The organism is Parabacteroides sp. APC149_11_2_Y6 (genome assembly GCF_054506995.1).
On the sequence record NZ_CP173709.1, the window covers coordinates 2,592,935 to 3,054,307 of the forward strand.

381 protein-coding genes, 12 tRNA genes, 3 rRNA genes, 6 pseudogenes and 3 riboswitches (1 of these 405 running past the window's edge) are annotated in these 461,373 nt (G+C 41.2%); of the genes and pseudogenes, 133 read left to right on the forward strand and 269 right to left on the reverse strand.

All coding sequences use genetic code 11. The features are described 5' to 3' along the window. Positions 1 to 67: 67 nt before the first annotated feature. From ACGE0T_RS10660 to ACGE0T_RS10690, 7 genes are all read right to left on the reverse strand, one after another. The gene (locus ACGE0T_RS10660; protein WP_070752026.1) at positions 68 to 775 is read right to left on the reverse strand and encodes a hypothetical protein; all 708 of its coding nucleotides are present in this window, start codon (positions 773 to 775) and stop codon (positions 68 to 70) included. 68 nt (positions 776 to 843) lie between these two features. Continuing rightward, complete coding sequence (locus ACGE0T_RS10665) at positions 844 to 1,407, reverse strand: hypothetical protein (RefSeq protein WP_004295267.1); 564 nt, start codon at positions 1,405 to 1,407, stop codon at positions 844 to 846. Positions 1,408 to 1,487: 80 nt separating this feature from the next. Further along, positions 1,488 to 1,925: a hypothetical protein gene (locus ACGE0T_RS10670; protein ID WP_016212890.1), complete on the reverse strand. Its 438-nt coding sequence runs from the start codon at positions 1,923 to 1,925 to the stop codon at positions 1,488 to 1,490. A gap of 55 nt (positions 1,926 to 1,980) precedes the next feature. Next, positions 1,981 to 2,592: a hypothetical protein gene (locus ACGE0T_RS10675; RefSeq protein WP_004319185.1), complete on the reverse strand. Its 612-nt coding sequence runs from the start codon at positions 2,590 to 2,592 to the stop codon at positions 1,981 to 1,983. 72 nt (positions 2,593 to 2,664) lie between these two features. Next, on the reverse strand, positions 2,665 to 3,558 hold the full coding sequence (locus ACGE0T_RS10680; RefSeq protein WP_004319190.1) for an immunity 22 family protein: 894 nt from the start codon (positions 3,556 to 3,558) through the stop codon (positions 2,665 to 2,667). Between the two features lie 91 nt (positions 3,559 to 3,649). After that, positions 3,650 to 4,141 carry a YfbM family protein gene (locus ACGE0T_RS10685; protein ID WP_127074895.1) on the reverse strand — a complete coding sequence of 164 codons (492 nt, stop codon included), beginning with the start codon at positions 4,139 to 4,141 and terminating at the stop codon, positions 3,650 to 3,652. 75 nt (positions 4,142 to 4,216) lie between these two features. Continuing rightward, positions 4,217 to 5,335 (reverse strand): tyrosine-type recombinase/integrase, encoded by a 1,119-nt coding sequence (locus ACGE0T_RS10690; protein WP_004319196.1) that lies wholly within the window; start codon positions 5,333 to 5,335, stop codon positions 4,217 to 4,219. A gap of 313 nt (positions 5,336 to 5,648) precedes the next feature. On the opposite strand from ACGE0T_RS10690, the gene ACGE0T_RS10695 reads away from it, so the two are divergent. The 5 genes from ACGE0T_RS10695 (at position 5,649) to ACGE0T_RS10715 (ending at position 16,142) form a co-directional block, all read left to right on the forward strand. Beyond that, positions 5,649 to 7,106, forward strand: coding sequence for a DUF3945 domain-containing protein (locus ACGE0T_RS10695; RefSeq protein WP_005681362.1), 1,458 nt, complete (start codon positions 5,649 to 5,651; stop codon positions 7,104 to 7,106). A 3-nt stretch (positions 7,107 to 7,109) separates the two neighbouring features. After that, positions 7,110 to 7,325, forward strand: coding sequence for a hypothetical protein (locus tag ACGE0T_RS10700; RefSeq protein ID WP_459186652.1), 216 nt, complete (start codon positions 7,110 to 7,112; stop codon positions 7,323 to 7,325). 15 nt (positions 7,326 to 7,340) lie between these two features. Next, entirely contained in the window at positions 7,341 to 9,440 is a 2,100-nt protein-coding gene (locus tag ACGE0T_RS10705) for a type IA DNA topoisomerase (protein WP_005681364.1), read from the forward strand. A 143-nt stretch (positions 9,441 to 9,583) separates the two neighbouring features. Next, the gene (locus ACGE0T_RS10710) at positions 9,584 to 10,033 is read left to right on the forward strand and encodes a DUF1896 family protein (protein ID WP_004295482.1); all 450 of its coding nucleotides are present in this window, start codon (positions 9,584 to 9,586) and stop codon (positions 10,031 to 10,033) included. Continuing rightward, complete coding sequence (locus ACGE0T_RS10715) at positions 10,020 to 16,142, forward strand: helicase-related protein (RefSeq protein ID WP_459186653.1); 6,123 nt, start codon at positions 10,020 to 10,022, stop codon at positions 16,140 to 16,142. The genes ACGE0T_RS10710 and ACGE0T_RS10715 overlap by 14 nt, the downstream gene beginning before the upstream one ends. Before the next feature lie 63 nt (positions 16,143 to 16,205). On the opposite strand, the gene ACGE0T_RS10720 is transcribed toward ACGE0T_RS10715, so the two are convergent. The 20 genes from ACGE0T_RS10720 to ACGE0T_RS10815 form a co-directional block, all read right to left on the reverse strand. Continuing rightward, positions 16,206 to 17,219: a PDDEXK nuclease domain-containing protein gene (locus tag ACGE0T_RS10720; RefSeq protein WP_004295486.1), complete on the reverse strand. Its 1,014-nt coding sequence runs from the start codon at positions 17,217 to 17,219 to the stop codon at positions 16,206 to 16,208. Positions 17,220 to 17,355: 136 nt separating this feature from the next. Continuing rightward, on the reverse strand, positions 17,356 to 17,682 hold the full coding sequence (locus tag ACGE0T_RS10725) for a helix-turn-helix domain-containing protein (RefSeq protein WP_004295487.1): 327 nt from the start codon (positions 17,680 to 17,682) through the stop codon (positions 17,356 to 17,358). A gap of 3 nt (positions 17,683 to 17,685) precedes the next feature. Then, complete coding sequence (locus tag ACGE0T_RS10730; RefSeq protein ID WP_004295488.1) at positions 17,686 to 17,997, reverse strand: helix-turn-helix domain-containing protein; 312 nt, start codon at positions 17,995 to 17,997, stop codon at positions 17,686 to 17,688. A 398-nt stretch (positions 17,998 to 18,395) separates the two neighbouring features. Continuing rightward, positions 18,396 to 19,256: an RteC domain-containing protein gene (locus ACGE0T_RS10735; RefSeq protein WP_004303821.1), complete on the reverse strand. Its 861-nt coding sequence runs from the start codon at positions 19,254 to 19,256 to the stop codon at positions 18,396 to 18,398. 105 nt (positions 19,257 to 19,361) lie between these two features. Next, positions 19,362 to 20,219, reverse strand: coding sequence for a helix-turn-helix transcriptional regulator (locus tag ACGE0T_RS10740; RefSeq protein WP_005681366.1), 858 nt, complete (start codon positions 20,217 to 20,219; stop codon positions 19,362 to 19,364). Between the two features lie 390 nt (positions 20,220 to 20,609). Then, entirely contained in the window at positions 20,610 to 20,858 is a 249-nt protein-coding gene (locus tag ACGE0T_RS10745; RefSeq protein ID WP_459186654.1) for a hypothetical protein, read from the reverse strand. A 218-nt stretch (positions 20,859 to 21,076) separates the two neighbouring features. Then, a complete protein-coding gene (locus ACGE0T_RS10750) occupies positions 21,077 to 21,478 on the reverse strand; it encodes a type II toxin-antitoxin system HicB family antitoxin (RefSeq protein WP_459186655.1) in 402 nt (133 codons plus the stop codon). 30 nt (positions 21,479 to 21,508) lie between these two features. Then, positions 21,509 to 21,700 carry a type II toxin-antitoxin system HicA family toxin gene (locus ACGE0T_RS10755; protein ID WP_459186656.1) on the reverse strand — a complete coding sequence of 64 codons (192 nt, stop codon included), beginning with the start codon at positions 21,698 to 21,700 and terminating at the stop codon, positions 21,509 to 21,511. Positions 21,701 to 22,167: 467 nt separating this feature from the next. Next, the gene (locus ACGE0T_RS10760) at positions 22,168 to 22,458 is read right to left on the reverse strand and encodes an HU family DNA-binding protein (protein ID WP_459186657.1); all 291 of its coding nucleotides are present in this window, start codon (positions 22,456 to 22,458) and stop codon (positions 22,168 to 22,170) included. A gap of 112 nt (positions 22,459 to 22,570) precedes the next feature. Then, complete coding sequence (locus tag ACGE0T_RS10765) at positions 22,571 to 24,448, reverse strand: InlB B-repeat-containing protein (protein ID WP_459186658.1); 1,878 nt, start codon at positions 24,446 to 24,448, stop codon at positions 22,571 to 22,573. 724 nt (positions 24,449 to 25,172) lie between these two features. Then, positions 25,173 to 25,640 (reverse strand): hypothetical protein, encoded by a 468-nt coding sequence (locus ACGE0T_RS10770; RefSeq protein WP_459186659.1) that lies wholly within the window; start codon positions 25,638 to 25,640, stop codon positions 25,173 to 25,175. Beyond that, on the reverse strand, positions 25,640 to 26,041 hold the full coding sequence (locus ACGE0T_RS10775) for a D-Ala-D-Ala carboxypeptidase family metallohydrolase (protein ID WP_459186660.1): 402 nt from the start codon (positions 26,039 to 26,041) through the stop codon (positions 25,640 to 25,642). The genes ACGE0T_RS10770 and ACGE0T_RS10775 overlap by 1 nt, the downstream gene beginning before the upstream one ends. A 12-nt stretch (positions 26,042 to 26,053) precedes the next feature. After that, positions 26,054 to 26,659, reverse strand: a complete 606-nt coding sequence (locus tag ACGE0T_RS10780; RefSeq protein WP_459186661.1) for a hypothetical protein — start codon at positions 26,657 to 26,659, stop codon at positions 26,054 to 26,056. A 368-nt stretch (positions 26,660 to 27,027) separates the two neighbouring features. Continuing rightward, positions 27,028 to 29,703, reverse strand: a complete 2,676-nt coding sequence (locus tag ACGE0T_RS10785) for a hypothetical protein (RefSeq protein WP_459186662.1) — start codon at positions 29,701 to 29,703, stop codon at positions 27,028 to 27,030. A gap of 18 nt (positions 29,704 to 29,721) precedes the next feature. Then, positions 29,722 to 29,982, reverse strand: a complete 261-nt coding sequence (locus ACGE0T_RS10790) for a hypothetical protein (protein WP_459186663.1) — start codon at positions 29,980 to 29,982, stop codon at positions 29,722 to 29,724. A 12-nt stretch (positions 29,983 to 29,994) separates the two neighbouring features. After that, the gene (locus ACGE0T_RS10795; RefSeq protein WP_459186664.1) at positions 29,995 to 30,585 is read right to left on the reverse strand and encodes a hypothetical protein; all 591 of its coding nucleotides are present in this window, start codon (positions 30,583 to 30,585) and stop codon (positions 29,995 to 29,997) included. A 15-nt stretch (positions 30,586 to 30,600) separates the two neighbouring features. Further along, positions 30,601 to 32,577, reverse strand: coding sequence for a phage baseplate protein (locus ACGE0T_RS10800; protein ID WP_459186665.1), 1,977 nt, complete (start codon positions 32,575 to 32,577; stop codon positions 30,601 to 30,603). A gap of 4 nt (positions 32,578 to 32,581) precedes the next feature. Beyond that, positions 32,582 to 33,502 (reverse strand): hypothetical protein, encoded by a 921-nt coding sequence (locus ACGE0T_RS10805; protein WP_459186666.1) that lies wholly within the window; start codon positions 33,500 to 33,502, stop codon positions 32,582 to 32,584. Further along, entirely contained in the window at positions 33,499 to 33,921 is a 423-nt protein-coding gene (locus tag ACGE0T_RS10810; protein ID WP_459186667.1) for a hypothetical protein, read from the reverse strand. The genes ACGE0T_RS10805 and ACGE0T_RS10810 overlap by 4 nt, the downstream gene beginning before the upstream one ends. Positions 33,922 to 33,925: 4 nt before the next feature. Continuing rightward, complete coding sequence (locus tag ACGE0T_RS10815) at positions 33,926 to 38,371, reverse strand: phage tail tape measure protein (RefSeq protein WP_459186668.1); 4,446 nt, start codon at positions 38,369 to 38,371, stop codon at positions 33,926 to 33,928. Positions 38,372 to 38,603: 232 nt separating this feature from the next. Here ACGE0T_RS10815 and ACGE0T_RS10820 point away from each other — a divergent pair, with 232 nt between their 5' ends. The 3 genes from ACGE0T_RS10820 to ACGE0T_RS10830 all read left to right on the forward strand — a co-directional run bounded on the left by ACGE0T_RS10820 (position 38,604) and on the right by ACGE0T_RS10830 (position 40,589). Then, positions 38,604 to 39,143 carry a zinc-ribbon domain-containing protein gene (locus ACGE0T_RS10820; protein WP_459186669.1) on the forward strand — a complete coding sequence of 180 codons (540 nt, stop codon included), beginning with the start codon at positions 38,604 to 38,606 and terminating at the stop codon, positions 39,141 to 39,143. 223 nt (positions 39,144 to 39,366) lie between these two features. Next, a complete protein-coding gene (locus ACGE0T_RS10825) occupies positions 39,367 to 40,059 on the forward strand; it encodes a hypothetical protein (RefSeq protein ID WP_459186670.1) in 693 nt (230 codons plus the stop codon). A gap of 2 nt (positions 40,060 to 40,061) precedes the next feature. Further along, the gene (locus ACGE0T_RS10830) at positions 40,062 to 40,589 is read left to right on the forward strand and encodes a zinc-ribbon domain-containing protein (protein ID WP_459186671.1); all 528 of its coding nucleotides are present in this window, start codon (positions 40,062 to 40,064) and stop codon (positions 40,587 to 40,589) included. A gap of 74 nt (positions 40,590 to 40,663) precedes the next feature. Here ACGE0T_RS10830 and ACGE0T_RS10835 read toward each other — a convergent pair whose 3' ends face one another. From ACGE0T_RS10835 to ACGE0T_RS10900, 14 genes are all read right to left on the reverse strand, one after another. Beyond that, complete coding sequence (locus tag ACGE0T_RS10835; RefSeq protein WP_459190530.1) at positions 40,664 to 40,918, reverse strand: hypothetical protein; 255 nt, start codon at positions 40,916 to 40,918, stop codon at positions 40,664 to 40,666. Continuing rightward, complete coding sequence (locus ACGE0T_RS10840; RefSeq protein WP_459186672.1) at positions 40,867 to 41,280, reverse strand: hypothetical protein; 414 nt, start codon at positions 41,278 to 41,280, stop codon at positions 40,867 to 40,869. Before ACGE0T_RS10840 ends, ACGE0T_RS10835 begins: the two co-directional genes overlap by 52 nt. A 52-nt stretch (positions 41,281 to 41,332) precedes the next feature. Then, complete coding sequence (locus ACGE0T_RS10845; RefSeq protein WP_459186673.1) at positions 41,333 to 41,857, reverse strand: hypothetical protein; 525 nt, start codon at positions 41,855 to 41,857, stop codon at positions 41,333 to 41,335. Positions 41,858 to 41,859: 2 nt separating this feature from the next. Next, positions 41,860 to 42,243, reverse strand: a complete 384-nt coding sequence (locus tag ACGE0T_RS10850; protein WP_459186674.1) for a hypothetical protein — start codon at positions 42,241 to 42,243, stop codon at positions 41,860 to 41,862. Continuing rightward, complete coding sequence (locus tag ACGE0T_RS10855; RefSeq protein WP_459186675.1) at positions 42,240 to 42,536, reverse strand: HK97 gp10 family phage protein; 297 nt, start codon at positions 42,534 to 42,536, stop codon at positions 42,240 to 42,242. The genes ACGE0T_RS10850 and ACGE0T_RS10855 overlap by 4 nt, the downstream gene beginning before the upstream one ends. Next, positions 42,527 to 42,778 carry a hypothetical protein gene (locus tag ACGE0T_RS10860; protein ID WP_459186676.1) on the reverse strand — a complete coding sequence of 84 codons (252 nt, stop codon included), beginning with the start codon at positions 42,776 to 42,778 and terminating at the stop codon, positions 42,527 to 42,529. The genes ACGE0T_RS10855 and ACGE0T_RS10860 overlap by 10 nt, the downstream gene beginning before the upstream one ends. A 59-nt stretch (positions 42,779 to 42,837) precedes the next feature. After that, positions 42,838 to 43,155, reverse strand: coding sequence for a DUF6706 family protein (locus ACGE0T_RS10865; protein ID WP_459186677.1), 318 nt, complete (start codon positions 43,153 to 43,155; stop codon positions 42,838 to 42,840). Further along, positions 43,155 to 43,478 carry a hypothetical protein gene (locus ACGE0T_RS10870; RefSeq protein WP_459186678.1) on the reverse strand — a complete coding sequence of 108 codons (324 nt, stop codon included), beginning with the start codon at positions 43,476 to 43,478 and terminating at the stop codon, positions 43,155 to 43,157. Before ACGE0T_RS10870 ends, ACGE0T_RS10865 begins: the two co-directional genes overlap by 1 nt. A gap of 10 nt (positions 43,479 to 43,488) precedes the next feature. Next, positions 43,489 to 44,580 carry a hypothetical protein gene (locus ACGE0T_RS10875; RefSeq protein WP_459186679.1) on the reverse strand — a complete coding sequence of 364 codons (1,092 nt, stop codon included), beginning with the start codon at positions 44,578 to 44,580 and terminating at the stop codon, positions 43,489 to 43,491. Between the two features lie 112 nt (positions 44,581 to 44,692). Then, positions 44,693 to 45,196, reverse strand: a complete 504-nt coding sequence (locus ACGE0T_RS10880) for a head fiber protein (RefSeq protein ID WP_459186680.1) — start codon at positions 45,194 to 45,196, stop codon at positions 44,693 to 44,695. Positions 45,197 to 45,201: 5 nt separating this feature from the next. Beyond that, positions 45,202 to 45,813, reverse strand: a complete 612-nt coding sequence (locus ACGE0T_RS10885; protein WP_459186681.1) for a hypothetical protein — start codon at positions 45,811 to 45,813, stop codon at positions 45,202 to 45,204. 132 nt (positions 45,814 to 45,945) lie between these two features. Further along, positions 45,946 to 46,362: a hypothetical protein gene (locus tag ACGE0T_RS10890; RefSeq protein WP_459186682.1), complete on the reverse strand. Its 417-nt coding sequence runs from the start codon at positions 46,360 to 46,362 to the stop codon at positions 45,946 to 45,948. A gap of 89 nt (positions 46,363 to 46,451) precedes the next feature. After that, a complete protein-coding gene (locus ACGE0T_RS10895) occupies positions 46,452 to 47,129 on the reverse strand; it encodes a hypothetical protein (protein WP_459186683.1) in 678 nt (225 codons plus the stop codon). Next, positions 47,126 to 47,953 carry a DNA adenine methylase gene (locus ACGE0T_RS10900; RefSeq protein WP_459186684.1) on the reverse strand — a complete coding sequence of 276 codons (828 nt, stop codon included), beginning with the start codon at positions 47,951 to 47,953 and terminating at the stop codon, positions 47,126 to 47,128. The genes ACGE0T_RS10895 and ACGE0T_RS10900 overlap by 4 nt, the downstream gene beginning before the upstream one ends. Before the next feature lie 61 nt (positions 47,954 to 48,014). Between ACGE0T_RS10900 and ACGE0T_RS10905 the strand changes: the two genes are divergently transcribed. Continuing rightward, positions 48,015 to 48,791, forward strand: a complete 777-nt coding sequence (locus tag ACGE0T_RS10905; protein WP_459186685.1) for an HNH endonuclease — start codon at positions 48,015 to 48,017, stop codon at positions 48,789 to 48,791. Here ACGE0T_RS10905 and ACGE0T_RS10910 read toward each other — a convergent pair whose 3' ends face one another. From ACGE0T_RS10910 to ACGE0T_RS10950, 9 genes and pseudogenes are all read right to left on the reverse strand, one after another. Beyond that, positions 48,792 to 49,004: a hypothetical protein gene (locus ACGE0T_RS10910; protein WP_459186686.1), complete on the reverse strand. Its 213-nt coding sequence runs from the start codon at positions 49,002 to 49,004 to the stop codon at positions 48,792 to 48,794. It abuts the gene before it with no gap. Then, the gene (locus ACGE0T_RS10915; protein ID WP_459186687.1) at positions 49,001 to 49,678 is read right to left on the reverse strand and encodes a hypothetical protein; all 678 of its coding nucleotides are present in this window, start codon (positions 49,676 to 49,678) and stop codon (positions 49,001 to 49,003) included. The genes ACGE0T_RS10910 and ACGE0T_RS10915 overlap by 4 nt, the downstream gene beginning before the upstream one ends. Then, entirely contained in the window at positions 49,671 to 50,453 is a 783-nt protein-coding gene (locus tag ACGE0T_RS10920) for a DUF7833 domain-containing protein (RefSeq protein WP_459186688.1), read from the reverse strand. The genes ACGE0T_RS10915 and ACGE0T_RS10920 overlap by 8 nt, the downstream gene beginning before the upstream one ends. Before the next feature lie 219 nt (positions 50,454 to 50,672). After that, entirely contained in the window at positions 50,673 to 51,092 is a 420-nt protein-coding gene (locus tag ACGE0T_RS10925) for a recombination protein NinG (protein ID WP_459186689.1), read from the reverse strand. Further along, complete coding sequence (locus tag ACGE0T_RS10930) at positions 51,089 to 51,454, reverse strand: RusA family crossover junction endodeoxyribonuclease (RefSeq protein ID WP_459186690.1); 366 nt, start codon at positions 51,452 to 51,454, stop codon at positions 51,089 to 51,091. The genes ACGE0T_RS10925 and ACGE0T_RS10930 overlap by 4 nt, the downstream gene beginning before the upstream one ends. A gap of 115 nt (positions 51,455 to 51,569) precedes the next feature. Next, a complete protein-coding gene (locus ACGE0T_RS10935) occupies positions 51,570 to 52,337 on the reverse strand; it encodes a phage antirepressor (protein WP_459186691.1) in 768 nt (255 codons plus the stop codon). 423 nt (positions 52,338 to 52,760) lie between these two features. Beyond that, positions 52,761 to 53,210 (reverse strand): annotated as a pseudogene (locus tag ACGE0T_RS10940) (DUF4494 domain-containing protein); the annotation flags it as partial. Between the two features lie 31 nt (positions 53,211 to 53,241). Further along, entirely contained in the window at positions 53,242 to 53,529 is a 288-nt protein-coding gene (locus ACGE0T_RS10945; protein WP_459186692.1) for a hypothetical protein, read from the reverse strand. Between the two features lie 617 nt (positions 53,530 to 54,146). Next, positions 54,147 to 54,359: a hypothetical protein gene (locus ACGE0T_RS10950; protein ID WP_459186693.1), complete on the reverse strand. Its 213-nt coding sequence runs from the start codon at positions 54,357 to 54,359 to the stop codon at positions 54,147 to 54,149. Positions 54,360 to 54,508: 149 nt separating this feature from the next. Between ACGE0T_RS10950 and ACGE0T_RS10955 the strand changes: the two genes are divergently transcribed. Continuing rightward, the gene (locus ACGE0T_RS10955; protein ID WP_459186694.1) at positions 54,509 to 54,787 is read left to right on the forward strand and encodes a hypothetical protein; all 279 of its coding nucleotides are present in this window, start codon (positions 54,509 to 54,511) and stop codon (positions 54,785 to 54,787) included. On the opposite strand, the gene ACGE0T_RS10960 is transcribed toward ACGE0T_RS10955, so the two are convergent. Then, entirely contained in the window at positions 54,784 to 55,062 is a 279-nt protein-coding gene (locus tag ACGE0T_RS10960) for a hypothetical protein (RefSeq protein WP_459186695.1), read from the reverse strand. The genes ACGE0T_RS10955 and ACGE0T_RS10960 overlap by 4 nt on opposite strands. 96 nt (positions 55,063 to 55,158) lie before the next feature. On the opposite strand from ACGE0T_RS10960, the gene ACGE0T_RS10965 reads away from it, so the two are divergent. Then, on the forward strand, positions 55,159 to 55,341 hold the full coding sequence (locus tag ACGE0T_RS10965; RefSeq protein ID WP_459186696.1) for a hypothetical protein: 183 nt from the start codon (positions 55,159 to 55,161) through the stop codon (positions 55,339 to 55,341). Between the two features lie 51 nt (positions 55,342 to 55,392). Here the strand turns inward: ACGE0T_RS10965 and ACGE0T_RS10970 are convergent, their stop codons facing one another. The 12 genes from ACGE0T_RS10970 to ACGE0T_RS11025 all read right to left on the reverse strand — a co-directional run bounded on the left by ACGE0T_RS10970 (position 55,393) and on the right by ACGE0T_RS11025 (position 61,278). Beyond that, on the reverse strand, positions 55,393 to 55,575 hold the full coding sequence (locus ACGE0T_RS10970) for a hypothetical protein (protein ID WP_459186697.1): 183 nt from the start codon (positions 55,573 to 55,575) through the stop codon (positions 55,393 to 55,395). Between the two features lie 24 nt (positions 55,576 to 55,599). Further along, positions 55,600 to 56,037: a hypothetical protein gene (locus ACGE0T_RS10975; RefSeq protein WP_459186698.1), complete on the reverse strand. Its 438-nt coding sequence runs from the start codon at positions 56,035 to 56,037 to the stop codon at positions 55,600 to 55,602. 59 nt (positions 56,038 to 56,096) lie between these two features. Further along, on the reverse strand, positions 56,097 to 57,053 hold the full coding sequence (locus ACGE0T_RS10980) for a phage integrase SAM-like domain-containing protein (RefSeq protein ID WP_459186699.1): 957 nt from the start codon (positions 57,051 to 57,053) through the stop codon (positions 56,097 to 56,099). Between the two features lie 150 nt (positions 57,054 to 57,203). Then, a complete protein-coding gene (locus ACGE0T_RS10985) occupies positions 57,204 to 58,412 on the reverse strand; it encodes a PD-(D/E)XK nuclease-like domain-containing protein (protein WP_459186700.1) in 1,209 nt (402 codons plus the stop codon). Then, positions 58,412 to 58,804 (reverse strand): hypothetical protein, encoded by a 393-nt coding sequence (locus ACGE0T_RS10990; protein WP_459186701.1) that lies wholly within the window; start codon positions 58,802 to 58,804, stop codon positions 58,412 to 58,414. The genes ACGE0T_RS10985 and ACGE0T_RS10990 overlap by 1 nt, the downstream gene beginning before the upstream one ends. A 143-nt stretch (positions 58,805 to 58,947) precedes the next feature. Then, positions 58,948 to 59,223, reverse strand: a complete 276-nt coding sequence (locus ACGE0T_RS10995; RefSeq protein ID WP_459186702.1) for a hypothetical protein — start codon at positions 59,221 to 59,223, stop codon at positions 58,948 to 58,950. 393 nt (positions 59,224 to 59,616) lie between these two features. After that, the gene (locus ACGE0T_RS11000) at positions 59,617 to 59,859 is read right to left on the reverse strand and encodes a hypothetical protein (protein WP_459186703.1); all 243 of its coding nucleotides are present in this window, start codon (positions 59,857 to 59,859) and stop codon (positions 59,617 to 59,619) included. Positions 59,860 to 59,884: 25 nt separating this feature from the next. Beyond that, positions 59,885 to 59,965, reverse strand: a tRNA-OTHER gene (locus ACGE0T_RS11005). 55 nt (positions 59,966 to 60,020) lie between these two features. After that, on the reverse strand, positions 60,021 to 60,212 hold the full coding sequence (locus ACGE0T_RS11010; RefSeq protein WP_459186704.1) for a hypothetical protein: 192 nt from the start codon (positions 60,210 to 60,212) through the stop codon (positions 60,021 to 60,023). Between the two features lie 7 nt (positions 60,213 to 60,219). After that, positions 60,220 to 60,366 (reverse strand): hypothetical protein, encoded by a 147-nt coding sequence (locus tag ACGE0T_RS11015; RefSeq protein ID WP_459186705.1) that lies wholly within the window; start codon positions 60,364 to 60,366, stop codon positions 60,220 to 60,222. A gap of 323 nt (positions 60,367 to 60,689) precedes the next feature. Next, complete coding sequence (locus tag ACGE0T_RS11020) at positions 60,690 to 61,004, reverse strand: SH3 beta-barrel fold-containing protein (protein WP_459186706.1); 315 nt, start codon at positions 61,002 to 61,004, stop codon at positions 60,690 to 60,692. 19 nt (positions 61,005 to 61,023) lie between these two features. Then, complete coding sequence (locus tag ACGE0T_RS11025; protein WP_459186707.1) at positions 61,024 to 61,278, reverse strand: hypothetical protein; 255 nt, start codon at positions 61,276 to 61,278, stop codon at positions 61,024 to 61,026. A gap of 180 nt (positions 61,279 to 61,458) precedes the next feature. Between ACGE0T_RS11025 and ACGE0T_RS11030 the strand changes: the two genes are divergently transcribed. The 3 genes from ACGE0T_RS11030 (at position 61,459) to ACGE0T_RS11040 (ending at position 64,574) form a co-directional block, all read left to right on the forward strand. Continuing rightward, positions 61,459 to 62,160, forward strand: a complete 702-nt coding sequence (locus tag ACGE0T_RS11030; RefSeq protein ID WP_459186708.1) for a S24 family peptidase — start codon at positions 61,459 to 61,461, stop codon at positions 62,158 to 62,160. A gap of 59 nt (positions 62,161 to 62,219) precedes the next feature. Beyond that, a complete protein-coding gene (locus ACGE0T_RS11035; RefSeq protein ID WP_459186709.1) occupies positions 62,220 to 63,296 on the forward strand; it encodes a type I restriction endonuclease in 1,077 nt (358 codons plus the stop codon). Positions 63,297 to 63,428: 132 nt separating this feature from the next. Next, complete coding sequence (locus ACGE0T_RS11040; RefSeq protein WP_459186710.1) at positions 63,429 to 64,574, forward strand: sugar-transfer associated ATP-grasp domain-containing protein; 1,146 nt, start codon at positions 63,429 to 63,431, stop codon at positions 64,572 to 64,574. A 202-nt stretch (positions 64,575 to 64,776) separates the two neighbouring features. Here ACGE0T_RS11040 and ACGE0T_RS11045 read toward each other — a convergent pair whose 3' ends face one another. From ACGE0T_RS11045 to ACGE0T_RS11070, 6 genes are all read right to left on the reverse strand, one after another. Beyond that, positions 64,777 to 66,081, reverse strand: coding sequence for a phage integrase SAM-like domain-containing protein (locus ACGE0T_RS11045; RefSeq protein ID WP_459186711.1), 1,305 nt, complete (start codon positions 66,079 to 66,081; stop codon positions 64,777 to 64,779). A gap of 215 nt (positions 66,082 to 66,296) precedes the next feature. Further along, positions 66,297 to 66,369 (reverse strand) — tRNA-Lys (locus ACGE0T_RS11050). Positions 66,370 to 66,391: 22 nt separating this feature from the next. Beyond that, positions 66,392 to 66,464: transfer RNA gene (locus ACGE0T_RS11055), tRNA-Lys, on the reverse strand. Between the two features lie 92 nt (positions 66,465 to 66,556). Next, positions 66,557 to 67,360: an MBL fold metallo-hydrolase gene (locus ACGE0T_RS11060; RefSeq protein WP_459186712.1), complete on the reverse strand. Its 804-nt coding sequence runs from the start codon at positions 67,358 to 67,360 to the stop codon at positions 66,557 to 66,559. A gap of 29 nt (positions 67,361 to 67,389) precedes the next feature. Next, positions 67,390 to 68,460, reverse strand: coding sequence for an asparaginase (locus tag ACGE0T_RS11065; protein ID WP_459186713.1), 1,071 nt, complete (start codon positions 68,458 to 68,460; stop codon positions 67,390 to 67,392). A gap of 21 nt (positions 68,461 to 68,481) precedes the next feature. Further along, the gene (locus ACGE0T_RS11070) at positions 68,482 to 69,093 is read right to left on the reverse strand and encodes a trimeric intracellular cation channel family protein (RefSeq protein WP_459186714.1); all 612 of its coding nucleotides are present in this window, start codon (positions 69,091 to 69,093) and stop codon (positions 68,482 to 68,484) included. Positions 69,094 to 69,250: 157 nt separating this feature from the next. On the opposite strand from ACGE0T_RS11070, the gene ACGE0T_RS11075 reads away from it, so the two are divergent. Then, positions 69,251 to 70,729: a DUF3943 domain-containing protein gene (locus ACGE0T_RS11075; RefSeq protein ID WP_459186715.1), complete on the forward strand. Its 1,479-nt coding sequence runs from the start codon at positions 69,251 to 69,253 to the stop codon at positions 70,727 to 70,729. On the opposite strand, the gene ACGE0T_RS11080 is transcribed toward ACGE0T_RS11075, so the two are convergent. After that, positions 70,726 to 72,363 carry an ABC-F family ATP-binding cassette domain-containing protein gene (locus ACGE0T_RS11080; protein ID WP_459186716.1) on the reverse strand — a complete coding sequence of 546 codons (1,638 nt, stop codon included), beginning with the start codon at positions 72,361 to 72,363 and terminating at the stop codon, positions 70,726 to 70,728. The genes ACGE0T_RS11075 and ACGE0T_RS11080 overlap by 4 nt on opposite strands. Positions 72,364 to 72,508: 145 nt before the next feature. Here ACGE0T_RS11080 and ACGE0T_RS11085 point away from each other — a divergent pair, with 145 nt between their 5' ends. Next, the gene (locus ACGE0T_RS11085; RefSeq protein ID WP_459186717.1) at positions 72,509 to 73,051 is read left to right on the forward strand and encodes a 30S ribosomal protein S16; all 543 of its coding nucleotides are present in this window, start codon (positions 72,509 to 72,511) and stop codon (positions 73,049 to 73,051) included. A 163-nt stretch (positions 73,052 to 73,214) separates the two neighbouring features. Here ACGE0T_RS11085 and ACGE0T_RS11090 read toward each other — a convergent pair whose 3' ends face one another. Then, complete coding sequence (locus ACGE0T_RS11090) at positions 73,215 to 73,613, reverse strand: lipocalin-like domain-containing protein (protein ID WP_459186718.1); 399 nt, start codon at positions 73,611 to 73,613, stop codon at positions 73,215 to 73,217. A gap of 374 nt (positions 73,614 to 73,987) precedes the next feature. Here ACGE0T_RS11090 and htpG point away from each other — a divergent pair, with 374 nt between their 5' ends. The 9 genes from htpG (at position 73,988) to ACGE0T_RS11135 (ending at position 81,694) form a co-directional block, all read left to right on the forward strand. Beyond that, the gene (gene htpG / locus ACGE0T_RS11095; RefSeq protein WP_459186719.1) at positions 73,988 to 76,039 is read left to right on the forward strand and encodes a molecular chaperone HtpG; all 2,052 of its coding nucleotides are present in this window, start codon (positions 73,988 to 73,990) and stop codon (positions 76,037 to 76,039) included. Positions 76,040 to 76,276: 237 nt separating this feature from the next. After that, positions 76,277 to 78,598, forward strand: a complete 2,322-nt coding sequence (locus ACGE0T_RS11100) for a patatin-like phospholipase family protein (protein WP_459186720.1) — start codon at positions 76,277 to 76,279, stop codon at positions 78,596 to 78,598. Between the two features lie 75 nt (positions 78,599 to 78,673). After that, positions 78,674 to 78,747, forward strand: a tRNA-Arg gene (locus ACGE0T_RS11105). Between the two features lie 36 nt (positions 78,748 to 78,783). Continuing rightward, a tRNA-Arg gene (locus ACGE0T_RS11110) sits at positions 78,784 to 78,857 on the forward strand. Between the two features lie 36 nt (positions 78,858 to 78,893). Beyond that, positions 78,894 to 78,967, forward strand: a tRNA-Arg gene (locus ACGE0T_RS11115). A 343-nt stretch (positions 78,968 to 79,310) separates the two neighbouring features. Then, positions 79,311 to 79,565: a GlsB/YeaQ/YmgE family stress response membrane protein gene (locus ACGE0T_RS11120; protein ID WP_459186721.1), complete on the forward strand. Its 255-nt coding sequence runs from the start codon at positions 79,311 to 79,313 to the stop codon at positions 79,563 to 79,565. Positions 79,566 to 79,601: 36 nt separating this feature from the next. Further along, positions 79,602 to 79,898 carry a YtxH domain-containing protein gene (locus tag ACGE0T_RS11125; RefSeq protein ID WP_459186722.1) on the forward strand — a complete coding sequence of 99 codons (297 nt, stop codon included), beginning with the start codon at positions 79,602 to 79,604 and terminating at the stop codon, positions 79,896 to 79,898. Between the two features lie 497 nt (positions 79,899 to 80,395). Then, complete coding sequence (locus tag ACGE0T_RS11130) at positions 80,396 to 81,169, forward strand: class I SAM-dependent methyltransferase (protein ID WP_459186723.1); 774 nt, start codon at positions 80,396 to 80,398, stop codon at positions 81,167 to 81,169. 222 nt (positions 81,170 to 81,391) lie between these two features. Then, the gene (locus tag ACGE0T_RS11135; RefSeq protein WP_459186724.1) at positions 81,392 to 81,694 is read left to right on the forward strand and encodes a hypothetical protein; all 303 of its coding nucleotides are present in this window, start codon (positions 81,392 to 81,394) and stop codon (positions 81,692 to 81,694) included. Here the strand turns inward: ACGE0T_RS11135 and ACGE0T_RS11140 are convergent. Next, complete coding sequence (locus tag ACGE0T_RS11140; RefSeq protein WP_459186725.1) at positions 81,652 to 81,939, reverse strand: Arm DNA-binding domain-containing protein; 288 nt, start codon at positions 81,937 to 81,939, stop codon at positions 81,652 to 81,654. The two genes, ACGE0T_RS11135 and ACGE0T_RS11140, sit on opposite strands and share 43 nt — an antisense overlap. A 244-nt stretch (positions 81,940 to 82,183) precedes the next feature. Between ACGE0T_RS11140 and ACGE0T_RS11145 the strand changes: the two genes are divergently transcribed. Continuing rightward, a complete protein-coding gene (locus tag ACGE0T_RS11145) occupies positions 82,184 to 83,425 on the forward strand; it encodes a site-specific integrase (protein ID WP_459186726.1) in 1,242 nt (413 codons plus the stop codon). Between the two features lie 14 nt (positions 83,426 to 83,439). Then, positions 83,440 to 84,672 (forward strand): site-specific integrase, encoded by a 1,233-nt coding sequence (locus ACGE0T_RS11150; RefSeq protein ID WP_459186727.1) that lies wholly within the window; start codon positions 83,440 to 83,442, stop codon positions 84,670 to 84,672. A gap of 239 nt (positions 84,673 to 84,911) precedes the next feature. Here ACGE0T_RS11150 and ACGE0T_RS11155 read toward each other — a convergent pair whose 3' ends face one another. The 22 genes from ACGE0T_RS11155 to ACGE0T_RS11260 form a co-directional block, all read right to left on the reverse strand. Continuing rightward, positions 84,912 to 85,481, reverse strand: a complete 570-nt coding sequence (locus ACGE0T_RS11155; RefSeq protein ID WP_459186728.1) for a hypothetical protein — start codon at positions 85,479 to 85,481, stop codon at positions 84,912 to 84,914. A 131-nt stretch (positions 85,482 to 85,612) separates the two neighbouring features. After that, positions 85,613 to 86,551, reverse strand: a complete 939-nt coding sequence (locus ACGE0T_RS11160; protein WP_459186729.1) for a DUF5712 family protein — start codon at positions 86,549 to 86,551, stop codon at positions 85,613 to 85,615. Positions 86,552 to 86,555: 4 nt separating this feature from the next. Next, a complete protein-coding gene (locus tag ACGE0T_RS11165; protein ID WP_459186730.1) occupies positions 86,556 to 87,140 on the reverse strand; it encodes a BfmA/BtgA family mobilization protein in 585 nt (194 codons plus the stop codon). A gap of 254 nt (positions 87,141 to 87,394) precedes the next feature. Further along, on the reverse strand, positions 87,395 to 87,745 hold the full coding sequence (locus tag ACGE0T_RS11170; RefSeq protein ID WP_122268187.1) for a helix-turn-helix domain-containing protein: 351 nt from the start codon (positions 87,743 to 87,745) through the stop codon (positions 87,395 to 87,397). 147 nt (positions 87,746 to 87,892) lie between these two features. After that, positions 87,893 to 88,162 (reverse strand): hypothetical protein, encoded by a 270-nt coding sequence (locus ACGE0T_RS11175; protein ID WP_459186731.1) that lies wholly within the window; start codon positions 88,160 to 88,162, stop codon positions 87,893 to 87,895. A gap of 154 nt (positions 88,163 to 88,316) precedes the next feature. Beyond that, positions 88,317 to 88,544, reverse strand: a complete 228-nt coding sequence (locus tag ACGE0T_RS11180) for a hypothetical protein (protein ID WP_122268188.1) — start codon at positions 88,542 to 88,544, stop codon at positions 88,317 to 88,319. A 64-nt stretch (positions 88,545 to 88,608) separates the two neighbouring features. After that, complete coding sequence (locus tag ACGE0T_RS11185; protein ID WP_459186732.1) at positions 88,609 to 89,385, reverse strand: GNAT family N-acetyltransferase; 777 nt, start codon at positions 89,383 to 89,385, stop codon at positions 88,609 to 88,611. Between the two features lie 3 nt (positions 89,386 to 89,388). After that, on the reverse strand, positions 89,389 to 90,258 hold the full coding sequence (locus tag ACGE0T_RS11190) for an SPL family radical SAM protein (protein ID WP_122296720.1): 870 nt from the start codon (positions 90,256 to 90,258) through the stop codon (positions 89,389 to 89,391). 7 nt (positions 90,259 to 90,265) lie between these two features. Then, positions 90,266 to 90,541, reverse strand: coding sequence for a zinc ribbon domain-containing protein (locus ACGE0T_RS11195; protein ID WP_459186733.1), 276 nt, complete (start codon positions 90,539 to 90,541; stop codon positions 90,266 to 90,268). 7 nt (positions 90,542 to 90,548) lie between these two features. Continuing rightward, positions 90,549 to 91,391 carry an AraC family transcriptional regulator gene (locus ACGE0T_RS11200; RefSeq protein ID WP_234058166.1) on the reverse strand — a complete coding sequence of 281 codons (843 nt, stop codon included), beginning with the start codon at positions 91,389 to 91,391 and terminating at the stop codon, positions 90,549 to 90,551. A 580-nt stretch (positions 91,392 to 91,971) separates the two neighbouring features. Next, complete coding sequence (locus ACGE0T_RS11205) at positions 91,972 to 93,603, reverse strand: IS1182 family transposase (protein WP_459186734.1); 1,632 nt, start codon at positions 93,601 to 93,603, stop codon at positions 91,972 to 91,974. Between the two features lie 454 nt (positions 93,604 to 94,057). After that, the gene (locus tag ACGE0T_RS11210) at positions 94,058 to 95,017 is read right to left on the reverse strand and encodes a CfrBI family restriction endonuclease (protein ID WP_459186735.1); all 960 of its coding nucleotides are present in this window, start codon (positions 95,015 to 95,017) and stop codon (positions 94,058 to 94,060) included. Between the two features lie 5 nt (positions 95,018 to 95,022). Beyond that, positions 95,023 to 96,174 (reverse strand): DNA-methyltransferase, encoded by a 1,152-nt coding sequence (locus ACGE0T_RS11215; RefSeq protein ID WP_459186736.1) that lies wholly within the window; start codon positions 96,172 to 96,174, stop codon positions 95,023 to 95,025. Between the two features lie 299 nt (positions 96,175 to 96,473). After that, positions 96,474 to 97,424, reverse strand: coding sequence for a DUF5712 family protein (locus ACGE0T_RS11220; RefSeq protein ID WP_459186737.1), 951 nt, complete (start codon positions 97,422 to 97,424; stop codon positions 96,474 to 96,476). 4 nt (positions 97,425 to 97,428) lie between these two features. Next, entirely contained in the window at positions 97,429 to 98,013 is a 585-nt protein-coding gene (locus ACGE0T_RS11225) for a BfmA/BtgA family mobilization protein (RefSeq protein ID WP_459186738.1), read from the reverse strand. 272 nt (positions 98,014 to 98,285) lie between these two features. Further along, complete coding sequence (locus tag ACGE0T_RS11230) at positions 98,286 to 98,618, reverse strand: helix-turn-helix domain-containing protein (RefSeq protein WP_459186739.1); 333 nt, start codon at positions 98,616 to 98,618, stop codon at positions 98,286 to 98,288. A 146-nt stretch (positions 98,619 to 98,764) separates the two neighbouring features. After that, positions 98,765 to 99,208 (reverse strand): hypothetical protein, encoded by a 444-nt coding sequence (locus ACGE0T_RS11235; protein ID WP_055230066.1) that lies wholly within the window; start codon positions 99,206 to 99,208, stop codon positions 98,765 to 98,767. Beyond that, on the reverse strand, positions 99,177 to 99,410 hold the full coding sequence (locus ACGE0T_RS11240) for a hypothetical protein (protein ID WP_459186740.1): 234 nt from the start codon (positions 99,408 to 99,410) through the stop codon (positions 99,177 to 99,179). The genes ACGE0T_RS11235 and ACGE0T_RS11240 overlap by 32 nt, the downstream gene beginning before the upstream one ends. Before the next feature lie 138 nt (positions 99,411 to 99,548). Then, a complete protein-coding gene (locus ACGE0T_RS11245) occupies positions 99,549 to 100,388 on the reverse strand; it encodes a DUF6597 domain-containing transcriptional factor (protein WP_459186741.1) in 840 nt (279 codons plus the stop codon). A gap of 307 nt (positions 100,389 to 100,695) precedes the next feature. After that, entirely contained in the window at positions 100,696 to 101,166 is a 471-nt protein-coding gene (locus ACGE0T_RS11250) for a GNAT family N-acetyltransferase (protein ID WP_302436773.1), read from the reverse strand. Positions 101,167 to 101,232: 66 nt separating this feature from the next. Further along, a complete protein-coding gene (locus ACGE0T_RS11255; RefSeq protein ID WP_081030166.1) occupies positions 101,233 to 101,784 on the reverse strand; it encodes a GNAT family N-acetyltransferase in 552 nt (183 codons plus the stop codon). A 108-nt stretch (positions 101,785 to 101,892) separates the two neighbouring features. Beyond that, the gene (locus ACGE0T_RS11260; RefSeq protein WP_459186742.1) at positions 101,893 to 102,771 is read right to left on the reverse strand and encodes a PhzF family phenazine biosynthesis protein; all 879 of its coding nucleotides are present in this window, start codon (positions 102,769 to 102,771) and stop codon (positions 101,893 to 101,895) included. Positions 102,772 to 103,104: 333 nt separating this feature from the next. Here ACGE0T_RS11260 and ACGE0T_RS11265 point away from each other — a divergent pair. Then, a pseudogene (locus ACGE0T_RS11265) lies at positions 103,105 to 103,239 on the forward strand (helix-turn-helix domain-containing protein); the annotation flags it as partial. Here ACGE0T_RS11265 and ACGE0T_RS11270 read toward each other — a convergent pair. The 6 genes and pseudogenes from ACGE0T_RS11270 to ACGE0T_RS11295 form a co-directional block, all read right to left on the reverse strand. Then, positions 103,230 to 103,808, reverse strand: a complete 579-nt coding sequence (locus ACGE0T_RS11270; RefSeq protein ID WP_459186743.1) for a hypothetical protein — start codon at positions 103,806 to 103,808, stop codon at positions 103,230 to 103,232. The pseudogene ACGE0T_RS11265 and the gene ACGE0T_RS11270 overlap by 10 nt on opposite strands. Before the next feature lie 36 nt (positions 103,809 to 103,844). Continuing rightward, positions 103,845 to 104,305: pseudogene (locus tag ACGE0T_RS11275) on the reverse strand (GNAT family N-acetyltransferase). 23 nt (positions 104,306 to 104,328) lie between these two features. Then, positions 104,329 to 104,775, reverse strand: coding sequence for a DUF3592 domain-containing protein (locus ACGE0T_RS11280; protein ID WP_302436776.1), 447 nt, complete (start codon positions 104,773 to 104,775; stop codon positions 104,329 to 104,331). A 2-nt stretch (positions 104,776 to 104,777) separates the two neighbouring features. Next, on the reverse strand, positions 104,778 to 105,308 hold the full coding sequence (locus ACGE0T_RS11285; protein WP_459190457.1) for a CDP-alcohol phosphatidyltransferase family protein: 531 nt from the start codon (positions 105,306 to 105,308) through the stop codon (positions 104,778 to 104,780). 273 nt (positions 105,309 to 105,581) lie between these two features. Next, positions 105,582 to 106,154, reverse strand: a complete 573-nt coding sequence (locus tag ACGE0T_RS11290) for a hypothetical protein (protein WP_459186744.1) — start codon at positions 106,152 to 106,154, stop codon at positions 105,582 to 105,584. Between the two features lie 69 nt (positions 106,155 to 106,223). After that, positions 106,224 to 107,024, reverse strand: a complete 801-nt coding sequence (locus ACGE0T_RS11295; RefSeq protein ID WP_055230086.1) for a helix-turn-helix domain-containing protein — start codon at positions 107,022 to 107,024, stop codon at positions 106,224 to 106,226. A gap of 259 nt (positions 107,025 to 107,283) precedes the next feature. Between ACGE0T_RS11295 and ACGE0T_RS11300 the strand changes: the two genes are divergently transcribed. The 3 genes and pseudogenes from ACGE0T_RS11300 to ACGE0T_RS11310 all read left to right on the forward strand — a co-directional run bounded on the left by ACGE0T_RS11300 (position 107,284) and on the right by ACGE0T_RS11310 (position 108,200). Further along, positions 107,284 to 107,598: a helix-turn-helix domain-containing protein gene (locus ACGE0T_RS11300; protein WP_055230088.1), complete on the forward strand. Its 315-nt coding sequence runs from the start codon at positions 107,284 to 107,286 to the stop codon at positions 107,596 to 107,598. Then, positions 107,585 to 107,865, forward strand: a pseudogene (locus ACGE0T_RS11305) (DUF3876 domain-containing protein). Before ACGE0T_RS11300 ends, ACGE0T_RS11305 begins: the two are co-directional and overlap by 14 nt. Positions 107,866 to 107,906: 41 nt before the next feature. Continuing rightward, positions 107,907 to 108,200, forward strand: coding sequence for a helix-turn-helix domain-containing protein (locus ACGE0T_RS11310; protein ID WP_055230092.1), 294 nt, complete (start codon positions 107,907 to 107,909; stop codon positions 108,198 to 108,200). Positions 108,201 to 108,500: 300 nt separating this feature from the next. Here the strand turns inward: ACGE0T_RS11310 and ACGE0T_RS11315 are convergent, their stop codons facing one another. After that, positions 108,501 to 109,721, reverse strand: a complete 1,221-nt coding sequence (locus tag ACGE0T_RS11315) for a site-specific integrase (RefSeq protein WP_459186745.1) — start codon at positions 109,719 to 109,721, stop codon at positions 108,501 to 108,503. A 242-nt stretch (positions 109,722 to 109,963) separates the two neighbouring features. Beyond that, positions 109,964 to 110,036, reverse strand: a tRNA-Lys gene (locus ACGE0T_RS11320). Between the two features lie 255 nt (positions 110,037 to 110,291). Here ACGE0T_RS11320 and ettA point away from each other — a divergent pair. The 3 genes from ettA to ACGE0T_RS11335 all read left to right on the forward strand — a co-directional run bounded on the left by ettA (position 110,292) and on the right by ACGE0T_RS11335 (position 115,345). After that, positions 110,292 to 111,980 carry an energy-dependent translational throttle protein EttA gene (ettA, locus tag ACGE0T_RS11325; RefSeq protein ID WP_459186746.1) on the forward strand — a complete coding sequence of 563 codons (1,689 nt, stop codon included), beginning with the start codon at positions 110,292 to 110,294 and terminating at the stop codon, positions 111,978 to 111,980. Between the two features lie 22 nt (positions 111,981 to 112,002). Then, entirely contained in the window at positions 112,003 to 112,656 is a 654-nt protein-coding gene (locus tag ACGE0T_RS11330) for a 3-keto-disaccharide hydrolase (RefSeq protein ID WP_459186747.1), read from the forward strand. Positions 112,657 to 112,987: 331 nt separating this feature from the next. Further along, a complete protein-coding gene (locus ACGE0T_RS11335) occupies positions 112,988 to 115,345 on the forward strand; it encodes an ABC transporter permease (protein ID WP_459186748.1) in 2,358 nt (785 codons plus the stop codon). Positions 115,346 to 115,352: 7 nt separating this feature from the next. On the opposite strand, the gene dnaB is transcribed toward ACGE0T_RS11335, so the two are convergent. Beyond that, complete coding sequence (gene dnaB, locus ACGE0T_RS11340; RefSeq protein ID WP_459186749.1) at positions 115,353 to 116,876, reverse strand: replicative DNA helicase; 1,524 nt, start codon at positions 116,874 to 116,876, stop codon at positions 115,353 to 115,355. A 204-nt stretch (positions 116,877 to 117,080) separates the two neighbouring features. Between dnaB and ACGE0T_RS11345 the strand changes: the two genes are divergently transcribed. Beyond that, a complete protein-coding gene (locus ACGE0T_RS11345; RefSeq protein ID WP_459186750.1) occupies positions 117,081 to 118,007 on the forward strand; it encodes a magnesium transporter CorA family protein in 927 nt (308 codons plus the stop codon). Between the two features lie 424 nt (positions 118,008 to 118,431). On the opposite strand, the gene ACGE0T_RS11350 is transcribed toward ACGE0T_RS11345, so the two are convergent. The 11 genes from ACGE0T_RS11350 to ACGE0T_RS11400 form a co-directional block, all read right to left on the reverse strand. Further along, positions 118,432 to 119,316 (reverse strand): beta-propeller domain-containing protein, encoded by an 885-nt coding sequence (locus ACGE0T_RS11350; protein WP_459186751.1) that lies wholly within the window; start codon positions 119,314 to 119,316, stop codon positions 118,432 to 118,434. A gap of 6 nt (positions 119,317 to 119,322) precedes the next feature. Next, positions 119,323 to 120,195 carry a 3-hydroxy-5-phosphonooxypentane-2,4-dione thiolase gene (gene lsrF, locus ACGE0T_RS11355; protein ID WP_459186752.1) on the reverse strand — a complete coding sequence of 291 codons (873 nt, stop codon included), beginning with the start codon at positions 120,193 to 120,195 and terminating at the stop codon, positions 119,323 to 119,325. 67 nt (positions 120,196 to 120,262) lie between these two features. Then, positions 120,263 to 120,877, reverse strand: coding sequence for a DAK2 domain-containing protein (locus ACGE0T_RS11360; RefSeq protein WP_459186753.1), 615 nt, complete (start codon positions 120,875 to 120,877; stop codon positions 120,263 to 120,265). 9 nt (positions 120,878 to 120,886) lie between these two features. Next, on the reverse strand, positions 120,887 to 121,903 hold the full coding sequence (locus tag ACGE0T_RS11365) for a dihydroxyacetone kinase subunit DhaK (protein WP_459186754.1): 1,017 nt from the start codon (positions 121,901 to 121,903) through the stop codon (positions 120,887 to 120,889). Between the two features lie 32 nt (positions 121,904 to 121,935). Next, a complete protein-coding gene (locus ACGE0T_RS11370) occupies positions 121,936 to 122,250 on the reverse strand; it encodes a hypothetical protein (protein ID WP_459186755.1) in 315 nt (104 codons plus the stop codon). A 163-nt stretch (positions 122,251 to 122,413) separates the two neighbouring features. Beyond that, on the reverse strand, positions 122,414 to 124,855 hold the full coding sequence (locus tag ACGE0T_RS11375; protein ID WP_459186756.1) for a cytochrome c biogenesis protein: 2,442 nt from the start codon (positions 124,853 to 124,855) through the stop codon (positions 122,414 to 122,416). Between the two features lie 136 nt (positions 124,856 to 124,991). Next, a complete protein-coding gene (locus ACGE0T_RS11380; protein ID WP_459186757.1) occupies positions 124,992 to 128,984 on the reverse strand; it encodes an SUMF1/EgtB/PvdO family nonheme iron enzyme in 3,993 nt (1,330 codons plus the stop codon). A 27-nt stretch (positions 128,985 to 129,011) separates the two neighbouring features. Beyond that, positions 129,012 to 129,776, reverse strand: coding sequence for a cupin domain-containing protein (locus ACGE0T_RS11385; protein WP_459186758.1), 765 nt, complete (start codon positions 129,774 to 129,776; stop codon positions 129,012 to 129,014). 58 nt (positions 129,777 to 129,834) lie between these two features. Next, positions 129,835 to 130,929: a chorismate transformation enzyme, FkbO/Hyg5 family gene (locus ACGE0T_RS11390; RefSeq protein ID WP_459186759.1), complete on the reverse strand. Its 1,095-nt coding sequence runs from the start codon at positions 130,927 to 130,929 to the stop codon at positions 129,835 to 129,837. Beyond that, the gene (locus ACGE0T_RS11395) at positions 130,926 to 132,701 is read right to left on the reverse strand and encodes a YVTN family beta-propeller repeat-containing protein (protein WP_459186760.1); all 1,776 of its coding nucleotides are present in this window, start codon (positions 132,699 to 132,701) and stop codon (positions 130,926 to 130,928) included. Before ACGE0T_RS11395 ends, ACGE0T_RS11390 begins: the two co-directional genes overlap by 4 nt. Positions 132,702 to 132,714: 13 nt before the next feature. Next, a complete protein-coding gene (locus ACGE0T_RS11400; RefSeq protein ID WP_459186761.1) occupies positions 132,715 to 133,524 on the reverse strand; it encodes an IclR family transcriptional regulator in 810 nt (269 codons plus the stop codon). 1,058 nt (positions 133,525 to 134,582) lie between these two features. Here ACGE0T_RS11400 and ACGE0T_RS11405 point away from each other — a divergent pair. From ACGE0T_RS11405 to ACGE0T_RS11440, 8 genes are all read left to right on the forward strand, one after another. Continuing rightward, positions 134,583 to 134,810, forward strand: a complete 228-nt coding sequence (locus tag ACGE0T_RS11405; protein ID WP_459186762.1) for a 4Fe-4S dicluster domain-containing protein — start codon at positions 134,583 to 134,585, stop codon at positions 134,808 to 134,810. Positions 134,811 to 134,878: 68 nt separating this feature from the next. Continuing rightward, positions 134,879 to 135,958: a 3-methyl-2-oxobutanoate dehydrogenase subunit VorB gene (locus ACGE0T_RS11410; RefSeq protein WP_459186763.1), complete on the forward strand. Its 1,080-nt coding sequence runs from the start codon at positions 134,879 to 134,881 to the stop codon at positions 135,956 to 135,958. A 4-nt stretch (positions 135,959 to 135,962) separates the two neighbouring features. After that, the gene (locus tag ACGE0T_RS11415) at positions 135,963 to 136,133 is read left to right on the forward strand and encodes a hypothetical protein (RefSeq protein ID WP_459186764.1); all 171 of its coding nucleotides are present in this window, start codon (positions 135,963 to 135,965) and stop codon (positions 136,131 to 136,133) included. An 80-nt stretch (positions 136,134 to 136,213) separates the two neighbouring features. Beyond that, positions 136,214 to 136,978 carry a thiamine pyrophosphate-dependent enzyme gene (locus ACGE0T_RS11420; protein WP_459186765.1) on the forward strand — a complete coding sequence of 255 codons (765 nt, stop codon included), beginning with the start codon at positions 136,214 to 136,216 and terminating at the stop codon, positions 136,976 to 136,978. A gap of 111 nt (positions 136,979 to 137,089) precedes the next feature. After that, on the forward strand, positions 137,090 to 137,635 hold the full coding sequence (locus tag ACGE0T_RS11425) for a 2-oxoacid:acceptor oxidoreductase family protein (protein ID WP_459186766.1): 546 nt from the start codon (positions 137,090 to 137,092) through the stop codon (positions 137,633 to 137,635). A 142-nt stretch (positions 137,636 to 137,777) separates the two neighbouring features. Continuing rightward, positions 137,778 to 139,880, forward strand: a complete 2,103-nt coding sequence (locus tag ACGE0T_RS11430; RefSeq protein ID WP_459186767.1) for a putative porin — start codon at positions 137,778 to 137,780, stop codon at positions 139,878 to 139,880. Positions 139,881 to 139,892: 12 nt separating this feature from the next. Further along, positions 139,893 to 140,723 carry a transporter substrate-binding domain-containing protein gene (locus ACGE0T_RS11435; RefSeq protein WP_459186768.1) on the forward strand — a complete coding sequence of 277 codons (831 nt, stop codon included), beginning with the start codon at positions 139,893 to 139,895 and terminating at the stop codon, positions 140,721 to 140,723. 298 nt (positions 140,724 to 141,021) lie between these two features. Beyond that, a complete protein-coding gene (locus tag ACGE0T_RS11440) occupies positions 141,022 to 142,281 on the forward strand; it encodes a DEAD/DEAH box helicase (RefSeq protein ID WP_459186769.1) in 1,260 nt (419 codons plus the stop codon). A 92-nt stretch (positions 142,282 to 142,373) separates the two neighbouring features. Here the strand turns inward: ACGE0T_RS11440 and rho are convergent, their stop codons facing one another. From rho to ACGE0T_RS11480, 8 genes are all read right to left on the reverse strand, one after another. Further along, entirely contained in the window at positions 142,374 to 144,449 is a 2,076-nt protein-coding gene (gene rho / locus ACGE0T_RS11445) for a transcription termination factor Rho (protein WP_459186770.1), read from the reverse strand. Positions 144,450 to 144,637: 188 nt separating this feature from the next. Next, positions 144,638 to 145,969 (reverse strand): tRNA lysidine(34) synthetase TilS, encoded by a 1,332-nt coding sequence (gene tilS, locus ACGE0T_RS11450; RefSeq protein WP_459190458.1) that lies wholly within the window; start codon positions 145,967 to 145,969, stop codon positions 144,638 to 144,640. Between the two features lie 4 nt (positions 145,970 to 145,973). Then, positions 145,974 to 146,738, reverse strand: a complete 765-nt coding sequence (locus ACGE0T_RS11455; RefSeq protein WP_459186771.1) for a zinc ribbon domain-containing protein — start codon at positions 146,736 to 146,738, stop codon at positions 145,974 to 145,976. Between the two features lies 1 nt (position 146,739). Beyond that, on the reverse strand, positions 146,740 to 147,837 hold the full coding sequence (locus ACGE0T_RS11460; protein WP_459186772.1) for a Nif3-like dinuclear metal center hexameric protein: 1,098 nt from the start codon (positions 147,835 to 147,837) through the stop codon (positions 146,740 to 146,742). A 135-nt stretch (positions 147,838 to 147,972) separates the two neighbouring features. Beyond that, a complete protein-coding gene (gene aspS, locus ACGE0T_RS11465; protein ID WP_459186773.1) occupies positions 147,973 to 149,730 on the reverse strand; it encodes an aspartate--tRNA ligase in 1,758 nt (585 codons plus the stop codon). Between the two features lie 670 nt (positions 149,731 to 150,400). Further along, the gene (locus tag ACGE0T_RS11470; RefSeq protein WP_459186774.1) at positions 150,401 to 151,636 is read right to left on the reverse strand and encodes a 6-bladed beta-propeller; all 1,236 of its coding nucleotides are present in this window, start codon (positions 151,634 to 151,636) and stop codon (positions 150,401 to 150,403) included. 225 nt (positions 151,637 to 151,861) lie between these two features. Continuing rightward, the gene (locus ACGE0T_RS11475; RefSeq protein WP_459186775.1) at positions 151,862 to 154,105 is read right to left on the reverse strand and encodes a GH92 family glycosyl hydrolase; all 2,244 of its coding nucleotides are present in this window, start codon (positions 154,103 to 154,105) and stop codon (positions 151,862 to 151,864) included. A 135-nt stretch (positions 154,106 to 154,240) separates the two neighbouring features. After that, positions 154,241 to 156,418, reverse strand: coding sequence for a glycoside hydrolase family 20 protein (locus tag ACGE0T_RS11480; RefSeq protein WP_459186776.1), 2,178 nt, complete (start codon positions 156,416 to 156,418; stop codon positions 154,241 to 154,243). Between the two features lie 136 nt (positions 156,419 to 156,554). On the opposite strand from ACGE0T_RS11480, the gene ACGE0T_RS11485 reads away from it, so the two are divergent. Both ACGE0T_RS11485 and ACGE0T_RS11490 read left to right on the forward strand, forming a co-directional pair. Further along, positions 156,555 to 156,896: an ISAon1 family transposase N-terminal region protein gene (locus tag ACGE0T_RS11485; RefSeq protein WP_459186777.1), complete on the forward strand. Its 342-nt coding sequence runs from the start codon at positions 156,555 to 156,557 to the stop codon at positions 156,894 to 156,896. Positions 156,897 to 156,918: 22 nt separating this feature from the next. Then, positions 156,919 to 157,872, forward strand: a complete 954-nt coding sequence (locus ACGE0T_RS11490) for an ISAon1 family transposase (RefSeq protein ID WP_459186778.1) — start codon at positions 156,919 to 156,921, stop codon at positions 157,870 to 157,872. A 386-nt stretch (positions 157,873 to 158,258) separates the two neighbouring features. Here the strand turns inward: ACGE0T_RS11490 and rplT are convergent, their stop codons facing one another. The 13 genes from rplT to rfbA all read right to left on the reverse strand — a co-directional run bounded on the left by rplT (position 158,259) and on the right by rfbA (position 171,674). Continuing rightward, a complete protein-coding gene (gene rplT, locus ACGE0T_RS11495; protein WP_022455800.1) occupies positions 158,259 to 158,603 on the reverse strand; it encodes a 50S ribosomal protein L20 in 345 nt (114 codons plus the stop codon). Between the two features lie 104 nt (positions 158,604 to 158,707). After that, positions 158,708 to 158,905 carry a 50S ribosomal protein L35 gene (gene rpmI / locus ACGE0T_RS11500; RefSeq protein ID WP_459186779.1) on the reverse strand — a complete coding sequence of 66 codons (198 nt, stop codon included), beginning with the start codon at positions 158,903 to 158,905 and terminating at the stop codon, positions 158,708 to 158,710. A 53-nt stretch (positions 158,906 to 158,958) separates the two neighbouring features. Continuing rightward, positions 158,959 to 159,591: a translation initiation factor IF-3 gene (gene infC, locus ACGE0T_RS11505; protein ID WP_459186780.1), complete on the reverse strand. Its 633-nt coding sequence runs from the start codon at positions 159,589 to 159,591 to the stop codon at positions 158,959 to 158,961. Positions 159,592 to 159,628: 37 nt separating this feature from the next. Continuing rightward, positions 159,629 to 161,581 (reverse strand): threonine--tRNA ligase, encoded by a 1,953-nt coding sequence (gene thrS, locus ACGE0T_RS11510; RefSeq protein ID WP_459186781.1) that lies wholly within the window; start codon positions 161,579 to 161,581, stop codon positions 159,629 to 159,631. 197 nt (positions 161,582 to 161,778) lie between these two features. Further along, positions 161,779 to 163,890, reverse strand: coding sequence for a tetratricopeptide repeat protein (locus ACGE0T_RS11515; RefSeq protein WP_459186782.1), 2,112 nt, complete (start codon positions 163,888 to 163,890; stop codon positions 161,779 to 161,781). 216 nt (positions 163,891 to 164,106) lie between these two features. Then, the gene (locus tag ACGE0T_RS11520) at positions 164,107 to 164,439 is read right to left on the reverse strand and encodes an acyl-CoA carboxylase biotin carboxyl carrier protein subunit (RefSeq protein WP_459186783.1); all 333 of its coding nucleotides are present in this window, start codon (positions 164,437 to 164,439) and stop codon (positions 164,107 to 164,109) included. Between the two features lie 23 nt (positions 164,440 to 164,462). Next, on the reverse strand, positions 164,463 to 166,010 hold the full coding sequence (locus tag ACGE0T_RS11525; protein WP_459186784.1) for an acyl-CoA carboxylase subunit beta: 1,548 nt from the start codon (positions 166,008 to 166,010) through the stop codon (positions 164,463 to 164,465). A 25-nt stretch (positions 166,011 to 166,035) separates the two neighbouring features. Further along, a complete protein-coding gene (gene def, locus ACGE0T_RS11530; protein ID WP_459186785.1) occupies positions 166,036 to 166,593 on the reverse strand; it encodes a peptide deformylase in 558 nt (185 codons plus the stop codon). Between the two features lie 4 nt (positions 166,594 to 166,597). Next, the gene (gene ruvX, locus ACGE0T_RS11535) at positions 166,598 to 167,020 is read right to left on the reverse strand and encodes a Holliday junction resolvase RuvX (RefSeq protein ID WP_459186786.1); all 423 of its coding nucleotides are present in this window, start codon (positions 167,018 to 167,020) and stop codon (positions 166,598 to 166,600) included. Positions 167,021 to 167,183: 163 nt separating this feature from the next. Next, positions 167,184 to 168,335: an OmpA family protein gene (locus ACGE0T_RS11540; protein WP_459186787.1), complete on the reverse strand. Its 1,152-nt coding sequence runs from the start codon at positions 168,333 to 168,335 to the stop codon at positions 167,184 to 167,186. Between the two features lie 113 nt (positions 168,336 to 168,448). Continuing rightward, positions 168,449 to 169,600, reverse strand: coding sequence for a GDP-mannose 4,6-dehydratase (gene gmd / locus ACGE0T_RS11545; RefSeq protein WP_459186788.1), 1,152 nt, complete (start codon positions 169,598 to 169,600; stop codon positions 168,449 to 168,451). Positions 169,601 to 169,658: 58 nt separating this feature from the next. Then, positions 169,659 to 170,735, reverse strand: coding sequence for a GDP-L-fucose synthase family protein (locus tag ACGE0T_RS11550; protein WP_459186789.1), 1,077 nt, complete (start codon positions 170,733 to 170,735; stop codon positions 169,659 to 169,661). Between the two features lie 54 nt (positions 170,736 to 170,789). After that, on the reverse strand, positions 170,790 to 171,674 hold the full coding sequence (rfbA, locus tag ACGE0T_RS11555; protein WP_459186790.1) for a glucose-1-phosphate thymidylyltransferase RfbA: 885 nt from the start codon (positions 171,672 to 171,674) through the stop codon (positions 170,790 to 170,792). A 142-nt stretch (positions 171,675 to 171,816) separates the two neighbouring features. Here rfbA and ACGE0T_RS11560 point away from each other — a divergent pair, with 142 nt between their 5' ends. Beyond that, on the forward strand, positions 171,817 to 172,401 hold the full coding sequence (locus tag ACGE0T_RS11560; protein WP_459186791.1) for an HdeD family acid-resistance protein: 585 nt from the start codon (positions 171,817 to 171,819) through the stop codon (positions 172,399 to 172,401). Positions 172,402 to 172,482: 81 nt separating this feature from the next. Here the strand turns inward: ACGE0T_RS11560 and ACGE0T_RS11565 are convergent, their stop codons facing one another. Next, a complete protein-coding gene (locus ACGE0T_RS11565; protein WP_459186792.1) occupies positions 172,483 to 173,094 on the reverse strand; it encodes a nitroreductase family protein in 612 nt (203 codons plus the stop codon). A 129-nt stretch (positions 173,095 to 173,223) separates the two neighbouring features. On the opposite strand from ACGE0T_RS11565, the gene ACGE0T_RS11570 reads away from it, so the two are divergent. Then, the gene (locus ACGE0T_RS11570) at positions 173,224 to 174,384 is read left to right on the forward strand and encodes an acyltransferase (protein ID WP_459186793.1); all 1,161 of its coding nucleotides are present in this window, start codon (positions 173,224 to 173,226) and stop codon (positions 174,382 to 174,384) included. A gap of 122 nt (positions 174,385 to 174,506) precedes the next feature. On the opposite strand, the gene ACGE0T_RS11575 is transcribed toward ACGE0T_RS11570, so the two are convergent. After that, complete coding sequence (locus ACGE0T_RS11575) at positions 174,507 to 174,896, reverse strand: helix-turn-helix domain-containing protein (RefSeq protein WP_459186794.1); 390 nt, start codon at positions 174,894 to 174,896, stop codon at positions 174,507 to 174,509. A gap of 138 nt (positions 174,897 to 175,034) precedes the next feature. Here ACGE0T_RS11575 and ACGE0T_RS11580 point away from each other — a divergent pair, with 138 nt between their 5' ends. Together ACGE0T_RS11580 and ACGE0T_RS11585 are read left to right on the forward strand one after the other, a co-directional pair. Next, positions 175,035 to 175,868, forward strand: coding sequence for a lipocalin family protein (locus ACGE0T_RS11580; RefSeq protein WP_459186795.1), 834 nt, complete (start codon positions 175,035 to 175,037; stop codon positions 175,866 to 175,868). Between the two features lie 47 nt (positions 175,869 to 175,915). After that, positions 175,916 to 176,536, forward strand: a complete 621-nt coding sequence (locus ACGE0T_RS11585; protein WP_459186796.1) for an outer membrane beta-barrel protein — start codon at positions 175,916 to 175,918, stop codon at positions 176,534 to 176,536. 81 nt (positions 176,537 to 176,617) lie between these two features. On the opposite strand, the gene ACGE0T_RS11590 is transcribed toward ACGE0T_RS11585, so the two are convergent. The 3 genes from ACGE0T_RS11590 to ACGE0T_RS11600 are packed head-to-tail and all read right to left on the reverse strand — an operon-like array spanning position 176,618 to position 183,325. Beyond that, positions 176,618 to 177,970: an SWIM zinc finger family protein gene (locus ACGE0T_RS11590; RefSeq protein ID WP_459186797.1), complete on the reverse strand. Its 1,353-nt coding sequence runs from the start codon at positions 177,968 to 177,970 to the stop codon at positions 176,618 to 176,620. A 10-nt stretch (positions 177,971 to 177,980) separates the two neighbouring features. Next, a complete protein-coding gene (locus ACGE0T_RS11595) occupies positions 177,981 to 180,680 on the reverse strand; it encodes a DUF6493 family protein (RefSeq protein ID WP_459186798.1) in 2,700 nt (899 codons plus the stop codon). Beyond that, entirely contained in the window at positions 180,677 to 183,325 is a 2,649-nt protein-coding gene (locus ACGE0T_RS11600; protein WP_459186799.1) for a DUF6493 family protein, read from the reverse strand. Before ACGE0T_RS11600 ends, ACGE0T_RS11595 begins: the two co-directional genes overlap by 4 nt. Before the next feature lie 85 nt (positions 183,326 to 183,410). On the opposite strand from ACGE0T_RS11600, the gene ACGE0T_RS11605 reads away from it, so the two are divergent. From ACGE0T_RS11605 to ACGE0T_RS11620, 4 genes are all read left to right on the forward strand, one after another. After that, positions 183,411 to 184,607, forward strand: a complete 1,197-nt coding sequence (locus ACGE0T_RS11605) for a DUF4272 domain-containing protein (protein WP_459186800.1) — start codon at positions 183,411 to 183,413, stop codon at positions 184,605 to 184,607. A 24-nt stretch (positions 184,608 to 184,631) separates the two neighbouring features. Further along, entirely contained in the window at positions 184,632 to 185,915 is a 1,284-nt protein-coding gene (locus tag ACGE0T_RS11610; RefSeq protein WP_459186801.1) for a hypothetical protein, read from the forward strand. A gap of 81 nt (positions 185,916 to 185,996) precedes the next feature. Next, the gene (locus ACGE0T_RS11615) at positions 185,997 to 187,175 is read left to right on the forward strand and encodes a BamA/TamA family outer membrane protein (RefSeq protein ID WP_459186802.1); all 1,179 of its coding nucleotides are present in this window, start codon (positions 185,997 to 185,999) and stop codon (positions 187,173 to 187,175) included. Then, the gene (locus ACGE0T_RS11620) at positions 187,162 to 188,877 is read left to right on the forward strand and encodes a phosphoethanolamine transferase (RefSeq protein WP_459186803.1); all 1,716 of its coding nucleotides are present in this window, start codon (positions 187,162 to 187,164) and stop codon (positions 188,875 to 188,877) included. The genes ACGE0T_RS11615 and ACGE0T_RS11620 overlap by 14 nt, the downstream gene beginning before the upstream one ends. A gap of 149 nt (positions 188,878 to 189,026) precedes the next feature. Here the strand turns inward: ACGE0T_RS11620 and ACGE0T_RS11625 are convergent, their stop codons facing one another. The 9 genes from ACGE0T_RS11625 to ACGE0T_RS11665 form a co-directional block, all read right to left on the reverse strand. After that, positions 189,027 to 191,978 carry a hypothetical protein gene (locus ACGE0T_RS11625; RefSeq protein WP_459186804.1) on the reverse strand — a complete coding sequence of 984 codons (2,952 nt, stop codon included), beginning with the start codon at positions 191,976 to 191,978 and terminating at the stop codon, positions 189,027 to 189,029. 943 nt (positions 191,979 to 192,921) lie between these two features. Continuing rightward, positions 192,922 to 193,998: a CRISPR-associated protein Cas7 gene (locus ACGE0T_RS11630; protein WP_459186805.1), complete on the reverse strand. Its 1,077-nt coding sequence runs from the start codon at positions 193,996 to 193,998 to the stop codon at positions 192,922 to 192,924. A gap of 19 nt (positions 193,999 to 194,017) precedes the next feature. Next, the gene (locus ACGE0T_RS11635; RefSeq protein ID WP_459186806.1) at positions 194,018 to 195,337 is read right to left on the reverse strand and encodes a hypothetical protein; all 1,320 of its coding nucleotides are present in this window, start codon (positions 195,335 to 195,337) and stop codon (positions 194,018 to 194,020) included. After that, positions 195,319 to 197,499 carry a CRISPR-associated helicase Cas3' gene (gene cas3, locus ACGE0T_RS11640; RefSeq protein WP_459186807.1) on the reverse strand — a complete coding sequence of 727 codons (2,181 nt, stop codon included), beginning with the start codon at positions 197,497 to 197,499 and terminating at the stop codon, positions 195,319 to 195,321. The genes ACGE0T_RS11635 and cas3 overlap by 19 nt, the downstream gene beginning before the upstream one ends. Further along, complete coding sequence (locus tag ACGE0T_RS11645) at positions 197,496 to 198,092, reverse strand: hypothetical protein (RefSeq protein WP_459186808.1); 597 nt, start codon at positions 198,090 to 198,092, stop codon at positions 197,496 to 197,498. The genes cas3 and ACGE0T_RS11645 overlap by 4 nt, the downstream gene beginning before the upstream one ends. Positions 198,093 to 198,109: 17 nt before the next feature. Further along, on the reverse strand, positions 198,110 to 198,772 hold the full coding sequence (gene cas6 / locus ACGE0T_RS11650; protein WP_459186809.1) for a CRISPR-associated endoribonuclease Cas6: 663 nt from the start codon (positions 198,770 to 198,772) through the stop codon (positions 198,110 to 198,112). A 190-nt stretch (positions 198,773 to 198,962) separates the two neighbouring features. Beyond that, complete coding sequence (locus ACGE0T_RS11655; protein ID WP_459186810.1) at positions 198,963 to 200,306, reverse strand: citrate/2-methylcitrate synthase; 1,344 nt, start codon at positions 200,304 to 200,306, stop codon at positions 198,963 to 198,965. 46 nt (positions 200,307 to 200,352) lie between these two features. Next, entirely contained in the window at positions 200,353 to 201,612 is a 1,260-nt protein-coding gene (gene icd, locus ACGE0T_RS11660) for an NADP-dependent isocitrate dehydrogenase (RefSeq protein ID WP_459186811.1), read from the reverse strand. Positions 201,613 to 201,721: 109 nt separating this feature from the next. Then, a complete protein-coding gene (locus ACGE0T_RS11665; protein WP_459186812.1) occupies positions 201,722 to 203,968 on the reverse strand; it encodes an aconitate hydratase in 2,247 nt (748 codons plus the stop codon). A gap of 245 nt (positions 203,969 to 204,213) precedes the next feature. Continuing rightward, positions 204,214 to 204,410: riboswitch (cobalamin riboswitch) on the forward strand. A 275-nt stretch (positions 204,411 to 204,685) separates the two neighbouring features. Here ACGE0T_RS11665 and ACGE0T_RS11670 point away from each other — a divergent pair. The 7 genes from ACGE0T_RS11670 to cbiD are packed head-to-tail and all read left to right on the forward strand — an operon-like array spanning position 204,686 to position 215,837. Continuing rightward, positions 204,686 to 205,621 (forward strand): sirohydrochlorin cobaltochelatase, encoded by a 936-nt coding sequence (locus ACGE0T_RS11670; RefSeq protein WP_459186813.1) that lies wholly within the window; start codon positions 204,686 to 204,688, stop codon positions 205,619 to 205,621. Between the two features lie 19 nt (positions 205,622 to 205,640). Continuing rightward, positions 205,641 to 207,950: a TonB-dependent receptor gene (locus ACGE0T_RS11675; RefSeq protein WP_459186814.1), complete on the forward strand. Its 2,310-nt coding sequence runs from the start codon at positions 205,641 to 205,643 to the stop codon at positions 207,948 to 207,950. Between the two features lie 4 nt (positions 207,951 to 207,954). Beyond that, on the forward strand, positions 207,955 to 209,430 hold the full coding sequence (locus ACGE0T_RS11680) for a PepSY domain-containing protein (protein ID WP_459186815.1): 1,476 nt from the start codon (positions 207,955 to 207,957) through the stop codon (positions 209,428 to 209,430). Positions 209,431 to 209,460: 30 nt separating this feature from the next. Continuing rightward, complete coding sequence (gene cobJ / locus ACGE0T_RS11685) at positions 209,461 to 210,879, forward strand: precorrin-3B C(17)-methyltransferase (protein ID WP_459186816.1); 1,419 nt, start codon at positions 209,461 to 209,463, stop codon at positions 210,877 to 210,879. Next, positions 210,876 to 212,087, forward strand: a complete 1,212-nt coding sequence (cbiE, locus tag ACGE0T_RS11690) for a precorrin-6y C5,15-methyltransferase (decarboxylating) subunit CbiE (protein ID WP_459186817.1) — start codon at positions 210,876 to 210,878, stop codon at positions 212,085 to 212,087. Before cobJ ends, cbiE begins: the two co-directional genes overlap by 4 nt. Then, the gene (gene cobM, locus ACGE0T_RS11695; protein ID WP_459186818.1) at positions 212,084 to 213,979 is read left to right on the forward strand and encodes a precorrin-4 C(11)-methyltransferase; all 1,896 of its coding nucleotides are present in this window, start codon (positions 212,084 to 212,086) and stop codon (positions 213,977 to 213,979) included. Before cbiE ends, cobM begins: the two co-directional genes overlap by 4 nt. A 1-nt stretch (position 213,980) precedes the next feature. After that, on the forward strand, positions 213,981 to 215,837 hold the full coding sequence (gene cbiD, locus ACGE0T_RS11700) for a cobalt-precorrin-5B (C(1))-methyltransferase CbiD (protein ID WP_459186819.1): 1,857 nt from the start codon (positions 213,981 to 213,983) through the stop codon (positions 215,835 to 215,837). Positions 215,838 to 215,885: 48 nt separating this feature from the next. On the opposite strand, the gene ACGE0T_RS11705 is transcribed toward cbiD, so the two are convergent. Together ACGE0T_RS11705 and ACGE0T_RS11710 are read right to left on the reverse strand one after the other, a co-directional pair. Continuing rightward, a complete protein-coding gene (locus ACGE0T_RS11705; protein WP_459186820.1) occupies positions 215,886 to 216,557 on the reverse strand; it encodes a hypothetical protein in 672 nt (223 codons plus the stop codon). 333 nt (positions 216,558 to 216,890) lie between these two features. Then, positions 216,891 to 217,565: a hypothetical protein gene (locus ACGE0T_RS11710; RefSeq protein ID WP_459186821.1), complete on the reverse strand. Its 675-nt coding sequence runs from the start codon at positions 217,563 to 217,565 to the stop codon at positions 216,891 to 216,893. Between the two features lie 337 nt (positions 217,566 to 217,902). Here ACGE0T_RS11710 and ACGE0T_RS11715 point away from each other — a divergent pair, with 337 nt between their 5' ends. Beyond that, positions 217,903 to 218,898: a hypothetical protein gene (locus ACGE0T_RS11715; RefSeq protein ID WP_459186822.1), complete on the forward strand. Its 996-nt coding sequence runs from the start codon at positions 217,903 to 217,905 to the stop codon at positions 218,896 to 218,898. 95 nt (positions 218,899 to 218,993) lie between these two features. Here the strand turns inward: ACGE0T_RS11715 and ACGE0T_RS11720 are convergent, their stop codons facing one another. The 5 genes from ACGE0T_RS11720 to ACGE0T_RS11740 form a co-directional block, all read right to left on the reverse strand. Then, a complete protein-coding gene (locus ACGE0T_RS11720) occupies positions 218,994 to 219,719 on the reverse strand; it encodes a tyrosine-protein phosphatase (RefSeq protein ID WP_459186823.1) in 726 nt (241 codons plus the stop codon). Between the two features lie 131 nt (positions 219,720 to 219,850). Further along, complete coding sequence (locus ACGE0T_RS11725; protein WP_459190459.1) at positions 219,851 to 222,268, reverse strand: GumC family protein; 2,418 nt, start codon at positions 222,266 to 222,268, stop codon at positions 219,851 to 219,853. Between the two features lie 202 nt (positions 222,269 to 222,470). Further along, positions 222,471 to 223,262: a polysaccharide biosynthesis/export family protein gene (locus ACGE0T_RS11730; protein WP_459186824.1), complete on the reverse strand. Its 792-nt coding sequence runs from the start codon at positions 223,260 to 223,262 to the stop codon at positions 222,471 to 222,473. A gap of 33 nt (positions 223,263 to 223,295) precedes the next feature. Continuing rightward, on the reverse strand, positions 223,296 to 223,535 hold the full coding sequence (locus tag ACGE0T_RS11735; protein WP_459186825.1) for a DUF4248 domain-containing protein: 240 nt from the start codon (positions 223,533 to 223,535) through the stop codon (positions 223,296 to 223,298). Then, on the reverse strand, positions 223,532 to 224,278 hold the full coding sequence (locus tag ACGE0T_RS11740; protein ID WP_459186826.1) for a toprim domain-containing protein: 747 nt from the start codon (positions 224,276 to 224,278) through the stop codon (positions 223,532 to 223,534). Before ACGE0T_RS11740 ends, ACGE0T_RS11735 begins: the two co-directional genes overlap by 4 nt. A 208-nt stretch (positions 224,279 to 224,486) precedes the next feature. Between ACGE0T_RS11740 and ACGE0T_RS11745 the strand changes: the two genes are divergently transcribed. Continuing rightward, positions 224,487 to 224,852 (forward strand): hypothetical protein, encoded by a 366-nt coding sequence (locus ACGE0T_RS11745; RefSeq protein ID WP_459186827.1) that lies wholly within the window; start codon positions 224,487 to 224,489, stop codon positions 224,850 to 224,852. A 153-nt stretch (positions 224,853 to 225,005) separates the two neighbouring features. Here ACGE0T_RS11745 and ACGE0T_RS11750 read toward each other — a convergent pair whose 3' ends face one another. From ACGE0T_RS11750 to ACGE0T_RS11845, 20 genes are all read right to left on the reverse strand, one after another. Next, positions 225,006 to 225,593: a sugar transferase gene (locus ACGE0T_RS11750; protein WP_459186828.1), complete on the reverse strand. Its 588-nt coding sequence runs from the start codon at positions 225,591 to 225,593 to the stop codon at positions 225,006 to 225,008. Next, complete coding sequence (locus ACGE0T_RS11755; protein WP_459186829.1) at positions 225,590 to 226,807, reverse strand: DegT/DnrJ/EryC1/StrS family aminotransferase; 1,218 nt, start codon at positions 226,805 to 226,807, stop codon at positions 225,590 to 225,592. Before ACGE0T_RS11755 ends, ACGE0T_RS11750 begins: the two co-directional genes overlap by 4 nt. Positions 226,808 to 226,852: 45 nt before the next feature. Then, positions 226,853 to 227,836, reverse strand: a complete 984-nt coding sequence (locus ACGE0T_RS11760) for a glycosyltransferase family 2 protein (RefSeq protein ID WP_459186830.1) — start codon at positions 227,834 to 227,836, stop codon at positions 226,853 to 226,855. 44 nt (positions 227,837 to 227,880) lie between these two features. Beyond that, positions 227,881 to 228,978 (reverse strand): glycosyltransferase family 4 protein, encoded by a 1,098-nt coding sequence (locus tag ACGE0T_RS11765; protein WP_459186831.1) that lies wholly within the window; start codon positions 228,976 to 228,978, stop codon positions 227,881 to 227,883. Beyond that, a complete protein-coding gene (locus ACGE0T_RS11770) occupies positions 228,975 to 230,090 on the reverse strand; it encodes a glycosyltransferase family 4 protein (protein WP_459186832.1) in 1,116 nt (371 codons plus the stop codon). The genes ACGE0T_RS11765 and ACGE0T_RS11770 overlap by 4 nt, the downstream gene beginning before the upstream one ends. A 7-nt stretch (positions 230,091 to 230,097) precedes the next feature. After that, on the reverse strand, positions 230,098 to 230,622 hold the full coding sequence (locus ACGE0T_RS11775) for an acyltransferase (RefSeq protein WP_459186833.1): 525 nt from the start codon (positions 230,620 to 230,622) through the stop codon (positions 230,098 to 230,100). Beyond that, positions 230,619 to 231,683 carry a glycosyltransferase family 4 protein gene (locus ACGE0T_RS11780; RefSeq protein ID WP_459186834.1) on the reverse strand — a complete coding sequence of 355 codons (1,065 nt, stop codon included), beginning with the start codon at positions 231,681 to 231,683 and terminating at the stop codon, positions 230,619 to 230,621. The genes ACGE0T_RS11775 and ACGE0T_RS11780 overlap by 4 nt, the downstream gene beginning before the upstream one ends. 2 nt (positions 231,684 to 231,685) lie before the next feature. After that, on the reverse strand, positions 231,686 to 233,134 hold the full coding sequence (locus tag ACGE0T_RS11785; protein WP_459186835.1) for an O-antigen polymerase: 1,449 nt from the start codon (positions 233,132 to 233,134) through the stop codon (positions 231,686 to 231,688). 6 nt (positions 233,135 to 233,140) lie between these two features. Continuing rightward, positions 233,141 to 234,121, reverse strand: coding sequence for a hypothetical protein (locus tag ACGE0T_RS11790; RefSeq protein ID WP_459186836.1), 981 nt, complete (start codon positions 234,119 to 234,121; stop codon positions 233,141 to 233,143). A gap of 7 nt (positions 234,122 to 234,128) precedes the next feature. Beyond that, positions 234,129 to 235,346 carry an oligosaccharide flippase family protein gene (locus ACGE0T_RS11795; RefSeq protein ID WP_459186837.1) on the reverse strand — a complete coding sequence of 406 codons (1,218 nt, stop codon included), beginning with the start codon at positions 235,344 to 235,346 and terminating at the stop codon, positions 234,129 to 234,131. A gap of 47 nt (positions 235,347 to 235,393) precedes the next feature. Next, complete coding sequence (locus ACGE0T_RS11800; protein ID WP_459186838.1) at positions 235,394 to 236,206, reverse strand: acyltransferase family protein; 813 nt, start codon at positions 236,204 to 236,206, stop codon at positions 235,394 to 235,396. After that, positions 236,193 to 236,459: a hypothetical protein gene (locus ACGE0T_RS11805; protein WP_459186839.1), complete on the reverse strand. Its 267-nt coding sequence runs from the start codon at positions 236,457 to 236,459 to the stop codon at positions 236,193 to 236,195. Before ACGE0T_RS11805 ends, ACGE0T_RS11800 begins: the two co-directional genes overlap by 14 nt. Positions 236,460 to 236,486: 27 nt before the next feature. Next, positions 236,487 to 237,755, reverse strand: coding sequence for a nucleotide sugar dehydrogenase (locus ACGE0T_RS11810; protein WP_459186840.1), 1,269 nt, complete (start codon positions 237,753 to 237,755; stop codon positions 236,487 to 236,489). Positions 237,756 to 237,777: 22 nt separating this feature from the next. After that, positions 237,778 to 238,746: an SDR family oxidoreductase gene (locus ACGE0T_RS11815; protein ID WP_459186841.1), complete on the reverse strand. Its 969-nt coding sequence runs from the start codon at positions 238,744 to 238,746 to the stop codon at positions 237,778 to 237,780. A gap of 7 nt (positions 238,747 to 238,753) precedes the next feature. Further along, positions 238,754 to 240,676, reverse strand: coding sequence for a UDP-N-acetylglucosamine 4,6-dehydratase family protein (locus ACGE0T_RS11820; protein WP_459186842.1), 1,923 nt, complete (start codon positions 240,674 to 240,676; stop codon positions 238,754 to 238,756). Between the two features lie 517 nt (positions 240,677 to 241,193). Beyond that, a complete protein-coding gene (locus ACGE0T_RS11825; protein ID WP_459186843.1) occupies positions 241,194 to 241,721 on the reverse strand; it encodes a nucleotidyl transferase AbiEii/AbiGii toxin family protein in 528 nt (175 codons plus the stop codon). Then, on the reverse strand, positions 241,718 to 242,050 hold the full coding sequence (locus ACGE0T_RS11830) for a DUF6922 domain-containing protein (protein ID WP_459186844.1): 333 nt from the start codon (positions 242,048 to 242,050) through the stop codon (positions 241,718 to 241,720). The genes ACGE0T_RS11825 and ACGE0T_RS11830 overlap by 4 nt, the downstream gene beginning before the upstream one ends. 116 nt (positions 242,051 to 242,166) lie before the next feature. Further along, positions 242,167 to 243,168, reverse strand: a complete 1,002-nt coding sequence (locus tag ACGE0T_RS11835; protein WP_459186845.1) for an ABC transporter ATP-binding protein — start codon at positions 243,166 to 243,168, stop codon at positions 242,167 to 242,169. Between the two features lie 2 nt (positions 243,169 to 243,170). Further along, on the reverse strand, positions 243,171 to 244,208 hold the full coding sequence (locus ACGE0T_RS11840) for an iron chelate uptake ABC transporter family permease subunit (RefSeq protein WP_459186846.1): 1,038 nt from the start codon (positions 244,206 to 244,208) through the stop codon (positions 243,171 to 243,173). Between the two features lie 8 nt (positions 244,209 to 244,216). After that, positions 244,217 to 245,374 carry an ABC transporter substrate-binding protein gene (locus ACGE0T_RS11845; RefSeq protein WP_459186847.1) on the reverse strand — a complete coding sequence of 386 codons (1,158 nt, stop codon included), beginning with the start codon at positions 245,372 to 245,374 and terminating at the stop codon, positions 244,217 to 244,219. A 45-nt stretch (positions 245,375 to 245,419) separates the two neighbouring features. Next, a riboswitch (cobalamin riboswitch) is annotated at positions 245,420 to 245,619 on the reverse strand. An 89-nt stretch (positions 245,620 to 245,708) separates the two neighbouring features. Between ACGE0T_RS11845 and ACGE0T_RS11850 the strand changes: the two genes are divergently transcribed. Further along, positions 245,709 to 246,407: a precorrin-2 C(20)-methyltransferase gene (locus ACGE0T_RS11850; protein ID WP_459186848.1), complete on the forward strand. Its 699-nt coding sequence runs from the start codon at positions 245,709 to 245,711 to the stop codon at positions 246,405 to 246,407. An 86-nt stretch (positions 246,408 to 246,493) separates the two neighbouring features. On the opposite strand, the gene ACGE0T_RS11855 is transcribed toward ACGE0T_RS11850, so the two are convergent. Continuing rightward, positions 246,494 to 247,000 (reverse strand): glutamine synthetase, encoded by a 507-nt coding sequence (locus ACGE0T_RS11855; protein ID WP_459186849.1) that lies wholly within the window; start codon positions 246,998 to 247,000, stop codon positions 246,494 to 246,496. 392 nt (positions 247,001 to 247,392) lie between these two features. Between ACGE0T_RS11855 and ACGE0T_RS11860 the strand changes: the two genes are divergently transcribed. Next, positions 247,393 to 249,060, forward strand: coding sequence for a formate--tetrahydrofolate ligase (locus ACGE0T_RS11860; RefSeq protein WP_459186850.1), 1,668 nt, complete (start codon positions 247,393 to 247,395; stop codon positions 249,058 to 249,060). 181 nt (positions 249,061 to 249,241) lie between these two features. Here ACGE0T_RS11860 and ACGE0T_RS11865 read toward each other — a convergent pair whose 3' ends face one another. The 4 genes from ACGE0T_RS11865 to ACGE0T_RS11880 all read right to left on the reverse strand — a co-directional run bounded on the left by ACGE0T_RS11865 (position 249,242) and on the right by ACGE0T_RS11880 (position 253,806). Further along, positions 249,242 to 250,051, reverse strand: coding sequence for an alpha/beta hydrolase (locus ACGE0T_RS11865; protein WP_459186851.1), 810 nt, complete (start codon positions 250,049 to 250,051; stop codon positions 249,242 to 249,244). An 84-nt stretch (positions 250,052 to 250,135) separates the two neighbouring features. Next, complete coding sequence (locus tag ACGE0T_RS11870; protein ID WP_459186852.1) at positions 250,136 to 251,875, reverse strand: thiamine pyrophosphate-dependent enzyme; 1,740 nt, start codon at positions 251,873 to 251,875, stop codon at positions 250,136 to 250,138. 66 nt (positions 251,876 to 251,941) lie between these two features. After that, positions 251,942 to 253,048, reverse strand: a complete 1,107-nt coding sequence (locus ACGE0T_RS11875; protein ID WP_459186853.1) for a cytochrome-c peroxidase — start codon at positions 253,046 to 253,048, stop codon at positions 251,942 to 251,944. After that, positions 253,048 to 253,806, reverse strand: coding sequence for a polyprenol monophosphomannose synthase (locus ACGE0T_RS11880; protein WP_459186854.1), 759 nt, complete (start codon positions 253,804 to 253,806; stop codon positions 253,048 to 253,050). The genes ACGE0T_RS11875 and ACGE0T_RS11880 overlap by 1 nt, the downstream gene beginning before the upstream one ends. Positions 253,807 to 254,033: 227 nt before the next feature. Here ACGE0T_RS11880 and mfd point away from each other — a divergent pair, with 227 nt between their 5' ends. The 4 genes from mfd (at position 254,034) to ACGE0T_RS11900 (ending at position 263,570) form a co-directional block, all read left to right on the forward strand. Further along, positions 254,034 to 257,399 carry a transcription-repair coupling factor gene (gene mfd / locus ACGE0T_RS11885; protein ID WP_459186855.1) on the forward strand — a complete coding sequence of 1,122 codons (3,366 nt, stop codon included), beginning with the start codon at positions 254,034 to 254,036 and terminating at the stop codon, positions 257,397 to 257,399. Then, entirely contained in the window at positions 257,396 to 259,300 is a 1,905-nt protein-coding gene (locus tag ACGE0T_RS11890) for an AMP-dependent synthetase/ligase (protein ID WP_459186856.1), read from the forward strand. The genes mfd and ACGE0T_RS11890 overlap by 4 nt, the downstream gene beginning before the upstream one ends. A 327-nt stretch (positions 259,301 to 259,627) precedes the next feature. Further along, entirely contained in the window at positions 259,628 to 262,219 is a 2,592-nt protein-coding gene (locus ACGE0T_RS11895; protein WP_459186857.1) for a DUF5686 and carboxypeptidase-like regulatory domain-containing protein, read from the forward strand. A gap of 25 nt (positions 262,220 to 262,244) precedes the next feature. Next, on the forward strand, positions 262,245 to 263,570 hold the full coding sequence (locus ACGE0T_RS11900; protein WP_459186858.1) for a Na+/H+ antiporter NhaC family protein: 1,326 nt from the start codon (positions 262,245 to 262,247) through the stop codon (positions 263,568 to 263,570). 4 nt (positions 263,571 to 263,574) lie between these two features. Here ACGE0T_RS11900 and hcp read toward each other — a convergent pair whose 3' ends face one another. Beyond that, positions 263,575 to 265,224: a hydroxylamine reductase gene (gene hcp / locus ACGE0T_RS11905; RefSeq protein ID WP_459186859.1), complete on the reverse strand. Its 1,650-nt coding sequence runs from the start codon at positions 265,222 to 265,224 to the stop codon at positions 263,575 to 263,577. Positions 265,225 to 265,337: 113 nt separating this feature from the next. Here hcp and ACGE0T_RS11910 point away from each other — a divergent pair, with 113 nt between their 5' ends. The 5 genes from ACGE0T_RS11910 to ACGE0T_RS11930 all read left to right on the forward strand — a co-directional run bounded on the left by ACGE0T_RS11910 (position 265,338) and on the right by ACGE0T_RS11930 (position 269,321). Then, positions 265,338 to 265,928: a Crp/Fnr family transcriptional regulator gene (locus ACGE0T_RS11910; protein WP_459186860.1), complete on the forward strand. Its 591-nt coding sequence runs from the start codon at positions 265,338 to 265,340 to the stop codon at positions 265,926 to 265,928. A gap of 177 nt (positions 265,929 to 266,105) precedes the next feature. Continuing rightward, a complete protein-coding gene (locus ACGE0T_RS11915; protein WP_459186861.1) occupies positions 266,106 to 266,831 on the forward strand; it encodes a hypothetical protein in 726 nt (241 codons plus the stop codon). A 447-nt stretch (positions 266,832 to 267,278) separates the two neighbouring features. Further along, positions 267,279 to 267,689, forward strand: coding sequence for a cupin domain-containing protein (locus ACGE0T_RS11920; RefSeq protein WP_459186862.1), 411 nt, complete (start codon positions 267,279 to 267,281; stop codon positions 267,687 to 267,689). A gap of 12 nt (positions 267,690 to 267,701) precedes the next feature. Continuing rightward, complete coding sequence (locus ACGE0T_RS11925) at positions 267,702 to 268,862, forward strand: carboxymuconolactone decarboxylase family protein (protein ID WP_459186863.1); 1,161 nt, start codon at positions 267,702 to 267,704, stop codon at positions 268,860 to 268,862. Continuing rightward, entirely contained in the window at positions 268,863 to 269,321 is a 459-nt protein-coding gene (locus ACGE0T_RS11930) for an NADAR family protein (RefSeq protein WP_459190460.1), read from the forward strand. 61 nt (positions 269,322 to 269,382) lie between these two features. On the opposite strand, the gene ACGE0T_RS11935 is transcribed toward ACGE0T_RS11930, so the two are convergent. From ACGE0T_RS11935 to ACGE0T_RS11955, 5 genes are all read right to left on the reverse strand, one after another. Further along, positions 269,383 to 270,825, reverse strand: a complete 1,443-nt coding sequence (locus ACGE0T_RS11935; RefSeq protein WP_459186864.1) for an alpha-amylase — start codon at positions 270,823 to 270,825, stop codon at positions 269,383 to 269,385. Between the two features lie 71 nt (positions 270,826 to 270,896). Continuing rightward, positions 270,897 to 272,069 carry a BPL-N domain-containing protein gene (locus tag ACGE0T_RS11940; RefSeq protein ID WP_459186865.1) on the reverse strand — a complete coding sequence of 391 codons (1,173 nt, stop codon included), beginning with the start codon at positions 272,067 to 272,069 and terminating at the stop codon, positions 270,897 to 270,899. Positions 272,070 to 272,128: 59 nt separating this feature from the next. Next, on the reverse strand, positions 272,129 to 273,025 hold the full coding sequence (locus ACGE0T_RS11945) for a helix-turn-helix domain-containing protein (RefSeq protein WP_459186866.1): 897 nt from the start codon (positions 273,023 to 273,025) through the stop codon (positions 272,129 to 272,131). A gap of 12 nt (positions 273,026 to 273,037) precedes the next feature. Further along, positions 273,038 to 273,946, reverse strand: coding sequence for a helix-turn-helix domain-containing protein (locus ACGE0T_RS11950; protein ID WP_459186867.1), 909 nt, complete (start codon positions 273,944 to 273,946; stop codon positions 273,038 to 273,040). 31 nt (positions 273,947 to 273,977) lie between these two features. Beyond that, positions 273,978 to 274,892, reverse strand: coding sequence for a helix-turn-helix domain-containing protein (locus ACGE0T_RS11955; RefSeq protein WP_459186868.1), 915 nt, complete (start codon positions 274,890 to 274,892; stop codon positions 273,978 to 273,980). A 253-nt stretch (positions 274,893 to 275,145) separates the two neighbouring features. Here ACGE0T_RS11955 and ACGE0T_RS11960 point away from each other — a divergent pair, with 253 nt between their 5' ends. The 5 genes from ACGE0T_RS11960 (at position 275,146) to ACGE0T_RS11980 (ending at position 280,174) form a co-directional block, all read left to right on the forward strand. Then, the gene (locus ACGE0T_RS11960) at positions 275,146 to 276,321 is read left to right on the forward strand and encodes an iron-containing alcohol dehydrogenase (protein WP_459186869.1); all 1,176 of its coding nucleotides are present in this window, start codon (positions 275,146 to 275,148) and stop codon (positions 276,319 to 276,321) included. A 246-nt stretch (positions 276,322 to 276,567) separates the two neighbouring features. After that, on the forward strand, positions 276,568 to 277,593 hold the full coding sequence (locus ACGE0T_RS11965; RefSeq protein WP_459186870.1) for an alpha/beta hydrolase: 1,026 nt from the start codon (positions 276,568 to 276,570) through the stop codon (positions 277,591 to 277,593). A 14-nt stretch (positions 277,594 to 277,607) separates the two neighbouring features. After that, complete coding sequence (locus ACGE0T_RS11970; RefSeq protein WP_459186871.1) at positions 277,608 to 278,111, forward strand: cyclophilin-like fold protein; 504 nt, start codon at positions 277,608 to 277,610, stop codon at positions 278,109 to 278,111. Positions 278,112 to 278,150: 39 nt separating this feature from the next. After that, positions 278,151 to 279,017: a DUF3737 family protein gene (locus ACGE0T_RS11975; protein ID WP_459186872.1), complete on the forward strand. Its 867-nt coding sequence runs from the start codon at positions 278,151 to 278,153 to the stop codon at positions 279,015 to 279,017. Next, on the forward strand, positions 279,014 to 280,174 hold the full coding sequence (locus ACGE0T_RS11980; protein WP_459186873.1) for a MalY/PatB family protein: 1,161 nt from the start codon (positions 279,014 to 279,016) through the stop codon (positions 280,172 to 280,174). The genes ACGE0T_RS11975 and ACGE0T_RS11980 overlap by 4 nt, the downstream gene beginning before the upstream one ends. Positions 280,175 to 280,772: 598 nt before the next feature. Here the strand turns inward: ACGE0T_RS11980 and ACGE0T_RS11985 are convergent. Then, complete coding sequence (locus ACGE0T_RS11985) at positions 280,773 to 281,033, reverse strand: hypothetical protein (protein ID WP_459186874.1); 261 nt, start codon at positions 281,031 to 281,033, stop codon at positions 280,773 to 280,775. 559 nt (positions 281,034 to 281,592) lie between these two features. Here ACGE0T_RS11985 and ACGE0T_RS11990 point away from each other — a divergent pair. From ACGE0T_RS11990 to ACGE0T_RS12000, 3 genes are read left to right on the forward strand one after another with little or no spacing between them, the layout of a single operon-like run. Further along, a complete protein-coding gene (locus ACGE0T_RS11990; protein ID WP_459186875.1) occupies positions 281,593 to 283,044 on the forward strand; it encodes a flippase in 1,452 nt (483 codons plus the stop codon). Continuing rightward, positions 283,041 to 284,144, forward strand: coding sequence for a UDP-galactopyranose mutase (gene glf / locus ACGE0T_RS11995; RefSeq protein ID WP_459186876.1), 1,104 nt, complete (start codon positions 283,041 to 283,043; stop codon positions 284,142 to 284,144). The genes ACGE0T_RS11990 and glf overlap by 4 nt, the downstream gene beginning before the upstream one ends. A gap of 3 nt (positions 284,145 to 284,147) precedes the next feature. Beyond that, positions 284,148 to 285,203, forward strand: coding sequence for a hypothetical protein (locus ACGE0T_RS12000; protein WP_459186877.1), 1,056 nt, complete (start codon positions 284,148 to 284,150; stop codon positions 285,201 to 285,203). 331 nt (positions 285,204 to 285,534) lie between these two features. On the opposite strand, the gene ACGE0T_RS12005 is transcribed toward ACGE0T_RS12000, so the two are convergent. Next, a tRNA-Asp gene (locus ACGE0T_RS12005) sits at positions 285,535 to 285,608 on the reverse strand. Positions 285,609 to 285,750: 142 nt separating this feature from the next. Here ACGE0T_RS12005 and ACGE0T_RS12010 point away from each other — a divergent pair. Both ACGE0T_RS12010 and ACGE0T_RS12015 read left to right on the forward strand, forming a co-directional pair. Next, positions 285,751 to 287,064 (forward strand): aminotransferase class I/II-fold pyridoxal phosphate-dependent enzyme, encoded by a 1,314-nt coding sequence (locus ACGE0T_RS12010; RefSeq protein WP_459186878.1) that lies wholly within the window; start codon positions 285,751 to 285,753, stop codon positions 287,062 to 287,064. A 118-nt stretch (positions 287,065 to 287,182) separates the two neighbouring features. After that, positions 287,183 to 287,779 carry a YqgE/AlgH family protein gene (locus tag ACGE0T_RS12015; RefSeq protein ID WP_459186879.1) on the forward strand — a complete coding sequence of 199 codons (597 nt, stop codon included), beginning with the start codon at positions 287,183 to 287,185 and terminating at the stop codon, positions 287,777 to 287,779. 18 nt (positions 287,780 to 287,797) lie between these two features. Here ACGE0T_RS12015 and ACGE0T_RS12020 read toward each other — a convergent pair whose 3' ends face one another. From ACGE0T_RS12020 to recR, 3 genes are read right to left on the reverse strand one after another with little or no spacing between them, the layout of a single operon-like run. Beyond that, positions 287,798 to 288,325 carry a GNAT family N-acetyltransferase gene (locus tag ACGE0T_RS12020; RefSeq protein WP_459186880.1) on the reverse strand — a complete coding sequence of 176 codons (528 nt, stop codon included), beginning with the start codon at positions 288,323 to 288,325 and terminating at the stop codon, positions 287,798 to 287,800. Between the two features lie 10 nt (positions 288,326 to 288,335). Continuing rightward, on the reverse strand, positions 288,336 to 289,274 hold the full coding sequence (locus ACGE0T_RS12025) for a glycosyltransferase (protein WP_459186881.1): 939 nt from the start codon (positions 289,272 to 289,274) through the stop codon (positions 288,336 to 288,338). After that, positions 289,271 to 289,894: a recombination mediator RecR gene (recR, locus tag ACGE0T_RS12030; RefSeq protein WP_459186882.1), complete on the reverse strand. Its 624-nt coding sequence runs from the start codon at positions 289,892 to 289,894 to the stop codon at positions 289,271 to 289,273. The genes ACGE0T_RS12025 and recR overlap by 4 nt, the downstream gene beginning before the upstream one ends. Positions 289,895 to 290,135: 241 nt before the next feature. On the opposite strand from recR, the gene ACGE0T_RS12035 reads away from it, so the two are divergent. From ACGE0T_RS12035 to ACGE0T_RS12065, 7 genes are all read left to right on the forward strand, one after another. After that, entirely contained in the window at positions 290,136 to 292,136 is a 2,001-nt protein-coding gene (locus ACGE0T_RS12035; protein ID WP_459186883.1) for an OPT family oligopeptide transporter, read from the forward strand. 75 nt (positions 292,137 to 292,211) lie between these two features. After that, positions 292,212 to 293,525 carry a SpoIID/LytB domain-containing protein gene (locus ACGE0T_RS12040; RefSeq protein ID WP_459186884.1) on the forward strand — a complete coding sequence of 438 codons (1,314 nt, stop codon included), beginning with the start codon at positions 292,212 to 292,214 and terminating at the stop codon, positions 293,523 to 293,525. A 273-nt stretch (positions 293,526 to 293,798) separates the two neighbouring features. Next, positions 293,799 to 295,262 carry a sodium:solute symporter gene (locus ACGE0T_RS12045; protein ID WP_459186885.1) on the forward strand — a complete coding sequence of 488 codons (1,464 nt, stop codon included), beginning with the start codon at positions 293,799 to 293,801 and terminating at the stop codon, positions 295,260 to 295,262. 1 nt (position 295,263) lies between these two features. Next, positions 295,264 to 295,860 (forward strand): ribosome biogenesis GTP-binding protein YihA/YsxC, encoded by a 597-nt coding sequence (gene yihA / locus ACGE0T_RS12050; protein ID WP_459186886.1) that lies wholly within the window; start codon positions 295,264 to 295,266, stop codon positions 295,858 to 295,860. Between the two features lie 184 nt (positions 295,861 to 296,044). Next, positions 296,045 to 296,248: riboswitch (cobalamin riboswitch) on the forward strand. A 138-nt stretch (positions 296,249 to 296,386) separates the two neighbouring features. After that, the gene (locus tag ACGE0T_RS12055; RefSeq protein WP_459186887.1) at positions 296,387 to 298,750 is read left to right on the forward strand and encodes a TonB-dependent receptor; all 2,364 of its coding nucleotides are present in this window, start codon (positions 296,387 to 296,389) and stop codon (positions 298,748 to 298,750) included. A gap of 12 nt (positions 298,751 to 298,762) precedes the next feature. Continuing rightward, positions 298,763 to 300,043, forward strand: a complete 1,281-nt coding sequence (locus ACGE0T_RS12060; protein WP_459186888.1) for a hypothetical protein — start codon at positions 298,763 to 298,765, stop codon at positions 300,041 to 300,043. A gap of 12 nt (positions 300,044 to 300,055) precedes the next feature. Then, entirely contained in the window at positions 300,056 to 301,534 is a 1,479-nt protein-coding gene (locus tag ACGE0T_RS12065; protein WP_459186889.1) for a PepSY domain-containing protein, read from the forward strand. 91 nt (positions 301,535 to 301,625) lie between these two features. Here the strand turns inward: ACGE0T_RS12065 and ACGE0T_RS12070 are convergent, their stop codons facing one another. From ACGE0T_RS12070 to ACGE0T_RS12090, 5 genes are all read right to left on the reverse strand, one after another. Next, complete coding sequence (locus tag ACGE0T_RS12070; protein ID WP_459186890.1) at positions 301,626 to 302,471, reverse strand: ankyrin repeat domain-containing protein; 846 nt, start codon at positions 302,469 to 302,471, stop codon at positions 301,626 to 301,628. 117 nt (positions 302,472 to 302,588) lie between these two features. Continuing rightward, positions 302,589 to 303,698 (reverse strand): hypothetical protein, encoded by a 1,110-nt coding sequence (locus tag ACGE0T_RS12075; RefSeq protein ID WP_459186891.1) that lies wholly within the window; start codon positions 303,696 to 303,698, stop codon positions 302,589 to 302,591. Positions 303,699 to 304,069: 371 nt separating this feature from the next. After that, positions 304,070 to 306,370 (reverse strand): TonB-dependent receptor, encoded by a 2,301-nt coding sequence (locus ACGE0T_RS12080; RefSeq protein WP_459186892.1) that lies wholly within the window; start codon positions 306,368 to 306,370, stop codon positions 304,070 to 304,072. A 159-nt stretch (positions 306,371 to 306,529) separates the two neighbouring features. Next, entirely contained in the window at positions 306,530 to 306,886 is a 357-nt protein-coding gene (locus ACGE0T_RS12085) for a hypothetical protein (RefSeq protein WP_459186893.1), read from the reverse strand. Between the two features lie 58 nt (positions 306,887 to 306,944). Continuing rightward, on the reverse strand, positions 306,945 to 307,841 hold the full coding sequence (locus tag ACGE0T_RS12090; RefSeq protein ID WP_459186894.1) for a D-isomer specific 2-hydroxyacid dehydrogenase family protein: 897 nt from the start codon (positions 307,839 to 307,841) through the stop codon (positions 306,945 to 306,947). Positions 307,842 to 307,982: 141 nt separating this feature from the next. On the opposite strand from ACGE0T_RS12090, the gene ACGE0T_RS12095 reads away from it, so the two are divergent. Further along, on the forward strand, positions 307,983 to 310,283 hold the full coding sequence (locus ACGE0T_RS12095; protein WP_459186895.1) for an NADP-dependent malic enzyme: 2,301 nt from the start codon (positions 307,983 to 307,985) through the stop codon (positions 310,281 to 310,283). Positions 310,284 to 310,526: 243 nt separating this feature from the next. Here ACGE0T_RS12095 and ACGE0T_RS12100 read toward each other — a convergent pair whose 3' ends face one another. The 4 genes from ACGE0T_RS12100 to ACGE0T_RS12115 form a co-directional block, all read right to left on the reverse strand. After that, positions 310,527 to 311,717, reverse strand: a complete 1,191-nt coding sequence (locus ACGE0T_RS12100; RefSeq protein WP_459186896.1) for a DUF418 domain-containing protein — start codon at positions 311,715 to 311,717, stop codon at positions 310,527 to 310,529. Positions 311,718 to 312,060: 343 nt separating this feature from the next. Next, the gene (locus ACGE0T_RS12105) at positions 312,061 to 312,525 is read right to left on the reverse strand and encodes a DUF5024 domain-containing protein (protein ID WP_459186897.1); all 465 of its coding nucleotides are present in this window, start codon (positions 312,523 to 312,525) and stop codon (positions 312,061 to 312,063) included. A 4-nt stretch (positions 312,526 to 312,529) separates the two neighbouring features. Further along, entirely contained in the window at positions 312,530 to 313,099 is a 570-nt protein-coding gene (locus ACGE0T_RS12110; RefSeq protein ID WP_459186898.1) for a hypothetical protein, read from the reverse strand. A 1-nt stretch (position 313,100) separates the two neighbouring features. Further along, positions 313,101 to 313,592: an RNA polymerase sigma factor gene (locus ACGE0T_RS12115; RefSeq protein ID WP_459186899.1), complete on the reverse strand. Its 492-nt coding sequence runs from the start codon at positions 313,590 to 313,592 to the stop codon at positions 313,101 to 313,103. A 192-nt stretch (positions 313,593 to 313,784) separates the two neighbouring features. Here ACGE0T_RS12115 and ACGE0T_RS12120 point away from each other — a divergent pair, with 192 nt between their 5' ends. Next, positions 313,785 to 315,143: an MATE family efflux transporter gene (locus ACGE0T_RS12120; protein WP_459186900.1), complete on the forward strand. Its 1,359-nt coding sequence runs from the start codon at positions 313,785 to 313,787 to the stop codon at positions 315,141 to 315,143. 12 nt (positions 315,144 to 315,155) lie between these two features. On the opposite strand, the gene ACGE0T_RS12125 is transcribed toward ACGE0T_RS12120, so the two are convergent. Continuing rightward, entirely contained in the window at positions 315,156 to 315,557 is a 402-nt protein-coding gene (locus tag ACGE0T_RS12125) for an FKBP-type peptidyl-prolyl cis-trans isomerase (RefSeq protein WP_459186901.1), read from the reverse strand. A gap of 108 nt (positions 315,558 to 315,665) precedes the next feature. Here ACGE0T_RS12125 and ACGE0T_RS12130 point away from each other — a divergent pair, with 108 nt between their 5' ends. The 4 genes from ACGE0T_RS12130 (at position 315,666) to ACGE0T_RS12145 (ending at position 322,967) form a co-directional block, all read left to right on the forward strand. Beyond that, the gene (locus ACGE0T_RS12130; protein ID WP_459186902.1) at positions 315,666 to 317,090 is read left to right on the forward strand and encodes an efflux transporter outer membrane subunit; all 1,425 of its coding nucleotides are present in this window, start codon (positions 315,666 to 315,668) and stop codon (positions 317,088 to 317,090) included. Positions 317,091 to 317,118: 28 nt separating this feature from the next. Continuing rightward, on the forward strand, positions 317,119 to 318,240 hold the full coding sequence (locus ACGE0T_RS12135; protein WP_459186903.1) for an efflux RND transporter periplasmic adaptor subunit: 1,122 nt from the start codon (positions 317,119 to 317,121) through the stop codon (positions 318,238 to 318,240). Between the two features lie 8 nt (positions 318,241 to 318,248). Next, the gene (locus tag ACGE0T_RS12140; protein WP_459186904.1) at positions 318,249 to 321,386 is read left to right on the forward strand and encodes an efflux RND transporter permease subunit; all 3,138 of its coding nucleotides are present in this window, start codon (positions 318,249 to 318,251) and stop codon (positions 321,384 to 321,386) included. Between the two features lie 114 nt (positions 321,387 to 321,500). Continuing rightward, on the forward strand, positions 321,501 to 322,967 hold the full coding sequence (locus tag ACGE0T_RS12145) for a catalase (protein WP_459186905.1): 1,467 nt from the start codon (positions 321,501 to 321,503) through the stop codon (positions 322,965 to 322,967). A 176-nt stretch (positions 322,968 to 323,143) separates the two neighbouring features. Here the strand turns inward: ACGE0T_RS12145 and ACGE0T_RS12150 are convergent, their stop codons facing one another. The 5 genes from ACGE0T_RS12150 to ACGE0T_RS12170 all read right to left on the reverse strand — a co-directional run bounded on the left by ACGE0T_RS12150 (position 323,144) and on the right by ACGE0T_RS12170 (position 331,140). Next, the gene (locus tag ACGE0T_RS12150) at positions 323,144 to 324,124 is read right to left on the reverse strand and encodes a fimbrillin family protein (RefSeq protein WP_459186906.1); all 981 of its coding nucleotides are present in this window, start codon (positions 324,122 to 324,124) and stop codon (positions 323,144 to 323,146) included. A gap of 51 nt (positions 324,125 to 324,175) precedes the next feature. Continuing rightward, positions 324,176 to 325,171, reverse strand: a complete 996-nt coding sequence (locus tag ACGE0T_RS12155) for a fimbrillin family protein (protein WP_459186907.1) — start codon at positions 325,169 to 325,171, stop codon at positions 324,176 to 324,178. Positions 325,172 to 325,349: 178 nt separating this feature from the next. Continuing rightward, positions 325,350 to 326,147 carry a DUF6261 family protein gene (locus tag ACGE0T_RS12160; RefSeq protein WP_459186908.1) on the reverse strand — a complete coding sequence of 266 codons (798 nt, stop codon included), beginning with the start codon at positions 326,145 to 326,147 and terminating at the stop codon, positions 325,350 to 325,352. 418 nt (positions 326,148 to 326,565) lie between these two features. Further along, on the reverse strand, positions 326,566 to 329,781 hold the full coding sequence (locus ACGE0T_RS12165; RefSeq protein ID WP_459186909.1) for a fibrobacter succinogenes major paralogous domain-containing protein: 3,216 nt from the start codon (positions 329,779 to 329,781) through the stop codon (positions 326,566 to 326,568). Between the two features lie 474 nt (positions 329,782 to 330,255). Continuing rightward, positions 330,256 to 331,140 carry a LysR substrate-binding domain-containing protein gene (locus ACGE0T_RS12170; protein WP_459186910.1) on the reverse strand — a complete coding sequence of 295 codons (885 nt, stop codon included), beginning with the start codon at positions 331,138 to 331,140 and terminating at the stop codon, positions 330,256 to 330,258. Positions 331,141 to 331,241: 101 nt separating this feature from the next. Between ACGE0T_RS12170 and ACGE0T_RS12175 the strand changes: the two genes are divergently transcribed. After that, positions 331,242 to 334,559, forward strand: coding sequence for an AsmA-like C-terminal region-containing protein (locus ACGE0T_RS12175; RefSeq protein WP_459186911.1), 3,318 nt, complete (start codon positions 331,242 to 331,244; stop codon positions 334,557 to 334,559). Here the strand turns inward: ACGE0T_RS12175 and rfbB are convergent. Both rfbB and rfbC read right to left on the reverse strand, forming a co-directional pair. Further along, positions 334,554 to 335,699 (reverse strand): dTDP-glucose 4,6-dehydratase, encoded by a 1,146-nt coding sequence (gene rfbB, locus ACGE0T_RS12180; protein WP_459186912.1) that lies wholly within the window; start codon positions 335,697 to 335,699, stop codon positions 334,554 to 334,556. The genes ACGE0T_RS12175 and rfbB overlap by 6 nt on opposite strands. Positions 335,700 to 335,724: 25 nt before the next feature. Next, positions 335,725 to 336,282, reverse strand: coding sequence for a dTDP-4-dehydrorhamnose 3,5-epimerase (rfbC, locus tag ACGE0T_RS12185; protein WP_459186913.1), 558 nt, complete (start codon positions 336,280 to 336,282; stop codon positions 335,725 to 335,727). Positions 336,283 to 336,439: 157 nt separating this feature from the next. Here rfbC and ACGE0T_RS12190 point away from each other — a divergent pair. After that, positions 336,440 to 336,511: transfer RNA gene (locus ACGE0T_RS12190), tRNA-Cys, on the forward strand. A gap of 64 nt (positions 336,512 to 336,575) precedes the next feature. Next, a tRNA-Cys gene (locus ACGE0T_RS12195) sits at positions 336,576 to 336,647 on the forward strand. A gap of 104 nt (positions 336,648 to 336,751) precedes the next feature. Here ACGE0T_RS12195 and ACGE0T_RS12200 read toward each other — a convergent pair. The 7 genes from ACGE0T_RS12200 to ACGE0T_RS12230 all read right to left on the reverse strand — a co-directional run bounded on the left by ACGE0T_RS12200 (position 336,752) and on the right by ACGE0T_RS12230 (position 344,375). Then, the gene (locus tag ACGE0T_RS12200) at positions 336,752 to 337,687 is read right to left on the reverse strand and encodes an ISAon1 family transposase (RefSeq protein WP_459186914.1); all 936 of its coding nucleotides are present in this window, start codon (positions 337,685 to 337,687) and stop codon (positions 336,752 to 336,754) included. A gap of 22 nt (positions 337,688 to 337,709) precedes the next feature. Continuing rightward, on the reverse strand, positions 337,710 to 338,075 hold the full coding sequence (locus ACGE0T_RS12205; protein WP_459186915.1) for an ISAon1 family transposase N-terminal region protein: 366 nt from the start codon (positions 338,073 to 338,075) through the stop codon (positions 337,710 to 337,712). 83 nt (positions 338,076 to 338,158) lie between these two features. Beyond that, positions 338,159 to 339,733: a reverse transcriptase domain-containing protein gene (locus ACGE0T_RS12210; RefSeq protein ID WP_459186916.1), complete on the reverse strand. Its 1,575-nt coding sequence runs from the start codon at positions 339,731 to 339,733 to the stop codon at positions 338,159 to 338,161. 512 nt (positions 339,734 to 340,245) lie between these two features. Then, positions 340,246 to 341,322: a phage/plasmid replication domain-containing protein gene (locus ACGE0T_RS12215; RefSeq protein WP_459186917.1), complete on the reverse strand. Its 1,077-nt coding sequence runs from the start codon at positions 341,320 to 341,322 to the stop codon at positions 340,246 to 340,248. After that, positions 341,319 to 341,657, reverse strand: coding sequence for a helix-turn-helix transcriptional regulator (locus ACGE0T_RS12220; RefSeq protein WP_459186918.1), 339 nt, complete (start codon positions 341,655 to 341,657; stop codon positions 341,319 to 341,321). The genes ACGE0T_RS12215 and ACGE0T_RS12220 overlap by 4 nt, the downstream gene beginning before the upstream one ends. Positions 341,658 to 342,043: 386 nt before the next feature. Then, entirely contained in the window at positions 342,044 to 342,811 is a 768-nt protein-coding gene (locus tag ACGE0T_RS12225) for a hypothetical protein (protein WP_459186919.1), read from the reverse strand. Between the two features lie 388 nt (positions 342,812 to 343,199). Next, on the reverse strand, positions 343,200 to 344,375 hold the full coding sequence (locus ACGE0T_RS12230) for a site-specific integrase (protein WP_459186920.1): 1,176 nt from the start codon (positions 344,373 to 344,375) through the stop codon (positions 343,200 to 343,202). Between the two features lie 132 nt (positions 344,376 to 344,507). Between ACGE0T_RS12230 and ACGE0T_RS12235 the strand changes: the two genes are divergently transcribed. From ACGE0T_RS12235 to kdsR, 4 genes are all read left to right on the forward strand, one after another. Further along, positions 344,508 to 345,959, forward strand: a complete 1,452-nt coding sequence (locus ACGE0T_RS12235; protein ID WP_459186921.1) for a P-loop ATPase, Sll1717 family — start codon at positions 344,508 to 344,510, stop codon at positions 345,957 to 345,959. 926 nt (positions 345,960 to 346,885) lie between these two features. Next, entirely contained in the window at positions 346,886 to 347,812 is a 927-nt protein-coding gene (locus ACGE0T_RS12240; RefSeq protein WP_459186922.1) for a ketopantoate reductase family protein, read from the forward strand. A 31-nt stretch (positions 347,813 to 347,843) separates the two neighbouring features. After that, on the forward strand, positions 347,844 to 348,704 hold the full coding sequence (locus tag ACGE0T_RS12245) for an alpha/beta hydrolase (RefSeq protein WP_459186923.1): 861 nt from the start codon (positions 347,844 to 347,846) through the stop codon (positions 348,702 to 348,704). 22 nt (positions 348,705 to 348,726) lie between these two features. Then, a complete protein-coding gene (gene kdsR, locus ACGE0T_RS12250) occupies positions 348,727 to 349,548 on the forward strand; it encodes a 3-ketodihydrosphingosine reductase (protein ID WP_459186924.1) in 822 nt (273 codons plus the stop codon). Between the two features lie 347 nt (positions 349,549 to 349,895). Here kdsR and ACGE0T_RS12255 read toward each other — a convergent pair whose 3' ends face one another. The 10 genes from ACGE0T_RS12255 to tatA all read right to left on the reverse strand — a co-directional run bounded on the left by ACGE0T_RS12255 (position 349,896) and on the right by tatA (position 367,491). Continuing rightward, positions 349,896 to 350,888: an isoaspartyl peptidase/L-asparaginase family protein gene (locus tag ACGE0T_RS12255; protein WP_459186925.1), complete on the reverse strand. Its 993-nt coding sequence runs from the start codon at positions 350,886 to 350,888 to the stop codon at positions 349,896 to 349,898. Positions 350,889 to 350,969: 81 nt separating this feature from the next. Further along, complete coding sequence (locus ACGE0T_RS12260) at positions 350,970 to 353,171, reverse strand: GH92 family glycosyl hydrolase (protein ID WP_459186926.1); 2,202 nt, start codon at positions 353,169 to 353,171, stop codon at positions 350,970 to 350,972. Positions 353,172 to 353,270: 99 nt separating this feature from the next. Further along, complete coding sequence (locus ACGE0T_RS12265; protein WP_459186927.1) at positions 353,271 to 355,163, reverse strand: RagB/SusD family nutrient uptake outer membrane protein; 1,893 nt, start codon at positions 355,161 to 355,163, stop codon at positions 353,271 to 353,273. Between the two features lie 21 nt (positions 355,164 to 355,184). Continuing rightward, positions 355,185 to 358,715, reverse strand: coding sequence for a TonB-dependent receptor (locus tag ACGE0T_RS12270; protein WP_459186928.1), 3,531 nt, complete (start codon positions 358,713 to 358,715; stop codon positions 355,185 to 355,187). A gap of 39 nt (positions 358,716 to 358,754) precedes the next feature. Continuing rightward, positions 358,755 to 359,843: a FecR family protein gene (locus tag ACGE0T_RS12275; protein ID WP_459186929.1), complete on the reverse strand. Its 1,089-nt coding sequence runs from the start codon at positions 359,841 to 359,843 to the stop codon at positions 358,755 to 358,757. A 73-nt stretch (positions 359,844 to 359,916) separates the two neighbouring features. Continuing rightward, the gene (locus ACGE0T_RS12280) at positions 359,917 to 360,501 is read right to left on the reverse strand and encodes an RNA polymerase sigma-70 factor (RefSeq protein WP_459186930.1); all 585 of its coding nucleotides are present in this window, start codon (positions 360,499 to 360,501) and stop codon (positions 359,917 to 359,919) included. A 465-nt stretch (positions 360,502 to 360,966) separates the two neighbouring features. Next, positions 360,967 to 364,578 carry a glycoside hydrolase family 38 N-terminal domain-containing protein gene (locus ACGE0T_RS12285; RefSeq protein ID WP_459186931.1) on the reverse strand — a complete coding sequence of 1,204 codons (3,612 nt, stop codon included), beginning with the start codon at positions 364,576 to 364,578 and terminating at the stop codon, positions 360,967 to 360,969. 238 nt (positions 364,579 to 364,816) lie between these two features. Then, positions 364,817 to 366,247 carry a sulfatase family protein gene (locus ACGE0T_RS12290; protein WP_459186932.1) on the reverse strand — a complete coding sequence of 477 codons (1,431 nt, stop codon included), beginning with the start codon at positions 366,245 to 366,247 and terminating at the stop codon, positions 364,817 to 364,819. Positions 366,248 to 366,403: 156 nt separating this feature from the next. After that, positions 366,404 to 367,291, reverse strand: a complete 888-nt coding sequence (tatC, locus tag ACGE0T_RS12295) for a twin-arginine translocase subunit TatC (RefSeq protein ID WP_459186933.1) — start codon at positions 367,289 to 367,291, stop codon at positions 366,404 to 366,406. A gap of 5 nt (positions 367,292 to 367,296) precedes the next feature. Next, on the reverse strand, positions 367,297 to 367,491 hold the full coding sequence (gene tatA / locus ACGE0T_RS12300; RefSeq protein ID WP_459186934.1) for a twin-arginine translocase TatA/TatE family subunit: 195 nt from the start codon (positions 367,489 to 367,491) through the stop codon (positions 367,297 to 367,299). Between the two features lie 140 nt (positions 367,492 to 367,631). Between tatA and fabD the strand changes: the two genes are divergently transcribed. Then, positions 367,632 to 368,513: an ACP S-malonyltransferase gene (fabD, locus tag ACGE0T_RS12305; protein WP_459186935.1), complete on the forward strand. Its 882-nt coding sequence runs from the start codon at positions 367,632 to 367,634 to the stop codon at positions 368,511 to 368,513. Positions 368,514 to 368,611: 98 nt separating this feature from the next. Here fabD and ACGE0T_RS12310 read toward each other — a convergent pair whose 3' ends face one another. Then, complete coding sequence (locus ACGE0T_RS12310; protein WP_459186936.1) at positions 368,612 to 369,391, reverse strand: hypothetical protein; 780 nt, start codon at positions 369,389 to 369,391, stop codon at positions 368,612 to 368,614. A gap of 165 nt (positions 369,392 to 369,556) precedes the next feature. Here ACGE0T_RS12310 and ACGE0T_RS12315 point away from each other — a divergent pair, with 165 nt between their 5' ends. Continuing rightward, positions 369,557 to 370,390: an endonuclease VIII gene (locus ACGE0T_RS12315; RefSeq protein WP_459186937.1), complete on the forward strand. Its 834-nt coding sequence runs from the start codon at positions 369,557 to 369,559 to the stop codon at positions 370,388 to 370,390. A gap of 71 nt (positions 370,391 to 370,461) precedes the next feature. Here the strand turns inward: ACGE0T_RS12315 and ACGE0T_RS12320 are convergent, their stop codons facing one another. From ACGE0T_RS12320 to ACGE0T_RS12335, 4 genes are all read right to left on the reverse strand, one after another. After that, positions 370,462 to 372,381: a SusD/RagB family nutrient-binding outer membrane lipoprotein gene (locus ACGE0T_RS12320; RefSeq protein ID WP_459186938.1), complete on the reverse strand. Its 1,920-nt coding sequence runs from the start codon at positions 372,379 to 372,381 to the stop codon at positions 370,462 to 370,464. 39 nt (positions 372,382 to 372,420) lie between these two features. After that, positions 372,421 to 375,594, reverse strand: coding sequence for a SusC/RagA family TonB-linked outer membrane protein (locus ACGE0T_RS12325; RefSeq protein ID WP_459186939.1), 3,174 nt, complete (start codon positions 375,592 to 375,594; stop codon positions 372,421 to 372,423). 377 nt (positions 375,595 to 375,971) lie between these two features. After that, positions 375,972 to 377,900, reverse strand: a complete 1,929-nt coding sequence (locus ACGE0T_RS12330; protein WP_459186940.1) for a SusD/RagB family nutrient-binding outer membrane lipoprotein — start codon at positions 377,898 to 377,900, stop codon at positions 375,972 to 375,974. 20 nt (positions 377,901 to 377,920) lie between these two features. Then, the gene (locus ACGE0T_RS12335) at positions 377,921 to 381,085 is read right to left on the reverse strand and encodes a SusC/RagA family TonB-linked outer membrane protein (RefSeq protein ID WP_459186941.1); all 3,165 of its coding nucleotides are present in this window, start codon (positions 381,083 to 381,085) and stop codon (positions 377,921 to 377,923) included. A 660-nt stretch (positions 381,086 to 381,745) separates the two neighbouring features. Between ACGE0T_RS12335 and ACGE0T_RS12340 the strand changes: the two genes are divergently transcribed. The 3 genes from ACGE0T_RS12340 (at position 381,746) to ACGE0T_RS12350 (ending at position 387,748) form a co-directional block, all read left to right on the forward strand. Beyond that, positions 381,746 to 385,159 carry a SusC/RagA family TonB-linked outer membrane protein gene (locus tag ACGE0T_RS12340; RefSeq protein WP_459186942.1) on the forward strand — a complete coding sequence of 1,138 codons (3,414 nt, stop codon included), beginning with the start codon at positions 381,746 to 381,748 and terminating at the stop codon, positions 385,157 to 385,159. Positions 385,160 to 385,179: 20 nt separating this feature from the next. Further along, positions 385,180 to 387,045, forward strand: a complete 1,866-nt coding sequence (locus ACGE0T_RS12345; RefSeq protein WP_459186943.1) for a SusD/RagB family nutrient-binding outer membrane lipoprotein — start codon at positions 385,180 to 385,182, stop codon at positions 387,043 to 387,045. A gap of 70 nt (positions 387,046 to 387,115) precedes the next feature. Next, complete coding sequence (locus tag ACGE0T_RS12350) at positions 387,116 to 387,748, forward strand: hypothetical protein (RefSeq protein ID WP_459186944.1); 633 nt, start codon at positions 387,116 to 387,118, stop codon at positions 387,746 to 387,748. A 178-nt stretch (positions 387,749 to 387,926) separates the two neighbouring features. Here ACGE0T_RS12350 and ACGE0T_RS12355 read toward each other — a convergent pair whose 3' ends face one another. From ACGE0T_RS12355 to ACGE0T_RS12370, 4 genes are all read right to left on the reverse strand, one after another. Beyond that, positions 387,927 to 388,925 carry a M28 family metallopeptidase gene (locus ACGE0T_RS12355; protein WP_459186945.1) on the reverse strand — a complete coding sequence of 333 codons (999 nt, stop codon included), beginning with the start codon at positions 388,923 to 388,925 and terminating at the stop codon, positions 387,927 to 387,929. Positions 388,926 to 389,146: 221 nt separating this feature from the next. Further along, on the reverse strand, positions 389,147 to 389,311 hold the full coding sequence (locus tag ACGE0T_RS12360; RefSeq protein ID WP_459186946.1) for a hypothetical protein: 165 nt from the start codon (positions 389,309 to 389,311) through the stop codon (positions 389,147 to 389,149). Positions 389,312 to 389,495: 184 nt separating this feature from the next. Then, a complete protein-coding gene (locus ACGE0T_RS12365) occupies positions 389,496 to 390,038 on the reverse strand; it encodes a beta-class carbonic anhydrase (RefSeq protein WP_459190461.1) in 543 nt (180 codons plus the stop codon). A 34-nt stretch (positions 390,039 to 390,072) separates the two neighbouring features. Further along, positions 390,073 to 390,846: a Cof-type HAD-IIB family hydrolase gene (locus ACGE0T_RS12370; protein WP_459186947.1), complete on the reverse strand. Its 774-nt coding sequence runs from the start codon at positions 390,844 to 390,846 to the stop codon at positions 390,073 to 390,075. A 106-nt stretch (positions 390,847 to 390,952) separates the two neighbouring features. Here ACGE0T_RS12370 and ACGE0T_RS12375 point away from each other — a divergent pair, with 106 nt between their 5' ends. The 3 genes from ACGE0T_RS12375 (at position 390,953) to ACGE0T_RS12385 (ending at position 397,672) form a co-directional block, all read left to right on the forward strand. Further along, on the forward strand, positions 390,953 to 392,125 hold the full coding sequence (locus ACGE0T_RS12375) for a porin (protein ID WP_459186948.1): 1,173 nt from the start codon (positions 390,953 to 390,955) through the stop codon (positions 392,123 to 392,125). A gap of 384 nt (positions 392,126 to 392,509) precedes the next feature. Further along, positions 392,510 to 395,737, forward strand: a complete 3,228-nt coding sequence (locus ACGE0T_RS12380; RefSeq protein ID WP_459186949.1) for a TonB-dependent receptor — start codon at positions 392,510 to 392,512, stop codon at positions 395,735 to 395,737. A gap of 21 nt (positions 395,738 to 395,758) precedes the next feature. Next, positions 395,759 to 397,672, forward strand: a complete 1,914-nt coding sequence (locus ACGE0T_RS12385; protein WP_459186950.1) for a RagB/SusD family nutrient uptake outer membrane protein — start codon at positions 395,759 to 395,761, stop codon at positions 397,670 to 397,672. A 423-nt stretch (positions 397,673 to 398,095) separates the two neighbouring features. Here ACGE0T_RS12385 and ACGE0T_RS12390 read toward each other — a convergent pair whose 3' ends face one another. From ACGE0T_RS12390 to ACGE0T_RS12430, 9 genes are all read right to left on the reverse strand, one after another. Further along, a complete protein-coding gene (locus ACGE0T_RS12390; protein WP_459186951.1) occupies positions 398,096 to 398,758 on the reverse strand; it encodes an HD domain-containing protein in 663 nt (220 codons plus the stop codon). Between the two features lie 102 nt (positions 398,759 to 398,860). Then, positions 398,861 to 399,634 (reverse strand): LytR/AlgR family response regulator transcription factor, encoded by a 774-nt coding sequence (locus ACGE0T_RS12395; protein WP_459186952.1) that lies wholly within the window; start codon positions 399,632 to 399,634, stop codon positions 398,861 to 398,863. Next, entirely contained in the window at positions 399,627 to 400,652 is a 1,026-nt protein-coding gene (locus tag ACGE0T_RS12400; RefSeq protein WP_459190462.1) for a sensor histidine kinase, read from the reverse strand. The genes ACGE0T_RS12395 and ACGE0T_RS12400 overlap by 8 nt, the downstream gene beginning before the upstream one ends. Before the next feature lie 35 nt (positions 400,653 to 400,687). Beyond that, positions 400,688 to 401,986, reverse strand: a complete 1,299-nt coding sequence (locus ACGE0T_RS12405; RefSeq protein WP_459186953.1) for a TolC family protein — start codon at positions 401,984 to 401,986, stop codon at positions 400,688 to 400,690. A gap of 1 nt (position 401,987) precedes the next feature. After that, a complete protein-coding gene (locus ACGE0T_RS12410) occupies positions 401,988 to 405,020 on the reverse strand; it encodes an efflux RND transporter permease subunit (RefSeq protein WP_459186954.1) in 3,033 nt (1,010 codons plus the stop codon). Continuing rightward, complete coding sequence (locus tag ACGE0T_RS12415; protein WP_459186955.1) at positions 405,017 to 406,072, reverse strand: efflux RND transporter periplasmic adaptor subunit; 1,056 nt, start codon at positions 406,070 to 406,072, stop codon at positions 405,017 to 405,019. The genes ACGE0T_RS12410 and ACGE0T_RS12415 overlap by 4 nt, the downstream gene beginning before the upstream one ends. 217 nt (positions 406,073 to 406,289) lie before the next feature. Continuing rightward, positions 406,290 to 409,841, reverse strand: a complete 3,552-nt coding sequence (gene nifJ, locus ACGE0T_RS12420) for a pyruvate:ferredoxin (flavodoxin) oxidoreductase (protein WP_459186956.1) — start codon at positions 409,839 to 409,841, stop codon at positions 406,290 to 406,292. A 30-nt stretch (positions 409,842 to 409,871) separates the two neighbouring features. Then, positions 409,872 to 411,050 carry an ATP-binding protein gene (locus ACGE0T_RS12425; RefSeq protein ID WP_459186957.1) on the reverse strand — a complete coding sequence of 393 codons (1,179 nt, stop codon included), beginning with the start codon at positions 411,048 to 411,050 and terminating at the stop codon, positions 409,872 to 409,874. Between the two features lie 269 nt (positions 411,051 to 411,319). Further along, positions 411,320 to 412,339 (reverse strand): branched-chain amino acid aminotransferase, encoded by a 1,020-nt coding sequence (locus tag ACGE0T_RS12430; RefSeq protein WP_459186958.1) that lies wholly within the window; start codon positions 412,337 to 412,339, stop codon positions 411,320 to 411,322. A gap of 190 nt (positions 412,340 to 412,529) precedes the next feature. Between ACGE0T_RS12430 and metF the strand changes: the two genes are divergently transcribed. The 3 genes from metF to ACGE0T_RS12445 all read left to right on the forward strand — a co-directional run bounded on the left by metF (position 412,530) and on the right by ACGE0T_RS12445 (position 414,288). Beyond that, on the forward strand, positions 412,530 to 413,480 hold the full coding sequence (gene metF, locus ACGE0T_RS12435; RefSeq protein WP_459186959.1) for a methylenetetrahydrofolate reductase [NAD(P)H]: 951 nt from the start codon (positions 412,530 to 412,532) through the stop codon (positions 413,478 to 413,480). A 110-nt stretch (positions 413,481 to 413,590) separates the two neighbouring features. Further along, a tRNA-Ser gene (locus ACGE0T_RS12440) sits at positions 413,591 to 413,677 on the forward strand. A 20-nt stretch (positions 413,678 to 413,697) separates the two neighbouring features. Further along, complete coding sequence (locus ACGE0T_RS12445) at positions 413,698 to 414,288, forward strand: hypothetical protein (RefSeq protein WP_459186960.1); 591 nt, start codon at positions 413,698 to 413,700, stop codon at positions 414,286 to 414,288. Positions 414,289 to 414,319: 31 nt separating this feature from the next. Here ACGE0T_RS12445 and ACGE0T_RS12450 read toward each other — a convergent pair whose 3' ends face one another. From ACGE0T_RS12450 to ACGE0T_RS12530, 17 genes are all read right to left on the reverse strand, one after another. Further along, positions 414,320 to 416,155 (reverse strand): peptidase U32 family protein, encoded by a 1,836-nt coding sequence (locus ACGE0T_RS12450; protein WP_459186961.1) that lies wholly within the window; start codon positions 416,153 to 416,155, stop codon positions 414,320 to 414,322. An 11-nt stretch (positions 416,156 to 416,166) separates the two neighbouring features. Next, positions 416,167 to 417,099, reverse strand: coding sequence for a homoserine O-acetyltransferase MetA (gene metA / locus ACGE0T_RS12455; RefSeq protein WP_459186962.1), 933 nt, complete (start codon positions 417,097 to 417,099; stop codon positions 416,167 to 416,169). A 46-nt stretch (positions 417,100 to 417,145) separates the two neighbouring features. Further along, on the reverse strand, positions 417,146 to 418,528 hold the full coding sequence (locus ACGE0T_RS12460; RefSeq protein ID WP_459186963.1) for an efflux transporter outer membrane subunit: 1,383 nt from the start codon (positions 418,526 to 418,528) through the stop codon (positions 417,146 to 417,148). Positions 418,529 to 418,551: 23 nt separating this feature from the next. Beyond that, positions 418,552 to 421,683 (reverse strand): efflux RND transporter permease subunit, encoded by a 3,132-nt coding sequence (locus ACGE0T_RS12465; protein WP_459186964.1) that lies wholly within the window; start codon positions 421,681 to 421,683, stop codon positions 418,552 to 418,554. Continuing rightward, complete coding sequence (locus ACGE0T_RS12470) at positions 421,680 to 422,846, reverse strand: efflux RND transporter periplasmic adaptor subunit (RefSeq protein ID WP_459186965.1); 1,167 nt, start codon at positions 422,844 to 422,846, stop codon at positions 421,680 to 421,682. The genes ACGE0T_RS12465 and ACGE0T_RS12470 overlap by 4 nt, the downstream gene beginning before the upstream one ends. Positions 422,847 to 423,273: 427 nt before the next feature. Further along, a 5S ribosomal RNA gene (gene rrf, locus ACGE0T_RS12475) occupies positions 423,274 to 423,384 on the reverse strand. 100 nt (positions 423,385 to 423,484) lie between these two features. Further along, positions 423,485 to 426,362 (reverse strand): 23S ribosomal RNA (locus ACGE0T_RS12480). A 163-nt stretch (positions 426,363 to 426,525) separates the two neighbouring features. Further along, positions 426,526 to 426,599: transfer RNA gene (locus ACGE0T_RS12485), tRNA-Ala, on the reverse strand. A 91-nt stretch (positions 426,600 to 426,690) separates the two neighbouring features. Continuing rightward, positions 426,691 to 428,217: ribosomal RNA gene (locus tag ACGE0T_RS12490) — 16S ribosomal RNA — on the reverse strand. Together the 16S, 23S and 5S rRNA genes with 1 tRNA gene alongside form the textbook arrangement of a ribosomal RNA operon. A gap of 459 nt (positions 428,218 to 428,676) precedes the next feature. Further along, positions 428,677 to 428,895: a hypothetical protein gene (locus ACGE0T_RS12495; protein WP_459186966.1), complete on the reverse strand. Its 219-nt coding sequence runs from the start codon at positions 428,893 to 428,895 to the stop codon at positions 428,677 to 428,679. A 22-nt stretch (positions 428,896 to 428,917) separates the two neighbouring features. After that, positions 428,918 to 429,361 carry an HU family DNA-binding protein gene (locus ACGE0T_RS12500; RefSeq protein ID WP_459186967.1) on the reverse strand — a complete coding sequence of 148 codons (444 nt, stop codon included), beginning with the start codon at positions 429,359 to 429,361 and terminating at the stop codon, positions 428,918 to 428,920. A 185-nt stretch (positions 429,362 to 429,546) separates the two neighbouring features. After that, positions 429,547 to 430,035, reverse strand: a complete 489-nt coding sequence (locus ACGE0T_RS12505) for a hypothetical protein (protein ID WP_459186968.1) — start codon at positions 430,033 to 430,035, stop codon at positions 429,547 to 429,549. Positions 430,036 to 430,120: 85 nt separating this feature from the next. Beyond that, positions 430,121 to 431,332 (reverse strand): reverse transcriptase domain-containing protein, encoded by a 1,212-nt coding sequence (locus ACGE0T_RS12510; RefSeq protein ID WP_459186969.1) that lies wholly within the window; start codon positions 431,330 to 431,332, stop codon positions 430,121 to 430,123. Positions 431,333 to 431,341: 9 nt separating this feature from the next. Further along, entirely contained in the window at positions 431,342 to 431,575 is a 234-nt protein-coding gene (locus ACGE0T_RS12515) for a hypothetical protein (protein ID WP_459186970.1), read from the reverse strand. A gap of 181 nt (positions 431,576 to 431,756) precedes the next feature. Then, entirely contained in the window at positions 431,757 to 432,101 is a 345-nt protein-coding gene (locus ACGE0T_RS12520; RefSeq protein ID WP_459186971.1) for a four helix bundle protein, read from the reverse strand. Beyond that, positions 432,098 to 432,592 (reverse strand): hypothetical protein, encoded by a 495-nt coding sequence (locus ACGE0T_RS12525; protein WP_459186972.1) that lies wholly within the window; start codon positions 432,590 to 432,592, stop codon positions 432,098 to 432,100. The genes ACGE0T_RS12520 and ACGE0T_RS12525 overlap by 4 nt, the downstream gene beginning before the upstream one ends. 124 nt (positions 432,593 to 432,716) lie before the next feature. Then, a complete protein-coding gene (locus ACGE0T_RS12530) occupies positions 432,717 to 435,794 on the reverse strand; it encodes an FISUMP domain-containing protein (RefSeq protein WP_459186973.1) in 3,078 nt (1,025 codons plus the stop codon). 569 nt (positions 435,795 to 436,363) lie between these two features. On the opposite strand from ACGE0T_RS12530, the gene ACGE0T_RS12535 reads away from it, so the two are divergent. Genes ACGE0T_RS12535 through ACGE0T_RS12545 form a run of 3 tightly spaced genes read left to right on the forward strand, consistent with a single transcriptional unit; the run spans position 436,364 to position 437,896 of the window. Beyond that, complete coding sequence (locus tag ACGE0T_RS12535; protein WP_459186974.1) at positions 436,364 to 436,585, forward strand: helix-turn-helix domain-containing protein; 222 nt, start codon at positions 436,364 to 436,366, stop codon at positions 436,583 to 436,585. Beyond that, positions 436,572 to 436,898, forward strand: a complete 327-nt coding sequence (locus ACGE0T_RS12540) for a HipA N-terminal domain-containing protein (protein WP_459186975.1) — start codon at positions 436,572 to 436,574, stop codon at positions 436,896 to 436,898. Before ACGE0T_RS12535 ends, ACGE0T_RS12540 begins: the two co-directional genes overlap by 14 nt. Then, positions 436,895 to 437,896: a HipA domain-containing protein gene (locus ACGE0T_RS12545; RefSeq protein WP_459186976.1), complete on the forward strand. Its 1,002-nt coding sequence runs from the start codon at positions 436,895 to 436,897 to the stop codon at positions 437,894 to 437,896. The genes ACGE0T_RS12540 and ACGE0T_RS12545 overlap by 4 nt, the downstream gene beginning before the upstream one ends. Before the next feature lie 103 nt (positions 437,897 to 437,999). On the opposite strand, the gene ACGE0T_RS12550 is transcribed toward ACGE0T_RS12545, so the two are convergent. Then, complete coding sequence (locus tag ACGE0T_RS12550; protein WP_459186977.1) at positions 438,000 to 439,229, reverse strand: S41 family peptidase; 1,230 nt, start codon at positions 439,227 to 439,229, stop codon at positions 438,000 to 438,002. A 38-nt stretch (positions 439,230 to 439,267) separates the two neighbouring features. Continuing rightward, on the reverse strand, positions 439,268 to 439,987 hold the full coding sequence (locus ACGE0T_RS12555; RefSeq protein ID WP_459186978.1) for a porin family protein: 720 nt from the start codon (positions 439,985 to 439,987) through the stop codon (positions 439,268 to 439,270). A 212-nt stretch (positions 439,988 to 440,199) separates the two neighbouring features. Between ACGE0T_RS12555 and ACGE0T_RS12560 the strand changes: the two are divergent. After that, positions 440,200 to 440,463 (forward strand): annotated as a pseudogene (locus ACGE0T_RS12560) (hypothetical protein); the annotation flags it as partial. A gap of 13 nt (positions 440,464 to 440,476) precedes the next feature. On the opposite strand, the gene ACGE0T_RS12565 reads toward ACGE0T_RS12560, so the two are convergent. From ACGE0T_RS12565 to ACGE0T_RS12575, 3 genes are all read right to left on the reverse strand, one after another. Then, positions 440,477 to 442,363, reverse strand: coding sequence for a BACON domain-containing protein (locus ACGE0T_RS12565; protein WP_459186979.1), 1,887 nt, complete (start codon positions 442,361 to 442,363; stop codon positions 440,477 to 440,479). Positions 442,364 to 442,617: 254 nt separating this feature from the next. Then, a complete protein-coding gene (locus ACGE0T_RS12570; protein ID WP_459186980.1) occupies positions 442,618 to 442,905 on the reverse strand; it encodes an HU family DNA-binding protein in 288 nt (95 codons plus the stop codon). Between the two features lie 15 nt (positions 442,906 to 442,920). After that, a complete protein-coding gene (locus tag ACGE0T_RS12575) occupies positions 442,921 to 444,783 on the reverse strand; it encodes an InlB B-repeat-containing protein (RefSeq protein WP_459186981.1) in 1,863 nt (620 codons plus the stop codon). Positions 444,784 to 445,362: 579 nt separating this feature from the next. Here ACGE0T_RS12575 and ACGE0T_RS12580 point away from each other — a divergent pair. The 6 genes from ACGE0T_RS12580 (at position 445,363) to ACGE0T_RS12605 (ending at position 449,227) form a co-directional block, all read left to right on the forward strand. Beyond that, positions 445,363 to 445,593 carry a hypothetical protein gene (locus tag ACGE0T_RS12580; protein WP_459186982.1) on the forward strand — a complete coding sequence of 77 codons (231 nt, stop codon included), beginning with the start codon at positions 445,363 to 445,365 and terminating at the stop codon, positions 445,591 to 445,593. A gap of 283 nt (positions 445,594 to 445,876) precedes the next feature. Then, positions 445,877 to 446,218 carry a hypothetical protein gene (locus tag ACGE0T_RS12585; RefSeq protein WP_459186983.1) on the forward strand — a complete coding sequence of 114 codons (342 nt, stop codon included), beginning with the start codon at positions 445,877 to 445,879 and terminating at the stop codon, positions 446,216 to 446,218. A gap of 11 nt (positions 446,219 to 446,229) precedes the next feature. Then, entirely contained in the window at positions 446,230 to 446,481 is a 252-nt protein-coding gene (locus ACGE0T_RS12590) for a DUF7660 family protein (RefSeq protein WP_459186984.1), read from the forward strand. Between the two features lie 605 nt (positions 446,482 to 447,086). Next, the gene (locus ACGE0T_RS12595) at positions 447,087 to 447,227 is read left to right on the forward strand and encodes a hypothetical protein (protein ID WP_459186985.1); all 141 of its coding nucleotides are present in this window, start codon (positions 447,087 to 447,089) and stop codon (positions 447,225 to 447,227) included. A 127-nt stretch (positions 447,228 to 447,354) separates the two neighbouring features. After that, entirely contained in the window at positions 447,355 to 447,675 is a 321-nt protein-coding gene (locus tag ACGE0T_RS12600; RefSeq protein WP_459186986.1) for a helix-turn-helix transcriptional regulator, read from the forward strand. Then, positions 447,665 to 449,227, forward strand: coding sequence for a type II toxin-antitoxin system HipA family toxin (locus ACGE0T_RS12605; RefSeq protein WP_459186987.1), 1,563 nt, complete (start codon positions 447,665 to 447,667; stop codon positions 449,225 to 449,227). The genes ACGE0T_RS12600 and ACGE0T_RS12605 overlap by 11 nt, the downstream gene beginning before the upstream one ends. 14 nt (positions 449,228 to 449,241) lie before the next feature. On the opposite strand, the gene ACGE0T_RS12610 is transcribed toward ACGE0T_RS12605, so the two are convergent. After that, positions 449,242 to 450,048: a hypothetical protein gene (locus ACGE0T_RS12610; protein WP_459186988.1), complete on the reverse strand. Its 807-nt coding sequence runs from the start codon at positions 450,046 to 450,048 to the stop codon at positions 449,242 to 449,244. A 624-nt stretch (positions 450,049 to 450,672) separates the two neighbouring features. Beyond that, positions 450,673 to 450,888 carry a hypothetical protein gene (locus ACGE0T_RS12615; RefSeq protein WP_459186989.1) on the reverse strand — a complete coding sequence of 72 codons (216 nt, stop codon included), beginning with the start codon at positions 450,886 to 450,888 and terminating at the stop codon, positions 450,673 to 450,675. A 152-nt stretch (positions 450,889 to 451,040) separates the two neighbouring features. On the opposite strand from ACGE0T_RS12615, the gene ACGE0T_RS12620 reads away from it, so the two are divergent. The 3 genes from ACGE0T_RS12620 to ACGE0T_RS12630 all read left to right on the forward strand — a co-directional run bounded on the left by ACGE0T_RS12620 (position 451,041) and on the right by ACGE0T_RS12630 (position 453,559). Continuing rightward, positions 451,041 to 451,625: an ORF6N domain-containing protein gene (locus ACGE0T_RS12620; protein ID WP_459186990.1), complete on the forward strand. Its 585-nt coding sequence runs from the start codon at positions 451,041 to 451,043 to the stop codon at positions 451,623 to 451,625. 11 nt (positions 451,626 to 451,636) lie between these two features. Beyond that, the gene (locus ACGE0T_RS12625) at positions 451,637 to 451,795 is read left to right on the forward strand and encodes a hypothetical protein (protein ID WP_459186991.1); all 159 of its coding nucleotides are present in this window, start codon (positions 451,637 to 451,639) and stop codon (positions 451,793 to 451,795) included. 636 nt (positions 451,796 to 452,431) lie between these two features. Then, the gene (locus ACGE0T_RS12630; protein ID WP_459186992.1) at positions 452,432 to 453,559 is read left to right on the forward strand and encodes an RNA-guided endonuclease InsQ/TnpB family protein; all 1,128 of its coding nucleotides are present in this window, start codon (positions 452,432 to 452,434) and stop codon (positions 453,557 to 453,559) included. A gap of 51 nt (positions 453,560 to 453,610) precedes the next feature. Here ACGE0T_RS12630 and ACGE0T_RS12635 read toward each other — a convergent pair whose 3' ends face one another. Continuing rightward, positions 453,611 to 454,201: a recombinase family protein gene (locus ACGE0T_RS12635; RefSeq protein ID WP_459186993.1), complete on the reverse strand. Its 591-nt coding sequence runs from the start codon at positions 454,199 to 454,201 to the stop codon at positions 453,611 to 453,613. A gap of 287 nt (positions 454,202 to 454,488) precedes the next feature. Here ACGE0T_RS12635 and ACGE0T_RS12640 point away from each other — a divergent pair. From ACGE0T_RS12640 to ACGE0T_RS12665, 6 genes and pseudogenes are all read left to right on the forward strand, one after another. Continuing rightward, positions 454,489 to 454,680: pseudogene (locus tag ACGE0T_RS12640) on the forward strand (PcfK-like family protein); the annotation flags it as partial. Between the two features lie 215 nt (positions 454,681 to 454,895). Then, positions 454,896 to 456,161: an eCIS core domain-containing protein gene (locus ACGE0T_RS12645; RefSeq protein WP_459186994.1), complete on the forward strand. Its 1,266-nt coding sequence runs from the start codon at positions 454,896 to 454,898 to the stop codon at positions 456,159 to 456,161. A gap of 476 nt (positions 456,162 to 456,637) precedes the next feature. After that, entirely contained in the window at positions 456,638 to 457,879 is a 1,242-nt protein-coding gene (locus tag ACGE0T_RS12650; protein WP_459186995.1) for an AAA family ATPase, read from the forward strand. After that, entirely contained in the window at positions 457,866 to 458,981 is a 1,116-nt protein-coding gene (locus ACGE0T_RS12655; RefSeq protein ID WP_459186996.1) for an RloB family protein, read from the forward strand. Before ACGE0T_RS12650 ends, ACGE0T_RS12655 begins: the two co-directional genes overlap by 14 nt. Before the next feature lie 308 nt (positions 458,982 to 459,289). Next, positions 459,290 to 459,895: a hypothetical protein gene (locus ACGE0T_RS12660; protein ID WP_459186997.1), complete on the forward strand. Its 606-nt coding sequence runs from the start codon at positions 459,290 to 459,292 to the stop codon at positions 459,893 to 459,895. Positions 459,896 to 459,994: 99 nt separating this feature from the next. Continuing rightward, positions 459,995 to 461,373, forward strand: partial view of an eCIS core domain-containing protein gene (locus tag ACGE0T_RS12665; RefSeq protein WP_459186998.1) — the 5' portion only. Its footprint extends 682 nt past the window's final position; the window shows 1,379 of its 2,061 coding nt (coding positions 1-1,379); it begins with the start codon at positions 459,995 to 459,997; the stop codon falls past the right edge of the window.

The following is a 461,373-nucleotide window of genomic DNA, read 5'->3' on the forward strand; positions in this document are numbered from 1 at the left end:
TTATTTCGTTTTTGACCGCAACTAATGGTTGGTAGATAACCGACCTTTGGGGCGGTTGAGCCGCTTGTTAGACACCTTTATTCATTAATAATTTATAGAAATACTCTATGCTTTCTGTGTTATTCCCATATTTCCTCTTTTTTTCAAGTAACGAATTGTACTTATTTTCAACTTCTTCAACTCGCCCCATTTGCTTTAATAGGAACAGTCCTTGATATTCTGTATTGTTTATAATCCAGTTTATATCTTCTGTTTTCTTGAAAAATTTCAAAGACAGATTTATGCTGGTCAAACATTGCTCTTGCCATGTGGGACTTCCTTCTTTTTCCAAAATGTTATTCAAATCCTTCAAATCTTCAAAATAAGGGGGTGACCAGAGGCGAAATCTGGCATTGAAACTTTCCAGCGATTCATTTTCCTCTTTAAGTTCTCTCCAATCCCCAAGTCCGCATAAAGTTACATACTTTTGTTTCAATACCATTTTTATACATTCATCCCGAAAATTATCTTCAAAATTCCGGTATCCAAAGATTAAGGTTTCTCTGTATAAAACATCAAAATCTTTTAATAGCACTTTATTTTGAACAATAAGCTCGATTGACATAAGAAAACAGCCGTATTTCTTCCTGAAAGTTATATGATATTGCTGTTCTGTGTTTCCATCAGATAGCTTTCGTACAAAGCGACCACCTCGTACATATCGAAAACCATGTGTAACGAAAGGTTTTTCCAACACATTCACTATTTGATTCAATATTTCTTTTTTATCAACCATATAATTTTATTTAGAGGTGTCTAATGTTTGGTGGCTAACTAACCTTTATAGGAATGTTCAGCCGCTTGTTATAATAAGTTTCCAATATCAAAGCCTAATTCTTTTAATACATTTGTTTGTTCTTTTTGGTATTCCAAAGTTCCACTATGGATAAAATCTTTATTTACAATATAGCTATTGGGGAAATCCTTGTAATACCTCATTAGAAAGTCTGGTATAATTTCATAAGTATTAAAACAAAATAAAATCTTACCGGATTTTACTAATCTAATAAACTCCTCTTTACTTTCACATTGATAAAGGTTCCCATCTTCATGAAAAACTCTACATTGATCAAGAAATAATTTCATGTTGAAATTAGCAAAATTAGCTAAATATTGAGGGCGTTGCCACCGTGCAATATCTGTACAGTTTGGAGATGATACGACTTTTTCCCATATACCTCGTTTTATAGGAAAAGAGTTACAGCTAAAATAGAGACGATAATGGGTTTGAGCAAATGTCTCTTCATTCAGTTCGCCTTCTAATGATGAAAAAACGCCATAACAGTCGTTTGTCAAAAGTCTTACATAATACAATTCACCACTTCGACCATTAATTTTATAAATTGCCCCCAACTCATATTTTGCCATAATGCTTTGATTTTTATTTATTATAATGTCCGGTGGCTAACCGACCATTAAGGGAGGTTTAGCCGATTGTTATCGTTCTGTTATCTTGTTTCTATTAATTGCCCTATTTCTCCTGTTTTTACATTAATTGAAAAGCGAAAATCGCAATTTGATATATTGATGAAAAAGTATAAAATTCCATTTTCAACTCTCACATCAACGAAATGTAGTGCTCTACCATAATATAGATTCCCGTAAGTAGCAATAAACAAATCAGACACATTCCAAACTACCTGATTTGCTCCGTTCAATACATAAGCTAAATTGAATCCACCTGTATATGGATTCTCAACAACACCGACTACATTATCATGTTCTAATAAAATAGCGCACAAACCACCTTTTTCTTGTTTCCGATTATACACCTTTCCATTACATTCCCATAAAATTTCAATAGGAAGAATATCTCCAACAGAGTAACATGATGTTGTACCCGGAGAAATTGGGCGAATATATTTAAATGACTCTATTTTATTCATTCCATTTATTTTTTATGAACGGTAATGTTCGGCGGATAATCTCTCTTACGGAGATTTATCCATTTGTTACCGATGTGCCATTTATTTCTATTTCTTTAAATTTTAAAAACTCATTTGCCTTATACAAATGAAGTAATTGCATTTTCATATTTTCATTGACAATGTTTTTATAAAAACCGTATTTATTCCACCCTTTTAAAAAGAACCCATCTACAGATGAAGGTATTTTAGACATATCTAACACAAGTGTACTCATGCATTCAAATTCTTCTCGTTTGGAATGAATATTGTCAACACAATCAATTACTTCATTAAAAATAATTGCCATATAATCAAGTGGGAAATCTCCATATACTGAAACCCTTTTTAAAGAAATTCCTTTTATGGAGGACAATTCGTTTATATTCAATATATCTTCTCTGACAAGAAACAAATGGCTGACTTCAGCAAATTCTGGCATTCTTATTTGCCCAAATCCAGATATACTTTTAGCGATTAGCCCCTTACCTTTGATAAGAGCTTTTATCTGATACCTTTCCGATGAAGATGAATCTATAATTCTTTGAAAATTAATTTCTTTATCTTCATATATAAACTCCCACGAATATGTAATACATTTCTTCCATATTCGATTTTCTCCATTCAAGTATATTTTATACCATTTCATATTGTCATTGTTAATCGGTAATGTCCAGTGGATAATCGACCTTTAAGGGAAATTATCCGTTTGTTAGTCGCTTTATTCTGCAATATAAGTTTCCAAATATTGAATACCGTTGTAACTGTCTAATTCATCCACAAATTTTTTAGGTGTTTCATATGAATCATAATTTTTCTTCTTAATAAAGATTTTCTGATTCCTTTTGTTGTCCTTGAAACCATTGGGTATATAGCACACAATACAATTTGATGGCTTTATGTGGTATTCATCAATATCGGACTCAATATACCAGTCAAGGACAAGTTTGTTATCAATCATCATTCTAACAAGATTAAAAGGATTTTCGGGTTCATCCTTAATTTCCACAGTTAGAAATTCTGGATAGTAATACTTTATATTAATGTCTTTACAGAACTGACAGCGATGTTCCGGATTTGGGCGTTTCTTTGTACGACTTTCTTTGTAATCTCGTATTTCTTTCATGTATTCATCTTGATTGAAATACTCCATAAATTCTTCCCGACTTTTATCGGTTGTGCCAATCCAAATCATATATTCTAATCCAGCATTAGACCCTTGTACACCTTCAGGCGACAGTTCAAACTCAAACGTACCAAGATAAGTCATGGTTGTGGCATTCTCTGCCTTCTTAGGAGATATACCCTCACGACAATTATAGCAGATAACAGCATTTGCCATTGTAATATTTTTATCAGCCATCGACAGACTTATCTTTTGGGTATCAGCAGGAATAAGGTTAAGTAATCCTGCCAAGCCGTCAGATGTGAATTTCATAATAAGAAAATCCTCATCATAGTTCATTACACCAAGCTCCTTACAGAACTGGCAACGAAGTTCCTTATTGTCTTCATCATAATCTTTCCACCATTGACGGAAAGCCGATTGATCCATATATTTCTCAACGTCAGCTTCGGAATCGAATTGACCGACCCATATCATTATCTTACTCATTTTCTTTTTTTATTTTTCAAGCGACTAATGGGATGCAGCTTGCCGCCGTTTAGGCGGAATAGGTGCTTGTTATCAATATTTTCTGTTTTTGTTACAAATCAACCGTAAAGATAACTGAACAACCTTCTTTTTGAGCATTCTCATAAAACGATTGAATATCTCCACTCCAACCTAAAAGATAATTCAAGGTATCATCATTTTTAGGCAATGAATATTCTTGTTCATTTATCAATGGAAAATTCTTTCGTATAATTTCTTGCAGATTATTTTGATGTAAATAAACAACTATTTGTTTTACCTCTGAATGAGTTTTCAGAGTAATGATTTCATCTTCTGTTTCAACTAAAAACTCTCCACCGAACACAATGTTTGTCGGAACAGAATTTTCCTCATCCCACTCGCCACCACCAAGACAATATTGGATACCTTCCCATGCTTTATCCAACTCACAACCACGAGGCGTTTCCAATAAAGTTTCCTCTATTTCCTCTAACATATAGTCATATCGTTCGTCATGTGGTAAGGAACGAAGTTTGTTCAGTTCATCTTCTTTCAAAGCATATAAAACACCTAATCTTGACATAATTAATTCTCCTATTGTTTAATTTATTGATAATGTTATACTATCAGCCGATTTGGCTGTTATTTTCTTTAAGTATCAGACCTCGTCTTCCTCCATCAACAGATCGTCCAACGGGCTTTTGATATTGCTTTTGAAAGTGTCGGCTATGTGGACATACCTTTCTGTCGTCTTGATATTGTTATGTCCCATAAGCTCTTTCACTATCTTGATGTCGGTTCCCTGCTCCAGCAGGTGAGTGGCGAACGAATGGCGCAGCAGGTGCGGATAAATCCGTTTCGTGATTCCCGCTTCCCGGGCCGCTGCCTTCAGCCGTTTCGACACGATACTCTCGGTGAAAGGTTCTCCCGGTCTGTGTTCAAAAAGCCACACTTTCGGTTTGTATAGTCTGTTATATTCCGTCAGCTTTTTCATCAACGGTCTTGACAGCAGGGTGTAGCGGTCTTTTTTCCCTTTACCCTGCCGCACCCGTATCAGGGAGCGGGATTCGTTGATGTCGCCGGGTTTCAGTTCCAGCAGTTCGCTGATGCGCAACCCTGCGGAATAGAGTATGGAGAACATACAGAAGAAACGCAGGTCTGTCACCGTCACGTCGAGTATTTTCTTTATTTCCTCCTTGCTCAACACGTCGGGCAGCGTCTTCTCCCGTTTGGCACGGTTCACCTTGTAACACCGCCGTTCCTGACCGAGAACTTTCTCGTAATAGAACTTGATGGCGTTGATACGCTGGTTTTGCTGGCAGGAGGATATGTTTTTCTCGTGGATGAGATACAGCAGGTAGTCGTTTATCTCGCCGGGAGTAACCGTTTCAATCTTACGCCCCTCGAAATGCTGTTGGAAATCGCGGAAATAGGAGGTATATACCCTTACGGTATGGTCACTGTAACGCACTTGCTGAAGTTTTTCCAGATAGCCTTCCGGCAGTGGCGGCCGTTTGTCTTCCTCTTTACGGGGTGCGGTTTCCTTGATGGCAGAATAGTCTATAAACGCCATTTTTACATAGCGGTCGAAGAACTCGGCAAGCACGAAATCTTCTGCCGGCAGATAAGCCCTGCCGCCGACAAGCAGTACGTTTTCTTCCTTCGACAGCGACAAGCGGATGTCATTGTCATTACCGAAAGTCACTTCGACAAATTCTCTCCCGTTTCTTATCACCGGAGAAAGTTTGATCTTGGTTTTTGGGGTATATATTTCCATGCCTCACGTTTTGTCGGATATTGAAACCCGTTTTCGCAAATTTATAAAAAAACACGGGTTATCCATGCGCTTTATTGACATTTAACAATAGATCCCGACTACCTGACAAATAAGGTGAGGAGCCACGAAAATACCCTCTGCCAAATCCGTCCTTCCCGGCACTCCGTTTCTCCGATTTCCTCTGCCCTGCGCCACAAGCGGCCACTTCTGTGCCCGATGCTTCCATAGCCTTTCCAACTCTTTTACGTTCAGCCGGTTCCCCTTACTTTCGTTCCCGCATCGCTATTGGTGCTAACTAAAAACACTCGTAATTATGGACGAAAACGTAAAGAACGACGCTAAACAAGTCATGCTCGTTCAGAATGCCGACGACGGACGACTACAAGCCGTTACCGGCGTGGATCAGGACGGCAATATCCAGACCGCCGACCCCACGGATCAGAACGTGGCGAGCCTGCTGAACGTGAACACGCAGGATTCAGCCCTCGAAGCCTTCTTCAAAAAGTTCATGGAACAGGCCCAGAACCCCGTCCACACGGGTATCTTCGTCATGACGGAGAATGCCCTGAACAAACTTATCCGCATCGACTTCGACCCGGAGATTCTGGAAAATTACCGTATCGACCCCTCCGAACGGCTCCAGACGCAGGAGCAGCGGCAGTTCGAGCCGCTGGACGTCACGAAGATAGACCTGGCGGATATGGAGAAGAAAGGTATCCGCATGGAGGACATCGAGCCGCACCTGAAAGCCATGTCTTACGGACATAAATCCAACGGGCTGGTGGAGATGAACCCCGAACTGGAGAACGGGATGCGTGTTTCCACCAAAGGGCGCGTGTCGCTCGAAGAGCAGGCGGACGGCTCGCTGCGCGTCGTGCCGCATTACTGGCAGGAACGACCCGACCTCGACGCCCCCTTCCACGGGGTGCTGCTCGATGAGGAGGCGAAAACGAACCTGATGAACACCCGTCATGCCGGGAAAGTGATCGACCTGGAGCTGGAGCCGGGCAAGCTCACGCCCTGCTACGTGTCGATAGACAAATGGACGAACACGCTGGAACCCATGCCCGTTTCGTTACTCGAAAAACGTGCCCGCATCAAGGAGGCCGACCTCTCGGAAGGCAAGCAGATGGATTTCTACGGCGGCGGCAAGGTGTTGCTCGAAGGATATACCACCCGCGCGGGTTATAAGCGGGATGCCTATATCCAAATCGACGCGGCCGAACGTAACTATTCCTTTACCTACGACGGTTTGGATCGCAACCGCTACGCCCAGGAGAACAAGGAGATTTACCGCCAGAAGGCCGCCGAGAAAAACGGACGGCAGGAAACTACGGCCTCCGAACGACAGCCCACGCTCACGATTCACCGGACAATCCTCAAAGCCTCCGTGCCCAAAGAGGCTTATGACCAGTGGACGGAAGCGGTGAATGATCCCTCCAAGCGGGCGGATGTCAAGGCTTTCTACATCAAGGGCATGGTCAAGGACGGGCAGGGTGAGCCGTTCAACGCCTGGGTCAAGCCCAACTTCGAGCGTAACAAGATGGACTTCTTCCGCTGGAATCCCGACCGTGCGAAACGGCAGGGGGCGGAGGTCAAACCCGCCGTTGAAAGCCGTACCCAGGTCGCCGTCAATTCCGAGGGCAAGACCGTCGAAGCGGTCAAAGGTGTGAAAGAGCCGCTCAAGCAGGGACAGCAGGAGGCCACCCCGGCGCAGAAGAAAAATTACCGCAGCAGCAAAAAGAGCAACTCCAAAGGTGCCAAGGTATAACGTATGAAATGGTTCTACATGCAGGCCGGAGCCATGCCGCTCCTGATCGCGGCGCTGGCTGCCTTGTACCTCCGGCCGGGTAAACGCAGCCCCCCGGAGAAGGCGGACGACGGACGGCTGTATTACGACGGGAACGGCAACTATGTCTATTACGACCGCCGGCTGATCGCCCGTCCGGAAAAAGAGAAAGAAGAAGAACAACAAGAAAACAACCACTGAAAAATCCGAATCATCATGCAAGTAATTATCGCAGAAAAGCCCTCGGTGGCGCGTGAGATCGCCGCCATCGTGGGAGCCACGAACCGTAAAGACGGTTTTATCGAGGGAAACGGCTACGCCGTAACCTGGGCCTTCGGCCACCTGGTCGGGCTGGCAATGCCCCAACAGTATGGCATCGCGGGTTTCCGCCGGGAAAACCTGCCTATCCTGCCATCATCGTTCATCCTCCTGCCCCGGCAGGTTCGGGAGGGTAAAGAGTATAAGGCCGACCCGGGTGTCGTGAAGCAGCTCGGTATTCTCCGGGAATTGTTCGGCATGGCCGAGCGCATCATCGTCGCGACCGACGCGGGGCGTGAAGGGGAGCTGATCTTCCGCTACATCTACTCTTACCTGGAATGCCGCACCCCTTTCGTGCGGTTATGGATCAGCAGCCTGACCGACCGGGCCATTCGCGAGGGGTTACAACACCTCCGCCCCGGCAACGAATACGACAACCTCTACCTCTCGGCCAAAGCCCGCAGCGAAGCCGACTGGATCGTCGGTATCAACGCCTCGCAAGCGCTTGCCGTGGCTGCCGGGCGGGGTGTCTGGTCGCTCGGACGGGTGCAGACCCCCACGCTGGCGATCATCTGCTCCCGTTACCTGGAGAACAAGGCGTTCAAGCCCGCCGCCTATTTCCGGCTGAAGCTCTCCACGGCAAAGGAGGGCACGGAGTTCACCGTCCTCTCCACGGAGAAATTCGACGGCAGGGAGAAGGCGGAAGCAGCCCGCGCCGAGGTTATCGGCGCCCGAACGGTACGCGTCGTGAACGTGGAGCGCAAGGAGGCCAGGGAACAGCCGCCTCTCTTGTACGACCTGACGACACTCCAGAAAGAGGCCAACAGTCGGTATGGTTTTTCGGCAGAAAAAACGCTCGACATCGCCCAGTCGCTTTACGAGAAGAAGTTCATCACTTATCCCCGTACCGGCTCACGCTATATATCGGAAGATGTGGCCGAGGAGATTCCGGCACTCATCGGGAACATGACACGCTATCCCCGTTTCGCGGAATACGCGGGCAGGATGGATACCGCATCTCTCTCCCGCCGAAGCGTGGACAACGAAAAGATCGCCGACCACCACGCGCTGCTTCCCACCGAGAACCTCCCTTCCGAACTGGATGCCGACCACCGCATCGTCTATGAGATGGTCGCGGGGCGGATGCTCGAAACCTTTTCCGGGGCCTGCGTGAAAGAAAACACTTCCCTTACCCTGCAAAGCGCGGGACATGATTTCACGGCCCGCGGCAGTATCATGGTCGAGACGGGCTGGCGGGCCGTCCTGAATGAACCTGTCGAGGAGAAAGAGGAGGACATGACCCTCCTTCCCGACATCGTGCAAGGCGACGAGCTGCCCGTCAAGGGATGCGTCACGGAACAGAAACAGACCCGGCCGCGCCCCCTTCACACGGAATCGAGCCTGCTGGCGGCGATGGAAACCGCCGGACGCGAACTGTCCGACGAGGCCGAACGCGAGGCGATGAAGGATGCCGGCATCGGCACGCCCGCCACCCGTGCCGCCATCATCGAAACGCTCTTTGCCCGCGAGTATGTCAGGCGAGAGAAAAAGTCGCTTGTACCCACGGACAAGGGACTGGCCGTGTATGCCGTGGTCAGGGACAAGAAGATCGCCGATGTCGCCATGACGGGCGGCTGGGAACTGGCCCTCTCGAAGATCGCCACCGGGGAGATGGACGCCCCGACGTTCCATCGCGGTATCGAGGTCTTCGCCTCGCAAATCGCCAAAGAACTGCTGGAAGCAAGAATCGACGGCGCGGAGAGTGACACAGCCTGCCCGCGTTGCGGCAGGCCCGTGGTGTTCTATCCCAAACTCGCCAAGTGTCAGAATCCCGATTGCGGCCTGACCGTATGGAGAACCGTGGCCCGCAAGGAGCTGACCGACAAGCAGCTCGCGGAACTGCTGACCAAAGGCAAAACCGGCACGATCCGGGGATTCGTCAAAAACGGCGGCGGGACGTTCGACGCGGCCCTCACGCTCGATGACCAGTTCAAGACCTCGTTCGTTTTCGAACCGCGCGATACTCCCAGGCAGGGAAAGAGGAACAAACGGAAATAATCGTTACCTTTGCCACTGGAAAAGACCTGTCATAACGAGATACGCTTGTTTGATAAGGATTTTTTCAGTGGTCGGCGCTTCGGGTGGGAACCCGGGGCGCCTTTCTCTTCCCCGATTATCAACGACCACTAAAAATTCTTATCATGCCAGACAAGCAACACCATACCCCCACGGGGGAATTGTCCTATTACGGACTTTCGTTACTATCCTACCTCAAGGACAGCCACCCGGAACTCATCGCCGAAAGTGAGTTCATCGCCGAGCGGGCCGACAGCGCCGCCCAAGCGTACAGCGAGGCGATCCGTTCGGGCTGCAACCACATCGAGGCCGAAGAAATTGCCCGCGAGGAACTCTGCCGCGGACTGCACTTTTCACCCTACAACACGCTGGTAAACATCCTCTGGAGGGAATTCGAGGCGGAGATTCCCGAGGATACCGCCCGGCAGGCGGCTCTACGCCTGCTGCCCCTCTGCCGCGGGGTGCTGGAGAAGTACGACCTCACGGACGACTTCGCCGACACGCCCGACTATGAACTGTTCTATACCGAACTGACGGGAACCGTCCAAATACTTCTCGAAGATGGCATTCAATAAGAAAACCCACCTCCGCCAGAATATCGACGCGCTGAAGACGGCCTTCACGCTCGACAGGGAACGGCGGGCGCCGACTCCCGAAGAAGAAAGGACACTCGGCGCATACAGCGGCTTCGGCGCCATCAAGGAAGTGCTGGAAAACCCCACCGGGAAACCGGACAAGGACGGCATGGCAACGCTCGTGGCCGAGTTGCAAGAGGTCATCAGGGCGAACACCCCCGACGAACGGGAATACAAGCGCTACATGGACGGGATCAAGAACTCCGTCCTGACGGCTTTTTACACGCCCCCGAAAGTGGCAGACGCCATCGTGGAGGCGATATGGGATACGCGGATCGCCCCCCAACGTATTCTTGACCCCAGCGCGGGAACGGGGGTTTTCGTCAATGCCGTGGATTTCCACGACCCCTACGCGGAGATCACCTGCTTCGAGAAAGACCCCGCCACGGGGTTGATCCTGAAGCACCTGCACCCCGAAAAACGGGTGCGGGTACAGGGATTCGAACGTATCGAACCCAAATACGCCGGTTACTACGACGTGGCCGTGAGCAACATCCCTTTCGGGGACGTGGCGCTCTTCGACCCGTTCTTCTCCACCCATACCGACCCCGTGCGGCGGCAAGGCACACGGGCGCTGCACAACTATTTTTTCATGAAGTCCGTCGATATGGTACGCGAGGGCGGCCTGGTGGCATTCATCACCTCGCAGGGAGTATTGAACGCCGAGCAGGGACGCCCCGTGCGCGAGTGGCTGATGAACCGCTGCGAGCCCGTATCGGCCATCCGGCTGCCGAACAACCTCTTTACAGAACACGCGGGGACGGAGGTCGGCAGCGACCTGGTTATCCTGCAAAAGAAAGCCGCCACGGGGGAACTGTCCGAACGGCAGCGGGATTTCATCGAATCCCGCAAGCTGTCGAACGGCATCCGGATAAACAACCTTTTCCAGTCGTTCGACAGGGTGATCCATACCGAGGCCAAAGTAGGCAAAGACCCCTACGGCAAACCGGCGATGGAGTTCACCCACGCGGAGGGCGTGGACGGCATCGACCGGGAGATGCGGCGTATGCTCTCAGAGGATTTCAACCGGCATTTCAACGAGAGTTATTGCCTGGAACATGCTCCGGAACAGACACCCGGTACACCGGAGCGGGAATTGTCCCGTCCCCGTCAGGCGGAACGCCAGCGTGCCGAAAGACACGAGCCCCGCCTTGCCGGAGAAATCGTCAAGGAGATTATAGCCGACGCCCGTAACCTTCAGCAGCAGCGGGAAGAGGAGGAAAAACGCCGCGTCGTCGCCGAAATGGCGGCGCAGGGCTACCATGTCGATACCGAAACCGGGGAGATTACCCGAATCGAAAACAAACCCGGACAAGCGTTACCGGATTCTGCCGCCACTCCCGCCGGAGAACCGACCGGAGAGGATCTGGCCGACTTCGGGGCCTGGTCGAAAGAGCGGGAGAATCGCTTGTGGGAGCAGCACCCGCCGAAACCCGAAGATTTCGGCATGGCAGATACTCCCGTGCAGCACGTGGGCGGAACAACGGAACCGAAACCGCAGGAGGGCTTCGCCGGGTCGCTTTTCGACACGGTGGAAACGGCGGCTCCCGTACCTGCCACCCAAGCTGCCGAACCGGTAAACGTGCAGCAGGAACCGTTGCTGACGCTCTACGATCTGTTCGGCTTCAGCGCCGAGGAGCGGCGGCAGGCAGAACTCGGTATATCCAAGAAAAGGAACAGCCGCCGGGGAGCAAAGCGGAAGACGCCCCGGCAACCCTCGTTATTCGCCCCGGCCTCCTCTCCGGAGGAACAGAAGAGCGAAATGCCGAAAACGACGCCACCGGAGCGTGATCCCGAAGACTTGTATGCCTCCCTGAACTGGGAGGACAACCCGCCGATCAACGGCTTTTACGAGATGATGATGTCGCTTACCCCGGAACGGAGGGCGGAATTGCGCCGGCAAAACGCCCGGCAGCAGGAAACCCCGGAACAGCGGGAACGGCAGGCGGTACGCCCCCCGACGGAAGCCCCGAAAGACAGACGGAAACAAGCCGCCGGTACGCCGAGAACGGGCAGCCTGTTCGACACGCCGGACAATCCGGAGGAGGAAGAACCCGGTAAAGAAATGCCGCAGATACGGGAGGCGGATATGAAACCCCGCCCGTTCGAGGGTGAGGTCGCCCCCTATTTCCGCGAAGGGACACTCGTCACGGACGGACAAAACCGGGTCGGCTACCTGCGGGGGATTGAATCCCTGCAACCCATGTTCCACCCGCTGGAACTCACGCCTGCACAACGGACGAAAGCCTCCTTGTATATCGAGATACGCGATGCCTATTACCACCTTTATAACAACGAGGCGGAAACGCTGACGGCGAACCCCGCCCTGCGGGAGATGCTCAACCGGCTTTACGACAATTTCACCGAACGCTTCGGACGGCTCAATGACAAACGCAACCTCGACCTGATCAAGATGGACGCGCGGGGGACGGAGATTCTATCGCTGGAGCGTTACATCGACGGCAAGGCACGCAAAGCCGACATCTTCGAGCGTCCCGTGGCCTTCAATCCCGATGAGATCACGCACGCCGACGACGCTTCGGAGGCCCTTGTGGCCAGCCTGAACAAGTACGGCCGGGTGGAACCGCACTACATGGCCTCGCTCACGGGAACTACCGTGGAGGGAATACTCGGGGAACTGAAAGGACGTATCTATTACAACCCGGAAACGGACGGCTACGAGGTTGCCGACAAGTTCATCGCCGGCAATGTCATCGGGAAAGCCGAACGGATCGAGGCGTTCCTGCGGGAGAATCCCGACCACGCCCCGGCCCGGGAATCGCTGGAGGCTCTGCGCGAGGCGACGCCCAAACCCATCGCTTTCGACGACCTGGACTTCAACCTGGGCGAACGGTGGATTCCAAAAGGTGTTTACGAGCGTTTCGCCTCCTCGCTCTTCGATACGGAGGTGAAGATCACCTTCGCCTCCAACCTGGACGAGTACGGCGTGAAGGCGGAAGCGACGAACGTGAAGATCACGGAGCAGTATGCCGTCAGCGCGCAGACCCGTAAGTACAACGGCCTGCACCTTTTGAAACACGCCCTGCAAAACACTTCGCCCGACATCACCAAGACCGTCCTCAAATGGGTGGACGGCGAACGGCGGGAGGTCAAAGTGCGTGACGGGGAGGCCATACAGCTCGCCAACAGCAAGATAGACGAGATCCGGGGTGCTTTCCCCGAATGGCTGCGCGAGCAGTCGTCCGACTTCAAAGACCGCCTGACAGACCTCTATAACCGTACTTTCAACTGTTACGTGCGCCCGAAGTACGACGGGACGCACCAGGAATTCCCCGACCTCGACCTCAAGGGGCTGGGAATAGACAATCTGTATGACAGCCAGAAGGACGCGATATGGATGGACAAACTGCTCGGCGGCGGGATAATCGACCACGAGGTGGGCGGCGGAAAGACCCTCATCATGTGCTGCGGGGCCTACGAGAAGAAACGCCTCGGGCTGGCCAATAAACCCATGATTATCGGGCTGAAAGCCAACATCCATGAAATAGCCCGGACGTTCTGTACCGCTTACCCGATGGCCAAAGTCCTCTACCCGGGCAAGGAGGATTTCACGCCCCGGAAGCGTGAGCGCATCTTCCGGGAGATACGCAACAACGACTGGGACGCCGTGATCCTCTCGCACGAACAGTTCGGCATGATACCCCAGTCTCCGGAGATACAGCAGGAGATATTGCAGGCCGAGCTGGACTGTGTGGAGGAGAACCTCGAAGTGCTCAAAGCACAAGGCAGGGACGTTTCCCGCGCCATGATGAAAGGGTGTCAGAAACGCAAGGCCAACCTGGAAGCCAAGTTGCAGAAGGTGGCGCACGCGCTGGAAACACGCAAGGACGACGCCGTGGACTTCCGCCTCATGGGTATCGACCACCTCTACGTGGACGAGAGCCATAAATTCAAGAACCTGACTTTCACGACCCGGCATGACCGGGTGGCGGGCCTCGGAAATCCCGAGGGGTCGCAGCGGGCGCTCAACATGCTTTTCGCGCTGCGTACCATACAGCAGCGCACGGGCCGCGACCTGGGGGCGACGTTCCTCTCGGGAACGACCATCTCCAACTCGCTCACGGAACTGTACCTGCTTTTCAAGTACCTGCGCCCGAAGGAGCTGGAGCGTCAGAATATCCGCACCTTCGATGCCTGGGCGGCCATATTTGCCAAGAAAACCATCGACTACGAGTTTTCCGTGACCAACGAGGTCGTGCAGAAAGAACGGTTCCGATATTTCATCAAGGTTCCCGAACTGGCCATGTTCTACTCCGAGATTACAGATTACCGCTCGGCGGAGGATATAGGGATCGACCGACCGCAAAAGAACGAGATATTGCACAATATCCCGCCGACACCCCAGCAGACGGAGTTCATAGAACGACTGGTGCAGTTCGCCAAATCGGGCGATGCCACGCTCCTGGGCCGCCTGCCGCTCTCGGAGCGGGAGGAAAAGGCGAAAATGCTCATTGCCACAGACTACGCCCGCAAGATGTCGCTCGATATGCGTATGATAGACCCCGAACTATACAGCGACCACGTGGACAACAAGGCGAGCCACTGCGCCCGTATGATTGCCGGTTACTACCGCCGTTTCGAGGCGTACAAAGGTACGCAGTTCGTATTCTCCGACCTGGGAACCTACAAACCCGGAGCGGGGTGGAACGTCTATTCCGAGATACGGCGTAAACTCGCGGAGGATTACGGCATACCCCAAAGCGAGGTGCGGTTCATCCAGGAGGCGACCTCGGAAAAAGCGCGCAAGGAGATGATCGCCGGTATGAACACCGGAAAAATCCGCGTACTCTTCGGATCGACCGAGATGCTCGGGACGGGAGTGAACGCGCAGAAACGCTGCGTGGCGATACACCACCTGGACTGCCCCTGGCGTCCCAGCGACCTGGAGCAGCGCGACGGGCGGGGAATACGCACCGGGAACGAGATCGCCAAACTCCATGCCGACAACAAGGTGGACGTGATATTATACGCCGTCGAGAAGTCGCTCGACGCCTACAAGTTCGGGCTGTTGCACAACAAGCAACTGTTCATCCGCCAGCTCAAGACCAACAACATGGGAAGCCGTACCATCGACGAGGGGGCCATCGACGAAAAGAGCGGCATGAATTTTTCCGAGTATGTCGCCGTCCTCTCGGGAAATACAGACCTGCTGGACAAAGCCCGCCTGGAGAAGAAGATTGCCACGCTCGAAAGCGAACGCCAGGCATTCGTGCGCGGCAAATCATCGAGCCGCTACAAGCTGGAGCAGATCACGGAGAAGATAGAGAAGAACAACGACCTGATACGGCGTATCGGCAAGGATCTGGAACACTTCAAGGCCCGCGTCGAGTTCAACGAGGACGGCTCGTACCGCAATCCCGTGAAACTGAACGGGCTGGAAACCTCCGACCCCAAGCTCATCGGGAAACAGCTCAACCATATCGCCGAAACGGCACGCACGCTCGACAGGCTCGAACCCATCGGGAGCCTCTACGGGTTCGAGCTGCTCGTCCAGAGCGAAACGACCGGGAAAGACGGGCTCGACCTGGTGCAGAACCGTTTTTATGTCCGGGGTGAAGGGGATTATCTATACCAGTATAACTACGGGAATATCGCCTCCGACCCGCGACTGGCGGCGATGAACTTCATCCACGCGCTCGCGACCATCGAGCCGACACTGGAGAAATTCCGGAAAAAGAATGAGGAACTGGAGAAAGATATTCCCGTCCTGCGGGAAGTGGTGGAAAGTTCCTGGCGCAAGGAGCCCGAACTGACGGCCCTAAAAGCTGACCTGACGGAAATAGACCGCAGGATACAGCAAAGCCTCAAACCGATAGAAGAGAGCGAGGGAAAGGAGGCGGAGGAGGATAACGACGTGTGCCGGGAACGGCATGACACGGCGGAAGAGCTCCCGAAGGAAGACAACACGGCGGCCCGTATTCCTTCCCGGCTGCGGCAGATTGCCGACGCCTCCGGGGGGCGCATCGTGATCGCGGGCGTGGGCAGCCCGCCGGAGAACGGCCCTGCGAAGAAAGGGATCAAGATGTAAACGAAAAGCCGACGGAAGTACAGATTTCCATCGGCTTTTTTCATATGTCCGTGAGCGTTGTCGTCACACTTCCTGCAAGAGTGTTTGCAGCTCCTCCTGCGTGGGAAGATAGGTCATGTACTGGGCGGCGAAGACCTGCTTTTCATCTTCGGGCAGCGTATAACGGACGACCGCGTCGTTTTTCTCCGCGCAGAGGACGATACCCACCGGAGGGTTATCCCCGGGATTCATCAACTCACGGGTGTAGTAATTGACATACATCTGCATCTGCCCCAAATCCTGATGGGTCAGCTCCCCGGATTTAAGGTCTATTAAAACGAAACAACGGGCCAGGTAATTGTAAAAGACCAGGTCGATGTAGAAATGCTTGTCATCGAAGGAGATACGCTTCTGTCGCGCGACGAAGGCGAAGCCTTTCCCGAGTTCGAGCATCAAGCGCTGCAAGCGGCTGATGAGCAGTTGCTCCAGATCGGTTTCCAGAAAATGCTCTCCCTGCGGGATACCGAGAAACTCCAGGATATACGGGTCGCGGATGATCTCTTTGGGTTCGACACGTCCGGGTTCGGTACGGGAAATCTCCTCTTTCACAGCTTTCTTGTCTCGGCTGGCCAGCAGGCGGTCATAGAAAAGCGTGTTGATTTGGCGGTCGAGCTGCCGGACACTCCAGTTTTCCTTGACGCACTCGTGCAGGTAAAAATCACGGGCGGCATCGCCCGACACCTTGAGAAGCGTGCGGCAATGCGACCAGCTCAATTTATCACACAGCGTGTGATATTTCGGGTAGCACTGGTAAAACTGCCTCATGTACCGCAGGTTGGTGGCCGTGAACCCGTTTCCGAACTCCGCCACGAGCCGCCTGGAAAGGGTGTTGATGACAGCCTTGCCATATCCGGCACGGTCGGTTCCCTGCTGCTCGTACTCCACTATGTATTTCCCTACCTGCCAGTAAGCCCTCACGAGGGTCGAATTGACATGATGTATCACCTTCGCGCGCGCTTCCTGCAAGATATGGCGCACATTATGCAGCAGCTCTTCCTCCCCTTTGTCGGCAGGATATATTTTATCAGTTTCTTTCATTGCTTCATTATTATATAGGCTTCATTCAGCAAACATACTGATTTTACGGCAAATATCGAGCGGTTGTACCGCCTTGTCGTGCCTTATTCCATGTATCTCCGCGTTTTTCCATGACGCCGGACTCTCGGGACAGGGCCTAACCGGAACCGGCAGGACGATCCTTTTTCAGCTTGCGGAAATTACTGAAGTTACGCTCGATGAACCGCAGGACGTCCGATTCCCGGTAGAAGGTCTTGTGATAGATCATCTCGTAAGGCAGCTCTCCCGAGGTGCGGTAACGCTGGAGTGTGCGCTTGCTGATATTGAGCATACGGCACAGGTCGTAATTGTCCAGAAGACGCTCCCCGTCAGGCAGGATGGAAAGCGGTTGCTCCACGTCCCCCGCGCACAGCTTCTCGATACGTTCCAGCCGTTCCGAGAGCCGCTGCATCCATCCGTCGAAATATTCCTTGTCCAGAAACATGGCCTACTCCTTTGGTTGGTTCTTGCGCCGCACGGAACGCTCCTTCAGCACACGGCGGATTTCCGTGAGGGAATAATACAGCTTCCGGTTGATGGCCGAATAGGTGATCACGTGATCCGAGCGGAGGCGTTGAAGGGTACGCCCGCTGATACCCAGGTAACGGCAGACCTGCTCGCCGTCCATCCATTCGTCGTTTATATACTCCTTATTCCATGCACGCCCCTTTTCAGGGAGAGAGGCGATTGCAGCCTCTATTTTCTCTATACGCCCGACAAGCTCGTTATAGGCTCGCGAACCGATCACTATGATTTTCATACTCCTTTGTTTTTTAGTCTGTTACAAAGGTCGGGCTTATATGGACAGCTTAAAACGAGGTCGGTACGACTTTTTTTTGATAATTTGCAGTGAACTGATTCTCAACGGTTCATGCGGTGAAGAAGGCAGTGTTTTTTACCGAAATCCGCGGCCCGTACTCGGTATTTTTATGGGCAGAAATGCGATAGAATACTGTGATTCAACGCTTAACGGTGTTCTAATCCGGACGGGGCTACAACGGAACACCCGTATCGGCTCCTTATACGGGTGCAAATACGGGCGTTCGGGAAAGTTCCTTTCGAGAGTTACGGGGGAAAACCGACCTCGGTTCTTTTGTTATATACAACGCTGATTATCAGTGTTTCTATAAGGAATAGAGTGCTTTACCGGTTCATATTCTACTCGGAATTGCCGTTTTTCTTGTTTCGCTTCCACGTCTGCATACGTTTAAGCAGGGCCTCTTTCGCCTTGTCAAGCCACGGTGTCGGGTTGTTTCGGATTTTCATATCGCAGAATGTCCTCGAAAGGTTCATGTCGAGGTGTACGTTGAAAGCGTTGGAAATGTAGCTGGCAAGTTGCGTGAGTGGCACATTGCCGAAACAGCCTTTACTGTCGAGCAGGTAAATAAGTTCCGTCAGATCCGTCTTCGAGTCCTGCCATGTCGGACGCACGTCAGACAATGGCAGAACCATGTTCCGGAGGTTCGTGCTCTCCAGTGATTCCAATTCGCCCATAAGATAAACCGACAACATATCGTTGGCCAGGATTTTCGCCACCTTGAAATCCGCGTTTGTCGAAAACTGCGGGTCGAGTTCATAGTAGAAGGTTTCCAGGTATTGCTCCGTGTCGGTCTGCCCGCGCAGGAAATAGAGGCTGTCCAGGTGTGTAGCGCCGCTGCGGAAATAGCGGATAAAGTCAAGGCGTTTCTGCGTGTACGCGTTGATGGCCCGAACATGGGCGTCCAGGTACTCCCGTTGTGCCTCGATACTTCCTACCGGACGGTTCATCTCGATATTGTAGAGCTTGCGGTAATAGATCAGACGGCAAAAAAGACGGGGTTTGATTTCTTTGAAGAACTTTATTTCCTCGTCATCGTTTTGAAAACGGTAGCCGATGATATATTGTTTCAAACGGTCGAACGCTTCTCCCAGGACACGTGACGCTTCAAGCGACTTTTTCAACACGTCGGTATCCCGCGATTCGATACGTTCGATACTCCGCAGGACTTCGCTGTTTAATTTTTCTATAAATGCAATCATAATCCGTCTTGTTACTTTCGCGTATAAAGTTAGCGAATCGAAAAACCGGCGGATTACGATTTTTATCTTTCTCTTCGTTTTTTTATCACGAGGCCGATTTTAATGTCAGATCCGGCCTTCCTGGCGGATGGAAGTGGGATTGCTCCCCATATTCCGCTTGCAAAAGTCCGTAAAGTGGGATTGGGCGGAGAAACCGCACATGTAGGCTATTTCCTGCAACGTGTAGTGTGTCGTCCGCAGCAACTCCCCGATACGTTCGATACGGCGCTGACGTAACCACGAGGAGGCCGAGCAGCCGAAAACCCGCTGGAAACGCCGGCGGAAGGTAATCGTGCTGGAATACCCGCAAACCCCGGCGAGTTCCGTGACGTTATCCGAGGCAAGATAATTCGATTTGACACGGGAGATGAACTCGTAATCGTCCCCCAGGTGCAACAGCTCCTCGAACTCCCCGACATCGGCGGGAGTGAGATGTTCATAAGAGGCGTCGAGCATTTTCAGCATGACAGCAGCGTTACATTCAACGGGCATACCCAATGTCTTACGGGCTTCACGCAGGTAATTCTTAAACCGCAGCCGCAGCGTGTCGTGATGCGGGTAGGAACACTGGAACAGAATGGTGCAGACCGTCCGCAGTTCATCGACACAACAGTAGCCGAAATACCACGTTACAAGACGCTCGACGTAATGGACGGCATGAAACTCCTCCGAAAGCATCAGAAGAAGCAGGAACGGGGTGAAATCCTGGTATTCCCCCGTTATGGGACGGGGTGCTTCGTCAAGCAAGGAGGCAATGTCCCGCATCAGAAGAGAATCTCCCGAGTACGCTTTTATTTGTTCGGAACTGCGGGCATAATCCCGGTAACGCGATATGACCGCCGACAAAGCATTGAACTTCACGGCGTGAACGCCTTCTATAAAGGAAGGGCGAAGACTGTTGTAAATGGATAAGTCGGTTTGCATAAGTCATTTCTATAAAACGGAGCCGCATCCCCTTGTTGCCAAAGCTCCGCAAGTCGTTACTTATGAACCGCTTGGAACACGGTACGAATCCTAATTACAAATATATCGCATCCGACAATCCGGAACAAATATCAGCAGGCAAAAATGAAAATAAACCTCGTTATTTTTGATTTTTACCTGCAATAATATTATATTTGCAAACAAATAAGAGTTGTTTGACAGCATGAGAAATATAGTGTATCAAAGCACTTTACCAATTTCTTATCCGTTGCCTATTCTCATGCGAGTTTCTTTTAATCTATTTGTAGTCAATTAAATACCTTCAGACTACATCAAATATATAAAAAAAAGAACGTCCGGAGCAGCGCTACTCTGGACGTTCAAACTAAACTAATAAGTATTTGAACGAGGTCTACTAGACTGGGGGATTTCCTGGGCAAAAAATCCAATACTATCACTGCCTAAAGCTTCTTGGATTTTTTCAAACTCACACTTACTACATGTAATATCAATAATATTAGAAGCAGATGTGGGGTTTATTCTTACACTATATCCCGTAATAATTTTTTTTGCTCTTGCGACATGACCGCCCGGAGGATCCGGAAAATCTGGAGATACATTTATTCTATAATTTGGCATATATTATATCAATAAGTCCTACTCTTTTTAAAATTCGGATTTTCGGGTTCTCCGTTGTAAGCTTACAACACAAAGATAGAATAGGGCTCCAGAGGTGGGGAATTTATTATCTGGATGGTACTATATTTCTTGTGGATGACTTAATCGGTAGTACGGAATGCAAAAACCCCGAACCTATAAAGGAACGGGGCTGTCAAATGAATACGCACTATTGTTAATCAAACGAAATTCACATGACTTAATTCATTTCCGAAATTCTGCAGAGCATTCTGTATCTTTTCTATTGTTTTCTTGCTTGGGCGCCGATGTCCTGTAACGTAATGACTTAATTGTCCTTGCGCTACCCCCGTAATACGCTCAAGCCCGGCGAGAGAGAGCTTATCGCTATAATAGGCAAGAAACGATGATACATCATAGCTAAACTCAAAGTCTATATCAGGAAATTCTTTACCTTCTTCAAGAAAGAACTCTTTCATTTCATTCTTGGCTAATAGAAAATCATCCATAGCCTCCTGCGCTGTCTTACCTTCGCCAATCAGTCCAAAAGGTAAATTATTCTCATCCGGCATATAGGCACTATACCCACCCGCGCTACGTTCTATAAAAACTCTTACTTTCATAACTGTATATCTCTTTTTTAAGGGAGGGGATTAAAAATTAATCCCCGAATCCCTCTTGATTGATTTTAATGTTCCTGTTGCTACTTCTTGCGTTCCATGATTGCTCGTCGTGAAGAATTTTCCGGTAATGGGACTGTACCATAAAGGATGTCCAGCCCTTTGTTTCTTCGTCTTTACGCATCCGCCATTGGCGAGTAGCTTTTCTAATTCTTTATACTTCATATTTCTTTCGCTTGATTAACAACACAAAGATAATGGTATTAATTTTAATATCAAACAAAAACAAGCGATAAATGATATTAGATTTAATATCATTAACAAAAAGCCGCCCCACCTTCACAGACCGAGCGGCTTACTAACCTAAAAAACTAATACCATGAAAACACTATTTCTTTCGCTTTATCGATCACAACACCAATAGAACTATTGTTTCTACACAATCTTAAAAAGTAAAACGTATAAAGAGTCCTCCTCTACAAACATAAAATGGCAACCACCCCTACAGGTCGCTGCCATTTAACACTGATTGTAAGAATACGGAAATACCCGGACTTCACAGCCGGGGCACTTCCATTTTATTTGATAATGTGATATCGCTAAAGTTTCGGTTAACTTTTATCTACAAACTATATATCTAAATTGAAATACCAGAATTTTATATAAATTCTTCCCAATACAATAGATATTCTTTATTTAGAACTTTTGTCCTGATTCAGTTTCCCAAGAAGATTCTTCCCCGGCCGGAACTTGATACTCATTTTTGATGGTATCATACATTTCTCCCCGGTCTTAGGATTGTGTCCTTTCCGCTCTGTCCGTTTATATAGATAATAGGAGCCGAAACCTTGCATAATCAAGCGGTCGTCTTCCTTGAACACATTAGCAAGTTCCTCGTTAAACGCATTGAGGAAACAGGAAATCGTATGGGGAGGAAGAGACATACGCTTTGACATCCGTTTTATGAATTCTGTTTTGTTCATATAGATTTTTACTATTAAATCTCCACCTTCCTATAATAGTAAGAAAGGTGGAGTATATTAAATCAACTGGTCGGCAATCGAAGAACAACCTTAGTTAATTCGCCGACCTTTTTTATTCTTGGACACAACGTACCGCGAATCCGTTGCCACGGCTGCTCGTGTTCGTGCCCAGCGTGGCACTTTTGAAGGTTATGTTATAGATGTAGATTTTGCCTGCCGGAATCGACGATGACCAGTAGAAGCCGGTGCCACCCTGACCGCTGGAAGTGGAATTGTAGGAACGGGCGCCCCCAGTAGGCAAAATGAGCTTCTGTTCACCTTCCTCATCTGCACCGAGGATAGACATTAATTTCTTGGTATCATCCCATTCTTTAGTTACAGCAGTATTTCCAGCACCGATAGCCTTCCACTCAGAGAATGTCGGAACACGCCAACCTTCAGGACAAGGATCGGTCTCCGTTTTAACAGGATTTGCCTCAGTGCCAATATTCCATAACTTATTATACCAAGCATCGGCTTTCATATCCGCTCCTTCTGGATTGTCTTTCCCTGATTCAAATAGCAGCCAATTACTTTGGAGATTAGGATCCGAAGTACTAGTTACAATAAACTTACCATCCCACCAATCCATACTGCTTAAATAACCTTCACCTGTAGGGAAAACATTTCCTGTATAATTCTCACTATCTAATGTCTCCTGTTTGTTGGTTGCCGTCACACCTGATTTACGTCCCCACTGGAATAACTGACCGCAAGACTCTGTGACATCAGTATCTGCTGTATTTGTTACTGATTCCGGCATTTTAGTCGCACCCACATTTATTGGAGCCCAAAAGACTGTTTTACCATCAGTCGTCTTCATCATTACAGGTTTGTACTCTGTATTATAATAGTTCGGACGGCTCTTGATAGTTATTACTTCTGCATCTTCAGGATTGCTGATATCGCTAATGCTCACATAAATATCCAAGGGTACATTCAGAGTCTGAACAGGAATCTTGACTTCCACGCCCATTTTATTATCTACAGCAGCACCCGCTACCAGGATTTCATTCAGTTTATCTTTGCCACCAATGGATTTAGCATGTTTGTCGTATGCTGCTACCACACTGTTGGGGGTTATGGTATTTACACCTAATACGTCAAATGAAATAGTACCACTCTTTTTTGCTTCCGTAATGTCCAATGTTTTAGTTTCAGGATACCATATAACGCCGGTTCCTGCCAATGCTGATGTATTGAAGTTCTCCAAAGCAATTTCAGACTTCATCCATTTCACATAAAGGGTTATATCACTGGTTACAGGTGCATTAAAATCGTAAACTGTAACTTTTTCCGGATCGGAATACCACCCCCTGAATTTAAAGCCTAATTTTTGTGGATTGGCAGGCATTGTCAATTTCTCATTGGCTTTAACAGAGGCAGGTTCCATTGAATCACCTCCATCCGTATCGAATGTTACGGTATATACAGCATCACCGGGATTAGACCAACGGGCGTATAAGGTTATATCTTCATTTACAACGTCTGTTGAAAATTCCCATGCGCTTGTATAAGCAGCATCTTTATACCAACCTAAGAAACTACAATCTTCCTTGGTCGGGTCAGTCGGTTTTACCAGCTTTTCGCCCTTATTGACGGTCAAGGGAGCTACCTCGCTTCCTCCCTGTGAATCGAATGTTACAGTACAAGCCTGAGCAGCTTCAACCCATTTCGCATACAGCGTTACATTACTCATTACCGTTTCTTTGTCAAAATCCCAAGCCGTTGTACATCCGGCTTCCTTGAACCAACCGGAGAATATGTAATTCTCTTTTGTCGGGTCCTGAGGTTTCGTTACTTTCTGTCCTTCCACAACCTTCAAGGCATCAATATTACTTCCTCCCTGTGTGTTGAATGTTACAATGTACTCTGAGATGACCAGGTCATCCTTTTTACAGCCTACGACGATTACCATCATAAGCAACATCAATGAAATTAATTTTCTCATGATTTTAATAACTTAGTTTGTTAATTAAGAATATAAAGTATACATAATACAATCGCATTTTTAATTATTCATTGTATAGGTACATGAATAACACTTCTTCAATCAGGATACAACACAGCTTTTACATATAGTATAAAAAAACACATACGTAGTATAGAGTTTGCTATTTAATATCCCTTACTCCATTTAGTTTGTTACTATAATATTTATAAATTCCCTTTAGTTAATACAAGTTATTAAAACGACTTAGTCCTATCAGAACTTTTATTAAACAAAACTATTATCATTGATTATCAATATAAATAGATATGTAAATAGAATTAAATATTTGATATTACAGTATAAATAAACTTCTTATACATATCATAATACTGGTTAATACGAAATATTGAACACAAAATAGATGGTAAATAAAACTATTAAATTGTTTGTATTTAAAAAATATCATATATCTTTGCAGCATGAATTAACAAGTAGGAGATTAGTTCTGATAGAACTATGGAAAAATCATCTTGAATTATACTTCCTTTTTAATATTAAATATTTTGATTTTCAAAAGTAATAGATAAAATATATTTGCTTCCTTTGAATGGATTATTTATTTAAAAATCTCATATATGCATTGCTTTTCATAAGACAGGAAAGATTGTTTGTGTAAAAAAGCCGCTTGACCTTCACCAGGACAGAGCGGCTTACTAACCTATAAACTAATACCATGAAAATACTATTTCTTTCTCTGTGCGTACCAAGTCAGTAAGGCTGATATAACGCCTCCTATTATCAGAAACCACCACACCCACACCGGAACCGAGCGGTTATCCTTCTTCACATTCTCTTTTACCTTTTCTTCTGCCTGATTGGATAAATTCTGTTTCTTAACCTGTAACCCCTCAGAACCAGAGACAGACTGTTTATCTGACTGTTCAGATTCTTGACTGTTCAACTCTATTTCTGTTGTTTTGACAGGGTATTGTTTACCGGAACCATCCGGCCGAGAAAACTCTGTTACTATAATATATGCCTGCAGGTTCTTATTTGACAATAGCCGCTGGGCGCTCATAGAACTATCTTTCCGGCAAATACAATCAGATAGGTTTATGTCAGTAGATACGTGCCTCTCTATATCTGTAGAACGCTTAGAAGTGCCACAGGAACAGAGAAGGCAAAGTGTTAGGGGTAATAACAGCTTCATTAGTACCTCCCTTTTAAGTATTGCCTTCTATTAGAACCTGATAGCTTCAAAGACAAATGAACAAATGAACTATACTGAATACACTGGTCAAAGTCTAGACCGGAACGCCTGAGACATTCAACCAACTCAGCCGGATGCTCACATGCGACATCGGCAGCCTCGCCTTTTGTATATTGGCTTGTGGGTACTCCACCAACGGCTTTATTCAATTCCGAGCACCGATAGCCTGAGTTGATGCGCATCGGCTTGTTATATAATTCCCGGAGCGGTTGTAGTAACTTCGTTACAAGGTTCTCTATCGCTTTAACTTCATTGATACCCGGATTATTTGCTATACCTTTTAGCTTTGCAGTACTGCTCTCTGTAAACTCTTTCAATTCAAAATTTTCACTGATTTTCATTTCACTTCCTCCCTACTTGTTTAAGTTATGATAAAACTCTAATCGTATGTTTGCATAGGCAGATTCAACATTTGTATATGCCCTGCCATTATTCTCCCCTGCCTCATTATAGATTTCAAACTCAATGACAGATGCTACCTGTTCTATCCAAGCTGTATTGGTATATGCGGACAGTTTCCGTCCCCTATACGTGAAGCAATCGAACTTACTGTTGCGGTCTTCATGTAGATTTGTGAGCAATGTCCTTATCTTAACCCCTGTGCTCTGTTTGTCAGCGATATGGTTTTCGGTTCGAACCTTCTTGATTATCCGGCATACCTTTTCAACAGATAAGTCAAATGCCATGTTGGAAATAGTTTTAACTCGCATCTGAGTTTCAGGGATAAGACCTTCCGAAATGTCATTTAACCGGTCATTCTGTGTTCTCGTTTCATCAAGTAACTGTTTCATCGTGTCCTTTTGCGCTACAAGCATATCGTTTATCATCTTCATAAACCACCGGAAGCAGGCAATCATCATCAGGGCTGATAACACAAGAAAAAAGCCTGCCGTTATTGCCATCATTCCAAACTCACTTATGCCCTTGCCTGTTTCAAGAGCCGCATGTATTGTATTCATATCTGCCATTTCATTTAATATATAAGTTTACTACAATTGTCTATATCAGTTTAAACCATGCGTATCGCTTGCGCTTTGTTAAATACTCAACATCCTCCTGATTGGAATAAGCCTCCCTCTCAAAACTGATATTTGAATAGGCATCTTTATACATGAAAAGCTTAATTACCCATTCTAAAAAGTAGAATATGTAAAACCCTATGTACAATAATTTGCGTATCTGGATTGTATGAATAGCCTCATGTACCCTTTGCTCCTCTGATAAGGAAGAACCTTTCCGAGCAAATACTACCCCGAAGATGTTTATCGCTTTGAATCCAGGAAAGGGAATGATGTTGTTGTATATCACTTTCATGATTGTCTCAATATTAAAATTCTCCTAATTCGTGTTTTAACGCAAGCCAATAAGTTTTGCCATTGTAATCCTTATATCCAATAAGGTCACCTGAGGTTCCTCCGATGTCAAAAGAGAAGGAAGTTGTTGACGAAAAGTAATCTCCATTAGGCAATATCAACACATTACTATTCTCTGCGACAAATTTAGTAGGCATAGGCATTTTAGTGACCAGCGGAGCAGCCCAACGAACAACGCGTGAAAATCCATCTTCTATTTCTGGAAGGATATAATCTCCAGCTCCTAATATCAGTGCCCCATCATTTATTGTTCCATTATCGGGTATTGTTTTTAAATACTGAACAGTTGCGCATATTTCTCCTGAAAAGTCACCAGTACCACCTTTTATATGCTTAACATAGAGACTGTCCACGTCTATTAAATGTGTTTTTATCTTATCTCCATTTATTATTGTACCATCCAAATCAGCCAAGGAAACTTTATCATTTCCAGCCAAATCTCCAATATCCTTTACTGTATCATCAGAAGATATAAATTTGATACGTCCTGATATGATGCCGTTTACCAAATCAAAATAAGTTTTTCCGTCTGTCGAAACTATCTTATCTGTTGTAATACGTCCTGGCAATATCTCCGTGGACCCATAAAGGGATACATAACTTCTTTCACCGTCGTATTCACTATTCAATGCACCAACAAGGAAATGGTAATAGCCGGCTTCTCCTTCGAGTGCTATGGCTTTATCACTTACCTGGAATGTTCCGGTTTCGTTATCCTTGCTACATTTTGCATACAGGTAATACTTCTTTTCCACATCAACGAGAGGCGGTGAAGCATAGGAACCCATACTCCAAAACTTATATTTATGCACAGGTGAAATATCTTTAATACCTAATGTCATGTGTTGCAATATTCCTGCCGGAACAGACAGTATCTTTGAATCTTTATTGTATGTAACATTCAGATTCACTACTGTAAGGTTCGTCTTTGAGTTTACGAACCGGAACTGTAAACTCTCATCACCGACAAGCATCTGCATTGTAGCAACGGCAATAGGATTGATTGACTCTGAGAAGTTTGTAAGCAAAGCATCAGCCAACATGGTCATCGTTTCCTGAGCATCACGGAACCTACGTTTTGTGTATTGGATAGACTGCTTATGCTTGTCTGCATCTGTAACTTCGTTGGCGTCAATTTTGCCTAAGTCGGAAGAGACTAAACCGGACACCGGAGTGTTAGACAACTCCAATTCAGGGCTATACGGCTTATTGATATAGTCTTTTACACCTGTTATACGGATATTGATACCTTCAGGTTGAAATTGCTCATCGCTGAATAAAACATAGCCTCCAGGAACCAGCTTACCACCAATTTCAAGCCAGTTCTTTTTTGCATGAATACCATCCAAATCACCTTTAAACGTAAAAGGGTTATCCTCATTTTCATACATGTATTGAGCAGCTTCGCGGAACATATCCCAGCTTGCACCAGACTTGGTCACATTATCACAAACATATGCTTCCGGCAGAGATATATTGAATACTGCATATTTATCGCCTACAGACGGGCAAAGGTGTTCATTCGGCAAGTTCATGCCGTCTTCCTGCATGGAGACAAGTTTGAATGTCCGCGTTGCATGGTCATAGCCGGTCAAATCATCTTTTGACTGCATGATGTCGAACTCACGTCCTGCCAGCTTGCCGCTTTGGAAGATAATTGTTGCTGTATTACCATCAAGGCGGCAATCGCGGAAATTAAGGGCATCCGGTATCGTCGTATCGATGATATTATAGAAGGTGACGGGTTTACCTTCTGAATCCGTGCTCGCTTCTGTTTCAACTCCAGTCACTTCACCAACTCTGCTTGGATAAATATTTGATGCGTCGTAACTGTCCTCGTTAAAAGTCACAAGGTCCTTATCCGCACGGGTGATATACATACCATCCGGGTCCGTCTTGTAACGTCTACCTTGATATTCCAACTCCTGTCCTTTAGGTAAAAGTAAGGTTGGGCTATTGTATTTAGTCCTATCAATGTTACGTTCACCGCCTTGGACATATAATAAAGTCACTGGAGACTTATCACCCTGATTGGTCCTGCCGACACCGGATTTAAAGCCCTTCCCACGGCCGTAACTGAGCGGTATCGGACTGTCTTTAAACTTCTCAACTTTGCAGAAATGGACAGTCTTTCCTTCAAATTCAAACTCTGTATTGAACTCATCACAAAAACGATTAAGGACAGACATACAATCCTCATGAGAGAAAGACAACAGTTTTTCTGTAGCTTCGATACAGGTCCCAAGTTTCCAGCCCGAATCGTGCAAATTCAAGTTGTCAATCAGTAACTGCATGAAGGTTTTAGGGGTTGCAGTCAATGAGAATTTTAACTTGTGAGGCTTCTCAGAAAGTAGCTTGTATTTTGTTCTGTACAGTAACTCCCACCATCCCCAAAATTCGACAGAGTATTCTATATTCCGGCTGTAGTGCTTTGTTAAGTTCTCCGGCTTAGCAAGGATATAACGCTGTCCCTGATAGTCAATATAGGCACCTAAAGGTATTTCTACATGTTCAGTCAGGGAGAAATAAAGATAAACCTTATCCCCCTGTTTAATTGCACGATACCGGTAGCTGCTATCGTCTACCTGTATGTCGAGTATTTGTTTACCTGTTTTATCGTAGATTATCATTTGAGTTCAATTTATCTGTTATGCAAATCTTGTTCCTTCCAATGAGCCACCTCTTGAAACTTCATTTTTGCATCTTGCACGTTCGGATTGAGAAATATCCTTGATACTATTTGCAGTAGCTCCTGTTGTTAGGAGCTCAGATATATTTGTGCCACCTGTCCCTGTTGTGGTTATAGTTTCAATCCTACCCGGAACACAATGCAAGCACATTGGAGTTGTAGGAGAATATATTCTACTGCACTTTGGACATTCCCAACCTTGATTGATTAATTTTTCCATTTCAAAGTTTAATTAAGAATTAAAATAACTAATAAAATCAGGCACAGCTGGATATAAATTTTCTATAGGTATTGTAATGTCTATATATTGAGATGGTAGATCCAGCCAGCTTTGACGGAATGTGTCTCTCTGTTCTTTTTGCTCGGCAGATTCATTTATGTCCCCTCGCAATACTGCTTTATCATATAAATCAAGTGCCTTTAAATATATTTTACGAATATTTCTTGCTTTCGTCTTTTCGGAATCGTAAGAAATAATATTTTCATGAATCAGTTGTTCCCTTGTTTTTTCTACAACCTTGTTTCCCTTTATTACTTGGGTTAACGGGTCAAAAAGAATTATTTTACCATCTATGAAAGCTTCTCCCGGTGCGAGTTCTATCAACCCGTTTTGATATTGTTCCTCACGTGTAGCCTCCCGAACGTATTCTACATCATCCGTTTTTACATAAGTAATATAATGAGGTAAGTCTTCCCCTATAAACTCGATAGCTTTATTATCAAACATCTTTTGATAATCTTCAATTCGTTGTTCACAAGCTGCAAAAACAAGGGAAACTCCTTTTTTTGCGTGTTCTCTATCCAAATAAATGTACTTTTCCATATATATTTTAATTAATTATGATTGTCTTTCCCACATATGAACTTTAATATAAGAAGGCAATATGCTAAATGCATTTCCTGAACCAGTATTGGAGCATGAACTGGAAGCAGAATGAGAGTGATCTCCTCCACTATTAACTGTCACGGCTGATGTATTTGTATAAGGAGCTGCACTACCAGTATTAGAACCATCATTAGCACTACTCATTCCCACCGAAGCCATATTTGTTCCTTGTCTCATTGCATAATTCTCACTCCAGTCACTCGTAAGAGCTTGTGCAGCAACATAACTAGCAGAACCTAAATTATGAGAAGTTCCTGCAGAAGTAGCATTAGATGAAAATATATGATGATAATGGGGATATACTGTATGACTATGTGATACAGTTGAGTGAGAGTGTGCATTAGTACTATGAGAGTGATTACCTCCAGAAGATATAGATGTTGATACACTGTGATTATGAGCTGGCAAATTCGCAGTAGACAAAGCCACTTCCGTTGCTCCTCCAGTACCACCAGAAGCCTCGCTTCCAGATGTTCCAAATAAAAATCTACCTTCTAATTTTTTCCATGTTGTTCCAGGCCAAGCCGTAGCTGGATTTGCAGAACTTTTAGTAATAAATATATCACCAACGCTATAAGGACAAAGAGCGCTACTCTCATTAGCCCAAACAGCAGTACCATCTGCTGACCATTTAAGAATTTGACCGGATTTTCCTCCAGCTGGGATGTGTTTATTCCCAGGAGTTACAGGATGCGTATAAACCGTATCCTGAGCAGGAATGCCTAAACCTGTGATATCAGCTTTTACCACTTTGATTGCAGATGCAACATGCCCTTGATTGTTTGTTGTAATTTTATACAGCCCAGAGGCGTATGCTGTTGCAGAAGGATGTGTATAATTATTCGCATTTGCAGCTATTCCAGACAGCTTCGTTTTTTCTGCTGTCGTATAGTCATTCGTAGAAAGTCCTTTACCTGAAACTTTATCTACTTTTTTATCTAAAGCAGCAGAAATACCATCTGCAGCTTTATTGGCTTTATCCGCTGCGTCATTTGCATTCTTTGTTGCAGCTTCGGCATTTTGCTTTATAGTTGCAAACTCTGTAACACGGGTAGTTTCTGCACCCACCCTTTCCGTCTCGGCTGTTACGCGAGTCTTTTCTGCATTCACACGCCCCGTTTCTGCCATAACCCTACCCTTTTCTGCATTTACACGGGAAGATTCTGCCGTAACTCGTTTACCTTCTTCTGTTACTCGTATAGACTCTGCATTTACCCTTTCTGTTTCTGCTGTTACACGTTTTTTCTCGGCTTCAACACGCCCCGTTTCTGCCGTTTTGCGAGCATTCTCCTGACTAACGCGGGTGTTTTCTGCTGACACTCGATTATTCTCGGCAGTCACACGGGAACTTTCAGCAGTCACGCGTTTTCCTTCCGCAGTAACGCGAGCAGACTCAGCATTCACACGTCCTGTCTCAGAAGCAACCCGTTTACCCTCTTCCGTTACGCGACTCTTTTCGGCTTCAACACGTCCTGTTTCTGCCGTTTTGCGGGCATTCTCCTGACTAACGCGGGTGTTTTCTGCTGACACTCGATTATTCTCAGCAGTCACACGGGAACTTTCAGCAGTCACGCGTTTTCCTTCCTCAGTAACGCGAGCAGACTCAGCATTCACACGTCCTGTCTCGGCATTTTTTCTTGCAGTTTCGGCGGTACCTCTTGCTGTCTCTGCTGTTTGCCGAGATTGTTCAGACGCTTTGCGTTGGCCTTCGGCAGTTTCACGCTCTTCTTCATTTTCTTCAACTGTCGCTTCTAAACCCCGCAAGTCTTTTATTGCTTGCAACATATCAAGGTAAGTAGCATAGATATAGCCAAGCCCATACTTAACGCTTTTTTTTGCTCCGTTTAATATCCGGTAACCTATCGTAAAAAAGCCGGTCAAATCCTTAGCTTCTTCCAGTTCTGATATTTTTCTTCTTTTAATCGGCATATCTTTATTCCTTTAAGTCTATATAATATTCTCCGTCCTCTGTCACTATTAATTCATCGTCCTCTGTTGCAAGAAGGAAATCCTGTTCATTCACCCGGTAAACCGTAAATGCAAGGGTTAAATTAAATTCAACGATAAACCGACCGGTCAGGCTTGCGATATTAAAGCCAGAGCATTTCTTGTAGTAGCAGGGGTATTCTTCATAACTCCAATCGCAAAACAACACTCGTTCACCATGTTGAATAAGCGAATGAAAGAATGCGTCGTAACACTTCCAGAAACGTTCTATAGAATTAGCTATCATTACGCATTTGAGGGTTACATCCTTGCTTTGAAAGACTAAATGTTCAGCGTCGTACAAACGGCCGTCACTACCGGTAAACGTTTTTGCAAGATTTTGCTTTACGGTCGGTGACTTAAGTATCTCATCCAAGCCTTCTTCTACTACCACGCCATATTTATCAAGTGAAACACCGTCTATTTCATACATTGACTTTGGTATGAGGACGCCACATCCTGCCGGCTCGATGCTTGCCGGGCGAACAGGCAGGTCTTCAGAAAACTTCAACGTAAGTGATGTCAATGTATCCCAATCCTCATTCGTTGGATGTGAAAGTAGGCGGAACCGCCATTCCCGATTCAGTGAAGGAATGCGGAACGTGTGATATCCCGGTTCCGACAACTTATAAATGAAATCATAAGCGGACCGGAAGGGAACAGAAGAAACAAACGTTATCGATACCTCTTTGTATTTCAGAACAGGGTCTTCAAGGTCCACCTCTACACCGTCCTCTTCCGGCCAGTCGTTTTTCTCCGGATCGGATAGGTCTGGGAAAGACAGCAGGTCATTATACCCGCCCTCAGTAATCCATATCCCATACTGGACGTAAGCATCAATATCATCTATGTAAAGTCTTCCTTTCATAAAATCGCTACCGTATTGTCTTTTTCGATTTCTACTTCACAGTTACCGATGTTTACAAGCAGGATAACGGCATAATTACTCGCTTTTATCTTAGCTTTTGCACCGTGCATAAGAATCACCTTGTGAACCTTTGTATTGTCGTTTACTGTGATTACAGCATGAGTATTGCCTATAATTCCTATATTTCCGGGATTAGACTTTTCTATCTTTCCGGCATCAACATATACACCATGGGGCTTCACATGTTCAGCCATACCACGGAACATAAGAAGTGACGGGAAATTACGTTCTTGGCAAAATTCACGCCCCTGCGGAGAAAAGAACAACCATACAAGGCTTTTCCAATCCGTCACACCATTTGATTTATTGCAAGCACCTAATTGAAGTGCTGATTTCATTATATCGTTTACTGTTTCCATATATCTATCTTCTTAACATTACTCCACTATCTTTCATATCTTGTATCCCTCTCGCTGCATTGGACATATTAGCCTCTATCTTTTCTGAAGCGTCTGCAATCCTACTCGAAAGTTCTGCAATCCTATTTGTGTTATCCGATACTTTACCGGATAATTCCCGAATAACCCGTACATCTTCCCAACCTCTTACTTGTAACTCACGGATGAATGACATCTGTTCACGAATTCCTGTAACTTCTAATAGCGTTTTATCTAAAAATATAAGCTGACTGGACATTTTACCATCAATTGCATTTGCAGAATCCTGAGAAATAGATGCAATACCTTTTGTAGTCGCTTCGCGGGATGCAGAGTCTGGCTCATCTCCATTCAAATATTTATCTGCCCAGGAATATTTTGAATCCATATTAGATGTTGCCTGTTCAATCAACCGGTCCAGTTCGCTTTGCTCGTAGTCGGAAATAATACCATCCAACAGAGCAGATTCTATTTTATCCCGCAAGGCTTGTACTGTCGGTGCCAAGTCTGCTTTCATCATTTCAACGATAACACCCTTAATTATTTTCTTGACAGTGTCCTTCATCGATTTAGCGCGATCTTCACCCGCTCCCCAAGCATCAACATAAGCATTTGCAAAATCGTCGATAGCCGACTTGACATCAGCACCGAAGATGGCGTCTTGAGCTTTTGCTTTATTATCCTCAATCGTTTCGTTAATTTCGTCAAGTTGGTCCTGCCATTCTTTGATACGGTCATCATCGGTATGCTTCTTATCCTCTTCTTCAGCAATTTGTTGTTGAATTAGAAGTTTTTGTTGTTCCAGCATTTTATTTTGCTGGTCAATGAGATTAGAGGCGTCTGTAGAATAAGCATTTTCAACTGAGCGCCCTAACTTCTCGTATGATTTATCTAAAACTTCAATCTGATCTTGTAAACGTTGAATCCGTTTTTCATTTCTAGCATCATGAATCTTGGCAAAAGAGGATACCAGTGAAGTTACTGCACCTACAGCAGCACCAGCTGCCGCTCCTATAGGCCCAAACATTGCACCAGCTTTTGCTCCATCCATTGCAGAACTCATTGCATCCATCGCCACATTAAGACCTTCAGCAACGCCTTTTAAGGCAGGGCTATCGAATGAATCCCCCAACTTGGAGAACGCATCTGAAAGGAATTGACCAGACTGCATGATTTCATTCATACCAGCCTCTATCTCGGCTAATCCTTCTTTCAGCTTTATGGAATCATTATCAGCCGAAAACACTTTTTTGAGCCCATTAGAGACCTTATTAAAAGAAGTATCACACTGATCTGCCTCATTTCGAATGCCAACAATAGCGTTAGCAATAGCATCTAATTCCTCCGGAGAATCCTTCAAAGTTTTGAACGTTTCTTCAGATATCCCAAGCCTTACACCTGCAGTCGCATCCCATTGTCCGTTTTGTAGGAATTCAAGAGCTTTCTCTCCCTCATCGGCAATAGTTCGCATATCAGCTACCGTCTTGTGACTCATGTCATCAAACAAATGGCTGATAGCAGATGTGGTCTTGTTGGCTTCTATATCAAGGTCAGACAAGGCTCTGATCATATCTTTGTCTAAAGATTTTTTCTCGCCCTCAGTAGTAGCTTTTGCAATCAAATCTTTATATTTTCGGGTTATAGCAAGACGTTTATCTTGATATTCACCATATTTAATAAGGTACTCATCCATAGCCTTATTTTCAGCATCGCGTTGTTCATTATCAACGGCAGCCACTCCCTTCTCCTTCTTAACCCAAGCATTAGTCAAAGCCCCGCGTATCTCTTTAATCTGAACTCCTGTCAACTCGCCGTCTTGTGCGTCTTTCCATTCTTTTTCTTTTGTAAAAATGGCGGCAATTTCATTGTCATAATCAAATTCTATCTGGGCGATCTTCTTCTCTGAGCCTTCTGCCATAAGGTCGATCTCGGCTTGCTGATTCTGGCGACGAAGGTCTAACAATTGCTCATTGATGGCTTTCTGTTTTTCGATTTGCTTCTTACGTTCGTCCTCGGCTTTTTTGGCGGCATCCTTGTCCCTGCCTGTCAACGTTTCCAACGCTTTTTCGGCATTACTTAACTCTGAGATCTTGGCATTGATCGTCTCCTCAACTGTCTTTCCCTCATCTACCTTACCTTTGCCGTTACGAAGATCTTTGATCTGTTGGTTAAGGTCAGCTATTTTCTTGGTGGTATCGGCGATTTCCTGGGTTATGTTGGGGGAGATAGTAGTTTTTGTATTATTACCAGAATTATTATTCGAATTTTCCCCTTTTCCTATACCAAACTTATTACGCGCTTTTTCATCAAATTCATCTGTAACAGCTTGGGCATCCCTTATATTTCTTATATATGAATCCACACGAGAATCAGCAAGGATCGTTCCTTTATTTTGAACTTCATTAAGTGTAGATTTAATTTCATCGTCCAATTCTTTCCTTTCCAGAAGGGCATTTCTAATCTTGGTATAAACCCTTGCACCCTCTTCATCTCCAAGATCTTTATATAATCTATCCTGTATTTTCCCTAAATTCTTAGCCATCACCTCGTCAAGCGCAGCCCCTTGTTCTTGCTTAAACTTCTCATATTGACGAGCTCCAAATGATTGTTGAATGGATTCAGTCAAACTCTGATAAGTCGTATCCAAAAGCCCAACATTGTCGATCTCCTCTTTTAATCCAGCATTGTACTTTCCATATTTTGACACAATCTCATCCCGGACTTTATTATACTCATCAGAGCCTTTCACTGTAGCAGCTAATTCCCCTTTTAGCCTTGCTAATTCCCTTTGTTCAGACAATACGCTTTTTTCGGACTCCTCAACTGCATCATTGTAGCGTTTTTGAGCACCTGTAGCCTCATTTGTCTTTTTCGCATACATATAGACTGCGGCTCCCAAGCCTACAACAAGGGAAATTAGGGCTGGCCAAACCATCGCCTTTGAAGAAAGATTAAAGGCTTTTTGGGCGGCGATAGCGATATTAGCATTTCGCGCATATTGCAAAAAATCTTTAGCCTTTTTCTGAATTTTAGAAGCCTCCTGAACCGCATTTACGACTAGAACCGCAGCTCTATAGCTCCCATAAGCGGTTACCACTCCGCCAATTACAGGAATAAGACTATCCAAATTTTTAGTTATAGCAGCGGTAGCATTTATTCCTAATGACAGTTCAGAATTAAATGTCTCACCAAAAAGTCTAAATTGATTTACCAATTCATCTTGAATATTGGATAATCTCCCGGCAAACGTTGCCGCTATTTTCTCATTAGCACCGACTACACCTTCTAAATTTCCTAAAGAGAGAATATACTCACGAATAGCTGAAGCCGTGTTTTTTACTGTGGTTTGCTGTTCTTTAAAGGAAAATGTTACTTCATCTCCATTTTTAGATGTTTTAATACCAAATTCTTTTAGTCTCTCAAATTCTCCAGTTTGAGCATCGAGAATAGCCTCTGACAACTGATCAAAAGATTTACCCGTAGAACTCGCCAAATCCCCCAATTTGCGCATTTCTTCCGCTGTCGGTGTAAATCCTTGGTTAGCTAATTTTACGTATGAGTTTGTCAACTCGTCAACCTGAAAAGGGGTAGTTGCCCCAAAATCAGCCAACATATCCATAGCTTCTTTTGCCTTAGACGAACTTCCAAGAGTGTTTGTTAAAACGGCTTCCATCTTCTGAAAATCACCTGCAACACTCAAGACATTCGAAATAAAATCCTTGATAGCACCCGCACCAGCAACAGTTAAAATCATGTGCTTTAATGACCCTGTTATATCTTCGTTTGCAGATGTAACCTTTCCAGAGTTATTACCATATAAAGCATATTCATTCTTCAAATCCTGAACTGATAAACGCGCTCTGGCTTGCTCTTGAGTCAATTCAAACAAAGCCGCACGTTCTTCCTCTAACGATCGTTTTGCTGCATTATATTCAGAAAGCTTACTTGTCGCTGACATTGGCGCATTTTTCGCCGCATCCTTATAAGCATCTCCCAATCGCCTAACATCAACCTCAATCTCTTTTATCGTACCCTTTTGATTGATTATATCCTCCGTAAATTTATTGACTGCCTGTGAAGCATCAAAAATCCTCTTCTTGAAATTTTGATCAATCGTGTTGGCGGTATTGGCGGCTTCTTGCGCTAAAGCATAATACTCATTCTTTGCCGTATTTAATTGCCAAACTAGATTATCCAGCCCCTTCCTATCACCCACATTATTAAAAGAGGCAATTTTAGCTTTTAACATCTCTATTTCATCCGCTTTTTCTTTTAACTCACGTTTGAACCTTTCATACTGTTTGTTCCAATTCTCAAGCCCTAAATCAGTTTTCCCCAAACCTTTAACCTGTTTCTCTAATCTATCAATAGATTTATATAAATCATCAACAGGCTGTCGATTCGCAGTTACTTTAAATTCAAGTTTTGCCATATACCTTTTTATTTAATTCATCAAAATTACCTTCGCCATTGGTGATAGTCTTATTTTTCTTCCTGTAATTTGCCACAACCATGAGATTGTGGCAAGATTGATGTAAAACTACCTACATGAAAGGTATAATGGTAATTTTTTAGAAGCAGATTCGTGACAATTGCGTTATTGTCATGAATTTGTTTGGAGAAATTGATTTTTAAGGTATTTTTGTAAGAAAAACAAAATGATTATGGCACTAATAAACTGTTCTGAATGTGGTAAAGAAATAAGTGACAAAGCGGCAAGTTGTCCTCATTGCGGCAATCCAATGAATCAGCCTGTACCTAAAGAGGAAGAATATCTTTGCTGTCCTAAATGCCATTCACGCGAACTTCATGCCGAACAAAAAGGGTTCAGCGGAGGGAAAGCATTTGCCGGAGCTCTTCTCGTTGGTAACATTGGGCTACTTGCTGGTACAGACGGAAGTAAAGAGGTTAGAATTACTTGCCTAAAATGTGGTAATAACTTCAAGGCCGGACAAGCTCTAATAGAAATTGGAGAAAATGCGAAAAAGGAGTTAGAGAAAGACGTTGCTGATTTACTACGAAATAATCAATTCGAAAAGGCATTTGATTTATGTAAAACCAAGACTAATCATGAGTTTGAAAACATTATGGATTATCTTAACGAAATCTCCCGAAAATATAATATTGAAATCAAACAAAACAAAGGCTGTTCCGTTCTACTACTTATTTTAATAGGCTTCGGTAGCCTTATGTTTATTTTATAAGTTATTACCCTTTTATACTAAATTAGAAACAATAAAACTACTGTAACAGCTCCCCCTGCAGTACTAAACTCGAACTAAAGCAAAAAGAGGGCTAAAATTGAGCACAAAGGGATAGTTTACACAATAAAATCACGCTCTGACTTAGAAAATCTTCTGAAAATAGTTGATTAGTTAAAGGTAGTATATATATTTGTATATTGTTTAATATTAAAAAATACACTTTATGGGGTGGATTCTTTTTTTTATATTTCTATGTATCATATCTTTTGTGCTTGGATGGACTATTTTAGGATGGATTTTAGTAGCATTTTTTGTTACTGCTGTAGTTGCCCTTATATGGATAAATAATGAAAGTCAAAAGACACAAGAAAAATTAAAAAAAATCAATGAAGAAAGAGCCGAACGCAGAAAAGCTGAAATAGCAGCCAAAGAATCTATTTATAACTCTACCCTCTATGAATTAACATCAAAATACGGAGAACCCGCCAAAGTAATCAAACTTGGGGATTTAAACCTCGATAAAGAAATAATAGCTTTTGAACAAGCAAATCGTATTTGGATTTGCGGAAAAGACTTATCAATGAATGATATTCTTAGCTGCACTTTTAGTGACTCCCCTAAAGTCATAAAAGGAAAAGTTACTCAAGAGACTAAGACAAATAGTGGTAATATGGTTAAACGTGCAGTAGTTGGAGATGTTCTCTTAGGTGGTGCAGGGGCTGTTATTGGTGGTAGCACTGCTTCAAAAACTACTACAACAATCCAAGAAGCAGACAAGACTTATCATAATTACACTGTTATTATCAATATAAATAATTTATCTGAACCCATTATGAGAATTGAGCTTGGTGAAGATGGTAAAACAGTTAATGAAATCGTCGGTCTTATGAATGTTATTATAAATAGAAACCGTTAATTATGGCACTAATAAACTGTCCCGAATGTGGTAAAGAAATAAGTGATAAGGCAGCAAGCTGTCCACATTGTGGCAATCCGATAAATCAGCCCGCGCCTAAAAAAGAAGAGTACCTTTGCTGCCCTAAATGCCATTCACGGGAAATACACGCTGAGCAAAAAGGGTTTAGCGGCGGAAAAGCTTTTGCCGGAGCTGTTGTAGCTGGTGGAATTGGCTTGCTGGCAGGTACTCTTGGTAGTAAGGATGTGCAGATCACTTGTCTAAAATGTGGAAATAAATTCAAAGCGGGTGAAGCTTATATTGATAGTGAGAATCAAACTGAAGATGATATAATTCTAAATATCATTAGAACACAAGGCAAATTACAAGCCGTCAAATACTACAAAGAGGCCAAAAATATAGGATTAAAAGAAGCAAAGGATTATGTCGATAAATTGAATGGAAACATTCCAAGTACAAATAATGGAGGTTGCGCAAGCGTTATCCTTCTCTTTATTTTATTAAGTAGTGCCTTATTTATGTTCGCTTAATGGTATCTTTCTAAACATACGAACAAAAAGATCTAAAGGAAAAGCCCAGTCACTTCATTGTACCGGGCTTTTAGTTATCCTCTTTTCTGTTTTAACAGCTCTTTTCCTGACATCTTCTTAACCTCAGTCTTTTCTCCATCCCCATAAACCGTTCTCGGCTTATCAGCCATCATCAATACAAGTAATAAATAAGGTAATTCTTCATAAACTTCTTTGTAGGAAAGATTCAGATTTTCTATAAATGAAGCTATCTGTCCTGTGATGGTCTCCCCGCCTACTATCTTGTTTTTGCTATCATCTTTGCCAGCTCCATCACTGAGCCGGCACACTGAAAAAAATCTCGTCCAGCTATCAACTCAAAAGCGGCGAGAAAAGCAGAACATAATTCTTCATGTGTTCCTAAAAGTATTTGTCGGAATACCTTTTCTGATTCATCCTCATAATCTTTCACATCACCGACTATCAGATAAGAGAGTCCTTTTGCAATGTTTTTAGAGTGCTCTGAGACTATTTTCATCATTTCCGGGACTGTGATGCCATCTGGGATATCAACGAGGCTTAAATATCTTGTTGCCCTGGTTATTACTTTAATGCTTGGAGCTTTCATCACATAAGCCCTTCCGCCTATGACGATAATCTTGCTGTAGGTCCCGAAAAGTAATTCTGATATATTTTTAGCTGCTTCATTCATAGATTAAAAATTAGAGGGTGATTGCTCACCCTCGTTTTATAACATACAATTCTTAACCCTGTGGAGTGGTATCTTCTCCGTCTTCCCAGCGTTCGATAGGAACTCCCGTTTTAGTAGGCTTCAACGCTGTAAATACTAATGATAAGCCAATTGCTTTTTCATTTTCCTTACCAGATGCCCTAACGTCTGCACGAGGGAAAATAATATGTACACCATCTTCTGTTGTTGCCCGAACTGTGAACTCTTTTGACTCAACATGTTCTGCCCTCTCCCATGTACCAGGCTTACCTTCTGCGCCCGGTGTATACTTACCTCCTTGGAACTTTGCTTTAGTTTCCAAGTCATACCGTCCAATTGAAGCATTAACCCGAACAGCACCAGGCTTCTTGGTTGTATAATAAATAACACCATTCACATCTTTGTAGTCCTTCACTTCTGGGTCTTCATCTTCATAAGTAAAAGTGTCTTCATGTACTACTGGAACTTCTTCAAAAGTTGTTCCTTCTGCACCATCTGCTCCAATAGGAGCCACCTCCAATTTAATGAGGTTCACTACTACGATTTGCTTTCCTGCCATAATCATCTTACATTTAAAATTTCAAACATTATTTTTACATTCACAAAATGACACTCTAACTGAGTATCTTTCTCTTGATTTGTCGAATAAACTTTATAACGATAGGTAAAACCTTCAAAAAAGGAGACAGAACGTAAATCTGCAGCTTGCCGCTCTAATTCGGTCAATCTCTTTTTATCTGCCATACCGTTAATATCAGGAACACAGAAATTCACATCCACAAAGCCCTTCACCCAGAATTTACTAGGCTTAAACTCTTTTGGAATAATGTCTATCCTTTCTTCTGTTACTTTACCTTCCAAAATAGCATCCTTCTTATACGTAGGGATGCCAAACAGTTTCAAGTCCCGAACCAGAATAGTTTCTATGTCACCTGTTGTTATCATTCAAATTTCTCTTTTAAAAGCCTCTCCGCTTCTAAAGCGGTACCACTTAAAACTTCAAATCCTTTAGCTTCCACGTAGGATGCGTATTCCGTCTCATTCTTCAGCGTCAATCCCGTTTCGTCAACCTCGTATTCGTTAGATTTTCGAAGAGTTCCTGTGCGATCCTGATAGTCTCCGTTATCCTTAGCATATTGAACGGCTTCCTCTCCCACCTCAGTCATAGCGCTTTTGACTTCCCTTTTGAACTCATCAAAGACCGCATCAACATCTGAAAAGTCAAAATCTACAGCCATATTTCCGCATACTTGAAATAGTTAGACTTACCGGACTTGATAACCTTTCCTTCAGCTCTCACGCTTTCTCCGTCCAGGATTCTCACCTCGATACCTGCATTTATCCTCTCGCCCTCATAGACCACATGATAATTATAGTCATACATTACCCCGTTTACGGAGATTTGCTTCATCACGCCATTATCATCGCACCGGCAGGAACCGAAATCAGCCCAATCCTCTTTCGGGGAAATTGGGTTCATATCCTCGTCAAATGACGGACCGGACACGACCTTGACTATTAATCTATGTGGGGCGAATATCATAAGAACTTGACTTTGGGTTTATCGGTATTGAGTTCATCTTTCAATCCGTACTTTTTGCACAAGAAAGAATAATAGTCTTTAATACCTTGGATGTTCCAAGACATAGAAAAACCGCTTTCCCCGATTGAGGTTGCACGAAGTAATAGAGAGGGGATGAACTTCGCCATCGCTACAGAGACACGATTGTAGCAATCCTCGTTCATCTCATCCTCTCCGCTTATTTTCAAGGTAAGACACATATCCAAAAGGTCAGCCTCCGACAATTGAATGCCAAAAGTCTGGAACTTTTGTTGTATGTAGTCGTTTACCATCATCACTCGATACCTAATGCTTCTTTCAAAGCGGAAGTCTTTTCTTCGTCTAATTCACTAGCTTTAGAAAGAAGTGTTCCCTCTCTCATATTTGCAGTTACAGAGACACCTATAGACTTCAATGCTTCTACAACGTCTTTTTTTTCAAACTCCTGTTCGAAGAGAATAATTCCCTTAGAGGCTTTCTTCTCTTCAATGACTTCAACAAGCTTACGTCCCGACAGGTCTTTTACGCGGATTTCGTCTTCAAAATCAAGAACTGTACCCGGATTGTACACTTCGCCTGTAAACTTGTCGCGGAAAATATCAATCACTTTAATCTTCATAGAATCCTCCTTATCCCTCTGGGATAGCGTTCATGGTTGACAAATCGATATTCACAATCTTGTTCGGAGTTGTAAATTCAGGAATCCACTCTGCTGTGTACTCCATATATCTACCCTCTTCGTCACGATAGTTACATACGGACATCTGACCTTCTGCTGTATTATAAGAACGTCCCGGTACGGGGTCAGTCATTACATACGGCTTATGGTGGCGCATTTTCATCACCTTATCAGTCTGCAACAACGTAATACGGTTATCCGTATAAATCTGTACGTTCTCTCCGTTCTGATTTTCTACATAATCTTCCTTGATTTCGATTGCAGGAAGACCAATACCCGTAAATACGCTGGATGCCATTTGGTCAGTTACCAATCCCGCGTTAACCATGAACTCGCGTTCACCAAGAATCATCTTGAACTTATCCCCGAACTCGGAAGCACCTACAATGTTCTTCATAAATGTACCACGAGACATTATCATCTTGGAGAACACACCATATTTAGCTTTCAGCTTTTGAATCTCCTGCTGTAAGTAGGAAATAAACGCATTCTTTACTGAAGCATCAGGAGTAAGAAAATGGAACGGTAACTCAATATTAAGCAGTTCGATATTTTCCTTGTTATCCGCCATATAAACGACAGACTTCCCAGTCATCAGCAATTCAGGAACAACGATATCCATACGCTTATGTGGAGCAAGAAGAATCTGGCGGTAGTCATCAACGATGAAGTCTATGATTTCCTGCAAGATTGTACGCTGATCGGCAGTGTTGGCAGCATTGAACTTGTCAATGATATCCTGCAACTGTGATAAGCGTTCTATATCCATCTGATAGCGGTCGCCCAAGTAAGCAATCTCCGTGTAGCCACTTCCAAGGTTACGTCTTTCACGAATAGGTTTCTGGTCGTTCTTGCCAAGAATGGAGCCAGCGACAACACCCGTAACAGTACCCAAATAAGTTTTGAAAACACGGGTTTTGGTTTCCAAGAAATCACCGTACTGCTTCCAGTAGATTGTATCCAATCTCAGTTGGAGCACACGGTCAATCACCGCTTTTACAATCTGCGGATCTGTAAATAAAGTTTGTATGGTCAAATTCATATCTAAACTTTTTAGGATTAATACTCAAACTGGAAACGGCTAGTCAATCCTACCTTATCCAACTCGTGGATCGGGAGAATCAGTTTGCTTTCCTTCACTTCATACGCCTGCATCAGAAGAGTACAGAGGACAGCCCCATCGCTTTCAACTTTCTTCGCATCATAAAGAACGAAATTTGCTGTATTCTTTTTCTTTGTTCCATCCACTGCGATAGCTTCAAAAGAACTTCATCTTTTGCAATATCCTCGCCAAAAGCAGCCTCTATTGTCAGGACATCATAGTCCTTATTAGCCTTATCTATAGCGGTTACCTTCGCTCCCTTCTTACCGCTTCCAATAAACATGCCGACATAAGCCAGCGATTTCTTTGCAATCTTGATGGATAAAGCATCAGCCCCGGTTGTATAAGCTTCTACAACTTTTACGTTACGAACGGGAACCAGCGTATGCCTCACCAAATCGACTTGAACCGGAGTGAACACAGGCAAGAAAGAACCTACCACAAGGTTGGCAATATCCAACTTATACGGTCCGGACTTTCTCACGCCAGATTCGACACGGTAAAACTCCTGCGGTTCATACTGCGGAGTCAAGTCATAATGTGTACCTGCTGCCATTTAATTTACTTTTTAGATTCAACAATTTCTTTTGTACCCTCTGAAATCATGCTGGCGATAGCTTCGGTTTCAGTCTTGGTATCGCCACCGGTTTCAGGGCTTTTTACACTTGCAAGACCTGCGTCTACAAGTTCCTGTTTAGCATCCTTGAAATAAGCGTCCAAGTCTGCATCATCAGGAATACCGTAACGCTTTGCTTGTGATTCGGGAATGCCATACTCCTTTGCCTTTGCCAAAATCTGTTCTTGCCGGCTTGCTTGAATCTTCTCCGTTTCAATCTGGGTAAGTTTATCAGAAAGAGGCTTCACCGCCGCACTAATAGCATTGGCGATAATAGTCGCCATATCCGGTTTTTCTTCTGGGTCTGGATTTGGATTCCCTGTTTTTGCTTTCAGTTCATCAAGTTCCTTTTGTAGACCCGATTTCTCGTTTCTTACAGTGTCAATGTCTCCCTGAAAAGCTTTCAAAAGCCCTTCGACCCCACCTATAGCGGTTTCTATATGACTTTCTTCTGTAACGGTTTTAGATAAGTAGTCAGCCACCCCGTCAAACGCTTTATCACCAAACCCAAAGGTCTTATACTTCGTTTTCAGTGCTACTAAAATTTTTTCTTTCATACTGTATGAATTTTTCGTTTAAATTCTTTGATGTAAAAGTATATAGCCTATAAATGGGGAGAAAAAAATAAACCTATGAAATAGCCACAACCGAGAGATTGTGGTAAAAAAAATAAAAAGACGAGAAAAATCTTAGAGGAGCTTTAGCTTGGTTATCATCTCACCATAAATCCAATCAACATCTTGCCGGAAATATTTATCATACTGATGGCGAAAGGCAACTACTTTTACATTACGAGATATAAACGCTTTATCTTTCAACTGAACTGCTTCTGCTATAGCATCTCTTAAACCGACCAACATTTTCCCACCAGCCAATGTACTTGGTGAATAAAGATAAAGCACAATAAAAATAAACTTCTTCCTCTGTGTCACACTATCTACCCTGCCCGGACAATTCCGGCTTACTAATATCTCCTTAAACCATTCATATAGCTGCCCTATCATATTGAGATCGGTAAGCATTGGCTCTGTTAGCTCTTTCTCTCTTTCTGAAAGTCTTGATTTCTGTTCTCTGATGGATTTTATTTCTGCTATTTCACTAAACATGGCACGATTATTTAAAAAGTTAATAGTATATTTGTATCATAATCGTGTATGGGAGGCGGCGTTACTGGTGATTCGGGGCGTTGCCTCTTTTAATTATATTTCTCTGCTATCCTTTCAAATCTATCAGGGTCTATCAGCTTTGTTACAAATACATTGAATGCCTCTGTAGCTCTTTTTGAATTACCAGAAGAACTATCCGATTTACCGGATATGGAAGCAGCTAATTTCTCTGTGTATCTTTCTGTCACAGGAAGCAGAAGAAAGTCCATTTTATCAGAATATATACCGAATACCTCATAGGCATCTTCCCTGTAGAACTTAACCAATACCCTGCTGCTTTGGCAAAGAATATTGATTAACATGGCAAGGCTAGCAATCCTGTTATCGGTTCCGCTGATATGATGAACCAACATAATTTGGCTGATTGAGTATTTTAAGACATCAATATCTTTCATAAAGCAATCTTCCATATCCTGAAGGACAGAAGCTAATATTTCAGGAGAGGTATTAACGTGTGAACGCATATCCAGGTTGTACTTTGCAATTTCATATTCCGCCTTTTGGAAATCCCGTTTAGCAGAGAATCTGAATAATCCTGCTGTTTTAAGTTCTTCTTTTAGCATCAGGAGATGGTTGTATACCTGGTCATTAATAAATAACCCGGAGTAATGTAAGGTATGTTCCTTTGTTACTCCGGGTAGTGGGTTGATATGTTCTTTTTTGAAGTCGGCTATGGCTTGGATATAGCCGCAATAGTTGATGTTCATGAGTTACTATGTTGAAATAATGTTTTTTCTATATCATAATTATAAGCTAATATCTCAATACGTTTCTTAACCTTCTGCCCATTACCCTGTTGATTCACTTTCAAGTCCATTTCTATTGATTTGATATTCCAACCATATCTAGCTACGAAATATCGGAACGTTTGACACCAGTAGTTCGATAGGATGAACCTTCCTTTGATAGTGGAAAGAAGCAATAACAACTCGTAAAAGTTCTTATGTGTGTATCCGTAATAATGACCTTGGACACAACCAGGATAAGGAGGATCAAGATAAAAGAAAGTATCCTTTGAGTCTCTCTCTTTAATTACTCTTAAAGCATCTCGACTGGAAATTTGCACTTGATCCAGTCTATTCTTTAGTTGCTCTGAGAAATTGATTCGTTTGCTTTTGAGCATCACGGCAGAATGAGATCCTGAAGTTCCATTACACCATTTCCAACCACCGTGCATAGAACCAGCAAAAGACCCATTTGTTATCATCCATACCGCCCACGCCTTCTCAATATCAGAAGCCTCACACCGGCCGTTCCAAACATCTTTAGCATAGTAGTACATCGTTTCCGAGTGCAAGGTATTCCAAATCCTTTCTCGTAACTGAGGAAAATCATTCTGGACCGTCAGATAGAAGTTTATCAACATATCGTTATGATCGTTGATTACCTCTAAACCAGCTTTTGGTTTCCGGAAGAAGACCGCTCCACCTCCGAAGAACGGCTCACAATACAACTTATGCGCTGGCATCATAGAGATAATAATATCGGCCATGCGTTGCTTGCCTCCATAATATGTTATTGGGGTTTTCATTTAATTTAATTTTCTATTTGATTTTACTATATTTACCAAGTCAATCAATAATTTTCAAAAGATGAATTATGCTATAATCACAGAAAACGATGAATCAAATTGGTCAGACAAGACTGGCGAATTTTATCACCATCCTAAACGTTATTTGAAATACATTACAACGGGAACTAAAGTTATTTATTATAAAGGACGAATAACTAATAATGAATACAGAGACCGACGTTTAACAGATCAACCTCACTATTTTGGTGTGGCAACTATAGGTAAACAATATCTAGACTCTAAATCAGACAAAGAAGATTATTTTTCTGAAATTATAGATTTTAAAAGATTTGAATATCCTGTTTTTATAAAAATCAATGATATATATTTAGAAGACATTCCAGATAATCTAAAAGCAAATTATTGGAGAAATGCTGTTCGTCCTATAGAAAAGGAGATTTATGATCATATTCTATCTTTAGCAGATATCAACGAAGAAAGTATTTCTTATGTTGCTGATAATTATACAACAGAAATAAAAGAAGGTACTAAAAAGTTGGTTTATACAACTAAATATGAAAGAAATCCAAAATTAAGACAACAAGCAATAACCTTACATGGTTTGTCTTGTATGGTTTGCGATTTTAATTTCTTAAAAGTCTTTGGCGAGTTAGGAAGAGGCTTTATTCATGTTCATCATATAAATCCTCTTTCTAATTCAGGAGAACAGTTTGTTAATCCAGAAACAGATTTAGTTGTTTTATGTCCCAATTGCCATTCGATGATTCATCGCCAAAAAAATAAAGTTATGACAGTAGAAGAACTAAAAGAATTAATCATGAAGTACAAAAAGTAATTATTCTTTCCTGCAAGTACACTTCTTGCATCTTTGGTAAATACTTACCCGGTCTTTTTCCGACCGAAATAAAAAAGGGCAACCGAATTGTTTATCGAGTGCCCCATGGTAACCGCAATTATCCGGTTTATCAAAAGTCTTTTGAAATACCCGGTTAGGAAGTTTCAAGGCTTCTTCTGCCTGTTCTTTGCTTAATTGGTGGTAATACGTCATAACATCACATCTTTTAATTCCATATCCATTTCAATTAACTCTTGGAAAAAGGCTTTCAGGCATATTTCAACAGCCTCACACTTAATTCTATTTTCCAATATTTCATCAGGAAATTTCAATGCACCTTTTCCTTTCTTTGAATTTCTAACCTTTTCCATCACTGATAATTTATACTCCTTGCTCTGGTTGATAACCTTTTCTTTTTGCAGGAATTGGTACACTGTAACACAAGCAAAGCCAGGATTCCCCGTTTTTTTATAACTGTCAAAATAACGGAGACACATTTCTTTCATTTTCTGATTATTGTAAGCCTCCCCAGGGGCTGGTAAGGCGTTCTTTGCACGGTTCAAACTTTTCACTGCTTTATACCGTTCTTCACTCTGTTTATAGGCTTTCAACCAGTTATTGAAAGTAACTATGCTTAAACCATAGAATGTTCCATAATCCCCACGTACGCCATTCTCAAAAGCCACACGAACCTCTTGCATGGTTAATGAAGAATATCGGGCTTGTATATCCCTAAATAAGGCATTTGCCATAGTTGCAAGTTCATTTGGTAGAATTGTCTGTCCGGCTTGTGCGTATATTCCGCCAATTATGACAATGACATCCTGAACTGTATTTTTTCCGGCAGATATACGCTCCTGCCTGATTGCTAAATCGTATTTATCCATTTTGTGAGAGTTTTAACGCTTCTTCTACTGAAGCTTGCATTGTTGATATTTTACCGGATGGAGATTCTTTTATAGTTTTTTTCTGTAATTCAATAGAAAGCCAGCGGGCAAAGTGTGATTTTGCATCTTTCACCATCTTGGTTTGCTCTCCTTCGTTTTGCAGTTTACGGAAAAACTCTTGTAGTTTACCAGTAAACTGCTCAATCGTGATATGATTATTCATACACAGAGGTTCCCACCACACAGGGTCTGATATCAGGGTATTGTAACAATCCATGAGATTGAACTCGGAAACTTTACTCTCACGCGTATGCGCGTATTGAGAGAATATATTATTATTTATTTCTTTATATTCTTTTATATTGTTTCCTTGCTGTTTCCCTACTGTTTCCCCTGTGTTTCCTGTCTGTTTCTTTTGCTGTTTCTCATTTTCTGAACAAAAGTTGTATTTGTCGTAATTACAGATAGTTATAACGGTCTGTCCTGTTTCCTTTGGTGTTTCTTTTGTAATCATTTTAGCTGAAACGAGCATATCAAGAAATGAGTTAACCTTTTTAGTTGACCATTTCCAGCGATTACCAAGATACCGCAATGAAGCAGGGATTTGTCCTCTCATAACTGTTATAAGCCTATTTCCAATAAGTTCCTCCGTGTCTTCAAATCTTGTATCTTGTAATAAATCAATCCAAGCTTCAAACCTCGAATATACGCGCTCTTCGCACCAAAATGGGTGCTCAAATAGTCGCCTGCTAATAGGTATATAACCTTCTTTCATTACTCTATCTACTTTTGTTTAAAGTGCAAACACATTCTTATACCTGTAGCCCTGCCATGACCGGCAATAGGACAGTAACAGATATGGTTGATTACGGGTCCGGCTAACTTGCAATCTCTACAATTACATTTTACCGGACCAGTTTTAAGGATTGTCTTCTTTGACATGATATATTTTATTCTTATGATTTTAGGTGAAATCTAAAAAGAAAACAGTGTCTTAGAGTTTTTCTTTCTTCAATCTTTTGACCTCATTCTTGTAGTATTCAATTTTCTCCATATAGTCGGAGGTGGTCCACTTCTCTATAGTTCTTTTTGCTGAATCCAATTCTTCCAGGACTGAGACACCATACATTTGTATGATGGCGCGTTTGTATTTTTCTATATTACCACGGAGTCTGATATTGCAAATACTACACTGACTGTGGCAGTTTCTTTCATCATACCGTGTTTTGATATGCCGGCGGTCTATAAAATGCCCGTTCTGTATAAGTTGCCAGCGCCATATGGAACCACAAGTAATACATTTGCAGAAACCATTATCATTTGCGTCACGAAGACGGATATACTCTGAGAATACGCTGTCCAATCTCTTTTGTAGGATAGGGATGGTCAGGCGTTTGGATTTTGTTTCATTCATACTTCTATCAGTTTAAATTCGATTCTTGGATTTTTCTTATCCACAAACTTTTCAGCTATAATCTTTACACATTGCCGGTCATTTTCTATCGCTTTACAGGATTGTAGGCAATCGAGGATTATTTTCAACGCATTATCTAAATCGGGACGTTGGCTTGAGTTGAAAACATGGAGGTGTAGCTCAAATAACCCTTTGATGTTCTTGTTCCTATAATGGGAGCATTGTAGGTAAAAAGATTTTTCATAAGAATCCAGGGCTTCTGTTTTAGCTAAAGAGCTATGTTTACCATTTATCCCGGAGACAGATATTATTTTGTAACTGTTGCTTTTGCTTGGAACCTGTCCGAATATTCTTTCTACCATTCCCTGTTCTTCTTTTGATTGATTAAACACAGACCAATCCAAATGAGAGCCATGATACCCAGAATCAACATAACAAGGAAAAGAGCTTGTGACCAGTTGTTTAATGTTTCTATGTTCATTTGTTCTTAAGGAATTTATTAACAAAATACACTTGCCCCTTACCTGTTATCTTCACTGTCTTTGACACAGTTGTATGACCATCGGAATGGGCAATAACAGTTTCTTTAATTTCCATCAATCCTTGTTCCATGCTTCTTTGTGTAGGCATATTATAGCTTTCCCCGGTTTGTCTTATCAAATACCCATTGCATCTCATCCATTCAAACAAACGTCGTTGCCCTGTTTCTATACCGTTCTGTCGGATTAATTTTGCAAGGTCGCCTATCAAAATTGAAGAGCAGGAAGAAGATACGGCATTGGCAAAAAGGACTTTGGGAGCTTGTTTTATATTCTCTTCTTCTAGCTGCAAAATCTTCCGTTTATTTTTTTCTATTGTAGACTGTGCTATCAAAAGGGCTTTTGCCATAATATCGGACTCTGAGTCATCGCTATTAGATACGATATAGCCACCGTCTTTTCGGATGGAGGGGAGAACCTCGGAAGTTACCCATCGTTTTATCTGTTTTGCTCCAGGTAACTTGGAGGACAACACTAAAGAGTAAAAGCCCGATTCGTTAATAACGGTAACATTTCTGTTCTGGCTGCCGTCGTAAATCGCGACGGTAGCTTTATCCTCTTCATCTATATGCTTGGAAATGGCATCCCTTGTATTTTGGTATCCCAACATTCCTGCAACATCTGATCCTACAAACATAGGATTCCCATGCAATTCAACCACTCTTGCTTCGCCGAATTGCTTATTTTTGAAAACCTGAATATTCATAATTGTTAATTTTTCTGAGATGGATTGTGAATAATAGATTTAATACGCGAGATGAATCGTATATTATCTTCGGCTTCCCTAAGTTTTTAAAAACGGAATTCCGTTCTTTAAGTTTTCCCTGAAATCATACGGTTTTAGCACCCGCTTTCATATCTCTAACCCTTCAATCAGGAGTTGTCCGCATCCCATAAACCAGACCTGTGCAGCCTGTGTACGTTGTAAAAGCGCCATTTCGATAGCCGACTCTTTGAACCGGCTTTCGTCATATCCCGCCTTCTGACGAATAAAGGATTGGGTCCGTGAAATCAAATCCCCGTCACCGGATTTAGGGTCACGGGTGATAACCTCTTTAGCCTCCCTCATTTTTTCTTCGATGGATTTGCTTTCACCTGTAATAGCTTTTTCAATCTCCTGCTTGTCCATATCGCTGGTGCGTTTGTCCACTTCTGCGTTAAAAGGGAAAACATCCATGATAGCTGTTTCGGTAACGGAAGCAACCGTATAGTCTGCCATTGTCCCTTTCATTCCCTCTTCCAATACGGCGATTGCTTCTTTTAATGTTGAAGCCTGAGCTAACATAGAAGCGGCAGTTTTCTTTTCGACTCCGCTCTTTTCATCCAAAGTGATAAAATATACCTTGAACTTATAGAAACGGTCCCCATTCTCATTAAAGAACAATTCCGACAGGCGGGCACGTTTAATGTCTGTTACTGTAAACTCTCCGGTTATGAAGGGGCGGATTTCTTCGATGATACGGGCTTCTGCTTCTGTAAAAGAAAGGGCGTCCACAAGGTAGGGTTCCGTTACTTTTTTCTGCATCCCGTTTTCTAATATCTTTTCGTAAGATATTTTACATTCAAACCAGTTGTGCATCATAATTTGTCATTTTGTTAGTAGTAAAAAACTAATCTTTTATCAAAGATTCCCTAACAGGCCTTTTATCTAAAATACAAACTGGATGGATGTCAAGAAAATCAAATTTATCATATAAAGCATCCAGTATTTCCCCCTTTTTTAATTTTCTTGAATGAAGACCTTTTGATGTATAAGTACAAAATAAATTTCCAATGAGTCGAATTTCAATGGGAGTTCCTAAATGGTTGTATTTATAATCTCCATTGTTACCAAAATACGCAAGAATAAGTTTTCCTTCTACTAATGCCTGACAAGCATCATCTTTTTTCAATTTCATAATTTTATTTCGTTTTAAATGTTGATTTATTAAAAGAGTCTGTATTCTCTATTAATTTGGTTTGCCTTTCTTTCCGTTTCAACCCTATAACTTGTACTGTTAACGAGAATAGATGGTATCTAAACGTTTATCGGCGCTGATTATCTGTTTCATTCCGAACTTATTGATTACTATATGGTATTTACGGACTGCTTTTATTCTTCATTTTGTTATTTATATAAATAAATTTTGTACATATACCAATATAATCGATAATCTAGTTTAATATTAATACGTTCTTATTCATAACTATTGTTTATTATTAAAAATCAATGCCGCAATATATAGTTTAAATAAATAGTATAATCTCTTAATAACAAAATTTACACAATAGATATAAAATAGAATTTTGAGCTCTAAAAAAGTTAAAAAAGCACTTTGAGAAAAATGGTTCTTTTCTAAAACGACAACTATTAAACATAATATTTACATTTTATTCGTTTTATAATAAAAACACAAGACTAAAAATAGAAAATGAAATACAAAAGTTAACAAATACTTAACATTATATAGATCTTGAAATGTTAAATCATGTATTTGTTCTATCTACTAAAATTCTTGACTTTTTAAGTTATTAATCAATGTTGAATTATATAATCTCCGTAATCTTCAATATACTTAATGCCAGCACGGCAAAGCGTCTCCTCTACGTCCACTTGACATAAACATGCATCTGGTATTATGTCATTATATCCTTCTGCATGGACAATGTCCGTTATCTGCGGGAAATGTTCCTCTAATTGTTTTGGGGATTGTATTTCCACATCCCCATCGTAAATGAGTATGCACATCTTATTAAGTTTTGAATTTTATCGGGTTCCACTTCGTACCTGTTCCAAACTGCTCCGGACGGAAACCTTTAATCCGGAGCCAGTATTTAAATTGTTGTTTATCCATTTTTTTGTATATTGCCTTAGTTTGTATTATTAAAACGTTACATATGGGTACTTTAGGCTGCATAAATGATATGTTGCAACGGGATAAAGAAAACCGTGAGCTTCGCAAATTGAATAGGGAACGGATGAAAGAACGTCAAAACCGCCTTATGGAAAATGGGAAAAGCATTGATATGTCTAATATTACTATTGAAAAAATGGAAGAAATTCAGAAAAAAACCATAGAAAAAAAGGATTTAGACAATACTTATTTATCTAAAGTAAAAATAGCCTTCGCTGTATGTGCGTTGCTCATTATTCTTTTAGGCTGGCTTATTTCTTAAATTTTCTCCATTAAATTCTTCATATACTGACAATTCATGTCACATACTTTAGTTTTCCATTCCAGTCTATGTGTATAGTTACCACATTCATACCGGGGGGAAATTTTATAAGAGGAACAAATATTCCGATAAGCCTCTATCGCTTTTAACCTTTCCCATTCGGCTCCGGCAATAAAAGCAGTTTCATAAACAGCCTGCCCAACAGCATCCGCAGCTATATTGGGGTTATATCCTGCTCTTATAGAGCTTTCTTTTGCAGCATCTTTTACATTCATGATTCAGTTCTTTCGTGAGATTTGAAATACCCATTAATCTATTTAGTCCTTAGGATTGTTATATATTTGCATCAAATTAAACTTCAATAATTTTTTATGAAAACAAAATATTTACTCGCTATTTTCATTGTCATTATAGGAATTAGTTTCTCATCTTGTGCAACTCATGCTCACATGCACCATAAACCCAATAAGGTAAAAACGATTCCTCCGGGACAAGCTAAAAAGATCACAGGTGAAAAATCCGCTAAGCGACATGCTCCAGGACATAACAAATAATCTTTAGTAGAGCTATCTGAAAACAACAGATAGCTTCTTTTCTTTAGATTGTTAGTCAATTTCACAGTAATAACCATTCTCACGCATATATTCCGCAATAGCCTTTTCTCCTATACTATCAAGAATATTGTCGATATCACGAGCGTCAATGTCTGCCATGAGGTTAACACATTCAACTCCAGCAGGATCAATTTGAACATTTGTTGCTTTTACATCTATTGATATTGTTACCATAGCTCGTTATTTTTTAGTTTGGAATTAATAACATTTTTCACAAAATACTCCTCTGGGGGTATTATACACTCCTTCACCCGGTTTAATAACCTTTCCGCATTTCTTACATTTAAGTCTTGTGTCTAAAGGTTTAATAGCATCGAAGTATGGAAGACGTATTGTGTTAGGTATTCCATCTACAGCCACGTCGTGCAGAGCTATCCCTTTCTCTTTAGCCATCTTGGCACCAGCAGCGATAACATCCTGCCAAGAATTAAAAGCAGCAACTGCATCCCCTTCTTCATAACAGTAAAACCTGTCATGAAGCTTTTCTAATTCTTCCTTGGTGATAGGTCTTTTCAGCTCAAAGGATTCAAATCCGACCATCTCTCTTAGCTTCCCGTAAAAATGCCTTGCATCGCTACTTATTCCTCTAAAGGAAGTTATTTCTATTATCGCCTTCGGATGATTTATTCTTTCCATGATTCATTTATTCTTAGATTAGAGCCACCCCGAGAATAAATCAGGGTGGCTAATTGTTTTTAAATTAAATATCCATTCCCTGCAAGAGAACGGGCGTTTTCCTGCAAAGTCATTTGATTATACCGCGACAGGCATTCACTTGATTTATGCCCGGTACAACTCTTTATCCTGTTTTCCGGGATATTGTCAATTATACAGTTTGTTATAAATCTCCTCCGGGCTGTATGGGATGTTATCAGCTTATATTTAGGGATAGACCTTGTAACGATTTCCCCGCCAACTTCCCTTTCATAAGTTACTAGTTCAGTCAAACCTACTTTCTTGCAAATATCTTTGACTACTTTATTGAAATACTGTATACAACAGGCTTTAGGAAGACAATTATTGTATTTAGCGAATATTTCTTTCACATACCGGGTAACCGGTATACAAACCTTTGTCTTTTTCGTCAACATCTGGATATTATCCCCAACAATGTTGCGAATAGAAAGATGGGAATAATCAGAGAATCTTAACCCTATCATACAGCCCAGAAGAAACAGGTCCTTCAATTCATCCTCGCGCTTTGTCAAATCGTTGAAATAATAAATGCGGGCAATCTCCCTTTCTGTGAGATAGACAAAGAACAGGTCTTCGTTCCTTATCCTGACATCCGAATAAGAGGTATCCACCGCCCAGCCATTTGCATGAGCTTTCTTCAAATAGTATTTCATGCGCTGGATAATGCCTTTAATGGTGTTTACCTTCAACTTCCTGTCAATATGAAGAAAGCCGGCATAATCATCCAACAGTTCTTTCCCTATCTCATCGGTGTTATATGTTTCATCATATTTGTCTTGAAAACGGATGAAGTTCAAGAGTGCGGCTTTTAGTGACAGAAGGCACTTTGCACGCGGGTTCCTTTGCAAGAAGATGGTTGCAAACTGTACAAAACTACAAACAGGAAGGTTACGTAAATATTCACTTTGTAATGACATTCCTGTGTAAGCTGAAAAATCAATTTTTAGTGCTGACATAACCATAATATTTTGAATTGTAATTAATAAGCACTATATTTGTGTAGTGCTTTTGGGATTGATAGCCTGTAAAGCCATTAAGAGATTACAAAACCCGGATAGCTCCAACTGTCCGGGTTTGCTTTTCCATACCAAACCTATAAATCACACTCAATTCTCAATATCCACCGGATGAAGCTCCTTTGTATTCCATTCCGGTTGTTTCATCGCAATCAATCCTAAGTTACCGCTTTCCGCGTAAGCATCATAACCGGGGTATTTGCCGGACTCTTTACACTCTACAACCGTTTGTAGGGCTTGCCGGTACTTGTATTTCCCCACTTCGAGGTCTTCCGGGTCCCAGACAAAAGCCGCCAGTCCGAAAGGTGGGATAGTTTGTGCCATAACCATGATTGTGCTCCTGAAATCCCGCCCCGTTACCGCACTGGCGACGTCCAGGTACATACCTTCGGATAGTTCATAACAGAGCTTGGCTGTCTGGTAGGTGAAATGACCGATACTTTCCGCGCGGGTAGACTTTACAGAAATAATGGTGTCGGCACCTATATTCTCCGAAAACTGCATGGCATCCGGCCGGATACGCAGTGGTACCCCATAAACCGGTTCCTGATAATAAAGGGAAGTTTCCCTTTTACTGTGTTTGAACAGTTCAAAGAATACACCGTCGCCATAACGTTTATAGTTGGAATAGATGATACTTACGATAAGGTAGTTCGTTTCATCTATTGCCTGAAAACCGGATGTGGTCCTGAGTACCGCATAATATTGCCTTAGGCCATCCATTTTATCAAGGTCGAATCCGGCTTTTACGATAGTGTCTTTAATCTCCTCCCTGTTCCGGGTCCCATCCTCCTCGTTTGATTCGGATAGCTTGTCCTCCCAGAATGAAATAAGGGCTTTCACCCCGTCTTTGGTATTCAATTTGTAACCCGGTTCAATAACGACACGTTTGAATTTGCGAGGTTCAAGGATTGCCTGATGGATAAATTCGCCTAACACAAAATAATTCTTTGCCTTCTGGTATGCCTCCAACTGGTCTTTCCAACCGGATTCCAGAGCGTAATACAAGTGAAGCGGTGATTTTAAGGCTTCTTTCAAAGCACCGGAGTTCAGGAAATCTTTTGCCGCCAGGTATTTTTCCATCGACTCCTTTATGACAAAGCCGTTCTTTCTAAGGCTGTCCGAGTAGATGTGGCAGGACTGTTCCCTTTCCCGGATAAAAGTCGCTATCTCATGCGGGGTGGCATAGTCTTTCAAAGAGCGGGTGTAGTCTATGCTTTTTGATGCACTGCCCTTTTCAGACAAAAAAGAGAGGGATTGCATGTCCAACCCCTCTGCCAGATAACTTAGGTCTTCCATCACCCTAACATTACAACGTCGAAAATCATCGTACTGCCTTCGGTAGACTTGTTTGTTTTCTTACCCTTATAGACAATCAGAAGAGGCGTCTGTTCCGGCAAAGCCCTTACCGCATCGACAAGCACTTTCTGCCCGGAAAGGAATATTTCTTTTGGAGAAACAAAGATGCCGCATGTTATGGCTTCCCCCTGGTCGTTCGGGACATCTTTCAATCCCATATAATAACACCGTACCGGTTTATCTTTCAATGCCGCCCAATCATCAGCAGAACGGTATTTGGTAGTAAGGGTAAACTTACTTTCCATTGTTTCCAACTTCCCGATAGACTCTGTATCCGGGATAAATAATGTTACCTGCTGTCCGGCAACCTGACTTAATGATGTTGATTCCATGATAAATGTTTTTTGAGTGTTGATACTAAATATTGTCAGCCTCCAGGAATCGAACCCAGTCCAGTCTCGCTTGACAAGGAGAAAACATTCAGGCTGCCCCGGTCACCCGGTTAAGCAACTTATTAATAAACAGCCTTCACAGGTTAGTTAAATTCATTCTCTTTCAACCATGACTCAAAGTCATCACGGTTGATGATTACGTTTCGTCCTTTCTTGACACAACGAAGAGAACCATCACGAAGAGCATTAGCAACTTTCCGGCGGGAACCAGCTTCACGTTCTGCCTCCGACCGATTCATTGTAGGTTTAAGTACGCCTATCATTCTAAGAGTAGAACGAACCGTTTCAGTGATAAGTCTTTTTGATTTACTCTCTGCGTATTGTTCTGCAATATCCAATACCTCTAAAGGAGAGTACATTCTATTTTCAAGTGTCATATGACTAATGGCATATTGCGCCCTCTCGCTCTTGTACGGGTACGGGCGACAAGTTCAACATTTGTATTTGTACGGGTTCGGATTCTTTGCCGACGCATCTCGAAATGACTGTCAAGACAAAGAATAAAAAGAAGAATACAAGCAATAGAGGATTTAAGAACCCTTTCGTAATATAATGACGCTAATTCCCGTCCATTTCTTACTTTGAGTATGCTCATTGCTTTCTGTATCTGATTACTTATAGTACTTATAGCTCTACATTTCATATCTGCAATCTCTTTTTTCTCACTTCCTTTTAGATATAAAACGGCAGTTCTTTCGCATTCAAGACTAAGCTCTGTCAATACTCTTTCCACAATCGTATATATTTCTTAATTACTTCAAACGTATTATCGAAGTAAATCCAGGATACTCAGTTTCCGATATGCGAAATTTAATATCCATCCTACCCTTCAATTCTTTAGTAAGCCGTGCCTCTTTATTTCTTCTGGCAGCCTCAGACTTAATACCAGTATGACGACTTTTATCAAATGGGACTTTGAATATATCCCCTACTTTTATGTTATCAAACAATCTGGTTGTCTGATAATTTTCATCTATCGTTATTTCTTTTTCCATAAGTAAAATTGATTTTTAATTAATGTGGACGGTGCCGGAGTCGAACCGGCCTCATGGATTATTGGTGCACCTCTCCATAGTTTCAGCCCACGAAACACAACCGCCCATGTACCGGGACTTTCACCCGGCAGTTTTTTTAAGACAACCTAAACATAAACGAACTAAACAACTTCAAAAAAAGCCTTTGCAGCTAAGATTTTCTTTTCTGCTAACAACCGACCTGCCTCTTCTCTGTTTTTCCATTCACGATAAAGGGAGACATCCTTTTGAGTATTTTCCAATTCTTTATTAAGAGAACCTATTAATTCTATCAGTTCTTCTTTTGTCATTTCCTCTATTCCTTTTGCTTCCATATATTTATTATTTTAAGTCTGTTATTAAATCAAGTTTATAGGCAGAATAAGCAAAAACAACGATACCTATGAGATTTGGTATAAATGTCATTGATTCGGATACCATAAGGATAAAACCCATAAATAGAGCTATCCCATAAATTGTCTTTTTCATAAGCGTTAGAATTTATTTGTGCCCGCCAACCTTTTAGACGGTTGTACCCAGAATCGAGACTGGACGGGCTATATGTATATGTATCTTGTTGAATTTCTACTTAAAGAAAATTTAAAAGCCATGCTTACAACTTTCGATTATTTACCTTAGCCTTGTGAACGTGTCGGTGGTTACTGCCTGTAGCCGATTAACTTCGCGTCCGCTATATTGCGGGTAAGCGCACGGTAAAACCGCGTTATATACATTGTGAACGTCAAGGAGTCGAACCTTGTCTGAATCTCTATCCATCACCAGTCGAACTCTTTCGACTTACGCCCTATATTTTAATATGTGGTTATGAAATTTTCTACCTTGAAACTTCTGAAGCCGTTTGCGTCTATATCGAAATAGCGAACCGTTTTGTGGTTTTCAGAACCTGCGCCTTTAATAAGGTTCTGAACGTCTTTGAGAGTACCTTTTGCTTTTCTAAGGCTACCGTCACTTTTCTCATAAGCAAAAGCTACTATACCTTTGTGCATCTGCTTTGTCAGCCGGTATAAAGCCCAAGCACGAGAAAGACATACGGCGAATGCTTTACCGGTAGCTGTCATTAGCTCGTAAGCCATGCAAAAAACTTTGTGTCTGAAATTCGTTTTCATAATCGTGTATGTTTATGTATTAGTATAAAAATGAGTTCATTGCTTCATAGCTACCAAAGATTTCAATAGCAGAATCATATAGGTTATCCGGCATGAGATATTCGGATTCTCTTTCAAGTGCAGTGATTCCTTCATTGATTATTTCGATTGCTTCATCTCTGCTATCTACATCATATTTATAGCAGACCTCTTTTTCTGACATTGCCTCTACTTCTACAAGTTCTTGTCTTGCATTTTCAAGTTCTAATTGTACTGTTTCGTATAAGCGTGCCATAATCGTGTATTTTAATATGTTTATACTATTGTCCGTTATTTCGATATGCTTTATCTTTGTTGCGTATCGTGATAGCGTTATCATGATGCAAATATACTAGAAGTTCTATATCTAGCATAGTATTTCTAGTTAATATATGTTATTATGCTAGACTTTCTATAATAAAATTAGAATATCCATATGACACTAAAAGAAAGAATGTTTTATCTTATTGAAAAAGAAGGTCTTAATCCCAATCAATTTTATACTGTATCAGGTTTAGGAAATGGATACCTTGATAAAATAGGTGAGTCTTTTAGAAAACCCACAATAGAGAAAATTCAAAAAACTTTTCCACGCTGGAATATGGATTGGATTCTCTATGAAAAAGGAGAGCCTTTTGTAGAAGTTCTAGAAAAAGTATTCATTTCCAATGCGCATGCCATTGAGAACATATCCTATATGGAAGTACCTATCGTGCACGTTCATGCAAAATGTGGTTACCTGTCAGGATATGGAGACAAAGAATACATTAATAAACTACCTACAATGCCGGTCATTGTAGACAAAACTTACCTGGGCAAATACATGATTTTTGAAGCTGAAGGAGATAGCATGGATGACGATAGCCGTCGTGCGATTTGCGATGGTGATAAAGTTCTTGGCAGAGAGGTCAAACGTGAACTGTGGCGATCCAAATTACATTATAATGATTGGTACTTCGTTATTGTACACAAAACAGATGGAATATCAATAAAAAAAATCATAGATCACGATGTGGAGAATGGTATAATTACATGTCATCCATTAAATTCACTATTCCACGACTACAAAATCTGCCTTGATGAAGTAGCCGAGCTTTATAACATCATAAAAATAGTGGAAAGGAATGCACGGCTATAAAAATTATTCTATTGAAAACATTTATTTTTTTAATATACAAACTCTAAATATTTAATATCATGGATTTTAAAGACATACTTAAACAGCTATCAGATCGAGTTATTAAATTAAAGGATAACATTCAAACAGAAGAAGCCACAAAAAATGCATTTATCATGCCTTTTATTAATGCGTTAGGCTATGATGTTTTTGATCCTATGGAAGTTGTACCTGAGATGACTTGCGATATAGCAATGAAAAAGGGTGAAAAAATAGATTATGCTATTATGAAAGATGGAGAACCCATTATTCTAGTAGAGTGCAAACATTGGGCTCAAGATTTAAATCTACACGACAATCAACTTATCCGGTATTTTAATGTATCTAAAGCTAAGTTTGGAGTTTTAACGAATGGCATTATCTACCGCTTCTACACAGATCTTATTGAACCTAATAAGATGGATACTAAACCTTTCCTCGAAATTGACATTACAGACATAAAGGATGTTCAAGTCGAAGAATTGAAAAAATTCCACAAATCATATTTTGATATTGAAAATGTACTAAGTTCTGCTAGCGAATTAAAATATACAGGAGAACTAAAAGTGATTATCAATAAAGAGTTTATTAATCCTTCTCCTGAATTTGTAAAATATTTCGCAAAGCAAGTTTATGATGGAATGATAACGCCTAAAATATTAGAACAATTTACATCACTAACAAAAAAATCCATAAATGGATATATTAATGACCTCATTTCGGAACGTCTCAAATCCGCATTAAAATCAGAAGAAAGCGTAAATATTGAAGATGATATATCTTCAAATAACAATTCATCTGAAGAACAAATAGATAAAGACAACAAAATCATAACCACAGAAGAAGAAATCGAGAGCTATTTATTAGTAAAAGCAATTCTCCGTAACCATGTAGATATATCACGGGTTGTATATCGCGATGCTCAAACCTATTTTGCCATATTATTTGATGATAATAATAGAAAACCTATATGCAGGATGTACTTTAATTCATCTAAAAAATATATTGCAACATTCGATGAAAATAAAAAAGAGACTAAACATTATATAGAAACACTTGATGATATATATTCTTATTCAGAAGAACTAATTAAAATTATTGAGTTCTATCAAAAATAATCTCACAATTAAAGCATATAGCTTGACTATTTATATCGAGCTATATGTATTCATTTGATTAATAAACAATATAAAATTCAATCAATACGCCTAGAATCTATACAAACAGTCTTACATAAACAACAAAACATTATGTCATTCATAAAAAAGCAATTGTATTTTTTTATTAAGAAATTATCTGAAATAGACCACAAGAGATTTTACCGAAAAAAAAATCAATTTTATATCAACAGATACCATGTCTGCGAACAAAAGAAACCAGCTCAAATCATTCGAAAAGAAATGAACATATTGAAAAAATACTGGAAAACATATCCTTTCCAGTATTTTCGATACAATATGTACCGTTCTGATTGCTGTTTTTCTATAGATGAGATGAAATGTTACATACCTGATTATTTTGCCTACTATTTACTATACCCTAAATCCTTTTTATCAAGAAACTTACTCTGCGAAGATAAATTTCTTTTTTATGCTATTTGTGAAGGGTTTCAGATTACCCAAGCACAAACTATTCTTCTTTCAAAAGAAAAACATTTTTACACTCATAGACAGAACCCTATAGATAAAGAAGATGCTTTTGACATAATAATAGAATCTGATTCCACTAAAATATTTTGCAAACCTAGATATGGTATTGGTGGTGGAGGTATAATTGTCTTGCAAAAAGAAAAAGAACAGTATATAAATAAAGAATCTTCTACTATTGTTACCCCTGATTTTCTAAACAACCTTCTTTTACAAGATTATATTATTCAAAAAGGAATCGTACAACATGCTGTCATGAATAATATTTATCCTAACTCCGTAAATACATTTCGAATCATAACAGAATATAAAGGGAATGCAGAAATTGCAATCTTATTCACTTTACTTCGAATGGGGAATAAGGGAATGGATGTTGACAATGCAAGCTCCGGTGGTATATACATTGGAGTGAATGTAGCTACGGGAGAACTCCAAAAGTACGCAATATCAAATCAACAAGAAATATTCGAATATCATCCTTATTCAGGATTTAAGTTTGAAAGCTTTTTCATTCCTTTCTGGCAAGAAATAGTTACATTTATCAAAAACGTTGCATTTAAGTTTTCAGAGATAAGATACATAGGATGGGATGTTGCTTATTCAGTAGATGGCCCAGTTATTATTGAAGCAAACAATGGCCCAGATATATCAATCATACAAGATTGTTTTGGTGGAGTAAAAAAACAATTTCACATAAATTGTCCGGATGATTTTTGGTTTTCAAATAAATTCAGTATAAAAGATTTATAATATTAAGCTATTTACGCATCCTCATGAAACAATTTAAAGATGGATAGTTTTGACCGAAACAGGTATGTAAAATATTATTAGGGAGAATTAGAAAACCCTGATAAATTCAACGAATTAAAAAACAAACTAAATCATAAATAGGCCGGGGCAATCATTCCCCGGCCTTTTTAAGCTATTCTAGATATCACTATCCAGACTTCTTTTATAGAGCTATTTTATTTTCACACCTCTTCTCTTCCTTATTTAGCTCATCAATAAAAAGTCTGTTAGCAATATCAGCTTTCCGATAATCCTCATTGATATATATACCCGTGGTAATAAGATTATGTTCTGGCTCCCGGTGTCCTAAGCAGATCGAAATATCATCTTTGCTTATACCTATATCTCGCATAAGAGTGGCAAATGAGTGACGACTAAAATAGGTTGTAAGATTTCCGTCCGTTTCGATATCTAATAAGTCGGCTATCTTTCGAAGCTGTTGATTTAGCATCTTATTAAATGCTTCTGAATTAGCATACTGAAATTCCGATCTACGAGTATGAGGGGTATAATTCAGGTCCCTTTCATCAAGGCAGTAATCCGCGAACCACAAAAGATATTTTTGCCCTTCGTATTTTCCCAAGATAGCCTCTGCTTCCGGTTCTATCTTCATATTATAGAATCGATCCGTTTTATGGCGATTAAACTGCAAACGGCCATTCTTTATACTCTCTTTCTTCATATAGAATAAATCTTTCGTATTTATGCCCATGAGGTACATTTGAAGCATGAAAATATCCCTTGCTATTTCCATCTTTGATGTAGGAAGTTTGGCATCCCTAATCTTTCGGATTGTCTCGATTGATAAATTCCGGTTCTTTGTTGGCTCGTTCTCAATCTTTAATCGGCGAAAAGGATAATTCGTTATTACCGGATCTGCAGGATTGGAATTATACTCGTCGATGGCAGAATTAAACATAGACCTGATGTATCGGAGGTAAAGAGCTATTGTGTTTTTCTTCTTTCCTTTCTTGTGCTGATCGGCAATAAACTTTTCCAAAAAAGACACTGTAATATCAGAGAAATCCAAAGGCTTGTGATGATACTCCTGTAACCGATGCAAAGTGTTAGTTAATGGAACCACAGTTCCATTTTTCCCCATTTCTTCCAGATCTTTGATTCTTCTCTTTGTATATTCAAAGAAATCAGTTACACAAAAAACCTCACTTCGGGACAAAAGAAAGTTCTTTATGACCTTTACATCTAAAGAGTTTGCTTTTTCTCCCAGATTAAGTAATTTTCTTTCGTACTTGGTTACAATCTCGTTAAGTTGAATATTCTTCATACTTGCATTCGCATCACCACCTTTACCACCATACACACGAGTAGCTTTAAAGTTTTGAGGAAGGACATAGATACCGGTAGATATCCATTCCGCACTACCCCGATGAGTGATTTGAGCGTAAATAACGCATTCACCATTTTCTTTTGTTTGGCCTTTTCTGATGACTAGTTTCAAGTTTGCCATATAACCTCCATTTTCAAATTAGTTTCAAACGATTTTCAAATTAGTTTCAAAACCTGTTTCAAATTAGTTTCAAATCTTTTGTGTGAAGGTGTGCGTATAAACTTCGCACATTTGGCAGTTTTTAGTTAATTTACCCGATAAAAAAGGTTTATAAACAAAAACAGCACTTCACAGATTAAACTGTAAAATGCTGTTTATTAACTTGTTGCTTTAAGTGACCTGGGAGGGGCTCGAACCCTCGACCCAATGATTAAGAGTCATTTGCTCTACCAACTGAGCTACCAAGTCATCATGTATTATTTCTTTTGAGTGACCTGGGAGGGGCTCGAACCCTCGACCCAATGATTAAGAGTCATTTGCTCTACCAGCTGAGCTACCAAGTCATTCATGCAATCTTTGTTTCTCGATTGCGGGTGCAAAGATAGAGGTTTAATTTTTCTTTGCAAACTTTTCAGGGCTTTTTTTACCCGGAAAATTATTCAAATTCATAAATATCAGAAGGCGTAGTCCGCTTCAATGCTACTAAAGAGACATCCTTCCCTACCCGTATTCCTTCTTGGAACAGACGGATATCCACCGTTTTATATGCTAATTCGGGATGATTATTATCGCGGCTTAAATGGCACAACCAGATATCCTTTAATTTCGGGTCATAATGAGTAGCCAGGAACTCTGCCGCCTCACGATTGCTCAAATGGCCGGTCGGACTTGCCACCCGCTCTTTCAGAAAAGCAGGATACGTTCCGAATTGAAGCATTTCCTCATCATAATTAGCTTCTATAATCAGATGGTTTGCCATGCTCATATATTTGCTTACGATGTCTGTTATATGACCGACATCCGTTGCAAAAGTAAATTTATGTTCGCCGTATTCTATCAGATATCCTACACTATCGGTACTGTCGTGAGGTACTTCAAATGCCGTAATACGGAAATCCCGGATAGTAAAAGGAACTTCCTTCTCTATAATCCTGCGGGAACTGTTCAAAGTTTCTTCCACGTAACGGCTCTTATCGATTCCACGGTGTACTGCTTCTGTTGTATATACGGGAATACAAAATTTCTCTCCCAAACAGCCTACTGTTTTAATATGGTCCGCATGATCGTGCGTAATCAGAACAGCTACAATTTTAGAGAAATCTATAGAATTATCCTTCAATACCTTTCTTATCGTACGGATGCCTATACCAGCATCAACCAACACCCCATATTCAGGGGTACCCAGATAATAGCAGTTTCCACTGCTTCCACTTGCTAAACTTAAAAATGACAGTTTCATTTTCCTTAATCATTAACATCCGGCTTAAATTATGGACGGAATGTATCTGGGATTGTCACCTCCCCGATAAGCGAACAGTTCATATGCTCTTTCACCTCATCCGGTGTCAGGCCATGACCAAAAAGGAACATCAGTTTTGTAACCGCGCTTTCTGTTGTACTGTCAAAACCACTTATCACACCCGCTTCCAACAATTTATGCCCTGTTTCATACCGGTGCATTTCCACACTTCCGGCACTACATTGGGTTACATTCACAATAACAATCCCACGGTCTACTGCTTCTTTCAGCATCTTTAGGAACCAATCGTAACACGGAGCATTACCACTTCCGAAGGTTTCCATCACAACGCCTTTCAGGTCCGGAATATTTAAAATACTCTCTACTACTTGCGGAGAAATGCCGGGAAACAATTTTAGTACGGCAATATTCCGATCCAGTAAATAATGGGGTTTCAATGGCTTCCGAGACACAGAATGATAAATCTGCTGCGTATCATACTTTATATAAATACCGGCATGAGCAAGCGCCGGATAATTATACGAACGGAAAGCATTGAAGTTGTCAGCATTAATCTTACTGGTACGGTTTCCTCTCAGCAGGTCATTTTCAAAAAAGATACAAACTTCCGGAACAATAGGGACACCATTTTCTTTTGCAGCAGCTATCTCTATTGCTGTAATCAGATTTTCCTTACCATCCGTCCTCAACATGCCTATAGGCAATTGCGAACCGGTAAAGATGACCGGCTTACTTAGGTTTTCAAGCATGAAACTCAGAGCTGAAGCAGTAAACGACATTGTATCCGTACCATGCAACACTACAAATCCATCATACGACTGGTAGTTGTCTGCTATGATCTTTACAATCTTCATCCACGATTCCGGTCCCATTTCAGAAGAATCCATAGCCGGGTCGAACTGAATAGTAGATACAGCATATCCCAATTTTTTTAATTCCGGCATATTATCCTTAAGATGTTGGAAATTAAAAGATTCAAGGACGCCAGTCTCCGGATTTTCAATCATACCGATAGTTCCCCCTGTATAAATAAGCAGGATAGAAGCTTTCTCACACTGAGTATTCATATTTATCGCCATATAACTGCAAAGGTAATAATTTTATTCTTCTCCTTTCAACACTGGCACACTTATATGATATTTCACTGCAAGGATACGGGATATAAAAATACTTGCAGCCGAAATAAATTGAGTCAGCAAAGGACTCACTCCTATCGACAAACAAATACAATATACAATACCACCGAACACACATGCCAAAGCATAAATATCTTTTCTGAATATAAGAGGCACTTCATTTATCAATATATCACGAATCATTCCCCCAAATGCACCCGTGATGGTTCCCATTACAATCGCCACCCACATAGGGAAGCCGAATGCAAGTGCCTTCTCTACTCCAACAACACCAAAAAGCCCTAAGCCAATCGCGTCAAAAATAAAGAAGGTATTTTTCAGACTAATGACATATTTTCTAAAAATTATCACAAAAAGCAAAGCCAGAGCAGATATAATCAGATAAGACGCCTGTTCCATCCAAAAAGGCGTAGCGTTTAATAAAATATCGCGGATCGTTCCTCCGCCAACGGCTGTTACAACTCCGACAACATAAGCTCCAAACCAGTCGAACTGTTTGGCGGAAGCAAGTCGGATACCACTAATTGCAAATGCGAATGTCCCTGTGTAATCGCAAAAGGTGATAAAATCTATCATTGTGTTTTTTCTGCAAAATTAATAAAAAGCTCACTATATTCTGTATTTATATAGAAATGACCTGAGAATAATTTAAACCAAACAAATAAATTTTTGTTTATAATAAATATGTTTGTAGCCGATTATGCGTTGATGATTTTACCAAACAAACAGCAAAATGAGAAAAATAATATTTGGTACACTCTTGTATTTGCTCTATCCGTTGACAACCTGGAGCCAGGGATATTTCCCTCAAAGAGCGACCCGACAATATACCAGCGATAGCATCAAAATAAATCCTCCCCGCCCATGGAAGGCTGCATTGGAGGTCTTTAGTTTGAATATGGGAGTTTGGGTTTTTGACCGTTATGTTGTAAATGAAGATTTTGCCCGTATAAACTGGGGTACTATTAAGAATAATTTTAAAACAGGTCCGGTATGGGATACGGATAAATTCTCGACAAACCTGTTTGCCCACCCTTATCACGGCTCACTTTATTTTAATGCTGCCCGTAGCAACGGGTTGAATTTCTGGCAATCCATCCCTTATACTGCCGGAGGTAGCCTGATGTGGGAGTTCTTCATGGAGACGGAACCCCCTTCTATCAATGATATGCTTGCCACTACATTCGGAGGCATCGAGTTGGGAGAAATCACTTACCGCCTGTCGGATTTGTTCATCGACAACCGTAGCCATGGAGCCGAACGGGTAGGACGTGAAATATTAGCGGGTATCATCTCTCCCATGCGAGGGATAAACCGTTTGATTTCCGGTGATGCCTGGAAACACAGGACAAATAAAGGAAGGCATTTCCCCTCCGTACCGGTCAACTTCATTATTACTACCGGTCCTCGCTACCTATCCGAACTAAAACTGGATCAAAGCAAAGAAAGGGAAAGTTCCGTCAGTATGAATATCTCTTTCCATCTGGACTATGGGGACCCGTTTTATGATGAATTTTATTCACCATACGAATGGTTCCGTTTTCATATGGGCATAGACTTATTCTCTTCACAGCCGCTTATCACCCAAGTAAATGCTATCGGTGCTTTATGGGGAAAAAGGGTTTGGGAAAAAGGTCCGCGAACCCTGACAGCCGGTGTATTCCAGCATTTCGACTATTACGATTCCGGACTCAAATCGCATACACCTTACCGCATATCGGAAGCAGCAGCAGCCGGGGGAGGTCTTATCTATTATAAGCGGGCAAACAATAAGGATGATAAAACTGATATCTTCGCCGAGTTTTACCTGAACGGAGTAGCTTTGGGTGCAAGTATCTCCGATTATCTGAAATTAGGAGACCGGGATTATAATCTGGGAAGCGGTTTCAGCGGTAAATTATTAACAGGCGCCATCTACAACAAACGCCTGGCATTCCTCATCAACATGGAGAACTACCAGATATTTACATGGAAAGGGTACAATCCGGATAGCTTCTGGGATCCGGAACAATTGAATGATACAAACATCCAGGGAAACATAGGCAATGCGCGATTGACTATGTTTTCCGTAAGATTGGGATATTTGCTGAAGGATAAATTCAACATCTCCGTTTCGAACCGATATTTCACCCGACGGACAGAATATAAATACTATCCGACGGTGAACAGTTCCACTTATGATGTTATGCTGAGCTTAGGAATAAGGCTTTAATTTTTCCTTTCCAGTTCGTTCAGATTCTCCATCTTTTTACGCTGCATAAATTCGTAGATACCTTCCAAGTGTTCGGTTACTTTTTTGTGACCGAACTCATATACTTTGGATACAAGTCCATCCAGGAAATCACGGTCATGAGATACGACAATCAACGTTCCGTCGAAATCAATCAACGCTTGCTTCAGAATATCCTTGGTTTTCATATCCAAATGGTTGGTAGGTTCATCGAGAATCAGCAGGTTGACAGGTTCCAGCAAGAGCTTAATCATAGCCAGACGAGTACGCTCGCCACCAGAAAGGACTTTCACCTTCTTTGTCGAGTTCTCGCCACCAAACATGAAAGCACCAAGCAGGTCCTTTATTTTATTACGGATATCCCCTTTTGCCACATCATCGATAGTCTGAAAAACTGTCAGGTTTTCATCCAGCAAGGATGCCTGGTTCTGAGCAAAATAACCAATCATCACATTATGACCGAGTGTAAGCGTTCCTTCATGCTCAATCTCTTTCATAATACATTTTACTAATGTAGATTTACCTTCACCATTCTTCCCTACAAAAGCTATCTTATCTCCACGTTCTATAGTCAGGTTCGCATTTTTGAAAACGACATGGTCACCATAAGTCTTCCCTACATTTTCAATCATAACGGGATAAGAGCCGGAACGCGGAGCCGGTGGAAATTTCAAACGCAAAGCAGAAGTATCTTCTTCATCCACCTCCAGTATTTCCAGCTTCTCAAGCATTTTCACACGGCTCTGTACTTGCAGGGTCTTTGAATAGGTTCCTTTGAAACGTTCGATAAACTCTTTTGTCTCAGCTATAAATTTTTGCTGTTCGTCAAAAGCTTTTTGTTGTTGTTCGCGGCGTTCCTTACGAAGTTGAAGGTAGGAACTGTAGTTTACCTTATAATCATAAATACGTCCCATAGTTACTTCTATGGTACGGGTAGTTATATGGTCTACGAAAGCACGGTCGTGACTGATTACAATCACAGCTTGTCCGTTATCAATCAGGAAATCTTCCAACCATTGGATAGACTCGATGTCCAGATGGTTAGTCGGCTCGTCGAGCAGCAATACATCCGGTTTCTTTAGCAATAGCTTAGCTAACTCGATACGCATGCGCCATCCGCCACTAAACTCACTGGTCTGGCGTGTAAAGTCTTCACGCGTAAATCCTAACCCCAGCAATGTTTTCTCTATATCCGCATCATAATTGATTTCTTCAATCGAGTAGAATTTCTCGCTCAATGTAGAGACACGTTCTATCAATTCATAATAACTATCAGAATCATAATCCGTACGGGTTTCCAACTCTTTGTTGATAGCGGCAATCTCCGCCTCCATCTCATGCAGATGGGCGAATGCCTGGGCTGTTTCTTCAAAAACCGTCCTGCCGTCTTCTGTCATTAAATGCTGGGGCAGATAGGCTATAACCGTATCTTTCGGTGCAGACACTTTGCCACGTGTCGGTTCACGTACTCCTGCCAATATCTTCAATAATGTAGATTTACCGGCTCCATTTTTCCCCATCAGGGCAATCCGGTCTTTTTCATTAATAACAAACGATACATCCGAGAAAAGAGCAGCCCCACCAAATTCAACAGTTAATCCGTCTACTGAAATCATATGTATTATAACTTTATTAATTGAAGGCACAAAGGTAGGGAAATTTCCCTGACTGAAAATTCAGGCGGGGAAATATTTGTTTTATATACAAAAAGCCCTATCTTTGCACCCGCTAATACAAACAGCTTAAATTAATTATTCAAACATGGCAACAAAAATTAGATTGCAAAGACACGGTCGTAAAAGCTATGCTTTTTACCAGATTGTAGTCGCAGACAGCAGGGCTCCACGTGATGGAAAGTTTATTGAAAGGATAGGTTCTTATAATCCGAACACTAATCCTGCTACAGTAGATTTGAACTTCGAAAGAGCTTTGTATTGGTTACAGGTAGGTGCACAACCTACAGACACTACTCGTAACATCCTTTCCCGTGAAGGTGTTTGCATGAAAAAACACTTATTGGAAGGTGTTAAGAAAGGTGCTTTCGACGAAGCTACAGCAGAAGCTAAATTCGAAGCTTGGTTGAAAGGAAAACAAGCATCTTTACAGGCTGTAAAAGAAAAAGACAGTGAAGCTGCAAAAGCTGCTGCCAAAGCTCTTTTAGAAGCTGAAAAAGAAGCAAACAAGGCAAAAGCAGAAATCGTAGCTAAAAAGAAAGCAGAATTGGCAGCCGCTGAAGCTGCTAAGCAGGCCGAAGAAGCAGCTCCTACAGAAGAAGCAGCTCCGGCAACTGAAAGCGCTGAATAATTCTCGCAATGCCAAAATAGAAGGCCGTCTCTTTTCAGGGGCGGCCTTGTTATTTTAAAACATAGGTGTTTTGCATTCAAAACATATATGTTTTAAAATCAAAGCATATATGTTTTGAATCTATGCCTAACTACCTTCATAATCGAAGCCACTATCTCTTTTTTCATTTAGCCCGGATTAAGGAAATTACAATCATCTCCCCGTCTCCATCCCTGTCATATTCAAATACCAGCTTCTCCGTATTCTGTTGCAAGACATAAATAATCCATGCCTTCCCTCCCTCTTCATTTTTAGCATACATAATCATATCTTTCCCATTATAGGTATAAGAACAATAATTTAAACCGGACTGGGCTGTTTTCGCATCTCCGAAAAAGAAATGAGTTTCCGTTGCTATAAAATAAGGCGACTTATTAAAGTCCGTAACCTGTTTTTCCTTATAAACCACCCCTTCCACATGCCAGATTCCTGCAATCTTTGCATTGTCATTCTGCTTTTTGCCACATGCCATAAAACTCAGTCCCACCACAATCATCAATAAAATCTTACCCAATGTTCTCATATCGGACAATACTTTTGCTAACCGTTTCCTTCAGAAAGCAGATTATACATTAAATAAAAGAAAAGCGAGGAAACTACACGATACAATTGAGAATATATCTAAAAAACACTCTTCTGTCACACACACTTTATAAGGATGTAAATCTAAATAAAAAACATTCAACCCCGACAAACAATCGATAAAATCCGCTTGGCAAAAGAGTTTTTTAACCTTCTGACGGGAAATGACAATGTGTCTCCACTCTGTAATATTGTCATAAAAACAAGGTTGTTTAATTACCCGATTCCAATATGGCACTTATTTTGCATAACTTGTTATGATTGCAAACAGAAATAGATTTTATCGATTAACTATAAAAATATAAATATTTGATTATGAGCAAGCAAGGAAACATTGGTGTTACCAGTGAGAACATCTTCCCGATTATCAAGAAATTTTTGTACAGTGACCACGAAATTTTCCTTCGTGAATTAGTGTCCAATGCCGTAGATGCCACACAGAAATTAAAGACATTGGCATCAGTCGGTGAATTTAAAGGAGAACTGGGAGACCTGACAGTTCGTGTCAGCTTCGATGACAAAATAATCAAAATATCCGATCGCGGTATTGGTATGACTGCCGAAGAAATCGACAAGTATATTAACCAGATCGCTTTCTCCGGTGCTGAAGAATTTGTTCAGAAGTATAAGAACGATGCTGCAGCTATTATCGGCCACTTCGGACTTGGTTTCTATTCTTCTTTCATGGTATCAAAGAAGGTTGAAATCGTTACCAAATCTTATAAAGAAGGAGCTGTTCCTATGAAATGGAGTTGTGATGGTACTCCTGAATACACTTTGGAAGAAACTGACAAAGCAGACCGTGGAACAGACATCATTCTTTACATCGATGATGAAAACAAAGACTTCCTGAATAAGGACAAACTGAACGGGCTGCTGACTAAATATTGCCGCTACTTGCCTGTTCCTATCGCTTTCGGGAAAAAACAGGAATGGAAAGATGGCAAATATGTAGACACTGACGAAGATAATATCATCAACGACGTACAACCGGCATGGGTTCGTAAACCTGCCGATATGAAAGATGAAGATTATAAGAAGTTCTACCGCGAGCTGTATCCAATGGCAGAAGAACCGTTGTTCTGGATTCACCTGAATGTAGACTATCCGTTCCATTTGACCGGTATTTTATATTTCCCGCGCATCAAGAGCAACATGGACTTGCATCGTAACAAAATCCAGTTATATAGCAACCAGGTATTCGTTACCGATTCTGTAGAAGGCATCGTTCCGGAATTCCTGACATTGCTGCATGGCGTACTCGATTCTCCGGATATTCCTTTGAACGTATCCCGTTCATATCTGCAAAGCGACCAGAATGTGAAGAAGATTTCCAACCATATCACTAAGAAGGTTGCCGACAGATTGGAAGAAATCTTTAAATCAGACCGTTCTCAGTTCGAAGAAAAATGGGATAGCCTGAAACTTTTCATCCAGTATGGCATGTTGAGCGAAGAGAAATTCTACGACCGTGCTGCCAAATTCGCTTTATTGAAAGATGTTGACAATAAATACTACACACTGGAAGAATACAAAACGCTGACAGAAACCAACCAGACGGACAAAGATGGTAATCTGATTTACTTATATACAACCAATGCAAACGACCAGTACAGCTATATTCAGGCTGCTAAAGACAAAGCCTATAGTGTTCTGATTATGGATGGGCAGTTGGATGTACATGCTATCAGCCAGTTCGAACAGAAATTTGAGAAAACTCGTTTTGTTCGTGTAGACAGCGATACTATCGATAACCTGATACGTAAGAGCGATGCCGGTCAGGTAACACTGGATGAAGATCAGAAGACTGCTTTACAGGAAATATTCAAGAGCCAGTTGCCGAAAATAGAAAAAACTGATTTCTATGTAACTTTTGAAGCTCTTGGAGCAAGCTCTAATCCGGTTATGCTGACACAAAGCGAATACATGCGCCGTATGCGTGAAATGTCTGCCATGCAACCAGGCATGTCTTTCTATGGTGAAATGCCGGACAACTACAACCTGGTACTGAACACAGACCACGAACTGGTTAAACAAGTGCTTGCCGATGAAGAAAAGACCTGTACAGAAAAACTGAAACCCATCCTGGATGACCTGAAAGGATGGAAAACTCGTCAGAGCGACTTGCGTGAGGCCCAGGGAAAGAAGAAGGAAGAAGAAATTACTTCTGCTGAAAAAGAAGATATGACCAATACGAATAAAAAGGTAGACGAACTGGCAGCTCAACGCGATGCGATCCTTGCTGAATATGCAAGCGGCAACAAAGTAATCAGCCAGCTTATAGACCTTGCCTTACTGGCTAACGGTATGTTGAAAGGAGAAGCTTTAAGCCAATTCATCAAACGCAGTGTACAGATGATCGGTTAATCTCCCGATAGATTAAAGCATATCTACAACTTAAATATACAGAGCGAAACGAACCTTACCGGTTCATTTCGCTCTGTTTTTTATTTCTATATCACAAAAGCCGTAAAGCAGTCATCTTTTGAACCAATTTACCCAAAAGAAGATTGTCTGCTTTTATTCTATATTTAACACTCACAAAATCAAATAGACTGAAAAATATATTTATTTTTGAATTTAAATAAGAGAATCAAAATTATTATGAGGAAAATAGCTGTATTTACAGTCTTGTTTTTTATCTGTTTACATAGTATACATGCTCAAAAAGTAGGCCTGGTATTAAGCGGAGGCGGCGCAAAGGGAGCTGCACACATCGGAGTAATCAAAGCATTGGAAGACAATAATATTCCCATCGATTATATAACAGGGACCTCGGCCGGGGCCATTGTAGGCAGTTTATATGCCATGGGGTATACACCCGAAGAAATGTTAGAACTGATGCTTTCGGAAGAATTTGGCTACTGGCAGACGGGAACTGTAGAGAATGAATATAAATATTACTTTAAAAGACCCGACCCAACTCCGGAGTTCGGCCACTTCTCTATAGATATGACGGATTCTCTGCAAGTGAAAGCGAACTTCCTACCTCAGAGTCTGATTAATCCTATTCAGATGAATCAGGCATTTATGGCTCTTTATTCGCAGGCGACAGCAAAAGCCGGATGGAATTTCGATAATCTGTTTGTTCCTTTCCGTAGTGTAGCTTCCGATATTTATAGTAAAAAAGCTATCATATTCAAGAATGGAGATTTAGGGGATGCCGTACGTGCATCCATGACTTTCCCTTTCTTCTTCCAGCCTATATGGAAAGACAGTATACCCTTGTTTGATGGAGGTATTTATGACAACTTCCCGGTAGGGCCGATGAAAGATGCGTTTCATCCTGACTTTATTTTTGGTTCCGCTGTTGCAGGAGGTAATCAAAAACCGTCTTCCAGTCCGTATAACCAGCTTGAAACCATGATTATGCAGAAAACTGAATACGATGTTCCTGAAGATGAAGGAATGATGATAAAGTTCAAGTTTTCCAATGTCTCTTTACTGGATTTCCAGAAAGCACGTGAACTGATGGATATCGGATACAAACGGACTATGGCTATGATGGATTCCATTAAGTCGCGTATTCCACGCCGGGTCGAACTCAGTGAAGTTAGCAAACGCCGGGAAAATTACAAAAAAGGTTTGCCTCCTCTGATATTCCAAAACATCTATGTAACAGGGGTTAGTGAATCGCAACGTAAATATATCGAGTCGCAGCTCCACCGCGACATCAACCATGAGTTTACAATGGAAGACTTTAAGCGGGCCTATTTCAAAATGCTGACTTATTCGAAAATCAAAGAAATTATGCCTCACGCTGTATACAACCGGAAAGAAAAGAAATTCGACCTCTATCTGGATGTTAAGATGCGGGAAGAAATAAAGGTTTCATTCGGAGGTAATGTGTCTTCCTACCAGGCAAATCAGTTATTCATAGGATTAGGCTACCAATATTTGGGACGCTTTGCGGCTGATGTAAATTCAGACTTTCAGGTCGGTAATGCTTTTAGCGGGGTTATGCTAAACGGGCGTCTTTACCTGCAAACTAAAATACCTACTTATCTGAATTGGCAAGGGGTATTCTCCGACAGGAAATTTTCGGAAAGCCAATCCTTATTTTACGAAGATGTATTACCTGCTTTTATTAAGCAAAAAGAGTTATATACAAAATTTAAACTGGGTTTTCCTTTCCTGAATCGTGCAAAAGCGGAAATCGGGTTTGCTTACGGACGTTTGAACGACTATTATCTACAGACATCTAATTTGCCTTTTCAGAATGTAACGTTCGACCATAGCTGGTACGACTTGTTCAGCGGCTCACTTAGCATAGAACAAAACTCACTGAACTATAAACAATTCCCTACTGCCGGAAAAAAACAATTCCTGATAGCACAGTATGTCACTGGGATAGAAGAATACTCCCCTTCCCCTACCAGTAATCCTGACGGAAAAGAATATGGGAAAACGACCCATAGCTGGCTACAGATGAAAGGGGTATGGGAACAATACAAATCATTCACCCCACGGCTAAGTCTGGGTATAACCGGGGAATTTGTTATCTCCAGCAAAAACCTGATGAATAACTATACGGCATCGGTCCTGCAGGCTCCGGCATTTACCCCCACGCCACACAGCCAAATTATATTTAATGAGGCATTCCGGGCGAACCAGTATGTAGCTGCAGGTATAACTCCTATTTGGAAATTCAGCAAGTTGCTTCATTTACGGCTGGGATTATATGGTTTTGCTCCATTATATGAGATAAAGAAGGAAGAATATATAACAGATAATTCCTATATGGCTCTCCCCTATTATGGAAAATTCCTGAAATCATTCCAATACATGGGAGAAGCAGCATTAGTTTTACACCTTCCGTTTGCTTCCATCAGTTTATATGCAAACGGATACAGTTATCCATCCAAAAATTTTAATTTCGGCTTAAATATTGGTTATCTGATCTTTAATCCTAAAATGTTAGATTAAGCTAAAAAAAGAGAACGGAAAGGCTTGTATGTTTTAAAAAATATACTACCTTTGCACTCGCAATCAAGAAATAATGGCCGCGTAGCTCAACTGAATAGAGTAGCTGACTACGGATCAGCCGGTTACAGGTTTGAATCCTGTCGCGGTCACAATTTCAAGAATGCGTTTAAACAAAATATTAGATTGGCCGCGTAGCTCAACTGAATAGAGTAGCTGACTACGGATCAGCCGGTTACAGGTTTGAATCCTGTCGCGGTCACAATCCAAAATAACGTTTAAACAAAATATTAAGATTGGCCGCGTAGCTCAACTGAATAGAGTAGCTGACTACGGATCAGCCGGTTACAGGTTTGAATCCTGTCGCGGTCACAAAAGAGAGACAGATATATCTTTATGATTTATCTGCTTCTCTTTTTTAGTTGAATCATATTATAATATATAGAAAGTCCGGAATCTCCCCAAAAAACTTAAGCTCACCCCCTAAAAAGAGCAAAAGGAGAAACCAGCCTCAGCGTGTGTGATACATCAATCGATTTATTTATAAGTGATATAGAAGCTTTACTCATCATTAAAAATGCAATAGTTGTTAATCAGCTATCTATCCCCGAACTAATTTTTATCAGATTCTGTTGTTTCTAATAGAGGCATTCAAGCAATATATACCTCATTCCCTAAATTTGGTGAGATAATTATAAGTCTAAAAAATAACGATATGAGCTTTATTTGGTATATTGTCATAGGAATCATAGCCGGATTTACAGCCGGTAAGATTATGAGAGGAGGCGGATTCGGGCTTCTTGTCAATTTAATAGTGGGCATCATTGGTGGTGTTTTAGGCGGTTGGGTTTTCGGCTTGTTGGGAATTGCTGCAACAGGAATCATCGGAAGCCTTATCACTTCCGTAATTGGAGCCATACTACTGTTATGGTTGGTTTCATTACTCAAACACCCAACAAGAAGTGAATAATATTTTAATTAATAATCAAATAAATAGAAATGAATTATGGAATGCAAAAATTCTAATTTCTGGATTGGATTCGGAATCGGTTCAATTATCGGAGTACTCGTTTATCGTTTCTCCAGTTCTGTAGAAGGACAACAGTTAAGAGACAAAGCATGTCAAGCCTTCCACAAAGTAGGCGAACATGCCGAAGAAATACTGGATACTGCCAAAGATAAAGTATTGGATACCGGAACAAAAATGGCAGACAAAGTAGCCGATGGCACTTTCGAAGTTGCTAAAAAGGCAAATGATTTAAAGAAAAAGGTACATACACTGGCTGATGAAGCAAGGAAATAAGTAAACCTTATCATTATAAATAAGATATTGTTCATTATTTATATTATAGAAAACTACAGACCATACGATCTGTAGTTTTTTTATTCACCTGCCAAAAATAGTTTCATTAGTATGAAACTAAAAGTTTCAGCCGTTGAAACAAAAAGTTCCAAGGCATGAAATTTTCTGAAACTACTTTAGTAATATGTTAAGGACAAGCCTTCTCTTCATATAATAAATCTGTCACTTCTGGCAAAATAAACTTTTTAATGCTTCAGATAGTTGCTGAAATAAAAAATACTTCTATCTTTATTCCCAATAAAAAAAGTTGCATGTTTAAATTTAAGAAGGATTCCGTGAAGTAAATAACCTTCAAGCTCTCTGCTTAGGGTTATCCTTATATTGGCACTCAGGCATATTCTTGCCAGAGTTATTTTTATATCAATATATTAACAAAGTTGTGATGCAATAGGCCTATTCTCTCCTATTCTGTAATCACAATATTAAATTTAAATAGTATGAGCAACGAAAATAAATCAATTCACGAATTCGATTTTCAATTAATCTGCGAATATTTTGCAAACATAGAACGACAAGGTCCCGGTAGCCCGGAAACAACAATTAAGGCACTTGGTTTCATCGATAATCTAACGAAACATTCTCTCATTGCCGATATTGGATGCGGCACAGGAGGACAGACTATGACATTAGCCCAATATGCTCCGGGACATATCACTGGCTTGGATTTGTTTCCCGATTTTATCAATATATTCAACCAGAATGCTAAAAAACTTAACCTGCAAAAACGGGTCGAAGGAATCATTGGTTCAATGGATAACCTCCCTTTCAAGAAGGAAGAATTAGATTTGATATGGTCGGAAGGCGCTATATATAATATTGGTTTCCAAAAAGGATTAAACGAGTGGCGGAAATATTTGAAAACCGGTGGCTATATCGCCGTTTCAGAAGTATCATGGTTTACCGATGAACGCCCTAACGAAATCAATGACTTTTGGATGGATGCTTATCCCGAAATAAACACGATTCCAAATAAGATTTTACAGATGCAAAAAGCCGGTTACATTCCTGTCGCCTGCTTTATTCTACCGGAAAATTGCTGGACGGAAAATTTCTATGCCCCGCAAGTAGAAGCACAGAAAGACTTTCTGAAAAAGCATGCCGGCAACAAAGTTGCAGAAGAATTTATAGCTAACCAACGTTATGAAACACGGTTATACTACAAGTATAAAGAGTTTTATGGCTATGTGTTCTATATAGGGAAGAAAATCTAAATGATTATAGATAGAGTAAAACAGAATTCTGCTATTTTTTGTAGCAAAATTCCACTCTCCAAAGAATAGAAGTTCCCCATACCACAGATTATGGGCAACTTTAGCTTACAGGGACGCGCTCATTGTGCAAATAATAAAAAGATAGAAAAATGGCTGAAATAACAAACTTGTTGGCTGAATTTATATCTCGCCTCAACCTGTCGGAAGAGATAGCACAAACGTTTGCGGAAGGCGGACGTGTTGCTACCATTCGGGGGCGAATCCGTGGTAAAACAAGGGGAGTTGTCCCGTTATGTAATTGCCATACTGGAGGGTACTTTTGAGGCAATTGACTGTCGTCCGGACGGACAACAACGACTTCTCGGATTCGGTTTTGCCAATGAATCTGTAACCGATTACCCAACATTCTTAGTACAATCGGCAGCTCGCTACACCATACAGGCAATCACAGAAGTAGCAGATGAGTGTTTTCTCCTTTTCCTTCAATCCCAGGAATGCGTTCCTGATTTTTCCGGCAGTGCGTAACCGTCCACGTTCATCATACGTGTATAGTGCATGGTGATGGCCGAACGTATCTCGTCCAGTGTCTTGTTAAGTGAGGAGACCCTGAAGTTTTCTTTCTTGTCCGCACTCTGTTTGTTGATGACGGCTCTTCCCGCTTTCGTGTCCCAATTGTCGGGGTGTATGTCCAGCTTGCTGTTGAATTGCACCTGATCACCGTCCACCGTGATACGAACTCTACACAGTAAAAGCAAGAAAGAGAAAAGCAAGGTAATTAACTGATAGATAGAAATGTAAGTCTTTTAGTGTCTTATGGTGTCCGATAGTGAATTTGCAGGAAAAAGCGGATTAGAGCATACTTTCCGTCTCTTATCCGTTACCCATTTTCACTTGTGAAAAACAAGGCAAAGCAATGACCTTGAACGGCGGGATATAGCACTGTTTGTCTGTGGTTTACATTGTTCAGATAACTCACATAGAAAGTAATTTTACAAACTTAAAAATGTGAGCGTTATGAGCAACGAACTAAAGGTATCTTTCTACCTCAAACGAGAGGGGAACAGTGAAAAGGCAGAAGTAAATCCCTATGCTGTTTATCCGATAATTGGAAAAATCATAATTGGCAACTCCATCGCTCAATTCAGTTCAAAACTTAAAATTGAAGAACGACTTTGGAGTGTAAAATCAGGTCGGGCAATCGGCAAAAGCCGTGTAGCCGTTGAACTCAACAGGGAGATTAATAAAATTAATCTCTCCATACATAACCATTATAAAGATATTTTAGACAGGACTGGGAAAGTAACCGCTACCGATGTAAAAAATGCATTTCAAGGCATTGCAACCGAACAGGAAACTTTACTCAGATTCTTTAACGAACTCGTTAGGGAGTTTCATTTGAGGGTAGGTATAGACAGGGCGCATACGACTTATCTGAAATACCTGAACGCCCAAATGCACTTAGAACGGTTTATAAGAGCCAAATATAAAGTTCAGGATATACCCCTGACACAATTGGATTTACCCTTTATCGAAGGTTTCGCCCTATACTTACGTGTGGAACGGAAAATGCAACCCGAAACTGTAAACGGACGAATTATACTACTTCAAAAAGCGGTTAGAGTGGCTTTACATCGGGGGTTGATAAGCCGTCCGCCATTTTTCGGCTATAAAGCTGAAAAGTGTAAAGTCAAAATCAAATCGCTTACCGCTGACGAACTTGAACGGCTTTTGACAACTCCGATTGAGCGACCAACCTTGGTGTTTGCCCGTGATATGTTTGTATTTTCTTCGTTTACAGGCATGTGCTATTCCGATGTCCGAAAATTTGCATGGAAAGATTTGACAAAAGATGAGGACGGTAGCCTGTGGATAAACATGTTTCGGCAAAAAACGAACGTCCCTTTCAGTGTTAAGTTATTGGATATTCCCATACAGATTATAGAGAAGTATCGAGGTATGGGAAAAGAAGATAAGGTATTCCCGATGATTGCATTGAGCAATATTGATGTACGGCTAAAAATCATTGCCAAATTATGCGGTATAAACAAGCCTCTTGCCTACCATATGAGCCGTCATACTTTCGGAAGTCAGGTTTGTCTATCTCAAGGCGTTCCGATAGAGAGCGTTAGCCGAATGATGGGACACACGGATATTCACACCACACAACGATATGCTCGTGTCAATAATGATAAAATAGCCAATGACATGAAAAAGCTATCGCTACGTATAGCCGACAAATACACTTATGTAGAATAATTAAAGAACAAAATATGAAAAAGAATAGAAGCACTTTCGCCATATTATTTTATCTCAATACAAGTAAAACGAAAAAGTCGGGTAAATGTCCGATAGTCAGCAGAATTAGTATTGATGGAAAAAGCACCACGTTTAGCACGGGATTAGAAATATTGCCTGAACAGTGGGATGCCAAATCTGGATTGGCAACCGGAAAATCTAAAGATGTCAATGATATTAACCGACAAATTGAGAATTATAGAATTGAGATTGCCAATCATTATAAGGAAATGGTAAATAACAATGGCTATGTTACAGCCGAATATCTTAAAAATGCACTTCGGGGAATTGGAACTCGACACAACACCTTGTTAGAAGAGTTTTCCGAATATCTGGAAGATTGCAGGAAGGGTATCAGTATAAATATGGTATATTCTACTTACCATATGTACCGTGTCGCCTATAATCATATCCGAGAATTTATATTATTCAAATACGGTATGGAAGATATTGCTTTCGGGCAAATTGATTATAACTTTGTTGAATCGTATGACTATTATCTAAAAATAGATAAGGGAATGACCCCTCGTACCGTAGAAGGAAATATTCTCGTATTCCGTAGGGTTGTCAGGCGTGCCCTTAATAAAGGAATGATTCGTCAAGACCCATTTTTCAATTATGTACCTACACGGGTACGCCCTAAACGTCGGTGGCTTTCCAATGAGGAAATTGAGAGGATTATGAAAACACCTATCGCCCACAAAAGCACAAATTTCGTTCGTGATATGTTTATCCTGTCTTCGTTCACTGGTTTGGCGTATGTGGACGTTAAGAATTTACAGGAGTCTAATATCAAAGAAATGGATGATGGCAGTAAATGGATTGTTATAAATCGCCAAAAAACGGGAACGCCCTCTTATATCCCATTATTGGATATTCCGATGCGTATTATTGAGAAATACAGGGGAACGGGCAAGAACGGGAAATTATTCAACTTGATGAACAGCCCAGAAGTAAATCTTTACTTGAAAAAGATTGCCAAAGCTGCCGGCATAGAGAAGCGATTAACCTATCATATGAGCCGATTCACGTTCGCCACTACCATATGCCTGACACAAGGTGTTCCAATTGAGAGCCTTAGCCAAATGATGGGGCACACCAATATTAAGACTACTCAAATTTACGCAGAGGTTACTAAGACAAAAATCAATGAGGACATGACGAACCTTGCAGAACGGATTGAGGGTAAATATGAGTTGGCAAAGTAAGCACCTCACAACCAACATGTTTTTTCCTTTTTTTCTCTGATAAGCATTAACTATATGGAAAGAATAAATAAGGCAGCACTTTTGATAAATTTACTCTTTTTCGTCCCGAAAAAGGAAGAAATTTATCAAAACCCGTAGGGCTTGGTGTTGCCGTTTTATTTTTGGAATATACCTTTGTGTTCAGAGAAATAAAGGATTAATTAATTCACTTTACTTTTTACCAAATTTTATATTTTCGTTTATATCAGAATTGTATATAAAGCTATTAACATTCCAATTATTCCCGCAATCCAAGATGCTATCTCTATCCAAGATTTTTTCTTTTCTTTCTCGTTACCATCAGAAATATTTTGTTTTCCTCTATTAGAATTTTCATTATAAATTATATTCCCTTGAAAACTTTTATTGTTTTCTATCTTTAATTGTTTACCTTCATTTTCATCAATTAATAATACAGCTTCATTTTTTAATATCTTTATCAAACTTTTTAAGTCAAACATTCCTTTTTTCCATTCACGCTTAATATGTTCCCTATCGGTAGTTATAATTTTAATATCTCCTATTTTTGTATCAAAATCTATTTTATTCCACGCTCTAACATGCCGTTCACAATTAGGAAACTTAATATTTATAAATGCTGCTACCTCTTTTAAAATATCATCTAATTTCTGATAAGTGTCTAATAGTAAAGCTTTATCATTTTCTGTTAATTTATAGCCAATTTCGGCAGCTCTTAGATAGAGAATATCTGGCAAGTTCTCGGTTCTGTCTAAAAGGTCATCTAATATTGTTAAATCTTTTGAAGTCATTTTTGATTGAATTGGGTAAAATGTCAATTACTTTACTTATAATTAGCAAAAGTAGTAAATATCTAATAAACAGCCAATAATATGCTCCAAATTTCTCTGATGCTATATAGATAATATAGTAATGATATAATTTACAGACTACGCCCCTTTTTTTTCTTCTTGCGCTTCTGCGCCTGTAAATCTTCTGCCTGTGTTGCATAGTAATTGTTGCCTTCTCCCAATGAAAAGATAGATAACAGAGAATCACTGCCACTATTATTTTGCTGATTGTAAGCGTTTTTATTCTCTTGTTTGCTATCAAGATTGCAAGAAATCATGTTTTCTTTTTCACTGGATTGGAATGTTTCTTTTTTATTTTCGCCAGTAAAATATTGTTTTGGTTCTTGTAATTTCTGTTCCAGCATTTTCAGTTTATTGTCTATACTGCCGTTCTTCATCGTGTTGCGGTAATCAAACGATTCTGATAATTGACGGTTGTAACCGAACAACTTATCAAAGCCCTGCTCTGCTTGTTGAAAGAGGTTTACACGGTCAAAACCGCCTGTTACCGTCCCTTTCTTGGTATTCTTGTGGTTAGTGAGCGGTGATAGCTTCTTTTTGTTGGATTCGTCTTTTCGGCTCACTATCAAATGGCAGTGCATATTTAGTTCGTTGTCGGAACGGCTACGGTCGAAATGAATCTTCCCGTAAAATTTTATATCCGCTTCGGATAGCCCTTTGTTGAAGTTTTTGGCATATTCGGGAATAAATACCTCCCGGATATACCGTTTCATGGCTTCCGCTTTCTCCTGCTCGCTATCCCCCATTGCCCGAAGTTCGCTTTCTGATGGGCTGACGTGGATAGCGAAAAACTTAGCATCCGTTTTCAGCAGTTGCCCGATATTGCTATCTATATCCTTAATAACATTTGATTTGTAGATATTATCATCCTTCAGGTTGAAAAAGCCATCAGTATAGATTCCTTTCTCCATCCGCTCCAAATCTTCATGCTCACAATAATTTGCTAATTGTCGGCTACTTCCTGCATTGTTGTATGTTCCTTTTGATGGTGGGGCAAAGTTTATGTGCATGGCTCTATGTGTTTATCAGGTTGGTAATTTCAGTCTTTAGGCTCTCTTTCCGTTTGCTATCCATCACACCGCAAGCGGATAACTCCGAATAGAGTTGTATTAGTTGGAGTAACTTCTTATAATCCCGTTGGGGTATCTGATATAAGGCGGTAAGTTGTTTCCCCTGCTGGTTGATAACATCAGCGTGTTTACCAAACTGTTCACTTACTTTTTGCAAGACGGCTGTTTGCTTCTCCCTACTCGTTTCAAGTTGATTAAGAATTGTATTTTCCAATGTCTTACCAATGGTATCAAAGCGAACTGCAATAGAATTGGCTGTTCGTATCATCGGATTTAGTTGTTCTTCCTCATAGTGTCGGATAAAGCGGATTATATCGTCCTGCCGTTTACTTATCTTCGCCAGTTCCGATTTTACCGATTCAGGGGCTTTAGATGGATTGATATGTGCCTTATCAATATATCCGAAAGCCAACTTTACAACTTCGCTCTTTTTCAGCGAATAGCGTTTGCATATCTTCTCTACCAAAGTTGCTGTTTCCTTGTCTACGGAAATGGTAGTAAATATCGTTTTTCGACTGCTGTTTGGCATGGTAATTACTTTTTTATAGAAATATGAATAGATAAATGCCTGATAATAAGCATTACAACGGAAATGATTATTACAGGTGTCATTACAGCGTGTTCTTGTAACACGCTAAAGCCGAAGGCTTTGCCCCGCAGGGCAAGAGGGAAGAACAGGACTTGTCCAGTTCCCTCTTGCTTCATTTAGCGAAATGAGCCGAGCCACAGGGCGAAGCGATTTCTGCTAAATGGGGAGTGATAGCACTTCATCAGGCGGTAACATCACCTACCTTGTTTTGCTTCGGTTTGCTTATCGAACTGATTTTCCTTTTTGAATCGTTCATAGGTCTTGCTATCTGCATTTTCTTGGACAAATGCCCGAATGTCGGCTGAACGATAATAGGTCTTGTGACTTATCGTAAAGTAAGGGAGTTTGCCACTTGCCCGATAGCGTTGCAGGGTTCGGAAAGATACTTTCAATAGAAACGCCAAGTCCTGATTATCTAAAAGTTTGTCGTTCTCATCCATTACCTTGTCGGTATTGATAAGTGATTTCAGGTCTTGCCCTACTTCGGTGAGCTTCTTTGATAACCTTTCCATCCACTTATCGAAATTTTCATTATCTACATACATTTTGCTTCAATTTTTAGTTTAACATTATTGTTCTCAACCGATTGATGAAGCAAAGTTCGGCAGAATAGAGAAATTTAAATAGAGGAGTCCGGTATTGACCCCTCTATACATTAAATGCAAATAGCTATTTATCAAGCTATTGCAAAATCATCTTTTTTCATCTTTATTTTTCAGTGCTTCCGCTTGTCGTTTCTTATATTCTTTAATAAGGACGGCTTTTAAAGCATCCAATGTTTTGGTGAGATTACATGATTTGCGTTTGAATAGTTCGTTTTGACGGTCATAGATACCGTTAAAACTAAATCCGAAAGCCTGTTCAAAGACATCCGAAAAAGCAATGATAGTTGGATGCTTGCCTGTGTTGTCGGTGATGCCACCCAACAGCATCAGGGCTGAAAGAATTTCGGTCATACCCATGATTCCGAGATTAGGAAACTTAGGTATAACCGATAAAGGTGATTCAAATGTCAATGGAGTTGCCGAAGGAAACGATTCGGGATGTGTGATTTTGAAATTTAGTAGTTCCTGTTCTGCGTTAATAATCGCCAGTGTCTTTTGTAAGAACCGCTTTTTAAGCGCATTTTTCCCCCTGCCCGTAAAGAGGTGCTGTTTCAAGTGAAGCTATCTCAATACGGGTAGCTACAAAAATCCGGTAAGTAGTTGAATAATCATCTCCATCCCCCACTATTCTTATTTGTTCGACAAATTCACCATAGGCATTTTGCATTTCTTGGTTAGTTACTTCCTGTGAGGTTTCAGATAATAATCTGAATATCCTCGTTTGTAATAAATCATTCATAAGCAATCTTTTTAGAGTAAATGAATTGATTATGAAAAATGCATTTTTCAAATTGACAGAGAATCTATTTTAAATTATTTTTTAACAACTTAGTAAATCGGGATTCTACGCATATGCTCATATCTGTTGTTAAAAATTTGCCCTTAAAAAAAACTGAAAATATAGTGGCTGGAGTAGGTACGGCTTGTGCCTGTTCCATTGTTTCCAACTTTATTATTTTTAGTGGAATATTATGTTCTTGTGCTAACACCCACAGAGAACCATTTACATAGTAATCTGTAAAAGGACAACGATTTGTGTAATATACAACCAATCCATTTTTTTCTTCACATTCTCCACTCTTTACACATTCCTTAAAAGATGGGGGCGGTGCATTATTATCGAATTTCAGCCCTAAGAGTGAAAATCCGTTTGGCAAACTTTCAATAGTATTAAATCCTTGTTTAAGTAACCATTTTGTATCACTCATAAAGTGAAATTTTTTTGTTCCAACAACCGTAACCAAACCATTTTTACCTTGTGTTTTTGCATCCTCAATAGCGGATTGAAGCAATGCTTTAGCGTGCCCATTTCCCTTATATTGTCCTGATACCCAAAAGCAATTTATCATCAAATAATTGGAAGCATCAACCGGAATCCAAGCCTTTTCAGCAGGGACATATTCTATAAAAACTTTTGCTCGTGCATCTAATCGTCTGAAAATATATCCATTATCAAACTCTTTTTTTAGCCATGCTTTTTTCATTTCATAGCCTTTTAAACATTTTTTATCGGAAAATGCACAGCAGATATGTTCTGTATCTATATTTTCTTTTGTAAGTGTAATGTATTTTGTTTCCATGACTTAGAATAATGATGGTTGTTCATATATTTTAGGCTCGTAAAATCTCATTTTAGTTTCTATCCCCAATTTGATACATAGGTTATAGAATACATCTGACAGTTTCTTATAATCGTAACTGTAACAATCATATCGTTCACCAAATGCTGATTGATATTTAGCTTTTATTGTGGGGAACTGATTGTCTAATGCCATATAGAAATATTCTCGTGACCCTTTTCGGAGTGTCACACCAAACATAGGTAGTATATAAGATACACCCGAATCCTTTGCTTGTCTGATTATTGTTTCTATATTTTCTATTGTATCATTGATAAAAGGTAATATAGGCATTAATGTAACTCCTGTATAAACACCTTTGCCTGCTAACACTTTCATCGCATTATAACGCTCCGATGTGGGTGGTGCATTAGGTTCAATTTTTTTTGCAAGCGAATCTGTTGCACTGGTTATTGTAAAACTTACGGCTGCATACGTTTTTGATATTTCCTGCAAAATATCTATATCACGCTCTACTAAATTACTTTTTGTTATTATATGGACTGGGAATTTATATGAAGCAATAATTTGTAGAGCATTCCGGGTTAATTGCAGTTCTCTTTCCATTGGCATATATGGGTCATTCATAGAACCTGTACCTATGGTAGCTCTGTTTTTACGTTTACTTTGTAATTCCTTTGTCAGTAATTCTAAAGCGTTTTGCTTAACTAATATTTGCGATATATCTCCAACTCTGTAACATTCGCTTCGTGTATCACAATAGATACACCCGTGTTGGCATCCCCTATACAAATTCATGTTATAAGTAATGCCAAACCAAGTATCTTGTTCCCTTAGTTTCGATAGAATTGATTTTGTTTCAATATATCGCATAATCTTTTTATTGTACTTTCCAACGTTTAAGTGTTGGAAAGTAAATTTTCATATTTGTAATAGCGTCCTCTTTAGTATAAACTACCTCAGAATCTTTGTTAAACTCATCTACAAATTGCGCACAATGCTCTATCATTTGCTCCATTGTGTAATCCATCGTAAATGCTCCGTCCTTAAAACAATAGCAGCAATATTCCTCATTTCTGCTTCCATCAGAGTTTGTTCCTAACTCGTCCTGATTTTGTAGCGGCATTCCGCAACTTTGGCAATACTTGTTCTCCATAAATGTTCTATTTTATTGGCATATAAATTTTTGTAATGTTTTCTTTGCTATTTTCAGTTCTATAACTGATATATTCTTCAAAAGCCATCCCATGCCGTATGGTGTGTTCAAAATTCACACTAATATTGTTATATAACTCTTGTAGCCCTGAACAACTCCCCTTTAAAGTGTAAACCGCATACTTACCTTGTTGCAACCGAATTGTTCCAAACTCTCCAGTTGGAACAATCTTTTTTTTCACCGATGCACAAGCATAAAATCGGCATTGGTTATAGTTAGTTACGTTTGGGTCATCAAAACTCAATCCGATAAAACGAGTTTCAAGTGTTAAGGCTTGATTGTCTTTTAAAAACAGCATCAATTTATTCCATGCTATTTCATAAGGCTCTGTTTCACCATACTTTCCAAATATGCGAATATAGACCAACTCCAATCCTTCAAAATAGCATATTTCGGCTTGAAGACTACTTCTATTTCCACTACTTTGTACGTAGCCCTCTAATCGAGATTGTAACTCATTAATGTATGCTTTAGGAGATATACCAAACTGTTTCTTAAATGCTTTTGAAAAAGACTGTGGATTATCATATCCTACCATTGATGACAATGTTGTCAAGCTCATTTCTTCGGTTTGCATATATAGTACAGCCCGTTCAATACGTTGCCTTGCCACATAAGTATATAATGATTCATTTAGGGCAGAACGCATAATACGAAGTAATTGCCTTTGAGATACGTTTATTTTATCGGCAATGACATCCAACTGTAAAGGCAAATGCAGATTTGCACTGATATAATCAATAACCTGATTAACCTTTTGCTGATATATGTTTTCAGTACTATTTCTCATTGCTTCTGTTATTTGCAACAAAATTACTCATTTTGCTATGAGCAAATGTTGTCCAATCTCGCCAAATTAATATTTTATTCCCAAAGGAGAAAATATATTAGAAAATAATCGTACTTTTGTGAGAAAGTTATTTGAAGCGATGGAAAAACATAGCAAACTAAAGAAGTTCGCTCGTTTCTATATCGTTACCCATTGTTCTTTCTTTTTCTTCTAAATATCTATTTATCAATAGATAAAACTAAAATATTCTACTGTGATGCGCACCATAATTACTACATGACCGTTTTTCTTCGGTTCGTTCTTCTTTAAATAGAAGAGTGTTTTGAATGTCGATTTCATACCGTAACTCCTTTCTTGTTGCAAAGTTAATTTGTTCATTCCGTAACGGCTATGATTTTCGAGTGCCAATATTCGAAAAATGAGCAACTTACCTATAAATTCGTCACGGTTTTTATCGTAACAGAAAACCGTAACGAATTAGTAACGATTAATCTTCACAGGGTGGCTTTTTGAGGTCTTTTTTCTGTCGTAGGCGGGTAAGAAAAAAGAAGGTGTCTGAAAAGGATGCCTTCTTTTTTTGTTATGCTGCCCGTTTATTATCCATTTTTATTTTTAAAACATCTTTGGTCTTCTCAATTATCTCTCTTCGAGAAGTCATCCTACAGAAATAAGTAAACAATAAAAGAAAGCCGGCTTTTTTAGCCAGTTTCCTTAGATTATGTGCAATAGCAACCAGGGTAAACTCTGTTTTTACCTTCTCCAACCCTCTTAATCTAAACCGGTTCCACGCCGAGTTATGCTTTATCTGTGCAAAGACAGCTTCCGGTTCTGTACATCGTCTGCCCCGATGATAAATACCTTCCTCACTCATGAGCTTTTCCCGTGCTTTTTGTTTATACCTGTTAAGGTTATAGTTAACTTCTATGATCCGGTTGGCCTTTGATTTATGGCATTGAGATTTCAGCGGGCACCCCTCACAATTTTGTGCCTGATAACGCTTCAGTATGGATACATATCCCAAATCGGATTTACTTTTCCTTTGACCTTTATATTCCATATGTTGTCCCATCGGGCATACGTAATAATCCCTTTCCCGGTTGTAGTAAAGGTTCTGTATGGCAAAAGCATCCTTCTTCCAGGCACGCTTCTGCTCTTTGTGGAAATAATTGTACTTGACAAAAGCCTCTATACCCGCATTCTCCATAAACTCGTAGTTTTGTTCACTTCCATAACCGGCATCGGCCACTACTATAGAGGATTGCCTATGATAAGTCTCTCGAAAATCTTTCAAAAAAGAAATTAAAGTTCCCGTATCTCCGGCTCGCCTGTAAATTCCCAGATTGGTAATAAATTGATTCTCTGTAGCAATCTGTATGTTATAGGCAGGTTTCAATTGCCCGTTTTTCATATGATCCTCTTTCATGCGCATGAAGGTCGCATCCTCATCTGTCTTACTGAAAGAATTACGATCCCCTAATTTCTCTAATTGCGATTCGTATTTGGCAAGGCGGGGCAGATATTCTTCCTGTAACTTTTTGATTTGTTTCTGCTCAGCTTTGTTCATCCCGGAGAGCCGTTTGTTTAAAGCGCCCACTTTTTCCCGCAAACCACAGGAATCCATATCCGGTAAGGTATCCGGTGTCCTTTCCTGTTTATCCTGCTCGATATGTTTGTCAACCTCACTAAGGATTGACTGTATTTTCGACTCCAGTTTTACCTTGTTCTTTTCCACGCTACCACGCCAGACAAAAGTGTAGCGGTTGGATGCTGATTCCACTTTGGTACCATCGATATACTGTACATCCAAACTGACATAGCCGGATTCCTGTAACAGCAGAACAATGGCTGAAAACAACGATTTTATGTGTTCTTTTAAACGTTTGCCGCGGAAATCATTGATCGTGCGGAAATCGGGAGTACTATTACCAGACAACCACATGAAGTGAATATTCTCCTGCAAGGCCTTTTCTATTTTGCGACAAGAATAGATATTGTTCAGATATGCATAAAACAGAACTTTGAGCATCATACGGGGATGGTAGCTGCTGCTACCTCCTCCTTTATATGCCCAGAGCAGACAACTAATATCCAAGGCGTCTACAACACTGTTTACAACACGAACGGGATGATTGGGAGCTATCTTTTCCGATAAGCTGGCCGGAAAAAGTACATTTTGGTTGGATGTTAACTCTTTAAATACTATCTTAGCCATTGCTATAATGTTTGTTTTTTTGCAACGGTAAGATAATACTTTTTACCGAAATAAACAATAGCAAAAGGGGCTATCCGACTTTTTGGACAGCCCCTTTATCTTAGATTGTCGGAGTATTTTCATTTCTCCTAAGTGATCCGCCTGGGATTCTCCTAACGGAGTTACCACGCTGATATTTAAAACTTTATATTTTTAGCTTCAAGCATATCCCATGATTTATCCCACTAATTTGCCACATGCTTTTGCGGTAGTTTGCTCATGGAGAATACTGGGGACGAAGATAATGCTTTTCTTTCGATTTACAATATATAGCATTTTAATTTAATTGCCTATGAGGAAGAGAGTTTCTACACTATTATTTATTGATAATAAATTTTTTACAGTTATATCATTTTGAAAAGGATATACAATTTGGCACATAATTTTAAAAAAATATCATTTACAACAAAAAAACTTATTCATCTAGAGAATCAATTCGAAAAACACTAGCAGGAAGACTATTAAGTTTTTCCAAGATATCTCGTTCATTAGTAGGGGGCTCTATTAACTGAAGACCATTGCCAACTAACGGATTAATATGTCTATATATTTCTACGAGAGGTTGATTGTTTCTTATTTGAACAAGTTTAACTGCATGTCGTTCTGCTGTTTGATAAATTCTGGTTCTTGTTCCTACCTTGTCAAATAAAATAATACCATTTCTACCAACTCTAGAAATTTTATCTTCTGTGACCTCTTGGTTCCCAGAAGATATAAGTCCTACTTCAACACGAATACGACCTCGATTTGTTGCAATTTCCGCATCGGCTTCTCTATCGACCTCTAAATCCCTATCAATATTAGTCCAGAAATTAATATTCTCAGTTAGTCCGAGTATCGAAAGAATAGCTCTAATCATAACTTTTTCTAAAACTTTTCCTATTTTTGATTTCTCAGAACCTCTTATATTTAAAGTTGCAGAGCCTGCCATTAAAAGAAGCCATGTGTCATCAATATTATCTTGTCGGCCTATCTGATTAAATAATTCCTGTACATGGGTTAACAAATCACTCATTACATTTGGAATATCTGCTGTTGAAACGCCTAAATTAACAGATGTTTTTGCAGTAAGCCCAATCAGCCAATACATAAGATTTTTTTGTTCAGAAGTCTTTCGCCGTGTATTGAATAAATCATCAATCAATGAAGTTTGCCAATCTTCGCCAAATTCTCTTTGTGCTTCTTTAACAATATCAGATAACCATAAATATGTAAATAACAGTTTGTCTTTTGTGTTTTTCTCCGTAATTAAACGATAATTTCGTCCCATTAAGAGATGAAGTGTCAATATTCTTAATGATTCAGGAGAATATGCATCTGTTAATGTGATATTCTCGGTTAACCATTGTCTATACTCATCAAGATTGTAATTCATATCATTTATTCTTTTTCATTTTCATAAATATCAAAATCCACTCTCAAATCCTCTGGAAATATAGGTGTTAACATCTTTTTCATAAGTTGAAAGTACTCAGGTTCTTTTTCTACGAGTAAAAATCTACGATTCATTTGAAATGCTACTCTAGCAACAGTACCTGAGCCTGCAAATGGGTCTAGAACTAAATCATCCTCAAAAGAATAATATCGAATCACCCTTCTCACTAATTCATCTGGAAATGTTGCTGGATGTTTTTTGTTATGGCTAGGATGAATATTCCACAAATTAGTCCTATCATAATCTCCTGCAACTTTGGAATTTGTTACCAAATTTTGATCATAATGATTTCGAATATTCCAATCAATTAATTTATCCGTTCTTTTTCTATAAACTAGGATATATTCTGTAACAGGGACAGGCTTATATTGGAGAGGTTGTCTATCTGCTGCAAATCTTCTTCCTCTTCCAACATTCCATCCAGCTCCTTCTGGTTTTACCCACATAATATCGTCTATAAAATCAAAACCAACAGAATCCATTATCTTATGTACATCGAATGGAATTGGAATTCTTTTACTTGCAGAATTTCTTGAAACTCGTTTTATTAAAACAGGAGAAATATTTATTACAAAAAAACGTCCCTCTGATAATATGCTATGACAACGTGCAATAATCTTTCTTAAAAAATCAAGATATTCCTGATAGTCAAGATATTCTGAATATTCCGGCTTCGCATTGTAATAAGGGGGGGATGTTATTATTAACTGTGCAGTATCAGGAGGAAAATCATCTAAAACTTGAATACTATCCCCCAGTATTATTTTATTGGGTATTGGAGCAGGATAAAAAAGTTTTGCTTTATTTGAAACCTTTTCATTGTTTGCTTTCTCGCCCTCGTATTTATTTACCCTGTCAATTATGATGTCTTTTTTAGTGGAATCAACAACTTTGGTTACATCTCTATCTAGTTTAACTTCTCCAATAATAACTAATTTAGAATTCTTGGTATTAAGAGAGATTCTCCAAACATCTAATCTATCATCATATTCTGGCAATCCTAAAGTTATAAGATTAGCAAACTTAGGGAAAACAGACTTTACCCATTCGCTTGTTATCTTTCTTGCCCTGCTAGTTGTACCTTTTTCAAATTTCATTATAAGGAATCTATTCTATTGTAATGGTGCCAAAGATACTAAAAGTTTTGCTTCTTAGAAAGTAATCGTTTGCATATATAGCATTTTTTCAGCAACTTAGCATTTTCTATTCAATACACATATATTTTCTTTTTATATTTGTTAAATACCTTTCTTATGAAAAAGCTTAATAATACAATGCTTTTAGGAAGTTTACTCTTTTCGTAAGCATGAAGAAAGATGTCTTCAAAATCCCAAAGACCTGGTATTACTGTTCAGACTTGGAACACACCTTAGTTTAGTAAATATGAAAAGGATTATTATCGTTTAAATCCTCGTTTGGGCTTCTTCCTTTTCTTTAGTCGTTTTATGGATTGCTTTTCTTCGCTGTTGCTCAGTTCAGGAGTAAGCAGGCTCAATACAGAGGATAGATCCAGATTAGGAATACTACAGGAATGATTATTTTGTTGATTTACAGACTGTAAATTTTGTATATTGTTGTTTTGTTTGCTTTCAGTCAACTCTTTCACTTGCCTATTGACACATAAGTATGTCTGCACATCTACATTCATCTTGCTTTTATTGAATATTTGCCGTTCTTGTATGCTAAGTTGGTCGGATATACTGCCATTCTTCATGGTATTGGCATACTCAAACGATTCTGTTTGCTGGCGATTGTAACCAAACAGTTTATCAAAGCCTTGTTCTACCTGTTGGAAGAGGCTTATACGGTCAAAACCTCCAGTTACTGTTCCTTTCTTAGTATTCTTATGATTGGTAAGTGGTGACAACTTCTTTTTATTGGTTTGGTCTTTCCGGCTCACAATCAAATGACAGTGCATATTCAGTTCATTATCTGAACGGCTACGGTTAAAATGAATCTTTCCATAAAACTTTATATCCGAAGCGAATAGTTCTTTATTGAAGTTTTGGGCATATTCAGGAATAAACACCTCACGTATATAGCGTTTCATTGCTTCAGCTTGTTCTTGTTCTGTATTACCCATCGCTCGGAGTTCTCTCTCCGATGGACTGACATGAATAGCGTAAAACTTAGCATCTGTTTTAAGGAGTTGCCCGATATTACTATCTATATCCTTTATAACCTTTGACTTATAGATATTATCATCTGTCAGATTGAAAAAGCCTTCGGTATAGATACCCTTTCCCATCCGTTCTAAATCTTCATGTTCCATGTAATTAGCTAGCTGACGACAGCTTCCGGAATTATTATATGTTCCGTTTGATGGTGGGACAAAGTCGATGTGCATGACTCTATGTATTTATTAGGTTGTTGATTTCCGTTTTTAAGTTCTCTTTCCTTTTGCTATCCATCACACCACAAACGGATAGTTCCGAATAGAGTTGTATCAGGTGCAGTAACTTTTTATAATCCCGTTGGTGTATCTGGTAGAGTGCGTTAATTTGTTTGGATTGGTTGTTTATCACATCGGCATGATTGCAGAACTGCTCACTTAACTTCTTTAACACGGCTGTTTGTCTCTCCTGACTGGCATCCAGTTGAGAGAGAATAAGAGTTTCCAAAGTTTTACCGATAGCATCGAAACGCAAAGCGATAGAATTTGTTGCCCGTATCATGGGATTCAGTTGCTCTTCCTCATAGTGACGGATAAAGCGGATAATATCATCCTGTCTTTTATTTATTTTCGCCAGTTCTGATTTTACCGATTCAGGTGCTTCGGATGGATTGATATGTGCCTTATCTATATACCCGAACGCCAACTTTACAACTTCACTCTTTTTCAGTGAATAGCGTTTGCATATCTTCTCTACCAAAGCTGCCGTTTCCTTGTCTATGGAAATGGTGGTAAATATCGTTTTTCGACTGCTGTTTGGCATGGTAATTACTTTTTTATAGAAATGTGAATAGATAAATGCTTGATAATAAGCATTGAAAATAAAATGCTTATTACAGGTATCATTACAGCGTGTTCTTGTAACACGCTAAAGCCGAAGGCTTTGCCCCGCAGGGCAAGAGGGAAGAACAGGACTTGTCCAGTTCCCTCTTGCTCAATTTAGCGAAACGGGCTGAACCGACTGGTGAGCAGTTTCTGCTAAATTGTGGGGAACACAAGCAAAAAGATCATGTACTAATTTGCTTGTTTTTGCTTTTATGGCTGATTCTCAAATTGGTTATACTTTTCAAACTGTTTGTAACTTTGAGAATCTGCACGTTCTCGGACAAAAGCCCGGATGTCAGTGGCTCGATAGTAAATTTTGTGACCGATGTTGAAATAGGGAAGTACCCCTTTTGTTCTATAGCGTTGTATCGTTCTAAAAGATACTTTTAGCAAAAAAGCTAAATCCTGATTGTCGAGTAATTTTTCATTTTCATCCAATACCTGATCCGTATTGATGAGGGATTTCAAGTCTTGTCCAATCTCATTAAGTTTTTTGGATAGTTTCTCCATCCATTTTTCAAAATTTTCATTGTCTATATACATTTTGCTTCATTTTTAAATTAAACATTCAGATTTTCAATCGATTGATGAAGCAAAGTTCGACAGAATGAAGAAGTTTAAAAAGAGGAGTAGTTACCTACTCCTCGAAAAATAATTTTTAAAATCTTATAAATAAACAACTTACAAAATTATCTTTTTTTATCTTTCTGATTCTTACGTTTCCGGTCTTCTTTGATAATAGCATTTCGTAAAGCGTCCAATGTTTTGGTAAGGTTGTACTGCTTGCGGGCAAACACTTCGCTAACTTTATCATAAATACTACCGAATTTCAGATTGAAAAGCTGCTCAAAACCATGAGCCAAACGAATTTCTGGAACTGGCTTTCCATCTTCACCAACAATTTGTCCTTGTAGAAACAAGGCGATTACAATTTCTGCAATACCTATAATCCCCAAGTCTTTTGACTTAGGGATTACATACAGATCCGACTTGAATTCCGATGGAGTAGACAAATTAAACTGTTCGGGATGGCTGATTTTCAGATTGATTAATTGCAGTTCAGAATCAATCAAGGATAATGCTTTGTAGATGTATAGATTTTTAGACGCATTTCCCCCCCTGCCCGAATTGATATAACTCTTTTAGGGGTACTATCTCAATACGAGTGAGATTTAGCATCCGAAAGATATATGAGTAATCTTTTGAATTGCTAATTGTTACTATCTGCTTAATAAATTCTTCATAAGCATCTTTCATTTCCGTGTTAATTACTTCTTGTGAGGCATTAGCTAATAAGATGAAAAACCTCGTTTTTAATAAATCATTCATAGGCATGAATTTAAAATTGTGAATAAATCGTTTATATACTCAAAGTATTTGCTTTATATGCTGAATGATTTCTTATTCTGTTTATGATTACGTTTTATATTTAATATTGATGTACTTGTATTCTTTAAACAATATTCTTTTTCTTCAATCAATGCATCTCCTATCATAAGCTTTATTTAGAATTAATTCTTTCTGAACAAAATAGTTAGAAAAAGTGTCATGTGTATGCATATACTCATTAGGAGTGTAGCCGGTAAATTCCTTAAATTCTCTAACTAAATGCGATGCGTCAGAATAGCCGCATAGAAAAGCTAATTCATTAAGATTATTTTCATATCTTGCTTGTAGTATTGATAGCATTTTTTGAAAACGAATTATTCGAGTTAATAGCTTAGGACTAATGCCTATATCTTGAACAAATTTTCGATGGAATTGTCTGTGACAAAGATTAGATATGTTTGAGAGTTGAGTTATGGATACATTGTTATCTGATTCAATTTTTTGAATTACAATTTCATGGCTCAATTTGGGAGTGATTGATGAACTTAACTTTTTTAGAAGATAATATTCAATGATCTTGATACATTCCATATTGTCTTCTGCATCCATAACTGCTTCCTTCATCTCCATTAGCAATTTGTCATTAAAGCACTCTATAGAGATATTTTTATTGTAAAATTCTTCAATTGGAGTAGAAAGAAAAGATTGTGCACCTTGTGGTGTAAACAAAATAGCAACAATTTCTATATCTCCTTCAAACCTCAAATCCCAATAGCTGGACATTTGTCCTTCTACAAATGCTCTCGGCTGGAAATCGTTTAATAATGTTGAGAATACTTTGTTTTTCCTATAAAATATTAATTGCACACACCCTTTGGGTATATCTCGCTCAACGGTTTGAATGAGATAGTTTTTGGTGTACACCCAATAATATTTAATGAATGGTGTAAATTCAGAAGAAGGATATATAATTTTAAGTTCCATCACAACTACAAATATTAGCGATTCTTTTACCGCAAAAATATGAAATTTGCTCTATAAATGCATTGTACAAATCTGACTTTTGCATTTTTAGCTCAAAATTAGCACTACAGTGCATTGTTGTAAATGCACATTTTTCTTATATACTTCGTGACGCTTCATTTTCTACTGCACGATTTACGATAAAGATATGTCCTCTATGTATTATTGTACTCTCATTTTTTTATGATTCGGAAAGTCACTTAAGTATTTTATTGATTCATTATCTATCTCTTATTTTGTTAATGAAAAATAGAGTTTTATTTATTGGTTAAAGTGATACATTTGGAATTCTATATTTTTCCATTACAAAATAGGAAAATACCTGCTCTTTTCCAATAGAATATTCAACATTTTCAATAGTCTTATATCCTCTTTTAGAATAAAAGTTGAGTGCAGAAAGCGAGGCTTCTAAACATATATTATCATACTTAATAAATACTTTCTTTTCTAAGATATCCATTATTTTAGTACCATATCCTCGACCTTGATAGCCGGGTAATATGAATATCCGGCTAATTTCCTTCTCCTTGAATGTTCCAGTACCCACAAAAATATTTTCTTCGAAAAGCAGATAAATACACCCTTGCAAAATATCCTGTTTTATATTCTCTTTACTATGATAATCTAAAAGAAATTCTACTACTACTTGTGGGTAAAAAGCTGGAAATATTTCACTTATAGCACAACAAACTATTGTATATACAATATTCAAATCTTCTATGTCAGCTACTTTTATCATGCTATTGTTTATGTGGTCTATTATCTAAAGAAATTACGATCTTTCAGAATTTAAGTTGAACTTTGTCTACATATGGTTACTCCAATGCTCAATCTTATTAAGAACATCTGAGCATTGGATTTGACCTTTAGCAATTTCTGAAATATCGTTAGTCAAACTTTGCACCATCCAGCAATCACTGTATTCTTCCGGAATAGGAAAAGGAGCAGGATAGCCTAGTTGTCCTGCAAAAGGCTTAAAGCCAAATTTTGGGTAATAATTGTTATGTCCTAAAACGAAAACTAATTCAGCACCTTCCTCTTTAAGTCGTTTCAATCCGGTTCTGATTAAGAAGCCGCCCACTCCTTTGGCTTGATATTCGGGTTTTACTGCTAAAGGAGCAAGGATGTATGCTAATAGTTGTCTGCTCTGCCCTTTAATATAAACTCTTGAAAATAACACATGTCCAACAGGTATTCCATTGTAAAATGCCATCAACGACAAATACGGCTTTGCAGTAGGATCGGCTAGCATATCGACAACTAGCTCAGCTTCTCTATCATAGCCAAAAGCTGTTTTTTCTATTTCAATAATATCCTTAATATCAATTTCGGATGTTTCTCTTACTTTTACTTCCATAATTTTTATAAATTGTTAATTGTATATTGTATATTGTATATTGTATAACTATTGTGTGCATATAGGAATTTTTCAAGATGTTGCATAATATAAATGTGTATAATACTATTATAGAAAATATTTTCCTTCTATTTTAACGGCTGCATTTCCTCCTATCAGGACTTTATCTGCTATGATTTTCATTTTGACAATGTTATAATTATTGAGTTCGGCATTTTGCTCAATAGAAATTGCTTCTCCGTTCCATAGGTTATGTTTCAGCATATAATAGCCAAAAGCCGAATTACCCGAACCTGTTGCCGGATCTTCGAGGTATCCGAATTTAGGTGCAAACACTCTGGTTCGCGCAATATTAGTTTTATTGACTACATCGAATGTAAAAACAAGAATACTCTCTATTCCATTGGACAGGCAATATTCTTTTAACTCTAATTCGTTAGGATGTATTCCAATTACACATTTCAGGTTTTTAACAGGAATAATTAAGGTTCTAACTCCAACATCTATCAGATTAACAGAGTAATTTTTGTCAATTGCATCCATAGAAACTCCCAACTTGCAAACAATATCATCTAGCTTAGCAGAGAGAGTTAGATATTGTGGGGCAGGTGCTGTGATAAATACTGCATCCAACTGTTCAAGTTCGTTATAAACTTTCAATTCCCCCTTATTAGTTGTAATTGTTATTTCCGGCAAAAATCTTAATATCTCATTATTCTTTATCAATTCGGTTATACACGCAATTGTTCCATGTCCGCAAAATTGAACTGCACATTCTGAGGAATAGTATTTTAATTGGAAAGAGTTATCACTCTGGGGAGTACAAAATATAACCTCTGAAACAAAACCTTTTTGCTCTTTGGCAATAGATAACATTTCGATATCTGAAAGTTCTTGCCCTTCTTTCAGGTAAAAACAACCTGCAGGGTTTCCAACTGACTTCTTAAAAGAAAAAGCATTTATTTTTTTATATATGAATTCCTTCATCTGAATATGTTTTATTTAACATCCATATTAAGTATTTGGTATGATATAGCTAATAATATTACAGTTATTATATATCGTACTCAGTATAACCAATTTATATTTTTTCTACTGAACCTCCAATGGATTGTTTAGCGTGGCAAATATAAGCAAATCATATACTACTTGCATTGTATAAATCTGACATTTATGTTTGTTTTAAAGTCTTTGTTTATTGGAAATTGGATACCTTACTATGCCACTTTCAGACAATTTTAAAAACGGCTCTTGATTCTTCTTTCATTTGCCGATGAAAATAGAATCAACATGTTTTATAAATCATTAAAAAATGAAAGTATGGAAGTAGTAACCATTGAAAAGAGAACCTTTTCGTATGTCTGCGAACGGTTCACGGGGTTTGCCAAACGGATAGAAAGTTTGTGTAGCACTCATACACAGAAAGTAGAAAACTGGTTGGATAGTCAGGAAGTGGATAGTTTCCTTTCCATTGTTTCAGGGGTAACATCGTAATAAAATGGAATATATTCAAATCTTAGTTTCCCCTCTTCAATATAAAACCGGGCTTCTGCATCAAAGGCTACAGAACGAAAATTTCCTTCTGTAGAAGGCATATCTCTGTAAAGGAGTTGCTGTTCCTTCCATTTCAACTCATTATTTTCTATTCGAACATCGTAAACGCCTTGTACAACGGCTTCCATTTCAGGAGCAACAGTTGTTGTCGAGATCAATCGCATGTATCCGGTAAATTCATTGGTGCTTTTCCGTGCAGCCAGTTCATAATGAAAAACACTTATTCCTGTATAATCTTTCTTGATGCCAGAACACTTTCCATTTTTGTCCAAGAAATAGACTTTTTCTTTCGCTATAGTAGTCATATTGAAATGCACTCCATTTTCTGTAAGCTGTAGATAAGAAAACATTATTTGGTTGGAGTATACGTCTTTCAACTTTCCTTCATCAAGCAGGTAGGTAACATCATTCGTTTTTAGAATTTTGCCAAGTACCTTTTCTTTCAGGTATACTATTAGTTGCTCTTTCATACTTTTTGTTCTTGTCATTTTCGTTTCTTTATTAGATCAAACTGCACTTAAAACAATTTTATATATTCGAGAATGATCACCCCACGGATGATAACATTCTCCTATATATATAAAGCCAAAACGTTCATAATATGAAGTATGTTTAGTATTTAGATACAATCTTGTATACCCAATCGTGAGCGTATCTTTCTTTGCCTGTTCTATTAAAAGGGTTGCATAGTTGTTACCTCTATATTTTTTTCTATGAACAAAGCCGCTAGCTAAGGATATAAATCCATGCGAGAATTGAAATCATTGGTAATAAGACCTGCACATCCAATAATTTCATCATCTTTCATTAAAAGATACCATTGAGGAACAGGACTTTCTGTTGTGATGGAATGCTTTAGACAGTTGTCATAAACCATCTTTGTAGCACTGTTTGCTCATTTATTTTGAAAATAAGCAATAGCCCTTTCCAAATATAGAGGTGACTTTCGGAGTGAAATGACATTCATATGGTCTTTGTCTGTTTTATGTATCATAGTCGTTTCGGTATTTTGCTAATTAATAGGATTTTAGGTAAAATAAAATAAGCAATTATTAAATTAAAAACTCCAGCTATCATTAGAATAACACATATTATTTTTTCATTGCTTATTGAATGTATTTGAGTTGGATTATCGGGATTATACATTATGGCAATTTCATCTCCTGCAGTCATTAATGACGTATATATTCCTAAAGGCTTAGTGAATATTGTGTCTTTAACTACATAACTTACAGTAACTTCATAACGTGTTTTTGTTTTATTACGATAGCGTTCATGGTATTTTTCTATATTCTCAATTCTGGCTATTGTGGATATATATTCTTTATCTATTTTATTTAAATAAGCTATACCGATACCTCCACCGATAATTAATCCAAATCCGATGGCATATACGACTACACGAATCATTTTCTTTATGCGATTAATATCTTTCATAATTATTTTCTTTTAAATATAGTTTTCGTATTCAATAGAATTTCATCTTCTTTGCTAACAAATAGGATGATAATCTCCTCTAAGGGGGCAACAATTGCAACTACCATAGTAACATAAATACCTCCTTGAATATCTGCCCATAGCAACATTGGGAGAAAGAAAAGTAACAATCCGGACAATTTGTTAGCTAAAGTATGAACCATAATGAGTTGCTGATATTTGATAATTCCAAAAATGATCGTTAATGCTCGCAAAATAATAGTAATTATAAAACACTTAAAGTGATTGACCGATTCCGTGTGTTTTATAATTAAATAAGCTGTTAAAACTATATAAAGACAAAAGTCTCCAATAGAATCCAACTGTGCCCCCAAAGAAGATGGTGCATTGTATTTTCTAGCAATTATCCCATCTAAAATATCAGTTACCCCAGTTGTCAAGTAAAATCCGAAAAACCATAGGTTCTTCCAAATAGAAAAAACATTAGTATTGCTAATGCTATTCTGCTGACAGATAGAATATTGGGTATATATCTAACATTCAATGTACACATCAACTTAAAGTTATTTAGTAATTGCTTTTAATCAAATATTTATCCATCCATATTGAATGTTCAACTCTAAGATTTCCAGTATCGTTGTGCTTCTTTTCTAGCCAAAGCAATGAAAGCTACCGTAAAAGCATCCGCAATAATAGCGTCTGTTGCGCTTAATATGTCCTATTTAATAGGATAGCAATTATTTGCTGGAAGTACTATCCCTGAAATCAATAAGAATATATGGATATTTCAAACGTCTTTTTGTGTCTTATTCGATAAGTTTCCGATATATAATTTTCTTGTTAGGCACATCATATATTTCGATAATTGGGCTATCTTTTAAGTTGTGAACTTTTGTGTATTTTTCCAATGCGGGATAGATTTTAAACATAGCCATCAGTAGAGATGAACTTCCTTTATAAGGGAATTCAGTAATAAGAGTTTTTTGCGCAGGAAGCGTTTTTATTTTGTATTTACACTGCATGGACGATAATCTGATAGTATCTTTAGGCTCAATAACGCAACCTGATTCTGAACGCATTATATAGCCAATAACCGATTCATTCGTTTTAACCTTTTCTTTTACCTTCTTGGGATTGTCATAGAAGATGCCAATGCCTTTGTTAGTCTCGATTTTGAGTTCATTCAATAAATAATTGTAAATTTCATTGGTAACAGAAGGTGTTTGTCGATAATCCCCTGATACATCTTTGTAAACGATGGTTTCTCCACCTGACATTTCTATTTGGAACTTGACTTTTCTGAATCCTCCTAAGAAAGCGTAGATAGCAATTGCTGTAAATACGATGATTGATACAATGATAATTGTCATTTTCTTCATTTTTGATTTTAAAAGTAGGCGCAAAAATAGGGTAAAGAATATTTTTTTGATAGAAGAAAAAGGACATTTTTAGGCAAAGTGATGCAATCCGACATCTGGTGTCAGAAATTTGCAGGGCGTATAGCCGGAAAAAGCTTTAAATTCCCGGATTAGATGAGATTGATCACTGTATCCAAATTCTTGAGCGATTTGAGCAAAGTTGGGTGATTTTCCTATTTTTAAAGTGTTAAGAACTTTGTTAAAACGAATAACTCGCATAAATTCTTTTGGATTACACCCTATATAGTCTTGGAATACCCTCTTAAATTGCTTTGGACTTAAACACGAATCATCTGCTAAGGTTGTTAATTCAATATCAGATGTAGAATATATGGTATTTATAGAATTTTTTATTCTATCCAGATGAAGGGGTCTACTATTATATAGTTTCTTAAGGAGAAAGTTCTGAATAATATTTATATTCGTGTATGTATTTGGAGTATCTATTATACAATTACATAATTCTAACCATGATTTGTCTTCTATATCTTCTATAGATAATATTTGATTGTATATCTCATCCATTGGTAAGTTTAAGAAAAGTTTTGCTCCATACGGCTGAAAAAGAATGGATATATAGCATACTTCTCCACTTTCAGGTGTTAAATCTAAATAACTACTCATACTTCCACCTAAAAAGAATTGTGGGACATCAGTCAAATCGTTTTTTCTTTTTGTTTTACCAGTCTTGTAAATTATCAATTCGACACAACCTATAGGTATTACCCGCTGTGTTGCATAAAAAGGGCTATTTGCTTTCAATATTGTATATTGCTTCACATAAGCCTCCAAGTCGGGAGAAGGTTGTATAATATTGAAATCTTTGTACATAGTTTAAAAAGAGATTATCTTTTGAATTTATTTTCTTGTTTTATACTGAATTTGACTTAATGATGCAAATATAAGAAAATCATATGCATTCCCATCGTATGATTTCGGCATTTGTGTTTGTTTTAGATTCTTTATTTGTTGGCAATTTAATGCCTTACTATGTCACTTTCGGACAGTTTCGAAAACGGCTCTTGATTCTTCTTTCATTTGCTGGTGAATTTGAATCAACACGTTTTATAAACCTTTTAAAATTGAAAGTATGGAAGTAGTAACCATTGAAAAGAGAACCTTTTCGTATGTCTGCGAACGGTTCACTGAGTTTGCCAAACGGATAGAAAGTTTGTGCAATACTCATACCCAGAAAGTTGAAAACTGGCTGGATAGTCAGGAAGTATGTCTATTGTTAGGCTTTAGCAAACGAACACTACAATATTATCGGAGTAGCGGGCGACTGGCTTATTCCCAAATTGGCAGCAAGATTTATTATAAATCATCTGATATTGAACGAATTATTACAGACTGTAAAAAACAGAATCAATCACCCGAACAAATTACACCTTATGAAAAGAACTAAAGAAGATTATCCATCCTTCAACCTGTTCTCCATTGTCGGCACATGGGAAAGCGTTAATTTGAATCCTACGGTTATCATCAAGAGTATCTCCTTTCTATTATATATGTATCAGAAACGACTAAACAGGCTTCACCTGCTACTTATGAGATACAGAGAGAAGGTAGTCAGTATTTCATTGCCACTGCATCCAAACGGCTCTATGTAGATTATGATCCGGCAAAAGATGCACTTTGTATTTCATCGCTGGGTGACTATCTGCGCAACTAATCAACCATCTATCAATCTTTCAATAAAACAATATTTCAATCATGGAACTAATAAATAAAGATACCCCACAAGTTAAAGAATTTATTTCTTCGCTCGATTCGATGCTGAACAGTATTGAATCTATTGTCAAGTACTACAAGCCCCACCTAAACGGGGAACGCTTTCTTTCTAACCATGAAGTTTCTAAGAAGCTGAATGTCAGTCTACGAACCTTGCAAGAATGGCGAGATACAGGATTAATCCCCTTTATCCAAATTAAAGGTAAAATCATCTATCGCCAAAGCGATATTGATAAACTGCTCCAAAAACATTATTTTGAAAGCTGGAAGGAGTAAATAGGTAGTAAATCCCTACCAATCAACGAAAACATTGTTTTTCGGAATTTTATTTGAATCATTGACTTTTCCAGTGAAGTATTTAGTCTGTGCAAGTCTTTGGATAAAAATACGCTCGGAATGAAATGGAGAGGAAGATTTTTATTCAAACCGAAGGCTCGGACTTGAACAGGCTAAATGCGGAACTTACCTTTGTCAATGCTTCATATTGAGTTCTGGAAAACTTACTTTAAAAGAAAAGGATTGAGAAAGTAATATTCATTATTCCCAATCCTTTTTCAATATTAGCTACTACCTTTATTATATAGCCAGTTCTGATAAACAGTTATTTACTTTCTGCATATCTTTTAGAATATTCTGATCCAGTACCCGCGCGTAGTGTTTCGTCACGTTGGTATCTGCATGACCTAACATCTTTGCAACATTCTCCATGCTCACGCCATTCGCAAGGCAAATGCTTGTGGCATAGCTATGACGGGCGGTATGTGTGCTAAGATTTTTATGAATTCCGCACACATCGGCAATCTCCTTCAAATAACTGTTCATGCGTTGATTACACAATACAGGTAAAAGTTTTCCGGTACACTCTGCCACATCCTTATATTTATCAAGTATGGAAGCTGCCACAGGTAACATAGGAATGTTACACATGATTTTTGTCTTTTGGCGGTTCTTTCTTATCCAAAGTTCCCCTTTGTTATCTTTTACCAAATGTTCAGGTGATAAGTCTTTCACATCGCTAAACGCCAAGCCAGTAAAAATGCAAAAGACAAAAACGTCCCGTACCTGTTCTACTCGTTTAATCGTGAATTCTTTGGCGAGAATGATTTTAATCTCGTCCATCGTCAGGAACTCAGGATCAGTTTCTTCCAGTTTGAAGCGGTAGTAAGCAAATGGATCTTTCTTTATCCAGTCGTTTTCCAAAGCAATACGGATGATCTTCTTCAAGTTTTTCAACCGGGTGATAGCTGAATTCTGCGCACAACCTTTTTCAATCTTCAAAAAAGCATCGAACTTGGAAATGAAATTAGCTTCTAAATTATTCAGGGCAATATCCGATAGCTGATATTCTTTCTTTATAAATTCTTCCAAATATCGGGTAGTGGTTTCATACCGTTGAACAGTCTTGCTAACGAAGTCTTTGCCGATCAGCTTACGGCTTTGTTCGTTATGCTCTCTGAATACCTGTAATAGTGTTTTGTTATCTTCCTCCACACCATAAAACAACTTTCTCACAAGATCAACAGTGATAACTTTGCCGGAAGTTTCCAGTTCTCTATAAATTTGGTGTACGTGTGAACGTGTGATTTCTAAGTAGTGGTTCAATTCCACCGACATACGGTCTTTGCCTTTTGAATTCTCTTTTGCCTGATTCCATAGGTTTACAGGACAGCTTCTTTTGATAGAAATATCTACCATACAGCCATTTACAGTGATTCTCATGCACACGGGTGCTTCTCCGTTCTTTAATAATTTGCCTTTCTTAATGAAGAACAATACAGAAAATGATTTTCGAGCCATTTTTACATCGTTTTTAAAGTTACAAAACTATGTATTCTCTTCCAAAGTAAGTCTATGCAAAATACTATGAATCAGTGAGAAAGATGCAAATTCGTGGGACTTTTTTGAACTAAATTTTAGTCCCACGATTTATCCACCGATAATATGCTTGAAACGGCTATTTTCTGCTACCTGCCAGAAAAAAGAAATCCCTGATAATGTCTGATTATCAGGGATTTGCTTGATTTTTCTTGTTGTTTCAGTGATCCGCCTGGGGTTCGAACCCAGGACCCCATCCTTAAAAGGGATGTGCTCTACCTGCTGAGCTAGCGAATCATCCGATGCGTTACTTCTGTAATGCGGGTGCAAAGATATGTTATATATTTTAACCCTGCAAGCATTTCAGTCTTTTTATTTCAAATTTTATCATGTACATTTGTACACGAACAAACAAAATAAGAATAGATATATACAGTATTAAATATTATAATATAAAAGATACAGTATACAGACACATATTGATATATACAGTAGATATACAATTAAATTAAAGATAATCAAATATACAGTTTAAATACACATTAGAGACACATGGCAGACGATAAGAAAATCATTTTTTCGATGGTTGGCGTGAGTAAGACCTTTCCGCCACAGAAACAAGTTTTAAAGAATATTTATCTGTCTTTCTTTTACGGAGCCAAGATCGGCATTATCGGTCTGAACGGATCTGGTAAATCTACCTTGCTTAAAATCATCGCTGGGATAGAAAAAGAATATCAGGGAGAAGTCGTTTTCTCTCCAGGCTATTCTGTGGGATACCTTGAACAAGACCCAAAACTGGAAGCAGGCAAAACAGTAAAGGAAATCGTACAAGAAGGCGTACAAGATACTGTCGACATATTAAAAGAATATGAAGAAGTAAATGAAAAATTCGGAGATCCTGAGGTACTGGAGGACCCAGACAAAATGGATGCCCTCATTGCCCGCCAGGCTGAGCTACAGGACAAAATCGATGCTACAGATGCATGGAACCTTGACAGTCGCTTAGAACGCGCAATGGATGCACTTCGCTGTCCACCAGAAGATCAGATAGTAGATACTCTATCCGGAGGTGAACGCCGCCGCGTAGCCCTCTGCCGTCTCTTACTAAAGCAACCGGACGTTTTATTGCTCGATGAGCCGACCAACCATTTAGATGCAGAATCTATCGACTGGCTGGAACAACACTTGCAACAATATGCAGGGACCGTAATCTGTATCACACACGACCGTTACTTCCTCGACCATGTTGCCGGTTGGATTCTGGAACTAGACCGCGGAGAAGGTATTCCATGGAAAGGTAACTACTCATCTTGGCTAGACCAGAAAACCAAACGAATGGCTCAGGAAGAAAAGCAGGTAAGCAAACGTCGCAAGACTCTGGAACGCGAATTAGAATGGATCAATCTGGCACCTAAGGCCCGTCAAGCTAAAGGTAAAGCCCGTTTGAACTCGTACGAAGCACTATTGAATGAAGACCAGAAAGAACGCGAAGCCAAGCTGGAAATCTTTATACCAAACGGCCCTCGACTGGGAAACAAGGTAATCGAAGCTCAACACGTAGCCAAAGCATTCGGAGACAAGTTATTGTTTGACGACCTCAACTTTATGCTTCCACCTAATGGCATTGTAGGAGTTATCGGTCCGAACGGTGCAGGAAAGACTACCCTATTCAAGATGATTATGGGCATGGAAAGCATCGATAAAGGTACGTTCGAGGTAGGTGAAACGGTGAAGGTTGGTTATGCAGACCAGACACATAAAGATATTGACCCGCAGAAAACCGTTTATCAGGTAGTATCCGGAGGACAGGAGTTTATCCGTGTGGGAGGAAAAGAAATCAACGCACGTGCCTACCTGTCCAAATTCAACTTTGCAGGAGCAGACCAAGAAAAACTTTGTGGTGTACTGTCCGGAGGAGAACGCAATCGTCTCCATCTGGCGCTTACCCTGAAGGCTGAAGCTAACGTATTACTGCTGGACGAACCGACCAACGATATAGACGTAAATACTCTCCGCGCCTTGGAAGAAGGGCTGGAAAACTTTGCAGGTTGCGCCGTTGTCGTATCACACGACCGCTGGTTCCTCGACCGTATCTGTACCCATATTCTCTCGTTTGAAGGAGATTCCAACGTGGTATTCTACGAAGGCACCTACTCCGAATACGAAGAATATAAACGTAAACAGGAAGGCTATACAGAGCCGAAACGCGTACGCTACCGTAAGCTAATTACAGATTAATCACATATATAGTATTAAGACCATGAAAAAAAAAATGTTATCATTGGCAGTATGTGCTGCCGCCTTCTTGTGTTTTGGAAGTGAAGCAAACGCCCAGAAAACAATTAAGTTGTTTAACGGCAAAGATCTTTCGAACTGGAATTTCGTTGTAGATAAGAATGCTGTTCCTGCCGAACAAGTATATTCCGTTGAAGACGGAGTAATTAACATCACCGGCAATCCATTCGGTTATATGTACACAAAAGACAAGTACAGCAACTACAAATTACATGTGGAATACCGTTGGCCTAACGGCAAAGAGAATGCAAACAGCGGTATCTTCCTGTTAATTGCAGATCCGAAGAATCCCTTCCCTAATGGTATAGAATGTAACCTGATGAAAGACAATGCAGGCGATTTCGTCCTCCTGGGAGGTTCCGACCTTGCCGAATACCAGGGCAAACCAGGCGAGCCCCGTCCAGCCTTCCCCGTTGTACGGAAAACCAATCCCGACAGCGAGAAACCTGCCGGCGAGTGGAACGAAGCCAATGTATTCGTAAAAGATGGTGTAATCACAGTTTATATCAACGGTGTTTACCAAAACACAGGAACCAATAAACAGAAAGAAGGCTACATCGGTCTGCAGAGCGAAGGCAAGGAAGTTCAATTCCGTAACGTAACGATTACTCCTTGGTAACATTGCTTTTTAACCCAATATGGAGAAATATATATTCTCTATAATAAAAGTCGGAGAAGGGCTGATACTCGGAGCCATACTCTTATTCGTTATTTGGTACATTGTAAAAGATATATTAGATATGAGAGATGACGACCGTGATTAGCCCTTTTCTATATATAAACACTAATAAGAACCTCCTACCTCTACTGTCTATTTATTATACACCCCTGTCCAATATTTTGACAACATCTACACCTATAAAATCACATAAACAACTATATAACAACAAATTGCGCACTTTGGCATAATATTTGAATACTAACAGTCATCAAATATTAAATTTCAAAGAATGAATACAATACTACGTAACTTCTTAAGTATTCTTAGACGGTTTAGGATGGCAGCCTTCCTCAATATAGCAGGTCTTGCTGTCGCATTTGCCGCATTTATTGTCATTCTGATACAAATAAATTATGAACGTAATTTCGACCGCTTCCACCCCACATCAAAACAAATATTCCGGATAAACCTAAATGAAACAGGTATTTTCTCAGCTTTGTTACCCAGAGGATTGATTGATGATGTCATCAACTCCTCTCCACATATCAAAGCAGGCACATTGCTTACAACCATTCTTCCTCCCCTCTATTTCTCCATTACCGAGAATGGAGAGAAGCGGGGCTTTCGTGAAGAAATACAGACATGCTACCCCTCTTTCATTCAAATATTCGGATTCACTCTACTTGAAGGTAATCCGGACTGCCTCTCCGACCCGGAAAAGATATTGATACCCGAAAGCCTGTCGCACAAGCTATTTGGAGAACAGTCTGCCATAGGAAAATCCATCCATGCGGAAGAATCTGTATGGACCAAAGACATAAAAGATTTCACTGTTGGAGGCGTCTACCGTGACTTCCCCACAAATACACAGTTAAACAACGTCATCTACATGGCAATAGACGGGTATGCCAAAGGAAACTACAGATCAAGCAGCTATATCGGTTACTTACTGTTGGACGATGCCACTTCCGCCCAAGATGTAGCTACCAATTTCAACGCACATTTCGATTTTTCCAAACTGGGACGTAACAACGAGAAAGGAATCACTCTAGTTCCCCTCACTGACATTTATTACAGGGATACAGATATGGATCAATATATCATCCGTTCCGGAAATAAAGAGATAACACTCCTGCTTTTCGGCATTGCGTTACTTATTCTGACCGTTGCCGTCATCAATTTCACTAATTTCAGTACCGCATTGACTCCGATGCGCATCAAGAGCATCAATATCCAAAAGGTTTTAGGGAGTTCCGATACCATGCTCCGTTCAGCCTTACTAGCCGAAGCTGTCTGCATCAGTATGATAGCATGGTTGGGCAGTTTGTTTCTGGTATGGTTTCTAAGTGAAACGGCCTCATTGCCATTTGTAGACGCAAATCTCAGTTTATTACAAAACTGGCAGGTGACAGTGTTTTCTGCCGGCGTAGCTACCGTTACAGGAATCGTAGCAGGGCTTTACCCCTCCTGGTACGTAACCTCCTTCCCTCCCGCATTGGTGCTGAAAGGAAACTTTGGATTGTCTCCTACCGGAAGGAAACTACGCACCATTCTTATCGGAATACAGTTTATCGTATCCATCGTATTAATCGTAACTGCCGGATTCGTCCGTATCCAGAACCATTATATGCAGAACTATTCCTTAGGATTCGACAAAAGCCAGATTGCTATTGTAAACCTGAGTGGCGACATCTATAATAAATATCGGGATACATACACCAACCGGCTAAAGGAATTTACAGGTATTAATGACGTAGCATTTTCATTCGAGAAAGTCGGATCGCTGGATATGTATAATACCAATACCGTAACATATAAAGGAAAAGCAGATTCATATTTTATGATTTTGGTATCTTCCAATTTCCTCAACGTAATGGGTATTCCTGTAGAAGAAGGACGCAACTTCACTCCTGCCGACGAGCAAACAGAGAATGCCGCTATGATTTTCAACCGAACAGCACACATAAACAATCAGATGGCCGAAGGGGATGAATTCGGTTCATGGATTACCGGACGCATAATTGGATTTACCGGAGATGTGAAGCTCACTTCCCTTCGCCAGGGAGAGAATAATATAGCTTTTGTTGTAGGGAAAACAGATATTCCATTAACTGTCTCCTATATCCGTCTGAATCAGGGGACCGATACACATGCAGCCGTAGAACATATTAGAGAAACGCTTGCGGGTATCGATCCCTCCTACCCGTTCGACGTAGAGTTTTATGATACAATATTCAACCAGCTTTACCATAAAGAAGAGAACCTGCGCAGCCTGATTACCTTATTCAGTCTGTTAGCCATCACCCTCTCGCTGGTAGGCGTATTCGGGTTGGTGGTATTCGATACACAATACCGCCGTAAAGAAATAGGTATTCGTAAAGTACATGGAGCCACTCTCAAGGAAATACTCGGCATGCTGAACAAGCAATATATCTATATCGTCTTAACCTGTTTTGTTATTGCTGTCCCTCTAGCTTGGTTCGGTGTCAAAAAATGGCTTGAAAGCTTTGCCTACAAAACACCAATATACTGGTGGGTATTTCTTATAGCCCTGATCATCGTCCTGGCTATCACAATCGCCACTGTCACTTTCCAAAGCTGGAGGACAGCCAATACAAACCCAGTAGAGCTGACTTGTGACAATTGACAACTGCTTAAAATGGGACCTCATTATTGCTCCCCTGAGACAGGAAGTCTGCTCCTGCGGGAGGAATGGGAGGTATTTCAGTCATCGGGTTGCCGCTGTTCATGTTTGAGGAGAATTCCCGGATGGCGATGTCTTCATCTATATTCATAAACTTGGCAAATTCGCTCTTAAAGCGGAGGCGTACGTCGCCAGTAGCACCGTTACGGTGTTTGGCTATGATGATTTCAGCCAAACCAATCAATGAGTTTCCCCGTTCGTCTTCCGTTATCTTGTAATATTCAGGGCGATGGATAAAACAAACCATATCTGCATCCTGCTCAATAGCTCCAGACTCACGTAAGTCAGCCAACTGTGGGCGCTTCCCTTCCACCCCCTGACGACTTTCCACACCACGGTTCAACTGTGACAGAGCGATAATCGGGATATTCAATTCCTTTGCCAGCCCTTTCAACGAACGGGATATGGTACTCACCTCCTGCTCACGGCTACCGAAATTCATACCGCTTGCGTTCATCAACTGGAGGTAGTCGATAATAATACATTTGACATCATGCTCCCGAACCAGACGACGTGCCTTAGTACGAAGTTCGAATACCGAAAGGCTCGGCGTATCATCCACGAAAATAGGCGCATCATATAGTTCTTTTATCTTGAAGTCGAGTTGTTCCCATTCATAGCTTTCCAATCGTCCGCTCTTGATTTTCTCGCCCGGTATCTCACATACATTCACAATCAAACGGTTTACCAACTGCACATTGCTCATTTCAAGTGAAAACAGAGCTACCGGCGTATTATGGTTTACCGCCATATTCTTAGCCATAGAAAGGACGAAAGCCGTCTTACCCATCGCAGGACGGGCCGCTATAATAATAAGGTCGGAGTTCTGCCAACCCGAGGTAATCTTATCCAAACCATCAAAACCGGTACGGATACCGCTCAGCCCCTCCTTCTGGTTTGCAGCCTTCTGGAGCATCTCCATCGCATCTTTGATAACCGGATTGATTTGCGTCACATCCTTCTTCACATTCCGCTGTGAGATCTCAAACAGTTTCCCCTCAGCTTCCTGCATCAGGTCTTCCACATCGATTGTTTCGTCAAAGGCTTTACCTTGTATCATGGCTGTAAAGGAAATCAGCTCACGTGCCAGATACTTCTGAGCGATAATACGGGCATGGTATTCGATATGCGCACTACTTGCGACCTTACTGGTGAGTTGTGAAATATAGAAAGGGCCTCCTACCTGATCCAGTTCTCCCCGCTTCTTCAACTGCTCCGTAACAGTAAGCATATCCACAGGACGCTGGCTAACAGCCAAATCCACAATAGCCGCATAAATCATCTCATGCGCCTTCTCATAGAAACATTCCGGTTTCAATATTTCACTGATAATCGAATAAGCATCTTTCTCCAGCATCAATGCCCCCAACACAGCTTCTTCCAGTTCGCGTGCCTGCGGTTGCAAGCGACCCATATCAGGCACAACCACTGTCTTCTGCTTTCCTCTTCCTGTATTTCTTGTTCCTTCTGCCATCTTCTTTTAATAATATCGGACACCAAAATTACAATAATATTTTTACTTTCCGTAAAAAATCCTACCTTTGCAGCCGTAAAAAGTAATTACCTAAATTATGGACGACAGTATTCCGCGAGAAACGAAAACAGCAAGTATTAACTGACGTCACAGGGGTCCGCAAGATGTCTCCTGTTGCGTTACAAACAACGAAAGGAGGCAATAATGAAAACTTTTCTTTATTGTGAAGCCGGCTTTGTAGAAAAAAACGAGTGGCTTCCCAACAGTTGGGTAAATGTAGAATGCCCTACACCCGAAGAACTCCATTATTTAACCGAGCACTTTGATGTACCCAAATCATTTTTGGATGATATAGCCGATACGGACGAACGCCCACGTATCGAATATGAGGGCAACTGGCTGCTTACAATCATCCGTATTCCCTTATACACACACAATAGCGACACCCCTTTCGGGACGGTGCCGATGGGGATTATGACAAACAACGACATTATTATTTCCGTCTGTTACCATAAGACCGAACTAATAGCAGACTTTATCCGGTACACACGTAGAAAGGAAGTCGTGGTCCGTCATAAATATGACTTGATATTGCGCCTGATTCATTCCTCGGCAGTCTGGTTCCTGAAATACCTGAAACAAATCAACAATGAAGTGGCACGTGCCGAAAAGGAACTGGAAAGAAGTATCCGCAACGAAGATTTGATGCGCCTGATGAAGCTGGAAAAGAGCCTCGTTTACTTCAACACTTCCATCCGTGGCAACGAAGTGATGCTCACTAAGCTGCAAAGCATTTTCCAAGAACCCATGTACATGGATAAAGAACTGCTGGAAGATGTAGAGACTGAGTTGAAACAGGCACACCTCACGGTAAATATCTACAGTGATATCCTCACCGGTACAATGGATGCTTTTGCTTCCGTTATATCCAACAACGTGAACACCATTATGAAGCGTATGACATCCATCTCCATTATCCTGATGGTACCCACGCTAATAGCCAGTTTCTACGGAATGAACGTACCTATCTATGGAGAAAACATGCCTCACGGATTCGTGATTATCATAATGTTCTCCATCATGCTCTCGGCTCTTGCCTTCTTTATCTTCAGGAAGATAAAATGGTTTTAAAATTCACTTAGTCTCTGCTGGAATGACGTAACAAAGCCGCTTTACCTTCACAGGCGAAGCGGCTTTTTAATCGATAAGCTTTTTCTAATCAAATATCTAATCAGAAAACAATATCTTGGGAAGGATAATATCTAATTCAGACAATAAAGAACAAAGGGTATGCCAAAAGATAAAAACAGAAACAGCACTCCAAGATTAAAACACTAATATACAATAACTTTCACAACAATAGTCAAACAATTTCACCTGACACAGAAGTGTGGAATTGTGGAACACAGTGTGGAATTATGTGTATTTTTTCCACACTACACCTTAAAAAGAAAAACCTCTCCATTACCCCATATAGAGGTTGGAGAGGTTTTTTATACGGATTATTCCATTTCTTGCTTCCCGGATGAATCCGGTTGCTTCGGAAACGGAAATATCAAATCGGGCTAATCGCAGAAATCATACCGAACTTCTCGTTATCGTTAAGACTCCAGACAACGCGGCCATTGCCATCAATCTCTAATAACTGGGGACTATTGGCATCCTTCGCATTTTTGTCGTGCCCCTGCCAGTTACAGATATATAATCCTTCGCCATAGGCCGGCAACAATTGTGCAACAAAGAACAAACGGGCCCCCTTGATATCGTTTTCACCATACCGGCGGGCTACCTCGCCATTATCAAGGTTTACTTCAAGTAGTGAATGGCCGTCGCCACAAGCTACCCAGTAGTTACCATTGCTCAAGGCATATGTACTGAACGGTGTACCTTCCAGCTTCGTTGCTTTAAGCAATTTCCCCTCCTGAGACACCTCACGTACATCGGAAGTGGCAAAGAGAGGAATCAGGTAATTGCCACGCTCATTTTTGTTTACCTGGCGGAACTGAGCGTGAGGCTGTTCGATGCCTGTCTCATATTCCGTACGGGAAAGAATATCCCCCTTCGGGCTTACTTCCATGATAACAGCCGGATGCCCCACCCATGCCAACAAGTAATTACCATTAGGCAGTACACGTGCCGTCTGCATCTCACATGTATCGGGAGCAGGGATGTTCCACACTTCCTGATGTTCACGAGTGATGACCTTAGCCCCCCGTGCATACGAGAATAGAATATTGCCATCCGGAGTAGCTGCTACAGAATTACATTCCCAACCCTTTTCAAGCGGATGCTCCCACTCTATCTCCTTTGTGTTTTTGTTTATAATTACAATTTTATCCCAGCCGGAGCCACCCAACAGAAGCTTCTGAGCCTTCTTCTGGCAGGATGTGGCAGAGAAAAGGAAAAGGGCGGAACACAAAAGCGCGAATATCTTCTTCATGCTTATTTATTTTGAAATATCAAGGAACATTTCATAGCCCTTTTCAGGAGTCAGCCCATCATGCACAACTGCATGTACAGCCTGAATCATGGCAGCAGGAGATTCACTCTGGAATACATTACGGCCCATATCCACACCGGCAGCACCATCGTTTATCGCCTTATAACAAAGTTCGAGGGCTTCTTTCTCCGGAAGTTTCTTTCCTCCGGCAATAACTACGGGAACAGAACATGCGGCAGCCACTTTTTCAAAGCCTTCGCAATAGTACGTCTTTACGATATTTGCACCATTCTCGGCACAGATACGGGAAGCCAGACCGAAATAACGAGCGTCACGTGCCATCTGTTTACCGACAGCAGTCACACCCATTACGGGGATATTATAACGGCTTGCCTTGTCTACAGCCTTGAACAGGTTAGCTACGGTTTTAGCTTCATGCGCTTCGTCACCGATAGCAAGCATGACAGCCATAGCGGATACGTTCATACGGATGGCATCTTCGATATCAATCAATACATTATCGTTCAGCTCTGTCAGGATAGAGGTACCGGCATCGGAACGCAAGCAGATTGGAGTTTTTGTATTTGCCGGGATAACGGATTGCAGGATACCGCGTGTACACATCAGGCAGTCGGCATACTCCATCAAGGGAACAATTGTGAGGTCGATACGTTCCAGACCGGAGGTAGGCCCCATGATGAAACCATGGTCGCAAGCTAACATCACCGACTTGCCTGTTTTCGGATTGAAGATACGAGAAAGGCGGTCTTTCAAGCCCCAGGGAGCATTCTCTGCACCTTTCACGTGGAATGTTTGTTGTTGGGAAGCTACGCCTAAACCGAAGTTGGCACCTTCTCTCAAATCATCTAAATCTGCCATTTGTTTATTTCTTTTTTAGCGGAGAACGGAACATCTGTTCCGCCTCCGTGATTAAACCTTTATTTTTTTACAATGCTTCTGCAAAAGAAGCGAACATACAGCTCCAGGAGGTGGCACCGCTGTCGGCATAACCTATCGAACGTTCGCCATAATTACGGGCACGTCCGAAATTTGCTTTCATCTGTACGGTGTCTTCCGCACCTTTCAGGGCTGCAACAGCTCCGGCCTGAAGGATTTCCTTGATGTCGTCCGATTCGCATGCCTGAATAGCTTCGACAGCAGGAATCAGAGCATCCATCATTGTCTTGTCACCTTGTTGTGCTTTCGTTTGCTTCTTCACGTTATCCAGACCACCGGCAAACATTTTCTTCACGCCGGCTGCATCCAGTTCTGTTCCTTCAGCCCCGTCGCTCATCCCCAGGAAGAAGGCCCCCAATAGTGTACTCGTGGAACCGCTTACCTGTAACATAACGTCGAAACCCATATCATTCAGCATGGATTTAAATTCCGTTCCCTTCTGTGCTGTTGCCACAATAGCGGACATGGCAGTAACGATTGCCTGACCGTGGTCGCCATCACCAATTACAGCGTCCAGTTTTGAAAATTCGTCTTCGCGTGCTTTAATGTTCTTCAAGGCGTTATCCAACATTGCCTTGAAGTTCTCAATTGTCAGTTGTTTCATGTTCTTTGTTTATTTACCGATAGTCGTCCAATAAGGAGCATCGGCGCGTTTGTTCTTCAAATAATCGATATGGTCTTCGTCCAGGATTGCCATAATCATCTGGAATCCGGCTTGTTCCTGCACGGTCAGGATTTCCTGAATACGGCTCACTACAACTTCCAGACCGCGTGCCTCCAGTTCCTTGTAGGCTTTACGGAAAATGATGTTCAGCTCCATATGAGTGGTTGCTCCCACACCGTTGATGATAAGCAACATTTTGTCGCCTTTCTTCGGTTGGAGTTGCTGGCAAAGCAGGTCAACCATTTCAGCAGCCGTAGCATCGGCAGATACCAGAGGTTTCTGTCCGCCACCGCCTTCGCCGTGTTGTCCCATACCGATTTCCATCACTCCGTCGGGCAAATCAGTAATGGTTCCACCGTTCTGAGGATGCGTACAGGAACGCATAGCTACAGCCAGTGTGGCAACTTGTTTATTGTAACGTTCGCCTATTTCAATCAGTTCGTCCAACGATTTACCTTCTTCGGCGGCAGCACCCAGTATCTTATACAAAGGAACACAACCTGCCAGACCGCGACGGTCGTCATCGTTCGCACCAATACCGGCACTGATATCATCGTGCGTAAGAATTTGCTTTACCTTGATGCCTACACGTGCAGCCAGCTGGCATGCCATATTTGCGCTCATCACATCGCCTGAGTGGTTCAACACAACCAACAAGATGCCGGCTTCACGCTTCATCAACTGCAAAGCCTGAAACAGGCGTTGTGCACCGGGAGCAGCAAAGATGTCGCCTACCACGGAACAGTCCAGCATACCGTCGCCTACAAAGCCACTTAAAGCCGGCTCATGTCCGGAACCGCCCAAAGTAACGATAGCGACCTTATCCTCGCTCTTCGGATTGGCACGTACTACTATATTTTCGCCACCCAGCTTTACCTGGTCCGGATACGCCAATACATAGCCTTCCAGCAATTCGGGAGTAATTTGTTCGGGATCATTAATAAATTTAGTCTTGATGTCTGACATGGTGTTTTCCTCCTGTTCTTTTTAAGTGATTATTATTTTACTTCCATGATTTCAATTGCAATACCTTCTTCTTCGATGAAAGCAATGGTAAGATGCTCATCACATACAGCCGGGCCGAAAATCACTTTCTTTCCTTTCAGCTCTTCTTCGATGGAAGGCACGGTATAAGCAATATGTCCCTGTGTCTGTACCAACTCCGGCAGACAGCTACCGGGTTCAAACTTTAAAAACTCAATCCGGTTGGGGCTTTTGCTGTAGTCTGTCAACCAAACGTTCAGACCTTCGTTCAACACTGCACCTTCTTTCTGTTCTGTAGTTACGATACCAACGTGATTAAATGTTCTCATGATGATTAAATTTTAAAGTGTTTATAATTTAATTTATTCATTACTTATTTTCTACTTCCGAGCACCGGTTTCAAAACACCGGTGTTTTGACTTTAAAACATATATGTTTTGAAAACGAAACACCTATGTTTTGAAATCAGCATATATATACCTGACAGCAGCATCAAAGTCTGTCCATTTTCTTCCATCCCCTGCGGGAAAGAACAGCCAATACGATTACTACAAATAGTGCGATATAAAGATAAATAAATATACCGTGTACATTATCATTCTGTCCGTATGAATGCATCCCGCTCAGGAAATAATTTACACCGAAAAAGGTCATCAATACGGAAGCAAAAGCAACCACCGAAGCCAGGTTGAACAACCAAAGGTTATTCCAGCGTTTCACCAAGTGAAGATGGGCTACTACCGCATACACCACCATTGTAATCAATGCCCAAGTCTCTTTCGGGTCCCATCCCCAGTAACGTCCCCACGATTCATTCGCCCAGACCGCTCCTAAGAAAGTCCCTATCGTCATCAATGCCAGTCCTACCCAAAGCGCCATCTCGTTGATAATGGCCAGTTCCTTTATACGCTGCGACAAAAGGGCCGTATTCTTTTTCCCGGTAATGCTCATCATCACCATATTCGTTAATCCTATCAGGCAGCTTATGCCGAAAAAACCATAAGCGGCTACAATTACAGCCACATGGAACATCAGCCACGGGGATTTGAGCACAGGAACCAACGGATTAATCTCCGGGTCCATCCAGTTCAATCCGGAAACAAAAAGGATGATTCCCCCGAACAAGGTTGCCAAAGCAAAAGTAACCGTACTGCGACGCACAAACAACAAGCCTGCCAATACAGTAGCCCATCCCACATAAACCATTGTTTCGTAAGAGTTGCTCCATGGAGCATAGCCTCCGATATACCAGCGCATTCCCATTCCATACATATGAAAACAGAACACTGCAAATACCCCGAGTATCAATATCCATGAGGCTATTTTCAGCCAACGTTCCTGTTTAAACAGCATCGCGAACGACAGAACCAACAACAGACCGCCTAAAACAAGGTAACCGATTTTACAATAGCGGAATACTTCCAGTTTATTATATTTCAATTCGGCTTGTATTCTTTCCGGGCTTATATCGAGCGTCTTGTTCTTTGCTTGCTGGTAAGTGGAAATCATACCGAGCACCTCATCGGCTTTCGACCAGTCGCCACCTTTCAGTGCTTCCTGTACCTCGGAGATATACCAGTCCATGATACGGGATACGAACATCGAATCTTTTCCTGTGAAAACAGACAAGTCATCACCCGGAGCATACCATTTATGGTTCGGGTCGTCTTCCTTCGGGAAAAGGTTCAATAGCTGGTGGTTGACAAGCTGGTGAAAGATATTTACCTGTTCGTCCAGTTTCATCAAATCCTTATCGAAACGGGAACGCTGGGCAGGCATTTTATTGTATGCCTCTTCCAGTTTTTGCTGGAGCTTATAGTTACCGTTTGAATCGAAAACTTCGATATAGGCACACTCGCCGTCCGTCAAGTCAAAATAATTGGCAAGCTCAGGATTGGAAAGCGTTATCAATGGGATACGCATCCACATATCGGGCATGGTCAACAAACTTATCAAAAACTGGTCGGAGTTGAACTGTCCGATTTTATCTGCCTTATGGAGTTTACGGAGGATTTCGGAAGAGAAGGTATTTAGCGGCATCATACGTCCGTTGTTTGCCTGTATGGGCAAAGCACCGAACTGTTCGGCATGTGCCGGGCTTACCGGATATTTCTGGATAGCATCCAGCATGGGAGAAGGTTTCTCTTTTGCTCCGGCATCAAAGGAGAAACAACCGAATGCAAATAACAAGGCAACAAGAGGCGTTACCGCACGCATTTCTTTCAGACGGCGGGAAAGACGCATAAAGCGGGTATCCTTGCCGATAAAACTTAAAACAAGTCCGATGACCAACAACAGGTAACCGGTATACGTTATATTCCGTCCCGCTACATCGCGGTTGACGGAAAGAATAGTTCCACGTTCATCCTGATCGTATGAGGCCTGGAAGAAACGGTAACCTTTTACATCTAATACGTTATTCATAAAAATACGCTCCCGGAGGGTTTTGCCATCCACATGTACCAAAACTTCACTTTCATATGAAGAGGGGCTGGCTGAACCGGGATAACGGGTTAAAGTGAACTTTACCAGTTCGACGGAAAAGGGTAAGGTAAGATTGCTTGTATTCTGCGAAGTACGGACAACGACCTGGTTGCTTGTTTCTCCTTCACGCAGATGCAGAATACCTTCTTCGCCGGTAAGGAAGGATGTAAGGGCGCCAAGAAGGATAATAATAAAAGAGAAATGGACAGTCATTAATGCCCATTTGCCCCGTTTAAGGTATTGGTGTTTGATACAAGCGGCTACAAAATTAACGACCAGCAGGAACTGGAGCAGAAAAAAAAGTGGAGAATAATAAACCAGTGTCTTGGCTGCAACTGTCCCGTGGTACTTTTCTATAAAAGTAGCCACAGCCAATCCACAGGCATAAATCAGTAACAGGACGATTGTCGTTACGAAAGAAGAGAAAAATTTAATTAGAGTCGCTTTCATTCTTCGTTTTGAATTAAGAGAGATTACATAAATTGATATCAACGGGTGTATAGCCCGTATCGGCCCGACAAATTTATAATTTTATTTATCGATATGACCTATACACCCATTGATACCATTTATGTTTTGTCCTTAGTTAGTCTTCAATGATAACACGGAAGCCTACATTAAATACAGTCTGGTACGGATAGAAACCCTTACGTTCATAAGCTGTCGAGAACTTCGGACGTTCGATGTATGAACCGCCACGGACAACTTTATATTCGGAAGGAGTCTTTACTTTCTCTGTATAAGGATAAGGTACATAATCAGAGCTTGTCCATTCTGCCACGTTACCATGCATGTTGTACAAACCGAACGGATTAGCCTGATAATCCTTAGCGCCTGTCTGAACCAGATTACCATCGTTTACGCTCTCTTCCTTCGGCAAGTAGATGTAATACTTATACCAGTAGGAAGTTTTAGGCATCGGCTGCGGATCGATACCGCTAACAGCCAATTTAAGAGTCGTAGCATCGGCAAGGTTTTCAAACTTACCGAAATCGGTATTCAGGTCACCATACCAGAAATCAGTATCGCTACCTGCACGGCAAGCCCATTCCCATTGTGCTTCGGTTGGAAGCGTAATGTTCAGTCCGGTCTTTTCGCTCAGTTTTTGGCAGTACTCTACTACGTCGTTATAGCTTACACGGATAACGGGTTGTTCCGGTTTGTTTGCCGGGTAGCCCTGTATCACATGGTCTTTCCACTGCTGGTCTACGAAACGGCTGTCGTGGTCAGGGAAGATTACGTTGTACTGCTGGTTGGTAACTTCCATTTCACCCATCCAGAACGGTTTGCTGATTTTTACCTTGGTGGTAGGATAAGCATCTTTCGAGCCACGGTAACTACCCATTACAAACTCGCCGGCAGGGATACGGACAAATGTCATTTTCACTCCCGGAGCCAGTTCGACTACTTTGCGGGTTTCTTTTTCGTCTTTCAGCATTTCTTTGATAGCTGAAGCATCAAAAGGCCATCCTTTTACTTTCAGGTTCTTTTCCTTTACAGGAGCTTCCTTCTCAGGCATTTCCGGAGTAATCGGACCTTTAGCTTTCAGGTAGTCTGCATAATCGGCGATTTCCTTCTTCCAGTCTACACCGGCACCGTTGGCATACTTATCGGTCAATTCCTTACGACGTTCAACCTGGTCGAATCCCTTGTATGGGAAGTCGGTGATTTTGTTCGCATTGAAATAACCTTTATCCGGACAGTTGTAGTCAATCCAGTTATACAGGGTCTTCCATTCCGCATCGGTCAGCTTCACATTGTGATGGCCTCTCTTCAACAGACGAACCAGTTCGCTGGTGTTTGGATGATATTCGTACGGATGAAGTACAACCATGTCCCCTTCTCCACCCTGACGGTGAATATACGGATGGAAGTTCAGATAAGAAGTGCCATAACCTAACTTATCTTTCTTACCGCCACGCAGGTCGAATGCTTTATCACCATTATGGCAAGCAATACATGCGCGGTCCAGAATCGGTTGTATTTCCAGATCGAATGTAAATGAACGGACACCACCTTCCGGAGCTTGGAGTGCATGAGGAGCTTTCTGTGAAGCTATCACGCGCTTCGGAATAGGTATCTGGTTCTGGTCTTCATGGCAACCGATACAGGAAACCACTTCACCCGGTTGTCCGGTCAGCCAGCTACGCATCCACTGTACAGCCACACCGTCTTTGTCGATTGGCTGGATAGAAATCGGAGTGTTAGCAGGTACTTTGAAGATAGCGGAACCGTCTTCTTCCACAGGAACCGTACCCAGGATACGTTTGATATCCCATCCGCTCTGGATACCATGCCAGTTATGGTCGGATGTAGTTTTAACATACGCATATTCGTAAGCATGCAAGCGGAGATATTTGACCGTACCGCGAGGAATGCCACGTAAACCTTCTCCCTGGTAAATATCCTGGATAAAGATTGTTGCTTCCTTATCGTTCAGCTTTACACGGTCGGGAATTGCAGGAGGCGTAGTTGTTTTACGAACCAGCGCAGGGCTTATAAAGCCTTCGCCTTCCGATTTCATCAGGCAGGTTACGTTATCGTAGATATCCACCAGATAGATACCCCACAAAGATTGCGGGTCTAACTTCGCAGCTACCAGGAAATATTTGTCATCCAACGGCATCGGTTTGATGAACTGAGGCCATACACCGTTTACCAATTCGTCTTTAATCAACTCGACTACCGGACGGTTACGATAAGGTATTTCCTGTATCATACCGGCAGTACCTTTACGTGCTTTTGTCGGATCGAAGATAATCAGACGACCGGAACGGGCAATACCGTGGTGACCGGAAATAACTCCGATGAATGCGGACGAATGTCCAGGAAGAGGCTGAACATCGAATGTACTGTTCGGGAACATGGAACCGCTGCCATAAAGGGCTTTGTTCTCTGTCCCGTCCGGATTCATATGCATGATGATACGGGAGTAATAGTGAGTAAGGTCGGTATATTCCCAACGGGTATACATCACACGACCGTTGTTCATGATTACCGGGTTCCAGTTTGCATCCTGGTCGAATGTCAGACGGCGCAGGTTCTTCTTTTCCGGAGTATAAAGAACCATATTACCGACAGGATCATCACCACTTACACAAGGAACACCCTGGTAACCGATATTGGAATTAGCAATGATACGACCATCCGGCAGATAAGTTCCATCATAAAATTCCAAATCAGGCTCTTCATTTTCCACAAGCGGTTTGCATCCGGTACCGTCCATCTTCACTTCGTAAACATTCCAACGTTTATCCGGCTGAGCCTGTGTAAACATGACACGGTCGCCGTTCCAGTGTAAACGAAGGTCTGCAATAGAGGAGGTATTAGTCGGTTTATATACGGAACGAGTCTTTACATCACCACGCAGATTTGAAAGTTCTACGATTTCAGCGTCGAAGCCTTCACGGCGTGCAGATTCCTGGTTACTCCAGTTATTTGCCTGTGTTCCCAAATCCGGAGCCATCGCCTGACGTGCACGTGAACCTAATTTATAACGGGCGGCAACAATCTTATCGGCATCCAACAACGGATTACCTAAAAGTATGGCACGTTTACATTCCAATGCTTTACGGGCATCCGCCAATGCCTGTTCGTTACCGCTATAAATACCATCAAAACCTTTTTGTTGAAGTGCAAGCAGTTCATCGTACATCGGCTGGTATTTAGCCACATCATACCCTTTCTGTTTTTTCAGGTCGGCAAATGCCAGCTTTACGGCATCTACATTCAACCATGCCAGTTCTGTTTGCACTTCATAAACACCCTGAACTTTCTCAAACAGCTCGAGATATTTACGGATTTGTGTATCCACATCCTTTTCAGAAGCAATGCGGGCTACTTCACTCTGATAATAAGAACCGTTTTTCAGTTTGGCAACCATATCCTCTACCGCCTGCTTTTCAACAGAGGCATCCGGAGTAATCAACCAGGTATCCAAACCGTCCATTAAGGCGCTCAACATGCCGATTTCGCGAGGATACTGGCTGATTAACTTGTCTCCAGTCGTCTTCGGAAAGACATTCAATGCCTGGAAATATACGCTGCCGCTCTGAGAGGTATCGTCTACTCCGACTTCTGCTTCAAAGCGGACATACTTACCTCCTACCGGATAAACCAATGTACCGTTAGCATGGCAGAATACACCATGAGGGTACAATTTACCGGCAATATATATTTCTTTATCGTACGCATTGATATTCATTTTCGGTTTAGCCCATCCGGCTACACCATATTCATAAGGTACTTCATCCAACCAGACAGAGGAACCGTCGGCAGCAATCAAACGGGCATTCCCCCATACAGCCTGGTCGTAGTCCGAACCGTCCGGACCTCCGGAAGTAATAAGCACGAGCTTATCCACTCCCTTCAAATCCACAACAAAAGGAGCTGCTTTCTCTTTATGCTTCACCCATCTGGAGATGACGGGCATCCCGGATTTCCGAAGCTCGGAGCGCAATTCCGATTTTGCTTTAACTGATGCATCAATCCATGTTTCCACCTTTTTCTGCTTCGGTCCGGCCGATAACAGCATGGAGGAGGAAAGGAATAATGATGCAATTAATAAGTATTTATTCATGCGTTTAAATTTAAAGGAGAGTTGGAATTAAAGCGCCGCTTTTTTATTTGTAAAGCGTAAGCCATCATTGTCGTGATAGCAAGCCCATTCGTCAACGATAGCACCTTCGGGACCAGCCATCATAAAGTGGAATGTTTCCAGTTGTTTCAGACGCAATACGTCGCCAACTTTCTGAACAACGAAGTTCTTACTCTTAATCGGACCGTGCATAGCAGGGATAGCCGGAGCATTCGGTGTCTCGTCTCCTACTTCGGAGAAGTTGTAAACCCATCCTTTTTCTACCATCCATGATTCGTGTTTAGCTGGGAATTTAGTTTTTACATGTGCATGTTCAGGTATCATCTGTCCCGGAAGCAAATAGATAGCGTGAGCAAAGTATCCGTATTCTGCATCATTTACCCAGAAGATACCGCCCATACCTACGTTTTCGAAGTCACCCAAACCGAAGTCGGTAACCCACATGTCCTTAGCCATCAGGTCGGTGAAAGGTACACCATAGAAATCAAACATATCTTTCATTGCCTTCATAGCAACTTCTTGCTGGAATACGCCGTCTTTATAGAAATCGGCGTTTGTGAACTTTTTAGAATAAGCCATCTCTTTATTAATTTTACAGTTAGTATTATCCTTGCATTCATTCTTGCAATCGGAACCGCATTGTTCCGTGCATTGTCCTTTTCCTGCTGCTGCACAGCAAGTAGCTTCACCATTAGACGATTTACCGCAACATGCAACCATTGAGCTCAGTAGCAGAGCAAAAGCCGCAGACTTGATAGTAAGTACTTTTTTCATTTTCTCTTGTTTGTTTACGTTTGATTAGTAATTAAATTATTTGTGTTCTGTGTAAAAATTATTCAATTGCAATTCCTTCTATCTCAATCAGTAATTCATCCCGGCAAACATCCGCACACATATAAGATATAGGTATATTCAACCGATAGCCCTCGAGCAGTTGACGTGCTTCTTCATAGAAAGACTTTTCTTTCAGATAAACACGAAGCATCTTCAATTTGGCATCGCCAATCAATTCAGCAATATTTTCCATTGTAATATGCAATTGCTTTCCAAGTCCGACACCTACCAGTGTTTCTTCTCCGCGGATGGCAGCCGTACCGGAGATATAAACCAAACGTCGCCCGTTGAAGGTCATACTCTTGGCACGTTCGAATTTCGGAGTTGTTTTCTGTTTGCCCGCCACTTCCAGAACCTGCTCTGAGTAGGCATGAGCAGCAACCTGCAACTTATTATCAATCGGGGTAGCATAACAATCCGGTGAGACAAAAACAGCTGCATCCACATCAACCAGGATTCCTCCCAAGTTAGTTCCTATGCCTGTAGCCGCAGGATATCCGTTGCGCCAGTCTGCATTAGCATAAAAATCACTACGGGCATTATTAAACATCTGATAGTGTTGGTCGGCACCTTCAAACTTCGTAATCTGTTCGATATAATTCCACTGACGGATAATGCTGTTGACGGGGAATCCTTCCTTCCGCAAGACCTCTCCTAACAGGCGAAGTACCTCTACGGATTGTTGTTCTATACCGAAATTGATTACATCACCATGAAAACCTCCGGCAAACAGGAAACGCCCTTCTGCATTTTCCAACAGGACATAAGGAAATCCGGCATGATAACGGTTGGTTATCCGGTCGCCTTCATCCGCTTTGTAACTATGGACTTCAAGTATCAAGCCTGCATTCAAAGGAGGCTGTGAGACATAACTCAACACAGGTTCATGATTCCCGTAAAACTTACGTATCTTCTCACGCAACAGGATACGGCGTGATACATATTGTTCATTATCCTTTGGCATACCGAAAAATGCCAATCGTAGTATTTGTTCATCCTGAGGCAACTGTGCAAGCAGGTTATCTACCATTACCGCAAAGTCTGCCACTTCGGTAATATATATGCTATATCTTATTTTATCGCAATAGTTCATAAGGAGTTAACGTATTCTGTTAATGCTTCTATATCTTTCTTTGATACTTTTTTCTCTATACCGTGCTTATACACGCTGAAAACTTCTTCCATGGTAGCAGCACGTCCTTTAAAGAGATAAGGAGCCGTACGCCATACTTCGCGTAGCGTAGGAGTGTCCCATCCTTTTTCAAATTCAATCTCTTCACCTATCCGGTGCATTTTCATATCCGTATAATAAGGGCCGGAGTGGCATTCACCGCATTTCAGCTTCTCAAAGACTTTACGCCCTTCCTTTGCCAAGTCGGATAATTCGCCGTTTACCAGATAAGGGCTGGGAACCGGGCGAAGGGATTTCAGATAAGCGTCCACACATTCCGCATCTTCTTCAGTAATATCGAAGAACTGGATGAAATTGTATCCGGCGCGTACGGCTACCTCAGCCGAAGCACGGATACCGGATATCATATTGGGAGGCGTCACATGGCTGAACAACAAACTCTTGCAATTCTTCGGATTCCCTACTCCATCGTTCATCAAATCCCAGTTCATACCATCGGTACGGGCATCTCCGGGATGGCAACCGTTACAACTTTGCCAGTTCTGGAAACAATGGGAAGCATCATTAAAGAAACGTTCGCCCTTGTTCTCGATACTTTCCTCGCGTCCGGGATTCAGGTTCTCGGATGTGACTTCACAAGTGTTGATGTCTACGAAATTCAGTATATCGGCAAAATAAGTAGGTATGATTAGTTTGTCATTTGTCAAAACCATATTACGGGGACCGTTTCCTTGTAAAGGTATACGTTTGCGGATGCCGTAAAGGAAAGTCAAATCATAATCCAGCACGGATTTATCCGGATAATTTTCGAACTTATTAAGCATCGCCTTATGGTCTATCACACTTACTTCATGTGTTCCCGAATGCGTAATAAAGATAGATTCATCATTACAAGCGATACTCCAGATTCCGGCAGCACCACGCTCAGGCTCGTCGACCAGCACAGCTCCGACAAACGCTTGCTTGGCTACGTCTATCACACTGAACGCACTTGTATTCATCCAGCCCTGTTGCAACTGGGAAGTAGGAACGGCGAAGCGCCCGAGGTTATGGGATACATAGATATATTTGCCATCCGGCGTAATACAGATTCCGCGCAACGCATTACTGCCATTAGCCAGTTGTATATCTTTTACCTTTTCGAAACTGTCCATATCGATTACCGAAACACAAGCTGCTACATAATCTATATCCGCCCGCTGGGCCGGAAGGAAATTGGATACGAACATATACTTTCCGTCCTTGCTGAACACGGCAGATTTAGGCTCACGCAATACTTTTACGGTACGTTCGACTTTACGGCTCTCCGGATTAATTTCAGTAACCGTATTGGAAAACTGGTTGCACACATAAATATGTTTCTTATCCGGTCCGAACATCGGATAACAAGCTCCGGAACCTGTAGGAATAGATGCTTCTATCCTGCCCGACTCCAACAAAAGGACCTGTAAATGACCGGTAGTACCGAAAGTAGTCACATATGCTTTATCGCCATCCAACAAAATTCCGGTAGGCTGTTCATCCATAGGGAAAGAGTGCAACAAGGCCTTGCCATCCGGTGAGAAAATATCCACACGCTTCATTCCTTTCCCGGCAATCAACATCTCCCCTTTTTCATTCAGAACAATATCCGAAGGAAAGAAAGGCGGGTTGCTTGCCGATGCGAAAGAAATACAGCAACCGGCAAAACATGCCAGCAGAGACTTCCTCAACATATATTTGTAGATTTTCATGGTATATTATTTGTTATATTCTTTGTGCTTTACTATATCCTAACTCGGCCGAAACATTCAGGGCTACCTTTCTGATAGATTCTGCGGAAACTCGTATCACTTCTTTTACCAGACGGTCTTTCGGACCGGAAATCCAGATAGCGCCACAAGGATACCCGGTATAATTGAATATAGGGGCTCCGATACAGATAACGCCGCTCATCTCTTCTTCATTATCCAACGCATATCCCTGTTTACGAACTTTTTCCAGTTCCTCCAGATAAATATCCCGGTCTGTAATTGTCCTGGCATTATAACGTTCAAACTTCATATACGACAAATAGCGGTCGCGCACCGTATTAGGGAGATAAGCCATAATCGCTTTGCCGGGAGCCGAACAGTGTAACTCGAACGACTTGCCGGGTGAAAGGATGAAACGAAACGTATGATGCCCTTGTGCCTGTTCGATAAAGATTCCTTTTTCCTCTCCCAACACCCCGAAACATGCAGTTTCTTTTACCTGGTCACGCAAATCGCGCAAACGGGGTAAAACGGTTTCCAGTAAATTATGCTCATTCAGCGACCTGAATCCTAATGTTAATAATTTGCGGGATAACTTATAGCGCTTCGTCTCTTCATTATATATAAGGTAGTCCAAACGGACCAAAGTATTCAGAATACGGTAAGCCGTTGTCTGCGAAATATCAAGGTCTGACTTGATATTCTGCAACGTTTCCCCCTGATTATGAAAGGACAAGTACTCGAGAACCGCAATTCCTTTTTCCAAATTGGGAACCTTATAATTCTCTTCCGCCTTTTCCATATTTGGAATATTACTTTCCATATTTGAAATACTGTTTCAGATTTGAATCAAATATAAAGTAGCAGACAGGAATCCTATTATAAAGTATGTAAAAATACGTTAAGTATGTCGTAAAGCATAAATATGCAATGAACAATAAATAAAGGTACTACGCATAGCTTCATAAATAGCCATTTATTAAAAGACCTTATCATAAGTAATCAAAGTATATCTGTTTTCAGATACAATCCATCTCCTCAATAAAGATGGGGCAAAGAAGCCGGAAACAGCTCCTTCTTGTATTACAAAATATCAGCCATTCCTTTCCCAAAATGACACTTTGATTAAATAACCCCCTTTTTACTGATCGTACATATATAAATATAAGGCATTCCAGAAGGAATCTGCCTCTTTTTTAGCATTAAAAGGAGGTTTTTTACATACTATCCGGAACATAAACACCTTTATTCACCATATATTTCCTATTATATCCGACTAAAAAACAACTATCCGTACGTATAAATATAACTATCCGCGCAGGTAAAACATATATATTTTGACTTCAAAGCATATATGTTTCGAATTCAAACCATATATGCTTTGTTTTTAATACTCTTGGGCGGAGATTCGGTTCTGTAATAGTACTAATATTGGATCAAATACAAATATTAAATGGATTATTATTACCTGTATAATGTATAAATATGATTAGACGCTGATGACGCTGAAAATGCGGATTAAGAAACAAATAGCATGTATTAATCCGCGTTTTACACATCATCAGCGCCTAATAAATAATATCCGCATATTTATCCATTAGCAAGCATTATGCCATCTCCGCAAACAAACTGATAAAGCCATCCCCCATGAGAATCGCATATTCGCAACCGCTCCCGTATATTATCCGTACAAGCGACACATGAACAGGGTATTTTGTCTTTTTGACATTTTGATAACCCGCCCTGCCCCAAGTCCGGAAGATTCATGCTGCAACAGGTTATTTTATATTTAAAAACATACGCATTACAAAGTTTTTACTACCTTTGGCAGTCCAAGATAAGTTTTTTTATACGATATCAGATTTTAAACATTATAGTATTATGGCGAAAATAAAAGGAGCTGTTGTTGTAAACACAGAACGATGCAAGGGCTGTAACCTTTGTGTGGTAGCCTGCCCCTCGAACGTGTTAGAACTGCACCCACGTGAAGTAAACAATAAAGGGTATCACTACGTGTATATGAAAAACCCTGACGATTGTATCGGCTGTGCAAGCTGCGGATTAGTTTGTCCGGATGGTTGTTTAACAATTTACAAAGTAAAAATCTAAATAGTTGGCAGGTTACAGTTGCCCATACCTGTCAACTGTAACCCGTCAACTGTCAACTCAATAAAAGTATGGCAGAAGAAATTAAATTAATGAAAGGTAATGAAGCCATCGCACACGCAGCAATCCGCTATGGTGTGGACGGATACTTCGGATACCCGATTACTCCCCAGTCGGAGATATTGGAAACCCTGATGGCGGAAATGCCTTGGGAAACTACAGGAATGGTAGTGCTACAGGCTGAAAGCGAAGTAGCCGCTATTAATATGGTATACGGAGGCGCCGGAACAGGCAAGCGTGTCATGACATCTTCATCAAGTCCCGGTATCAGTCTGAAACAAGAAGGTATCTCTTATATCGCAGGAGCGGAACTACCCTGTCTGATTGTCAACGTAATGCGCGGAGGTCCCGGACTGGGAACCATCCAGCCCAGCCAGGCCGATTACTTCCAGACAGTAAAAGGTGGCGGACACGGCGATTACCGCCTTATCACCCTTGCCCCTTCTTCCGTACAGGAAATGGCCGATTTCGTAGGTTTAGGTTTCGACCTTGCTTTCAAATATAATAACCCGGCTATCATCCTTGCCGACGGTATCATCGGACAGATGATGGAAAAGGTTGTAATGCCTCCTTTCCGTCCCCGCAGAACAGAGGAGGAAGTAGTTGCCGAATGTCCGTGGGCTACACAAGGCAGAACAGGCAATCGCAAACCGAACATCATCACTTCACTGGAACTGGACCCGGCTATCATGGAAGAAAACAATATCCGCTTCCAGGCCAAGTACCGCAAGATTGAAGAGAATGAAGTCCGTTACGAAGAATTCCATTGCGATGATGCCGAATATTTGCTGATCGCTTTCGGTTCATCCGCACGCATCTGCCAGAAAGTAGTAGAAATAGCACGTGCAGAAGGTATCAAACTCGGCTTGCTCCGGCCAATTACTCTTTGGCCGTTCCCGAAAGATATTATTGCCCAATATGCCAATAAGGTAAAAGGCATGCTCTCCGTTGAACTGAATGCCGGACAAATGGTAGAAGATGTTCGCTTAGCCGTAAACGGCAAAATTAAAGTAGAGCACTTCGGACGTCTCGGAGGTATCGTATTCACTCCGGATGAAGTATTGAATGCGTTAAAAGAAAAATTATTCTAATCGCATGATCCGGAGAAGCAAATTAGATACGGTAATGACCTGGATATTCATGGTTCTGGCTGTTGCAGCAGTTATCTGCTATTTTACAGTAACCGACCGTACCGCTTTCCTGTACTGCGGAGGTGCAGCTATCTTTATCCGCCTGGTTCAATACCTGATGAGATTTATCAGCTAATCAATAGTATGCCAATTAAAAATATGCCAGCCTGTGGATTATGGCATATCGGCCAATTAGCAAATTGAAAAATTATTAATATGGAACTCAACGAAATAATTAAACCGGAAAACCTTGTATACGACAAACCAAGGTTGATGAATGAAAATCCCATGCACTATTGCCCCGGTTGCAGCCACGGTGTGATACATAAGCTGATAGCTGAAGTAGTAGCCGAAATGGGTATGGAAGATAAAACCATCGGCGTTTCCCCCGTAGGATGTGCCGTATTTGCATATAACTATCTGGATGTAGACTGGATTGAAGCCGCACACGGACGTGCACCTGCCGTAGCAACAGCTATCAAACGGCTGAATCCCGGAAAGATGGTATTCACATATCAGGGAGACGGTGACCTTGCTGCTATCGGAACAGCCGAAACAATCCATGCAGCCAACCGCGGCGAGAATATCGTAATCGTATTCGTGAACAATGCCATTTATGGTATGACCGGCGGACAAATGGCTCCTACAACATTGGAAGGCATGCCGACTGCCACCTGTCCTTACGGACGCGACATCGCACTGAATGGTTATCCATTGAAAATTGGTAATTTGCTGGCTCAACTGGAAGGAACTTGCCTGGTAACCCGCCAGAGTGTCCAGACTGCTGCTGCCGTCCGCAAAGCCAAAAAGATGTTACGCAAGGCTTTTGAAAACTCAATGGCCGGCAAAGGTACCTCTATTGTCGAATTTGTCTCTACCTGTTCATCCGGTTGGAAGATGACCCCTGAAAAGGCAAATAAATGGATGGAAGAAAACATGTTCCCGTTCTATCCGCTGGGCGACCTTAAGAATAAGGAATAAAGCACAGGACTGTGAAATTGAGAATTATAAATAGCATTATTAATTCAGCCAAAAAGACAATGTAGCATTTATCTGCTCATTGATACATTGGCACATTTGCACATTATTACAATGAAACAAGAAATAATCATAGCAGGTTTCGGCGGACAAGGTGTATTGTCTATGGGTAAAATCCTTGCTTATTCCGGACTGATGGAAGGAAAAGAAGTAAGCTGGATGCCTTCATACGGACCTGAACAGCGCGGTGGAACAGCGAACGTAACCGTTATATTAAGCGACGATCCTATCAGCTCGCCCATCTTAAACGAATATGATGTCGCCATCATCCTGAACCAGCCTTCAATGGACAAGTTCGAGAAAAAGGTAAAAAAAGGCGGTATCCTGATTTACGACGGATATGGTATCCATACTCCGGCAACACGTACCGACATTCACGTTTATCGTGTGGATGCAATGGATGCAGCTACTGAAATGAAGAATGACAAGGTATTCAATATGCTTATCCTGGGTGGCTTGTTGAAGGTTGTTCCTATGGTAAAACTCGAGAATGTACTTGCAGGACTGAAGAAGTCACTGCCCGAACGCCATCATAAATTAATCCCTATGAATGAGGCGGCCATCAAAAAAGGTATGGACATCATACAGAAAATGCAATAATGCATTTATATTTCAATATGCTGATATGTCATTTATAGCATGTGCCAATTAATATAAATTGTAATATTTTATTAGCGCATTTTGACATATTGGCATATTGCCGCATTATTACATTAGCACTTTATTCCTATCTTTGCACCCCATGAAGCGTTGCTTATACATATTACTTATATTATTGATAACATCTGTCGCAGTTACTGAAGCACAACGCCGGCCTTCGCAAGGCGGAAAAGGTGGTTTTTCATTAAGTAACCTATCCTCTGCTTCCCAAGAGGTCCCGGACAGTTTATTAGTACCGGATAGTGCATCGATGCAGAACAAGCGCATCATTGGCTACCGCCTTACTCCTTTACTTGGAGAAGTTTACGTTGCTCCCATGGATACGCAACAGCTTAACTTTTCAAACAGGACACTGGTTGAATCCAATTCTCTGGCTTTAGGTTATCTTGCCAATCTGGGTTCGTCGGCACAAACCCGCATGTTCTCCGAACGAAAGGAAGCACGGGACTTTATCTTTGCTGATGCCTACGACTACTATATCACGACTCCGGAAAATGCGTATTTCTATAATACCAAAATCCCCTATACCAACATCATGTACACTACCGCAGGTGGTAGCGACAACAAAGAAGAACAGTTGAAGGGAACCCTGACACTAAACTTTGGGAAAAAGATTAATATCGGAGGTGATATCGATTATATTTATGGTAGAGGGCATTATAAAAACAATGGTAACAAGCTGCTGAGTTATCGCCTGTTCGGCAGTTATGAAAGCGACCGGTATGAAATCCATGCCTTTCTGAGCAACTTCAACTTCGTAAACTATGAAAACGGGGGATTGGCAAACGACTCTGTCATCACCCACCCCGACCAGTATTTTGAAAACGGACGACAAGGGAGCAATGATCCCAAGTCATTCGATATCCGCTATCCGGCAAGTGTATGGAACCGCGTCCGGGGTAAACAGTATTTTTTCACACATCGTTATAACCTTGGTTTCGAAAGGGAAACTGCCGAAAAAGATTCTTTGGGTAATACCATCATGCAGTTTGTTCCTGTATCGAGCATTATCCATACCTTCGAATACAATGACAATACCCGCCGCTTCATATCCGAAGGCACACAAATAGACTCTTGTTATCGGAATGCAGACGGTACTCCACGTATATATGGTTTGGACAACCAACTGGACGATCGTGCATCCTCCTGGTATTTTAGGAACACATTCGGACTTTCACTGCGTGAAGGTTTCCAAAACTGGGCTAAATTCGGATTGACAGCCTTTGTTACTTTCGACAAGAGACGGTTCCAGTTACCGGCTGCCATACCGGGATTAAATTACGGCCCGAACGGAAGAGGCACCAATCCCACCCCTACTTCCCTGAATTTCCCGTTAGTGGATAAATATGATGAGTTCTCAACTTATATCGGTGCAGAAATATCCAAACGGCAAGGGACCTTACTGACTTATGATGCCCGGGGAGAACTCTGCCTGGTAGGTTCCGATATTGGAGAATTTCGTGCAACAGGACATTTGCAGACACAATTCAAGTTATTCAGAAAAGATGCTATTATTCGGGCGGAAGGTTATATAAAGAACGTTACACCGGCATTTTATCTACGTCATTTCCACTCCCGTTATTTCTGGTGGGATAAGGATTTGTCGATGATTCAGCATATCTATGCAGGTGCCAAGATAGACCTGGAATCTACTCGTACCCAGCTATCAGCCGGAGTGGAAAGCATACAGAATTATGTATATATTAATAAAGATGGGATTCCTGAACAGAAAAACGGAAACCTGCAAGTGCTGAGTGCACGGCTCAAACAAGATTTCAAATACCGGGCTTTCGGATGGGAAAATGAAATAGCCTACCAGCTTAGCAGCGATAAGGACGTATTGCCTTTGCCATCCCTCAGCCTTTATTCGAATATGTACCTGCAGTTCAAAGTAGCTAAAGTGCTAAGCATCCAAATTGGTGCAAATGTATATTATAACACAGCATACAAAGCTCCTTACTACGAACCTGCCACCCAGCAGTTCCAACTACAGGATAAAGTGGATGTAGGTAATTATCCGCTTATGAATGCCTATGCCAACTTCCACCTGAAACAAGCACGTTTCTTTGTGATGGGGTATAACTTAAGTTCTTTGTTCGTCGACCCGAACTATTTCTCTCTGGCACACTATCCGCTTAACCCGATGGTGTTGAAATTAGGTGTTGCTGTAATGTTCAACAATTAAGCACTCTGGACCATGAGGTCAAAAAAACTGATTATGCTTTATACCGGCTTACTGGTAGTAGCCATTGCTACTATGGTTATGCTATGGCGAATTATGAAGCACAGCCCGGAGGAAATACTACCTCGCGACTATCCGGAAATCAAAGCAGAAGGAATCCTCCGCATGGTAACCGAATATAATCAATCCGGCTATTATATAGCCGGAGATACAATCGAGGGGTTCCAGTATGAACTAAGCCAGGCGATAGCACAAATATCAGGATTGGAAGTACAGACTCATCTGGTGATGAGCCTTGCCGAAAGCTTTGAAATGCTTGCCAATAATAAATGCGATATAATTGCCCGGAATATTCCGACCACCAGCGAAATCAAAGAAGATTATCTGTTTACGGAACCGATCGTACTGAATAAGCAAGTATTGATTCAGCGTACTGAAAAGGCAAACGACGGTATCAAACCGATACGGAACCAACTTGACCTGGCTGGTAAAACGCTTTATATCCCTAAAGATTCTCCCGCACAACTCCGCCTTCAGAATCTCAGCCATGAAATCGGAGATACAATCTATGTAAAGGAAGACGATTTATATTCCGGCGAACAGTTAGCCATTATGGTGGCGAAGAAGGATATAGACTATGCCGTCTGTGACCAGCAAATTGCACGAAAATCGAAAGAACTGTTACCTGAGATAGATATAGAAACAGACATCAGCTTCACACAACTCCAGTCTTGGGCCGTACGCAAAGACTCTCCTATCCTGCTCGACAGTCTCAACAGTTGGCTGAACCGGATAAAGGAAAGTGGTCTTTACGACAAAATCTACAAGAAATACTATAGCAGGTGACAGGTGACAGGTGACAGGTGACAGGTGACAGGTGACAGGTGACAGGTGACAGGTGACAGGTGACAGGTGACAGGTGACAGGTGTTAACAAAATAAGCGAAAGGGACAAGTTTTTCAATAAAAATTTATCCCTTTTTACATTATCCTAATCCCGCTTGCCGCTAACTGTCAACTGTCACTTGTCACCTATCACCTGTTAATTCTCACCTGTCAATTGCTTCTCGTCAATTATTCCACCGCTTCATAGTCAAATATTCCTAAATTATAACTACCTTTACACGTTATTTGAATGTTGAAAAATGAGATTTGACGAATTGGATTTGGAAGAGGCTATATTGGATGGTCTCGACGCTATGAATTTTTTGGAAACAACCCCTGTGCAGGAACTAACTATTCCGGTAATATTGGAAGGTAAAGATATTATAGCATGTGCACAGACCGGAACAGGAAAAACAGCCGCTTATGTTCTACCTGTCATCAACGAACTTAGCAAAGGGGAACATCCGGCTAACGCGATTAACGCCATTATCATGGCTCCTACACGTGAACTGGCACAACAAATAGATCAACAAATAGAAGGATTCACATATTTTATTCCGGTTTCGGCAGTTGCAGTCTACGGAGGTACCGACGGTATCGCCTGGGAACAACAGAAACGTGGTATGGAAATGGGAGCCGATATAGTAATTGCTACTCCGGGACGCCTGTTATCACATATTAAAATGGGTACGGTAGACCTCTCGCAAGTCTCATTCTTTATTCTCGACGAAGCAGACCGCATGCTCGATATGGGATTCTATGATGACATTATGAAGGTGCATAAGCTTTTGCCTCCTACCTGCCAGATCATCATGTTCTCGGCCACCATGCCTCCCAAGATACGGACACTGGCAAAAACAATCCTGAAAAATCCGGAAGAAATAAAGATCGCCATTTCACGTCCTCCCGAATCCATCATGCAAACGGCTTATATTTGTCACGATACACAAAAAATCCAGATACTCCAGGATTTGTTCAATCAGAGCCGTCCGCAACGTGTTATCATCTTCTCTTCATCTAAAATGAAAGTAAAGGAACTGACAAGCACACTGAGCCGCATGAAATTCAATGTTGCCCAAATGCATTCAGACCTTGAACAAGCGACCCGCGAAGAAGTAATGAAAGATTTCAAGAACGGACGTATCGATATTCTGGTTGCAACAGATGTTGTGGCACGCGGCATTGACATCAACGATATTAAGTTGGTTGTAAACTTCGATATACCTCACGATCCGGAAGATTATGTACATCGCATCGGACGTACGGCACGAGGAACCAATGGCGAAGGACTTGCCATCACATTTGTAGCAATAGATGAACAGGCAAAATTCAAACAAATAGAGAAATTCCTGAATAAAGAAGTCTATAAAATTCCGATAGATTCCAAATTCGGCGAAGCTCCTGCCTACGAACCTGAAAAATACGGTAACATGAGGAAAGGCAGAGGCCGCCCACGTAAACAGGAGAATAACAAGAACAATAAAAGCAAATCTCCCCGTCAGAAATCAGATAAAAACTGAGACACATAAACTCTCTTAAGGAGAGGCATCATAAAAAAAGGCATCCTGTAAAGATGCCTTTTTTTATATCTATATATGTAGTTCTTAAACTATCAACCATTCATTGAAGCCAGAAATTCCATATTATCGAATGTCTGTTCCATACGTTTCTTTACAAACTCCATTGCTTCGATTGAATTCATATCCGAGAGATATTTACGAAGTACCCACATACGGTTCAATGTGCTGTCATCCTGCAACAAATCATCACGACGTGTACTGGAAGCCATAATATCGACTGCCGGATAAATACGCTTGTTGGACAACTTACGGTCAAGCTGCAACTCCATATTACCAGTTCCTTTGAACTCCTCAAAGATTACATCATCCATCTTTGAACCCGTTTCCGTCAACGCTGTGGCAAGAATTGTAAGACTACCGCCGTTTTCAATATTACGGGCAGCACCAAAGAAACGTTTCGGCTTCTGCAATGCATTTGCATCCACACCACCGGAAAGAACCTTACCGGAAGCCGGTTGTACAGTATTATAAGCACGTGCCAGACGGGTGATAGAGTCGAGAAGAATTACCACATCATGACCACATTCAACCATACGTTTTGCTTTATTCAATACGATTTCCGCAATCTTCACGTGACGTTCTGCCGGCTCGTCAAAAGTAGAAGCAATAACTTCAGCATCTACACTGCGGGCCATATCCGTTACTTCTTCAGGACGTTCGTCTATCAACAGGATAATCATATATACTTCCGGATGATTTGCTGCAATTGCATTTGCAATATCTTTCAGCAACATCGTTTTACCGGTCTTTGGCTGTGCAACAATCAGACCACGTTGTCCTTTACCTATCGGAGAGAAAAGGTCTACCACACGTACAGCGATATTATCATATACCTTAGGAGCTTTACGAGCTGTAAGCATAAACTTTTCATCCGGGAAAAGCGGTGTCAAATGGTCGAAAGGAACACGGTCGCGAACTTCTTCCGGAGTGCGTCCGTTAATCAAATCCACCTTTACCAACGGGAAATACTTTTCACCTTCTTTCGGAGGCCGGATAGCACCCTCTACCACATCACCGGTTTTTAAACCGAACAGCTTAATCTGGGATTGGGATACATAAATATCATCCGGAGAAGTCAGATAATTATAATCGGAAGAGCGAAGGAAACCATAACCGTCGGGCATCATTTCAAGGACACCTACGCCTGTAAGGATACCATCGAACTCATACTGTTTTTCCTGCTGTTGCTGGTTGTTAGCCTGATTATTGCGGGGATTATTATGAGCATTCTGACGGTTATTCTGGCGATTGGCCGGCTGCGGATTATTATTGTTGTTATTGTTCGTATTCGTATTGTTGTTCGTATTTGGTTCACTTTGCGCCGCTTTCGGTTCAGGACGATTCGGCGTTGAAGACAAGGGGAACAACTGGTCGAGTACAGATTTAGTATCCGGATGGCGGAACACTACACGTTTCGGTTCGTTCGGAGTTGTTGAAGTTGATTCCGGTAAAGCAGGTTCCGATGTTGCTTCTGCAACCTCCGGAGCTTCTGGGAGTGCCGCTTCATTCTCTGCCACAACAGGGGGAAGCAATGCTTTTTCAACCTTCTTAATTACCTTTTTTACGATGGGTTTAGATGCCGGTTCAACAACTGCCTCAGGAGCTTTTACTTCTACCGGAGCTTCCACTGCCGGGACTTCTTTCGCATCAGATAAAGGAGCGTTTGCCGAAACCGGAGTCTTTTGGTTTACTACGGTTACTTCCGGTTCTTTTGCCGGAGCTGCCTCTCCTACTTTATCTTTCTTTTCTATACGAGTCCGTTTCTTACGTTCCGTACGTTCTACCTTATCATCGGCAGGCGTCGCTTCTGTAGTTTCGGCTGGTTTAGCAACAGTGGTCGTTTCTTTAGCCGCTGGTTTTGCGGCTTTAGCAGTTGCAGATTTTGCCGTCTTTTTACCTTTGGCTGGTCTTTCTGCTCTTTTAGCTTCTAACTCCTTAACCTTTTCTGCGTGAGTCTCTGCATAAGAGATTGCCTGTTCATCAAGAATTCGGTAGATTAGTTCATCTTTTCTCAAAGCGCTTACTTTGGTTATTCCCAACTCTCCTGCAATAGTTTGCAACTCAGGAAGGAGTTTTTCATTTAGTTCTAGAATGTTATATTTTTGCATAATGTGAAGAAAAAAATAAAACAGCACATACAACATATCCCTACATGGGGCATATGCACAATGCGTTCATTGTATCTTTATAAATTTGAATTTAATTATTAATCATGTGAAAACCGGATTGTTCTGCTAACTGAAACATTAGTAACACATCTGCGGAGTGAAATCTTTGCAAATGTAATAATATTTTACTAATACAAAGTCTTTGTTGAGAAAAAATTCACGATTAATGCGCATTTTGTCGCCGAACCTATAGAATACCGGTTGTCCGGACGTTCTCCAACAATCCAGATAATATCGTTGCCACTACAAAGTAACCACACGCGTTCTTTTTCAAAGCGGCTAAACTTACGATCCGAAAAATAATCACTCAGTTTCTTACGCCCCTTCATTCCAAACGGAATAAACCAGTCACCATCTTTCCAGGTACGCAAGGTAAGCGGGAAAGCCAGTTTATCGTAATCAAAATAAGCGATGTTTTTATCCTTCCGGATGTGAAAGTTCTCTGATATAACAACTTTATTGAAAGATAGTTCAACCGGCCCCACCCATTTCTCCTCATTTCCTGATAAAACATAGGTCTGTTCCGGTTTGGTTTCTATGGATGAAAGCAACAGATAATCACGGTCTTTCACCAAACGGTGCGTAGGAGAAAAGAACTGTTTCCCCGGCTCACCCTCCAAAGCTGCATAAATATCTTCCGATACGGTACGGGAAAAATTATACACTTTCAACAGTTCATACAAAATAGCATCAGGAGAGGGATAATGCATTAAAGCAGGGATGGAAATACGGTTGCCTTCATCCAGCACTTCAGCTTTCGCCTGTTCCACTACGTGCATATAGACAGCCTCGGCTGCCGACAAGTGGTCTGCCGTACGTGCAATAGCCGTACGTACGGATGGATTTATTTCTTCCAACAGGGGAAGTACACGCAAACGGATAAAATTGCGTGTATAAGCATCAGAGAGGTTTGTACTGTCTGTCACATAAGAGATATTCCTTGCATCCAGCCAGGCCGTTATTTCCTTACGGGTTACGCAAAGTAAAGGACGAACCACATAACCGTTTTTAGGACGGATACCACTCATTCCCCGAATACCTGTACCCCTTACCAGATTCATCAGTACGGTTTCCACACTATCGTCGCGATGGTGTGCTACGGCAATTGCCTGGGCGCCGGTTTCCGAACGTTTCTCCTCAAACCAATTATAGCGTAATTCACGCGCCGCCATTTCGATAGACAAATGATTGGCAGCAGCATATTGCTCCGTATCAAAATCTGTTTTCAGGAAAGGGACTTGCAAGGTTTTAGCATACTCTTCGGCAAAACGTTCATCCCGCATGGATTCCTCTCCACGCAGGTGAAAATTACAATGTGCTGCAATACAGGAATAGCCCAACTTAACCAAGAGGGTAAGTAGGGCTATCGAATCTGCTCCGCCACTCAAGCCAACCAATACCGGACAGCTTTCTTCGAGTAGCTGATATTTTTCTATGTATGCACGGACAGTGTCGCGCATCATTTTATTCGTCTACACCTGCCAATTCAGGGTCAATCATGATACGACCGCAGTATTCGCAAACGATTACTTTCTTACGCATCTTGATATCCATCTGTTTCTGGGGCGGAATCTTATTAAAGCAACCACCGCAAGCATCACGCTGGATGTATACAACAGCCAAACCGTTGCGTGCACCCTTACGGATACGTTTGAATGCAGTCAGCAAGCGCGGTTCGATATTTGCTTCCAGCTTTTTAGCCTTTTCACGCAATTTCTCTTCGTCCTGCTTGGTTTCAGAAATAATCTGTTCCAATTCGCTCTTTTTCTGGACAAGGTCTGCTTTACGACCTTCCAGACGTTCGTTCAACTCAGCAATTTCAGCTTTTTTGTGGCCTACTGCTTCACCGAACTCACGGATTTTCTTTTCAGAGAATTCGATTTCAAGTCCCTGAAATTCTATTTCCTTCGACAAGTTATCAAATTCACGGTTATTACGGACATTATCTAATTGTGTTTTATATTTCTCAATCAGTCCGGTTGATTCCGTAATCTTATGTTTCTGTTCTACAACAGCGTTTTCAAAGTCTTTGATCTCCGCCAAATAGTTCTGAAGACGTGTTTCCAGACCAGCGATTTCATCCTCAAGGTCCTGCACCTCCAAAGGAAGCTCTCCGCGAAGGGTTTTGATCTTATCAATTTCAGTCATCATAGTCTGAAGTTGATACAGCGTAGAAAGCTTTTCTTCAACTGTAATTTCTTTTTCAGCTGATTGTTTCTCTGTAGCCATTCTATAAATATTTTACTGGGTTTGAATTAACATTCGAAAAATGTAGGGCAAAGGTAGGGAATTTTTTCGATATTATGTTATAAAAGATATCTTTTGTACAGACTTCGCTTTCATAATGACCGATAACCGCCAATAGAATACGGTCTTCCACATCATAGAAGTCATTATATTTTGCTTCGCCGGTGATAAAAATATCCGCTCCATAATTAATTGCATCCTTAATAAGGAATGCGCCGCTGCCCCCACAAATAGCCACTTCCCGTATTTCCTTTCCGGTAAGCGGAGAATGTTTCACACAACCCACCTGGAAAAGCTCCTTGATTCGTTGTAGGAAACTCAATTCATCTTCGCTTTCCGGCAACTCTCCCACGACACCCGAGCCAGCCTGGTTCCAAGAATTATCGAGCGCATAAAAGTCGAAAGCCGGTTCTTCGTACGGATGAACGGAAAGCAGGGCACGGGTAATTGTTGCCTTTTTGAAAGCTGGCAGGATGGTTTCGATACGGACTTCATGCTCAAAATGCAGCTCGCCTATTTCCCCGCAAAACGGATGGCAATCTTCACCGGCACGGAAAGTCCCCTCTCCTTTCAGGTTATAACTGCACGAATCATAATCGCCTATACTTCCAGCTCCTGCATTAAATAAGGTATTACGTACCAATTCCGCATAGGCTTCCGGTACAAATGTCACCAGTTTCAACAAGGCTCCTTTCTGCGGACTCAGGATACGGACATTCTGCAAGCCTATCAGCTCTGCCAACCGGTAGTTTACCCCTCCCACTGCATTATCCAGATTGGTATGGGCTGAATAAATTACCAAATCGTATTTGCATGCTTTCATCATGCAACGTTCGATATAGGTAGAACCGGTCAACGACTTAAAAGCTTTAAAGGCTAAAGGATGATGGGAAATGATGAGATTGCACTCTTTTTCGATGGCTTCATCAATGACTTCCTCAGTCACATCCAAACAAAGCATTGCTCCGGTTGCATACTGGTTTACATCACCTACCTGCACACCGGCATTGTCGAAACTTTCCTGCAAAGGCAGGGGAGCGTGTTGCTCTATCTCTTTCAGAATATCCTTAATCCGTACCATAATTCAGTTGACAGTTAACATGTGACAATTGAGAGTTAACAGATAGCAAGTGACAGTTAACAGTTATTTCGGCTTTCAGCCGATGTATTATTGAACGCGAAGCCCAACTGTCAACTGTCACTCGTCAACTGTCAATTATTCTTTTACTTCTACTTTCAGGCAAAGCTCTTCAAGCTGGGAGTCGTCGATTTGTCCCGGAGCATCCAGCATGACATCGCGTCCTGAGTTGTTCTTCGGGAATGCGATACAGTCGCGGATTGAATCCAGGCCGGCAAACAAAGATACCCAACGGTCCAAACCGTAAGCAAGACCGCCGTGAGGAGGCGCACCGTATTTGAAGGCATTCATCAGGAAGCCAAAACGTTCCTGAGCCTTTTCTTCGGTAAAGCCCAACAGTCTGAACATCTTATCCTGCAACTGGCTGTCGTGGATACGGATTGAACCTCCCCCCACTTCAACACCATTGATAACCATATCGTAAGCATTTGCACGAACAGCACCCGTATCAGAGTCCAACAAAGGAATATCTTCCGGTTTCGGAGAGGTAAACGGATGGTGCATTGCATAGAAACGCTGGTCTTCTTCGCTCCACTCAAACAGCGGGAAGTCTACCACCCAAAGACATGCAAACTTATTCTTATCGCGTAATCCTAACTGGCTTGCTACTTCAAGACGCAATTCGCAAAGCTGTTTGCGGGTCTTCATAGCATCATCGCCGGAAAGGATAAGAATCAGGTCGCCCGGTTTTGCACCGAAAGCCTCTTTCATCTGCTGCAACGTTTCCTGTGTATAGAATTTATCTACGCTCGATTTTACGCTGCCGTCTGCTTCCACACGTGCGTAAACCATGCCTTTTGCACCAATCTGCGGACGTTTTACAAACTCGGTCAGTGCATCCAGTTGCTTGCGGGTATAGGTTGCCGCACCTTCTGCACAGATACCGCCTATGTAAGCAGCATTATCGAATACGGAGAAACCATGACCTTGCATGATATCCATCAATTCGACAAACTTCATATCGAAACGCAGGTCCGGTTTGTCGCTACCGTAATATTTCATCGCATCGTGCCAAGTCATGCGCTGGAACGGTTCTTTTATTTCAATTCCGCGGATTGTCTTGAACAAATGCTTTGCCATTCCTTCAAAAATAGTCAGCACGTCTTCCTGTTCCACGAAGCTCATTTCACAGTCTATCTGTGTAAATTCCGGCTGGCGGTCTGCACGTAAGTCTTCATCGCGGAAACATTTCACAATCTGGAAGTAACGGTCGAAACCGGACACCATCAACAGTTGCTTCAATGTCTGAGGAGACTGGGGAAGTGCATAGAACTGTCCCGGATTCATACGCGAAGGAACCACAAAGTCGCGTGCGCCTTCCGGAGTTGAATTTACAAGCACCGGAGTTTCCACTTCAAGGAAGCCTTGTTTATCCAGATAGTTACGTACTTCGAAAGCCATCTTATGGCGAAGTTCCAAGTTCTTGCGCACAGCGTTACGGCGCAAGTCCAGGTAACGGTATTTCATACGAAGGTCATCGCCTCCGTCTGTATCATCTTCAATAGTGAAAGGAGGGGTTACTGCCGAATTTAGGACGTTCAGTTCCGAAGCTATGACTTCAATCTCCCCGGTCGGAAGATTTGCATTCTTATTGGAACGTTCGCGGACGGTTCCCGTTACCTGAATTACATATTCGCGTCCCAGCTTGTTTGCTTTTTCACAAAGGGCAGCATCTACCTCCTGGTTAAATACCAACTGAGTTATACCATAACGGTCGCGGATATCCACAAAAGTCATACCACCCATCTTACGGGTTTTCTGTACCCATCCGGCAAGCGTAATTACCAAGCCTTCGTCGGCAAGGCGCAAGTCGCCACAAGTTCTCGTTCTATACATGTTTTATATGGATTAAACTATTATTTCAAAAACTATGGCTGCAAAGATAATAATAATAAAAATGATGTTATTGCTAAATATGGGGAAAACAGAAAGTAAAAATAGGGCAACAGGCTTTACTCGAAGGAGAATACATTATGATAGTTTTTCATACCAGTAAGTGACATTATTTCAAAATTAAGCGCATAACGCTAACAAGTACTATTCCCAAAAACTGTATTTCAGCAGTATCCGAGCCGTTTTTACAGACAAATACGGTCTTTTTTCATTCACTATGGAGGTATTTACAATTACTTCCGGAGTAATTTAAATTAGTACCGGTACTAATTTACAGTTATATTTGACCTCAAAACATACATATTTTGCATTCAAAACATATATGTTTTGATTTTTAGATGTTATTGGGCAGGTTTAACATCCTGGATGGTCATAAAAAGTGATTGGTTTAAAAATGACAGATTGGTTCCAATCTAGCATAATCAACAACTTAAGAGAAAAAAGAACTTGCATAAATACGGATAGCAGCAAGCATTTTGCAAGCAATTATTCATTCTTTCAAGCGAAGTGATAAAGCTCAATTCCGCGAGAGTTGAATATTCAGAGCAAGGCACGTATCTCCATACGTACAGAAAAGTCATGACAGGGGTAATTTGTCAAAATGATAATTGTGTCAATATGCAACTACCAGCACAGGATTATCTTCCAAGCCCAATCTTTCTAAGACACTCTTTATCTCTGCTGACGGACTTTTGATATTTTCGCATGCTTCGATAAACTTCTCCGCATCAATAAGCATTGCCATTTTACCATCTTTCGATATATATTGAGGCCAGAATGCAGGTCCGCCATCAAGGTCGTTCAATAAACCTTGATTTCTGGGAGAGGGTAAATTTAGAAAAACCATATTACCTGTTCCCTTATTATAAATCCCATAAACAGATGTATTAATCCAAGTCCGCTTTTCTCCTACTCTATTATAATTAGTTACCTCAAATGGTTCCGGTGCATATTTTCCAAAACTAAATATAAAAAACGAATATCGATCTGATTTTAAATAGTCTGTTACAAATATTTTTTTACCATCATGTATTTCTTCGTACTGCTCCTTTTCTATAAAAGAAAGTTTATATTTGCCCAAATTCACAATATAAGCTGGAGCTCTGTTGCCAACAACATCTATTGTATAAATTGTATCGGATAGTCTTCTATAGGTATGAAAATCACTCCCAACACGATATATTGTTGTTATTCTTGAAATACCCAAACTTCCTCCTTTTTCTTTTATTACCGGCTGATATTCCTTCTGTAACAGTTTTACAATACCGGAATCCGAGGCTACACAATATTCATATTTAGAAATGTCCCAAGAAACTAAACTGTAAAGAAATAAGTTATCTTGCAGATATGCCATTTTATAAGGAATATGCCCTTCTACTTCCGGAAATTTTATCTTTCGTATAAATTCTCCAGTTAACGAATATTCAAGCCCTCTTCCTATAGAAGATATTAAAATACGTTTTCCATCCAAGGATATATCCATCCCTCTTATAGCCAAGAACTCCTCCGGACCTTGCCCCTTTTTTCCGATTCTCCCTAAGAAAGAACCGTCTTCCCCTGCAAAAGACAAACAATCATTCCAATTACTATTAATAAACAATCGTCCATTTTCAAATATAATTCCATCATTAATTTGAACTAATGAAGAATCGGTAGTTTCCAATGGGATATATACAACCTTCTGAGCATAATCACTCAACTTTTGAACTGAATAATTCTTTCCATCAACTGATTGCTCTACATCAATGACTGGATAACTATCCGTTTCTTTCTGCCCTTCTGAACAAGAAAACAAAAATAAGAATGAAAAAATAAAGAAATGAGACTTTAATAACAGGCGTAGTTTCATTATATTAGGTTTAAAGCGAGAATGAATTTAGAATATGACGACAATATACGCGTTTTCTTTATAAAAAACGATAAAATACTCTTGGTTATTTATTTCTATAAATCCGAATACTTTATCTAAAGGCAAATAAAAAAAGGCATGAGAACAATACGTGTTCCCATACCTCTTCAATGAATATGATTCTTCAATATTACTCTTTTTCTTTTGTTTAAAAAAGAGTTTAACTCAATGTGTATCCTGCAATACGAAGTGTAGAGTCCCTGCATTTACCAAATCATGTTGCGAGATAGTGTATCCTTTCAGCTTCTTATCTCCGGCCGTAACTTCCTTGATATAAATATCAGCAGGCGTTTTATGTTCGGATTCTATGACCAACTCTCCTTTTGGATAGAATTTCTTATCCAATTGGATAGTTACTTTATTAAAGGTCGGCGAAGTCAGGACATAATCCAAATCACCCGGACAGGCTGGATAAAAGCCCATCATAGAGAAGATGGCCCAGGTAGACATTGTTCCCGTATCATCATTACCCGGAAGACCGTTCGGCGCATTATGATAATATTTCTCAAGCAGTTCGCGGACTGTCTTCTGAGTACGCCAAGCCTCTCCTTTGAAATAACTGAACAAATACGGATAAGCAATATCCGGTTCGTTTGCCATATCGTAGTAACCTTTATCGAAAACCATTTGCAGTTTGTCCACAAATTTCTTTTGTCCGCCCATCAACTTGGCCAATCCTTTAATATCATGCGGAACATAGAATGTATAATTCCAGGCATTCCCTTCATGGAAGCCAGGGCTCGGTTCAAAGTTTTCTCCCTGTTTCGGGTCAAAAGGAGAATAGAATGTTCCATCCGGCAAGATTGGACGGAGCGTACCATATTCCTTGCTATAATAATGTTTGTAGCCCATTGCACGTTCACGGAATAATTTAGCGTCTTCCTTCTTTCCTAACGCATCGGCCAGCAACGACAGGTTCCAGTCGGCAATATAGTATTCGAGGGCATGCGATACGGAATTATCATACTGTTCGCGAAGAGGAACATAACCAAGACTCATATAATCGTTATTATCTGGACGCAGCAGATTAAATTCACCCGGAGTAGTTGCCCCTTTGCGCATTCCCTCATAAGCAGTCTCGATATCATAATCACGCAAGCCACGCAGATAAGCATCCACTATATAAGGAATAGAAGGATCGCCTTCCATTGTCAAGGTTTCGCGTCCGTAAAGCTCCCACTTAGGTAGCCAACCGCTTTCTTTGTACATATCAATCATTGTACGGATAATATCCAGTTGCTTTTCCGGATACAGGAGAGTCATTAAGGTACTTACATTGCGATAGGTATCCCATAAAGAAAATACGGTATAACGGTTGCCGGTAGTATGACCTACTTTCAGGCTTTCCATCATCGGGTATTCGCCGTTTACATCCTGTATGATATTCGGATGGATAAGCAGGTGGTACATGGCGGTATAGAAAATAATCTTATCCGTCTGTGAGCCGCCTTCCACTTTCACACGGGAAAGATCTTTATTCCACATCGTAGATGCTGCCGTACGAACCTTATCAAAATTGAAATCCGGCTGTTCAGTATTCATATTCAGGCGGGCATTTTCTATGCTGACAAAAGATACACCCATCTTTACCTCTATTGTTTCATTCTCTTCCGTATCGTAGGTAAACCATACACCAATGTCATCACCACTCATTTCACGGTCATATTTGGTATAAAGTTTATATTTTCCGGAATAAGCATCCCATTGGGCTTCCACGCCTTTCATTTCGCGTTGTTTCTTCCAGTAACCAACTTGCTTCGGAGCCTTGCTTACCTTCATTACAAAATAAATAGGGAATACCGCCTGCGGGTTATAGCAGAAGGTTCCTAATAACTTGCTTCCTTCGATTTCGGTATCACTTACCCGGCGAACGGTCGCACCTGTTTCATTAGTCAATCCTTCTCCTAAATTAAGCAGGATATTTCCCTGTCCCTTTGGAAAGGTGAAACGGGTAAGCCCGGTACGCATACTGGCGGTCGCTTCTGTCTTGATACCGTATTTGGTCAGGATATTGCTGTAGTAACCGGGCTGGGCTACTTCATTCTTATATTCGCTGCCATACTCCCGGTAATCGACATTCACATCTCCGGTAGTAGGCATCAATAAAAGACTTCCCAAATCAGGACAACCGACTCCACTCAGGTTCACATGGGAAAAGCCTGTAAAATAGTTGTTATCCGCCGAATAAGGGGTCGACCACCACTGGCTGTCTTTATCAAATTTATTGCTTTTGGAACCCATTACATTAAAAGGCGTGACACTCATCATTCCCTGGGGACAAATAGCCCCGGGATTGGTCGTACCATAATTGCTGGTTCCGATAAATGGATTTACATAGTCTACCGGCTGCTGTGCGGATGCCGTAAATATACCGCAGCAAAGCAGAAAGGCCATTAACTGTTTCTTCATTTGTCGTCTATTTTAGTTATTTAGATATTATTCAAGAAATCATAGACAGATATCCGGAAACTGTTGGCAATTAGGTTTCGTACTCAATCAATGAATCGGCAGAAACCGAAATAACTGTCAACTGTCAACTTAATCCTACCATATTACAATCTCATCCGCAAAAGTAAATCCTTTATTAGCACGAGGTGCTTTTATGCGGATATAGCGGGCTTTCCAGTTGCCGTCGAAACGGTATTCCTGAAACAATAAGTTAGGATCGTCCGCTGGTATTGTTGTTGGAACAATTCCGCAAGATGTAAAGTTCTCTCCGTCCTCTGATACCAACATCTCTACATCTTTAGGTTGGAATACTCCCGGTCCTATCAATTGCATAAACCGGATAGATACATTATGAATATCCGTCACCTCTTCCATATCCACAACGCAATCCAAGTTATCCAGATATCCCTGCCAGCGACCATCCAGATAAGTAAGACCTCCACGATAGCCATCCAACAAAGCATTCATACCACCTGCCATATAACCGTCATACAGCTTACTATTATAATGTATAGGCTTATTTATTCCCCGGTGATAATCCACTTTCTTTTCCGTAGGAGTTCCCTGCAACTGTCCATCCTTGAAGATAGCGGCAACGATATGGGCAGAATCCCTCACTGTAATTGGAGTTTTATAAATAGAAGAAGTGGCGGTAGGAACCGAACCGTCTGTCGTATAATGTATCTCTGCCGGATACTTTTCTGCATCCAGAAGAACTTCAATCTGTTTCTTTACGGTATCTACCGACATGGTTACTTCCAGTTCGTCCGAAAGGGTAAACGGATGAAGTCCCATCTTTTCTAATTGAGGGATGTGGGCATTTACACGTGGCTTGAAATCTTCCCAGGAGCGTAATTCTTGGGGTGTCCAGGCTATCTCGGCAAGAGCAAGGGCACGGGGGAACATCATATATTCAAGATGTTCAGGAGTTGTAATATACTCGGTCCAAGTATTAGCCTGTACCCCTACAATATGCTTACTTTCTTCTGCTGTCAACGAATCTACCGGAACAGGATTATAGCTATAGACTTTCTTTATAGGAGTATAACCGCCGATTGCGTAAGGCTGCGTTTTAGGATCAGCCTGATAGAAGTCAAAATAGAGGTAATTGCCGGGAGTCATCACCACATCATGTCCCATTCGTGCCGATTTGATACCACCGCTTTCACCACGCCAGGACATGACGGTAGCATCCGGAGCTAAACCTCCTTCCAATATCTCGTCCCAGCCAATCAATTTACGGCCTTTGGTATTCAGGTATTCTTCCGCGCGATGTATCATATAGCTTTGAAGCTCATCCACATGTTGCATGCCATTCTTTTTCATCAAAGCCTGACATTTGGGACAAGTCTTCCAAGCTGTTTTGCCAGCTTCATCGCCTCCGACATGGATATATTCGGACGGGAATAATTCGATTATCTCTCCCAGCACATCTTCCATAAAGGTAAATGACTTCTCATTACCGATACAGAAATCTCCATTCTTATAAGGTTTGCCGGAACAACTCAATTCCGGATAAGCGAATAAGACCTCTTCCGAATGTCCGGGAAATTCGATTTCCGGCAATATATTAATATGACGCTCGGCGGCATAGGCCACCAATTCGCGAATATCCTCTTTTGTATAATAGCCACCATAAGCACCGGGAGTTCCTTCCGGTAAATATTTTCTGTCGCCTCCATCCCACCATTTACGCCAATCGGATTCCGTACGGAAAGCGGTTTCGGATGTCAGTTTCGGATATTTATCCATCTGGATACGCCAACCTCCTGCATCTGTCAGGTGCATATGTAATGTATTCAATTTATAATAAGCCATCACATCCAGCAATTTCTTTACCTCTTCTTTGGGAAAGAAATGGCGGGAAACATCCAAATGCAAACCACGGTATTTAAAACGGGGTTCGTCTTTAATTGTACCATAAGGCAATCCTTGTGGAGTAAGTAACTGGCGGAGCGTTTGTTTACCATAAAATAATCCGGCTTCCGAACCTGCCTGGAGACTAATACCATCTTTAGATATGGATAGCTCATACTTTTCAGGATTGTCCTCTGCTAATGATGTATTTACCTGATAAGTAATCGACCCGGATTGTCCCTGTGGTATTTGCAGACTATCATCTACCTGCAAATATCCCCCTGTAAGCTCCATATAAGCGGGTTTAGGGATTAATGTGTTTGTCACAGTCTGTTTAGGAGAACAGGAAACCAAAAGCAACGAACATGCCAAAGCACCTCCTATCGCCTTCTTCTTAAATCGTTTTGGCAACAACATAAATATACGGTTTAATGTGTTTAATTCTTAGCGGGATAAATATACAAAGAAAAATCAGAAGCCTGCTTTTTATGATAGGATTAATTGGATCACCCCGAAAAGTTGTGGGGTAAAAAAAAGATAGTAGTTTTGCTTTATGGAAACAGGCTACGAACTATTATTACCCGAAGGTCTACTGACCTATTTTGATGTAACCCATGCCGAGCGCACATCTACAGCCATATTAATCTATTTAGATGAAAAGGATTTATCAGAAATGGAGCGTAAAGATAAACATCTTCAGTCTAAAGGTTTTTATCCCCCCACCTCCATTCATGACTTCCCACTTCGAGGTAAAAGTTTAATCCTTCATGTGCGTCGGCGTCGTTGGGTGGATATGGATACAGGTAATCCTTTTATGCGTGATTGGGAAGTAGTATCAAAAGGCACCCGCTTAACAGAGGAGTTTGCCTCTTTTTTAAAAGGAACACCTGGATAATACCCCTGTTAATTGTAGCACATTGGCTAAGTTCTATGGGCTAAATGGTCAGCGGTTAGAGGAATGGTACCGTTTACATTTATCTGGTTTTTATGAATGGGAAGACCGTGAACATGCCGACAAATGGTTATTGTTTGAGAAAAACATGGGTTCTTTTCTAAGTATAGATGAAACCTCTTTGAGCGACAATGAGCTTTATACCATTCTGACTAATAAAGAAGCCAAGGGACGCAAAGGATCAATTGTAGCAATAATCAAGGGAACTAAAGCGGAAGAAGTTATAGAGGTACTGTTAAGAATAAAAGACAGGTTACGTTGTAAAGTAAAGGAAGTCACTTTAGATATGGCTGCCAATATGGGCTTAACAGTACGTCGCTGTTTTCCGAAAGCAGCACAGGTAACAGATCGTTTTCATGTGCAAAAACTCGCCTGTGATGCTCTGCAGGATATGAGGATAGCTCTTCGTTGGCAAGCTATCGAAGAGGAAAATAAAGAGTTCGCATTGGCCAAAGAAAGTAAGGAGCCCTATGTGGCATTGATTCTTGAAAATGGAGACACTCACCGTCAACTCTTGATAAGAAGCCGTTATTTGTTGTTCAAGAATGAAGATAAGTGGACACCAAGGCAAAGACAAAGAGCAGAAATATTATTTCACTATCATCCTTCTTTAGAAGTTGCCTATAAGCTGACTATGCAGTTAAAGAGTATCTATCAAACAACCAAAGATAAAAAAATGGCTCTTACGCGCTTAGCTCGCTGGTATAATGCTATTGAAGAATCCGGATTTGAGCATTTTGGAACAGTTATGCGCTCTGTACAGGCACATTATAGAACTATCTTAAACTTCTTTGACCGTAGAGCAACAAATGCTTCGGCTGAATCCTTCAATGCTAAGATCAAAGCTTTTAGATCGGTTCTTAGAGGTGTTAACAATATCCCTTATTTCTTATTTAGACTCAAAAATATTTATGCGTAGTTCCACAACTTTTCGGGGTGATCCGATTAATTGCATAAGTAAAATCCGGAATAAAAAAGAAGAGGGTATTTCTTAATCGAAATACCCTCTCTTTATGAAAAGAAAGCCGCACTGTAGATATGAACAAACTCCGTATGACAGGATTTGAGTGCTTTGCCACCTTTGTAATCCGCCGTGCTAAGCATACCCCGAAGGGCGCGGCCCGCCATTAGCGACAAGAGCTATGTCTCGGAATTAAAAAAACTGATGAGTTTCCCAATCGAACATGTGCGGCTAACTCATTTTTTTCTATTACAAAGATATGTATTCCATTTGATATATACAAGAAATCGCACAAAAAAGAGCCCTGTTATGGAGCTCTTTTTTACTATTGATTGAGTATCAACTTACTTTACTTTTGCAACGATTGCTTTGAAAGCTTCCGGATGGTTTACTGCCAAATCGGCAAGAACTTTACGGTTGATTTCGATTCCTGCAGCGTGCAAAGCACCCATCAAACGAGAGTAAGACATACCTTCCAAACGGGCAGCAGCGTTAATACGCTGGATCCACAATGCGCGGAAATTACGTTTCTTGTTACGACGGTCACGGAATGCATAAGTCAAACCTTTTTCCCATGTGTTTTTTGCTACGGTCCAAACATTCTTGCGTGCACCATAATAACCACGGGTAAGTTTTAAAATCCGTTTTCTTTTTGCTCTTGAAGCAACATGATTTACTGATCTAGGCATAATTCTAATCTGTTTTGAATGTTAGCGTCATTCTTTATAAATGAACTTGTTAGCTAAATACATTCGGTTAATAAAAATCTTGTAAAAACTCGCTTAATTGAAGATTACTTTAAGCCAAGCAACTGCTTAACATTGCTTACGTCAACACGGTCAATCAATCCCACGTGAGTAAGGTTTCTCTTCTGCTTTTTAGTCTTCTTTGTTAGAATGTGACTTTTAAAAGCGTGTTTTCTCTTGATTTTACCTGATCCGGTAAGGGCGAACCTCTTTTTGGCACCGGAATTAGTCTTCATCTTAGGCATTTTCCAATTATTTTTAATTATTAAACGTTACACCCTCCATCGGGTGGTTCTTATTATTCATCTTTATCGCTATCATCCGCACCCTGTACCTGTGGCTTAGGTGTAACAACAACTTTTTTAACAACGGGCTTAGGGTTTGAAGACGGAGCAGAAGGTGCAACCGTACTCTTCTTAGGAGTAAGCATAATAATCATACGCTTACCTTCCAATACCGGCAACTGCTCTACTTTACCGTAATCTTCCAAATCATTGGCAAAGCGAAGCAACAATACTTCTCCCTGCTCTTTGAACAAAATGGAACGGCCTTTAAAAAACACATAAGCTTTAACCTTTGACCCTTCTTCCAAAAAGCCTTTTGCATGTTTCAACTTAAAATTGTAATCGTGATCATCTGTCTGAGGTCCGAAACGAATCTCCTTTACAACCACTTTCACAGACTTGGCTTTCTGTTCTTTTTGTCTTTTTTTCTGTTGATAGAGGAACTTTTGATAATCAATTACTCTACAAACGGGGGGCGCAGCATTCGGTGAAATTTCAACAAGATCTAATCCTTGGTCTTCAGCTATTTTTAATGCCTGGGATATAGGAAATACTCCCTGTTCAACATTGTCACCTACTAAACGAACTTCACGAACGCGAATACGTTCATTAATTCTATACTGTTCTTTCAGACTGTCATTCTTCATTCAAAAAGATTTATTCTCCTCGTTATTAGTTATTTAATCAATTATTTTTCTGCCAGCTATTCAACTGGTCCTCTATTTCATTCTTTAAAAGCGCTGCAAAGGTAGTAATTTTCATCGAACCTTTATCACCTTCACCCTGTTTTCTTACAGAAATTTCATTATTTTCCGCCTCTTTCTCTCCAACGATGAGCATATAAGGGATACGCTTCAATTCTGTGTCACGGATTTTACGTCCTATCTTCTCGTTACGGTCATCAACTAGCACACTTAAATCGTCTGCTTCAAGCTGACGTTTTACTTCATAAGCATATTCGTTGAACTTTTCGCTGATAGGCAGAATCGCTACCTGATCAGGAGTCAACCATAACGGGAACTTACCACCTGTATGCTCAATCAATACGGCAACAAAACGTTCCATAGAGCCGAACGGTGCACGGTGAATCATAACAGGGCGGTGCTTCTTATTGTCTTCTCCTGTATATTCCAGCTCAAAACGTTCCGGCAAGTTATAGTCTACCTGGATAGTGCCCAACTGCCAACGGCGTCCGATAGCATCTTTTACCATGAAATCCAACTTAGGACCATAGAATGCTGCTTCACCGTATTCAACTTTGGCTTTCAAACCTTTTTCCTGACAAGCTTCAATAATAGCAGTTTCTGCCTTTTCCCAGTTTTCATCGGAACCGATATACTTATCACGGTTCACCTTATCACGTAAAGAGATCTGAGCTTCAAAATTTTCGAAATCAAGAGCCTTAAAGATGATAAAGATAATATCCATTACTTTCAGGAATTCATCTTTCAACTGGTCCGGACGACAGAACAAGTGTGCATCATCCTGCGTAAAACCACGAACCCTTGTCAGACCATGTAATTCACCACTCTGTTCATAACGGTATACTGTTCCGAACTCTGCAAAACGAAGAGGTAGGTCTTTGTATGAACGCGGGAATGCCTTGAATATCTCACAGTGGTGAGGACAGTTCATAGGTTTTAATAAAAACTCTTCACCTTCTTGCGGAGTATGAATCGGCTGGAAAGAGTCTTTTCCGTATTTCGCATAGTGTCCTGATGTCACATACAGTTGCTTGCCTCCGATATGCGGAGTCATTACCTGCTGGTAGCCATATTTCTTCTGGATACGTTTCAGGAAATCTTCCAGTTTCAAGCGAAGTTGCGTACCACGCGGCAACCACAACGGAAGCCCAGCTCCTACAGCTGTCGAGAATGTAAACAATTCCAGTTCTTTACCAACTTTACGATGGTCGCGTTTTTTAGCTTCTTCCATTAATGCCAGATATTCATCCAACATTTTTTTCTTCGGGAAGGTAATACCATACAAACGAACCAATTGTTTACGTTTTTCATCTCCACGCCAGTAAGCACCGGCTACGCTTAATATTTTAACGGCTTTCAGATAAGAAGTATTCGGCAAGTGCGGTCCACGGCACAGGTCTGTAAATGAGCCTTGCGTATAAGTGGTAATATGCCCGTCTTCCAATTCGCTGATAAGCTCGGTTTTGTACTCTTCACCTCTTTCGCCAAACATTTTCATAGCATCCGCCTTTGAAATACTCTGACGTTTGATTTCTTCCTTCTTTGCTACCAGCTCCAACATTTTAGCTTCGATAGCTGCGAAATCACTTTCTTTAATAACTGTATCACCCGGGTCTACATCATAGTAGAAACCGTTCTCGATAGCCGGTCCGATACCGAATTTAATACCAGGATAAAGTTCCTGCAAAGCTTCTGCCATCAGGTGGGCACTGGAGTGCCAGAATGCATGTTTACCTTCCTCGTCTTCCCACTTGAAAAGTTTGACAGCAGCATCCTGATTGATAGGACGGCTAAGGTCCCAGATTTCACCATTCACACTTGCAGCCAGAACTTCCTGTGCCAGACGGGAACTGATACTCTCTGCAATCTGCATCGCAGTCGTTCCTTCGGCATATTCTTTTACGGAATTATCCGGAAATGTAATCTTTATCATAATCTGTTCACTATAAAATCTTAATAATAGGTTGCAAATTTAGCATTCTTTTTTAGAAATAGAGATATATTGAAAAAAAAGATATATGTTTCGAATTCAAAAGATATGCCCTTTAAAGTCAAAACATACATCTTTTAAATCCGAAACATATATGAATTGTTTTCAAAAATACACACTTTTTTCTATAGATCCGATTATCAATTAGAAGTAGTCATACGTTTGATGATACTATAGGCATTGATAATCCCCAGCTCGCCGGCTTTACTCAAATCGGCTATACCCCGGTTGGCATCTCCCAATGATAAGCGTGCCAGCCCACGGTTAAAATAGGCTTCTGCAAATTCAGGATCACGCTGGATAGCTTCATTATAATCAAGAATTGCAGCCCTGAAATCCCGCTGTGCACAACGCAGGTTTCCACGGTTGAAATAAGCATATACAAAACCCGGATTCAGTTTGATTACCATATCATAATCCCGGGTTATCATTTCGTGTTCGTAAGCTCTCTTATTATCTTTTACCTGGGCTGTCGCCTGATTATTTACAACAGAGGGAGAAGTCTTGCCTATAGTCAGATTCATACTCAGGTTCGACAAGTCATTCTCTATGCTGGTTGCTTGCGACTGCTCGTAGTCTAACTGTTTATAACGCACTACAGCCCGGTTGAAATAGGCCATTGCAAAGTCGGGATTCAACTCGATGGCTTTCGAATAATCCTTGATAGCCTCTGCAAAATCCTGAACTAACATAAAATCGATTGCACGCCCGAAATAAGCATCTGCATTCTTCGGATCGGCTTCTATCTTTGCCGAGAAATTATCAATAGAAGCGAAATGGACTGCTACCTGATCTTCTGTCAAGGCAGCTTCTTCATTTGTAATTCTCAACTTATGCGACAAAAACATACGACGGTTAAACTCTTCTACGGTCTTGTCATAGTAAACCAGTTTCTTAACCGGATCCAGCTTTTCATAATAGGTCAGGATAAACTGCGGTTCAAGATCCACACGGACATTACGATCCTGTACACGTCCGCGAAATTCATTCTGGTATTTGCTCTTACGTTCCTCTTCTTTATCGTAGACCACCAGACGGTTGAATTTATCGATATTCTTATCGGATTGTTCACGGGTTTTATCTTCCTTGTTTTGTCCAGACGATGAGTTAGCTCCCGATGCAGAGGCCGTAGCATTTCCGGTCTTCCCGCTCTCACGCTCTTTCCGCATCTCTTGTTCCATATTGTAGGCAGTCCAGTAATCACGGTCGGCTCCGGCTTCATCACGCATTTTACGTTTGGCATCAGCACGACTGTAATATCCGGGAATAAAACGGGGATATTGAGTAAGCACTACATTATAATCGGCAACAGCACCCTGATAGTCACCGGTTTCAAAACGAAGCAAGGCACGGTTATAATATGCCATGTAGTTGTCCGGTTCGAGCTGCAATACGACATCGAAATCTTCAATCGCACGGTTGTTGTCACCAACTTGTGCACGAAGCAAACCACGGTTAAAACGAGCTATCAGATTCTGGCTGTCCATACTGATTACCTGGTCATAATCTGCCATTGCACCACGCAGGTCATTCATCTGGAAACGGACTAAACCACGGTTGATATAAAAACCGCTCTCACGGGTATTCAGGTGGATAGCTTCATTCAAATCAGATAAAGCCCCTTGCAGGTTGTTCATCTGGTATAACAGAATCGCACGGTTACCGTAAGCAGGAGCGTAATAAGGATCTATGCTGATTGCCTTATCATAATCGGCAAGCGCCTTCACTGTGTCACCTTCTTCCGTATACATGGCTCCACGTGTCAGATAACTCATCGAATATTTAGGATGTGCAGCCAATAAGACATCAAATGCCTTTTCCGCACCTTTATAATCTTTCTTTTGAATATAAGCTACTGCATTGTTAACCAACATCTGCCGGTCTTCCGGTTTAAACTCCAACCCTTTCTGATAGTCGGCAATTGCTTCATCATATTTTTCCTGGCTCTGCCGCGCTATCCCACGAGCATAATACGCCTGCACTAAAAAAGGGTTTCGCTGAAGGCATAAAGAACAGTCTTCCTCGGCACCCTTGAAATCATCCAGATTTATTTTTGCTACCGCACGGTAAAAATAAGGTTCCGCCAACCAGGGTTTTGATTTGATGACCTGGTTAAAATATTGAATGGATAAAACATAATCTTCGAAGTACAAAGCATTACGTCCTATCGCCAGCACACGATCCGTATTAATCTGTGCAAATAAAGAGAATGAAGATATCGCTAAAAACAGCGTGAAAAGTATTTTTTTCATCTGATCATCTTAATCGTTTAAAAAGCAGCACTTATAGTTCCTTGCTTCCAACCGACAAAAATAAACATTTAACCGGGAAATGAAAATAAGAAATAGTGAAAATATCCTTAGAGTCCCTTCCGCCACCAGAACAAAAGCCCATATAAACGAAAAGGTTGCGTTTATAAGCATATAACATGCTTTAACGCAACCTTTCTATTATATTACAAACCGCTTTTACTTCGGTTCAATCTTAACCATCAAATGATCCTTCGGAATTTTATCACCTTCCTGCACATTCACTTCAGTTACCACTCCTGCAACCGGAGCTACCACCCGATTAAACATTTTCATCGCCTGGTGAATCAAAAGCAACTGACCGGCTTCAACTTCCTGCCCTTGCTTAACTTCCAACTTTACGATTGTACCGGGAAGATGAGAAATCACATCACCGATAAAGGGCTTATGCCAGACTTTACGGTTTTTATACTTTGTAGTCAGCAGTGTTTTATATTTACGTGCAGTTACTACAAAATCTACATATTCGTTATCTTTCTCTTTCTGTTCCATATTCAAAAATTTTACAGGGTTAATTAGAACGGAGGCAATCCGTGCTTCTTAGCCGGTCTGTATTCCTCTTTCAATATAGAAAGTTTAAGCGCATGAAGCAACAATGAGCGTGTTTCTTTCGGCTCGATAACAGAATCGATGAACCCTTTGGAGGCTGCCACAAACGGGTTGGCAAACTTCTCAATATATTCTTTTACCTTTTCCTGACGCATTGCATTCTGATCTTCTGCTTCCATGATTTCCTTACGGAAAATAATATTAGCAGCACCTTCCGGTCCCATAACAGCAATTTCTGCAGAAGGCCATGCAAACATAAAGTCTGCACCCAGGTGACGGGAGTTCATTGCGATGTATCCACCACCATAAGCCTTACGCAAGATAACTGTAATCTTTGGAACTGTAGCTTCAGAATAAGCATACAAGACTTTTGCACCGTGACGAATCACACCTGCATGTTCCTGGTCTACACCCGGCAGATAACCCGGCATATCTTCCAAAGTAATAATAGGAATATTGAATGAGTCGCAGAAACGAATGAAACGTGCAGCTTTATCAGCACTGTCGCAATCCAATACACCGGCAAGTACCATCGGCTGGTTGGCTACAAAACCTACAGTTTCACCACCCATACGGCCAAAACCTATTACGATATTGGCTGCCCACAGTTCCTGAATTTCCAGGAAGTCAGAATCATCAACAATACATTTAATAACATCACGAACATCATACGGTTGTTTCGGATCGGCAGGCACAACCTGTTCGATATTCAACATTGCAGACGGTTCTTTCGGTTCGATAGCTTTTGCTTTTTCCTGGTTGTTCCAAGGAATGAAGCTAACCAAACGTTTAACCTGTTCGAAACAATCCTGTTCACTCATTGCATAGAAGTGAGCATTACCTGTTATTTCAGCATGAACACGTGCACCACCCAGATCTTCCATAGAAATATCTTCACCCAATACAGTCTTGATAACATTCGGACCGGTGATAAACATCTTAGAGATATTTTCAACCACGAATACGAAGTCTGTCAAAGCCGGAGAATAAACAGCACCACCGGCACAAGGACCAAGAATCAAAGAAAGCTGAGGAATAACACCGGAAGCAATTGTATTACGATAGAAAATTTCGCCATAACCAGCCAATGCACCTACACCTTCCTGAATACGAGCACCACCCGAGTCATTGATTCCGATAATCGGACATTTCATCTTCAGTGCGTGATCCATGATCTTAGTGATTTTACGGGCATGCTGTAAACCGAGCGAACCACCGGCTACAGTAAAGTCCTGTGCATAGATACAAACAGGGGCACCGAAAATAGTACCGGTACCTGTAACTACACCATCACCAGGCAGGTCTTTTTTCTCCATACCAAAATCACGGCCATCATGCTTCACGAACAAGTCGTATTCATGAAAAGAATTTTTATCCAACAAGGAGAGAATACGGTCACGGGCTGTAAGTTTACCCATTGCAATCTGCTTTTCAATAGCAGCTTCGCCTCCACCCATCTCTACAACGGCTTTCTTTTCTCTGAGGGTCTGAATGTTTTTACTTAAATCTGTCATACTCATTTATTTAATAGAGTTCCAATTATTTTCCAACCGCTTTTGCTCTATATGAACAACGGGCTGTACCTTTAATTATACCATTTAGTTTTCCTTTATTCAACTGACGGCGGATCGCTGAGATATTATCAATAAATACATGTCCGCCCAAATGTTCGCACTCATGTTGTACAACGCGGGCTGCAAACCCGTCTACTGTTTCATCGTGTTCTTCCAGATTTTCATCCAGATATTTTACACGTATGGTTTTGGCACGTGAAACTTTTTCATGGATTCCCGGCAAGCTCAGGCATCCTTCTTCCATTGCTATTTCTTCTTCGCTGCTTTCTACAATTTCAGGATTGACCATTGCACGCTTGAAACCCTTACATTCCGGAAAATCATCTCCCATAACATCAGCATCAATAACAAGCAAACGAAGTGATAAACCAACCTGGGGAGCAGCAAGTCCTACTCCATCGGCATTATACATTGTCTCAAACATATTTGCTATCAACTGTTTCAATTCAGGATAGTCTTTAGGAACCACTTCGGTTTCTTTCCTCAATACGGGCTGTCCGTACAGATATATTGGTAAAATCATAACTTTATAACTGATATTTTTTATTTTCCAAATATGATTGCAGGATAATTGTGGCACTGATTTCATCCACCAGTCCTTTATCCTGTCTTTTCTTTTTCTTTACCCCTCCATCCAACATTGCTTGATGTGCCAATACCGAAGTAAAACGCTCATCATAATATTCTACGGGTATATCAGGAAGGGTACGTTTCAGATGTGTAACGAAAGCTTCCACATATTTCATGTTTTCCGAGGGTTCATTATTCATTTGTTTGGGAAGCCCGACTACAAAACGTTCCACAGGTTCACGGGATATGTAATCTGTGAGAAACTTCACTAGCTCCCCGCTCGGTACTGTGGTCAAACCATTCGCTATCATTTGTAACGTATCTGTTACAGCTATACCGGTTCGTTTCCGACCATAATCAATTGCTATAATTCTTCCCATCGGGCACAAAGATAACACAAATTCAAATTATAATTACACATATACATAAAAAGTGTGCAGCGAAATGCCACTTTACTACCTAAACAGCTGATTAAAAACAACAAAAAGAAAGGGAATGCCCAAACGGACATTCCCCAATCTATACTTATAATATATGAATGAATTATTCGTTAACCGACATAATCGCAACACGGTTCCAGTTGTTTGTTCCGTAAGGCTGAACATCAGAACCCTTCCATTCAACTGTAATCTGGTTAGAAGATATACCGTATTTATCCATCAGTTCTTTAGCAACGGCTTTAGCACGTTTTTCAGAAAGAGCCATATTGTATTCAGCTGAACCGGTGTCTTTATCTGCATAGCCAATCACCTTGATAGCTGTACCGTTATTCTTCATGAACTGAGCAGTATTGTAGATATTAATCTGCTGGTTCTTATCTATCTTAGCGCTATTGATACGGAAGTATACAATATTGTCTACATAATTATTTACAACTTCAGTAGCAACTACTTCTTCACATTCCGGACAAGAAACCGGACGTTTGCTCAACTGGTCGTTTTCTGCACGTAAAGAGTTAATCTGACCGTTCAGGTCGTTCAGCAATGCATAATCCATCGGTTGAAGAACTTCAAAGTCAGTCTTACCCAATTTGAATGTCAAACCTGCGCTCAATTGTACGATACCGTCAGATAATTTACCCATTTGAACACGGTTAAACTGTTCGTTCAATAAAGAACCCTGGATTTCAACGTTCAAATCTACACGTTTGCTCAAACGGAAAGCTGTCAAGATACCAGCATTCAATGAAGGAGATTCGCTTCTCGGAATACCTCTGTTATCATCCGGAGTTTTAAAGCGCTGTGCATAACCGACACCAATCCAAGGAATCAAACGGAACACTCTCTTTTCATTATAAGGAGCCCAGAAATTTGTCACATCCCATAGCAAATCTGCGTGAGCAGCGGCATACGTATTATGTTGCATAAACTGAGCGTTATCACCTTCAAAACCATGTAAGACACCACCGTTAAACTGTACACGGAATGCCAAATAAGGATTGAACCATTTACCGAAAGATAACTGAGGTGCAAAGTTCAAACGGTTTTTAAACTGAGCCTTATCATTCTGGTCGCCTAATAAAATACTGGCACCACCGGCAACTGATATAAACCAATTATCACGTGCTCTGTTTTTCTTAAAGTTTGTTTTATAACCCGGTTCTGTGCTATATCCCACCTGTGGTTGAAATTCCTGCGCAGCGGCAGAGAAAACAAAACCTGATAACAAAGCAAAAAGTAATACTTTTGTCTTCATATTCATCAACATTATTAAATTAAACAATTAATTTTCTTAACTAAAAACGCTTAATAGGCGCGAAAGTAACTCTTTTTCTAATTATAACAAATTATTGCTATAATGGTTTTGCTTTACTCGAAATAATTTAAAATTTTATATCCGCCTTCTCTCAGATAAGATTCTTTTTTTGTCAACTTAATATCATTTGCCATCATATCCTCTATTAATGCGGGTAAATCGTATTTCGGTTCCCAGCCCAAGCAAGTCCGTGCCTTTGTGGCATCACCGATCAACAATTCAACTTCTGTAGGGCGAAAATACTGAGGATCAACACCTACTACTTCCTGCCCTATTCTTGTTTTAAATTTCTCGAGGTAAGCTTCACCTACCTTTTTTATAAACACATTTTCGTCAATATAGTTTAATAATGCGACCTCATTAACATTTTCGCCTCTAAAAATAATTTCCACGCCGATTTCAGAAAAAGCCATACGAATAAATTCGCGGATAGTGGTAGTAATACCTGTAGCTATTACATAATCATCCGGTTTATCCTGCTGGAGGATGGCATGCATAGCGCGTACATAGTCTTTTGCATGTCCCCAATCACGTTTTGCCGATAAATTACCCAGATAAACCTTATCCTGCATGCCCATTGCTATACGGGAAACGGCACGGGTAACCTTACGGGTAACAAATGTTTCACCCCTTAAAGGTGATTCATGGTTAAACAAAATACCATTGGATGCATGCATATTATAAGCCTCCCTGTAGTTCACCATAATCCAGTAACCATATAGTTTAGCTACGGCATAAGGGCTACGCGGATAGAAAGGAGTAGTTTCTTTTTGAGGGACTTCCTGCACCAAACCATACAATTCGGAAGTTGATGCTTGGTAGATACGGCTTTTGGATACCAGATTCAATAAACGGACAGCTTCCAGGATACGCAATACTCCTAAGGCATCGGCATTCGCTGTATATTCCGGCGTATCGAAACTCACCTTCACATGGCTCATTGCTGCCAGGTTATAAATCTCATCCGGCTGCGTTTCACCAATGATACGGGTCAGATTCAAGCTATCTGTCAAGTCCCCATAATGCAAAATAAAATTACGGTTTTCCACATGAGGGTCTTGATAAATATGGTCTATACGATCTGTATTAAACATTGAAGAACGCCGTTTAATACCATGTACAATATATCCTTTTTTTATTAAATATTCAGCCAGATACGCACCATCCTGTCCGGTTATTCCGGTTATTAAAGCAACTTTACTCATATCGCATTGATTTTCATTAACAATGAACAATTCACGTATTCATTATCAACCGTTCTTATTAATTATCGCTATCCAAATACCAATCATATAAACGCTTCACGCCATCTTCCACTTCAATAGTATGATGCCAACCTAACTCATGTAACTTACTTACATCCGTCAGTTTCCGAAGCGTACCATCCGGCTTGGACGAATCAAAAACAATTTCACCATCAAAGCCCACTTTGTCTTTAATCAGCCATGCCAGCTCTTTTATGGAAAGTTCTTTTCCCGTACCTATATTAATATGGGTATTCCGAACATCCTTTCCTTTCGGACGGACATCTGTAAAATCAACCTGTTCCATAATATAAACAGAAGCATCTGCCATTTCCTCGCTCCATAAAAACTCACGAAGCGGTACTCCTGTGCCCCACAGCTCCACCTTACCCGGATAGATTCCATATTTGGCAAGTATATCCAATATTTCCCGACGGGATGAATGTCCGGATATATTCTCTACGGGACGTTTATCCAAATCCTTCTTTAAGGCATCCCAATTATCCTGATGCAGGCATTTAGCCAGATGAACTTTACGGATCATAGCAGGCATAACATGTGATGTCTCCAAATTAAAGTTATCATTCGGACCATACAGGTTGGTAGGCATCACCGCAATATAATTCGTACCAAACTGAAGGTTATAGCTTTCACACATCTTAATACCTGCAATCTTCGCAATTGCATAAGGCTCATTGGTATATTCCAATGGCGATGTAAGCAAACAACTTTCCGGCATCGGCTGGGGAGCATTCCCCGGATAAATACAAGTACTGCCTAAAAACAACAACTTCTTTACCTTATTTGCATAGGAAGCATGGACAACATTGTTTTGAATCATCAGGTTGATATATATAAAATCAGCCCTATATTTACTGTTTGCCATAATACCCCCCACATGGGCAGCAGCCAGGAATACATATTCAGGTTTCTCCGAAGTGAAGAAATCATCTACAGCCTGTTGGTTTGTCAAATCCAGCTCCGAATGTGTCCGGAGCACAAAATTCGTATATCCGCGTTCCTTTAGATTTTTAAGAATAGCAGAACCTACCAGCCCACGATGACCTGCTACGAATATTTTACTCTCTTTATTCATCACAAAACCTTTCTGTAAAACAGATCTTTTAATTTGCGGTTGCCATCCAACCGCTTATTTATTCTTTTCTTTTACCAGATTCAACAAATACTGTCCATACTGGTTCTTACTCATCGGTTTGGCTATCTCTTTCAGTTGCCCAGCATTAATCCAACCGTTACGAAAAGCTATTTCTTCCAGACAGGCAACTTTCAATCCCTGTCTTTTTTCAATCACTTCCACAAATGTAGAAGCCTCGGACAGGGAATCATGCGTGCCAGTATCCAACCACGCAAAACCGCGTCCCAGCAATTTAACCTTCAAAGCACTCTCTTTCAAAAACTCCTGGTTCACGGTTGTAATCTCCAACTCTCCACGTGCAGAAGGCTTGATGTATTTAGCGACATCCACCACTTTATTCGGATAGAAATAAAGTCCGACTACCGCGTAGTTCGATTTAGGAATCTCCGGTTTCTCTTCAATACTCAATACATTTCCGTCTTTGTCAAACTCGGCAACGCCATAACGTTCCGGATCATTTACATAATAACCGAATACAGTTGCCTTCTGTTCTTTCTGCGCATTGTTCACCGCTTCTCTCAACATTGATGTGAAACTCTGTCCGTAAAAGATATTATCACCCAGTACCAGACAAACCGAATCGTTTCCTATAAATTCTTTACCGATAATAAAAGCCTGCGCAAGTCCGTCCGGCGATGGCTGTTCTGCATATTCAAAACATACTCCATAATCGCTTCCATCTCCTAACAACCGACGAAATCCGGGTAAATCCTGAGGAGTTGAAATAATCAGGATTTCACGTATACCGGCCAACATCAATACGGATATAGGATAATAAACCATCGGCTTATCGTAAATCGGCAATAATTGTTTGGAAACACCCTTTGTTATGGGATATAAACGAGTACCGGAACCTCCAGCTAAAACAATACCTTTCATATGAGTATATTATATTTCTAATTTACCACTTTAAATAAAGGACAAATGTATTAAAAATAATTCACTTCACCTGCTGGAAGAAACATTTCTTGCCAAAGGCTTGTTATGAAATAAATCTACAAATAATTAAAATTAAATTCATATGAAAGATTTAATAGACACTCTCACTTTTGCAGTAAAAAACTGGTGGGTATCCCTATTATTAGGATTATTATATATCCTGATTGCCATCTGCCTGATGTTCACTCCTGTTGCAACGTATATTGCATTAAGTGTTTTATTCAGCATCGCTATGTTTGTTAGCGGAACATTGGAGATTCTTTTTGCTATTAGCAATAAAAAGAATATTTCAAGTTGGGGCTGGTATCTCGCCGGTGGTATTATCGACTTGATTTTAGGTATTTACCTGATGGCTAATGTTGGTTTAAGCATGGCTGTCCTACCGTTTATCGTAGCCTTCTGGTTAATGTTCAGGGGATTTGCTTCCACCGGATATGCGATGGATTTAAAAGGATATGGTTCCAGAAATTGGGGTTGGTATATGGTTTTCGGGATACTGGCAATTTTATGTAGCTTCGGCATCATCTGGCAACCTGGACTCGGTGCTTTGTCTCTGGTTTACATGATGGCATATACATTACTTATAATCGGTGTATTTCGTGTAATGCTCTCTTTCGAATTAAAGAGCTTGCACAAACACCTGAAAAAAGAAGGAAACAAAGAATAAGTGTACATAAAAATGGCAAAAGAGCGATACCATACAGTTCTTTAACAGAACCCTGGTACCGCTCTTTTTTGCATTAAAGTCTTACCATCCGTTGTAATGTACCTGTTGCGGATTATATTTATCTTTTGTCTTTTCCACTCCTGTTGGATATCCTATAGGAATAACGGTCAACGGTATGATCCGTTCAGGCAAACCCACCACTTCCTTTATTACGTCAACACGCTCCTGATACGGATAAGCGGCGGTCCAGACAGCACCCAGTCCCATCGATTCGGCTGCCAGCAGTATATTCTGTGCAGCCGTAGAACAATCCAAGAACCATGAATTGGAAGACTTTACCGTATCCCCACAGACAATAATCGCCTGGTTTGTTTCTTTCAGCATACGTGCCAAAGGAAGCCCATCGCCCAACTTATCCAACAAAGCCCGGTCTGTCACAACCACAAACTCCCAGGGACGGCGGTCTCTTGAAGAAGGGGCAGCCATTCCGGCACGAACCAATAGTTCCAACCGTTCTTTTTCTACTGGACGCTGGGTATATTTACGTACACTCTTACGGCTCAGAATCGTCTCAATAGTCGGATTAACACTTTTGTCCGTCTTCTTCTCTGCTTGTTTACACGACACAAACGAAAACAAGCAGAATACAACAATAAAACATTTTACATATCCAAAGTGCTTTTGTATTTCCATAATCATCAACATATATGCATTATAAAGATTCGTATAAATCATAAAGGCAAATGTAGGAAGAAAGATTATCTTTGTACACTTAAAACAAATACTAATATCCTATTTTTAAGTAATACCTAAAAACACAAAATGGTACAAAATGTAACTCTTCCTACAGAAAAGCAGCATGTAGTATGGCTGGATGTTGTTCGCTTTATAGCCATGTTTACCGTTGTTTGTTGCCATTGTGGCGACCCTTTCAATTTCTATCCGGAACCACTTCCTCCCAATATCGGAGAAATCAAATTCTGGGGCGCTGCTTACGGAGCTTTACTACGCCCTTGTGTCCCATTGTTCGTTATGATAACCGGGGCATTATTATTGCCTATAACCGGCGAGACATCCACTTTCTACAAAAAACGTATCCTGCGTGTATTATGGCCTTTCCTTATCTGGTCTGTCCTTTATAACCTTTTCCCCTGGATAACCGGAGTGCTGGGACTGGATCCCAGAATCATTCTGGACTTTTTCCCTTATTCCGGTGAAGCAGCTACTCTCCAGGCATTCAATATTTCATTAGAAAATATAGCCAAGATTCCACTCAACTTTTCTTTATTGGATGTACATATGTGGTATATATATCTGCTTATCGGTTTATATTTATATATGCCGGTCTTTTCCGCATGGGTGGAAAAAGCATCCGACAAAGCAAAATTATGGTTCCTTGCTGCTTGGGGAGTCACTACCCTATTGCCTTATTACAAACAATTTGTAGATCCGTATATCTGGGGTGCTTGTTCATGGAATGAATTCAATATGCTATATACCTTTGCTGGATTCAACGGTTACCTGTTATTAGGGCATTTCCTTCGCAAACTGGAATGGCCGACAAAGAAAATACTGGCTATCGGTATTCCGATGTTTATTACCGGATATGCAGTTACATTTTTCGGTTTCCGCTATGTAACATCTCTACCGGAATACAGTGAAGAATTTCTGGAATTATTCTTCTACTACTGCTCTTTGAATGTGGTTATGATGACAATTCCGGTATTCATGCTTGCAAAAAAAGTAAACATCCATGCGGAATGGTTAAAAAAAGCATTGGCAAACCTGACGTTATGCGGCTTCGGGGTTTATATGATACATTATTTCTTCACTGGACCTTGTGTATTACTGGTACGTGCCATGAATATTCCAGTTAGCATACAGATACCTGCTGCCGCCATTATTGCATTTGGTACTTCCTGGCTGATTGTATCGATAATCTACAAGGTTATGGGAAAGAAAGCTAAATACCTAATGGGATAATCATTTCATTGTAGGAAACCGGTTATACCTACCTGCTAATACGTAAAAAAGCAAGGATACCTGCAAACAGATATCCTCGCTTTTTTATATCTCCCACTATGGGATTTCAATAAGAATTACGCTTATTTAATGCGTTCTTCCAGTAAATCCAATCTCTTTATAACCGAATCGATTAATTTAGCATTCACTTTTACAAGTTCCCGCAAATCATCGTTATTATCGACCCGTACCGTACTGCTGTCTTTGGCTATTCCAACGAAGCCACAATTCTCTGCTTTATTCACATACATACTATTATCTAATTGATTAAATAGTTCATTCGCAGATATATTGAATATTTCAGCTATTTTGTTTAACCGTGTTAGAGTCAAATCCGTTTCTCCATATTCTATTTTACAATAAGCACTTGTCGAAAGGCTTAGCATTTCACCCATCTGTTCCTGTGTAAGATTTCGTTCCAAACGAAGAATTTGAAGGCGTCTGCCCACTAATTTCTTTAAATCATCAACCATTGTAATAAAATAATGAAGAATACTATTTGAATATTTGACAAATGTAGTAATTATTGTGGATATAACCATCTCCGGTCCTCCTTTAACTTTGCAGGGAACAAAATAAAATTGAAATTTTATTCATTTAATCTACGAATTATGAAAACAATGTCTACTCTACTAAAGCTATTGGGTGTGATTTTAATTTTAGGTACTACCTCATGCAGTAATAAGGATAATGACACAGACATAAGTGGCGATGATGCCATTTGCGGTATATGGAAACTACAAGAGGTGGAAGACGATGATGGAGAGGTCATCAGTTATTCCAAAGACGAATTTATATTGACTTTAGATTTTGACGGAACTTACACATTCCGTCAAAAAGAATGGAATGCCTCTTCACAAACTTTTTATCCGGAGTATGTGGAAAAGGGTGAATATACTTATAAAGAGAATAAAGGGACCCTTACCATGAAAGAGAACGGAAACAGGGGCGATGAAATAAATATCTTCGAGATTGTTAAACTTACATCCAAACAATTAGTGGTGGAACTCACAGATGAAGACGGGTATACGGAAACTTACTATTTCGAAAAGACAGGAGAATTGGATAATCCCGATGAAGATGTAGAGGATGAGGCTTCTATTCCCGGCACATGGAAACTGACAAAAATGGAATACACTGGTGAAGAAACCGTCACTTTCTCCAAAGACGAATATATATTGGCCCTGAACACTGACGGAACTTATATATTCCGTCAAAAAGAATGGAATTCCATCAAGCAGGATTTTAATCCGGAAGACATAGAAGAAGGAACCTATACCTACAAGGAAAGCAGCCATAAATTTACAATGAAAGAAAACGGCGTAAGAGATTCGGAAGCGATTACTTATACAGTAATCAAACTTACCGGCAAACAATTCGTCGTAACATTCACCCATCAGGACGGAGATAAAGAAACCAGTTATTTTGAAAAGGTTTCTAAATAAGGTAAGTGGAACCCATATTTTTTTTACTAATCTATAAAAATAAAGTTATGAAGAAAATTATCTGCATGGCAATCTTGCTATTGGCAACAATTTGTACGTACGGACAAGAACGATTTATTATTGGCGGTAACATTTCTGTATCTACAACAGGAGGAAGTACCAAAATTGCAAAAGAAAAAACAGATAAACCGACTAATCTATCTTTCGAGATTCTACCGTCTTTCCATTATATGGTTTCCGACCGGGTAGCAATTGGTACCAGCATCGGTTATAAAGGTACTAAACAAGAGAAAGGAGAAACAAAAGACGACAAACTATACTCAAGGAATAACCAGTTTGTCATCGAACCGTCTGTTATCTACTATGTACCGCTGGGAGATAAATTCAATTATGCACCGATGGCTTTTGTTGGTATTGCAACAGGAAAACATAAAGAAGATATCACAACACGCAAACAGAATGAAACGACATTAACCGATTTCAGCCTGGGCGTAAGACTGGCACGTTTCGAATTTAAACCGATTCCCAAAGTGGGCATCATATTTTCCTGCGGCGAGTTATCTTATGAATCCCAAGTAAACAAAGACAATGACAACAGTGATACAAGCACAGGTTTTAATTTCAGCCTGAATATTGCGCCGACTCTCGGCTTTATGTATTACTTCTGATGCTTAAATCATTCCGGATATACCCGTAAAATTGTTTTACAAAAAACTACAGGTTATTGAAAGCCTGTAGTTTTTTGTCGGTTATGATTTGGTAAACCCTGTCAATTTTTTTACAGCCAATACATGTTTGCAAGGACCGCGTTCTCCCTGGTATTTACTAAACCACTCACAAGTACAACGCTCATTTTTATCATCAAGGATAACAGTATGACGGACTCCCGAACCTTCTACACGGGCCTCCACACGCGAAGATGTATTGGCTATTACCTCCACTTTGCCTTCTTCTATTAACTTTTCCGCACCTTTCATTCGTGGATTCAGACTCATAATGCGGCTTAATTTAAAGGGAAGACGGCGATAAAAGAACTGGTTGTCATCCAAATCAAATCCCAATAACCCCATTGCAGCCAGACGTGCAGTTAAAACATCCGCGTCAGAAAATGAAAGATTCTCTTTCACGGCAAACAGTGTCGGGTTGAAAGCTTGGTTAGCATATGCGTATTTGTCCACAGCTTCCACCCATTCGTCTGATACTTCTTCCAACAAAGACTCCAATGCTGCTCCTTCACCCGAGAAACCCCTCCAGCATTCGCGGGATAAGGAAAAACTAAAGCGGATATTCCCGAAATAAAGTTGCCAGGTAGTCGATAACATATCCGGATGAGGGAATACTTGCAAAGTATCGATATAAGGAAGCAACGGTTCCAGTAAACGCAAACGGTGCAAACCTCCGATACAAATTCCGGATTGGGATTTGACGGATGAGAATACCGGCATATTGTTTCTTACTATCAGATAATAATCATTCTTTACCTGCCCTTTTGGAATCCCACGAAAAAGGAGTTGAGTTTGTATACGGTTAAAAGTATAAACCTTCTCTGCTTTGGACAAATAAATCTGCACGGTACTCAGCCCTTTTATCCATTTCACAGGCAGAGGGACTTTACGTTCTATCACTTTATCCCCTTCTTTATGCAATCCGACTTCTTTTCTTCCAACGGAAAGCATTACTTTTTCTTCCTGGCGTATTCCTCCCAGAGCCGTAAGCATCGGCTGGTTAAAATCCACATTTGTAGTTCCGCTTTCTATAAATTCCCCGTCTAACCCATCAGGTAAAACATCCACCCTTGCATAGACTCCGGCACAATGGGAAAAACCTTCAAAACGGATTCGGTCATTCCCGGCTGTCACAATCGGGTCTTTCAGTAAGGAAAGTTGGAAAGGCGACATATTGAAGCTCGACTTCACTATGTTTGCCAACGTAATCAGGCAACGGGCCATGATAAACGGGTTTGCCACATTCCCCCAAAAGAAACAGGAAGCATCCGTATTCTTCTGTATCTCGCTATATTTAGATAAAAACAGTTCTTCTGTTGCACCCTTTTTAATTAAATCAGAGGGTGCGGCATACCGATAGGTCAATAAATCTTCCATCTATATAAATTTACCGTGACTCATTTAATAATAACTTCACCACTTTCTTCAAGTTTGCATCCTGTTCCCAGACGAGAAGCTGAGGAATTTGTTCCAAATCGGCTTTAGAGTTATTCCGATATATAAGTTCATCGTATATCTCCAATAATTTTTTCAGGTTCAAGATAGGCCGTTCTATTTGTGAAAGGATGGATACCAGCAACAGTTCCAGTTGCTTGTTTGCCTGTTGCCCCTGATTTAGCAAAGTATCGACAATTAAATCGAGAAAACGTTTGACAGGTGCCCACTCCCTATTTTCTAAATATCCTATAATCTTTCCCAAACGGGCAATATCCAGCATATCCATTGCCGCACGTTCCAAATAAATTTCCGCTGCATAAGTACGAATTGTTTTCTCCGAACAAAGCATACAACAAGCCAGGAAAAGGGAAGTCATCTCTCCCGTCTCAACTTTTAAATCATAAAGTGCAATAACAGATTGCAGCAGCATATCCCGGTTCTCGGCATTCGGTATCCGGGAAAATTCAAAATAGTATTTTACCAACAGGGCACAAGGTATATCCGTACACAAAGGATACGACTGGATAAAGTACCGGAAATCCCAAGTTCCTACACATAAACGGAGATCATCGCTAATGCAGGCATATATATTATCTGTCTGTTGCCAGGGGGAAGGCGGAATATGAACTTCCAAAACCGCATATTCCGTATAAGAAGCATCACTTCTCTTCTCATCAGCAATATTCCAGGAATACGTATTCAAATGTTCAGATAGCTGACTGATGTTCACATCCTTATCCGGATAGTCTATGCCGCCTTTTACTGTATCCGGACAACGGGAAAAGGCAAGTTGTAAATCGGCACTCTCCGGTTTTTGTTTCATCAAAACGTACCGGTCGAGGCGCTCTCTTAATACCTCCGGAGCTATCCAGCAAGGCGTATGGGTCGGTGTGGATAGGAGCTCCAGCTCCGTCCCCTGCTCTATAAATGATAAAGCACGCATCATAATACGATGATACGGGCGAAAGATAGGATATTCGGCACCTTTCCAGTCTGCCAAAGGGCGTATCAGATAATCATATTCAAAAAGAGAGCTAATCCGGTCCTTATTTTGCCTGTCTTTTTCCTCTGTTTCCTCATGCAGGCTCTGGATAAATGCAGCTTCATAAGGGAATTTCCGTACCAGGTATTGCCCATACGCCACCAAAAATGCCGCCATCAAATGTTTATACAAGCCAATATTCCAATGAAAATTAGTTTTTTCAAATGCCTTTGTCTGATAATCGTAACTATGCCAAAAAGGTTGCTGCATGACAGCATCATATACTTTCTGAAATACGACCTCCAATTGTCCTACATTCGCGGCTGTTACCTCTTTGTTCAATTTTATCAGGGTTGCAGGTAGCAGGTCTATCACATAAGGCTCTTTACTTTCGAATAACCCGGCAAGAAAAAATAAAAGCTCATCAAAAGCATGTATCTCCGGTATCCGGTTATCTTCGTTTATCAAACCCGGATTCACAGGGATATTCACATCCTCCGGCTCCGGTTGATGTATTTTCCCGATCAGATAAAAAGATAAATATTCTCTCACCTGAGACAATAATATATCGGCATAAGGTAATAAAGCTTCCCCGATTGCTTCCGTATAATGCTTACCATATTGCGCGATAAGTGTAGCCGCCCTGCTTTGAAGCGTTAAATCCTTATTCAGGAATACAAGCATCGCTCCTTTACAAATCCTTACCCTGTCGTCCGGATGGAAACAGGCTATCTTTTCCAGTAAGGTAAGAGTTGAGAGCAGTATGGACTTTACTTCGGAAGAAAGTAAAACCATTTGGTAAGAGATAAATGTATCGGCATGAAAATCTTTATCAATCGCTACCTTCTTCAATTCATTCAATACGACATTCACAGGTTTCGATAATTTACCGGTAAAGACACTCATCATATCCTCCTGGATGGCAAGAATCTCCTCGGGTTGTGGCTTCAATGCTGCAAATAAAGACGCAAACCAGTTGACTGTCTCTTTTTCAAGCCCGTTATGTACAGACTTCATACATTGTCTTAATACTTCCAGCCGGCTAATACGCCCGTTGGCAGTATATTTCTTGAACGCTTTCACCCATAGTCCCTCCTCTTTTGAGCCATAGGGTAAAGACCATGTATCCCGGAATGCTACAATCGACGGATATTGGAACAAATACCAGATATGTTCATCGAAGGTGATTGCATTTTGTTCGAGTAATCGATGGAACTCTTCTTCTTGTCCCTCTTTTTCGAATTTATCCGGTGCTGATGCCGAAAGACTTCGGGCTATCAAAATATTGGAAGGTTGCAAATATCCTTTCTGCGTCCATTTCACCAGATACGGATACGACAAGATAGAATATTCCATCATATTATAATAGTCAGAAAACCATTCGGGACAATACCATTCCAGTAATTCATCAATGACTTGTTCGTCCGGCAGGTCAAACGTCAGCAACCGTTTCACACTGGAAGCCGGAAAGAGCACGAAAGTACAAATCCGCACAACCTCATCATGCCAGACCGTTTTCCCCGCCATCATTCCTCTTTCCTTCTTCTTGTTCTTTCTCTTGATTTCCAGAAGTAATCTATTCTTCTCTTTTTCATTCAGTTTTTGCAGGAATGGAATCAACTGGTCTTTTTGACCATTTTCATATATGCGAAAGAATTCTGCTATCATTTTTTTAAGCTTTTTAATTTTATCATAATCTCTTCATCCGGCTCTTGTACCAACTGGCTTCCCAATTCCTTATAATAACCGCCCAGCTTTTTAAAGTTGGGCGGCAAGTGCTCTTTATTTACCGATTTAATACAATTGGCTATAAGATTTAATTGGAATTCTTTCACCGGACGGGAATAATTGCCTTCAAAGAACTCTGTAAGACGGTTTATAGGAGCAAACTGTTGTAATATCATACGTGTGATACAATCAATCAGATATTCTCTATCCAGAAAATCCTGTTGGATGGCAAACTGAACATAAGAAGAGGCCAATTGGCGGGATTCTTTTTTCTCGAACAGCAAACAACAAGCTATATAAATCCATCCGCTATGGTGTGTCCTGATACCGTTATCCATAAGAAACTTAAGCGGAAGCAGACCATACCTCAATTCGTCCGCTTCATTTCCCGATACGGTATCAGGAAGAAAACGCAATAACCAGGGATCTGCATAATGGGGAACAAGACTGATCCGGTAATACAATGTTTCCAGACAATCAAAATATTCAGCGACAGGCTCATTAAAAGCAGTATAATAGTATAACCGGGGATAAGACCGCTCATTTTTCTTCCACCAATTATAATTCCAGTTATCCTCCAAAAAAATCCGGTCCCAATGATATACTTTGTCATCCGAATAAGTTCGCTCGATTTCATAAGGGATAACAAATGGCCTTACAACAGTCGGGTAACCTGCCGCCGGTGTATTTTCAAATCCAGTAAAGACTCCATCCGGATTACGGGTACGTGCCACCTGTATCCAAAGGGGCAATGTTTCCTCATCAAAAGACAGACGGTCTGTCATTCCGAATAAATACCGGACAGCTTCGGCATATTTGCCTTTCAGTAATTTGGCTTGCTCTTGTATATCTGCTGTAATTTCAACTTTCAAGATACGGTTGCAAGCAATCAGCAAATCTTCCATTTCGATAACATCCCCAGCTTTTTCATAGGCAAGCATGCGTTCTACCAAAATGGCCGGATGAACAAAGAACGGCTTGTGTGTCGGAGTCGAAAGCAAAGGCAACTTACTTTTCCGGCTCAGTTTATCCAATACCCATTTATTCTTGTTCCGCAGAAAAACACATTCCTGAGAATATGCGTCCAATGCCGGATAAGCCATATACTTAGATTCGTCCGAAAACCAATTATAAAAGAACTCTGCCAAATGGAACAACGCTGCTTTAGCATTCCCCCGCCTGAATAACTTTTTAGTAAACGGTTTCAATTGGGACTGATAATCATCCGGAATCTGTTCCTGTATTTGTATCAGTCCTTCATAAAAAAGTTCTATATCCACCGGTTCTAAAGCTCCGATTGTTTTCCCCACATGAAACAACCAGTTCTCCCAGGTATCGGGAACAATTAAAGGAGTATGCTCCGGCAAATAAACAACATCCTCTTCCACCGGTATATCCGTAGAAACACTCAATAAAGCCCTTGCCTTTTCCTTCAAAAAAGACCTGAAAGGTTCCACTACAGCCTGTAGTTCTTCCGAAGAAATATATTTACAAAGTAAGCCGGCAGCTTTTTCCTGAATTTTTTCCGATGGTTGTATAAGGGCATTCGCAACAGACACACCCAAACCTACCGTTTCCTTTTTATTTTCCAACAACCAATCTGCTATGTCCAAAACAAGCATAATCGATTTGTCACATTTTTCATGTGTACAGATAGCGGGTATTGCCTGAAAAAATGTTTGGCTATCAAACCGGTTATCTTTATAAATAGAACTTATTTCCTGAACAATAAAATTGATTACCGTATTATTTGTCGAATAAGCGGCAGCAAATAATAAATTCTGATTGGCCACCAGTTCTTCCAAGGTCGGTTCAAACATCTTTATCATTCGCACATGCCAGTCCAGATGCCCTTTTTTCCAATTAAAAGATAATGTACCCAACAAATTCGGTACAATCGTCCTGTCGTGTATAATACCGCGCTCCAATAAAATACGGAATACCTCTTCCCAATACTCATAGCATTTTGCACAAGTACCCTTCCCTGAAGCTGTTTTCCATTTGGATATATCCAGCATGGGAATTTCATATTTATAGAATTGAAGCAATACGTTATCTATTGTTTCCGGATTAGCAACCAGATAATCTATATCTTTAGAAACATCCCTGTTAAACATCTGAATAATAAACAGGGAATTGACAAAAAATTCTTCCTGAAAAGCAACCCAACCGTTTTTATACAATTCCCATAACATCTGAAAATAGATATGGTTCTGCCGGGCATTCTTCCAGACATCAAGAACCTTTTCCAGATAATCCGGTGGAAAAAGTTTGAAATAGGCAATCAGCGGTTCTATCCCGAATTCAGGGGACTGCATATACCAACAAAGATTATTTCCCGCATCTTTCTTATAATCTGCCCAATTACGCAGACAAGTCACACTCATGAACTGAAGGATACTACGCCATAAAGTATAATCCTGGTTGGTATTTTCTTTATATAACCGGGAGATAATATCTTGCCTGATATCCACCTGCTTTATTTTACCTAAAGCATCTTTTCTTTCCTTCTCTGTCAACTGTTCAGCCCAGTTTAATATCTTCCGATAATCTTTCGCTGCGACCAACTCTATTATTTTCTCCATGCCGAGTCTATTTTGTGCGATAACAAATATAATTATAATTCAATAAATTCTACCTTTGTAGGATAAAGTATAATACTCAACACATATGGAAAAAGCAGTTCTTACTCTCTATACCGTAATTGGTAATCCGGAAAGGATACCCGCCTCCATCCAAAAACACTTCAAGGAAGTAACAAAAAGTATCGGAACCAAAGATGGAACCACTACTTTGACGCTACTGGACGACACACAGATTATCTTCAATATGAGCCATCAGAGCAGCAAACCTGACTTTATAGCTTCACATATCGGAGGTATGGCAAACTTTTTTGCCCAGGTTGAAACAGAACAGGAAAAGTTAAAACAGGATGTACTTCACCAGATACAATGTTTCAACTGTGTAACAGGCATTTCTTTCGGTATCGATGAGGACAAGGACCGTATCAACTATCTTTTCCATTGTTTTTATTGTATTGCCGAAGATGTAAAAGGTTTTATCCTTTATCCGGATATGGAAATTTATACCTGCGAAGGTAAATTGCTGTTTTCTACCGAGGGAAAGAGCGAGTTCACAGCTTTTACCCCTATTGCAAATGCAGATTTACTGGATGCCGGACGTCCGGAAGAAACAGAAGCGGACAAAGCTCGTACCCAGCGCTCCATTGCCATCCTGAAAGAAATGGGTATCCCTTTCATGGAGCATCTGCGCAGCGAAGTATCGGAAAGTGAAGCTGTTTTAAGAAGCCGGGAAGAAATGGTACAACGCGCTGCCGCACTATTTGCCGTATCGGTTTATTCGGAAGTTATGCTATCTGAAAATTCAAGTCGCAAAGAAGCGCTGAAATATGTTGACAAAATAAATGAGATGTATGATGCTGGTAAATGGATGACTCCTGATGAAAAAGCTTATATCAGTGACCCCGAACCGGAACAACAAACCTGTTTACAATTCGTATGGCGATATGAATGTTGCGGTGTGCTTCTATGGGCTGCCGGTATTGTGGAAGAGTTACCCTATCCATCCGAAATCATAGATGTCCCCGTCCTTGCCGCTATCTTCTGGCAATCTAAAGGCATTGCAGACTTAATGTCGAAAGGTTTCGCCCGCCCCGAAACGGAGATTCTGGATATGGCAGACCTTACACTACGTTACGACTGGGCTTGTGTAGATGCCCGTATCAAAGGAAACGATGCTCCGGCATCTCTCGACGGAGGTGTTGTTGTGGAAAGGCATTATGCCTTCAACTGGATTATCGGAGCAAACGATAATGCGGACTGGGACGATATACAACCGAATACTTAATGTATAAAACCGAGTAAATTTTACATGAGGAAGTTTCTCTACCTGTTATTCATTATATGGGTTGTAAACGGTTATGCGCAAAACGATAGCGTCCGGTTTACACTGGACGTAGACCGCTTTGCCGGAAACATACAAGCCCTTCAGGAAGTCCATATCAATTATTACAGTAATAGGCCTGTCAGTAAAATTATAATGCCGGAATGGGGAGATTCCATTGAAGTAATAGATACCGAACCTCACCGGACAAGTACCTCCCAACTACAAATTATCAATGGGGAACAAAAAAACATTCAACAGGAGGGTTTCTATTATAAAGTCCGCTTCCTGTATCCGGGTATGGTGACTGTTCCGGGAACGACCGCAATCATAGGGGGCAAACAATATACTTGCCCTTCGCAAACCATAGAAGTCTTTCCGGGAAAAGAGATCAGCCATGTGACCTGCACGCTATCCGTCAGCCCCGAACATCCCCAACCCGGAAAAGAGTTCTGGTTTACTATCACCTGCAACAGCAAACCGGATGAAGAATATCCGTCCATCTCCCATATGGGTTTGCTACAAGTTAGCCGCAAAATGGAAAAGTCGTCTACAAACGGCGTAGAACAATATAAATTCGCTTATAAATACAGAAGCAATAAATCTGGTACCTATAGCCTGTATCCGGAAAACCTGACATTCGGAGGAGTAACGTATCCGGTAGAAGCCTATTCTTTTGATATCGGGCATGGGAACAAAAACATTCCATTATACCTATGGGGACTGCTTATCGTTTTTGCTGTCGCTTCATTGTTTATCTATAGACAGGACCATCGTCCGGTTGTAGCCGGAACTGTAAGTTCGAGATTTTGTTTCAAAGCATATATGATACTCTTGTTAACGATGGTATTCCTTTTGTTCGCTTTTTTGTTACTCTCCAATATCCTTGCCAATACTTCCATATTGTTGGGGCTATTCATGCTGATAGTAGTCATATGCCTGGTATTCGGGGAAATGCGCCGTTCCATAACCAAAATAGAAATAAACGGAAACAATATATCTGTTAGCAATTATTTCGGTTTTGGTAAAAAGAAAACCTATAATCTTTCCGAGATGGAAGGTTTCACCCGCTCTGTCCTGCAAAGCCGCGGAGGTAATTATCAATATACCTATTTGATAAAAAACAACCGCCGTATCATCCGGGTATCCGAATTTTACCACAAGAACTACCAATCATTGCTTAGCTGTATTTACAAACGCTGTAAGTTTCTGGGTGACAAGCAGGTTTCTCTTATAAGAGAAGCCAAAGAGATATTCGCTCCCATACAATAAAACTACAATGTTTCATTGCAGCTATTAAAATAAAGAAGTACCTTCGTTGCCCGTAATTTTATCCTTTAGACTATTGATTATATGAAATCAATGCAAAACAAATTTTTGTTGATTTATCTGCTAACTGCCTTGGCATTAGGGACAAAAGCTCAGACACAAGAACCGGATTCCATACAAGTGGCAACAACAGATTCTGTGCCTAAGAAAAAGCTGAATATCATACAGAAGCTCCTTAATTACTACAGCGATGCTAACAAAGAAAAGAAAGACAAAAAATTCGATTTCAGTATAATAGGCGGTCCACACTTCGCGAGCGATACAAAATTAGGACTGGGGTTGGTAGCCGCAGGACTTTATAAAACGGATAGAAACGACAGTACGCTGCAACCGTCTACTGTATCTTTATTCGGGGACGTCTCCACAGTCGGTTTCTATCTGCTGGGCATACGGGGAAGCAACATCTTTCCCAAAGAAAAATACCGGCTGAATTATACGCTCTATTTCTATTCCTTCCCCAGTTTATATTGGGGTGAAGGATACGAGAACGGAATAAACAACGATAACAAAAGTACTTACAACCGCTTTCAGGCAATGGTAAAAGCCGACTTCTTGTTCCGTTTGGCAGACAATTTTTATGTAGGTCCTATGGCCTCTTTCAATTATATCAACGGAAAAGATTTTCAGAAACCGGAACTTTGGGAAGGAGAAGACAGCCGGACAACCAACCTGAATGTTGGTCTTTCCATAGTATATGATTCCAGAGACTTCCTGACAAATGCGTATAAAGGGTATTATCTCCGGATAGACCAACTGTTCAGTCCGTCTTTCCTGGGAAATAAAAACGCATACAGCAGTACGGAACTGACCACCAGCTATTACCATCCGGTATGGAAAGGCGGTATCCTGGCAGCCCAGGTTCACGCTATGTTAACATATGGGGATACCCCTTGGGGAATGATGGCGACATTAGGCAGTTCATACTCTATGAGGGGATATTATGAGGGACGATTCCGCGATAAAAACGCAATCGATATGCAAGTAGAGTTGAGGCAACACGTATGGAGAAGGAATGGTGTCGCCGTATGGGTAGGTGCAGGGAATGTATTTCCCAATTTTAAATCGTTCAAAGCAAAACAAATACTGCCGAATTACGGTTTTGGCTACAGATGGGAATTCAAGAAACGAGTGAACGTCCGCTTAGACCTCGGGTTTGGCAAAAATCAAACTGGATTTATATTTAATATCAATGAAGCTTTTTAGTCAAATAAAAAATTGGTTCGGGAATCAGGAACATCTTTTTTATCTTTTCCTCTTTATTCTGATTATCCCCAATCTTGTCTTGTGCTTTACGGAACCGATACCGGCAGTTGCTAAAATAGCCAATGTATTACTGCCGTTAGCCTGCTATTACTGGGTAATGACGCTATCCCGGAACTGTGGCAAAATGTTCTGGATATTGTTTCTGTTTATCTTTTTCGGAGCCTTCCAGATTGTACTGCTCTATTTATTCGGACAGTCTATTATTGCAGTAGACATGTTCCTGAATTTGGTTACCACCAATTCTTCCGAAGCGATGGAGCTTCTCGACAACCTGATTCCGGCATTGGTTACCATTGTCATTATTTATATCCCGGCATTGATACTGGCTATGATTTCCATTATTTATAAACGGAAGGTATCCGTCGAATTTATCCGCAGGGAACGGATACGGTCTTATCTGTTTTTGGTTATCGGCTTTATCTCATTGGGTTCGGCCTATGCTTTCGATAAGAAATACGAAATTACTTCGGACTTATATCCGCTGAATGTATGCTATAATGTTGTTCTTGCCGTTGAGCGTGATGCACAGACAAGGAATTATGCTGAAACATCCAAGGACTTTACTTTCCAGGCAAAGGCTACACATGATAAAAGTGAACGGGAAATCTATGTACTGGTAGTCGGAGAAACATCCCGTGCCCTAAACTGGGAACTGTACGGTTACGAACGTACTACCAACCCGGAACTTACAAAAGTGCCCAATCTGTCCATTTTTACGGATGTACTGACATTATCCAACACGACCCATAAGAGCGTCCCGATGTTGATGTCGGCCATTTCTTCGGAAAACTTCGGTTCAATCTACCGGCAGAAAGGCATTATTACAGCATTCAAAGAGGCAGGCTTCAAAACAGCTTTCTTCTCGAACCAGCGATATAACGACTCATTTATTGATTTCTTCGGAAAAGAAGCGGATACATGGGATTTCATAAAGGAAGATGAAGGGGTGGCCAACCAAAATCTTTCGGATGATGAATTACTTAAATTGGTGGAGAATGTACTTGCTAAGGACGACCAAAAACTCTTTATCGTACTTCATACGTATGGCTCCCATTTTAACTACCGCGAACGGTATCCTGCATCTAATGCTTTTTTCATGCCGGACAGCCCGGCTGATGCAAAATTCAAATACCGCGATAATCTGGTTAATGCCTACGATAACTCCATCCGCTACACAGATGATTTTCTGGCCCGGTTGATAGGTATGCTGAACTGTCAGTCTGCCGAAACGGCTATGTTATATACATCCGACCACGGGGAAGATATTTTCGACGACAGCCGTCATCTTTTCCTCCATGCCTCTCCTGTTCCCTCCTATTATCAATTGCATGTTCCATACATCATCTGGACATCCGATTTGTATCGTGAGGCCTATCCTGAACAGATCCATGCCTTAGAAAGCAATAAACAGAAAGCGGTAGCATCCAGTTGTGCCGTGTTCCATACAATGCTGGATTTGGCAGGTGTACAAACGCCTCTATTGAATGATTCCTTTTCTGTGGCAAGCCCGCTCTATACGGAGCATCCCCGATATTACCTGAACGACCATAACGAACCGCATTCATTCTTCGATTTAGGACTGTCGAAAAAGGATTTCGAAATGTTTGAGAAAATGAAGATTAAGATGGACAATGGGAAATAAGGTTCAGAATTTTGGCAATACAATTATCTACACATTGAAATATACCTGTCTATACAAACAAAAACAGTTGTTTTTGAAATCGAAAACAACTGTTTTTATCAGATGCGGATTAATGCATATTACTGTTTATTAATCCGCATTCATATGTCTTATCTCTGTTGGATACAACGGACCGCATTCGTATCGGAACTTCCCAGACTATTCGCTCTGTAAGTATCGGCATCAAACCGCATATACCAATATGCCTCAGACGCCCATATGTAAGGGGCGCCGCCTTCTCTCATAATCTCCCCGTTTTTCTTCGCCTGTGCATTTTCATAAGACCGGGTTTTATTCATCTCTACACTTAAATCGACGGACGGAATATACATTATGTTTTTATAATCTTCTATTGAACCGACTTTCCATTTTTCCGGACATCTTTTATTTGCAAAAATAACAGCTCCCTGATTAACCGGAGATACCCAATAACTCTTGCTACTTCCTGTTACTATCTTAGGTGTAGCGGTACTTCCCGGATACACCGGGGTAGAATGTTTAATGGCAAAGCCCTTGCCACCGCCTGCCGCATACTTATTGGTAATAGTAATCTTTTCATCACCGCTTACCGTTGCAAAGAATACATCCGGGTTTTGCCCTGCCGGATTTGTATTTCTGGTAAATCTATATGTGGCCGTTATTACTCCCGTATTCGGGTCGGTTGTTTCGGAAGCAGTAGATTTAGTTATCCATCTCCAGTTATCGTGGCAGGTAACATCTACTCCCTTAGGCGAAATCACCTTAACTGTAAAATAGGCATTTGCCGATGGGAAGAAAGTAATATTCGGACTTGGATTGGATAAATTGTCTACTGTCGAATAAGACGGTTGTGAAGCAGTAAATTCCGAAAGCACGATATTCTTATTTATAGAGTAGGCCATAAATGTTTTAGATAACGTATTGTCAAACTTATTCTTTACCGCAATCGTTGCGCTACTTCCTGTTGTCGCTCCATCTTCTACATGGAAAGTATAGGTTTCAACATCATTTGAAGATGTCGTCTTATCCAGAGTCAACCATGCAGGAACACCTTCCATATCGCAACCTTTTAGCGAGAACACACTCAATGTCACTTTATCCGAGGCATTATTATAAAGACGCAGACGGCTGTTCGTTGCATCATAATTGCCCCCATTCGATACGGTAACTGCGGACTGGCGGACATTTATTGCCGTTTTTACTCTAACGGTTAGCGGAAGTTTCTTGTCATTATTCTTAGCATTTACCACATTAAAAGTATATCCATCGACGGGTGAAATGGAGGGGAAAGAGGGGTCATCCGTATTCAAGGTTAACTTTATATTACCCGCAGCATCCGTCAAAGCATCTTTATCCCTTTCGAGCCAGTCGGGAAGGTTGCCGCCGGAAACATCTTCCAATGTACATCCACCGGTAGATACAATATTCAAAGTGACCGAAGTCTTACCAGAAGTTTCATCCTTATATAAGGTGATAGTCCCATTGTCTTTATCAAAAGCACACTCCGATGAAGCCGATACAAGTTTGGCTACAGGTATGGCTATCGGATGAATAATCAAAAGGCTTTCATTATTTGTCGCTTTATCTATAAAGCGAAGATATGCTACAGGGAAATCATTCCCCGTATAGTCTGCATTACGGGATACGGTATAGGCAAACTCCTGTGTTGCCGAACGCGCAGCCAAAGGAGTAACGGTCAACCAAGGAGCCGTGGTCACTTTCTTCTCATAGGTGAGCGAATAATCCATCGCAGAATTGGAAGCAACAGCAACGGAGAAAGCTGCCCCGTCGGTTATTGCCATATTTACTATCCGGGTATCGGGGTCATAATCGCCATTTGTCACATCGATATTTACATCAAAAAGACCGGAACCTTTGCTTGGGTCATATCCATCTACTAAATCCCCGTCTGTCCAGTCAGCTACCTCCAAAGTGAAATCAAGGTGATATTCATCCGCTTTTGTGATACCGATCGTATACCGGTGATTCGCATTGATTTCAAGGAAAGAAGAGCCACTACCGGCCGTTTCCTGCTTGAATGGGACTTGGTAAGTCACTTCTTTCGATTCGGTTTCGTTTACCCGGTAGGTACCGGTCAATACCAGATAGGCTTCATCTGCCAACAGGCTCGGATAGCTATAGAAAGCGGATACTTGCGTACCGGTATTGGCGTTGTCACCCTCAAAAGTACGAGCCGGATACGTAATCAGTTCACCGTCTTTTGCAACAGGGTCTCCATATACTTTAACAGGGAAAAAGGATACGCCCGTCCGCCCCTTCGCCATCGAAATGGTTTCAAGATGAAAACGGGAATCTTTTTCTACATTCGTAACATCAAAACGTGCCATTGTACGGGTCAGCTTAAATCCGACCTGTACGCGTGAGGATGAACCTAAATCGGTCAGGTCGATAGGTACAGTCTGAGCGCCTGCCATAGGCAAAGGTAAGCCCAATGCAGGCGAAGCATCGGTAAGTAACGGGGAATGGAACTTTTGGAACTGTTCTTCAGTAGGAGTACCATCGTTCAAGACTCCTGTTTCCATATCATACGCCAGAGGGTCGAAATAAGCATCGGTTACCAGATTACCATCAACAGGATTTACCAGTTCCGTTTGATTGGCTATGCTGTACAAGCGGACAAACAAGCCTTTTTGAAGTTCCAACAAAGCTGTAGTTGTGGCGTTGTCCGTACTTGGTGTAAGGTTGAGTTCCCTTGCTCCTGCCGGAAGAGGCGAACCGTCTTGTCGATAGGAAAATCGTTCGCGGAAAGTATAGGTTCCGTTTTCTTCCTTTGCAGCAAAAACATAAATATCTAACGTACTGATTTCGTTTTCATTCTCGGTTGCAATTGCTTTGGTTTCTGCCTTTGTTTCTGTTTTATTGGCACTTACTGAAAGCTTGTTTTTAAAAGAGAGAAGAACTTCCCTCCTGCTCCCGCTATCCGTATCTTCACCTGAAGAACGGTCTGTCTTATCTGTTTCTGCCGTACAGCCAGCCAACAGTAGGGCAAGCATACATAGGCCTGCCGTTAATATCCTAAAGGACATCTTCTTAGACGATTCATAATGTAGATTTGTTCTCATATTGAATATTTTTGTAGTATACGTTTTTATACGATTAGCATGTAAAATGCTATATTAGTTCTATTGAGACTATGGAAAAAATATCTACAATAATCAAGAAAAATACAATTCCCTGAAAGTTGTTGTTTATTATAATGATTCAGGGAATCGAAGGCTCCATTCAGATGTTATTTGCTGTATATTAATAAATTAAGCCTTGTTTTTGTTTGTTATTTATTCATATATTTGCGTCTGTTATTAACGTAGTCTCAATAGAACTATGTTAGAGGCACACTCCAAGCCATATGCCCCAAAGTCAAAACATATATGATTTGATTTTAAAACATATATGATTTGAATGCAAACCATATATGTTTTGAATATACAAGGATAATGGATAAGGAAATAGATTGTCCTGATATATTTTCATAACTATCACTCTCATAGAAAGTGTTTCTATAGAGTTTATAGAAAAGCGCTAGCACACAAGAAAAAGAAAACCGGTAATTGTGATAATTGCCGACTTCTTGAAAAGAGTCTATATCCTCATACCATAATGGTTCGATTAACCTTAAATTAGCGAATAACTGAGTCAAATAATTTCCTATATTTAAATTCCACACGGTACAATTAAAGTGCTGCCAGCAAATCCTGCTGGGTATGCTGACGATCTTATTTAAATTCCACAAACGGTTCGATTAAATATGATCCTGATACGAGAAATACAGCTGCGTCTTGGTTCTTTCAATTCCAAACAGTACAATTAAAAATTTAGCTGCATTAACAGAAACAGCCCTCAGAGGTGCATTTCAATACCAAACGGTACAATTAAAGACGACCCTGATACTTCCAATACGGCAGCCAGATGGTTATTTCAATTCCTTAAGCGATCCAATTAATACAAAATTCAAAGAATCTCTTTTCCAAAGTACCCTTGTGATAAAGAGTACTTTGGAACTATTCTTTATAATTGATTCTCATAATCAAAAGCAGACATCTGTTCAATCAGTTTCTGTTCTGCTTTTATCAGGGCATCTGCCGAACCGACAGAACCGGCGATATAACTTTTAGCGATAGGAGTAATAAATATATCCGCATACGTCGTTTCATCAATAACAGGAATGGCACTGGGCTTTTCCACATTATCTTTTAATTCTCCACGGATGGCATAAGCAATCTGGTTGGCATCATCGCTAATGGCAATGGCTACGGTTTCCATCAGGCTGAATGTCCGTGCCTGGTTAGTCGTAATACGCCAATTGATAATGGCTTTAGCCAGAGCGGGTATCAGTTCATCCCGTTTTTCCTTCGGGCAAATCAAACATTTACCAAAGATATTCTGTCCTTCAACCCAGCCTAAATCCCGGAGTTTCGCTTCTATCTCAGGGAATAGTTCCGGTTCCAGCTTATTGGTGGAGACACAGAACAGCGTTCTCAAATCGATGGCTATATCATATACGAAAAGACCGGATGCCCGTGTCTGCTCCTGTATAAATGCCCGGTTCGGGAGTGTCCTTCTTTTACTTACCAGCCATTCGTCCAACTCTTCTTTTGTCAATTCATCGCCCCGCTTCTTGCCATCCGACCAATACACCTTAACGATATGGCGGTCAGGATGGGAAGTCCGGTCGAAGGTTATATCTTCCGTTGGAGATTCTATTCCCCCTAATAAAGGATGAAGCGGGCGCATTGCCGAAACCGACAGCGGGCTACGCCTTTTAGCAATCATGCCCCCACCGCTTTCTATCTTCATATAGCCTCCCAATAACTGGTCGGCAAACGAAGGGTCGCAGGGAGAATGAGGTTCTTTCTGGTTCGCTTTATTATCCTTGTCCTTCTTATCGATTTCCCAATTAAAGGTTATCGCGGCAAAAGGCATATTCAATGCTTCGATAATGGAACGTTTCACCTGCTGCCCACTGGAATAGGCGATTCGTTTATTGAACTGAGGGTCATAATAATATTTCTGTCCGTCGTTTACACCAAACACCGTATGTTCCGCATGGCGAAGTCCCCGTAAATAGATAAATGGATTATTCATGATATTATATTTAGTTTTTTCAATTTTTTGATTTCCAATAGACATATTCAAAATCGATTAAGGCGATAAACAAAGGGAACTTGTCTGCCGGCATAACCAAAACCTCTTTCACCATATTCCTGAACACATCGGCATTTGCCGGTTCATACGCTATCACCTCTTTGAGTTTGTTGACCAAGGTATCCAACTTGCTTGCCTTTCTTATCTCTTTCGATAAAACGGAAAATACGGTCCTGCCGTTTTCCGAGGTATTCTCAAATTCAATCAAAGCCCGGGCTATTTTTGTTGCCTGCTCCATCAATTCTGTTTTGTTTATCATAGCTATCATCCATATTTTATATAGTTCATACTTTAGATACGACTCCCGGTCTGAAAACTTATAGTCTTTTCCCTGTGCATACGGCATTGAACCGACAGGGAGGTATTGCCTTAGCTTATCCGGTTCTATCGCCCTTAAACCGATAGTGCCCAGTTTACATGCCGACTTAAAAGTATAATACGGCTCCAATGCCTCTATTGCTTTATCCGAGAGGATGGTTTCCGCTGCGTCTACAAAAAGTCTATCCCTAAGGTCGAACAGCGAGTGTATCTCCGGCAGATAGATATTTATAAAACCTAAAGTCGTGTTCGTCTGCGACAGGTTATACGCATAAGCGGTTATCGTCTTCCGGGGATATTTTAACGACAATGCCATAACGACAGAAAGCCACAGTCCGGACTGGATTGCAAGACGCCCCTTTACCTCTACCGGAGTGATATAAAAACCTCTTTCCGGAGATTGGGCGTTAAAACTTTCCTCGCAGCCATGACATAGCCAATGCCCGTTCCATGTTTCTATCTGTTTATCCTTTATTGCCGGAGTCTGGTTCAGATATTTGCGATAGATTTCCCATCCCCGGAACAGATGCCACAACACTTCCGGCTCATCTATCAGCATGACAAATCCCCCGCTTACACCAATGGCAAGCGCTTCGCCTATCCATGAAGCATACATCTCGTTTGCATCAATCGAAGCGTGGATGTCCGATACCTGACCGGAAGTAGTACCTCCCGAATCCTTAGCTGCATATCCTACAAAGATGGACATGTTCGGTTCGTCGCCGGCCATTGCCTCCTGCAAGTTATGGAACTGCGCCAATGGCTTGCTGCCGTATTTCTTTACATCTTCGCTTTTGGGTTTCTGGAAAAAAGGTGAATTGCTTACATGCATCAAATGCCTGTCGTCATTGAAGAACAGGGGAAAGAATACCTGTTCAAAAAAATCGCAGGCAGAGAGGCTTGTGTGTATCCGCTCATTATATATCTTCAGAAACTTCTTACCTATATAGCTTGTGTACATAATGCTGTAAGATTAGATGATTCGACTACCCGTAATCCGTAAATCTCATACGCTTCCTGGCTCACCGGAACGACAAAAGGATTCGACCCGATACCATCCAACTGTTCATAGCCGGATGCATGCCGGGTGATAAACTTCCAGTTCACAGGTATCTCCATCTGTATTCGTTCCTCCCAACCTGCCTGGATATACCGTTCCCTATCCGAAGCCAGAATACATGTAGCGGTGTCTATGCCGAGTGCTTTTAACAGAATGGCTTCCGAACGGCTTGTCAGCTTCATCAAAGAGAACAGGCCGTCCTTATAAGCCAAGTGGATGTCTATCTCTTTTGTATCCGATTCTTTATACACTTCATCGAGCATTCCCTGCAAATTACGTTCCTGCAGGACTTCGCCTTTATCGGGCAATTGGTCGAAACTGCGTTGCAGTATATCCTTTTTATACGGTAATGCGTTCCCATCGGGAGCAATGACATGGATTGGTTTACAGGTTCTCAAAGCGGGTGGCAACCGTCTCCTGTTTATCCTTCCGAATCGCTGAATCAAGCTATCCAAAGGAGCGCACTGCGTAATCATCCGGTCGAAACTTATGTCCAGGCTTACCTCTACGACTTGTGTGGATACTACCAGACAAGGGGATTTGCCACAGCCGTATGCTTCACTGTCGAACTCCGTTTTCAATCGTCTTTCCAATCGAACCCGGTCGCCCCGCTTAAAGCGTGCATGTATGAGCATCATCGGTATATCCGGATATTCCGCTTTAAATGTTTCATAGGCTTGCTGGGCTTTCAAGACCGTGTTGTAAATCACCAGTACCTTTTCCTGCTGCTTAAAGGCATGGGACAAGATTTCCGGGATATCATGCTCGTCCTTCATCTTATAAATGCGGTGGCGGTTGTATGCATCCAATTGCTCGCCGGTCAGACGAACTTCATAGACCTTGTCTTTGCCCCCTAACAGTTCGAGCAGCTTTTTATATAACCGGGTGGACATTGTTGCCGTACCGATATGGATACGGCAATCGAATTTTAATAAAACCTTTACGATTTCAAGTACCATTGCCTGCGAATAATCCGAATAGGTATGAATCTCATCCAGAATTATATCACAGCCTTTTATATCCAGCAACATGCTCTCGAATCCGGTCGTTCCGAAAATGATTGAAGATAATTGATGAGGCGTCAGCACCTTTACCGACGAACCGGCTAATGGTTGCAACATCCTCTCTTCCACATTATCCCCTACCGTAATCCTGGAAGTGGCATGCAATAAGCGGACATCCTTATTCGGTATGGTAGCCTTCAACCGTTCCCACATGGCATTAATCGATGCCTGGAAAGGAAGGGTATAGAATATACGTCCCTTGCATCTCCTCAACAGGAAGTCTGTCTTCCCCGAACCGGTTGAGGCAACAACCAACGTATGCATTCGTTCATCGTCCGCCGGTATCTTTGATAAAGGATATAAATCATTCTCCCGCCGCAAGTCGAAATAATAAGATAAATCCGGCTTCTCGAATAAGCGGGTAAGTTCCTTCGAGGTGTTTGACGAGAAAGCGGAAGCGAAATGGTCAGCCGCCATCAGTAAACCCCGCCAGGCAGACCAGTCGTAAGTCTGCCGTTTACAATAATCGACGGCATAGAGCAGAGCACGTCTTGCCTCCTCTTTGGATATGCTTGTACAGGGATAACCCAATCTATGCAATATCTCCAAACCATACACACGCCATGCTTCCCAATCCTGCAAATGATTCCCGACCCAATTCCGGTCTTTTGTGGCAAGGTCTAAGATTCCCCCGCCTTTAACATCTCCTTTTATGGGCTTATGGTGGGCAACCACCATCTCTATCAGAATATTCCATTCCGATTCGGGGAAAACCGGAAGGAATGCCAAGGAAGATAACTCATGCCTGTGGACAAACTGATTTCCACTGTTTACCGGAGAGTCGTCCGTTTCTTCGTGCAACCGCTTTTGTGAAGACGGATGCGCCTTACCCAAATCATGCAGTGCTGCCCCCTTTCTTGCCAGACTCACATCAAAAGGGTAATGCATGTATTTGGCAAAGACTTCTACTGCCCACACGACAAACTGCGAATGGTCTGACAAAGTAGTTCCACCGTGCTCTTTACTTTTGGCTAATATGTCATCGAGCGATTTTGTCATACAAGATGGTTTCGGATGGGATTGCCCGTTACATACAGTTTTCCATACATCGCTTCCGAATTGCCGTACCGGTTATATCCGGATTTAAATCCATTGTCCTCGTCTGTGGCAATCCATTCGAATCCTTCTATTTGCTCAAATGCTTCTTCCGGCATTTCTACAGGCCGTTCAGGCAGAAGTATATCTTCATTCCGGCACAGGCAGACCGATTGCCGGGAAGCCCGTAACGCATCTCCTTCATTTGCAAAAGCCAAATATAAATGGGGATATAGAAGAACGCCCCGGGTAATGATGCTGATATTTTTAGGCAGATAATAAACGCGTCCCTGGCTGTCCGTCTTCCTCTCTTTAACAAAACCGCCTTTGGACCAGGTCCGTTCCAGTTGGGAATCCAGACCGCAATAGTTCAACCGGTACCGGCATATCTTGCGGATCGTGCCGTTTTCACGAAGCAGTTCGGGAAACAGTTTCTTTTCAATGCCCTCCAATGTGGATGCAACCAGAAACTGCTGGCTGAATGTTTCGCCATCGCGTACGGCAGTCCAGGGTTTGATAAACCCGAACGGTCCTGTATATTTCACTACATAATACATCCTGTCCTCCTTCTTTATTAATATAACGAACCAAAACCTGCCCCGGTCATATTTCCCAGACCGACAGACCAGGCAAATGCTTTTGTCTCGGGTTTGCCCTGGATAAATACCGGGCACATACTACCTTTAATTCCGATACCATGAATGGATGTCATCTTTACTTTCTTATTCTGATAGGATACATCGAACCGGATGTCCAATGTATTATCTTCGGGAAGACCGGCTATCTGCATTTTATGCTTCAGGGTTTCCACCAGCAGGGAACCGGCTTCCTTATCATCATAGGTATAGTATTTGGAGGATTTGTCTGCCAGTTGCCTTTTGATAAATACGGGGCTTGCCAGTTTAAAATATTCCTGTTCGGAAAAGTCCGGAACCTCCTGAAGCGTCACGTCCTTTACCTGCAAGCCTAAAAACATTTCAGGGTCGGCCAGAATGGTTCTGACAATCTTCTTTATATAGGTTTCGTCATAAAAACTGATAAACCACTTCGCCCCGTTCCGGAAGTTATAGCCATTCGTTGCCAGGTTACCGTTTTGCAGCCAGGAGAAAGAGTACAAGGAAATCTTATCGTGGATGTCATTATCTCCTATCCATTTATGTAGGGTTCCTATCAGTTTCTGCTGGTAGTCGAAGTGGATGATTCCTTTGTTTGGTGTAGTGGTCAGGTGTATTCTCATATAGTTTATTCGTTTGTTACACAATCAAGTTACTAATTAAGCAAATAAATTCAAGGTTTACATACGAATCGGCAGAAAATATCGAGGCACACAGATATAAACATAACTATGGCTTTCCCAAATCATAGTTATCATTTTGGAAAATCATAACTATGATTCGAAAAAGCCATACCTTAGCAGTCGTTATCAATCAACGTTCCTTTATAGGGATATATTCCTGTTCATCCAGTACATTCTTGTAAGCCGGACGGATGATGCGCTTGCCTTCGAAGTTCAATTCTTCAATCCGGTGCGCTGTCCATCCTACGATACGTGCCATTGCAAACAACGGAGTATAGATTTCCTGCGGCAAACCGATCATTTCATATACGAAGCCGGAATAGAAGTCTACGTTGGAAGATACTTTCTTCTTGGTTCCTTTATGTTTGGCGAAACATTCGATAGCACGTTCTTCCAGCAATTCGAGGAAGGCAAATTCTTCTTCAAGCCCTTTCTCCTTTGCCAGGTCGCGGGCAAGCTCTTTCAGCACAACGGCGCGAGGGTCCGAAATGGTATATACCGCATGTCCGATACCATAAATCAAACCGGATTTATTATATACTTCCTTATTCAGCATACGCATGAAATAGGTATCGATTTCATCCACATTCGTCCAGTCCTGGATATTCTCTTTCAGGTGATGGAACATGTCGACAACCTGAATGTTGGCACCACCATGCAACGGGCCTTTCAACGAACCGATACCTGCTGCTATAGAGGAGTAAGTGTCCGTTCCGGTAGAACTGGTCACACGAACGGTAAAGGTCGAGTTGTTACCACCTCCGTGCTCAGCCTGCAATACCAGCAATAAGTCCAGTGTACGGGCATCCAACTCAGTATATTCGCGTTTCAGCATATGAAGGAAGTTCTCTGCAATAGAGAGGTTTTCGTGCGGATGGCGGATATGCAGGGAACGTCCCTGCTGGCTATGGCGGAAGATATTGTAAGCGTAAGCAATAATTGTAGGGAAACGGGAGATAAGCTCGATAGACTGACGCATCAGGTTATCGCGGGAAGTATCATCCGGATTCGGATCGAACGTATACATTTCGAGTACGCTACGAGACAGGATATTCATGATGTTCTGTCCTTCCAGGTCGAGGATATTCATCTTTGTCTTCTGTTCCAAAGGCATATTATCGCAGAGCAATTCCTTGAAGCCTGCCAGTTCTTCCTTGTCTGGCAATTTGCCGGAAAGCAGCAGATAGGCTACTTCTTCAAAACCGAAACGTTTCTCGCTGATAAACGCGTGTGCGAGGTCTTCCACATCATAACCACGGTAGAACAGTTTACCGGGTATGGCTTTCAGTCCGCCTTCCGGCAAACGCTCGTAGCCCACTACATTACCAATCTTGGTCAATCCTACCAAAACGCCGCTACCGTCTTCATTACGCAAACCCCGCTTCACATTATACATCGGGAACAGTTCGTTATCTATTTTACAGGCATCTCTGGATGCGTCGGACAGCTTATAAATGATATACTCTTTCTTCATTGTCATACTTTTTTATAGTCATTATTCATGTAATTCATATCCGGAATCATAGTATGCTCACTATATATTCCCCAAATTCCTTTGTACCCATCGACTTTCCATCCGGCATAAAACGAGCCAGGTCATGAGTCGCTTTTCCTTCCGAAAAGGCACGTTCAAGCGCTGCCGTAATCAACAGGGCTGCTTCATTCCATCCCATATATTCGAGCATCATCACAGAGGATAATATCAGCGAACAGGGATTCACCACATTCTTCCCTGCAATATTCGGAGCCGTGCCGTGGGTGGCTTCAAAGATTGCATAACCGCTGTCGTAATTGATATTGGCTCCCGGTGCGATACCGATGCCGCCCACCATAGCAGCCAACTGGTCGGAGATATAGTCTCCGTTCAGGTTCAGTGTCGCTATGACTGAATATTCTTCGGGTATAAGCAATGTATTTTGCAGGAATGCATCGGCTATCACGTCTTTTATAACCACCTTGCCTTCATTCTCCGCACCCAGCAGAGCCTGTGCTGCCGCATCCTCACCCTTTTCCTTCTTTATCTTGTCGTATTGCTGCCAGGTAAATGTTTTATCCGGAAACTCCCGTTCTGCCAAAGCATAGCCCCATAGTTTGAAACCGCCTTCGGTAAACTTCATTATATTCCCTTTATGTACCAGTGTGACACTCGGCAGATGATGTACCAGGGCATATTCTATGGCAGCACGCACCAGACGCTCCGTACCTTCAATAGATACTGGCTTCACGCCAAATGCTGAGGTTTCGGGGAAACGGACCTTGGATACACCCATCTCTTCCGTAAGGAAACGAAGGAACTTTTCAGCCTCGGGAGTTCCCTGTTGCCATTCGATACCGGCATAAATATCTTCCGTATTCTCACGGAAAATGTACATATCCACTTTTTCCGGTTCTTTAATCGGAGTCACGATTCCTTTAAACCAGCGGACGGGACGCAGGCAAACAAACAAATCGAGTGTCTGGCGAAGTGCTACGTTCAACGAACGGATACCTCCGCCGATAGGCGTTGTAAGCGGGCCTTTAATGCCTATCATATACTCGCGGAAAGCCTCCATCGTTTCGTCAGGCAACCAGCTGCCTGTCTGTTTAAATGCTTTTTCGCCTGCCAGGACTTCTTTCCATTCGATGAAACGGCTGCAACCATAGGCCCTGTCTACTGCCGCATTCACGATACGTTGGCTGACGGGAGTTATCTCCGCTCCCACTCCATCTCCTTCTATATAGGGGATAGTCACTTTATTGGGGACAACCAATCGTCCCTCTTTTTTTACAATCTTCTCCATAAGCTATCTATTTGTTATTTCCCCGGTTATTTTTCCGATGACCGGAACTGAACGCTTCCAGTGACCGGAACCGGAGGCATACGTGTATCGTATATCGGAATACTACTTATCAATGTGCGGCATTCAATGCAGAACCGACTTTAAACCAGTTAATCTGCAAATCATTATACGTATGGTTTACCTGGAAGGACTCTTCCGTTCCGTCGGCATGATAGAGGATAGCCGTAAGCGGCTGTCCGGGTTCGAAGTGTTGCAGACCGACAATCGAGATACGGTCTTCCTCGCGTATTTTCTGATAATCATCCTTATCTTCAAATGTGAGGGCAAGCATTCCCTGCTTCTTCAGGTTCGTTTCATGGATACGGGCAAAGCTCTTGGCAAGGATAACCTTTACATTCAGGAAACGGGGTTCCATAGCGGCATGTTCGCGGGAAGAACCTTCTCCGTAATTTTCTTCCGCTACAACGATAGATGAAATGCCTTTTGCCTTATATTGTTTGGCTACGGCCGATACGGCTTCATACTGGTTCGTCAACTGGTTCAGGACGCTGTTCGTCTTTCCGTTGAAAGCATTTACGGCCCCCATCAGCATATTGTCCGATATATTTTCCAGATGACCACGGAAACGCAGCCACGGGCCTGCCATCGAGATATGGTCGGTCGTACATTTTCCTTCCGCTTTCAGAAGAAGCGGCATTTGCAATAAGTCTTTGCCATCCCACGGGGCAAACGGATGGAGTTCCTGCAAACGGGAAGAATCGGGGGAGATAACCACCTTCACATGTTTTCCGGTCGGAGCAAGATAACCGTTATCCTTTACGGCAAATCCCTGAGGCGGGAAATCCGTGCCTTTCGGTTCTTTCAGTTTCACTTCGCGGCCGTCTTCTGTTTTCAATGTATCGGTCAACGGGTTGAAACAAAGGTCGCCGGCTATCGTCAGCGCCAGTGTCAGCTCCGGTGAAGCGACAAAAGCATGTGTATTCGGATTCCCGTCCGCACGCTTAGCGAAGTTACGGTTAAAGGAGGTGACGATAGAGTTCTTGCGTGTATTGTCGTCGGTATGGCGTTTCCACTGTCCGATACAAGGGCCACAGGCATTCGCCATGATAGTGGCGCCGATTTTTTCAAAGTCGCCGATGATACCGTCGCGTTCAGCCGTATACCGTATTTGTTCCGAGCCCGGATTAATAATCAGGGGAGAAACTACCGGAATCCTATCCTCACCCGCCTGACGGGCAATGGATACGGCACGGCTTAAATCCTGATAAGAGGAATTGGTACACGAACCGATTAGGCCTACTTCCATCTTACGGGGCCATCCGTTTTCCTTTACCTTGGCGGCAAATTCCGAAATCGGAGTAGCTGCATCCGGAGTGAAAGGACCGTTAATATAAGGTTCCAGTTCGGATAAATCGATCACAATTACGCGGTCGTAATAATCGTCCGGTGTAGCACGGACTTCTTCGTCTGCCATCAGATAATCGGCGATAGCCGTTGCAGAAGCTGCAATCGTATCACGTCCTGTGGCACGCAGGTATTCTGCCATATTCGCATCAAACGGGAACAAAGAAGTGGTAGCCCCAACTTCAGCCCCCATATTGCATATCGTAGCTTTTCCGGTAGCGGACAAAGAAGAAGCGCCCGGACCGAAATATTCGATAATGGCATTTGTCCCACCCTTTACGGTCAGGATACCTGCCAGTTTAAGAATCACATCCTTCGGTGATGCCCAGCCATTCAATTCGCCGGTCAGTTTAACACCGATGAGTTTCGGCATCTTCAGTTCCCATTCCATGCCGGTCATCACATCCACTGCGTCGGCACCACCTACACCGATAGCGACCATACCCAGTCCCCCGGCATTCGGAGTATGAGAATCCGTCCCTACCATCATCCCACCAGGGAATGCATAGTTTTCGAGCACTACCTGATGAATGATACCTGCTCCGGGTTTCCAGAAACCGATACCGTACTTGTCGGAAACGGACTTGAGGAAATCGTATACTTCGCTATTCCCTTTTGTTGCGGTTTCAATATCAGCTTTTGCTCCGATGTTCGCCTGTATCAGGTGGTCGCAATGCACCGTGGCAGGAACAGCCGATTTATCTTTCCCGGCATTCATAAATTGCAGTAATGCCATCTGCGCCGTAGCATCCTGCATAGCCACACGGTCGGGACGGAAATTCACATAATCCGTACCCCGCTTATAAAGCCGGATTTCATTCGCATCATATAAATGTGCATACAGGATTTTTTCGGCCAGTGTCATCGGTCGTCCTATTCTCTTACGGGCTGCATCCACCCGCTTGGGAAAGTTAGCATAAAAACTTTCCAGCATTTCCAAGTCGTACACCATATCTATCTGTTTTTTGTTTGTTCACAATCGCTTTTTGCAAATATATCTTCCCGTAAGCAATAAAGATGTAATATATATGACTTCACGGTATTTTCGTTTTTAACAAAAATAATATTTATATAAACACCTTTTGTTCAATAATTTCTATGGTATGATAGAGGTTATTTATATCGGCGTGTTCATAAATAAAACGTTGTCCGGTGTCATTTTGTTTACAACAGACCGGATGAAATTCAATTTTTTCATATCTTTGCTCCCGCTTCGGTGATATAAACCATATCCGATGGTTTGTATAAAAGGGAATCCGGTTCAAGTCCGGAACAGTGCCCGCTACTGTAAAGCCTATACGATAACGGAGAGTTCTCCAATGCCACTGTCTATCAACGGGAAGGCCGCTCTCCAAAGGCTAAGTCAGGAAACCTGCCAGGCAAAAAGTAATATCATTCTCCCGGGGTCAGGAGGGTTTATTAAAAACACTATTATCTCTTTTTAATGGAAAAAAGATGTCTGCTGGCAGCCTTTGCTATGGGTTGCAGCGTGAATATGCTTTTTGCACAAGTATCTTCACAAAGGAGTATTATCCTACCTCATCAATCAGTCTGCATTATTGATGATGCAAACCTTTGTTTTCGTATGCATCCATATGAACCTCGTTTATGTATATCATATAAATAAGATGAAAGCATATTCAATTAGAAACCATACAAAACAATTCATATGAAGAATCTATTCAAAACTATTTTATTACCCATCTGCTTATTTCTATTCAGTACAATATCCATACACGCAGAAGGCAATTTTATTAAGTCTGACATCTTTGCAACAACAGAACCGGGTGACAAAGTTGCTATTTTAATGGTCCATTTCGGTACTACCCATAGCGATACGAACGAACGGACCATCGAAGCCATCAACAAGAAAATGGCAGAAGCCTTTCCCGGTACGGAAGTCCGTGAAGCCTGGACATCCCGCATTGTTATCTACCGGCTGAAGAAACGTGGTATACAAAAGCAGAATCCGGACGAAGTATTGAAACAATTAAAAGCGGAAGGATACACACACATCATTATCCAGTCGTCCAATATTATCGAAGGCATAGAAATGGAATCCTTGCGCAAGGATATTGCTTTGTGGGAAAAAGAATTCAAAGAAATCAGAATCGGCACACCACTTCTCTACTCTCCCGCCGACTATGAAGCGGTGATTGATGCCATAACCCAAAAAGGAGCAAAAGAAGGAGCTACCCTCCTGGTTGGACATGGTACATATACCCCCGCTACCGCACAATATGCAATGACGGATTATATGTTGAAGGCTAAAGGATTCAACAATTTCATTGTGGGAACAATAGAAGGCTATCCATCATTCGATGATGCTGCCATCCAATTGAAAAAGAGCGGAGTAAAAAAAGTAATGTTAATGCCATTTATGTTCGTTGCCGGCGAGCATGCCAAGAATGACATTGCCGACGACTGGAAAAGCCAACTGGAAGAACAAGGATACCAAGTAACAGTGCTTATGGAAGGGCTTGGAGAAAACCCAGACATACAAAATATATTCATAGAACATGCCCGCTTTGCCGCAAACCACAAATATCTGGAAATTACAGCAAAGAAAAAGGAGTATGCCAAAGGAAAAGAGAAATACGAATAATCGGAGATATCAAATGTATATGAAAAAGAGTATTACCATTTTATTTTTAGCCGCGTTACAACTGACAAACGTATACGCACAACGTCACGATAAAAAAGAATACACGAACTTTGCCGATACGACATTCAATATTAACGAAGTCGTTATACAAAGTTCCGTAAACAAACGGACAGAAGTACTAAAAATGCCCGTTCCCTTGAAAGAGATGCCGATCGCCGTATCGCAGGTATCTCCCCGTTTAATCCAGGATTTGTCCCTGACCACCCTGCAAACGGCCACCCGTTATGCCACAGGTGTAAAACCGATCAACACATACGGTGGTTTCCAGACATTCAAACTGAGGGGATTCTATGACTTTGTACTTATGACCGACGGCGTACGCGACGAACGTCATAACCTGTCACAGTCTGCAACCTCTACCACCACTGCTGCAGTAGAAAAAATAGAAGTGCTGAAAGGCCCGGCATCTGTTTTATATGGTCATTCTGCTTTAGGTGGAGTCATCAACGTCATGAGAAAGCAACCTTCTGCAGAAACACATATCAATGCCGAAGCCGGAGCAGCAAGCTGGGGACGCTACAACGTACAAGTCGGAGGAAGCGGAGCCATCAGCAAAAAACTAAACCTGCGTTTCGATGCATCCATAGCAAACGGGGAAGGATGGCGCAGTTCCTACGACCGTACAGCCAATCTCTATGCAGCACTCGATTACAATATCGACCATCGCAACAAACTGGAATTCAAAGTAGGTGGAAACAACGACTGGTACGGTACGGAAACCGGTATACCTCATGTAAAGAACGACATCTATAACGCTTCCGGTACTAAAATATATAATGCCGGCGACATGCCTCAGGGTATCGATCTGCGCCAGCGTTACAACGACCCCGCCGACTTTCTTACCCACAAAGGTTATAATGCCACAGCCAAATGGAAACATATCATCAACAAAGACTGGAAACTGACCGAATACCTCTCCTACTTTGACGATGATAACGACTATTTCAATACTGAATCCCTGGCATTCCTGACTTCCGAGACACCTAAAAAAGGATATGAAAACTACTATATAAACGGAGACAAGAAAGTATATATCTGCCTCGACTCCATCCGTAGAAATTCGCCTTTACGTTTTGCTTACCACGCGAAAGTATTGCAGAACCAGTTCGACGTAACCGGTAAATTCAAAACCGGAGGAATCGAACACAACATCGTAACCGGATATACCTTCACTTTAATGAACCGGAACGGTTATTCCGCTTCTGTTGGAGCCACAGGTAAAGACGGTTGGGGACCCGGAAAACAGGCTGTCATCTCTACCATCAATCCACTGTTGAACCAAGGTGCTTTTGAAACGAAGTTCTCTTCAAAAACCTATCTGTATGAATATATCCATGGCGTATTCGTCCAGGATTATATCAAATTCATTCCCCAGTTACGTACTTTAATCGGTTTGAGATACGACCGGTACGACCGGTATTATCAGAAAGCGACAACAGATAATAAAGAGGTACTGGAAAAAGGTGACAAATCACACCTGAAGAACAACTCTGTTACCTGGCGTGTCGGTCTGGTGTATGATATCAATGACCAGTTCAACATCTTTGCCTCCGGTACAAACTATTTCAAACCGAGCCGTACCATTGCCAACGATGCGACTATCTACATCAATAATAAAGGAGAACGCATCTATCCGAACGGAGACAATATCTTCGATCCGGAAACAGGTTACCAGTTTGAATTTGGTTCCCACCTCGACCTGGCAAACAGCCTGCAGGTAAACCTTGCAACCTACTATATCCGTAAGAACAATATGGTACAAAGCCTGGGAACCTACGAAGACATGCGAATCTCCGGACAGGTAGGTTCTGCCGATTCCAAAGGTTTGGAACTGGATGTAAACTACAGCCCTGTCAAAGATTTGAGTATCACAGCCGGTTACACATTCAACGTAACAAAATACCGTGAATATGCAACCAACGACTATATGACAAACGACCTGAAAGGCAAATACCACACACAAGCTCCTAAACACATGGCTTACGGATGGGTCTTCTACGATTTCTCCAGCCGGACATTAAACGGACTTTCAGTGGCTGTCGGAGCTGAATACTCATCCAAGGCATTTGCTACGGCGGACAATACGATTGCATACGATCCTTATGCCATCGCCAACCTGATGGCAAAGTATAAATACCGTAAATATCAAATCAAGGTGAACGTGAACAACCTGTTCAATAAAACATACTTCAGAAATGCGGTAAACAGCACACAGTTCATCCCTGAGGAAAAGAGAAATGTATCAGTTACATTAGGATTTTATATCTAAGAAAATGATGAACAGATTCATTATAAAATTACATCGCATACTGGGGACACTCCTCAGTATGCTTTTCCTTATGTGGTTCCTGTCCGGCCTCGTTATGATTTACCACACCTTCCCCCGGTTGTCCGTTTCCCGGAAAATGGAAAAACAAGCCGCACTGGACAACAACCTGCCCTCCTTGCAACAGCTCCTGTCTGCAATAGCTATTCCTTCCGACAGTATCCTGTCACTCAGTGTAGAAAAACAAGCAGGCAAAACAAGTTTTACATTGAAAATAGCAAGCGATGAAATTCGTTGTTACGCCGATAGCAACCGGATTATTCCCTATACAAAAGTCAACCCTGCACAACTTTCCCTTATTGCCGCCCCCTATAGCCAGGGAGAAATTGCATCCGTCGACAGCATAAACGCCATCGACGTATGGATACCTTACCCAAGAATGAAAAAAGACATGCCCGTCTACAAATTCCACTTTGCCAGTGATAAAGAAGAAACACTCTATCTATCTTCCCGGACCGGTGACACCCTCCAGCTTACCGATAAGGACAGCCGTTTCTGGGCATGGCTGGGACCTATCCCCCATTGGGTCTATGTCGTGACATTACGCGATACGAACAATGGGAAAGCATGGGTAAATACCGTACTTTGGTTATCCGGCTTCTGTTGCTTTGCCTGCCTGTTCGGTATCATAGTCGGCATCCGGGTGTATTACAGAAACTGGAAAAGAAGTAAGACAATCGCTTCCCCTTATAAAAAACCTGTTTATAAATGGCATCATATCACCGGTTTCGTATTCGGGCTGTTCGTCCTCACCTGGATGTTCAGCGGATACATGTCCTTACAAAAAGTACCGGAATGGATGATTCCCGTACATCACCAGTCGAAAACAGACACAGACATTCAGGGAGGAATCCTCGACCCTGCCGGCTTTCATTCGGACTACCGGCAACTGGTCCGGTCGTGCGACAGCATCAAACGGATAGAATGGGTCCGCATAGGCAACCGGCCCTTGTATAAAGTATATACAGACAATACCACCCGCCTGATGACAGTATCCGGTTCATATCCCCGGCTATTCACACTCGACAAAGACTTCTGCAAGAAGCTGGTGCAAGCAATCCACCCGGAAAATAATTTATCTGCCGAAGAAATTACAGCATACGATAACCATTATATCTCCCGGAAGAAAGCACTCCCCCTACCCGTCTATCGTGTACAAGTGGACAACAAAGACCGGAGTGCCTATTACATCGAACCCCAAACCGGAAACACCCGCTATTACAATAACAATACACGTATGCGTCATTTTCTCTATATGGGATTGCATACACTCTATTTCCCCTGGATGGCCAACCATACCCTTCTCTGGAGTATAATGGTCTGGATACTAATGACAGGCGGAACCATATGCTCGGCAACCGGTGTATGGCTTGGATTTAAATACATCAAAAGAAAATCAAGAAGAAAGAAGAGACAAGAATAAATTATATCTTTGACTTAAATATCAACAACAATGAGTAAAGGAAAAATAATAGTAGCCGGAATCGGTCCCGGCAGTGAGGCAGACATAACTCCGGCTGTTTTATCCGCTATCAAGCAATCGGATATTATTGTCGGCTATAAATACTATTTCCGTTTTATACAAGACATCCTTCGTCCCGGTACACAATGTATCGATACCGGTATGAAACGGGAAAAGGCCCGTGCAGAACAAGCATATAACCTGGCATCGGAAGGAAATACAGTAACCGTTATCAGTTCGGGAGACGCCGGTATCTACGGCATGGCCCCGCTGATTTATGAAATGAAACGGGAAAAAGGAACCGACATGGAAATCGAAGTACTTCCCGGTATCAGCGCCTTCCAGAAGGCAGCCTCCCTGCTGGGTGCTCCTATCGGCCACGACTTCTGCGTCATTTCCTTATCAGACCTGATGACTCCCTGGGAACGTATCGAACAACGTATCAAAGCGGCTGCTATGGCGGACTTCGTCACAGCCGTCTACAATCCCAAAAGTGAAGGACGTTACTGGCAACTCTACCGCTTAAAAGAATTGTTCCTTGCCGAACGTTCCCCCGAAACCCCGGTCGGTTATGTACGGCAAGCCGGACGTGAAGAACAGGAAGTACAGATCACTACCCTCGGGGAATTTGACCCGGAGCAAATAGATATGTTTACCGTCATCCTTATCGGTAACTCCCAGTCTTACCGTTTTGGAGAAACAATCATTACCCCGCGCGGCTACTATCGGGATACACAACCTTCGGATGCGGATGGTTCCCTGCGCAAGGGACAGCATATCATGATACAGAGTTTCCGTACCATCGAGAAAGAACTTAAAAACAAAGAAATCCCGCTCGATAAGAAATGGGCCTTACTGCATGCCATCCATACAACGGCCGATTTCGATATGGAAAATATTCTTTGCATAGATGACAATGCGGTCAGTTCCCTTTACGACAAATTTGTCTCCGGGACCTGCCGGACGATTATTACAGACGTTACGATGGCAGCCTCCGGTATCCGTAAAGGCGCTTTGCAGCGAATGGGTATCTCCGTTAAATGTTACCTGGGAGACGAAAGTACCGAAGCACTTGCCGCCTCCAAAGGCATCACCCGTACCCAGGCTGGCATACGTCTGGCAGTAGAAGAGCATCCCGATGCCCTGTATGTATTCGGGAACGCCCCTACCGCATTGATGGAACTCTGTGATTTGATCCGCAAAGGGAAAGCCCGGCCAAGCGGTATCATTGCCGCTCCCGTCGGTTTTGTACATGTACAGGAATCAAAACATATGGTAAAGCCCTTTACCTCCATCCCCAAACTGATAGTGGAAGGACGGAAAGGCGGCAGCAACCTGGCGGCAACCCTGGTAAACTCCATCCTTTGTTATAACGATGCCGAACAATTAAAACCGGGACGGGACGTATGATACATTTCCATATAATAGGACTGGACGACAACCAGACACCCCGGTTTCCGGAAGAAATACAGGACCTTATCAAACAACATACGGTCTTTTCCGGAGGCTTGCGGCAGCATGAAATCGTTATGCCGCTCTTGCCCGCCAACGCCGTATGGATTGACATCAAAGCCCCGTTAGATAACGTGTTCGAACAATACGCTTCCTTTGAAGGAAAAGACATCGTAGTGTTTGCCTCCGGCGACCCGTTGTTCTTCGGCTTTGCCTCCACCATCCGGAAAAGGATGCCGGATGCTTCCTTGCAGATATTCCCGGCATTCAGTTCCCTGCAGTTGCTTGCCCACAGGCTCCAACTGCCTTATCAGGAGATGCACGCCGTTTCGGTGACAGGACGTTCCTGGCATGAAATGGACCGGGCTTTTATCGAAAACGCTCCACTGGTCGGTCTGCTGACCGACCACGTCCATACCCCCGCTGCCATTGCATCCAGAATGCTGGAATATAATTTCAGCCGGTATCAGATGTATATCGGTACTCATTTAGGTAACCGGGAAAAAGAACAGATATTCCGTATCTCCTCCCTTTCCGAAATTGCAGAAACGACATTCGATACCCCGAATTGCATACTGCTCCAACGTATATCCGGACACGAACAATACAGGCCGGCAGCCGGCATACCGGACAGTTCCTTTATCCATCTGGACGGACGGGAGAAAATGATTACCAAATCACCGGTACGCCTGCTCGACCTGAGTGTACTGCAACTACACCGGAGCAGTTGTTTCTGGGATATCGGCTGCTGTACCGGCTCCGTTTCCATCGAAGCCAAAAGACAATATCCCCATTTGCATATCCATGCCTTTGAAATACGGGAAGCCTGTAAAGAAATTGTAGAAAAGAATTGCAGGCGGTTCTCCGCTCCGGGTATCGACCTGCACATAGGGGATTTCCTGAAAGAAGATATCAGCAAGCTGCCGCCTCCCGATGCCGTCTTTATCGGCGGACATGGCGGAAAACTGAAAGAGATAGTCAAAAAGGTAGCCGGCAAAATGAAAGCAGGCGGTACCCTCGTCTTCAATTCTGTTTCAGCCGAAAGCTATGCTTTGTTTACAGAAGCTATCAGGGAAAACGGTTTCCCGCATCCTGTGGAAACGCATATCACGGTAGACTCCTATAACCCGATTTGTATCATCCGTACAATAAAAGAAGAAAAATGAATCCTATACAATCCCTGGCCGTCATCATCGTATCGGCGGACAGCATGCCATTGGCATACAAAATAAAAGAACAGTATCCGGCAGCAGAACTCTATAGCAAGAACGGAGAAGACGGAACCCTGCCCGTTATTTCATTTGAAGAAACAACCAAAGAACTGTTTCCCCGGACAAACGCCATCCTGTTCATCGGAGCAATGGGTATCTGTGTACGCAGCATTGCCCCTTATATAGACAGTAAATATACCGACCCTGCCGTTATTTGTATCGACAGTACCGGCAAATTCGTCATCCCGGTTCTATCCGGTCATATCGGCGGAGCCAACGAGTTCAGCCTCGAACTTGCCCGGTTACTCAAAGCCGAAGCCATCGTCACCACCCGGAGCGACAATACCGGCCTTTGGGCGCTCGACACTTTGGGAGGAACCTACAACTGGAAAAGTTTCATTTATGAGCAACCTGTTACAAAAGGGACAGACCCGCTTGCTTTTTATACGGAACTCATCTCCGGCAGTACGGACAATAAACCCAAAGTGATGAATGCCTGTATCACGGACTTCGTCAACCGCAAACCTTTTGCCCTACTGATAGAAACGGAAGACGAAGGGACAGCCTATCTTCAGGATACCTGCCCGGAACATGTCGAAATCTTCCATACGGCAGATACTATCGACGATAAAAAATACGCGTGGGTCATCACCATAAGCCCGTTCATTCATACATTCGAGACTCCGGTACTGGCATTCGTACCCCGGATACTTACCCTCGGAGCCGGATGTAAAAAAGGACTGGACGGTTCATTCGATGTCTTCTTCCGCCAGATAATGGATACCTGTATGCTACAAGCCATCCATCCGGCAGCAATAGCCTCCGTTGCTTCCATCGACCTGAAAAAAGAAGAGAACATCTTATTGCAACTGGCAGAGAAACTGCAAGTGCCTTTCCAAACTTATCCGGCAGAAGAACTTGCCCGCATGGATATTCCTAATCCGTCCGAAAAGGTAGCGGAAGTAACAGGTTCTTCCAGCGTTTCCGAAGCTGCGGCATGTTATGCAGCCGCCAACGGCAGGCTACTGGTTGGCAAACAAAAAGGGAAGTTAGGCGACTGCAACGACTTCACCTATGCCATCGCTATCCCTGAAAAGAGAGGCCATATTGAAATCGTAGGAGCCGGACCGGGCGACCCCGAACTTATTTCCATCCGTGGACGCCGTATGTTGGAAAAGGCAGACCTTATCCTGTATGCAGGCAGTCTTGTCCCGAAAGAACTGACATTCTGTGCCAAGAAAAGTGCGACAGTCCGCAGCTCTGCCGATATGAACCTGGAAGAACAATTCCTCCTGATGAAAACGTTCTACGACAAAGGCAAATTCGTTGTCCGCCTGCATACCGGCGACCCATGTATCTACGGAGCTATCCAGGAGCAAATGGCTTTCTTCGACGCATACGGAATGGACTACCATATCACCCCTGGAATTTCTTCGTTCCAGGCTGCCGCTGCCGCCCTGCGTTCCCAGTTCACCATCCCGGAAAAGGTACAAACCATCATCCTTACCCGTGGAGAAGGGCGTACCCCTATGCCGGAAAAAGAACAATTGCATAAGCTGGCTCAAAGCCAAAGCACCATGTGTATCTTCCTGAGTGCCGGTATCGCAGAGCAGGTCCAGAAAGAACTGCTGGAACATTATCCGCCTACAACCCCGGTTGCCGCCTGCTACAAACTCACCTGGAAAGACGAACGCATCTACCGGGGCGAACTGAAAGATCTGGCTCGTATCGTAAAAGACAACCACCTGACCCTCACCACCCTGTTGGTAGTAGGTGATGCCATCGACAACCGGGAAGGTCTTTCCCGCTTATATGCAGACGAATTCAAACATCTTTTCCGTAAATAAAATGATACTGATACTGGGAGGAACAACCGAAGGGCGAAAAGCCATACAGGTGGCGGACGAGGCAAACAAACCTTACTTCTACTCCACCGTAAGCAAGATGCAGGCAATCGGTTCCACCTATGCCATACGCCTTGCCGGAGCGATGCAGGAAGAAGAAATGGAACGGTTCTGCCGGGAGAATCAAATCTCCCTGCTGATAGATGCCGCCCACCCTTTTGCCATCCAATTGCATACTACCGTAGCAGCAGTGGCTACTCGTCTTTCCCTGCCCGTTATCCGTTTCGAACGTCAATACCCGGTACGGGATACTGCATTTATCTGGTGTTCCGGCTACGATGAAGCCATACAACGCCTGCAAGCCGACGGTATCAAAAACCTGCTGGCGCTTACCGGAGTGAAGACCATCTCCAAACTGCGTGATTACTGGCAACAAACCCCTTGTTGGTTCCGTATCCTCGACCGGAAAGAATCGATAGACTTAGCCGGGAAAAGCGGTTTTCCTCCCGAACGTCTTGTCTTTTTCCATGAAGGAGAAGAGGAGAAAAAGCTGCTCGACCAACTTCATCCCGATGCCATCTTAACCAAAGAAAGCGGGGAAAGCGGCCTGTTCAATGAAAAAACGGAAGCAGCGCGACAAGCGGGTATCCCTGTCTATGTAATCTGCCGTCCGGCTCTTCCCGATACCTTTATCACAGTAAGCGATACGGAAAGCCTCCGGAAAGAGATATACCGCCTGCTCCCCAGTTTCCTTCCGCTACGCAGCGGATATACCACAGGTGCTTGTGCCACAGCTGCCTCCAAAGCCGCCCTGTACGCCCTGCTAAGCAAGCAGGAACAAACGGAAAGTGCCATCACCCTGCCTTCCGGACAAATCATCACCCTACCTGTTGCCCATACGGAATGGACAACAAGCAGTGCCAGATGTACGGTTATAAAAAATGCGGGAGACGACCCGGACGTCACCAACGGATGTCAAATCATTGTAGAAGTAGAACTATCTCCGTCTAAGGAAAGTACGGAAACGGTTGATACGCCCTCCATCCTTTTCAAAGCCGGCGAAGGCGTAGGAACCGTTACCCTTCCCGGTCTCGGACTGGAAATCGGCGGTCCGGCAATCAACACGACACCACGCCGTTTGATAACCGACGAACTGACAACTGTTCTCAGGCAAAGCCATCCGCACTTCAACGGGCAAATCACCGTGACAATCTCCGTACCCGGAGGACGTGAACTGGCAAAACGGACTTTCAATCCCAAACTGGGTATCAAAGGCGGCATTTCCATCATCGGTACCTCAGGTATTGTGCGGCCTTTCTCCAACGACGCATTTATTGCCTCTATCCGTAAAGAAGCGGAAGTTGCCAAAGCCATCGGATGCGAAACCCTGGTCATCAACTCAGGGGCAAAGAGCGAACGTTTCCTGAAAAGTTATATCGCACAGCACGAAGCTGCCAACCTTCCGCCACAGGCGTTTGTCCATTATGGCAACTTCATCGGAGAAACAATCCGGATAGCGGCAAGCCTGCATTTCCCGAAACTTATCCTGGGCATCATGTTAGGCAAAGCCGTAAAACTTGCGAAAGGTGCACTCGACACACACAGTAAAAAAGTAGTGATGAATAAAGAGTTCCTGAAAGAGCTGGCCACAGAAGCCGGATGCTCTCCCGCCTCTCTTGAACAAATAGAACGGCTCACGCTGGCACGCGAACTCTGGCAATCGCTTTCCGCCTCAGACCAGTCCCGTTTCTTCCCGCTCCTTTTGCAAAAATGTTATGCTCATGGCTCTCCGCTCTTCCCGGAAGGCAAACTTTCCATACTGCTCCTTACGGAAGAAGGAGAAATTCCTTACCGGATATAAATAAAATAAGGGCACGAATTACCATGTAATCCATGCCCCAATATACGTTTATCGGATAGTAACCTGCTTACTTACCGTATACATCACATTAATCCTGCCACCTGCATTATTATCATTTTGTTGCAAAGGATTAGAAGATACACGGCCCAGATACAACTTAGCATCCTTTGTAGTCATATCCTCGTCGATATCTATCGCAATAGACTTTTCGCCTACACTCCGGTTATAAAATTTATAAGTTTCACCGTTACATTCAAGGCGGACTATCACATATTCATTCTTGGCAATCGGAGCACCCTCCCAAGCCAATACTGTCGTTTCATGTTTGTCTATCGAAGTAAACGTTTCCGGAATACCGATAAAGGTCGCATCAATCAGAGATGTCTTATTTACAAAAACACGGTCTTGCGAACGGGACAAAATAAAAGTTACATCCTGTAAGCCTTTAAAAGATTCTTTATAATAATAAACCCCTGAAGTTTCAAATAACGGTTCTATTCCGTTTATCAATACAGCACCGGACGACAATTTCAGGTTAGTTCCTTCAATATCATTTCTTTTGAAGTTTGCCCCGGCATGGGTTTCATTATGAGTGGCATCATATTCTACACCCAGGATCTGATAGAAAGGTACAATCTGACCTATCTCATTGGAATTATTGCTACAAGAAGCTAAAGCTCCTACCAACAATACGGCTAAATAGATAAGGTTCTTTTTCATCTTACATTGGTATTAGTTAGTACATGGTTTCATATAGAAAACAGTTGTAAATGAAAAAGGTCTACTATTTAATGTTTATAATAGTTAGCATATAACAATTTTTCAACTGTTAAAATCTCACACCCGTTGTATTTCAAGGTGCAAAAAAAGTTTAGTTATTACACTTAATTTTCGATGCGATACAAGTCTATAATTTCTGTTTTCAAATAGGGATATTCAGTAAATCATCCATTTATTACCGATAAATAATCTTTAGACAATATATCCTTGCATAATGTTGCCATATGATGTATTATATCCAATCCTTTCGTCCGGGGAATACATCTTATCCACTTACTGGATAGCCACCTTCTTGCTTATCGTATACGACACGTCAATCTTCCCTCCTGCACTGCCATTGCTCTGCTGCAAAGGATGAGTTGTAACCCGGCTTAGATACAGCGTCGCATCCGTTGCCCCTGTCTGGTTATTGAAAGGGATGGAAATAGACTGCCCGCCTTCATCCCGGTTATACAGTTGAAGATTGCCTCCTTTATATTCAAGACGCAATGCCACATATTCGCCTTTGGCAACCGGATCGCCATCCCAGGTCAGCACCGTTGTACCATTCCCATCGATAGCAGTAAACGTCATCGGAATATCGATAGGTATTGCATCACTCGTCGATACTTTGTTTACAAAAACCTGCTCTTTGGAACGATTAAAAGTAAAGGTCACATTTTGCAACCCGTCAAAAGACGCCTTATAAAAATAAACTCCAATATTCTCAAACAACGGTTCTTCCCCGTTAATCAATACCGCACCGGCAGGAAGTTTCAGGTTGGCCCCTACACTGTCTTTCTTATTGAAATTCGCCCCGGCATAGGTTTTATTAGCAGTCATATCATACTCTACACCCAGATTCTGATAGAAAGGAACGATTAAATCTATCTCATTGGAATGCTCTTTACCACAGGAAGTCAAAACTCCCATCAACAACAGGGTCACATAAACAAAGCTCTTTTTCATAATTTATTGTTATTAGTACGTCATACTACAAATAACAAATGAAAAGAGAAATGTTTCTCTGTTTAACGTTTGCTAAATATTTCTCTTACACAACAAATACATTAATATATTCTAAAAAACAATTTATTTTTTGTATTGTTTCGTGCATTTTATTTTATTTGTATAATTCTCAATTTAAACCATATCAGACATTTTCAATCATTAATTCATATCTAATAATATTTATATTCAAACCCAATAATCCCAAGTATTACATGAACAACATTAAAATCAACTAACTACTTTTTCATTCCTTATTTTTCAAAAAATCTAATACAACAATTAAAAATCCTCTCCAATGAAAACATTCTTAATCCCCCTAACAATTATCCTTAGTACTTTAATTTCCTGTCAGAAAGAAGACGATAGAAAAAATCGAACGGATGATAACAGAACCATCTATTTTGCAAGTACTGAACTTATGGGCCATGAAGGAACGGCTACTATCTGGAAAGACGGAGAAGTTCTATTCCAGACTAAAAAAGGCGATAACAACCATATCAATTCAATCTATGTTGTCGGCAACGATGTATATGCGGCAGGACGTGAAAATATAGGAATCATATCCACTGCCAAAGTATGGAAAAACGGAGAGGTATTATATCAAACGGATAGAAAAATTTACTCTGAAGCCACAAGTATTTATGTATCCGGAGCAGATGTATATACCACAGGATATGAAGGTTTGGAAACATCGAAAGCTATTGTATGGAAAAATGGAGAAGTTCTGTACAGAGCAAATCCGTTTGGATATTCGAAAGCTAATGCTATTTATCTTTATAATAATTATATTTATACAGCAGGATTTGAAGCTCTAAATTCAAAAAGCAGAGCTACAGTATGGATCAATGGCAATGCTATGTATCAGACAAACGGAACAGAATTCGCTTCTGCCTACTCTATATGTGCATCTAATGACGATATTTATACAGCCATAAATGAAACAACTCCCATAATATGGAAAAACGAAAAAGTCTTGTATCAATTAACAGCTACTATTGTCGGTTCTATAGCCGTATCCGGAAATGATATATATGCAGCAGGAACTACATTTAAGGATGATAAAAAAACTTCCCATGTTTGGAAGAATGGAAAAGTCCTGTATGAAATGGAAAATGTAAATGAGTTATCAATCTATATTGCCGGTAACGATATATATACACTCGGGTACGAATATGATGAAGATTATAAAAGAAAGACTCCTACCGTATGGAAGAACGGGGAATTTCTATACGCAATAGATAAATCTTATCGGGATGTATCTGTAAGTAATATTTTCGTGGTAAATAAATAACTAAAAAGGAACGTTCGAGATATCACATCCCAAACGTTCCAGACCAATTTTAAATATTGTATAATACTAAAGGGTAAGGTTTCGGATATCTTTTACTACCACAAGGTTTTATTGTTTTCCAATAGCTGTCCGACAAATTTCTGCTCTGAAGCAGTAAGTTGCAGATGTTCCATTCCCCGGCTATGCTTTTTCAGGTTATGGAAATCCGTTCCTGCATAATCATACATCCCCTTTTTCAGGAGCTTGTGCGATACCTCATAGGCATACCTGCCGTAATAGCCACCCAGCGACAACAGGTTCAACTGGAACTTGCAACCGGCTTCTTTCCACTTGCCATACCCTCCGCCTTCCATATAGACATATCGTTCGGGATGGGCGATGACAGGCGTATATCCGGCAAGTACCACTTCGTAAAGAAGCTGCCGCATATCCGGAGGCGCCGACAGGTAAGAAGTCTCAACCAACACATGACCGCCGCCCATCAATAACGGACCGGATTCCAAATGATTGCGAAAACAACCATCGAGCATATATTCGGCTGCAAGCCTTACCTCTATTCCTAAAGGAACAAGGGCGCAAAACGACTCAAAACGTTGCCGTAGATGACATGCGGTATTATCCGGCATCTCCTCCATCACATGAGGCGTAAAGACAAAACGGGCGATACCGCTTTCATTCAATGCCTTTAACGAGGCAACCGCTTCGGCTTCCGTACGGACACCATCGTCCACACCGGGTAAAAGGTGGCAGTGAATATCCGTCTTATTTGCCAACAAGTCTGTGTCGAGGATATTTCGCTTTCGTGAAAACAAGGAGAACATAAAATATTTTTTTGAATGAATATATCAAAAGTCTATATTAGGAGCGCAGATTTACGCAGACCATATTTTTTCAACAAAGAATCTGCGTAAATCTGCGTAGTCTGCGTCATCAGCGTTCAGTAATAGCTTTTTTACACATTGTTCTTATCATGCTCGTTGCCATATCCATACCCGTATCCGTAACCATACCCATATCCATACCCGTACCCACTACGTTTGTAGCGGACACCATTCAGGATAAGGCAAAGATTACGGAATTTCTCCTGACGGTACAGACGTTCCAGCTCAGGCAACTGCCGACGGTCGAACAGACCCGCACGGATGATATAGATTGTGAGTTCCGCCACACGGTTTACAATCGCCGCATCCGCCACCACACCACCGGGGACATTATCCAGGATAACATAATCATACCGTTCTTTCAGCTCCGCCACCAGTTTATCCAGACGGTCGCTAAGCAATAGCTCGGCAGGATTCGGGGGAACAGGGCCCGCATGGATGATGTCGAGGTTCTCATGCAATTCGTTTTTACAGATGATATCATCTGACTTTTCAACTTTACCGGACAGATAGTTGGTCATTCCCGCGTTCGCGCTGTGAACGCGGGAGCTAAGGGTACCCTTACGAATATCGAGGTCGACAAGGACGACCTTCTTCTTGGCAAGCGCAAAGCTCATGGCAAGGTTCATCGAAACGAAGGTTTTGCCCGAACCGGCATTGAGCGAAGTAAACATCACCACCTTCATGTCTTTCGCCTTCACACGCATAAAATCCATATTGGTACGGACTATGCGGAACGCCTCGGACACCGAATCGCGACCGCCCTCACGAACCACGATTGCCCCTTTATCTTCCCCGCCCTTGTCGTTCTTACCCTTCCAGCCAAACAGTTTCTTCTTCCGCTCCCTCTCCGGAATCTCTCCGAGGAACGGAATCGTTACCTTCTCTTCCACATCACGACGCACACGTACCGCCGTATCTACCGTATTCATCAACCATAACACACCCGCCGGAAGCATACAACCCAATATAAATGCCGCAAGCATCACCATCAGGGATTTAGGCGCCACAGGTTCCTTGCTTCCCGTTGCCGGGTCGATTATACGGGCATTGCTTTCGGTGATGGCCTGCGACAGGGCATTCTCTTCCCGTTTGTTCAACAGGTAAAGGTACAGTTCCTCCTTTATCTTCTGCTGCCGTTCGATGGTCAGCACCTGTTTCTGTTGTCCCGGTACCGCTGCAATACGCTTGGCGGTCTGCGCCTCACGCGCCTTCACATTCCTGTCCTGGATATCGAGGCTGACAATCAGGTTGTCCACCGAGCGGATAATCGTCTGCCGGAGCGCTACAAGCGACTGGTTCAAATCCATCACCACCGGGTTGCGGTTGCTGCTGCCAGCCACCAGACGGTCGCGCTTCAACAGCATCGTATTGTATTCCGTTATCTGGGATTCCACATTCGTATCGGAGATGCCGGTATTGGCTGGTATCAACTCCCCTTCTTTTGTAGGGTCGGTCAGGTAACTGCGGATATAGCGCGCCAAAGTCAACTGGTTCTCCAATCCCAAGCCCTCTTTATTGTAATCGCTGCTTTCTTTCAGGTACATGCCGGTTTCCGAGACGATATCGGTCAACCGGTTTTCGCGTTTGAAGGCTTCGATATCCGAGTCCACGCTCCCTAATTCCTTTTCGATGATTATCAGGCGGTCGTTGATAAACTCCGAGGTGTTTACCGTGATACGGTTCTTGTCATTCACCGCATCCTCATTATAAACGGCTATCAGCGTATTGATTAAATCCTCCGCACGGGAAACGGACACATCCTGCAAGCTCAGGTTGATTATCGTTGCCGTCTTGCTGGCGAGCGCCACCTGCAACAGCTTGCTGAAATGCTGTACCACCTCGTCACGGTCGGACTTCTTTACGGCTATGCTTTCACCGAAATAGGCCCCGGTATAGTACAGGGTAGGCGTCACCACCACCCTGCCGAACGGCGTCTGTACCGTATCCCCCAACATAGCGGGGATAGCGTCCGACACATCCACCGAGTCCGCCTCAAAAGAAGACAAATTCACCTTATGCTCATCCAAAGGAGTCACTTTAAGGGAAAACTTTTGGTTCGGTTCCGCATCCGGGAAGGATAAGCAAACGGGGCTTTGCGTATACAACTCGACCGTCCTCAACCCCTGTTTCACCGTATAACCGATATCCAGTTTCAAACGTTTCACAACAGTCTGCATCAATTGTTTGGACTGGAAAACCAGCACCTCATTGTCCACGCTGCTCTTCATACTGAACATGCCGAGGTCGGAGAAAGCAGAAGCCTCGCTCATTGCCCCGGCTCCCTTGTTATCGTCCTTTATCAGTACCGTTGCCGTACGCACATACTGCTTAGGCGCCCACTGGATATAAATAAATGCCACCAGCAGGCATGCCGCTACCGACAAGGCAAACCAATGCCAGTTCGCACGGACAATACGCACCATATCACCCAGGTTCAAACCCTCTTCTTCCTCCTGCTGCTGTATATTCTGAAATTCCTGATTCAATTCCATTCGCTATTTCTTTTGTAAGTTTGTTTTTATTTGCTGACGCGAAGTTGTTATTAGACACGGATATCAGACACTAAGTTATTGACGCGGATGACGCAGAAAACGCGGATTTAAGAAAATAAGATTCTTTATCCACACATTTTTTATCCTGTATTTAATCCGCGTTTTCCGCGTCATCCGCGTCAATAATTATTCGCGTCTATTTCGTGACCGTGACCACCAGAGAAATTACCGATGCCAGTACCGATACCGCCGACAGCCATGTGCCCACCGAGTTGTTCTGGTTGATTTCGCTCTGTCCCACACGCGCCTTGTTGGGTTCGACATACACAATGTCGTTTTGTTGCAGATAATAGTCCGGCGAGAGAAAGAGATCGGACGAGCGGAGGTCATGGTAACGGATCGAACGTACGCCGTCCTTCTCACGGATTACCGCCACTCGGTCGCGCTTCCCATAGATGGTAAGGTCGCCTGCCATGCTGAGCGCTTCGAGCAGCGTGATACGGTCGCCCGTGATATTGAAACTGCCCGGACGCACGACTTCACCCATGACTGAGATTTTGAAGTTCAGGAACTGTACCGTCACTATCGGGTCTTTTATCAAATCCTCGTCCATCAGCCGTTTGCGGATTAAGTCCGTCAATTGCAAACGGGTCAACCCATCCACATGGATACGTCCGAGCACAGGGAAGTCGATATTCCCGTTCGCATCCACCAGATACCCCAAGATCCGTTGCTGACCGTAAGACGTCCCGCTTGTCCCCGCCTGATACGTTACCATCGGCATATTAAACGGCATCGCCAACTCCGGGTCTTTACAGTTCACCATGATAGCAAGTTGGTCGTCCGTATGGATTACCGCTTCGTACTTCTGAGCGATTTCCTGCGCACTCTGAGGCGCCACATCCTGAAAGTACAATACTTTCCTGGGCGATGAGCAGGCGGTAAAGACCACCGCCGCACACGCCAGCGTCAATTTTAAATACTTCATCGTTTTTATTTTTGATTGATTTGTTTCAACATATCAAGGCGTTTCCAGCACCTCCACGATACAGGACACCTGCCGGGGATTCAATATCCGTTGGGAAGGTGTCCAGCCGGTTGCAGCCAACAAGGCAGGCAACTCCGGGTTCGTCAATATCCACCGTTTCAGCCGCCGGGAAGCCACTGCGGGAGTCACGTCAGGGCTATACATCATCCCCAGCCGCCGGAAAGAGAGGCAGCGGCTTTTCCATTTCTGTTCTTCGTCAAACCAACGGTTCATACCCACCTCCAATCCATGGTTGCCGGACGGCCGGCATCACGTGACAAGCCGGCAAGGCCGGACAAACAAAGATGCATCGTCTCCAGCAAACGCTTCCGCTTTGCCGGCTCGGTAGCCACAGCCAACAGGCGGACGCCCTTGCGTAACCTTTGCAGCAAAACCTGTTCTTCCGAAGGCGCCGTTTCCTCCACCGCTTTCCGGATAAAAGAGACAAACGCCTCCTTTCCCAAACGGCGGAACAGCGAATCCGGGTCTTCTCCTTCCGGCAAATGCATGCAAAACACTTCCAGACCAGCTTCCAACAGCATAGCGGAGACCTTCTCCGCAGCCTTCCTGCCCGCCTTATCGCCATCCAGCATCAAATAGACGGACGAGGTATATTTCCGAAGCAGGGCTATATGTCCCGGACAAAGCGCCGTACCGCAAAGTGCCACCGTATGGGTAAAGCCAGCCGCATGCATCGCCAACACATCCTTATAGCCCTCCACCACAAAGACACTACCTTCACGGCGGATAGCCTCCTTCGCCCGGTAAAGGCCGTAGAGCAATTCGCTTTTATGGAACAGGTCGCTCGACGCCGAATTGATATACTTGGGTATATCCGGATTGCCGTCCGACAAACGCCGGGCGGCAAAGCCTACCAGCCTCCCCTCTTCATCGCGTATCGGGAATACAAGACGGTTCCGCATGGCTTTCATCGGCCCTTCCATATGGCAGGGCGAATGCCCGACTTCAAAATCCAACCATGCAGAGGTGAGTTCTGAATTTCCTGAACCGCAAGGGTTCAGGAAATTCAGAAAAGTTGACAGTTGACAAGTGACAGTTGACAGTTAGTTCGGCCTTCAGCCGATTTGTACACCGAACGCGAAGCCCAACTGTCAGTTGTCAACTGTCAATTGTCAACTATTATATTATTTCCCGAATTTATTCATCTTTATTTAATCTTCTAATATGAAAGTCCTTGAAACAATTCTACATTTACTTACTGTCCTTGCCCGGGTTATCTTCCCGCGCAAGCCGGGAACGGCTACCGATGGCTGTCCCTGCCCGTCTCCCTATCCAACCACTCCGTCTCCAAGTCCTGACCTACAGCCTGCTCCTGCTTGCCCTTCTCTCTACCCTGATACGGGAGATGGAAGTAGCGGTAAGCTGCATAGGCGCGATACTGTCTTTGGTATCTCCCAAGAACAAGCATCCACCCCCCACAATAACGGACACAACAACCACCTGCAAGCGGATTGGTTAGGCATTTCGGGATATAGCTTGATGTTGCTTGGAGGAATGGGATGTGTTTATAAATGGTTTATAGAAGGGTGATTTTTTTCAAGAAAGGGACAGGCATGTATCGGTTTAGAAGGATACATCCTTCCCTTCTTTAATCTCTACGAATCATCAAAATTGCATTACAATCCTACATCCCATAAACAGTATCATTCAACGATATCAATCATAAAACGGCCTTACCACGCACTACCTCAATATATGTATAAATGTCAGAAATATAATTTTTAAATATTCCATAACAGATTGATTATTTATATATTTCATATTATACCGAATCTTGTCCGGCATAATTTCTTCAATATAAACTTTATCCGGATCCGATGCTTTTCCCAAAATCGTATTCTCATCCATATATTCGATTGATGCATAGTCCGTAATCCCTGGACGAACTGATAATACTTTTCTTTGCTCATCGGTATATAAATCGACATATTTCCGGACTTCCGGACGAGGTCCCACTACACTCATATCGCCTATCAAAACATTAAATAACTGGGGTAATTCATCAAGTTTATATTTACGTATAAAATAACCGGTACGAGTGATACGCGGGTCCCTTCCTCCAACTGTAATAAGTCCTTTCTTGTCCGAACCCGCCTTCATCGAACGAAACTTGTATAACTCGAAATCCTTATTATTTTTACCCACGCGTACTTGAGAATAAAAACCTCCTCCTTTACTTTCAATACAGATAAAAAGATAAATAACCAGAAAAACAGGCAATAGAAAAAGGATGCCCAAAAATGATAAAAGAATATCTAAAAAACGTCTCATTTACCGGCAACTTTATAATAAGCATCGATAACCGTATCGATAACAAACCGTACCTTCTCATCATCTAATTGAGGATAAACGGGCAAAGAAATCTCATGTTCATAATTGCGGTAAGCCTGTGGATAATGAACCATATCATATCCTTTGTCCTTAAAGAATGTCAACATGGGCATCGGGATGAAATGTACATTGACAGCAACCTCGCTTTTTGCAATTTCATTTATCATCGCATCTCGTCTCTCTTCGTTAAAACCATCAATACGAAGTGCATAAATATGATAGGAACTTTCCTTTTCTCCTACAATCGCAGGGGGTAATATTGCCCAATCATATTTTGAGAAAGCTTCATTATATGAATTGAATACACGTTTCCGCTCTTTTAACAATGCCGGATATTCACGGATCTCGGCCAATCCGATAGCTGCATTCACATCTGCCATATTACACTTCATTCCAAGACCGGTAATATCATACCGCCATCCTCCCGCCTTGCTTTTTGAAAAAGCATCCTTGGTCTGGCAATTCAATGACATTTGGCGTAATTCCGCATATAAAGTCGCATTATCAAACGGCTCCGGAAGGTTTAAACAGATTGCTCCCCCTTCCGCTGTCGTTACATTTTTGACAGCATGCAGAGAAAATACGGCCACATCCGTCTCACTGCCAGTATTCTTCCGGCGGCTATAACGTGCACCCAAAGAATGAGCTGCATCATTTATAACCAATATACGTCCCAATTTTTGCTGTACATCCGACCCCGGTCGAAACAAACTTTTCATGTTTTTATCCTGGACCAATGCCATAATAGCATCATAATCACAAGGGTATCCTGCAATATCCACAGGAATAATTGCTTTTGTACGAGGTGTTATGGCTCTACGTATGGCATCTACCGAGATATTAAAATCCTTTCCCGTATCCACCATTACAGGTTTTGCCCCGGCATGGAGAACAGCCAATGCTGTCGCACAATAGGTATAAGCCGGTACAATTACTTCATCTTCTTCAGTCACTCCCAACCAACGAAGCATCATGATAGCCCCGGATGTCCAGGAATTTACACACAACACCCGATTCGCACAAGAGATTTTTTTTATTTCATCTTCTAATGCTTTCACTTTAGGACCGGTCGTAATCCAACCGGATTTCAACGAATCTACCACTTCATCAACAACATTGCTATTGATATATGGAGGAGAAAAAGGGATTTTCATCTTATCGTTCTTTTTTATTATTTCTATTAATTTTTCATACTTGTTTTATCGTTTCAAAAGGCCCATAATTGTTCCCCATCCATAAGACAAATGAACAGCCATAAACATATAAGGAAGAATTACTAAATATTTAAATCCAAACTTACAGCAGGCTATTATAGAAGCGGTTATATTAACGACAAAATATAAACTTAAATCAAGTAGTAGTAAATACAGGGAAAATGGAAAGATAAAGCTCAGTAAAGCCAAGAAAAACAAACTTAAAACAAATAAAAGCGGGACTAAATGCCGCACACTTATAGAACTTCTATCTATGTAAAACAATTTGCCTATGGAAAGACCGTTAGCATACATTTGTTTTACGCTTGCTTTTACCGTATCACGAACATAATAAGTGGCAATAATCCGGGGATCAAAATAAATCTTATATCCAGCTTTCCTTATTCGCGAATTATACTCGTTGTCTTCACCTCTTGGTAGGTCTTCCCTCATGCCTCCTACTTTCTCCACTACAGCACGGGAAAAAGTCCCAAAGGGTACGGTATCGACATAAGCCGGAGTATTACTAACCCTGAAAGCAGCCCCGCCTATGCCAAATCTTGACTGATTCAAAATAGCATTCGCTTCTGAAACAATTTCTTCATGTCGGGGGCAGATAGAGCATCTGCCCCCGACATTTCCCAAATTCGGGATTTTTTTCATATTCAAAATACAACGTTCAATGTAATGTTTATCATATAATGCATGGGCATCCAATCTTATTATAAAAGGAGCCTCCGATTCCTTCACTCCTATATTAAAAGCTATCGATTGAATTTTACCGGGATTATTAATAAACCTGACATTTGCATATTTTTCAACATAAAAGGCAACAATCTCTTTTGTCTTATCAATGCTTCCCCCATCAATAATCATCACATCCATTTCTTCAAACGGAAATGTTTGTTTTATAAGCGAATCCAGGCAGTCGGAAATATAGCGTTCTTCGTTCAGGGAAGGGATAATCACTGCAACTGTGTAAGATGTCATTTCTTTTACTATTTAAAGAATATTTTATGATACTCCGAAAACAATCACTCTCTAATATCCAAAACCTCTTTAAACTTATTTTCAGTAAAAACAGCCCAGTTCCTCGCATCAAAGCGATCTTTACAATACCGCCATCCAGCTTCACCCATTGCTTTTAAATGATTACAGTCCGAGGCCATTGATATCATACTGTTGGCTAATGCCTTGACATCATATTTAGGGACCAAATGTCCTGTTATATTTTCTGCCACAATTTCGCGATTGCCACCAACATCTGTAACCAACACTGCACGTCTCATACTCATTGCCTCACGAATGGATAATGGTAAAGATTCGATTTCCGAACAAAGAACAAAACAATCCAGACTATGTAGAACATCAGGAATATCTCTTCTCAAACCTGTAAAAATAATATACTCCAATCCCTTTGCTTGTTCTTTAAGTGCAGAATCAACAGGACCATCTCCTACAATAAAAAAGCGTGTATCCGGATTTGCCTGATGGACTATTTTTGCTGCTTCTATATAATCACAATGCCTTTTTTCCGGACTTAAACGTGCAACGATTCCGAATGTGACAATATCGCTTGAAAGATTATATTCTTCACGCAACACGGGATGTGAATTTTCTACGGAAAACCGTTCCATATCAACAGAATTATAGATAACCGTTATGCGCTTTCTTTTACATCCTCCACCTTCCAGACGGACTCTTTCACAATTCGATTCGGTTATCACGGCTTTCGAGAATATATTCAAAGTCCAAGCGAACTTATATAAATTCAAACCGGAAAACATATGAATTGTCGTTACAATCGGGATAAATGAAGGTTGTATACTGAAACGCATAAGCCAGGCGATTAATGCAGTAAACATGCCTTGAGGATTGAGTAATTCAATGTTATTTTCTCTAACTATTTTCAACAAGGTGCGGGATGCATTGAATAATCCTATGGGATTTCGTGTATAAAATTCAGCAGGAATACAATGAACCTTTGTCCCTGCCAGCTCTTTATCCATAACGCCCGGAGATGATATGACAAATACTTCATGCCCTTTATCAGCTATTTTTTGAGATAAAGTAATGACATCATTTTTTGCCCCGCCTATATCTTTGCCCATAGTTAAAAATGCAATTCTCATCTCCTATCCTCCTTAATGCTAATGTAAACTTGTTCCGTTTCTGCAATCATCCGGTCAATGTTCAAATAACTCTCACTTAATTTTCGCGCATTTATCGTATAGTATTTTGCCAAATCCGGATTATTTAACAAAAAACTCATCTTTAAACATAAATCATTCGAATCGTCATCCTTAAATAATAACCCATTAAAAAGAGGTAATACTTGTTCAGGAGTACCATCAACATCACTTGCTATAATAGGTGTACCTATAGCAAAAGCTTGTAAGGCAGTCAAACTGAAAGTCTCGGCATGTGAAGGTAAAACTAACCCATCAGAAGCAGCAAGGACTTGCGGTATATCTTTACGAAACCCTGCAAAAATGATATTATTCCCGGAACTAAATTTTTTAATCAATTCAAGTAAAGCCTGTTTCTGTATCCCATCCCCAACCAACAAGCAATACACATTATTATGAGTAGCATACAGTTGTTCAAAAGCCCTCAGAAAGACTTCCACCCCCTTTTCCGGAGATAAACGCCCTATATAAGTAAACAAAAAACTTTTTTCCGGAATGTTTAAACTACGCCGTATATCTATTAGTGCCAAATATTTGTCGGCCTCTTTCAATGTAAAATCCTGCAATGAAATCCCATTATGAATCCTGCATGATTTTTCCCAAGGAATTCCGTAAGCTCTCATTTTTGTCAAAACATAATCAGAAACACCAATAGATAAATCTAATACTTTCAGATATTTCACTACACATTTATAGGCAAAAGAAGAAATTCCATGATTATGCCAAATCCAAAGTACATTACAATGGAAAAGCCTTTTGGCCAAGATACCCATTATAGCTGGTCCTACAGCCTGTACATCTACAATATCAAATTTTTCTGCCGTTACATATCTTACCAATTTTTTCGCATTAAAATACAGTCCCCATGGGGTTCGTTTGGTTATATCAATGGGAGCTATCCGTATACCCAGTTCTTTCAAGTCTGCGGCTTGTATAATACCTCCAACCCCAACTATGACCTGGTGTCCCTTCTTCATCAAACCCAAAGCCAAGTTCTTAGTAAAACTTTCTTCGCCTCCTATCCTACCACCAGTACTCAATAATAAAATCTTCATATAGTCATTATTTTCTGTATTTCAAAACTTTAGCAGGGACCCCGCCAACAATGGAATACTCCGGTACATCTTTTGAAACAATAGCACCAGCAGCAAGTATTGCGCCCTTTCCAACAGTAACACCAGGCAAAATAATCACTCGCGCCCCAATCCATACATCATCGTGGATGATTACTTTTTGAGGCACAGTACTTCCCTGACCACGCATAGGGATATCAGTACGGGATGTTTCATGATTAGATGTAAAAATAATGACATCAGGCCCCATCATTACATCATTTCCTATTTCTAACGGTCCTCTTACTTTACAACGTATCCCTAATCCGGAATTAGAGCCTATTTTAATTCCAGTACCTGTTCCAAAATTCGCCCCTTTTTCTATATTGATATTATCACCACAATAATCAAAAATAAAAATACCGACTGAAGAACGGAATTTTCTAACAAAAGAAAATATATTATAGGCATTATCTGTTGCAGGTAGATATTGTAGAAAAAAATAATAGAACAATAAAGCAAAACTCTTCATCATAATAATTTCATATAATGCTCAACAAAATTGTATTTGGAATTTTGCTGAATAACATGTTGTTTGTTTCGTATACCTATTACTTTTTTTTCTTCTACAGAAAGAGATAAAATTTTAACTATAGTATCTGCTATCTCTTTTTCATCATAAGGATTAAATAAAAAACCATTGACACCTGGTTTTATTATATAATGATTGTCACATACATCACTACATATCACAGGCAACTCGCAACTCATAGCCTCACATATCACATTAGGATATCCTTCATATAATGATGGAAGACAGAAAATATCAGCCTGTTGATACTCTGAAACAATATCATTTGTTTGATTCTTCAAAATAAAAACATCCTGTAAATATAATTCAGAAATCTTATTGGCCACCTTATTACAATAATAAGTATCATAATGGCTACCAATCCATGTTACTTTAAAATTTAGACCTTTATTCAAAACAATTCTTACAGCCTCCAAAAATTTTAAAATATTTTTAGAGGCTGTAATCCGTCCTACACACAATATATTAACTATCTCATTTTGTTTTGTTTTCTCAGATGAGATAAACATATCTGTATCTACAAAATTTGGAATTACTTCTATTTTTGATTTTAAAAAAGGATAATGCCTAACTATGTTATCAGCTTCCGAATAAGAATTAGGAACAACAAAATCAGCTAAACGGTATAAATTATATTGAATTTGGGTTCTCAAACTAAAATTCGTTGTATGCGATCTTTCTGAAACGATCAATCTTGTTTTAAAAAATAATCTCGTTAAGCACATCGATATATTGACAGCAGACAAAAATGAGATAACAACTTCCGGTCTATATTCCTTCAACTCTTTATACAAATAATATATACGTGTCCATCTATTAAATACTTTATTTTGAAGCTTATACTCCACTCTATTTTCCTCAAGAAAAGATTCATAAAATTGCTTTTCAAGATAAGTTAATACTCGTACTTGATAACCTTTTTGCTTTAGTAAGACAGCTAAACCTGTTAATTGCCTCTCAGCTCCTCCAGAACCTAAATTTTCTGTGATTAATAATATCCTCATTATCACATACTATATTTTTTCAAACTTGCCATATTAATCTTATACAATTTTGAACAGATTAAAATGTATACATATGTATATATAAATAAGTTTAGCGGAGTAAAAACAGAAGCTCTTCCTATATTCACTGAATACACTAAATAAGAGACTGCCAAAACAAAGAATATTAACTTAGGATTTTTCTGATACAATAAAATATCTAATTTCTTTACAATAAAGCCAAACATATAAAAGAAAATTAACGTTCCTATAAATCCTAAATTAAAAAAAGACTCTGAAACACAAGTTGTTCCCAAACCTACATCAGCCCCAATAATAGAAGTGGAAAGCAGGGATGTTCCATATTTTCTATTATCAAAACCTATAATAGGATATAATAAAGGTCGTAATCCCGGAATTATTCCTAACAGTTGATCTATAAATCCAATACCATATACATTTCCATTCTTCTTCGCATAATCATATACAACATGATATGTCCCAACAATATCCGATAATTCATGAGTAACAAAAAAGAAAGTATTTTCATGAGTATCTAAAGAAGTAACGGTCTTACTATATGCTTCCTCCATTTTCGAAATGGATAAATTCTGTTCCAGACTTCTCAATGAGGCTAAAAACATCAAACAAGAAATAGATACAGTTAAAAACAATAATGTTTTCTGCAAGCCCATTTTCTTTTTATTCACTACAAAATAAGGTAGACTATAAGAAAATGCAATCATTATAAGGGGTCCTCTATCACCTGAAATAAGAGTCAAATAAATATATATCAACAAGGATATATAATATATAAGCGAATAAGATTTAACATATTGCTTTATAGTTAAATTAGAATATCTATAGACTCTTATTATAGAAGCCCCCAATAAACAGGCCTGAAAAGAGGTTTGTGAAACATATCCTGTTATTGAAAATCCTCCTGAATTAAGAATCAGTCCATTTCCTCCCGGTTGAAAGTATCTTTTATCTGTAAAAAAATAAAAGGCACATAGAAAAAAGAACATGAAGTACTCTAAGTATTTTTTAGATTCATAAGAAGAGTATTTTGTATTTCTCAAAGTACTTTCTGTTGACAAATAACCTAATACAAAACATATAAAAGAGCATAATGAACAAATAGCCGCTTCATTTATTATATTATTATCACAAAACTCCATATTCATTATCTTATCATTTACACCTAAACCATAAGATAAATATCCTAAAAAATGAACAATAAAAAATGACAAACAGAATATAGTCGATATTTTAAAATTATTTCGTCTTAGATTAACATTATTTTCTCTATGGCAAAAATAAAGTACAAAAACAACAATAGCAGACGTAACAGTCAACAACAAACTCTGTTTTGATAAAAAACTATTTTCTTCATTAAAATATCGACAAATAGATAATATCAACATTATCAATATAAGAAAAAAAATGAGTTTATTAAAAGTCAATTTCATTATTTCCTATTTTAACAATTGATAGTACTCATTCATTCTAACAAACAAATCTTTTATGTTATCTGAGGAGCTATCTATTATATTCATCAATAGTGAATCTTGTAACATTTTTTCCTTATACACAGAAATATAATATTTATATACTTCTGACTCTAATATAGAACGAAGTAAAGAATTCCCTTGTATTTGCTCTATAGAATTTCGAAATATACCCATATGGATACCATGATGCGGTCGAAATTCAGGTCGAGTGAAATTTTTAAAATCGAGAGATGTAACAAAATCAGACTGGATAGCCAATTTTTCTATAGAAAATCCTAATTGCTTACATATCATGGCCAATAAAATTTCATTATCAGGAGACATTACATATTCAAACCAACGATTATCATATATATCCGCACAATATTTTTTTATTAAATCATAAGTAAAAACAGAATAATACTTCTTTACATCTATAAAGTGTAATCCCGTCAGTCTATATTCAGGCTCAGAATTCATCCAATAGTTTACAATAGATCTCAAACCGGCATATTTAATTCTTCTCAATATAGAAAAAAATGAATGATTATCAGATCTATATATACGACGCATATTATCAAATGGTAGCCCGGTTAATCTCATATGTTGAATATGCTGTACATGTAAAGATTCAGGTTCTTTAATATAAAACATATCAATATCAACAATATATAGGTAATCATAAGTCATAAAAGAATCATCCCAAAGCACCCAACGTAAAGCCATACTTTTCAATGGAGACATATTGGGACAATCATAAAAATGATATTCTTTAAATATAACATTTTTATCAAGGCCTGATTCTTCCAATATTGTTTTAACATTTTCATTTATTGCTCCATGCAAAAACAACATAATAGTATAATGAGGATAAGCTTTATTTATTGAATAAACTAACAAGGGAATATATTCCTGATATTTATCACCATAAATATAAGTCGTCAAACAAATTTTCAAATTTTCCATTTTTAATCTACAATTTATATTTACCAGCAAATATAAAAACAAGAAAAGCTCGTAAAAATTCTATTATTAAAGTACAAACAGCAACTCCTATATAACCATAATATATAGCTCCTACAACTCCTAAAAAAATTCCAACTACAGATGTCACAGAAACAATATTCCTCAAAACCTTTTCCTTCCCTCGTAATACAAGAAAATTAATTCCATAGCTATTCATCACACTCATAGCTATGGAAGTAAAAGCCAGAATTTTCAATACCAACACAGTTTCATAAAATTCTTTACCTAAAAACACATCGACAATAATATTTGCTCCAAAAAATAGAATCAGGCTAATAAATACACTAATTACAAATGAAATAATTACATAAATATAATGCATATCTAACCGACGAGACAAATAAGGATAAAAAACACGCGAAAACAAAGATATAACATTGTATGATATAGATGTAAACTTAGTACCTCCGCTATATATACCCAGAGAATTTGCACCTTTAATATTACCTAATAATAAAATATTTATATTAGAATAAACTGTTGGCAAAAATATACTAACAAACATATTAAAACCTTTTACAATTTCAGAAATAATAATATCAAATCCAGGATAGTATATTTTTACATGATATTTTTTATTCATTATATATAAACAGAATATTGATGAAATAAAATAACCGGCAGCAATTAATACTGGCTGATATATATAATCCACATCTTCTTTTATAACCAAAAACACAAAAATCGTAAACAAAAATTTAGACAACACATTGAATAGTGTTATATATTTCATATCTTCCATTGCTTGAAAAAACCAATCCACAAATAACACATATCCAGGAATCAATAAAAATGTATATAATATAATTATTCTATTTTCATATAAGAATGGAATGAATATAAATCCTATAAATAATAGAACAAGGGATATAATCATTAGAAATATTCGAGCAAAAATTGTAGTTGAAACAATTTTAGAAATTTCATTTATATCATTTTTACAACGAACTATATCCCTTACAGAGGTATAATTAAACCCATAATCTGTAATTGTCTGAAAATAAGAAACAACAGCTGTACCTATTGCTATAATTCCAAAATAATAAACACCTATTACTCTTGCTAAATAAGGCAGTGTAATCAATGGAAGAATATAATTAGCAATTTGTAACAAAGACAGATATGAAAAGTTTAAAAACAACCTCTGCCCATCTTTACCTTTCAAGACACTATAGAGTAACAATTTTATTTCTATTTTAGATTTACAAATTCCTATCCAATCAGAAATCTGCCTATTTTTGTTTTAATCAGTAAAAAAGAAATCAGTACTGATACAACTAAACTTATAAATAATATCAGCCATGGTAATATAACATTGTTAATTGCAGATAATTGTATATTATAATATAAATATTTTAATATAAACTGATGTATTATATACACGCCATAACATATAGAAGAAGCCTTTACTAAAAAATTACTTAAAACATATTTTTCTGCATAAACAATACGATATACATAAACATACAACGCTATACAACCTACAGAAGCCATTATACTTCTAAGTAAATTTGATTGAACTAAAACTACTGTCTTATTCATGAAAGACAAATACTCATATCTGCAAAGCATATATTCCTTATAAAAATTATATAATATAAAAAACAATACAAATATAAATACACTTAACAATAAAGGTTTTACATTATACAAATATTTTTCAAAAAAACATCTATATTTATACAAAACAAAACCTCCATAAAAATAAAACATAAAATGACACATATTACCTAATCCAAATAATAAATTAGGAATTGGTAAAATAGAAATCACATACAATACTAACAACACATATACTTCTCGTAGTATATTATATTTACATATAATCCACATTACTACAAAACACCAAAATAACATTGGTAAAAACCAAAGATGACCACATCCTTGCAAAATTATTAATATACTATCCAGTAAAGTAAATTCATTTTCATTATATATATAAAAAGAATAATATAGTATGCCAAAAAAGATTGATGTTGCCCTCAATCTTTTAAATTTATTCTGAATAAATTTAAAAAAAAACATATTTGCGATTTAATGTTAAATATTGATATGCAAACAAATAACCGCTTATCACCACAAATGCTTGTAATGTAAATGAAATAAAGAATGGATTCAACCACTTGTATACAAGAGGGACATTCTCTGTAAGCGCTTCTACATTTTCCCATGCCCCTGAGTAAATTGCAAAAGAATGACCTATTACTATACATAAAATTAAAATGGGACGAATAATATAAACTTCATTAAGTCCTTCTTTTCTGGCATTTTCCATCATATACACTTTACAAACCGATAATAAAACTCATAATCTTCCATCTACCAAACACCTATCTATCTCTCCCTTCACATCAAAAATAACATGCTTCTCTTTTATAAAACAAGTTATATCAAAGGTATTCAATTTGCTATGAGCAACAGCAAAAATAGCTGCGTCAGCTTTTTCTTTAGGCAATTCATTCATAACATCTATCCCATACTCATGTTTAACAATCTCAGGATTTGCCCAAGGGTCATAAACTGTAATATTCAGATTATATTGTTCTAAAGCATGATATATATCTATAACCTTAGTGTTTCGTACATCCGGACAGTTTTCCTTAAACGTAAAACCAAGTATCAGAATATTGGAACCTAATACCTGAATACCCTTCTTCAACATCAGTTTTATTACCTCATTGGCAACATATTCGCCCATCCCATCATTCATACGACGTCCTGCTAATATGATTTCAGGGTTGTATCCATAACGCTGTGCACATTGAGCTAAATAGTAAGGGTCTACGCCTATACAATGTCCTCCTACTAATCCCGGCTTAAAAGGTAAAAAGTTCCATTTTGTGGAAGCTGCCTCCAATACATCTTGTGTATCAATTCCCATCTTATTGAATATCTTAGATAATTCATTCACAAAAGCAATATTGATATCACGCTGGGAGTTTTCTATCACTTTGGCGGCTTCTGCAACCTTCATTGTAGGAGCTAAATGAGTACCAGCTGTAATAACTGAAGCATAGATTTCATCTACTTTCTTTCCTATTTCAGGTGTCGAACCGGATGTCACTTTTTTAATATGTTCTACTGTATGAAGTTTGTCTCCCGGATTAATACGTTCAGGTGAATAACCTGCAAAAAAGTCTTCGTTAAATTTCAAACCGGAAACTTTCTCTACAACAGGAATGCATTCATCTTCTGTTACTCCCGGATAAACCGTCGATTCGTAAACTACAATATCGCCTTTGCTTATTACTTTACCAACTGTGGTACTTGCACCATAAAGCGGAGTTAAATCCGGATTATGGTTTTCATCCACAGGGGTAGGAACTGCCACCACATAGAAATTACAATCGCGGATATCTTCTATATTTACAGTACAAACTAAACCGTTTGCTATCGCAGCCTGTAATAATTCATCCGAAACTTCAAGTGTTGCATCATGACCTGCCATCAAAGCATCTACGCGCGCTTGATTCATATCAAAACCTACCGTTTTATATTTTGTAGAAAATAAACGTGCCAAAGGTAACCCCACATAACCTAAACCGATTACGGCTATTTTTACTTCTGTATTCATTTTTTCGTTGATTATTATCTGCTTATATATTCTTCCAATACCACTTAACCGCCTCTTTCAGTCCATCCTTCATATCATATTCCGGATGATATCCCAACAATACCTTTGCCTTCTCTACACTTGCTAATGAATGAGGGATATCACCTACACGATTCGGACCGTATAAAACTTCCACATCGGCTATAACCGGATCATATTCGCTTAAGAACTCTTTCAGATAATTCACCAGTTGATTCAATGTTGTTCGTTCGCCGAAAGCTGTATTATATATTTGGTTCACCGCATCCGGGTTTTCTGTAGTTAAGGCCAACAAATTCATTTGAACGATATTATCTATATAGGTAAAATCACGGCTAAATTCACCATCGCCATGAATAACAGGGCTTTCATGCTTCATTAATTGTTTTACGAACAAAGGAATAACAGCGGCATAAGCTCCAAACGGGTCCTGACGACGACCAAAAACATTAAAGTAACGCAACCCGATATACTCTGTTCCATATGTACGAGCAAAAACATCTGCATATAATTCATCTACATACTTGGTTATTGCATAGGGGGATAGCGGTTTACCTATTACATCTTCTACTTTCGGAAGAGATTTACTATTTCCATAAGTAGACGAACTCGCTGCAAAAATGAAACGTTTGACACCTGCATCACGTGCAGCGACCAACATATTCAAAAAGCCTCCGATATTGACCTCATTGGTCGTTACCGGATCCTCAATTGAACGCGGAACAGAACCTAATGCTGCCTCATGCAATACATATCCTATTCCTTCCACTGCCTTTTGGCAATCTTCCAATTTACGGATATCACCAACTATGAGTTTAAAGGTATTCGGATATTGTTTCAACAAAGGCAATAGATTCTCGATTTTGCCTGTAGCAAAATTATCCAGGCACCTTACCGTATGTCCCAATCCCAACAATGCTTCACAAAGATTAGATCCGATAAAGCCGGCGCCTCCCGTTACCAATACTTTCATATTATTTTTATTCTTTTATTTTATCTAATTTCTCATACTCCGAATTCTTACTCTTGAACTCCGGTACAATCTGTTTCATTACCCTTACAGTCTCCATCTTATCTACTTTAATAGCCAAATCTATCAAATGAGTTACCTCTGTAGAAATATCGTTGAAATCATATTCCCGTACTTTAGCAAGGAAAATTTTTGTATTTTCTGTTGGGATTGTATTCTCTTTGGTCGCCAGCAATTCTTCATAGAGTTTCTCGCCGGGACGGAGGCCAGTATATTTTATCTCTATATCTCTATCAGGAGTTAGACCGGCAAGTTCAATCATACGGCGTGCCAAATCGGCTATCTTTACAGGGGTTCCCATATCAAAGACAAATATCTCATTTCCTTTACCCATAAAGGCAGCCTCTAAAACGAGACGGCAGGCTTCGGGGATGGTCATAAAGAAACGGACGATATCGGGATGGGTTACGGTTAGGGGACCTCCTTTCATTAACTGCTCACGGAAGCGGGGGATAACGGAACCGCTACTTCCCAAGACATTTCCGAAACGGGTCGTGATAAAGCGGGTCTTACCGGAATACACGCCTTTGCTGATTGCCGCACTGAGGCTTTGGACATATATCTCGGCAAGGCGTTTGGAGGCTCCCATGACATTCGTCGGGTTTACCGCCTTGTCCGTGGAAATCATTATGAATTTCTCCACATTATACCGGACGGCCGTATCCGCCACGTTACGGGTTCCATAGACATTGGTATGGACGGCTTCACAAGGGTTCTCCTCCATCAGGGGTACATGTTTATATGCGGCGGCATGAAATACGATCTGAGGATGATAACGGCTGAATACACTTTCGACACGTGTTATCATACGGATGTCTCCCATGATTGGAAAAAACTCCACTTCCGGATATTTGTCCTCCAATTCGAGACGGATATTATGCATGGGCGTTTCTGCGCTGTCGAACAGGATAAGCTGTTTTAAACCGAAAGAACAGAGCTGGCGGCAAAGTTCGCTGCCGATAGAACCGGCTGCACCTGTTACCAGCACCACTTTGCCTTTAAGTGATGCACTTATCTCATTCATATTGATGCATATCTCATCACGCCCCAACAAGTCTTCAATATGGACCTCCGGAAGATTACGCAAAGTCCTTCTACCTTCTATGAGTTCATCTACGGAGGGCAAAATCAACATATGGACCTTCTTCTTCTCGCAATAGCGAACCAAACGCTCACTTTCGTCTTTTACGGTTTGATAGTCTACGAACAGTATCGCTTTAATATTTTTACGGTTTACCAACCGATTAAATTCAGCTTGGGTAGCAATAGAATAGACTTTATACTTGCCGATACGCATGGAAGTATGCGAACCAATAAGGAGATAGCCTCCTATACGGAATATTTGCTGGTCGGAAATGGAGATTTCACTCAGCAAGGTCGTCGGAACATTTTTTCCATAGATTAAAAACTTACCCCGAGCAGCAGTAACGCTATCAACAATGATTGAATAGGTAAGGATAAGAATGGCACGGATAATCGTTAATATAAAGAAAGTAAAAAACAAATCGATTAATCCGCCTAAAAAAAGGATACGGAAGGGAAGATTGACAGGAATGACAAATAACAGAAGTATGATCAAACCAATCTTCAGAAGAGATACCATGGCAATACGTCCTGTTTCCGTAAAAGAAGAGTGACGGATAATTCCTTTATAGGTCTGGCATAAAAAGAAACTCAAGCCACTGCAAAAGATAGAGGATATAAATATCCTCCAGAGTGTGGAATCGGCAATCCCCCCTATCCATAAATAAGAAACAAAGGCCAAAGCGGTAAGGGTGGAAGCCGTTGAGAAAAACAAGTCGGCAAGAAATATTGCCCAACGGCTAAAATATCTCGTACCCAATGCAGTTGTAATTAAAGCACTGATTTTCATAAGAAGAGAGCGTGTTTATTGTTCACAAAAAGGTTCGTCACTCCCAAATAAGAATAACGAATCGATTACAGATTTATCACTTTCTTTTGATTGAAAAACGCCTAAAAAAACGTTCGTTTCTGATTAGTCTTTTTTATCTAAAATGCTATAACATACTTTTTTAAGGATTTATCATTATGAAAATTATATATTCGATTGATCTGTAGAATAATAATTATTTAATGTGGATTTTGAATTTCAATATTAAAAACATAACTTTGCGCCATCAAAATGGCTAAAATAAACGAACGTTTTTTTAGTCATTTTTTATTCTTTCCATTTTATAAAAGGCGGAACATATTTATAAATTTTATCAAAGATTATTTACTGAATACTATTTTATATCGCATATCATATCTGACAAAGCATAAAAAAGCCGCTTTACCTTTACTGGCAAAACGGCTTCATATCTAATGGATGGATTTTCTTAAATAAATTTTATATAGACCGAGGATTACAGAAAATCAGATATCTCCGGTTACAACAATGACAATACCCGGCTTTTTACGTCTTCCCAAGTTACAGCCCGGAACATATAAGGTAATGGGTCCGGATCTGCATCATCAAAATAAGACAAACTCTTTAAAACCATAAAATCAGAACCATCGGGATACTTCTCTCTATAAAAAGAAAGCATTTGAGGTAAGGTATATCTCTCGGATAAAAAATATAAATCGATAAAATCTTTTTTCGTTCCACGTCCTGTAATCGCAGCCAATTTCATAGCTGCAATATCGTTTAAGTCAGCTAAACGAATCCCATCACATTCAATAAAATCAGATAACCATTTGTATGAATAATCTACAATATCTATTTTAACATTATTCAAAACAAATATATGAATATGGGCAGAAGACTTTAAAATAGTTAGATTGCCTATACTGCTTAATTCCTCAATAACAACTTCAGTATCTGCTATATGTCCAAAAAAATCTAAGTCTACGGATTTACGATGACCTATCTGAAGAGCCAAAGCTGTACCACCCACTAAACGGGTATCTGTCATAGATGGTAACTTCTGGATTTTTTTTTAAAGTTCCAGTGTTGGGGATTCGACTGTTGAGCTGTGTAACATCTGAATTGCTGAATAGGTATTTGGGATATTGCAGAAATATAAGATAAAGCACGAGGTTCTAAATCTCTAAACTTTTTTACATATGCGACAATTACAGGTAAAGTATAATAGTTGCATATCAGATTCCAATCTGATAAGAGCCCGTACTCTAACACTCTTTTTATAATATAAGAGGCATGCTCATCCATATCCAGACTATCTTTATCGACGTCCCAAAATAGATAAGAAGAAAACTGACCTATATATTCAAATGATGTCATTGTTATATTTCTCTTTTTTACAAAGATAGTTTATTCTATTATTTAAACAACGCTTTAAAGATTCATTTCCTTTCCAGTTTTCAAACTAAGGCAATCCTCACAAACGTAAAATCTTTCTAAACAATCTCCTTCAACAACCCCTCTATCGTATCCACACAGACCTCCCTGCCATCCGGGAAATGTATCGTGAAGTTATCAGTTTGTAAATTGCCGGTTTCAATCCATACATCGGATTCGACATGGCGGCTGCCTTGGATGCCGTTTCGCTGGAGTGCTTTACGTATCATGGCATATTTCTGTCCATGCCCTTCCAAACGGACTGCTGTTGAATATTGGTTTTCTATACGGAACAGACCGGTTTCCGTATCAAAGACAATTCCTTTTCGGGCAAAGAAACCGCTTAGATGACCGCTTAATGCCAAATCTTCCGGTGTACCGGTATGGATACCGTTCACCTTATCCATCAACCAGATTTTATCGGCTATCTGGAGAGCCAGTTCCAAGTCATGCGTAGAAAGGAAGATGGTTTTATCGGTAGTACGGGTAAGACGGTGGAGCAATTGCATAATCTCCACCTTACTCGGGAAATCAAGGAAAGCGGTCGGTTCATCCAGGAAAATCACAGGAGTTTGTTGAGCAAGCGCCTTAGCTATCATGACCTTCTGCCGTTCTCCGTCAGAAAGGGTATGTACCATGCGGGAGGCAAGATTTTCTATACGGACTAATGAAATGGATTCTTCTACAATCTTTTTGTCCTTTTTATCCAAACGTCCCCAAAAGCCAGTATATGGACTACGCCCCATACCTACCAGCTCGCGAACAGACATATTACGGATATCGCACTTTTCGGTCAACACAACACCGATAGTCGTACTCAGAACCTTATCTGAGAAAGTATCGATATCACGTCCCATCACGGAGATTCGTCCTTCTATCTTGGGTTGGAAAGCAGACAGCGTACGCAATAAGGTGGACTTCCCTACTCCGTTTGCTCCCAGCAAGCAAGTCAGTTCGCCACTGTAAATAGAAGAACAGATATGGTCGGCAACCCGTTTTGTCTCATTTTTAGACGGATAACCGATTGAGAGGTTTTCTATACGAATCGTTTCCTGCCTCATACTTATTCGTTTAATTCGTTTTTACGCTTACGGAACAAGACGGATGCAACTACCGGAGCACCGACCAGTGCCGTAACGGAGTTGACAGGTAGAGCCCCTTCAAAACCGGGCATTCGTGCAATCAAGTTACATACCAATGCCAATGCACCGCCAACCAATAAAGAAGCAGGCATCAGGATACGGTGGTCTGAGGTTTGGAAGATAGCTCTCGATAAATGGGGAACAGCCAGCCCGAGGAAGATAATCGGGCCGCAATATGCCGTAACGATTGCTGTCAGCACACCTGCCGAGGTAATTACCAGCAGACGCGACCGTTTTACATTCAAGCCGAGGTTACGGGCATACCCGTCACCCAGCAGCATCAGGTTCAAGGTCTTAACCAGCAGGAAAGAAAGAGGAAGCAATACCGCCATTATGCCAACGAACAACATCATCTGATTGCCGGACACACGGGAAAAACTTCCCAATCCCCAGATTACATATGCCCGGATGTCTTCTTCCACACTAAAGAACTTAAGGACACCGATTACGGCATTTGCCACATAACCGATCATCACACCGATAATCAGCAAAGTAACATTTCCCTTTACTTTCTGGGAGACATATACAATCAGCGCCATTACCGACAGGGAACCTATGACAGCCGCAACAGACAGGGCTATTTCCCCCATAAACCCGAGACGGCTCAACGCAACGCCCCCTATGCTACCACTCAACAAAACGACAAATGCCACTCCCATACTCGCCCCCGAACTGATACCTAATACGGAAGGTCCGGCAAGCGGATTACGGAACACGGTTTGCATCTGAAGCCCGCTGACGGATAATCCGGCTCCGGCTACCAATGCGGTAAGCGCCTGGGGCAAACGGGACTTCCAGATTATATTTTGCCAGGTAACCGATTCACCTCCATTCCCGCAAAGGATATTCCACACGGACTTCAAAGGGATGGAAACGGAACCTAATATCAGATTCAGGAACAGCAAAACCAAAATGGCTGCTACGATCAGAAGCATCGAAAATGAAGTGGATTGTCTCATCTGCCCGCTCATTTTAATAATGCATAATAGACCGGTGTATGCTCCGGCAATAAATCCGGATGGAATATATGGAGCAGGTCGGCAAGGACTACTTCCGGCTCTGTCGGCATATTCTCGTAGAAAGGGGTATCTTTCATATTGCAATAGATAATCCCTTTTTCTTTGAATGCACGGAAATCGGCATACCGGGGGTCTTGTTCTTTCAATGCGTCATAACTGAAAATACCGGGGTAGCTATTCACAATACGCCAATAAGAAGCGTCATCTCCTTGGTTATAGACCGTTTCAAAATCCAGCGTAACACCGCCCGAACGTTCATCGTCTTTCAGAAAATAATCGGCCCCGGCATCCTTAAACAATTGGGCAAGGAAACTTTCCCCTCCCACTGCATACCAGTTACCTCCCCGCATTTCACCGCTCAGGACAACCGGGCGTTTCTTTACGTGGCCCTCAGCCGTTAATGCTTTCAATTCATTATATCGTTTTTCGATTACAGTAAATTTATCGCAGGCTTTCTGTTCTTCTCCCAGCAACAACCCTATGAACTTAAGCCATTCGGCTTGTCCGAGCGGAGTCATTTCCTTATAGCCCAAATGAGGAATCAAAGGGATTCCCACATCTTTCAGGGTTTCATATCCGCCACGTTTAAATGGTGAAACCAGAATAAGGTCCGGATTCATGCTCATAATGATTTCGTTATCGAAATTACCTTCTATACCGATTTTAGCGGTCTGCCCTTCTTTCAGACGCTTAGTCATTTCTTTATTAAACAGGTGACGGGTACTGGTCACGCCTACCACTTTATCGAGGGCATCCAGTTTGATAAAGTTGGACAGTTGCAGGGATGTCATGCAAATAACGCTCCGGATAGGATATTCAATCTGCATGTATTCGGATGGGATACCGGTTGGCTTTGTACCCCGTTTCACTAATGCATAACGGAAGATATTGCTTTCTTCATGCTGCGGGTCTTGTATATCCACCAATATAAAATCTTTTTTATACTGGAGATTGAATCCTTTGGCATACTGGGGAACAATATGCATAGGGGTAGCAACAGCTTCCTCCACCGGAATATTCCCTTTGTCTGCGTGATTTCCTTTCGAACCGCATCCTCCCCCTAATAATATCAGGGCAAGGGCACCAGCCACTAAATACTTATTCATATCTGTTTTTGTTTTTCGATACAATCGTCCAACCCCACGAGGACGTAGTTTTAAATACAAATGGCAGGTCTTCTGACTTGCTTCCATGCTGAAAGCCTTCCCGGTATATCATAACCAGTGGCAAAAGGTGTTATCAGCATGTTTATAAAGCTTCACAGCAGCGTGGACTGTCCGGGATTTACACCCGGTTCCCTTTTAATCCGCCTCCCGAACGGGAGAGTGGAACCGATTCTGCCGGCAAATGTAATAAGAAAATAAAGAAGATTGGAATTCAAGGGCTGATTATTTGGATTGTCTGGTGATTTTAGGCAGTTTTGTATCCCAAAAAGAAAATATGAATGATCCGATAAACTTTGTATCGCTTGGTCCGGGGGAACCTGAACTTATTACAGTAAAAGGGTTGAAGGCGCTTCAACAGGCTGATATTATCTATTGTCCGGCTACCAAAAGCAAAAACGGACAGACTTTATCCCGTGCAGCGGATATTGTACAGGCTTTAGGAATCGATGTGTCTGCCATCTCTCCATTTATGTTACCGATGAGCAAAGACCGGACATCCGCATGGAAAGCTTATGATACATTATTTGAAGAAGCATCCGGACAATATAACGCAGGCAAACGGATTGTTATTGTAGCAGAAGGTGATGCCGGTTTTTATTCTTCCATCCAATATATTTATGACAAACTGGTTGCTGCCCGTATAGAAGTCCGACGGATAGCCGGTATTCCCGCATTCATTGCAGCCGGAGCACTTGCCGGACTGCATATTGTAAAACAGGAAGAACAGATTGTTGTGATACCCGGAACACCGACAGTAGACGAGCTATCGGAGAAAATCCAAGCCGGGTATGTAATCGTCATCATGAAATTATCCCAATGTACAGAAGCAGTGCATGCATGTATCCGGCTGTTTCCGGACAAAGCCTACCACTATTTTGAGAATGTAGGGACAGATAAGGAGTATTACACATCCGACCCAAAGGTGATTTCCGGAAAGACATTTCCCTATTTCTCGTTGATGATTATACAATAAATCCCTGCTATCCGAGGACAAGGGCACCTCTTTCAATAGCAGGGATTCAACTCAAAAGTTACCTAAAAACAAAACGTTGACTTATCTTATGCGATACACATAATCTCTTTTAAACGGTCGATATGGAAACGAAGGGTATCCAGATAAGGCATTACCGAGTTATGATACATAACAGCCTTCATATGCATATCTTCCATTTTATTGGTTGCACGGCTGGCTTCACGCATCTTACGGGCATTATAAAGGATTCCTGAAATATGTCCGTTCATCTCTTCCATCATTTTGCAGCCTTCCCAATAGATTGCTTCTGCCTCCTCCGGCATATAGACGGTACTTGCCTGCGATACGGTATCCAGCATATTCTGCTGATAAGCGCCTGCCATAGGAATTAGTTTGTGAATTGCATGATGACATAGCGAATGAGCTTCTTCCTGCTGTTTCGTCAATGAGACCTCCCACTTTGTTTCCTTTTCATCCGAGATAGATTTGGATACTTTACGGGAGCCGAAGCATTCCGATGCGATTCTTAACCATGTTTCTGTTTCGAAAACTTTCGCTGCAATTCCTGTCAAACTAAATCTTACTGTTGCCATAATCCATATCTTTTAATAAGTACAATTGAGAGTCCTTGGCTCTCATAAGTTTCTTTTTATTACTTTTATCCAACTGTTTACTTTCTTTTTATCATCATCACGATACAAAATTAATCAAATTATCAAACAGAGTACATTATATGGTTAATTTTAAAACTCTTTAATACAACAAACCGTCAAATGCGCATATTTTGTCAACTACAGTTTGCAAAAACCGTACAAAAAGTCATATAAACATCACTAACATCCATCCAAAAGACACTTACTAATCCATCCACCAATACACCTGCAACTGTTAAAAGACATATCCTGTATAAAAACATTCAACTTTGACATTCTGTTATTATATAAAAATCACATAGTTTATATTCATTCCTCAAAACATATAAAACATGAAATCGGACATAGAAATTGCAAGAGAAACATCCCTTCGGGAAATTACTGAAGTAGCAAAAGAAATGGGCATACCGGGAGAAGAGGTACAGAGTTATGGCAAATACATGGCTAAGATTCCGGTTCATCTGATAGACGAAAAGAAAATAAAACAACATAACCTTATTCTGGTTACCGCCATCACTCCTACCAAAGCCGGCATAGGAAAGACAACGGTATCCATCGGACTGGCTCTCGGGCTGAACCGTATCGGGAAAAAGGCGATTGTTGCACTTCGTGAACCTTCCCTGGGACCTTGTTTCGGTATGAAGGGAGGAGCAGCCGGAGGTGGTTATTCGCAGGTATTGCCGATGGAGAATATCAACTTGCACTTTACCGGCGATTTCCATGCGGTAACCTCGGCACATAATATGATTACGGCACTGCTTGCCAATTATATATATCAGACCCGGCACACTTGTGAGGGGCTGAAAGAAATCAAATGGAAACGGGTATTGGACGTAAACGACCGTAGCCTGCGTAATATCGTATCCGGATTAGGAGGCCCGGCAAATGGCGTCACCACCGAAACAGGCTTCGACATTACTCCGGCTTCCGAGATTATGGCTATCCTTTGCCTGGCAACTGACATTGAAGACCTGAAAAGACGTGTAGGCGACATCCTTTTGGGATATACCTACGATAATAAGCCGTTTACCGTAAATGATTTGGGTATAGCCGGAGCCATCACGGTTTTACTAAAAGACGCTCTGTTGCCCAACCTGGTACAGACAACGGAAAACACACCGGCTTTTGTACATGGAGGGCCGTTTGCAAACATAGCCCATGGCTGTAATTCTGTTTTAGCCACCAAGATGGCTCTTACCTACGGGGATTATGCAATTACGGAAGCCGGTTTCGGTGCAGACCTCGGAGCGGAAAAGTTTTTCGACATCAAGTGCAGGAAAGCAGGGCTTATCCCTAAATTAACCGTCCTTGTCGTGACCTCCCAAAGTTTGAAAATGCACGGTGGCGTTCCCGAGAAAGAAATCAAAGAACCGAACTTGGAAGGAATACGGCATGGTTTTGCCAACCTGGACAAGCATGTGGAGAACCTGAAGCGTTTCGGGCAACATATCATCGTTACCTTCAACCGTTTTGCTTTTGATACGGATGAAGAAATCGCCCTTGTTGAAACACATTGCAAAGAAATAGGCGTTGGCTTCTCCTTGAATAATGTTTTTGCCGAAGGTGGCAAAGGCGGCATGGATTTGGCAAAACAAGTGGTGGATATTATAGAAAACTCCCCTTCCGCCCCTTTAAAATACATTTATAAAGATGACGATCCGGTACAAACCAAAATTATGAAGGTATCGAAAAAAATATATGGCGCATCCAGTATTATCTATACGGATTTAGCAGAGAAAAAACTTAAACAGATAGAGAGCCTGGGCATCGGCCATTATCCCGTATGTATTGCTAAAACCCAATACTCTTTTTCTTCAGACCCGAAAGAATACAACGTACTGGAAGGTTTTGAATTGAAGGTGAGCGATATTATCATTAATAACGGGGCTGAGATGTTAGTCGTCATCATGGGAGAAATCATGCGTATGCCGGGACTGCCCAAAGATCCGCAGGCAAAACGAATCGATATTGTAAACGGGCAGATAGAAGGATTGAGCTAAGCTACTGGGGACATGGCTTCCCTACCACCGGGGAAACCGTTTCCCCACCACTTGGGATAGCTCTTCCCAGCCATTAGGGAAGCCTCTTCCCTAACTCAGGCGCCACCCATTCCACACCACTGGCGCCACCTCTTCTACAGTGGTGGCGCCAGTAACACGCAAAAGGAGGCTACTCCTATTCTTATTTACGGTTGAAAAACTTCTTGAAGAAAAGAAGCTGGTAATCGATAGAGTTTCTCCAATACTCACCATTATGGGCTCCGGGACGAACCAGGAAGTCATGGTCGATATTGTACTTCAGAAGTTTCTTATGAAAATCATTATTTACTTCAAAGAAGAAATCACTGTATCCACAGTCGATAATCAAAGCCAGATCGCCATTCTTAAGGCGGTCTATCTGGTTGATAACCGTATGGTCGTCCCATACTTCCTGATTGTTACTTTCCTCTCCCAACTGTTTGCTCATTTCCCAGTTGTTTGGGAAAGGACGGATATCTACGCCACCGCTTGTACTGCCGGCTGCTCCAAACACATCCTTATGACGGAATGAAAGCCACATTGCTCCATGGCCACCCATGCTTAAACCGGTTATGGCACGTCCTTTACGGTCCTTTATTGTCGGATATTTAGCATCTATATACTTGATAAGCTCGTTGGATACAAAAGTCTCATACCGTACGGAAGGGTCTTCCGGGCTATCCCAGTACCAGCTTTTCTGACCATCCGGGCAAACCATTATGATATTATCGCGGTCGGCAATTTCTTTCAATTCTGGCTTCATGGTAATCCACGATTTCGCATCACCTCCAAAACCATGCAACAGGTAAACAACGGGTTTAGGGGTTTGGGATTTTTCCGGCGAGATAACCACCACCTGTACATTTTTCTTCATCGAATTACTGTAAACTTGCAGTGTATCCACAACTGCCGCCTGCAAAGAGAAAGCGGCAATCGTGAACATGGCCAGCAAGCAAAACCTCAGTGTCTTCATCTTTTCTTACTTTTGATTGATTATTAGTATTAAATTAGTCAGACAAAAGTAAATAAAAAATGCAGTTTCCAACGCTTTTTGATATCAGAATACTTCTTTCCAGTGTTTTAAGTTCGTATCGATCGTATCCATAATTTCTTTGGTCCGGCCTTCCATCAACAGCTTATACATGGTCTGGGCAAAGCCGAACATTTGCGTAAATTCGATTTTTGGAGGCATAGCAAGAGCATTCGGGTCTGTCATGATATTAACAAGAGCCGGACCGCTTGACGCAAAAATCTTTTCGAGGGTAGGATACAAATCATCCGGGTTGCAAACATTATATCCCTCCATCCCCATTGAAAGGGCAATGCGGGAGAAGTCCGGGTTATACATATCCGTCTGCCAGTCAGGAAGTCCGGCTACTTCCATTTCCAGTTTTACCATTCCTAAGGAACGGTTGTTGAAGACAATCAGTTTTACAGGCAGCTTATACTGTACAATCGTAGCCAAATCGCCCAGCATCATCGACAAGCCACCGTCTCCACAGAGAGCCACCACCTGACGGTCCGGATAGGCCAATGCCGCACCGATTGCCTGGGGCATAGCATTTGCCATAGAGCCATGATTGAAAGAACCGAGCATCTTGCGCTGTCCTGTCGCCTGCAAATAACGGGCTCCCCATACACAGGTCATACCCGTGTCTACCGTAAATATCGCATCCCGCTTGGCCAGCCGGTCTATAACGGAAATCACATATTCGGGAGAAATCTTGTTTTCCTTGCCTTTTACTTCGGCCGAGGTTCTCAAATTCTCTTTTACCTTTTCGTAATGCGCCAGTTGGTCTTTCAGGAAAAGATTCTGTTCTTTCTTCCGTATAAGCGGAAGCAGTTCGGCCAGCGTATCTTTTACATCGCCGCAAAGCCCCATCTTTACACGTGCACGACGTCCCAGACGATTCGGATTTATATCAACCTGCACAATGGTATTGTGTTGTGGCATAAAAGCCTCATATGGGAAGTCCGTACCCAGCAACAACAAAACTTCCGCTTCATGCATACTGTAATAACCGGACGGCATCCCCAGCAGACCGGTCATACCTACTTCGTTCGGATTATCATACTGGATTTCCATCTTACTTTTGAAAGAATAAGCCACCGGAGCATTCAATAATTTAGATAATTCCACTAACTCATTATGTGCGTCTTTTGCACCGATACCACAGAACAAGGTTATTTTTTCCGTCTTATTCAATAAATCGGCAAGTTCTTCTATTTCTTTCCGGGAAGGTGCTACCCGTTGTTTGGTAGGGAAAGGAAGTTCGGAAGAGGCTCCTTCCACTGCCTTTTGGGAAGTCAAGTCGCCGGGCAGGCCGATTACTCCGACTCCACGTGATGATACGGCAGACTGGATGGCAGCCTGCAACATACGCGGGAACTGTTCCGGGGTAGTTGCTATCTGGTTATAATGGCTGCAATCATCAAACAGCTTGATTGTATTGGTTTCCTGGAAATATTCGGTACCGAACTCATGTGTCGGCAATGTGGATGCGATAGCTAATACGGGAGCACCGGAACGTTGGGCATCATATAGCCCGTTAATCAGGTGTACATGCCCGGGACCGCTACTGCCTGCACAACATGCAGGTAAGCCGGTTAGTTGTGCTTCTGCCGCAGCGGCATAGGCTCCGGTTTCTTCATGGCGTACATGCACCCATTGGATTTTACCGTTTTTACGAACGGCTTCGTTTACTTCATTCAGACTGTCGCCCGTAACGGCATAGATGCGTTTTATCCCTGCTTTCTCAAGCGTCTCGACCAGTTGGTCTGCTATATTCTTACCCATAGTATTTACTTTTAATTACACTGTATAGAAATAACTAAAAGCAGGATTGAAAAGTTGCAGAATCAATCACTCCGGCTGATACCCATCGGTCAATGTATGCATAAATGCGACAAGGGCCGCTTCTTCTTCCTTGGATAATTTAAGATTACCCAGTTCATCCTTATTTACGGTAGCTGCATATTCGGGAGCCGGGAAGTCCTCCACATCACGTGCATTATAGAAATGGACTATTTCTTCCAAAGTTTTAAAATAGCCGTTATGTCCATAAGGAGCAGTCAATGCTATATTACGCAACGTAGGAACCCTGAACTTTCCGTATTCGACACTGTCGTTCAGGAAAGCTCCCAAGCCTAAATCCATCGTATCCCGCCCGCAAGTATTATAAGGAGGAGGTACATGAAAGAACGGATTTTCCGGGTTCGACGGGATTCCCAGATTATCATAGGTATGGTCGGTAAACAAAACACGTCCGGCACGTTCGTCATTCTCCAGAATATGGCATTCTGCGCAAAGTCCTTTTTCTTTGAATAATGCCAACCCCTCTTCTTCCTGAGTAGTGAGCCGGTATGTCCCGGCAAGGTATGCATCGTATTTGGAACTGAACGGATTGACTTCTACAGAACGCTCATAAGCGGCCAGGGCGTCCAATATTTGGGAATACAAGGTATCAACTTCGACAGTTTCACCATAAAGCCTGACCAATTCGGGATAATAGGCTGCTTTACGTACTTTCCCTACAACCATTTCAGGGTCTTTATTCCCCATCTCCAACGGATTGATAAATGGCTGGGCAGCCTGTTCTTCCAACGAATTAGCACGCCCGTCCCAGAACAAACCGCCGACGTAGGTTTCATCCTCCTCATTATAGCACAAGGCGGGTACATATGCCACATAAGAGCAGGTCATGGCATTCCGGTTGCTGAATAACCCTTTTACGGCTCCTTCCGAAGTAATACGTGAATATTTGTCGGCAAACCCTTTTTCCGGAGTATGACAGGTTGCACAGGATTGCCCTGCCGGTTCGGATAGATTTTCATCAAAGAAAATCATCTTTCCCAACAACTCCTTCTCATTCAAATCCGGGGCGGTTTCTTTTCCGGATGTACAACAAAAGAGTAATAGACTTAGGATTAACCCGCAGAGCGGATACTTTTTGAAAAAACGATACTTCATTAATCACCGATTGCTTTCCGGCATCCTTTTTGAGGATACTTACGCCATAAACTCCACCATTTCAATCTCAAAACCCCGAACAGGGCTTCTCCGAAAATAGAAGAATTCATTTTAGAGGTGCCTAATACGCGATTCACAAATATAATCGGTACTTCCACAATCTTAAAACCACATTTGTAGGAGGTAAATTTCATCTCTATCTGGAAAGCATAACCTTTAAAATGAATACGATCCAAGTCGATTGTTTCGAGAACTTCACGGCGGTAACACTTGAAACCTGCCGTTGTATCCTGTATCTTCAATCCCGTTACCAAACGGACATAGACGGAAGCAAAGTATGACATCAGCACACGGCTTAACGGCCAATTAATAACATTTACGCCATTGCAATAGCGGGAACCGACAGCCACGTCCCCACCCTGTTCGGTGCACGCGGCATATAGTTTCGGCAAATCGTTCGGATTATGGCTAAAATCGGCATCCATCTCAAAGATGAAATCGTATTTATGTTCGATAGCCCATTTGAAGCCGCATATGTAAGCAGTCCCCAATCCCAGTTTACCTTTACGTTCTACCATAAAGAGGCGTTCCGGAAATTCCTTCTGCAACCTTCTTACAATATCAGCAGTACCATCAGGCGAGCCGTCGTCTATAATCAGGATATGGAACACCTTTTCCAATCCGAATACGGCACGAATGATATTTTCAACATTTTCCTTCTCGTTGTAAGTTGGAATAATTACAATGCTATCCGACATAACTTGTTAAATTAATTGACAATTGGCAATCGACAGCTGACAGTGATGGACTGCTTCAGGCTGTTTTGGCAATTTGTCAGCACTTTGATAGGGGCGAAGGTACATATTTTTAATTTATCTTTATGAAAGATGCTCCCGCTTTTTACTTAAAAAAGCTATCTTTGCAATCTTTCAAACAGCTTTTATAAACGGACTGAGCTGTTTGCCAATTGTCTTACTATACATAAATGGAGGTACAAGAGTTACTAAAAATATATGCCGCCCACCCTCAGGTTGCGGCATTAGACTCCCTGTTAAACAACGACTCGTCCCGTAATATATTTCTGAAAGGACTGAACGGTTCAGGGGCTGCAATGACGATAGCTTCTCTTTTTATAAAAAGAAGGGGGAGCTATGTATGCATATTGAATGACCAGGAAGAAGCCGGCTATTTCTATCATGATTTGGTTCAATTGACGGGAGACGACAGCATTTTCTTTTTTCCTTCGGCTTACCGTCGTTCCATCAAATACGGACATATCGATCCGGCAAATGAAATACTCCGGACAGAAGTCCTGAGCACGTTGCAGGATACGGACAAATCTTTCGTTATTGTTACTTATCCGGATGCTCTGGCTGAAAAAGTCATTTCGCAGGAAGTGCTGAAAGAAAACACATTGAAAATCAGTGTCGGGGAAAAGCTGGACAATATGTTCGTTTCGGATGTATTGGACGAATATGGTTTCGAGCAGGTTGATTACGTATACGAACCGGGACAATATGCGTTACGCGGCAGTATTCTCGACGTATTCTCTTTCTCTTATGAGTTCCCCTACCGCATAGACTTTTTCGGAAATGAAGTGGAGACGATCCGTTCGTTCGATGTCGAAACCCAGTTGTCCAAAGAGAAACTGGACAGTATCTACATCGTACCGGAAATGACCAAAAGCAACCGTTCCAACAGTTCCCTTTTGGATTCGTTGCCTAAAAATACGCTGATTGGCGCCAGAGACCTGGCATGGACAAAAGAACGTATCGACAGTATATGGAACGAAGAGCCGGTAAAAGCTGATGAAGAGTCTTTTGCCGACATCGACCAGATGCGTAAAAAGCTGATTACCGGAGAGACCTTCCTGCGTTCTGCTCTGAGCTTTCGCCGTATACATTTCGGAGTACGTCCGGCAGGAGTAGCAGATGCAACGCTGACATTCAGCACGCAGCCTCAACCTATTTACCATAAGAACTTCGATTTGGTAAGCGAGTCTTTCCTCAAATATATGGAAAGCGGCTACACGCTCTACATTCTGAGCGATGTGGAAAAACAGGCTACCCGTATCCGTTCTATTTTTGAAGACCGGGGAGATAACATTCCGTTTACTTCCGTAAATAAAACGATACATGAAGGGTTTGCCGACGAGTCCTTGCATATTTGTCTTTTTACCGACCACCAGTTGTTCGACCGCTTCCATAAGTTCAACCTGAAAAGTGAGAAAGCCCGTAGTGGTAAAATCACGCTTTCACTGAAAGAATTGAACCAATTTACAACGGGAGATTACATCGTACATATCGACCATGGAGTCGGACAGTTCGGAGGTTTGGTCCGAACCGAAGTAAACGGCAAGATACAAGAAGCTATCAAACTGATTTATCAGAATAACGATATCATATTTGTCAGCATTCATTCCCTGCATAAGCTTTCCAAATATAAAGGGAAAGATAGCGGCGAACCACCCAAACTAAACAAACTGGGAACCGGTGCCTGGGAAAGGATGAAGGAAAAAACCAAATCGAAGGTTAAAGATATTGCCCGCGATTTAATACTGCTTTATTCCAAACGCAAACAGGAACAGGGTTTTGCTTATAGCCCGGACAGCTTTATGCAACACGAACTGGAAGCCAGCTTCATCTATGAGGATACCCCGGACCAAATGAAAGCGACAGCCGAAGTAAAAGGAGACATGGAAAGTAGCCTGCCGATGGACCGCTTGATTTGCGGGGATGTTGGTTTTGGTAAGACGGAAGTAGCAATCCGTGCCGCATTCAAAGCCGTGTCCGATAATAAACAGGTAGCGGTATTGGTCCCGACTACAGTATTGGCTTTCCAGCATTTCCAGACCTTCTCCGAACGTTTGAAAGATTTCCCTTGCCGTATCGACTATATCAGTCGTGCCCGTAGCCCGAAGCAAATAAAAGAAATACTGGGAGATGTAAAAGAAGGAAAGATTAATATATTAATCGGCACACACCGTATCGTCAGCAAAGACGTCCGGTTCAAGGACCTGGGCTTGCTCATCATCGACGAAGAACAGAAATTCGGTGTATCTGTAAAAGAAAAACTCCGCCAACTGAAAGTGAATGTGGATACGCTTACCATGACAGCAACGCCTATCCCCCGTACTTTGCAATTCTCATTGATGGGGGCACGCGACCTGAGCAGTATCACTACCCCCCCGCCCAACCGGTATCCGGTACAGACAGAGGTTGAACGTTTCAATCCCGAGATTATCCGGGAAGCTATCAATTTTGAGATGAGCCGTAACGGACAGGTTTTCTTTATCAATAACCGTATTCAGAATATTTATGAAATGGAAGCTCTGGTACGCAGGGAAGTGCCTGATGCCCGCATAGCCGTAGGGCACGGACAGATGGAGCCGGAAAAACTGGAGAGAATCATACTCGATTTTGTAAATTATGAATATGATGTATTGATTGCAACCAGCATTGTTGAAAGCGGCATCGACGTACCGAATGCCAATACAATCATTATCAACAATGCGCAACAATTCGGATTATCAGACCTGCACCAGCTACGCGGACGTGTGGGACGAAGCAACCGGAAAGCATTTTGTTATCTCCTCTCTCCTCCTCTTTCAAGCCTGAGCCAGGAAGCCCGCAGACGTTTGCAGGCAATTGAAAATTTCTCCGAACTGGGTAGCGGCATCCACATTGCCATGCAGGACTTGGATATACGCGGTGCCGGGAATATGCTGGGAGCCGAACAAAGCGGCTTCATTGCAGACCTTGGTTACGAAACTTACCAGAAGATCCTGGAAGAAGCGGTTAGTGAACTGAAATCGGAAGAATTTGCAGATTTATATTCAAATGCAACGGAAGGACATCCCGACAGCGGCAGCGAATATATACGTGAAACCTATATCGAAAGCGATTTGGAACTAATGTTCCCGCCAACTTATATACCCAACGATTCCGAACGTATTTCCCTGTATCGCGAACTGGACAACATGGAAGAAGAGCGCGATATCCTGGCCTTCACCGAACGCTTGAAAGACCGCTTCGGAAAGATACCGGCGGAAGGGAAGGAACTGATACGTATCGTACGCCTGCGCCGTATGGCAAAGCAGTTGGGTATAGAAAAAGCGGTTCTGAAGAAAGGGCAGATGAGTATTTTCCTTGTTGCCAACCCGGACAGCCCTTACTATCAAAGCACTGCATTCGACAAGCTACTGGGCTATATCCAGAAACACCCGCGCGAATGCAATCTTCGGGAACAAAACGGGAAACGAAGCATCGTTATCAAAAATATCCCGACAGTAGAAACGGCTTGTGCTATCATGGATGAAATTGAAAAAATAAACATAAACAGCAAAATATGAAAAAAACACTGGTAGACCTTTTTGAAAGCTCGGTAAAGCAATATCCCGACAACCCGTTCTTATGGGAAAAGACCACGGACAAATTTATGCCTACCACTTATAAGGAGGTAAAAGAGCAAGTTTACATGGAAGGAGCCGGACTTGTTGCCCTTGGAGTAAAAAAAGGCGACAACATGGCTCTGTTGAGTGAAGGACGAAATGCCTGGATTATCGGAGAACTGGCCATGTTTTATGCCGGAGCGACAAACGTACCTCTCTCCATCAAGTTGGAGGAGGCTAACGATTTATTATTCCGTTTAATCCATGCTGAGGTTAAATACATTCTGGTTTCCGGTAATCAGCTTAAGAAAATACGCGCCATCCTGGACAAGCAGCCTTTAATAGAAAAGGTTATAATCATAGATGAGCAAAAGGAATACAACGAAAAAGAAATTTCCTTATCCAAAGTCTTGCAAATGGGTAAGGATTATCTGGCAAGCCATTCACTGGAAGAATTCCTTTCTATCGGACAATCACTACAGAACGATGACTATGCCACTATTACTTACACATCCGGTACGACAGCAGACCCGAAAGGAGTTATCCTGACACACCGGAATTATACGGCAAATATCGAGCAATCGCTTACTTGTATCGATATAGACAGTGATTGGCGTACTCTTGTCATTCTCCCGCTGGACCATTGTTTTGCCCATGTGGTAGGATTCTATATCTTCATGTCGAAAGGAGCTTCGGTTGCAACCGTACAGGTTGGGCGTACCGGAATGGAGACTTTAAAGAACATACCCGTCAATATCAAGGAATTTAAGCCTTATCTTATCCTAAGCGTTCCGGCCCTTGCCAAAAATTTCAGAAACAGCATCGAACAGGGTATCCGGGCACAAGGAAAGGCTGTTTCCCGCCTCTTTCACTTTGCATTGAAAACAGCTTATACTTATAATGGAAACGGTGGCGATGACAAAGGAAAAGGCAACCGTATACTACTAAAACCAGCGGTAGCTCTATTTGATAAAATACTGTTCTCCAAAGTACGGGAAAACTTCGGAGGACAATTAAAATTCTTTATCGGCGGAGGCGCATTATTGGATAAAGACCTTCAAAAGTTCTTCTATGCCATAGGCTTGCCCATGTATCAGGGATATGGGTTAAGTGAAGCTACTCCGGTAATATCCACCAACGGTCCCCGCCGCCATACATTCGGAAGCAGTGGTATTTTGGTACAGCCCCTCGATTTGAAAATATGTGATGCAGACGGAAAAGAACTTCCTTTAGGAGAAAAAGGGGAAATCGTTATCCGGGGTGAAAACGTAATGGCCGGCTATTGGAAAAACCCGGTAGCAACAGCGGATACAGTCCGTGATGGCTGGTTATATACCGGCGATATGGGGTATATGGGAAAAGACGGTTTATTGTACGTACTGGGACGTTTCAAAAGCCTGCTTATCAGTAGTGACGGTGAAAAGTACAGCCCGGAAGGAATCGAAGAAGCATTAGTGGAACATTCCTCCTGTATAGATCAGGTTATCTTATATAATAATCAGAATCCTTATACCGTAGCGCTTATCGTGCCGAATAAAGAACGTCTGAAAAAACTTTTAACCCACTCCCATTTGGATTTCTCATCCGAAAAAGGGAAAGAAGAGGCTGTTCGTATCCTACAAGGACAAATCAACCGGTTCCGTAAAGGAGGCGATTTAGCGAATCTTTTCCCGGATAGATGGTTGCCTGCGACATTCGCTGTTTTACCGGAACCTTTCACCGAACAAAACGGTATGGTAAACAGTACGATGAAAATTGTACGCGGCAAAGTAGAGAAAGCGTATGCTTCACGAATAGAATATCTATATACGCCGGAAGGTAAAAACCCTCTGAATATGGAGAATCTAAAAGCATTGAACTAAAACAAAACGGCTGTCCATTATAAAAACCGGACAAAGCAGTCTACTTAAAATATCCATATCGATAGTTACCACTACTTATACCAACCATCCGCCTTCCTATACAGGTAGCAAGGATTAAGTGTACGGGTAGTGGTAACTGATTTTACAGACAGATTGATGAGTATGGGGAATGAGTTCCTTTTTGTGGTATGTTGTTTCGTTTTACCCTTGTTTTTTAAAGATTTCTCCCAGCTTTGATTAAACTTTATTAATATCCACCATCTCTTTGTTAATTAGAAAAACCTTACCTTTGCCGCTCATATTATCCTAAAAGGGAAAAATAGTTACATGGCAAAAATATTCCGTTATATATTACTGCTGATACTGGTACAAAGCATTACAGGTTTATCTATTTCAAATGCACAAAGCATTACTTCAGCATCCGGTATCGTTAAAGATTCCGTTTCGGGAGAACCTCTCCCATACGTATCCGTCTATTTTGATGGTACTACCATAGGTGTAATGACTGATGACAACGGTATGTTCTCTTTAAAAAATGACAAGGGAAATACCAAGTTGGCAGCCGCATCATTGGGGTATGACACCAAATTCGTCAACTTAAAATCCGGAAGTAAAAACGATGGATTGGAAATCCTGTTAAAACCTACCGCTTTCGAAATTTCGGAAGTTGTTATCAAGCCTAAAAGGGAAAAATATTCCCGTAAGGATAATCCAGCAGTAGAACTTATCAAAAAGGTTATCGAACACAAAAATGAGAATCGCATCGAGGCTAAAGAAGAATACAAAGTCGAAGCCTACGAAAAACTCAGTATGTCGTTGGATAATTTCAACCCGAATCTGGATAAGAATAAATTCCTGAAGAAGTTCAAGTTTATAAAAAACTATCTGGATACATCCGAATTTAACGGTAAGCCTATCCTGACGCTTTCCGTGCGCGAAAACCTGTCGGATATTTATTATCGTAAGAATCCTAAAACAAAAAAAATCATTACCAAAGCAAAACAGACACAAGGCATTGACGAAACGCTGGATGATGGCGGAGGTATTACGGCCAACCTGGAAGAGATATTCCAGGGTATCAATATATTCGACAATAATATCACCATTCTGTTGAACCGCTTCGTCAGCCCATTATCTTCCACGCTGGCAACCTCCTATTATAAGTATTATATAATGGATACCTTGGACATCAGCGGAGATAAATGTGTGGATTTGGCCTTTGTTCCGGTCAACAGTGAAAGTTATGGGTTCACAGGACGGCTCTATATTACTTTGGACGGAGATTATGCCATCAAGAAATTCATATTGAATACACCTGCCAACATCAACCTGAACTGGGTGGATAAGCTACGTATCGAACAAGAATTTAAACGATTACCGGATGGTACCTGGGCTTTAAGCAATGAAAATACGTATATCAATTTTTATATCGTAAAAGGTACACAGCAATTCTATACCCATCAACTCAGGAATTACGACAAATATGAGTTCGACTTTGCCAAGGCTGAGGCCGATTCGGTGTTTAACCTCCTTGGACAGAACCATATTCTGCCGGAGGCTATAGCACAGACCGACACGTTTTGGGTAAATCACCGGCATATCCCTCTCAAAGAAAAAGAAAATGCGCTCGATGAGTTATTGGCACAACTTCGTAAAGTCCCGGCTTTCAACGTAATCATCAAGACAGCAGAAATCTTAATATCCGGATATATCCCGACTTCGGCCGATAAAAAGAAATCCAAATTCGATTTCGGCCCGATGAATACGACTTTCAGTGCCAATAACCTGGAAGGTTTCCGTATGCGTGTCGGCGGTATGACCACGGCCAATCTAAACCCCTACTGGTTTGCCAGTGGTTATCTGGCTTATGGCGTGAACGACCGGAAAGTAAAATATAACGTAAAACTGACGAAGAGTTTCAATAAAAAGGAATATCATGAGGGGGAAAGTCCTCTGAATAATCTGTCGTTCATTCAGGAATACGACCTGTACACACCCGGTCAGGACTTCCTATTTACCAGCAAGGATAATATCTTCGTTGCCTGGAAGGTAGGAGAACCTGTTACCAAGATGCAATATATCCGGAAAACCTTATTCCAATATGAAAAGGAATGGTTGAATGGCCTTACCTGGAAATCATGGATAATGAACCAGAACAATGAAGCTGCCGGAACACTTCAATATATCGAACGGAACGATCAGGGTAACCTCTTCCGTATCAAAGATTTTACAACATCCGAAATCGGAACCCAGTTGCGCTTTGCTCCGGGAGAACGTGCTTACAACGGACGTGCAGGAAAAAATTCAGTATTCAACCTGTCAAAAGATGCTCCTATATTCAGGCTTTCCCATCAATTGGGTATCAAAGGGGTGCTTGGAGGCGATTATAATTATAACCGTACTGAAATTAGTGCTGAAAAAAGAATCTGGTTATCATCTTTCGGACATATAGATGCTCAGTTGAAAGCTGGTAAAGTATGGAACAAGGTTCCATTCCCATTATTGATATTGCCTAATACCAACCAATCCATTACCATTCAGCCGGAAGCATTCCATATGATGAATGCACTCGAATTTGTGACAGACCAGTATGTATCGTTCAATGCAACTTACTATCTGAAAGGCTGGATTCTGAACCGTATCCCGGGAATCAAATGGTTGAGATTACGTGAGGTCGTATCATTCAATGGTATCTACGGAGGCCTGACAGATAAAAACAACCCGACCCTGACACCAGGTTTATTCCTGTTGCCTGACGGTACCCAGCCGCTCGGCAAAACTCCTTACATGGAAGTAAGTGTCGGTCTGGAAAATATATTCAAGATATTGCGTATCGACTATTATCGCCGTCTTACTTATCTGGATAATCCGAACATCAAGAAAGGTGGTGTACGCATTGCCCTCAGATTCTCATTCTAAAGTAGATTTGCGATAAGAAACAGCTATGATAGATACGACAAAATCGCCACTCAATCACGCTCCGAATGCTTTTGCCCTCATACCGCTGGTAGTATTCCTTGTATCCTATCTGGCGGTATCCATTATTGCCGGAGACTTCTACAAAATGCCGATTACAGTTGCTTTTGTAATCGCTTCGATTGTTGCCATCGCCTTGTCTAAGGGTGGTAAATTAAGTAACCGCATCGAACAATTCTGCCGGGGAGCAGCCAATAGCAACATAATGCTGATGGTGCTGATTTTTATCCTTGCCGGAGCTTTTGCACAGACTGCAAAAACAATGGGAGCTGTCGATGCAACGGTCAACCTTGCCATGTCCCTCCTACCCGGTAACCTGCTTGCTGCCGGAATATTTTTGGCAGCTTGCTTTATTTCCATTTCGGTTGGAACATCCGTAGGTACGATTGTTGCATTATCGCCGGTTGCCGTAGGGATTGCAGCCAAAACAGGGATGCCGGACGCACTGATGCTCGGTGTGGTTGTAAGTGGTGCCATGTTCGGCGATAACCTTTCTTTCATTTCCGATACCACCATTGTCGCAACCCGTACACAAGGCTGCAATATGAGTGATAAATTCAAAGTAAATATCCGTATCGCATTACCGATAGCCATTATAACAGCTATCATCTATATATTAACGGGTAGTGGTATAGACAGCGGTTATGAAACCGGACCGATCGAATGGATAAAAGTTATCCCCTATCTGGTCGTACTGGTAACGGCTATCTGTAGTGTAAATGTAATGCTTGTATTGGTAATCGGAATCCTTTTCTCCGGTATTGTCGGTATACTGACAGGAAGTTTTACGGTCTGGGACTGGACTTCCTCCATGGGAACAGGTATTACTGATATGGGAGAATTGATCATTGTAACACTACTTGCAGGAGGTATGCTGGAAATGATACGGTATAATGGCGGCATCGACTGGATTATCCTTAAACTGACTGCACATATCCGTTCTTCCAGAGGGGCGGAACTTAGTATTGCAGCATTAGTCAGCATCGCGAACCTGTGTACGGCAAATAATACAATCGCTCTGATTATGTCGGGGCCTATAGCCAAAGATATAGCCGACCGGTTTAAAATAGACCCGCGCCGGAGTGCCAGCCTGCTGGATATTTTCTCCTGCTTTGTGCAAGGTATCATTCCTTACGGGGCACAACTTTTGATGGCGGCGGGTCTGGGACAAGTATCCCCTATCGAAATCATGCAATATCTATATTATCCTTACTTATTAGGTGCAGGAGCCTTACTCGCTATCGCATTCAATTACCCGCGCAAATTTGCAAAGACTTCGACAGAGGCTAACTAAACAGTTAAAGTCCGAATGTATTCATATCTTCCTCAACAGAGGTAATACCTCCGATTCCAAAATTCTCTACGAGTACTTTTGCCACATTAGGAGAAAGGAATGCAGGGAGCGTAGGACCCAGATGTATATGTTTCACCCCCAGGCTAAGCAAAGCGAGCAATACGATAACAGCCTTCTGTTCATACCAGGCAATGTTATATGCTATCGGAAGCTCGTTCACATCCCGAAGTTCAAACACCTCTTTCAGTTTTAATGCAATCACAGCGAGTGAATAGCTATCGTTACACTGACCGGCATCCAGTACTCGGGGAATGCCATTTATATCACCTAAAGCCAGTTTGTTATAACGATACTTGGCACAGCCGGCTGTCAGGATCACCGTATCTTTAGGAAGCGCTTTTGCAAATTCCGTATAATATTCGCGTCCACGCATTCGTCCGTCGCAACCTGCCATTACTATAAATTTACGGATAGCTCCGGTCTTAACAGCTTCCACCACTTTATCTGCCAACTGTAATACCTGATTGTGTGCAAATCCACCTATAATTTCTCCGCGTTCTATTTCTACCGGAGCTTCACAATGTCTGGCCATTTCTATTAATTCGGAATAATCTTTATGTCCGTCTGCATCAGCTTCAATATGTTTACAGCCCGGGTAACCGGTAGAGTTCATAGTAAACATTCGTTCTTTATAAGTTGCATTCGATAATGGCGGTACAATGCAGTTGGTTGTAAACAGAATCGGTCCGTTGAAAGATGTAAACTCTTCCCGCTGTTTCCACCAGGCATTACCATAGTTTCCTGCAAAATGGGCATACTTCTTAAATGCCGGATAATAATGTGCAGGAAGCATCTCCCCATGTGTATAGACATCTATTCCGGTTCCCTCGGTTTGTTTCAAAAGTTCTTCCAGGTCATGCAGGTCGTGTCCGCTGATAAGAATACCCGGACGGTTACGGACACCTATACTTACACTTGTTATTTCAGGATTGCCATATCTGGAAGTATTGGCTTTATCCAACAATGCCATTGTCCGGACTCCAACCTCTCCGGTCTTCAGTACCAATGCAACAAGTTCTTCCACGGACAATTCCTTCACAGTAATGTCGGCGATTGCCTGATGTATAAAAAGATGAATATGTTCATCGTCATAGCCTAACCTTACAGCATGTTCTAAATAGGCCGCCATACCTTTCAGCCCATAGACAATCAGCTCTTTCAATGACCGGATGTCTTCGTCTTTTTCGCGTAAGATACCAACCTCGGCAGCCTTACTGTCATAATCGGCACGGTTACCGGTCCATTCCACTTCATCTACGGAAGGAAGGGCAACTCCATTTTCAGCAGCCAGTTTTTTTAGTTGCTCACGCAAAATAAAACCTTTATCGATACGTTTCAGGATACTTTCATCATCAAAATTCGCATTCGTAATCGTTGAGAAAAGAGCATCCACTACAAATCCGTTCACCTCTTCCGGCACAGGAACCACCATCCGATTCAATTGATCGGTTGCCACACAAACACCCCGTACTACAAAAAGTAATAAATCCATTGCACGTGCCGTAGAGGCATCCTTTCCACATACACCTTTCAGGATACATCCCTGCCCTTTGGCGGTTTCCTGACACTGAAAACAAAACATATTATTTTCCATAATCATTTTTCTTTCTAAGATTACTATTATTTTTGTGCAAATGTAAAGTGCATGTTCTCCGGAAGCTGTACCATATGTTACAACCAGCACGAAATATTGTTAAATGATTAAGTATGGACCTGACTGAATTATTACAATCATCCCCATTCCAAGGCATGAAAGAAGAGGATATCCTCCCCTTCCTTTTCGCCGTACCCAATAGCTTAAAACAGTTTGAGCCGGGAGATATTATTGCCAGGCAAGGTGCCATATGCAAGTCTTTATATTTATTGGCTACCGGTACTGTCCGTGCGGGTATGATTAATGAAGAAGGTAAAGAAGTGACTATTGAAAACATTCCGGGTCCCAGTCTACTTGCCCCGGCTTTCATCTTCGCTACCGAAAACCGTATTCCCGTAAACATAGAGGCCGAAAGCAATTGCGAGGTATTCATTATAGGCAAAGAACGTTTTCTCACTTTCATGCACGAGCATCCGCAAGTTATGGAAAACTTCCTAAAGGAGATTTCCGACCGCAGTGTTTTCCTAAGCAAAAAGCTGAATGAGTTCGCTTTGCTAAACCTGAAAACAAGATTATTAAAATATATGGAAACCCATCCTGTCATCCATAACCAGCAAGAGGTTGCTCAAAAATTAGGAGTAACCCGCCCCTCACTGGCGAGGGCATTATCCGAACTTATCAGTGAAGGAAAAATAAGAAAGTAGCTATATTAACATTGCAAACGTTTGCAGATTTTGGGAACGTTCCCGGGAACGTTTGCATAAAATATTTCTATAAAAAAACAGTTTTATTTTTTCCCAGCCTTAACTTTATACACTAAATTTCTAATAAATAACCTGAAGATAAAATACACATAAACCCAACGAAAACGACAATTTACCATGAAAAAAATCTTATTCATTCTGGGATTATGCCTGGCAATGCATACACAAGCCCAGTTACATTTTAGTGCTAATGTAAAAAACAATCATTTATGGAGAGGTATTGAAGTAGCAGATGGTCTGGTCTTTACTACCGACGTAAGCGTAACCGATCATAAAGAACACTTCCGTCTCGGACTATGGGGCGGTACCAATATCAACGGTTCCTATAAAGAATTTAATTACTATGCTTCGTATACATATAAAGGATTCTCCATCGCTTTTTGGGATACCTACAATTTCTCGCCGGGAGCCAAATACAATAACAAAGAATTTTTCAATTATAAACCGAGTGAAACCGGAAGATTCCTCGACGCCATAGTTAGCTATCGTTTTCAGGGAAAATTTCCTTTATTATTAAGCTGGTCGACTATCATATTCGGCCGTGACCGGAATGCAGATAATACAGCCAACAAATACTCGAGTTTCTGTTATGCCGAATATCCTGTGTATCAAAAGAACGGATGGCGGGTAGATGCAGGTATAGGCGGAGGCTTTGCCCTGAACCGTGCCGGAAGCTCTTCCAATTTTTACGGAACCGGTCCGGGTATCATGCAAGTTACAGTAAAAGTAACCAAAGATCTATACATAGGGAAATATAAGTTGCCAGTCTATACCTGTGCCCTATGGAATCCTAAAGGAGATAAAGGATTTTTACAGCTTGGTGTAGAGTTATTCTCATTCTAAATAAATTGCCCAACAATCTTTTACTTCTCTAAACATAAGGGTCCAACAGAAAGACAGTACCAGACATAAACAGCTTTTCCAGTTAGTTTCATTTCATTTTCAAAATTTGAAACTAAAAGTTTCAGCCGATGAAACTAAAAGTTCCACAGCATGAAACTTTTTGTTCCAAGGCATGAAACTTTTTGTCTCTGGATTGAGAACTTTCTATTTCCTGTACGCTAACGATTTTAGTTGACCACCAACAATTTTATGCTAAAACAGTAATTCAGGTAAGACTTTCTGTAATTCATCTACTACCAACACACTTGCAAGTTTCTATTTTTGTGCATCTAATAAATAATCTATATGAAAATGAAAAAGAACCTTGCAGTAATAAGCATTTGTTTGTTATCCCTGGGGATAAGTTCATGCAACAACCATAGTAGTAATAATCAAACAGAAATAACAATGGACAAGACAACAAAAGTACAAGAACCCATATTGGGACTCGGTTCACCGATTACAGACAATTTTACAGGAGCCGCTTGGCTGGAAAGACTTTCTTCTCAACCGGAATATGATTGTAATGTATATAATGTAACCTTCGCTCCCGGAACACGTAACTACTGGCATTCACACAGTGTAGGTCAGATTTTGCTCTGCACCGAAGGTATCGGTTATTATCAGGAAAGAGACAAACCGGCTCAACAGTTGCAACCGGGCGATATCGTTAATATCCCCTCTCACACAACCCACTGGCATGGCGCAGCACCCGATAGCCGTTTTACACACATCGGCATCACTCCAAAAGTAAGTGAAAACACTACCGAATGGCTGGGTGAAGTTACTAACGAAGAATATGCCGAAGCTGTAAAATAAAAAGCACTGCATATGAAAAAAACATTTTTAATATCAATATTTATTCTGTCCGGATTCCTGCCCGTTTTCGCTCAGGGCAATCCGGAATCTAACGAAACAGAAAAGATGGATAGAACCGAATTATGTAAAAAGAACTATACGACCTTATTCGGAGGGGAAGCACTGACCGGACAAGGTACAGACCCGGAAATGATGGATATCCTCCAAAAGTTTATTTTCGGAGAAGTATTCCGTACCGGAGAACTGGATATAAAAACACGGGAAATGATTACCTGCATCACTTTGGCAACGATGCAGACATTACCTCAATTGAAAGCACATGCTGCCGCAGCTTTGAATGTGGGGGTTACTCCCGTTGAACTGCGCGAAACGGTTTACCTCTGTGCTCCATTCATCGGTTTCCCGAAAACATTAAATGCATTGGCTACTATTAATGATGTGTTTAAAGAACGGGGTATCTCCTTACCTTTAGAAGCACAAGGGACAGTGACGGAAAAAGACAGAAATGAAAAAGGGGCTGCCATTCAAAACATACTTTATCCGGAAGGCATAAAAGACGCAATGAAAAATGTCCCGGGAGGTTTGGGTAGCGATGTGGAAAGATTCCTTACCGAATATTGTTTCGGCGATATTTACACCCGTAACGGACTGGATATAAAAACCCGTGAACTATTGGCTTACTGTGTACTTACCACGCTGGAAGCAGAAAGTCAGCTTCGTTCGCATCTTCAAGGAAATTTAGCCGTCGGCAACACTAAGGAGATACTTGCTGCGGCAATCATACAATGTCTTCCTTACATCGGTTTTCCGCCTGCAATAAAAGCCTTAAAGATTATTCAGGAAACACCGCTATCTTCTCCTGAAAACAATATGGTACGTATTTCAAGAATTACTGTCGACCCGGCACGACTGGATAACTACAATGCTTATCTGAAAGAAGAAATAGAAGCATCTGTACGTCTGGAACCGGGAGTCCTTACATTATATGCTGTTTCTGAAAAAGAACAACCGAATAAAATAACGATCCTTGAAATTTATGCGGACCAGACTGCTTACGAAAACCATCTTCAAACGCCCCATTTCCAAAAATATAAACAAGGCACACTGGATATGGTACAGGAACTGGAACTTATTGATTGTACGGCATTGATTCCCGGACTGAAAATAAAATAGCTGACTACAAATTTCGAGTATCTCTTCTTTTGGGGACATTATGCAAAAAAGGAGATATCCAAATCTTGTTTTAGCCAATGGTGGAAGGCTTCTTTTCGGGTAGATACGCACGATTACTGTTGCATGGAACAATATATGATGGCAGAAAAAGCACGTATTTTCGAAGACGAAGAAATCAGGAAACAGAACGGTAACTATGCCAAATTCCTTCAAAACAAAGAACTTCTTGATTTTTTACTAAGTACCGGAAATAAAATTTTAGTGGAAGCAAGCCCATACGATACCATATGGGGAGTCGGCATGGAGGAAGCCAATCCGCAAATCAATAATCCATTTCTTTGGAAAGGTCAAAACCTACTTGGTTTTGCTTTAATGGAGGTAAGGAACGAATTAAAACGAATATGCCAATCCTATCAGCTAATTAACTGGGAACAGGTAAAAAAAGAAATAGAAGCATAAAAAAGTCCGGCGGATAAAATGAGTTGGAATGCAACTCATTTTATCCGCGTTTTCTCTTCATCTATTTTTTTACCCAAACAGCCAAATTACGGGCTTCCACAGAAAAATCTCCGTTCCCTTCTTCATCCAAAACAACTTCTACGGGGATACTCCCGGTTATTTCATGCCATACTTCCCCTTTGTGTTCTTTACCTAAGCACATCGTTTTATGCCCGCCTTCATCATTTGACATTAAAAAGGCCAAACCGGAATCCGGATGATCTTCGTCTCCCAAACGAACAAAACCGACAATAGACGGATGATCAAAATAATCAACCTGTTCACCATAGGCATATTTCCGCCTTGCGTCTAATAAAATATCGATGATTTTTGTATGAGGGGACTTTTCACCCTTAACACCATAATAATCACCATAAAACAAACAGGGATAACCATTTTTCATCAGGAAAATCAAACCATAAGCCATTGGCTTAAACCAATCCTCAATCTGTGATTCCAGGGAGCTTCCATATTGGGAATCGTGATTATCTACAAAAGTAACGGCCAATTCGTTATGATGTTCTACCAGCGTATTCTTCAGTATATTCTGTAAATCAAAATCTTTTCCTTCCTGCGAAGCCTGAAACAGGTTGTAGTGTAATGGAACATCGAACAGATTGACTTTATGCCCTACAGCCTCTATATAATTATTCAGCGTTTCCATATCCCCGTTCCAATACTCACCAACGGCATAAAAATCGTCTCCCCTTTCCTTTCGTACAACATCAATAAATTGTGCTATAAACTGATCCTTCATATGTTTGATGGCGTCCAGACGCATGCCATCGAGATTCAGTTCATTAGAAACCCATTTACCCCAGCGATTCAATTCGGAAACCACTTCCGGATGGTTCAAGTCCAGATCATTGCATAAAAGAAAATCGTAATTTCCATTCTCGCTATCCACCCCTTCACTCCATGCTTTCCCTTCTCCCTGAATCTGGAAAATACCGCTTCGCTTCTTGGAATCATCGAAACCTGTTCCGGAAAAGTGATGCCAATGCCATTTAAAATCTGAATATTTATCCTTACGCCCATGGAAGAGATATCCTGTCCATCCCTGTATCTCGAACGGTTCTCCCAAAGCCTTATTCCTTTGAGTCGGATCGACTTCAACCACCATAAATTTTTCTGTAAAATCACCGCCGGCCTTATGATTCAATACGACATCCAGATAGACTGAAATCTTATTTTTATGCAATTCATCAATCATTACTTTCAGTTCTTCTTTCGTGCCATACTTTGTCCTTACCGTACTTTTCTGATCAAACTCGCCAAGGTCATATAAATCGTATGTAGCATAGCCTTCATCCTGTTGTTCGTCTGCTTTATATGCAGGTGGAATCCATACTGCCGTCACGCCTATATCATGTAAATGCGACGCATCCTTTTTTAATTGTGTCCACAACTTCCCATCATTCGGAAGATTCCACTCAAAATACTGCATCATTACACCATTTTCCATATTCCTACTCTTTTATTTAACTAAATATAAAACAATAGGAATCAGGATAAAGTTCCTCAACCGATTGCAGTTTACAGGCTGGAAGAGAATAAGGGTAACAAAGATTCCAGTTTATCCAGTTGCAACTTAAGTTCTGCTTTCGTAGCTTCATCCTTTTCTGTCTGGTAAGCAGAACGCACATTTGATATGAAAGGTAAATATTGGGTATCAGCAATATACCGGGCTGCCCGGATACGAACTGCCGGAGATGCATCATAAAGTAATCCTTGTACCCATCGTTTAGCATCCCATGAATGATGAGTTTCCAACCAATCCAATGCCGAGATTTTCCGGTCACTTTCCCCATTTAAAAGCACTTGGAAGCAGGCTTGTTCCTGTCTTAAATCGGCCACGGTCATTAATAGTTCCTTTTCAAATAAAGCGGGTTGTACAGCATCTTGTTGATAAGGAATAAATGGCTTATTCAGTGTCCAGCGTATCATCCGTGGAATCATCCACATCATCCCTGGAGTAGCTTCCGGATGTGCAATAGAGCTAAAAACCCGTCCTTTCCCATAACTGTTGGCAAGGAAAAAAGGTTTGCCATTCGTCATACCGGCAGGGGCATTCCCTTCTTCATGCACATCACTTTCCATAATGGCAAGCGTGACATTTTGAATCGTATCTTCCGGATGCTTTATAAAGACCGGGCCTTCATAATAAATAACATAACTGGTATCACGGTCTGCCAATTCCGGAAAAACCTGTTTTCCCTCTTCACTTAGAGTAAACTTAGCCAATCCATGCCCGCGGTTATCATGCTCGATATCGATGGCTTGTTCTCCGTTCAATCCCATACAGGTATAACCGGGCGTATTTGAAAAAAGATAAGCTCCGGCACAAATACCTACCGCACCTTTACCCCGGGCTACAAAATCCTTTATATGTTGTCGGTTCAATGCTCCAAGATTCAGATACTGATTCTTGCCACTTCCTCCGGGAATGATAATTGCATCAATGGAGTCGAGTACATGATTCGCTATATCAGCAGTAGTAACAGTACGTACACTCATCTCCGGATCGAGCCGGATAGCGGCCACTGTTTCCCAAATACAACTTTGTGCCCCGCCATGACCATCAAAAACCCCAACAACTATTGGAGGTGACAGAGGTTTCTGCCGTTCACTTTTATTTTCCGGCATCGAGCAGCATACACATAATACCAGACAAAGAGATAATAAACAAGTAAAGATGTTATTTTTCATGGCATATAGAACTTATAGATCAATGCTGCGAATATAGAAAAGATTTTTTATAAGGCTATCTAATTTTGTGACAACTTATATTCGCTTGGGGCGATACCCGTTACTTTCTTAAAAAGACGGCTGAAATATTGTACATTCAGATAGCCCAGTTCTTCCGCTACCTTGCTGACGGTTTTGTTTTGTTCCAACAGCATTTTCTTGGAGGCCTCCAATCGTTTTATCTGGAAATACTCATATATATTTTTTCCGGTTTCAAACTTCAATAAATCACTAAAGTAACAAGACGATAGATGTTGTTTGTCCGCACAATATTCGGCAGACGGCAATACACCGCTTTTCAATTTGCCGGATTGGATATATTCATCCAATAGCATTTCGGTACGATGAAGAATAGACTTATTCACTTCGCACCGCGTAATAAACTGGCGTTCATAAAACCGGGTACAATAATCCAACAACAGTTCTATATAACGGGATATAAGCGTTTTGCTGTGACAGTCTATCGCATGTTGTAGCTCCTCCCCTATGCAACAAAAACATTCTATAGCTTTCGTCTTCTCACGCAGTGACAAATGTAATGCTTCTTCCAGCTTATAAAAGAAGAAAGTATAATTCTTCAGATTTTCACCTAATGAAGTATGATAAAGCAAATCCGGATGGAATGCCAACAACCAGCCCCTCTGGGGCAGTATTTTACTTTTATCAATCTTAATCGACTCGCCCGGCGTAAGGAATACTAATGAAGCATTTGAGTAATCGCAACATTTACGTCCGTATAGGAAATCCTCCACATCGCCTTCAATCAACAAGACCGTATAAAAGTCAAACCGAACAGTACGCTGCTCCAGATTGGCTTTCGACAAATCAATTACACTCACAAGCGGATGCAAAGTCTTGTACCCCAAACAACAGTTACATTGATGTACAGTCTCTATATTCAGCACCTTCCCTTTCATAAGAATCACCCGTCAAAGGCCTATATTGTTTTGTATTCGATATTCATTCGGGGAACAACCGACATTCTTTTTGAACAGACGCGAAAAATGTTGTGCATACTGGAATCCTAACCCGTAAGCAATTTGGGAAACCGTTTGATTGGTATTAAGTATCCGGTCCTTGGCAGTACTTATCAGTTTAAACAGGATATGCTGTTGAGCGGTCTTTCCCGTTTCCTTCTTAATCAAATCACCGAAATAGTTGGAAGAAAGACACACTTTATTGGCAAAATACTTAACTGTAGGAAAGCCATTCTCTTCCGCATTCTGTCCCTGGAAATAATCATCCAACAGATTTTCAAATTGTATCAGGATATCTTTATTTACCTTGCTGCGTGTGTTAAACTGTCGTTCGTAAAAACGCATACAATAATCAAGTAGCAACTCGATATTCTTAGCAATCAGAGTCTTGCTATGCCTGTCTATGGCATGTCCCAATTCGATCTTGATTTTATTAAGACAGTCGATTATTATTTGCCTTTCCTCTTCAGACACATGAAGCGCTTCATTGACTTCATAAGAAAAAAAGGAATACTGCTTGATCGTTTGTCCAAGTGAAGTTCCCCGGATTAAATCAGGATGAAAAACGATACCAAGAGATGATGGTTTGGCATCTTTTTTCAATTCGATACCGATCACCTGTCCCGGTGCAAAGCACACAACTGTACCCTCCTGATAATCATATTGCTTCTTTCCGTATTTAAGGTCGCCACATATCGTTTGCTTTAAGTACAGCGAATAAATTCCCATACTGATACGGACATGATTAGGAATATGGGTTGCCTTTGTTAGATCAACCACCCCGACCAGCGGATGCAGCGTTTCCAATCCATACAGTTTGTTATACTGATCTACAGAGTCTATCTTTATTATTTCATCCATAACAAAAAGTTTTTATCAAAATCATTTTATACTACCGAATAATTTGTGTTTGCCGCATCCTGTATTCATTTGGCGTACACCCCACACGTTTCTTAAATAAACGGCAGAGATGTTGTGGGTATTGAAATCCTAATGTATAAGCAATCTGGCTCACTGTATCATCCGTCTCCATCATATGCTCCTTTGCCAATGCTATAACTTTCTCCTGAATATGTTCTTGCGGAGTTTTTCCTGTTTCCTTTTTAACCATATCTCCGAAATAATTGGAGGACAGACAGATCTTATCCGCAAAATATTTTACAGAAGGTAATCCTTCCTGTACCGGCATATCACTCTGAAAATAATCATCTAAGAACTGTTCGAATTTAGAAAGAGCATCTTTGTTCACATGACTACGGGTAATGAATTGACGCTCATAAAAACGCATACAGTAATTAAGAAGTAGCTCAATATTCATTGCAATCAAAGATTTGCTATGTTTATCTATAGCATGTTGAAGCTCAATACTGATTTTTTCAAGACAATCCATCACGATAGATTTTTCCTGATCCGACAAATGCAACGCCTCATTTACAGCATAAGAGAAGAAAGTATAATTCTTCATTTTCTTATCCAAAGAAGTTCCACGAATAAAGTCAGGATGAAAAACAATGCCATACACCTCCGGTTTCACTTCTTCTTCCAACATTTCAACGCAAGCAGTTTGCCCCGGACCAAAACAAACAATAGTTCCCTCCTGATAATCATAGAATTTACGTCCATATTTTATATCACAACTTTTTGTTTGTTTTAGAAAAAGCGCATATAATCCATAATTCATTTGAACATGATTTACCATTCGGATTGCTTTTGTAAGGTCTACGACACTTACCTGCGGATGTAAGGTTTCAAGCCCGTACAAATTATTATACTGGTCCACATTTTCCAATTGTATTATCTTATCCATATGACGTAAATATTTGAACTTGAACAAAGGTACAAATACTTATTTTATGTAGTATAAGCGACCTGTAATTGAGGTTACACAATCCGTAATTTGTATACACTTTTCCTTTTTTCCGAACCCTAACGATAAAAATCATACGAATAATAAACCAGTAATTAAGGTATTAATACCTGTAATCTGTCTACAAAACCGTTTTTAGTTGGAAAGTACCTTTGCAACATGAAAAATAACAAATTAACAACAACAAATAATTATGAGTAACTATCGAATTTACATTCCTACCCGCACCTTATTTGGTTCCGGTATGGTTAAAGAACTGCACAACCAGCAGTTACCAGGCAAAAAAGCTATGGTTGCTATTTCCAACGGACGTTCCACCAAAGACAACGGTTATTTAAATACAGTAGAAACGGAACTCCGCCAGGCAGGTATCGAAACAGTTGTTTTCGATCGCATAGAGGCCAACCCCCTAAAATCGACAGTAATGGCAGGGGCAGCTTTTGCCAAGGAAAACGGATGTGATTTTATTGTTGCATTAGGCGGAGGCAGCGTTATGGACGCATCCAAGGCAATCGCTTTTATGACCACCAACCCGGGCGATGTTTGGGATTATATTCATGGAGGGACCGGTAAAGGACTAAAGATGCAGAACAACCCTCTGCCATTAGTTTGTATCACTACTACTGCCGGAACCGGTTCGGAAGCCGACCAATGGGGAGTTATCACCAATGATGAAACAAATGAGAAAATCGGCTTTGGAGGATATGACGAACTATTTCCCCTACTCTCCATTGTCGATCCTGAATTGATGAAATCTGTTCCTCCCAAGTTCACGGCTTATCAGGGGTTCGACGCCCTGTTTCATTCTACGGAATGCTACATATCCAAAACAGCCAGCCTGATGAGTGATATGTATACATTGACTGCTATTGAAAACATTGCAAAATATCTGCCCCGTGCAGTAGCCGATGGCAACGATATGGAAGCCCGCGAAAGAGTTGCATTTGCAAACAACTTGTCCGGCGCTGTAATGACTTTTTGCAGTACCACCGCCGAACATTCCCTGGAACATGCAATGAGTGCTTATCATCAAGACCTGCCGCACGGTGCCGGATTAATTATGATTTCAAAGGCTTTCTATGAGTTCTTCATTGAAAAACATGCCTGTGATGAACGTTTCATAAAGATGGCACAAGTAATGGGAATGCCGGAAGCAAATAAACCGGAAGATTTTATCACAATGCTGGTTAAACTACAGGAAGATTGTGGCGTAGCCGACCTAAAGATGAGTGATTACGGTTTCACCCCTGATGAATTTGAGACATTAGCTACCAATGCGAAAGAAACAATGGGAGGATTATTCCTTGCCAATCCTTACGAATTGGGACATGAAGATTGCGTAGAAATTTTCCGTAAATCATTCCGTTAGGAATAATTTTTGTGACAGTAAAAGCAGCATTGCAACAGAGGATTGCAAATGCTGCTTTTCTATTTTTAGAGCTCCATTCTTTATTTACAGAAACCTTACCTCCACCTACCCATAAAGAATAATCCAGAATCTGTAATTTGGGTTATGATGTCTGTAATCCATCTACAAAAAATGTCTTCCATACATCGTAATTTTGTAATGTAGTAAAAAGAGAATCAATCCATTAATCATTAAACTAAAAAAGGAATGACACGAAGATTATTAGCAGCAGTATTTTGCATGACGCTTGGTATAAGTCTGTCTTTCGCACAAACTGATGCGGACAACTTTTATAAAAGCAATTTAGTGAACACGGAAAAGGTATCCTTTCCCAACCAGTATAAAATGAAAGTAACCGGAAACCTTTTTGTACCGAAAGGGATGAAAGCAGGAGACAAATATCCTGCCATCATTGTCGGGCATCCGATGGGGGCCGTCAAAGAACAAAGTGCCAACTTATATGCAACAAAGATGGCAGAACGGGGATTTGTTACACTGTCTATCGATTTATCATTTTGGGGAGAAAGCGAAGGAGCCCCCCGTAATGCCGTCCTTCCCGAAATGTATGCGGAAGCCTTCAGCGCAGCAGTAGATTATTTAGGTACCCGTCCGTTTATTCATCGCGAACATATCGGCGTCATCGGCATTTGTGGCAGTGGCAGTTTTGCCATTAGTGCAGCAAAGATAGACCCTCGCCTAAAAGCTATCTCAACCGTAAGCATGTACAATATGGGAACTGCCAGCCGTAACGGGTTAAAACATGCACTGACATTGGAACAAAGAAAACAAATCCTTGCCGAAGCAGCCGAACAGCGCTATGTTGAATTCTCCGGAGGAGAAACTAAATACACTGGTGGTACAGTGCATGAACTGACTGAAAATTCAAATCCCATAGAACGTGAATTTTATGAGTTTTACCGTACCTCACGAGGAGAAGTCACACCGGAAGGAGCTACACCACAGACCACTACGCACCCCACATTGACAAGCAATGTGAAATTCATGAATTTCTATCCTTTCGCCGATATTGAAACGATTTCACCTCGTCCCATGCTTTTCATCACTGGGGAGAATGCCCATTCACGTGAATTTAGTGAAGAGGCTTATCGTCTGGCAGCCGAACCAAAAGAGTTGTTTCTCGTACCCAATGCCGGGCATGTAGACCTGTATGACCGTGTAAGTCTCATTCCATTCGATAAGCTGGAATCTTTTTTCAATGAATACCTGAAATAATAAAACAGAAATACATGAAGTATTACCTAATAAACATATTCATGATGCTGACCTTATCGGCTGGCTGCACTTCATGTTCAACGGATGATTTCATACCGGAAGAACAGCTACCGACAAAACCGGATAATGAAGACGAGAGCGATACTAATGATGAAAATAATTCTATGAACAAAAATCTTAAAATCACAATCGGTTCTACCTCATTTAACGCGACACTTGATAATAATGCGACTGCTACTGCATTTAAAGCATTACTGCCAATAACCGTAGAGATGCCGGATATGAATAGCAACGAGAAATATTTCTATTTATCCGGGAATCTGCCTACATCCCCTTCCAATCCGGGAACCATCCGAACAGGCGACCTGATGCTTTACGGCTCATCATGTGTGGTACTTTTTTATGATACTTTCCAAACATCCTATAGCTATACACGCTTGGGACATGTGGAAAATCCTTCAGAACTGAAATCGGCTCTTGGCTCAGGAAATGCTACTATCACTTTTGAACTGCAATAACTAAAAGATACAACAAATTAATAACAAACATATTCAATTATGGAACTAATCAAAAATAAAGAATTTGAAGGCGAACGCCCTTTATTTGCAACACACGACTTGCAACTGGAGAACGTAACCATCCATGCCGGAGAATCGGCACTGAAAGAATGCAGCAATATCATAGCCGTAAACTGCCGCTTTGAAGGCAAATATCCTTTCTGGCACAACAACGGCTTTATCATAAAAAACTGTTTCTTTACAGAAGGGGCACGTGCCGCCTTATGGTATTCCCAAGGGCTTCAAATGACAGACACTGTGGTGGAAGCGCCAAAGATGTTCAGGGAAATGGATGGAATCAAACTGGAAAACGTACAGCTTCCCAATGCATTGGAAACCCTTTGGCATTGCCGCAACGTAGAACTGAAGAATGTCCAGATTGATAAAGCGGATTACCTCTTTATGCACGGTGAAAATATTCGTATCGAAAATTACAGCCAGAACGGAAACTACTCTTTCCAATATTGCAAAAACGTAGAAATCCGCCATGCGGTCATCAACTCCAAAGACGCCTTCTGGAATACCGAGAATGTAACCGTATACGACTCCGAACTAAACGGTGAATACTTAGGATGGCACTCACATAACCTCCGTCTGGTAAACTGTAAGATTTCAGGAACACAGGCATTATGTTATGCTCATAATCTTATTCTGGAAAATTGTACAATGGCAGAAGATGCCGACCTGTGTTTTGAATACAGTAGCGTACAAGCCACAATCAAAACGCCTGTACATAGCGTAAAGAATCCGCGTACCGGAAGTATCACGGCCGATAGCTATGGCAAAATCATCATCGATGAAAATACCAAAGCTCCCGGAAACTGCGTATTAAAATTGTGGGACAACAGAACTTGTTTCAACCAATGAAATACGATTTCGATGAAATAATTCCCCGCCGTGGTTCCAACTCTTACAAATGGGATACGGCAGAAGAAGAGGTTTTGCCCATGTGGGTGGCAGATATGGATTTCCGTACGGCTCCTGCTATTATTGAAACTTTGCACAAACGGGTGGAACATGGAATTTTCGGATATACAAAAGTACCCTCCGCTTACTACGAAGCCGTAACACTCTGGTTCACACGACGGCATAGTTGGCAAATAGAAAGGGAATGGATTATCTACACCTCGGGAGTAGTTCCGGCATTATCCGCCATAATTAAAGCACTGACTGTCCCGGGCGACCATGTACTGGTACAGACACCGGTATACAATTGCTTCTTTTCTTCCATCCGCAATAATAATTGTAAGATAATTGCCAATCCTCTTATTTATACAAATGAGACCTACCGGATTGATTTCGAAGATTTGGAAAGAAAAGCAGCCGACCCCAAAGCAAAGTTACTTCTATTATGTAATCCGCATAATCCGGCAGGAAGAGTATGGTCTCGGCAAGAACTGGCTCGTATCGGCGAGATTTGCATTCGTAACAATGTCTTGGTTGTAGCCGATGAGATTCATTGCGAATTGGTTTTCCCGGAATATACCTATACGCCTTTCGCATCCATTTCAAAAGAGTTCCTAATAAATTCCGTCACTTGCATTTCACCGAGCAAAGCATTTAATCTGGCTGGACTACAGATTGCAAATATTATTTCGGCAGATGAAGACAGGCGCAAGAAAATAGATAAAGCAATCAATATAAACGAAGTCTGTGATGTAAATCCTTTCGGTGTCGAAGCATCGATTGCCGCTTACAATAACGGGGAGGAATGGCTGAAAGAATTAATCCATTACCTGTCGGAAAACTACAGGTATCTGAAGTCCTATTTCAAAAAACACCTTCCGCAGTTTCCTGTAACCATACTTGAAGGGACTTACCTCGTATGGGTGGATTGCTCGGTTATGAACCAATCCTCCAAAGAAATTGTGAAGGCGTTGCTTGAGAAAGAAAAGATTTGGGTTAATGAAGGTGATCTATACGGTGATACCGGCGAAAGGTTTATCCGCATCAATATAGCCTGTCCCCGGCAAATATTGGCAGACGGTTTGAGCCGGTTGGAACGGGTTTTAAGGCAACAATGAGTTAACGGCATTGACATTTGACAAAATGACAAAACATCCTGTTCCTACGTTCTCTATACGGAGCAACCTACGGAAGACATGGTAAATAAGCTACTCTCGCGAAGTTTAGCTTTATCATATTATTGGAATAAATAACAAAATTCCTACTAATTGGTTAGACGAAGAAATTAATTTATCAGACACGAATTTCGCTTAAAATGCTGATTAATAGACAGATAACATGTATTAATCAGCGTTTTCAGCGAAATCAGCGTGTACTCATATTGTTATTTTTTCTTGAAGATAATAATCTAATTAATATTCGTGTCAAGCCCGGTTTTTGAACCATTCCGGAACCGCATCGATGTTCGATATCATTCAAAAACAAAGCATATATGCTTTAAAATCGAAACATACTGCTTTTACCTGCGCGGATAGCTACTTTTATCGTACAGATAACTGGATTTTTCTGTACAATTTATTAAAATTATCCCTCAAATAAATGGAAACAGGTGCCAAATAGTACACAAATATCCCCTTTTTAACCACAAAAAGGATTCAGTTAATTCCTAAAATGTCTTTTATACTTACATAACAAGTCAGAACAAAAGGCTTTCTTTCAAAATAATGTCATTAAATACAGCAAAAATAAAATATTTTGCCATTCAAAAAAGAAGTATTTCGTAAGCATTCCAGTCATCACTCCCCAAGAAAATGAGTATCTGTTTATATATCCTTGCAGGCAAGCACTATCTGTCTGGAATATAGTTGTAAAATCGCGATCTAAAGGACTTATATCTCCTTTTGATGAGCTTTTCGTTTCAGCTTTACTGCATACAACAGAGAAAAATAAGAATAATCCACAAAACATTTTTTTCATAATAAAGATCTGAAATAGTTATTGATTTATATGAAGTTTCGAAATGTCTATTGTCTTATATTAATTGATTAAAAAACAAGTTAGTGATTGTCTTTCTAAAGATTTAATAGCTTTCTTTAGGAAGATATACTTATTTTTCCTATGTTTGTAACGTTGTAGTAAAGGATTTGAAATTCAGTAAGATCAATAACAGGAATGCAAATAAAAATGAAATAGTTTTGATGTATTCGTCCGTTAGTAACTTTATTCAAAGTTTGACTTTAGGCCGTTTCATGAATCAGAGTTCTTATGAACTCTACAGCCATAATCAGATACAATTGTACTATTATTTATTCAATGAGTAGAAATAGAGTAAGACAGTAAAATCATAATCGTATTTTATAAACTCTTTTGCTTCTGTTGTGAAAAGCCTGTATAATGAGATCATATACCATTGGTGTGAAATTAGTTATTTGAAACATTTGCTATATATAGGATTAATAAGTTACAGGTTGGTTTTTATAGCCTCTTGCAAGCTTTATCAGTGGTAAGTATAATTTAAGGAATAGTAAAAAATATAATGTCTTCTTTAAAGACCAATGTAGTATTTAACTTTATCAACACGTTAACTGGAATCTTATTTCCTATAATAACGTTTCCTTATACCGCCCGTATTTTATTACCGGAGGGTATTGGTGCCGTCAACTTTTATCTGTCTATCATTAACTATATTGTCCTTCTTACGAGTCTTGGTATCCCGATGTACGCCGTCAAGGAAGTTGCTAAATACCGTGACGACATTATCAAAAGGAACCGGATCACAGTGGAGATAACATTATTGAGTACGGTTCTTTGTCTGCTCGGTTATCTTTTGGTCTGGATTCTGGCCTCGTTTGTCCCTCAGATAAATACTAATGTGAGCTTATTCTACATATTGAGTTTGACAATTATCTTCACGGGTCTGGGTGTCCAATGGTTCTATCAGGCAATAGAGGATTTTAAGTTTATAACGATACGTGCCATCCTGGTGCGTAGTCTGGCAACAGTCTCCCTCTTTGTTTTTGTAAGGGACAAGAACGACCTTCTTTCGTATGGTATCGTTACGGTAGCCTCCACGGTAGGCAATAACATGATAAACTTCTTTCATTTACGAAAATACATTCGTTTCTCGGAAATAGTCTGGGGCGACCTCCGGATAATGCGTCATCTTAAGCCCGCCCTGCATATCTTCATCCTGAATTTGATTATCAGCATTTATGTGAACCTGAATTTGGTAATGCTTGGTTTTATGCAAGGCGATGAGGCCGTTGGTTTCTATTCGGCTGGAGTTAGGATACCGTATGTCATCCTGTCGGTTGTTACTTCTTTGGGAGTGGTGATGCTTCCGCGTTGTTCGAATTTGGTCAAGGCGAGCAAAATGGATGAATTTACGGTAGTCAGCCGTAAGGTAATCCGCTTCGTTCTTTGCTCATCTTTACCTTTGACGATAGGTCTGATGCTACTATCACGACCTATAATCTCTATTTTTTGTGGTCCTGAATATTCCGCTTCGGTTCCGGTCCTTTGCCTGACTGCTCCTATCATCGTTTTTATAGGCGTAACGAATGTCATCGGCATTCAGATACTTTATCCCCAGAATCAGGAAAATCTGGTAATCTGGAGTACCGTCGGCGGTGCTGTTTTCAATTTTGTATTGAATCTGGTGTTAATTCCAATCTGGTCATATGAAGGTGCTGCTATAGCGACATTAGTAGCAGAATTTTCTGTTTTGGTCATCCAGTTGTTCTTAGGACGTAAGTATGTTCCTTTCAGTCTTTTTGAAAAGGAAAACCTGCCTTATGTAACGGCTACATTGGTCATGTCGGTCATGGTTCTATTAGTCATCTCAATAGCCGATAATCCGTGGTCGATGACGATAGGGTCTCTTGTTGTAGGTGGCTTTTCTTACGCAGGTATATTGTTTCTCTTGAAAGATTCTCTGATACGTGAAATTCTGGTTTATATGAAACTAAATACATTGTTTAAACGATGAAAAGATATGATTATTTAATAGTCGGGGCAGGTCTGTACGGTTCTACCTTCGCTCATTTAGCCCAACAGCAGGGTAAGCGTTGCCTGGTAATCGACAAACGTCCGCATAGTGGAGGGAATGTTTATTGTGAGGATATCTCGGGCATTCACGTTCATAAATACGGTGCTCATATCTTCCATACTTCTAACAAGAAGGTCTGGGATTTTGTGAACTCGATCGTCGAGTTTAACCGCTATACCAATAGTCCTTTGGCAAACTATAAGGGCCGGCTATATAATCTTCCTTTCAACATGAATACGTTTTACCAGCTTTGGGGTGTTCAAACTCCGGGCGAGGCTCGTGATATGATCGACCATCAGCGCCGGGCATCCGGGATTGTAAGTCCTCGTAATCTGGAAGAGCAGGCGATCTCCTTGGTCGGTCATGACATCTATGAGAAACTGATAAAAGGATATACGGAAAAGCAATGGGGCCGTTCCTGCCGTGAACTCCCTTCTTTTATCATCCGTCGTCTTCCTGTCCGTTTTGTCTTCGATAATAACTACTTCAACGACATTTATCAGGGTATCCCTATCGGAGGTTACAATAGACTCATAGAAGGGCTTCTGGAGAGAATCGAAACTCGTTGTAATACGGATTTTTTTGCCGACAGAGTTTATTTCGAAAGTTTGGCGGATAAGATTGTTTTCACGGGTAAGATCGATGAATATTACGATTATCGTTTTGGCAAGTTGGAATATCGTACGGTCCGTTTCGAAGAAGAGGTCCTTGAGATGACGAACTATCAGGGTAATGCTGTCGTGAACTATACAGAGAAGGATGTTCCTTACACACGTATCATCGAGCACAAACATTTTGAGATGTTCGGTGCTGCTGTCGACCAATGTGCAAAGACGGTTATTTCGAAAGAATACTCCACTGAATGGACGGATGGTATGGAGCCTTACTATCCTGTCAATGACTCTAAAAATAATGCCTTATACGCACAATATAAGGCCTTGTCGGATCGTGAAAAGAACATTCTTTTCGGCGGTCGTCTGGCAGAGTATAAATATTATGATATGGCTCCGATAATAGAACGTGTAATGCTAATTATATAAAGTATGAAAGGAAATTATAAAGTAGTGGTAAATACCGCCGCAGGCCGTAGAAGGTATCTGCAATATTTGATTCCATTAGTATTGGAAAGTGATATTGTTGACAGGTATGATCTTTGGGTTAATACGACCGATAAATTAGATGTAGCTTTTTTGGAAGAGGTAGCAATGGCTTTTCCTAAGATAAATCTGATCTGGCAACCAGAAAATGTTATAAACGGCTGCTTGAGTATAAGTGCCTTCTATAAGTATTGCTGTGACGAAGATACCATCTATATCAAGTTAGATGATGATATTGTGTGGTTGGAACCTAATTTTTTTGAAGAACTCGTTTCATTCAGAATCTCACACAGAGACTATTTTCTGGTATCTCCTCTGGTTATCAATAACTGTATTTCTACGTATATATTACAAAGTCAGGGTTTGATAAGTTTTAAGGATTATTTTAAAGCTACAAGCTATAATTTGAAATGGTATAACGGTTATTTTGCAAAAGAATTGCATGATTGGTTCATCGATACTTATCTTCTTTCCAACAGCTATGAAAAATTACATTGCGGTTCTCATGAGATAGCCTTAAATCGTTTTGCAATTAATGCGGTAGCTTGGTTTGGCAAGGACCTTTCAGCTTTTGATGGAAATGTTGTAGGAGATGATGAGGAGTTCTTATCGGTAATCTATCCTTTGAAATCTAACAAAACGAATTGCTTTCATTGTAATACCATCGCTGCTCATTTTTCTTTTAGTCTACAGAGGACTGTTCTTGATAAAACAAATTTATTAACTCGATATAGCAAGATTCTGGAAAAAGAAAACCGTCCGGCATCTTTTTATACGGTCTATAATAAGATTCAAGAGATTCTCAAAGGTATAGAACACAAAAAAGACCGTATTCTTTCTGCGGCTTTACCACATCCTTACATACAGATAAAATTAGTACAGAAGCATGATAGGATCATTCGGTTAATGGGATTTTTTTTGAAAATCAATAAAGCTTATTTGCACGAGCTTATCCCGATATATACCAGTATATTGAGAGCGAATAGAAAATATATCAAATAAATATTACAGGAAAAAACCGGAAGGGAAAGCAAGTGACGGCCAACAGACTCTGGAGAAATTGCTCCCAGTATACTGTAAACATCTCAAACGAAAAGGTGTAACATGCAAAAATCCTATTAGCGCGAGACAACCTGGGTTGAAGTATTTGTTGCCATTTTACCATGCAGTCAACCCACTTATTAGAAGCGGTTAAATCTGCTTTCAAAAAGTTCCACGAATAAGCTACGTGAAGACTACTTTAAAACCGCTTTTTTGCCGAAGTAGAGAAAAATAAAAAGCCCTGAAATCTTTAAATTTCAGGGCTTTACTTTAATTTTCGATTTATATTTTGCGGTGCGTACGGGACTCGAACCCGTGACCCCATGCGTGACAGGCATGTATTCTAACCAACTGAACTAACGCACCATTCTGTTTTTATTGTTACAATTGCTCTCAATTGCGGTGCAAAGGTATAGAATAAATTCAATTACACAATACTTTCGACAAAAAAAGTTTAGGAAGGATAAAATATTTTCATACTTTTGCCACATATAAAACAAAGACAGACATGAAGAATACTCCTGTAGATTATCAGAAAGCCAGACAAATAATAGAAGGCTACGGACTACCCGACTTCGGGAAAGCCACAATACGCGAAGTTGTTGCCATATCCACGCAACTGGAACAGGAAACAAATACAGAGTTCATCCATATGGAAATGGGCGTCCCCGGACTGAAAGCCGCACAGGTAGGTGTAGATGCCGAAATCAAAGCGCTTCAGAACGGAGTAGCCTCTATCTATCCGAATATTAACGGTTCTCCAGAATTAAAAGCTGAGGCCTCACGCTTCATCAAAGCTTTTATAGATATAGACATTGCCCCGGAAAGCTGTGTCCCGGTAACAGGTTCCATGCAGGGAACATACGCCTCTTTCTTAACCTGCGGACAGTGTGAGGAAGGAAAAGACACCATCCTGTTTATCGACCCCGGATTCCCCGTACAAAAGCAACAGATTATTGTAATGGGATATAAATATGAATCATTCGACGTTTATGAATACCGCGGAGAGAAATTACGCGAGATATTGGATAAGTACCTGTCTAAAGGCAATATCGCCGCTATGATTTATTCCAACCCCAACAACCCGGCCTGGTTCTGTCTGACGGAAGAAGAATTGCAGATAATCGGTGAAACAGCCAATAAATACGATACAATCGTTATCGAAGACCTCGCCTATTTTGCCATGGACTTCCGCAAGCCATTAGGAACTCCGTTCCAGGCTCCGTTCCAGGCAAGTGTAGCCCGTTATACAGATAATTATATCTTACAGATTTCCGGTTCGAAAGCATTCAGCTATGCCGGGCAACGTATCGGTGTCACTGCAATCTCCGATAAACTATATCACCGTGCTTATCCGGGACTGACCAAACGGTATGGTGGAGGTACATTCGGAACCGTTTATACCCACCGCGTATTATATGCCCTTTCATCCGGAACCAGCCATTCAGCACAGATAGCTCTGGCTGCTATGTTTAAAGCAGCCTCCGACGGTACTTTCGATTTCGTATCCGAAGTTCAGGAATACGGGCATCGTGCAGAAAAATTAAAAAAGATTTTTACGGATTACGGATTCCAAATCGTTTACGACCACGATTTGGATCAACCGATTGCAGACGGATTCTATTTCACCATTGCTTATCCGGGCATGACCGGAGGAGAGCTTATGGAAGAACTAATCTATTACGGGGTAAGTGCCATATCCCTGAGCACTACCGGAAGTAACCAGGAAGGTCTTCGTGCCTGCACCTCGTTTATCAAGCCTCATCAATATGCACTGCTTGAAGAACGATTGAAACAATTTAAAGAAAATCATACGGTCTAATTAACATAACCCGGCTTTCATTTATATTTACTTAACATGAAAGCCGGGTTTATTATTTGCTTCTTTTGGCTAAATACCATATATTGTCGCTGTTTAATAACCCAAGCAAGTTCTTTAAATGGCAACATACAATAATATATTCCAAATAAAACATAATAATGTCCTGCCTGCACAGGGAAGCATTCTAATATCCGAACCCTTTCTACAGGAGGCTTATTTCCAACGTTCCGTAGTATTACTTATCGAGCACAATCAACAAGGATCTATGGGATTTATCTTGAATAAAAAGACAGAACTAATTGTAAATTCATTTTTTAAAGACCTCGAAGAATTTCCGGAAATGCCTATTTACTTAGGCGGTCCCGTTAGTCCTAACCGGTTATTCTTTATTCATTCGCTTCCGGATTTAGCACTTCCCAACTCTCTAAAGATAAACGAACACCTCTATTTTGACGGAGATTTTGAAACTCTGAAGAAATATATACAGGAAGGACATTCCATTGAGAAAAGAGTGAAATTCTTCCTCGGTTATTCAGGTTGGACCGAAGGACAACTAATCAATGAGATTAAAGAAAACTCATGGGTGGTAGGAAACACCACCAATTATAATATCCTGCAAGGGGAAGGGGAAGAATTATGGAAACATTCGCTCGAAGCATTGGGAAGCCAGTATGAAGCGTGGACTAAATATCCTAAAGAACCCTGTTTAAACTAACCTATCTCCTAAAATTCATCACTCGGATGATATCAGTTGCATGATTAATACATCCGAATATCCGTTTTTTTCAATTATCCAATCGGCTAATTTTCCTGTTATGGCATAACCGCAATGGGAAAACAAGTTTTTACTTGCTTCATTGTCCACAGAAACATAAGCATATAATTGATGTAATTTCAGAAATGAAAAAGCATAATCCTGCAATATACCTAATGCATCCACAGCCATCCCGTTGTTCCGGTAGAGTGGATCGATAAGTATTCCTACAGCAGCACGTTTGTGATGCGGGTCGAAATCGTAAAGGTCTACCATGCCGATAGCCACTCCCGTAGAGCGGAGAATGACCATCAGGCGTAATTGTTTCGATTCATAAATATCACGATGTGAATCTGCAATATACGCCTTCAACAAATAACGGGAATAAGGGGATAATGTATTTCCGAAGTCCCACCATTCCGGATTATTTTCCCAACGATACAACTGTTCCAGGTCTTCCGGTTCCAGAGCACGTAAAAGAAGTCTTTCACTTTGCAACAATCCCATCTTTCTATTTTTATTTACCGGGAGACACTAAATGTTTACTCTCTTTATTATAAATATGATAGGTAATCTGCTTGTTTACCATTCTGTCCATCAGCAAGGACATCTGCTCGAAACGGGTATCCGGCCAACAGAATACATAATCTGTAAAACCTTCCATCTGATTCCTGCGGCTAATAGCATCTATCACACGTTCTTCATTCATATTCCAAAGACCTACACGTTCCAGCTCCGGTATTTGTTCCCGGCAAACGTTTTTTATCTTTTTATAATCCTCTTTACGGCAAATAATCAACATCCGGCGGTGTTTCTGCTTCTTTGCTTTTGATGTATAGGAAGCTCCCCAGGAATAATAGATAACCCTTTCCGGGAGATAATAACTCTTATATCCTTCCGGCAAACCTTTACACAGCCAGCCCGCATCTTCATCTTCCGAAATGATTTCCTGAAAATCTATCTTCTCAAATACTTCACGGCGAAACATCATACAGCCACCGGCAAGTATATCCACCCGTTGTTCTTCCTCTCTGGTCAAATAGGAAAAATCAAATGTATCAAAAACAGAAACTTTCTGTTTACCGGAATTTCCTCCGAACATCTTACGAAGTGAAGCCCATAAAGACAGTGATTCTTCCTGGCGTTCGGGCAAACAGACACCATGCTTATTCAGCATTTTCAACCCTATGGCACCAGCGTCCGGATGTTCATCCATAAAGAAACAAAGCAAACGGATACTCTCCTCGCCTATGATTGCCTCCGGTTCCAATAAAAGCACATATTCTCCTGTAGACCGGCGGATTGCCTGTCCGATAGTTTCTGCCAAAGTTTGTCCTTCTTTCGTCCCTACTGTTTGAATTTCAGCTTCCATTTCTGCCAGGGCAGCTTTTACGGAGCAAAGACACAGGGAAGAATCTTTCCCATTAGGATTGGTGATGAGAATTGATAATTTCATATTTTAATCGAATCATTAAAGCTTGTACGGTTAACAATGGAACGCCCCAGCGTAATTTCATCGGCATATTCTATTTCGTCTCCGATAGACACTCCGCGGGCGATAACTGAAACTTTTATATCATAGGATGCCAATTTACGATGAATGAAAAAGTTGGTAGTATCGCCTTCCATCGTCGTGCTAAGGGCTAATACGACCTCATTAACTCCTCCGTCAGCCACTCGCTTGACAAGGCTGTCTATCTGTAAATCGCCCGGGCCAATACCATCCATTGGCGAAATAATACCTCCCAACACATGGTATACACCACGAAACTGTCCGGTATTTTCGATAGCCATCACCTCTTTTATATTCTCGACCACGCAAACGGTAGAGTGGTCTCGTAGGGGGTCGGCACAGATAGAACACATTTCATCGTCACATATATTATGGCACACCTTGCAATATTTCACTTCTTTACGAAGAGCAACCAATGCTGAAGCGAAACCTTCCGTATAATTAACGTCACGGCGAAGCATATACAGAGCCAGACGAAGAGCCGTCTTCCTCCCTACCCCAGGCAATGAAGCCAATTCGTTTACTGCATTCTCCAATAAAACAGATGGATATCTTTGTATCATTCTTTTTTACTTCTTTGAGGCAAAGATAGTGCAAACCGAGTGCAGAAGCAAAGCTTGCTTCGATTCTGCCGAAGCGCAGCCTATCTTCGCTTATTCTGAGCAAAGATAAGCAAATTCTTCCTTAATCATATCAGCAACTGCCGGATGATAGATTTCGGCTTGCTTCATTAGTATAAATAATGTAGATTTGCGATATCAATAACAAACGATAAGCATCTAACAAACTAAAAAATAAAACACCGTGAAGAAGGAAGATGAAGAAAAGGTAAGCGGGCTACCGGAAAATGCCTATAGAGAACTTAAAGAGGGAGAAGAATATAAACCTCTGATGTCTCCGGATAAACAATACAAAGAAGTAACCTGCTGGTCTGTCCTGTGGGGACTTTTAATGGCAGTATTATTCAGTGCCGCAGCTGCTTACCTGGGACTGAAAGTCGGACAGGTATTCGAAGCCGCCATACCGATTGCTATTATAGCCGTAGGATTGTCCAGTGGCTTCAAAAGGAAAAACGCATTAGGGGAAAATGTCATTATACAATCTATCGGAGCGAACAGCGGGGTAATTGTGGCAGGTGCAATCTTTACTTTGCCCGCGCTTTATATTTTGCAGGATAAATATCCGGAAATCTCCGTCAACTTCTTTGAAGTATTCATGAGCTCCTTGTTAGGAGGTATCCTCGGCATCCTTTTGCTGATACCGTTCCGTAAATATTTCGTATCAGACATGCACGGAAAATATCCGTTCCCGGAAGCAACGGCAACTACCCAGGTACTGGTATCCGGTGAAAAAGGAGGCAATCAGGCGAAACCGCTTATTTATGCCGGCTTAATCGGTGGTTTGTACGATTTTATCATTGCCACATTCAGTTGGTGGAGTGAAACGGTCAGCACCCGTATTGTGGGTGTCGGCGAAATGCTTGCCGATAAGGCGAAAGTCGTATTCAAAGTAAATACGGGGGCAGCAGTGCTCGGTTTGGGATATATCATCGGATTAAAATACTCGGCAATTATCTGTGCCGGGTCATTCCTCGTATGGTTTATCATTATCCCGCTGATGTCTGCATTTTTCGGTCCGGATGTACTGACATTCGGGAACGATGCCATTACAGCAACAGTAGGCAGCATGAGTGCAGAACAAATATTCACGACATACGCCCGTCACATAGGTATCGGGGGTATTGCGACTGCCGGTGTAATCGGGATTATCAATTCATGGGGAATCATTAAAGGTGCTGTAGGACTTGCAGCCAAAGAACTGAAAGGAAAGACCAACAGTGTACAGGAAGAAGAAATACGTACGCAAAAAGACCTTTCGATGAAAGTAATTGCCATTGGTATATTTGCTACGTTAATCGTCACTTACCTGTTCTTCCACTTCGGCGTATTGGACAACTGGTACTATGCATTAATCGGATTACTGATTGTAGGAATTATCGCATTCCTGTTTACAACAGTTGCAGCCAACGCCATTGCGATTGTAGGCACGAACCCGGTATCCGGTATGACACTGATGACATTAATCCTTGCCTCCATCATTCTGGTAGCCGTAGGTTTGAAAGGAACAGCGGGTATGGTATCCGCACTGATTATCGGGGGTGTGGTTTGTACGGCACTTTCCATGGCGGGAGGTTTTATTACCGACTTGAAAATCGGCTATTGGCTGGGCAGTACACCAAAGAAACAGGAAAGCTGGAAGTTCCTGGGAACATTGGTTTCCGCAGCAACCGTAGGCGGTGTAATCCTGATATTGAACCAGACATACGGTTTCACGACCGGTCAACTTGCCGCTCCGCAGGCTAATGCCATGGCAGCAGTTATCGAACCGTTGATGAGCGGCTCGGGAGCGCCTTGGGCTTTATATGCGATTGGAGCCGTTTTAGCAATTATCCTGAACTTCTGTAAAATCCCGGCTTTGGCTTTTGCTTTGGGTATGTTTATTCCACTGGAACTAAACACTCCGTTGCTGATAGGTGGAGCCATCAGCTGGTATGTAGGCAGTCGCAGCAAGGACCAGGCATTAAATAGCATCCGTCTTGAAAAAGGTACTTTGCTGGCCTCCGGTTTCATTGCCGGGGGAGCATTGATGGGCGTTGTCAGTGCAGCAATGCGTTTTGCGGGAGTCAACCTGGTTAATGTAGAATGGGCGGAAAGCAATTTAGCGGAAATACTGGCAGTCGTAATGTACATCGCCCTGATAGGCTATTTGGCTGTAAGCTCATTAAAAGCTAAGAAGGAAGAATAAGACGCGAATATTCTATAATGATGCAGATGGGAAAACGCGGGTGAAGAGAATAAAACAACTTTAATATAGTGAATAATGGAAGCACCAATTATTAACGTAGGAATTATGACGGAGAAAGCTGTCTCTTTCGTTTTTCATGAGGAATATATCCACACGGAAACGGGAAACTTTCTGAAAGGCGAGCAGCGAGTGTTGTTTGTTAACGGTAATATTGTGTACAATGGGAAACTTTATAAGGAACTGTTTTTTGAGCCGGCTTCCCCTTCTGCATTTTTTGAATTGAAAGCCGTTACCATCGGCGTTAATTTCCATTGGGAACGGAAAGAGGACCAACGTTTCAGGGGAGCCCTGAACCTAATCATAGACAATGAAGGGATTCTTTTCATTAACCAGGTTGATGCGGAAGAATATCTTACCAGTGTTATCTCTTCCGAAATGAGTGTTACAGCTTCCAAAGAATTATTGAAAGCCCATGCTGTCATCTCCCGCAGTTGGTTATTAGCCCAGGTGGAAAAGAATGCTTATCTGGCTCAAAGTAAGAATAAATACCAGAGCTACTATCGCGACAACGAGCAACTCATCCGTTGGTACGACCGCGAAGACCATATACACTTCGATGTTTGTGCCGACGACCATTGTCAGCGTTACCAGGGAATAACCCGTGCCTCCCTGCCTATTGTCGAAGAAGTAGTCCGCGAAACCCGCGGAGAGGTACTGACCGATGGCGAATCCATTTGCGATGCCCGCTTTTCCAAATGTTGCGGAGGCGTAACCGAACAGTTCGAACATTGCTGGGAACCCATTCCCCACTCCTACCTGATTGCGGTCGGAGATAACGCGAAAAATGAACTTCCGGACCTTACCAACGAAGAAGAAGCGGACAAATGGATACGAACTACGCCGGACGCGTTCTGCAACACAACTGATAAAAATATCCTTAGCCAGATATTAAACAACTACGATCAGGAAACAACCGATTTCTACCGCTGGCAGGTTACCTACACACAAAAGGAACTTTCTGACCTGCTGCATCGTAAAACCGGAATGACATTCGGCGATATACTTGACCTGATTCCTCTGCAAAGAGGTACATCCGGCCGCATTGAAAAGTTGAAAATTGTAGGTTCAAGACGCACATTCACAATCGGAAAAGAACTGGAAATAAGGCGTTCGCTGTCTGAAACGCATTTATACAGTTCGGCATTTGTAGTAGACAAGGAAGAACTACAATATGACGTTCCCCAACGATTCACCTTCTATGGTGCCGGTTGGGGGCATGGAGTAGGACTATGCCAGATTGGTGCTGCCGTAATGAGTACACAAGGCTACGACTACAAGCAAATCCTCTCCCACTATTTCAAAGGAGCTGTAATAGAAAAACGATATTAAATAGATAAGGGCTGTGAATCGTCTCCGATTACAGCCCTTACTTTTCTTGTGTTTACCTATTTGTTTTCCGGTTCTGTGTAAACCGGTTGCCTTAACTCTCACGAGCTCCAGCGATTACAAAGGAATAACAAATATCTTCACCTTCCAAATTATATAGATAAAAAAACCGATTTTATCTTTAAAACAGGCTATTTTATCGCCCAAACAACCTTCTTGCTGCCATTGGCTGCTAAACAAGTAAATCTTATCTTTGCACCAAATTTCTCATAAAGCATGAATAGTTATATTATCCTTTTCATTATAGCGGCATATTTCAGCCTCCTTCTCCTGATTGCATGGATTACTGGAAGAAAAAGTTCCAGCAACGAAGCCTTTTTTTTAGGGAACCGGAAATCTCCCTGGTATATTGTATCGATAGGCATGGTCGGGACATCCCTTTCCGGCGTTACTTTTGTTTCCGTGCCAGGAATGGTCCGTAGCATCGATATGACTTATATGCAAACTGTATTCGGTTTTTTCTTCGGATATATCCTGATAGCCAAAGTGCTGCTGCCCCTTTATTACAAGCTTCAACTTACCTCTATCTATTCCTATCTGGATGAACGAATCGGACGGCGGGGATACAAAACCGGTGCTTCCTTCTTCCTGCTGTCCAAGATTGTCGGAGCGGCGGCAAGGCTTTATCTGGTGGTACTTATCCTGCAAAATTACGTATTCAGCACATGGAACATTCCATTTGGCGTAACGGTGGTTATCAGTATCTTCCTTGTCTGGCTGTATACTTATAAAAGCGGTATTAAAACGATTATCTGGACAGATACATTACAGGCACTTTGTCTCGTAGCCATGCTTCTCGTCATTATCTGGCAGGTAAAAGATAAAATGGAACTGGACTTCGGGGGCATGGTGCAGACACTTCGGGATAGTCCCCATTTCCGGATATTTGAATTTAAGGATTGGCATAGCACGCAACATTTCGTAAAACAGTTTTTCAGCGGTATTTTTATTACTATCGTCATGACCGGGTTAGACCAGGACATGATGCAGAAAAACCTTTCCTGCAAAAGCCTGAAAGACGCCCAGAAAAATATGTATACTTACGGCTTTGCATTTACCCCCGTAAATTTCCTGTTCCTTTCATTGGGAGTCTTGCTGATTGCCCTTGCCTCACAGCAAAACATCGCGCTTCCTGCATTGAACGACGACATCCTCCCGATGTTCTGTACCTCCGGTATATTGGGAAGTTCCATCCTTATCTTTTTTACGATAGGGATTATTGCGGCGGCATTCAGTAGCGCGGACTCGGCATTAACAGCATTGACCACATCTTTTTGTGTGGATATTCTGGGGATACAAAAGGAGGAAGCCAGCAAGGCAAAACGTACCCGGTTGTTAGTACACCTGCTTATCTCTGCTCTCTTTGCAATAATTATTCTTATCTTTAAAGCCGTAAACAACCGAAGCATTATAGATGCCATTTACATAATTGCCTCTTATACATACGGTCCTCTGCTGGGATTATTTGTTTTCGGGCTATTTACCAAGAAGGTACCGCGTGATAAATACGTACCCTATATCTGTATTTTATCCCCTTTCATTTGCTATGGGATGGGCTACTCGATAAAACAGATTACCGGATATACTTTCGGATACGAAATGCTGATGGTAAACGGAGGGCTCACATTTCTGGGATTGTGGTTATCTTCTGTCAAACATAAAACAATAAAAACAACATAATATGGAAATTAAAAGTGCAGAATTTGTTATCAGTAATACAAACGTAAAGAAATGCCCCGAAGGAAACTTGCCGGAGTATGCCTTTATCGGGCGAAGCAATGTTGGCAAATCCTCCCTTATCAATATGCTGACGGGTAAAAAAGGTCTTGCCATGACCTCTCAGAAACCGGGAAAAACTATGCTTATCAACCATTTCATTATCAACAACGAATGGTATCTGGTGGACCTTCCGGGTTACGGCTTTGCACAACGCGGGAAAGAAGGACGCGAGAATATCCAGCGTATTATTGAAGATTATATCCTGGAACGCGAACAACTCACCAACCTGTTCGTTCTGATAGACTGCCGTCATGAGGCACAGAAAATAGATCTTGAGTTTATGGAATGGCTGGGAGAAAACGGCATTCCTTTTTCCATCATATTCACTAAAATCGACAAAATCAGCAAAGGACGTTTACAGGAAAATATCAGGGCTTACCAGGCAAAACTTCTCGAAACCTGGGAAGAACTTCCCCCCATGTTGCTCTCTTCTTCCGAAAAGAAAGACGGACGGGATGAAATCCTGAATTACATTGAAACTATTAATAAAGCATTATAATACTTCAACGACAACTTAGGGGGTGAAGAAAAGTACAGGTGGTCTGGAAATCGCCAACAACTTTACCGGAGCTGTTGTCCAATAACGGCTCCGAGAGGGCCCCGCCCCGCCGAGTACAGTTGACCTGCCACCGGTACTATGTCTAAAAAAATTCTTTTATTTTATCCTATTTCATATATTTTTTTACCTTTGTAACGATTTTGGTGTCACGATTCCTCATCTTCGGAAAAGTGATGAAAAGGGAATCAGGTGCAAATCCTGAACAGACCCGCTGCTGTAAGCTCCACCAAAATTTTCGGATAATACTCATTACCACTGTCCTGCAAGGACGGGAAGGTCATCCGGAAATGGAGTAAGTCAGAAGACCTGCCAGAATAATTATCGTTGCAAGCTTTCGTGGAATAGAGCTGACGAACAATCATTACAGAGAATTTTCCGTTATTTACCAAGAAAGTTTTATCTGATGGTATGTTCCATTGCGTTTCCTCCGAAAGCCGGTGTTGAAAATTAATATGGAACAGAAAGAATGAAAGGTCTTGCATTATTAGTATTACTACTGTTTACCGGCTTATTTCAGGTAAATATAAACGCACAAACAAAAGTAAGTTTATCAGGAACTGTCAGGGAAAAGAACGGCTCCCCTCTCCCGCAAGTTACAATTGCAATAGAAAACACAACTGCCGGAACCTACTCGAAAGACAACGGGCAGTACTCCTTATCCCTCTCTCCCGGAAAATATACGATTACTGTTTCTTATATAGGCTATGAAACAATCAAGACAAACATAGACCTCCGAAACAGTAAAAAACAAGATTTTATACTTAAAGAAAGTACTGTAAACCTGAATTCCGTCGAAGTATATGGAAAATCCAAGAGCCAACAGATAAAAGAGGGTGTATTCGCAGTAAATGCACTGGATATAAAACCAACCATCAATTCACTGAATAACCTGAACACGATAGTAAACAGAACGACCGGCATCAAAGTCAGGGAAGAAGGTGGTGTCGGTTCGGACTTCGATCTTTCCATCAACGGGATGTCCGGTAATTCCGTTCGTTACTTTATCGACGGCATGCCCCTTTCCACAAAAGGAAGCGGTGTCTCCCTCGCAAATTTGCCTGTCAATATTATTGACAGGATCGAGATTTATAAAGGAGTCGTTCCTGCCAGCTTGGGAGCAGACGCTCTAGGTGGAGCCATTAATATCATCACTAAACAAGATAAACAAAACTATCTGGATGCTTCCTATGGGATAGGTTCTTTTCATACGCATAAAGCTGATTTAAACGCACAATATGTGGAAAAGAAAACAGGGATTATTCTACGACCGACTGTCGGTGTAAATTATTCAAAAAACGATTACACCATGAAAGGCGTGGAAGTCTGGGATGCAGATAGCCGCAAATATATCCTGGCGGACCGTAAACGGTTTCACGATGACTATTTCTCATTACTGGCTCAACTGGAAGCCGGCGTTGTCAATAAATCGTGGGCAGATGCTTTCTTTGTTGCCGCCTCATATTCAAAAGTAAATAAGGAATTACAAACAGGTTCTATCCAAAGCAAAGTATATGGAATGGCTGAAAGGGAAGCTGATGCCTGGAATATATCCGCCCGCTATCAAAAGAAAAACTTCCTTCTAAAGAACCTGCAACTAAACGCATCACTCTCCCACACATGGGATCATTCGCTTACAACAGATACCGCATTCCGTAAATATACCTGGGATGGAACTTACATTGAAAGCGCACGCAATGAAATCACCGGACGCGATCGCTCATTGCGCCATTACAAACGCCCGCTTACCATTGTCCGTACAAACCTCGATTACAGATTAAACACCTATCATTCCTTCAATCTGAACTACTTGCTAAACCGCACGGGAAACAACCGGTATGATGAAATCGATACCGAATTTGAGCCCACTAATGACATACTGGCAAAACATATTTTAGGTCTCTCCTACAACCAGTCATTCTTTAACGGAAAAATGAACAATACCTTTTTCGTTAAAGACTATATCAACCACTTGAATATTCAGCAAAAAGACTTGTATTGGATTACCGGTTCCGACGAAATAGCATCTTCTTCCACAAAAAATCATGTCGGCTATGGCATAGGGTCCCGCTATTCTTTTCTGGAAGAATTGGCTTTTAAAGTGTCTTTTGAGCATAGCGTTCGCCTTCCATTGGCAAGGGAATTACTCGGAAACGGAACAACAATCTATGCAAACGTAAAACTGCGTCCGGAAAACAGTAACAATGTAAACCTGGGAACCTACGGAAATATTCATCTGGCTCCTGGACATCTCCTGTACTACGAAGCCAATGCTTTTTTCCGGAATGTTGACGATTATATCCATGCCGTAGTTTCGGAAATGGAAGGCATGATGCAATACGACAACGTATCCAGCGTAAACATTAAAGGAATAGAAGGTGAAGTCCGGTACAATTGGAAAGACTGTCTGCAAGCAATTGTGAATTGCAGCTATCAAGATGCCCGTGATAAACAAGAACTCAAAGCAGATGGAAAACCATCTGTCACCTATAATAATAAAGTACCCAATCGTCCCTGGTTATTCAGCAATGCAGAAGTTAGTTTCACCCGTCACAACCTCTTTTTGAAAAACAGCAAGCTGCGCCTAAGCTACAATTACCAGTATATCCATTGGTTTTTCCTGACCTGGGAAGGCTATGGCAGTCTGGACAGCAAATCCAAGATTCCGACACAGCATTTACATAGTGCTGCACTCTCCTATTCATGGGATAAGGAACGGTATAACATCTCTCTGGAATGCAATAACCTGTTGGATGAAACTGTATACGACAACTATATGCTCCAGAAACCGGGACGTTCGTTCTTCTGCAAATTCAGATTATTCATTAATTAATATCATATATCGATGAAAAAGTTTCATTCACTTGCCTGCGCTTTTGCAGCGACATTACTCTGTCTTTCTTTTAACTCATGTTCGAAAGATGACCCAAAGATGCCAGACGGTCCGGATACACCGGAAGCTTCTACTACTCATTTTGATATCTGGGTTACTGTAGGAGGTTCCGGAGGAATGGGCTCCACCAGTACAATTTTAGTAAAGAGTGTAGACTCATTAACTGTTCAGCCTATTATCGATTTCAAAAATGACGGTATAGATGTAACAGCGACAATTAAACAGGAAACGATAATCAAAGGGATGTATTACTATCAGGTTCCCGTTGCTTCAGACCGCTTTGCCAAATACCAGATTGTAAACAATCAATTAAAAGTCATAGCCGAACAACCATTCAAAAAAAACACATACAAAACCCGTTTTTATACACATGCCTGGTTGGATGACAATACGTTGCTGATTATGGCTGCAAACGGTTCTGCAAACAAAGTAATATGGACTAAACTGAATGCAGAAGATATGAGTATTCTGGATGAAGGAGAATTAAGTTTAGAAATACCCGAAGGTGATAAGTTCAGTTCTTCCGGTCTGGCTGCATATAGAAAATCCGATAACCGGATTATTTATTTCTTCCAACACAAAAAAGAAACGAAAAACTTTTACGCAGCCTTCATCAATGCTAAGGATATGAGCATTGAAAAAGAAGTAAAAGAAGACCGTGCAGACCAAATGGCAGGAACTGCTTATGGCGAATTGCTTCAGGACAAAATGTTCTTCGACGAAAATGAAAACCTGTATCTGGCTTGCAATAATGTAATCCCCAATGCACCAAGTACGACCCAACAATATGGCCGTTTACTTCGTATAAAAAAAGGAGAACTGGACTTTGATAAGTCTTATATAGGATATAATTATAATCAGGGAAAGATTGTAACTGCCAGCTTTTTAGTACAAGGCAAAGCTCTTCTTTACATTATGGACCCTACTTATACCGGCACGAATCAATGGGGAAGCTCTACCTATAATTGCTACTATGCTATCCTGGATTTAGCTTCAGATGAGAAAAGAGAGATTCAATATGAAGGAAAGAACTTACCGTTCAGCAGTGGCAATTTCTCCCAACGTTCACTTGTTACCACAGATAAAACCTATATCGGGGTCAATCCTAAAGATGTAAGCCCCTGTGTTTATATTTATGATAATAAAACGGGCAGTGTAGAGAAAGGCTTGACGATTACCGAAGGCTATACATTCAATCGTATCACATTATTAGATAATGCAGATACAAAATAAATTCAGATTGTCATGAAGAAGGGTCGCCAATTTCTATTCAGTTCACACCGGATTACCGGTTGTATCATATCCCTGTTTTTCTTTATGTGGTTCGTTTCAGGACTGGTACTCATTTATCATCCCTACCCAAATGTAACAGACGAACTGCTTTATGAAAAAATGGAATCGCTTCCTTCTTCATTACCGGATATAAAAGATTTTCTGAAACGCGTACCCGGACCTGCTAAAAACATCCGGGTACGCCAATTTCAGGAACAAACCCTTATCTCCTTAACCACAAAAGACAGTACCTATACCTTTTGTGCCGACACACAACAACAGATTAAACCCATTACTTTTCCCTTTCTGGAACAAACAGCAAAAAATTGGGTAAACGCACCTATCCTGAAGACAGACACTCTGCATCAACGCGAACAATGGGTTCTGTATTCCCGCTATGAACGTGCTTTACCTATGTACAAATTCTACTTCGCCGACAAAGAAAAACATGAGTTATTCATCTCCGGACGTACCGGTGAAGTACAACAGTTTACAGATGCTTCCGGACGCTTCTGGGCATGGCTTGGTGCTATCCCTCACAAATTCTATCTACCTTGTATCCGGAGAGATGTCGATACTTGGGAACTGAGTATTACTATCGGAGGAGCCATTTGTCTGCTTGCCGCATTAACAGGGCTTTATGTCGGTATTTATGCACTGGTCAAACGATATAAAAATAAGAAAACATTCGAAAGCCCTTACCGTAAACCGTGGTACCGGATTCATCATATAATGGGACTTATGTTCGGCATATTCCTGGTAACCTGGGGCATTAGCGGTATGATGTCCATGCAACGCATTCCGCAATGGATAATTAATACCAATGGAAATTATATTTTCAACCCTTCACGCATGTGGGGAAAGAAACCGCTTGCGGCAGATGCCTACAAACTCGACTACAGGGAACTCCGGAAAACCTACCCCCAATTAAAAGAAGTAATTTGGACTCATTTCCGGAATATTCCGGCTTACAAAATTATAGAAGGCAAGCAAGAACGTTTTATTGACGCATCTTCCACTACAGCAAAAGAACTTTTTATCCCCGAAAAAACAATAGAAGAAGGCATCCGCCAGATACACGGAGAAAAAGCCGTGTTCCAAATCATATTGAAGGATGAATATGACGATTATTATCTATCCCGCGATAACAAATTACCTTTACCTGCATACAAAGTAATAGTAAATGATACCGACCACAGCCGTTATTATATCAGTCCCAAAACCAGCTACATCCGGTACCTCAATAAAAATAAAATGGTGAAGAAATGGATATTCAGCGGTTTCCATTATCTCAACATAAAGTACCTGATAGACCGTCCCGCTTTATGGACTTTTGCTATCTGGTTCCTTTGCCTTGGAGGTACAGCAGTATCTGCCACAGGTATCTGGTTGGGGGTTCGTTTCATCAGGCGTAAATTACGGCGTAAAAAACAGGATAAAATTAAGCCGTAGACGAAACACACAGACCCTCCATTTTTCTAACTCATAGTTATAATTTTCTGAAATCATAACTATGAATTGGAAAAACCATAACTATATAGCGTTATTCATTGTCTTCGATTGCCCCATATTTGAGTAACACCGCTATTATTTCATCTCTCTCTCTTAATGCATCAGCCTTAACTTCTTGGTCTTTAATATTTATGTCCGTACTTTCCCTTAACTTTTTAGCCCAAGACAATGGCGTATCTCCCTCTTGGTTCCTAATATTTATGTCTGCTCCATTGTCTAATAATAGTTTTACTGATTTTAGGTTTCCCCATCCAATAGCATGAAAAATCGGAGTACCGCGAATCGTTTTCGCATTGACATCCGCCCCATTTTCAATCAGGAAAACAGCCCTCGTAAATTCTGTGTCGGTATTATAGTCGTCTTCTTTTACCATGTCGCTCAATAAAGAACTTGACTCCGATATATCATATCCATTCTCAAGAATTTCACGAGCCATATCGAACTTGAAGTATCTAACCAATTGCTCAAAGACACACCCGCTACACCCTTTGGCCGCTTTTCCCGCAAGTGGTTTTATTTTTTCATCAGGCGCTCCGTCTTCAAGCATTTTATACAACCTGGCTCGATTTTTATATGGAGACTCTTTTATATAATGAATAGTCGGATATGTTGCAAATAAGAGGATGATTGCAGCCCACACCCCGGTCAGTACCCATCCGTTGGGTATTTTACAAGCCGCAACAATCAATGCCGTTAGAAAAATGGCAAGCAACAAGACGGTTACAATGAATCCGACTATAACATCACCATAAGCACTACCTCCTTGCGGATTATAATTGGTGGATGAGGAAAATGATAGCGATGCGATTGCATCGAACAATGGTCCGGCGAGTATTCCCGCCAAGACTATGGCTATAAATATTAACATCGTTTTCATTACAGGTTTATTTTATTGTTTTGCGAATAGAATTTTCAATATCCGATAACAGCTCTTCGCATTCTGACACATATTATATATTGATATTTTTACTTTCGTTTTTCATTGGAATATTATTTAACGTGCGGCAAAATTTATACGGTACTGAAATCGGTATCCGTCATAAGTTCCTTGATAACTTCCTTGTGGTGTAGTTAACATAGATTTTCGAATATTGTCTAATGCTTTATTGGAGCATCCTTCTATTTCTATATCTCTAATTTGTCTTTTATCCACGGAAATGACTAAGGCACAATCTCCTCCTTTTTTCAAAAACTGATGCAGTTTTTTTAATTCATCCAATTCCCCTGAATAATATTCTTTAGCGACATTAAATTCAGGATAACAACCCATACAGGCAAAAGCACAATAAGGGTCGCCATGATTTACTCCATCGTCATCGTAAATAGGAAGACATTGCCCATAAAAAACTTTTGTAGGTGTTTCATGCAAATTGATAATCTCAATTATCGAAATAGTGTCCCGGAATATTTTTTCTTCCAATATTACCGTACTATTATAAATTTTAGGTGTTAACTGAATAGTTATATGACTTTTACCGTACACTTCGTTCATTGGCAAATCCAACGGTTCGTATCCTTGGGCACGAAATAATAGTTTTGTACCCTGCTCGCAAGTATCGGGAACGGTAATCACGGTCTTATTGTTATCGGTAACATCAAGAAAATTATTATCACTTCCCAATTCTTTCCGGTATGAATAACTCTTGCTTTCCATCCGGGGCGAATAATAGTAAATTTCAGTATTTGTAGGTATTGTATCAAATACTTCAACAATTATATCTCTTGCAGGTGTTGTTCTGGGCTGCCTTTGCTGCTTTACACGTTCAGGGATTTCAAAAATGGGGTCTATCTTGGGCGGCTTTGGTGGAATAATTTCTTCATTTTCAGTTTTTATAAGGTTCGGGGTAATGGTTGCCTGTTGCAGAAGGCTGTCCGGTAAAAAAGTTGATGGGCTTTTGGCAAACCAAACAGTTAATAGGGAGTCTGTTTTATGCAGGGTCAGCCAGTTTATTTTTTCTTCGATATTGTAAAACTGAAGCTTGTCGGCAGGATAATCTTTTACTTTGTTCAAATGTTCGCCTTTCCGCACAGAAGCAACGTTTATCCTTGTTGGACAGGGAATAATCAACAAAGCGACTGACAGTAGTAATATAGTTTTTTTCATCTCATATTATTCCTATTAAATTCTCTTTTTTTACTTCATTATCCAAGTGTCGGCGGCTTGCCACTTACTCAATTATAGCTTCGATTAACCGAAGCTACTTTTTATCCATGAAATACTTCATTCCATAACGCAGTTGCCGGGTACCGTTTTATCACAAGCTTCTGATAGCTCAAGGCTTACACCCTCAAATATAGCAAATAATCGAGATACGGTCCGGGATTATGGTATTTCTTTCGTAAATATCTATGGGGAGGGTACATTTGTGATGTTTTTTTTGTGCCACTCATAGACTAAAAACAGAGCGTAGAAAACACTAATCCAGTTGATTCGCTACGCTCTGCTTTTGATTGTAATCTGCGATGTTGCTTATTTTAATAACTTATCTTACAACCGACAAAATAACTACGCGGAATACCCGGACCATAGATATATTTAGAGTCACGGTCTTTACCTTGATCGAAGTCATTCTGGTATGCATTGAAGATATTCTGTACGCCACCGTTTACCTGCAAAGTCACCGACTTGAAGATTGGGAAGTCGTAAGCCAGTTTAATATTCATATCGAAGAAGTCGCGAGTTTTCTCTTCACGGTCTTCCGGAATATATCCTTTCAAGTGCTGAACCAACATACTGCCGGTATAAGTACCTGTCAGCGAAGCGGTAAAACGTTTCACCGGAGTGAAAGTCGAAGTCAGGTAACCGTATAAATCCGGCGAACGGAACATTTTTTTCTGAGGAACAATATTATCATTATCACTCCATTTCTCTGCTTCTTTATAACGACTACGCTGCAAGGTAAAACCAGCTTGCACCTGCATCCATTCGTATGCAACTTTACCCTCCAGGTTAATCCCCATCACGCGGGCGCCTTTCCCGTTACGACGTTCCATAATAATATTATTCTGGTCATCACGCCCTATTTCTTCCAGCACAAACACATTTCTCAAATCTGTATAGAAACCTTCCACCAGAAAATTAGTCTGTACTGCACCAAAACGATGGTAAAAGTCCACAGAAGCACTGATACTTTGCGAGTTTTCTTCTTTCAGATTGTCTGCCAAGCGAATAATTGCTACGTCACCACCCACTGCCGTAACGTGCAAATCCTCGTCAAACGCCTGCGGGGCACGGAAACCGCTTGAATAAGAAACACGGAAGTTAAGATTTTCCGTCGGATTGAAACGGACATTAGCACGCGGACTGAATATCACATGATTTATCAGATTGTGCTTATCCAGACGGGCACCGATCAGGAAACTCCATTTTTTGGTCTTCCACTCGTTCTGAAGAAACATACTACCAATATGGACTTTTTGCGCAATCACACGGTTATAGCCGAGCATCTCGTCACGCAAATCGTCGAAACTATATTCGGCACCACCTGTAAACTGCGCTGGCATAAAGAGACACTTATCCCATTCATAGGAATACTGTGCGCCACCGATAAAAGTAAGATCGGTAGTACTTCCATAGGCATTCGGATTTTGTCCGGTACCGTAATAACTCTTACGCTTGGTATGCTGGCTGGAAGCATAAGCATTCAGGCGGTGTTTGTAATCTTTGGAGAAAAGGTCGAATTTCAGCCCTCCCCCATTAATATTATGATCTGTTTGTTCTGCCACATCTGCTTCATGGGGCGGGCGGTCTATCAGATTACCACCACGGCGAAATTCACTGATGTTATGATATTCGAATGTCAGTTTGGAATACAGGCTCGTTTTCAAATATGAACGGAAACCGATCGTTTTTCCATCCAACTGTCCCAACTCGGAAAATCCATCACCATCATAATCGAAAGAGGCACGGTTTCGATGCTGACCGAACAGATAAACACCTGCTTTATGGTCGTCTGTAACTAACGAAGCATTCAGTGTCGTATTGTTATCTGGACTGCTACCTCCAATCACAGTAAGCGAATGGGCAAGTTGGGCTGAATTGCGCATCGGTTCTTTCGTTATAATATTGATAGTTCCGGCAATCGCAGATGAACCGAACAAAGCTGAACCACCTCCACGCATAATTTCTACACGTTCAATCATATTCGCCGGAATCTGTTCCAAACCGTATACACCTGTCAAGGCACTAAAGATAGGGCGGCTGTCCATCAACATCTGCGTATAAGGACCTTCCAGACCATTGATACGAACCTGCTGGAAACCACAATTCTGGCAGTTGTTTTCCACACGTACCCCCGGCTGGAAGTTCAAACCGTCTGCCAATGAAGTGGCATGAACTGTTTCAAAAGCTTTCGAATCGAGTACATTTACCAACGACGGAGCAAGACGGCGGGTTGTCTCATTACGATTGGCCGATACAACTACCCCATCCAACGAAACGGCATCTTCTTCCGCTTCGAAATTGATTTCCAACGTCTTTCCTTTTTTCAGGGTAACCGGTACTTCCACCGTTTTGTATCCCAAGGTCTTCATGATTAAAACAAATTTACCTTCCGGCAAATTCTTCAGGTAATAATGGCCTGTATTATCCGTCGAGGCTCCCATTGTAGTTCCCTTCAGGAAAATATTAATAAAAGAGAGATGCTCTCCTGTCTTTTTGTCGATCACATGTCCTACGATATTCGCATCAGACGGGTTCAACACAGGTGCATCTTCTGCCTGTGCAACCGACAAGATACAGCACAGACATAACATAAGTGTAATAATTTTATTCATTGGTGATTAATTAAATAATAATTGAATATAGGTAACTATATAAGGTATAAAGCAGACAAGCCTAAGAGCCTTCACAGACTTTTACAGCAGCGTGTACAATCATACCTCTCCCATAATCTGCGACACCGCAAACTATGAGATAAATTCATTTCTGGTTATTTATGAAAAAACAGGAGGGGCGCGAAGGGATAGTTTCCCCAATATGGGGAGAAGGTATTCCGGAGAGACCGGATAGCTTAATATATTGAAAATCTTTTGAGCATAGAAATGCAATTGCAACGGATGAACAGCCCCGTCTTCCACCTGAACAGTCGTCAGGAAATGGAATAACTGTATTTCAGAGAGGGAAGAGTGATGATGGCATGTGCCATCGGACGTTTTTTTAAACGGATGCGAATGGACAATAGTCGTACCATGCTCTATATGAGCATGCATAAACATCGAAATGCTGCTGTAGTACACAATAAAGCATACCGGCAACAGCCATTTCATATATTTTACCATTGTCTGTTTCATCGAGCCCCGATCACAATTGAGGGGACGAAGATACAACAAATCACTGAAACATGCAATGTTAGAGCTGTAAGAATGATTCTATATTCGCAATCACTTTCTCAGACAAACGCTGCATACACTGTACGGAATGTCCTGATACTTTCGGTGTATACAATACATTATCAAACATAGTAAGTGCCTCGGCATGATTCCCAATCCCTACCCCGTCACAGAGATAAAAATTATGAGTATGACCACTCAGCCATCGTTGCAAGTCCGGCAAACGGAATGTCGGACCTACGGATGTATTAACCAGAATTTTCCGGTTACCAAAACGACGGAATTCTTCCGCACCCAAAATAAACGTATTTCTTGGCAGACAAGTACACAGGATGTCTACATGCTCCAATAACTCATGCAACGGATAATAGGCAAAGCCATCCTCTTCAGCTTCCGGTTTCCGGTTGCGTCCATAATAAGAAACTTCGGCACCCAGAAAACGGAGTGCATCGGCAATCATCTTTCCCGTACGTCCCAAACCGATAATGCCAATCTTTTGCCCGGTCAGTTCATACACTTCATGTTTCCATTGTTTGCCGCCAAAGCCATGAAGCAAACGTACCAGTTCACTGATGACATACTCCACAACCCCTTCATCGCCATAATCGCGAATACCCAATACAGTTATCCCGTGTTCCCGGGCAGCAGCAATATCCACGTTAGCACTTTCTTCGCTATACAAAGAACAACACATTCCTATATACCTGATATTCGGGCATGCCTCTATTACATTGCGGCGGATTTGTGTATTATAAGAAACCAATACACAATCGGCATTACCGATACGGTTGATTTTTTCTTCGTCTGTCTGAGGTATATCTTTATAAAATACAACATCTGTAGCAAAGGAAGACAGACGTACGGATGCGTCACGGTTCAATCCCGTAGGATCAATAACTACGATTTTCTCAAACATATCACAATTATTTATAATTATTCGAACAAATAAAGGATTTATTTACATCTAAATGTAAGCAAACAGCACCACATATCTAATAATTTGTTACTTTTGTGGTCGGTTTTTATAAACTAACACATAGCAATAAAATATAATACTATGGCAAAGATAACAAAAGAAGAAGCACTCCGGTATCATGCCGAAGGCAAACCCGGGAAAATTGAAGTAATTCCCACAAAACCCTACAGTACACAAACAGACTTATCATTGGCTTATTCTCCCGGCGTGGCTGAACCATGTCTTGAAATCGAGAAAAATCCACTGGATGCATACAAATATACATCAAAAGGTAATCTGGTAGCTGTTATTTCAAACGGTACCGCTGTATTAGGACTGGGAGATATAGGTCCGATGGCAGGAAAACCGGTAATGGAAGGCAAGGGTCTTCTGTTTAAAATATTCGCAGGCATCGATGTTTTCGATATCGAAGTAAACGAAAAGGATCCGGAGAAATTTATCCAGACCGTAAAAGCAATCGCACCGACATTCGGTGGTATCAACCTGGAAGATATTAAAGCTCCGGAATGTTTCGAAATTGAAACACGCCTGAAAGAAGAACTGGACATTCCGGTAATGCACGACGACCAGCACGGTACGGCTATTATCTCTGCCGCAGGTCTGCTGAATGCATTGGAACTGACCGGTAAGAAAATTGAAGAAGTGAAGATTGTGGTAAACGGCGCAGGAGCCGCCTCCATCTCATGTACGAAATTATATGTGATGCTGGGAGCACGCAAAGAAAATATTGTTATGTGCGACAGTAAAGGTGTTATCTCCAATAAACGTACGAACCTGAATGCTTCCAAAAAAGAATTTGCTACAGACCGTGATATTACTACGCTGGAAGAAGCTGTTGCCGGATGTGACGTATTCCTCGGGCTTTCCGTTGCAAACGTACTGACAAAAGAAATGGTTCGTTCGATGAACGAAAACCCGATCGTATTTGCTCTTGCTAATCCGAACCCGGAAATCTCGTATGCAGACGCAATGGATTCGCGCGACGATATTATTTTCGCAACTGGACGCTCTGACTATCCGAACCAGATTAACAATGTATTAGGTTTCCCCTATATCTTCCGCGGTGCTTTGGATGTACATGCAAAAGCTATCAACGAAGAAATGAAACTGGCAGCCGTTCATGCTATCGCCGACCTTGCCAAAGAGCCGGTTCCCGATGTTGTTAATGCAGCCTATAAGCTGAAACGCACTTCCTTTGGACGCGATTATATCCTTCCGAAACCGCTTGACCCGCGTTTGCTGACTCGTGTTTCCGTTGCTGTTGCCAAAGCGGCTATCGAATCGGGCGTTTCCCGCAAAACAATCACAGATTGGGACAGTTATGCGAACCACCTGCGTGAAATGATGGGGTATGATAATAAGATGCTTCGTTCTTTCACCGATATGGCAAAAGCAAATCCTAAACGTGTGGTATTTGCCGAAGCGAACCATGTTAATATGCTGAAAGCGGCTGTCGAGGCTAAAGCTGAAGGTATCTGTAATCCTATCCTGTTGGGTAACGAAGAACGTTTGCAGAAACTGGCAGCCGAAGAGAACCTGAGTCTTGAAGGTATCGAAATTGTCAACTTACGTCACGACCGTGAAGAAGAACGCCGTAACCGTTATGCACGCATCCTCTCTGAAAAGAAAGCACGCGAAGGGGTTACTTTCTCGGAAGCTCGCGAAAAGATGGTAGGACGCAATGCTTTTGGTATGATGATGGTTGCAACCGGGGATGCAGACGCATTCGTTACCGGTGTATACAGCCGTTATTCGGAAGTAACGAAGCTGGCTGAAGAAATCATCGGTATCCGTCCGTCATACAAGCATTTCGGCGCTATGAATATTATTACCTGCAAGAAGGGTACTTATTTTATGGCCGACACCTTAATCAACCGTCATCCTTCTACTGAAGTATTGATTGACATTGCCCGCCTGACAAATGATGCAGTGAAATTCTTTGCTCATGAGCCGGTTATGGCGATGTTGTCTTACTCAAACTTCGGTTCCGATAAACAAGGTAGCCCGTTGAAAGTCCACGAAGCGATCGACTATCTGCACAAGAACTATCCTGAAATCCTGATCGACGGTGAAATGCAGGTCAACTTTGCTTTTGATAAGAAATTACGCGACGAAATGTATCCGTTCAACAAGCTGAAAGGAAAAGATGTAAATGCACTTGTATTCCCGAACCTGAGCTCGGCTAACAGTGCTTACAAATTACTTGATGCGCTGGGAATAACAGAAACAATCGGCCCGATCCAGATGGGATTGAACAAGCCTATCCATTTCACAGATGTGGAAAGCTCTACACGCGATATTGTAAATCTGACTACGGTTGCGGTGGTGGATGCGATTGTACAGGAACAGATTGAAAATACTTTTCTCTTGAAAGAAAAGTAATCAAAAGTTCAAGGCTCCATCCGGTGAGCTACTCCGCATCCTTCGTTCGCTGTCGCAGCGGAACTCGCTTCGCTCAAACAACCGCTGCTCCGGACGCTTACTACGGATGCTCCGCTTTACGCTCACCGGATGAGGCCGGAAATAGCAAAGCGATGCTTTGCCTTAGGATTGCCGACACTGACAGTTATAATAGAAATAGCTCCTTTTTACTGTCGGTATCGGTTCTTTTTTATATTTATGAAATTATTTATATCTGTTCTTGTTTCCAATCCAAGTTCCTTTCTTCCACAGATATTCCAAAGGACCTTGTTTGTGACGTGCCAGCCAGTAATAGCTAAATAACAACAAAAGGGTAAAGATGAATAGTCCAATAAATATAGAGGCAGTGGCACCGGTAACACGGTACAATGCCAGACCAAAGCCATAGTAAATGAATCCTCCTATTATGGATTGTGAGATATAGTTGGTTAAACTCATACGGCCAAAGGGGATAATAAAATTTTGCCATTTATATCCGTCTTCCTTCTTAAACCAAAACAGAGTGAAAGCAGAAACCAGAATAAGCATGAAAGCAAAATTGCAAAGGGAAGAGATAGCAATTTTATATGGAATCAATATAGACGGATTCGTTATATGAGCGGGAACAATAGTTCGAAGCAGATATAAAGGGATGAAAGAGATAATGCCTATCCCTAAAATTTGTTTCCAAAAACGAACCGTATCCGGACTTTTGATGAAACATCCTCTACGCCCCAACAGCATGCCAAACATAAACAGGGCTGCTGTCTGGAATAACCGTCCGTTTTCCACCTGCCAGAAATTACTGTATAACTGGCCGTTCCAGATATTACTACGCAATACTTCCCAGAACGTCCCGTTTTTAGTAGCCTCTTCTGCCAGAGCGCCGTAAATCGAGTTGTTGTTTCCGGCTACAACATATTCCGGATTAATCACCGCATACAACATTCTACCCCATTCGAAAGGTTGAAATAACAAACATAATGCAATCCAGAAAACAACTTTATCTTTTAACTTGCTCACCGGAATAAGGGCAAAACCGACAACTGCATAAAGTAGCAAAATATCGCCGTCGTAAAACAACGCATGAAGCTGGGAGAACATGAACAACAATACCAACCGCCACGCAAAACGTCCCCTGAAATCTATCCCTTTCTGCTCTGCATGGTGAAACTGAATAAAAAAGCTAAAACCGAAAAGTAAAGAAAATGTAGCATACGCTTTTCCACCGAAAAGAAAGAAAAAACTATCCCACATACATTTATCCACAGCCTGCAACCAGACAGGCACAGATTCGGGAATATAAAAGATATTGTAATGCTCCAGATTGTGTAGTAATACAATCGCCAACAAGGCAAAACCACGGAGGGCATCCACAACGTTTAGACGCTGGGATTGCTGAATACTCTGCATCATTTTAAGTCTTATGAATTTGTTTGTTATTTGTTCCTTCTTTTCAAAATCGTTTTGCCAAACAACGGCTAAGAACGAGAATATCAACACGAAAACACAAATATAAATAAAAAACCGATACTAACAGCAAAAACTATCAGTATCGGCAATCCTAAAAGGAAGCAGAGCTTCCTATAGTACGGCCTCAGCGGTCAGGCGTTAAGCGCAGGTGAAAGACAAAGCGTCCGGAGCAGCGGCTGTTTGAGCGAAGCGAGTTCCGCTGCGACAGCGTAGTCTTTCGCCGGAGTAGCCTGACCGCTGCAGCCTTGACTTTTTGCCTACTTTTGGGTCAAGCCAAAAGTAGGTATCACCCTCCTTGTTGACTGTAGTTGAACCGTTCCACCTTCGTTATCCGTATATCCCCCTTTTCCTTATAGTGGGGAGAATTTTTAGGAAATACACTTTTCACCTCTTCCACCGTATAAGTAATATCCGTATCCCCCGCTCCACTAAACCGGTACAGTGAAGGCGTTACTTTGCCATTTATTTTCTCTTCCATCACCCTGTAGGCGACCTCCCTGTCCTTCTTAAAAGCATCCAGGAAATCATTCAACAATTTCGCATTCTCCTGTCGATAAAATGTAACGGAAACTACATTCTTTTCCGGTTTCTTTGTCTTCGGATCTTTGTTGTAAATAATCTCCACACTGACGTTGTCAAGCGATTCGCATTTCTTCATCAGAGCATTCAGATGTTCTTGAGCCACCAGTTCGCCTGCCGATGCTCCGGCAATAAGCAAAGCCATCGATAAAATAATCTTCTTTGTCTTCATATATCTATTTATTATTAAGATGTTCTTCCAACCGGGTAATCCGTCTCTCCAATTGTTCGGATTCATTCTCTATACGCTCTATATTCTCCATCGTTTCGCGGTGTTGCCGAACCGGACGAAGCGCCTGGTGTTCCTTTTCATACTGGCGTTTCTCCGAATCGCGGATTACCTTATCCAGTTCACGCGCCACCTCTTCGGGTATCTCCGTCTTCACGCCGTTTCGTATGATATAGCTGCCGGCATACGGATTAAAATCCTCCTCCCGGCCACCATCACCTTTATTCAATAATAAGAATAACAACAAAGAAGCAGCCACAGCGATACCTATCCATAACCACTTTTTCATAAAAGGGACTTTCAGAGAAGGTTTGGGAACAGGTATATCTTCTTTCACCTCATCTGCTATTCCCGTTTCAAAATATTCAAATAGAGGTTTATAAGACTTCAAATGTTCCGGCAAATCCGGGCGAGCAAAGAAAGCATATAGTTCCCGTTCTTCTGCATTGGAAGTTTCTCCTTCAAAGAAACGTTCCAGCAAATTCTCGATATAAGTATATTCGTCTGATTGCATCATGTTACATTTTTAAAAATAATTCTTTTACTTTTTTACGTGCCCGTGAAAGATTTACGCGGACCGCTTCCGGTGAACTGCCTGTCAGTTCTGCAATTTCTTTTATCTCGAAACCCTCCACATGCTTCATGCGGAGTATGGTTTGTTGAAGCCCCGGCAATTGTTCCATAATATGCAAAACTCGGCTAACACTGTCTTTCTGTTCCAGCTCGGTATACGGGTTACAGCCTGTAGCCTCCATTTTCGAGTCGAGAAGTTCTTCCTGCCTGTATTGAAACGCCCGGATACGATTCAGGCACAAGTGTTTCGTAATCTGTACGGCAAGCGCCTCAATACTATCATAGCGTTCCAGTTCTTCACGGATATACCATAATTTAAGGAACACTTCCTGTACGATATCCTCCACATCCTGTGGGTCGTCCAGCAAGCGGCGGGCACACCCTACCAACTTTCCCCGTAATGGTACTACTTCTATTTTAAACTGTTCTTGTTCCATATCTATTCTAAAGACACGCGACCGAAACAAACGTAACATGAATTTCCGAAAAAAACACAGAACTATTGATTTTATTCCTCACATCGCTATTCACAAACATATCTTATTTATACAAGTGTGATATATTTACACTCATAGAATACATTCGCAACACATTTTCCATATCTTTGCATCAAATTTGGTTATTACTTTATGGCTACTACTAAAGAAATGACGGAGGGCGCCGCCTTACCGCTTATCTTCAACTTCACTATCCCATTATTACTTGGTAATATACTTCAGCAGACTTACTCACTTGTCGACGCTGCTATTGTTGGAAAATTTCTGGGAATCCATTCGCTTGCTTCAGTTGGAGCGAGTACATCCGTTGTGTTTCTTATTCTGGGTTTTTGCAACGGTTGTTGTTGTGGATTCGGTATTCCGGTAGCACAGAAATTCGGAGCCAGGGATTACAAAACGATGCGACGGTATGTGGCAGTCAGTTTACAACTTGCTACAGTAATGTCCGTATTGATTGCCATTATCACCAGTATATATTGTGATGACATTCTGAGAATGATGCAAACCCCGGAAAACATTTTTGAAGGGGCCTACTACTATCTGTTGGTTACTTTTATCGGAGTGCCTTGTACTTTCTTCTATAATCTTCTATCCTGTATCATACGTGCATTAGGAGACAGTAAAACCCCTTTCTGGTTTTTGCTTTTCTCTACGGTATTGAACATCGTGCTCGATTTGTTCTGTATTCTTGTTTTAGGCTGGGGCGTATTGGGTGCAGCCATTGCAACGGTTATTTCACAAGGGGTATCGGCTTTATTATGTTACTTCTATATGTACCGCCACTTCGCCATACTGAAAGGTACTGCCAACGATAAAAAATTCCGGCCGCAACTGGCACGCACATTATTATATATCGGGGTACCGATGGGATTGCAATTCTCCATTACAGCTATCGGCAGTATCATGTTGCAAAGCGCAAACAATGCATTGGGAACAGCTTGCGTAGCTGCCTTTACCGCTGCTGTACGTATTAAAATGTTCTTCCTCTGTGCTTTTGAAAGTATCGGTATTGCAATGGCAACCTACAGCGGACAGAATTTCGGAGCGGGAAAACCGGAGCGCATCTGGCTGGGAATAAAAGCAAGCGTTTTAATGATGATGGTCTATGCCGTATTTACCTTTATCGTATTGAGATTCGGTTCTGAGAAATTATCATTAATGTTCGTAGACGCTTCGGAAACGGAAATCCTGAAAAATACCGTCTTGTTCCTGAATGTCGCCTCTATGTTTTTCCCGATATTAGGCCTACTCTGCATCCTGCGTTATACGATACAGGGGGCCGGCTTTACCAATCTGGCCATGCTTTCAGGCGTATCCGAAATGATAGCCCGTACGTTAGTCAGTATCTATGCCGTACCGGTATTCGGCTTCATGGCAGTTTGCTACGGTGACCCGACCGCCTGGATAGCAGCCGACCTGTTTTTAGTTCCGGCATTTATCTATGTATACCGGAAACTAAAAAAGAAAGTAACAGCCCCCTCTCTGTCCTAACAAGGACGGTTATCAGGCAATACTAAGCAATTCCACTTCAAATACTAAAGTAGAAAAGCCGGGAATGGGTCCGGAAGAGCGACTTCCATACCCTAAGGTATAAGGGATGTAAATCAACCAACGGTCGCCAACATGCATCTGACAAAGGGCTTGTTGCCAGCCTTCTATCACCTGGTTCAGGCGGAATGCTTCGGGGCAGCCTCGCTTCCAGGAGTTATCAAATTCACGTCCGTTAATCAAGGTTCCACGGTAATGAACTGAAACTACACTACTCAATTCCAGGGAGACCGTACCGCTTCCCTTCAAAAGTTCTTTGTATAATACTCCACAAGGTAGTTTCACGACACCCTCCTGCAAAGCTGTCTCTTCTATAAACTGCAGGTTCTTTTCTTTATATTCTTCTTTCTTCGCCATATGACCGGTATCTTTTTTTGCCGTCAAAGATAAAGACATTCCGGACAGACATCAACAAATCTCTGACCATAACTGTTCTTTATGCGCTAAATCTAAACAAAAACAGTTATGCATAGACGTATATGGTGTTATGCTATGCTCTGCCTGTTCCTTACCTTAAGGCTTTCCGCACAGACAGAACATACGTATTTGGAACATGCCTTGCCGGATACATGGACAGAGGAAGGTGATAATTTCCAGCAGATACTGCCGGTAGACGACCAATGGTGGAAGAACTTTAACGACCCGGTACTGGATTCTTTAATCGACGTGGCTGTCAAACAAAACTATTCCGTGCAAATGGCGATAGACCGTATAGCCATGGCAAAAGCCAACCTGCGCATCCAACAAGGCAGCTACTCTCCTACACTGGGACTATCCGCCGGATGGACACGGCAGCAAAGCAGCGGGAATACAACCAGTATCCCTCAATCCATTACCCAATACAGTGATGCCAGCCTTTCCATGAACTGGGAGATAGACGTCTTCGGCAGTATCCGCAACCGTGTAAAGGCACAGAAAGAAAACTTCGCTGCCTCCAAGGAAGATTACAATGCCGTCATGGTATCACTCTGTGCACAGGTTGCCTCCGCCTACATTAATCTGAGAGAATTACAACAGGAAATGGAAGTAGTGGTAAAAAACTGTGCCTCACAACAGGCCGTAGTAAAAATCACGGAAAAGAGATACGAAACCGGCTTGGTTTCCAAACTCGACGTAGCACAAGCACTATCCGTCTATTACAGTACCAAATCCTCCATACCCATGCTCGAAGCTGAAATAATCAAATATACCAATGCCTTAGGTGTTCTGCTTGGCATTTACCCTTCGGACATCCGTCCCATTACCGAGCCGTCCAAACCATTACCTGAATATATGGAAATGGTCGGCATAGGCATTCCGGCCAACCTGTTACTCCGTCGTCCGGATATACGTGCCGCCGAAAGACAGGTGAATGCACAGGCTGCCTCTTTAGGCGCATCCAAATCAGACTGGTGGCCGAAGGTTTTCGTAAACGGGTCTATAGGATTTGCTTCGCACGACTTCGACAAAATGTTCAACCACAAAAGCCTGACATACGAGATAGCCCCATCCCTCACCTGGAACTTCTTCCAGGGAACCAAGCTGATACAAGCTACCCGGCTTGCCAAAGCCCAGTTGGATGAATCGATACGGCAATTCAACCAAGACGTATTGACTGCCGTGCAGGAAGTAGAGAATGCGATGAGCGCTTATAAGAACTCCATCAAGCAGATTGTAGCCCTGCGGGAAGTCGTGAACCAGGGAAAAGAGACCTTCAACCTCTCACTCGATCTCTACAAACAGGGATTGACCCCGTTCCAGAACGTGCTGGATGCCCAGCGCTCCCTGCTCACTTACGAGAACCAACTTACGGAAGCCAAAGGAAACTCCCTGCTGAGCCTTATCAAACTATACCAGGCGTTAGGCGGAGGATGGGCAAGTTACAATGGACAATTGACAGGTGACAATTGACAGTTAAGAACTAAAATAATAAAGACATATGGACAGGAAATTAATACAGACAGGAGTCGTGATGTTTACACTGTTGCTTCTGGCAGGCTGCAGTAAGAAGAAAGACAACCAAGAAGCGATGCAGGCACCAGCCATCAGCGTAGCGACTCCGGAGGTAAAGGATATTACGCTGACGAAAGACTATCCGGGATATCTAAGCTCGGATAAGACAGTCAATCTGGTGGCTCGTGTAAACGGTTACCTGCGTGCGTCCCACCTGAAAGCCGGAGCGAAAGTGAAACAGGGCGACCTGATATTCGTCATCGAACCGGATATTTACGAAGATAATGTAACACAGGCAGAAGCCGCACTCAAAACGTCACAAGCCCAACTCGCCTATGCCCGCAGCAATTACGAACGGATGACAGAAGCAGCAAAGAGCGGGGCTGTCAGCCAGATACAGGTATTGCAGGCACAATCGACCGTAGCAGAAATGGAAGCTTCCGTGCGCAATGCGACCGCTCAGTTAAATACGGCAAAGACAAACCTCGGTTACTGCTATATCCGCGCTCCATTCGACGGACGGATTACCAAGGCGAGTTATGATGTCGGAAACTATATCAACGGTTCCGTGCAACCTGTTACCCTTGCTACCTTATATAAGGATGACATGATGTACGTATACTTCAACATTGAAGATAATCAGCTTATGAAGATGATGATGGTCGCCGCCCAAAACGATTCCACAGTAAAGATGCCCAGTGACGTTATCGTCCGTCTCGGACACGAAAGCGGGCAAAGCTATATCGGAAAGCTCGATTATCTCTCCCCCAACATCGACCTTTCCACCGGAACCCTGACCGTACGTGCCAATCTCGACAATAAAGACGGAAAGTTGAAAAGCGGCCTGTATGTAACCATCACCCTTCCTTACAGCGAACAAAAAGACGCTCTGCTCGTACGCGACGCCTCCATCGGCACCGACCAGTTGGGGAAATTCCTCTATATCGTAAACGACTCCAACGTAGTAAAATACCGTCATATAGAACCCGGCCAACTGGTAGGCGACACCCTCCGGCAAGTTCTGGAAGGGATAAAGCCCGGCGAACGGTACGTCACCACCGCACTGCTGAAAGTCAGGGACGGAATGAGTATTAAGCCAATTAAATAAACGAAGCTATGGTAAAGTTCTTCATAAACAGACCTATATTCGCTACCGTCCTCGCACTTATCATGGTGGTAGCCGGATTAGTCACACTCCATATATTACCCATTGCCCAATATCCGGAAATCACACCGCCTACCGTCGAGGTATCTGCGGTCTACCCCGGAGCAAATGCGGAAACAGTTGCACAAACCGTAGGATTACCCATCGAACAACAAGTGAACGGTGTGGACGGAATGCTTTATATGAGTTCCAACTCCTCCAGTTCCGGAGCGTATTCATTGACTATCACTTTTGCCGTAGGTACCGACATCGACATGGCCACCGTTATGGTACAGAACCGTGTAAGCATTGCACAGGGAAGTCTGCCGGAAGCCGTTATCGTACAGGGTATCACAACGCGCAAACAGTCGTCCAACATTGTAATGATGCTCACACTTTCATCAGATAATCCGGTCTACGACGGTCTTTACCTCGGTAACTATGCCAGCCTGAATATGACAAACGAGCTGACCCGCCTTCCCGGAGTCGGGTCCGTCAGCGTGATGGGCGCCGGCAGCTACAGCATGCGTATCTGGCTCGACCCTTCCGCCATGCGTATTCGCAATCTGACACCAAATATGGTGTTTCAGGCTATCTCCACCCAGAATACACAGGTATCCGCCGGTTATGTAGGGCAACCTATCGCCAGCGCCGATAATCCATTTCAATACACTCTGACGGTAAAAGGCAGACTGACAACTCCCGAAGAATTTGGTAACATTATCCTTCGCACGGAGAAGGGCGGCAAGTTGCTCCGGCTGAAAGATGTGGCGCGTATCGAGCTGGGTAGCTCTTCTTACAACGTCACCTCCAACCTGAAAGGACAACAGACAGCAGCCATTGCCATCTACCAGCTTCCGGGTTCCAACTCGCTGGATGTAGCACAGGCCGTAAAAGAGAAAATGGCGCAATTAGGAGCGAACCTCCCCGATGGGGTAAAATATGAAGTCACTCTGGACACAACCGAAGTAATCAACGCCTCTATCGATGAAGTGCTGGTTACTTTCCTCGAAACTACCGCACTGGTTATTCTGGTTATCTTCCTCTTCCTCCAGAACTTCCGTGCCGTTATCATCCCATGTATCACCATCCCGGTTTCCCTGATAGGAACACTGGCTGTGATGTCGGCTTTGGGCTTCTCCATCAATACCCTGACCTTGTTCGGCTTAATCCTGGCCATTGCTATTGTGGTGGACGATGCCATCGTGGTGGTCGAAAACTCCTCGCGTCTGATGGATACGGGGAAATACACAGCACGGGAAGCTGTGACAGAGGCGATGAAGGAGATAACCGGACCCATCGTAGGCGTAGTCCTCGTGTTATTGGCAGTATTTATCCCGACTACCTTTATCAGTGGTATCTCCGGACAACTGTATAAACAGTTTGCATTGACTATCGCTTCAGCTACTGTACTGAGCGGTATCAACTCGCTGACACTGACACCCGCCCTATGCGCCCTGTTCCTGCAAACGAACAAGGGTTCCAACTTCTTTGTATTCAAAGCTTTCAACAAAGGGTTCGGAAAAACCCAGCAGATATACGACGACATCACCGGTAAGATGCTCAAGAAGCCGGTTCCCACCCTGATAGCATTCGGCATCATCACGGCTGCGGCAGTCCTGATGTTTATGCGTTGGCCGACTACCTTTATTCCCCAAGAAGACGACGGCTATTTCCTTGTATCCAGTCAATTGCCTCCGGCATCCAGCCTGAATCGGACGGAAGCGGTGAGCAAGCAAATCAACCGGATACTGGACAGCTATCCGGAGGTCAAGACCTATATCGGGATTAGCGGCTTCTCCATTATGGGCGGCGGGGAACTCTCTAATGCAGGAACTTATTTTGTCATCCTGAAAAACTGGAAGGAACGAAAAGGAAAAGAACACACGGCGCAGTCTGTTGTGAATCGTTTCAACCGCGAAGCATACGGCATCCAAGAAGCGCAGATATTCGCAATGGTTCCCCCTGCCATTCCGGGACTGGGAGCTTCCGGCGGCTTGCAACTGCAACTGGAAGACCGCAAGAACCTCGGACCTACGGAGATGCAACGTGCCATCGAAACGCTGGAAGCTTCCTTCCGCACAAAACCGCAGTTGCTCAGCCTCTCCTGTATGTACCAGGCGAATGTCCCGCAATACCTGTTGAACATCGACAGGGACAAGGTACAACTGCTCGGTCTGCAACTCAACGAGGTATTCTCTACCTTAAGTTACTATATGGGAGCAGCCTATGTAAACGACTTTGTAGAGTTCGGGCGTATCTACCAGGTGAAGATTGAAGCCGGCAGTCAGGCACAAAAAACGATTGACGACGTACTGCACCTGAGCATCGAAAACAGCGATGGCAAGATGGTTCCCTTCTCCGCCTTTACAGAAATTAAAGAGACATTGGGCCTGGACCAGATAAACCTCTATAATATGTATTCATCCGCATCCATCACCTGTATCCCCAATCCGGAATATAGCTCGGGCGAGGCGATACAGGCAATGGAAGAACTCATACAGGAACAACTGGGCGATAACTTCGGGTACGAATGGACCTCTGTGGCCTATCAGGAAACAAAGGCAGGCTCCACCACCTCGATTATCTTTATCATGGCATTGCTCGTTGCCTACCTGGTGCTGTCCGCCCAATATGAAAGCTGGACCAGTCCGCTGGCAGCCATCATGGGATTACCTATCGCCCTGTTGGGTGCATTATTGGGATGCTTCGTTATGGGAATACCGGTCAGTATCTATACACAAATCGGTATCATCCTGCTTATCGCCCTCTCAGCTAAGAACGGTATCCTGATAGTAGAGTTCGCACGCGACTATCACAAAGCCGGCAATCCGATACGCGACTCGGCACTGGAAGCAGGGCACGTCCGTTTGCGTCCGATTCTGATGACATCCTTTGCATTCGTCTTGGGTGTGATGCCCTTGTTGTTTGCTACCGGAGCAGGAGCCGAAAGCCGTATTTCGCTCGGTGCAGCCGTAGTGTTCGGGATGGCGGTAAACACGGTATTCGCTACTATGTTTATACCCAGCTTCTATGAGCTGTTACAGTTGTTCCAGGAGAAAGTTTTAGACAGGAAACATAAACCCGGTCTATCTGATCATCAAAATTAACTATTTGATAGTCATTATATAATATTCTATTTTTGTGATATAATTATAAACAAAAAACGTATTAAATCAGTTAATTATATAGGGAATATCTGAACTAATACAAAAAAACATCTTATGAACAACAAAAAGCTAACTACTGCTAACGGACGCCCCGTTGCAGACAATCAGAACACACAGACAGTAGGTCCCCGCGGACAAGTGTTACTGCAAGACCCGTGGTTAATTGAAAAGCTCGCACATTTCGACCGGGAGGTAATTCCCGAAAGACGTATGCACGCCAAAGGTTCCGGTGCTTACGGTACATTTACCGTGACTCACGATATTACAAAGTATACTAAAGCTGCCATCTTCAGCGAAGTTGGCAAGAAAACCGACTGCTTTGTCCGCTTCTCTACCGTAGCAGGCGAACGTGGCGCAGCCGATGCGGAACGCGACATTCGCGGCTTCGCCATGAAATTCTACACGGAAGAAGGTAACTGGGATTTAGTAGGAAACAATACCCCTGTGTTCTTCCTGCGTGACCCGTTGAAGTTTCCGGACCTCAACCATGCCGTGAAGAGAGACCCGAAAACGAATATGCGCAGTGCCAATAACAACTGGGATTTCTGGACATTGCTTCCCGAAGCATTGCATCAGGTAACCATTACGATGAGCACACGCGGTATTCCTTATTCTTACCGCCATATGCATGGATTCGGAAGCCATACATATAGCTTCCTGAATGCCAACAACGAACGTATCTGGGTAAAATTCCATCTGAGGACAATGCAAGGCATCAAAAACCTGACCGACCAGGAAGCTGAAGCCATCATCGCCAAAGACCGCGAATCCCACCAACGCGACCTTTTCGAAAGCATTGAAAAAGGGGATTTCCCGAAATGGAAGTTCCAGATACAGCTAATGACCGAAGAACAGGCGAATACGTATCCCATCAATCCGTTCGACCTGACAAAGGTATGGCCCCACAAAGACTTCCCGTTGCAGGATGTAGGTATCCTGGAACTGAACCGCAACCCGGAAAACTATTTCGCCGAAGTGGAACAGGCCGCATTCAACCCGATGAATATTGTGGACGGTATCGGCTTCTCTCCGGATAAGATGTTGCAGGGAAGATTATTCTCGTATGGAGACGCACAGCGTTATCGCCTGGGTGTTAACCTGGAACAAATTCCGGTAAACAAACCTCGCTGTCCGTTCCATGCTTATCACCGCGACGGTGCCATGCGTGTAGATGGCAACTACGGTGCTGCGAAAGGATACGAACCAAACAGCTATGGAGAATGGAAAGACTCTCCCGAAAACAAAGAACCGCCATACAAGGCTAATGGAGACATCTATAATTACAACGAACGCGAATACGATGATGATTATTACAGCCAACCCGGCGCCCTGTTCCGCTTGATGACTACCGAAGAACAACAATTCTTGTTTGAAAACACGGCACGTCAGATAGGAGGAGCCGAACTGTTCATCCAACAGCGTCATGTACGCAACTGCTACAAGGCAGACCCGGCCTATGGTAAAGGTGTTGCCGATGCTTTAGGTATCAGTCTGGAAGACGCACTGAAAGAAACAAGGTAAAAGTTCCCCGGACAGTATTCAGGGGGATGTGTCAAAAAGCTATTACTGAACGCAGATTACGCAGAACACGCAGATTATTTATTGAAAAATATGGTCTGCGTTCTGTCTGCGTAGTCTGCGTTCCCTAATATATGCTTTTGACACATCACCCTGACTTTTTTATACAATCATATGGCTTAAATACCACCGTTTATAGAACCGGAAGAAACAGCATTCCAGTCTGTAATGGTAGGATTGGAAAGACTGATTGCCGTACGGGATATACTCACGGTATACATATATTTGGAACCTGCATTATAAGTTGTCGAAGCTATATTTCCAGTCGGTACCGTGATGGTCGAACCTCCTTCACTCAAAGTAATCTGTACAGTAGGAGTAAACGTTCCCGGCAGAATAACAAAGAAAAGGCTGGTTACTGTTGAACTCAGTGTCGGAGGTGTTGTGGGAGAAACTGTCAATGTATTCGTTGTTGTTCCTGTAGCCGTAATAGCCCCTGTCGACAAAGATATCGTTGAATTACCATCCGATGTATATAGCTTATCGGAAGCACCTCCGGCTAATACACACGATTGTAAAGTAGTGCCGGAAGCGACACTCGCATTAATGGTAAACTGCAACTGAACCAGAGCGAAAGCATGCGTAAAGATAAGTCCCACATTGCCGTTTGCAGGACGTGCAAGCCCGGTTGTACCATAATTATTGGAGATAAGAAAATCCTGTGCCGGATTTACCGTACCTGTCTGAGGCGTCAATGCCGGCAACTTCACACTGGCAGCCGAAGTATTTCCGCTTGCATACGGTGCATAGGCAAGGAATGTATGCGAAGTAGCTCCATCCGCCCAATAAATACCGGTGGCCGGAGCCCATACCGGGGATGCCGGTAATCCCGAAACAGTATAGCTTACATTAACAGCCGGAGCCTTTGCCTGTGGACAGAACAGTCCCAAAGCATCTCCGTTTATCCACGAGGCCTTGCCGGTACCGTCAATGGAGGTTCGCGTAACAGGTTGCACATCTGCAAGCAGTGCCTCAATTCGAATATCTTCACTACCAAGGTCTACACCCGGTTTTTGGCTTCGGTCCCAATCACATCCCGGATCATTACTACATCCCATCAGGGTTATTGCTGTAGCTGCATAAATCATTAGTCGCTTCATCTCATTACTTTTTTTAAATTGAACAATCAATAAGGAAAACACTTTTTTTAATTAAGGAAACCACCGGTCTATTGCCACCGATAGCGTAACAGGTTCTTTCTCCCCTCCTCCGGCTTTGGTACCTCCTAAAAGATTCAAACCGACCGATACCTGATAGACATACATAGTACCGGCTTTAAAAGAAGCCGAACCCGGTAAAACCAGAAAACCTGTATTTTTAGGAAGGATTCCCAATGTGGAAAGTTTCAGGTTGATAGCCGGAGACGGATTTTCATATTCACCGGGAAGTATAAGTACATACACAGAAACAGCCGTGGTCTGGATATTGACTGAAAGAGGGGCAACTCTCAGGAACTGGGAGCAAGTCGTGCTATTATTGGGTGATAAATTAAAGGATTTGGACGAGAGGTTATAACTAACCCTGTTTATATCATTCGTGGTATTAAACATGCCATAAGGACCGGTTCCCCCCTGTGCATTTCCGCCACGGACAATCAATGAATCGAGTACATAAGGATTCAAAAGGCTCAGAACACTCATTTTAATATCGAACCGCAGCAGGGCAAAGTTATGGCTCATCGTAAGACCTACACTGGTACTGCTGCTTCGTGTCTGGGTTGTAGCAACAGGCGTTACCAGCATATCGCAGGCGGCATCCGGAACGGTGGATACTTTTTGTTGATTTAATACAGGAATGGCAACGGATAATCCCTGGCTGGAAACCGTATACGGGTAATAGGCGTAGAATGTATGTATGGAAGTATTATTGCGCCAGTAAACAGGAGTTGTAGTTCCCCACAATGTTCCATCATATAAAAAAGCGACATTATTGCTACCGGTCAACGTTTCAAAAACACCTATCCTGTCGCCTGCGGTAAACGCTGCTTTGCTTCCTGTCATGCTTGTCCTCGAATAAACTTCCGCATCGAATACAGGAGCCGAAACCGATAAACGGACTGTTTCCTCCACCCATAGTTCATCTTTGCCGGAACAGGAGATAAACCCCAGAGTCATCAAGACAAGATATATGCCAATCACACGTTTCATACCAAGGCGTTTAGTCCTTATAGAACAACCCATGGCCTAAAAAGTTAAGGTTTTAAAGACAATAAAAAACAATTGACAGTTGACATGTGACAGTTGACAGTTATTGGCAGCTTTCAGCCGGTTTGTATACCGAGCGCGAAGCCCAACTGTCAACTGTCACTTGTCAACTGTCACCTGATTAAAGTTCTGTGGGTTTATCTCCATCACTGCCCCCTCCGGCATCGGGATTGGGTCGGTTGCTGCTGCCGCCATCTGTTTTGCCACCTTTACCTTTTCCATGACGTAGGGAGACAGATACACGAAATTCGTCTATCATGGCGTTCCACCAAGTGAAAAGTTCCAGATATTTGCTGTCGCCATTCACCAGAGCAAGGGCATTCAGGGCTTCCACTAATACATCATAAGCGGCGTAAAATGCCGGGCGGGTTTCTTCGGATTTCTGCGGGGTGTTGCGCTGCCCGGATTCGGTGCGGCGTGCATCGGCGAGGGAGGCACATTCGGCGTTTGCTTTCTTGAGTTCGCCAATCCATGCGGTCAGGCCAAGGGTGGCGAAATCCGCTTTCATTACATCCGATTCGGCTGCCTGTATAAAGTTTTCCGTCATACCCGTCTGGTCGTTGAAACTGAGTTGGGTGGTGTTTTTATATGTGTCGGCGAAAGGAATCAGCCGTTTGGCAGCCGTTTGTTTGTCGGCTTCGAAATGGTTGGCGAAAGTGCGTATCTGACCGAGGATGGCAGATTGCAGCGAATCTCGTTTTTTGTCGGCAGTGCTCATCTCTGAGGTCAGTGCACTTTTGGAGAGTTTGACCAGACTGTCGTCGTAAGCCTGCAATCCCTTTTGAAAGTTTTCAAAAGGGATGGTTACACCTAAAGCGGATACTCCCGCTGTTTGGATTTGCAGTTCGATGGCACGCCCTGCTGCCAGCCATTCATTGTTTCGTAACCTTGATTTGGGAATTGTTTGAATTTTAGCCATGTAAATCATGTTTTAAATAAATATTTTATAATAGAAATTGCTTCGTAGGCCAGCGAAAGTAGGATATAGCACTATTTTATACCTCCGCAGACGTGCGAAGGGGTTTCATAGCACTATTTTGTGGTTTCGCTGTCGTGCGGAGTGATTTTTTAGTGCTTTTTATGCTTCCGCAGGCGTGCGAATGGATTTTATAGCGCTATTTCATGGTCTCGCACGCCTGCGGATATATAAAATAGTGTTATGTTCTGATTTCGCACGCCTGCGGAATGGAAATATGGTGCTGTTTTCTACTTTTGCTTGTGAGCGAAGCTATTTTGCAGCACTGCATCCTGCTATTGAACACCTCCGGAGAGGTAAATCAGATTTTCGAATGCGGTCGGCAATCGAAGAACAATCTTAGCTAATACGCCAACTTTTTTTATTCTTTTAAACAGCGGACAGAGAAGCAGCTCGCCCTGAGGCTCGTCTTCTGGTTCAACGTAGCACTATTGAAGTGTACGCGGCTGGCGCCCGTACTACCTGACGGAACCGACGACGACCAATAGAAGCCGTAGGAACCCTGATCGACGGACGCACCGGAATCGAAGTAGCGATAGCCCGCAGCAGGCAAAACGAGCTGAGGGTAGCCGCTCTCTGCATTTACTTTGAATAAACCGCCGCTGTTATCATAACTGGTCGCATTCCCGATAGACCATAGTTCATCGAATGTCGGTACACGATAACCCGGAGGACAAGGGTCGTTTACACCTTTACTGCTACCGTTCCACAAAGTGTTATTTTGAGGAGTTAACCAGTCGTTAGTGTTGTTGGGCGCCTTATAAAAGGTATTATTATTAGGTCTGGAATTACTTATAGGACCGGAAGCGGTAGAACCACCATGATTTGTATAATCATAACGTCCCCACTGGTAGAGATTGCCGGTTCCGGCTACTGTTCCGGGACTTTTTCCGTCGCCAGCCTGAGCCACGCGGGTTGCACCGCAATTAACGGGAGCCCAATAATAAGAACCTTTCCTGATAGCTGTATAATAAGGACTACCACCTCCGGCTGGATACCGGATATAAGACGCACCACGCCAAAGGGTATACGATTTAATAGTTGTGCTGTTCTGCTTAATATTCATTACAGCCCTGTGAAGCTGGTAAGCCGCATCCGTTCCGCTTGAACCGGTCACAACTATGTTGTAAGTGTATTTACGGCGGTTATTAACGATCTCCGTTTTTGCCAGTTTGGAACTGTTTAGCCAGGTATTTCCCCCGTTCTTTGAGGAACAATAATTGCTATCGTAAGAAGTTGATAATGCAGGGGCGGCAAACATGCTATAGAACGATACCGTCATCGTTTTACCTCCTGTTCCCACGCGATAACCGTCCGATGTATATTGATCATAATTTGCAAGGTTGGATGCTATCCACGCATTGGCTTCGGTAAAGCTGACTTTTACCTCTACGACCTTGGTTTCATCCCCGCTGTTTATTATGCGGATAGTTTGTTCGCCGGGAACCGCTGTCGGGAAACTGCTTTTCGATGGGTCTAACTTTACGGTGTAAGAAAAAAGATTGGTACTGCTGTTTGTCGTTTCATAAGTCAGCCAGTCGGGACCGGAGATTTTGGAACCGCCCACACTCTTTCCGGTAATGGTAAAAGAAGGAACCGAGTAATTCGCTTCAGCATGGAGGGCTACAGTTGCTGCGGAACTCAGAACCGGCATTGCCGGGAGCGGTTTTACGTAAAGCACGTTGTCGAATCCGGATTCCGTATCGGTAAAGTGAACAATTGCATCAGGGCAAAGGTCTTTGTCATAGCCCGGTTTCACTGAAACAGCATAGCTCTTTCCTTCTACGGTTGCCCTTGTCAATTCAGGCAGCTCGTTTACATCCAGCCAGTCGTACAGCTGCATTTCCGAGCCTCCGGCATACTCTTTACTCATAGTAAGGGGAGCTTTGCTGTTAATCAGTACATTGAAACGGTAATTGTCCGTAGCTTCGATACCCACCGTACGGCTTGTTTCCGTATAGAGGACTTTGCCATTCATATCCTCGGGAATAATAACGGATATGGGTGGCGCCTGTGTTACCCGAAGGATGCTTTCGTCTCCGGTTATTCTGTCCGTAAATCGGAAAACCGCTTTTGGATAGATTTCCTTGTCATACCCTGATTTCACTGAGATGGTATAGCGATAGCCGCCTGCCGATGCTTTGGTTATCTCTGTGGGAGCGCTTATTTCCAGCCAGTCGCAGTCCTGTGCGGCGGCGCTTCCTGTATAATTCTTTGTAACATCCAGTGGCATGTTATTACTAACCAGTACATCAAAAGAGAACCCTCCTTGGGCTTCTATGGCAACGGTACTGGTTTCTTCCGTATAGTCGACCCTGTCTTTCATATCGTCCGGTATAATAACCGACAGCGCGAGTGCATTGCCGTTTCCGGACGGGTTGTAGTCGTCAACATTGCCGGCGTCATCCCAATCTGCCACATCCAGCGTAAAGTCCAGATGATATTCGTCCGCTTTAGTGATACCGATGGTATACCGGTGGTTGGGGTTGATTTCCAACTCAACGGAGCCTCCATCGGAGGTTTGTTGCTTGAAAGGAATCTGATAAGTTACCTCTTTCTTCTCCGTCAGGTTTACCTGATAAGTACCGTTCAGAATCAGGAAACCTTCATCTTCCAACAAACTTGGATAACTGTAGAAAGCGGATACCTGCAAGCCTTTATTTGCATTCTCTCCTTCAAAAGCACTTGCCGGGTAAGTAATTAACTCCCCGTCTGCTGCTGTGGCAGCACCATATACCTTAACCGGAAAGAAGGTCGTTCCTCTCCGTCCGTTGCCCATCGAGATAGATTCCAAATGGAATTTAGAGCCCTCCTCTATATTGCTTACATCAAAGCGAGCCATTGTGCGGGTCAGTTTAAAGCCTACCTGCACACGGGCGGAAGAGGCGAAGTCTGTCAAGTCTATAGGGGTCGTTTGTGCGCCTGTCATCGGGAGGGGTAAGCCTAATGCCGGGGAGGCATTAGCCAGTAGTGGGGAATGGTATTTCTGAAATTGTAGTTCAGTTGGGATACCGTCTGTCAGGAGTCCCGTTTCCATATCGTAAGTAAGCGGAGCAAAATAAGTATCTGCTACTATATTGCCATCAACAGGATTAATCAAGTCTGTTTGGTTGGCAATGCAATAAAGGCGAACGAATAACCCTTTTTGGAGTTCCAGTAATGCTGTAGTAGTAGCATTATCCGTACTTGGTGTAAGGTTAAGTTCTTTTGCTCCTGCCGGAAGTGCCGAACCGTCCTGCCGGTAAGCGAACCGTTCACGGAAGGTATAAGCGTCGCCTTCTGTCTTGGCTCCGAAAACATAAATATCCAATGTAGCGATTTCGTTCTCCATTTCGGTGGCAATAGGAACATCTGCTTTTGTCTCTGTTTTGGTTGTTTTCACTGTGAGTTTGTTCTTAAAAGAAAGAAGTACTTCGCGTTTGTTAGCACTGTCTGTTCCGCCTGTGGATGTGCGGTCTGTCTTGTCTGCCTCTGCCGTACAGGAGGCAAGCAGCACGGCAGCAAGTAGATATATACTTGCCGCGAGTGCCTGTACAAGTCTGATAGAGGGACATAGATCTTGTAGTTCTGTTTTCATCTTCATAGATATTTAATTGTTTATGTTTGTTATTACCCTATTCCTGTTGTCTTTAATCCGCGTTTATTCGCGCAATCCGCGTCAAAAATGAATTTGCGTCTGATTACTATCCAATTGGGTAGTTTACAAAAAATAATATCGACAGTTCAATTAAGACTACGTTAAAAATTAGGATATCTTAATAAATTTCATGCCGTGAAAGTTGTTGAGATTCATAAATTCTCAGGATTTTGAGAATTTTACGTAAGCAATAAGCTTTAATAATCAAAGGATTATGGTATTAATATGTAGTAATATCTTTATATATTTGTGAAATCTTAACGTAGTCTTAATTGGACTAAACAATCTATTTTAGCGTATTAATCCGAAAAGCTCCGGATATCCCCCATTTCGGTAAATGCAGTCTTCCGTGCAATGTGTTATAAGAAAGTAGTTAGTCTTGGAATGTCAAGGTTATGATTAAAGAAACAGGAATCACCCTTGTTTCATCATATACCGAATGAAACTCTCTTCCACACCTCCGCTCTGCCCCTGCAACTGAATAAAAGAGAACATCCGCTCGGCTGAGAAATTTTCCACATCTATTACTTTTAATTGACCGGACATCAGTTCGCGTGTTACGGCACGGACAGATATGATGGCAAGCGTATCCGAATTCTCTATAAAGGACTTGATACTTTCCGTACTGCCCAACTGCATACGTACGTTCAACTGGGTCATTTTTATCTGATGTTTTGCCAAGGTGTCTTCCAAGACATTCAGCGTACCGGAACCGTTTTCACGCAAAACGAGTGGCATGCGGCATAGTTCTTCCAGTGTCAACTCATCATAACGGGCAAAAGAACTGCCAGTATGCGCTACAACCACCAGTTCGTCTTTCATAAAAGGTTGGTAACGCAGCGTATTCTGGCGGATGTTGCCTTCCACCATTCCCAATGTTATCTTTCCATCATATAGAGCCTGTTCTATATCTCGGCTATTACCGTTGAGCAAAGTAATGCGCACATCCGGGAACTTACGGATAAAAGAAGCAAGCACGGGAGGCAAAACATATTGGGCAATAGTAGTACTGGCACCAATGGACAATTCGCCGGAAAGGTTGTCCGTCAGCAGATTCATCTCGAACTCCATCTGCCGGTAAGCCGATAACAACTGGTTTGTATGGGAAAGAAGCAACTCGCCGGCAACAGTCAGGGCTATCTTATTCCCCGTCCGGTTGAAAAGAGGAATCTTGTACTGGATTTCCAGTTCGTGTATATGTTTGCTGATGGCAGGCTGGCTGATAAACAACTCCTTCGATGCTTTAGTAAAACTCAGGTTGGTTGCTACACTGTGAAATACCTTTAAACGGAAATCCATACGCTTTATGCTTTTTAATCCGACAATGAAGACAAAGATACTGCATTATTTAATACCTTTGTACCACAGAACATGTAGAAAAATAAACTTGCATTCGTACTATGAAACGTTATAAGAAAGGACTTATTATAACAGCCGTCACACTGTTATCTTTATTTTTTATTATACCGTCTATCCTTTTCGCCGTACTAAACTGGGGTGTACTGCCTCCAGAGAAACTGACACCTCTCGTCATCGAACAAACAAACAAGTTCCTTGAAGCGCATCTGGAATGCGAACGAATAGAACTGACCTACTTCGAAACCTATCCTTATTTAGGGGTCAAACTTACAAACGGACGACTGATTTCCCACATGGCAAAAGACTCGCTGACGGTAGAAGAGCCGGACGAAGACATGGTTATGTCTGTCGACTCGCTGTTCAGTTTCCGCCATGCAACACTGTCCATACAACCGTTGGACTACTTGTTTGGCGGCAAGGTCACAATTAAAAATTTCTCTTTGGACACTCCCCGCTTCTTCGGATATGTGAATGAAAAAGGTGCTGCAAACTGGGATATTTACCAAAGCGAAGACACCACTGGGAGCGAGACTCAGCTCCCTCCCATCGACATACAGAGAGTACGTATAAAAGACGGTTTCTTCGTTTACGACGACCGGCAAGCGGAAACCTTTGCCGAGGTAAGCGGCTTCTTCCTGAAATTAGATGGCTCGCTTACGGACGGACAAAACAAGCTGGATGTGGAAACAAAAACTGCCTCCATCCTGTTTGAAAGCCCGGGATATACGTTAAAGAATGATTTAGCCCTCCAATTCAAGAGCCGCCTCCTGCTGGCAGACAATTATAATTCGGTAACGCTCGAGGGTGCAGAACTATTAATCAATAATCTGCCATTCACCACAAACGGTTCCGTAGTGAACCTGCCGGATGAAAAGCGGATGAGAATAGACCTCGACATGGGGATGAAGATTTCGGATATGAATGACCTGCTGGCATTTATTCCCGATGCGTATTTCCAGAACCGGGACAAAACGATAGCCAAAGGCTCTATCCTGCTGGAAGGAGATATTCATGGTTTCCTGAGCGACAGTATCTTCCCCAAAATAAACCTATGCTGTAAAGTGGAGAACGGTTCGTACCACATCAAAGATATCAAACATGGCATCGACACTCTCCAAATGGACATGGATATCCACTTAAACGGGGAATATCCGGACTCCTCTTTTATTTCTTTGGAAGAGTTGACAATGAAGGGCCTGAATACTTCTCTCACCATGCAGGGAGAAGCAACCAACCTACTTAAAAATCCAGCTATCCAGGCAAAGATGAAAGGTAACGTGGACTTTACCCGCCTGTGCAAAGAGTTCCTGAATCCGGATACCTTACTGGTGGAAGGTTCCATGAATGCGGATTTCTCTACAAAGTTTACATTGAACGATGTATTGGACAGCCGCTTCAACAAAATCCAGGCAAACGGTAGTCTGAGGGTAGATTCCCTGAAAGCATTCAGCCAACCGCTGGCTATGGATATATTTGTAAACGGTGCACGCTTTGCCATCGACTCTATGCGCAAGGACAGCAGCCGTTACCTGAAGCAGAAAGACTTACTTGGTTTTACAATGTCCATCGACAGCATGAATGTGAAATATCAGGAAGATATTCGGACCAACATCAGCCAACTGGTAATGAAGGCACAGACCTCGCCTGTAATAGATACAACGGCTGTTATACCGATGACAGGCAGTATTGCCTTCAACCAATTACGGACACGCATGCAGGATTCGACTTGGTTAGTTACCGGTCGCACTGTTTTAGAAGGGGGCATTAAAGCTTCCGCCTCTAACAAACAAATACCTACAGCCGCTGCAAGAATCACGGTCGATACATTAAAATATATCAGTATTCCGTTACGTTCGGGAGTCGTATTGACAAGCAGCAAATTTGTTATTGAAGCACTCCCTTACCGGGATGCCCGCAAACAGATGATGGCATACCGTACGCGTAGGGATTCTACCCGCCGCGATTCAACCTCTTTGGCTGTCAACCGTGCCAGACGCAACAGGACAACAACAACAGACAGCACAGCTAATGGTTCGCTCCTGCGTAAGTGGGAAGCACGGGGAAGTCTGTCTTTCCAGCAAATGCGTGGATTCAGCCGCCTCTTCCCTCTTCCATTGAGAATGGACCCGACGACATTGAAGTTTAACACGAATAATGTAACTCTTACAGATGCCTGTCTCCATGCAGGAAAGAGTAATTTCACCCTGAGTGGCGAAATAAGCCAAATACGACGGGCTATGCTTAGAGGCGGAAAACTGACAGGTAAGTTCAACCTCACTTCCGATTACATCGATTGCGACCAACTGATGAAAGCCCTGAACAAAGGTATCGAGTTCTCCGAGAAATCGGCAAATAACTCAGACCTGGCAGGAGTGACCGATGAGAATATTGCCACAATAGATACACATGTTGAAGAAGCAATCGCCGAAACGAAAGCCGATACAACCAGCCAATTGTTTATCATCCCCGCATTCCTGGACGTCACTCTCAATACGAATGCTAAAAAGATAGACTTCGACGACTTGAAACTGGAGAATGTCCAAGGAGAAGTGGTCATCCGCGACCAAAGCATCAACCTGAACAAGCTGAACATGCACTCCAATATCGGCTGCGGACATCTCACAATGGCTTACACGGCAAAAGACAAAACAGGAGCTACCACCGGCTTCGACCTGGATATGGAAGATATACTGGTGGATAAACTGATCGGTTTATTCCCGGCTATCGATACGCTGGTTCCTATGTTGCGCTCATTTGAAGGTGTAGTAGACTGCCAGATGTCTGCTACCTGCAAGATAGACTCGACCATGTCTCTTATTCTTCCGTCGCTAAATTCCGCTTGCTATCTGAATGGTAAGAATATGGTGCTTCTGGATGGCGAAACCTTCACTGAAATATCTAAAACGCTGATGTTTAAAAACAAAAAGCGGAATATTATAGAGCATATTGCTGTAGACTTTACGATAAAGGACAATAAAATAGATGTGTTCCCCTTCTTGATAGAAATGGACCGCTACCGGGTGGCAGTCGGTGGTACGCACAACATGGATATGACATTCAATTACCATCTGTCGGTTCTTAAATCGCCCGTTCCGTTTAAACTGGGAATCGATATCACCGGCAATCTGGATGATTTCAAATACAAGATAACCAAATGCAAATACAAGGATATCTTTAAGCCGGCCAGAGAAGCAGAAATGGATAGCATACGTATAGACATCCGCAAAGAGATACGTGCAGCCATCCGTAAACAAATAGAAGAGGCTGCACCGGAATTATCGGGCAGCCTCGAGGTAAATAACGTTCCTATGCATCAGCATGAGGACGAACAGCAGGAACCGGACCGGGGAGTTTTATAATTCCCGTCCGGCGTACATGCGTTCGTAATATTTCATATAATCTCCTCCGGTTATCTCTTCTACCCATTTCTGGTTTTCCAGATACCAGCGGATTGTTTTTACGATACCTACTTCAAAAGAGGTTTCAGGAGTCCATCCCAGCTCATTCGTAATTTTTGTCGGGTCGATGGCATAACGCTGGTCGTGTCCGAGACGGTCTTTAACGAAGGTGATAAGGTCTTCATTTATCCAATCGATGGATATTTGCCCGTCGGCTCCGATTTCCTGTTTCTTTAATACCTTACGGTATTCGGGATTCTCGGTCATCAACCGGCGGATGGTTTGAATAGTCAGTTTTACGATTTCGATATTCTGCTTTTCATTATGACCGCCTACATTATATACTTCTCCTTCCCTACCCTGGTGGATTACCATATCAATGGCTTTGCAGTGGTCTTCCACATACAACCAGTCTCGAACATTCGAACCGTCACCATATACAGGAAGCGATTTGCCTTCCAGAATATTCTTTATGATTAGCGGAATCAGTTTTTCCGGGAAGTGGTACGGTCCGTAGTTGTTGGAACAGCGGGTAATGCTTACCGGCATTTTATAAGTTTCGGAATAAGCCTTGACAAAGAGGTCCGAACTTGTTTTGGAGGCACTGTACGGGCTGCGCGGGTCCAACGGAGTAGTTTCATGGAAATAACCTTCCGCTCCCAGACTACCATATACTTCATCGGTAGATACCTGATGGAAACGCACGCCTTCACGCCATTCGGGATAACCGGTAGCTCCCTTTCCCGTTACCCAGGCTTTGCGGGCTGCATCCAATAAATTCTGGGTTCCCAATATATTTGTAAGCAGGAATAACTGCGGATTCTCGATACTACGGTCTACGTGGCTTTCTGCTGCAAAATTCACTACATAGTCGAAGTTATACTTTGCAAACAGTTCGTCGGCCAAAGCACGGTCGCAGATATCTCCTTTTACAAACTCACAACGCTTTCCATCGATATCGTCTGCAATTGTTCCGAGATTACCGGCATAGGTCAGTAAGTCCAACACAACAATCTTGATGTCCGGATACTTTGCCAGCATATACTTAATAAAATTGGCTCCAATAAAACCGGCAGCACCGGTAACCAGGTAAGTCTTCATATCTGTATTTCTTTAGTTTGTATTTTTAGAACGTAAAGTTTAATTCCGCATCTTTCAATAGAGGGGCATTCCGGTCTTTATCCGACAAATTTACAACAGCAGGGTCTGTGATTCCCCAATCCACTCCAACGGAAGGATCATCGAAACGTATGCCTCTTTCATGTGAGGGTGTATACGGATTATCTACTTTATAAGTAAAAACAGCCTCATCACTTAATACATGGAAACCATGGGCAAACCCTTGCGGAACGAAGAACTGACGTTTGTTCTCTCCTGATAATTCCACTGACACATATTTACCGAAAGTAGGCGAACCAACACGTAAATCTACAGCCACATCCAAAACGGTTCCTTTTATCACCCGCACCAGTTTAGACTGTGAATAAGGTGCCAACTGATAATGCAGGCCTCGCAACACTCCTTTCGATGAACAGGACTCGTTATCCTGTACAAAATTAATTTTGCCGACATGTTGTTCAAACTCTTCCTTCTTCCAGGCTTCCATAAAATACCCGCGTGCATCTTCAAACACTTTAGGTTCAATAATCCATACTCCGGGGATTTCTGTTTCTATATACGTCATTTCTTTTTTATTATATGATAACGGAGGACAAAGTAACTGCTTTTTCCTTAGTCCTGCAACCTTTCGTTCTTGGAAAAAGACGCAAAAACATTTGCATATTCCAAACATATTATTTTACTTTGCACTCGCTAAACGGAAAGGCTGTTTGGTAAATGATGGTTCCTTGGATGAGTGGCTTAGTCAGCGGTCTGCAAAACCGTGTACGGCGGTTCGAATCCGCCAGGAACCTCAAAATAATAGATAATTATTCTTCTTAATTTTCAATTATCTATTTTTCAAGTTTTAATAAAGCCGGTTCCTTGGATGAGTGGCTTAGTCAGTGGTCTGCAAAACCATGTACGGCGGTTCGAATCCGCCAGGAACCTCAAAGAAACCTCTGAAACTACTTGTAATAAGGTGTTTCGGAGGTTTTTCTTTTTTGGAGGGGCGGAAATAGGGGCTCATACCGAAATTCTGAGGGGATTAAATTTTAAGCATAAATATTAGCAAGCCTGAATAAGAAAAAAGTGACATCCCTCACCCCTCTGAGTTGTGCCCTGAAAGCTTTAATTTTAGCATTGAAGGATTCACTTGCAGCATTGGTTGATCGTCTTCTAAAAAAGGCAACAATATTTAAGTAATGTGCTTGTATAGTCCTGGCTACAGTTCCAAAAGAAAGAAAACCGGATCTGTCTACCTCGTCATACCAATGTGCCAGGCGTGTCAAGGCAATATCTGCCGATTTTACCTGGTGATATATCAAGCCCAGCCTCATGCTTAAGTAATAGGCTTTCTTAATATCGGGATATTCCCGGAAAAGAATCCTGGCCCTTTTTCTTTGGCTCTCAGACCAAAGTTCATCTTTCTTGAATAAAAGGTACCGGCTTCTTGCCAACAGTTGTTTGCGGCTGTCCCCATTCTCAAATGTTTCAGGGACAAAGGGCTGACCGGATGTTTTTGCATAGGTAAGCTCGACCATTTCTTTATCCAATGCCTCCCATCGTGCCTTTATACGCATTTCCTGTACAGCTTCAAAAGCGAGCTTCTGAACATGAAAACGGTCGATAACCTGTTTGGCGGCAGGAAAACAAACACGGGCTATCTGAGCCATATTGGGAGCCATGTCCAAGGTGATTTCACGAACCTGAAAACGCCTGCGACGGGAAAGTTTGAGCAATACTTGAGAAACCTTTTCTGCGGATGTACCTTTAACCATGGCGATGATGGTACCTTTTTTACCTTTCGCATCTTTGTTTATCAGGATTGTATACAACTCTCCTGAAGAAAGAGCTGTTTCGTCCAGCCCGACATAGGGCCCTATGTTTTTCTCGAAGAGAATCCACTCTTGGGCATGGGAACGCTGTTCCCAATTCTTAAAATGACTCAGATGATTTTTGTATTGCGACTCCAACTGTTTAGCATCCATCCTGTAATGATCCGCCAAAAGACTAATGCTTAGAGCTCGAGAGTCGATCCAATGCTTTTAAAAAAGACGCAAACTCTGTCGTTATTTGCGTTCCTTCTGCCACTAATTTCCAATTGCGGCTTACATATTTACCTGTACGGTGATTGAACCAGCGACGTTTCTTGATAAACAATAAACAAGTACGACCACGCATCGGATAATCGTGCATCCTGACTTGTTCATAAAAAACCTTGCTCTCTAATTTATCTGTTGTATATTCCGTGGGATGTATATTCTTCTCTTCAAAGTATATTTCTACCTGAGCTGGCTTTTCTTGGAAATCTGACAACTCAAAATAATCGAACATTCCATCTGGAAAGATAAAACGAAGAAATTCATCGTAACTCATTGCTTTTCTTTTTTACTCAGGCTAAGATACGATTTATTATTTTAATCCCTCAGGATTTCGGTATGAGCCGAAATAGGGGCGAACTATTGGATTAATGCCCACTTTATTATTATATTTTCCATTATGTCATTGTTTGGGTTTAATCCACTTTTAATAGACTTAAGAAAGAAATTCCTTTCTTCTTTAGGTAAAATCTTAGTGGCAATCAATAAAGCATATTGAGTCCACTTGTCAAGTGTATTATAGCTTTCTTTTAAGGTAGATATCCAACCTGAAAGTTCTGGATTATTCGCACTTGCAAGCAAAATCTTCCGTTGTTCTTCTTTGGTAACTTTTTTATAACTACTTATTAACTTTCCTGTATGATTCAATCGGGGATTTCTAACAAATAGATTCAATAATGTTATTTTAAAGTATTCAATGTTTGCAATTGAGGTGTGTTCCAATAAATTTAGTATTGTTTCTCCTATTTCCTTCCAATCTGAGGTGTAGTTTTCCGCACAAGAATTTATATATAAACAAACGTCATTTAAAGCAGGGATTAATTTGTCGATATTATTGATTGAGAACTCAACGGCATGAGGCAATCCGATTTGGCTGAGTCGTCTATAAAACCATCGAATTCTGCTAAAATTTGGATCTTCTGAGTTTAGATATTCTTCAAGTAATAAAATGATATTTTCTTCTGATAATATAGATAAATGGTCGACTGTTATATCCGACAACTTGATTCTCGTATATGCATTTCCTCCAGAATAAGAACGAATTATATCAAGAATGATTTCTTCTTTCTCATTGATAGGATTGTCCATCAACATATTTTGAGTATGCTCATAAAAGTCTTTGATTTTGTAAATTTTAGTTTTTCCTCTTTGTAAAACAAGTCTTTGCTGTTTGTCTAAAATATCTGCAATATCATATAAGATGTTTTTGGCTTTAGATTCGCTTTCGCAAAAAACAACAATATCATCAACATATCTTATAAATGAATATCCTTTAGCATTAAGGGTGTTATCGAAAGGAATAAGTGACATTTCTGCTAATAAATGAGTAGCATGAGGGCCAATAGGAATTCCTCTTGATATTTTAGCCGTTCCCATCCCCAACAAGTCCATTATTTGCTTCTTTACTGGATTCGGGATAGCACTTTCGTTTAGTTGGTTCTCTATTGTATGATGATATATTTGATTGTAAAAATCTGAAATATCGCAATATAATACATATGGATATTCTTCATCTATTTCATCCTCGCCAATAAGACAATGTCTCTTGCATTTGTTCCAGAATTCATACCAAGCGTTATTAGTTGAATATAATGCCCCGTCTCTATTTGGATGAAAGCGGTAGCTTATAGCATTAGAAATTCTTCTTCTCTCAATGTTTTGCCCATATTCATAGATGAGGGATAGTAAAATAATATTATCAATGGGGTTTAGCTGAGTAGCTAATCGGTATGAGATTTCATCTTTAGGAATTAAAAATCGTCTATGGCTATTCCATTTGTAATTTGAAATATCAATATTGAGACATGCAGAAATGACTTCTTCTTTCATTTCTGATATAATATCAATTTCAATAGGTTTGGGGTATAAATCAGTATCGCTTTCTTTCAGTAAATGATTTATCGCCCATTTTATAGCATCTTCTTTCAGTTTCATATATTGTAATAATTTGTTCGTTTATAATATCTATTGTTATTAGCCTAATCTATTCCTTTATTTTTGATTTACAACGTTTTTATATCGAAAACGTAGCCGAATAAGCCTGCGGGAATAAAAGGCGAAATTTGGCTCAAAATATACTTCGTAAGCCCTCTTTCTAAGGCTTCGTTCCACTCAGCCTTAGAATTACTGCGTTTCCCATGATACGGCATGGCTGGTGACAATCCAACACCTATATACATTCGTTTGCGTATATACACCAACCAATATTATAATTGCACTTCTCCATTGTTCTTTGCGCTTCTATTGCACATCACTACTGATATGCCCAATGCGCAATGCCACCCAATTATATAGTAGTTGTTCTGTACACTCTTTATTGTATTTCCATATTACACAAATACAAAGAAGGGCTTTATATTACGCAACATATATTTCTCCAATTACAAATACTCTTATATCCCCATTCCCTTAGTATAGGGGTTTCTTTATATACAGAGTAACTATTCCTACTTGTTATTGCTACTCGTAACTCCGCAGACACTTTTTACCAAAGTCGGGAAATGAGCGGAATCATCTTTTATACTTTGCCGCAGCAAAGCCAATATAATATCTCCCCGCAATACTTTTTTGTTATACTCTTCGGAGGAAGGGTATTTATCAAAAGCTGCAATAAACTCACGATAAGCTTTGCTTCTTGCCGTTTTTAATGCACCGTCACTACCCCCTTTGCAGTACGCCAGATAGGAATCAAGGACTCTTTTATATTTCTCTGCAAACAACTCAAACTCGTCCACGTTCTCAAATGATTCTATTTGGTCAAATCCAATTAAAGAAGTCAAAAATAGATATTCTTTGGGAGTCATTGAGTTATTTTCTTCCAAAGCATTCATAATAACAATATCGTTTACATTCTTTGCCCAAAACTCATACAAGTTAGAATAGTTTATGTGCAAATCGCCAATAGTTTTTATAAATCCCATATGACTTTGAGTGAACGCCTTTTTGTTATCAAGAGTGAATTCAATCCGTAAGATATGATTACCTTTGGCTTGCATAACACCAATGGTTTCTCTTAATTCTTCATTCTTTGCTGCAACTTCGGTAGTTTTATCATATATTTTCAAATGCTTGCAACTACCATTAAAATAAACGGTTTCGTCCAAAACATTATCTCTATCGTACAAGTGATAATCAACTATTTTAGGAATGATTTCTTTGCATGAAGTTTTTATTTTTACATTCAATCCTATTTCGCATTGAGTAAATTTCGTTTTACCCAATTCGGAGGGGTGTATATTCAGAGCTTCCGCAAGTTTGAGTACCACCTTTTCAAAATCAGAAGCGGTTAAATCTCTGAAAGTGGATTTACCATAGAGCCAGTTTCTAAGACTTCCCGAAACAACAACCTTCTTTTTGTCTTCTTTATTAACGCCAACAAACAAAGAGTGGTCTCCTTTCCTGGAGGAACGAGGAAGTCTATATTTGTCCCAATCGGATTCTTTTTTGATTAATTCTCTTTGAGGTCTGCAATTATCAAGGCCTCCTGAAAAATTACTGAATCGAATGACTATCTTATCAATCATAGTCCTTGCTTTTTAAGATTTTCCATATACTCGTCAATATCTTGCTTCCTAAACATTACACTCTTTCGCCCCTCTATCTTCACTGAAGGGAAATTGTCATAAGTCCTCATACGATATAGGGTAGATGCCGATATTTCAAGCATACTACAAACGTCTTTTGAGGAAAGCAAATCGGATGGTGCTCTTTCTCTCTTCTTCTCCTTCTTTAGCTCTTTGATTGTCAGCTCTGTTATTTGGGTTTGAATCTCAAATAGCTTTTCTGTCATTACTAAAATCCCCTTCATATAAGCTTTTTGCCTGCGAAGTAACTTTTGAATATCTATGACCTCTTTCATTAATCGTATATTGCATTTTGTTTATCGATCAAATATAGTCAATCTGAATGATATAAACAAAAAAAGACTACCCAAAAAGCAGTCTTTGAAACTATAAGCCAAAAATTTAACAATTGAATCAATTAGGGACTTGATAAATACGATCCATAAAGTTCTTCTTATTGCAACTAAACTCAAAAGTAAAACTCATTGATGCTTTTTCTTGTAACTTGTTTTCTACATAATATTCTAAACTATTTTCTACAATCACTGCCTTTATAAGATATTTCCCCTTTTCAAATAATTCAAAATAGGGATTGTAGTATAGACTTCCTTCAATATCACAGTATATTGATTCAGCATTATCTCTATCAATACTATTTAATTTGCGTTTTAGTTCATCGGGATTAGTTATACTCCACTTTTTCGTCTTTTTGTCTTTGGAAGCATTGAATTCGATAATTGTCCTGTATCTTGTCGTTTTTTTGAGTTATGCGTAAATTAGCTTTTGCCAAAACAATCAGCGTTGTATCTAATTGATTAAATTGTAAAGTGGCATGATTTTGGACGATAGCATTACTTTTTATATACTCCCATAGTACTTTTTGAGTTGAAGTAAATGTGATAGAATCTTCAGGTATAATAAGCTCCAGTGTTTTATCTTTTGAAATAATGCAATTAAATGTGTAATCAATATTTTCATACCAAGCAATATGCTTGTCGCTGCGAAAGCCATCTACACATCGAGCCATTTCTGCTATATCAAGAGTGATTTCAGGTTTATTACTCAAAGCGTGAAAGCCAAACGAACCTCCATTTATTGCTAAAACAAAGGTATCTTGCTCTTTGACTAAGTTGGCTTTCATTTTCTCTTGTTGTCTCTTTTGTTCTATTTGCTTCTGTTTTTCTTGTGCTTTTTTCCAAATTGCATCAACTGTATCGTGTTCTTGAATCGTAAATCCAGCATTTTTGAGAGCAAAGTATGCCATTTCCGTACCATAGTTATAGTACAAATCTAAGATGAAATTTTCTGCATAATCGAGATGATCATCCAATTTTGCAAGGATTCTATCAGCAACATCTCTGCGATTTTGAACAACCTCTGCATTTGCATTAGCAAATAATGATAACATTTTCGGATTATTCCGACAAGACAAACCTATTTTCTTTGCCATTGTAGGGGTAACTTTCGGGCTTTTTGTTTTGGTCTGACAGAATGCTACTGTTCCTAAAGTTATGAATAGGAAAATACAAAAGAATCTTCTGAAATTTATATTTTTCATATTGCTCGTTTGAGCCTTTCGCAACCTACAAAGGCATTATACAAAAAGAGAAGCGGACTGCCGTCCACTTCTCGTAAGGTATCGCCAAACACCTGCACACAAATAGACGAACAACCCGCCCTATGGCGAGCTACTCGTACCAAAGTGTGCTCTTTATTGTTCAAATTGGCGATTTTTACGAGAAAGGCACTTCTTATTTTCCACAAAAACGTTCCGAAGAACATCGCAAAGGTAATAATACTTTTTGTCTTTGTATGCTATCTTTTTATAAATCTACGTTTTACCCAAAGGTTTTTATTTCTTTTGCCGATTCGACTGCAATAGATAAATCATATTTCAGATAACGCATTGTCATATCAATACTTTTATGTCCCAAATATTTTGAAATGGTGAATATATCTACCTTATCCTGAACCAAATGAGTTGCAAAAGTATGTCTTCCGCAGTGATAGGTTATATGCTTCTCAATTCCAGCCATTTCAGTGAGTTTAACAAGGGGCTTGTTCACGGTTGGTTCGGCAAATCCGTAAAATACATTCTTTGAACTACCGAACAAGCTTTTTCCTTCCGAAAGCTCAAGCACTACTGCACGAGCCATTGTAAACAAAGGAGTTATTACTTCTGACTTGGTTTTTATCATCTTCTTTTTGATAATTTTATTTTCAAAGTCGATATGCTTCCACTTCAAATCTATCACATCCGAAAAACGCAAGCCACAATAACAAGCAAATAGATACATTTGCAGGACCTGGTACATTGTCGAAGAGTGTGAGAACTGCGAGCGAAGTTTTCTCATAGCATCCAGTTCCTCATGGTCAAGATATATCTCTTTTGTATTGGCTTGCGGAATTTTGAACCAATTGTAGGGATTCTTGATTTGAATATCATGCTTTAGCATATCCAAAATAACAGTTCGCATGTTTTTATGCTTTGGGTTCCTACCGCCTGATGAGTTGCCATTTACTTCTTTCATATGGTCGTCAAACTCCTCTATGAAAGAAAGAGAAATATCTGAAAGCAAAAATTCTTCTCGAAACTCTTTCAGTACATTGTAAGTAGTCATATACACTCGGATAGTTTCGGGGTTCAATCCCTCTTTCCGTTTTCGTTCTACAAAATCAAGATAGTAGGTATAAAAGGATTGACTTTCAGGTTTTACTTTTCTTTTTCCTGAATAGAACTCCTTAACCAAATCCATGGTTAATTCCTGCCCGTCTGCCAATGCTCGGTTAATATGAAGGTCTAAGTCTTCACGCTTCTTATTAAGCTGGATTAGCAAAGCCTTATCTTTTGGCTCCTTCTTTTTATCATCCCAACGCTCTTTTTGAATGTCAATTCCTGTCGGAACTTTAGTCCCTTTATCTCGCACTCGGATTCTTAAGTATATTGGATATTTACCGTTCCGTTTCATTGGTTTATCCGTCCTAATCCAATTTATAATAGAATATTCTGCCATGATATACGATTTGATTTACAATTTCCATGTACTAATGGTAGTTACTTTGTCAATGCGGACAAAATTTCTGCAAAAAAAGTTGTAGAAAAATACATAATCACTATCTTTGCCACTATCTTTAAATAATACTTTATGAATGCACTAAAAGAAATTTCTGACAATTGGAAGTTGGAGGCTAAGCAAGAAAATAATTTAAGATATTTTTTTCATGTTAATGAAGCGAGAAAAATATTAGATGGGGATAAGTTTTATGTTATTGGTAGAAAAGGTAGTGGTAAATCGGCTATTAGTCAATATATTTTAAGCCTATGCGAACAAAATGCTCAAGCTGGATATAGAATATTCACAGAACCTCTTTCTTTTAAAAATTTCCCATTCAATGAATTATATGCTTTGGAGAATGGAAAATATACTAAGCCCAACCAATATATAACAATTTGGAAGTATATCATTTATTCGTGTATATGTCGATTGATGGTAAAAAATCAACAGATTGAAAGTGAATTAAGAACTCTTTTAGAAAAGCTGTATCCTCCAACTACAATAAAGTCACTTTCTCGGCTTATTGAGAATTGGACAACAAAAGAATTTGGTGCTCAAATATTGGGGTCTGGTGGTAGTCTTAAGGTGGATAAAATCTCTAAATTTGAAACTTTATCATGGATTGAAAAAACAAATATATTGGAAGATATAATTGAGGAATATATTGATGATTCAAGTTATTATATTGTTTTTGATGAATTAGATGAAGATTATAGAGATTTTGAAACTCAAGAGGAACGCACGCAATATGTTAATTTAATAACAAGTTTATTCAAGGCAGTACAGGACATTAAGTCTATTTTTAAAGAAAGAAAACGAGTTATTTGTCCAGTTATATTTTTGCGAGATGATATTTATTTATTAATCAAAGATACAGATAAGAATAAATGGGGGGATTTTAAAATTGCTTTGGAATGGGATGAACCAAAATTAAAAGCTATGTTGGCTTATCGTATATCAAAAGCAATAAATGAAAACGGAGAAATTTTATCTTTTGAGAAGGCTTGGATGAAAATCTTTTCAGGACAAACTATAAATTTAGGTGGTAATTATAAAAAGAAAACTGATCTATTCAATTATGTGACATTAAGTACTCAGTTACGTCCAAGAGATTATATAAAATATATTCAAGTATGTGCTGAAAAAACGATACAGGACGGAGACTCAAAAATAACAGCTGAAACGGTTAAACAAGTTGATAAAGGATTTTCGAATTATCTAAAGGAAGAGATTATTGATGAAATTCATGCTCAACTGCCAGATATACAAATAATCTTTTCTATCATTTCACAAATCCGTAAATGGAATTTTACCATAAAAGAATTTAAAGATACATATATGCAATACTACAATAAGGGAACTGTAAAAAATGGTAATGTGGATTACATATTACAAATGCTGTTTGACTTTAGTATTATTGGAAATAGACCCAAAAATCGTTCTATTTCATTTTTTAGATATATAAATTCTGAAGCCAGATTCAACTTTAATGAAAATATTGTCGTTCATAGAGGATTGTTTAAAGCATTGCAAATTTTGTAGGGGCGTATATAGGGGCGGAAAATTTGCAATAATACGACTTTCTTTGAATTATGGTTTGATATAAATACTTTTTTTATTGATAATTATGAAGATTATATCAATCAAATAAAGTCACGAGAAATCAAAGTGAGCTTCGCCAGGAACCTCAAGAAAAACTCCGGTAGATTCTTATCCAAAAGATTTACCGGAGTTTTTCTCATTTTGACAAAAAGACAAATAATCCAGCCCAGGCTCGCTTGTACGGGGCAAAGTTCGAGAGACATAACCAATACGCTGCTCTCACGAGGTTTAGCTTTACCAATTTATCGCTGAAAACAACACTAAGCTTACTAATTGAATACGACACTGAAATGTATTTACCAAATGCCAATAATGCTACATCCACATTTTCCTAAAATTCACTTCTAAACATTTTGTTGCATTTTACGGGGAATAACAATCTATTTAACATCTGCATCCGGTTTGATTTTCTTACCATTCCAGAACGGCTATCCTGCCTGATAACATCCAAAAACAAAACATATATGCTTTGAAATCGAAACATACATGTTTTGAAGTCAAAATATACATGTTTTACCTGCACGGATAATTATATTTTAGTGCGCAAACAGTTGGAATTGGTTGCAGAAACAGTTGAAATTATACTTCGAATAGATAAAAAAAAGCCCCGGATAGTGCATAATATCTCCCTTTCAGCACTAAAAGAGAGTGAATTTCTTCCTGAAACACATATTATACACATTATACAAGTCAGTATAAAAGGCTTTATTCTTTAAAAGTGTCACATATCAATATCAAAGAGCAACATTCTGTAATAATAAGAAAAAGCGATTCGTCCCAATCCCCTCCATACATCACCCTATTTTTATATTTCTGACAAATCTTTTTAGTAGCTTTGCATTTAGATGTATGTATGAAATAAAAACATGAAGAAAATTAAAATAGCTATTTCCGGTATCGGCGCTGTCGGAGGTTACTACGGAGGATTACTGGCTGCCAGATATAAAGATGCAGATAATATAAGTATTTATTTTATCTCGCGAGGAGAAAACCTGCAAGCAATCAGGAGCAACGGGTTGGAAATAAAAGAGCCTCAACGGAATATACTGGCAGTTCCGGCTTTAGTAACCGATAATCCAGCAGAAATCGGTCCTGTAGATTACCTTTTCTGCTGCACAAAAAGTTATGACCTGAAAAAGAATATCACTCAGTTACTTCCGGTTATTTCCCCGGAAACAGTAATTATCCCATTCCTGAACGGAGCAAACATAGCCGAACAAATACAACTGCTTCTACCGGACAGCCAGGTATGGAAAGGATGTGTCTATATTGGTGCCCGTCTGATGAAACCCGGATTTGTTGACAAGTATTCTTTAAAAGACCGCATGATTTTCGGTAGCAAGACCGGAGATAAAACCCGCCAGAAACAGTTGCAGCAGGTACTTATAGACGCCGGTATAAACACCATCAACCCGGAGGATATCGACCTGGAAATATGGAAGAAGTTCTTTATGATTTCCACAGCTGCAACCATCACTTCTTATTTCAACAAAACAATCGGCGAAGTACTGGAAAATCATACAGACCAGTTTATTGCATTAGGCAACGAACTGGAACGCATTGCGAAAGCAAAAGGGATCGTATTACCGGAAAATTATACACTTACTTCCATCGAATTGCAAAAGATGTTGCCACCCCACTCCACAACATCCATGCATACAGATTTTATAAAAGGGAACCGGACAGAAGTGGAAACTCTGACAGGATACGTTATACAAACCGCTACGGATTTAGGGATAGAAGTACCCACCTATCAACTCATGTATGAGGCGTTAAGAAAACGTTCCCACTAAAAAAGAATCACAATTTTAATTCTATATACTTATGATAAACAGAGTGTTTTTTTATCTCATCCTGTGTTTCCTTGTAAACTTTACAGGATTTGCCCAAGGGACTGTTATGGAATCCTTATCCTTCCAGAGTGACAAATTAGGGAAGAAAGTTGCTTACTCCATTTATTTACCGGAAGATTACAATACGTCACAACGTACTTATCCGGTACTGTATCTCCTACATGGATACAGCGATAATGAAACGAATTGGGTTCAGTCCGGGCAAGTTAAAACAATTGCAGATAAAGCGATTGCTAATGAAACGGCTGTTCCTATGATTATCGTAATGCCTGACGCTTGGGATACATGGTATGTCAACCAGTATGATGGAAAAGCACCTTATGAAGATATGTTTTTTGAAGAATTAATTCCCTATATGGAAAAAACGTATCGTATCCGAAGCACTAAAGAAAGCCGGGCTATAGCCGGATTATCGATGGGCGGATACGGTTCTTTCCTATATAGCTTACATCATCCGGAAATGTTCAGTGCATGTGCACCTTTGAGTGCCGCCGTATTTGACGATAACGTAATGAAAGCAAGGCAGAGTAATTCCCATAAAGACCTATACTTCCGGCTATTCGGACCAGGATTAGAGTATTGGAAAAAAAACAGTGTCCTGCAAATCTTATCCGAATCAAATGAAAACAACTTACCGAGAGTTCGTTATTATATCGACTGTGGAGACGATGATTATTTATTAGAAGGTAATTTCCAAGTTCATAAATTGATGCAGGAAAAGAAGATTCCTCACGAATTTCGTGTACGCGACGGTGGTCATTCCTGGAGCTATTGGCGTTCAGCATTGCCGGAAGTCTTGAAATTCGTCAGCTTGTCATTCAGCAGAAGCTAATAAATTATTAAAAACAGAATGAATGCATAAACAAATTATCCTTGTGACCGGTGCTTCCTCTGGATTCGGTCTGATTACAGCAACCATGTTGGCAGCACAAGGTCACATTGTATACGGCACCAGCCGGAAAGCTACAAACTCGGTAACCGGCAGTGTACGTATGCTGAAAATGGATGTTACCGACACTTTATCCATTGCAGAAACAATCAATCGGATTATACAAGAAGAAGGGGATATAGATGTTGTCGTCAATAATGCCGGAGTAGGCATTAGCGGCGCATTGGAACTGGCAACACAGGACGAAATAGACTGGCAGATGAATACGAACTTCAAAGGAGTTGTAAATGTATGCAATGCCGTACTTCCTTTTATGAGAAAAGCAAGAAGAGGAAAAATCATTAATATCAGCTCTATCGGTGGACTTATAGCCGTTCCTTTTCAAGGTTTTTATGCTGCATCCAAATTTGCAGTCGAAGGATATAGTGAAGCATTGGCGATGGAAGTTTATCCTTTTGGAATACAAGTCTGTTTGGTGGAACCGGGAGATTTCCAAACAAATTTTACAACGAACCGCAATCTCTCTTCTGCTTCACTTGAACATGAAGATTATGGGTTGTTCTTTTCCAAAACATTGAAAGTGATTGAAGATACAGAAAAGAATGGCGCTTCTCCCGATAAATTAGGACGTGTCATTTGTAAGCTGGTAAAAACAAAGCACCCGGCCTTCCGTACAAAAACAGGTCCGATAGGACAAGTTACTTTTGCCTATTGCAAAGGGATTTTACCAGACAAACTAATCCAATTTATCACCCGTTCATTTTACAGGATATCAAAAACAAGATAACAAAAAAGTCTTCAAATAATTCCAAATGGTTCGATTAAAAGTTTCTGTTCAAGATTTCAATCAGGCGGTCCGAGACTAATTTAAATTCCAGCTGGTACAATTAAAAGTGAGGTTGTTACGTCCGATCGTAGAAGGTTCAAGCGAATTTAAATTCCAGCCGGTACAATTAAAAGCCCTCTATTAGGCATTCATTCATTACTGATTATTAACAACTTATTCATTTCACATTAAGATTTTATTTCCCCAAAAGTTGTCGACCTCCAATACTATAAAAAGAACGGGCGATCGACAACTATATAAAAATACCTGATTACTACCCTATCAAAGAACGGATATCCTATAGGAAACTAAAATGCCACCATCTTATCTCCTATTCCAACTTTCTTTTCAGTTTTACCTGTTCCTTTTTCTTTATATAAATAACCACGGAACATCCCGGTACTATTGAATGGCATAGCGATATTCCCTTCCTTATCTACAGCAATTAGACCTCCATTGCCTGCATTTGTATTCAGTTCGGTATGAATAATATAATCGGCAGCTTTCCCTACCGGTTCTTTCAGATATTTATAACGGGCACAAACATTAAAAGCCACAGCATGACGAATAAAATATTCACCATGTCCGGTACAGGACACAGCACAACTATTATTATCCGCATAAGTGCCTGCACCTATTACAGGCGAATCTCCGATACGGCCCCATTTCTTTTTAAACATTCCGCCGGTACTGGTTCCTGCGGTCAGATTTCCTTGTTTATCCAAAACAACACAGCCTACCGTTCCATTTTTCTTACTTTCCTGTTTTAGTTTTTCTATCCATTCCATTGTTTTAGGAGTAGCAAAATACATATTATCCACCAACTCCAACCCTTGCTCTGCAGCAAAAGCATCTGCTCCGGTTCCACTCAACATCACATGGGCAGTCTTTGTCTTTACTGCATATGCCGCATTAATCGGATGTTTTACAGTCTTTACTCCGGCAACAGCACCAGCCGACAAATCCTTACCTTCCATAATAGATGCATCCAATTCAAATGTACCCTCAGCCGTACAAGTTGCTCCTTTTCCTGCATTGAAAAGCGGATTACTTTCAAAATAATTGATTACAGCCATTACAGCCTGGGGTCCTTCACCACCGGAGGCCAAAATACGGTCTCCAATCATTAAAGCACTGTCTAATGCCGAATAATACAGGACCGATTTAACCGGATCCTCTTGAAGTTGTCCCATATTACCGGCACCACCATGTACTACAATAACATATTCCCGGTTTTGAGCAGATGAGAAAGCAGAAGCGCAAAGCAGAAATGCCGCACTGAAAAGTAGTTGTTTTATCATAATATAAGTAATTAATAAGGATATATACTATAAGGAGGATATTGTAAAACAGACTTTTGCAATATCCTCCCGACACACTTTCTATTTATTCGTATACCAAACCGGCCCCGGTTTATTGCCCATTTCAAACTCGAATGTATCACCATTCATTATTTGTTCGTGAGTAATATAACTCTTGTCGTAAGGTTTACCATTTAACTTCACAGACTGGATATAAATATTTTCATGACTGGCAGCCGGAGCAAGAATCGTAAAGACTTTGCCATTATTCAAATGCATCTTGACTTCCGTAAAGAGCGGAGTTCCTATTTCATACTGGCCGCTTACCGGATCTACCGGATAAAAGCCCATTGCACTGAATACATACCACGCAGACATCTGTCCGCAGTCTTCATTACCACAAAGACCTGCCGGATCATTCTTATATAATTCATGAAGGACTTCCGCTACATATTGCTGGGCTTTCCAGGGCTGCCCCACTTTATTATATAAATAAATGACATGATGGCTCGGTTCATTTCCATGTGCATATTGTCCGATCATTCCGGTGCTGAAGATTGGAAGTTCTTCATCTGTATGAGGTACATAAGTAAACATGCTGTCCAGTTTCTGGGTAAAGCGTTCCTTTCCTCCTACCAGCGAAATCAAACCATCCAAATCTTGCGGTACAGACCAGAAATATTGCCAGCCATTACTTTCACAAATATCTTCCGTATAATCATCCGGACTGAAATTAGATGCAAATTCACCTTTTTTATTACGAGGCTGCATAAAAGAAGTTACAGGATTATAGGCGTTCCGGTAGTTCTGTGAACGTTTATAGAATTCATCTGCCAATTCCTTTTTGCCCATCTTCTCTGCCATGCGTGCAATACAATAATCATCATAAGCATATTCCAGAGTCTTGGACAAAGACCAATGTTCGTCAGAAGGAACATATCCTAACTTCTTATACAAACCAATACCTCGGTAATCGTCAATATTGGCCGTAGCCACACAAGCCGCTAATGCCCTTTCCGCATCAAAGCTGCCAATACCTTTCAGATAGGCATCTACAATTACAGGTATAGAGTGATATCCAATCATCATATCCGTTTCCACTCCATAGAAATTCCATACCGGCAAACGTCCGTTCTGTTCATAAAATGCAAGGAATGATTTTACCATATCGTTGGCACGTTCCGGCTGTGTATAAGTAAATAGCGGATGTGCAGCACGATAAGTATCCCAAAGAGAGAAGGTGGAATAATTCACCCAGCCATCCGTCTTATGCGCTTTCTTATCCGGTCCATAATACGAATTATCCACATCACTGTAAATAGTCGGGGCAAGCATCGAATGATACATAGCCGTATAGAAATTCACCAAATCATCGGTAACCGGGCTTTTCACTTCAATCTTTGAAAGTTGTTTATTCCAATTAGCCACAGCCTGCCGGTGATACAAATCAAAATCATTTTTCGGAGCTTCCGCCTGCAGGTTCTGTGCGGCACCATCCATACTCACTCCAGAAATAGCAGTAGTAACAAGTATCTCTTCATCTTTCTCCGTATTGAAATCGAAACGGGCGATATAAGCAGTGCCGATACGTCCCTTCTCTTTCGTATTAATTGCCGTTGTATCCATATGACAGGCTACAAACGGTTTGGAAAAGCGTGTTTTAAAATAGACATGCTGGTCTTTCGCCCATCCGTCGGAGAAACGGTAGCCCCGGATAGTCACCGAGTCGAGCACTTCTATATAAGAATCCGTTGTGAAATCCCAGTTCATCGCCTTCTTCAAATTCAGGAATACGGAAGACTCCGCTTTCGGGAATGTATACCGTTGAATACCGCAACGTTCCGTAGCCGTCAGTTCCACGTTGATATTATAATCCTTCAACAACACACGGTAATAACCGGCGGATGCGGCTTCCTCATTATGAGAAAATGAAGAATAGATGCCTAACGGAGCCGGAGCTTCTTTATAAGGGCGCGTTACCGGCATAAATGATATATCATATAGATCGCCTGCCCCCGTCCCTGAAAGATGGGTATGGCTAAATCCTGCAATAGTCGAATCAGGATAAAAATAACCGGAAATACGGTCCCAACCGGGAAGCCCATTGTCCGGACTCAGTTGAACCATACCGAACGGAACCTGTGCGCCCGGATAGGTATTACCCGTAAAATCGGTTCCGATAAAAGGATTTACATACTGTGTATAATCCGCCTCCTGTTGTTTTTCCGGCGTGCAGGCTGCCAAAGCCAGCAAGGAGACCGCCAATAAAGACATGTGCTTCATGTTAATTGGTTTAGTTTTGAACAAAAATACAAAAAGAGACGCAACAAACAAGGTCATTGCGTCTCTTTTTAGTTCCGAAATTATATAATCTCCGTCAAATTACCATCCCGGATTTTGTACTAAAGTGGGACAACGTTTCAATTCTTCCTGCAATATAGGGAAAAGATATGAGCGGGGACTGCTGAAAGTACGTTCATCATTCACTTTAAAACGTACCATTTTATAATGTTTACCATTTACGACAATCTTTCCATTCGGGTCCTCTACCGGTTTCATGCCATGAGAAAAACGCTGTGTTTTAGGATACGGCCAACTGTTCGCATCTCTGTATCCTTTTTCTTTTGCAATCTCAGTCGCATTATCCGGCTCCATATATAAACGACTCAACCAATAACGGTTATTTTCATAGAATAACTCGACCCTGCGTTCACGTTGTATATACTCCTTCATCAAATCCTTGTCTGTTTTTGTTGTCTGAGGCATTGGAGCCATAAAAGAACGTGCACGTACTTCATTTATCAAATTATAAATTTCATCATTAGGCCCAGTCGTTTCATTCACAGCTTCACAATAAATATAAATAAATTCCGGTAGGCGCCAGATTGCCGGTCCATTAATAGTATGCCCTCCCATACTGCGATTCCAACCATCTTTATAAAATTTGCGTAAATAATAACCTGAATGAGAAGCATTGTCCAAATAGCTACCACTCACTGCATCGTCACCTGAAGCCGTATTTAATTGAACTCCGCCATACCATGAGCCATGATAACGGATATCACGATAAAAACGTGGGTCACGTTGTACACATTCATAAGGATTTGTATCATCATAACCATCACTTACTGCCCTGGAAGCATAAATCGGATAGCCATATCCATCCGGCGCGATATATTCATATTCATCTACCTGTTCCTGCAAAGGTCTTTGGCGGGCATGTCCACCCTGTGAAGGAGGCAACACATCGCCAGACCATCCTGTATCCTTATCTCTTGTCACAAACCAAACCCACTCATCCTGGATTGCTTCCATATCATACTGCATCTGCCACAGACGTTGCTGAACCTTTTTATTATTCGTATCTGCTTTTCCGTCAATATCACGAAAATCATCTTTATCGTATTTTGTATAGAGCTTGTAACGTAAGGAACCATCCTCCTTACGGCATTCCAACACAGCTTTTGCAGCTTTCTTTGCAGCTTCCCAACGCTGTGCATCATATCCATATTCATTTTTAAATACACGTGTATCATTCGGCAATGCCCCACCATTCCACAATGGAGTAGCAGCAATCCAGCGCACCATTGCTTGTAATCCCAAACAAGCACCTTTGTCCACACGTCCAAAATATTGCCCACCATTCCAAGCGTCAACACGAGCATAGGCAGAATCCGCATCCGCACAAATTTTAGAAACAATGGAATGAACCGATTCCTTTTTATAATTCATATCATCACCCGGATTAATCACAAAATTTATATAAGGGACTTCGCCGTAAGCCCGCAATAATAAATAATGCAGATAACCTCTTAAAAAATAAACCTCCCCGATACGTCTGTTTAAATCACCCAAGCGACCATCCTGAGGATTATCAGGAGTATTATATTTAGCAATACCATCCAATATTAAGTTTGCTTTACGAATTTTAGAATAGATACCATTCCAATATTCTCCACGGTCACTATTCGCAGGCATACCTTGAGAAGGTCCGTAATTACCCACATGGAATTGATGAGGAATTGACTGCTCATGGCTACTGGCTGTACACTCATCAGAAATACTGCTTATACTGAAGTGATTGAGAAAGAGCAACGGAGCGTTTGCAAATTTACAATTAGCATACAAGTCTGTTACTAAAGCCTCCACTTTTTCATAGCGAGTGTACACTTGTTGCTCGTTTGTTTTGTCGTCCGGCTCCCTATCCAAATAAGATTCACAGGAGGTGAAAAAAGAAAGACAGAAAAAACCGGCAAATAATATAATCTTATTCATTCTTGTTTATCATTTAATAAATTAATAAGTAATGTCCACACCAAAATTAAATACTCGTTGAATCGGATACCAAGCTCCATTTCCTTTCTGGGTTTCAGGATCAACATCCACATCATTCAATCCGTCAAATGTCAATAAATTCATACCTTGTACATAAAAACGAACATTCTGTAAACCGGCAAAACGAATTACCGACTTTGGCAAAGTATAACCAAATTCCACATTTTTCAGACGGACATAAGAGGCATTATATAAAAATAAACTACTGGATTCATTTTTATTATTTTCATAAGCGCCAATGGTTAAACGAGGATAAGTCGCGAAATCTTTAGTTTCTTCAGTCCAACGGTTTAAGTGCATTGCTTTTACCTTACCTAACTGATCTTGTTCATAAGCAGGAAAATCCCATGTTGCCGGACCATTCAATAACAAACTACAATTTGCAGCTCCCTGGAATAACAAGCTCAAGTCAAATCCTTTAAATTGAAAACCAATAGGTATACCAAATTGAATTTCCGGAATACGAGGATTTCCCATTGCTCGTTTATCCCCTTCATTTGTAATTTTCCCATCACCATTCAAGTCCTTATAGACAACATCTCCGGGATATAATTTACCCCATGGTTGGAAACCGTCTCCATTATTCATCGCATTCAACCGATCAGCTTCAGACTGGTCATATACAAAATGATCTACTTCATATACAAAATATTCTTCTATGCGTTTACCTGTATTTCTTCGCCACTCATAATCATAATTGATTTCATTCATGAACTTAACTTTATTACGGGCAAAAGTAAAGTTTGGTTTAACATAATAATGGAAATGCTTACCTATGCTACCAGTCCAGCCTATTTCCAAATCAATACCCTGATTATCAACAACACCTGAATTAATAAATGGAGCACTTTTACCAACAACATTAGGATATCCAAGTTTATTATTATCATTCAAACTTGTAATAATATCGTAACGATGTTCACGGAAATAGTCTGCACTGAATGTCAAGCGCTGATTAAAGAAAGTTGCATCTATACCAATATTTAATTTTTCTGCTTTTTCCCATGTCAAATTCGGATTCGCAAAATTACCTTCTTTCAATGCCCCATATTCATTTCCAAATTCATTTACACCGAAAGAATATTTATCGCCATCCTGATAGAACTGCAAATAGGCAAAACGGTCATCATTATTATCTGATATTTTATCACTTCCGACCATACCATAAGAAGCTCTAATCTTCAAATTATCTAACCAATCATGTGTTCTTTCCATAAACTTTTCACGAGAAATAACCCAACCGATTGAACCGGCAGGAAAAGTACCATACCGTTTCCCTGGAGCAAAATTTTCCGAGCCATTCCGCCCTATATTAAATTCAGCTAGATACCTATTATCATAAGCGTAAGTTGCACGTCCTGTTATTCCTTGATAGCGATAGGCAACACGATTGTCATAAGTTCGGTTTGAACGGTTAATCAAGACCATAGCCGATACATCATGCTTACCAAAAGAACGCATATAATCCAACTTCAACTGATAGTAGGTTTTACTTTCAGAGGGATTACGGTCATACTTATTTCGAATAGTTTCATCTTTATCATACCAAGGGTTACCCTTTACATACTTTCCATCATATTCTGCGTTATTCATGTAATAAGCACCATTATTACCACCTTCCGGCTGAAATGTTGCATATCGGCTATAATTTGCATAACCATCCGCACGATTTTCAAAATCACGACGGATCCAATTTCCCTCAGAAGCATCATAAGAGAATGTTCCTTCGATTTTTAATCCTTTCGTAATAAAATCCAGTTTATGACCAATAGCAAAAGAACCATTCAGATAAGTATTTTTCTCTACCAAATATCCTGTCCTGGAAAGTTCTCCCAATAAATTAAAACGGTGTTTAGCATCTCCGTACAGCAAACCATATGGATTATTATTAATATAATCCGTATTCTCCGCATTTCCATTATCCGGTAAAGTAATTGGCAGATAAGGAGGTTGTGTATTACAGATGGCAACGACCCGACTGGCAGTAGTACCCGGGGCTTGACGGTCTGTGATACGGGCACCTAAGTCTACTTTCACCCAGAAATCCTTTGTAATATCCACATCCACATTTGCACGGAAATTATAACGTTTGAAACGAGCCTGCGTATCATATTCCGTCAAATCCGTATGTTTATAGTTACCATCTTGAGAAAAATAGTTTGCCATTACATAATAACGTGCGCGCTCGGACCCACCACGGACAGATAAACTATAATCTTGTTGTACTCCAGTTTTAAATGCCTCATTAAAATAATCATTATTATACCCCAATCCATCAGAATTATCACCTTTTGCTTTCCGGTAATTAGCGATTGCTTCATCTGTAAACAAAGTTAATGTAGAAGGGTCTGCGTTAGGATTACTATTAATCATCGCTTCATTCCACAAGGTTGCATAATCAGCAGATCCTAAATATTGAGGAAATTTCACAGGACGGTTAGTTCCTACGGAAGCCTTAAAGTTTACACTTGGTTTCTCTGACGCTTTACCTCGTTTGGTTGTAACAATAATAACACCATTTGCACCACGTACACCATAGGGAGCTGTAGCCGAAGCATCTTTCAATATAGTGAATGTTTCTATTTCTTCCGGTGCCAGATAACTCATATCACGTTCAACTCCATCCACTATAACAATCGGAGATTGGTCACCATAAGTAGCCATACCACGAATCCGGATATCAGCCTTGTCAACTCCCGGTTCACCACCACTAAACTGATTAACCATCAAACCTGGCATACGACCGGCTAAAGCATTATTTAAATTGGCAGTCGGACTTTGTTTTAAATCTTTTGTCGTAATAGTTGCAACAGACCCTGTAATAGTTGCTTTTTTCTGAGTTACATATCCTACCACTACCACTTCTTCCAATGCTTTGGTATCTTCTATCAATGTAACATCCAAAACATGTTTCCCTTCTATTTTTACCTCTTTGGGTTGATAACCGACATATGAAAAAACCAAACTGGCTTTTGAATAAGGAGCCATAATTTCATATTCTCCATTCACATCCGTTATAACACCGGTCATTGAACCTTTTACCATAATGTTTACACCAGGCAACGGTCCCATACTATCAGAAACCCGTCCTTTTACCCTAAATCCATCCTGACTGACAGAGGATACTATCGGGGTGCTTTTCTTTGATGAAAACAAAACTACTTGTCCATCCTGTACTTTATATGAACAGTTCTGATTTACTAACAAAATACGCAATGCCTCTTCAAGCGTTACATTTTGAGTGTGGCAAGTAACCAACGCTTCATCATTCAATACATTATTTGAATAAATAATGCTCACGCCTGTTTGTTCTTCCACCCTTTCCAATGCCTGCTTTAAAGTGGTATTAGTACATGATAGATTTACTTGTGACTTCAATACATTTGCAAACATACTCATAGATACGCAACTGCATAAGCCAATGGTTAACACTTTTCTCCAGCGTTCTCTTTTATGGGGAGAACCCTTTCTTTCTTTTTCAACATTTCTCATAATGATAGACTTAACTTGATTTTTAACAAAAGACTCATTTTATTCTCTATTTGTTATTTTATATAATTGTTTATTCTTACCGTTTGGAAGCAAGATTTGCATAACAATATCCAGTGTTTCATTCGCTGTATTTCTCATATCCAAACTTCCAGAAATCAGATAATTATCATATTCGGATGTAAGCATTGTTATTTTTACATTGTAGACTTTCTCCAATTTATGTAATATCTTTACCAGAGGTTCCTTATTAAATTTCAGCTTACCATTTATCCAAGATATATAATTAGAAACATCTACTTCTTTTATTGCTTCCTCTTGTGTCGAAAAGGTGTATTCATAATATTCATTAGGCAACAGTATAACCTGCCCAACTTGTCCATCCAGAGCAATTTTACCTGTTACCAATACAGTTTCAAATATTCCGGTTTCTTTTTCAGACAAGACATTAAACTGTGTCCCCAATACCTCTATTGCCTTATAAGCTGTCCGGACTATAAATTGTCTTTTATTTTCTTCTCTTTTCACTACAAAAAAAGCCTCTCCATTTAAATACACTTCACGCTTATTTTTATCAAAAACGGAAGGATAAACTAGAGAAGAACCTGAATTTAAATAAACTAATGTTCCATCAGATAATATCAATTTAGATCGTTTTCCATAAGGGACATAAATAGTATTCAGTTCTGATTTTTCTGTTTTTTCAATCTTTATAGTATCATTTATTAAAATCTGCCCTTGTTGATGGTAAGAAATCACAGCAGAAGAATCCAATAATTCTATCGGCTTATTTTTATCAACCATTAATATTATTTCCTTTTGGCTATCTATTTCACTTAAAAAAGATTCATAATCATAACTTGATCGATTCTGATTAGGTATAAATACAAACCAAAGAAAAGTCGCTGCAACCGTAATAGCTGCAGCAACTCCATAAAGTGAAACTTTTTTATAGGGAGATATTCTCTGTTTATTCTCTGGCAAAGAAATTTCAGCTAATGTCCAAACAGCCTGCAATTCCTTAAAGTATGTCTTATTCTCCTCTTTTTCTTCTATCCAGCGCAATACAGCCCTCGCTTCATCCAGAGAACATTCATGTTTTATATATTTTATCAATAATAGATCTTCCATATGTCTTCATTTAATCTTTCACACAGAAGAACACATTTTTTATATAGCTCCCCTAAAAACAAAACATACTTTTTTAATACAATCCATAAAATAGTGCAAGAAGCAATTTATAGTCATCAGGTAAATCACTCTTTATCTGTTTAATAGCCTTCATCAAATGATATTCTACTGTTTTCTCAATCACCTCTAATTTTTCAGCTATTTCTTTGTTCTTCATTCCTTCCTTACGGCTCATCCGGAATATTTCACGAGTTTTAGGTGATAGCTTTTGTAATGAGGCTTCAATCATTTTTTCCAAATCTTTTGAAAACAGAGTACAAAGCGTTCCATCATCCAATACATAAGCATTACTTCTTAAATAAATTTGTTCTTCTGTTAAGACATCAATAGGAATAGTTTCCAATTTTTCATTACGGATATAATTTAAACAACGATTTCGTGTAACAACCATTAAATACTGGATCAAGCAGGTAGAATCTGAAAGCTCAGCCCTTTTCTCCCATAATGTCAAGAACACATCCTGGACTATTTCTTCTGCTATTTCAGCCCTTAATACATATATCATGGAAAATTTGAACAAACGGCTTTTGTAGGCTAAGATTAAACGTCTTAATACACGTTCATCTCCAATTTTCAAATCTTTCACATTGAATTCCATGACGATATGTAATCCTTTATTTTTTTACTTATAAAATAAAACCTTATATTTATTTCTCCTTATAAAGACTAAAAATCAGACTTAATTCATGAAGAACTATGTTATATTCATAGTATATTAATCATATTTATATAGTTAAACGAAAGGAGTATTTTAAAAGGTAGAAATAAGGTAACTTTTAGAAATAAAAAAATGAGGTTCAGATTCATCGAATGGAAAGTAGAGTAACTTCTGAATTTTAATTTTATGTTATAAAAAACTTCATAGATAAAGAATATGGATGTAAAATAAAAAAAATGACACAAACTGAGTTAAAAAAAGTGTATATTTGCAACCGTAATTAGAATAAGGCGTAGTTCTTCATGTACTCAACAATATCTATCCTTAGCAACAAGATATCATTATAAAATAGAAAAGCCACCGGATTACCCGGCGGCCTCTCATCTCTCCCTATAAAATAAAACACTATTTGTAAATTTCCAGCTCATAAATGCGGGCGCATGAACTTGCCGGATTTTGCATTGGTTGTGTGATATACAAACGAACATAACGTACGGATACTGAATCTGACAGTTCCCGGACTACTTCGTTTTTATGGTTTCCTGCAATACGGTCCAACGTCTTCCAATCTTCTGTCAGACTGTTACGCCCTTGCAAGAAACAAGCTGCTGTTACATAAGAATGGCTTTCCCGTCCGGCGTTTACCAGTTTCCAGCCTGAAACCGGGGCAGAAACGCCTAAATCAAAATCTACATAATTAGGAGTATCCGTAACGTCGCACCATTTCGTTTCCATATTACCATCTATCATACGTTCCGGAGATTCCCGCTTATTCACATAAGCAGAATAACCAATCACCTTGGCATCTTTCAATATATTTATCTTCGGTGCTTTCTTTTCTGTTGCCACTCCCGGCTTCAATGCTGTATGAAACAAGGAAGAAGCTGCACCAACAGACGGATAGTTTTCTCTCGCCAACACAGCGGCAAATAAAACAATCTTTTTATTATCCGGCAGGATAATGCTGGTTGCTCCTTTAGGAATATCCAAGCCGACTTTGAACATATAAGTATATTCATAGGCCTGGTCACCATCCGGAGCGTGGCGGTGTGTTCCCACATACGCTATCTCACCATCTTTCAGGAAGCCCTCGGTATGTCCCAGATGTCCCCACTGACCGATAAAGCCGCTATAGTAAGGAGCAGAAACAGTCTGCTCACTCTTTCCTATACGGAAACACCCCTCAGAATCACCTTCTGTTGAAGCTGCCAGGAAATAAACACGATTATATGCAGAACCTTCCGGAAGATACAGTGTATCCCCCTGGCAAGTCATTCCATTAAAAGAATCTTTCTCTCCAAAAGTAAAAGGCACGTTATTTATGGTCATCGTCTCAGGCAGAAGTTCTGCGGCATACGAATAACCGGATTCAAAATCAGCCTCATTGCGAAAAGCATTCCAGCTTACACACTTACGATTATAGTTCAGCGGCAAAGCTGCATACTGCAATTTAGCAACAGGATTACCGAAAGATTTTAATTTCACTTTATAAGTCTTCACAGAATACGGAGATATGGATACCTGTAATTTATTGCCATTGAAAGAAACATTACCAATAGTCTTTTCTGTTCCATCCGCTTCATTTGCACTCAGAATGTCTCCTGCAAATGTAATTTCAGCCTGTTGTGCTTGATCCCCTCCTGTTTCGTAAACACGGACAACGTATTCGTCGGAAACTTCCGCTTTCTTTACAGTCTTAACAACAACATTCTTGTTGTTTGAATTGACCAAAGAGAAGGATTTGCCTAATACTCCGGCGTGCTTCGGAGCTTTGAATGCCAATACAGGCTGGTTCAATTGTTCCGCTTTCAATACGGTAGCAGGTTTATCCAAGGCCCCGGCATGGGGAACCAGACTATATGTAAATGTATGGTAACCAAAATCCTGGCGGTTTTGATAACTATAATTGCCTTTTGTTTCCGGTGTATGGAGCAAAGTCAGACGAATGGTGTTGTCATTCGGTTTATCCCAGCCATATTTACTGTCATTCAGGACAGATACACCGTAACTACCATTCTTGTCTGTCAGGTCTGCCCAATATTGGGCATAGACTTCGTAAGCAGTAATCGTGTTGTTTCCACGTTTTACACTACCGATCCCCAAATCGTATGTGGCATCCGGATTAGATATGGAAAGAGGAAATTCAGCTTTCAGCAAAGCGTTTGTTGACTGCCAGTCGACCTCGTTATAAAAATCTATACGGTCGGCACGTGCACCTTCATACAAACGGATATACTGTTTGAATACTGATTTTCCATGACGTTTTTCCACACAAAGCGCTTTTCTCAGTACCCCATTTTCTACCAAAGAAACTTTTACATCATCCGTAATGGAAACCGGTTCGCGGTCGGTCGTTTCCTTTATTATTTCCCAAGCAGGCCAATCATAAGATTTATTTTCCGTAAAGAGGGCCAAACGTATTGTTTTTCCTTCTTTCACCAATTCCTTATTATTTGTCTTATCGAACAAAGAAGCTATGTCTCCGTTCTTATCCAACTGAATCTTATAAAGGGAATTCTCAATCCTATTTGCTTCTGCCGGTTTACTTATCCGTGTATCTGTTCCACCAAGACGAACATCATAAACAGCGTATCCGGCAGCTGGAACGGTTGCAGCAATCAGCAAATGGGCTTTTCCATTCTCATAAGCGACAAACTGTGATGGCACCTTTTTGCCATTCTGGTCATATACTGTAAAACCTTTTGGTGCAACGGGCATATCCAGAATAACTTCTGCTAAATCCGATACCGGCAAAGCCTGTGCATTATAAAGGATAACCGGAGTTCCTTTTGTACGTGTATCCATTTGCCCGGAAACAGCATTTACCGAATAAGTCAGCACATCTGCAAATTGTTTCAGGGAAATCAATTCGTCATTCCATGAAAATTCATAAGCTCTCGGGATACTGGTTCCTGTCAGGTCATCATGAAATTGATGTAGGATGAAGCGTCTCCAGGCATCCGTTAATGTCTCCTTCGGGTAAACAGAACCACCCAACCATTCGGCAGCAACGGCTGCCCGCTCGGCTGCATTACCAAGCACTTCATTCTGACGATTATACAATTTCATTGCTGCTTCAGATGTATAACAGCCCGTACCATGTACATCCATCAGCAACTCTCCATCAAAAACCGGAAGTTCCGGATGATTTTTATAAGGCATAAAGTCTTTATATAACTGGTCGCTGGTCGCACTGATTATTTCCAATGGTCCATCTCCTTTCAGTCCTTTTTCTACAGAACGAACAGAAGCCAAATTAGGAGAACCTCCCGTATCACCCGTACCATAATAGCGGTAAACGATATTTAGCGGCGTACGTCCACTCAATTCCAGTAATTGTTTATTTTGGGACAAATCCTCATCTTTCCACCTTTTACCATAATCATAACCATGTGCCAACATAATGGAAGAGCCGTCTACTCCCTTCCATAATCCAATAGTAAAAGGATGTTTGCTTTTACCATAAAACGGATGATGACGCCAATCGAGCTTTTGGGAAGAAAAGCCTATCAACCCGCAATGTGAAGCGATAGTAGGCAAAGTCCATCCGAAACCGAAACAATCCGGTAAGAATATGTCCGTACTTTCTACCCCGAATTCATTCCTGTAATAGGTTTGTCCCAATAAAATATTCCGGATAAAAGATTCGGGAGAAGGAACAATCGCATCCGTCGCATCCCAGCTACTGCCGGAAATATGCCAACGCCCGTTTTTAATATACTCCTTCATTTCTTCAAACTGGGTAGGGTAATACTCCTTCATCCAAGCATATTTCACCCCGCCTTCAAAATTGAAAACATAGTTGGGATACTGTTTCAGCAAAAACAGATTCTGGTTCAAGGTATTCCATACATATTCCTTAATTGTTGTCTGGATATCCCAGTTCCACTGCGTATCCAGATGGGCATCAGCCACCATATAGGCTTTTGCTTTTTTCTCCTGAGGCTTATCTTGTGCCTGTAGGGTACCTCCAGCCGTCAATAAGGCGAATGAAAGCAACGCGATTGGTAATTTCATGCTAATAAATTTAATTAGATATAGTTTTTATACTTCTTAGATTATCACTTCCTAATAAAAGAACACCTTAAAACGGATTTACCCCCAAAAAGAGTATGTTAACATTATGTAATTTTTTAAATTTACTTTTTCTTCGCGGTTTTTACCTCAACATTTATCATACAATACACAGAAAAATATAATAGCCTGTACCTTAATAGGGATACAGGCTATTATATTTTTCTGTAACTACTAAAAGTCACAAATCATGCCGTTCTTTTCCTTGCACTAATCCGGGTTCACGGCGTTCCGTTCCTTTTACACGGGTCAAATTGTCTCCTAACTCCTGACGTTTCAGGTCTGCTATCTTCATCAATTTAGCAGCGACTTCAGGATATTGTGAAATTACATCATAACGTTCACCCGGGTCACGGCGCAGATCATATAGCTCCGCTTTTTGTATTTCAAGATTTGTCAATTTCCCCGGTTGCCCGTCATTACCTGGAACATAAGCACCATAAGTTACATACTTATGAGGAAATACAAGTTTAAACATACCATCTGTTACAGCTTCCAAATCATTTTTATTATAGTAGTAAACAAACGATTCACGAGGATTTGCATCTTTTTCTCCTCTTATTAATGAAAGAATACTAACGCCGTCTATCTTACGGTCCGGCAGAGGAGCTCCGCTGATTTCCGCAAAAGTCGGAAATAAATCAATATTGGATGCCAGGTTATTACAGGTTGTACCAGGCTGTGTTTTTCCTTTCCAGTACATCAGGCAAGGCACCCGGTTACCACCATCGAATGTTGTAGCTTTCGCTTCGCGCAAACCACCGGCAGAACCCGCATGATTACCATAATTTGTCCAGGGACCATTGTCAGATGTCAATATGACTAATGTGTTTTCCTCCAGTCCTAATTCCCGTAATGTTTTCATCACTTCACCGACACTCCAGTCTATTTCCATCATCACATCCCCATACAAACCTTGCTGGCTTTTCCCCTTAAACTTGTCTGAAACGGCAAGTGGAACATGTGGCATATTATGTGCCAGATACAGGAAAAACGGTTTATTCTTGTTTCTTTTGATAAAGTCTACAGAATGCGTAGTATAATCAGTAGTCAACCGGGTCTGGTCTGTATTATAACCAATGACTTTATTACCTTCATAAGTCGGCAAGTCCGGAAAATTGAATATTTCACCCTGTTGCGGATGATTCGGCCACATATCATTGGAATAAGGCAAACCGTAATACTCGTCAAAACCGTTCTGCAAAGGCAGGAACTGATGCTGGCTGCCTAAATGCCATTTGCCAAAAACAGCCGTACTATATCCTTTTTGCTTCAACAACTCACCCAATGTCATTTCATCCGGATGGACACCATAATTAGAATCCGGTCCCGGCGCTCCGGCAAAACCGATACGGTTAGGATAACATCCCGTCAGCAAGCCTGCACGGGATGCGCCACTAATGGGCTGTCCGGCCAGAAAATGAGTAAAACGGACTCCTTCGGCTGCCAGTTGGTCTATATTCGGAGTCGTATAACCATACGCACCATTATAAGAAAAATCACCATACCCAGCATCATCCAGATTTATAATAATAAAGTTTGTGTAGTTTGCCGCTATACCAGCTACCGAAAAAACAGATGCAGCGGAGACTAATAATAGTTTGTTGTCCATAATATGATATTAAATGATTCTTTACTCTTTAGCAAAGGTATCAAACTTTTTCCGGCAACAATCATGCTACCGGAAGAAATAGAAGATTAACACACAATATAAAAAAAGACGTAACCCATCACTGAATCACGTCTTCTTTTGTCTTTTTTCTATTATTTATTCTGTTGCTTGCACAATTTCAGAACTTTCTTCGTCTTCTTCATCATCGTCATCATCATCCGGGTCTTCTTTCGGTGCTTTCTTCACAAAGAACGCACTCAATTCAAACAGACCGTATAACGGGAAGAATACGATTCCTAACGTAAACGGGTCGCTACTCGGAGTAATAAATGCTGCAGCTACCAATAAACCAACCACAGCATGACGCCGGTATTTATGGAACAATGACCTGTTTATTAAACCTATCTGAGATAACAACCAGGAGACTAAAGGCATTTCGAAAACAATTCCCATGATAAAAATCAACATCAGGAAATTGTCCATATAAGAATCCAGAGATACCTGTTCGATAATGTCAGCACTCAATGAATACGTTGCCAAGAAACGCAATGTCATCGGAAATACCATGAAATACCCCACAGCACATCCGATAAAGAACATAATGGTTCCCAACAAAAATACCCAACGGACATTCTTCTTCTCATTCTCATATAAAGCCGGACTGATAAACTTCCAAATTTCCCACATAAGATAAGGGAAAGTAAGAACCAGAGCCAACCAGAAAGAAGTAGTCATGTGAGTAAAAAACTGAGATGCCAACCTGATATTGAAAACTTGCACATGAAAGTTATCGTTACAGAAATCAGGAAGTACATCAAACCATGAGCTTACGCTGACAAGCCACTCATTCAGTCTGCACAACAGTCTGTAAAAAACAAAATCAGATGAGCAGGGAGCCATTATCACACTATCGAAAATGCCCCCGCTTCCGCGCATGAAGGCAAAACTACCGATAGTAAAAACAAAGAGCGCTAAAAAAGATCGAAATAAAGTCCAACGAAGTTCTTCCAGGTGGTCCCAGAATGACATTTCATCTTGTTGCATTTCCTTTATTTCTTATCTGTATCGTCTATTTTAATATCGTCTTCCAGTCCTTTTACACCGTCTTTAAAATTCTTTACACCTTTACCAATACCCTTCATCAATTCAGGTATTTTCTTGCCACCAAACAATAATAATACTACAATGGCGATAATGATAATTTCGCCTGTTCCTAAATTTCCAAGAAATAGCAATTCACTCATGATATTATATAAATTAATCGTTAATGTTTCCGTTTTATACGGGACAAAGATACAATTTGTAACGAATAGTACCCTATCTATTCTAATTTTATTACCTTTGCACCGTCTTAAAAAACTGAAATTAGAAAAAGATTAGAACGATGAAAGCGTATGTATTTCCCGGTCAGGGAGCACAGTTTGTCGGAATGGGAAAAGACCTTTACGATAACAATCCCCTTGCAAAAGAGATGTTTGAGAAAGCCAATGAAATCCTTGGTTTCCGTATCACAGACCTGATGTTCGCAGGAACAGACGAAGATCTGAGACAAACGAAAGTTACACAACCTGCCATTTTCTTACACTCTGTCATCCTTGCCAAAACATTAGGTGACCAGTTCAAACCCGATATGACAGCCGGTCATTCATTAGGAGAATTCTCTGCACTTGTTGCCGCCGGAGCTCTTTCTTTCGAAGATGGCTTGGTATTGGTATCCAAACGTGCAATGGCAATGCAGAAAGCATGCGAAGCAACTCCTTCTACTATGGCTGCTGTTTTAGCTTTGCCGGATGAAAAAGTTGAAGAAATTTGTGCAAGCATCGAAGGCGAAGTTGTTGTTTGTGCTAACTACAACTGCCCGGGACAATTGGTTATCTCCGGTTCAATTCCTGGTATCGATGCAGCTTGCGAAAAAATGCTTGCTGCTGGTGCTAAGCGTGCATTGAAACTGAAAGTGGGTGGAGCATTCCACTCTCCGCTGATGGAACCAGCCCGCGCTGAATTAGCTGCTGCTATCGAAGCTACACCAATCAATACTCCGTCTTGCCCGGTTTATCAGAATGTAAGTACAAAAGGCGAAACTTGCCCGGAAACAATCAAAGCAAACTTGATTGCCCAATTGACTGCTCCGGTTCGTTGGACACAAAGTGTACAGAATATGATCGCTGATGGCGCTACTCATTTTGTCGAATTAGGTCCGGGTGCTGTGCTGCAAGGGTTGGTAAAAAAAATCAACAAAGAAGTAACAACAGAAGGTATGCAATAAAAATCTTGCTAAAACTAAACCATAGTTATGATTTTTCCAATTCATAACTATGGTTTTGGAAAATCATAACTATGAATCCCCAAAAGACAGGTAACCGTTCATTCATTTATCCGATTTGTAACATCTCTCAGTTTCAAATTTAATTCTTCCATTTGCTTATCATAAGCATCCGTATCTTCCTCCACTGCCTTAGTAATCAGCTTACATATTTCAACTCGAATCTGACAGTATTCACGTAGCAAGTTATTGTATTCCCGGTACTCGGAAGGTATATTCTCTATCCTGTCCAGTTCCTTCAACAAATCCATATTTTCCTGCAACTTAGGAATACTGACTGTCTCTATATGCTTAAGCACCTGCTTTGCCGGTTTGCTATCCATCATATCATAAAACTCGAGTGACAAAGCATCATTTTGATCAAATCGGTCTATTTGAGCATTATACTGCTCTATATCCCAATTATTCAAACGTTTTTCTTCCCAATATGCACCTCCCAACAACACGGCAAAGATGATTGCACAACAGACCGTTCCTACTCCTGCTGCTCGCCAATTTGAATAAAACGGGTTACCCGCAGCCTGATGGGCCGCCAAATCTTTTCCTTGTATTTTTTCTACTATCAAATAAATAATAGCTGTATAGATTGTCGGTACTACAACGTTCGGTATCTTATCCAACACGGATTCGGGTATCAGAAATACACTGCTAAAAATCAGGACAGTAGAGAGGATGCCAATAATCAAGGCATAAAGACCCTGTTGCTCCCGTTCCAATACTATACAATTTTTACGTACTAAAATACCGGCCGCAAGGGGACCTCCGAAAAAGGTAGCCACAGTAATTGCCTTTTGGGAGTAGAGCTTTTTATTTTCTTCCATATAAGAGTTTTTATTTAAAACAAAAATAGAAAACTATATTTATTATTCATAAGATTATACTCTTTAATATTGAAACATAAAGACAATACGAATAGAGTTCCGTAATGTAAATATTTATATGTTTGTATTTTAATTGAGAAATTTCCAAATACAATTAATTAGAATATGATTGAAGCACCGGAAGCCCTTTATATCTCCGAACAGCTAAACCGGACGATAAAAGGGAAAGAGATTACATTTGTCAGTGCCGGATTTACTCCACATAAGTTTGCCTGGTATTACGGCGATCCGCAAAATTACGAAGGAATGCTCCTTCATAAACAAATGGGGACGGCCTATGCCTATGGCGGGTTAATTGAAATCGAAGCAGAAGATGTTCGTTTATTATTAGGCGATGGCATAAACTTACGTTTCTACCAAACCGGGGCAAAAATTCCGGAGAAACATCAACTATTAATCGGATTTGAAGATGAAAGTTGCCTGGTGGGTTCAGTCCGTATGTACGGAGCCGTATGTTGTTTTCCTGTAGAATCTTTTGAATGTAGTTTCTCTCCATACCGGGATGGAGCCAAAAACAAACCGCAGGTTATGTCAGAGGCCTTTACATTGGAATATTTCCTTAGCTTGATAAACAGCGAAGAGAAACAAAAAAAATCAGCAAAGGCATTTCTAGCCACCGAACAAACGATTCCGGGGCTTGGGAACGGAGTTTTACAAGATATTCTGTTTAATGCCCGGATACACCCCAAAACCCGTATCAATACATTAAATGCAGAACAAAAAGAAAATATATTTCATTGTATAAAGTCAACCTTGAACCAAATCTATCAGGCTGGCGGACGTAATTCGGAAACGGATTTGTTCGGGAAAAGAGGAAGCTATATTCCCGTCCTATCCAAAGAGACCAACAACAAACCCTGCCCTGTCTGCGGGGAAGCTATCCGGAAAGAGAGTTACATGGGAGGCAGTATTTATTATTGCTTTGAGTGCCAGAAATAAAATAAAAAAACAGCGCTGTACGTTTGAGATATACAGCGCTGTAAACATTTATATAATATGGAGAGTGTAACCTACTTCATATTCCACCACAAGGAAGTAGATACCAAATCCTGACCTCCCAACAATTTCAAAGCCTGATTATAACCTGCCTGATTGTTTGTCTGGATATTTGCGGGATAACGATAACGCTTCGGATAAAATTCCAGACGGCATTCTTTAGAAGTCGCCACTGTCAGAGGAACCTGGTTCAACGGGTTATAGTCTTTTTCCACAGCCTGATTTTCAAAGAACGGCAAACCGAGACGACGATGGTCGCTCCATGCTTCTTCCGGTAGCCAAGGCATTTGAGCCAGATATTTCTGAGTGATGATTTTTGTCAAAGCATCGTTATTATAAGCTCCACCTCTGTAAATGGAGTTTTTCGGATAAGTATAAATTTGTGTTTTATTTTCCTTTGTATAAGGATCCACATAATTAATTGAATAAGGTTGAGCTTCCTGAGTATGGTCGAAACTTACAGATGTTCCTACACGGTTATAATCCGTAGACGACAGATAACTTCCTACCTGGCTCAACAAGCCATGATATTCAAAACTGGAAGTAACGCCACTTTCGTAATTTGATTTGGCAGTACCCGGAACATTCCATCCTTTTACTGCAGCCTCAGCCAATAAGAAATAACTTTCCCAAGGACCAAAGAACACGCGTTTTTTTGTACTCAAACGGTATTGTTTCGAGAGAGATGGATAATTGTAATTCTTTCCAGTTAAAGCACTGACCAAACCACCTTTCACATCCCATTCGCCGGCAACCCAGGTTTCCCAGGTATATTTTGGGTTAATAGTCAACATAGGTGTCGTATTGTCATTCGGATCAAGCAAAGCAACCGGACCAACCTCTTTGGCAGCACCGATATAATCCGAATAAATCACGCCATCATCCCAACCTACCACGCTAAACAATTTAGGAGCACGCGGATCTACATACTGAGGAACCCCGTCAAAATAGAAACCGGCACAAGGATCATTCGTTGTCAATGGGAAATGTTTATTCAGATATAAACCTAAATATGTATGCGGGTCTTTCAGATGGCTTTTCAAAGAATCAGGCAGCGGAAACTCTTCGCCGCCAAGCCCGACCACCAAGTTCTTATAGGTAACAGACATTGCCTGGCCATTCCATGGGCGGGACATTACGCTGGTCAGGTCGCCCCAACCATCCTTTTCCTGCACGGCTGCTATTTCTGCAAGTGAGGAAATATAGCCCTTAGATGCCGCATCCTCAAATTCCGCTTTAGCCAACTCCGGAGCAACCCCCGAGATGCGCATGGCAAAACGCATGCGCAAAGAATTTGCATATTTTTTCCACATATTGACATCTCCGCCATAAAACGCGTCTTCGGCTGCCATCGGTGTCATTGTAATAGACGGATCGAGAGCGGCTTCCGCTTCTTTCAGCTCCTTCAAAATGAATGTATAGATTTCTTCCACACTGTTGTACTCGGCAGGGACACCGGAAAAAGCATCCAAAGCCGGAATTGGCCCGAAACCATCCGAGACTTCCGAATTCAGGTATGCGCGCCAGATACGTGCCATTTGCACCACATTTTTATAATAAGGATACAGGTCACCTTCACCTTCTTTTATCTTTTTCTCTCCTAGCTGGACAGCTTTTGTTGCTGCATTCAGCCATTTTACAGAATAGTCGTTACTCAAATAAAGAGTGATATAATCGTTATTATCCGTTCCGATGGTAAAACCGCTTCCTCTGTTAAAACGGGAAGCACGGTTCCATGTCAGGATAAACATACGTTCTGCGATTTCCGGATTCATCTGGTCGCCTATGATTGAAGAATTCAGGAACCATTCAGGCTTCACTTTACTTTCATCCACCTGGTTCGGGTCTTCATTCAACTCCTGAAAATCATTACAGGAGGAAAATAAAGCGGCTGCTAAGAAAAAGCCTGCCAGTAATATATTTTTCGTATTCATAATTCTTTCGTTTCTTTTTTATTAATCCTTGCTTATGCCTTAAAATCCGACTGTTACGTTAAATGTAAACGAACGGCTTGTCGGTGCTGCACCATTCTCAAAACCTGTAGCATTGGTATTTGTTGCCGAAACAGATTCAGGATCAATACCCGGCATATTATAGTGAATCATCCAGACGTTGTTGCAGGTTGCTGATAAACGCAAGCGCTGGAACGGTGTTTTCTTCAACATCGTACGGTTGAAATCGTATCCCAACGTAATATTACGCAAACGGATATTGGTCGCATCGTAAGTAAAGACTTCCGGCAAACCGTAGTTACCGGTAGAACCGATACGTTCCCAGTAATTCTGAGGAGTGACAGCCACCTTGTTTTCCACATAAGAATCCCCCTGTTTCACTACTGAATTAGGTACTACAAAATTCTGCCGTTCCCCGTCTACAACTGTGCCCTTGGCATTACCACGGACATACAGGTTGGATGCTGTTGCCGAATAAATCTCTCCACCGATACGGAAATCCACCAAAAAGCTAAGGTTAAAACCTTTATACGAGAAATTGTTGGTTATACCCAGCATCCAGTCCGGATTCTGATTACCAACTTTCGTTTTTTCCGTTGAAATCAATGGCAAACCATCATCACCTACTACTATATTTCCGAAGTACGGGCTATTCTGATCGGTGACACGAACAAATGTCTGACCATAAATATCACCATAATAACCACCCTGAGCAGCAACAATCTGAATCGCATCCAATGTTTTAATATCATATAGTGTAACGCCCGGATACAAGTCTATAATTTTATTTCTATTCAAAGAGAATTGTGCCGAAGCATTCCAGTTGAATCCTTGCGGATTAGTACTTTGGAAGATACCGCCATTCAAAGAAATTTCCACACCTTCGTTCTGAATATTGCCGGCATTTACTTTTCGTGAGCTATATCCGGAGAACGGGTCCATTGGCAAGTCCAGCAACTGGCGTGTCGCGTTAGACTTATACCAGGCAAAATCCAATCCTAAACGGTTATTGAAGAAACGTACATCAAAACCGGCTTCCCACGACTTTATCAACTCACTACGTACACTCGAGTCGAACAGGACTTTACCGGGATTGGCTATCGTATTGCCATTTTCATCTTTTCCTACTGTGTAATTATTATATAATTGATACGGGTCGAGGTCATTACCGACTTCGGCATAAGAAGCTCTTACCTTTGCAAAGGAGAACCATTCCGGCATTTCGGTGCCTAACTTCGGTAACATCTCCGAAATAACACCGGATAAACTTACCGAAGGATAAAAATAGGAGCGGTTCGCTTTCGACATGGTAGACGACCAGTCATTACGTGCTGTCACATCCAGGAACAGATAACCATCCCAGTTCAACTGCAACGAACCATATAAAGAATTCATTTTACGGCGTGTCAGTTCGGATGTGACTGTCGGTTTATTAATACCATTGTTCAGGGAGAAAAGGTTCGGAACGAGCAGGTCGCCAGCTGAAGCATCCATTTTCGTTCTTTTCTGCAACATCAAGTTACCACCAAAAGTAACAAAACCGCCCAAACGGTCGATTAAATTATCTTTACGTGCTGTAGCCAGGAAGCTATAATTGTTTTCATAAAATGTTTCAGAACCTTCGCTATACAAACCACGGGGAGAAGTATTACCTCCGGCATATACTTTTTGATTTTTTGTAGTTGTATAATAGTCGGTGCCGGCTCTCAACTCGATATCAAACCAATTGACCGGAGCATATTTTAAAGAAACATTACCCAACAAACGGTTACGTGTATCGTTATTCTGGCGATATTGGGTTACCCAATAAGGGTTTTCCTGTGGATTCTTTGCTGCATCCCACCAAATCATATTGCCGTTTGCATCCACACAATCTTTAAATTCAGCTACATTCAAAGAACGGGGTAAGTTATAAATCGTATTGAACGCATTGGAAGGGTTTACTCCCTGGATAGGGCGGTTGTGCGCATTCATATTTATATAGTTCACCTTTGCATCCACTTTCCACTTTTCCGCTTTATCCAGGAAAGTTGTGGCACGAAGGGTGATATTTGTCTTATTCAATTTGGATTCCGGGGTAATTCCTGCGTCATCCGAGCGGTTTACTGAAGTAAAAACTGATGTTCCGTTTATATTTTGCTGGAAACTGACCCCTTCATTGAAGGATACTCCAGTTCGGAAAAATGCATCGATATTATCATAAGTACGAAGAGAGACATCACGTCCTAACCAGTCTTTCACGGTTTGTCCTTCTGCCTTCGGTCCCCAACTCAGACGGGATTGGTTATCATATATTCCTACAGAACCCTGGCCAAAACTATTCTGCATATGCGGTTTCAGGAAAATAGATTCAGTCGTGATACCAGCATTTACGGTAATGCCAAGACCCTCATTTTTTCTACCCGATTTAGTAGTAATCAAGATAACACCGTTACCTGCACGAGACCCGTATAATGCTGCTGCCGACGCACCTTTCAGTACTGTCATCGATTCGATATCTTCCGGGTTAATATCGGAAAGTCCGTTACCCATATCGGTACCGGAATTTCCCCATACATCATCTACACCACCAGTAAAGTTATCCATAGGCGTACCATCCACAACAATAAGTGGTTGGTTGGAACCGGTCAGTGAGTTATTACCACGAAGTACAATTTTAGAAGACCCCCCTACTCCATTACTGGAACGGACAATCTGTAAACCGGAAACTTTACCGGAAAGGGAGTTCGCCAGGTTCGGTTCGCGTGATGACAACAATTCATCTCCTTTCAACTCTTGCATGGCGTATCCCAATGCTTTCTTATCCCGCTTCATACCTAAAGCTGTTACAACTACTTCATCCAGTTTCTGAGTATCTTCTTCCAGATGAACATTCAGGGTCGATTGTCCGGTATAAGGTATTTCTTGAGTTATAAATCCGATAAAGGAGATCTGGATGATATCTCCTTTTTTTACTCCTTCAAGAGTAAAATTACCATCCATATCGGTTATAGTTCCGTTAGTTGTACCTTTAATAAGAACGGATGCTCCGGCTACAGGTCCCAAAGCATCTTCCACTGTTCCCGAAATCTTTGCATTTTGCTGGGAAACGTCAGTGATTTGATTTTCCGTCTCCGGGGCTGCGAATATATTTCCTGAGAAACATAACGAACCCATAAGCAGTATCATACTGACAGGTCTGATTTTTTTCAACATAACTGATGTTTTTTGTTTATTATAACATGATATTTTACATGGCTGACACCAATATCTTTTTTGATATATGTAACACAAAAAAAGAGAATTTGTTTTTGTCATTAACATGTGTGAAAATGTAAGGCATGGTTCTATTCTTTATTAAAATCAAAAGGCATCACATGAAATATAAAGGACAAGAGGATTTCCTATAAATAATAAGAGCCAGTACTCTATAAGTATTTTTTTATTTTCAAAACAAAAAATTAAAAACAACTTCTTTTTAGCTACTCAGTCCTTTCTATAAAAGTTTTAGTTAAAAAAAGAGAGGCATATCCCCCAAACAGGATATACCTCTCTTTAAATTCGGTTAAAAGATTAACTATAGAAACCTATATTTATTTCGAACTTTTCGCCCACCATAATGGTGTAAATACATCATCCGGACCGCCTAATACCTTAACAGCCTGATCATAGCCTTCCGGACTGCTATTGGCCAAACTTGACGGGAATTTCAAACGCTGCGGGAAGAACTTATATGTCTGTTCCATATAGTTGCTCTGTGTTAAAGTAGGCATATAAATCAATGGTTGTTCTACAGCTGGCGTTTCAAAGAACGGAAGTCCTAAACGACGATGGTCGCTCCATGATTCCATCGGCACCCAAGGCACATTGGCAATAAACTTCTGTGTGATAATTTTAGTCAACTGGTCATTCAAAGCTTTACCATACAATGTTTGAGAAGCAACCGGATATTTATATGTAAATGTACCTTCTGCTTTTGTATAGCCATCGATCATTTTCATTGTCTTTGTTGCAGGAGGTTCTGCCGTATGATCCCAGGCAACTGAAGTCCCCACATTATTATAATCTGTTGATGCAAGGTAACTATCCACAAACTTGGAAACACCGTTGTATTCAAAACTTGCACGGATACCGGCTTCATAAGCATCTTTGCCTCCCATAGAAGCAGCCCAACCTCTTACAGAAGCTTCTGCAATCAACAGATAAGATTCCCAAGCACCGAAGAAAATACGAGAACTATTACTATCTCTATATTTCAATACCAAACGAGGATTTGTTCCATTAAAACTATAAACCTGATTCAACGCACCTTTATCTCCCTGCGAACCGATAGCCGGGGCATTCCATGTATAAGAGGCATCTATTTCTTCCAATTTTGTCTTTTTGTCATCTTGTAACAAATCACGCTTTACGGTTTTTGCCGTATTATCCCATGACGGATAATTACAGAAACCTTCGCTGTCAAAATCTCCCGGAATATAAAATAAAGCATATGCACGCGGATCAATCTTATTGCGCAAGCCATCGAACCAAAAACCGGCACCTGGCTCGTTTGTATACAACGAGTAGTGTTTTTCATAACGTTGTCCCATATAATCTTCTGCTTTGATATGTGACTGGTATCTTTCATCTGTCAATTGGTCAGATGTTTTGATACCCCCCAAGCCAATCATCAGGTTATTCAACGTTGCAGACAATGCCTGCGAATTCCACTCACGTGACATAACTCCGGTTAAATCATCCCATCCCGGTCTTTCTGCGACTGTAAAATTATCGCTGTTATTAGCTATATATCCCCCTTTGACAGCATCTTCAAATTCAGACTGTGCTCTGGCAGGTTCCACTTCAGACAGACGCATAGCCAAACGCATACGCAAAGAGTTACCGAATTTTACCCATTTGCTGAAATCAAAATTGTAAGCACGATCATACTTCTTTTCCGTATCATCCGGAGTAACATTTACATCCAATTTGCCAACCGCATCTTTCAACTCATCAAAAAGGAAATAATAAATATCCTTTGTGCTGTTAAATTCCGGGTTCGTTCCCTGAAATGCATCTTTAGGAAGAGCTCCGAAATTATCCACAAATTCACTCATCAAATAAGCACGCCAAATGCGGGCAACCTGTTTCAGGTTCGGAATCATTACAGCATCATGTCCGGTCAGATTTCCTTTGGATATTTTATCATCAGCCAATGTAATAGCCAATGTTGCAGATTTCTGCCAGCTTGCCGATTTATCGTAGTAAGCGGAAATCCATGCGTCATTATAAGAACCTACGGCTATACCAGAAGTAAAATGTTGGCGAGCAGCCGTTTTCCAGTTTAAAACAAATGCACGTTCCGCCACATCAGGATCCATCTGGGCACCTGTAATTGAAGCATTTATAGCATACTCGACACGCGCCTGGTCGATCGTTGCCGCTGTAGGGTCAGTATTCACTTCATCAAAGTCCGAGCATGCCGTTAACAGCAAAGACCCTATGCCAAGTGTATAAACTAATTTATTTATATTTTTCATATTGCTTATTTTTTATGTAATTAGAAACCAAGTGTTACGTTAAACAAATAACTGCGTGATGTAGGAGAACCACCATTTTCGAAACCGGTAGCATTTGTACTTGTTGCATACACAGATTCCGGGTCTACTCCATTCAGATGACTCTTAATCATCCATACGTTATTACAAGAAACACCTAATTTAATTTGTTGGAACGGGGTTTTCGAGAGCATTTTTTTATTAAACGCATAGTTCAATGAAAGATTACGCAAACGAACATTGGTCGCACTATAAATATTTGCTTCACCAATACCCAAGTTACCGGTAGAACCTGTAACTGCTTCCCAATATTGTTGAGTAGTAATTGATGAATTATTTACCTGATAAGCACCATTATCATCAACATATACCGCATCTAATTTCATATCAGGACGCTCGCCATTAACAACTGTAGCAGCAGCTGTTCCCGATGCCTGCATAGCACGGTTTGTTCCGGAGAATATCTCACCACCAAAACGGCTATCGATCAAGAAACTAAACGACCATCCTTTATATGCAAAAGTGGAAGTGATACCTAATAAAGCATCCGGTTGCTGGTCGCCAATCTTTACTTTTTCCGTGTCGCCGGTTGGCAGACCATCTTTTGTTACAATCATTTTACCATAATAAGGAGAGCTTTCATCTGTCACACGTTTAAACTGTGTACCCCAGATTTCACCATAGTTACCACCGGCAGTTGCATAGATCTGCACATTATCATAACCACCTAAAGAATATAAACTGATATCCGGAGTTAATTCAATAATCTTATTGTTATTTTTAGAGAAGTTCACCATTAAATCCCAACTAAAACCACTTGCCGTTTCAATCGGACGGGCATTTACCATCAATTCGACACCAGTATTCTGGATATCACCTGCATTAATTTTCTTATTCTTATAACCGGACAACGGGTCCATCGGTAAATTTAATAACTGACGGCGTGCATTCGATTTGTACCATGCCAGGTCAAAACCTAAACGGTTATTAAAGAATCTCAGTTCCAGACCGGCTTCCCATGAAGAAATAAGTTCAGAGCGAACATCCGGATCATATAAAGTATCCTTTGTACCAACTGTTGCATTTCCTTCCGGATCGTTACCGATAGTATAAGTATTATACAACTGATAAGCATCCATATCATTACCTACCTGTGCAAAAGAAGCACGTACTTTAGCAAAAGTAAACCAGTCCGGTAACGGTTTATCTATTTTATTCATCATATCCGATATAATCCAGGCTGCAGAAATAGACGGATAGAAGAAGGAGCGGTTTTTCTTGCTCAAAGAAGAAGACCAGTCATTTCGGAAAGTAGCATCCAAGAACAGATATCCGTCAAAGTTTGCCTGCAATGTTCCATACAATGAATTAATCTTTTTACGGTTAAACTCTTCTGTCCCGTTAATTTTGTTCTTCGCATTTCCTAAAGTAAACAAATCAGGAACATTCAGTTCGTCAGGCGAAGCTGAGACTTTCTTTTTCTGGCGCATCATCAAGTTACCACCAAAGGTTGCCGATCCACCCCACTTACCGAATAAATTATCCTTTTGAGCAGAAATCAAAAAACTGTAATTATTTTCATAGAAACGATCCTGTCCGATACTGTAACGTCCACTGTTCGTTAAAGAACTTCCGGCATATGTTTTAGATACGAAATCGGTGAAATACATATCACTACCTGCCTTAATTTCAGCATTCAGCCAATCTGTAAAACGATATTTCAAGGAGCCGAACATCAGGAAACGGTCACGAACATCTTGATTATAAATATAACGTGATGCCCAGTATGGGTTAATTTGCTGTCCACCACCATACCAAATCATCTTTCCGTTTTCATCCCTTGCAGCAGAAAAATCACGAATGTCCATTGAGCGCGGAAGCTGGTAAATAGTGTTGAATACGTTCGAACTATTATCTCCGGAGATAGGACGGTTCTCTGCATTTGAATTGATATATTGGATTTTTGCATCCAATGTCCAACGCTCGTCTTTACCAAATTTAGATAAAGCACGCATTGTTAAATTCGTACGTGCCAGAGATGCTCCCGGTATTTTACTGTTATCATCCATACGCGTTACAGAAGTATAAACAGAAGTATTGTTATACTGCTGGGCGAATGAAATATTTTCAGTTATATTCGTACCTGTATCAAAATAATTACGGACATTGTCATAAGCCTGCATATTAGCAGTCACTCCATCCCATCTTTTATAAGACTGTCCTGTTATCTGAGGTCCCCAACTGGTAGACTTCAATTCATCATATACCCCCAGAGAACCTTGTCCAAAACTATTCTGCATTTTCGGATTCATAAAAATAGTTTCTGCAGACACGGAACCTGAGATAGTAATACCTAATCCGTCAGTCTTCTTACCTGTTTTTGTTGTAATCAAGATAACACCATTACCAGCACGGGATCCATACAAAGCAGCAGCAGAAGCACCTTTTAAAACAGACATACTCGCAATATCTTCCGGATTAATATCCGATAGTCCATTACCCATATCCGCAGAAGGGTTCCAATAATCATTGTTGCTACCACCAGTAAAGTTATCCATTGGTATACCGTCAACAACAATTAAAGGCTGGTTTAATCCGGTAACAGAGTTACTACCACGTAATTGGATTTTAGAAGATGCACCAGGGCCATTACTTGAACGGATAATCTGTACACCGGAAACTTTTCCTGATAATGCATTTGCTACATTCGTTTCACGGGCATTAACCAGCTCATCCCCCTTAAGTTCCTGCATAGCATAACCCAATGCCTTTTTTTCTCGTTTGATACCTAAAGCTGTTACCACAACTTCATCCAGTTTCTGAGTATCTTCTACCAAATTGATATTCAGTGTAGGCTGTCCGGTATACTTGATTTCCTGAGTTACGTAACCAATGAAAGATATTTGAATAATATCCCCATTTTTTACGCCTTCCAATGTAAACTTACCGTCCATATCGGTAATGTTACCATTGGTAGTTCCTTTTACAACTACAGATGCCCCGGTTACAGGACCGAAAGCATCCTCAACTGTACCTGTAACCTTTCCGCTTTGCTGGGAAACGTTTGTACCAAGATTGGCTGACTCCGAAGAAGCATAAATACTTCCAGGAAGGCAAAATGCACCCGCCAATAGAATTAAGCTAATAGGTTTGAATTTTTTCAGCATAATTTGTGTTTTATTTATTGAAAGAGATATAATTGTGTTTGTCTAATAGTTTTATGCTATATGTCTTGAAATATGGAGGCTTTTAGGTTTAGCGTTTACTTTTGTAGCATTTGTTACTTTAGTTCTAAAAGAACTCTGCACATTTCATATCTGCGCCAAAGATATGAAATTTTTATGTCTTTGTGTTATTTTTCTAAAAAAAACACGTTGTCATTTCAATTTTAACAATTAGGAAATTGCATTATTATTGTTAATCAACATATATACAATATATTACAAGATGTACTTTAACATTTATAAAAATTAAGTTTTAGGCGCTATACTTCTCTTCAAGATATAAATTTTCTATTAATAAATACATTATAAAATATAAGATGTATCAATGACGCTCATTTGTATACTTTTTATACAGATGGGGAAAATATTTACTACATTCTGTATATCAACACCTTAAATCCTTTTTATAAACTTTGGTTTATATAGAAGTTCTTTTAGAACCAAGACCAACTTCCACATAAATCTGCACAGTTCTTTTAGAACTAAAGTAATAAACGCTAAAATAAAGTAACACTATACCTAAAAGCCTCCATATTTCAAAAGCACTATATAATATTAATATTTAAACGATTATATCTCTTTCAATTTAATTAAACACAAATTATGCTGAAAAAATTCAAACCTATTAGCTTAATTCTATTGGCAGGTGCATTTTCTCTCCCAGGAAGCATGTATGCTATTACAGAACCAGCCAATCCAAGCACAAACATTTCCCAACAAAACGGGAAAGTAACAGGTACTGTTGAAGATGAGTTCGGTCCTGTTACCGGAGCGTCTGTGGTAATAAAAGGGACAACCAATGGTAACATTACCGACATGGATGGTAAATTTACTTTGGAAGATGTAAAAAATGGGGATATTATTCAAATATCTTTCATTGGCTACGTAACTCAGGAAATCAAGTACACAGGACAACCTACCCTGAATGTTAAGTTAGCTGAAGATACCCAGAAATTAGACGAAGTTGTGGTTACAGCTTTGGGTATGAAACGTTCTGAAAAGGCACTGGGTTATGCTGTAACAGAATTAAAAGGTGACGAGCTGAAAACAAATGCAATTAACCCTGTTGCATCCTTGCAAGGTAAAGTTGCCGGTGTGGAAATTGCTAGTTCCGACGGTGGTATGTTCGGTGCAACAAAAATCCAGATTCGTGGTGCTTCAACTTTAAATGGAAATAACCAACCTATTTATGTTGTCGATGGCGTAATCTTATCCAATGATTTGTCCGGTACCGGCTCTTCTGACTGGGATTCAAACGCTAACGACTACGGTAACATGTTAAAAAACTTGAACCCGGATGACTTTGAAACGGTTTCCGTATTGAAAGGTGCGGCAGCTACAGCATTGTATGGTTCTCGTGGTCTGAACGGCGCAGTCGTAATTACGACAAAAAGCGGTAAAGGAGCAACTGGCTTCGGTGTATCCGTTTCACAAACATTCGGATTAGACCATGTCCATGGTGGCATGCAACGTCAGATGGTTTATGGTCCGGGTAATTATTCCGGTAATGTAGACTACGGAACCCCTGATGCAAACGGAAAATTCCAGAAATGGGATAACTTAAACCAATTCCGTTTGAATAATAATGGTCAAGCAACTGTTATTGGTCAAACCAGTCGTTTGTGGGGTCCTAAATATGACGGAAGACAAATCGAAAACTATGACGGTACGATGACTTCTTATTCCCCGATTGAAAGCAATATGAGCGATGCTTACCAAACCGGGCTGAACTCCAATACAAATGTTGCAATACGTGGAGGTAATGAAAAGACTACTTATTACTCCTCTATTTCTTATAAAAAGGCAAAAGGTGTTGTAGAAAACAATGATTTTGAACGCTATTCTCTTTTATTGAAAGGTTCACAAAAAATCAGCGAACGCTTAGATATGAATGCATCTATCAGTTTCGCCAATTCTACGCCTAAAAACGCTCAGAAGAACATTGGAGAATCATTTGCTACTGGGACATATCCGACCATGTATAATACCAAATATTTCCGTGATAAATATTTAGGGACCAAACATACCGGTATGGCAAGTAAAGACTATAATGATACATATGCCAATGTTCCCGGTAAAGATTTGTGGTTCGAAATAGATAATTTTGACTATACTCGTAAAGAAACAGTAGTACGTCCGACTGTCGAGTTCAACCTTAAATTAATAGATTGGTTACAGTTCCGTGCTGAAGGAAACATGAACTATTATTATACAAGCTGGGAAAACAAACAGTTAGGTAAGGGCTTTAATAACGATGGTGGTTTCTATGAAATGGGGCAAGATTATAGTAAGCAGACTACTTTTGCAGGTACATTCACAGTGAACAAAGACGTTAAAGATTTCCACATCGGCGGTTTCTTACGTGGTGAATATTATACAACATCCAGTGGACATCAATTATCAAAAACAGATGGTGGCTTGGTTGTTCCCGGACAATACTTTGTTAATAACTCTAAAAACACAGTTAAAACAGAAGCTTCAATCAAGGATACAAAACGTATCTTATCTGTAGTAGCAGCAGCAAACCTCTCATGGAAGAACCAGGTATTCTTGGATATTACCGGACGTAACGACTGGTCATCCGGTTTAGTTTACATGAATGGAACTGGTAATTATTCTTATTTCTATCCTTCAATCGGCGGTTCTTGGTTGCTTAACGAAACTTTTGATTTACCGGAATGGATTTCATTAGGAAAGATTCGTGCATCATGGGCTCAGGTTGGTAATGATGCCAGTGCATATTCTATCTATTCTTACTATTCTTTGGGTTCATTATTGCAGCCTAACGGAAATAACATCTTCACCAACAGTTTCAGTGATGACCAGAAAAAATTGTTTAGCCCCAATTTAAAACCTGAACGTAAAAACTCATGGGAAATTGGTTTGGACTGGCGTTTCCTTAACAACCGTATCGGCATTGATGCTACTTATTATAAGGAAAATACAACCGACCAGATTATGACAATTGCAATTCCGTCTGAATCAGGTATCAGCAAACAATTAATCAATGCCGGTAACATCCAGAACAGTGGTGTTGAAATCGCATTAAACACAATTCCATTCAAAAATAAAGAATGGGAATGGACATTAGACTTCACATTCACAAAGAACTCCAATAAAATCGTAGAACTTCACCCTAATGTAGCAAATTATATTGCATTGGAAGGAGATGTAGCTTATGGTAACTATCGTGTAGGTTCTGTAGCAATGGTTGGTGGTTCTTACGGATTGCTGATGTCTGATGCTATGCCGAAGAAAAATGAAAATGGAGAAACCGTATTGACATGGAATGACGACTTCCGTGCCGCTTATGCACAACGTAGCGGTACTGCGGAAGAAGTTGGTAGCATGGTCCCTAAATTAATGACATCTATGTCTACAGGCGTTACCTGGAAAAACCTGAGCCTGCGTGTTGCATTAGATGCTCGCTTCGGCGGAAAGATTGCATCTTACTCCAACAAATACGGACAAACTTATGGTTATACGAAATCGTCTCTTGATTTCCGAGATGAAGAACATGGAGGACTTTCATGGACATCAAACTATGCAGACTCCAGAGGCATGACTTTCAACGATGGCGTAATTCCTGAAGGTGTATTCGAAGCAGGAACAATCGTAACAGGTGTAGATGGCAAACAACATGACGTAAGCGGACAGAGTTTCGCCCAATTAGTTGCCAATGGAATTCTTGAACCGGTACATGCATCAACCTATCACTATTGGAGCAACAGTTGGGGTACCGGAACTGTAAACGACTACTGGGTACACGATCTGAGCTACATCGCACTTCGCGAAATTTCTCTGGGCTATCGTTTACCGAATAACATTTCTTCCAAATTAGGAGCAAAAGGCATTGCCGTTTCATTCAGCGCAAGAAACCTGGGATACATTTATAACTCATTGCCTAATAACCTGAATCCGGAAGGTATTCGTAGTAACAAATCTGCTGAATTCCGTGAACGTTCAAACAACCCGATCACATCCAGCTACATGCTTACTATCAACTTGGATTTCTAATTTAATAAAAGACAATTATCATGAAATATAAATCAATTATAACCGCCACAATCTTAGGAGCCTCTCTTATTGCAACTCCAGGATGTAAAGACGATTTTGCGGAAGTGAACACCAACCCGTCCGCCGTGACAAAAGCGGATGTCCGCTACTTGTTCACACAAGCTCTGGCCGAATTCGAACCTTCAAAATACCAACAATGGTTTTATAATAACCTGGCATATACCCTACCCTGGTCACAATCAGTTGTCATGCAGAAAGGAAATACATCCGATCTTAACATGATGGGAGCCTATGAAGGTTCACAAAGCCAGGTTATCAACGTAAAATTATATACGGAAGAAATCAAATATGCGCTTTCTTTAATGGAACAGGAAGAACAGGATAAATACCAAAATATTACCGCAATGTGCAAACCCTTGTTGGTATATCTGGGTATTTTCGGTACGGATATGTACGGTTCTTTAGCCTATACGGAAGCTGGAAGAGGCTTACATGAAGAAATCCTGACACCTGCTTATCAAACACAGGAAGAATTATTTACACTCTGGTTAAAAGAGCTGGATGAAGCAATAACCGTATTGACTTCCAATCTTCCTAATCAGATAACATTGGGTGCACAAGACTTTGTATACAACGGAGACTTAAATAAATGGGCTAAATTTGCAAACTCCTTGAAATTAAAAATTGCAGTCCGTATGTTGCATACAAATAAAGCAGAAGCTTTAAAAATTGCACAGAATGTAGCAGAAAGCCCTGTTGGTGTTATGTCCAGCCTGAATGATGATTTCTTCTACTGCAAAGGTGCGCAGGAATATCATTTTGGAGATGACATATTAGATGGACAAGAAAAAGGTATCGGTGCTCAGCAATTAATCAATTTCTTAGTAGAAAATAAGGATCCACGTGTTCGCTTTATTTTCCAAAAGAACGATTTTAACAGCAAAGTGATAAATGCTTTCTTAAAACGTGATATTAAATTACCTCCTTACATTGAAGCTAACATCAATACTAAAACAGAAGGTGGTGTAAAGAAATTTGACGGATGGAAAGCTCCAGGTGAACCTTGGGTACGTTATTATGGTGCTCCGGTAAATACCAAAGCTCGTGAAGACGCAGAAACAAACAATGCTTATTTCAATTACGACAAATTTAAAATTGACAAAAAGCAATACTACCCACTGGCACGTATGAACCGTGAAATGTTACAAGGACAGAAAGAATATACCTTCCCTGATGATCCGGATGTAACAGCAGAAATTGACAAACAGCAAAATGCATGGTATGGTTTGCATTTCTCTTCCGGCGAAGTACAGCTTTATCTTGCGGAATTAAAATTGATTGGTGCAACTCTTCCTCAAAGTGCAGACACTTATTTTAAAGAAGGTATTCGCCTATCTGTTGAAGAATATAACAGATTAGCTGAATTAAATAAGATTCCGTATTATTCAAGTGTATACGATAGAGATTATGAGAAACCTTTAAAGTTAAACGACGGTGAAATTGACGACTTATTGAATCAGCCGGCTTACACTTTAACAGGCTCCCCCAGAGAACAGCTGGAAAAGGTATACATTCAGCAATATATTCATTTCCTACTATTCCCGACTGACCAGTTTGTACAAGTTCGCCGTTCAGGTGTTCCGATGAGAGGAAGTAATATTTTAGCATGGCAGGATTTCACAACAGCTGGTGATCCTAACTTTGCAATCCCTCGTAGATGGACTCTGTCTGCACCATTAGAAAGTGATTTAATGTATACTATCAAAAGTAATGCATTCAAGGCTCAGGGCTATACCACAGGAACTCAAGATCCAAAAATCCTCAACACAGAACGTGTTTGGTATGACAAGAAAGCTCCGAATTTTGGTGAAGGCCCGAATTTCTAAAATGAAATCTATATGATTAAGGAGGACTATGAAAGTCCTCCTTTTTTATTTAACTTAAAACTATCAGGATATGAAACGAACCATATTAACTATCTTATTTATTATTGGAGTAGCCCATCTCTATGCCCAAAAGAATCCGATATATCTTCTAAACGATTTCACTCAGGGAACCGTATTAATGAAGAATGGTTCAAAAGCAGTAGCTTTATTAAATTACGATGCTTGCAACCGGCTAATGAAATACAAAGAAAAGGATGATATTATGATTCTTACCAACACACAACAGGTAGATACCATATTCATATCCTCCCACAAGTTTATTCCGGCGAACCGTTCTTTCCTTGAAATAATAGATATGCCGAATGGAAAAGCATACATCAACTGGTCATTAAAGGAAACATACAAAGGCAAAATAGGAGCCTATGGACAAACCACTCAAAGTAGCACTACCACCACTATTAATACCAGTTATTACAACAAAGGCATTTACAAAAATGAAAACAGAGATGTTATCGGTACCTACAATGATAACGATTACTGGTTTTACTTAAATAACAAATTCGTTAAATTTAAAAATGAAAAGTCCTTACTTAAACTTTTCCCTCAAAAAGAAGAGGCTATAAGGAATTATATAAAGGAATATAAAACAGATATGAAAACCCCCAAACAAATAATCGAACTAATGAACTACTGTTTGGAATGAAACCGGCTTAATGGAAATACGCAAAAAGAAACGAAAGATGGTTCTCCCTACTCTACTATTTCCAGGAATGAAGAACTTAAGTTAGTAAAACAATAAAATATATCTTTGTGATATCAAAAAGAATATGCCTGCCAAAAGCTTTATAATCGCTTGGCAGGCATATTTTGTATTATTCATTTTAGAACTTTTTCTCGTTCGCCAAATTCCACATATTAAGGAATGATGCTTTTGTTATATCAACAACTTTATTCCAATTAATCTTGTCTGCATGGTCACTCGGCATATGATAATCAGGATGACCATCTGTATGATACCAAATAACCGGAATATCCAACAAAGCAAAAGAAGCATTATCGCTACCTCCTACCGGTTTATCCCAAGGACGATAATCAGGGGTAAGATTTAAATTATACTTTTTGATATCATTCTTCAGCCAGTCACCGAATACCGGATGCGCTTCTGTATAAAAATAGACTACATGGGTCGGTTTTGCTTCATTATTATTGCGACCGATCATATCAAAATTCAGATACCCTTTTACCTTTTTAATCCCAGGGAAGTTCTGTACGAAATATTTTGAGCCCAACAAGCCTTTCTCTTCCCCATCCCAAAAAGCAAAAATAACTGTACGTTCCGGTTTTTCTCCGGTAGCCAGAAAAGCTTTAGCTATTTGAAGAACAGCCGATACCCCGGATGCATTATCATCCGCACCATTGTAAATCTGGTCGCCCTCCAACATAGGGTCAACCCCCAAATGGTCATAATGAGCACCTATAATAACATATTCATTCGGATTCTTACCCTCAATTTTTCCCAAAATATTCCGCATGGATAATTTCTGGTGAACTCCTTGTTTTAATATTGCAATCGAATCCGGATGAACCTGAAAACGACCTCGCTTCTGACGTTCCTTATTATATGCATCAAATGGCTGGTAATAGGTTTCAAGCAAAGGAGAAATACCCATCGTTTTCAAATTAGATACAATATATTCACCTGCAATACGACCACCATGGAAACCAGCCTCACGTCCTTCCAAATCATCACTGGCAAGAAAACCGATATATGCCTCAGCATTTTCTTTGTTGATTACATCCAATCCTTTTTGCTGTGGAGATTGAGCCCACAATGTTGTACACAGTACAAACGAAGTAATTAATAGTCCTGTTTTTCTCATCTTATTATATTTAGCTCAGCATTTAAAATCTGAATGACCTTCAGACAAAGATAGTTCGAAAAAAAAACATCACAAAATCTAAAAAAAAGAAGTACACAAAAGGGCATAAAAAAAGGCTACTCTCCACCGCTTATAGTGTCGAATGCCTCATCTACTCATCTCTCTCACCTTCCGTGAAAACGGCGGTGAAGAGAACCCATCAAAAAAATTATACTAATAAATTAATTTTCAACTTTAGAGCTTTCGCTCATTTCGTTCATTAGACGACGAATTTCAGCATTTAATCGCTGGCACATTGATCCATTTCCTATTGACTGATAACGGTCAGCCTGATAACGCAACATCGCTAAAGTACGCAAACTTTTTTCATTTCTACTTGCTATCATAATTTCAAAATTTATGCTTTCCACGCTTGGAAAGCCTGTTAATAATAAAAACCTAAACTTTCTCTTTTTCTTTTACACTGCAAATATAAGCATTTTATTTGAATATATGCTATACAACATATTAAATTCTTATTTCATTTCTATTTATTTAACATTACGAATCATTAAATTGTTCACGATTTTATTATATAACCTGAACTAATTCCCCTGTAACTGAGTTTATTATAAATCCATAAACGCTTATATCTGAAGGGATCAATGGATGTGTCTTAACCAAATCGACTGTTTTACAAACTGCGCTTTCCACATCATTAAATCCATTTAACCAGGTATCGACATTCAATCCGCAATATTTCAGCATTTGTAGATTCTCATCCGTAATGCCTCTTGCTTTCATATTCCGGATCATCCGTTCGCTATTCAACTGCTGTGCGCCGCAATCAGTATGTCCGATAATCATAATTTCTTTTACCCCCAGTTCATAAACAGCAATCAGCAAACTCCGGACCGCACTACCAAAAGGATGTGAAATTACTCCACCCGCATTCTTTATAACCTTAACATCCCCATTTTTAAATCCCAGAGCTGCAGGAAGTAATTCTGTCAACCGAGTATCCATACATGTTACGATTGCAATTTTCTTGTCCGGATACTTATTTGTTATATACTGTTCATATCCTTTATTCTTTACGAATTCACGGTTGAAATTCAATATCTCATTTAATATAGGCATATGTATATACATTAATATAATTCAAACATCAAATCACCCCAAAATGTTTCAATGCCTTGAAAATTCCATCATCATCGACAGAACTCGTCACATAAGCGGCTGCCGCTTTCACCTCATCTGCGGCATTTCCCATAGCAACACCTAAACCGGCATGTGCCAACATTTGGATATCGTTCCCTCCATCGCCAAAAGCCATACATTCGTTCAGATCAATTCCAAAATGTTGCAACATTTTATCTATACCGACTTTCTTACTACTTCCTGCAGGAACAACATCTGTGAACAAGGGGTTCCAGCGGGTTGATTCGCAATGGGATAATACAGGCATAATACGCTTTTCCTGTTCTGCTGTAAAGAAAGCTATCAACTGATACACAGTCTGATCACAGACCTCTTCCACCGGACGTATCGGGGGAGCTGGAAAATTCAACATATTGAATACTTTATTAGCCGACTCATCTATATAATTCATCAGGATATCTTTTTCCATTACAAAAGCACAAGGAAACGTATCTTCCTTCTTCATATAACGAATTAACGACTCTATATCTTTATTCGGAATACTATGTTTATAAATCACATCATGACCGGCAAAACAATATCCGCCATTCAATGTAACATAACCATCAAATTGCAAGTTCCCTAAATTATTTATGGAAATATAGTGGCGCCCTGTAGCAATAAAAACTTTTATATTTTTTTTTCTTAATAACTCCAGTGCATCAATAGTAGATTGCGGCACTTGATGAGTTTCAAAGCTCACTAAGGTTCCGTCTATATCAAAAAAAACAGCTTTAATCATCTTTCTTATTCTTCTTTTATTCAAAACAAAGGTAAGAATAAATATGAACACTTTTCTTGCATTCAAAAACTTATTATATTTAGCGAACATAAATAAAGATCTAGAAATGAAAAAGCTTTTTTGTCTATTAATCAGTACCCTTATTACTTTACCATCTTATTCTCAAGAAATTGAACAAGAGAACACCCCAGGCCAGGAACCAACATTGGTTGAACGCCTTACACATGGTAAAACCGTAATTAAGAATGTGGAAATGAACCTTCAGTTATTCACTTCTGCGAATGCCAATTTCGTAGATAACACTTTTGATGATATGAATTTCAAGTTGAATCGTCTCAGGCTGGAAATTAAAGGTAATGCCATGAAAAACCTGACATATCATTTCAGGCAATCATTTAATAAATATTCAAATCCTTATTCAGTCGATAATTTATCTTCATCACTTGAATTGGCATACCTGAATCTAAACATTCACAACAAGTTTGGAATCAGTGTAGGTAAACAGTTCGTGAACTTAGGAGGATATGAATATTATGTCAATGCCATTCGAGTACGTGAATTCAGTGAATTCAATAATCTGCTGACCTGTTATCAAGCAGGCGTCTCCGGTTATTGGTATATTACTCCAAGCCAGGAACTTTCTTTCCAAATAATGAATAATAAACATGATGAAGATAGTAAAATTTACCCTAGTGGCCTACCTGAAGGATACCAGGAATCTAAAATCCCATTCATGTATGTGGTTAACTGGAACAGTTCTTATTTCAACAATGTATTACAATTACGATATGCTGCAGCTATGGGGCAACAAGCAAAAGGTAAATATTCTTATTATCTTACTTTCGGTAATATCATCGAAAAAGGTCCATTGCTCGCTTATATAGATCTAATGTATACACGCCAGAGTGTAGACCAGCACAGCATGATTAGTTATCTTCCTACAACACCAAGAACTGCAGCTAACACAGAATATCTATCTGTTATTGCTGATGTTGACTATCGTTTTCATCCCCGATGGAATGCGTATATCAAAGGAGCCTATGAAACAGCACGGGTATATCAAAGTAACGGGACATTCGAAAAAGGTTTATACCGTACATCCTGGAATATACAAGGTAGTATTGAATATACACCATTCAAAAAAAGCGACCTGTTCGTTTTTATACATTACACCTACAGAGGCATTGATTTAAAAAAGCCTGCATTAAACCTGGGAGCAATAGATCCCGATACACATCGGATTTCATTAGGGTTAGTCTATGCAATCCCCATATTCTAAATTCAGATGTTCAATCATAGCCAAAACCTTTACTAATTTCACTTCTTTTTAGCTTTAACAACACCCCGACTTAATGTTAACCTTATTTTACATTTATAATGGGGTCATTTTTAATTTTACTGCGTTTTTAAATAGAAATATAAATAAATCCACATTTTAACCCTAAATATTTTTTGCCTATGACATAGAGATTATCCCTTAAAATCCAATACATTTTTATAACTAACAAATCATATTTTAATTACCAAGAGAAAACAACCCAATATGCCACGTAATAACTTTAACCATAAAATATACATAACCTGTATTATTCTTATGTCTATTTTACAAAGCTCAAAGCTTTACGCAGAGGCATTCGACTCACAATCGAACCCTCTTCCTTCGATGCAAGCTAATACAACACTTTTTGATGTACTTCAATCTGTAGAAAAGAATAGTGAATATGTCTTTTTCTATTCCGACGAAGTACAATCAGAATTAAGCAAAAAAGTGAATGTTAATACAAAAGAGGCAAGTATTGAGAAATTATTAGCCCAGGTACTGAAAGGATCCGGTCTGAAATATACTATCAATGACCACCAAGTCGTATTATACAAAGAAAATGCCCAGCAACAACAGCCTCATGGGATTGCAATAAACGGAACTATCCGGGATTCGGAGAGAAACCCGTTACCTGGAGTAAATATCACAGTCAAAGGGACCACAATCGGCACAAGTTCCGATTTGGATGGAAATTATTTCCTAACTGTACCTGATAAAAAATCCATCCTGGTATTCCAATATCTGGGATTTGCCTCACAAGAAATAGAAGTAGGCAGCCAGCTAAACGTCAATATCGAAATGAAAGAAGACAGCAAGACTTTGGAAGAAGTTGTTGTCGTAGGTTTCGGTAAGCAAAAGAAAGTATCCATCGTAGGTTCTATTACCACTATTGAACCCAAACAATTACAAGTAGGAACTTCCCGCTCTATGAGTAACAACCTGGTAGGACAGTTATCCGGTGTAATCGGGGCACAACGTAGTGGTGAACCCGGATATGATAACTCCAGCTTCTTTATCCGTGGTATCTCTTCATTCAACGGCAATAATAATCCACTGGTATTGGTAGATGGCATCGAACGAAACTTAAATAATATCGACCCTGCTGAAATCGAATCTTTTTCTATTTTGAAAGATGCTTCCGCCAGTGCCGTTTATGGGGTACGTGGAGCCAACGGGGTAATTCTTATTAATACGAAAAGAGGTAAAACAGGTAAACCCGCAGTCAACATCCGCTTTGAACAAGGAGTTACGCTTCTTGGCAAACTACCAAAATTCGCAGGTTCTTATGATTATCTAAGTTTAATCAATGAAATTGCCGTAGATGAAGGAAAACCTGCCCCCTATTCTAAAGACGTACTGGAAAAATACCGTACAGGTGCAGACCCGGACCTTTATCCGGATGTAAACTGGATAGATGCAATCACCAAAAACAGTGGGCATAATACCCGTGCCAATCTGGATGTATCCGGCGGTAGTGAAATTTTACGTTATTCACTGGTCGGTTCCTTCTATAATGAAGGAGGAATTATCAAGCGCGACGAAAAACAAGCATGGGACTCTTCTTCGTCATTGAACCGTTACAATATCCGTTCCAATGTAGATGTAAACATTACTCCGACTACATTATTCCGTGTAAACATCGGTGGATATCTACAAGAACGCAGACGAGCACCGCAAAGCGTAGATGGTCTATTTTCTCTCGCCTTTGAAACACCTCCATACGTCCATCCAACCCAATATTCTTCCGGAGAAATACCTCGTGTAAAAAACCGTCAGAACCCTTGGGCACTTGCCACACAAACCGGGTATGAAGACCATAGTGAAAGTAATATTGAATCTTTATTCTCTGTTGAACAGGACTTAAAATTTTTCTTACCAGGATTAAAAGTAAAAGGCCTCTTCTCTTTTGACCGTCGTAGTGCAACTTCCGTGATACGGTCAAAATCACCGGATTACTATAATCCGGCTACCAAACGTAATTCTGACGGCTCATTAGACCTGACAATTGCAGACTATGGACAAGTTTTTCTGGATCATAAGCTCTCTGCTGAATATGGAAGCAAAAGTACTTATCTGGAAGGTTCTCTAAACTATGACAACACATTTGGGAAACATGCTATTGCCGGTATGTTTATGTATAACCAGAGAAGTCTGGACGAAGGACAAAAATTACCTTTCCGTTTCCAAGGTATAGCCGGGCGTTTTTCTTATACATACGATGGCCGGTATGTTGCCGAATTTAACTTCGGGTACAATGGTTCCGAAAACTTTGCCAAGGGACACCGCTTCGGATTTTTCCCATCTGCTGCAATAGGATGGATCATCTCTGATGAAGCATTCATGGAATCATTGAAAGATATTTTTTCCACCGCAAAAATTCGTGCTTCCTATGGATTAGTTGGTAACGACTGTTTAGGAAGCTCTCGTTCTTCCATCCGTTTTCCTTATCTAACAACTATCAATGAAACTGGTGGTTATCGCTGGGGTGTTGATAACGATTACCATCGTGCAGGACGTTGGGAAGGACAAGTGGGATCGCCTACTCTTACATGGGAAAAGGTAAAAAAATTAAATATCGGTTTTGATTTAGGACTGTGGAGCATGATTGACTTATCCGTAGATTATTTCCATGACTACCGCTATGATATTTTTATGCAACGTCAAACAATCCCTGCTTTCTCCGGATTTATACAAACGCCTTATGCTAATTTTGGCAAGGCAACCAACCAAGGTATAGACCTCTCTCTTTCTGCTAATAAAAATATAGGAAAAGATTGGATTATTATGGTTCGCGGTACATTTACTTATGCCCAAAGTAAAATTACAGAAAAAGATGAACCGGCAGGAGTCATTGGAACAAACCGTGCCCGTACCGGACATCCGATTAACCAAATATTCGGTCTGATTGATAAAGGTTTATTTACAGAAGATGATTTTCTGGATGTAGAAAAAGGTATTCTGAAAGATGGTATTCCTGTTCAGAAATTTAGCGATAAAGTTCGTCCGGGTGATATTAAATATACAGATATCAACGGAGACGGCATTATTAACTCTTTGGATGAATGTGCAATTGGAGGAACCTGGGACCCGCAAATCGTTTACGGTTTTGGTGCAACTATAAAATATAAAAGCCTGGACTTCGGTTGTTTCTTCCAGGGAAATGGAAAAACATACCGTATAATCGGAGGTAACAATTTTATTCCGGGCAGTGGTGCCGGTATGGGTAATATATATGATAACTATGGGGATCATTGGACTAAAGAAAACCCAAGCCAAGATGTATTTTGGCCCAGGTTATCCAGCTCTGCCAATGCGAATAATTCCCAATCATCAACCTGGTGGTTGCGCAATATGAGTATGTTACGAATGAAAAGCATTGAATTGGGATACAATTTCCCGAAAGAGAAACTACTTCCAAGCTTTATTAAAAGTGCCCGCATATTCGTTGCCGGCTCCAACTTACTGCAATTCTCCCAATTCAAATTATGGGATCCGGAAGTAGATACCAGCAATGGGCTACGCTACCCTATTATGAAATCCGTATCAATAGGGTTCGATGTCAATTTCTAATCAATTACAAACAGACATAAAATGAAAACACTCAAACATATTCTTTTAGCAAGTAGCTTATTCACACTTGCCTCTTGTTCGGATTTCCTGGATAAAGCACCAGATGACATGCTTGATCTCGAAATGATATTTAATGATAAAGTACGTACGGAAGATTGGCTTGCCGGAGTATATACGAATATTCCAAGTCAACGAAATTTCATGGATCAGGAAGGAGCTTTAAGTGATGACCAGAACCCATCCATCGGATGGCTTAAATTCGGGTGGGGAGTTATAGAAAAACAAACAGGTAACTGGAATCCCAACAGTGGCGACTCAAGAGGATATTGGGATAATCTCCCCAAACGTGTCCGCTCTGCTCTAATCTTTATTGCAAATGTAAAACCAAACACAGCCCAGCTCGTGACTCAGGAAGAAGTTGACCTGATGAAACTGGAAGCCCGTTTTCTGATTGCTTACTATCATGCTATTTTAGTAGAGACTTATGGGCCTGTCCCCTTTAATCCTGATAAGATATTTTCACTTGACACACCAGATGATGAATTAATGATGACCCAGGCACCAGTAGATTCTATTGTCGACTGGGTAGACAAAGAGCTATTGGAAGTATCCAAAGGGCTACCTGCTGTCTATTCGGATAAGAAAAAGTTCGGTCGTGCCACATCTCTCATGTGCCTCGCCGTACGTGCCCGCTTACTTCTTTTCAATGCAAGTCCGTTGTTAAATGGTAATCCAGACTATAAAGGACATGTGAATGCGAATGGCAGGGAATTATTCAGTTCCATCTATGATGCAAGCAAATGGAAACGTGCAGCAGATGCCAATAAAGAATTGATTGATGCAGCGCATGCCGCCGGTAAAGACCTTTATAAAGTCTATAATGATGACGGCAGCATCGATGCTTTCCAGTCCTATCAATATATGTTGATGAAAAAAGAGACGGAAGGAAACAACGAAATCCTATTTGCCCGTCCGGACTGGGATCATGGAGGCACAAACAGTTTATGTACTCCCCGTGGTTGTTCCGGTAATGGAGGTTATGGTATCACCCAGTCACTGGTAGACGCATTCTTTATGGAAAACGGACTTCCGCCTATCCTTGGTTACACAAACGGGGATATTGGAAAACCTATTATTAATGATAAATCCGGATATATAGAAAAAGGATTCTCCACTAAGCCTGAAATACGTAATACCAAATGGATTGAATGTCAGGGAAACCAGGACAAACATAAAGGACAAGTAACTTTAGCAGATACTTATAATATGTACTGCCATCGCGAACCTCGTTTCTATATATCTGTTCTTTATAACCGTGCATGGTATCGTTCGGAAAACAGAACGACTCGCTTCCTTGTAGGCGAATGGGATGGAGGTATCACACATGATGCACCCCAAAATGGTTATCTGATGCGCAAGCTGGTACATCCGGAACATGATACACGTAATGGTATTCATCCTTACCGTCCAAGCATCAACTTCCGCCTCGCAGAAGCCTATTTGAATTATGCAGAAGCATTGAATGAAGCGGAACCGCTTCATTCAGACATACTTAAGTATGTTAATTTAGTACGGGAACGGGCTGGCATTCCTCAATATGGAAACGGAACAGGTATGATTGTTCCTCCAACTACCCAGGAAGGCATACGAGACCTTATCCACCGGGAACGCCGGGTTGAGCTTAATTGTGAATCCGGTATCCGTTATCAGGATATCCGCCGTTGGAAAATCGGAGAAGAAACTTTAAACCGTGATTTCTACGGTATGAACTACTTAGGTGAAAACCTAAGCGATAATGATAACGATCCGAAGGCTTTCTTTAAACGGACCGTCTATCAGACCAGAACCTTTACTAAGAAAAACTACTTTTTCCCGGTTCCACAATGGGAAATAGATAAGAATCCTAAACTTGTTCAAAATCCATTCTGGAACTAAAAAGCTCTTTTTAACAGAAAGCGTATGTGTGTCTTTATATTCAGACAGCATACGCTTTTCTATTTTATTTTTAACAGTCTGTTTTACCTGATAAAACTCGTTACCTGTCCGGATTCCGGTTCAGGAATAGCTTCTGTATTACTTTCTAAATTCTTGAGCTACCGAGCGATAGTCCCCCCCTAAGTTCGCATGACTTACATTCCTTCAGCTCTTGCGTAATTAAAGGTATCCGGAGTTTCAAAAGTTTCAAGCTGTGAAACAAAAAGTTTCTACTGCATGAAACTAAAGTTCCCTGCGGATGAAACTTTTAGTTTCATTACTTGAAACCGATTTGAAACTGTCATTAATCAAAAATACGTTCATAAAACTTATTGTAAACTTGATTCCTTATTATTGTATATTCGAGTTAATCAAATATACAAATTACAACAAGCATACCTCATTTATTTTTAAACGAAACTGAAGGCCTAAAAATTCGGCAGCCTTGCGACAAAGCAACATTCGATTAGTGAATATCTCGAAATAGTCCATTACAGCACAAATTTCGGTATTAATCTTCAAGTTCAAAGTAATGCTTTTTCCATCCTTGTCCAATACCACTTCCGAATGCTCGGCTGCATAATTCACACGGTCATGTATATCGAAATTTATTGTAGAGCGATTACGAACACGACTACGACGTACATCCGTTTTATCAGCAATGATAAGTGCCGCGGCAACAGCATTAACAGCAGCGGCAGTCAATTCGTCATGATTACCGATTGCAGTAATCACAGCTGCAACATCCACTGGAGCCATTCCCATTTTGTCCAAAATACGGAAAGCCATCATCGCACCACTTTGTGCGTGGTCGATACGGTTTACCACATTTCCTATATCATGCATAAAACCGGCAATCCTAGCCAATTCAACTTCGTGTGCACTATATCCTAATTGTTCGAGTAAATCACCTGCTACTTTAGCACATTTTGTACAGTGAGCAAAACTATGTTCTGTATATCCTATCTCTTTCAACGACTCGTCCGCTTGTTTAATGTAAGTCCGGATTTCTTCCGACTGGCGAACATCTTCATAAGTTACTTTCATTTTACTATGTTTTTATATATTAAAAACACAAAAATACCCGAATTGTTTTACCGGATGATAGAGTAAGCATGATATTCATACGGCAAACTCGCATCCTTTTCCTTAACAATTCAACCATAACTTGAATGACGATAGCTTTTCCTCGCTAATTGTTATCTGGGTTTTAGAAGGAGGATTTACTTTTACTATTATTTTCCCATTAAAGAAAGGTTCTGCATGGTCTATCGCATTTATACTGATAATTGTTTGACGATTAGCGCGAAAGAAGACTTTGGGGTCCAATTGTTCCATTAATTTATTTAGAGAAAGATCAATAATATGCTCCTGCCCTTTTCTCGTTACAGCAAATACAATTTTATTCTCGAAATAAAAATAAGCGATATCCTCAACCTGTAATGACCAGAATTTACTAGCCCCCCAAATCAGAAAGCGGGAACGATAACATTTTTCTTTATTCTGTAAAGTCTCGAGTAATGTATCCAAATAATTCGTTGATGTCTCCTTCCGGCACGACAATACGGTTTCATATTTTATAATAGCATCCAACAACCGTTTTTCATCCACTGGTTTCAAAATATAGTCTATACTGTTTACAGAGAAAGCACGTATTGCATACTGGTCATATGCTGTAGTAAAAATGATAATAGAAGTCGGTTTTGCCACCGACAAAAAATCGAATGAATTCCCATCGGCAAGCTGAATATCCAGAAACAGGATATCCGGATGTGAATTCTCCTGAAACCATAAAATGGCTTCTTCCACACATCCCGGTAAGACAGAAACGTTCCATTCCGGACGTAATCTGGTTACCATGGAATATAAAAGTCGGGCTGCCGGCACCTCATCCTCTATTATAGCTGCATGTAATTTACTCATATGATAATGGTACTTTTACAATAAATATTTCTTCCTGCTTTAATATAGTGATTTCTTTCCCCATCATTAACCTGCATCGATTGGATAAATTTGTCAGTCCGATGCCTGAAGGTGTTTGATTCTTACGGGGACGTACAGGATTAGTTACCACCAGATAATCGTTTTCTATTCCGATATGTATCTCCATTGGCTTGCTCATCGTAATAGAGTTATGCTTGATTACATTCTCCGTCAACAACTGTAAAGTTAAAGGAGGAAGCATACAGTCCATAAAATCCGGTGATATACAGACATTCCATGTAATACAGTTGCCAAGCCTTACTTCATGCAGAAACAAGTAGGACTTCATAAATTCCAATTCCTCTCCCAACGATATAAGCATTTTATCCTGGCACTGCAAGACATAACGATAAACATCCGATAAATTTTTAGTAAAAAGAACCGCATTATCCGGATTATATTCTATCTCTGCAATCAAAGTATTCAGACTATTAAACAAAAAATGGGGATTCAGTTGATTTTGTAGAGCTGTATAGCGAGCTGTATTATTTTCTTTCTGTAAATCTGCAGCCTGCTGTTGTAACTTCAATGTATTTTGCATAGACCTGTTCGCCAACAACAACCCCAAAACGACCAATTCAACCAACCACACAACCAATAAAATCCGTATCCCTCCATTTGGAAAAAAGAAAGGAGAAGAAGTGCCTGCCAGAAGTTTAGCTGTAACCAATATCCCGTAATTCAGTAAAAAGAATGTCAGCATTACTGCAGTATAGACCAATATAATTTTCCATTTCTTCCGGATATTCACGGCATACTGATTATTCATCCATGAACTGATACGCAAAGTACTAAACCCCAACAAATTAAATGCCGCTATAAAAAACAGAAAACCTCCCACAGAATAGAGCACACGAAAAACGGCATCCGAAAGGTCCGTATAACTAACCAGCAACAAGAAGGAAAAGGCTCCAAATCCTGAAAACAACAAACCATATAAGAATTTATTCCATTTCATAACGAACAGGCTACCGGACAAAGGTATATTATTTTTCAATACTCATATTCATTTAAAGCCTTCAACAATCCGGAATAAGCACCTTGTGCCAAAGCTTTTGCCTGGACATAATTCAATTGAGAGGTTTGCCGGTAAGTCTGTGCTTCGATTACCTCAACAACCGATATTTTACCTTCCGTATAACGTTCCAATGCTTTTTGTTCATTTTCACGTGCCTTTTCCAAAGAGTTACTACTTAGTTCAACTTGTTCGATTGCACGGGAAAGAGATACACGAGCTGTTTGTATTTCCAGATTCACATTGTCCTCCACTTTATTCATTTGGTCTGTTGCCATATCTATTTTCAACCGGGAAGCCCGTTTCTCACTTTTCCGTTTTCCCCATTCAAATATAGGAATAGATAACTTGGCATAAACGGCATAATTAGGATCTAAATCCGAACGCAAATCATAACCGGGAGACGAATAACTGCCATTTGCCCCAATATACAGTTGGGGTTTATACTTAGAGTCTGTCAGCTTCATTGAACTTTCCGCCAGTTTTATTTTATCATAAGCCATTTTCAATTCCGGACGATCTGTTCCCTCTACGTTCCGAATACTATCTGTCCGGATTATCTCCGGAACCTGTGCTTCTACAACCGTTTGTTCCTGCAAATCAATTCCTATTAAGGAATTCAATCCCATACGTCCCGTTTCAAAATAGCTTTTTGCTTGAATCAGCAGATACTCTGCTTCATTCAGTTTAACTTCTGCCATCAACAAGTCTTGCGGATCTACCAATCCCACTTCTTCACGTTCACGGATCGTTTGTACGAATGAGGATACAGAATTACGAAAATCAGTGGCAACTCCCACCATTTCATATCTTGCCACCGTATTCCAGTATTGTATATCCGTTTGATAGCAAATAGACGCCCGAAACATTTCTGCCTGATGGGATGCTAACGACTGTTGATGTTTTGCCATGCGGATTGTTTCCAAAATACGCCCACCTGTATACAATGGTTGCAAAAGAGTTAGAGATGCTCCGTATTTTATATCACGTCCTTTAAACTGTAACGGATTATCTATAGATGGCAGATCCAAGGTCAGTTCCAGCGGTTTTCCCATATATTGAAAGTCCACATCTCCGGAAAGTTTCGGTTTTAAATCGGCTTTAGCCGCCCGTTCAATCTCCATACTGGCTGAAATATTCTTCTCGGCAGCTTTCAGGTCATGGTTATAGTCCAATGCCATAGACCTGTATCGCATCAACAATTCGCTTTGTTGGGAAAAAACGGACGGCACCGACACACACACAAGTATACATAGCAAAATATAGAATCTTTTCATATCACTTTTCTTTTACTTTATAAAATATGGCATATAAAGCCGGAGTAACAAACAATGTCAGCAAAGTTGCAAACGTCAAACCGAAAATAATTGTAGCAGCCATTCCTCCAAACGCAATATCAAACAATAGCGGCACCATTCCTAAAATGGTTGTCGTAGCTGCCATCAATACCGGACGAGTACGGGACACGGTTGCTTCAATAATAGAAGTATACAATCCGGCTCCACCCTTATGCTGCACATTAATTTCATCGAGCAGAACGATTACATTCTTAATAATCATGCCTAACAATCCCAGCCAACCAGCGATGGGAAAGAAACCGAAATCGAAACCGGTCAACAATAAACCGATGGCAACGCCTATTAAAGAAAGAGGCAGGACACACAAAATAATCAGAGGTTCGCGAAAATTCCCGAACAGGGCAACCAGAATAACTATCAACATCAAGAAAGCTAATGGGAAAAATTTAACGATTGCCTGCATTGCTTCTCCCTGATCCTTATATTGGGAATCCCAAAAGAAAGTGTATCCATCAGGCAAATCAATAGCCTCTATCTCTTTCCTGATTTCACTATGTACTTCTGCCATTGTATGCCCGGGTTTGACTCCACACATGGCGGCCATAGACAATTGCCGGTTGTAAGTTCTTACCTGAGGAAACTCCCAAGAGGTTTCAATACGTTCCGTCACCTGAGAAAGTGGAGCGGAGCGTTCGCCATTCCATATGGAAAAGTCGCCTAATGAACGGGCATCAGTAATATTGGAGGCTTCTGATTTCAATAACACAGGAACTTTTTTCTCTTCATCCCGATAGACCCCCACCACCGTACCATCGCTGATAGATTTCACAGATTCCATCATGGATGCTTTAGTTATTCCTAAAGTTCCGGCTTTTACCGGATCGTATACAGGTCGTATCATCAATGCCATATTCCCCCATTCATTCCGGGCATCCGCCACTTTAGGATTTCGACGCATTATTTCAATAGCTGTTCCCGCCAAAGAATCTAATATGGCAGGGTCCGGTCCTAAAAAGCGAGCCTCTATTACTGCCTCGGTTAACGGACTCAACTCAAACTTATTCACTTTTATCAGAGGACCGGGAAACTCAATACGGATAGAATCCTGCAACAAGGCATGCAATTCCCTTGACTGAGCTGAGGTTTTACATTTTACCAATAACTGGGCATAATTTGATTGAGGCCCAAAAGAAACATTTGATAAATAATAGCGAGGAGGAGTTCGTCCCACATAGGATGAAACCATTTCTGTCTGGTCGTGTCCTTTGATATAGTTTACGATATTTGTTGCCAGTTTATCCGTTTCCTGGATACTCGTTCCCTCCGGTAACCAAACATCTAAAGTAAAATACTGTTTGTCTAAAGCAGGAACAAATACTTTAGGGATTAATTTGAAACTCCAGGCGGATAAGACTAACAAACAGACCAACATACCTACTGTCACAAACTTATGTCTAATAACAAATCTCAGGGAAGAGCGAAACCTGTCGTACAGTTTGCCTGCAAACAAAGCAGACTTTAATTCATCCGGACGCGGACGGCGTACAAATTCCTGAATAACAAACGGAGTCTGTGTTAATGCAAATATCCAACTAAACATTAAAGAAACTCCTATTACTACCACCATCGACGACAATAATTCGCCTGTAATATGGGGAGAATAATAAATAGGAAGAAAAGTAAGTATGGCGATCACTGTTGCAGCTAATAAAGGCAAAGCCGTAGAAGAACAGGCTCGCATAATTGCCACACGTTTTCGCATGCCTCGCTGCATATTTACTAACGCGGAATCAGATACGACGATTGCATTGTCCACAAGCATTCCCATCGCTATAATAATTGCTGCCAATGACATACGTTGCAATGCGATTCCGCAGGAAAACATCACAATAAGCGTAGCAAATATAGAGAAGATCAATCCGCTTCCAACCAATATGCCATTCTTAAAGCCTATAAAAAATAATAAGATAGCGATAACAGTAATTACCGACACAATCAGATTAATAATAAAACCCTGGTTTGCCACATCCGATTCATATCCTTGGTCATAAATAGAGGTCAGGGCAAAACCTTTTGGCATCTTACTATTCCATAAATGAATCTGTTCTTTTACCGCTTCCGCCATCTCTACCACATTCCCGGTTGGAACAGTAGATATTGCAATACCTATAGCAGGTGCACCGTCAATCCGCATGAAATTAGAAGGAGGCGTTTTATAACTTTCTTCTATTTGGGCAATATCTGCCAAACGAAAGTGTCCTCCCATACGGGATACTATCGTAAGATTCCGAATATCTTCCAAAGAATAAAAATTTCCGGTAGATTCAATGCGTATACGATTGGAACCTGCATCTATTCCTCCAGCATCCACTACCCTATTTTGTGCCTCGAAAGCCCTGGCTATATCAGAGGTTGTGATACCACTATGTGCCATAACCGAAGGACGAATCATTATATCAATCACTGGAGTTTGTATACCGTATATTTCAACTTTAGCTACATCTTTGACTTTCAGTAAGTCATTCTTTATTAATTTAGCTTGTTTTTCCAGTTCACGATAACTATAGCCTTCACCTGTCAACCCGTAAAATACACCCAGAACATCGCCGAAATCATCATTCACTACTGATGGTCCCGCTCCCGCTGGCAGCTTATTTTGTACATCATTCACTTTTCGGCGTAATTTATCCCATAGCTGCTGCATTTCGTCGGCACGGATCTCCTTCTTCACATAGACTGTTATTTTAGATAATCCCGCCCGATTCTCTGTTTTCAGATAATACAGTTCTCCTAACGACTGAATAGATTCTTCCAATACATCTGTAACCTGCTCTTGTACCTCCATAGGTGACGCCCCCGGATAAGGAGTCAATACCAATGCCTGTTTAATGGTAAAAGGAGCATCCTCCAACTTTCCCATTTTTATATAAGAAAACAAACCACCAGCCAGTATAAGTGCCAAAAGAAGCAAAGTAACCGGCTTCTTCTGCAAAAAATATTTTACCAGTTTCATCTTGATCCCTTTTCTGAAGTTTTCACGGTCATCCCATCTGATAAGAAACGAAGTCCGCTTGTTGCTACATATTCACCCTCACATATTCCACCTTTGACCACGACATAACCGTCCGGAAGCAAATCGCCAGTCTGCACATTACGTTGCTCTGTTTTTCCGGTTTCGGTATTTACAATCCATACATAATTCCCTTTAGTAGGACGATGACAAAGGGCTGTCTGGGGAATACTCACTTCGACAGGTCCAGTTGCCGAAGAAATATCCAAGCAAATACGTCCGGACATACCAGCCAACAATTCATTCTTATCATTGGGCAGCAAAGCGGTAAGAAGATAAGAAAGATTATTCTGTGTAGTTGTTCTGGAGATATCCATCACTTGAGTCTTGAACATTGTATCCGGCAAAGCATCAAAATACAAGGATATCTCATCCGATCTTTTCATGGACAAAGCGATATGCTGCGGCACATATACTTCTATTTTCAGCTTAGAAATATCGGTGAAAGAAAGAATGGGTTGGGAAGCTTTTACTTCCTGATAATTTTCAACATAGATTTCACCGGCAAAACCATCAAAAGGAGCTATCAGACGGGTATCTTTCAGTTCGTTTGCAGCTGTTTCAAAAGAAGTTTTTGCTGTAATATACTCCGATTTTGCTTTTTCATAGGCACTTGCCGATATATTGCCTTTATTGAACAAAACCTGGATTCGTTCAAATTCCGCTTTTATCTGATTGTATACTGCTTCCGCACGTTCCCTGCATATCCGGAAATCACGAGAATCTATCGATGCAATAGCATCACCTTGTCTGTAATAATTACCGGCATATACCTCAAAATTATCCAAGGGTCCACTCACCCTGAACGATAATTCAGATGAGCGAAAAGGCCTGGAAATAAAAGGATACTCCTTATAACTCCCATCCGGAACTGCCAGCACTTTTGTCACATCCACTACCATAACCGGCCTTTCATTTATCTTTTCTGTTCTTTTACATGAGAACAGAAAAAAGGAAAAAGCCAGAATCCAAATCGTATTTGCTTTTATTTTCATCTCCTGTTTTTCTAATTACGGGACAAAAATAAAAACCGGCTTCGAAACCTATCTGATTATAGATTTCAAAGCCGGAAAATAGGATGTTTAAACAGGAATATTGGAGTTTAAGCAATCCTTCTTCTTATATATTATAAAAAACGGAACCCTCGTCACAAGGATTCCGTTTTATTATGTTACCACGGTGAAATATCTTTCACCTCACATGATCATTATCTTATTCTTCAACACCCCATTGCTGTTTAGCCAAACGCTTGTAGTTGTTTAATCTCCACTTAGCGTTTTCTTCAGCAGCCTGGAACAATTGGGCAGCTTCAGCCGGATATTGTTTCATTACGGATGCAAAACGTACTTCACCTTTCAGGAAGTCCTGGAACTTACTCCAATCCGGTTCTTTAGAATCCAAAGAGAATGGGTTCTTTCCTTCTGCTTCCAAAGCCGGGTTGTAACGCCACAAGTGCCAGTAACCACAAGATACGGCTTCTTTTTCTTCAGCCTGAGATTTACCCATACCTTTCTTCAAACCGTGGTTGATACAAGGAGCATAAGCGATAATCAAAGAAGGACCGTCGTATGCTTCTGCTTCACGGATGGCTTTCAATGTCTGAGCCTGATCTGCACCCATTGCAATCTGAGCAACATATACATAACCATAAGTTGTAGCCATCAGACCCAGGTCTTTTTTACGTACGCGTTTACCTGATGCAGCAAACTTAGCGATTGCGCCTACCGGAGTAGCCTTAGACGACTGACCACCAGTGTTAGAATAAACTTCTGTATCCAAAACCAGAATATTAACATTCTTACCGGATGCAATTACATGGTCAAGACCACCGTAACCTATATCGTAAGAAGCACCGTCACCACCGATAATCCATTGTGAACGTTTTACCAGGAAGTGAGTAAGTTCTTTCAACTGTGCACAAATCGGACAGCCATGAACAAGGCCTTCTTCAATAACAGCTTCAACCTGAGGAGCTAATTCTTTTGTCTTATCAGCATCATTCTGATTTTCAATCCATGCAGAAAGAACTGCTTTAGCTTCAGTTGAAGCATTATCAGCAGCAATAATTTCATTCATCAGTTTTTCGATACGGGCACGCATCTTTTCATTTGCCAATTCCATACCTAAACCGAATTCACAGAAATCTTCAAACAAAGAGTTAGCCCATGCAGGACCTTCACCCTTTTCATTAGTTGTATACGGAGTTGAAGGAACAGAACCGGAATAGATAGAAGAACATCCCGTAGCATTAGCTACCATTTCACGATCACCAAACAACTGGGAAATCAATTTTACATATGGAGTTTCACCACAACCAGAACAAGCACCGGAGAACTCAAATAACGGAGTAGCGAACTGAGAGTTCTTAACATTAGACTTAACGTCTACCAGATGTTGTTTAGTCTTCACATTTGCTGCACAGTAATCCCAATTAGCAGCTTCTGCCAACTGGCTTTCCAGCGGAGCCATAGACAATGCCTGATTGCCTTTAAAGCCCGGACAGATATCAGCACAGTTACCACATCCCAAACAGTCGAGAACGTTAACCTGGATACGGAACTTCATACCCTTCATTGTAGCCGGAGCTTTTACATCCAACATCGGGAAGTTTGCACCCTTCTGTTCTTCATCATCCAATACGAACGGACGAATAGAAGCGTGAGGACATACATATGCACACTGGTTACACTGGATACAGTTTGCTTCATTCCATACCGGAACAAATGCTGCAACACCACGTTTTTCATATTTGGCAGTACCCTGGTACCATGTTCCGTCTTCGATGCCTTTGAAAGCAGAAACTTTCAACAAGTCACCATCCTGAGCATTGATCGGGCGAACTACTTCATTGATAAACGCAGGATCGTTGTTTGCCACAACTTCATCATCCGGCAGATTAGCCCATGCTGGATCTATTGCCAACTGATTGTATTCACCACCACGGTCAACAGCTGCATAATTCTTATTAACAACGTCTTCGCCTTTCTTTCCATAAGACTTAACAATGAATTTCTTCATCTGTTCAATAGCCAAATCAACAGGAATTACACCTGTAATACGGAAGAATGCAGACTGTAGGATTGTGTTTGTACGGTTACCTAAACCGATTTCCAAAGCAATCTGAGTTGCATTGATATAATATACAGAAATATTTTTCTGAGCGAAATAACGTTTTACTTTATTAGGCAGGTGTTTTGCCAATTCTTCGCCATTCCAAACCGTATTCAACAGGAATGTACCATTTTCACGCAAACCACGTGTTACATCATACATACGCAGGTAAGCCTGAACGTGGCAAGCTACGAAATTTGGTGTATTTACCAAATAAGTAGAACGGATAGGATGATCGCCGAAACGCAGGTGAGAACAAGTGAAACCACCAGATTTCTTAGAGTCATAAGAGAAATAAGCCTGGCAATATTTATCTGTATTATCACCGATAATCTTTACAGAGTTCTTGTTAGCACCAACAGTACCGTCAGCACCCAAACCGTAGAACTTAGCTTCGAACAAGCCTTCACCACCCAAAGCGATTTCTTCTTTCTGAGGCAGAGAAGTAAATGTGACATCATCTACGATACCCAGTGTAAACTGATTTTTCGGCATTGGTAATGCCAGATTTTCAAATACAGAAAGAATCTGTGCAGGAGTGGTATCTTTAGAGCCCAAACCATAACGACCGCCAACAATAACCGGAGCATTTTCTGTACCATAATAGCAGTCCTTAACATCCAGATACAACGGTTCGCCTACAGCACCCGGTTCTTTTGTACGATCCAGAACTGCAATACGCTTAGCTGTTTTAGGAACAGCAGCCAGGAAATGCTTAGCAGAGAACGGACGATACAAGTGAACAGAAACCAAACCTACCTTTTCACCTTTGGCAACCAGATAGTCGATAGCTTCGCGTGCAGCTTCCGTTACAGAACCCATAGCGATAATTACACGTTCTGCATCTTCTGCTCCGTAGTAATCAAACAAACCATATTTGCGGCCTGTGATTTTGGAGATTTCGTTCATATATTCCTCTACGATAGCAGGTACTGCTTCATAGTAAGAGTTAGATGATTCTCTGTGCTGGAAGAAGTGGTCAGGGTTTTCAGCCATACCACGAGCAACCGGAGTCTTTGGATTCAATGCACGTGCACGGAATTCAGACAATGCTTTCTGGTCAATCAGCGGAGCCAGGTCTTCATTTTCCAAAGCTTCAATCTTCTGGATTTCGTGAGATGTACGGAAACCATCGAAGAAGTTCATGAAAGGAACACGTGATTTAATAGTAGCCAGATGAGCAACACCAGCCAAATCCATTACTTCCTGAACAGAACCTTCAGCCAACATTGCAAAACCAGTCTGACGGGCAGACATTACGTCTTGATGGTCACCAAAAATACACAAAGCGTGAGATGCTAATGTACGGGCAGAAACATGGAAAACGCAAGGGAGCAATTCACCGGCGATTTTGTACATGTTCGGTATCATCAACAACAAACCCTGGGAAGCAGTGTAAGTTGTAGTCAAAGCACCTGCCTGCAATGAACCGTGAAGTGCACCGGCTGCACCACCTTCTGATTGCATTTCCTGTACCATTACGGTTTCGCCGAAAATATTCTTACGTCCGGCAGCAGCCCATTCATCCACATATTCAGCCATTGTAGATGATGGAGTGATGGGATAGATTGCAGCTACTTCACTGAACATATATGAAATATGCGCAGCAGCCTGGTTACCATCACAGGTTAAAAATTTCTTCTGTTTTGTCATAGACTCTTACTATTAGTATTTAAAAATATCTCAATATAAAAAACCGAAAAGCCAAAGCGGAATCATATTATCCTCTCCTACTTCAACTTTATCGATTGCATAATAGAAGTCAGGGTTATTCTTTACCTTCATATTCTCTTCAATCCGGAAGTTGTAAGTTGAATTTATAAGAAAAGGAGCATTTTTTATCCCTTCATTCAGCTTATTATCCTTCAATAACTGGTTATAAAAAAACGACTCACGTACTGCCTGTATATTTACCTCCATCGGGCGAATAGGATACATCAGGTTTGAATTATACATATATACCTTAGCCGGTTTTTTAGGAAAAGATTCCCCTATCGGATAAAGCATGTTCATCAAACGGGCATCTGTTAAATACTTGATATAATTCATCACTGTTGCACGTGATGTCTCGATTTCTTTACTTAACTGGCTCACATTTGGCGTACAAGGAGCTGAAGTTGCCAGCAAATATAACAGTTTACGTAGTTTAGGCAGATAACTTTGTTCTATTTGTTTAATGTATAACACATCCACCTCCAACATCATATTCATGGTCTTCAGCAAATTTTCCGAGAAATTGCGTTTCTCAAGAAAAAACGGATAAAAACCATGATGAAGATAGTCCTGAAAGTAAGCCATCGGCTTTGCTACCGAACAAATACCCTTTGCTATCTCCGTATGATTGGCTAAAATCTCATCAAATGTATAAGCCGGAAAATCATTTCCCGACATCAAGTTAAAAAACTCACGGAATGAAAAACCACGCAAATTGTAAGAAACGACTTTTCCTGCCAAATCCGGATTTTCCTCCTTCAGTCGCATCACAGACGAGCCGGAAAATATGATTTTCAGATCAGTAAAATTATCGTAACAATAACGGAGTTCTTTAGACCATCCCGAATATTTAAAAACCTGATCGATCAACAATACTTTTCCTCCTTTTGCCCTGAATTCTGCGGCAAAGTCGATCAAAGTCCGTTCCGTAAAATAAAAATGATTTAGATTGATATACAAACATTCTTTATTATCTGCCCCAAACTTTTCGCGGGCATAATCCAATAGAAAAGTTGTTTTTCCTACCCCCCGCGAACCTTTTATGCCAATCAACCGGTCATTCCAGTCGATCTCATCCATCAAGCCTCTACGGACCGGCGAATACAAATGCTCTACCAGGTATTTATGTGTTTTAAAGAATGCTTCCACTTTATCAATTGAAAAAAGAAAATTGATAATTGAAAATTATCGGCACAAAGATAAACATCTTATTCATATTTGCAATGCAGAGATTGCAGTTTTATCATAAAAAGATAAACTTCAAACTAACAACTTGATTCATTATTTGTCAAATTTGAATCAAAAAAGACACTAATTTATTTTTCAACGCGGATTTCGCTGGAAATATATTTTTCGAGAAATCCGCGTCAGAGTTTATATCAACATCTATCGTTTATCAATCGTGCCATACATATCAATTACTCAATAACAGCTACCCAACCATATGTGTCCGGTTCGTCTCCATATTGGATTGCACGCAGTTTATTGTACAATTTTTCACAAACAGGACCAGGTTTACCGTCTTTGGATATAATATATGATTTGTTAATATCCAGATCATCAATCTGTGATACCGGAGCGATTACTGCGGCTGTACCACATTCTGCCGCTTCTTCAAAAGTAGCCAGTTCTTCTACCGGTACAGGACGGCGTTCTACTGTCAGCCCCATATCTGTAGCAAGCTGCTGCAAACTTTTATTGGTAATAGAAGGCAGGATTGAATGGGATTGCGGAGTAATATAGCTGTTTCCACGAATACCGAAGAAGTTTGCTGGACCACACTCATCCAGGTATTTCTTTTCTTTCGGATCCAAATATAAAACAGCTGCATAGCCTAATTCTTTTGCCTTTTCTCCGGCAACCAGGCTGGCAGCATAATTACCACCGACTTTAATAGTACCGGTACCCTGAGGTGCTGCACGGTCATATTCACGCATGATACAAACTTTCGATGGCTTGAATCCCCCTTTAAAGTAAGGGCCAACCGGAGTAACAAATATCATAAACATATATTCGGGAGCTGGTTTTACCCCTACCTGTGCACCCAGGCCTATCAGCAACGGGCGGATATATAATGCTGCACCACTTTCATAAGGTGGTACAAAACGTTCATTCAGTTTTACGACTTTACGAACTGCTTCTTCAAACTTTTCTACAGGCAACTCTGCCATTTTGATACCACGACTGGATGACTGCATACGTTTTGCATTCTCGTCCATACGGAATACCCGGATTTTACCATCCTTGCCTCTAAAAGCTTTCAAGCCTTCAAAAGCTTCCTGTCCATAATGCAGACAAGTTGCAGCCATATGAATATTAATAATTTCGGAGGAGCTAACTTCCAATTCACCCCATTTTCCATCCCGATAGTAGCACCGAACATTATAGTCTGTCTTCATATAACCGAATGACAGATCAGACCAGTTAATATTTTCCATATATTGTCGTAATTAGATTATTATGAAACGCAAAGATATTAATAAAACTACAGATTGGTTCAAAAAAGGCATTAAAAGATACAGTCTTATATTTTTACTATCTAAAATCCGATGCTTTATAAACAGCTCAGGGAAATGCTAATTGCAAAAACAAACAATAATTACTACTTTTGCCTCAAAATAGATAGACATGAGAGTTATAGACTTAATAAATGAAAGCCAAAGCACCGCTTTTTCTTTCGAAATACTTCCTCCCATCAAAGGGAACAGCATACAAAAAGTATACAATGTAATCGATAAACTAAAAGAGTTCGACCCTAAATATATAAATATTACATCTCATCACAGTGAATATATTTATAAAACGTTGCCGGATGGTAGTTTCCAAAAAGTAAACATCCGCAAACGTCCGGGTTCGGTTGCCATAGCCTCTGCCATACAAAACAAATATGGTATTACGGCCGTTCCCCATATAATATGTAAAGGATTTACCAAAGACGAAACGGAATATGCTTTAATCGACCTGAATTTTTTAGGTGTTTATGACTTGTTGTTGCTTCGGGGAGATGTAAAGACTCTGGACGGCTCACAGGATCCGAATCTATACCACGAACATGCAACCGACCTGCAAAAACAAGTCAACGATTTCAACAAAGGTGTGGCAATAGATGGTACGACTTTTACAGCCAACGAAACTCCGTTCTCATATGGTATGGCCTGTTACCCGGAAAAACACGAAGAAGCACCCAATATGGAATCCGATATTTACTATCTGAAAGAAAAAGTAAAAAACGGGGCTGATTATCTGGTGACTCAGATGTTTTTCGACAATGAAAAATATTATTCATTTGTAGACCGTTGCCGTGCCGAAGGTATAACCGTACCTATTATTCCCGGTATCAAACCGATAGTCTTTAAAAATCAATTGACCGTATTACCCAAAATATTCCGTTCGGATATTCCCGAGCCTTTTGCAACGGAACTGCGTAAATGCCAAACAGATGAAGAAGCCAAAGCTGTTGGCGTAGAATGGTGTATCCAACAATGTAAAGACCTGATTGCTCATGGCGTACCAAGTCTTCACTTCTACACAATGATGGCAAGCGACAGCGTATATAAAGTGGCAAAAGAAATTTACTAATCATACAATCACAATAAAGGGCTCTTTTTGCATAAAAAAGAGCCCTTTGTGAATAATCATATCAAATTTTCCATACATTTGCATGTATAAAGAAACCACTTACAGAAAGAGGAAAGCTGCCAGAGTGGTCGAATGGGCCGCACTCGAAATGCGGTGTACGGGTAACTGTACCAGGGGTTCGAATCCCTTGCTTTCCGCTTATTAATACAATTAACCCATGAATATTAAATACTTTAACAACAATGATATCAAAGAGGCTTCTCTATTAGCAAAAAGCTACTGGGGAGATTTATTTACAAATGAAGGTGATAAACTTGCTGAGTTAATCAATGAACTCCTCGTTAGGTATAATATTTTAAATTCCAGGTACTCTTACAAAGCTTCTGAACATGGAGAAATGAAAGGACTCCTATTTGCCGCATTAAAATCGAACACTAATCATGCGAGAGAATGGTTGATGCATAAAATAAATAAAATTCCACCAACAGAAAAAATGATAGCTTTAAACTACCTGAATTACTATGAATATAATACAAGCCAGATAAATAAATATGTAAACTCTAATGATATCATACTGACTCTATTCATTAGCAAACAAAAAGGATATGGCAAACTGCTCATGGACGGATTTATGAAAAAATGCAGACAAGATGGACTAAAAAACTTATTTCTTTGGACTGATACCACCTGCAATCACCAATACTATGAAAATAACCAATTCACCCTGGTTGCAAGATTCAAAAACTCAGATACCCCCGGCATGGAAAAACATGCTGAAACATTGATCTACAAAAAAGAAATAAAATAATATAAAAACAAGATTCCTCGTATCCCTATTCTCACTCCGCATCCTCATAAACCAACATACGGCAATGCTTGCAATCAAACTGCAAACGCAGGCGAGTATCTTTGTAGAGCAGATAATAAGGTTCTTTGTAAGGAGATTTATTTTTCTGGTAAGTCGGGCACCATCCCATACTGTAACGAAGACAATGTTTGGTAAACATCAACGGAACCTCTTTCTGCGGAGCCAGTTCAAATGCCGGAGCAATCTCATCCACCTGATGAGCAGCATAAAAAGCTTTGGCATAGGAATTCGACACATTCCCTAAATACGTAAGCTTACGTTCAGGGAAAGGAACCTCTTCTTCAGCTTTTTGATTCCGGGCTATCTCACGCGAATAACGGATATTCCGGGCAGCTATCAGTTTCTCCACACCCTCCCGGCGCATATCAGATAATAAAGAAGAAGGGACAAACCAGTTATCAGACATGCAAACCTGCACATCTGTCGCTTCAAAAGGCGTATTTCCTAATTTTGATAATTGGGTACGGATATTCTCTTGTTGGTCACGGCGAGCCAGTTCCTTTTCAAAAGGACGGGTAAGCAATACAGATGTACCTGTTTCATCTTTCATCCCCAAGGTAAAGCCAAAAGCATTATCAATAAATTCCATCCGTACAGCCAACTTACGCTCTGCCGAAGGTTTACCCAATAACTTTTCAAACTCCTGGTCAAAATTCCGGTACAACGGCGTTTTGGGGCGAATATCCGGCATTTCCAATGGGAACACCCGGTTAGCATCCACACGGTTTACCCGGAAACCCTCCAGTTCTCCCCTACTATTGAAAAATACCAACCCATCCCCGTTATTCAACTGCTTCAAACCGGCTACAGTAAAAGAATTACCTTTTAGTTCTTTCACGGTTCCTACTGGTTCACCCAACGATTTAGGCGTATCGAATGCTGTTATATCAGCCGTTCTACCCTGTAAAAGGAATGGAGTAAAACCACGATTAAAACTCTTCTCGGCAATAGGTTCAAACGAAAATGAGGTATAACCGGCAGAAGCACGGCGATACTCAGGACGACGTGCCAAGATAGCATCCAGTTTTTTCCGGTAATAAGCAGTAACATTCTTCACATAAGAAACATCTTTCAACCGTCCTTCTATTTTTAAAGAAGAAACTCCGGCATCCAGCAAGGCTTCCAACTGTTCCGAACGATTCATATCTTTCAGAGACAACAAATGCTTACCCTTCGCTATCTCCTCCCCGTTTGCATCTACCATCGTATAAGGAAGGCGACAATATTGTGCACATTCTCCCCTGTTCGCACTACGCCCGCTTAATGCGGCACTCAAATAGCACTGCCCGCTGTAACTCACACACAAAGCACCATGTACAAATACTTCCAGGGGGACAGATGTCTGTTCCGATATGGAACGAATCTCATTCAAAGACAATTCACGTGCCAGAACCACCTGTGTAAAACCTGCCGATTCAAGAAACTTCACTTTCTCCACTGTGCGGTTATCCGTCTGCGTACTGGCATGAAGTGGAATAGGCGGAAGTTCAAGCCGGGTAATCCCCATATCCTGAACAATCAGGGCATCCGCTCCCGCTCTGTAAATATCCCAAATCAATTGTTCGGCTTCCTGCAATTCATCCTCCTTCAAAATAGTATTCAGTGCCACATAAATACGGGCACCAAACAAATGGGCATACTCGCAAAGTTTACGGATATCCTCTAATGAGTTGCCGGCTGCTGCACGGGCACCAAACTTCGGGGCACCGATATAAACAGCGTCAGCACCATGATTTATTGCCTCGATCCCACAAGTATAATCCTTGGCGGGAGCGAGTAATTCTATATTCCGGGGAGATAATTGCATACACACTGATCTTATAAACTACCCAAGTTTTTAATATCCTCGATTTTGAAAGGAGTTTCCTGATAAACATAATAATTCAGCCAGTTGGTAAACAGCAAATTCGCATGTCCACGCCAACGGACCACTGGTCCTTGTGCCGGGTCATCATTCCGGTAATAATAGCGGGGAACCGAAATCGACAAGCCTTTATTCACATCACGAATATACTCATCACTCAATGTATAAGGAGAATATTCGGAATGCCCCGTAATGAAAAATTCACGTCCGCCTCGTGCCATCACCATATAGACCCCTGATTCTTCGCTTTCGGAAAGCAGTGTCAGTTCGGGCACTTTCATAATATCTTCACGGCGTATCTCCGTATGGCGGCTATGAGGCACATAAAATTCATCATCAAATCCACGGAAAATAGGCTGGTAAGGTTCACGCATCGTATGGCGGAATACACCGAACATTTTTGCCGGCAAATCATATTTAGGTACACCAAAGAAATGATACAACCCTGCCTGGGCAGCCCAACAAATATAAAGAGTAGAAGTTACATGCGTACGTGCCCAATCGAATATTCCGGTCACTTCCTCCCAGTAGTTCACCTCCTCAAAAGGCATCTGTTCTACCGGAGCACCTGTAATAATCATGCCGTCGTAGTAATTATCCTGCATTTCATCAAAATCTTTGTAAAACTCCTGCATGTGTTCAATCGGAGTATTCTTAGGAGTATGCCCTTTTATTTTCATAAACTCCAACTCCACCTGCAAAGGGGTATTACTAAGCAAACGGATCAAGTCCGTTTCGGTCGTAACCTTAAGAGGCATCAAATTCAGCACAGCAACCCGCAACGGACGTATATCCTGTTCGGATGCACGCAACGAATCCATTACGAAGATATGTTCTTTCTTTAACAGCTCTACAGCCGGTAAATTCTTTTGTAAGTTTAGAGGCATTGCAATTCTTATCTTTGTTTCAAGCAACAAAGATAAGAATTAGTTGTCAATTATTATACCCACCTCCCAAAGCCTTATACAAATAAACAGCCGACAACAACTCATCCAGCTTGGCATTATTCAGGCTGATTTGTGCATCCAGCAATCCACGTTGCGCATCCAATACATCGATATAGTTCGTTATTCCATTGATATACTGCAACTGGGCCAACTGGGTATACGTATTGGCAGATTCCAATAACTGTTCGTAAGACTGGCGTATTTCTTTTGCTTTCCGGATAGAAACAATCGCATTATTCACTTCTTTGAAAGCTCCGAGCACGCTTTTCTGATAGCCTAATACCTCTTGTTCATAGCGGGCACGGGCAACTTTCAACTTCGCCTTGTTCTTTCCCATGGCGAAAAGAGGTTGCAATAAACTCCCGCCGATAAACCAAGCCGGACTTTTTATAAAGTCGCCAAGCTCCTTGCTCTCGAATCCCAGATTACCTGTCAAGCTGATTTGCGGAAACAAACTGGTATGGGCAACACCCACATTCGCATTCGCTTCACGCAAGCGTTGTTCAGCCTGCCTCATATCCGGGCGACGTTCCAATAAAGAAGAAGGTAAGCCTACAGGGAGGACATCCGGCAAATGCTGTTTGCTTAAAGCCATCCCCCTCGGAATATCACCGGTATATTCACCAAGAAGATAAGAAATATCACTTTCCTTTATTTTTATTTTACCTTCCAAAGCTGGAACCAGTGTTTCCGTACGAGCCAATTCCACCTGGGCCTGGTTGTAAGAAGTTTCGGAAGTCAACCCGCCTTCAAAACGAAGCTTCGCCAAACGAACCCCCTCCCGGCGTGCTTCCAACGTCTGCTGAACAATCAGTAATTCCTGATCGAGTGCACACAGTTGATAGTAGGCTGCCGCCACTTCGGCTATAATCGTCAGTTTCAATGCCTGCTGTGCTTCAACCGATTGCATATAAGCCGCAATGCCGGCCTCATTCGCCCAACGAAGTTTTCCCCATAAGTCGAGCTCCCACGAAAGCACAAGCTTAGCACCATATTCCGGAGACGACTTTAAATTGTCGCCCCCATAATTCAAGTCTTCCCGCTGTCCATATATATTAGCTCCCAGTTGAGGAAATTGCTGTGCGAAAGTAATACGTTTGGAAGCAATCATCTCCTTGATTTTTGCCGCAGCAATTTTCATATCCTTGTTATTTTCGAGGGCAACTTTTATCAAACGCTGCAAAGTCGTATCGGCATACAGGCTCTCCCAGGGAATATTCTCTACAGAAGAGGTCGTATCGGCATCCGCCACAATCTCCGTCGGCAAATTCAATTCCGGACGGCTGTATTTCTTTCCTATTTTGCAAGAAGAGAGAACCAGCACGAAAAACAGGGAAAGAATTATAATTATATATTTGTTTTGTTTCATAAGACTATACTGTTAGTTTTCTATCAGGCTTTTGCTTTCCGTTTCAATATATTATCCAATCGCATCTTTCCCTTCAACTTATAGATAAAGACAAAGAAGAAAGGAACCAGTACAATACCTACTGTAATGGCCACAAGCATTCCGAAAAATACCCCGGTTCCGATACTATGGCGTGATGCCGAACCCGGTCCGGTTGCCAGAACCATCGGAAGCATACCCAACACAAAAGCCAGAGAAGTCATCAAAATCGGTCGGAAACGCATCTGGGCTGCATGAATAGCTGCTTCCACAGCACTCACCCCCGCATCGACCTGAACTTTTGCAAACTCTACAATCAAGATCGCATTTTTAGCAGCCAGACCTATCAGCGTAACCAATCCGATCTGGAAATAAATATCATTATGCAATCCTGTCACCCAAATACCAAGATAAGCCCCCAATGCCGCTATCGGAAGTGAAAGCAAAACGGAGATAGGCACAATCCAACTTTCATACTGTGCTGCCAGGAACAGGAATACAAACAGGAACACAAGCGCAAGTACAAATCCGGTTTGTCCGCCCGCCTTTTTCTCCTGATAAGAAAGACCGCTCCATTCAATACCTATATTATCCGGCAAATGTTCGCGGGCAATCCGTTGCATGGCAGCCATCGCTTCACCGGAACTGTATCCCGGAGCCGCTACCGCACTGATTGCAGCCGTTGTAAACATATTGAAACGCTTGATTGTACCCGGACCGGTTGTATAACTGGTCGTTCCGAGAGCCGTAAGCGGAATCATCGAACCATTCTGTGCCCGTACGAAAAAGAGTCCCAGATCATCCTGTGTCGCACGATAAGGCGCTTCAGCCTGGATATAGACCTTATAAATACGGTTGAACATATTAAAGTCGTTCACATAGACAGAGCCCAGATAAGCTTTCATTGTTGAAAAAATATCCGTCAAAGGGATACCTAAAAATTTAGCGCGGTCGCGGTCTACATTAAAGTACAACTGCGGTATCTCTGCCTGCATAGCCGACGAAACGCCTCTTAATTCGGGTGATTGGGATGCATAAAGCATAAACGTATCTGCTGCAGCCACCAGATTTTCCCAACCGGCATCTCCACGGGCTTCGAGTTGCATCTCTATACCTCCGCTTTCCCCTAATCCGGGAATAACAGGCGGACGGCTGAAATAAGCAAGAATTTCCGGATAGAAAAGAAATTCCTTGCGTGCCACTTCCATCACATCTTCCACCTTCATGCCTGATGACTTACGTTCTTCCCAAGGTTTCAATATTACGGTCAATGTAGAACGGCTTTGAGAAGTTCCGACTCTCGTACTGCTACCCGTCACATTCTGTACATAGGCTACAGCCGGTAATTTATCGAGAAATTCAATGGCACGGTCTGTTACTTTACGGGTACGCTCCAATGTTGCACCTTCCGGCATCACCAGCTCAACAGTAAAGAATCCCTGGTCTTCTTCCGGAATAAAACTGGTGGGTATCACACGGTTCAGAACGAAAATAAAGACAATCGCCATACCAAAACCGGCCAATATCCGTTTCGGATTCGTCACGGCACGTTTCAGCAAATGCACATATTTATGATTTCCTTTCGCCAACCATTCATTTATTTTGCGGAAAACGATATTCTTTTTCTTATGGGAACTCGGACGCAAAATAATCGCACACATGGCTGGACTCAATGTCAGGGCCACCACAGTAGAAAGCAATACAGACACAACAATCGTGATTGAAAACTGGCGGTACAAAGCTCCGGTAATTCCACTCAGGAAACTGACAGGCACAAATACAGCCGCCAATACCATAGAAGTGGCAATCAAAGCCCCCGACAATTCACGCATCGCACGATGCGTTGCCTCACGGGCGGAAAGCCCTTCTTCATTCATGATACGCTCCACATTCTCCACTACCACAATCGCATCATCTACCACAATACCAATGGCAAGAATCAAACCAAGCAAGGTCAGCATATTCAATGAGAAGCCCATTATCAACATGAAGCCGAAGGTTCCAATCAAAGAAATGGGCACTGCGATAGTCGGTATCAAAGCGGCACGCCAGTTCTGTAAAGACAGGAATACCACAAGTACAACCAGAAACAAAGCTTCAAACAACGTCTTGTACACCTCATGAATTGACTGTGAAATATATTCGGTCGCATCAAAAGGAAATTTATATTCCAGTCCTTCCGGAAAATTCTGGCTGATTTCCTTCATTGCATTCTTCACGTTCGTTGCAACTTCCAGAGCATTTGCGCCCGGCAACATATAAATAGCCAGAATCGCCGCATTTTTTCCATTCAATCCACTTTCGGTTGAATAAGACGAAGCTTCCAGCGATACCCTTGCCACATCGCGAATACGGACAATCGAGCCGTCCGGATTAGCACGTACTACTATATCTTCAAATTCTTTTACTGTCGACAAACGTCCGCGGGCCGTTACAGGAAGCGTGATATCCACATCCAGTACAGGCTGCTTGCCCAATTCACCGGCAGCCGACTCACTGTTCTGGTCCTTCAACGCATTCTGCAAATCCTTTACCGTCAATCCCATATTGGCAAGGCGGTCCGGATATACCCAAATCTGCATTCCATAGTAACGGCTACCGACATTGGATACACGCCCCACACCGGGTATACGGCGCAGTACGTCCAACACGTTAATCGTAGCAAAGTTACTCAGGTAAATTTCATCAAACCGTGGGTCATCGGACAACAAACTCAGAGTCATCAACTGGCTTGCCGATTGCTTTTCCACTGTAATACCATTCTGCACGACATCTGCCGGCAAACGGGATTCCGCCAGTTTCACACGGTTCTGTATTTCTACAGCCGAAAGGTCCGGATTCGCATTTACATCAAAAGTAACCGTAATGGTCAAGCCTCCTGAATTGGAACTGCTACTCTGCATATAAATCATACCGGGAGTACCATTCAGCTCCTGTTCGATAGGAGTTGCTACAGCCTGCGATACCGTCAAAGCACTTGCACCGGGGTATGAGGCACTAATTTTCACAACCGGCGGCGTAATCTGCGGATACTGGTCCACAGGCAGCATCACCAGCCCGATTATCCCGACAATAACAATAACCAGCGAAAGTACGGTCGAGAAAACAGGACGGTCTATAAAAAATCCCGGCTTCATTCTCCAACCTCCTCTCTTAATGCTTCAATCGCTTTATCGTCGTCGGCAGGAACGGGCTGAACCAGCATACCCGGTGTCAATTTATGATACCCTTCGGTAACTACTTGTTCGTTCTCGCCCAAACCACGTTCTATAACGATATTATTATCTATTTCAGGTCCGGTCTGTACAAAACGCTTTTCTGCTATATTATCGCGGCGGACAATATAAATAAAGGCTCCACCCTTTTCAATGGAAATCGCTTTCCGGGGAACCACAATAGCACGTTCCCGTACATCGAGAAGCAGCTTCACTTTAGTAAACTGTCCCGGAAGTAATTTCTGCTGGGGATTCGGTAGTTCGGCACGAACCCCGAATGTTCCGGTTTGCGGGTCAACCAGCGGGTCGGCAAAGTCTACAATACCTTTTACCGGATATTCGGAATCATCCGCCAATGTTACCGTTACAGTAGGCTGCCAGGAACGGGTGGTATCCTGTTCGCCGAATTTTACATTTCTTCTTTCTGCGCGAAGGTAATCCAAGGCTGTCATTTTAAAATCTACCAGTACGGTATCGCTCTTTACCACCGCAGCAAGCTTGGAATTAACGCCCGGTCCAACCAGAGCACCTACATCGACAAAACGTTCGCTGATATATCCGGACAACGGAGATGTCACCGTTGTATAACTCAGCTCCAATGAAGCCTGATCCAGGTCCGCTTTACTCATTGCTATATTTGCTTCTGCATCATCCAATGAAGCCAATGCATTATCCAAATCCAACTGGCTTGCGGCATGTTGTTCATACAAAGGTTTCAGGCGTTCCACATCGCGGCGTGCTTTAGCTGCCTGTGCTTCATTTTTCTTCAACTGTGCCCTTGCCTTTTCCACTTTCGCTTTATATAAAGCAGAGTTGATTATAAACAACGGTTCATTTTGTTTTACCTCTTTACCTTCCACAAACAACATCTGTTCCAGATACCCTTCCACACGTGCATGTACTTCTACAAAACGTGCAGCGCGAATACGTCCCACATATTCTCCAAAAATCTGCACATCTTTCTTTGAAGGTTTTTCAACAATAACAAGCGGAGCCATAGCTTCTTGCTTACGCCGGCACCCTGTTGTCAAAATCAATAAAAGCGCTAAAAATAAACTACCCCTAATCAATCTTTCTCCTTCCATATTTCTACTACCTATAAATAAGATTTAAATCTACTATCATATTTTAAGAATGAAATAATCGTACCAAAGTTTTAGTAATCGCGTTAAAAAACATTACACTCCTAATAATTAAGCAAATAAAACTCCAAACCAAGTCCTCCCTTGTTGTTGAATACTTACTTAGCCTGTGGAATAATTCCACAAAATTGTTCTCTATACATAAAATTTATATAGTAAAATTGAAGAACGAGGTTCGCGGATAACACGGATTGGGCGGATCAAGACGGATAAGAATTATTTTTATTTAAAAAAATCCGTTCCAATCCGCCCTATCCGCGTTATCCGTAAACCTCGTTCTTCGTTCCATGCTTATCCATTTCACTATATACGAAAAAAGGAGTCAGCCTTTCGACTAACTCCTTTTCCTCTCTAAGCTTTCGCTTATTTAAGACGGCGGCTACCTACTCTCCCACTTTTACGCAGTACCATCGGCGTGGTTGGGCTTAACTTCTCTGTTCGGAATGGGAAGAGGTGGATCCCCAACGCTATAACCACCTTAATATCGTTTATTAAGATTTTGACTGGACAACTCCATATTTTGGAGTAACTCTTCGAGCCATATGGCTTTCGCCATCTGCTGATATATCAATCCTTCTTGTATAAGAAAGTCTCGGGCTATTAGTACTACTCGGCTTCGACATTACTGCCCTTACACCTGTAGCCTATCAACGTTGTAGTCTACAACGACCCTTTAGGGAGATCTTATCTTGAGGCTGGCTTCGTACTTAGATGCTTTCAGCACTTATCCAATCCAGACTTAGATACCCGGCGGTGCACCTGGCGGTACAACCGGTAAACCAGTGGTCTGTCCAACACGGTCCTCTCGTACTAGTGTCAGAACCCCTCAAATCTCCTACGCCCACGATAGATAGAGACCGAACTGTCTCACGACGTTCTGAACCCAGCTCGCGTGCCACTTTAATGGGCGAACAGCCCAACCCTTGGGACCTTCTCCAGCCCCAGGATGTGACGAGCCGACATCGAGGTGCCAAACCATTCCGTCGATATGAGCTCTTGGGAATGATCAGCCTGTTATCCCCGGAGTACCTTTTATCCTTTGAGCGATGGCCCTTCCATGCGGAACCACCGGATCACTATGCTCTAGTTTCCTACCTGATCGACTTGTTTGTCTCCCAGTCAAGCACCCTTATGCCATTACACTCTGCGACCGGTTACCAATCGGTCTGAGGGTACCTTTAGAAGCCTCCGTTACTCTTTTGGAGGCGACCACCCCAGTCAAACTACCCACCATACAGTGTCCCCGCATGCCGCGGGTTAGAACTCAAACAATCAAAGGGCCGTATTTCAACGACGGCTCCACAAATACTGGCGTACCTGCTTCATGGCCTCCGGCCTATCCTACACATCAAGTGCCCAAATTCAATGTAAAGCTATAGTAAAGGTTCACGGGGTCTTTTCGTCCCATCGCGGGTAATCGGCATCTTCACCGATACTACAATTTCACCGAGCTCACGGTTGAGACAGTGTCCAGATCATTACACCATTCGTGCAGGTCGGAACTTACCCGACAAGGAATTTCGCTACCTTAGGACCGTTATAGTTACGGCCGCCGTTTACTGGGGCTTCAATTCAATGCGTCTCTTGCGATGACATCTCCTCTTAACCTTCCAGCACCGGGCAGGTGTCAGGCTGTATACTTCATATTTCTATTTCGCACAGCCATGTGTTTTTGTTAAACAGTTGCCTGGACCTATTCTCTGCGCCCACCTGTTACAGTGGGACCCTTTATCCCGAAGTTACAGGGTCAATTTGCCTAGTTCCTTAACCGTGAATCACTCGAGCGCCTCAGTATTTTCAACCCAACTACGTGTGTCCGTTTGTGGTACGGGTACTACAATGATATGCTTAGCGGATTTTCTAGGGAGCCTGTTTACATCCATTTTGCCTTGTGCAAGCACTCGGCATACTGTCAGGTTCGACTCTGGGTGCGGATTTGCCTACACCCATCGACGTCTACACCCTTTAACCACCTATTCCGTCAGATGGCAGGATTGTCACTTCTCCGTCTCCACATCGCTCACTGTACTAGTAAGGGAATATTAACCCTTTCTTCCATCGGAATCGCCGTTCGGCTTATCCTTAGGCCCCGACTTACCCTGATCCGATTAACGTTGATCAGGAAACCTTAGTCTTTCGGCGAGGGGGTTTCTCACCCCCTTTATCGTTACTTATACCTACATTTGCTTTTCCAGTTACTCCAGCAAGGGTTATCCCTCACCTTCGACGCCACTGGAATGCTCCCCTACCATCTCTTACGAGATCCATAGCTTCGGTAAACGGTTTATGCCCGAGTATTATCCACGCCGGACTCCTCGACTAGTGAGCTGTTACGCACTCTTTAAATGAATGGCTGCTTCCAAGCCAACATCCTAGCTGTCTCTGCAGTCTGACTTCGTTAGTTCAACTTAACCGTTATTTGGGGACCTTAGCTGATGGTCTGGATTCTTCTCCTCTCGGACGCGGACCTTAGCACCCGCGCCCTCACTCCTTATCAATATATAGCACGCATTCGGAGTTTATCTGGACTTGATAGGCGGTGAAGCCCTCGCATCCAATCAGTCGCTCTACCTCATGCTATACTAAATAAAGGCTGCACCTAAATGCATTTCGGGGAGTACGAGCTATCTCCAAGTTTGATTAGCCTTTCACCCCTACCCTCAGTTCATCCGAAAGCTTTTCAACGCTTACCGGTTCGGTCCTCCAGTTGGTGTTACCCAACCTTCAACCTGACCAAGGGTAGATCACTTGGTTTCGCGTCTACTCCCTCCGACTATGCCGCCCTGTTAAGACTCGCTTTCGCTTCGGCTCCGTACCTGAAATACTTAACCTTGCCGGAGAAAGTAACTCGTAGGTTCATTATGCAAAAGGCACGCCGTCACCACTTAAAATGGCTCCGACCGCTTGTAGGCAGACGGGTTCAGGGTCTATTTCACTCCTCTGTTCGAGGTTCTTTTCACCTTTCCCTCACGGTACTGGTTCGCTATCGGTCTCTCGGGAGTATTTAGCCTTACGGGATGGGCCCCGCTGTTTCACACAGGATTTCTCGTGTCCCGCGCTACTCAGGATACCACTAGGCTGCGTCAGGGAGTCGTGTACCGGGCTGTCACCGTTTGTTGCCGTCCTTTCCAGAACGTTCCACTTCCCTGATTTCTTGCCACGTCGTGGTCCTACTACCCCGTTGTTGCCTAAACAACAACGGTTTGGGCTGTTCCGCGTTCGCTCGCCACTACTTGCGGAATCACTGTTGTTTTCTTCTCCTATGGGTACTTAGATGTTTCAGTTCCCCACGTTTGCCTTCCTTACGGAATGGTTGGCCTTCTACCAACCGGGTTGCCCCATTCGGAAATCCTCGGATCAAAGGTTATTTGCACCTACCCGAAGCTTATCGCAGCTTATCACGTCCTTCTTCGCCTCCGAGAGCCAAGGCATCCACCGTCTGCCCTTGCTTACTTTCTTTATACACGGCACCGCTTAGTGCCGGATTGATATATCTTCAGCTTGCTCTGTTTTGTTACTTTATTTTTGAAGTTGTCCAATACGTCAAAGATCTTATTCAGGTGACAGTTGACAAGTGACAGTTGACAATTAAGCAACTATGTTGTCCTATATCCCTTTTTTGTGGAGAATAACGGATTCGAACCGTTGACCCTCTGCGTGCAAGGCAGATGCTCTAGCCAGCTGAGCTAATCCCCCGAAAAAATCTATATAAATACATATTCAACCGTAGTACAAGACCATACTGTCTTGTTTATGAAACCACCATAGTCATATCTCTGTGCTCCAGAAAGGAGGTGTTCCAGCCGCACCTTCCGGTACGGCTACCTTGTTACGACTTAGCCCCAGTCACCAGTTTTACCCTAGGCCGATCCTTGCGGTTACGGACTTCAGGTACCCCCGGCTCCCATGGCTTGACGGGCGGTGTGTACAAGGCCCGGGAACGTATTCACCGCGCCATGGCTGATGCGCGATTACTAGCGAATCCAGCTTCACGAAGTCGGGTTGCAGACTTCGATCCGAACTGAGATGGGGTTTGGAGATTGGCATCCTGTCACCAGGTAGCTGCCCTTTGTCCCCACCATTGTAACACGTGTGTCGCCCCGGATGTAAGGGCCGTGCTGATTTGACGTCATCCCCACCTTCCTCACAGCTTACGCTGGCAGTCTCACCAGAGTCCTCAGCTTCACCTGTTAGTAACTAGTGATAAGGGTTGCGCTCGTTATGGCACTTAAGCCGACACCTCACGGCACGAGCTGACGACAACCATGCAGCACCTCGCAAATGGCTATTGCTAGAAAGAATGTTTCCACTCCGGTCCATATGCGTTCAAACCCGGGTAAGGTTCCTCGCGTATCATCGAATTAAACCACATGTTCCTCCGCTTGTGCGGGCCCCCGTCAATTCCTTTGAGTTTCACCGTTGCCGGCGTACTCCCCAGGTGGATTACTTAACGCTTTCGCTGTAGAGCTTACATTGTATCGCAAACTCCTAGTAATCATCGTTTACTGCGTGGACTACCAGGGTATCTAATCCTGTTTGATCCCCACGCTTTCGTGCTTCAGTGTCAGTTATGGTTTAGTAAGCTGCCTTCGCAATCGGAGTTCTGCGTGATATCTATGCATTTCACCGCTACACCACGCATTCCGCCTACCTCAAACACACTCAAGTAATCCAGTTTCAACGGCAATTTTATGGTTGAGCCACAAACTTTCACCGCTGACTTAAATTACGACCTACGCACCCTTTAAACCCAATAAATCCGGATAACGCTCGCATCCTCCGTATTACCGCGGCTGCTGGCACGGAGTTAGCCGATGCTTATTCATACGGTACATACAAAACGGGACACGTCCCGCATTTTATTCCCATATAAAAGAAGTTTACAATCCATAGAACCTTCATCCTTCACGCGACTTGGCTGGTTCAGGCTCGCGCCCATTGACCAATATTCCTCACTGCTGCCTCCCGTAGGAGTTTGGTCCGTGTCTCAGTACCAATGTGGGGGACCTTCCTCTCAGAACCCCTATCCATCGTCGGTTTGGTGGGCCGTTACCCCGCCAACTGCCTAATGGAACGCATGCCTATCTATCAGCGATGAATCTTTAACAAATATTCCCATGCGGGACCCCTGTTTTATGGGGTATTAATCCGACTTTCGCCGGGCTATCCCCCTCTGATAGGTAAGTTGCATACGCGTTACTCACCCGTGCGCCGGTCGCCGGCAGAGTATTGCTACTCCCCGCTGCCCCTCGACTTGCATGTGTTAAGCCTGTCGCTAGCGTTCATCCTGAGCCAGGATCAAACTCTTCGTTGTTAATTTTGTTTGTCTTGCCCAGGATATAACTATCCTTTTTATCGTAGTCTCTTTTCCTTGACGGTATGTTCGTATTTCTACGTTTTCTTGTACTACTTTAGTTGATATGTAAATCTTTCAAAGAACTTTTGCTTTCGTTTGTTTTGCGATTGCGGCTGCAAAGGTAAGGAGTTTTTTTTATCTGCCAAATTTTTCGGCAAAAATATTTGAAGTTTTTTCTCCGACTCTCAGAAGTGGTTGGACATATTGCTTAGACTGGCTAACCTCATCCCCTGCTCTTGATTTATCTTACCTCTCCTCCATCATGTCTTGTACTGCCGTTCTCTCTCGAATGCGGGTGCAAAAGTAGTGTTCTACCTATTACGCTCCAAATATTTTCATGCTTTTTTTTCATCTTTTTTCTTCCTGCATAAAGCATAATATAAGGTACGCACAACAGCATGAATAAAAACCAAAAGTTTACTTATTTTCTCTCCCGTCTTCATTATTTTTCAATTTATAAGAATAATCTACCCCGAACAAAGCCCCGGCAAAAGTGCCGACCTCGCCAAACGCCACTAAAACACTGTTGTGTATTTCCCCCTCCGGCGCTACCCAGAATCCGGAGAATATCAGGACAATCCCGCTCAATACGAGCAGGACTGCCATGAATAACTGGATGGTCAGAAACCTTTTCATTTCTTACCGTGTTTCCCGAACATCAGAGTTCAGACGGTTTATCGCCATCACTCTCGCCACTTCCCGTTTTTGTTCCTTCCGGCGTTATCTTCGTGTAATCGAGTGTTTTCTTTGTATCACGAAGTTCGCTACCCGGAGTGAATACGATTTTAGGTGCACGCAACATGCTGTTATCAAACTTTTTTTCTTCGGAAACCCCGTCGCTGCTCACCGAAATCCGGAAATTCCCAAATTCACCCAATTGTACGATACGCCCGGCCTGCAATTCCATATCCAATACAAAATTCAGGTTGTCGAGAACCGCCTTCACATCCGCACTCGATACGGTACTTCGGGCCGAAATCATTTTACACAAATGTTTCAGGTCGGTAAAACCGGTGTTTTTAGAAACCGCATAATACATTTTCTCTGAATCCTTTACGCCCGGCTTCGACGGACGCAGCACTAATTTAAATCCTTGTGCCATACTACTTAAAATTTAATTGTTTAGATGTCCACTATTGAACACAGGGCAAAGGTAGAGCCGCCCCAAAGCGACAAATAGTTGAAACAGCACACAACCAAACCACTGGTTAACAGATTATTAAACCGTATCTAAAAACAAAAAAACCGATTTATCCGGCTTTTACAAGAAACGAAATCCCTGCTTTTTTACCATTTCTTGCCTTTTTCTTCTCCCTGGATCCTTATTTCCGCCACCAATTCCAGAAAATCATGCAAAAGTTCGGCTTCGGGAACATTGGATAAATACTGCTTTAAAGTACCCAAGGCATACGGGTAATCAAACACAAGCAGAAGCAGGCTTGCCAAATGCGCATACGAGATACGTCCACTCCTGCCTGCATTCTCGAGGACATGCAACACAGGCAACAATAACTCCGGGTTATTCAGGGAATAACGGAACTTGCCTAATACAGAATGGGATACCAGATAATCGACATAGCAGGCACGGTTGTGCCTCAGGTAAAGATAAACGAACTTACGGTATTTGCGGGGAAGTTCTTCATAATCCCCAAAAGCGAGGCTGCACAGTTCGTTCAAACGTCTTTCGCGTGTTTTGGCACTCATCAACGAAAGTTTCTTTTCAAAAAGAGGGACATTGGGGTCTTTGCCCCCGAACAGGTTCTCCAACCGTTTCAATTTTTTTTTCCATATTTATTGTAGCGCAGGCAATTTGACACCTGCGCCACAAAAGGCCGGTTCTTCCCTAAAACCGACCATTTCCTTATCCGCCCGACAAATTCTTCGGATGTTTATACAGAATATACTTGTTCCAACCGTTATTAAAATACCCGTAACGGAAAACGGACGAACAGCCCTCCAATATTTCTTTTTTTATATTCCGGGTTTTGAAATGCTGCATGATACCCAGATAAGAATTAACGGACGCACGCATCTTGCACAGATGGGAAACGGCGAGCGGCACACCATCGAACCCCAACCTGTTATCCCAATAAGACATTTCGGACGCAAACTTCCGTTTTGCCCGGTTCTGGATGTAGATACGCCCCGGCTTTACCACCGCCCCAAGGAAATCGACGCCACGCCGATAATGCTGCAACACAATTTTACGCGGATGCAGCTTCACATGCAAAGTTTCCCAAAGGAAATCCCGGATTTCGGGAACCATTCTTTTCAAGGCTTCCTTATCTTCGTGGACAAGAAAAAAATCATCCACATACCGGCCATAATGTTTGATGCCCAACTCCCTTTTCACATAATTATCGAATGGAGTCAAATAAATATTGCTGAACAACTGCGATGTAAGGTTCCCGATAGGCAAACCGCAACCGGGAGGCGAATGGAACAGGCTTTTCGAAGGTGGCAAGCCCTCCCAGTCCGACAGGTTTCCACGCCGCACACAGTTCAAAATCGGGTCATTGAACACGATAAGCGGCAAAAGGTATCTCACAAGTTCGTATTCCTCCGAATCTTCCCAATGGATACTGTCAGGCATAACCAGATAGCCATACTTTTCAAGCACTTTGAGTATGGCATCATACAATATCCGGCGGTTTATATTCATAAAATAGCCCTGCAAATCGAGTTTGAGCACATAGCAGTCGCAGGTGTAATTTTGCGAACAGCTACGGATATGCTTATCCAGCCGCCTGACACCATACATGGTTCCTTTGCCTTTCCGGCAGGAATAACAGTCGTTGATAAATACCCGTTCAAAAATGGGAGAAATATAATTGAACAGCAGGTGATGGATGATACGGTCGCGGAAATCGGCGGCAAACACTTCCCGTTTCACCGGATATTCCACCATAAAACAGATACTCCTGCCCACCTGATAACGGCGTTCCTTTATTTCATGGTAAAGCTCCACCAGATTCTCTTCAAGATTCAGTTCAAACCGGAGCTGGTTCACCGAATTCCGTTTTCCAGCACGGGCTTCAAAATATGCCCTAAATATATCTTCTATCAAATCCATCACCTGATTCTATCCATAATAGTAAAAAAAGCGGTTTGTAAATGCTTGGAGACACCTAACCGAGAACCCGTTCGCCCTGTTGTTTGTGTCCTGGTTGAACGTAGCACTGTTGAAGTTCACGTTACGGGCGTTCGTACTACTGGACGGCACTGAGGACGACCAGTAGTTGCCGTTGGAACCCTGATTGTTGGACGAACCATTACTGTTGTTCCGATAGCCCGCAGCAGGCAAAAAAGTAACCACTTTAATAATTGACAGAACGGATGCACTTAAGCAAACATTCCGGCAACCGGTTCGATTAACTAACAGAAACACGGGTACTCATCCTGCCCCTCGCGTCCTTTTACTCTGCCAGTAGGTTACTGAATTTACACGTCACCCTGCCGGTAACCTTGGCAACCGGCACTCTCGACTAACCGCTTTTTTATTTCTTTTCACTCGATTTATACCATGCCGTAAGCTGTTTCGAGACAGACTCCATCTGCTCGGCAGCCGTAGCATATTGTTTCAGACTAATTTGTTTCAAATCCATCAACAGGCGTACCTGCAACTTCACTCTCACCATATGTTCCTTTGCCTTTTGCAAATACACGGCCTTTTGTACTGTGGAATTGGCATAATAGATGCAAACCAGCAATGCTATCAATTCATTTTTCACATTCTCGCCCAACGTATAGCGATAGTCACGCTGGAAATTCCGGTTCATCCGGAATATTTGCAACAGCAAATCGTATGTGGCCTTGTAAACAGGCAAATTATCATAAATCATTGTTTCAGCAACGCTTGTAAATCTGAAACCAGCATCATACACTGCAATGGAGAAGCCGCTTCAACCCTGAAAGCCAGTAGTTGGGACAACACCTGGCGTTCGGTTTCAGAGAAACAGTTCCCTGTTTTTCCGGTGGAGACAGTTCCCAATGCCTCAGAAACAGCTTCGCTTTCCAAAGGAAGCGCAGATTTCCATTCTTCAAATTCAGCAGCAGTAAACGCTGTTTTCGTATGGAAAGAAAGCAGCTTGTCGTTCATCCGGACAAACTCCCATCCTTTCAGCACTTCCTGCAAACTGCTGTTTGGAAACCCCATCGACACCACTTCCCCATTAACGGTTTTAATAAAACGTTTTTGCAACTTGTATGCTTTGACTTCTTTGGCAAACCGCATTGCAGATTGCTCATAGGCTTTCCAGAAGATTCCTTCCATATATAAAAGAATCAACGGCTCGTCTTGCCGCTCTGCTTCTAATTTATTTTTCAGATTCATAATATCCGTATTATAACTCACTAAAAATCAACCCGCCTTACGGCGGGTCTTTCTCTTCCTCCAAAAATCAAATAAATCAAATGAATCGAATCAATCGAATGCGGTCGGCAATTCGCCGACCTTTTTATTCTTGGAGACACCTAACCGAGAACCCGTTCGCCCTGAGGCCGGTGTCCTGGTAGAACGTAGCACTGCCGAAGTACACGCTACGGGCGTACGTACTACTGGACGGCACTGAGGACGACCAGTAGTAGCCGTAGGAACCCTGACCGTTGGACGAACCACCACTGTAGAGCCGACAGCCCGCAGCAGGCAAAAGTAACTGAAGACTGTTCGCTGCACTTATTTTCAGGATATTATTACTATAACTTTTACCGGAACTGGAATTATCGGCACCTATAGCTACCCATTCAGCCATAGTAGGAACACGCCAACCGGCAGGGCAAGGATCAGAAGGTGTCTTACGGGCTGTCTTGGTGGCATCGACTGCAGAATTGGCTACCTCATCGAGGTTCCATAACTGCTGATACCAAGCATCAGCAACCATACTACTGCTTGACGGGTTATCCTTTCCATCTTCAAAACGTAACCAGTTACCTTGGGTATTAGGGGAAGAACTACTATATACGATAAACTTTTTATTCCAAGGGCTCATATCGGCAAGAGCACCCTCACCAGTTGGGAAACCTAACGGGTCGGTTTTACCATCAAACTTTTCCGCATTGGTGATATTACTATTGTTGGTATTTGTGAATCCGTATTGACGACCCCACTGGTATAACAAACCACAAGTGGTTGTAATGTCATTTGTACCACCGGCTGTTGAAGAAGCGGCTGGTACGGTAGTAGGTATTTCGGTAGCACCCAAATTAACAGGAGACCAATAATACGTTTTACCGTCTTTTCCCGTCATTTGGATGGCGGTATACTGTTTCGTATCGCTGACAGGATAAGTGACCGTATTGGCACTGCGGTAAAAACCGTATTCCTTTATTTCCTGACCGGGAACGGAGATTTTCAGATTGGCTTTATGTGCCTGATAGGCAGCATCACTACCGGAAGCGGCAGTAACATTTCCGCTATAAGTATACTGGCGGCGGTTATTGGTTATGCTTGTGGCATCACTGCCGCTTAACCAATTCTGACCGGCTCCGTATGCTACATCGTATTCACTGCTAACAGAGGAAGCAAACAAGGATTTGATAACGATATTGAAAGTTCGGGTTCCGCCTGTCGGGTTTATCCGCAATGTTTTAGCGTCATCATCTTTGGTGACACCGCCGGTTATAGCCAGCGAGGGTTCATCCTCTATTGCCAGCGTTACGGGCACTTCTTTCAATGCATCCAGTTTATGTTGGAATTTAAAGGTAACCTCGCCCGGATTGGCAGTCGGGAAGCCGTCCTTATCCACTTTCACTTCAAACTTATACGTGTCTTCATCATTGCTGCTTTCCGTTTTATCCACGGTCATCCATTCGGGGAAATCAGCCAGTTTGCTGCCACCCTGACAATTGACGGTAAGCGTTACGGAAGGTGTTACAACAGATGATGTTGCTTTCAAAATTAGCTTGTTGTCTGCAAAACTGCTTGTACCGTCAGACGCAGATTGGGTAAGCTCGGGAACAAAAGACAATGCTTCGACAAGCAGCGTATTGCTTTTTCCGGTAGCGTCATCGATAAAACGGATGATTCCACGGGGATAAATGCCTCCGGTATAATCCGCCTTCATGGAGATAATATACTTATGTTCCGTGCCGGAGATGGTGGAAGCGGTTACAGCCTTTGTTGCCGGGTCTTCTTTTACTTCCAGCCAGTCGCAGTTCTTATTGCTTCCGGCATACCGGATGGCGCAAGACATGGTAGAGTTGGCGGTTGTGGAAAGGGAAAACTTGCTGCCATCGGCAAGAAGCATCGTTACCGTTTTGTTAGTTTCATCAAAAGTCGTTGCGGCGTTTGCTATCCCGTCCGGGTCGAAAGCAAAGTCACCGGAACCGGCAGTCGGGTCGAGGCCGTCTATCTCGCCGCCTTCATCCCATTCGGCTACATCCAGTGTGAAGTCCAAGTGGTATTCATCCGCTTTGGTAATGCCGATGGTGTATCTATGGTTATTGTTTATTTCAAGCGCAACCGAACCGCCATCGGCTGTGGGCTGTTCAAAAGGTATCCGGTAGGTTACGTATTTTGTCTCTGTCAGGTTTACCTGATAGGTTCCTTTCAGTATCAGGTAACCTTTATCTTCCGAAGGGCTTGGATAGCTGTAGAAAGCAGATACTTGCAGGCCTTCATTGGCTTTGTCGCCTTCAAAAGTACGTTCAGGATAAGTTATCAAATCATCACCCGCCGCAGGAGACGTGCCATATACTTTGACGGGGAAGAAAGAAACTCCCTTCCGTCCGTTACCCATCGAGATGGATTCCAGATGGAATTTGGAATCAGTCTCCACATTGCTCACATCAAAGCGGGCCATTGTACGTGTCAGTTTAAATCCGGTTTGTACGCGTGCGGAAGAACCGAAGTCGGTCAGGTCGATGGGGACGGTTTGCGAACCGACCATCGGAAGGGGGAGGTTCAATGCCGTGCCTGTCGCTGAAAGCAACGGGGAATGGAGCTTTTGAAAGTCTGTTTCAGAAGGTGTCCCTTCGACAAGGTTCCCGGTTTCCATCGTGTATTCGAGTGGCTGGAAGTAAGCGTCCTCCACCTTATCGCCTGCCGTATTCACCAGTTCGGTCTGGTTGGCAAGGCAGTAAAGGCGTACGAACATGCCTTTTTGGAGTTCAAGCAGGGCGGTGGTGGTAGCGTCGTCCGTACCGACAGCGAGGTTCAGTTTATTGGCTCCTGCCGGCAAAGCCACTCCTTCCGGGCGGTAGGCGAAGCGTTCGCGGTAGGTGTAAGTGCCTGCCTCGTCCGTAGAAGCGAACACATAAATATCCAGCGTGGAGATTGCGTTTTCTTCTTTGGTGGCAATGGGGGCATCTGCTTTTGTTTCCGATTTGGTTGTGGCTACGGTAAGTTTGTTCTTAAAGGAAAGAAGCACTTCGCGTTTGTTTGCACTGCCGGTTCCGTCTGCCGGGGTACGGTCTGTCTTGTCGGACTCTGCCGTACAGGAAGAAGCAAGCAGCACGGCGGCAAGCAGATATGCACTTGCCGCAAGTGCCTGCAGAGGTCTGCATGAGGGACATAGACCTTGTAGTTTTGTTTTCATTTTCATATATATTTATCGTTCATATTTGTTATTACCCTATTTATATACCACCGTTTGACGTAGATATTATTTTAGACGCAGATTTACGCAAACAACGCGGATTAAATACGGAAAGCGGCGTCAAACGCAACAAATATATAAAGATATTATCACATACAACCAACGTAATGCATTGATTTTTAACGCATATGATTCAAAAATAGGGTTGCAAAAATCGCGAAAATATATGATTTTCTACAACTTTCAGGGAATTGAATTTTCTATATTTATTTTAAATTTTAACATTGCCTTATAAAAGCTTCCGGCTTTTTCCAATCTGTTTCTTCTCCCAATAATAGTTTTCAAAAATTACAACAAAGCCCGCTTACCGTCAAAGCAAGCAGGCTTTATTTGTAAAATCTATCGAATATGGGATTAAAAAGAAGATTCAAAAATTCACAATGTATAGTGAATTTCGAATCTTCATACTTCTTCAAGTTGCATTATCAGACTAAAATCACAATTTATTGTGATTTTAATTGTTTTTTCAATTCAAAATAGCTACTTTTGTTTCAAAATCACACTATACTGTGAATACGAAAGAAATAGGACAACTTATCAAAGAACGCAGGAAGAGTTTAAAAGTCAATCAACTGGAACTCTCCGAACTGGCCGGAGTGGGCATTAACACGCTGGTAGCCATCGAACGTGGAGAGGGCAATCCGAAATTGGAAACGCTATTAGCCATACTTGACACGCTTGGCCTGCAAATAAACATCAAACTAAAGGAATTGAATCATGAGACAATGTGAAGTATACTTACATGGCATCAAATCCGGAACACTGACAGAAGAAAACAACGGAGAATATACATTCACCTATGCTCCTTCTTATTTAGAGGAAGAGAAATATCCACCTATCAGTTTAACTTTGCCTTTACGAAAAGAGCCTTACCGCTCGCCAACCCTATTTCCTTTTTTCTTTAACATGCTTTCGGAAGGAGAGAACCGGAAATTACAATCACAACTGTTGCACATTGATGCTGAAGACGATTTCGGCATACTGCTTGCCACTGCCCAACACGACACCATAGGAGCTGTAACCATTAAACCCATTCAACTATGATAACTTTGAAAGTTTGTCCTTCGACACTGGCAGATGGATTTGACACTTATTCACCTGCTGCCCGAAAAGTGTTGTTCGACGGTAAAACTGTATCTCACTACCTAAGAGTGCCCAGTCCGTCTACAAATAGCAAAGAAGCTAAAGAAGCCATGCGGAATGCTAAACGCATCTCAATGTCTGGCGCACAACCTAAATACTCGGTAGTCATTGATAAACAAGAATCATACCTCCGTTACACACAAACAGACGAACAGGGAACATATATATTAAAGCCATCCCCCAGCAGTTACCACATACTGAACCGGGACTATTGTGCCGCCAATGAACACCTGACCATGCAAATAGCAGCACAAGCGTATGGGATAGAAACCGCCACTAACGGACTTTGCTTTTTTAATAATGATGAAGCAGCCTACCTGACACGACGCTTTGATGTATATGATGGTGGAAAATATCAACAAGAAGATTTCGCCGCACTAATGGGATACACGAAAGCTAATGGCGGAAACGATTACAAATATTGCAACGGCAGCTATGAAGAATGTGCCGAAGTGATACGAAACCACGTAAAAGCCGCGCGTATCGACTTACTTCATTTCTTCAGGCTAATCGTATTTAACTTCATTTCCTTGAATGATGACGCACATCTGAAAAATTTTTCGTTGATCAATCGAAAAAACGAGTATCGTCTCTCTCCTGCGTATGACCTGATAAATACGTCATTACACCTGACAGACCCCAGGATATTCGCCCTCGAAAAAGGGCTGTTTAAAGAAGGTATGAATTTAAGTGACACACACCAAGTCAGCCGAAAGGATTTCGAAGAATTTGGAAGGCGCATCGGACTGACAGACAAACTGATAAAGCGGGAAATTGAAGAGTTCATCAAGGAAAAGCCATTGGTACAAGAATTGATAGACCATTCTTTCTTATCTGAAGAGTTGAAGCAGCAATACAAAACAACCACCGGTTACAGACGCAAAATGCTCTCTTTCTAAGGAAAAAGAGTAATGAGATAATATTCGGCAGGTCAGAAAAATAACAAAGCCCGTTTACCGTCAAAGTAAGCAGGCTTTATTTGTAAAATCTATCGAAGAATGATTATTTTCCTGTATGAATATATTGAATGGCCCGTTCTAATTGCGTGTCATTTCCTTTTAGAAATTCGGTTTCATTATACAAAGCCTCAATATCCGGAGTTAAGCCAATACCTTCATAAATGTTACCATCCAGGTTCTTGGTCAACGATGTAGAAGTATATACCCTAAACGCTTCATTCTCAAAAGCTCCGGCATAACTATCATTTAAATTATTACTTATTGGCCCATGGCCTCCCTGGGTACGTTCTCCGATAAAGCACCCATTCGGCAAAGCGCAGATTGCCATAGGCGTCAGTTCCCCCATACTAAGTGAGTGAAGGTCTGCAAGCGCAATGATAGGAATATTTTCCAAATTTCTCTTTATAGGAGGAAAAACTTCATCCATTCCCTCCAAATCGCCGCCAGCCTTGCTAACAGGGTAAAGAACCAAAGGTGACCAGGGCGTATAATCCAATCGCCCCATTCCGTTTTTGGTACATGTATATCCGAATGTTACTTCTTCTGTAATCAAAGGGGACAATATAAAATACATATCGCTTAAAGTTCCACCTCCATTGTTTCTGGTATCAATCACTACCCCTTTTAAGTCAGGAGTGTTTTCAATTAAACGGAAAAAATTTTGAAGTGTACCTAATAAATCCGGATTTCCCCAATTAGAAGAAATAGCAAAACTGTTTAACCGTAAATATGCAATACAGTTATCTATACAATAAGAATACATATTCATGTCATTGCCGGTGCCACTAATAAAAGTAGACTTAAGATCTTTTATACGCCCTTTCTTTCTATTTTCCACAATGGTATTGATCAAATTCGATTCTGAAAACTCGTCATGATAATAATCTCTTTTTTTAATTTCCTGACTTGCAGGATGGCACATACACCACGGCCTCTTTTCATCCTTATATAAAATCAAAGCATAATGATGATCGATGAGATTGGCTGTTATTTCTTCAAACAGTACTTTTACAGTTGCCGAATCTTCACTGCTGTTGAATTCAAGTTCTTGAAAACGGGGCTTATATTCCCTGTAAACAGCATCCCAGTCTGTCGGATCAACTTCCCAAAAGGCATAGCTATAATTCATTCCGTTCCAATAAGATTCGAATACATCATCCCAAGATTTAAATACATTTTCATCTTGAGGATTAAATACCGCAGGATTCTCTTCCCTGCAGGAAAACAATAAGACACTTACAAACAGTGCCAGGAATATATTATAATGTTTCATTTGTTTTTATAGATTAATGATAAATAATCAGCCTAAAGTTATTTCTTTTTGTTCCAGTCCCCCAATGTGAACATACAACCGACTTGCAATGTAAATGTGTCATTGTAACGGTGTATCTGCTTCAACATATAATTCTTTTGCAAGTCAGTCAGCCCGCGGTAATACCGTCCTTCCGCCAGAAGTTGTACACGAGGGGTCAATTGATACTGCAAACCTACACCTGCCATTAAACCGCCATCGAAACGGTTGTCACGACGGGAATCAAACGGCACTTTTTCATCAAAATGATAAGGAGCCACAGCTTTCTGGTCTATAAGGTAAAAGTATTGGCGTTGGGCCCCTTTCGTTTTACTCGACACCCAGTACCCTACATATGCACCGGCATTTATAAAACCTCTTAGCTTCTCCCCGCCAAAGGAAAAACGTGCATAAACCGGAAGTTGCATAAATCCGTTTCTTGTATCACTTTGCACTTCTTCATATCGGCCACTCCGGTAGGATGAGTAATTCTTTTGCGTATAAGACAAATCTGCCTGCAATGCAAACCAATCAACAAACTCGTATTGTACAGGTACTCCTACCGTAAAACCACCAAGGGCATCATAATTCCGGTCATAAGCATATCCGGATGCCGTAGATAAACTGTTGTGCGTGTAACCGGCTTGTACGCCGACTTTCCATTGTGCTGAAGTACTGGAAATGTGGAATGCTAACAATAAAACAGCAATCCACTTCAAATTAGTAATTTTGTTTTTCATAAAAATATAAATAAACTCATCTGTTTAATATAAACTGATAATCAAAAATAATCACACAATACATTAACGATTAAATACTAATAAACAAAATATATTACTTTACTTAAACAACTCAGTTCTATCCAAACCAATCTCTTATTTATGCCACAAAAATATAAAACATTTTAAATACGAACAATTCACTGATTTATTTACTCTATAAAAAAGGATATTCAAAAACATTCCAAAAACAATTGCGTACCGTATGGCAACTACAAAAATCAGTATCTTATTGCTTATTTGGTAGCAAGAAGCATTTAATTAGTGAATTTGCCACACAAGAGGTTATACATAAATATCAGCTTGGTTCATCGGCCAATGTTAGCATAGTAAAACGAGCGTTGATCAAAAAAGAACTTATAGAAATCGAAAAACGTCGAGTTGTCATTCCCGATCCTGTAATGAAAGTGTGGCTAAAAAAGGAATTGGGAATATAATGTCGCACGAGTATTACTTGGCAAACTTCACATCGGCATATACTGGTCGGTGGTCCGAAGCTACCGGTTCGTCAATTACTTTGCTGCTGTTTTTTTTGCCGGCTCCCTCGTTCTTGTACATGAACAGATAATCGATTGTTCTGTTCGGTGCATTGGCTGGGAACGTATAGCCATTTTCGTCATTGAGCATTTCAAAACTCTGCTTGAGCTTTGTGATCGAGTTTTCATTCGGCTTAGCGTTGAAGTCCCCTCCTATGAACACAGGTTTTTTGGTTTTAAGGTTTTTGATAAAATCTATAATCAGGCCTGCAGAAGAGAGACGGGCGCTCTCTCCGACTGAAAAATGAGTGCTGCAGAATATGCAGTCGTCGAATTCGGCTACCACCATATACCGGTCTTCTTTATATTGGTCATCTTTCGCGTCTGACAACTTAATTTTTGTAACTGACAGCGGCTTTTGGCGCGAAAGTATGCCAATACCATATTTTCTTATTAAATCACTGACTGTCGCACAGAATGTAGGTACCATATTGGTAAGAGATGCCAGAGTGCCGAGTTGATCAACGTATTGATATTCCCGGTTCTTGTACTCGACTTCTTGAATAGCAACGAAGTCCGGCTGATATTGGTTAATGACATTTGCGGTGCGCTTATAATCGACTTTGCCGTCCATTCCTTTACACCTTTTTACATTGTACGACATCATACGAATGGTTTTATACGGCATGCTGTTCTGCGTTATGCGAAGCGTCGCGAATTTATTCTCCTGACCGGAGAAATGTACCATTGCATTGCGGATGTCAAGTTCGGGATTCTCCTTTACTTTCAGCGTTATCGTGTACTTGCCAGAAACACCTTGCAACGGGGTTACACTTAACCACGACTCGCCTCCGGTAACTTTTGCCAACCATTTTCCCTCTGCGGTCAGTGTTACGATATACTCGCCCTGCTGCCGAGGGATATTTATGATCGATTGCGACAATGATATCTGAGCTCTTATTGCTTTTTGCTTTACCATAAGCGGTAGTTGCTTCACTTCTCCAGAAGCATTATCTGTGTAAGAGAGCATAAGTTTGCTCTCCCGCAACTCCGCCATTTCGTTTCGAGTCATGGTTATGACGATTGTGCCGTTGCCCTCGCCACTTGCAGGTGCTACGCTTATCCAGTCGTCGGCTTCAGGAACTGTTATTTTCCACTCCGTGTTGGAAGATAAATCTACCGAAGTTTCTAAAACCGTCGCATCCACGATTATTTCGTTTTTGGAAAATGATACTTTGGATATGGACGCATTTTGCTTTACCGTAAGTGGTAGTTGCTTCGCTTCTCCAGAAGTATTGTCTGTGTAAGAGAGCATAAGTTTGCTCTCCCGCAACTCCGCCATTTCGTTTCGGGTCATGGTTATGATGATTGTACCGTCGCCCTTACCACTTGCAGGTGCTACACTTATCCAGTCGTCGGCTTCGGGAACTGTTATTTTCCACTCCGTATCGGAAGATAAGTCCACCGAAGTTTCTAAAACCGTCGCACCTACAATTATTTCGTTTTTAGAGAATGACACTTTGGATGTGGACGCATTTTGCTTTACCGTAATTACCTTCTTCGCCGTAAAGCATTCGAGTGTAACGGTAGCGGAGCGCGACAATCCCTCGTTGTTTTTTTTAACTGTTATGAGTACTGCATTTCCTGCCTTGGCGACTTTGCACCATGAGGCATCCGTTTGTGCGGTCCATGATCCGGAAGCCGTAACGCCAATGCTGCAAGTGTTTTCCTCACCTGAAAGGACTATTTGTGCCTGCTCCACCGAGATACTTGCTTTTTGTTCTTTACCTTCGTCATTTGTGCACGATACGGATAGCAGCACAAGGCAAATAAGGTTCAATGCTTTAATTAGCTTTATCATTTTGCTTATTTTAAAAGATAAAATCAATACTTTCTAATTAATATACTCTTTTCATTGTCCCCTAAAGCATACGCTCATGCTGCGCTTACAGCGAAAGCACCCAAACTTCACAGCTTAAGTGCTTCCTTATCATTTGAGAAATAATTTCATTAATGTTTTGGTTAAGATATCAATTATCTATTATTGTATTTCTAACTTGAAATACTAAGGTTTTTATATTTTAAGCGCATTTTTTTATTAGGGGGCAAGGTTGATTATTTCCCCTCGCCTTTATTCAATTCCTTCAAAAGTCCCTTACCCGGTTTAAACTTTACGCTTCTTCGGAAAGGAATAACGCAGGAAACCCCGCTTTTCGGATTACGCCCTATACGTTCGGTCTGCTCCCACAAGTAATAAGTTCCAAAATCTTTCAATACAAGATGATTGTCTTCATTTAAGACTTTTGACAGTTCATCGTTAAACGCATCAAGTAAGGATACTATCGCTTTTGGAGGCAAAGACAAACGGGCTGAAAGGCGTTTGACAAATTCTGTTTTGTTCATTTTAACATGCTCTTTTTATTCTTGGATACAACGAACTTGCCTTCCGTAAGCACGGTGATAATGATCCACTATTGCATTTTCATCCTCGAACTGAACATGATATGCATATATCTTATTTAATGGAACCGAAGATGTCCAGTAATAGCCAAATCTACCGAAATAGTAAGCAGCACCACTATAGCCTCGACGAGCACCAGCAGCAGGTAAAACTAAATTCTGTCCGCTTTCTACACCGGAGATAGACAATATGCCGTTATTGAATTCCTTAACAACAGAAGTATTCCCGATACCAATAGCTTCCCATTCCGACTTTGTAGGAACACGCCAACCTTCAGGGCAAGGGTCAGATACAGTTTTAACAGGCTCATCTTCTGTTCCACTATTCCATAATTTCTGATACCAAATATCTAAATACACCATATTTTCAGCTGATGGATTGTCTTTCCCTTGCTCAAACAATAACCAGTTACCTTGAGTATTTATACCTGAATCTCTTGACATTATAAATCTACCATCCCATTGACTAATGCCACTTAAATAATCTTCACCTGTAGGAATGACACTCTCTTTATAGTTTTCTCTATCTAGTACACTTTGTTCATTTGTAGTTGTGAAAGCAGCCTTACGTCCCCACTGAAATGTATTACCACAAGATTTTGTGAGATCACCATTTTCAGCTACAGATGTAGGTATCTCTGTCGCACCAACATTGACAGGAGCCCAAAAGACTTTTTCTCCTGTAACTGTTGCCATCATAATAGGCTGAAATCCTGTACCTGCATAATCAGGACGGCTCTGAATTGTGATTGTTTCTGTATCTTCCGGATTACTGACGTCACTGATTGTTACACGTATATCCAACGGTACCTTTACACTTTGTACCGGCACATTTACCTCCATTATAATCCTATTGTCTACCGGAGCACCTACAACCAATATATCGTTCAATTTTCCTTCGCCACCAATTGATTTTGCCTGTTTGTCATAAAGTGCAATTACTTTGGGCTCTACGGTGTTTATTCCTTCTGCATCAAAATATAGAGTTCCAGAACCTGTTGCATCTGTGATGTCCAATATTTTAGTAGCAGCATCCCATGTAATACCGGTTCCTGCCAATGCCGATGCATTGAAGTTCACTAAAGCGATTTCAGACTTCATCCATTTGGCATAAAGGGTTATATCACCGATGACCGGAGTATTAAAATCATATACTGTAACTTTTTCCGGATCGGAATACCAACCCCTAAACTTAAAGCCTAATTTTTGAGGATTAGCCGGCATGATCAGTTTCTCATTGGCTTTGACAGAAGCAGGGTCTATTGTATTACCTCCATCCGTATCAAATGTCACGGTATATACAGCTTCACCCGGATTGGACCAACGGGCATACAAGGTGATGTTGTCATTTACCACATCCGTACCGAATTCCCATGCGCTTGTATAAGCAGCATCTTTATACCAACCTAAGAAGTTACAATCTTCCTTAGTCGGGTCAGTCGGTTTTACCAGCTTTTCGCCCTTATTGACGGTCAAGGGGGCCACCTCGCTTCCTCCCTGTGCGTCAAAGGTTACGACACAAGCCTGAGCCGCTTCAACCCATTTCGCATACAGCGTTACATTACTCATTACCGTTTCCTTGTCAAAATCCCAGACCGTTGTACATCCGGCTTCTTTGTACCAACCGGAGAAAATGTAATTTTCTTTTGTCGGGTCTTGAGGTTTCGTTACTTTTTGTCCTTCCACTACTTTCAAGGCATCAATGGTACTGCCTCCCAGGGTATTGAACGTTACGATGTACTCTGAGATGACAGGGTCATCTTTTTTACAGCCTACGACGATTACCATCATAAGCAACATTAAAGTAATTAATTTTCTCATGATTTAAAATAATTTAGTTTGTTGATTAATGAATATAAAGTATACATAATACAATATCATTTTTCATTATTCATTGTACAGGTACATGAATAACACTTCTTCAATCAGGGTATAACACAGCTTTTACATGTAGCATAAGAGCTACATATACAGTATAGATTTTGCTATTTAATACCCCTTACTCCCTTTAGTTTGTTACTACAATATTTATAAATTCCCTTTAGTTAATACAAGTTATCAAAACGACTTAGTTTTATCAGAACTTTTATAAAACAAGTCTATTATTATTGATTATCAATATATATAAGCGTGCAAATAGAATTAAACATTTGATATTACAGTATAAATAAACCTTTTATATATATCATAATAGTGGTTAATACAAAATATCAAACACAAAATATATGGTAAATAAAACTATTAAATTGTTTGTATTTTAAAAGTATTATATATCTTTGCAACATGAATTAACAAGTAGGAGATTAGTTCTGATAGAACTAAGTTTTTCTTTTGATTACAAATCATGTTTTTCAATATCAAACCTATTGATTTTCAAAAATAATATATAAAAGAACGCTATTGCTTTTAAAAGTATTACTCTTAATAAAATCCCATACAGGCATTGTTTTTCATAAGATATACGAAATTGTTATATACAAAGCCGCTCCATCTTCACAGGCAGTAGGGGTGAATCCCTCATTGATGCGTAAATACAAAGAAGGGCTTGCTTTTGCTTCTGAAAAACAAAAAGCAGCTATTCAGGATAAATTCAAGGAAATAGTAACCAAAATGAGTATGGTTCAGCTTTAAAAAAGACCTTTTTTAATTGAACACCTGTACCACTCGCAGAGCAAAATGGGTACAAATAATTTCCTTTTCTGATACTCAATATAGCATATTGCCAGTTTGTTAGTCCGGGAACGGCACAGATCCGCTGTCATGCACCAGCTAACGGGTATCATTTTGTCAATGCCAGCAGCTCATTTTTTAGTTGATCCGGTACGATATCTCTGTCAATTTGATATTTTCTGAAATTAATATTCAGATAACCATTTTATGAACAAATGCGTCCAATTTAGTTACCACTAATAAAATGACTATATTTGTAGCAGAACCTATAAAAACAGAATGTTATGTTAATAATCTCTCGGAGAAAGAAATAGAGGATAACGGCTATTATCTCCGAAATCGCTTTACGTATGTCCCGTTCAGAGCGGATACCGGAATGACACGCATCGGGATTATGTTGGAGAAAGAATTCAGCGAACTGCCACATCTAAGGCAGAAACAAGTGCTGAGTGAATACTTTCTCCATGCTGTCAATCAGTGTGCAAAGCGATTATGCAAGAAAGTTAATTATGACTTCAAGCTGATGATAAATGATTTTACAGCCATTCTGGAAGAGTGGCAAGGAAAAGTAAAAAAAGAAATATAGTTTATAAGATTATGGAAAGTATTTCTAAACGTATTGAAGAGATATCGGACAAAAAGGCTTTTTTAGCGTTCTTGGACGAACTGAATAGCAGTTCTCTGACAAATTCTGAAGAATGGGAAAATCGGACAATAGACGAGTTTCTTAACGCCATACAATCGTGGATAGAGGATTTTTCGTCATCAGAGTTTAATGATATTGATTGGGGAAAGGTTGATTATTCGTTGTTTGCGAGAATCCTATATATGGGAAAGATATATGAATAAAATACAATGTTTGATTATAAGAAAATAGAACGAACTGTCAAAAATAATCATCTTCCATTTCAAAAAATAGAATAGACAATATATCGGATAAGGTTTTAGGGAGCTGATCCTCAATATATCATATTGCCAGTTTGTTAATCCGGGAACGGCACAGATCCGCGGTCATGCACCAGCTAACGGGTATCATTTTGTCAATGCCGGCAGCTCACTTTTTAATTGATCCAGTGCGGTATCTCTGTCAATTTGATATTTTCTGAAATTAATAATCAGATAACCATTTTATGAACAAATGCGTCCAATTTGGTTACCACTAATAAAATGACTATATTTGTAGCAGAACCTATAAAAACAGAATGTTATGTTAATAATCAGTACAAGAGATTTCAGATCCAACCAAACTAAATTTTTGGATATGGCAAACAATGGCGAGGACATTGTTTTAAAGTCCCAGAAGAGCGGAAGTTTTAAACTTGTTCCGGTCAGTGAAAATGACACACTAATAAGCAAAGAATCATAGAGGCAGGTATCTTGCCGTTGCATTCTTTATTCAGGACACTTTTGCTGGATTTGAAGAAGGCTATATTTCAGAAGAAGGTATAAGGGTATTGAATACCGGTCATTATGAGGGTGGCATGAACCAGGGTGGTTATATCTCTTTCGTTATGATAACGCTTGCCTATGCCGGTGATAAGGCTCATCCATTGGCAGAAACTAATGTCTCAGAAAATATCTACCAGCTCACTTGACGATATAAGCTAAAGCTCTCTGTATTGAAATTTTTTTGCTACTACATTTTACACATATAAACAGTCAATATACTAACTCTTATATCTTATATTTTGATTTAACAGTAAATATATTTACCTTTGCTGTATGACAACAAATCACATCACTCAGGCTATGGCAAATCCTGAAATCATAGCGGAATTGGGCAGGCGATTTAAAGAATATAGGTTGACCTATGACCTCACTCAGAAAGAGGCTGCCGAAAAAGCTGGTGTTAGTCTTATTACTTTACGCCAGTTTGAGAACGGGAAAGCCTATAACATCAATATGGGCAACTTTCTAGCGCTTCTGCGAGTAGTGGAGTGTTTGGAACAAATTGATGACCTTTTGCCGGAAATACCGATTTCCGCATACACAATGGAGCAACTAATCAATAAAAAGCCGAAAAGGATAAGACATGGAAAATAATATTATCAGTGTTATGTTATGGGGAGAAGAAGTTGGAAAACTCTATTGGGACGAAAAAAGCAAAAAGGCTATTTTCAACTATCACCCGGACTTTATCAAAAAATGTTTGGATATCGCTCCACTTACTGCTTCTGTTAAAGGAGCGGCAGCAAAGGGTATGCCTATACTCGGATACAGTGAGAAGATTTATCAAGGTCTTCCACCGTTCTTGGCAGATTCATTGCCTGACCGGTGGGGTAACATGGTCTTCGACCAATGGGCGGCACAAAACCATATCCCCAAACGCAGACTCACACCTGTAGATAAACTATCTTTCATCGGAAAAAGAGGAATGGGCGCCTTTGAGTTCATTCCGGCCACTCCCGGCTTGGAATCCTCTTCCACTCTTCAGATAGACAGTCTATATCAACTGGCACGCCGTATCTTTGAGGAACGGGAGGAAATATCCGTGCAAGATGATGAAGCACTGCAACTGCAAAGTATCTATGAGATAGGTACATCAGCCGGAGGGCAGCACCCGAAAGCCATCATCTCCATCGATGAAACGACACATGATATACGTTCCGGCCAAGTCCCTTTGCCGGAGGGCTATACCTACTACATATTGAAGTTTGCAGAAGGGGACGATTTTCCGTTCACGCAAATGGAAATGGTATATTATGAGATGGCGAAAGAAGCCGGGATTACGATGATGCCTTCCCGACTCATTCAAATAGAGGGGAAACATCACTTCCTGACGGAGCGTTACGACAGGATAAACGGAGAGAAGATACATACACAGACACTTGCAGCCATGAATCCGGACGCAACAAGCTATGAGGATTTGTTTGAAGTCTGCCGAAAGCTGAGCATCCCGGCCAGCGAACAGTCCGAACTGTACCGCCGGATGGTATTCAATGTCATGGGCGGCAACGTGGATGACCACATCAAGAATTTCTCTTTCCTGATGGAAAGAAACGGCACATGGCACATCACCCCAGCATACGACATGACATTCACCATTAATTTAGATGGTGCAGCATACGAAAACGTACATTCTTTGAGTCTTGCCGGAAAGAATGACGGAATCACGGAAGTTGATTTGCTGCAATTTGCCAAAATGAACGGTATCAAGAATGCGAAAAAGATAGTAGATGAAGTAAGCCTTGCCATTAGTCATTTCTATGATTATGCCACTAATCATCAGATAGACGACTATTGGAAAGACCGTATCGAACAACATCTTTCTGAACTTGTACCTACGGTCATGGGGGAAACCATGAGGCACTACCTGCCCACCATTGTCGAACCCTACGAAACAGAGGACAGCTTTCTGGTATCAGAAATCAACATCATCGAAAACACCCGGCATGATTTCCGTATCGAAGCCATCATCAACGGAAAGCGACAGAAATACATTGCCGGGCGTAAAAGCGATTTGGCTGCTGAAGTCATTGCCAAAGGCAGAAACAAGATGACCGTTGAGAACAAGAAAGAACTTGTGGAACGGTTGTTATTGGCTTTAGCTAGAAAGAATATAGTTATCTCATTTAAAAAAGAGAACCAGTATTAACAATATGATGTTTCTCAATTTTCATCCTCACAAGGAAGCATACACAATAGTTCATCAACGTTATTCAAAATCGGCATATTATTCCATCCTTTTGCAGCGTCAATAAAAAAAGAAGTAGGCTTTTCGCTTACAACAATTTCTATCAGTGATAAGGCTGGTTCATACTCACCACTTTGATTGAAGTTCCCTTTTTCTATTTTCCAACCCCAACATAAAGAACCAATATATTCTTTTGTTCCATCTGATTTATCTAGCATTGCTACAACTTCAAATTTCTGAGAACCAATAGGAATTATTTTTCCTCCCCAGGAATAAAGAGCATCAGGCTCATCCGAAAGAATTGCTGAATCCAATCCATTCATTCCATGTACATAATTCTGAACATATCCAAGCGAACCTTTCTTCTCAAAATCCGCATGATCACGATAAGGGGAACCAGCTAATCTTTGCTCAACATACCTTGGGTCTAAATTACATAATTTTCCTGATCCATCGTATATTTGTTGGTCAATAGCCCATCCATTTACCAAACGATTAGCAAAGCCTGCGGTTTTATTATTATCCCTATTCATTGTACGATCTAATACAGGTGCATTAATAACACGCTCTTTCAACGTCTGTAATTCAACTTCATCGCAAACAGCCTGAACTAAACAAATCCTATCCTCTTGCTTCAATCGGTCTTGAATTGTACTATTCGGACAAAACTCTACTACGATGGAACAAGAATATTTTTTTGAGCCAGCTCTGTCTGGAAGATTTTTTGTTAAAACATTATATGATGATACTTTAAAAATACCATTTTTTACTAAATAATCCATAATTTCATTTTTTATTTTCCTACTCTCTCCAAGACTTTTCGGAACCCGCCTGTCATTCATTCTCTCTGTAAGCTTACATTGCAAAAATATACAGAGAAGCAGGGATGTGATAATTTATTATTCGAAATGCATTGTTATACTAGTAGGCTACTCTCCTTACCTTGCCAATATACATTTACTACCGGAAAAGTAATTTGTGCACTTATGGAATTGCATGATACACTACAAAATTTTCAAGTTAAACAGATTTCTTCTTTAGAGAGCCTTACATATGAGTTAGGGAAACTAGCTGAAGTATTCCTTCATGGAGAATATCTGTTGGTCAGTACCGATTACCGAACATATATTCGGACTGTGGAATGCTATCTCCATGACGAGCAAGATACGCCAAAAGTTATCAAAGCGCCGTAATGTATTTGAATATGATGAGAAGGACATAAAGACAAAGCAACCAGATATGCGACAGTGAAGCTTTGCAAGTGAAACAGACATCAAATTATAATTATCGACAGAGAAACGGTGAGTATGTTTTTCCGAAAGTAAGGAAAGGGCTTATCTTCACAGACAGCCCTTTGTTGTTATAAATAAAAAAAACACTTCCGGCAATGTTCCGGAGCGATAACTTTATTTGCTTTTATTTAAAATAACGCGGCTCAGACGAGCTTGTATCTGCATCAATGTTACGATATCTAACTCGTCAAAGTCAATATCTGCAAGTTTTGTTTTGTCTTTGTTCATAGGAACATGTACGATTTTTGTTTCGCTCATTTCTTTTACTAAATCATCTACTTGCTCTTTAATCTTTTCTGCTCTTTTTGCAAAATTTACTGTTCTTGCCATAGTTGTCTTATTTTAATATGTTATTCTTAAAGGACAAATATAACAATTGTATTAAGAAATGACATTCTTAGAACCTTATTTTTCAAAAGGTATGCTAATTAGATATTGAAGAAAGAAATATTGTATATATTTAGGGCACAAACTCAAATGATATGGAAAATAAACTACAGGTTATAGGGATAAAAGAAGTGGAAGAACTGGTAATAGAACTTCGGGGACAAAAGGTTTTGCTCGATAGGGACGTAGCAACATTATACGGTGTAGAAACAAAACGAGTGAATGAAGCCGTAAGAAATAATCTGGACAAGTTCCCGGAAAGGTACTGTTTCACGTTGCAAGTAGCTGAAAAACAGTATGTGGTCGAAAATTTCGACCGGATGCAAAGTCTTAAAAAATCCACTGTAGAACCGAGAGCTTTCACCGAAAGAGGGCTTTATATGTTGGCTACTATTCTGAAAAGCCCAAGGGCGACACAAACAACCATGTCTATAATAGATACTTTTGCAAAACTGCGGGAACTTATTCGCAACATCGATGCGATTCATAATGAACCGGATAACGCAAAACAAAAGGGACTTATCCAGCGTACTGGTGAATTGCTATCCGATTTACTTGTAGAAGAAGATATCGGTACAACTGAAACTGAATCGTCTTTTGAATTAAATCTCATGGCGGTGAAGTTCAAACATACGGTAAAACGCACTAAAAAGAAACCTAAGGACGACCTAAATCAATAAAAATCATAGTTATGAGAACATTCACCATGAAAGAGTTTGAGTTAAATGAAGATGAAATCTTTGATTTAGCAGACAAAGGAGAAAAGGTGATCCTAAAGAGTGACGATTGTCGATATTATGAGCTGGTACCTGTAAAAAATGATTTTCAATCCGATTTTGTAACCATTTAAATAGAACTTCCGATATATGCTTGGGAAATCCTCGAAAATAGAGCACAAGAGAACGAGGTAACATTGGAACAGTTTGTTACAAAGACTTTAGAAGACTATGTAAACATGCTGCAAAACAAATAGTTATGTTTAAGATAGCAATATTTTTGAAATGTGTTAACTCATGCTAAATAAAAAAGGGAACTATTTGTTCCCTTTTTGCTTTGCGAGTGGTACAGGTGTTCAATTAAAAAAGGTCTTTTTTAAAACTGGACCAGACTCATTTTGGTTACTAAAAGAGTATCTCAGTCCTCTAAATAAAAATGCCGGAAATTATACACCCCGTTTTGTTTCGTGTGTATTTCGTCTGTTAATGTTCTGTATATCAAATTATTATTCACGTATATGGCAATTTTTAAGTTCAACTTAAAATCTGTCCAAATATACTATATGTTTCTGATAATCAAAAGGTTTTATGATTCGTTTTATATATTCTATAAATTCATGGACAGTTGTAATATTTCTCTCTTTATGAGAACCAAGCGGGAAAACACCCGGTTTCAATCGGTTGATGAAAGCGCCAGAATAATTATTGATTATCAATATGCTGATGCCATCTAATAGCTAAATAATAATTAATGCCTAAATTTGCAAGATATGCGAGCTACGTACAAATACAAGGCGTACACCCAGAACCGCAACCACCAGAGGCGGTTAGAAGGATATCTCCGCGCAGCAGCGTGGGTGTACAACCATTGCATAGCGTTACATAAATGGTACTACCGGTTATATCACAAGCGACTCCCGATGTACGATTTGCAAAAGCACCTCACGAAGCTGAAAAGACAAAATCGGTATGAGAGCTGGGCAATCCTGTCCTCACAGAGTATCCAACAGATAACTGAGAAAATAAGCGAGGGCTATAAAAGGTTTTTCAAGAAACAAGCCAAGCGACCGCCCACATTCCGTTCCTGGCGTAAGTATAAATCAGTAACCTTCAAGAACACCGGTTGGATTGTGAACGGGAACGTTTTCACCATAAACGCGCTTAAACTCCGGCTAAAGTTCCATAAGAGCCGGGAACTGGAAGGACAGGTAAAGACTGTCACGCTCAAACAGGATGCTGTTGGGGACTGGTGGCTTTCTTTTTCCTTAGAGATGGAATATAAAACCGAAATGAAGCCAAAGACGGGTAAATCCGCGGGGTTCGATTTCGGTATGAAAACTTTCCTGACCGCCTCCGATGGCGAGAGCATTCACTCACCATTGGTGCTTTTCCACTCACTCGACAAGCTCAAGCGTGACAGCCGGAACCTGTCCCGTAAACAAAAGGGTAGCCGTTCCCGTAAAAGAGCGCGTTTGGAGCTGGTACGTTTCCACAGGCGTATAGAGAACCGGCGGGAGGACTTCCAGTGGAAATTAGCCAATAGCCTGGTAAGCCGGTATGATTTGCTTTGTTTTGAAGATTTGAACATGAAAGCCATGCAAAAGGTCTGGGGACGCAAGATAAACGACCTGGCATTCGCCGGGTTCCTGAACAAGGTGGAATACCTTGCCGGCAAGCATGGAAAGCGAGTGATAAAAATAAACCGGTGGGAGCCATCAAGCAAGACTTGCTCCTGCTGCGGTCATAAGGAAGACAAAATGCCGCTTGATATGAGACAATGGACGTGCCCGGAATGCGGGGCGCACCATGACCGGGATGTTAACGCGGCTAAGAATATTTTACAGGTGGGGACATCCACCTTGGAGGGAGGGGCTATAAATCCAGCTATCGCTGGTTAGCCCCGTCGATTACCGAATCTCCCAGGCTTTAGCAGGGAGAGTATGTCAATATCATTTTCCTATAACGATCCCTTCTAATCTTAAATATTTATATAGAGTAGCACGGGCTATGCCTACTTTTGTACATACGTCATCTATCGTTTTATATTTCCTTTGTTGGTAGGCTTTATATTCTTCGGCTGCTAATTTGGCGAGTTGTTCTGCCTGTTTACTTAAGCCGGGTCTACGGCCACCAATACGTCCTTTCGCTTTAGCAGAGCTTAAACCGGCTCTTGTGCGTTCTGATATTATATTTCTTTCCATTTCTGCAATGCTGCATAGAACTTGGAATACAAATTTTCCAGTAGGGGAGGAGGTATCAATATCTTCTGTTAAACTTACCAAAGCAATTCTTCTTCTTTCTAGTTGTTCCTGGAGTTTGATTAGTTCTCCTGTTCTTCTTCCTAGCCGATCCAGTTTCCATACAATCAATTGATCGCCTGGCTTAAGTTTGCAAATAAGACTATTAAGAATTGGTTTATGTTTGTTTTTCCCTGAAATCTTTTCAGAAAAAATATTATTGACGCCATTATCTTTTAATGCATCAAGTTGAAGGCCAAGACTTTGATCCGGGGTTGATACGCGTGCATAACCGTATTTCATGTGTTTTTTAATGACAAAAATAGTATATATATGTCTTTTAAGAAATACAAAAAGATGTATACCCTGTTTAAGTTATCCGATTTGTTTTTCTATACTCTAATACTTTAAAAGAGTAGAAGTATATTCTTCATTTTGTATTCTCATGGTGTCTCTGTCCCTGAAAATACTTAAAATCATCATCTGATAGATGTTCTTTCATCCATTCATCCATACCTATATCGGTACGTTCATTAACGTATCTAGTAAAGGTGAACATCAATTTGCATTTATCAAATCCCTTATTTTTCATATCTGCTGCTATTCAATCATATTTGGAATACAGGGCATTGTCAGATGAATTGTTTAGAAATGTTTATAGCAAAGATTATAAAAATATTGAAGAATGTATTAACTATATTCTCGGAGAAGTTCAGAAAAGTGGATGTTCTGGATTTACAGATGAAGAAATATATTCAATGGCTGTTCATTATTATTCAAAGTATATTGTTATACGAAGTTGGAATTTGTCATTATTGGTATAGAGTTAGTTAACTTATTTACTTGTTAGATTAACTTCTGATAATGATAAGGTGTAAAACATAAAAGTTTTGTTTTTTTGAGAGTGGTTAATATGTTTTTAATAATTGCGAAACAAAATTTTGTAATTATGTATTATCTTTGTTATTATCTTTAAATTTTTTAACATCAGACTACCATGAGAGAATATGCTAAGAAGCTCGAAAGTCAATCTTGTACTTTGGATCGTAACCCTAAAGCATCTAGACAAGCACCAATTGATGTGATTCTTCAACGATATAAAGAACGGAATATACAGCGATATGCAGGGGATGAAGAATTGATACAAGGTAAGTTTGATACTGCTCAGTGTAAAGAAATAGGCGGAGACAAACTATTGCAGGGAAAGCTTGACTCAACTTCTATCGCCGAACAGGAGCCTGTACAACAAGAAGAAAAACCCAATAATACAGGTTTGCCCGACAATCTGAAAACGGGTATTGAAAATCTTTCGGAATATAGCATGGATGATGTGAAAGTGTATTATAATTCCCCCAAACCCGCACAACTACAAGCATTGGCTTACACACAAGGAAGTGATATACATGTTGCACCAGAAGAAGAAAAGCATTTACCACATGAAGCATGGCATGTAGTTCAGCAAAAGCAAGGAAGAGTACAGCCTACCATGCAGGTGCAAGGTGTAAATTTAAATGATAATGAAGGGTTGGTAAGTGAAGCTGATGTTATGGGGGAAAGGGCAAAATTTTCTATAGCCCAAAGAGAAGAAAATATAGAAAGTTCAGATCAAAATAGTTCAACTATTCAATGTATTTCAACAAATATGGCTAGGATTAAAGCTTTATTCAAAAGATTAAATTATGATCAAGTAGTTTTGCCGGCACTAAATACATATTTTTTAAAAAGATATTTAGTAGATGGTCAACCATTACAAACAATTGAAGGTTTAAGTGATAAAGAATATTCTGTTTTTTTAAATCAATTAGCTGCTATAGGAGATTATAGTGGAGCATCTTTTATTACAGAAGGCGTTTGGTATCGTGGTTTTGGACTTGTCCATTATTCCTATAAAGTATTCAAAGAAACAGGTGGTATTTTATCTGGAGAAGGGCTGGATGATACTTTAGTGTGGACAATGGGTGGTAGTACTACTAGGTGGATGCCTGGTTCAACTAATATTATGGTATGTGCTGGTGCTGCTTTGTCGCTCGTAAAACATGATATATATCGTGCTACTATAGGTGGACATCCAAATATAGCTGGAATTATTGTTAAGAAAGCTTTGTCTACAAATAATCCGGCATTTTACTTAAATGATCCTGCCTCAGAATGTGGTATTCGAGGACCTCAAAAAGTAGAATTAGCTTATTTAGTAGACTATGATGGCAATATGATAGAATATAACAATATAGTTGGTTTACCTGCTCCAAGAATGATTACCTAAATGGTTTATTATAACGCTAGTTTCGAACTATACCATCTAATATTTGGATTTACTTTAGCGCCAAACTTGCGAACAAAATTGTACGTGAGGAATGAAAACTTTGATTTTAGTGTGTTTCTGATCTTATCATTTAAAGTTTAATGATGTTTTATTTTGGAATCTCATAAGAATAGAAGCAAATTAGAGACAATGGATTCTGATGATCCTATTAGTGATTTGGGAATTAGGGTATACGGTGCAAGATTCATCAGATAGGACAATAAATATCAAAGAGTTTATGGAACGGATAACAGTCTAAAAAAAGCGTATCTCACAAATTGTAATTCCCATTATGTTTAATAGAGGAGTTATTACACTTTTTTTAGGGAAACATCTCTACCTTGTGTTTGTGATTTAACGTAATCTATGGTAAAAGTAGAAATATAATTTGCTATTTCGGAATTTAAATCTTTTATTTGCATAAAATGTGCATTAATATGATATTAAATTTGAAATTTAAAAATTATCGTTCTTTCAAAGACGAATGTGTCTTTACTATGGAACCAACTAGGTCTGTGGCAAAGACTAATAATTTATCTGAAGTAAATATTATTGGTAAAGGAATCACTCGTATATTGAAAATATCGGCTATTTTTGGAGCTAATGCTTCTGGAAAGACAAATATTATAAAGTTCCTCTATCGTTTCCAGCGATGGATATACAATGAGGGTAATTCGGTTGGGCAACCTATTTTACTATATAATCCTTTTAAATTTGACAAGGATTCTGCTAGTCAACCTTGCTCTTTTGCTATAGAATTTATAGTAGGTGAAATACGTTACTCATACGAAATTGAATTTGGTAATTTTGCAATACTATCTGAGGAACTTAATTATTTCCCTAATGGTAGGATAACATTATTGTATAAACGAGGAATGCAGAAAGAATCTAATTTTCATCATATCATACCAGGCTCTTCTGTTAAGGTGCACCCATTGCAAGTTTTTCCTAATCAGTTACTGTTATCTAAATTTCTAATAGATACTCCATATGAAGGGATAACCATAGCAGCAAAATATCTAGCAGAGATTTCTATATCAAATGGATTTCATGAAGATTGGTTAGCTAATCGTCTACCTGATTATTTGGGATGGTTACGCAGGGATTCACAACGCGGAAATAAACTTAGGCAATTCTTGCGCTATACAGATACTGGTTTATTTGGTTTTGATTCAATAATGAAAGATTCTAAAAATTATGACTTGAAAGGTTTACATCTTCGTTATGACAAAGGTGAAATGGTAGGTAAAGATGACCTTCCTTTTATAGAAGAATCATTTGGAACGCGTTCCCTTTTTATGCTTGGATGCTCTATATTACAATCCCTCGAAAATGGTTCTCCTATTTTTGTTGATGAGATTGATTCGGGGCTACATACTAATATTATCAAACTTATCGTTAATATGTTTAGAAATGAATATATAAATAAGAATAAATCACAACTTATTTTTACTACGCATAATGTTATTCTTTTAGATCAAGATGAAATAAGAAAAGACCAGATATGGTTTGTTGAAAAAGATAAGTATGGATGTTCTGAACTATATTCTCTATCTGATTTTGAAGATGTAAGAGAGACTACCCCGTTCACTAAGTGGTATTTGGAAAATAAATTTGGTGGTGTGCCGACTCTGAAATCCTTAGAACAATTATTTACGGAGGAAGATGCGGAAAATTAAAAACCCACGCCAAAGTAGGAAAGTGATTCACATTATATGTGAAGGAACTCACACGGAACCTCAATTCTTCGGGTCTATTCGTGATAGAGTTATTGATGGAAAATATAACATTGGGAATTGTGAAATAAATATTATTCCTAAGCCTATTAACTCGGATGATTCAAATATTGTGGGTACAGTAGAACCCCGTGGTTCCTATAAACCTAAGAAAAAACGTACTGCTATAAAAGATGCAGAAACCGAAGTAGAAATTTTAAAAGGTTTCCCTGTACCTTTGAATTGGATAAAAACAGCCCAAGAGATACTCAGAGAAAGAAGAGAGGACGAAGCATGGGCTGTATTTGATAAAGATGGACATCCCGCTATCGCAGAAGCTTTTGCTGCTGCAGGCGAAGAAATTGGAGGAAGGAAGGTCGGTATCGCCTTTTCAAGCCGTAGCTTTGAGTATTATTTATTGCTACATTTTGAATATATTTATAAAGAGTTCAATGCCACGGAATGTAAGGGATATGTGAGAAATAAACTAAAGCCATTAAATTGTATGTTGGCCGACGCAAAAGAAGGCTCGTGTAATGGAGACAAATGTATTAATGGCTATGCGCGGAGCAAAGGGTATTGGAATGAAAGCAAAAAAATAGAATCTATGTTTCCCTTGGTTGAAGATAGACTGCTAATTGGGATTGTTAATGCCTATAGGTTACGTGAAGAAAGCAATAATAGAGATTCCCGTCTTATATATCAAAAAAATCCATATGTAACTACTGATGGACTTATATGTAGGCTAACTAACACTCAGGTTATAGGATGCAGGATTCCTTTTAATTTGAAATATGATGATATACCCATAGAACTTTATTTTTTTCAAGACTGCTGGATTTATGTTCAGAACAAGTCTTCTGATAGAATACTTATTTTACCAGAAGACTTTTTTCTAATTTTGAATTATTATACAAATAGGTCACAACAAATGCTAGAGAGAATAGTATTGCAACCAAAAGAGGAAGTCCTTTATGAGAATACCTCTCTAAAACGGTCTGAAATAATTATTATAAATCCTTCTATGGTAGGTGGAATAAATTATCTTTTTTGCCTCCATGAATAGTATCAACATTGTATTATATAACTAATTAGCTATATATTTATGACACAATAGTTGTAGTTACATTCACGGATAATAAACAATGCAGCTTTCCCCTCTTATTAATTATGACTATTTTATATTTTGTCCGAAATTATTACTTTTTTTCGGACAAAATCATGTGGCAAGTGAATTATAGGTTCCATTGCTACATAGATTTTATTATGTCGAAACGACAATCCCCCCTCTCCTTTCCTATTTTTCAAGAGATTTGCATCTTGAAATCTTGAAAAATAGGATATATTTGCTTACTACATAAATAGCATACTGATATGATGGAACAAAAATTATTGAGAATCTGTAAGAAAAGCCTATCGACTAAGGCGTTAACGAAAATGGTAGGTGGTAAGTTAAAATATAATATATACTTGATAACAAGTATGATATTGTTAGGCTTGCTAGCTTTTTTCCTTTTGATAAGTATCTTGTTGAATTTAAATATTTTCGTTTTTTCCTTTGTCGTAGCTTTTTTAGGAGGATCTGCTATGTTGTTGAGTAGGAAGAGTAAAAGCAACTCCTTGAGAAGTTTATATGATAATAGCGGCCAGAGTGTAAGTATTGATAAATTAAAGGTAAAACATTTGAAGAGGATAATAAAGAAAGACTTAAGTCACCAAGAAAAGAAAACAGTTGAAAGGATGATTTCTTGTTTTGAAAAATACAAATGTCCTGAAGAAATTGATTGGATATTTTTAATACCATCTTTTGCTGTTATTGCTTATGATATTATTTTTATGAAGTCTGGTTTTTTAAGAGATTTGCAATATTGGGTTATATACTTATTTATATATCTTATATATGTTATAATCAAATCTGTCCAAAATCAAAAGGCTGTATTGTTAAGACGAGCTTTGGTTGAAATTGCCAAGAGAAAATAAAAGGTTTTTTAGAAACAGGTTGATATATTTTTCATGATTGTGAAACAAAATTTCGTTATCATGTATTATATTTGTTATCATCTTCAATATTAATTTGCCATGAAAGAATATGCGAAGAAACCCGAAAATCAATCACGACCTTTGGATAGTAATTCCAAAGCTTCTAGACAAGCACCAATTAATGTGATTCTTCAACAATATAAAGAACAAAGCATACAGAGGTATGCAGAGAGTGCAGACGAAGAGTTGATACAAGGCATATCTTATACTACACAACATAAAACAACCGATGAAGATGAATTTTTGCAGGGTAAGTTTGAGTCAACTCTTACTGCCGAACAAGCACCTATACAACGAGAAAAAAAAACAAATAATACAGGATTGCCTGATAGCCTAAAAACAGGAATTGAAAATATTTCCGGCTACAGCATGGACGATGTAAAAGTACATTTCAATTCGGATAAACCCGCCAAGTTGCAAGCTTTAGCTTATACACAAGGTGCGAATATCCATGTAGCTCCCGGACAGGAAAAACACCTGTCTCACGAGGCTTGGCATATGGTACAGCAAAATCAGGGGTGCGTGCAGTCAACTATGCAATTGAAAGGAGTCAATGAAAAGGATAATGAGGGATTGGTAAGAGAGGCAGATATGATGAGAAGCAAGGCAATCCACGCAAAACCCGGTTTATCGAAGTTAGACCCGCACAACTATAAAGATGGTAGCAACGTTATTCAGCAAGTAAGCATTAATGGTGACGTTGTTTCTCAAAAAGTGTTGGAAACTTATAACGGGCTTCATCCCGCAATTAAATCATACATTCGTGCCACTGCCGAGATGGATGATTTTTTCACCCTGCCTGAAAATAATCAGATAGAGTTTTTACTAGGCCTGCAGAGCTACTTACCGATGATTGATTCTATTATACGACAGCAGGCAGCTTCACGAACAATTACGCTCAATTCTGCCGATTCTGTTGATATAGAATTGCTTCGAAGAAATTTTTTTCTGGCTAACCCCGACTTTATAAACGAGGCGTTAAAGCTGTACCGGAACATGAACGCAACATTCCATTTTCCGACTGTAGACGGTTTTACCACAATTTCCATACTATATTCTCAAAAGCCTGTTCCTGCTATCAAACTACCTCCACCTATAAAAGTTTACAATGGCGGATTTAGGATTAATGCAGGAGCTGATAAACAGACTCCTACAAAAGAGCAGCTCCAATCCGGGAATTATGTCACCAAGCTGAATGCCGGCAACACGCAAACCTTATGCCTGGGCTGGGCAACTGCCGTCCATTTGCAAAAATCGGGAAACGGCTACCGCATCGTAAAGCTAATAACACAGAAACCGCTTTTCGATAAAACAAATACATTGCACAGTATAGGGGAAGAAGGAAAAGGTGTTGACAAATATATGGTGTATAATAGCAACGCAGTAGGACAAACCATTACCAATGTATTCACGCTTTC

What these genes read in the sequence shown, in the direction of transcription:
- ACGE0T_RS10660 (WP_070752026.1), bottom strand. Translation starts at nt 775, where the DNA reads ATGGTTGATAAAAAAGAAATATTGAATCAAATAGTGAATGTGTTGGAA.
- ACGE0T_RS10665 (WP_004295267.1), bottom strand. Translation starts at nt 1,407, where the DNA reads ATGGCAAAATATGAGTTGGGGGCAATTTATAAAATTAATGGTCGAAGT.
- ACGE0T_RS10670 (WP_016212890.1), bottom strand. Translation starts at nt 1,925, where the DNA reads ATGAATAAAATAGAGTCATTTAAATATATTCGCCCAATTTCTCCGGGT.
- ACGE0T_RS10675 (WP_004319185.1), bottom strand. Translation starts at nt 2,592, where the DNA reads ATGAAATGGTATAAAATATACTTGAATGGAGAAAATCGAATATGGAAG.
- ACGE0T_RS10680 (WP_004319190.1), bottom strand. Translation starts at nt 3,558, where the DNA reads ATGAGTAAGATAATGATATGGGTCGGTCAATTCGATTCCGAAGCTGAC.
- ACGE0T_RS10685 (WP_127074895.1), bottom strand. Translation starts at nt 4,141, where the DNA reads ATGTCAAGATTAGGTGTTTTATATGCTTTGAAAGAAGATGAACTGAAC.
- ACGE0T_RS10690 (WP_004319196.1), bottom strand. Translation starts at nt 5,335, where the DNA reads ATGGAAATATATACCCCAAAAACCAAGATCAAACTTTCTCCGGTGATA.
- ACGE0T_RS10695 (WP_005681362.1), top strand. Translation starts at nt 5,649, where the DNA reads ATGGACGAAAACGTAAAGAACGACGCTAAACAAGTCATGCTCGTTCAG.
- ACGE0T_RS10700 (WP_459186652.1), top strand. Translation starts at nt 7,110, where the DNA reads ATGAAATGGTTCTACATGCAGGCCGGAGCCATGCCGCTCCTGATCGCG.
- ACGE0T_RS10705 (WP_005681364.1), top strand. Translation starts at nt 7,341, where the DNA reads ATGCAAGTAATTATCGCAGAAAAGCCCTCGGTGGCGCGTGAGATCGCC.
- ACGE0T_RS10710 (WP_004295482.1), top strand. Translation starts at nt 9,584, where the DNA reads ATGCCAGACAAGCAACACCATACCCCCACGGGGGAATTGTCCTATTAC.
- ACGE0T_RS10715 (WP_459186653.1), top strand. Translation starts at nt 10,020, where the DNA reads ATGGCATTCAATAAGAAAACCCACCTCCGCCAGAATATCGACGCGCTG.
- ACGE0T_RS10720 (WP_004295486.1), bottom strand. Translation starts at nt 17,219, where the DNA reads ATGAAAGAAACTGATAAAATATATCCTGCCGACAAAGGGGAGGAAGAG.
- ACGE0T_RS10725 (WP_004295487.1), bottom strand. Translation starts at nt 17,682, where the DNA reads ATGTTTCTGGACAAGGAATATTTCGACGGATGGATGCAGCGGCTCTCG.
- ACGE0T_RS10730 (WP_004295488.1), bottom strand. Translation starts at nt 17,997, where the DNA reads ATGAAAATCATAGTGATCGGTTCGCGAGCCTATAACGAGCTTGTCGGG.
- ACGE0T_RS10735 (WP_004303821.1), bottom strand. Translation starts at nt 19,256, where the DNA reads ATGATTGCATTTATAGAAAAATTAAACAGCGAAGTCCTGCGGAGTATC.
- ACGE0T_RS10740 (WP_005681366.1), bottom strand. Translation starts at nt 20,219, where the DNA reads ATGCAAACCGACTTATCCATTTACAACAGTCTTCGCCCTTCCTTTATA.
- ACGE0T_RS10745 (WP_459186654.1), bottom strand. Translation starts at nt 20,858, where the DNA reads ATGCCAAATTATAGAATAAATGTATCTCCAGATTTTCCGGATCCTCCG.
- ACGE0T_RS10750 (WP_459186655.1), bottom strand. Translation starts at nt 21,478, where the DNA reads ATGAAAGTAAGAGTTTTTATAGAACGTAGCGCGGGTGGGTATAGTGCC.
- ACGE0T_RS10755 (WP_459186656.1), bottom strand. Translation starts at nt 21,700, where the DNA reads ATGAAGTATAAAGAATTAGAAAAGCTACTCGCCAATGGCGGATGCGTA.
- ACGE0T_RS10760 (WP_459186657.1), bottom strand. Translation starts at nt 22,458, where the DNA reads ATGAACAAAACAGAATTCATAAAACGGATGTCAAAGCGTATGTCTCTT.
- ACGE0T_RS10765 (WP_459186658.1), bottom strand. Translation starts at nt 24,448, where the DNA reads ATGAGAAAATTAATTTCATTGATGTTGCTTATGATGGTAATCGTCGTA.
- ACGE0T_RS10770 (WP_459186659.1), bottom strand. Translation starts at nt 25,640, where the DNA reads ATGAAGCTGTTATTACCCCTAACACTTTGCCTTCTCTGTTCCTGTGGC.
- ACGE0T_RS10775 (WP_459186660.1), bottom strand. Translation starts at nt 26,041, where the DNA reads ATGAAAATCAGTGAAAATTTTGAATTGAAAGAGTTTACAGAGAGCAGT.
- ACGE0T_RS10780 (WP_459186661.1), bottom strand. Translation starts at nt 26,659, where the DNA reads ATGAATACAATACATGCGGCTCTTGAAACAGGCAAGGGCATAAGTGAG.
- ACGE0T_RS10785 (WP_459186662.1), bottom strand. Translation starts at nt 29,703, where the DNA reads ATGATAATCTACGATAAAACAGGTAAACAAATACTCGACATACAGGTA.
- ACGE0T_RS10790 (WP_459186663.1), bottom strand. Translation starts at nt 29,982, where the DNA reads ATGGAAAAATTAATCAATCAAGGTTGGGAATGTCCAAAGTGCAGTAGA.
- ACGE0T_RS10795 (WP_459186664.1), bottom strand. Translation starts at nt 30,585, where the DNA reads ATGGAAAAGTACATTTATTTGGATAGAGAACACGCAAAAAAAGGAGTT.
- ACGE0T_RS10800 (WP_459186665.1), bottom strand. Translation starts at nt 32,577, where the DNA reads ATGCCGATTAAAAGAAGAAAAATATCAGAACTGGAAGAAGCTAAGGAT.
- ACGE0T_RS10805 (WP_459186666.1), bottom strand. Translation starts at nt 33,502, where the DNA reads ATGAAAGGAAGACTTTACATAGATGATATTGATGCTTACGTCCAGTAT.
- ACGE0T_RS10810 (WP_459186667.1), bottom strand. Translation starts at nt 33,921, where the DNA reads ATGGAAACAGTAAACGATATAATGAAATCAGCACTTCAATTAGGTGCT.
- ACGE0T_RS10815 (WP_459186668.1), bottom strand. Translation starts at nt 38,371, where the DNA reads ATGGCAAAACTTGAATTTAAAGTAACTGCGAATCGACAGCCTGTTGAT.
- ACGE0T_RS10820 (WP_459186669.1), top strand. Translation starts at nt 38,604, where the DNA reads ATGGCACTAATAAACTGTTCTGAATGTGGTAAAGAAATAAGTGACAAA.
- ACGE0T_RS10825 (WP_459186670.1), top strand. Translation starts at nt 39,367, where the DNA reads ATGGGGTGGATTCTTTTTTTTATATTTCTATGTATCATATCTTTTGTG.
- ACGE0T_RS10830 (WP_459186671.1), top strand. Translation starts at nt 40,062, where the DNA reads ATGGCACTAATAAACTGTCCCGAATGTGGTAAAGAAATAAGTGATAAG.
- ACGE0T_RS10840 (WP_459186672.1), bottom strand. Translation starts at nt 41,280, where the DNA reads ATGAATGAAGCAGCTAAAAATATATCAGAATTACTTTTCGGGACCTAC.
- ACGE0T_RS10845 (WP_459186673.1), bottom strand. Translation starts at nt 41,857, where the DNA reads ATGGCAGGAAAGCAAATCGTAGTAGTGAACCTCATTAAATTGGAGGTG.
- ACGE0T_RS10850 (WP_459186674.1), bottom strand. Translation starts at nt 42,243, where the DNA reads ATGATAACAACAGGTGACATAGAAACTATTCTGGTTCGGGACTTGAAA.
- ACGE0T_RS10855 (WP_459186675.1), bottom strand. Translation starts at nt 42,536, where the DNA reads ATGGCTGTAGATTTTGACTTTTCAGATGTTGATGCGGTCTTTGATGAG.
- ACGE0T_RS10860 (WP_459186676.1), bottom strand. Translation starts at nt 42,778, where the DNA reads ATGAACCCAATTTCCCCGAAAGAGGATTGGGCTGATTTCGGTTCCTGC.
- ACGE0T_RS10865 (WP_459186677.1), bottom strand. Translation starts at nt 43,155, where the DNA reads ATGATGGTAAACGACTACATACAACAAAAGTTCCAGACTTTTGGCATT.
- ACGE0T_RS10870 (WP_459186678.1), bottom strand. Translation starts at nt 43,478, where the DNA reads ATGAAGATTAAAGTGATTGATATTTTCCGCGACAAGTTTACAGGCGAA.
- ACGE0T_RS10875 (WP_459186679.1), bottom strand. Translation starts at nt 44,580, where the DNA reads ATGAATTTGACCATACAAACTTTATTTACAGATCCGCAGATTGTAAAA.
- ACGE0T_RS10880 (WP_459186680.1), bottom strand. Translation starts at nt 45,196, where the DNA reads ATGGCAGCAGGTACACATTATGACTTGACTCCGCAGTATGAACCGCAG.
- ACGE0T_RS10885 (WP_459186681.1), bottom strand. Translation starts at nt 45,813, where the DNA reads ATGAAAGAAAAAATTTTAGTAGCACTGAAAACGAAGTATAAGACCTTT.
- ACGE0T_RS10890 (WP_459186682.1), bottom strand. Translation starts at nt 46,362, where the DNA reads ATGTTTAGTGAAATAGCAGAAATAAAATCCATCAGAGAACAGAAATCA.
- ACGE0T_RS10895 (WP_459186683.1), bottom strand. Translation starts at nt 47,129, where the DNA reads ATGAACATCAACTATTGCGGCTATATCCAAGCCATAGCCGACTTCAAA.
- ACGE0T_RS10900 (WP_459186684.1), bottom strand. Translation starts at nt 47,953, where the DNA reads ATGAAAACCCCAATAACATATTATGGAGGCAAGCAACGCATGGCCGAT.
- ACGE0T_RS10905 (WP_459186685.1), top strand. Translation starts at nt 48,015, where the DNA reads ATGAATTATGCTATAATCACAGAAAACGATGAATCAAATTGGTCAGAC.
- ACGE0T_RS10910 (WP_459186686.1), bottom strand. Translation starts at nt 49,004, where the DNA reads ATGACGTATTACCACCAATTAAGCAAAGAACAGGCAGAAGAAGCCTTG.
- ACGE0T_RS10915 (WP_459186687.1), bottom strand. Translation starts at nt 49,678, where the DNA reads ATGGATAAATACGATTTAGCAATCAGGCAGGAGCGTATATCTGCCGGA.
- ACGE0T_RS10920 (WP_459186688.1), bottom strand. Translation starts at nt 50,453, where the DNA reads ATGAAAGAAGGTTATATACCTATTAGCAGGCGACTATTTGAGCACCCA.
- ACGE0T_RS10925 (WP_459186689.1), bottom strand. Translation starts at nt 51,092, where the DNA reads ATGAATGAAACAAAATCCAAACGCCTGACCATCCCTATCCTACAAAAG.
- ACGE0T_RS10930 (WP_459186690.1), bottom strand. Translation starts at nt 51,454, where the DNA reads ATGGTAGAAAGAATATTCGGACAGGTTCCAAGCAAAAGCAACAGTTAC.
- ACGE0T_RS10935 (WP_459186691.1), bottom strand. Translation starts at nt 52,337, where the DNA reads ATGAATATTCAGGTTTTCAAAAATAAGCAATTCGGCGAAGCAAGAGTG.
- ACGE0T_RS10945 (WP_459186692.1), bottom strand. Translation starts at nt 53,529, where the DNA reads ATGAAATTGAAAAAAGATGATGCTTGTCAGGCATTAGTAGAAGGAAAA.
- ACGE0T_RS10950 (WP_459186693.1), bottom strand. Translation starts at nt 54,359, where the DNA reads ATGTGCATACTCATTTACGATGGGGATGTGGAAATACAATCCCCAAAA.
- ACGE0T_RS10955 (WP_459186694.1), top strand. Translation starts at nt 54,509, where the DNA reads ATGGGTACTTTAGGCTGCATAAATGATATGTTGCAACGGGATAAAGAA.
- ACGE0T_RS10960 (WP_459186695.1), bottom strand. Translation starts at nt 55,062, where the DNA reads ATGAATGTAAAAGATGCTGCAAAAGAAAGCTCTATAAGAGCAGGATAT.
- ACGE0T_RS10965 (WP_459186696.1), top strand. Translation starts at nt 55,159, where the DNA reads ATGAAAACAAAATATTTACTCGCTATTTTCATTGTCATTATAGGAATT.
- ACGE0T_RS10970 (WP_459186697.1), bottom strand. Translation starts at nt 55,575, where the DNA reads ATGGTAACAATATCAATAGATGTAAAAGCAACAAATGTTCAAATTGAT.
- ACGE0T_RS10975 (WP_459186698.1), bottom strand. Translation starts at nt 56,037, where the DNA reads ATGGAAAGAATAAATCATCCGAAGGCGATAATAGAAATAACTTCCTTT.
- ACGE0T_RS10980 (WP_459186699.1), bottom strand. Translation starts at nt 57,053, where the DNA reads ATGTCAGCACTAAAAATTGATTTTTCAGCTTACACAGGAATGTCATTA.
- ACGE0T_RS10985 (WP_459186700.1), bottom strand. Translation starts at nt 58,412, where the DNA reads ATGGAAGACCTAAGTTATCTGGCAGAGGGGTTGGACATGCAATCCCTC.
- ACGE0T_RS10990 (WP_459186701.1), bottom strand. Translation starts at nt 58,804, where the DNA reads ATGGAATCAACATCATTAAGTCAGGTTGCCGGACAGCAGGTAACATTA.
- ACGE0T_RS10995 (WP_459186702.1), bottom strand. Translation starts at nt 59,223, where the DNA reads ATGTACTCTCCTTTAGAGGTATTGGATATTGCAGAACAATACGCAGAG.
- ACGE0T_RS11000 (WP_459186703.1), bottom strand. Translation starts at nt 59,859, where the DNA reads ATGGAAAAAGAAATAACGATAGATGAAAATTATCAGACAACCAGATTG.
- ACGE0T_RS11010 (WP_459186704.1), bottom strand. Translation starts at nt 60,212, where the DNA reads ATGGAAGCAAAAGGAATAGAGGAAATGACAAAAGAAGAACTGATAGAA.
- ACGE0T_RS11015 (WP_459186705.1), bottom strand. Translation starts at nt 60,366, where the DNA reads ATGAAAAAGACAATTTATGGGATAGCTCTATTTATGGGTTTTATCCTT.
- ACGE0T_RS11020 (WP_459186706.1), bottom strand. Translation starts at nt 61,004, where the DNA reads ATGAAAACGAATTTCAGACACAAAGTTTTTTGCATGGCTTACGAGCTA.
- ACGE0T_RS11025 (WP_459186707.1), bottom strand. Translation starts at nt 61,278, where the DNA reads ATGGCACGCTTATACGAAACAGTACAATTAGAACTTGAAAATGCAAGA.
- ACGE0T_RS11030 (WP_459186708.1), top strand. Translation starts at nt 61,459, where the DNA reads ATGACACTAAAAGAAAGAATGTTTTATCTTATTGAAAAAGAAGGTCTT.
- ACGE0T_RS11035 (WP_459186709.1), top strand. Translation starts at nt 62,220, where the DNA reads ATGGATTTTAAAGACATACTTAAACAGCTATCAGATCGAGTTATTAAA.
- ACGE0T_RS11040 (WP_459186710.1), top strand. Translation starts at nt 63,429, where the DNA reads ATGTCATTCATAAAAAAGCAATTGTATTTTTTTATTAAGAAATTATCT.
- ACGE0T_RS11045 (WP_459186711.1), bottom strand. Translation starts at nt 66,081, where the DNA reads ATGGCAAACTTGAAACTAGTCATCAGAAAAGGCCAAACAAAAGAAAAT.
- ACGE0T_RS11060 (WP_459186712.1), bottom strand. Translation starts at nt 67,360, where the DNA reads ATGAAACTGTCATTTTTAAGTTTAGCAAGTGGAAGCAGTGGAAACTGC.
- ACGE0T_RS11065 (WP_459186713.1), bottom strand. Translation starts at nt 68,460, where the DNA reads ATGGCGATAAATATGAATACTCAGTGTGAGAAAGCTTCTATCCTGCTT.
- ACGE0T_RS11070 (WP_459186714.1), bottom strand. Translation starts at nt 69,093, where the DNA reads ATGATAGATTTTATCACCTTTTGCGATTACACAGGGACATTCGCATTT.
- ACGE0T_RS11075 (WP_459186715.1), top strand. Translation starts at nt 69,251, where the DNA reads ATGAGAAAAATAATATTTGGTACACTCTTGTATTTGCTCTATCCGTTG.
- ACGE0T_RS11080 (WP_459186716.1), bottom strand. Translation starts at nt 72,363, where the DNA reads ATGATTTCAGTAGACGGATTAACTGTTGAATTTGGTGGGGCTGCTCTT.
- ACGE0T_RS11085 (WP_459186717.1), top strand. Translation starts at nt 72,509, where the DNA reads ATGGCAACAAAAATTAGATTGCAAAGACACGGTCGTAAAAGCTATGCT.
- ACGE0T_RS11090 (WP_459186718.1), bottom strand. Translation starts at nt 73,613, where the DNA reads ATGAGAACATTGGGTAAGATTTTATTGATGATTGTGGTGGGACTGAGT.
- htpG (WP_459186719.1), top strand. Translation starts at nt 73,988, where the DNA reads ATGAGCAAGCAAGGAAACATTGGTGTTACCAGTGAGAACATCTTCCCG.
- ACGE0T_RS11100 (WP_459186720.1), top strand. Translation starts at nt 76,277, where the DNA reads ATGAGGAAAATAGCTGTATTTACAGTCTTGTTTTTTATCTGTTTACAT.
- ACGE0T_RS11120 (WP_459186721.1), top strand. Translation starts at nt 79,311, where the DNA reads ATGAGCTTTATTTGGTATATTGTCATAGGAATCATAGCCGGATTTACA.
- ACGE0T_RS11125 (WP_459186722.1), top strand. Translation starts at nt 79,602, where the DNA reads ATGGAATGCAAAAATTCTAATTTCTGGATTGGATTCGGAATCGGTTCA.
- ACGE0T_RS11130 (WP_459186723.1), top strand. Translation starts at nt 80,396, where the DNA reads ATGAGCAACGAAAATAAATCAATTCACGAATTCGATTTTCAATTAATC.
- ACGE0T_RS11145 (WP_459186726.1), top strand. Translation starts at nt 82,184, where the DNA reads ATGAGCAACGAACTAAAGGTATCTTTCTACCTCAAACGAGAGGGGAAC.
- ACGE0T_RS11150 (WP_459186727.1), top strand. Translation starts at nt 83,440, where the DNA reads ATGAAAAAGAATAGAAGCACTTTCGCCATATTATTTTATCTCAATACA.
- ACGE0T_RS11155 (WP_459186728.1), bottom strand. Translation starts at nt 85,481, where the DNA reads ATGACTTCAAAAGATTTAACAATATTAGATGACCTTTTAGACAGAACC.
- ACGE0T_RS11160 (WP_459186729.1), bottom strand. Translation starts at nt 86,551, where the DNA reads ATGCACATAAACTTTGCCCCACCATCAAAAGGAACATACAACAATGCA.
- ACGE0T_RS11165 (WP_459186730.1), bottom strand. Translation starts at nt 87,140, where the DNA reads ATGCCAAACAGCAGTCGAAAAACGATATTTACTACCATTTCCGTAGAC.
- ACGE0T_RS11170 (WP_122268187.1), bottom strand. Translation starts at nt 87,745, where the DNA reads ATGTATGTAGATAATGAAAATTTCGATAAGTGGATGGAAAGGTTATCA.
- ACGE0T_RS11175 (WP_459186731.1), bottom strand. Translation starts at nt 88,162, where the DNA reads ATGGGTATGACCGAAATTCTTTCAGCCCTGATGCTGTTGGGTGGCATC.
- ACGE0T_RS11180 (WP_122268188.1), bottom strand. Translation starts at nt 88,544, where the DNA reads ATGAATGATTTATTACAAACGAGGATATTCAGATTATTATCTGAAACC.
- ACGE0T_RS11185 (WP_459186732.1), bottom strand. Translation starts at nt 89,385, where the DNA reads ATGGAAACAAAATACATTACACTTACAAAAGAAAATATAGATACAGAA.
- ACGE0T_RS11190 (WP_122296720.1), bottom strand. Translation starts at nt 90,258, where the DNA reads ATGCGATATATTGAAACAAAATCAATTCTATCGAAACTAAGGGAACAA.
- ACGE0T_RS11195 (WP_459186733.1), bottom strand. Translation starts at nt 90,541, where the DNA reads ATGGAGAACAAGTATTGCCAAAGTTGCGGAATGCCGCTACAAAATCAG.
- ACGE0T_RS11200 (WP_234058166.1), bottom strand. Translation starts at nt 91,391, where the DNA reads ATGAGAAATAGTACTGAAAACATATATCAGCAAAAGGTTAATCAGGTT.
- ACGE0T_RS11205 (WP_459186734.1), bottom strand. Translation starts at nt 93,603, where the DNA reads ATGGCTAAGATAGTATTTAAAGAGTTAACATCCAACCAAAATGTACTT.
- ACGE0T_RS11210 (WP_459186735.1), bottom strand. Translation starts at nt 95,017, where the DNA reads ATGAATTACAATCTTGATGAGTATAGACAATGGTTAACCGAGAATATC.
- ACGE0T_RS11215 (WP_459186736.1), bottom strand. Translation starts at nt 96,174, where the DNA reads ATGAAATTTGAAAAAGGTACAACTAGCAGGGCAAGAAAGATAACAAGC.
- ACGE0T_RS11220 (WP_459186737.1), bottom strand. Translation starts at nt 97,424, where the DNA reads ATGCACATCGACTTTGTCCCACCATCAAACGGAACATATAATAATTCC.
- ACGE0T_RS11225 (WP_459186738.1), bottom strand. Translation starts at nt 98,013, where the DNA reads ATGCCAAACAGCAGTCGAAAAACGATATTTACCACCATTTCCATAGAC.
- ACGE0T_RS11230 (WP_459186739.1), bottom strand. Translation starts at nt 98,618, where the DNA reads ATGTATATAGACAATGAAAATTTTGAAAAATGGATGGAGAAACTATCC.
- ACGE0T_RS11240 (WP_459186740.1), bottom strand. Translation starts at nt 99,410, where the DNA reads ATGCCTATGAATGATTTATTAAAAACGAGGTTTTTCATCTTATTAGCT.
- ACGE0T_RS11245 (WP_459186741.1), bottom strand. Translation starts at nt 100,388, where the DNA reads ATGGAACTTAAAATTATATATCCTTCTTCTGAATTTACACCATTCATT.
- ACGE0T_RS11250 (WP_302436773.1), bottom strand. Translation starts at nt 101,166, where the DNA reads ATGATAAAAGTAGCTGACATAGAAGATTTGAATATTGTATATACAATA.
- ACGE0T_RS11255 (WP_081030166.1), bottom strand. Translation starts at nt 101,784, where the DNA reads ATGGAAGTAAAAGTAAGAGAAACATCCGAAATTGATATTAAGGATATT.
- ACGE0T_RS11260 (WP_459186742.1), bottom strand. Translation starts at nt 102,771, where the DNA reads ATGAAGGAATTCATATATAAAAAAATAAATGCTTTTTCTTTTAAGAAG.
- ACGE0T_RS11270 (WP_459186743.1), bottom strand. Translation starts at nt 103,808, where the DNA reads ATGAAAGAGCAACTAATAGTATACCTGAAAGAAAAGGTACTTGGCAAA.
- ACGE0T_RS11280 (WP_302436776.1), bottom strand. Translation starts at nt 104,775, where the DNA reads ATGAAAGATATTAATCGCATAAAGAAAATGATTCGTGTAGTCGTATAT.
- ACGE0T_RS11290 (WP_459186744.1), bottom strand. Translation starts at nt 106,154, where the DNA reads ATGAAGAAAATGACAATTATCATTGTATCAATCATCGTATTTACAGCA.
- ACGE0T_RS11295 (WP_055230086.1), bottom strand. Translation starts at nt 107,024, where the DNA reads ATGTACAAAGATTTCAATATTATACAACCTTCTCCCGACTTGGAGGCT.
- ACGE0T_RS11300 (WP_055230088.1), top strand. Translation starts at nt 107,284, where the DNA reads ATGGAAGTAGTAACCATTGAAAAGAGAACCTTTTCGTATGTCTGCGAA.
- ACGE0T_RS11310 (WP_055230092.1), top strand. Translation starts at nt 107,907, where the DNA reads ATGGAACTAATAAATAAAGATACCCCACAAGTTAAAGAATTTATTTCT.
- ACGE0T_RS11315 (WP_459186745.1), bottom strand. Translation starts at nt 109,721, where the DNA reads ATGGCTCGAAAATCATTTTCTGTATTGTTCTTCATTAAGAAAGGCAAA.
- ettA (WP_459186746.1), top strand. Translation starts at nt 110,292, where the DNA reads ATGGCAGACGATAAGAAAATCATTTTTTCGATGGTTGGCGTGAGTAAG.
- ACGE0T_RS11330 (WP_459186747.1), top strand. Translation starts at nt 112,003, where the DNA reads ATGAAAAAAAAAATGTTATCATTGGCAGTATGTGCTGCCGCCTTCTTG.
- ACGE0T_RS11335 (WP_459186748.1), top strand. Translation starts at nt 112,988, where the DNA reads ATGAATACAATACTACGTAACTTCTTAAGTATTCTTAGACGGTTTAGG.
- dnaB (WP_459186749.1), bottom strand. Translation starts at nt 116,876, where the DNA reads ATGGCAGAAGGAACAAGAAATACAGGAAGAGGAAAGCAGAAGACAGTG.
- ACGE0T_RS11345 (WP_459186750.1), top strand. Translation starts at nt 117,081, where the DNA reads ATGAAAACTTTTCTTTATTGTGAAGCCGGCTTTGTAGAAAAAAACGAG.
- ACGE0T_RS11350 (WP_459186751.1), bottom strand. Translation starts at nt 119,316, where the DNA reads ATGAAGAAGATATTCGCGCTTTTGTGTTCCGCCCTTTTCCTTTTCTCT.
- lsrF (WP_459186752.1), bottom strand. Translation starts at nt 120,195, where the DNA reads ATGGCAGATTTAGATGATTTGAGAGAAGGTGCCAACTTCGGTTTAGGC.
- ACGE0T_RS11360 (WP_459186753.1), bottom strand. Translation starts at nt 120,877, where the DNA reads ATGAAACAACTGACAATTGAGAACTTCAAGGCAATGTTGGATAACGCC.
- ACGE0T_RS11365 (WP_459186754.1), bottom strand. Translation starts at nt 121,903, where the DNA reads ATGTCAGACATCAAGACTAAATTTATTAATGATCCCGAACAAATTACT.
- ACGE0T_RS11370 (WP_459186755.1), bottom strand. Translation starts at nt 122,250, where the DNA reads ATGAGAACATTTAATCACGTTGGTATCGTAACTACAGAACAGAAAGAA.
- ACGE0T_RS11375 (WP_459186756.1), bottom strand. Translation starts at nt 124,855, where the DNA reads ATGAAAGCGACTCTAATTAAATTTTTCTCTTCTTTCGTAACGACAATC.
- ACGE0T_RS11380 (WP_459186757.1), bottom strand. Translation starts at nt 128,984, where the DNA reads ATGAATAAATACTTATTAATTGCATCATTATTCCTTTCCTCCTCCATG.
- ACGE0T_RS11385 (WP_459186758.1), bottom strand. Translation starts at nt 129,776, where the DNA reads ATGAAAAAAGTACTTACTATCAAGTCTGCGGCTTTTGCTCTGCTACTG.
- ACGE0T_RS11390 (WP_459186759.1), bottom strand. Translation starts at nt 130,929, where the DNA reads ATGAACTATTGCGATAAAATAAGATATAGCATATATATTACCGAAGTG.
- ACGE0T_RS11395 (WP_459186760.1), bottom strand. Translation starts at nt 132,701, where the DNA reads ATGAAAATCTACAAATATATGTTGAGGAAGTCTCTGCTGGCATGTTTT.
- ACGE0T_RS11400 (WP_459186761.1), bottom strand. Translation starts at nt 133,524, where the DNA reads ATGGAAAGTAATATTCCAAATATGGAAAAGGCGGAAGAGAATTATAAG.
- ACGE0T_RS11405 (WP_459186762.1), top strand. Translation starts at nt 134,583, where the DNA reads ATGGCGAAAATAAAAGGAGCTGTTGTTGTAAACACAGAACGATGCAAG.
- ACGE0T_RS11410 (WP_459186763.1), top strand. Translation starts at nt 134,879, where the DNA reads ATGGCAGAAGAAATTAAATTAATGAAAGGTAATGAAGCCATCGCACAC.
- ACGE0T_RS11415 (WP_459186764.1), top strand. Translation starts at nt 135,963, where the DNA reads ATGATCCGGAGAAGCAAATTAGATACGGTAATGACCTGGATATTCATG.
- ACGE0T_RS11420 (WP_459186765.1), top strand. Translation starts at nt 136,214, where the DNA reads ATGGAACTCAACGAAATAATTAAACCGGAAAACCTTGTATACGACAAA.
- ACGE0T_RS11425 (WP_459186766.1), top strand. Translation starts at nt 137,090, where the DNA reads ATGAAACAAGAAATAATCATAGCAGGTTTCGGCGGACAAGGTGTATTG.
- ACGE0T_RS11430 (WP_459186767.1), top strand. Translation starts at nt 137,778, where the DNA reads ATGAAGCGTTGCTTATACATATTACTTATATTATTGATAACATCTGTC.
- ACGE0T_RS11435 (WP_459186768.1), top strand. Translation starts at nt 139,893, where the DNA reads ATGAGGTCAAAAAAACTGATTATGCTTTATACCGGCTTACTGGTAGTA.
- ACGE0T_RS11440 (WP_459186769.1), top strand. Translation starts at nt 141,022, where the DNA reads ATGAGATTTGACGAATTGGATTTGGAAGAGGCTATATTGGATGGTCTC.
- rho (WP_459186770.1), bottom strand. Translation starts at nt 144,449, where the DNA reads ATGCAAAAATATAACATTCTAGAACTAAATGAAAAACTCCTTCCTGAG.
- tilS (WP_459190458.1), bottom strand. Translation starts at nt 145,969, where the DNA reads ATGCGCGACACTGTCCGTGCATACATAGAAAAATATCAGCTACTCGAA.
- ACGE0T_RS11455 (WP_459186771.1), bottom strand. Translation starts at nt 146,738, where the DNA reads ATGGCTACAGAGAAACAATCAGCTGAAAAAGAAATTACAGTTGAAGAA.
- ACGE0T_RS11460 (WP_459186772.1), bottom strand. Translation starts at nt 147,837, where the DNA reads ATGGTACGGATTAAGGATATTCTGAAAGAGATAGAGCAACACGCTCCC.
- aspS (WP_459186773.1), bottom strand. Translation starts at nt 149,730, where the DNA reads ATGTATAGAACGAGAACTTGTGGCGACTTGCGCCTTGCCGACGAAGGC.
- ACGE0T_RS11470 (WP_459186774.1), bottom strand. Translation starts at nt 151,636, where the DNA reads ATGAAACTACGCCTGTTATTAAAGTCTCATTTCTTTATTTTTTCATTC.
- ACGE0T_RS11475 (WP_459186775.1), bottom strand. Translation starts at nt 154,105, where the DNA reads ATGAAGAAACAGTTAATGGCCTTTCTGCTTTGCTGCGGTATATTTACG.
- ACGE0T_RS11480 (WP_459186776.1), bottom strand. Translation starts at nt 156,418, where the DNA reads ATGTTGTTGCCAAAACGATTTAAGAAGAAGGCGATAGGAGGTGCTTTG.
- ACGE0T_RS11485 (WP_459186777.1), top strand. Translation starts at nt 156,555, where the DNA reads ATGGAAACAGGCTACGAACTATTATTACCCGAAGGTCTACTGACCTAT.
- rplT (WP_022455800.1), bottom strand. Translation starts at nt 158,603, where the DNA reads ATGCCTAGATCAGTAAATCATGTTGCTTCAAGAGCAAAAAGAAAACGG.
- rpmI (WP_459186779.1), bottom strand. Translation starts at nt 158,905, where the DNA reads ATGCCTAAGATGAAGACTAATTCCGGTGCCAAAAAGAGGTTCGCCCTT.
- infC (WP_459186780.1), bottom strand. Translation starts at nt 159,591, where the DNA reads ATGAAGAATGACAGTCTGAAAGAACAGTATAGAATTAATGAACGTATT.
- thrS (WP_459186781.1), bottom strand. Translation starts at nt 161,581, where the DNA reads ATGATAAAGATTACATTTCCGGATAATTCCGTAAAAGAATATGCCGAA.
- ACGE0T_RS11515 (WP_459186782.1), bottom strand. Translation starts at nt 163,890, where the DNA reads ATGAAAAAAATACTTTTCACGCTGTTTTTAGCGATATCTTCATTCTCT.
- ACGE0T_RS11520 (WP_459186783.1), bottom strand. Translation starts at nt 164,439, where the DNA reads ATGGAACAGAAAGAGAAAGATAACGAATATGTAGATTTTGTAGTAACT.
- ACGE0T_RS11525 (WP_459186784.1), bottom strand. Translation starts at nt 166,010, where the DNA reads ATGACAGATTTAAGTAAAAACATTCAGACCCTCAGAGAAAAGAAAGCC.
- def (WP_459186785.1), bottom strand. Translation starts at nt 166,593, where the DNA reads ATGATTTTACCAATATATCTGTACGGACAGCCCGTATTGAGGAAAGAA.
- ruvX (WP_459186786.1), bottom strand. Translation starts at nt 167,020, where the DNA reads ATGGGAAGAATTATAGCAATTGATTATGGTCGGAAACGAACCGGTATA.
- ACGE0T_RS11540 (WP_459186787.1), bottom strand. Translation starts at nt 168,335, where the DNA reads ATGAAGACAAAAGTATTACTTTTTGCTTTGTTATCAGGTTTTGTTTTC.
- gmd (WP_459186788.1), bottom strand. Translation starts at nt 169,600, where the DNA reads ATGAGTAAAGTTGCTTTAATAACCGGAATAACCGGACAGGATGGTGCG.
- ACGE0T_RS11550 (WP_459186789.1), bottom strand. Translation starts at nt 170,735, where the DNA reads ATGAATAAAGAGAGTAAAATATTCGTAGCAGGTCATCGTGGGCTGGTA.
- rfbA (WP_459186790.1), bottom strand. Translation starts at nt 171,674, where the DNA reads ATGAAAGGTATTGTTTTAGCTGGAGGTTCCGGTACTCGTTTATATCCC.
- ACGE0T_RS11560 (WP_459186791.1), top strand. Translation starts at nt 171,817, where the DNA reads ATGAAAGATTTAATAGACACTCTCACTTTTGCAGTAAAAAACTGGTGG.
- ACGE0T_RS11565 (WP_459186792.1), bottom strand. Translation starts at nt 173,094, where the DNA reads ATGGAAATACAAAAGCACTTTGGATATGTAAAATGTTTTATTGTTGTA.
- ACGE0T_RS11570 (WP_459186793.1), top strand. Translation starts at nt 173,224, where the DNA reads ATGGTACAAAATGTAACTCTTCCTACAGAAAAGCAGCATGTAGTATGG.
- ACGE0T_RS11575 (WP_459186794.1), bottom strand. Translation starts at nt 174,896, where the DNA reads ATGGTTGATGATTTAAAGAAATTAGTGGGCAGACGCCTTCAAATTCTT.
- ACGE0T_RS11580 (WP_459186795.1), top strand. Translation starts at nt 175,035, where the DNA reads ATGAAAACAATGTCTACTCTACTAAAGCTATTGGGTGTGATTTTAATT.
- ACGE0T_RS11585 (WP_459186796.1), top strand. Translation starts at nt 175,916, where the DNA reads ATGAAGAAAATTATCTGCATGGCAATCTTGCTATTGGCAACAATTTGT.
- ACGE0T_RS11590 (WP_459186797.1), bottom strand. Translation starts at nt 177,970, where the DNA reads ATGGAAGATTTATTGACCTATCGGTATGCCGCACCCTCTGATTTAATT.
- ACGE0T_RS11595 (WP_459186798.1), bottom strand. Translation starts at nt 180,680, where the DNA reads ATGATAGCAGAATTCTTTCGCATATATGAAAATGGTCAAAAAGACCAG.
- ACGE0T_RS11600 (WP_459186799.1), bottom strand. Translation starts at nt 183,325, where the DNA reads ATGGAGAAAATAATAGAGTTGGTCGCAGCGAAAGATTATCGGAAGATA.
- ACGE0T_RS11605 (WP_459186800.1), top strand. Translation starts at nt 183,411, where the DNA reads ATGGAAAAAGCAGTTCTTACTCTCTATACCGTAATTGGTAATCCGGAA.
- ACGE0T_RS11610 (WP_459186801.1), top strand. Translation starts at nt 184,632, where the DNA reads ATGAGGAAGTTTCTCTACCTGTTATTCATTATATGGGTTGTAAACGGT.
- ACGE0T_RS11615 (WP_459186802.1), top strand. Translation starts at nt 185,997, where the DNA reads ATGAAATCAATGCAAAACAAATTTTTGTTGATTTATCTGCTAACTGCC.
- ACGE0T_RS11620 (WP_459186803.1), top strand. Translation starts at nt 187,162, where the DNA reads ATGAAGCTTTTTAGTCAAATAAAAAATTGGTTCGGGAATCAGGAACAT.
- ACGE0T_RS11625 (WP_459186804.1), bottom strand. Translation starts at nt 191,978, where the DNA reads ATGAGAACAAATCTACATTATGAATCGTCTAAGAAGATGTCCTTTAGG.
- ACGE0T_RS11630 (WP_459186805.1), bottom strand. Translation starts at nt 193,998, where the DNA reads ATGAATAATCCATTTATCTATTTACGGGGACTTCGCCATGCGGAACAT.
- ACGE0T_RS11635 (WP_459186806.1), bottom strand. Translation starts at nt 195,337, where the DNA reads ATGTACACAAGCTATATAGGTAAGAAGTTTCTGAAGATATATAATGAG.
- cas3 (WP_459186807.1), bottom strand. Translation starts at nt 197,499, where the DNA reads ATGACAAAATCGCTCGATGACATATTAGCCAAAAGTAAAGAGCACGGT.
- ACGE0T_RS11645 (WP_459186808.1), bottom strand. Translation starts at nt 198,092, where the DNA reads ATGTATTATGTAGTGAAATATACAGGACCGTTCGGGTTTATCAAACCC.
- cas6 (WP_459186809.1), bottom strand. Translation starts at nt 198,772, where the DNA reads ATGAGAATACACCTGACCACTACACCAAACAAAGGAATCATCCACTTC.
- ACGE0T_RS11655 (WP_459186810.1), bottom strand. Translation starts at nt 200,306, where the DNA reads ATGAAGAAAGAGTATATCATTTATAAGCTGTCCGACGCATCCAGAGAT.
- icd (WP_459186811.1), bottom strand. Translation starts at nt 201,612, where the DNA reads ATGGAGAAGATTGTAAAAAAAGAGGGACGATTGGTTGTCCCCAATAAA.
- ACGE0T_RS11665 (WP_459186812.1), bottom strand. Translation starts at nt 203,968, where the DNA reads ATGGTGTACGACTTGGAAATGCTGGAAAGTTTTTATGCTAACTTTCCC.
- ACGE0T_RS11670 (WP_459186813.1), top strand. Translation starts at nt 204,686, where the DNA reads ATGAAGAATCTATTCAAAACTATTTTATTACCCATCTGCTTATTTCTA.
- ACGE0T_RS11675 (WP_459186814.1), top strand. Translation starts at nt 205,641, where the DNA reads ATGAAAAAGAGTATTACCATTTTATTTTTAGCCGCGTTACAACTGACA.
- ACGE0T_RS11680 (WP_459186815.1), top strand. Translation starts at nt 207,955, where the DNA reads ATGATGAACAGATTCATTATAAAATTACATCGCATACTGGGGACACTC.
- cobJ (WP_459186816.1), top strand. Translation starts at nt 209,461, where the DNA reads ATGAGTAAAGGAAAAATAATAGTAGCCGGAATCGGTCCCGGCAGTGAG.
- cbiE (WP_459186817.1), top strand. Translation starts at nt 210,876, where the DNA reads ATGATACATTTCCATATAATAGGACTGGACGACAACCAGACACCCCGG.
- cobM (WP_459186818.1), top strand. Translation starts at nt 212,084, where the DNA reads ATGAATCCTATACAATCCCTGGCCGTCATCATCGTATCGGCGGACAGC.
- cbiD (WP_459186819.1), top strand. Translation starts at nt 213,981, where the DNA reads ATGATACTGATACTGGGAGGAACAACCGAAGGGCGAAAAGCCATACAG.
- ACGE0T_RS11705 (WP_459186820.1), bottom strand. Translation starts at nt 216,557, where the DNA reads ATGAAAAAGAACCTTATCTATTTAGCCGTATTGTTGGTAGGAGCTTTA.
- ACGE0T_RS11710 (WP_459186821.1), bottom strand. Translation starts at nt 217,565, where the DNA reads ATGAAAAAGAGCTTTGTTTATGTGACCCTGTTGTTGATGGGAGTTTTG.
- ACGE0T_RS11715 (WP_459186822.1), top strand. Translation starts at nt 217,903, where the DNA reads ATGAAAACATTCTTAATCCCCCTAACAATTATCCTTAGTACTTTAATT.
- ACGE0T_RS11720 (WP_459186823.1), bottom strand. Translation starts at nt 219,719, where the DNA reads ATGTTCTCCTTGTTTTCACGAAAGCGAAATATCCTCGACACAGACTTG.
- ACGE0T_RS11730 (WP_459186824.1), bottom strand. Translation starts at nt 223,262, where the DNA reads ATGAAGTATTTAAAATTGACGCTGGCGTGTGCGGCGGTGGTCTTTACC.
- ACGE0T_RS11735 (WP_459186825.1), bottom strand. Translation starts at nt 223,535, where the DNA reads ATGAACCGTTGGTTTGACGAAGAACAGAAATGGAAAAGCCGCTGCCTC.
- ACGE0T_RS11745 (WP_459186827.1), top strand. Translation starts at nt 224,487, where the DNA reads ATGAAAGTCCTTGAAACAATTCTACATTTACTTACTGTCCTTGCCCGG.
- ACGE0T_RS11750 (WP_459186828.1), bottom strand. Translation starts at nt 225,593, where the DNA reads ATGAGACGTTTTTTAGATATTCTTTTATCATTTTTGGGCATCCTTTTT.
- ACGE0T_RS11755 (WP_459186829.1), bottom strand. Translation starts at nt 226,807, where the DNA reads ATGAAAATCCCTTTTTCTCCTCCATATATCAATAGCAATGTTGTTGAT.
- ACGE0T_RS11760 (WP_459186830.1), bottom strand. Translation starts at nt 227,836, where the DNA reads ATGACATCTTACACAGTTGCAGTGATTATCCCTTCCCTGAACGAAGAA.
- ACGE0T_RS11765 (WP_459186831.1), bottom strand. Translation starts at nt 228,978, where the DNA reads ATGAGAATTGCATTTTTAACTATGGGCAAAGATATAGGCGGGGCAAAA.
- ACGE0T_RS11770 (WP_459186832.1), bottom strand. Translation starts at nt 230,090, where the DNA reads ATGAAGATTTTATTATTGAGTACTGGTGGTAGGATAGGAGGCGAAGAA.
- ACGE0T_RS11775 (WP_459186833.1), bottom strand. Translation starts at nt 230,622, where the DNA reads ATGATGAAGAGTTTTGCTTTATTGTTCTATTATTTTTTTCTACAATAT.
- ACGE0T_RS11780 (WP_459186834.1), bottom strand. Translation starts at nt 231,683, where the DNA reads ATGAGGATATTATTAATCACAGAAAATTTAGGTTCTGGAGGAGCTGAG.
- ACGE0T_RS11785 (WP_459186835.1), bottom strand. Translation starts at nt 233,134, where the DNA reads ATGAAATTGACTTTTAATAAACTCATTTTTTTTCTTATATTGATAATG.
- ACGE0T_RS11790 (WP_459186836.1), bottom strand. Translation starts at nt 234,121, where the DNA reads ATGGAAAATTTGAAAATTTGTTTGACGACTTATATTTATGGTGATAAA.
- ACGE0T_RS11800 (WP_459186838.1), bottom strand. Translation starts at nt 236,206, where the DNA reads ATGTTTTTTTTTAAATTTATTCAGAATAAATTTAAAAGATTGAGGGCA.
- ACGE0T_RS11805 (WP_459186839.1), bottom strand. Translation starts at nt 236,459, where the DNA reads ATGATGGAAAATGCCAGAAAAGAAGGACTTAATGAAGTTTATATTATT.
- ACGE0T_RS11810 (WP_459186840.1), bottom strand. Translation starts at nt 237,755, where the DNA reads ATGAATACAGAAGTAAAAATAGCCGTAATCGGTTTAGGTTATGTGGGG.
- ACGE0T_RS11815 (WP_459186841.1), bottom strand. Translation starts at nt 238,746, where the DNA reads ATGAAAGTATTGGTAACGGGAGGCGCCGGCTTTATCGGATCTAATCTT.
- ACGE0T_RS11820 (WP_459186842.1), bottom strand. Translation starts at nt 240,676, where the DNA reads ATGAAAATCAGTGCTTTAATTACAACTGCATTGGGTACGAGATATTTT.
- ACGE0T_RS11825 (WP_459186843.1), bottom strand. Translation starts at nt 241,721, where the DNA reads ATGACAGATACCCGTTTAGTGGGTGGTACAGCTTTGGCTCTTCAGATA.
- ACGE0T_RS11830 (WP_459186844.1), bottom strand. Translation starts at nt 242,050, where the DNA reads ATGACATCATTTGAATATATAGGTCAGTTTTCTTCTTATCTATTTTGG.
- ACGE0T_RS11835 (WP_459186845.1), bottom strand. Translation starts at nt 243,168, where the DNA reads ATGAGGCAGGAAACGATTCGTATAGAAAACCTCTCAATCGGTTATCCG.
- ACGE0T_RS11840 (WP_459186846.1), bottom strand. Translation starts at nt 244,208, where the DNA reads ATGAGACAATCCACTTCATTTTCGATGCTTCTGATCGTAGCAGCCATT.
- ACGE0T_RS11845 (WP_459186847.1), bottom strand. Translation starts at nt 245,374, where the DNA reads ATGAATAAGTATTTAGTGGCTGGTGCCCTTGCCCTGATATTATTAGGG.
- ACGE0T_RS11850 (WP_459186848.1), top strand. Translation starts at nt 245,709, where the DNA reads ATGAATGATCCGATAAACTTTGTATCGCTTGGTCCGGGGGAACCTGAA.
- ACGE0T_RS11855 (WP_459186849.1), bottom strand. Translation starts at nt 247,000, where the DNA reads ATGGCAACAGTAAGATTTAGTTTGACAGGAATTGCAGCGAAAGTTTTC.
- ACGE0T_RS11860 (WP_459186850.1), top strand. Translation starts at nt 247,393, where the DNA reads ATGAAATCGGACATAGAAATTGCAAGAGAAACATCCCTTCGGGAAATT.
- ACGE0T_RS11865 (WP_459186851.1), bottom strand. Translation starts at nt 250,051, where the DNA reads ATGAAGACACTGAGGTTTTGCTTGCTGGCCATGTTCACGATTGCCGCT.
- ACGE0T_RS11870 (WP_459186852.1), bottom strand. Translation starts at nt 251,875, where the DNA reads ATGGGTAAGAATATAGCAGACCAACTGGTCGAGACGCTTGAGAAAGCA.
- ACGE0T_RS11875 (WP_459186853.1), bottom strand. Translation starts at nt 253,048, where the DNA reads ATGAAGTATCGTTTTTTCAAAAAGTATCCGCTCTGCGGGTTAATCCTA.
- ACGE0T_RS11880 (WP_459186854.1), bottom strand. Translation starts at nt 253,806, where the DNA reads ATGTCGGATAGCATTGTAATTATTCCAACTTACAACGAGAAGGAAAAT.
- mfd (WP_459186855.1), top strand. Translation starts at nt 254,034, where the DNA reads ATGGAGGTACAAGAGTTACTAAAAATATATGCCGCCCACCCTCAGGTT.
- ACGE0T_RS11890 (WP_459186856.1), top strand. Translation starts at nt 257,396, where the DNA reads ATGAAAAAAACACTGGTAGACCTTTTTGAAAGCTCGGTAAAGCAATAT.
- ACGE0T_RS11895 (WP_459186857.1), top strand. Translation starts at nt 259,628, where the DNA reads ATGGCAAAAATATTCCGTTATATATTACTGCTGATACTGGTACAAAGC.
- ACGE0T_RS11900 (WP_459186858.1), top strand. Translation starts at nt 262,245, where the DNA reads ATGATAGATACGACAAAATCGCCACTCAATCACGCTCCGAATGCTTTT.
- hcp (WP_459186859.1), bottom strand. Translation starts at nt 265,224, where the DNA reads ATGGAAAATAATATGTTTTGTTTTCAGTGTCAGGAAACCGCCAAAGGG.
- ACGE0T_RS11910 (WP_459186860.1), top strand. Translation starts at nt 265,338, where the DNA reads ATGGACCTGACTGAATTATTACAATCATCCCCATTCCAAGGCATGAAA.
- ACGE0T_RS11915 (WP_459186861.1), top strand. Translation starts at nt 266,106, where the DNA reads ATGAAAAAAATCTTATTCATTCTGGGATTATGCCTGGCAATGCATACA.
- ACGE0T_RS11920 (WP_459186862.1), top strand. Translation starts at nt 267,279, where the DNA reads ATGGACAAGACAACAAAAGTACAAGAACCCATATTGGGACTCGGTTCA.
- ACGE0T_RS11925 (WP_459186863.1), top strand. Translation starts at nt 267,702, where the DNA reads ATGAAAAAAACATTTTTAATATCAATATTTATTCTGTCCGGATTCCTG.
- ACGE0T_RS11935 (WP_459186864.1), bottom strand. Translation starts at nt 270,825, where the DNA reads ATGGAAAATGGTGTAATGATGCAGTATTTTGAGTGGAATCTTCCGAAT.
- ACGE0T_RS11940 (WP_459186865.1), bottom strand. Translation starts at nt 272,069, where the DNA reads ATGAAAAATAACATCTTTACTTGTTTATTATCTCTTTGTCTGGTATTA.
- ACGE0T_RS11945 (WP_459186866.1), bottom strand. Translation starts at nt 273,025, where the DNA reads ATGAAAGGGAAGGTGCTGAATATAGAGACTGTACATCAATGTAACTGT.
- ACGE0T_RS11950 (WP_459186867.1), bottom strand. Translation starts at nt 273,946, where the DNA reads ATGGATGAAATAATAAAGATAGACTCTGTAGATCAGTATAACAAACTG.
- ACGE0T_RS11955 (WP_459186868.1), bottom strand. Translation starts at nt 274,892, where the DNA reads ATGGATAAGATAATACAATTGGAAAATGTGGACCAGTATAATAATTTG.
- ACGE0T_RS11960 (WP_459186869.1), top strand. Translation starts at nt 275,146, where the DNA reads ATGAGTAACTATCGAATTTACATTCCTACCCGCACCTTATTTGGTTCC.
- ACGE0T_RS11965 (WP_459186870.1), top strand. Translation starts at nt 276,568, where the DNA reads ATGACACGAAGATTATTAGCAGCAGTATTTTGCATGACGCTTGGTATA.
- ACGE0T_RS11970 (WP_459186871.1), top strand. Translation starts at nt 277,608, where the DNA reads ATGAAGTATTACCTAATAAACATATTCATGATGCTGACCTTATCGGCT.
- ACGE0T_RS11975 (WP_459186872.1), top strand. Translation starts at nt 278,151, where the DNA reads ATGGAACTAATCAAAAATAAAGAATTTGAAGGCGAACGCCCTTTATTT.
- ACGE0T_RS11980 (WP_459186873.1), top strand. Translation starts at nt 279,014, where the DNA reads ATGAAATACGATTTCGATGAAATAATTCCCCGCCGTGGTTCCAACTCT.
- ACGE0T_RS11985 (WP_459186874.1), bottom strand. Translation starts at nt 281,033, where the DNA reads ATGAAAAAAATGTTTTGTGGATTATTCTTATTTTTCTCTGTTGTATGC.
- ACGE0T_RS11990 (WP_459186875.1), top strand. Translation starts at nt 281,593, where the DNA reads ATGTCTTCTTTAAAGACCAATGTAGTATTTAACTTTATCAACACGTTA.
- glf (WP_459186876.1), top strand. Translation starts at nt 283,041, where the DNA reads ATGAAAAGATATGATTATTTAATAGTCGGGGCAGGTCTGTACGGTTCT.
- ACGE0T_RS12000 (WP_459186877.1), top strand. Translation starts at nt 284,148, where the DNA reads ATGAAAGGAAATTATAAAGTAGTGGTAAATACCGCCGCAGGCCGTAGA.
- ACGE0T_RS12010 (WP_459186878.1), top strand. Translation starts at nt 285,751, where the DNA reads ATGAAGAATACTCCTGTAGATTATCAGAAAGCCAGACAAATAATAGAA.
- ACGE0T_RS12015 (WP_459186879.1), top strand. Translation starts at nt 287,183, where the DNA reads ATGGCAACATACAATAATATATTCCAAATAAAACATAATAATGTCCTG.
- ACGE0T_RS12020 (WP_459186880.1), bottom strand. Translation starts at nt 288,325, where the DNA reads ATGGGATTGTTGCAAAGTGAAAGACTTCTTTTACGTGCTCTGGAACCG.
- ACGE0T_RS12025 (WP_459186881.1), bottom strand. Translation starts at nt 289,274, where the DNA reads ATGAAATTATCAATTCTCATCACCAATCCTAATGGGAAAGATTCTTCC.
- recR (WP_459186882.1), bottom strand. Translation starts at nt 289,894, where the DNA reads ATGATACAAAGATATCCATCTGTTTTATTGGAGAATGCAGTAAACGAA.
- ACGE0T_RS12040 (WP_459186884.1), top strand. Translation starts at nt 292,212, where the DNA reads ATGGAAGCACCAATTATTAACGTAGGAATTATGACGGAGAAAGCTGTC.
- ACGE0T_RS12045 (WP_459186885.1), top strand. Translation starts at nt 293,799, where the DNA reads ATGAATAGTTATATTATCCTTTTCATTATAGCGGCATATTTCAGCCTC.
- yihA (WP_459186886.1), top strand. Translation starts at nt 295,264, where the DNA reads ATGGAAATTAAAAGTGCAGAATTTGTTATCAGTAATACAAACGTAAAG.
- ACGE0T_RS12055 (WP_459186887.1), top strand. Translation starts at nt 296,387, where the DNA reads ATGAAAGGTCTTGCATTATTAGTATTACTACTGTTTACCGGCTTATTT.
- ACGE0T_RS12060 (WP_459186888.1), top strand. Translation starts at nt 298,763, where the DNA reads ATGAAAAAGTTTCATTCACTTGCCTGCGCTTTTGCAGCGACATTACTC.
- ACGE0T_RS12065 (WP_459186889.1), top strand. Translation starts at nt 300,056, where the DNA reads ATGAAGAAGGGTCGCCAATTTCTATTCAGTTCACACCGGATTACCGGT.
- ACGE0T_RS12070 (WP_459186890.1), bottom strand. Translation starts at nt 302,471, where the DNA reads ATGAAAACGATGTTAATATTTATAGCCATAGTCTTGGCGGGAATACTC.
- ACGE0T_RS12075 (WP_459186891.1), bottom strand. Translation starts at nt 303,698, where the DNA reads ATGAAAAAAACTATATTACTACTGTCAGTCGCTTTGTTGATTATTCCC.
- ACGE0T_RS12080 (WP_459186892.1), bottom strand. Translation starts at nt 306,370, where the DNA reads ATGAATAAAATTATTACACTTATGTTATGTCTGTGCTGTATCTTGTCG.
- ACGE0T_RS12085 (WP_459186893.1), bottom strand. Translation starts at nt 306,886, where the DNA reads ATGAAACAGACAATGGTAAAATATATGAAATGGCTGTTGCCGGTATGC.
- ACGE0T_RS12090 (WP_459186894.1), bottom strand. Translation starts at nt 307,841, where the DNA reads ATGTTTGAGAAAATCGTAGTTATTGATCCTACGGGATTGAACCGTGAC.
- ACGE0T_RS12095 (WP_459186895.1), top strand. Translation starts at nt 307,983, where the DNA reads ATGGCAAAGATAACAAAAGAAGAAGCACTCCGGTATCATGCCGAAGGC.
- ACGE0T_RS12100 (WP_459186896.1), bottom strand. Translation starts at nt 311,717, where the DNA reads ATGATGCAGAGTATTCAGCAATCCCAGCGTCTAAACGTTGTGGATGCC.
- ACGE0T_RS12105 (WP_459186897.1), bottom strand. Translation starts at nt 312,525, where the DNA reads ATGAAGACAAAGAAGATTATTTTATCGATGGCTTTGCTTATTGCCGGA.
- ACGE0T_RS12110 (WP_459186898.1), bottom strand. Translation starts at nt 313,099, where the DNA reads ATGATGCAATCAGACGAATATACTTATATCGAGAATTTGCTGGAACGT.
- ACGE0T_RS12115 (WP_459186899.1), bottom strand. Translation starts at nt 313,592, where the DNA reads ATGGAACAAGAACAGTTTAAAATAGAAGTAGTACCATTACGGGGAAAG.
- ACGE0T_RS12120 (WP_459186900.1), top strand. Translation starts at nt 313,785, where the DNA reads ATGGCTACTACTAAAGAAATGACGGAGGGCGCCGCCTTACCGCTTATC.
- ACGE0T_RS12125 (WP_459186901.1), bottom strand. Translation starts at nt 315,557, where the DNA reads ATGGCGAAGAAAGAAGAATATAAAGAAAAGAACCTGCAGTTTATAGAA.
- ACGE0T_RS12130 (WP_459186902.1), top strand. Translation starts at nt 315,666, where the DNA reads ATGCATAGACGTATATGGTGTTATGCTATGCTCTGCCTGTTCCTTACC.
- ACGE0T_RS12135 (WP_459186903.1), top strand. Translation starts at nt 317,119, where the DNA reads ATGGACAGGAAATTAATACAGACAGGAGTCGTGATGTTTACACTGTTG.
- ACGE0T_RS12140 (WP_459186904.1), top strand. Translation starts at nt 318,249, where the DNA reads ATGGTAAAGTTCTTCATAAACAGACCTATATTCGCTACCGTCCTCGCA.
- ACGE0T_RS12145 (WP_459186905.1), top strand. Translation starts at nt 321,501, where the DNA reads ATGAACAACAAAAAGCTAACTACTGCTAACGGACGCCCCGTTGCAGAC.
- ACGE0T_RS12150 (WP_459186906.1), bottom strand. Translation starts at nt 324,124, where the DNA reads ATGAAGCGACTAATGATTTATGCAGCTACAGCAATAACCCTGATGGGA.
- ACGE0T_RS12155 (WP_459186907.1), bottom strand. Translation starts at nt 325,171, where the DNA reads ATGAAACGTGTGATTGGCATATATCTTGTCTTGATGACTCTGGGGTTT.
- ACGE0T_RS12160 (WP_459186908.1), bottom strand. Translation starts at nt 326,147, where the DNA reads ATGGCTAAAATTCAAACAATTCCCAAATCAAGGTTACGAAACAATGAA.
- ACGE0T_RS12165 (WP_459186909.1), bottom strand. Translation starts at nt 329,781, where the DNA reads ATGAAAACAGAACTACAAGATCTATGTCCCTCTATCAGACTTGTACAG.
- ACGE0T_RS12170 (WP_459186910.1), bottom strand. Translation starts at nt 331,140, where the DNA reads ATGGATTTCCGTTTAAAGGTATTTCACAGTGTAGCAACCAACCTGAGT.
- ACGE0T_RS12175 (WP_459186911.1), top strand. Translation starts at nt 331,242, where the DNA reads ATGAAACGTTATAAGAAAGGACTTATTATAACAGCCGTCACACTGTTA.
- rfbB (WP_459186912.1), bottom strand. Translation starts at nt 335,699, where the DNA reads ATGAAGACTTACCTGGTTACCGGTGCTGCCGGTTTTATTGGAGCCAAT.
- rfbC (WP_459186913.1), bottom strand. Translation starts at nt 336,282, where the DNA reads ATGACGTATATAGAAACAGAAATCCCCGGAGTATGGATTATTGAACCT.
- ACGE0T_RS12200 (WP_459186914.1), bottom strand. Translation starts at nt 337,687, where the DNA reads ATGGATGCTAAACAGTTGGAGTCGCAATACAAAAATCATCTGAGTCAT.
- ACGE0T_RS12205 (WP_459186915.1), bottom strand. Translation starts at nt 338,075, where the DNA reads ATGAGTTACGATGAATTTCTTCGTTTTATCTTTCCAGATGGAATGTTC.
- ACGE0T_RS12210 (WP_459186916.1), bottom strand. Translation starts at nt 339,733, where the DNA reads ATGAAACTGAAAGAAGATGCTATAAAATGGGCGATAAATCATTTACTG.
- ACGE0T_RS12215 (WP_459186917.1), bottom strand. Translation starts at nt 341,322, where the DNA reads ATGATTGATAAGATAGTCATTCGATTCAGTAATTTTTCAGGAGGCCTT.
- ACGE0T_RS12220 (WP_459186918.1), bottom strand. Translation starts at nt 341,657, where the DNA reads ATGAAAGAGGTCATAGATATTCAAAAGTTACTTCGCAGGCAAAAAGCT.
- ACGE0T_RS12225 (WP_459186919.1), bottom strand. Translation starts at nt 342,811, where the DNA reads ATGGCAAAGAAAATAGGTTTGTCTTGTCGGAATAATCCGAAAATGTTA.
- ACGE0T_RS12230 (WP_459186920.1), bottom strand. Translation starts at nt 344,375, where the DNA reads ATGGCAGAATATTCTATTATAAATTGGATTAGGACGGATAAACCAATG.
- ACGE0T_RS12235 (WP_459186921.1), top strand. Translation starts at nt 344,508, where the DNA reads ATGAATGCACTAAAAGAAATTTCTGACAATTGGAAGTTGGAGGCTAAG.
- ACGE0T_RS12240 (WP_459186922.1), top strand. Translation starts at nt 346,886, where the DNA reads ATGAAGAAAATTAAAATAGCTATTTCCGGTATCGGCGCTGTCGGAGGT.
- ACGE0T_RS12245 (WP_459186923.1), top strand. Translation starts at nt 347,844, where the DNA reads ATGATAAACAGAGTGTTTTTTTATCTCATCCTGTGTTTCCTTGTAAAC.
- kdsR (WP_459186924.1), top strand. Translation starts at nt 348,727, where the DNA reads ATGCATAAACAAATTATCCTTGTGACCGGTGCTTCCTCTGGATTCGGT.
- ACGE0T_RS12255 (WP_459186925.1), bottom strand. Translation starts at nt 350,888, where the DNA reads ATGATAAAACAACTACTTTTCAGTGCGGCATTTCTGCTTTGCGCTTCT.
- ACGE0T_RS12260 (WP_459186926.1), bottom strand. Translation starts at nt 353,171, where the DNA reads ATGAAGCACATGTCTTTATTGGCGGTCTCCTTGCTGGCTTTGGCAGCC.
- ACGE0T_RS12265 (WP_459186927.1), bottom strand. Translation starts at nt 355,163, where the DNA reads ATGAATAAGATTATATTATTTGCCGGTTTTTTCTGTCTTTCTTTTTTC.
- ACGE0T_RS12270 (WP_459186928.1), bottom strand. Translation starts at nt 358,715, where the DNA reads ATGAGAAATGTTGAAAAAGAAAGAAAGGGTTCTCCCCATAAAAGAGAA.
- ACGE0T_RS12275 (WP_459186929.1), bottom strand. Translation starts at nt 359,843, where the DNA reads ATGGAAGATCTATTATTGATAAAATATATAAAACATGAATGTTCTCTG.
- ACGE0T_RS12280 (WP_459186930.1), bottom strand. Translation starts at nt 360,501, where the DNA reads ATGGAATTCAATGTGAAAGATTTGAAAATTGGAGATGAACGTGTATTA.
- ACGE0T_RS12285 (WP_459186931.1), bottom strand. Translation starts at nt 364,578, where the DNA reads ATGAAATTACCAATCGCGTTGCTTTCATTCGCCTTATTGACGGCTGGA.
- ACGE0T_RS12290 (WP_459186932.1), bottom strand. Translation starts at nt 366,247, where the DNA reads ATGGACAACAAACTATTATTAGTCTCCGCTGCATCTGTTTTTTCGGTA.
- tatC (WP_459186933.1), bottom strand. Translation starts at nt 367,291, where the DNA reads ATGCAACAAGATGAAATGTCATTCTGGGACCACCTGGAAGAACTTCGT.
- tatA (WP_459186934.1), bottom strand. Translation starts at nt 367,491, where the DNA reads ATGAGTGAATTGCTATTTCTTGGAAATTTAGGAACAGGCGAAATTATC.
- fabD (WP_459186935.1), top strand. Translation starts at nt 367,632, where the DNA reads ATGAAAGCGTATGTATTTCCCGGTCAGGGAGCACAGTTTGTCGGAATG.
- ACGE0T_RS12310 (WP_459186936.1), bottom strand. Translation starts at nt 369,391, where the DNA reads ATGGAAGAAAATAAAAAGCTCTACTCCCAAAAGGCAATTACTGTGGCT.
- ACGE0T_RS12315 (WP_459186937.1), top strand. Translation starts at nt 369,557, where the DNA reads ATGATTGAAGCACCGGAAGCCCTTTATATCTCCGAACAGCTAAACCGG.
- ACGE0T_RS12320 (WP_459186938.1), bottom strand. Translation starts at nt 372,381, where the DNA reads ATGAATACGAAAAATATATTACTGGCAGGCTTTTTCTTAGCAGCCGCT.
- ACGE0T_RS12325 (WP_459186939.1), bottom strand. Translation starts at nt 375,594, where the DNA reads ATGTTGAAAAAAATCAGACCTGTCAGTATGATACTGCTTATGGGTTCG.
- ACGE0T_RS12330 (WP_459186940.1), bottom strand. Translation starts at nt 377,900, where the DNA reads ATGAAAAATATAAATAAATTAGTTTATACACTTGGCATAGGGTCTTTG.
- ACGE0T_RS12335 (WP_459186941.1), bottom strand. Translation starts at nt 381,085, where the DNA reads ATGCTGAAAAAATTCAAACCTATTAGCTTAATTCTATTGGCGGGTGCA.
- ACGE0T_RS12340 (WP_459186942.1), top strand. Translation starts at nt 381,746, where the DNA reads ATGCTGAAAAAATTCAAACCTATTAGCTTAATTCTATTGGCAGGTGCA.
- ACGE0T_RS12345 (WP_459186943.1), top strand. Translation starts at nt 385,180, where the DNA reads ATGAAATATAAATCAATTATAACCGCCACAATCTTAGGAGCCTCTCTT.
- ACGE0T_RS12350 (WP_459186944.1), top strand. Translation starts at nt 387,116, where the DNA reads ATGAAACGAACCATATTAACTATCTTATTTATTATTGGAGTAGCCCAT.
- ACGE0T_RS12355 (WP_459186945.1), bottom strand. Translation starts at nt 388,925, where the DNA reads ATGAGAAAAACAGGACTATTAATTACTTCGTTTGTACTGTGTACAACA.
- ACGE0T_RS12360 (WP_459186946.1), bottom strand. Translation starts at nt 389,311, where the DNA reads ATGATAGCAAGTAGAAATGAAAAAAGTTTGCGTACTTTAGCGATGTTG.
- ACGE0T_RS12370 (WP_459186947.1), bottom strand. Translation starts at nt 390,846, where the DNA reads ATGATTAAAGCTGTTTTTTTTGATATAGACGGAACCTTAGTGAGCTTT.
- ACGE0T_RS12375 (WP_459186948.1), top strand. Translation starts at nt 390,953, where the DNA reads ATGAAAAAGCTTTTTTGTCTATTAATCAGTACCCTTATTACTTTACCA.
- ACGE0T_RS12380 (WP_459186949.1), top strand. Translation starts at nt 392,510, where the DNA reads ATGCAAGCTAATACAACACTTTTTGATGTACTTCAATCTGTAGAAAAG.
- ACGE0T_RS12385 (WP_459186950.1), top strand. Translation starts at nt 395,759, where the DNA reads ATGAAAACACTCAAACATATTCTTTTAGCAAGTAGCTTATTCACACTT.
- ACGE0T_RS12390 (WP_459186951.1), bottom strand. Translation starts at nt 398,758, where the DNA reads ATGAAAGTAACTTATGAAGATGTTCGCCAGTCGGAAGAAATCCGGACT.
- ACGE0T_RS12395 (WP_459186952.1), bottom strand. Translation starts at nt 399,634, where the DNA reads ATGAGTAAATTACATGCAGCTATAATAGAGGATGAGGTGCCGGCAGCC.
- ACGE0T_RS12400 (WP_459190462.1), bottom strand. Translation starts at nt 400,652, where the DNA reads ATGAAATGGAATAAATTCTTATATGGTTTGTTGTTTTCAGGATTTGGA.
- ACGE0T_RS12405 (WP_459186953.1), bottom strand. Translation starts at nt 401,986, where the DNA reads ATGAAAAGATTCTATATTTTGCTATGTATACTTGTGTGTGTGTCGGTG.
- ACGE0T_RS12410 (WP_459186954.1), bottom strand. Translation starts at nt 405,020, where the DNA reads ATGAAACTGGTAAAATATTTTTTGCAGAAGAAGCCGGTTACTTTGCTT.
- ACGE0T_RS12415 (WP_459186955.1), bottom strand. Translation starts at nt 406,072, where the DNA reads ATGAAAATAAAAGCAAATACGATTTGGATTCTGGCTTTTTCCTTTTTT.
- nifJ (WP_459186956.1), bottom strand. Translation starts at nt 409,841, where the DNA reads ATGACAAAACAGAAGAAATTTTTAACCTGTGATGGTAACCAGGCTGCT.
- ACGE0T_RS12430 (WP_459186958.1), bottom strand. Translation starts at nt 412,339, where the DNA reads ATGGAAAATATTAACTGGTCTGATCTGTCATTCGGTTATATGAAGACA.
- metF (WP_459186959.1), top strand. Translation starts at nt 412,530, where the DNA reads ATGAGAGTTATAGACTTAATAAATGAAAGCCAAAGCACCGCTTTTTCT.
- ACGE0T_RS12445 (WP_459186960.1), top strand. Translation starts at nt 413,698, where the DNA reads ATGAATATTAAATACTTTAACAACAATGATATCAAAGAGGCTTCTCTA.
- ACGE0T_RS12450 (WP_459186961.1), bottom strand. Translation starts at nt 416,155, where the DNA reads ATGCAATTATCTCCCCGGAATATAGAATTACTCGCTCCCGCCAAGGAT.
- metA (WP_459186962.1), bottom strand. Translation starts at nt 417,099, where the DNA reads ATGCCTCTAAACTTACAAAAGAATTTACCGGCTGTAGAGCTGTTAAAG.
- ACGE0T_RS12460 (WP_459186963.1), bottom strand. Translation starts at nt 418,528, where the DNA reads ATGAAACAAAACAAATATATAATTATAATTCTTTCCCTGTTTTTCGTG.
- ACGE0T_RS12465 (WP_459186964.1), bottom strand. Translation starts at nt 421,683, where the DNA reads ATGAAGCCGGGATTTTTTATAGACCGTCCTGTTTTCTCGACCGTACTT.
- ACGE0T_RS12470 (WP_459186965.1), bottom strand. Translation starts at nt 422,846, where the DNA reads ATGGAAGGAGAAAGATTGATTAGGGGTAGTTTATTTTTAGCGCTTTTA.
- ACGE0T_RS12495 (WP_459186966.1), bottom strand. Translation starts at nt 428,895, where the DNA reads ATGAAAAGGTTTCTGACCATCCAGTTATTCATGGCAGTCCTGCTCGTA.
- ACGE0T_RS12500 (WP_459186967.1), bottom strand. Translation starts at nt 429,361, where the DNA reads ATGGCACAAGGATTTAAATTAGTGCTGCGTCCGTCGAAGCCGGGCGTA.
- ACGE0T_RS12510 (WP_459186969.1), bottom strand. Translation starts at nt 431,332, where the DNA reads ATGGATTTGATAGAAGATATATTTAGGGCATATTTTGAAGCCCGTGCT.
- ACGE0T_RS12520 (WP_459186971.1), bottom strand. Translation starts at nt 432,101, where the DNA reads ATGATTTATGATAATTTGCCTGTTTACAAGGCCACATACGATTTGCTG.
- ACGE0T_RS12525 (WP_459186972.1), bottom strand. Translation starts at nt 432,592, where the DNA reads ATGAATCTGAAAAATAAATTAGAAGCAGAGCGGCAAGACGAGCCGTTG.
- ACGE0T_RS12530 (WP_459186973.1), bottom strand. Translation starts at nt 435,794, where the DNA reads ATGAAAACAAAACTACAAGGTCTATGTCCCTCATGCAGACCTCTGCAG.
- ACGE0T_RS12540 (WP_459186975.1), top strand. Translation starts at nt 436,572, where the DNA reads ATGAGACAATGTGAAGTATACTTACATGGCATCAAATCCGGAACACTG.
- ACGE0T_RS12545 (WP_459186976.1), top strand. Translation starts at nt 436,895, where the DNA reads ATGATAACTTTGAAAGTTTGTCCTTCGACACTGGCAGATGGATTTGAC.
- ACGE0T_RS12550 (WP_459186977.1), bottom strand. Translation starts at nt 439,229, where the DNA reads ATGAAACATTATAATATATTCCTGGCACTGTTTGTAAGTGTCTTATTG.
- ACGE0T_RS12555 (WP_459186978.1), bottom strand. Translation starts at nt 439,987, where the DNA reads ATGAAAAACAAAATTACTAATTTGAAGTGGATTGCTGTTTTATTGTTA.
- ACGE0T_RS12565 (WP_459186979.1), bottom strand. Translation starts at nt 442,363, where the DNA reads ATGATAAAGCTAATTAAAGCATTGAACCTTATTTGCCTTGTGCTGCTA.
- ACGE0T_RS12570 (WP_459186980.1), bottom strand. Translation starts at nt 442,905, where the DNA reads ATGAACAAAACAGAATTTGTCAAACGCCTTTCAGCCCGTTTGTCTTTG.
- ACGE0T_RS12575 (WP_459186981.1), bottom strand. Translation starts at nt 444,783, where the DNA reads ATGAGAAAATTAATTACTTTAATGTTGCTTATGATGGTAATCGTCGTA.
- ACGE0T_RS12585 (WP_459186983.1), top strand. Translation starts at nt 445,877, where the DNA reads ATGACTATATTTGTAGCAGAACCTATAAAAACAGAATGTTATGTTAAT.
- ACGE0T_RS12590 (WP_459186984.1), top strand. Translation starts at nt 446,230, where the DNA reads ATGGAAAGTATTTCTAAACGTATTGAAGAGATATCGGACAAAAAGGCT.
- ACGE0T_RS12600 (WP_459186986.1), top strand. Translation starts at nt 447,355, where the DNA reads ATGACAACAAATCACATCACTCAGGCTATGGCAAATCCTGAAATCATA.
- ACGE0T_RS12605 (WP_459186987.1), top strand. Translation starts at nt 447,665, where the DNA reads ATGGAAAATAATATTATCAGTGTTATGTTATGGGGAGAAGAAGTTGGA.
- ACGE0T_RS12610 (WP_459186988.1), bottom strand. Translation starts at nt 450,048, where the DNA reads ATGGATTATTTAGTAAAAAATGGTATTTTTAAAGTATCATCATATAAT.
- ACGE0T_RS12615 (WP_459186989.1), bottom strand. Translation starts at nt 450,888, where the DNA reads ATGGCAAGAACAGTAAATTTTGCAAAAAGAGCAGAAAAGATTAAAGAG.
- ACGE0T_RS12620 (WP_459186990.1), top strand. Translation starts at nt 451,041, where the DNA reads ATGGAAAATAAACTACAGGTTATAGGGATAAAAGAAGTGGAAGAACTG.
- ACGE0T_RS12625 (WP_459186991.1), top strand. Translation starts at nt 451,637, where the DNA reads ATGAGAACATTCACCATGAAAGAGTTTGAGTTAAATGAAGATGAAATC.
- ACGE0T_RS12630 (WP_459186992.1), top strand. Translation starts at nt 452,432, where the DNA reads ATGCGAGCTACGTACAAATACAAGGCGTACACCCAGAACCGCAACCAC.
- ACGE0T_RS12635 (WP_459186993.1), bottom strand. Translation starts at nt 454,201, where the DNA reads ATGAAATACGGTTATGCACGCGTATCAACCCCGGATCAAAGTCTTGGC.
- ACGE0T_RS12645 (WP_459186994.1), top strand. Translation starts at nt 454,896, where the DNA reads ATGAGAGAATATGCTAAGAAGCTCGAAAGTCAATCTTGTACTTTGGAT.
- ACGE0T_RS12650 (WP_459186995.1), top strand. Translation starts at nt 456,638, where the DNA reads ATGATATTAAATTTGAAATTTAAAAATTATCGTTCTTTCAAAGACGAA.
- ACGE0T_RS12655 (WP_459186996.1), top strand. Translation starts at nt 457,866, where the DNA reads ATGCGGAAAATTAAAAACCCACGCCAAAGTAGGAAAGTGATTCACATT.
- ACGE0T_RS12660 (WP_459186997.1), top strand. Translation starts at nt 459,290, where the DNA reads ATGATGGAACAAAAATTATTGAGAATCTGTAAGAAAAGCCTATCGACT.